The sequence below is a fragment of the Pseudomonas sp. A0308 genome (assembly GCF_044218815.1).
GTDB lineage: Bacteria > Pseudomonadota > Gammaproteobacteria > Pseudomonadales > Pseudomonadaceae > Aquipseudomonas > Aquipseudomonas iridis.
Window position 1 is genome coordinate 5,542,495 of record NZ_CP162581.1, and the last position, 456,058, is coordinate 5,998,552.

The 456,058-nt window shown below is 59.0% G+C and carries 406 protein-coding genes, 4 tRNA genes and 11 pseudogenes (2 of these 421 running past the window's edge); 204 read left to right on the forward strand and 217 right to left on the reverse strand.

Features of this window, described 5'->3' with window-relative positions; genetic code table 11:
• Positions 1-513: the end of a YjbH domain-containing protein gene (locus AB4P92_RS25680; protein WP_395598357.1), read on the forward strand. 1,566 nt of this gene lie to the left of the window's left edge; the window shows 513 of its 2,079 coding nt (coding positions 1,567-2,079); its start codon lies beyond the left edge, outside the window; it ends in the stop codon at positions 511-513.
• 181 nt (positions 514-694) lie between these two features.
• Here the strand turns inward: AB4P92_RS25680 and AB4P92_RS25685 are convergent, their stop codons facing one another.
• The 4 genes from AB4P92_RS25685 to AB4P92_RS25700 form a co-directional block, all read right to left on the reverse strand.
• Positions 695-1,642 (reverse strand): IS110 family transposase, encoded by a 948-nt coding sequence (locus tag AB4P92_RS25685; RefSeq protein WP_395599703.1) that lies wholly within the window; start codon positions 1,640-1,642, stop codon positions 695-697.
• Between the two features lie 588 nt (positions 1,643-2,230).
• Positions 2,231-3,625 carry an undecaprenyl-phosphate glucose phosphotransferase gene (locus AB4P92_RS25690; RefSeq protein ID WP_042560124.1) on the reverse strand — a complete coding sequence of 465 codons (1,395 nt, stop codon included), beginning with the start codon at positions 3,623-3,625 and terminating at the stop codon, positions 2,231-2,233.
• A gap of 389 nt (positions 3,626-4,014) precedes the next feature.
• The gene (locus AB4P92_RS25695; RefSeq protein ID WP_042560123.1) at positions 4,015-4,674 is read right to left on the reverse strand and encodes a helix-turn-helix domain-containing protein; all 660 of its coding nucleotides are present in this window, start codon (positions 4,672-4,674) and stop codon (positions 4,015-4,017) included.
• Between the two features lie 272 nt (positions 4,675-4,946).
• Positions 4,947-5,687 (reverse strand): winged helix-turn-helix domain-containing protein, encoded by a 741-nt coding sequence (locus tag AB4P92_RS25700; protein ID WP_042560122.1) that lies wholly within the window; start codon positions 5,685-5,687, stop codon positions 4,947-4,949.
• Between the two features lie 568 nt (positions 5,688-6,255).
• Between AB4P92_RS25700 and AB4P92_RS25705 the strand changes: the two genes are divergently transcribed.
• On the forward strand, positions 6,256-7,089 hold the full coding sequence (locus AB4P92_RS25705; protein WP_042560121.1) for an undecaprenyl-diphosphate phosphatase: 834 nt from the start codon (positions 6,256-6,258) through the stop codon (positions 7,087-7,089).
• On the opposite strand, the gene AB4P92_RS25710 is transcribed toward AB4P92_RS25705, so the two are convergent.
• Positions 7,090-7,461, reverse strand: coding sequence for a DUF2388 domain-containing protein (locus tag AB4P92_RS25710; RefSeq protein ID WP_395599704.1), 372 nt, complete (start codon positions 7,459-7,461; stop codon positions 7,090-7,092). It abuts the gene before it with no gap.
• Positions 7,462-7,536: 75 nt separating this feature from the next.
• Positions 7,537-8,547, reverse strand: coding sequence for a tRNA dihydrouridine(20/20a) synthase DusA (gene dusA / locus AB4P92_RS25715; RefSeq protein WP_395598358.1), 1,011 nt, complete (start codon positions 8,545-8,547; stop codon positions 7,537-7,539).
• Between the two features lie 102 nt (positions 8,548-8,649).
• On the opposite strand from dusA, the pseudogene AB4P92_RS25720 reads away from it, so the two are divergent.
• Positions 8,650-9,773: pseudogene (locus AB4P92_RS25720) on the forward strand (site-specific integrase).
• Between the two features lies 1 nt (position 9,774).
• On the opposite strand, the gene AB4P92_RS25725 reads toward AB4P92_RS25720, so the two are convergent.
• A complete protein-coding gene (locus AB4P92_RS25725; protein ID WP_064392767.1) occupies positions 9,775-10,050 on the reverse strand; it encodes a pyocin activator PrtN family protein in 276 nt (91 codons plus the stop codon).
• 218 nt (positions 10,051-10,268) lie between these two features.
• Here AB4P92_RS25725 and AB4P92_RS25730 point away from each other — a divergent pair, with 218 nt between their 5' ends.
• The 4 genes from AB4P92_RS25730 to AB4P92_RS25745 are packed head-to-tail and all read left to right on the forward strand — an operon-like array spanning position 10,269 to position 13,337.
• Complete coding sequence (locus tag AB4P92_RS25730) at positions 10,269-11,150, forward strand: hypothetical protein (RefSeq protein WP_047302198.1); 882 nt, start codon at positions 10,269-10,271, stop codon at positions 11,148-11,150.
• Positions 11,147-11,692, forward strand: coding sequence for a hypothetical protein (locus AB4P92_RS25735; RefSeq protein ID WP_047302173.1), 546 nt, complete (start codon positions 11,147-11,149; stop codon positions 11,690-11,692). The genes AB4P92_RS25730 and AB4P92_RS25735 overlap by 4 nt, the downstream gene beginning before the upstream one ends.
• Entirely contained in the window at positions 11,689-12,393 is a 705-nt protein-coding gene (locus tag AB4P92_RS25740) for a hypothetical protein (RefSeq protein ID WP_047302170.1), read from the forward strand. Before AB4P92_RS25735 ends, AB4P92_RS25740 begins: the two co-directional genes overlap by 4 nt.
• Positions 12,366-13,337, forward strand: coding sequence for a hypothetical protein (locus tag AB4P92_RS25745; protein ID WP_395598359.1), 972 nt, complete (start codon positions 12,366-12,368; stop codon positions 13,335-13,337). Before AB4P92_RS25740 ends, AB4P92_RS25745 begins: the two co-directional genes overlap by 28 nt.
• Before the next feature lie 131 nt (positions 13,338-13,468).
• Here AB4P92_RS25745 and AB4P92_RS25750 read toward each other — a convergent pair whose 3' ends face one another.
• Complete coding sequence (locus AB4P92_RS25750) at positions 13,469-14,809, reverse strand: hypothetical protein (protein ID WP_047302167.1); 1,341 nt, start codon at positions 14,807-14,809, stop codon at positions 13,469-13,471.
• Between the two features lie 145 nt (positions 14,810-14,954).
• Entirely contained in the window at positions 14,955-15,149 is a 195-nt protein-coding gene (locus AB4P92_RS25755) for a phage antirepressor N-terminal domain-containing protein (protein ID WP_395598360.1), read from the reverse strand.
• 487 nt (positions 15,150-15,636) lie between these two features.
• On the opposite strand from AB4P92_RS25755, the gene AB4P92_RS25760 reads away from it, so the two are divergent.
• The gene (locus tag AB4P92_RS25760; RefSeq protein ID WP_047302165.1) at positions 15,637-15,873 is read left to right on the forward strand and encodes a hypothetical protein; all 237 of its coding nucleotides are present in this window, start codon (positions 15,637-15,639) and stop codon (positions 15,871-15,873) included.
• A gap of 156 nt (positions 15,874-16,029) precedes the next feature.
• On the opposite strand, the gene AB4P92_RS25765 is transcribed toward AB4P92_RS25760, so the two are convergent.
• The 3 genes from AB4P92_RS25765 to AB4P92_RS25775 form a co-directional block, all read right to left on the reverse strand.
• Complete coding sequence (locus tag AB4P92_RS25765; RefSeq protein WP_395598361.1) at positions 16,030-18,171, reverse strand: tetratricopeptide repeat protein; 2,142 nt, start codon at positions 18,169-18,171, stop codon at positions 16,030-16,032.
• 972 nt (positions 18,172-19,143) lie between these two features.
• Complete coding sequence (locus AB4P92_RS25770; protein ID WP_047300641.1) at positions 19,144-19,737, reverse strand: hypothetical protein; 594 nt, start codon at positions 19,735-19,737, stop codon at positions 19,144-19,146.
• A gap of 123 nt (positions 19,738-19,860) precedes the next feature.
• Complete coding sequence (locus AB4P92_RS25775) at positions 19,861-20,070, reverse strand: hypothetical protein (RefSeq protein ID WP_047300642.1); 210 nt, start codon at positions 20,068-20,070, stop codon at positions 19,861-19,863.
• A 1,776-nt stretch (positions 20,071-21,846) separates the two neighbouring features.
• Here AB4P92_RS25775 and AB4P92_RS25780 point away from each other — a divergent pair.
• The 4 genes and pseudogenes from AB4P92_RS25780 (at position 21,847) to AB4P92_RS25795 (ending at position 25,515) form a co-directional block, all read left to right on the forward strand.
• Positions 21,847-22,209, forward strand: a complete 363-nt coding sequence (locus AB4P92_RS25780) for a DUF6124 family protein (protein ID WP_047300644.1) — start codon at positions 21,847-21,849, stop codon at positions 22,207-22,209.
• Between the two features lie 454 nt (positions 22,210-22,663).
• Positions 22,664-23,740, forward strand: a pseudogene (locus AB4P92_RS25785) (methyl-accepting chemotaxis protein); the annotation flags it as partial.
• A 78-nt stretch (positions 23,741-23,818) separates the two neighbouring features.
• On the forward strand, positions 23,819-24,598 hold the full coding sequence (locus AB4P92_RS25790) for a methyl-accepting chemotaxis protein (RefSeq protein WP_390896376.1): 780 nt from the start codon (positions 23,819-23,821) through the stop codon (positions 24,596-24,598).
• A gap of 137 nt (positions 24,599-24,735) precedes the next feature.
• Positions 24,736-25,515 carry an EAL domain-containing protein gene (locus tag AB4P92_RS25795; RefSeq protein WP_042560115.1) on the forward strand — a complete coding sequence of 260 codons (780 nt, stop codon included), beginning with the start codon at positions 24,736-24,738 and terminating at the stop codon, positions 25,513-25,515.
• Between the two features lie 6 nt (positions 25,516-25,521).
• Here the strand turns inward: AB4P92_RS25795 and pseH are convergent, their stop codons facing one another.
• The 5 genes from pseH to AB4P92_RS25820 form a co-directional block, all read right to left on the reverse strand.
• Positions 25,522-26,073, reverse strand: coding sequence for a UDP-4-amino-4,6-dideoxy-N-acetyl-beta-L-altrosamine N-acetyltransferase (gene pseH, locus AB4P92_RS25800; RefSeq protein ID WP_395598362.1), 552 nt, complete (start codon positions 26,071-26,073; stop codon positions 25,522-25,524).
• A 154-nt stretch (positions 26,074-26,227) separates the two neighbouring features.
• Complete coding sequence (locus tag AB4P92_RS25805) at positions 26,228-26,647, reverse strand: DUF6691 family protein (RefSeq protein WP_200616746.1); 420 nt, start codon at positions 26,645-26,647, stop codon at positions 26,228-26,230.
• Between the two features lie 2 nt (positions 26,648-26,649).
• Positions 26,650-27,084, reverse strand: a complete 435-nt coding sequence (locus tag AB4P92_RS25810; RefSeq protein WP_395598363.1) for a YeeE/YedE family protein — start codon at positions 27,082-27,084, stop codon at positions 26,650-26,652.
• A gap of 90 nt (positions 27,085-27,174) precedes the next feature.
• Positions 27,175-27,960, reverse strand: a complete 786-nt coding sequence (locus tag AB4P92_RS25815; protein WP_395598364.1) for a transporter substrate-binding domain-containing protein — start codon at positions 27,958-27,960, stop codon at positions 27,175-27,177.
• A gap of 73 nt (positions 27,961-28,033) precedes the next feature.
• Positions 28,034-28,675 carry an FMN-dependent NADH-azoreductase gene (locus AB4P92_RS25820; protein WP_042560110.1) on the reverse strand — a complete coding sequence of 214 codons (642 nt, stop codon included), beginning with the start codon at positions 28,673-28,675 and terminating at the stop codon, positions 28,034-28,036.
• A 102-nt stretch (positions 28,676-28,777) separates the two neighbouring features.
• On the opposite strand from AB4P92_RS25820, the gene AB4P92_RS25825 reads away from it, so the two are divergent.
• On the forward strand, positions 28,778-29,632 hold the full coding sequence (locus tag AB4P92_RS25825; RefSeq protein ID WP_395598365.1) for a LysR family transcriptional regulator: 855 nt from the start codon (positions 28,778-28,780) through the stop codon (positions 29,630-29,632).
• A gap of 6 nt (positions 29,633-29,638) precedes the next feature.
• Here AB4P92_RS25825 and AB4P92_RS25830 read toward each other — a convergent pair whose 3' ends face one another.
• Positions 29,639-30,121, reverse strand: a complete 483-nt coding sequence (locus tag AB4P92_RS25830; protein ID WP_395598366.1) for a hypothetical protein — start codon at positions 30,119-30,121, stop codon at positions 29,639-29,641.
• Between the two features lie 163 nt (positions 30,122-30,284).
• On the opposite strand from AB4P92_RS25830, the gene AB4P92_RS25835 reads away from it, so the two are divergent.
• The 3 genes from AB4P92_RS25835 (at position 30,285) to AB4P92_RS25845 (ending at position 33,412) form a co-directional block, all read left to right on the forward strand.
• Complete coding sequence (locus tag AB4P92_RS25835; RefSeq protein WP_115147248.1) at positions 30,285-30,950, forward strand: ribonuclease T2; 666 nt, start codon at positions 30,285-30,287, stop codon at positions 30,948-30,950.
• A gap of 160 nt (positions 30,951-31,110) precedes the next feature.
• Positions 31,111-31,635, forward strand: coding sequence for a hypothetical protein (locus AB4P92_RS25840; protein WP_395598367.1), 525 nt, complete (start codon positions 31,111-31,113; stop codon positions 31,633-31,635).
• 208 nt (positions 31,636-31,843) lie between these two features.
• Positions 31,844-33,412: a sensor domain-containing diguanylate cyclase gene (locus AB4P92_RS25845; protein ID WP_115147318.1), complete on the forward strand. Its 1,569-nt coding sequence runs from the start codon at positions 31,844-31,846 to the stop codon at positions 33,410-33,412.
• Between the two features lie 192 nt (positions 33,413-33,604).
• Here the strand turns inward: AB4P92_RS25845 and AB4P92_RS25850 are convergent, their stop codons facing one another.
• Complete coding sequence (locus AB4P92_RS25850; protein WP_395598368.1) at positions 33,605-33,892, reverse strand: hypothetical protein; 288 nt, start codon at positions 33,890-33,892, stop codon at positions 33,605-33,607.
• A gap of 178 nt (positions 33,893-34,070) precedes the next feature.
• Here AB4P92_RS25850 and AB4P92_RS25855 point away from each other — a divergent pair, with 178 nt between their 5' ends.
• Positions 34,071-34,511: a carboxymuconolactone decarboxylase family protein gene (locus tag AB4P92_RS25855; protein ID WP_042560104.1), complete on the forward strand. Its 441-nt coding sequence runs from the start codon at positions 34,071-34,073 to the stop codon at positions 34,509-34,511.
• Between the two features lie 46 nt (positions 34,512-34,557).
• Here AB4P92_RS25855 and AB4P92_RS25860 read toward each other — a convergent pair whose 3' ends face one another.
• Positions 34,558-35,322, reverse strand: a complete 765-nt coding sequence (locus tag AB4P92_RS25860) for an AraC family transcriptional regulator (protein ID WP_395598369.1) — start codon at positions 35,320-35,322, stop codon at positions 34,558-34,560.
• Between the two features lie 98 nt (positions 35,323-35,420).
• On the opposite strand from AB4P92_RS25860, the gene AB4P92_RS25865 reads away from it, so the two are divergent.
• From AB4P92_RS25865 to AB4P92_RS25890, 6 genes are all read left to right on the forward strand, one after another.
• On the forward strand, positions 35,421-36,554 hold the full coding sequence (locus AB4P92_RS25865) for an MFS transporter (protein WP_395598370.1): 1,134 nt from the start codon (positions 35,421-35,423) through the stop codon (positions 36,552-36,554).
• Positions 36,555-36,662: 108 nt separating this feature from the next.
• Positions 36,663-38,390 (forward strand): ShlB/FhaC/HecB family hemolysin secretion/activation protein, encoded by a 1,728-nt coding sequence (locus tag AB4P92_RS25870; protein WP_395598371.1) that lies wholly within the window; start codon positions 36,663-36,665, stop codon positions 38,388-38,390.
• A gap of 107 nt (positions 38,391-38,497) precedes the next feature.
• Positions 38,498-42,967, forward strand: coding sequence for a hemagglutinin repeat-containing protein (locus AB4P92_RS25875; RefSeq protein ID WP_395598372.1), 4,470 nt, complete (start codon positions 38,498-38,500; stop codon positions 42,965-42,967).
• Positions 42,968-43,153: 186 nt separating this feature from the next.
• Positions 43,154-43,645: a sigma-70 family RNA polymerase sigma factor gene (locus tag AB4P92_RS25880; protein ID WP_047300659.1), complete on the forward strand. Its 492-nt coding sequence runs from the start codon at positions 43,154-43,156 to the stop codon at positions 43,643-43,645.
• Between the two features lie 88 nt (positions 43,646-43,733).
• On the forward strand, positions 43,734-44,717 hold the full coding sequence (locus AB4P92_RS25885) for a FecR family protein (RefSeq protein WP_395598373.1): 984 nt from the start codon (positions 43,734-43,736) through the stop codon (positions 44,715-44,717).
• A gap of 98 nt (positions 44,718-44,815) precedes the next feature.
• Complete coding sequence (locus AB4P92_RS25890) at positions 44,816-47,242, forward strand: TonB-dependent siderophore receptor (protein ID WP_395598374.1); 2,427 nt, start codon at positions 44,816-44,818, stop codon at positions 47,240-47,242.
• A gap of 897 nt (positions 47,243-48,139) precedes the next feature.
• Here the strand turns inward: AB4P92_RS25890 and AB4P92_RS25895 are convergent.
• A complete protein-coding gene (locus AB4P92_RS25895; protein ID WP_115147256.1) occupies positions 48,140-49,291 on the reverse strand; it encodes an MFS transporter in 1,152 nt (383 codons plus the stop codon).
• A 248-nt stretch (positions 49,292-49,539) separates the two neighbouring features.
• Here AB4P92_RS25895 and AB4P92_RS25900 point away from each other — a divergent pair, with 248 nt between their 5' ends.
• Positions 49,540-50,520, forward strand: coding sequence for a diaminopimelate epimerase (locus tag AB4P92_RS25900; RefSeq protein ID WP_395598375.1), 981 nt, complete (start codon positions 49,540-49,542; stop codon positions 50,518-50,520).
• 149 nt (positions 50,521-50,669) lie between these two features.
• On the opposite strand, the gene codA is transcribed toward AB4P92_RS25900, so the two are convergent.
• The 5 genes from codA to AB4P92_RS25925 form a co-directional block, all read right to left on the reverse strand.
• On the reverse strand, positions 50,670-51,917 hold the full coding sequence (codA, locus tag AB4P92_RS25905) for a cytosine deaminase (RefSeq protein WP_042560094.1): 1,248 nt from the start codon (positions 51,915-51,917) through the stop codon (positions 50,670-50,672).
• A 14-nt stretch (positions 51,918-51,931) separates the two neighbouring features.
• Positions 51,932-53,203 (reverse strand): cytosine permease, encoded by a 1,272-nt coding sequence (gene codB, locus AB4P92_RS25910; RefSeq protein ID WP_395598376.1) that lies wholly within the window; start codon positions 53,201-53,203, stop codon positions 51,932-51,934.
• A 294-nt stretch (positions 53,204-53,497) separates the two neighbouring features.
• Positions 53,498-54,310: an alpha/beta fold hydrolase gene (locus AB4P92_RS25915; RefSeq protein ID WP_042560092.1), complete on the reverse strand. Its 813-nt coding sequence runs from the start codon at positions 54,308-54,310 to the stop codon at positions 53,498-53,500.
• 199 nt (positions 54,311-54,509) lie between these two features.
• Complete coding sequence (queD, locus tag AB4P92_RS25920) at positions 54,510-54,866, reverse strand: 6-carboxytetrahydropterin synthase QueD (RefSeq protein ID WP_003223505.1); 357 nt, start codon at positions 54,864-54,866, stop codon at positions 54,510-54,512.
• Between the two features lie 85 nt (positions 54,867-54,951).
• Positions 54,952-56,031, reverse strand: coding sequence for a patatin-like phospholipase family protein (locus AB4P92_RS25925; protein WP_395598377.1), 1,080 nt, complete (start codon positions 56,029-56,031; stop codon positions 54,952-54,954).
• Between the two features lie 238 nt (positions 56,032-56,269).
• Here AB4P92_RS25925 and AB4P92_RS25930 point away from each other — a divergent pair, with 238 nt between their 5' ends.
• Genes AB4P92_RS25930 through AB4P92_RS25945 form a run of 4 tightly spaced genes read left to right on the forward strand, consistent with a single transcriptional unit; the run spans position 56,270 to position 58,871 of the window.
• Entirely contained in the window at positions 56,270-56,578 is a 309-nt protein-coding gene (locus tag AB4P92_RS25930; protein WP_042560090.1) for a PepSY domain-containing protein, read from the forward strand.
• A complete protein-coding gene (locus AB4P92_RS25935) occupies positions 56,578-56,889 on the forward strand; it encodes a PepSY domain-containing protein (protein ID WP_042560089.1) in 312 nt (103 codons plus the stop codon). The genes AB4P92_RS25930 and AB4P92_RS25935 overlap by 1 nt, the downstream gene beginning before the upstream one ends.
• 3 nt (positions 56,890-56,892) lie before the next feature.
• Positions 56,893-57,561, forward strand: a complete 669-nt coding sequence (locus AB4P92_RS25940; protein WP_042560088.1) for a response regulator transcription factor — start codon at positions 56,893-56,895, stop codon at positions 57,559-57,561.
• Positions 57,558-58,871 carry a sensor histidine kinase gene (locus AB4P92_RS25945; protein ID WP_115147261.1) on the forward strand — a complete coding sequence of 438 codons (1,314 nt, stop codon included), beginning with the start codon at positions 57,558-57,560 and terminating at the stop codon, positions 58,869-58,871. Before AB4P92_RS25940 ends, AB4P92_RS25945 begins: the two co-directional genes overlap by 4 nt.
• Positions 58,872-58,986: 115 nt before the next feature.
• On the opposite strand, the gene AB4P92_RS25950 is transcribed toward AB4P92_RS25945, so the two are convergent.
• Both AB4P92_RS25950 and AB4P92_RS25955 read right to left on the reverse strand, forming a co-directional pair.
• A complete protein-coding gene (locus AB4P92_RS25950) occupies positions 58,987-59,742 on the reverse strand; it encodes a methyl-accepting chemotaxis protein (protein WP_390896377.1) in 756 nt (251 codons plus the stop codon).
• 102 nt (positions 59,743-59,844) lie between these two features.
• Positions 59,845-61,134: pseudogene (locus AB4P92_RS25955) on the reverse strand (HAMP domain-containing protein); the annotation flags it as partial.
• Positions 61,135-61,390: 256 nt separating this feature from the next.
• Here AB4P92_RS25955 and AB4P92_RS25960 point away from each other — a divergent pair.
• The 3 genes and pseudogenes from AB4P92_RS25960 (at position 61,391) to AB4P92_RS25970 (ending at position 64,582) form a co-directional block, all read left to right on the forward strand.
• Entirely contained in the window at positions 61,391-62,707 is a 1,317-nt protein-coding gene (locus AB4P92_RS25960; protein ID WP_042560084.1) for a Na+/H+ antiporter family protein, read from the forward strand.
• A gap of 192 nt (positions 62,708-62,899) precedes the next feature.
• A pseudogene (locus tag AB4P92_RS25965) lies at positions 62,900-63,724 on the forward strand (cache domain-containing protein); the annotation flags it as partial.
• Positions 63,725-63,826: 102 nt separating this feature from the next.
• Positions 63,827-64,582 (forward strand): methyl-accepting chemotaxis protein, encoded by a 756-nt coding sequence (locus AB4P92_RS25970; protein WP_390896378.1) that lies wholly within the window; start codon positions 63,827-63,829, stop codon positions 64,580-64,582.
• Between the two features lie 114 nt (positions 64,583-64,696).
• Here AB4P92_RS25970 and AB4P92_RS25975 read toward each other — a convergent pair whose 3' ends face one another.
• Positions 64,697-65,632 (reverse strand): LysR family transcriptional regulator, encoded by a 936-nt coding sequence (locus AB4P92_RS25975; RefSeq protein WP_042560082.1) that lies wholly within the window; start codon positions 65,630-65,632, stop codon positions 64,697-64,699.
• A 111-nt stretch (positions 65,633-65,743) separates the two neighbouring features.
• Here AB4P92_RS25975 and AB4P92_RS25980 point away from each other — a divergent pair, with 111 nt between their 5' ends.
• From AB4P92_RS25980 to AB4P92_RS25990, 3 genes are all read left to right on the forward strand, one after another.
• Positions 65,744-66,229 (forward strand): DMT family transporter, encoded by a 486-nt coding sequence (locus AB4P92_RS25980; RefSeq protein ID WP_042560081.1) that lies wholly within the window; start codon positions 65,744-65,746, stop codon positions 66,227-66,229.
• Positions 66,230-66,232: 3 nt separating this feature from the next.
• On the forward strand, positions 66,233-66,688 hold the full coding sequence (locus tag AB4P92_RS25985; protein WP_042560080.1) for a DMT family transporter: 456 nt from the start codon (positions 66,233-66,235) through the stop codon (positions 66,686-66,688).
• Between the two features lie 324 nt (positions 66,689-67,012).
• On the forward strand, positions 67,013-67,180 hold the full coding sequence (locus AB4P92_RS25990; RefSeq protein ID WP_080896040.1) for a metallothionein: 168 nt from the start codon (positions 67,013-67,015) through the stop codon (positions 67,178-67,180).
• 24 nt (positions 67,181-67,204) lie between these two features.
• Here AB4P92_RS25990 and AB4P92_RS25995 read toward each other — a convergent pair whose 3' ends face one another.
• The 3 genes from AB4P92_RS25995 to AB4P92_RS26005 form a co-directional block, all read right to left on the reverse strand.
• Positions 67,205-67,477: a hypothetical protein gene (locus AB4P92_RS25995; protein WP_042560079.1), complete on the reverse strand. Its 273-nt coding sequence runs from the start codon at positions 67,475-67,477 to the stop codon at positions 67,205-67,207.
• A 39-nt stretch (positions 67,478-67,516) separates the two neighbouring features.
• Positions 67,517-67,744 (reverse strand): DUF6555 family protein, encoded by a 228-nt coding sequence (locus AB4P92_RS26000; protein WP_395598378.1) that lies wholly within the window; start codon positions 67,742-67,744, stop codon positions 67,517-67,519.
• 132 nt (positions 67,745-67,876) lie between these two features.
• Entirely contained in the window at positions 67,877-68,833 is a 957-nt protein-coding gene (locus AB4P92_RS26005; protein WP_395598379.1) for a nucleoside-specific channel-forming protein Tsx, read from the reverse strand.
• 438 nt (positions 68,834-69,271) lie between these two features.
• Between AB4P92_RS26005 and AB4P92_RS26010 the strand changes: the two genes are divergently transcribed.
• Positions 69,272-79,798, forward strand: coding sequence for an autotransporter-associated beta strand repeat-containing protein (locus tag AB4P92_RS26010; protein ID WP_395598380.1), 10,527 nt, complete (start codon positions 69,272-69,274; stop codon positions 79,796-79,798).
• 136 nt (positions 79,799-79,934) lie between these two features.
• Here AB4P92_RS26010 and AB4P92_RS26015 read toward each other — a convergent pair whose 3' ends face one another.
• Positions 79,935-80,174, reverse strand: a complete 240-nt coding sequence (locus AB4P92_RS26015; RefSeq protein ID WP_042560075.1) for a DUF6124 family protein — start codon at positions 80,172-80,174, stop codon at positions 79,935-79,937.
• Between the two features lie 581 nt (positions 80,175-80,755).
• Between AB4P92_RS26015 and selD the strand changes: the two genes are divergently transcribed.
• Positions 80,756-81,790, forward strand: coding sequence for a selenide, water dikinase SelD (gene selD, locus AB4P92_RS26020; RefSeq protein WP_042560074.1), 1,035 nt, complete (start codon positions 80,756-80,758; stop codon positions 81,788-81,790).
• Positions 81,790-82,893: a tRNA 2-selenouridine(34) synthase MnmH gene (gene mnmH / locus AB4P92_RS26025; protein ID WP_042560073.1), complete on the forward strand. Its 1,104-nt coding sequence runs from the start codon at positions 81,790-81,792 to the stop codon at positions 82,891-82,893. The genes selD and mnmH overlap by 1 nt, the downstream gene beginning before the upstream one ends.
• 590 nt (positions 82,894-83,483) lie before the next feature.
• Here mnmH and AB4P92_RS26030 read toward each other — a convergent pair.
• Positions 83,484-84,158: a hypothetical protein gene (locus AB4P92_RS26030; protein WP_042560072.1), complete on the reverse strand. Its 675-nt coding sequence runs from the start codon at positions 84,156-84,158 to the stop codon at positions 83,484-83,486.
• 349 nt (positions 84,159-84,507) lie between these two features.
• Between AB4P92_RS26030 and AB4P92_RS26035 the strand changes: the two genes are divergently transcribed.
• Together AB4P92_RS26035 and hemB are read left to right on the forward strand one after the other, a co-directional pair.
• Complete coding sequence (locus AB4P92_RS26035) at positions 84,508-85,206, forward strand: glutathione S-transferase family protein (protein ID WP_042560071.1); 699 nt, start codon at positions 84,508-84,510, stop codon at positions 85,204-85,206.
• 245 nt (positions 85,207-85,451) lie between these two features.
• The gene (hemB, locus tag AB4P92_RS26040) at positions 85,452-86,426 is read left to right on the forward strand and encodes a porphobilinogen synthase (protein WP_261736093.1); all 975 of its coding nucleotides are present in this window, start codon (positions 85,452-85,454) and stop codon (positions 86,424-86,426) included.
• 131 nt (positions 86,427-86,557) lie between these two features.
• Here hemB and AB4P92_RS26045 read toward each other — a convergent pair whose 3' ends face one another.
• Both AB4P92_RS26045 and AB4P92_RS26050 read right to left on the reverse strand, forming a co-directional pair.
• Positions 86,558-88,093, reverse strand: a complete 1,536-nt coding sequence (locus tag AB4P92_RS26045; RefSeq protein WP_395598381.1) for an FAD-dependent monooxygenase — start codon at positions 88,091-88,093, stop codon at positions 86,558-86,560.
• 213 nt (positions 88,094-88,306) lie between these two features.
• Positions 88,307-88,636: pseudogene (locus AB4P92_RS26050) on the reverse strand (TonB-dependent siderophore receptor); the annotation flags it as partial.
• Between the two features lie 104 nt (positions 88,637-88,740).
• Here AB4P92_RS26050 and AB4P92_RS26055 point away from each other — a divergent pair.
• Positions 88,741-89,832, forward strand: a complete 1,092-nt coding sequence (locus tag AB4P92_RS26055) for a DUF1615 domain-containing protein (protein WP_200611931.1) — start codon at positions 88,741-88,743, stop codon at positions 89,830-89,832.
• An 85-nt stretch (positions 89,833-89,917) separates the two neighbouring features.
• Here the strand turns inward: AB4P92_RS26055 and AB4P92_RS26060 are convergent, their stop codons facing one another.
• From AB4P92_RS26060 to AB4P92_RS26075, 4 genes are all read right to left on the reverse strand, one after another.
• Positions 89,918-90,436 carry a hypothetical protein gene (locus AB4P92_RS26060; RefSeq protein ID WP_395598382.1) on the reverse strand — a complete coding sequence of 173 codons (519 nt, stop codon included), beginning with the start codon at positions 90,434-90,436 and terminating at the stop codon, positions 89,918-89,920.
• Positions 90,437-90,549: 113 nt separating this feature from the next.
• The gene (locus tag AB4P92_RS26065) at positions 90,550-91,242 is read right to left on the reverse strand and encodes an anti-sigma factor domain-containing protein (RefSeq protein WP_115147268.1); all 693 of its coding nucleotides are present in this window, start codon (positions 91,240-91,242) and stop codon (positions 90,550-90,552) included.
• Positions 91,239-91,766, reverse strand: coding sequence for a sigma-70 family RNA polymerase sigma factor (locus AB4P92_RS26070; RefSeq protein ID WP_042560064.1), 528 nt, complete (start codon positions 91,764-91,766; stop codon positions 91,239-91,241). Before AB4P92_RS26070 ends, AB4P92_RS26065 begins: the two co-directional genes overlap by 4 nt.
• A gap of 155 nt (positions 91,767-91,921) precedes the next feature.
• On the reverse strand, positions 91,922-92,443 hold the full coding sequence (locus tag AB4P92_RS26075; RefSeq protein ID WP_115147269.1) for a DUF3455 domain-containing protein: 522 nt from the start codon (positions 92,441-92,443) through the stop codon (positions 91,922-91,924).
• 235 nt (positions 92,444-92,678) lie between these two features.
• Here AB4P92_RS26075 and AB4P92_RS26080 point away from each other — a divergent pair, with 235 nt between their 5' ends.
• Positions 92,679-93,302 carry a glutathione S-transferase family protein gene (locus AB4P92_RS26080; protein WP_042560062.1) on the forward strand — a complete coding sequence of 208 codons (624 nt, stop codon included), beginning with the start codon at positions 92,679-92,681 and terminating at the stop codon, positions 93,300-93,302.
• 69 nt (positions 93,303-93,371) lie between these two features.
• On the opposite strand, the gene AB4P92_RS26085 is transcribed toward AB4P92_RS26080, so the two are convergent.
• A complete protein-coding gene (locus AB4P92_RS26085; RefSeq protein ID WP_042560061.1) occupies positions 93,372-93,812 on the reverse strand; it encodes a CBS domain-containing protein in 441 nt (146 codons plus the stop codon).
• Positions 93,813-93,817: 5 nt separating this feature from the next.
• Positions 93,818-94,117, reverse strand: coding sequence for a hypothetical protein (locus AB4P92_RS26090; RefSeq protein WP_200611922.1), 300 nt, complete (start codon positions 94,115-94,117; stop codon positions 93,818-93,820).
• Positions 94,118-94,246: 129 nt separating this feature from the next.
• Here AB4P92_RS26090 and AB4P92_RS26095 point away from each other — a divergent pair, with 129 nt between their 5' ends.
• On the forward strand, positions 94,247-95,512 hold the full coding sequence (locus tag AB4P92_RS26095; RefSeq protein WP_395598383.1) for an NEL-type E3 ubiquitin ligase domain-containing protein: 1,266 nt from the start codon (positions 94,247-94,249) through the stop codon (positions 95,510-95,512).
• A gap of 47 nt (positions 95,513-95,559) precedes the next feature.
• Here AB4P92_RS26095 and AB4P92_RS26100 read toward each other — a convergent pair whose 3' ends face one another.
• Positions 95,560-98,277, reverse strand: coding sequence for an RHS repeat-associated core domain-containing protein (locus tag AB4P92_RS26100; RefSeq protein WP_395598384.1), 2,718 nt, complete (start codon positions 98,275-98,277; stop codon positions 95,560-95,562).
• Positions 98,278-98,459: 182 nt separating this feature from the next.
• Here AB4P92_RS26100 and AB4P92_RS26105 point away from each other — a divergent pair, with 182 nt between their 5' ends.
• Complete coding sequence (locus AB4P92_RS26105) at positions 98,460-100,820, forward strand: DNA polymerase II (protein WP_395598385.1); 2,361 nt, start codon at positions 98,460-98,462, stop codon at positions 100,818-100,820.
• Here the strand turns inward: AB4P92_RS26105 and AB4P92_RS26110 are convergent.
• The 3 genes from AB4P92_RS26110 to AB4P92_RS26120 all read right to left on the reverse strand — a co-directional run bounded on the left by AB4P92_RS26110 (position 100,785) and on the right by AB4P92_RS26120 (position 103,441).
• The gene (locus AB4P92_RS26110) at positions 100,785-101,255 is read right to left on the reverse strand and encodes a DUF1810 domain-containing protein (RefSeq protein ID WP_395598386.1); all 471 of its coding nucleotides are present in this window, start codon (positions 101,253-101,255) and stop codon (positions 100,785-100,787) included. The genes AB4P92_RS26105 and AB4P92_RS26110 overlap by 36 nt on opposite strands.
• 24 nt (positions 101,256-101,279) lie before the next feature.
• Entirely contained in the window at positions 101,280-102,101 is an 822-nt protein-coding gene (locus AB4P92_RS26115; protein ID WP_395598387.1) for an aldo/keto reductase, read from the reverse strand.
• A 191-nt stretch (positions 102,102-102,292) separates the two neighbouring features.
• Positions 102,293-103,441 (reverse strand): aldose epimerase family protein, encoded by a 1,149-nt coding sequence (locus AB4P92_RS26120; protein WP_395598388.1) that lies wholly within the window; start codon positions 103,439-103,441, stop codon positions 102,293-102,295.
• A gap of 335 nt (positions 103,442-103,776) precedes the next feature.
• Here AB4P92_RS26120 and AB4P92_RS26125 point away from each other — a divergent pair, with 335 nt between their 5' ends.
• From AB4P92_RS26125 to AB4P92_RS26140, 4 genes are all read left to right on the forward strand, one after another.
• A complete protein-coding gene (locus AB4P92_RS26125; protein WP_042560055.1) occupies positions 103,777-104,526 on the forward strand; it encodes a hypothetical protein in 750 nt (249 codons plus the stop codon).
• Between the two features lie 211 nt (positions 104,527-104,737).
• Entirely contained in the window at positions 104,738-105,952 is a 1,215-nt protein-coding gene (locus AB4P92_RS26130) for an MFS transporter (RefSeq protein WP_395598389.1), read from the forward strand.
• 997 nt (positions 105,953-106,949) lie between these two features.
• Positions 106,950-107,735 carry a sulfite exporter TauE/SafE family protein gene (locus tag AB4P92_RS26135; RefSeq protein ID WP_042560052.1) on the forward strand — a complete coding sequence of 262 codons (786 nt, stop codon included), beginning with the start codon at positions 106,950-106,952 and terminating at the stop codon, positions 107,733-107,735.
• 9 nt (positions 107,736-107,744) lie between these two features.
• Positions 107,745-108,071, forward strand: coding sequence for a hypothetical protein (locus AB4P92_RS26140; protein ID WP_395598390.1), 327 nt, complete (start codon positions 107,745-107,747; stop codon positions 108,069-108,071).
• Positions 108,072-108,105: 34 nt separating this feature from the next.
• On the opposite strand, the gene AB4P92_RS26145 is transcribed toward AB4P92_RS26140, so the two are convergent.
• Entirely contained in the window at positions 108,106-108,576 is a 471-nt protein-coding gene (locus AB4P92_RS26145; protein ID WP_042560050.1) for a GNAT family N-acetyltransferase, read from the reverse strand.
• Positions 108,577-108,782: 206 nt separating this feature from the next.
• Between AB4P92_RS26145 and AB4P92_RS26150 the strand changes: the two genes are divergently transcribed.
• Complete coding sequence (locus AB4P92_RS26150) at positions 108,783-109,346, forward strand: DUF4174 domain-containing protein (protein WP_042560049.1); 564 nt, start codon at positions 108,783-108,785, stop codon at positions 109,344-109,346.
• A 98-nt stretch (positions 109,347-109,444) separates the two neighbouring features.
• On the opposite strand, the gene ampC is transcribed toward AB4P92_RS26150, so the two are convergent.
• Positions 109,445-110,611 carry a class C beta-lactamase gene (ampC, locus tag AB4P92_RS26155; RefSeq protein ID WP_395598391.1) on the reverse strand — a complete coding sequence of 389 codons (1,167 nt, stop codon included), beginning with the start codon at positions 110,609-110,611 and terminating at the stop codon, positions 109,445-109,447.
• A gap of 160 nt (positions 110,612-110,771) precedes the next feature.
• Here ampC and AB4P92_RS26160 point away from each other — a divergent pair, with 160 nt between their 5' ends.
• Positions 110,772-111,644 (forward strand): LysR family transcriptional regulator, encoded by an 873-nt coding sequence (locus AB4P92_RS26160; protein WP_395598392.1) that lies wholly within the window; start codon positions 110,772-110,774, stop codon positions 111,642-111,644.
• Positions 111,645-111,820: 176 nt separating this feature from the next.
• Here the strand turns inward: AB4P92_RS26160 and gudD are convergent, their stop codons facing one another.
• Both gudD and AB4P92_RS26170 read right to left on the reverse strand, forming a co-directional pair.
• Positions 111,821-113,164, reverse strand: coding sequence for a glucarate dehydratase (gudD, locus tag AB4P92_RS26165; protein ID WP_115147281.1), 1,344 nt, complete (start codon positions 113,162-113,164; stop codon positions 111,821-111,823).
• Between the two features lie 29 nt (positions 113,165-113,193).
• Positions 113,194-114,540 carry an MFS transporter gene (locus tag AB4P92_RS26170; RefSeq protein WP_200611899.1) on the reverse strand — a complete coding sequence of 449 codons (1,347 nt, stop codon included), beginning with the start codon at positions 114,538-114,540 and terminating at the stop codon, positions 113,194-113,196.
• Between the two features lie 369 nt (positions 114,541-114,909).
• Between AB4P92_RS26170 and AB4P92_RS26175 the strand changes: the two genes are divergently transcribed.
• Positions 114,910-115,623, forward strand: a complete 714-nt coding sequence (locus AB4P92_RS26175) for a FadR/GntR family transcriptional regulator (protein ID WP_042560044.1) — start codon at positions 114,910-114,912, stop codon at positions 115,621-115,623.
• A gap of 92 nt (positions 115,624-115,715) precedes the next feature.
• Complete coding sequence (locus AB4P92_RS26180) at positions 115,716-115,946, forward strand: hypothetical protein (RefSeq protein ID WP_042560043.1); 231 nt, start codon at positions 115,716-115,718, stop codon at positions 115,944-115,946.
• Between the two features lie 128 nt (positions 115,947-116,074).
• On the opposite strand, the gene AB4P92_RS26185 is transcribed toward AB4P92_RS26180, so the two are convergent.
• On the reverse strand, positions 116,075-116,977 hold the full coding sequence (locus AB4P92_RS26185) for a DMT family transporter (RefSeq protein ID WP_395598393.1): 903 nt from the start codon (positions 116,975-116,977) through the stop codon (positions 116,075-116,077).
• Between the two features lie 100 nt (positions 116,978-117,077).
• Between AB4P92_RS26185 and AB4P92_RS26190 the strand changes: the two genes are divergently transcribed.
• A complete protein-coding gene (locus AB4P92_RS26190; protein WP_395598394.1) occupies positions 117,078-117,941 on the forward strand; it encodes a LysR family transcriptional regulator in 864 nt (287 codons plus the stop codon).
• Positions 117,942-118,089: 148 nt separating this feature from the next.
• On the opposite strand, the gene yegQ is transcribed toward AB4P92_RS26190, so the two are convergent.
• Positions 118,090-119,427 carry a tRNA 5-hydroxyuridine modification protein YegQ gene (gene yegQ, locus AB4P92_RS26195; RefSeq protein WP_395598395.1) on the reverse strand — a complete coding sequence of 446 codons (1,338 nt, stop codon included), beginning with the start codon at positions 119,425-119,427 and terminating at the stop codon, positions 118,090-118,092.
• 156 nt (positions 119,428-119,583) lie between these two features.
• Here yegQ and AB4P92_RS26200 point away from each other — a divergent pair, with 156 nt between their 5' ends.
• The gene (locus tag AB4P92_RS26200; RefSeq protein WP_042560039.1) at positions 119,584-120,645 is read left to right on the forward strand and encodes an AI-2E family transporter; all 1,062 of its coding nucleotides are present in this window, start codon (positions 119,584-119,586) and stop codon (positions 120,643-120,645) included.
• Here the strand turns inward: AB4P92_RS26200 and AB4P92_RS26205 are convergent.
• The 3 genes from AB4P92_RS26205 to AB4P92_RS26215 form a co-directional block, all read right to left on the reverse strand.
• Positions 120,642-120,824, reverse strand: coding sequence for a hypothetical protein (locus tag AB4P92_RS26205; protein ID WP_042560038.1), 183 nt, complete (start codon positions 120,822-120,824; stop codon positions 120,642-120,644). The two genes, AB4P92_RS26200 and AB4P92_RS26205, sit on opposite strands and share 4 nt — an antisense overlap.
• A gap of 102 nt (positions 120,825-120,926) precedes the next feature.
• Positions 120,927-121,121: a hypothetical protein gene (locus tag AB4P92_RS26210; protein ID WP_016984641.1), complete on the reverse strand. Its 195-nt coding sequence runs from the start codon at positions 121,119-121,121 to the stop codon at positions 120,927-120,929.
• A 227-nt stretch (positions 121,122-121,348) separates the two neighbouring features.
• Positions 121,349-121,708: a hypothetical protein gene (locus AB4P92_RS26215; RefSeq protein ID WP_210703200.1), complete on the reverse strand. Its 360-nt coding sequence runs from the start codon at positions 121,706-121,708 to the stop codon at positions 121,349-121,351.
• A gap of 255 nt (positions 121,709-121,963) precedes the next feature.
• On the opposite strand from AB4P92_RS26215, the gene AB4P92_RS26220 reads away from it, so the two are divergent.
• A complete protein-coding gene (locus AB4P92_RS26220) occupies positions 121,964-122,782 on the forward strand; it encodes a shikimate 5-dehydrogenase (protein WP_042560036.1) in 819 nt (272 codons plus the stop codon).
• A 200-nt stretch (positions 122,783-122,982) separates the two neighbouring features.
• On the forward strand, positions 122,983-123,501 hold the full coding sequence (locus AB4P92_RS26225; RefSeq protein ID WP_395598396.1) for a cupin domain-containing protein: 519 nt from the start codon (positions 122,983-122,985) through the stop codon (positions 123,499-123,501).
• Between the two features lie 70 nt (positions 123,502-123,571).
• Here the strand turns inward: AB4P92_RS26225 and AB4P92_RS26230 are convergent, their stop codons facing one another.
• A complete protein-coding gene (locus AB4P92_RS26230; protein WP_047300698.1) occupies positions 123,572-124,219 on the reverse strand; it encodes a YceH family protein in 648 nt (215 codons plus the stop codon).
• A 125-nt stretch (positions 124,220-124,344) separates the two neighbouring features.
• On the opposite strand from AB4P92_RS26230, the gene AB4P92_RS26235 reads away from it, so the two are divergent.
• A complete protein-coding gene (locus tag AB4P92_RS26235) occupies positions 124,345-124,854 on the forward strand; it encodes a DUF1993 family protein (protein WP_042560033.1) in 510 nt (169 codons plus the stop codon).
• A gap of 140 nt (positions 124,855-124,994) precedes the next feature.
• On the opposite strand, the gene sstT is transcribed toward AB4P92_RS26235, so the two are convergent.
• Positions 124,995-126,227, reverse strand: coding sequence for a serine/threonine transporter SstT (gene sstT, locus AB4P92_RS26240; protein ID WP_210623787.1), 1,233 nt, complete (start codon positions 126,225-126,227; stop codon positions 124,995-124,997).
• Between the two features lie 335 nt (positions 126,228-126,562).
• Between sstT and AB4P92_RS26245 the strand changes: the two genes are divergently transcribed.
• Positions 126,563-127,726: an MFS transporter gene (locus AB4P92_RS26245; RefSeq protein WP_047300699.1), complete on the forward strand. Its 1,164-nt coding sequence runs from the start codon at positions 126,563-126,565 to the stop codon at positions 127,724-127,726.
• Here AB4P92_RS26245 and nhaR read toward each other — a convergent pair.
• Complete coding sequence (nhaR, locus tag AB4P92_RS26250) at positions 127,721-128,620, reverse strand: transcriptional activator NhaR (RefSeq protein ID WP_042560030.1); 900 nt, start codon at positions 128,618-128,620, stop codon at positions 127,721-127,723. The two genes, AB4P92_RS26245 and nhaR, sit on opposite strands and share 6 nt — an antisense overlap.
• 136 nt (positions 128,621-128,756) lie before the next feature.
• Here nhaR and AB4P92_RS26255 point away from each other — a divergent pair, with 136 nt between their 5' ends.
• Positions 128,757-128,999, forward strand: coding sequence for a hypothetical protein (locus tag AB4P92_RS26255; RefSeq protein WP_042560029.1), 243 nt, complete (start codon positions 128,757-128,759; stop codon positions 128,997-128,999).
• Positions 129,000-129,028: 29 nt separating this feature from the next.
• Complete coding sequence (locus AB4P92_RS26260; protein WP_042560028.1) at positions 129,029-129,778, forward strand: TerC family protein; 750 nt, start codon at positions 129,029-129,031, stop codon at positions 129,776-129,778.
• A gap of 156 nt (positions 129,779-129,934) precedes the next feature.
• On the opposite strand, the gene AB4P92_RS26265 is transcribed toward AB4P92_RS26260, so the two are convergent.
• Positions 129,935-130,102, reverse strand: a complete 168-nt coding sequence (locus tag AB4P92_RS26265; protein WP_210623785.1) for a hypothetical protein — start codon at positions 130,100-130,102, stop codon at positions 129,935-129,937.
• Positions 130,103-130,281: 179 nt separating this feature from the next.
• Here AB4P92_RS26265 and AB4P92_RS26270 point away from each other — a divergent pair, with 179 nt between their 5' ends.
• From AB4P92_RS26270 to AB4P92_RS26280, 3 genes are all read left to right on the forward strand, one after another.
• Entirely contained in the window at positions 130,282-131,007 is a 726-nt protein-coding gene (locus AB4P92_RS26270; protein WP_047300700.1) for a peptidase C39 family protein, read from the forward strand.
• Between the two features lie 89 nt (positions 131,008-131,096).
• Positions 131,097-131,303 (forward strand): DUF6021 family protein, encoded by a 207-nt coding sequence (locus AB4P92_RS26275; RefSeq protein ID WP_395598397.1) that lies wholly within the window; start codon positions 131,097-131,099, stop codon positions 131,301-131,303.
• Positions 131,304-131,315: 12 nt separating this feature from the next.
• Entirely contained in the window at positions 131,316-131,519 is a 204-nt protein-coding gene (locus tag AB4P92_RS26280; RefSeq protein ID WP_042560024.1) for a hypothetical protein, read from the forward strand.
• 55 nt (positions 131,520-131,574) lie between these two features.
• Here the strand turns inward: AB4P92_RS26280 and pbpG are convergent, their stop codons facing one another.
• Together pbpG and folD are read right to left on the reverse strand one after the other, a co-directional pair.
• A complete protein-coding gene (gene pbpG / locus AB4P92_RS26285) occupies positions 131,575-132,513 on the reverse strand; it encodes a D-alanyl-D-alanine endopeptidase (RefSeq protein ID WP_042560023.1) in 939 nt (312 codons plus the stop codon).
• Between the two features lie 230 nt (positions 132,514-132,743).
• On the reverse strand, positions 132,744-133,598 hold the full coding sequence (gene folD / locus AB4P92_RS26290; protein WP_042559951.1) for a bifunctional methylenetetrahydrofolate dehydrogenase/methenyltetrahydrofolate cyclohydrolase FolD: 855 nt from the start codon (positions 133,596-133,598) through the stop codon (positions 132,744-132,746).
• A 275-nt stretch (positions 133,599-133,873) separates the two neighbouring features.
• Between folD and AB4P92_RS26295 the strand changes: the two genes are divergently transcribed.
• From AB4P92_RS26295 to AB4P92_RS26310, 4 genes are all read left to right on the forward strand, one after another.
• Positions 133,874-133,950: transfer RNA gene (locus tag AB4P92_RS26295), tRNA-Arg, on the forward strand.
• A 32-nt stretch (positions 133,951-133,982) separates the two neighbouring features.
• Positions 133,983-134,058, forward strand: a tRNA-His gene (locus AB4P92_RS26300).
• 57 nt (positions 134,059-134,115) lie between these two features.
• A tRNA-Leu gene (locus AB4P92_RS26305) sits at positions 134,116-134,200 on the forward strand.
• 76 nt (positions 134,201-134,276) lie between these two features.
• A tRNA-His gene (locus tag AB4P92_RS26310) sits at positions 134,277-134,352 on the forward strand.
• Positions 134,353-134,397: 45 nt separating this feature from the next.
• Here AB4P92_RS26310 and AB4P92_RS26315 read toward each other — a convergent pair.
• Positions 134,398-134,610 (reverse strand): hypothetical protein, encoded by a 213-nt coding sequence (locus AB4P92_RS26315; protein WP_042559950.1) that lies wholly within the window; start codon positions 134,608-134,610, stop codon positions 134,398-134,400.
• Positions 134,611-134,754: 144 nt separating this feature from the next.
• On the opposite strand from AB4P92_RS26315, the gene tig reads away from it, so the two are divergent.
• From tig to AB4P92_RS26350, 7 genes are all read left to right on the forward strand, one after another.
• A complete protein-coding gene (gene tig / locus AB4P92_RS26320) occupies positions 134,755-136,065 on the forward strand; it encodes a trigger factor (protein WP_042559949.1) in 1,311 nt (436 codons plus the stop codon).
• A 92-nt stretch (positions 136,066-136,157) separates the two neighbouring features.
• Positions 136,158-136,793: an ATP-dependent Clp endopeptidase proteolytic subunit ClpP gene (gene clpP, locus AB4P92_RS26325; RefSeq protein WP_042559948.1), complete on the forward strand. Its 636-nt coding sequence runs from the start codon at positions 136,158-136,160 to the stop codon at positions 136,791-136,793.
• A 113-nt stretch (positions 136,794-136,906) separates the two neighbouring features.
• On the forward strand, positions 136,907-138,190 hold the full coding sequence (gene clpX / locus AB4P92_RS26330; protein WP_042559947.1) for an ATP-dependent Clp protease ATP-binding subunit ClpX: 1,284 nt from the start codon (positions 136,907-136,909) through the stop codon (positions 138,188-138,190).
• A 162-nt stretch (positions 138,191-138,352) separates the two neighbouring features.
• A complete protein-coding gene (lon, locus tag AB4P92_RS26335) occupies positions 138,353-140,749 on the forward strand; it encodes an endopeptidase La (RefSeq protein WP_042559946.1) in 2,397 nt (798 codons plus the stop codon).
• Between the two features lie 147 nt (positions 140,750-140,896).
• The gene (locus AB4P92_RS26340) at positions 140,897-141,169 is read left to right on the forward strand and encodes an HU family DNA-binding protein (protein WP_008077714.1); all 273 of its coding nucleotides are present in this window, start codon (positions 140,897-140,899) and stop codon (positions 141,167-141,169) included.
• Between the two features lie 229 nt (positions 141,170-141,398).
• Positions 141,399-143,270, forward strand: a complete 1,872-nt coding sequence (locus tag AB4P92_RS26345; protein WP_395598398.1) for a SurA N-terminal domain-containing protein — start codon at positions 141,399-141,401, stop codon at positions 143,268-143,270.
• 465 nt (positions 143,271-143,735) lie between these two features.
• Complete coding sequence (locus tag AB4P92_RS26350; RefSeq protein ID WP_395598399.1) at positions 143,736-144,602, forward strand: DUF2242 domain-containing protein; 867 nt, start codon at positions 143,736-143,738, stop codon at positions 144,600-144,602.
• A gap of 358 nt (positions 144,603-144,960) precedes the next feature.
• Here AB4P92_RS26350 and AB4P92_RS26355 read toward each other — a convergent pair whose 3' ends face one another.
• Both AB4P92_RS26355 and AB4P92_RS26360 read right to left on the reverse strand, forming a co-directional pair.
• The gene (locus tag AB4P92_RS26355; protein WP_042559942.1) at positions 144,961-146,001 is read right to left on the reverse strand and encodes an AraC family transcriptional regulator; all 1,041 of its coding nucleotides are present in this window, start codon (positions 145,999-146,001) and stop codon (positions 144,961-144,963) included.
• A gap of 3 nt (positions 146,002-146,004) precedes the next feature.
• Positions 146,005-147,132, reverse strand: coding sequence for a carbon-nitrogen hydrolase family protein (locus tag AB4P92_RS26360; RefSeq protein ID WP_047302020.1), 1,128 nt, complete (start codon positions 147,130-147,132; stop codon positions 146,005-146,007).
• A 208-nt stretch (positions 147,133-147,340) separates the two neighbouring features.
• On the opposite strand from AB4P92_RS26360, the gene AB4P92_RS26365 reads away from it, so the two are divergent.
• From AB4P92_RS26365 to AB4P92_RS26375, 3 genes are all read left to right on the forward strand, one after another.
• Positions 147,341-149,380: an FAD-dependent oxidoreductase gene (locus AB4P92_RS26365; RefSeq protein ID WP_395598400.1), complete on the forward strand. Its 2,040-nt coding sequence runs from the start codon at positions 147,341-147,343 to the stop codon at positions 149,378-149,380.
• Between the two features lie 165 nt (positions 149,381-149,545).
• Entirely contained in the window at positions 149,546-150,466 is a 921-nt protein-coding gene (locus AB4P92_RS26370; protein ID WP_395599705.1) for a 1-aminocyclopropane-1-carboxylate deaminase/D-cysteine desulfhydrase, read from the forward strand.
• 339 nt (positions 150,467-150,805) lie between these two features.
• Complete coding sequence (locus AB4P92_RS26375; protein WP_395598401.1) at positions 150,806-151,441, forward strand: hypothetical protein; 636 nt, start codon at positions 150,806-150,808, stop codon at positions 151,439-151,441.
• A gap of 111 nt (positions 151,442-151,552) precedes the next feature.
• Here the strand turns inward: AB4P92_RS26375 and phnX are convergent, their stop codons facing one another.
• Positions 151,553-152,380 carry a phosphonoacetaldehyde hydrolase gene (gene phnX / locus AB4P92_RS26380; RefSeq protein ID WP_047302014.1) on the reverse strand — a complete coding sequence of 276 codons (828 nt, stop codon included), beginning with the start codon at positions 152,378-152,380 and terminating at the stop codon, positions 151,553-151,555.
• A gap of 140 nt (positions 152,381-152,520) precedes the next feature.
• A complete protein-coding gene (locus tag AB4P92_RS26385; protein ID WP_395598402.1) occupies positions 152,521-153,630 on the reverse strand; it encodes a 2-aminoethylphosphonate--pyruvate transaminase in 1,110 nt (369 codons plus the stop codon).
• A 112-nt stretch (positions 153,631-153,742) separates the two neighbouring features.
• Here AB4P92_RS26385 and AB4P92_RS26390 point away from each other — a divergent pair, with 112 nt between their 5' ends.
• On the forward strand, positions 153,743-154,603 hold the full coding sequence (locus AB4P92_RS26390; RefSeq protein WP_042559936.1) for a LysR substrate-binding domain-containing protein: 861 nt from the start codon (positions 153,743-153,745) through the stop codon (positions 154,601-154,603).
• Between the two features lie 121 nt (positions 154,604-154,724).
• On the opposite strand, the gene AB4P92_RS26395 is transcribed toward AB4P92_RS26390, so the two are convergent.
• Complete coding sequence (locus tag AB4P92_RS26395; protein ID WP_115147298.1) at positions 154,725-155,597, reverse strand: LysR family transcriptional regulator; 873 nt, start codon at positions 155,595-155,597, stop codon at positions 154,725-154,727.
• 269 nt (positions 155,598-155,866) lie between these two features.
• Here AB4P92_RS26395 and AB4P92_RS26400 point away from each other — a divergent pair.
• Both AB4P92_RS26400 and AB4P92_RS26405 read left to right on the forward strand, forming a co-directional pair.
• Positions 155,867-157,191 (forward strand): annotated as a pseudogene (locus tag AB4P92_RS26400) (MFS transporter).
• Between the two features lie 73 nt (positions 157,192-157,264).
• The gene (locus AB4P92_RS26405; RefSeq protein ID WP_395598403.1) at positions 157,265-158,656 is read left to right on the forward strand and encodes an FAD-dependent oxidoreductase; all 1,392 of its coding nucleotides are present in this window, start codon (positions 157,265-157,267) and stop codon (positions 158,654-158,656) included.
• A 69-nt stretch (positions 158,657-158,725) separates the two neighbouring features.
• Here AB4P92_RS26405 and AB4P92_RS26410 read toward each other — a convergent pair whose 3' ends face one another.
• Positions 158,726-160,141: a type VI secretion system Vgr family protein gene (locus AB4P92_RS26410; RefSeq protein ID WP_261736121.1), complete on the reverse strand. Its 1,416-nt coding sequence runs from the start codon at positions 160,139-160,141 to the stop codon at positions 158,726-158,728.
• 221 nt (positions 160,142-160,362) lie between these two features.
• Between AB4P92_RS26410 and AB4P92_RS26415 the strand changes: the two genes are divergently transcribed.
• Positions 160,363-161,067: a YebC/PmpR family DNA-binding transcriptional regulator gene (locus tag AB4P92_RS26415; protein ID WP_042559931.1), complete on the forward strand. Its 705-nt coding sequence runs from the start codon at positions 160,363-160,365 to the stop codon at positions 161,065-161,067.
• 125 nt (positions 161,068-161,192) lie between these two features.
• Here AB4P92_RS26415 and AB4P92_RS26420 read toward each other — a convergent pair whose 3' ends face one another.
• Together AB4P92_RS26420 and zapE are read right to left on the reverse strand one after the other, a co-directional pair.
• The gene (locus tag AB4P92_RS26420) at positions 161,193-162,506 is read right to left on the reverse strand and encodes a leucine-rich repeat-containing protein kinase family protein (RefSeq protein ID WP_395598404.1); all 1,314 of its coding nucleotides are present in this window, start codon (positions 162,504-162,506) and stop codon (positions 161,193-161,195) included.
• Between the two features lie 126 nt (positions 162,507-162,632).
• Positions 162,633-163,763 carry a cell division protein ZapE gene (gene zapE, locus AB4P92_RS26425; RefSeq protein WP_395598405.1) on the reverse strand — a complete coding sequence of 377 codons (1,131 nt, stop codon included), beginning with the start codon at positions 163,761-163,763 and terminating at the stop codon, positions 162,633-162,635.
• Positions 163,764-163,836: 73 nt separating this feature from the next.
• Here zapE and AB4P92_RS26430 point away from each other — a divergent pair.
• Positions 163,837-163,998: pseudogene (locus tag AB4P92_RS26430) on the forward strand (SCPU domain-containing protein); the annotation flags it as partial.
• Positions 163,999-164,041: 43 nt separating this feature from the next.
• Here the strand turns inward: AB4P92_RS26430 and AB4P92_RS26435 are convergent.
• Positions 164,042-164,797: an anti-sigma factor gene (locus AB4P92_RS26435; protein WP_261736125.1), complete on the reverse strand. Its 756-nt coding sequence runs from the start codon at positions 164,795-164,797 to the stop codon at positions 164,042-164,044.
• A complete protein-coding gene (locus AB4P92_RS26440; protein ID WP_042559927.1) occupies positions 164,794-165,300 on the reverse strand; it encodes a sigma-70 family RNA polymerase sigma factor in 507 nt (168 codons plus the stop codon). Before AB4P92_RS26440 ends, AB4P92_RS26435 begins: the two co-directional genes overlap by 4 nt.
• Positions 165,301-165,569: 269 nt before the next feature.
• Here AB4P92_RS26440 and AB4P92_RS26445 point away from each other — a divergent pair, with 269 nt between their 5' ends.
• The 5 genes from AB4P92_RS26445 (at position 165,570) to AB4P92_RS26465 (ending at position 171,067) form a co-directional block, all read left to right on the forward strand.
• Positions 165,570-167,150: an amino acid adenylation domain-containing protein gene (locus tag AB4P92_RS26445; RefSeq protein ID WP_395599706.1), complete on the forward strand. Its 1,581-nt coding sequence runs from the start codon at positions 165,570-165,572 to the stop codon at positions 167,148-167,150.
• Positions 167,147-168,481 carry a hypothetical protein gene (locus tag AB4P92_RS26450; protein WP_395598406.1) on the forward strand — a complete coding sequence of 445 codons (1,335 nt, stop codon included), beginning with the start codon at positions 167,147-167,149 and terminating at the stop codon, positions 168,479-168,481. Before AB4P92_RS26445 ends, AB4P92_RS26450 begins: the two co-directional genes overlap by 4 nt.
• Before the next feature lie 52 nt (positions 168,482-168,533).
• Positions 168,534-169,298 carry an enoyl-CoA hydratase-related protein gene (locus AB4P92_RS26455; protein ID WP_395598407.1) on the forward strand — a complete coding sequence of 255 codons (765 nt, stop codon included), beginning with the start codon at positions 168,534-168,536 and terminating at the stop codon, positions 169,296-169,298.
• Positions 169,299-169,418: 120 nt separating this feature from the next.
• Positions 169,419-170,525, forward strand: a complete 1,107-nt coding sequence (locus AB4P92_RS26460) for a catalase family peroxidase (protein WP_395598408.1) — start codon at positions 169,419-169,421, stop codon at positions 170,523-170,525.
• Positions 170,522-171,067, forward strand: coding sequence for a cytochrome b (locus AB4P92_RS26465; protein WP_042559923.1), 546 nt, complete (start codon positions 170,522-170,524; stop codon positions 171,065-171,067). Before AB4P92_RS26460 ends, AB4P92_RS26465 begins: the two co-directional genes overlap by 4 nt.
• Here AB4P92_RS26465 and AB4P92_RS26470 read toward each other — a convergent pair.
• The 3 genes from AB4P92_RS26470 to AB4P92_RS26480 all read right to left on the reverse strand — a co-directional run bounded on the left by AB4P92_RS26470 (position 171,064) and on the right by AB4P92_RS26480 (position 174,373).
• Positions 171,064-172,263 (reverse strand): MFS transporter, encoded by a 1,200-nt coding sequence (locus AB4P92_RS26470; RefSeq protein ID WP_395598409.1) that lies wholly within the window; start codon positions 172,261-172,263, stop codon positions 171,064-171,066. The genes AB4P92_RS26465 and AB4P92_RS26470 overlap by 4 nt on opposite strands.
• A gap of 152 nt (positions 172,264-172,415) precedes the next feature.
• The gene (locus tag AB4P92_RS26475; RefSeq protein WP_395598410.1) at positions 172,416-173,567 is read right to left on the reverse strand and encodes a M14-type cytosolic carboxypeptidase; all 1,152 of its coding nucleotides are present in this window, start codon (positions 173,565-173,567) and stop codon (positions 172,416-172,418) included.
• Positions 173,568-174,034: 467 nt separating this feature from the next.
• Positions 174,035-174,373 (reverse strand): DUF6124 family protein, encoded by a 339-nt coding sequence (locus AB4P92_RS26480; protein WP_042559920.1) that lies wholly within the window; start codon positions 174,371-174,373, stop codon positions 174,035-174,037.
• A 130-nt stretch (positions 174,374-174,503) separates the two neighbouring features.
• Here AB4P92_RS26480 and AB4P92_RS26485 point away from each other — a divergent pair, with 130 nt between their 5' ends.
• Positions 174,504-175,163, forward strand: coding sequence for a LexA family transcriptional regulator (locus AB4P92_RS26485; RefSeq protein ID WP_042559919.1), 660 nt, complete (start codon positions 174,504-174,506; stop codon positions 175,161-175,163).
• Positions 175,164-175,202: 39 nt separating this feature from the next.
• Here the strand turns inward: AB4P92_RS26485 and AB4P92_RS26490 are convergent, their stop codons facing one another.
• The 4 genes from AB4P92_RS26490 to AB4P92_RS26505 all read right to left on the reverse strand — a co-directional run bounded on the left by AB4P92_RS26490 (position 175,203) and on the right by AB4P92_RS26505 (position 180,957).
• On the reverse strand, positions 175,203-177,152 hold the full coding sequence (locus AB4P92_RS26490; protein ID WP_395598411.1) for an acetyl/propionyl/methylcrotonyl-CoA carboxylase subunit alpha: 1,950 nt from the start codon (positions 177,150-177,152) through the stop codon (positions 175,203-175,205).
• A complete protein-coding gene (locus tag AB4P92_RS26495; RefSeq protein WP_395598412.1) occupies positions 177,152-177,967 on the reverse strand; it encodes a gamma-carboxygeranoyl-CoA hydratase in 816 nt (271 codons plus the stop codon). The genes AB4P92_RS26490 and AB4P92_RS26495 overlap by 1 nt, the downstream gene beginning before the upstream one ends.
• A gap of 117 nt (positions 177,968-178,084) precedes the next feature.
• Positions 178,085-179,689: a carboxyl transferase domain-containing protein gene (locus AB4P92_RS26500; RefSeq protein WP_395598413.1), complete on the reverse strand. Its 1,605-nt coding sequence runs from the start codon at positions 179,687-179,689 to the stop codon at positions 178,085-178,087.
• Between the two features lie 104 nt (positions 179,690-179,793).
• Positions 179,794-180,957, reverse strand: coding sequence for an isovaleryl-CoA dehydrogenase (locus AB4P92_RS26505; RefSeq protein WP_395598414.1), 1,164 nt, complete (start codon positions 180,955-180,957; stop codon positions 179,794-179,796).
• Between the two features lie 297 nt (positions 180,958-181,254).
• Between AB4P92_RS26505 and AB4P92_RS26510 the strand changes: the two genes are divergently transcribed.
• Complete coding sequence (locus tag AB4P92_RS26510; protein ID WP_395598415.1) at positions 181,255-182,952, forward strand: AMP-binding protein; 1,698 nt, start codon at positions 181,255-181,257, stop codon at positions 182,950-182,952.
• A gap of 670 nt (positions 182,953-183,622) precedes the next feature.
• On the opposite strand, the gene AB4P92_RS26515 is transcribed toward AB4P92_RS26510, so the two are convergent.
• The 3 genes from AB4P92_RS26515 to AB4P92_RS26525 form a co-directional block, all read right to left on the reverse strand.
• Positions 183,623-184,522, reverse strand: a complete 900-nt coding sequence (locus AB4P92_RS26515; protein WP_042559913.1) for a hydroxymethylglutaryl-CoA lyase — start codon at positions 184,520-184,522, stop codon at positions 183,623-183,625.
• A gap of 145 nt (positions 184,523-184,667) precedes the next feature.
• Positions 184,668-185,066 carry a MerR family DNA-binding transcriptional regulator gene (locus AB4P92_RS26520; RefSeq protein WP_042559912.1) on the reverse strand — a complete coding sequence of 133 codons (399 nt, stop codon included), beginning with the start codon at positions 185,064-185,066 and terminating at the stop codon, positions 184,668-184,670.
• A 197-nt stretch (positions 185,067-185,263) separates the two neighbouring features.
• Positions 185,264-186,193: a LysR family transcriptional regulator gene (locus tag AB4P92_RS26525; protein ID WP_042559911.1), complete on the reverse strand. Its 930-nt coding sequence runs from the start codon at positions 186,191-186,193 to the stop codon at positions 185,264-185,266.
• 171 nt (positions 186,194-186,364) lie between these two features.
• On the opposite strand from AB4P92_RS26525, the gene AB4P92_RS26530 reads away from it, so the two are divergent.
• Complete coding sequence (locus tag AB4P92_RS26530; RefSeq protein WP_042559910.1) at positions 186,365-187,594, forward strand: acyl-CoA dehydrogenase; 1,230 nt, start codon at positions 186,365-186,367, stop codon at positions 187,592-187,594.
• Between the two features lie 131 nt (positions 187,595-187,725).
• On the opposite strand, the gene AB4P92_RS26535 is transcribed toward AB4P92_RS26530, so the two are convergent.
• Positions 187,726-189,060: a substrate-binding domain-containing protein gene (locus AB4P92_RS26535; RefSeq protein ID WP_395598416.1), complete on the reverse strand. Its 1,335-nt coding sequence runs from the start codon at positions 189,058-189,060 to the stop codon at positions 187,726-187,728.
• 189 nt (positions 189,061-189,249) lie between these two features.
• Positions 189,250-190,062: an exodeoxyribonuclease III gene (xthA, locus tag AB4P92_RS26540; RefSeq protein WP_047301970.1), complete on the reverse strand. Its 813-nt coding sequence runs from the start codon at positions 190,060-190,062 to the stop codon at positions 189,250-189,252.
• A gap of 329 nt (positions 190,063-190,391) precedes the next feature.
• Here xthA and AB4P92_RS26545 point away from each other — a divergent pair, with 329 nt between their 5' ends.
• The 3 genes from AB4P92_RS26545 (at position 190,392) to AB4P92_RS26555 (ending at position 196,506) form a co-directional block, all read left to right on the forward strand.
• Complete coding sequence (locus tag AB4P92_RS26545; protein WP_007912451.1) at positions 190,392-191,042, forward strand: N-acetyltransferase; 651 nt, start codon at positions 190,392-190,394, stop codon at positions 191,040-191,042.
• A gap of 65 nt (positions 191,043-191,107) precedes the next feature.
• Positions 191,108-192,835, forward strand: coding sequence for an autotransporter assembly complex family protein (locus AB4P92_RS26550; RefSeq protein ID WP_261736135.1), 1,728 nt, complete (start codon positions 191,108-191,110; stop codon positions 192,833-192,835).
• Positions 192,832-196,506, forward strand: a complete 3,675-nt coding sequence (locus AB4P92_RS26555; RefSeq protein ID WP_395598417.1) for a translocation/assembly module TamB domain-containing protein — start codon at positions 192,832-192,834, stop codon at positions 196,504-196,506. The genes AB4P92_RS26550 and AB4P92_RS26555 overlap by 4 nt, the downstream gene beginning before the upstream one ends.
• 154 nt (positions 196,507-196,660) lie before the next feature.
• Here the strand turns inward: AB4P92_RS26555 and AB4P92_RS26560 are convergent, their stop codons facing one another.
• The 8 genes from AB4P92_RS26560 to AB4P92_RS26595 form a co-directional block, all read right to left on the reverse strand.
• On the reverse strand, positions 196,661-199,171 hold the full coding sequence (locus tag AB4P92_RS26560) for a fimbria/pilus outer membrane usher protein (RefSeq protein WP_395598418.1): 2,511 nt from the start codon (positions 199,169-199,171) through the stop codon (positions 196,661-196,663).
• Positions 199,172-199,256: 85 nt separating this feature from the next.
• Positions 199,257-200,006 (reverse strand): molecular chaperone, encoded by a 750-nt coding sequence (locus AB4P92_RS26565; RefSeq protein ID WP_261736138.1) that lies wholly within the window; start codon positions 200,004-200,006, stop codon positions 199,257-199,259.
• A 72-nt stretch (positions 200,007-200,078) separates the two neighbouring features.
• Entirely contained in the window at positions 200,079-200,675 is a 597-nt protein-coding gene (locus AB4P92_RS26570) for a fimbrial protein (protein ID WP_395598419.1), read from the reverse strand.
• A 109-nt stretch (positions 200,676-200,784) separates the two neighbouring features.
• Positions 200,785-201,432, reverse strand: a complete 648-nt coding sequence (locus AB4P92_RS26575) for a response regulator (RefSeq protein WP_261736140.1) — start codon at positions 201,430-201,432, stop codon at positions 200,785-200,787.
• 21 nt (positions 201,433-201,453) lie between these two features.
• On the reverse strand, positions 201,454-204,621 hold the full coding sequence (locus AB4P92_RS26580; protein WP_395598420.1) for an ATP-binding protein: 3,168 nt from the start codon (positions 204,619-204,621) through the stop codon (positions 201,454-201,456).
• Between the two features lie 86 nt (positions 204,622-204,707).
• Complete coding sequence (locus AB4P92_RS26585) at positions 204,708-205,895, reverse strand: EAL domain-containing protein (protein ID WP_261736142.1); 1,188 nt, start codon at positions 205,893-205,895, stop codon at positions 204,708-204,710.
• On the reverse strand, positions 205,882-208,695 hold the full coding sequence (locus AB4P92_RS26590) for an ATP-binding protein (RefSeq protein WP_261736143.1): 2,814 nt from the start codon (positions 208,693-208,695) through the stop codon (positions 205,882-205,884). The genes AB4P92_RS26585 and AB4P92_RS26590 overlap by 14 nt, the downstream gene beginning before the upstream one ends.
• Before the next feature lie 52 nt (positions 208,696-208,747).
• Entirely contained in the window at positions 208,748-209,719 is a 972-nt protein-coding gene (locus AB4P92_RS26595) for a fimbrial protein (protein ID WP_261736144.1), read from the reverse strand.
• Positions 209,720-209,896: 177 nt separating this feature from the next.
• On the opposite strand from AB4P92_RS26595, the gene AB4P92_RS26600 reads away from it, so the two are divergent.
• From AB4P92_RS26600 to AB4P92_RS26625, 6 genes are all read left to right on the forward strand, one after another.
• A complete protein-coding gene (locus tag AB4P92_RS26600; protein ID WP_395598421.1) occupies positions 209,897-210,361 on the forward strand; it encodes a DUF308 domain-containing protein in 465 nt (154 codons plus the stop codon).
• Positions 210,362-210,385: 24 nt separating this feature from the next.
• Positions 210,386-211,219, forward strand: a complete 834-nt coding sequence (locus AB4P92_RS26605; protein ID WP_261736146.1) for a hypothetical protein — start codon at positions 210,386-210,388, stop codon at positions 211,217-211,219.
• Between the two features lie 184 nt (positions 211,220-211,403).
• Positions 211,404-211,886: a MarR family winged helix-turn-helix transcriptional regulator gene (locus AB4P92_RS26610; RefSeq protein WP_047301963.1), complete on the forward strand. Its 483-nt coding sequence runs from the start codon at positions 211,404-211,406 to the stop codon at positions 211,884-211,886.
• Positions 211,876-213,345, forward strand: coding sequence for an efflux transporter outer membrane subunit (locus tag AB4P92_RS26615; protein WP_395598422.1), 1,470 nt, complete (start codon positions 211,876-211,878; stop codon positions 213,343-213,345). Before AB4P92_RS26610 ends, AB4P92_RS26615 begins: the two co-directional genes overlap by 11 nt.
• 15 nt (positions 213,346-213,360) lie before the next feature.
• On the forward strand, positions 213,361-214,563 hold the full coding sequence (locus AB4P92_RS26620; RefSeq protein WP_042559902.1) for an efflux RND transporter periplasmic adaptor subunit: 1,203 nt from the start codon (positions 213,361-213,363) through the stop codon (positions 214,561-214,563).
• Positions 214,564-214,700: 137 nt separating this feature from the next.
• Complete coding sequence (locus tag AB4P92_RS26625) at positions 214,701-216,230, forward strand: DHA2 family efflux MFS transporter permease subunit (protein ID WP_115147421.1); 1,530 nt, start codon at positions 214,701-214,703, stop codon at positions 216,228-216,230.
• A 125-nt stretch (positions 216,231-216,355) separates the two neighbouring features.
• Here AB4P92_RS26625 and lpxH read toward each other — a convergent pair whose 3' ends face one another.
• Both lpxH and AB4P92_RS26635 read right to left on the reverse strand, forming a co-directional pair.
• Positions 216,356-217,108: a UDP-2,3-diacylglucosamine diphosphatase gene (gene lpxH, locus AB4P92_RS26630; RefSeq protein ID WP_042559900.1), complete on the reverse strand. Its 753-nt coding sequence runs from the start codon at positions 217,106-217,108 to the stop codon at positions 216,356-216,358.
• Positions 217,105-217,611 carry a peptidylprolyl isomerase gene (locus tag AB4P92_RS26635; RefSeq protein WP_042559899.1) on the reverse strand — a complete coding sequence of 169 codons (507 nt, stop codon included), beginning with the start codon at positions 217,609-217,611 and terminating at the stop codon, positions 217,105-217,107. Before AB4P92_RS26635 ends, lpxH begins: the two co-directional genes overlap by 4 nt.
• 252 nt (positions 217,612-217,863) lie before the next feature.
• On the opposite strand from AB4P92_RS26635, the gene AB4P92_RS26640 reads away from it, so the two are divergent.
• The 3 genes from AB4P92_RS26640 to AB4P92_RS26650 all read left to right on the forward strand — a co-directional run bounded on the left by AB4P92_RS26640 (position 217,864) and on the right by AB4P92_RS26650 (position 222,547).
• Positions 217,864-219,561, forward strand: a complete 1,698-nt coding sequence (locus tag AB4P92_RS26640; protein WP_395598423.1) for a glutamine--tRNA ligase/YqeY domain fusion protein — start codon at positions 217,864-217,866, stop codon at positions 219,559-219,561.
• A 21-nt stretch (positions 219,562-219,582) separates the two neighbouring features.
• On the forward strand, positions 219,583-220,965 hold the full coding sequence (cysS, locus tag AB4P92_RS26645; RefSeq protein WP_395598424.1) for a cysteine--tRNA ligase: 1,383 nt from the start codon (positions 219,583-219,585) through the stop codon (positions 220,963-220,965).
• 373 nt (positions 220,966-221,338) lie between these two features.
• Positions 221,339-222,547, forward strand: coding sequence for an MFS transporter (locus AB4P92_RS26650; protein WP_115147419.1), 1,209 nt, complete (start codon positions 221,339-221,341; stop codon positions 222,545-222,547).
• A gap of 120 nt (positions 222,548-222,667) precedes the next feature.
• Here AB4P92_RS26650 and AB4P92_RS26655 read toward each other — a convergent pair whose 3' ends face one another.
• Positions 222,668-224,506, reverse strand: a complete 1,839-nt coding sequence (locus AB4P92_RS26655; protein WP_395598425.1) for a sigma-54-dependent Fis family transcriptional regulator — start codon at positions 224,504-224,506, stop codon at positions 222,668-222,670.
• 383 nt (positions 224,507-224,889) lie between these two features.
• Between AB4P92_RS26655 and AB4P92_RS26660 the strand changes: the two genes are divergently transcribed.
• Genes AB4P92_RS26660 through AB4P92_RS26685 form a run of 6 tightly spaced genes read left to right on the forward strand, consistent with a single transcriptional unit; the run spans position 224,890 to position 230,846 of the window.
• Positions 224,890-225,984: an ABC transporter ATP-binding protein gene (locus AB4P92_RS26660; protein WP_261736148.1), complete on the forward strand. Its 1,095-nt coding sequence runs from the start codon at positions 224,890-224,892 to the stop codon at positions 225,982-225,984.
• Positions 225,984-227,099: an ABC transporter ATP-binding protein gene (locus tag AB4P92_RS26665; protein WP_047301953.1), complete on the forward strand. Its 1,116-nt coding sequence runs from the start codon at positions 225,984-225,986 to the stop codon at positions 227,097-227,099. The genes AB4P92_RS26660 and AB4P92_RS26665 overlap by 1 nt, the downstream gene beginning before the upstream one ends.
• Positions 227,096-227,962: a carbohydrate ABC transporter permease gene (locus tag AB4P92_RS26670; RefSeq protein ID WP_042559892.1), complete on the forward strand. Its 867-nt coding sequence runs from the start codon at positions 227,096-227,098 to the stop codon at positions 227,960-227,962. The genes AB4P92_RS26665 and AB4P92_RS26670 overlap by 4 nt, the downstream gene beginning before the upstream one ends.
• A gap of 9 nt (positions 227,963-227,971) precedes the next feature.
• On the forward strand, positions 227,972-228,772 hold the full coding sequence (locus AB4P92_RS26675; protein ID WP_003232361.1) for a carbohydrate ABC transporter permease: 801 nt from the start codon (positions 227,972-227,974) through the stop codon (positions 228,770-228,772).
• 10 nt (positions 228,773-228,782) lie between these two features.
• Positions 228,783-229,055 carry a DUF2160 domain-containing protein gene (locus tag AB4P92_RS26680; RefSeq protein WP_042559891.1) on the forward strand — a complete coding sequence of 91 codons (273 nt, stop codon included), beginning with the start codon at positions 228,783-228,785 and terminating at the stop codon, positions 229,053-229,055.
• A 48-nt stretch (positions 229,056-229,103) separates the two neighbouring features.
• Complete coding sequence (locus AB4P92_RS26685) at positions 229,104-230,846, forward strand: ABC transporter substrate-binding protein (protein ID WP_042559890.1); 1,743 nt, start codon at positions 229,104-229,106, stop codon at positions 230,844-230,846.
• 127 nt (positions 230,847-230,973) lie between these two features.
• Here the strand turns inward: AB4P92_RS26685 and AB4P92_RS26690 are convergent, their stop codons facing one another.
• The 4 genes from AB4P92_RS26690 to AB4P92_RS26705 all read right to left on the reverse strand — a co-directional run bounded on the left by AB4P92_RS26690 (position 230,974) and on the right by AB4P92_RS26705 (position 233,981).
• A complete protein-coding gene (locus AB4P92_RS26690) occupies positions 230,974-231,351 on the reverse strand; it encodes a type II toxin-antitoxin system VapC family toxin (RefSeq protein WP_042559889.1) in 378 nt (125 codons plus the stop codon).
• On the reverse strand, positions 231,348-231,701 hold the full coding sequence (locus AB4P92_RS26695) for a type II toxin-antitoxin system Phd/YefM family antitoxin (RefSeq protein WP_395599707.1): 354 nt from the start codon (positions 231,699-231,701) through the stop codon (positions 231,348-231,350). The genes AB4P92_RS26690 and AB4P92_RS26695 overlap by 4 nt, the downstream gene beginning before the upstream one ends.
• Before the next feature lie 202 nt (positions 231,702-231,903).
• Complete coding sequence (locus AB4P92_RS26700) at positions 231,904-233,310, reverse strand: heavy metal sensor histidine kinase (protein WP_042559887.1); 1,407 nt, start codon at positions 233,308-233,310, stop codon at positions 231,904-231,906.
• Positions 233,307-233,981: a heavy metal response regulator transcription factor gene (locus AB4P92_RS26705; RefSeq protein WP_042559886.1), complete on the reverse strand. Its 675-nt coding sequence runs from the start codon at positions 233,979-233,981 to the stop codon at positions 233,307-233,309. Before AB4P92_RS26705 ends, AB4P92_RS26700 begins: the two co-directional genes overlap by 4 nt.
• A 454-nt stretch (positions 233,982-234,435) precedes the next feature.
• Between AB4P92_RS26705 and AB4P92_RS26710 the strand changes: the two genes are divergently transcribed.
• The 6 genes from AB4P92_RS26710 to AB4P92_RS26735 all read left to right on the forward strand — a co-directional run bounded on the left by AB4P92_RS26710 (position 234,436) and on the right by AB4P92_RS26735 (position 241,784).
• Positions 234,436-235,683 (forward strand): TolC family protein, encoded by a 1,248-nt coding sequence (locus AB4P92_RS26710; protein WP_395598426.1) that lies wholly within the window; start codon positions 234,436-234,438, stop codon positions 235,681-235,683.
• A 49-nt stretch (positions 235,684-235,732) separates the two neighbouring features.
• Positions 235,733-236,926 (forward strand): efflux RND transporter periplasmic adaptor subunit, encoded by a 1,194-nt coding sequence (locus tag AB4P92_RS26715; protein ID WP_395598427.1) that lies wholly within the window; start codon positions 235,733-235,735, stop codon positions 236,924-236,926.
• A 15-nt stretch (positions 236,927-236,941) separates the two neighbouring features.
• Complete coding sequence (locus AB4P92_RS26720) at positions 236,942-240,091, forward strand: CusA/CzcA family heavy metal efflux RND transporter (RefSeq protein ID WP_395598428.1); 3,150 nt, start codon at positions 236,942-236,944, stop codon at positions 240,089-240,091.
• A gap of 211 nt (positions 240,092-240,302) precedes the next feature.
• Positions 240,303-240,503, forward strand: a complete 201-nt coding sequence (locus AB4P92_RS26725) for a co-regulatory protein PtrA N-terminal domain-containing protein (protein WP_261736151.1) — start codon at positions 240,303-240,305, stop codon at positions 240,501-240,503.
• A gap of 68 nt (positions 240,504-240,571) precedes the next feature.
• Positions 240,572-240,901: a DUF2790 domain-containing protein gene (locus AB4P92_RS26730; RefSeq protein WP_395598429.1), complete on the forward strand. Its 330-nt coding sequence runs from the start codon at positions 240,572-240,574 to the stop codon at positions 240,899-240,901.
• Positions 240,902-241,403: 502 nt separating this feature from the next.
• Positions 241,404-241,784 carry a DUF6124 family protein gene (locus AB4P92_RS26735; protein ID WP_395598430.1) on the forward strand — a complete coding sequence of 127 codons (381 nt, stop codon included), beginning with the start codon at positions 241,404-241,406 and terminating at the stop codon, positions 241,782-241,784.
• 212 nt (positions 241,785-241,996) lie between these two features.
• On the opposite strand, the gene AB4P92_RS26740 is transcribed toward AB4P92_RS26735, so the two are convergent.
• Positions 241,997-243,322, reverse strand: coding sequence for an OprD family porin (locus AB4P92_RS26740; protein WP_395598431.1), 1,326 nt, complete (start codon positions 243,320-243,322; stop codon positions 241,997-241,999).
• 488 nt (positions 243,323-243,810) lie between these two features.
• Between AB4P92_RS26740 and AB4P92_RS26745 the strand changes: the two genes are divergently transcribed.
• Entirely contained in the window at positions 243,811-244,275 is a 465-nt protein-coding gene (locus AB4P92_RS26745; protein WP_395598432.1) for a GNAT family N-acetyltransferase, read from the forward strand.
• Positions 244,276-244,589: 314 nt separating this feature from the next.
• Here AB4P92_RS26745 and AB4P92_RS26750 read toward each other — a convergent pair whose 3' ends face one another.
• From AB4P92_RS26750 to AB4P92_RS26885, 28 genes are all read right to left on the reverse strand, one after another.
• A complete protein-coding gene (locus AB4P92_RS26750; protein WP_261736155.1) occupies positions 244,590-246,452 on the reverse strand; it encodes a hypothetical protein in 1,863 nt (620 codons plus the stop codon).
• A 54-nt stretch (positions 246,453-246,506) separates the two neighbouring features.
• Positions 246,507-248,357 carry a hypothetical protein gene (locus AB4P92_RS26755; RefSeq protein ID WP_261736156.1) on the reverse strand — a complete coding sequence of 617 codons (1,851 nt, stop codon included), beginning with the start codon at positions 248,355-248,357 and terminating at the stop codon, positions 246,507-246,509.
• A gap of 62 nt (positions 248,358-248,419) precedes the next feature.
• Complete coding sequence (locus AB4P92_RS26760; RefSeq protein ID WP_395598433.1) at positions 248,420-251,746, reverse strand: RCC1 domain-containing protein; 3,327 nt, start codon at positions 251,744-251,746, stop codon at positions 248,420-248,422.
• Positions 251,701-252,465 (reverse strand): alpha/beta fold hydrolase, encoded by a 765-nt coding sequence (locus AB4P92_RS26765; protein ID WP_395598434.1) that lies wholly within the window; start codon positions 252,463-252,465, stop codon positions 251,701-251,703. The genes AB4P92_RS26760 and AB4P92_RS26765 overlap by 46 nt, the downstream gene beginning before the upstream one ends.
• A gap of 80 nt (positions 252,466-252,545) precedes the next feature.
• Entirely contained in the window at positions 252,546-254,732 is a 2,187-nt protein-coding gene (locus tag AB4P92_RS26770) for a YcaO-like family protein (protein WP_395598435.1), read from the reverse strand.
• A 48-nt stretch (positions 254,733-254,780) separates the two neighbouring features.
• Entirely contained in the window at positions 254,781-254,909 is a 129-nt protein-coding gene (locus tag AB4P92_RS26775; RefSeq protein ID WP_261736161.1) for a hypothetical protein, read from the reverse strand.
• Positions 254,910-255,381: 472 nt separating this feature from the next.
• Positions 255,382-256,845, reverse strand: coding sequence for an NADH-quinone oxidoreductase subunit NuoN (gene nuoN / locus AB4P92_RS26780; protein WP_042559875.1), 1,464 nt, complete (start codon positions 256,843-256,845; stop codon positions 255,382-255,384).
• A gap of 7 nt (positions 256,846-256,852) precedes the next feature.
• A complete protein-coding gene (gene nuoM / locus AB4P92_RS26785) occupies positions 256,853-258,385 on the reverse strand; it encodes an NADH-quinone oxidoreductase subunit M (RefSeq protein ID WP_042559874.1) in 1,533 nt (510 codons plus the stop codon).
• 39 nt (positions 258,386-258,424) lie between these two features.
• The gene (gene nuoL, locus AB4P92_RS26790; RefSeq protein ID WP_047301931.1) at positions 258,425-260,278 is read right to left on the reverse strand and encodes an NADH-quinone oxidoreductase subunit L; all 1,854 of its coding nucleotides are present in this window, start codon (positions 260,276-260,278) and stop codon (positions 258,425-258,427) included.
• A complete protein-coding gene (nuoK, locus tag AB4P92_RS26795) occupies positions 260,275-260,583 on the reverse strand; it encodes an NADH-quinone oxidoreductase subunit NuoK (protein WP_003223790.1) in 309 nt (102 codons plus the stop codon). The genes nuoL and nuoK overlap by 4 nt, the downstream gene beginning before the upstream one ends.
• Before the next feature lie 3 nt (positions 260,584-260,586).
• On the reverse strand, positions 260,587-261,087 hold the full coding sequence (gene nuoJ, locus AB4P92_RS26800) for an NADH-quinone oxidoreductase subunit J (protein ID WP_042559872.1): 501 nt from the start codon (positions 261,085-261,087) through the stop codon (positions 260,587-260,589).
• A gap of 9 nt (positions 261,088-261,096) precedes the next feature.
• The gene (gene nuoI / locus AB4P92_RS26805) at positions 261,097-261,645 is read right to left on the reverse strand and encodes an NADH-quinone oxidoreductase subunit NuoI (protein WP_007920177.1); all 549 of its coding nucleotides are present in this window, start codon (positions 261,643-261,645) and stop codon (positions 261,097-261,099) included.
• Between the two features lie 11 nt (positions 261,646-261,656).
• Entirely contained in the window at positions 261,657-262,664 is a 1,008-nt protein-coding gene (gene nuoH / locus AB4P92_RS26810) for an NADH-quinone oxidoreductase subunit NuoH (RefSeq protein ID WP_042559870.1), read from the reverse strand.
• Positions 262,661-265,375 carry an NADH-quinone oxidoreductase subunit NuoG gene (nuoG, locus tag AB4P92_RS26815; RefSeq protein ID WP_042559869.1) on the reverse strand — a complete coding sequence of 905 codons (2,715 nt, stop codon included), beginning with the start codon at positions 265,373-265,375 and terminating at the stop codon, positions 262,661-262,663. The genes nuoH and nuoG overlap by 4 nt, the downstream gene beginning before the upstream one ends.
• 135 nt (positions 265,376-265,510) lie before the next feature.
• Entirely contained in the window at positions 265,511-266,866 is a 1,356-nt protein-coding gene (gene nuoF, locus AB4P92_RS26820; protein ID WP_042559868.1) for an NADH-quinone oxidoreductase subunit NuoF, read from the reverse strand.
• Entirely contained in the window at positions 266,863-267,360 is a 498-nt protein-coding gene (nuoE, locus tag AB4P92_RS26825) for an NADH-quinone oxidoreductase subunit NuoE (RefSeq protein ID WP_042559867.1), read from the reverse strand. The genes nuoF and nuoE overlap by 4 nt, the downstream gene beginning before the upstream one ends.
• Before the next feature lie 2 nt (positions 267,361-267,362).
• The gene (gene nuoC / locus AB4P92_RS26830) at positions 267,363-269,147 is read right to left on the reverse strand and encodes an NADH-quinone oxidoreductase subunit C/D (protein ID WP_047302093.1); all 1,785 of its coding nucleotides are present in this window, start codon (positions 269,145-269,147) and stop codon (positions 267,363-267,365) included.
• 73 nt (positions 269,148-269,220) lie between these two features.
• Positions 269,221-269,895 (reverse strand): NADH-quinone oxidoreductase subunit B family protein, encoded by a 675-nt coding sequence (locus AB4P92_RS26835; RefSeq protein WP_042559865.1) that lies wholly within the window; start codon positions 269,893-269,895, stop codon positions 269,221-269,223.
• A gap of 10 nt (positions 269,896-269,905) precedes the next feature.
• Entirely contained in the window at positions 269,906-270,319 is a 414-nt protein-coding gene (locus AB4P92_RS26840) for an NADH-quinone oxidoreductase subunit A (protein ID WP_003223812.1), read from the reverse strand.
• A 643-nt stretch (positions 270,320-270,962) separates the two neighbouring features.
• Positions 270,963-272,288, reverse strand: coding sequence for an isocitrate lyase (gene aceA, locus AB4P92_RS26845; protein WP_010458877.1), 1,326 nt, complete (start codon positions 272,286-272,288; stop codon positions 270,963-270,965).
• A 474-nt stretch (positions 272,289-272,762) separates the two neighbouring features.
• Positions 272,763-273,515 carry a secretin N-terminal domain-containing protein gene (locus tag AB4P92_RS26850; RefSeq protein ID WP_395598436.1) on the reverse strand — a complete coding sequence of 251 codons (753 nt, stop codon included), beginning with the start codon at positions 273,513-273,515 and terminating at the stop codon, positions 272,763-272,765.
• Between the two features lie 244 nt (positions 273,516-273,759).
• Positions 273,760-274,185 carry a GNAT family N-acetyltransferase gene (locus AB4P92_RS26855; protein WP_042559863.1) on the reverse strand — a complete coding sequence of 142 codons (426 nt, stop codon included), beginning with the start codon at positions 274,183-274,185 and terminating at the stop codon, positions 273,760-273,762.
• Entirely contained in the window at positions 274,178-275,347 is a 1,170-nt protein-coding gene (locus AB4P92_RS26860; RefSeq protein ID WP_200611746.1) for a cupin domain-containing protein, read from the reverse strand. The genes AB4P92_RS26855 and AB4P92_RS26860 overlap by 8 nt, the downstream gene beginning before the upstream one ends.
• Before the next feature lie 86 nt (positions 275,348-275,433).
• Positions 275,434-276,804 carry an adenylosuccinate lyase gene (gene purB, locus AB4P92_RS26865; RefSeq protein WP_042559861.1) on the reverse strand — a complete coding sequence of 457 codons (1,371 nt, stop codon included), beginning with the start codon at positions 276,802-276,804 and terminating at the stop codon, positions 275,434-275,436.
• Positions 276,805-276,930: 126 nt separating this feature from the next.
• Complete coding sequence (gene hflD / locus AB4P92_RS26870) at positions 276,931-277,554, reverse strand: high frequency lysogenization protein HflD (protein ID WP_042559860.1); 624 nt, start codon at positions 277,552-277,554, stop codon at positions 276,931-276,933.
• A complete protein-coding gene (gene mnmA / locus AB4P92_RS26875; protein ID WP_261736163.1) occupies positions 277,551-278,675 on the reverse strand; it encodes a tRNA 2-thiouridine(34) synthase MnmA in 1,125 nt (374 codons plus the stop codon). Before mnmA ends, hflD begins: the two co-directional genes overlap by 4 nt.
• A 59-nt stretch (positions 278,676-278,734) precedes the next feature.
• Positions 278,735-279,181 carry an NUDIX hydrolase gene (locus AB4P92_RS26880; RefSeq protein WP_042559858.1) on the reverse strand — a complete coding sequence of 149 codons (447 nt, stop codon included), beginning with the start codon at positions 279,179-279,181 and terminating at the stop codon, positions 278,735-278,737.
• A 202-nt stretch (positions 279,182-279,383) separates the two neighbouring features.
• Positions 279,384-281,609, reverse strand: coding sequence for an NADP-dependent isocitrate dehydrogenase (locus AB4P92_RS26885; RefSeq protein WP_261736164.1), 2,226 nt, complete (start codon positions 281,607-281,609; stop codon positions 279,384-279,386).
• 481 nt (positions 281,610-282,090) lie between these two features.
• On the opposite strand from AB4P92_RS26885, the gene icd reads away from it, so the two are divergent.
• Entirely contained in the window at positions 282,091-283,347 is a 1,257-nt protein-coding gene (gene icd / locus AB4P92_RS26890; protein WP_042559856.1) for an NADP-dependent isocitrate dehydrogenase, read from the forward strand.
• Between the two features lie 81 nt (positions 283,348-283,428).
• Here the strand turns inward: icd and AB4P92_RS26895 are convergent, their stop codons facing one another.
• Positions 283,429-283,710, reverse strand: a complete 282-nt coding sequence (locus AB4P92_RS26895) for a cold shock domain-containing protein (RefSeq protein ID WP_395598437.1) — start codon at positions 283,708-283,710, stop codon at positions 283,429-283,431.
• Positions 283,711-283,934: 224 nt separating this feature from the next.
• Between AB4P92_RS26895 and clpS the strand changes: the two genes are divergently transcribed.
• Positions 283,935-284,318: an ATP-dependent Clp protease adapter ClpS gene (gene clpS, locus AB4P92_RS26900; protein WP_042559854.1), complete on the forward strand. Its 384-nt coding sequence runs from the start codon at positions 283,935-283,937 to the stop codon at positions 284,316-284,318.
• 30 nt (positions 284,319-284,348) lie between these two features.
• A complete protein-coding gene (clpA, locus tag AB4P92_RS26905) occupies positions 284,349-286,619 on the forward strand; it encodes an ATP-dependent Clp protease ATP-binding subunit ClpA (protein WP_042559853.1) in 2,271 nt (756 codons plus the stop codon).
• A gap of 986 nt (positions 286,620-287,605) precedes the next feature.
• Here the strand turns inward: clpA and infA are convergent.
• The 3 genes from infA to aat form a co-directional block, all read right to left on the reverse strand.
• A complete protein-coding gene (gene infA, locus AB4P92_RS26910; RefSeq protein WP_002553999.1) occupies positions 287,606-287,824 on the reverse strand; it encodes a translation initiation factor IF-1 in 219 nt (72 codons plus the stop codon).
• A 112-nt stretch (positions 287,825-287,936) separates the two neighbouring features.
• Entirely contained in the window at positions 287,937-288,644 is a 708-nt protein-coding gene (locus tag AB4P92_RS26915; RefSeq protein ID WP_042559852.1) for an arginyltransferase, read from the reverse strand.
• A 57-nt stretch (positions 288,645-288,701) separates the two neighbouring features.
• Positions 288,702-289,382, reverse strand: coding sequence for a leucyl/phenylalanyl-tRNA--protein transferase (gene aat, locus AB4P92_RS26920; protein ID WP_395598438.1), 681 nt, complete (start codon positions 289,380-289,382; stop codon positions 288,702-288,704).
• Positions 289,383-289,932: 550 nt separating this feature from the next.
• On the opposite strand from aat, the gene AB4P92_RS26925 reads away from it, so the two are divergent.
• From AB4P92_RS26925 to AB4P92_RS26955, 7 genes are all read left to right on the forward strand, one after another.
• Entirely contained in the window at positions 289,933-292,341 is a 2,409-nt protein-coding gene (locus AB4P92_RS26925; protein WP_042559850.1) for a DNA translocase FtsK, read from the forward strand.
• 67 nt (positions 292,342-292,408) lie between these two features.
• Positions 292,409-293,029, forward strand: coding sequence for an outer membrane lipoprotein chaperone LolA (gene lolA / locus AB4P92_RS26930; RefSeq protein WP_042559849.1), 621 nt, complete (start codon positions 292,409-292,411; stop codon positions 293,027-293,029).
• A gap of 47 nt (positions 293,030-293,076) precedes the next feature.
• Complete coding sequence (locus AB4P92_RS26935) at positions 293,077-294,399, forward strand: replication-associated recombination protein A (RefSeq protein ID WP_042559848.1); 1,323 nt, start codon at positions 293,077-293,079, stop codon at positions 294,397-294,399.
• The gene (gene crcB / locus AB4P92_RS26940) at positions 294,399-294,773 is read left to right on the forward strand and encodes a fluoride efflux transporter CrcB (protein WP_042559847.1); all 375 of its coding nucleotides are present in this window, start codon (positions 294,399-294,401) and stop codon (positions 294,771-294,773) included. Before AB4P92_RS26935 ends, crcB begins: the two co-directional genes overlap by 1 nt.
• A 15-nt stretch (positions 294,774-294,788) precedes the next feature.
• Entirely contained in the window at positions 294,789-296,069 is a 1,281-nt protein-coding gene (gene serS, locus AB4P92_RS26945) for a serine--tRNA ligase (protein ID WP_150592299.1), read from the forward strand.
• Positions 296,070-297,464, forward strand: a complete 1,395-nt coding sequence (gene cysG / locus AB4P92_RS26950; protein WP_042559845.1) for a siroheme synthase CysG — start codon at positions 296,070-296,072, stop codon at positions 297,462-297,464.
• A 239-nt stretch (positions 297,465-297,703) separates the two neighbouring features.
• Entirely contained in the window at positions 297,704-298,651 is a 948-nt protein-coding gene (locus AB4P92_RS26955; protein ID WP_261736686.1) for a transposase, read from the forward strand.
• A gap of 167 nt (positions 298,652-298,818) precedes the next feature.
• On the opposite strand, the gene AB4P92_RS26960 is transcribed toward AB4P92_RS26955, so the two are convergent.
• The 8 genes from AB4P92_RS26960 to AB4P92_RS26995 form a co-directional block, all read right to left on the reverse strand.
• Positions 298,819-299,820, reverse strand: coding sequence for a glutathione S-transferase family protein (locus AB4P92_RS26960; protein ID WP_395598439.1), 1,002 nt, complete (start codon positions 299,818-299,820; stop codon positions 298,819-298,821).
• 91 nt (positions 299,821-299,911) lie between these two features.
• Positions 299,912-300,913 (reverse strand): glycosyl transferase family protein, encoded by a 1,002-nt coding sequence (locus AB4P92_RS26965; RefSeq protein ID WP_042559843.1) that lies wholly within the window; start codon positions 300,911-300,913, stop codon positions 299,912-299,914.
• Positions 300,910-301,245: a TusE/DsrC/DsvC family sulfur relay protein gene (locus AB4P92_RS26970; RefSeq protein WP_042559842.1), complete on the reverse strand. Its 336-nt coding sequence runs from the start codon at positions 301,243-301,245 to the stop codon at positions 300,910-300,912. Before AB4P92_RS26970 ends, AB4P92_RS26965 begins: the two co-directional genes overlap by 4 nt.
• Positions 301,242-301,535, reverse strand: a complete 294-nt coding sequence (tusB, locus tag AB4P92_RS26975) for a sulfurtransferase complex subunit TusB (protein WP_395598440.1) — start codon at positions 301,533-301,535, stop codon at positions 301,242-301,244. The genes AB4P92_RS26970 and tusB overlap by 4 nt, the downstream gene beginning before the upstream one ends.
• Entirely contained in the window at positions 301,535-301,891 is a 357-nt protein-coding gene (gene tusC, locus AB4P92_RS26980; protein ID WP_395598441.1) for a sulfurtransferase complex subunit TusC, read from the reverse strand. Before tusC ends, tusB begins: the two co-directional genes overlap by 1 nt.
• 1 nt (position 301,892) lies before the next feature.
• Positions 301,893-302,285, reverse strand: coding sequence for a sulfurtransferase complex subunit TusD (gene tusD / locus AB4P92_RS26985; RefSeq protein WP_047302092.1), 393 nt, complete (start codon positions 302,283-302,285; stop codon positions 301,893-301,895).
• A gap of 190 nt (positions 302,286-302,475) precedes the next feature.
• Complete coding sequence (locus AB4P92_RS26990) at positions 302,476-303,180, reverse strand: YoaK family protein (protein WP_042559839.1); 705 nt, start codon at positions 303,178-303,180, stop codon at positions 302,476-302,478.
• 25 nt (positions 303,181-303,205) lie between these two features.
• Complete coding sequence (locus AB4P92_RS26995) at positions 303,206-303,535, reverse strand: DUF6388 family protein (RefSeq protein WP_042559838.1); 330 nt, start codon at positions 303,533-303,535, stop codon at positions 303,206-303,208.
• 134 nt (positions 303,536-303,669) lie between these two features.
• Here AB4P92_RS26995 and AB4P92_RS27000 point away from each other — a divergent pair, with 134 nt between their 5' ends.
• On the forward strand, positions 303,670-304,020 hold the full coding sequence (locus AB4P92_RS27000; RefSeq protein ID WP_115147404.1) for a hypothetical protein: 351 nt from the start codon (positions 303,670-303,672) through the stop codon (positions 304,018-304,020).
• A 123-nt stretch (positions 304,021-304,143) separates the two neighbouring features.
• Here the strand turns inward: AB4P92_RS27000 and AB4P92_RS27005 are convergent, their stop codons facing one another.
• Positions 304,144-304,569, reverse strand: a complete 426-nt coding sequence (locus tag AB4P92_RS27005) for an N-acetyltransferase (RefSeq protein WP_042559836.1) — start codon at positions 304,567-304,569, stop codon at positions 304,144-304,146.
• 148 nt (positions 304,570-304,717) lie between these two features.
• Here AB4P92_RS27005 and AB4P92_RS27010 point away from each other — a divergent pair, with 148 nt between their 5' ends.
• The 4 genes and pseudogenes from AB4P92_RS27010 to AB4P92_RS27025 all read left to right on the forward strand — a co-directional run bounded on the left by AB4P92_RS27010 (position 304,718) and on the right by AB4P92_RS27025 (position 307,801).
• The gene (locus AB4P92_RS27010) at positions 304,718-305,155 is read left to right on the forward strand and encodes a hemerythrin domain-containing protein (protein WP_042559835.1); all 438 of its coding nucleotides are present in this window, start codon (positions 304,718-304,720) and stop codon (positions 305,153-305,155) included.
• A 221-nt stretch (positions 305,156-305,376) separates the two neighbouring features.
• Positions 305,377-306,012 (forward strand): lytic polysaccharide monooxygenase auxiliary activity family 9 protein, encoded by a 636-nt coding sequence (locus tag AB4P92_RS27015; protein WP_261737057.1) that lies wholly within the window; start codon positions 305,377-305,379, stop codon positions 306,010-306,012.
• Positions 306,013-306,055: 43 nt separating this feature from the next.
• A pseudogene (locus tag AB4P92_RS27020) lies at positions 306,056-307,057 on the forward strand (chitinase); the annotation flags it as partial.
• A gap of 153 nt (positions 307,058-307,210) precedes the next feature.
• Positions 307,211-307,801: an NUDIX domain-containing protein gene (locus AB4P92_RS27025; protein ID WP_395598442.1), complete on the forward strand. Its 591-nt coding sequence runs from the start codon at positions 307,211-307,213 to the stop codon at positions 307,799-307,801.
• Between the two features lie 74 nt (positions 307,802-307,875).
• Here AB4P92_RS27025 and AB4P92_RS27030 read toward each other — a convergent pair whose 3' ends face one another.
• Positions 307,876-308,391, reverse strand: coding sequence for a methylated-DNA--[protein]-cysteine S-methyltransferase (locus AB4P92_RS27030; protein WP_261737056.1), 516 nt, complete (start codon positions 308,389-308,391; stop codon positions 307,876-307,878).
• Positions 308,392-308,542: 151 nt separating this feature from the next.
• Here AB4P92_RS27030 and ggt point away from each other — a divergent pair, with 151 nt between their 5' ends.
• From ggt to AB4P92_RS27045, 3 genes are all read left to right on the forward strand, one after another.
• Positions 308,543-310,270, forward strand: a complete 1,728-nt coding sequence (gene ggt, locus AB4P92_RS27035; RefSeq protein WP_042559831.1) for a gamma-glutamyltransferase — start codon at positions 308,543-308,545, stop codon at positions 310,268-310,270.
• Positions 310,271-310,336: 66 nt separating this feature from the next.
• Positions 310,337-310,876: a cysteine hydrolase family protein gene (locus AB4P92_RS27040; RefSeq protein WP_042559830.1), complete on the forward strand. Its 540-nt coding sequence runs from the start codon at positions 310,337-310,339 to the stop codon at positions 310,874-310,876.
• Between the two features lie 401 nt (positions 310,877-311,277).
• Positions 311,278-311,913: a hypothetical protein gene (locus tag AB4P92_RS27045; protein WP_261737055.1), complete on the forward strand. Its 636-nt coding sequence runs from the start codon at positions 311,278-311,280 to the stop codon at positions 311,911-311,913.
• Positions 311,914-311,954: 41 nt separating this feature from the next.
• Here AB4P92_RS27045 and AB4P92_RS27050 read toward each other — a convergent pair whose 3' ends face one another.
• Positions 311,955-312,500 carry a hypothetical protein gene (locus AB4P92_RS27050; protein WP_395598443.1) on the reverse strand — a complete coding sequence of 182 codons (546 nt, stop codon included), beginning with the start codon at positions 312,498-312,500 and terminating at the stop codon, positions 311,955-311,957.
• Between the two features lie 104 nt (positions 312,501-312,604).
• Positions 312,605-312,904, reverse strand: coding sequence for a hypothetical protein (locus AB4P92_RS27055; protein ID WP_200611694.1), 300 nt, complete (start codon positions 312,902-312,904; stop codon positions 312,605-312,607).
• Between the two features lie 173 nt (positions 312,905-313,077).
• Between AB4P92_RS27055 and AB4P92_RS27060 the strand changes: the two genes are divergently transcribed.
• A complete protein-coding gene (locus AB4P92_RS27060; protein ID WP_047301884.1) occupies positions 313,078-314,523 on the forward strand; it encodes a SulP family inorganic anion transporter in 1,446 nt (481 codons plus the stop codon).
• A gap of 319 nt (positions 314,524-314,842) precedes the next feature.
• Here AB4P92_RS27060 and AB4P92_RS27065 read toward each other — a convergent pair whose 3' ends face one another.
• Positions 314,843-315,355 carry a carboxymuconolactone decarboxylase family protein gene (locus AB4P92_RS27065; RefSeq protein WP_273875359.1) on the reverse strand — a complete coding sequence of 171 codons (513 nt, stop codon included), beginning with the start codon at positions 315,353-315,355 and terminating at the stop codon, positions 314,843-314,845.
• 132 nt (positions 315,356-315,487) lie between these two features.
• Here AB4P92_RS27065 and AB4P92_RS27070 point away from each other — a divergent pair, with 132 nt between their 5' ends.
• Positions 315,488-316,303 (forward strand): AraC family transcriptional regulator, encoded by an 816-nt coding sequence (locus AB4P92_RS27070; RefSeq protein ID WP_042559824.1) that lies wholly within the window; start codon positions 315,488-315,490, stop codon positions 316,301-316,303.
• Positions 316,304-316,306: 3 nt separating this feature from the next.
• Here the strand turns inward: AB4P92_RS27070 and AB4P92_RS27075 are convergent, their stop codons facing one another.
• Positions 316,307-317,200 (reverse strand): DMT family transporter, encoded by an 894-nt coding sequence (locus AB4P92_RS27075; protein ID WP_395598444.1) that lies wholly within the window; start codon positions 317,198-317,200, stop codon positions 316,307-316,309.
• A gap of 91 nt (positions 317,201-317,291) precedes the next feature.
• On the opposite strand from AB4P92_RS27075, the gene AB4P92_RS27080 reads away from it, so the two are divergent.
• Both AB4P92_RS27080 and AB4P92_RS27085 read left to right on the forward strand, forming a co-directional pair.
• Positions 317,292-318,623, forward strand: a complete 1,332-nt coding sequence (locus tag AB4P92_RS27080; protein WP_395598445.1) for a PLP-dependent aminotransferase family protein — start codon at positions 317,292-317,294, stop codon at positions 318,621-318,623.
• A gap of 81 nt (positions 318,624-318,704) precedes the next feature.
• Positions 318,705-319,091 (forward strand): c-type cytochrome, encoded by a 387-nt coding sequence (locus tag AB4P92_RS27085; protein WP_395598446.1) that lies wholly within the window; start codon positions 318,705-318,707, stop codon positions 319,089-319,091.
• Between the two features lie 229 nt (positions 319,092-319,320).
• Here the strand turns inward: AB4P92_RS27085 and AB4P92_RS27090 are convergent, their stop codons facing one another.
• Both AB4P92_RS27090 and AB4P92_RS27095 read right to left on the reverse strand, forming a co-directional pair.
• Positions 319,321-320,172 (reverse strand): NAD-dependent protein deacetylase, encoded by an 852-nt coding sequence (locus AB4P92_RS27090; protein ID WP_261737050.1) that lies wholly within the window; start codon positions 320,170-320,172, stop codon positions 319,321-319,323.
• A gap of 88 nt (positions 320,173-320,260) precedes the next feature.
• Entirely contained in the window at positions 320,261-321,307 is a 1,047-nt protein-coding gene (locus AB4P92_RS27095) for a class I SAM-dependent methyltransferase (protein WP_273875590.1), read from the reverse strand.
• Positions 321,308-321,845: 538 nt separating this feature from the next.
• On the opposite strand from AB4P92_RS27095, the gene AB4P92_RS27100 reads away from it, so the two are divergent.
• Positions 321,846-322,685, forward strand: coding sequence for a DUF692 domain-containing protein (locus AB4P92_RS27100; RefSeq protein WP_047301875.1), 840 nt, complete (start codon positions 321,846-321,848; stop codon positions 322,683-322,685).
• Positions 322,678-323,427, forward strand: coding sequence for a DUF2063 domain-containing protein (locus AB4P92_RS27105; protein WP_395598447.1), 750 nt, complete (start codon positions 322,678-322,680; stop codon positions 323,425-323,427). The genes AB4P92_RS27100 and AB4P92_RS27105 overlap by 8 nt, the downstream gene beginning before the upstream one ends.
• 129 nt (positions 323,428-323,556) lie before the next feature.
• Here AB4P92_RS27105 and AB4P92_RS27110 read toward each other — a convergent pair whose 3' ends face one another.
• Together AB4P92_RS27110 and AB4P92_RS27115 are read right to left on the reverse strand one after the other, a co-directional pair.
• Complete coding sequence (locus tag AB4P92_RS27110) at positions 323,557-324,858, reverse strand: ATP-binding protein (protein ID WP_047301871.1); 1,302 nt, start codon at positions 324,856-324,858, stop codon at positions 323,557-323,559.
• On the reverse strand, positions 324,855-325,595 hold the full coding sequence (locus tag AB4P92_RS27115) for a response regulator (protein ID WP_047301869.1): 741 nt from the start codon (positions 325,593-325,595) through the stop codon (positions 324,855-324,857). The genes AB4P92_RS27110 and AB4P92_RS27115 overlap by 4 nt, the downstream gene beginning before the upstream one ends.
• A gap of 295 nt (positions 325,596-325,890) precedes the next feature.
• Here AB4P92_RS27115 and AB4P92_RS27120 point away from each other — a divergent pair, with 295 nt between their 5' ends.
• Complete coding sequence (locus AB4P92_RS27120) at positions 325,891-326,154, forward strand: DUF2790 domain-containing protein (protein ID WP_042559815.1); 264 nt, start codon at positions 325,891-325,893, stop codon at positions 326,152-326,154.
• Positions 326,155-326,227: 73 nt separating this feature from the next.
• On the forward strand, positions 326,228-327,439 hold the full coding sequence (locus AB4P92_RS27125; RefSeq protein WP_395598448.1) for a cytochrome c biogenesis protein DipZ: 1,212 nt from the start codon (positions 326,228-326,230) through the stop codon (positions 327,437-327,439).
• 17 nt (positions 327,440-327,456) lie between these two features.
• Here AB4P92_RS27125 and AB4P92_RS27130 read toward each other — a convergent pair whose 3' ends face one another.
• Positions 327,457-327,918: a GNAT family N-acetyltransferase gene (locus AB4P92_RS27130; RefSeq protein ID WP_047301865.1), complete on the reverse strand. Its 462-nt coding sequence runs from the start codon at positions 327,916-327,918 to the stop codon at positions 327,457-327,459.
• A gap of 208 nt (positions 327,919-328,126) precedes the next feature.
• On the opposite strand from AB4P92_RS27130, the gene AB4P92_RS27135 reads away from it, so the two are divergent.
• A complete protein-coding gene (locus AB4P92_RS27135; RefSeq protein ID WP_395598449.1) occupies positions 328,127-328,939 on the forward strand; it encodes a class I SAM-dependent methyltransferase in 813 nt (270 codons plus the stop codon).
• A gap of 150 nt (positions 328,940-329,089) precedes the next feature.
• Here the strand turns inward: AB4P92_RS27135 and pcsA are convergent, their stop codons facing one another.
• Positions 329,090-329,812 (reverse strand): phosphatidylcholine synthase, encoded by a 723-nt coding sequence (pcsA, locus tag AB4P92_RS27140; RefSeq protein WP_395598450.1) that lies wholly within the window; start codon positions 329,810-329,812, stop codon positions 329,090-329,092.
• 259 nt (positions 329,813-330,071) lie between these two features.
• Here pcsA and AB4P92_RS27145 point away from each other — a divergent pair, with 259 nt between their 5' ends.
• The 4 genes from AB4P92_RS27145 (at position 330,072) to ligD (ending at position 335,908) form a co-directional block, all read left to right on the forward strand.
• Positions 330,072-330,824, forward strand: a complete 753-nt coding sequence (locus AB4P92_RS27145) for a tellurite resistance TerB family protein (RefSeq protein ID WP_395598451.1) — start codon at positions 330,072-330,074, stop codon at positions 330,822-330,824.
• A gap of 124 nt (positions 330,825-330,948) precedes the next feature.
• Positions 330,949-332,325: an iron-containing redox enzyme family protein gene (locus AB4P92_RS27150; RefSeq protein WP_395598452.1), complete on the forward strand. Its 1,377-nt coding sequence runs from the start codon at positions 330,949-330,951 to the stop codon at positions 332,323-332,325.
• Between the two features lie 11 nt (positions 332,326-332,336).
• Entirely contained in the window at positions 332,337-333,290 is a 954-nt protein-coding gene (locus AB4P92_RS27155; protein ID WP_395598453.1) for a methyltransferase, read from the forward strand.
• A gap of 17 nt (positions 333,291-333,307) precedes the next feature.
• Positions 333,308-335,908: a DNA ligase D gene (gene ligD, locus AB4P92_RS27160; RefSeq protein WP_395598454.1), complete on the forward strand. Its 2,601-nt coding sequence runs from the start codon at positions 333,308-333,310 to the stop codon at positions 335,906-335,908.
• On the opposite strand, the gene AB4P92_RS27165 is transcribed toward ligD, so the two are convergent.
• The 3 genes from AB4P92_RS27165 to sodC form a co-directional block, all read right to left on the reverse strand.
• The gene (locus tag AB4P92_RS27165) at positions 335,909-336,310 is read right to left on the reverse strand and encodes a hypothetical protein (protein WP_261737041.1); all 402 of its coding nucleotides are present in this window, start codon (positions 336,308-336,310) and stop codon (positions 335,909-335,911) included. It abuts the gene before it with no gap.
• Positions 336,311-336,390: 80 nt separating this feature from the next.
• Positions 336,391-336,705 carry a DUF2388 domain-containing protein gene (locus tag AB4P92_RS27170; protein WP_042559656.1) on the reverse strand — a complete coding sequence of 105 codons (315 nt, stop codon included), beginning with the start codon at positions 336,703-336,705 and terminating at the stop codon, positions 336,391-336,393.
• A gap of 129 nt (positions 336,706-336,834) precedes the next feature.
• Positions 336,835-337,356: a superoxide dismutase family protein gene (gene sodC, locus AB4P92_RS27175; protein ID WP_042559655.1), complete on the reverse strand. Its 522-nt coding sequence runs from the start codon at positions 337,354-337,356 to the stop codon at positions 336,835-336,837.
• A 244-nt stretch (positions 337,357-337,600) separates the two neighbouring features.
• Between sodC and AB4P92_RS27180 the strand changes: the two are divergent.
• The 3 genes and pseudogenes from AB4P92_RS27180 to mqo all read left to right on the forward strand — a co-directional run.
• Positions 337,601-338,356, forward strand: a pseudogene (locus AB4P92_RS27180) (MCP four helix bundle domain-containing protein); the annotation flags it as partial.
• 132 nt (positions 338,357-338,488) lie between these two features.
• Positions 338,489-339,214, forward strand: a complete 726-nt coding sequence (locus tag AB4P92_RS27185; protein ID WP_395599708.1) for a methyl-accepting chemotaxis protein — start codon at positions 338,489-338,491, stop codon at positions 339,212-339,214.
• Between the two features lie 539 nt (positions 339,215-339,753).
• Positions 339,754-341,400 carry a malate dehydrogenase (quinone) gene (mqo, locus tag AB4P92_RS27190; RefSeq protein ID WP_042559653.1) on the forward strand — a complete coding sequence of 549 codons (1,647 nt, stop codon included), beginning with the start codon at positions 339,754-339,756 and terminating at the stop codon, positions 341,398-341,400.
• 81 nt (positions 341,401-341,481) lie between these two features.
• On the opposite strand, the gene AB4P92_RS27195 is transcribed toward mqo, so the two are convergent.
• Positions 341,482-341,910, reverse strand: coding sequence for a nuclear transport factor 2 family protein (locus AB4P92_RS27195; RefSeq protein ID WP_042559652.1), 429 nt, complete (start codon positions 341,908-341,910; stop codon positions 341,482-341,484).
• 214 nt (positions 341,911-342,124) lie between these two features.
• Positions 342,125-342,346 carry a hypothetical protein gene (locus AB4P92_RS27200; protein ID WP_395598455.1) on the reverse strand — a complete coding sequence of 74 codons (222 nt, stop codon included), beginning with the start codon at positions 342,344-342,346 and terminating at the stop codon, positions 342,125-342,127.
• Between the two features lie 73 nt (positions 342,347-342,419).
• On the opposite strand from AB4P92_RS27200, the gene AB4P92_RS27205 reads away from it, so the two are divergent.
• Entirely contained in the window at positions 342,420-342,866 is a 447-nt protein-coding gene (locus AB4P92_RS27205) for an NUDIX hydrolase (RefSeq protein WP_042559651.1), read from the forward strand.
• A gap of 9 nt (positions 342,867-342,875) precedes the next feature.
• Here AB4P92_RS27205 and AB4P92_RS27210 read toward each other — a convergent pair whose 3' ends face one another.
• From AB4P92_RS27210 to AB4P92_RS27250, 9 genes are all read right to left on the reverse strand, one after another.
• The gene (locus AB4P92_RS27210; RefSeq protein WP_042559650.1) at positions 342,876-343,058 is read right to left on the reverse strand and encodes a hypothetical protein; all 183 of its coding nucleotides are present in this window, start codon (positions 343,056-343,058) and stop codon (positions 342,876-342,878) included.
• A gap of 198 nt (positions 343,059-343,256) precedes the next feature.
• Positions 343,257-344,645: an amidohydrolase family protein gene (locus AB4P92_RS27215; RefSeq protein ID WP_395598456.1), complete on the reverse strand. Its 1,389-nt coding sequence runs from the start codon at positions 344,643-344,645 to the stop codon at positions 343,257-343,259.
• Positions 344,646-344,658: 13 nt separating this feature from the next.
• Positions 344,659-346,026, reverse strand: coding sequence for a nucleobase:cation symporter-2 family protein (locus AB4P92_RS27220; RefSeq protein ID WP_042559647.1), 1,368 nt, complete (start codon positions 346,024-346,026; stop codon positions 344,659-344,661).
• A 249-nt stretch (positions 346,027-346,275) separates the two neighbouring features.
• Positions 346,276-347,325, reverse strand: a complete 1,050-nt coding sequence (locus AB4P92_RS27225) for a GTP-binding protein (RefSeq protein ID WP_210623685.1) — start codon at positions 347,323-347,325, stop codon at positions 346,276-346,278.
• 90 nt (positions 347,326-347,415) lie between these two features.
• Positions 347,416-348,030: a UbiX family flavin prenyltransferase gene (locus AB4P92_RS27230; RefSeq protein WP_210623932.1), complete on the reverse strand. Its 615-nt coding sequence runs from the start codon at positions 348,028-348,030 to the stop codon at positions 347,416-347,418.
• A gap of 11 nt (positions 348,031-348,041) precedes the next feature.
• Positions 348,042-349,427, reverse strand: coding sequence for a UbiD family decarboxylase (locus AB4P92_RS27235; protein WP_395598457.1), 1,386 nt, complete (start codon positions 349,425-349,427; stop codon positions 348,042-348,044).
• Positions 349,428-349,669: 242 nt separating this feature from the next.
• Positions 349,670-350,575, reverse strand: coding sequence for an amidohydrolase family protein (locus tag AB4P92_RS27240; RefSeq protein ID WP_034152486.1), 906 nt, complete (start codon positions 350,573-350,575; stop codon positions 349,670-349,672).
• A 4-nt stretch (positions 350,576-350,579) separates the two neighbouring features.
• On the reverse strand, positions 350,580-351,509 hold the full coding sequence (locus AB4P92_RS27245; RefSeq protein WP_042559644.1) for an amidohydrolase family protein: 930 nt from the start codon (positions 351,507-351,509) through the stop codon (positions 350,580-350,582).
• A 329-nt stretch (positions 351,510-351,838) separates the two neighbouring features.
• Positions 351,839-352,729: a LysR substrate-binding domain-containing protein gene (locus AB4P92_RS27250; RefSeq protein ID WP_042559643.1), complete on the reverse strand. Its 891-nt coding sequence runs from the start codon at positions 352,727-352,729 to the stop codon at positions 351,839-351,841.
• Between the two features lie 118 nt (positions 352,730-352,847).
• Between AB4P92_RS27250 and AB4P92_RS27255 the strand changes: the two genes are divergently transcribed.
• From AB4P92_RS27255 to AB4P92_RS27275, 5 genes are all read left to right on the forward strand, one after another.
• Positions 352,848-353,312, forward strand: a complete 465-nt coding sequence (locus tag AB4P92_RS27255; RefSeq protein WP_042559642.1) for a (2Fe-2S)-binding protein — start codon at positions 352,848-352,850, stop codon at positions 353,310-353,312.
• Complete coding sequence (locus AB4P92_RS27260) at positions 353,312-355,525, forward strand: molybdopterin cofactor-binding domain-containing protein (RefSeq protein WP_395598458.1); 2,214 nt, start codon at positions 353,312-353,314, stop codon at positions 355,523-355,525. Before AB4P92_RS27255 ends, AB4P92_RS27260 begins: the two co-directional genes overlap by 1 nt.
• Before the next feature lie 6 nt (positions 355,526-355,531).
• Positions 355,532-356,416: a LysR substrate-binding domain-containing protein gene (locus tag AB4P92_RS27265; RefSeq protein ID WP_261737031.1), complete on the forward strand. Its 885-nt coding sequence runs from the start codon at positions 355,532-355,534 to the stop codon at positions 356,414-356,416.
• Positions 356,417-356,537: 121 nt separating this feature from the next.
• Complete coding sequence (locus AB4P92_RS27270; protein ID WP_047301841.1) at positions 356,538-358,034, forward strand: helix-turn-helix transcriptional regulator; 1,497 nt, start codon at positions 356,538-356,540, stop codon at positions 358,032-358,034.
• A gap of 135 nt (positions 358,035-358,169) precedes the next feature.
• Entirely contained in the window at positions 358,170-358,427 is a 258-nt protein-coding gene (locus AB4P92_RS27275; RefSeq protein ID WP_047301839.1) for a DUF1652 domain-containing protein, read from the forward strand.
• 770 nt (positions 358,428-359,197) lie between these two features.
• On the opposite strand, the gene AB4P92_RS27280 is transcribed toward AB4P92_RS27275, so the two are convergent.
• The 3 genes from AB4P92_RS27280 to AB4P92_RS27290 form a co-directional block, all read right to left on the reverse strand.
• Positions 359,198-359,965: an SDR family oxidoreductase gene (locus tag AB4P92_RS27280; RefSeq protein ID WP_042559635.1), complete on the reverse strand. Its 768-nt coding sequence runs from the start codon at positions 359,963-359,965 to the stop codon at positions 359,198-359,200.
• Between the two features lie 38 nt (positions 359,966-360,003).
• Positions 360,004-361,071 carry a phosphotransferase family protein gene (locus tag AB4P92_RS27285; protein WP_261737029.1) on the reverse strand — a complete coding sequence of 356 codons (1,068 nt, stop codon included), beginning with the start codon at positions 361,069-361,071 and terminating at the stop codon, positions 360,004-360,006.
• A 163-nt stretch (positions 361,072-361,234) separates the two neighbouring features.
• Positions 361,235-362,203 (reverse strand): 2-hydroxyacid dehydrogenase, encoded by a 969-nt coding sequence (locus AB4P92_RS27290; protein ID WP_395598459.1) that lies wholly within the window; start codon positions 362,201-362,203, stop codon positions 361,235-361,237.
• A 764-nt stretch (positions 362,204-362,967) separates the two neighbouring features.
• On the opposite strand from AB4P92_RS27290, the gene AB4P92_RS27295 reads away from it, so the two are divergent.
• Together AB4P92_RS27295 and AB4P92_RS27300 are read left to right on the forward strand one after the other, a co-directional pair.
• Complete coding sequence (locus AB4P92_RS27295) at positions 362,968-363,138, forward strand: hypothetical protein (protein ID WP_196304163.1); 171 nt, start codon at positions 362,968-362,970, stop codon at positions 363,136-363,138.
• A 254-nt stretch (positions 363,139-363,392) separates the two neighbouring features.
• On the forward strand, positions 363,393-364,673 hold the full coding sequence (locus AB4P92_RS27300; protein ID WP_047301827.1) for an HAAAP family serine/threonine permease: 1,281 nt from the start codon (positions 363,393-363,395) through the stop codon (positions 364,671-364,673).
• A gap of 400 nt (positions 364,674-365,073) precedes the next feature.
• Here the strand turns inward: AB4P92_RS27300 and acnB are convergent, their stop codons facing one another.
• A complete protein-coding gene (gene acnB / locus AB4P92_RS27305) occupies positions 365,074-367,683 on the reverse strand; it encodes a bifunctional aconitate hydratase 2/2-methylisocitrate dehydratase (protein WP_042559629.1) in 2,610 nt (869 codons plus the stop codon).
• A 470-nt stretch (positions 367,684-368,153) separates the two neighbouring features.
• On the opposite strand from acnB, the gene AB4P92_RS27310 reads away from it, so the two are divergent.
• On the forward strand, positions 368,154-368,624 hold the full coding sequence (locus tag AB4P92_RS27310) for a DUF1289 domain-containing protein (protein ID WP_047301825.1): 471 nt from the start codon (positions 368,154-368,156) through the stop codon (positions 368,622-368,624).
• A gap of 87 nt (positions 368,625-368,711) precedes the next feature.
• Here the strand turns inward: AB4P92_RS27310 and AB4P92_RS27315 are convergent, their stop codons facing one another.
• Positions 368,712-369,575 (reverse strand): universal stress protein, encoded by an 864-nt coding sequence (locus AB4P92_RS27315; RefSeq protein ID WP_261737028.1) that lies wholly within the window; start codon positions 369,573-369,575, stop codon positions 368,712-368,714.
• Positions 369,576-369,734: 159 nt separating this feature from the next.
• Between AB4P92_RS27315 and AB4P92_RS27320 the strand changes: the two genes are divergently transcribed.
• The 3 genes from AB4P92_RS27320 to AB4P92_RS27330 all read left to right on the forward strand — a co-directional run bounded on the left by AB4P92_RS27320 (position 369,735) and on the right by AB4P92_RS27330 (position 372,570).
• A complete protein-coding gene (locus tag AB4P92_RS27320) occupies positions 369,735-370,343 on the forward strand; it encodes a tRNA-(ms[2]io[6]A)-hydroxylase (RefSeq protein ID WP_042559626.1) in 609 nt (202 codons plus the stop codon).
• Between the two features lie 232 nt (positions 370,344-370,575).
• Complete coding sequence (locus AB4P92_RS27325; protein ID WP_042559625.1) at positions 370,576-371,283, forward strand: response regulator; 708 nt, start codon at positions 370,576-370,578, stop codon at positions 371,281-371,283.
• On the forward strand, positions 371,284-372,570 hold the full coding sequence (locus tag AB4P92_RS27330; RefSeq protein WP_273875396.1) for an ATP-binding protein: 1,287 nt from the start codon (positions 371,284-371,286) through the stop codon (positions 372,568-372,570).
• Positions 372,571-372,883: 313 nt separating this feature from the next.
• Here AB4P92_RS27330 and AB4P92_RS27335 read toward each other — a convergent pair.
• Positions 372,884-372,991: pseudogene (locus AB4P92_RS27335) on the reverse strand (GFA family protein); the annotation flags it as partial.
• Between the two features lie 139 nt (positions 372,992-373,130).
• On the opposite strand from AB4P92_RS27335, the gene glsB reads away from it, so the two are divergent.
• The gene (gene glsB, locus AB4P92_RS27340) at positions 373,131-374,039 is read left to right on the forward strand and encodes a glutaminase B (RefSeq protein WP_047301820.1); all 909 of its coding nucleotides are present in this window, start codon (positions 373,131-373,133) and stop codon (positions 374,037-374,039) included.
• Between the two features lie 200 nt (positions 374,040-374,239).
• The gene (locus AB4P92_RS27345) at positions 374,240-375,742 is read left to right on the forward strand and encodes an aldehyde dehydrogenase family protein (RefSeq protein WP_395598460.1); all 1,503 of its coding nucleotides are present in this window, start codon (positions 374,240-374,242) and stop codon (positions 375,740-375,742) included.
• 93 nt (positions 375,743-375,835) lie between these two features.
• On the opposite strand, the gene AB4P92_RS27350 is transcribed toward AB4P92_RS27345, so the two are convergent.
• Complete coding sequence (locus tag AB4P92_RS27350; RefSeq protein WP_395598461.1) at positions 375,836-376,489, reverse strand: carbonic anhydrase; 654 nt, start codon at positions 376,487-376,489, stop codon at positions 375,836-375,838.
• Between the two features lie 60 nt (positions 376,490-376,549).
• Positions 376,550-377,017: a cyanase gene (gene cynS, locus AB4P92_RS27355; RefSeq protein ID WP_395598462.1), complete on the reverse strand. Its 468-nt coding sequence runs from the start codon at positions 377,015-377,017 to the stop codon at positions 376,550-376,552.
• A gap of 121 nt (positions 377,018-377,138) precedes the next feature.
• Here cynS and cynR point away from each other — a divergent pair, with 121 nt between their 5' ends.
• Positions 377,139-378,026 carry a transcriptional regulator CynR gene (gene cynR / locus AB4P92_RS27360; RefSeq protein ID WP_395598463.1) on the forward strand — a complete coding sequence of 296 codons (888 nt, stop codon included), beginning with the start codon at positions 377,139-377,141 and terminating at the stop codon, positions 378,024-378,026.
• Positions 378,027-378,253: 227 nt separating this feature from the next.
• Here cynR and AB4P92_RS27365 read toward each other — a convergent pair whose 3' ends face one another.
• The 3 genes from AB4P92_RS27365 to AB4P92_RS27375 form a co-directional block, all read right to left on the reverse strand.
• Positions 378,254-378,583: a hypothetical protein gene (locus tag AB4P92_RS27365; protein WP_042559618.1), complete on the reverse strand. Its 330-nt coding sequence runs from the start codon at positions 378,581-378,583 to the stop codon at positions 378,254-378,256.
• 509 nt (positions 378,584-379,092) lie between these two features.
• On the reverse strand, positions 379,093-379,596 hold the full coding sequence (locus AB4P92_RS27370) for a GNAT family N-acetyltransferase (RefSeq protein WP_261737024.1): 504 nt from the start codon (positions 379,594-379,596) through the stop codon (positions 379,093-379,095).
• Between the two features lie 48 nt (positions 379,597-379,644).
• Positions 379,645-381,591: a DNA topoisomerase III gene (locus tag AB4P92_RS27375; RefSeq protein WP_042559616.1), complete on the reverse strand. Its 1,947-nt coding sequence runs from the start codon at positions 381,589-381,591 to the stop codon at positions 379,645-379,647.
• A gap of 278 nt (positions 381,592-381,869) precedes the next feature.
• On the opposite strand from AB4P92_RS27375, the gene AB4P92_RS27380 reads away from it, so the two are divergent.
• On the forward strand, positions 381,870-383,276 hold the full coding sequence (locus AB4P92_RS27380; protein WP_395598464.1) for a serralysin family metalloprotease: 1,407 nt from the start codon (positions 381,870-381,872) through the stop codon (positions 383,274-383,276).
• Positions 383,277-383,462: 186 nt separating this feature from the next.
• Complete coding sequence (locus AB4P92_RS27385; protein ID WP_395598465.1) at positions 383,463-383,831, forward strand: DUF427 domain-containing protein; 369 nt, start codon at positions 383,463-383,465, stop codon at positions 383,829-383,831.
• 55 nt (positions 383,832-383,886) lie between these two features.
• Here AB4P92_RS27385 and AB4P92_RS27390 read toward each other — a convergent pair whose 3' ends face one another.
• Positions 383,887-385,509 carry an MFS transporter gene (locus AB4P92_RS27390; protein ID WP_047301808.1) on the reverse strand — a complete coding sequence of 541 codons (1,623 nt, stop codon included), beginning with the start codon at positions 385,507-385,509 and terminating at the stop codon, positions 383,887-383,889.
• A gap of 176 nt (positions 385,510-385,685) precedes the next feature.
• Positions 385,686-387,332: a GMC family oxidoreductase gene (locus AB4P92_RS27395; RefSeq protein WP_395598466.1), complete on the reverse strand. Its 1,647-nt coding sequence runs from the start codon at positions 387,330-387,332 to the stop codon at positions 385,686-385,688.
• Between the two features lie 132 nt (positions 387,333-387,464).
• Between AB4P92_RS27395 and AB4P92_RS27400 the strand changes: the two genes are divergently transcribed.
• From AB4P92_RS27400 to AB4P92_RS27420, 5 genes are all read left to right on the forward strand, one after another.
• Entirely contained in the window at positions 387,465-388,349 is an 885-nt protein-coding gene (locus AB4P92_RS27400; RefSeq protein ID WP_042559611.1) for a LysR family transcriptional regulator, read from the forward strand.
• Between the two features lie 208 nt (positions 388,350-388,557).
• A complete protein-coding gene (locus AB4P92_RS27405) occupies positions 388,558-388,905 on the forward strand; it encodes a metalloregulator ArsR/SmtB family transcription factor (RefSeq protein WP_200611592.1) in 348 nt (115 codons plus the stop codon).
• A gap of 26 nt (positions 388,906-388,931) precedes the next feature.
• A complete protein-coding gene (locus AB4P92_RS27410; RefSeq protein ID WP_395598467.1) occupies positions 388,932-389,402 on the forward strand; it encodes an arsenate reductase ArsC in 471 nt (156 codons plus the stop codon).
• Between the two features lie 12 nt (positions 389,403-389,414).
• Entirely contained in the window at positions 389,415-390,113 is a 699-nt protein-coding gene (gene arsH / locus AB4P92_RS27415) for an arsenical resistance protein ArsH (protein WP_395598468.1), read from the forward strand.
• 142 nt (positions 390,114-390,255) lie between these two features.
• On the forward strand, positions 390,256-391,515 hold the full coding sequence (locus AB4P92_RS27420) for an MFS transporter (RefSeq protein WP_273875404.1): 1,260 nt from the start codon (positions 390,256-390,258) through the stop codon (positions 391,513-391,515).
• Positions 391,516-391,529: 14 nt separating this feature from the next.
• Here AB4P92_RS27420 and AB4P92_RS27425 read toward each other — a convergent pair whose 3' ends face one another.
• From AB4P92_RS27425 to AB4P92_RS27455, 7 genes are read right to left on the reverse strand one after another with little or no spacing between them, the layout of a single operon-like run.
• On the reverse strand, positions 391,530-392,900 hold the full coding sequence (locus AB4P92_RS27425; protein WP_042559607.1) for an ATP-binding protein: 1,371 nt from the start codon (positions 392,898-392,900) through the stop codon (positions 391,530-391,532).
• Positions 392,897-393,559, reverse strand: a complete 663-nt coding sequence (locus tag AB4P92_RS27430; protein ID WP_042559606.1) for a response regulator — start codon at positions 393,557-393,559, stop codon at positions 392,897-392,899. Before AB4P92_RS27430 ends, AB4P92_RS27425 begins: the two co-directional genes overlap by 4 nt.
• 11 nt (positions 393,560-393,570) lie before the next feature.
• Entirely contained in the window at positions 393,571-394,215 is a 645-nt protein-coding gene (locus AB4P92_RS27435; protein ID WP_042559605.1) for a tetratricopeptide repeat protein, read from the reverse strand.
• Entirely contained in the window at positions 394,212-395,021 is an 810-nt protein-coding gene (locus AB4P92_RS27440) for an SDR family oxidoreductase (protein ID WP_395598469.1), read from the reverse strand. Before AB4P92_RS27440 ends, AB4P92_RS27435 begins: the two co-directional genes overlap by 4 nt.
• Positions 395,008-395,682 carry a TenA family transcriptional regulator gene (locus tag AB4P92_RS27445; protein ID WP_395598470.1) on the reverse strand — a complete coding sequence of 225 codons (675 nt, stop codon included), beginning with the start codon at positions 395,680-395,682 and terminating at the stop codon, positions 395,008-395,010. Before AB4P92_RS27445 ends, AB4P92_RS27440 begins: the two co-directional genes overlap by 14 nt.
• A complete protein-coding gene (locus AB4P92_RS27450; protein ID WP_395598471.1) occupies positions 395,679-397,160 on the reverse strand; it encodes an AMP-binding protein in 1,482 nt (493 codons plus the stop codon). The genes AB4P92_RS27445 and AB4P92_RS27450 overlap by 4 nt, the downstream gene beginning before the upstream one ends.
• On the reverse strand, positions 397,150-397,827 hold the full coding sequence (locus AB4P92_RS27455) for a thermostable hemolysin (protein WP_395598472.1): 678 nt from the start codon (positions 397,825-397,827) through the stop codon (positions 397,150-397,152). The genes AB4P92_RS27450 and AB4P92_RS27455 overlap by 11 nt, the downstream gene beginning before the upstream one ends.
• Positions 397,828-398,036: 209 nt before the next feature.
• Between AB4P92_RS27455 and AB4P92_RS27460 the strand changes: the two genes are divergently transcribed.
• The 6 genes from AB4P92_RS27460 (at position 398,037) to AB4P92_RS27485 (ending at position 402,853) form a co-directional block, all read left to right on the forward strand.
• Complete coding sequence (locus tag AB4P92_RS27460; RefSeq protein ID WP_395598473.1) at positions 398,037-398,591, forward strand: cytochrome b; 555 nt, start codon at positions 398,037-398,039, stop codon at positions 398,589-398,591.
• 214 nt (positions 398,592-398,805) lie between these two features.
• Entirely contained in the window at positions 398,806-399,021 is a 216-nt protein-coding gene (locus tag AB4P92_RS27465; protein WP_042559598.1) for a DUF4287 domain-containing protein, read from the forward strand.
• A gap of 13 nt (positions 399,022-399,034) precedes the next feature.
• A complete protein-coding gene (locus tag AB4P92_RS27470; protein ID WP_395598474.1) occupies positions 399,035-399,514 on the forward strand; it encodes a GNAT family N-acetyltransferase in 480 nt (159 codons plus the stop codon).
• A 640-nt stretch (positions 399,515-400,154) separates the two neighbouring features.
• Positions 400,155-400,517, forward strand: coding sequence for a DUF6124 family protein (locus tag AB4P92_RS27475; protein ID WP_395598475.1), 363 nt, complete (start codon positions 400,155-400,157; stop codon positions 400,515-400,517).
• A gap of 138 nt (positions 400,518-400,655) precedes the next feature.
• Positions 400,656-402,197 carry a phospholipase effector Tle1 domain-containing protein gene (locus tag AB4P92_RS27480; protein ID WP_395598476.1) on the forward strand — a complete coding sequence of 514 codons (1,542 nt, stop codon included), beginning with the start codon at positions 400,656-400,658 and terminating at the stop codon, positions 402,195-402,197.
• Positions 402,197-402,853: a DUF2931 family protein gene (locus AB4P92_RS27485; RefSeq protein ID WP_042559594.1), complete on the forward strand. Its 657-nt coding sequence runs from the start codon at positions 402,197-402,199 to the stop codon at positions 402,851-402,853. Before AB4P92_RS27480 ends, AB4P92_RS27485 begins: the two co-directional genes overlap by 1 nt.
• A 246-nt stretch (positions 402,854-403,099) precedes the next feature.
• Here AB4P92_RS27485 and AB4P92_RS27490 read toward each other — a convergent pair whose 3' ends face one another.
• From AB4P92_RS27490 to AB4P92_RS27505, 4 genes are all read right to left on the reverse strand, one after another.
• Positions 403,100-403,549 carry an NUDIX domain-containing protein gene (locus tag AB4P92_RS27490; protein WP_047301775.1) on the reverse strand — a complete coding sequence of 150 codons (450 nt, stop codon included), beginning with the start codon at positions 403,547-403,549 and terminating at the stop codon, positions 403,100-403,102.
• Between the two features lie 174 nt (positions 403,550-403,723).
• Positions 403,724-404,203: a YbaK/prolyl-tRNA synthetase associated domain-containing protein gene (locus AB4P92_RS27495; protein WP_080963931.1), complete on the reverse strand. Its 480-nt coding sequence runs from the start codon at positions 404,201-404,203 to the stop codon at positions 403,724-403,726.
• 16 nt (positions 404,204-404,219) lie between these two features.
• Positions 404,220-404,978: a sulfite exporter TauE/SafE family protein gene (locus tag AB4P92_RS27500; RefSeq protein ID WP_395598477.1), complete on the reverse strand. Its 759-nt coding sequence runs from the start codon at positions 404,976-404,978 to the stop codon at positions 404,220-404,222.
• Between the two features lie 3 nt (positions 404,979-404,981).
• A complete protein-coding gene (locus AB4P92_RS27505; RefSeq protein ID WP_395598478.1) occupies positions 404,982-406,067 on the reverse strand; it encodes a TauD/TfdA family dioxygenase in 1,086 nt (361 codons plus the stop codon).
• A 109-nt stretch (positions 406,068-406,176) separates the two neighbouring features.
• Here AB4P92_RS27505 and AB4P92_RS27510 point away from each other — a divergent pair, with 109 nt between their 5' ends.
• Positions 406,177-407,097: a LysR family transcriptional regulator gene (locus AB4P92_RS27510; RefSeq protein ID WP_395598479.1), complete on the forward strand. Its 921-nt coding sequence runs from the start codon at positions 406,177-406,179 to the stop codon at positions 407,095-407,097.
• 246 nt (positions 407,098-407,343) lie between these two features.
• The gene (locus AB4P92_RS27515) at positions 407,344-407,829 is read left to right on the forward strand and encodes a DUF6130 family protein (RefSeq protein WP_210623625.1); all 486 of its coding nucleotides are present in this window, start codon (positions 407,344-407,346) and stop codon (positions 407,827-407,829) included.
• Positions 407,830-407,878: 49 nt separating this feature from the next.
• Here the strand turns inward: AB4P92_RS27515 and AB4P92_RS27520 are convergent, their stop codons facing one another.
• Positions 407,879-408,760 (reverse strand): LysR family transcriptional regulator, encoded by an 882-nt coding sequence (locus AB4P92_RS27520; protein WP_395598480.1) that lies wholly within the window; start codon positions 408,758-408,760, stop codon positions 407,879-407,881.
• A gap of 108 nt (positions 408,761-408,868) precedes the next feature.
• Here AB4P92_RS27520 and AB4P92_RS27525 point away from each other — a divergent pair, with 108 nt between their 5' ends.
• Entirely contained in the window at positions 408,869-409,870 is a 1,002-nt protein-coding gene (locus AB4P92_RS27525) for a zinc-dependent alcohol dehydrogenase family protein (protein ID WP_210623623.1), read from the forward strand.
• A gap of 128 nt (positions 409,871-409,998) precedes the next feature.
• Here AB4P92_RS27525 and AB4P92_RS27530 read toward each other — a convergent pair whose 3' ends face one another.
• The 4 genes from AB4P92_RS27530 to AB4P92_RS27545 form a co-directional block, all read right to left on the reverse strand.
• On the reverse strand, positions 409,999-410,307 hold the full coding sequence (locus AB4P92_RS27530; RefSeq protein WP_210623621.1) for an isochorismate lyase: 309 nt from the start codon (positions 410,305-410,307) through the stop codon (positions 409,999-410,001).
• Between the two features lie 162 nt (positions 410,308-410,469).
• Positions 410,470-411,576, reverse strand: a complete 1,107-nt coding sequence (locus AB4P92_RS27535; RefSeq protein WP_395598481.1) for a DNA alkylation repair protein — start codon at positions 411,574-411,576, stop codon at positions 410,470-410,472.
• A gap of 2 nt (positions 411,577-411,578) precedes the next feature.
• Positions 411,579-412,184 (reverse strand): glutathione S-transferase, encoded by a 606-nt coding sequence (locus AB4P92_RS27540; RefSeq protein WP_395598482.1) that lies wholly within the window; start codon positions 412,182-412,184, stop codon positions 411,579-411,581.
• Between the two features lie 62 nt (positions 412,185-412,246).
• Positions 412,247-413,155 (reverse strand): MurR/RpiR family transcriptional regulator, encoded by a 909-nt coding sequence (locus AB4P92_RS27545; protein ID WP_395598483.1) that lies wholly within the window; start codon positions 413,153-413,155, stop codon positions 412,247-412,249.
• 411 nt (positions 413,156-413,566) lie between these two features.
• Here AB4P92_RS27545 and AB4P92_RS27550 point away from each other — a divergent pair, with 411 nt between their 5' ends.
• The 3 genes from AB4P92_RS27550 (at position 413,567) to AB4P92_RS27560 (ending at position 416,116) form a co-directional block, all read left to right on the forward strand.
• Positions 413,567-413,971, forward strand: a complete 405-nt coding sequence (locus AB4P92_RS27550) for a TraR/DksA C4-type zinc finger protein (protein WP_047301757.1) — start codon at positions 413,567-413,569, stop codon at positions 413,969-413,971.
• Positions 413,972-414,575: 604 nt separating this feature from the next.
• Positions 414,576-415,799: a methyl-accepting chemotaxis protein gene (locus AB4P92_RS27555; RefSeq protein WP_395599709.1), complete on the forward strand. Its 1,224-nt coding sequence runs from the start codon at positions 414,576-414,578 to the stop codon at positions 415,797-415,799.
• A gap of 113 nt (positions 415,800-415,912) precedes the next feature.
• Positions 415,913-416,116 (forward strand): hypothetical protein, encoded by a 204-nt coding sequence (locus AB4P92_RS27560; protein WP_042559582.1) that lies wholly within the window; start codon positions 415,913-415,915, stop codon positions 416,114-416,116.
• 5 nt (positions 416,117-416,121) lie between these two features.
• On the opposite strand, the gene AB4P92_RS27565 is transcribed toward AB4P92_RS27560, so the two are convergent.
• Together AB4P92_RS27565 and AB4P92_RS27570 are read right to left on the reverse strand one after the other, a co-directional pair.
• Entirely contained in the window at positions 416,122-416,358 is a 237-nt protein-coding gene (locus AB4P92_RS27565; protein ID WP_047301755.1) for a DUF2789 family protein, read from the reverse strand.
• A gap of 47 nt (positions 416,359-416,405) precedes the next feature.
• A complete protein-coding gene (locus AB4P92_RS27570) occupies positions 416,406-416,681 on the reverse strand; it encodes a hypothetical protein (protein ID WP_042559580.1) in 276 nt (91 codons plus the stop codon).
• 400 nt (positions 416,682-417,081) lie between these two features.
• On the opposite strand from AB4P92_RS27570, the gene AB4P92_RS27575 reads away from it, so the two are divergent.
• The 3 genes from AB4P92_RS27575 (at position 417,082) to AB4P92_RS27585 (ending at position 418,902) form a co-directional block, all read left to right on the forward strand.
• Positions 417,082-417,552, forward strand: a complete 471-nt coding sequence (locus tag AB4P92_RS27575; protein WP_080896030.1) for a hypothetical protein — start codon at positions 417,082-417,084, stop codon at positions 417,550-417,552.
• Between the two features lie 8 nt (positions 417,553-417,560).
• Positions 417,561-417,758, forward strand: a complete 198-nt coding sequence (locus tag AB4P92_RS27580) for a hypothetical protein (RefSeq protein ID WP_047302082.1) — start codon at positions 417,561-417,563, stop codon at positions 417,756-417,758.
• A 127-nt stretch (positions 417,759-417,885) separates the two neighbouring features.
• Positions 417,886-418,902: an ABC transporter substrate-binding protein gene (locus AB4P92_RS27585; protein WP_261736999.1), complete on the forward strand. Its 1,017-nt coding sequence runs from the start codon at positions 417,886-417,888 to the stop codon at positions 418,900-418,902.
• Positions 418,903-419,018: 116 nt separating this feature from the next.
• Here AB4P92_RS27585 and AB4P92_RS27590 read toward each other — a convergent pair whose 3' ends face one another.
• Both AB4P92_RS27590 and AB4P92_RS27595 read right to left on the reverse strand, forming a co-directional pair.
• Entirely contained in the window at positions 419,019-421,151 is a 2,133-nt protein-coding gene (locus AB4P92_RS27590; protein WP_395598484.1) for a TonB-dependent receptor, read from the reverse strand.
• Positions 421,152-421,243: 92 nt separating this feature from the next.
• Positions 421,244-421,633, reverse strand: a complete 390-nt coding sequence (locus tag AB4P92_RS27595; RefSeq protein WP_261736997.1) for a DUF2946 domain-containing protein — start codon at positions 421,631-421,633, stop codon at positions 421,244-421,246.
• A gap of 93 nt (positions 421,634-421,726) precedes the next feature.
• Between AB4P92_RS27595 and AB4P92_RS27600 the strand changes: the two genes are divergently transcribed.
• Entirely contained in the window at positions 421,727-422,167 is a 441-nt protein-coding gene (locus AB4P92_RS27600; protein ID WP_042559575.1) for a DUF3995 domain-containing protein, read from the forward strand.
• 71 nt (positions 422,168-422,238) lie between these two features.
• Here the strand turns inward: AB4P92_RS27600 and AB4P92_RS27605 are convergent, their stop codons facing one another.
• From AB4P92_RS27605 to AB4P92_RS27635, 7 genes are all read right to left on the reverse strand, one after another.
• Entirely contained in the window at positions 422,239-422,601 is a 363-nt protein-coding gene (locus AB4P92_RS27605; RefSeq protein ID WP_042559574.1) for a Na+/H+ antiporter subunit G, read from the reverse strand.
• Positions 422,598-422,876, reverse strand: coding sequence for a K+/H+ antiporter subunit F (locus AB4P92_RS27610; RefSeq protein ID WP_042559573.1), 279 nt, complete (start codon positions 422,874-422,876; stop codon positions 422,598-422,600). Before AB4P92_RS27610 ends, AB4P92_RS27605 begins: the two co-directional genes overlap by 4 nt.
• Complete coding sequence (locus AB4P92_RS27615; RefSeq protein WP_261736996.1) at positions 422,873-423,361, reverse strand: Na+/H+ antiporter subunit E; 489 nt, start codon at positions 423,359-423,361, stop codon at positions 422,873-422,875. The genes AB4P92_RS27610 and AB4P92_RS27615 overlap by 4 nt, the downstream gene beginning before the upstream one ends.
• A complete protein-coding gene (locus AB4P92_RS27620) occupies positions 423,358-425,037 on the reverse strand; it encodes a monovalent cation/H+ antiporter subunit D (protein WP_261736995.1) in 1,680 nt (559 codons plus the stop codon). The genes AB4P92_RS27615 and AB4P92_RS27620 overlap by 4 nt, the downstream gene beginning before the upstream one ends.
• Positions 425,034-425,378: a Na+/H+ antiporter subunit C gene (locus AB4P92_RS27625; protein ID WP_252867777.1), complete on the reverse strand. Its 345-nt coding sequence runs from the start codon at positions 425,376-425,378 to the stop codon at positions 425,034-425,036. Before AB4P92_RS27625 ends, AB4P92_RS27620 begins: the two co-directional genes overlap by 4 nt.
• Positions 425,378-428,296 carry a monovalent cation/H+ antiporter subunit A gene (locus tag AB4P92_RS27630; RefSeq protein ID WP_261736994.1) on the reverse strand — a complete coding sequence of 973 codons (2,919 nt, stop codon included), beginning with the start codon at positions 428,294-428,296 and terminating at the stop codon, positions 425,378-425,380. The genes AB4P92_RS27625 and AB4P92_RS27630 overlap by 1 nt, the downstream gene beginning before the upstream one ends.
• A gap of 218 nt (positions 428,297-428,514) precedes the next feature.
• On the reverse strand, positions 428,515-429,453 hold the full coding sequence (locus AB4P92_RS27635; protein ID WP_042559569.1) for a DMT family transporter: 939 nt from the start codon (positions 429,451-429,453) through the stop codon (positions 428,515-428,517).
• A gap of 85 nt (positions 429,454-429,538) precedes the next feature.
• Here AB4P92_RS27635 and AB4P92_RS27640 point away from each other — a divergent pair, with 85 nt between their 5' ends.
• Positions 429,539-430,102: a helix-turn-helix domain-containing protein gene (locus AB4P92_RS27640; protein ID WP_042559568.1), complete on the forward strand. Its 564-nt coding sequence runs from the start codon at positions 429,539-429,541 to the stop codon at positions 430,100-430,102.
• A complete protein-coding gene (locus tag AB4P92_RS27645) occupies positions 430,103-431,497 on the forward strand; it encodes an FAD/NAD(P)-binding protein (protein WP_395598485.1) in 1,395 nt (464 codons plus the stop codon).
• Positions 431,498-431,707: 210 nt separating this feature from the next.
• Here AB4P92_RS27645 and ppnN read toward each other — a convergent pair whose 3' ends face one another.
• Positions 431,708-433,081 (reverse strand): nucleotide 5'-monophosphate nucleosidase PpnN, encoded by a 1,374-nt coding sequence (gene ppnN, locus AB4P92_RS27650; RefSeq protein ID WP_042559566.1) that lies wholly within the window; start codon positions 433,079-433,081, stop codon positions 431,708-431,710.
• A 226-nt stretch (positions 433,082-433,307) separates the two neighbouring features.
• Here ppnN and AB4P92_RS27655 point away from each other — a divergent pair, with 226 nt between their 5' ends.
• On the forward strand, positions 433,308-433,835 hold the full coding sequence (locus AB4P92_RS27655) for a DUF3087 family protein (protein WP_395598486.1): 528 nt from the start codon (positions 433,308-433,310) through the stop codon (positions 433,833-433,835).
• Here the strand turns inward: AB4P92_RS27655 and AB4P92_RS27660 are convergent.
• The gene (locus AB4P92_RS27660; RefSeq protein ID WP_395598487.1) at positions 433,832-434,218 is read right to left on the reverse strand and encodes a DUF2784 domain-containing protein; all 387 of its coding nucleotides are present in this window, start codon (positions 434,216-434,218) and stop codon (positions 433,832-433,834) included. The genes AB4P92_RS27655 and AB4P92_RS27660 overlap by 4 nt on opposite strands.
• A 162-nt stretch (positions 434,219-434,380) precedes the next feature.
• Here AB4P92_RS27660 and AB4P92_RS27665 point away from each other — a divergent pair, with 162 nt between their 5' ends.
• Positions 434,381-434,554, forward strand: coding sequence for a hypothetical protein (locus AB4P92_RS27665; protein ID WP_155401132.1), 174 nt, complete (start codon positions 434,381-434,383; stop codon positions 434,552-434,554).
• A 43-nt stretch (positions 434,555-434,597) separates the two neighbouring features.
• Here the strand turns inward: AB4P92_RS27665 and AB4P92_RS27670 are convergent, their stop codons facing one another.
• Positions 434,598-434,870 carry a hypothetical protein gene (locus tag AB4P92_RS27670; protein WP_395598488.1) on the reverse strand — a complete coding sequence of 91 codons (273 nt, stop codon included), beginning with the start codon at positions 434,868-434,870 and terminating at the stop codon, positions 434,598-434,600.
• Between the two features lie 330 nt (positions 434,871-435,200).
• Positions 435,201-435,881, reverse strand: a complete 681-nt coding sequence (locus AB4P92_RS27675; RefSeq protein WP_395598489.1) for an SOS response-associated peptidase — start codon at positions 435,879-435,881, stop codon at positions 435,201-435,203.
• A 239-nt stretch (positions 435,882-436,120) separates the two neighbouring features.
• On the opposite strand from AB4P92_RS27675, the gene AB4P92_RS27680 reads away from it, so the two are divergent.
• Both AB4P92_RS27680 and AB4P92_RS27685 read left to right on the forward strand, forming a co-directional pair.
• Positions 436,121-437,020, forward strand: a complete 900-nt coding sequence (locus AB4P92_RS27680) for a polysaccharide deacetylase family protein (protein WP_395598490.1) — start codon at positions 436,121-436,123, stop codon at positions 437,018-437,020.
• A 110-nt stretch (positions 437,021-437,130) separates the two neighbouring features.
• The gene (locus AB4P92_RS27685) at positions 437,131-437,373 is read left to right on the forward strand and encodes a DUF1652 domain-containing protein (RefSeq protein WP_042559561.1); all 243 of its coding nucleotides are present in this window, start codon (positions 437,131-437,133) and stop codon (positions 437,371-437,373) included.
• Between the two features lie 3 nt (positions 437,374-437,376).
• Here the strand turns inward: AB4P92_RS27685 and AB4P92_RS27690 are convergent, their stop codons facing one another.
• Complete coding sequence (locus AB4P92_RS27690) at positions 437,377-437,739, reverse strand: NUDIX hydrolase (protein WP_200616633.1); 363 nt, start codon at positions 437,737-437,739, stop codon at positions 437,377-437,379.
• 255 nt (positions 437,740-437,994) lie between these two features.
• Complete coding sequence (locus AB4P92_RS27695; protein WP_007910805.1) at positions 437,995-438,234, reverse strand: hypothetical protein; 240 nt, start codon at positions 438,232-438,234, stop codon at positions 437,995-437,997.
• A 186-nt stretch (positions 438,235-438,420) separates the two neighbouring features.
• On the opposite strand from AB4P92_RS27695, the gene AB4P92_RS27700 reads away from it, so the two are divergent.
• Positions 438,421-438,756 carry a hypothetical protein gene (locus tag AB4P92_RS27700; RefSeq protein WP_042559559.1) on the forward strand — a complete coding sequence of 112 codons (336 nt, stop codon included), beginning with the start codon at positions 438,421-438,423 and terminating at the stop codon, positions 438,754-438,756.
• 136 nt (positions 438,757-438,892) lie between these two features.
• Here the strand turns inward: AB4P92_RS27700 and AB4P92_RS27705 are convergent, their stop codons facing one another.
• Entirely contained in the window at positions 438,893-440,071 is a 1,179-nt protein-coding gene (locus AB4P92_RS27705; RefSeq protein WP_395598491.1) for a hypothetical protein, read from the reverse strand.
• Positions 440,072-440,257: 186 nt separating this feature from the next.
• Here AB4P92_RS27705 and AB4P92_RS27710 point away from each other — a divergent pair, with 186 nt between their 5' ends.
• The 7 genes and pseudogenes from AB4P92_RS27710 to AB4P92_RS27740 all read left to right on the forward strand — a co-directional run bounded on the left by AB4P92_RS27710 (position 440,258) and on the right by AB4P92_RS27740 (position 447,161).
• Positions 440,258-441,190, forward strand: a complete 933-nt coding sequence (locus AB4P92_RS27710) for a LysR substrate-binding domain-containing protein (protein WP_395598492.1) — start codon at positions 440,258-440,260, stop codon at positions 441,188-441,190.
• 237 nt (positions 441,191-441,427) lie between these two features.
• Positions 441,428-442,852: an aldehyde dehydrogenase gene (aldA, locus tag AB4P92_RS27715; protein ID WP_115147425.1), complete on the forward strand. Its 1,425-nt coding sequence runs from the start codon at positions 441,428-441,430 to the stop codon at positions 442,850-442,852.
• An 82-nt stretch (positions 442,853-442,934) separates the two neighbouring features.
• Entirely contained in the window at positions 442,935-444,254 is a 1,320-nt protein-coding gene (locus AB4P92_RS27720; RefSeq protein WP_261736986.1) for a nitrate/nitrite transporter, read from the forward strand.
• A 1-nt stretch (position 444,255) separates the two neighbouring features.
• On the forward strand, positions 444,256-445,473 hold the full coding sequence (locus tag AB4P92_RS27725) for a mandelate racemase/muconate lactonizing enzyme family protein (protein ID WP_042559555.1): 1,218 nt from the start codon (positions 444,256-444,258) through the stop codon (positions 445,471-445,473).
• Between the two features lie 74 nt (positions 445,474-445,547).
• Positions 445,548-446,426 (forward strand): annotated as a pseudogene (locus AB4P92_RS27730) (GMC family oxidoreductase); the annotation flags it as partial.
• Complete coding sequence (locus AB4P92_RS27735; RefSeq protein ID WP_395599710.1) at positions 446,419-446,487, forward strand: hypothetical protein; 69 nt, start codon at positions 446,419-446,421, stop codon at positions 446,485-446,487. The pseudogene AB4P92_RS27730 and the gene AB4P92_RS27735, both read left to right, overlap by 8 nt.
• A 65-nt stretch (positions 446,488-446,552) precedes the next feature.
• Entirely contained in the window at positions 446,553-447,161 is a 609-nt protein-coding gene (locus tag AB4P92_RS27740; protein WP_395599711.1) for a GMC family oxidoreductase, read from the forward strand.
• 94 nt (positions 447,162-447,255) lie between these two features.
• Here the strand turns inward: AB4P92_RS27740 and AB4P92_RS27745 are convergent, their stop codons facing one another.
• Positions 447,256-448,140 carry a LysR substrate-binding domain-containing protein gene (locus AB4P92_RS27745; RefSeq protein WP_042559552.1) on the reverse strand — a complete coding sequence of 295 codons (885 nt, stop codon included), beginning with the start codon at positions 448,138-448,140 and terminating at the stop codon, positions 447,256-447,258.
• A 158-nt stretch (positions 448,141-448,298) separates the two neighbouring features.
• Between AB4P92_RS27745 and AB4P92_RS27750 the strand changes: the two genes are divergently transcribed.
• The gene (locus tag AB4P92_RS27750; RefSeq protein WP_395598493.1) at positions 448,299-451,325 is read left to right on the forward strand and encodes an FAD-binding and (Fe-S)-binding domain-containing protein; all 3,027 of its coding nucleotides are present in this window, start codon (positions 448,299-448,301) and stop codon (positions 451,323-451,325) included.
• Here the strand turns inward: AB4P92_RS27750 and AB4P92_RS27755 are convergent.
• From AB4P92_RS27755 to AB4P92_RS27765, 3 genes are all read right to left on the reverse strand, one after another.
• On the reverse strand, positions 451,258-451,947 hold the full coding sequence (locus tag AB4P92_RS27755; protein WP_047301724.1) for a paraquat-inducible protein A: 690 nt from the start codon (positions 451,945-451,947) through the stop codon (positions 451,258-451,260). The two genes, AB4P92_RS27750 and AB4P92_RS27755, sit on opposite strands and share 68 nt — an antisense overlap.
• Positions 451,944-452,540 (reverse strand): paraquat-inducible protein A, encoded by a 597-nt coding sequence (locus tag AB4P92_RS27760; protein WP_042559549.1) that lies wholly within the window; start codon positions 452,538-452,540, stop codon positions 451,944-451,946. The genes AB4P92_RS27755 and AB4P92_RS27760 overlap by 4 nt, the downstream gene beginning before the upstream one ends.
• Positions 452,541-452,650: 110 nt before the next feature.
• A complete protein-coding gene (locus tag AB4P92_RS27765; protein ID WP_047301719.1) occupies positions 452,651-454,042 on the reverse strand; it encodes an aldehyde dehydrogenase family protein in 1,392 nt (463 codons plus the stop codon).
• A gap of 104 nt (positions 454,043-454,146) precedes the next feature.
• Here AB4P92_RS27765 and AB4P92_RS27770 point away from each other — a divergent pair, with 104 nt between their 5' ends.
• The 3 genes from AB4P92_RS27770 to AB4P92_RS27780 form a co-directional block, all read left to right on the forward strand.
• Entirely contained in the window at positions 454,147-455,034 is an 888-nt protein-coding gene (locus AB4P92_RS27770; protein ID WP_047301717.1) for a LysR family transcriptional regulator, read from the forward strand.
• Between the two features lie 83 nt (positions 455,035-455,117).
• Positions 455,118-455,924: a hypothetical protein gene (locus AB4P92_RS27775; RefSeq protein ID WP_147282623.1), complete on the forward strand. Its 807-nt coding sequence runs from the start codon at positions 455,118-455,120 to the stop codon at positions 455,922-455,924.
• Positions 455,921-456,058 carry the start of a hypothetical protein gene (locus AB4P92_RS27780; protein ID WP_395598494.1) on the forward strand. The gene runs 516 nt beyond the window's last position, so only the first 138 of its 654 coding nucleotides appear in the window; it begins with the start codon at positions 455,921-455,923; its stop codon lies off the right edge, out of view. Before AB4P92_RS27775 ends, AB4P92_RS27780 begins: the two co-directional genes overlap by 4 nt.

The following is a 456,058-nucleotide window of genomic DNA, read 5'->3' on the forward strand; positions in this document are numbered from 1 at the left end:
TTTGCCGGGGTAGGGGGCGAAGTGCTGTTCCGCCCGACCGGCGAGCGCTGGTCGGTGGGCGCGGACCTCAACTACGTGCGCCAGCGTGAATTCGACCAGGGTTTCGGCCTGCGTGATTACTCGGTGGTGACCGGTCATGTCACTGGTTATACCGACTTGCCTTACGACATGCTGGCGGCTGTCAGCGTCGGCCGTTACCTGGCCGGCGACTGGGGCGGCACGATGGACATTTCCCGAGAGTTTTCCAACGGCGTGCGGGTCGGCGCCTGGGCAACGATAACCACGGCGAGCAGCGCCGAGTACGGTGAAGGTAGCTTCGACAAGGGTCTCTATCTGTCGATCCCGTTCGACGAAATGATGAGCATGTCGACCATGCGCCGGGCCAACCTGGTCTGGGCACCGCTGACCCGAGACGGCGGCGCGCGGCTTAATCGTGGTTATCAACTGCACTCGATGACCGATAGCCGCGATGACGATATGTTCTATCGCAACTTTGAGAAAATCACTGAGTAATGACTGGTCTTGCGAGGACTCAACCTGTGTGGCTGGCTTGCCAGCCGCCCCGTTTTTTTCTGAATACACTGAGTTCAAACTGTGGGAGCCAGCCTGATGGCAATAGCCATATATCAGGCACAGTTGATATTGCGGAAGTATCCGAATCCCTGTGGGAGATTCTATGGTTGAGGGGAAGCCCTCAACCTGCTTTTGGCTGGTATTCGCTCTGTCCCTTTAACAGTGCAAACACCACTCGGGCGAGCTTTCGGGCCAGGATTACCAGCGCTTGTGTGGTACTGAACCCACGGGCTCTTTGCTCTTCATAGAACGCTTTCCACGCTGAAGTGCGACTGGCCGACATGGCCGCGTTATGCAGCAGCCGTCGGGCCTCCGGGTCGCCTCGTTTGGTCAGGCTTCTGCGACCATCTTTTTGTCCTGACTGCGACACTCGCAAATCCATCCCCAAAAACGCAATAAATGCGTCCGCGTTTCTGAAGTCGCCCCGCTGAAACGTCGCGATCAAACGGGCCCCGGTCAAAAAGCCAATACCTTCAACTTTCGTGCAACGCTTCAGATCTGCGAGCAGCCCAGCCTCTTTCAACTGGTCGCTGATCATCTTCTCGACCAGCGTTTCAAGCCTCTGCATTGAGGCCACTTGCTCGGCAAATGCGCTTTTGAGCAGCGGTTCATTTGCCCAGCTTTGCACCAGACCAACCCGTGCCTGGACTAGCGCCGCGCGACGGCGGAAAAGGCTTAAGAGTCGACGATATAGGGGTGATGGCGGGATCCAGGGATGAAGCTCTTCGTATTCGTTTTTCAGATAACGAGCCAGCAGTTTGGCATCCAGCGCGTCGGTTTTGGCGCGAACTTTCACCCCTTTGCGGTAGTGACTCAGCTCGTAGCCGCCGACCATGTAAATCGTGCACCCGGCTTCATGGGCCATATCGGCGAATGCCAAGTGATAGGTGTTGGTCGATTCAATGGCCAGATCAACCGGTGCAGGTAAGGCTTTCAGCCATTTTTTGATGGCTGCCTTGTCATTGGGAATAGATTCGAGCAAATCCAGCTCAGCCTGGTAGATGACCAGTTCATCCTTGGCGACATCCACGCCAACGATAGGCTTTACGACAGAAACCGGCATTGCCATAGAGCATCCCCCGAGATATGGTTTTGAACACTTGAAGGGCTCACCCAGGGGCGCAGGCTTGTTCCTATCGTCGGTCCTAGCCAGATGCATTCTTTATCGGCGCTTGGGTGAAAGGAGGAGGGGCGAAATCTCCCACGGATCTGTACTGCGTCAACAGTCAGAATCTGGCTTTGTCCCTTCTCCTCCCTTCAAGTACCAGCATACAAGCTGGCTTGCCAGCGATGACGGCGGCACATTCAGCACTGATGTTGACTGACTGACCTACCGCAATCGCTGGCAAGCCATCCCCACAGGGTCATTCGCCGCAGCCCCAAACTCGGATCCACCACAAATCCCCTGTAGGAGCTGCGGAACGCTGCGATCTTTTGATCCTGATCTTTACGATCAAAAGATCGCAGCCTCGTTTCACTCGACAGCTCCTACAGGGTCAGATGTCGAAACCAAAGATCCGATTCATACCCATTCCCCCATGGGCTCTTAGTGAGCCCCGAGTCAGGGTCCATATCCGACTTCGGTCAACCCCAAATCCCGGGCACAAAAAAGGGGACTTTCGTCCCCCTGCGGTCATGCATTGCGTAACGCCAACCCTCAGTAGATATCCTTCGACAACAACGTAAACGGTGTCTTCACCAGGATCTTCAGGTCCAGCCACAGCGACCAGCTGTTGATGTACTGCAGGTCAATCTCGACACGTCGCTGCATCTTGTCGATGGTATCGGTCTCACCCCGGCAGCCGCTGATTTGGGCGAGGCCGGTAATGCCTGGCTTAATCCGATGACGCGCCATGTAAGCGAGGATTTTCCCCGAGTAGAAATTGTTGTGCGCGACGGCATGCGGACGTGGGCCGACCAGCGCCATGTGCCCTTGCAGCACGTTGAACAATTGCGGCAGTTCATCCAGCGAAGTGCGGCGGATGAAGCGTCCGACCGGGGTGATGCGCGAATCGTTGCGGCTGGCCTGCTTGACCTCTTTGTCATCGTGCACGCGCATCGAGCGGAATTTCCAGACCTGAATCACCTTGCCATTCCAGCCGTGGCGATCCTGCTTGAAAAACACCGGACCCGGCGAGTTGATCTTCACGGCCAAGGCAATGATCGCCAGCACCGGACTCAACAGAATGATCGCCAGCAGCGCGACGCTTTTCTCCATCAGGCTTTTGCTTAGTGCAGCGGTCGGACGGCTGGTCAGCGGGCTCTCGTTCAGGTAGATCGCCGGCAGGCCGTCCACGACTTTCACCGAATGATTGAGCAGCGTCAGGCTGTTCAAGTCCGGCACCCAGACCACATCCACGTTGGCGCCGAGCAAGTCGACATACATGGCTTCGATTTTCGCCGCTTCCGACAGCGGCAGGGTGATGTACAAACGGCGGATATCGTGGGCTTCGATCAACGCCAGCAGATCTTCCTGGGCGCCGACCACGCGAGGTGCATCCGAGGTAAGCGAAGGCACCTTGCCGTTGCTGATCAACCCCACCAGCGGCAGATTTTCAATTTGGCTCAGCTTCTTCGCCAGCCCCAGCGCCAACTCACCGGTGCCGACGATCAAGGTCTTGTGCTCGCTTTTACGCGAACGCTGGTAGAACTTCGAAAACGCATGCAGCGGCGCATACAACAGTGCCTGGCCAAGGAAGCCGTACACCGCCCAACTGAGGATGACCTGTCGGGAAAACAACTCATCGGCCTTGCACACAAACGCGATGAAAGCCAACGCCGCCATGGTCATGGACCAGCCCATGAACAGGCGTCCCAGCCCCGTCAGATAGTTATCCCGTTTACGATAAACGCCACTGAACGTGTAAGCCGGCACCGATGCCAGTACCGCCAGCGTTGCGCACATCCGGTAGTAGAACGCGACGGTTCCCGTGTGTTGCTCCGCCAATACAAACAGCAGGGCTACGATAAAGCCCTGTGCCAGCGCCCATTGTCCCCAGAAGGTAAGTCCCTTGAGGCCCGTGCTTCGATTGATACTAAGAGAAAGATCCATACGATATCCCCAAAAGACGTCCATTCAGGTTTCAACAGTTGAAAGCCGAGTTGTTAGTCAGATGTATTGTTTTTGTTTTGGTTAGTGTTCTGAGGTAACAACGTCGATATGCCGAACTGTCGTCAGTCAATAGACTAATTTATTGTCGGGAATGGTGTCTGACGAGTTCTAACAAGGTGGCACAATGCCAACTTTTTAATAATTAAATAGTTGGTTGTTAGAAAAGGTCGCAGAGGAGGGGGTGAATAGTTGTTGTTGTATTTGTTACTGTTAGAGGGTGGAGGCAGGGATTTTTATTCTAATCAGGGAGATGGAACCAAACAGAGTGCTCTTGTTGTTTTTGTAATCGCACTGTTATCTGTTTGTGTGTTCGCAGATATTGCCTGTGTTTACGCGACGATGTCCTGGATGAGGCAATAACCGCGATTTCTCACGGCACGGAACAGTCGCTCACCTTGGCTGGCACTTTTGAATTTGTCTTGCAGACGGCTCAGACACATTTCCAGTCCGCGATACTGCTCCGGCTCTCGGCCGATGCTCAGGATCAAGTCATCTCGACTGACCACACGATCTTCGTGATGCAGCATTTTTCTCACCAGTGCCGTTTCCAGGCCGGTAAGACTGATCTCGACATCGTCTTTGACCAATGCGCCTTGATCATTATCCAGATGCCAGGTTTCGGTACACGGCGTAACGCCTTCATTACCAACAGGCAGTTTGCCGGATTCGCCGGTTATGGCCGGGGCGCTGCGAAAGGGATTGCTTGATTGTGCTGCCCGCCACTCGGATTCGAGTGTGGCCAATATACGCTGGGTGTCATGTTCAATCGTGCGGGCAACGTGCTTTCGGGTGCCGCTTGGGTAAGTGAACTCCATCAGCATGGGGGCGGAAGAGGGCGAAGTAGCACCTTCAATAAACATTTGTGCCTGAGACGTGCCCAGTGAATTGAAGCGCTCGCTCGACAGGATGTTCTCGAGTTCACGTTGCGACGCTGTGCTGTTGGTCACGACAACAAAATATTTTCTGGGGAGGGTTGTACTAGTTTCCATGTCTCTCTCCTTAACTGCGCACCAAAATTGGTTAAAAGGTAAATCGGCAGGCGAGCAATGACTTCCTTGGAAGTAATCGACAGGCAGGGTCTGGGCCCGAAAATGGCCCTCGATAAGTTCCACTCGTTCTGCTGCTATGTTGTTGAGTTTATTGTTATGTTATTGCGCTCATTCGATCGCTTTTTTATAGGTAGGCGTGAAATAAAACCATAGATATATCGTTGCATCAGACGATCCTTCGTGAGCATGCAAAAGGGATGGCTGCCCGAGACTCAGGCAGTCGATATCAGGCCCCGCATCAAACGATAGCCATAGCCGCGGATGCTCTGAATCGCGTTTGTACCATACACGTCCTTGATTTTTCCACGCAAGCGACTGATGGACTTCTCCAGCGCACGAGGATCGTAGAAATTGGGATTGAGCCCCATGATGTTGGCGATTTCATCATGGCTCAGAATGTGATTATTACTCTGCGCAAACGCTTCAAGGATTTTCATCTCGGCAAACGAGATGTCCAGGCGTTTATTTGTGCTCAGCAGACAGATCCGAGTTGGATCAAGTGTCAGTTTGATGTCTCTTTGCCATTCTTCACTGCTGAAGAATTCTCCTAACGACTCGGCGCTATCGTCGGAAAGGGTGTTGATTTTGATACAGAAGTCGGCACCGGCAAGGTAGTACTTGATCTTGTTGAAAGCACCGCGGCCAGTGATAACGGCACAAATGAGCGGCTTAAAGTTGTCTTTGCGCAGGTTCTCGACCAGTGCAAGATTGTCTTCGAGTGCTTGTGGGCTGTCGATGACAATGAAGATTGCTCGATACAATGCAGAATCTTCATTCTGCATATAGGCATCAGTGTACGAGTTGGCTTCAAGCGCCACATCGGTTCGCACAAGCTTTGCGAGTAGCGCACTAAAATGCTCCGCCACGCCACGGGTTCGACCCAAAGTGAGTACACCTGGTTCGTCGATTGTCGGGCGCGGACTTCTAGTCGCCAAGTTCCCTGAGAGCATCATGCATTGACTCGAAATTAGGTGCTGACATCAGGATGTTAAAGCACAGGTTCTCATCTGTGACTGACAATTGGTAACATTTACGCCGTTTTTAGACGTAGCTCCCGAGTTTTCTAACAATAAATAAGCTTTTCAAGCTTTTAGTTGATTTTCTCGGCTTCGTGAACTAGTGAGTATGTGGTGGCAATATGAAATTGTGCCACTATTTTGAACTCATGACGACATCTTTGTTTATGTCCATTGGCCACTGTATAGCCAGCCTTCAATATGTGAGGCAGGTCACACTTTATTGGCGCAATGAAATTTTTCCTACTAAGTGCCTAAATAATTTCACATTAGTTCGTACGCGGACGTTTATTAACATGGCTTGAGTGTGTCTTTTGATAAGACGTAATCTCCTCGGCCAACAAGAGCAAAAGATCGCAGCCTTCGGCAGCTCCTACAGGTGAATGCTTTCCAAATGTAGGAGCTGCCGAAGGCTGCGATCTTTTGATCTTTGTATTATTTCAGATACTCAATCCCTGAGTGTTATCGACCAGTCGCTCACCAAGAGCGCTCTGACGGAGGATTAATGGATTTCTGGACCTTTTTCCAGGTGTTGATTTTGGGTGCAGTAGAAGGCCTCACCGAATTCTTGCCGATCTCCAGTACTGGCCACCAGATTATCGTTGCCGACTTGCTGGAGTTTGGCGGTGAACGCGCCATGGCGTTCAACATCATTATTCAACTGGGTGCCATTCTTGCCGTGGTCTGGGAATTCCGGCCGAAGATCATCGAAATCGTCAAAGGCTTGCCGACCGAGCGCAATGCGCAACGATTCACCCTCAACCTGTTGATCGCCTTTCTGCCGGCCGTGGTTCTGGGTGTTCTCTTCGCTGACGCCATTCATCACTACCTGTTTAACCCGATCACAGTCGCCGTCGCTTTGGTTGTCGGCGGTATCGTGATGTTGTGGGCCGAACAGCGCAGCCACGTGATTCGCGTCGAGCATGTCGATGACATGCACTGGTCTGACGCGCTTAAGGTGGGTTTCGTACAGTGTCTGGCGATGATTCCCGGCACCTCGCGTTCCGGATCTACCATCATCGGCGGCCTGCTGTTCGGTCTGTCGCGCAAAGCCGCCACCGAGTTCTCGTTTTTCCTGGCCATGCCCACCATGGTCGGTGCCGCCGTGTACTCAGGCTACAAATACCGCGACCTGTTCCAGCAAAGCGACCTGCCGGTCTTCGCCTTGGGCTTCGTCACCGCATTCATCTTCGCCATGATCGCCGTGCGCGGCTTGCTCAAGTTCATCGCCAACCACAGCTATGCGGCGTTCGCCTGGTATCGGATCGCGTTTGGCTTGTTGATTCTGGCCACGTGGATGTTTGGCTGGGTGAACTGGACGGCGGCTGCGGCGGGCTGATTACTGGCTGCTGATCAGCGCGGCGACGGCGAGATCGTTTAATTCGCTGTCGGGGGATTCACGACGAAAACGCTGCAAGGCTGAGGTGAAATACGCGGCTTGCAGCATGCCGTCGCTGGCGAGGTAATAGCGCGCGTCTTCCTGCTCCTCGGCGGAGTAAACACGTTTGAAGTTTTCGGTCGTGTTATTCGTCGCAGAAAAAGGTGTGAGAAACAGCACAAGGATGGAGAAACCGGAAAATTGCGTGGCCTGCCACGGCGTATCGGTGCTCCCCATGCAGAACCCGTCGCAATGTGCATAAACATTCGAGGTGAAGCTAAACAAGGCGAGCAGGCAGTAACGCTTCAAGCGAGAAAAAATAAACGCGGGCATAAACAAAAGACATCCTGTCAGTACAACAACACTCCGGGCAACGCTCATTCGTTGCCCGCACATACAACGCGTCGATCAACGACCCGCCAACAACTCCGCCGCCTGATCCAGCAACGCCAACGGATCCTTGGCCTTGTGAATATCCACCGACAACAGTTGCCGAAACTTGCGCGCCCCCGGAAACCCGGTGCCCAGCCCCAGCACATGCCGCGTGATGTGATGCATCGACCCACCGGCCAGCAAATGCTCGGCTATATAAGGTCGCAACTGCGCCAATGCTTCCGCGCGGCTGATCACCGGTGCCGAACTGCCGAATAACTGCTGATCCACCTCCGCGAGCAGATACGGATTGTGATAAGCCTCACGCCCCAGCATCACACCGTCGAACGTCTGCAAATGCTCATGGCAGGCCTCCATCGTCTTGATCCCGCCGTTCAGCACAATCTCCAACTCCGGAAAATCTGACTTCAGCTGCGCGGCAACGTCATAGCGCAATGGCGGAATGTCGCGATTCTCCTTCGGCGACAACCCCTCCAGAATCGCAATCCGCGCATGCACCGTAAAACTGGTACACCCGGCATCCCGCACCGTCCCGACGAAATCACACAGCTCCTCGTAACTGTCCCGCCCATTAATCCCGATCCGATGCTTCACCGTCACCGGAATCGACACCGCATCTCGCATCGCCTTCACACAATCCGCCACCAACTGCGGATGACCCATCAGGCACGCGCCGATCATGTTGTTCTGCACGCGATCGCTCGGGCAACCGACGTTGAGATTCACCTCGTCGTAACCGTGCTCCTGCGCCATGCGAGCGCAAGCGGCCAGATCGAGTGGCACGCTACCGCCCAACTGCAAGGCCAACGGGTGTTCGGCTTCGTTGTGACGGAGGAAACGTTCGTGATCGCCGTTTAGCAGCGCGCCGGTGGTGACCATCTCGGTGTAGAGGAGGGCGTTCTTCGACAGGAGGCGTAGGAAGAAACGGCAATGGCGGTCGGTCCAATCCATCATGGGCGCAACGGAGAACCTTCTAGACAGCGTAGAGCCGGTGTTTGTTGGGTATGTAGCTGATTTATGTACCATTTTGCTCTACGTGTTCTAGGCCGATTTCAGGGGGTAAATAGGCGTTTTCTGAGGTCGGTTGGTACAATGTACCAATCACTTTTCCAATTGTACCAGTTGACTATGGCCACGATCAGAGCACGGAAACGCACCGACGGCAGCACCAGTTACACGGCACAGATACGCCTGTTTCGCGATGGGGTGCAAGTTTACCAAGAGAGTCAGACCTTCGCCCGAAAACAGGCCGCACAGGCTTGGGTGCGTAAAAGAGAAACCGAGCTGGACGAACCAGGTGCGATTGAGCGGGCAAACCGACCTGGTGCGACAATCAAGGAAAGATTAATCGCCACTTAACTGAGATGACCAAGGCGCGCCCTCTCGGGAAAACGAAGCTGGGTACGTTGAAGGCGATCAGCGATTGCTACCTGGGAAAGTTGAACGACAGAGATATAAGCAGCCAGCACCTGGTCGAGTATGCGTTATGGCGCATGGGCAAGGACGGTGGGGGCGTTCAGCCTCAGACCGCTGGCAACGATCTCGCACACCTGGGCGCGGTTCTCTCGATCGCTCGACCCGCTTGGGGTTATGAGGTGGATCCGCATGCAATGGTGGACGCGCGCCGAGTATTAAAAAAGCTCGGTTACAACATGAAAAGCCGCGAACGCGATCGCCGGCCCACCCTAGACGAACTCGACAAGCTGCTTACACACTTCCGGGATATCCAAACCCGTCGTCCAACTTCTATCAACATGCTTAAGCTGACGGGTTTCGCGTTGTTTTCCACGCGTAGGCAAGAAGAGATCACTCGGATCCTATGGGATGACTTGGACGAAGCTGGCCAGCGGGTGCTGGTTCGTGACATGAAGAATCCAGGCCAGAAGATCGGTAACGACGTCTGGTGTCATTTGCCGCCAGAAGCATGGGCGATACTTCAGACCATGCCTAAAGTGTTGCCTGAGATTTTTCCTTACAGCGCTGAATCCGTGTCCACGTCCTGGACAAGGGCCTGCAAAATCCTGGGCATCGCAGATCTGCACTTTCACGATCTGCGCCACGAAGGCGTCAGCCGGCTTTTCGAAATGGACTGGGATATTCCGCGAGTGGCGAGTGTGTCGGGACATCGAGATTGGAACTCGATGCGCCGTTATACCCACCTGCGCGGGCGAGGGGATGTTTATGCAACTTGGGAGTGGTTGGAGCGCATCCTGCAGGCGCCCGTAAAGCTGGGCGCCAAAACGTTGAAGTGAGTTAGCTGCTGCGCGGCGCGCTATTCAGTTGGTTACTTTCTTTGACTGCTGCAGCGCGCTGCTCATCCAGGTAAGCCGACAGGTCTGCAATATGAATACCTTTCGCGCTTTTCTGACTCGGCTCCATGCGAGTGATAGGGAGCTTTATCTGGCCGGCCCCCACTTTGCGTTGGAACATGTCTGTTGTCAGGTGCGTGAAATAATCCTGACACACTCGATCCAGCGGAATTACCACTTGGCCATTGTATTGAGCCATCAGTACAAACAACGTTTTCATAGTGCGATTCCTTCGAGTGAGTGAGGTCGATCAATTGGGGTTAGGTTGGCTGTTGAGCTGCCAGCCAGTAGTTGAGCGACAACAGCGAACTCTGCCGCGTCGATGTCGCCCAACTCCTTGGCGAAAGTGGTAAGGCATTCAAGACGGATCCGTGCTACTTCGGTTTTCCGTACCCGATAATCAAACAGTGCTGTACCTACGATTCTGATAGCCATCAGATGCCGAGCGTGGCCGGGCTGTCAGCGGCCAAGGATCTGGCCGGTGGTGAACTGGCCAGCACCGCCCAGCGCCTGGCTGGCCTGAGTGGACTGGCCAACACCAACCCGGGGCCGGTCGGTGATGCAGCAAAAGGCGCGATCGCGGCCGGACGCGCAGCGTTGGCCGAGCAGATGGGGCAGGTTCCGGCGTGCCTGGTCGTGACGCCATTTCAAAGCGGCGTTGGCCAGGGCGCGGGCTATCAGCGCTTTCTGTCCGCGCCCAACGCGCTGGAACATCTCGCCAAGAAACTAGAAGACGCCAGCGACAGCGGGCGTCCGACTGGGCCGCAATACGCGTTGTCGATCCTGTTCCTGGGCACGCGCCTGGAACAGTTGGCCAGCAGCTTGGCGCGCTTCAATGCACTGCTGCCGATCCCTGACCTGGTGCGCACCGAGCGCCGGGCGCATCACCTGGTGAAACTGGAGAGTGAAAAGTGGGAGATCCCCGGCGCCGGAACTCTACCGCGCTGGCAGGGTTTGCCGTTGGAGCGTTGCACGGTGGTCAAAGCTGCCAAACAGTCGATGGCGGGGCAGATAGCCGTCCTGGAAGGCTACGCCGCTGACAGCTCGCCGTTGGCCGATCTGGCAGCGCTGGCAGCTCGCAAGAGCGCCCAGCAGCAGGGGCGAGATAAGCAATTGGCTGACCTGAAAGACCTGCTGGCCGGGGGCAACCCTGACGTCAGCATGCGCGCGCGGATGATCGGCCCAGGCACTGCCGGCGAATTACGCCGCGAACTGTTGGCCGGCGATGCCCCGGGCCACGAATGGATTCAGTGCGCCGGAGTTTTGTTGGTCGGCAGCAAAGAGGGTCTGAGCTTTGTGCGGGAGCTGGTGGGCCTATGACGCTGCTACTCGACGGGCAAAAAGTCCAGGGGAAGAACCTCAAGGTCACGGCCAACCTGCGAATCGAAAGCGGCGATATGTCCGGCCAGACCAGCAACACCGACAAGGCTCACAAAGGCTTTAAGCCTAAGACGCTGGCTGTCTCGTTGATGATTCCCTTTGTGGATAAAACCCAGCTGACGGATCTGTTGCGCATGGCTGAAGCCACCGCCGGCGGCGGTCAGTTGCATCTATATCGGATTGTGAACGACACGGCCGAAGCTTTCGGCGTGCGTCAGGTGGAGTTTTCCGACGGCGTCAGTGCCCGGGAAGCGGACACCCTGAAAGCTTGGCTTGTGCAGTTCACGCTGAGCGAACGTGAATCGAACCCGGAGAAAGTCGAAGGCCGGCGCGCCGGCAACAAGGTAGATGCTCAGGGCGCCCCGGGCAGTACGGTCGGCGAAGGCGCCGCCGGGGACGCAGCCAACGACAACCCCGCGCTGAGCGGCTTCGAAAAAGTGCTGGGACGTGTGGATAAGTGGCTTGGGAGTGAGCAGACGTGAAACTGCACAAGATACTTTCCATCGACGGCGCCCCGATCGCTCTCATCAAGGAGGACGTCAGGCTGGACGCTATCAGCCCCGGCCGGGCGAACTTCACAGTTCAATCCCCTGTGCCGTTGAAAGGGCTGGTGACGCTGGATATCGGCTACAACGAGGGCACGCTGCAACGGCACTTCATCGGCTACGTCGAGCGCTGCACGGCCGCCAACGCGGTCGAACAGGTGCTGTTTTGCCGTGAGCTGGCCGCCGTACTTGCCAACCCGTTGCCGTTGAACCTACGTCATGTGGATCTGCGCGCCGTGCTGGCTCAGGTCAGCGAACAGACCGGGCTGCGCTTTCGTGTTCCCGATCGGCCTTATGCCAGCGTGAAGGCGCCGTATTTCTACAGCCTCGCTGCCGGTTACCAGGCTATGGACAGTTTTGCCCGAGTGTTCAGCATTCCCGACTTCACCTGGCACCAGCTGGGCAACGGTGAAGTGTTCGCCGGCAGTTGGGCCGACAGTTTTTTCGGCGCCCGTGCGCCGTTGCAAATCCCAACGGAGCTGTTTGACAGCTACCAGGGCAACCAAAGCGCGATGGTCGCGGCCCTTCCCGGGTTGCGACCAGGTGCAACGATCAATAACGGCGAGCGCATCACCACGGTGACGCTCTCCAATGACCAGATGGCCATCCGATGGAAGACGCAATCCGCCGCGCTGTAGAGCGCCAATTCCCCGAACTCACCGGTGGTTATCACCTTCCGCGATTTGCCCGGGTGGTCGCCGTGGCCGACGCGCCGGCGGACGCAGGACTGTGCGACGACTTCCGTCCGCGCTACGCTGTGGACATCGAAATACTCGGCGCCGACGATGAACCAGACCCGGCCATGCCGCCGCTCACTGGTGTTCCGTTACCGCTGCCCACCGGTGGCGAGGAAATGGGCATTCATGCCTTTCCGGAGGAGGGCACGCGGGTCGTGGTGTGCTTCGCCTACGGTCTACCGAACAAGCCCTACATTCAATCGATCTTGCCGCACGGGTTGAGTATGCCCAAGGTGCCGAAGGGGGATCAGGTGTGGCAGCACAGCGAAGCCGCCCAGCAACGCGTCGACGCCGACGGCAATTGGCTACGGCAGACCGATGGCAAGATCCGTGACCAGGCGATCGAGCGCGAGGTGCATGCCTTGGACAACCGCGAGCATTTCCAGAGCCACACGCAAACAATCGATGACCACTCGACCGAGTCGGGAGGCGGTGTGAAGACGATCGAGGCGCTGGGGTCGCTCAAGCTGCTGTCGGGGGGATCCGCGAGTTTGGCGGCAGTGGACGATCTGCACCAGGCGACCGGTCGGGATCTGAACCTAGTAGTAGGGCAGAAGCACAACGCCACGGTAGGCGGTGACATGCAGGAGAGGATCGAGGGTTTGCGGCAAAGTATCGCCAGCAAGGGACAACACCTGCAAGCGCCGAAGAATTGGATCGGCTCGGGAAATGTGAATATATTTCAGGTAGTTTGCGATGTTTTAGATTTACTGTATGAAATGAATATCCAGATATCATCTCATGTCCATGGCTCGGGCCCAATTTCTACTACGTCCTCAACGTTTACCAATAACTCGCTCTATGCAGCTAAGCTTTCAATCGCTATTAAAGATGTTACTTTGTAAGACTTGCTATGTAAGTTCAAGTTCGCTCTTTGTGTTGTGATGGGATGTGGTTTTTACTAAGGCAAGGCTAAGTTGCTGCAAGGCCTGTACGTGTCTGGCTCGATTTTGCAGTAACTTAGCGTTACGTTTGGCTATGTCGTCTGTTTTTTGTCTCCCAGTACTTTCATAATAGCGTCGATCGGTAATGAGAAGGCTATTTCAGGAGTAGGTGCTGCCAGTGTTGATTTAAATATACACTCAAGAATGAGTTTTCTATCTTCGTCGGACTTAATTTGTTTTTCTTGCATTAGTGCTAGGTATGTTTTGATAAAGGTCACTCGCTCACCTGCCTCTAATGCATATTGAGTGTGTATGCTGAATTGTCGCAAGGTGATTCGGATCAATATTGAGAAAATAGTAATGAGCAGGATCGCGCCGGTAATGTTAGTGGCAGCACTGGCTATTTCCGATCTCGCAAGCAACGTGTGGATGCTGTTTTTCGGGGTCTCGATTTGTTTTTCTTGTTCTTGGGTAACGATGAAATATGACGGGAGGCGAGTGCTCAAGTTTTCAGATATTGTAGTTAAGCCACCATTAGCGAAATATAGGCTTACTGCGCATAGCATTGTAATTAGGCTAGCCAGCACGCCAGTTAGCCAGCCATATTTTCCAAGTTGGTGGGCTGTTTTACGTTTATTCCAATAGCTTACTGAGTATTTAAGTTCTAGTTGTTCGGTGTAAGCTGTGTTGGCAGCTTGTAATCTATTTAACGCCTCGATATGTTTGTCGTTGGCATCTTTAGCAGCAACTTTAATATGTCGAGTTCCCCGAAGTGACAGTCTTTTTAGGGCTTGAATACGGCGATCTAAGGCATTTTGAGTTGATCGAATGTTGTTTTGTGCTGCGCTATATTGGTCGTTTATGTTTTGTCTGTAATCATCGGTCATTTCTTTGAATGTGGTGCGAAATTCTGCTTGGTCTATTCGCTGTTCTTTCAGGACTTCTTGAAATAGTGATCGCTGGCTTGTTGCTATGAAGTTATCGTAATTTCCTAAGCTGAGGCTGAGGTTCATTGCGGTGACTCTTTCGTATTCGAATCGTGACATCCGAAGTGAGTCGGAAACTGTCGGATTTTCGTATGCGAACTTACGAATGTGCTCGTTAGAGTAGATTATTCCGAAGAAGCCAGTTATATGATCGTAGTTTGAAATTATGTTGTTTATGAACTTGTTTTCTTCGCTGTCGGTGGTGATGAATGGCTCTGCGCTTGAGCCAAGTTTAATGGTTTTCGTGGCGCCTGCTTTTAAGGAGTCAAGTGCGCGAAATAAAGGCTTGTCTAAAAGTAATGTTTGAATTTCTTTTGCTGCTTTCACCAAGTGTGTTGGAAGTTCTGTTAGCCAGCTCCACTTGTGTCTTTCGTCTTTAAGGAATTTATCGGCTTCCTCTGTAGTCGAGAAGTTGTAACTCTTAAGTTCGTTTATCAGTACTTCCATGTTACGCTCCTTAATTGGTTGCGCAAAAGATTTAATTTGCGGGCTATCTTCTAGCGGGGTAGCAGTTTTTCGAAGCTAGGTTTGCGTCTATTGGCCCCTCTAATGTGGTAAAGCCATGCGGGAAGCTTGCGAAGTGGTAAACAGATCAAGATCCCTGATCCCTGATCCTGCCATCCTCAGCAACCGTTTCGATTTCCGACACGGTTGAGTCAAACCGCTCTGCTATTTTAATTCGCTGTGTTGACCAACCGAGTCCCACGTTCCCAACGATCGGTCGCATTGCTACATATGGCTGAATAGTGTCACCGTGAAAGGCGACTGACATTAGCTGTGTTTGCATTTCGCGTCCTTACGTAGATCGTTCAGTTTCCAAGGCGTATCGCAGATTTACCTGAATTCTGATGCAGTTGGGGGCGGATCGCCATCATCGGTGGTCGGCCGAAATTCTGTCATCCTAAAAAAACTTCCTGAAAAAGCACTTATCCCCCTCCCGCCGACGGGCTTTACGCCCGATTTTTTTGCAAGTCCAGATGTAGTGCAAAGGATCATCTAGCCCAGGCGGGCCGTGAGGCGCAGCATGGAATCGGCAATTTCACAAAGTGAAAATTTTTGAAAGGAAATGCAGTGCGGTTTCACTGAGGCACAACGAGAGGTCATGGACGGGGGAATGCTGAGCCCCCCGGTTTCATTGGGTGAAAACTTTAAAAGCATGGATTTCGATGTGTTTTCAAAATCTCACACGACGCATCAGGTACGCGAAACACGCTGCCCCTAGTCGTGCCGATCTGCGGCCTCAGCCTTGGCTAATGAGGTCTGTTGGTGGTTGGATGGATTTCATAAAGCTGGACGTGATCGACGAAGAGGTCCCGCCCATATATCAGTCAGATTCGGCGGCCCGGTACACTACCTTTTCAGGTGCTCAGCTGAAGCAAAGACGCGCGGTCATTGAATGCAACAAGCATTTCCCCCTGCAACAAATGCAATTGATCCTCATCAATCATCTTCGCCTGATGGAGAACTTTGAGGCGGATCTGAGAAGTGGCCCCAATACGGCCGCCAACTAATTGTAGGCATGTACATGCACCGCTGGAGGCCTTGGAAATAGTGGAGCGGCTGAAGGGAATCGAACTCTCGTTATCAGCTTGTGAAACTGATAACGAGTAGTAAGGGCGGTGTGGATCTACTGGTACGAGGTAGGTTCGAGCAGTCCAGGTAGTTATTTATACACTTTCAGATTGTTTATCTAGTCTTTCAAGGAATGCTTCATATTCGGCTTTTATCCACTCGCTGCTAGGTTCAGCAGTCAGAGCTCTTTTATACATGTCTTCAGTCAGTTTGTAATTCTTACGGTGACGCTCTAGAAAAGATGCAAAATTCCCGAGAATCCATATGTTGCTTGGAGAAAGTGCTATAGCTTTTTCGTACGCGGCCTCAGCGGCCTCATAGTCCTTTCGATGGGTTTCTAAAAATCTAGCGTAGATGCCGCAAGCCCACACACTTTTCGGATCATGTGCGAGTGCTCTTTTATACATTTCTTCAGCGCCATCATGATCATGTTTACTATCTGCTAGAAACTCGGCGTAGCTGCCAGCAACCCAGCCGCTTTGCGGCGAAAGCTCCAAAGCTCGTAAGAACATTGTCTCGGCAGCATCATAGTTCTTACGAATTTTGTTCAAAAAATTCGCGTACGTGCAGGTGTTCCATGCACTACTTTGGTCAAGATCTCTGGCTTTAATGAACAGTGCCTCTGCTACGTCAGGTGTATTACGATGAATCGCCAAAAAGTTAGCGTAGCTAGCAGCATTTTCTGCGTTGCTAGGGTCAAGTTCTAGGGCTCTTTTATATGCTGCCTCAGCAGCATCAAGATCTTCTCGATGTTCATACAGGAAGCCCGCAAAATCACCAATAAGACTAGCGTTTCTCGGGTCGATTTCCAATGCCTTTTTATAAATCGACTCTGCTTGGTCTAAGTCCTTGCGCTCTGTGGCTAAAAAGCTTGCATATGCTTCTGTATAAGTAATATTTGTGGGGTCAAGTTCGAACGCTTTTTTGTAAAGCTCCTCTGCGGTGTCTAAATCACCACGCATCTGAGCAAGGAAGTCTGCATAGTTTCCCAGTGCTGGTATGTTGGTGGAGTCAATCGCGAGAGCTGTGTTATACATCTTTTCTGCTTCGTTGAAGTCGAATAATTTCTTGTTTAGAAATAATGCATAGTTTCCGATAATTTCGGGGCTGTTTGGGAACTGCTTTATACCTTCTAAATAAATACTCTTTCGCTTTTCAAGATCAGGCTCCGCTCGAGCCTGAATATCCCATGCCCACCAACTCTGTCCTGAACGTACAGATTGAGTCAGGATTGCCCCAGTACGTTGCTCCACTAGAGATCCGCCAACAGAGGACTCACTTAGTTTTTCAGCTTGATCGCGATATCTAACTGCTCGTTCTTGACCCAGTTTCGCCGTTCGCTCAGCGATTGCTGCAACGTCAAAATCAGATACCAGTTTGGCTGCTAACTGAAGCATAAACTGATCAAATCCTGGTATTTTGACTAGCACACCCTTATGTTTTTCTAAAACGCTTAGTGCCTTTTCTGGCGGTGGAGATCCCTCCCGGTAGCACCAAATCATGCGTCCGGCTATGTCACCCCGATCTAAGCCCATAAGCATATTCATAAGGCTACCATCATTGCCGCCGTACCCAACCACTACAGGAGTAAAGTACTGAAACAGCTTTTTCAAGGCGATCTTCCAACCTTGTTCCATCGTCGAAACGCCGGCTGGATCGTTGATAGGGTGCAGATAAAGATCTCGATGAATCTTCGCTACCAGAGGACGGCGCAGTTGCGGGCGGACAAAACCAGCTAACGATTCATGGGCTACGACAAGAGGAGATTGATGGGCGTGCATTGCCAATGCATCGGCCACCAAATTGTCGAAGTTGGTAGTCACAACGACTTTATGGCGAGTATGTTGTATCACTTCGGCTAACAATGAATAGCCTAAACTCGGTGATTTTCCCTCCATGGCTGCTTCGAGCTCCGCATATCCCGCCTCCCGATCGCCTTCAAATCTACGCTCGAAGATTTGGGGGTAATGCTCAGCGGCGTTCTGCAAGGTCAGGGCGCCACCACCCACTCCGCAGTCAGGAAGCCATTCATTTAAGGAGCGACCATCGCCACATTCGCGTAGGTGTAAATCCTTTAGCCATCGTTGAGCTAAATGTTGACCAGTTGGAATGCCAGAAGTGAAGGACGCGCCCGCACCGAGAATGAAAGCGAATTGGCGGTCTTTCATAGAGCCATGGATCCGCTCCATCTCGTCGAGTACGCCGTCCAGAGTCCATTCGGTTACGTTCGTATCCATTAATCGCTATCCTCAGAGATCCTAATAAGAGCCGCTTTGCGTCCACTAGCTGCTGAGTCTATATGGCCAATCGCCATTCGAATAGGTTGTAGATCAGCAATGTACGGCTTTGCAATGGCTACGCGGCGGTGTGGGGGGTGTTACAAAACGAATACCTAGCCTCCAAAATTTCTCAGATGGATTTGATTTTAGTGGGGCGTAAGGAACGATAGGCCGAATTCATCATCGGGAGGGCAAGCGTCAGCAGTGTCGAGTCTCCACATTGTGTCCACATCAGCGGAGGATATATACGGAAAATAAGCCTAAATGCCCCGTGGTTTCGCGTGAATACTGGATTATGCCAATGATTGTTGGTGGGTTAAGTTGGTAGGTTATTAACTCGTCGATACGTCGTTGCGATCTAGCTCCCCTAAGAAAATATTACGAGGTTATCGAATTTTTCGAAGTAGTTGTCGAGTGCCTACATATCGTACGAGACCGTGTGAAATTGCTCTTACCGCAAAGAAGAATGAGCAGAACGAGTAGAGTACAAGCATTATTGGTATAAGATAAGTTAGTAGCAAAAAAGAAGAGCCTGATGTGTACGTCATATCTATTTTTAGCTCCGAGGTTATGGTGGCAATAATTGTTCCGGTAGCTACTCCTAATAAAAATAATATTGTTGCTTGGAGAGCTCTTTCTGCCGCATACAAAGAGCGGCGCTGGCTGGGGCCAGGCTGGATTGCTCTAGATCTGTTGTAGAGTAATGCAGCAAATCCAAATAATATTGCTAGTATTGGGAAGCATAATTTTGCTAGTTCAAGAATTTCGTTAAGTATTATGTAGTGGTACATTGTGGAAAAAAACAGCATAGAACCTAGCGAAAAGATCAAGTAAAAGTAAAATCTTATGCATTGTCGTAATGTGAAATTAATAATGCGGTTTAGCAAGTTGTCGCTCCTGCGCTGGTGATCTAAAGTAAGTTGGATTGCTTTACTCATTAGGGCGACTAGTAACTTGGGGGGCGGGTGCAGTTAGTCCTAGTGGTGCATACAAAAAATCGATAATTAATGAGCGTATGTGGCGGCATGCGATGTCAAGAAGCATTGACTCCTCAGGTGAGGGCATAAACGATGATGTCAAGTGGGCGAGTCCCTTATTTGCAATGCGGAAAACTGAGAGAAGAGCGGCCTCTACCTCTACTTCATTACCGTTGTATTGAGACAAGGCTTGGGCGGGTGAGATCGTAGTTAGTGGGCCGGCCGCATTCGAAAAGCATTCGACGCCCACGTCGTCTTTCCTAGGTGGAGGGCGTTTATCTAACTTTCCCACTTTATTCATGCTAAGGCCAAGAAACACTAAAAGTGTTCTGCATTGGATAATCCCTGCCTCAATCACTGGATTGATGAAAGCGTACGAATTTCCATCGACAATGAGTTTGTCGTTGAAAATTATCTTCATTGGCTGGGGATCGCGCCAAGTTGCATGAAGGTGAAGCGCGACCTGAAGCGCTTCGATAGAGCCAAGCATATGCGGAATAATGCGGTGCAGGATTTCTAACTTCGCCTCGGAGGAATTATTTGCCATAGTTACAAACTCCATTCGAAAGAATTGCTGCTGCACCCAAATTTTTAGACATTGGTCATGTCTATTTCATTAACGCCGCAACCGTCGCCCTACGCCGACACGTCATCATGATGAGACGGCTAGTCAGTCAATAGCTCTCAGGCGCGCCAAACGTTGTTTAATAAATCCTGCATTTTCACCAATTCGCTCCAGAGCCGCCCGGGCATTCTCCCCAACAGCCTCGTATCCCTGCTGCTCGACTAATAGCACCAACTCCATCATCGCAGCTTCAAGGCCTAGCTGATTTTCGTACATTTTTTCGAGGACGACGGAAAGGGAATATTCGCTGGCCATGCATCTGACTCCGTTCGGAAAGCAGGAAGCATAGCAGGACACCTGAGGGGGGATTTCGGTTCGAGGCTGGGGAAAAGGTAATTTTGGTAAGCCGGTGCGAAAAGCTGGCTGCAGCCCTTATAGACCGTGGCTTTGAGGTATTACCTTTGAAGGTAATATTTGGTAAGGCCGGAGGTAATATTTCACCAAATGCCTGATTTTAAAGGGTTTCGTAGGTGGGTGAAATTACTACGACTAAGGGTAATTTTCTAACCTTCCTATTACCCTATTATTACCTTTGCTAAATCCACCTAACCTACTGATTCTATTGATTTTTTATGAGTGTAAAAAAGAAAATTACCAAAATTACCTTTTTCCCAGGGGTCAACCTGAAAACGGAGTAAAGCACAGACGGGGCGATTCGCCGGCCTTCCATGCGCGCGGTTTAATTCTCACGAAACACGCCTGAGCCGACGACAGACAGTGCCAGGATTGGAGCCGAGAGCCGCTGCTTAAAATTTGCTAACGCAGTCGGCAGAGGGGATGGGAAAAGGAGGGAGAAGAACAGAGCTGGTACGCAACTGGTACGCGGGTTGGAGGCTAGGCGTTCGGGCCTTTATTTGCGGGAGGTAAAAGAAGTATCAGTCCGATCCATCATCGGGGCGACGGAGAAGCGGCGGGAGAGTGGGGCGGGTTGTAGAGGCATTGGGGGAATCTGGATCAGAGGGGTGAAGGTGGGGGAGTTTATCAGGAATGGGGTGGGCAGAGCCTTACGCACTTTGATCGATGTGGCCATGCTTGGTGGTGACACGCCGACGCTGGTCGGCCGAGTATCGTGGTCTGCACCAGATCGTGCCTAAAACAACTCATTTCCGATAGTACGCGGAGATCTCTCTCCAAATGTATTTGTATCGGAACTCAAGCCAACGGATTAACAGTTTGTCTCTCTGACGTCGAAAGCGACTACTTGCTCGGGCTTCCAACATTTGCGCGATGTCAGAATTTAATTGTTCTGGGTCAAACAAAGACCAGATGATTGGAATCACGCAGTCAAAATTCGTGTAGCAGACAGGTGCGACTTCCTCGTAGAGCATCCGTTTTATTTCTAGCGGGTCGTAATCTTCGGTCCGTCGGGCGATAGATTTGTAGTCCACCTCATTGTCGACGAACGTATCGGACAATGCCCAGTAGATGTCATATCGATCTTTTGCAGTCATTGTGCGATTCAAATTAGCGTTGGTCGTTTTCATCGCGAAAAGGCCGTCAGCGACTTTGACTCTTGGTCGTACATGAGGGGCTGGGGTTTCAATGTGATACGCGCGGCTGGCTTTGCCATGTTTGACTCCCTGTCATCGAATTAACCGCTGCCGACTGTATCAGACTTGCTTTCGTCAGTGACGGGCGACAATGCACGCGTCATTTTTCGTCAATTTAAACAGCAATGCTTGCGCTTGTTTAAATGAATCACGCTGGCACAACCCGAGCCCTACACCACCTTGCGCCACCCCCTACACGTAAGACAGAATCCGCCGGCTTGTGCCTCTAGCCCGCAGGTTCTATCGTCCCTACGTCACTGAAAACCAGTGATCGGGTTTGGTAGCCCGTCTCCGTCAGAAGCACAGGACTACTGTCTTGCGAGGGCGTTTCTCGTCTTCGTTTTATGGTGGTCATGCGCGGGGCGTCTTCGGATGCGCCGGGGTTCCTGACGACCGGTCTACCAACCTGCGTATGGCCTCCACCCTTCGTTTGGTAGCGAGAGTGATGGCTCCTTTTCGTTAATCCGTCAGGAGTTACACCATGTTCAAACCAACACCCAACCCGCCAGAAACCGATCCCGCATCCCCCTACGAATCCCCCAATTCCAAAAAACTCCACGAAGCCGCCGAGCGTGCGCTCGATCACTACCTCCTTCCCGCCAGCCAAATCATGGCCAGCACCGACGAGCCCGAGCGCATGTACCTCGCCAATCCGAAGTACGACATGGAATCCCTGTTGGCCAATGCCTGCGAAACCCTGGGTTCTGCCTCCGAGATGCTCAACAACTTTGCCGCGACGCTGGATAACTCGCGCCGCAAATCTGCGCTAGGCATTGCGCAGGTGGTGATGTTGGCCGAGTTGGCGGTGAATCAGGCATTGGATAAGGTTGAAATCAAGCCGTAAACCCGTGTCCCTCTGCGGCATGCGGCACGCCGTTGCTGCAGAGGGGCGGGGTTCTGAATTGGCATTTTCGGCGTTTTTTTGCGCCAGTAGCGATGTGCCACAATTCGTGATGGCAATGCGTCATCATGCCGAGCTGAAAGTTCACTTCCTGTACAAAAATAAAAAGTTGTACAAGTTTTCCTAAAGTTTATAGCATCCCTTCCAGATACTTTGCTGAATCGATAAATCATGCGTGCAGAGGCCCTGTTTGCCACGTGATGGTTTGTCTGCCGATGCTCGCGTCGGATTTCTCTTTGACGCATCAACAGCATCGAATTTTGCATTTCCGGGACAGCTGGAGCGTCCCGTAGCACGCCTTGGATGACGACCCCCCGAATGTCTGGACGGTGACCGCGGTTGCCAAAGATCTATTTTTTGTGCCCGGCGTTTCGCGTCAGGGCGTTTGAGGCTGAATATGGCAGTAGCATCGAATTTCCTGGGTGACATCAAAGTTTCCCGCAAGCTGGGAACCGGTTTTGGCATTCTGTTGCTGGCTGTTTTGGCGGTTGCCTTCATTGGCTATAACAGCAACAGCGTGCTGGTTGATCGCTTGAGTACGACGCGTCTGATTGGCACGTTGAATGACGCTACGCAAGATATGCGTCTGTCCGAGAAACAGTACGAAGCCGCCGCTGACGCCGCTTTCGCCGACTCTTATCACGCGCAGCTGAATGTCTTGCAGGGCCTTGTGAGCAAGGCGCTGGAAACGTTGACGCGTGCTGAAAACCAGCAAGCCTTGAAGGCGTTGCAAGCCACGATTGTTACCTATGACCAGAAGGTAAAGCGCCTGATCGATGCCGATAAGTCGACGACGGATGCCCTGAAACCGTTGGGTGCGCTGTCGGACAAGTACGCGCAGACCTTTGGCGACATGCTTGAAAGCACTACGAGCGGTGCCTTGGCGTCCGCCGATGGCGAACGCGTGCGGGAGCTGCGCACGGTGGCCGATTTGCGCTACGGCATGACCACTTTTCGCCTGATGTTGCGTCGTTACATTGCGGTGCCCAACGACGCGAACAAAAAAGTGCTGATGGACACCATCGACACGTTCCTGAGCGATATCACCAAAGCGCGTTCCAGCCTGCCGGCGACCCTGTCGAGTCAACTGGAAGAAGCGCACGCGGGCATCCGTCGTTATCGCGAAGTATTGGTGGAAGTGGCCGGGCTGTTTGAGCAGAAGCAGAACATGCGCGAGCAGGTCGACCAGGAAAGCAAGGCGATGGACAAGATCATGACTGGCCTGATGGACACCCAGCAGCGCCTGGCGCGGGAAGATCAGCGCTCGGCCTTTGTTCAGATGGCGGTGTTGACCGTGTTGGCGCTGGTGATCGGACTGTTTGCTTCGGTAGTCATCTCGCGCCAGATCACTTCGCCGCTGGCGCTGACGGTTGATCTGGCTCGGCGTATTGCCAAAGGCGATCTGACGGTACAGGCCAAATCAAACCGTAAAGATGAGTTGGGCGATCTGCAAAATGCGATGCAGGACATGGCGCAGAACCTGAACACGCTGGTTCAAGGTATCGGCAATGGCGTCACGCATATTTCCACTTCTGCGGAAAAACTCTCGGCCATGAGCGAGCAGACCAGCGCGGGTGTGCGTCAGCAGAAAAGTGAAGTGGATCAAGTCGCCACGGCGATGCATGAAATGGCCTCGACCGTGCAGGAAGTTGCGCGTAACACGACTGATGCGTCCGCTGCTGCGACCTTGGCCGATCAACAGGCGCGTCACGGCAGCACGGTAGTGAAGCAGGCGACGGCGCAGATCAGTGAGCTCGCGGTGGCCATTGAAGAGTTGGGCGGTGCGATGAATGTGCTGTCTCAGGACAGTGAGCAGATCGGCAAAGTGATCGATGTGATCAAAGCCGTTGCGGAGCAGACCAATTTGCTTGCGTTGAACGCCGCTATCGAAGCGGCGCGAGCGGGGGAGCAGGGTCGTGGTTTCGCCGTGGTGGCAGACGAAGTGCGTTCGTTGGCCCAGCGGACACAGGACTCGACCAAGGAAATCGAAGCGCTGATCGTCACCCTGCAACAGGGCACGCAAGCGGCTTCTGCGCTGATGGCTTCCAGCCGCGAGCGCACTCTCGATACGGTGGAATTGGCGCAGAAAGCCGAGTTGGCGATTACCGAGATCAATCAGTCCATCGGCACGATCCAGGAAATGAGCTTGCAGATCTCGGCCGCGGCCGAGCAGCAAAGTGCCGTGGCCGACGAGATCAATCGCAGCATCGTCAGCGTGCGTGATGTGGCCGACCAGTCGGCGGTCGCCAGCGAAGAGAGTGCGGCCGCGACGATTGAGCTGGCGTCGCTGGGGCAGGACTTGCAGCGAATGACCGCGCATTTCCGCACCTGATTCGGTGAACGATGAGCCCACGGCACCTTTAAAATATTCAGGCGCCGTTGGGCTGCAGTTATGGCTGGTCAACACATAACCCGAGCAGCTGTTTATTTATCACCATGGAGGGTTACAACCCGTTATCAGAGGGTGTCATGACCGACTTTTCAAAATCATCCGCCTCGCCCGGAGGCTGCCAGGGCTGTAAAAACAAAGGCGCGCCGGATATGAATTTCGCCTTCGCGTTCCAGCCCATTGTGGATCTGCGCGATCAAACGACTTTTGCTCATGAAGCCTTGGTTCGCGGCGTGAATGGTGAGGGCGCCTTGTCAGTCCTGGAGCAGGTGGACGATCAAAACCGTTATCGATTCGATCAACTGTGTCGAGTTCGGGCGATTTCCACGGCGGCTCAGTTAGGGATGACCGAGTACCTGTCGATCAACTTTTTGCCGAATGCCGTTTACCGTCCGGAACTGTGCATTCGCAGCACACTTGAAGCAGCGCGCGCTCACGGGTTTCCGCTGGATCGCTTGATCTTCGAAGCGGTTGAGGGCGAGTACGTTGAAAAGAACAGCCACCTGACGAATATCTTGCGTGAGTACCGCGAGTTTGGTTTCAAGACAGCGATCGATGACTTTGGCGCAGGCTATTCCGGTCTTAACCTGTTGGCAGATTTTCAGCCGGATTTGATCAAGCTGGATATGGCGCTGGTCCGCGATATTCACCTCGACCGTGTACGCCAGACCATTGTGCGTAACGTCGTGAACATGTGCAGAGAGTTGGGCGTGGAGGTAATCGCCGAGGGCATAGAAGATGCCCAGGAAAGAGACTTTCTCGCCGATTGCGGCATTTATCTGATGCAGGGTTATTGGTTCGCCAAACCTGCTTTCAAATCGCTGGCGCAGATACCCACGGGTGCGTGGCTGAAGAGATGACCTCTCTCAGCTCGCACTGAGCCGCTCGATTACGGGGGCCAGTGCCGGACGTTTGCTGAGCCATTCTTCCTTGGTAATCCCCAACAGAACGACGTCAATCCGAACCCCATCCTTCGCCACGTTCTGCCGCCTCACACCTTCAATCTCAAACCCAAACTTCTGATGCATCTTCACCACCGCCGAGTTCATCGCCAGCACTTCGCAATTCAGCTTCTCCAACCCCGCCACATCAAATGCGTAATCAAGCATCCAGAACTCGACCACGCTGCCCAAGCCCTTACCCTGCAACCCGACGTCCAGATAAAACGCCCAATCCGCCGTCTTGTGCAGTTGGTTAATCGCATTCAGCGAAACAACACCAACTGCCTGCCCATCCTTGATCACCACAAACACTTGCTGGCGTGGATTGCCCTGCAAAGAGGCCAGCCAGTTGGCATGTTCCTGTTCGGTGATTTCGTGGGAGGTGTACATGAATTTGCGCACGTCTTCCTGATTGCGCAGGGTGCGGACATGGGCCTGGATGGCGGCGCTGGCGTCGGTGAGGGGGAGGAATTGCATGGGGATGTCCTTGTCTGGCGGGTGAGCGATTCTGAACCGGCGCTGTCGATCAGGGAAGTTGCATGTTGTGGCATGCGGTGCAGTATCGGCAGCAGTCTCAATCAGTACAGCTTTGGCATGTTGCACGACAACTGGCTATGCGATTGATCGAGAGTCAGGCGTTGCGTCGGGCTTCCAGTACGCTAAACAGCAACATGCCCGCCAACATCGCCAGGACGAACACGATCACTTGCCAATGGCCTGTCAGCAGGATGGTCACTGCCGGTCCGGGGCAGATACCGGCAATTCCCCAGCCAACGCCGAACAGCAGACTGCCGCCAATCAATCGTCGGTCGAGTTCACGTTTGACGGGTAACTGCATGGGGTTTCCCAGCAGGGATCGGGATTGCCGACGGGCCCAGGTCAAGGGGCCGATGGCGACAGCAATTGCCCCCACCATGACCAATGCCAGAGAGGGATCCCAAGCACCGGCCAAATCCAGAAATGCCAGTACTTTTTCCGGGTTGGCCATGCCCGCCAGAAGCAGACCCAGGCCGAAAAGCAGGCCGGCAATGAAAGCGTTCAGCTTGATCATGTTCATGCTCCCAGCAGATGGCGCAGGACAAACACCGTCATGAACCCACTGAACATGAAACAAGCAGTGGCAGCCATTGATCGCGGTGAAAGGCGCGATATGCCGCAAACCCCATGACCACTCGTGCAACCTGAACCGTATCGTGTGCCAATGCCGACCAGCAGCCCGGCGACGATCAGCCCCAACCAGCCACTTTGGAATTCGATGCGCGGCAACGTGGTGAACAATCCCCAAAGTACTGGCGCGACGAGCAGGCCTAGGAGAAACAGTGCTTTCTCACTTGCTCCTTCACGGCTGCGTTGCAGCAGACTGCCGATCAGGCCGCTTATTCCGGCGATTCGACCATTGCCGACAACCAACAGGCTGGCCGCCAGGCCAATCAGTGCGCCACCGGCAAGGGATGACCACGGAGTGAAGTTGAGCCAGTCGACATGCATGGGGCACCTCGGGTACTGAAAGTGTGAATTTTGGGCAGATGGAGAGGTGATTAATCCACTCTCTCCACAGTTAGTGCCAATCCCGCATGCTTACTGCGGAACCGCCAGCCACTCGCCAATGACCTTCTGATATTTGCCGGTTACTTTGCTCAAGTGCAACCACTGATCAACGTACAGCTTCCAGCTGATGTCATCACGCGGCAACAGGTAGGCCTTTTCCCCGTACTGCATGAACTGCTGCGGATTGACCGCGCACAACCCCGGTTTCAACTTCTGCTGATACAGCGCTTCCGAGGCGTCGGTGATCATCACGTCGGCCTTGTTGTCGAGCAGTTGCTGGAAGATGGTCACGTTGTCGTGCAGGGCCAGTTGCGCTTTTGGCAGGAAGGCGTGGACGAAGGCTTCGTTGGTGCCGCCGGCCGGTTCAACCAGGCGCACGTTGGGCTGGTTGATCTGCTCGACAGTCTGGTACCTGGATTGATCGGCGCAGCGCACCAGCGGGATCTTGCCGTCGACGTCGAGGGTGTTGCTGAAGAAGGCCTTTTTCTGCCGCTCCAGCGTCACCGAAATGCCGCCCATGCCGATGTCACATTTGCCGGCCTGCATGTCTGGCATCAGGGTTTTCCAGGTGGTCTGCACCCATTCGACCTTGACCCCGAGGCTGTCGGCCAGCGAACGCGCCATGCTGATGTCTATGCCCTCGAAATCACCGTCGGTGCGTCTGAAGGTGTAGGGCTTGTAGTCGCCGGTGGTGCAGACGCGCAGTTGGCCTTGTTGCTGGATGGTGTCGAGGTGCGAAGTGGCTTCCTTGGCTTGGACGCTGGTGCCGAGTGTCAGTAGGCCGCAGAAGATCATCGTGCTTTTTAGTGTTGTCATTGTGATCGGGCTTATGCAGGGAAGGGTGGCTCAGTGTAGTGAATGCCTTTCCCGGGTGTCATCCCGATGACGTTCAGCGAGTGAGTCGGTCGGCCAGATCCCGTGCCTGTTGCGAGGCGACAAGGCGCGAATCGCGATCCATTTCTTCACCGAGAATCGTCTTCTCGACGATCAGCGCGTGTACATCAGTGATACCGATAAATTCGAGCCACGCTTCAATGTACGGTTTCTGAAAGTCGAAACGCTCGGCGGGCGTGGTGGATTGCGCGGAGAAATCCAGGCCGCGCGCATAGGCGACCACGGCGGTTTTGCCTCGCAGCAAACCTTGCGGGCCACGCTCGGGATCGAAGCTGAAGAGGATGTCTTTCTGCGACACCAGGTCGATGTAGTGCTTGAGTTTGTAGGGGATGCTGTAATTCCACAGCGGCACCGACATCACAAGCATGTCAGCGCGGTGCAGGTGTGCGGCGAGTTTTTCAAGTTCTTCCCAGGCCGATTGCTGAGCCGGTGTCCGTGGCTTGCCGCTGAGGCCGGCGTATTTGGCGTTCATTGCCTCTTCATCGAACTCCGGAAGTTGCAGGCCCCACAGATCCAGCGTTTCGACTTGGGTGTGCGGGTTGTGTTGCTGATGGCGCTCGATGAAGTTGCGGGCGACTTCCAGGGAGGCGGAGCGTTGTTTGCGCGGTGAACATTCGATGTGAAGAAGGGTGGTCACGGTAGAGCCTCGGCATGCGATGAGAGAGTGCGAGGCATTGCAACATAGCTGGATTCAAACTATAAATCGTAAATATTCAAGTCATTGATCACGTATCTCACTATGTTTGACGCTCTCCTGCTCAGGACTTTTGTCACCGTCGTCGATGAAGACGGTTTCAGCCGCGCCGCCGAAAAATTGCATCTGACTCAGTCGGCGGTCAGTGGTCATCTGCGCCGGCTAGAGGAGCAGATCGGCAAACCCTTGCTCAAACGCACCACACGCTCCCAGCAACTGACGCCGGATGGCGAACGACTGATCGCCTATGCGCGGACGATTCTGGCGTTGAACCGCGATGCCTGGGCGCAGCTGACGCGCACGCCGTTCGCGGGGCGCGTGCGGATCGGCGTGTCGGAGGATTTTGTTGAGGCGCGTCTATTGCGAGCTTTGCAGGATTGCGCGGCGCAGCATCCGGGGATGGAGATCGACGTCCAGGTCAATATTCCCGGCACGTTGCTCGGCCTGATGAAACAGGGCGAGTTGGAACTGGTGATTGGATCGCTCTGCGAGACCGGGGCCTCCGGACTTTTGCTTTGGCAGGAACCGTTGGTGTGGGCGTGGTCGGCGCAACCGCTTGTGCATCTGCCGTCACCGTTGCCGCTGGCGCTATTCCCCGAGCCGTGTCCGTATCGCGAAGCCGCATTGACCCGACTGGCGCAGGCCGGCATTGCCCAGCGCACCGCGATGCTGTGCACCAGCACCGCCGCTTTGCGCGCGGCGGCGTTGTCCGGGTTTGCCGTCTCGCCGATGGCCGCCAGTCAGCTCGGTGCGGGGCTCGCCGCGTTGGGGCCCGAACTGGGGTTGCCGCTGTTGCCGGATGTGCAATTTCGTTTGTTTACAGCCTCACACGCCGATCCGCAGATGATCGCCGCTGTTTCGCAGGTGATCATCGATTTCTGCTCGGCGCGCAGGCAGTAATCTTTCCTACAGGCCGAGTCCTTCCTGCACCACCGACAACAGGTTGTTTTCCGTCAGCGCGATGGCATCCAGCTGTTGCCCGGTTTCAACGGTTTGCATCCACCAGTGGCTTTCGTGATGTTCATCGACGGTGCGCAGCAGATAGGTGTTTCTGTCCGGCAGGGTGATTTGCACGCGTCCGGCGCCGTCTTCGGTAAATCGTGCGATGGGATCAAAGGTCAGGCTTTGGTTATTCGCTTCGATCACCAACTGATCGATAGCGTAATCGTGGGCTTCGCCGTCCGGAGAGGTTTCGCAGATGTGCGTAGGATTGCGCCGAATTTTCAGGCCGACTTCGGTCACCGGTTGCAGCCAGGTTTCGATGCGGTGGTACAGGGCATACACCTGCGCGGGCCAGCAATCGATCTCCAGTTCGGCGCAGGTGATGTCGTCCGCGTGGCTATGCCGGGTTTGCTTGAGCTTCGCGGCGAGTTCGTCTGCTTTACTCATATCGGTTCCCTGTTTGTGATGTCTGCTTATTAATCGTAGACCTTTCAACGGGGTACAACGTTGCCGTGCGTCATGCGCTTGCAACACAAGCGTGTCCAAATCTGCGCTGACCAGTCTTGTCAGGATCGAAACCACGGACGCAGGCGTCCCAAGGAGCGGGTACATGAAAAAGCTGTTTACAATTTTGGCAGTGATTGCGCTGACGGCCGGTAGCATCGGCCTGAGTTCGGCGCGCCAATCGCAGTCGAGCAAGGCGCAAGCGGAGTCGGTGGCGGGGGTGTTCGATTATTACCTGCTGACGCTGTCCTGGTCGCCGACCTTCTGTTTGACACACAAGGACGACGTACAGTGTTCCGGCAAGGGTTATGGCTTTGTCCTGCACGGCTTGTGGCCGCAATACGCCAAGGGCGGCTGGCCGCAATCCTGTCCGCCGCTGACCACACTGTCGGCCGCGGAAAGCAACAAAGGCATGACGTTGTTCCCGACCAAAAAACTCCTCGATCACGAATGGTCCAAGCACGGCACTTGCAGCGGCCTCGGTGCAATGGGGTATCTGGATGCGGCGGATAAAGCGGTTGGCACGGTGAAAATTCCTCAGGAGTTGCAACCGTTCAGTACGTCGTATTACTTCGAGGCGCAGGAAATTTCCGACTTGTTTCGCAAGGCCAATCCGGGGATTCCCGCTGATGGCATCGCGGTGATTTGCAGTGGCCCGGAGTTGTCGGAAGTGCGCGTGTGCATGGGCAAGGATCTGCAGTTTGGCGCGTGCGGCAAGGGTGTGAAAACTCAGTGCCGGGCGGGGGATATTCGGGTGCCTCCGGCGCGGTGATGTGATCGCCATTTGCTCATGAAATGCAGGCGCCAAAATGGGCGCCTGCAGACGTAGACGCTAATCACGCAAATGCATTGGGGCTGTTTACCGCCCATATAGCCGGGGCCAAATCGGCAAGTGACTTGCTGTTTGACTCAATCATGAAGGAGTTTTCGTGATGTATAAGTTGTTCCTTTGTGTGGTTCTAGCTATTTGCTCCGGGTGTGCAAAAGACCATTTACAGCCTCCAGCAAATTTGATTTTTGTATCTGTAGAAAGAGAACGATCTCTTTTATACGTCATCAGGTATCAGTCGGATGTTGATGTTCTGGATCTTTTTGGCCGAGGAGAAAGGCAGGGAATGATTTCAGGCACGCTTAGGTGTGCTTTGGCAGATGACCACGACTTTTCGGTTGGTAAAGCCATACGATTTTCTGCAATCGGTTTGATCGGGTCTGAAAAAAATCAAGCTAGCGAGGCAAAACTCTCGTATCTCACCCCTGCGTTTATCACTGGAACCTCTGACAACCGTAGCTCGGAAAGGGACTTGTCAGTAGCAGAAATGAACCAACTCCTTTCCAACAAACAACAAATCCCCTGCAAAGTCGTCGTCACCGCCTACGGCTATAAACCCTATTATTCAAACACCATGCATATTCCCGTCGCGGATTTGCTCCGGGAAATCAACAAACCTCGCTCATAAAACCTGGGGGCTGGCAAATCCCCCTGTACCCCTCGGCTCATTCGCCTGAGCAAAAATAATTCGACCCACGGCAGTCATCCAATCGCGCATTGCGCCGATACAACTGGGCGGGAGCGGGGCGTTTGCCCCTTGCACCCCGGTGGACTAAGCTCACAATTCATAAGGGTTTCGGGCTCGCGCCCCTGTCGTACCTGCCCAGGACATGTTTTTGCCAATCCCCATTCACGATCCGCATCAGGCTCCCGGCACGCTAAAGCGTCTGCCGCTGCGCAAAGCGGCGGTGCTGTTTATCGTTGCGGTGAGTTTGTGCCTGTTTGGTTTGCTGTACCTGCAACTTGAGCAGTCGCGGCGCCAGGATCTGGCGGTTGCGCAAATGGCCTCGAGCAACCTGACCCGGGCGATGGCACAGCAGGCAGAGGATACGTTTCTGGCGGCGGACCTGGTGCTGACCAGTCTGGTCGACTGGGTTCAGGACGACGGTTACGGTACGGCGCTAAAACCGCGCTTGCAGAAAACGTTCTCCCGACGGGTGCAGCAGCTGGAGCAGTTGCACGGCATGTTTCTGTTCGACGACCAAGGGCACTGGGTCGTTACCTCATTCCCTGATCTGCCCCATGGCAACAGCGTGGCTGATCGCGAATACTTCAAGTTTCATCAGCAGAACGTCTCGGCGGTAGCGCATATCGGCCCGGCGATTCGCAGCCGCGAGAACGGCGAATGGATCATCCCGATCTCCAAACGCGTCAACGATCGTGCCGGCAACTTTCAGGGTGTGTTGCTGGCCGGGATCAAAATGTCGTATTTCGAGCAGTTCTTTAAAAGCTTCAGCCTCGATGAAAACGGGATCATGTTTATCGGCCTGACTGATGGCACTTTGCTCGCCCGCCGGCCGTACGATGAATCCCTGATTGGCACTTCACTGGCCAAAGGCGAAATTTATCAGTCGCTGTTGCCCAATGCCTCTGCCGGAACGGCGATGTTCAAATCGGTCGTCGATGGTGTCACCCGTTTGTACGGCTACCGGCAACTGTCGGCGTATCCGCTGGTGGTGTCGGCCGCGACTTCGCGAGACACGATTCTCAAGGGTTGGTATGAACGCGCGTTTCAGTCCAGCGTGATTGTGGCGTTGGTGATGCTGGGTATCGGTTTGTTCGGCTGGGTGTTTATCCATCAGGTGCGCGACGGCGAGCGGATCGAGAAAAACCTGCGCAAGGCGCAACGGGCGCTGGAGCAGATCGCCACTCACGACAGCCTCACCGGGCTGGCCAATCGGCGCCTGTTCGAGCGATCGCTGGAGATCGAGTTTGCCCGTGGTGCGCGGCAGGTCAGTCCGGTCAGCCTGATCATGCTCGATATCGATTTCTTCAAGCGTTACAACGACGCTTATGGGCATGTGGCGGGGGATCATTGCCTGACGCAAGTGGCCCAGGTGCTGAAGAACTGCTGCCAGCGCAAGTCTGATCTGGTCGTGCGTTACGGGGGCGAGGAGTTCGCGGTTTTATTGCCTGACACAGACATCAATGGCGCATTGGCGATTGCCGGGCAGATTCGCCGCAGCGTGATCGACAAACGCATCACCCACAGTGGTTCGCCCACCGGTTATCTGACGGTCAGTTTGGGCTGCTACTCGTTTGTCCCCAGCGGCAATGACAGCATTGAAGTGTTTATCCAGCGCGCGGATGCGGCGTTGTATCAGGCCAAAAATGCCGGGCGCAATCGGGCGGCGGTGCTGTCTACGGATGACGGCACCGGTGAGCTGATGCGCTACGACCGCTGACACAAAGACCACCACAAAAACCTGTGGGAGCTGGCTTGCCAGCGATAGCGGTCTGTCAACTTGAGAAGAGGCTGACTGTAGTGACGCCATCGCTGGCAAGCCAGCTCCCACAGGTTTTTTCAGCGAGCACAGATTGTGTGAATGTCTAGAGAGCACGTGGAAAGATCTTTACCACGGATGGCTCTTGTTCGTTCAGCCACCCGTGCCACCACCCGCACCGCCGGTACCGCCACCCGCCGAACCAGTGCCACCACCGGCGCCGGAGCCCGATCCGCTGGCGCCGCCGTTGGTGCCGGTGCCGTCGGCGCCGTTACCGCCCGATGGCGCGCCCGGTGTGTTGTCCGGTGGCATGGTCGAGCCGCTGGTAGAACCCGATTTGGTGCCCGTTGCATCGGCGCCGTCGTTGGCAGCGAAGCTGGCAGCCGATGCCGTGGCCAGCAGGCCAGCGAGCAGTAACGAGGTAATTTTGCGCGTCATCATGGTACGTCTCCAAAAAGGGGATTTACCTGATATTGGTCTGAGGCCCCCTACGCTTTGTGCCGCCCGAGTGACGAGCGGTCGATGGAGTGGCCTACTGTTCTTCAGGAATATTGGCTATTTGCCGAGCGCTGCACCGGGACTAACGTAGCCACACATTCACTTGCCCCGGAAAACCACCATGCAACCTCGTATCGATTTCTACACTGCTTCCCCGGACGCCCTGAAAGCGATGATCGCCCTGGAAACCGCCGTCTCAAAGCTGCCGCTGGAAAAAACCCTGATCGAACTGGTCAAGCTGCGCGCCTCGCAAATCAACGGCTGCGCTTTCTGTATCGACATGCACACCGCCGATGCAATCAAGGGTGGCGAAACTCCACGGCGTCTGTTTGCGGTGACCGCATGGCGTGAAGCGCCATTCTTCAGTGACCGTGAGCGCGCCGCGCTGCTGTGGACCGAATCGCTGACCCAACTGAGCCTGACCCACGCGCCGGACGAAGACTACGACGTCGTTGCCGCGCAGTTTTCGCCCAAGGAAATGGTCGACCTGAGCGTCGCGATCAGCACCATCAACAGCTGGAACCGCTTGGCGGTAGGCTTCCGCAAAACGCCTCAGGCCTGAGGCCACATCACAATTTGCGTGGAGGCGTGCGCCGGTCTTCAAATGTTTATTTGAGCCACTGGCCGGGTGTGCTGCCGGTCATGGCTTTGAAGAACGCGATGAACGCGCTGTCACTGGCGAAGCCCAGTTCGAAGCTGCAATAACTGAGGCTGCGTCCGGTGGCGAGCAACTCCATGGCGCGCATCAACCGCCATTGCTGGCGCCACTGCTGATAACTCATGCCGGTCTCGCGCTGGAAGATTCGGCCGATGGTGCGGCTGCTGGCGCCGATCTGGCGTTCCAGCACCTGCAGTTCCGGCGGCAATTGTTCCGGTGTTGCGAGCAGTGGCAGCAAACGCTTGTCCCGTGGCAACGGCAACAACATCGGTTGTTGTGCCGCTTCAACAATTTCGCTCAGGCACAAGCCAAGTAGATGGGCGAATTTGCCCTGTTGCCAATCAGTGTCGAAATCCGCCGTGGCCATGGGCTCCAGCACGGCGCGCAGCAGAGGGCTGACTTCGATAACGCAGACCTGTTGCGGCAGCTCGCGGCACAGTTCCGGGATCAGGTAAATAGAGCGGTAATCGACGCTTTGCTGCATCACCGCGCGATGGCTCACCCCCGCCGGAATCCACGCCGCGCGCGACGGTGGCAGCAGACACAATTGTTGCGCGAGGGTGATGCGCGTGCAGCCCTGGCGGGTGTACAGCAGTTGTCCGTGCAGGTGCTGATGTTGTCCGGAATCGTGATCACCCAGTATCGCTGCGATGCCGATCACCGGCGCCGAGTAATGGTCCGCGTCAAAGAGTGTGTGGGCGTCGATCCAGGCCATGGGTTGTCCGATTTGCGCGATAAATTGGCAGGATTCGGATAATACGCCAGTCAGCAGTTCTTAAACTCCCCGACGGTTTACTCGAGGAGTCATAAACAATGAACAACAGAAATCTGTTACCGCTGGCGATTGCGTTGCTGATGTTTCCGCAGATTGCGCAGACCCTTTACAGCCCGGCGCTGGGGGATATTGGTCGGGTGTTTGAAGTCAGTCCTGAGGCGGCAGCGCAGACTTTGTCGGTTTACTTTCTCGCCTTTGCCGTGGGCGTGGTGGTGTGGGGGCGATTGTGTGATCGCATCGGCCGGCGTCCGGTCATGCTTGTGGGGTTGGCGATCTACGCGGTCGCCACGGTTATCGCGCTGCGCGTCAGCAGTTTCAACGGTCTGCTGCTGGCGCAGGGTTTGGCGGCATTCGGCGCGGCGGTGGGCTCAGTGGTCACGCAAACTTTGCTGCGTGACCGTTTCAAAGGCGCAGAACTGGCGCAGGTGTTTTCCCTGGTGGGCATCGCGTTGGCGGCCAGTCCGGCGATCGGTTTGTTCAGCGGTGCCAGTCTGGTCGAAGCATTCGGCTATCGCGGCGTGCTGATTGCGCTGGTTTTAATCGCTGCGACGCTGTGGTTCTGGAGTTGCTACGCCTTGCCGGAAACCCGCCCTCAGCAAACGCCCCACGTTTGTGTGTGGGAAACCCTCGCTCGCATGCTGCGCGACTTGGGCATCTGGCGCTCGGCGTTATGGATTGCTGCGTTCAATGTGGCGCTGTTCAGTTATTACAGCCTTGGCCCGTTCATTTTTCAGCGTCTGAATCTGGACGCAACATGGTTCGGCTACAGCGGCGTGATCCTCGCGCTGGGCTCAGGTTTTGGCGCATGGGCCAACAGGCGATTGTTGCAGGCAGGGTGTGCCGCGATGCAGTTGATCCGGCTCGCCGCCGTCACCGGTTTGCTCGGTGGCCTTGGCGTCTGGTGGCTGCAGGACAGTGGCGCGTTTGTGCTGCCGATGTTGCTGATCGTGCTGGCGTTCGGCATGGCAATCCCCAATATTCTTGGCCTGGCGCTGGTCTATTACTCGGATCGTCTCGGCACTGCCGGAGCTTTGTTGGGACTGATTTATTACCTGCTGATCGGCGCGGGCATGATGCTCGCCGGGTGGTCTCAGGCCCTCGGGGAAACCCTGATAGCCTGCAGTGCCGTGGCGTTGCTGCTAACAATAAGAGCAACAAAAGCAATTGTTTAAGAAATGTAAGCGCTGTAGGAAGCGTCTTGCATTTGTGTAGGAGGGCTCCGACTATCACGATCATTGATGATGTGGCATTACGCCATTCAATGATCGCAAGGATGTTGCGTGCCGTATTCGATTCGCGCTGTTTTTCCTCGTTATGTCACGGGTTGGCCGCTGTGGTCGGTCGTTGTGTTGAGCGTGGTTGCGTCCTCGCTTGAAGCGGCCGAACCTGTCGCACCGGGCCAGGAAGTGCTGCGCCAGCAGCAACAGCAACAGCGCGATTTGCAACAGCTGCAACTTGAGCAAAGAAAACGTCAGTTGGAGCGCGGCGCGTTCGGCCCGGCGCCGGTCACTCCAGCGATTCCCCAAACCGTTACTCCCGATGAGCGCTGCTGGCCGTTAAGCGGCACGCGCATCGGCGGCGTCACGCTGATCGACAGCGACAAACTCAATGCCCGCATCAAGCCGCTGCTCGCGCCGTGCATGGGCGTCGGCCAGATCAATCATCTGCTGGCGACCATCACCGCGATTTACGTCGAGAAGGGCTACATCGCCAGCCGTCCCTATCTGGTGAGCGCACCGGCGGCGGGGCAGTCGCTGGACATCCGGATTGACGAAGGCTACATCGAGTCCATCGAACTGGCCGATCAAAGCCTGCCGGTTTCCCTCGGTGGTGCGTTCCCGGGCATGCTCGGTGGGCCGTTGAACCTGCGCGATCTGGAGCAGGGGCTGGATCAGTTGAACCGCTTGCGCTCGGTTGACCTCACCGCCGACATCGCCCCCGGCAGCCAGCCCGGCGCCTCACGGATCATCCTGCGCTCGCGCACCACCGGGCACTCGCGCTGGGCCTTGAATGCAGGGATCGACAACCTCGGCAGCGCCAGCACCGGGCGCGACCGCGATACCCTCAGTCTGAGCCTCGACAGTCCGCTGGAACTCAACGACCTGTTGAGCCTCAGCGCCAGTGACACGTTGAATCAGGGCGACCGCTATAGCCGCAACGCCAGCCTGTATTACGCGATCCCCTACGGCTACTGGACCTACAGCGTGTTCGCCAGCCACGCCGAATACCGCGCGCCGTTCAAATTGCCGAGCACGACTTTTCACAGCACCGGCATCACTGACCAGGTCAGCCTGCGCGCCGACCGCGTGTTGTGGCGCGACCAGAGCCGCCAGCTCAGCGCCAATCTGCAACTGGCGCACAAGGACGTCGACAGTTATCTGCAACACGTCCGTCTGGGCATCCAGAGCCCGACCCTGACCGTGGCCGAAGCCGGGCTCAATCTGTTCTGGCTCGACCGCGCGGTGTGGAATCTCGACGTCAACTACGCGCAAGGACTGCGCTGGTTCGGTGCCGATGACGATTCCCGACAGGCGATCAACAACCTGCCGAAGGCACAGTTTCGCAAGTACCGCGCCGGCCTCAGTCAATGGCGCAATGGCCAGTTCGGCGCGCAAGCCTGGCAGTGGCAGAGCCAACTCAATTTGCAGTACAGCCCGGACCCATTGCCGGCCATCGAGCAACTGCTGGGTACCGACGATTCGGCGGTGCGCGGTTATCGCGTCAGCAGTGCCTCCGGTGCCAGCGGTGCGATCTGGCGCAACACCTTGCGCCTGCCGCTGCGCAGCGAATGGCCGGTGCAGATGACCCCGCGTGTCGGCCTCGACCACGGCTGGATAAAGGCCGATCACGGCGCTCAGGGTCAACGCCTGAGCGGCGCCAGTGTCGGCCTGAATCTGGGCTGGAAGAACCTGCAAGTGGACGTCGATTACCAACGCGCCCTCAACACCCCAAACGGACTGCAACACGAGCCCGAAACCTGGCTGATGCGGGTCGGGGTGCAGATATGACTGATACGAACAATGCAGTGAACAAACAGCCGTCGGATCTGAGCGCGACAGCCACGGCCAACACCAAAACGCGCGACGTGATGCCGTACTTACATGGAGACGTTCTTATGCCAGCACCTACCTTTGCATTTCATCTTTCCCCACGGGGCAAATTGCGTTGGGCGATCGCCAGTCTGTTCTTCGCCGTGCACCTGCCGAGCGCTTTGGCCGGTGGTGTAGTCGTCGCTCCCGGACCGGGCGGCACCGCGCAATTGCAGACTCAGGGCGGTGTGCCCATCGTCAATATCGTCGCGCCTAACGGCTCGGGCCTGTCGCACAATCAGTTCCTCGACTACAACGTCGACCGCCAGGGTCTGGTGCTGAACAACGCCTTGCAGGCCGGACAGTCGCAACTCGCCGGGCAACTGGCGGCCAACCCGCAACTGCAAGGGCAAGCGGCGAGCGTGATCCTCAACGAAGTGATCAGCCGCAACCCATCGGCCATCAACGGCGCACAGGAAATCTTCGGTCGCGCCGCCGATTATGTGCTGGCCAACCCCAACGGCATCTCGGTGAATGGCGGCAGTTTCATCAACACGCCGAACGCCAATCTGGTGGTCGGTCGTCCGGAGTTGAACGACGGCAAACTGCAAGCCCTGAGCACCCGTGACGCCAGCGGCCAGTTGCAGATTCAGAACGGCGGCCTGCGTAACGGCGAGGGCTCGATCAACCTGATTGCCCCGCGTATCGACAGCCAGGGCGCGCTCAATGCCCGCGATCAACTCAACCTCACCGTTGGCCGCAATCAGGTCGATTACGCCAGCGGCCAGGTGAAGACTGTGGACCCGGCAGGCAACACCGCCGATCAACGCATCGACGCCAGCCTGTTCGGGGCGATGCAAGCCGGACGCATCAACATCGTCAGCACCGCTGAAGGCGCTGGTGTGCGAGTTGGCGCGGTACAAGTGGCCGGGCGCGATGGCGTGCAGATTCGTTCTGCCGGCGACCTCAGTGTCAGCGGCGATGCAGTGGCGAACAGTCTCGACGTGACGCGCGCGGGTATCCGTAGCAGCCAGGGCGATGTCGGCCTGCACAGCGGCAAGGACTTGACCTTGGCCGCCACCGATGTCAGTGGTCGTGACGTTAGCGTCGATGCCAAGCGCAATCTGACCCTGAGTACGGTCGAAAGCCGCAAGCTCCAGGAAAAGCGCGAAAACTGGAGTAACAGCACCATCGGCATCACGTGGGAAACCTACGACCGTACCCAAACTGACAGCGAGTCGCGTCAGCACGGCAGCCAGATCATCGCCAGCCGTGACGCGACATTGTCCTCCGGCAAAGACACTCAGTTGCAGGCTGCAAAAGTCGAAGCGGCGAAGAATCTCAGCGTGCAAAGTGGCGGTGACCTGCGTCTGACCGCCGCCACCGAAAGCCACACCCAGACCGATCAGGGCAATCACCGCAAACACTTGTGGAAAGCCAACTGGAACACCAGCAGCGAAGAGCAGCGCAGTGTCACCAGCCAGTTGAAGGCTGGCAATATCGCCCTGCAAACCGCAGCGCTGTTGCGTTCCGAAGGTGCCGAGTTGAACGGTGCGGGCGACCTGCAACTGGCCGGCAAACAGGTGGAAATCACCACGGCCACACGCACCGATCGCAGCAACGACAATCGCTATTCCGGCGATCTGGTTGGCGGTGGTTTCTTTGGCAAAACCGGTGATGCCGACAAGGGCCAGACCCAGCATCAGGGCAGCAAAGTCAATGCGGCGGGCAAACTGATCGTCAAGGCTGACGACGTACGCATCAGCGGCAGCCAGGTCCGTGGCGGCACCGACGCAAGCGTGATCAGCGACAAGGGTTCGCTGATCGTCGACGGCGTGCAAGACACCTCGCACAGCAACAATCATGACAAGGACAGCAAGTTCTTCGGCATCAGCAAGGACGAGTCGCGCCAGAACGCCAAGGACAGCACCACGGTGCGCAGCGAACTGGTGTCCGACAGCAACCTCAAGCTCAAAAGCGCCAAAGATATCGAAGTGGCCGGCTCGACCGTCAAGTCGGGCGGCGCGTTGACCGCGGATGCGGCGGGGGATGTGAACGTGCATTCCGCGCAGAACAGCCACGACAGCAGCACCACGACGGAAACCCGTGGCTTCGATGCCTACGCCAAAGAGCAGACGCCAGAGCAATATCGCGCCGGGATTCATTACGAAGACAAGCAACAAACCGTGACCCGTAACGACGTGACCCAGCAAGGTTCCAGCCTCAGCGGCGGTAGCGTGCAAGTGAAGGCGGGCGGCGACGTGACCCTCAAGGGCGCGGACGTTAAATCCACCGCGGGCGACACGACGTTGAGCGGTAAAAACGTGTCGTTGCTGGCCGAGCAGGACAGCCACAAAACCTCCACCGACCAGTCCAGCACCGGCGGCGGTTTCTATTACACCGGCGGCCTCGATCGCGCCGGCAGTGGCATCGATTTCGCCCACAGCACCTCGCAGGACAGCAGCAGCAAAACCACTGCGCAAACCACCAGCGTGCAGAGCAGCGGCGGCCTGACGATCAACGCCGACAAGCTCGCCACCGAAGGCGCGCAAGTGAAGGCTGGCAACGGTCTGAACATCGTGGCCAACGAAGTCGATAACCGCGCGGCCAGCAACACCGAAAGCAGCACCCATAACCAGAGCAACTGGTCGGCGGATATCGGTGCCAACGTCGAGTACAAAGACATCGCCCGGCCTATCGCTGGTGCGGTTAAAGATGTGCTGAACGCCAAGGTGCCGGACAAGGATGCACTGGCCAATCTCGGTCAGCCCAACGTCGGTATCGACGTCGCGGTCGGTCACGGCAGCGCCGAGAAAACCGAGCAAGCCAGCAACGCTGTGGTCAGTCGTTTTGACGGCGGCACTGTCGACGTGAACGTCGCCGGAACGCTGCACGACCAAGGCACGCAGTACAACGCCAGCGCCGGTAAAGTGAACATCAGCGCCGACAAACTGGTTGCCGATGCCGCGAGCAATACCCACGCCAGTACCGACAGTTCGGTGGATGCCAAAGTCGACGTGCGGGTCTACACCAAAACCGGCGAAGACGTGAATGTCGCCGGTAGCGGCTTGGGTGGCAGCAGCCAGTCGAGCAAGGACAGTTCCACGGCGGTGGTCGGCGCTTATGCCGGCAGCCAGGGTGTGAACATCAAGGTCGGTGGCGACGCGCAGTTCGAAGGCAGCCGTTTCGACGGCGGGCAGGGCGGCGTGAACATCAAGACCGACGGCGATCTTGCGCTCAATCAGGCCAACGATCGCCAGAACAGCAGTGACGCCAGTCTGCGCGGCAATGGCTCGCTGACGGTCGGCACCTTGCCGGGCAGCGATGGCACCAACGTCGATCTCGGCGCCGGTTTCCAGCTCGACCACACCGGCAAGCAGACCTCTGACACTCAGGCCCATGTCGCAAGCATCACCGGCAACGGCCCGGTACAACTGAGCAGCGGCGGCAATCAGGTCCAGCAAGGCACGACGATCGACAGCGCTGGCGCCATCGATCTGCATGCTGATGGCAAGCTTGATCTGCAAGCAGCCACCGACACTCACACTGCCACCGGCAGCAATCTCGGCGGCGGCTTGAAGGGCGGCGGAAGCAAATCCAGCAGCGAGAAGAGCCGCGATCAGGGCGGCAATCTCAGTGGCAACTTCAACATTGGTCGGGTCAATGAGCACTCACAAACACTGACCGGTGGCCAACTCACCAGCCAGAGCGGGATCGCCCTGAGCGGTGACGCTGTTCATCTGCAAGGCACGCAAGTCAGTGCACCAAACGTCAACGTCGATGCACAGAAGGGCGGCTACGTTCAGGAGTCGGCACAGTCCACTGAAAGCCGTAATAACTGGAATGTCGCACTGAATGCCGGCGGCAACCTGAGCAGCAAGAAACCGACAGCCGCCGATGAGAAGGCCAGCAGCGATCACGGCTTCAATGCCGGGGCCAAGGTTGGCGTGGATTACCTGCAGAGCACCACGCAGCAGAACAGCCAGATCAAGGCTGACAATGTGGTGTTGAACAGCGCAGGCGATGCAGAGTTGGCTGGCGCGCGAATCGATGCGAAGACTGTCAGCGGGAATGTCGCCGGTAATCTGGCAGTCGACAGCCGTCAAGACTCGAAGACAAGCGCCAAGGTTGACGTGGATCTTGGCCTGACCGCCAAGAAAAACCCACCGAGCGACAAGGAAAAACTCGCCGGCACCGACTACAAACCGACGCTGAAAGCGCAGGGCGAATACGCGCACAAGAACAGCGTCGCGCAGGCGTCCGGCATCAGCGCCAGTCAAGGTGTAAAGCTGAATGTAGGCGGCGCGACACAACTGACCGGCGCGCGCATTTCGGCGAGTGACGGCAAGGTTGATCTGGGTGGTTCGAAGGTTAGCAGCACCGACCTGAACAATCGCGATTACGGCATCAAGGCTGGCCTGGATCTGCCACAAAAAACCGAGGAAAACGCGCCGAAGGTGTCGTTTGAGAACGGTGATCTGAAAGTCGGTCCTGTCACTTTGAGCGGGCATCTCGATACCCAAACCCTGCAGGCCGGAATCGACGAAAAAGGCTGATCCCGATAGTCCCGTGTAGGAGCTGCCGCAGGCTGCGATCTTTTGCTCTTGGAAAACCAGGATCAAAAGATCGCAGCGTGCCGCAGCTCCTACAGGGGGATTTGCTTATGATCGGAATGATTTGCCGGTCTTAATAGTAACCATTACTATTCGCGCACATTTCCTCAGCACAACACCCATACCCCCATGCGTCCCCGCAGACCCGGCTTTTTCGAGCATTACGAAGAGTTGATCGGCACCTGGACTCGTCGCCTGCGCAATCGCGCGCAGGCCGAGGATCTGGCGCACGACACCTTTGTGCGTGTGCTTGAGTCCGATTCGGCAGAGGTGCAGCAACCCCGGGCGTATTTGCACCAGACCGCGCGCAATATTGCGGTCGATGGCTATCGGCGGGAGGATCGGCGCGGCGCCATGGAGTCGGAGGCGATCGATCACAGTGCGTCGTCATCCGGCGACCCGGAGCATTACATGCATGCGATCCAGTTGGCCGACTCCATCGAACGGGCGCTCGCGGAGCTGCCAGTCAATTGCCGGAAGATTTTTGTCTGGCAGAAGATCGAAGGCCTGACCCAGGCGGAAATCGCAGAACGCCTGGGGCTGTCCAAGAACATGGTCGAAAAGTATATGATCCGCACCCTGCGGCATCTGCGTGATCGACTGGACGGGTTGCAGTCGTGAATCTGCATTGTGACGAAAAGATCGCAGCCTTCGGCAGCTCCTGCACGGGGCTGTGTGTAATTGAATCCCCGGCCAAACAGGACATTCCATGATGGATACTCGTGATTGCGCGTGCGGGCAAACGACGGTGCGCGATGACGCGGCTCGCTGGTTTGTGCGTTTGCAGGAGCCGGCCGTTAGTGCCGACGAGCAGCAGCGCTTTGACGCCTGGCTGAATCAACATCCGCAACACCGTGATGAATTCCAGTTGCTGCAAGGGCTGTGGACGGCGGCTGACCTGCTGCCGGCGCCACGCCTCAAAGCCCTCGCTGAAACCCGACCGGCGCGCCGCGAACGGCGTCCGCTGCTGCGTTATGCGGTGGCGGCCAGTGTGCTGGCGGTGGCGCTTGGACTGGGGCTGTTCAGCGGCCTTAATCACCCGGGCGGTTACAGCGCAGAATTCTCCACCGCGCTCGGCGAGCGCAAGCATGTGGCATTGCCGGACGGCTCGGTGATCGACCTCAACAACCGCAGTCGCTTGCAGGTGCATTATGAAAAGGATCGCCGGCTCATCGAGTTGAGTGAAGGCGAGGCGATGTTCAGCGTCGAGCACGACAGCTCGCGACCGTTTGTGGTCGAGGCGGGCAGCGGCAAGATTACGGTCACCGGAACGCGCTTTGATGTTCGCCGCGACGTGACGCAGACACGGGTAGCGGTGGAGCAGGGCACAGTGAAAGTGCAGGGACACGATGCGCCGGACAACGAATTTATCAACCTGACCGCCGGCCTCGGCACCCACGTCGATGCGCAAGGCAAAGTCGCGGCAGCCTACGCGGTCAATCCGGCGGAGCTGACGGCGTGGCGTGGCGGCAAACTGGTGTTCAACAACGCCCGCCTCAGTGAAGTGGCCGCTGAAGTGTCGCGTTATCGCGAGCAACCGCTGACCGTCAGCAACCCCGGTGTGGCCAATCTGCGCCTTACCAGCGTGTTCAAATCCGACAACACCGACGCCTTGCTCAAGGCCTTGCCGAACATTCTGCCGGTGGCCATTCGCACCCTCGCGGATGGCAGCCAGGAAATAATTTCAAAATAAAATTCAGGTTTTTTTCGAGTTCATCGTCTTCCTGTTCAACTGCAACTGGTTTGCATTAACAGCCGCACACTCTTGCGATCCACAGGACTACGTTCGACGTGAAAACCATCCCTGCCAACAACAAAAAATCTCCTTGGTTGCCGCTGGCCCTCGCGCTGGCGGTCAACGCTGCCGTGCCTTTGGCGTTCGCTGCTGAAGCTATTCATATTCGCGCGCAGCCGCTGGGTCAGGCCTTGAGTGAACTGGGCCAGCAAACTTCGCTGCAAGTGTTTTTCAGTCCGGACCTGGTCGCCGGCAAACAAGCCCCGGCAGTCGACGGTGATCTCTCGCCAGAGCAGGCGCTGCGCCAATTGCTGCAAGGCAGCGGTCTGGATTATCAGATCAACGAAGGCTCGGTGACGCTGTCGCCCGCCGCGACTTCCACCGCCACCAGCGGCCCGCTGGAACTGGGCGTGACCGATATCAAAGTGGTCGGCGACTGGCTCGGCGACGCGAATGCGGCCGTGGTGCAAAACCACCCCGGCGCGCGGACGGTGATTCGCCGCGAAGCGATGGTCGAGCAGGGCGCAATGAACGTCAGCGACGTGCTCAAACGCGTGCCCGGCGTACAGGTGCAGGACTCCAACGGCACCGGCGGCAGCGACATTGCTCTGAACGTCGGTGTGCGCGGTCTGACGTCGCGTCTGTCGCCACGCTCCACCGTGCTGATCGACGGCGTGCCAGCGGCGTTTGCGCCGTACGGTCAGCCACAACTGTCGATGGCGCCGATCTCGTCGGGCAACCTCGACAGCATCGACGTCGTGCGTGGTGCCGGCTCCGTGCGTTATGGGCCGCAAAACGTCGGTGGCGTGATCAACTTCGTCACCCGCGCAATCCCGGAGAAAACCACTGGCGAGATCGGCACCACGCTGGAAACCACCCAGTATGGTGGATGGAAGCACATCGACACGGCGTTCCTCGGCGGCACCGCCGACAATGGCATGGGCGTGGCGCTGTTGTACTCAGGCGTCAACGGCCACGGCTACCGCGAGCGCAACAACGGCAACGACATTGACGACGTGCTCCTCAAGACGCACTGGGCGCCGACCGATCAGGATGATTTCAGCCTCAATTTCCATTACTACGACGCCAGCGCCGACATGCCCGGCGGCCTTACGCAGAAGCAGTACGACGACAATCCGTATGAGTCGGTGCGCGACTACGACAGCTTTACGGGCCGACGCAAGGACGTATCGTTCAAGTGGATTCGCCAGATCGACGAGCGCACTCAGGCTGAAGTGCTGACCTACTACACCGACAGTTTCCGTGGCAGCACCATCGCCGCACGCGACCAGAAAACCCTCAGCTCGTATCCGCGCTCTTATTACACCTTGGGCATCGAGCCGCGTGTCTCGCGCGTGTTCGACGTCGGCCCGACCACCCAGGAAGTCAGCGTCGGTTATCGCTATCTGAAAGAAGCGATGCACGAGCAGTCGAGCCGACTGGCGCTGGTCAACAACCAGCCTGTCGTCACGCCGACTTCCGACGGCCACGTGTTCCAGGATCGTACCGGCGGCACCGAGGCCAACTCGGTTTACATCGACAACAAAATCGACGTCGGCAACTGGACCATCACGCCGGGCATTCGCTTCGAGCACATCAGCACCGATTGGCACGATCGCGCAGTGCTCGATACCGCCGGCAGACCGGTGCCAGAGAAAAACCGCAGCATCGAAAGCAATGAACCGCTGCCAGCGTTGAGCGTGATGTATCACCTGTCAGACGCGTGGAAGCTGTTTGCCAACTACGAAACCTCGTTCGGCAGCCTGCAATATTTCCAGCTGGGGCAGGGCGGCTCGGGCGATAACACCGCCAACGGTCTGCAACCGGAAAAGGCCAAGACCTACGAGATCGGCACGCGTTACAACGATGACGTGTGGGGCGGGGAAGTGACGCTTTTCTACATCGACTTCGACGACGAACTGCAATACATCAGTAACGACGTGGGCTGGACCAACCTCGGTGCGACCAAGCATCAGGGCATTGAAGCCTCGGTGCACTACGACATGGCGGCGCTGGATCCGCGCCTTGAGGGGCTGACGGCCAACGCTGGATTGACTTACACCCGTGCGACCTATGAAGGCGAGATTCCAGGCTTCAAGGGCCGTGACCTGCCGTTCTACTCACGTCAGGTGGCGACCGTTGGTTTGCGCTATGACGTCAATCGCTGGACCTACAACATCGACGGTTTCGCCCAGTCGAAACAGCGTTCGCCGGGTACTGGTGTGAACGCCGATGGTAGTTTTAACGGTAACTACATCACTGACGGCACGGCGGATGGGCAGTACGGTGATATTCCGGGCTATGTGACCTGGAACGTGCGCGGCGGTTATGACTTCGGGCCGCAGGTGTCGAACCTGAAGCTGGGCGCCGGGGTGAAGAATGTCCTCGACAAGCAGTATTTCACCCGCTCCAGTGATAACAATTCGGGGATGTATGTGGGGGCGCCGCGGACGTTTTTTGTGCAGGCTAGTTTGGGGTTTTGAGGCCTTGGGGGGGCAGATCCGTTTTTGGGGTGATGGCTGAGTAGGGTTCCGCCCTTACGGCGGGTCACTTTTGGCAAACGCCCCAAAAGTAACCAAAAGGTCTGTGCCCTGACGTTCGGCCCTCGCTGTGGCTCGGGTTCCTTCGCTCCGGGATCCATCCGGGGCATCGATTCCGGCTTGCTTCGCTGCACCTCCTTTCGATGTCCTCCCCGGATGAATCCCTCCACTCAGCCTGCCGACGGGCTCTGAGATCAAGAGCTGCACTCGAGCTAACGCTCATTGTGTTGAGTGGGGCGGACTTCGCCGCATTGGGTGTTCGCAAATCAAAATTGTGGGAGCTGGCTTGCCAGCGATAGTGGCCTGCCAGCCGACCAGGCTCTGGCGGGTGCACTCGATCCCATTGTGGGAGCGAGCCTGCTCGCGAAGGCGGTCTGACAGCCGACCAATCTCAGGCAGATGTAATCAACTCACCTGTAGGAGCTGCCGAAGGCTGCGATCTTTTGATCTGCTTGGCTTTGGCTTTGGCTTGGGTTTTTGATCTTCTGCCCCATCGGCAGGCCGAGCGAAGGTGTTCATCCGGGGGTTAGGCGCGTAGCGCCGTGCGGCGAAGCCGCATACATCGAGAGGAGGTGCAGCGAAGCAAACCGGAGGCGATGCCCCCGGATGGACACCGTAGCGAGGGAACACTGAGCCTCAGCGAAGTGCCGTACGCCGGGGCAAAGCCTTTTGGTTCCTTTTTGGCGTTTGAAAAAGGGACTCGCTGTAAGAGCGAAACCGCCAGCGGCAGCACCCGCATCAACGGATATGCCCCCAACCCCAACCCCCAAAAAACCAAATCAAAAGACCGCAGCCTTCAGCAACTCCCACACAGTTCGCAATCTGGCAGCTGCACTCGGTTCAGACTTTCAACACCTTCCCGCCAATCGCCACCGCCACCAACAACACCGCCATCAGCCCAAACGCAAAACTCAAACTGCTGGCATGCGCGACAAACCCGATCACCGCCGGCCCCGCCAGAATCCCCGCATAACCCAGCGTAGTGATCGCCGGCACGGCAATGCTTTCCGGCATCACCGTCTGCTTGCCGACCGCCGTGTACAGCACCGGCACGATGTTCGAACAACCGGCACCGACCAGCGCATAACCGACCAGCGCGAGTTGCCAGCTTGGCGCGAACGTCGCCAGGAACAAGCCTGCCGCCGCCAACAGGCCACCAAACAGAATGATCCGCGTCGCACCTACACTGCGCACAATCCGGTCGCCCATCAAGCGGCCGGCGGTCATGGTCAGGGCAAATGCCGCGTAACCCAAACCCGCATATGCCGTGTCGATCCCGCGTTCCTGAGCGAGGAACACCGCGCTCCAGTCCAGCGCCGCGCCTTCGGTGAGGAACACGATGAAACACATCCCGCCGATAAACAGCACGATGCCGTGCGGCACCGCGAAGGCCGGGCCCGAGCTTTCGCTGCCATACGGCAGCATGTGCGGGACGCATTTGAACAGCGCGCCGATCAGCACCGCGACCACCACCAGCATCGCACCCAGCGGCGACATACCAAGGCCGAGCAGGGCGCTGACGCCCGCCGCGCCGACAATCCCGCCGAGACTGAACAAGCCGTGAAAACCCGACATCATGTTCTTGCCGCTGGCGCGCTCGACGATCACCGCTTGCAGGTTCACCGTCGAATCCACTGTACCCAGCCCGGCGCCGAACATGAACAGCGTGGCAATCAGCGCCGGAACCGACGACACCGTCGCCAGCAACGGCAACGCCGCGCAGATCAGTAACGTGCCGCCAGTTGCCACGCGTCGGCAGCCAAACCGCGTGGCCAAAATACCCGCCAATGGCATCGCCAGAATCGAACCGACGCCGAGGCACAACAACAGCAATCCCAAGGTGCCCTCATTGAGCCCGGCGCGGGCCTTGGCGTACGGCACCAGTGGCGCCCACGCGGCAATACCGAGGCCGGCGATGAAAAAAGCGATGCGGGTGGACATCTGTTGCATGCGTCCGGGGACGAACGTGTCTTGGGGGGTGAGGCTGGTCATATCGATCCTTGGCAAAAATACATCGCGTCCTCGAGGGACAGTGATTGAGCGTCGAGGTTCGATCACAGGACTTGGTGGAACGCAGGAGGATATCGTTGCACAGTCCAACCCGTGGGAGCGAGCCCGCTCGCGAAAGCGGTGTGTCGGTGGACATATTCTTTGACTGAGCCCACGCATTCGCGAGCAGGCTCGCTCCCACAGGGGATTGCGTTTTACAGTGCCATTTTCGAAACGATGAAGGGCAGGTGATGACGCAGTTCTACGATGCTCGGGGCAACATCTATGGGGTGGTTTCTCCGGCGACGTTGCGTGAAGCGGGGATTGATTTGCCAGCGAGTGCGACCGAATGTGCGTCATCGCGCAAGGCATGGAGTAAAGCGGCCATCGCGCTGTGCTGCGACTGGCCGGAAGGTCAGCGCCCGCCGAACAGCAAATCCCACCGCAGCGATGGCCTGCTGATCGGCCCTTTTCAGAACTCGCCGCCGTTTGACGTGCTGATCGTCAACACCGACGGCACCCTCGCCGAGCGCAGTGGCAACGGCCTGACGATATTTTCTCAAGCGTTGACCGAACAGGCATTGATGCCGGAGCAGGGGGCACGATTAAGCGTCCACCACGACAAGGGTGATGCGCTGCAAACTTCGGTGAAACCGGCCGAAGTCGAAAGTGTGAAAGGTTTCTGGCTGGATCTCGGCCAACCCGAATTCGGCGCGGATGCGGTCGGAGCGCAGAACATAGAAAGCGGCGAGTTCAATGGGCGTGCCGTGAGCCATGTGCGGCTCTTGGCGCAACTCGATCCGACTTGGAGCCGCAGCCAGTTTGTACGCGTCGGCAATCCGCATTGTGTGACGTTACTGACAGAGGTTGGCGCATTGCCGAGTAACGAGCAAATGCGCGAATCACCGCTGAGTGAAGGCTTGACCCGGATTGCTTACGCGATGCCGACGGGTGAAGGTGATCCTTGCCCGGCGGGCGTCAATCTGCAGTGGGCCGTGCGTGAGTCCGAGCAGCGAATTGTCGCGCGGGTGTTCGAACGCGGCGAAGGGCCGACCGCTTCCTCCGGTACCAGCGCCAGTGCGGTGGCGTGCGCGGCGTGGCGAGTCGGTTGGGTCGACGCGGGCGAGGTGCACGTCGTGATGCCCGGCGGCACCGCTCCGATTTTGCTTGAAGAAGAGCACGGTGAATTGATCGGGGTCAGATTGTTCGGTACGGCGCAGTTGATGGGTTGAATTTGAAATCGCCATCGCTGGCAAGCCAGACTCCCACAGGTTTTGTGCTGAGCACTGCGTCTGTGTACACAGCAGTCCTAGGCCAGACACACACTGTGCTCACCGAAAACCCTGTGGGAGCTGGCTTGCCAGCGATGGGGCCCTCAGCCTCAGCTCAAACTGCTGCTGAACTCCACCACCGGCATCTGCCGCTTCATCAACACCTTGCCGCCGCGAATCGAATACAGCGGCAAGCCCTGGCTGCGAATGACCTCGTAATCGCTGTCCGCCGAGAGGATCAGCAGGTTTGCCGGTCGCCCCTGTTCCAGGCCATAGCGCTCGCCCAGATTCATCGCTTTGGCGCTGTTATCGGTGACCAGATCCAGCGCACTTTGCAGGTTGCGGTAACCGAGCATGTGGCAGATGTGCAGGCCGGCTTCAAGCACGCGCAGAATGTTGCCGTTGCCCAGCGGATACCACGGGTCGACGATCGAATCCTGGCCGAAACACACATTCATTCCGGCTTCGAGCAGCTCATTCACGCGGGTCACGCCACGGCGTTTCGGGAAGTTGTCGAAACGCCCTTGCAGGTGAATGCTCTCGGTCGGGCACGAGACGAAACTGATCCCGGAATGGCCGAGCAGGCGGAACAGTTTTGCGCAGTAGGCGTTGTCGTAGGAGCCCATCGCCGTGGTGTGGCTGGCGGTGACGAGGGCGCCCATGTCACGGCTGCGCGCTTCTTCGGCGAGCACTTCGAGGAAGCGTGAATGCGGGTCGTCGGTCTCGTCGCAGTGCACGTCGACCAGGCATCCAGTGCGTTCGGCCAGGTCCATCAGAAACTTCACCGAACTCACACCCTGATCGCGGGTGTACTCGAAATGCGGGATCCCGCCGACCACGTCGGCGCCCATGCGGATGGCTTCTTCCATCAACTCGCGACCGTTGCGGAACGACTCGATGCCTTCCTGCGGAAAGGCGACGATTTGCAGGTCGATCAGGTGTCGACTTTCCTCGCGCACTTCGAGCATGGCTTTGAGCGCGGTGAGTTGTGGGTCGGTGACGTCGACGTGGGTGCGCACATGCTGGATGCCGTGAGCCGCCAGGGTCTGAATGGTTTTCTTGGCGCGGGTCTTGGTGTCTTCTTCGGTGATGGTGACCTTGCGCTCGCCCCAGCATTCGATGCCTTCGAACAGCGTGCCGCTCATGTTCCAGCGCGGTTCGCCGGCGGTGAGGGTGGCGTCGAGGTGAATGTGCGGCTCGACGAAGGGCGGCACTACCAGATTGCCGCCGGCGTCGAGGTCGTCGGGGCCCAGGGTCGGGGCTTCGGTCTGGCGGGCGATGCTGCGGATCAGCCCGTCTTCAAGGTGCAATTCGTGCAAACCTTCCTGGTTGCGCAGTCGGGCGTTGATGATGTGCATCAGGCAAATCCTTCTTATAAGTCTTGAAGTGGCACGCTGGCGCTGCGGGCGCCGAGTATGGCGGTGAAGATGACATACGTTAGCGCGGCAGCAGCGATCCCTACCAGCGGCGCGACCCACGGCGAGCTGAACGCCGCGACGGTGCCGATCCCGTAGGCCCCGAGGCCCGGCCAGTTGAAGGCCGGCAGCCGTGCGTCGGCAAGACGCGGATAGCGCCCGCGCCAGCGGTAGAAGAAGTCGGCCATGATCACGCCGCCAATCGGTGGGATCACCGTGCCAAGCAGAATCAGATAAGGCACCAGCATGTCGTACATGCCCAGCAGGGCGAGCAGGGTGCCGATCACCGCACCCGCCAACGTCACGGTCTTGCGCCGCCCGGTGCGCAGCAGGTTGCAACCGGCGACGGCGAAGTTGTAGATGGTGTTGTCCTGAGTGCTCCAGATGTTCAGCAACAGCATCGCCATTGCGGCCATGGCGAAACCCTGCAACAGCAGCACTTCAACCACGTCCGGTTGCTGGTAGACGATGGCGCCATAGGCGCCGATCAGCACCATCAGGCCGTTGCCGATGAAGAACCCGATCAGGCTCGCCAGTACCGCAACTTTTGCCGAACGCGAAAAGCGCGTCCAGTTGGTCGCCTGCGTCGCGCCACTGACGAAAGTGCCGAACACCAGGGTGATGGCGGTCGACCAGTCCAGCGAACCACTGGGCACAACGCTCAGCAGTCCCTCGAAACCGCCGACTTTCACCGTCGCGGCCCACATCGACAGCATCAGCAGCAACATCATTGCCGGCACCGCGATGTACGACAGAATCTCCAGCCCGCGATAACCGACATACGCCGTGGCGCAGAACATCAGGCCGAACAACACCATCAACCCGAGAACCGTGGCCTCATCGAGGTTGAAATACTTGCCGATCACCACCGCCGCCGTCGCCGTGCCCCAGGCATACCAGCCGATCTGGGTGAAACCGAGGATCAGGTCGCTGAGCTTGCTGCCGACTTCGCCAAAGCAGAAACGCCCCATCAGTACCGAATTGAGACCGCTCTTGAAGGCGATGTAACCCAGGCCCGCTGCGTACACTCCGAGCAGCAGATTGCCGACGATGATCACCGCCATCAACTCGGCAAAACCGAACGCCACGCCGAGCTTGCCGCCGGCAAACATGGTCGCGGTGAAGAAGGTAAAACCCAGCAACACCATCGCCGTGGAGGCCAGGCCTTTGCGCGCATGCAGGGGGACTTCGCTGAGGGGGTAATCGTTGCCGGAATCGTTTTGCGTCATGGGGCGGTCCTTGCTGAAAGGGAAGACGCGGGGAGGGTTGCAGTGCTCGTGCCAAACCGGGCGCTGTGGCTATGTATAGACGAGACGGTGCTTTTCGGCGCGAAAGCGGTGCACCTGAACACAACCAGGCCCCATGTGGGGGCCAGCAGTCCAGCGCTCGCACAGTCTTATGCTGACCCCCATCCCGGAGCTGCCGCAGGCTGCGATCTTTTGATCCTGTTTTTGCGGATCAAGAGCAAAAGATCGCAGCCTGCGGCAGCTCCTACAGAGGATGTTTGTGATCGTTTTGTGGGGTCAGAGGAAGCGCAGGAGCGCGGCGACAATGGCTTCAGGGGCGTCTTCCTGGACGAGGTGGCCGGCGTTGGGGATTGGGTGGAATTGTGATCCCGGGATCATGTTGTGTAACGCTCGACCACGTTCGATGGGAATCCACTGATCTTCTTCACCCCAGAGAATCTGCACCGGGCAGCGGATGTTCGGGTACTGATTTTCAGCGTCACGGGTATAGCGCTCATCCATCTGCGCAATCTGCCGATAGAACGCCGCTTGGCCCGGATCACCGAGCCAGGGCTGCACGTAGGGCGCCAATTCATCATCAGGAATCTCGCGGTGAATCGCCCCGCGAATGTAGGTCGGTACGATGGCGCGCTGAATGTAGTCGGGCAATCCGCTGAAAGCTGCTTCATGCAGGCGCACATGCTGCACAAACGGCGAACCCCAGGGCGTCAGCGCCACCGGATCGATCAGCGTCAGGCTGCGGTAGTCCTTGCCATCGAGCAGATGCGTGCGCAACGCGGTGGCGCCGCCGAAGTCATGGGCGACCACGTCGGGACGTTGGATATTCCAGTGATCAAGCAATTGCGCGAGGAGTTGGTTTTGTATGCCGAGGGACACATCCGCATCAGGTTGCTCGGAACGCCCGTAGCCGAGCAGGTCGAAATAATGCACCCGGTGCGTCGCGAAAAAATGCGGCGCAATGCGGTGCCATACGTAGGAAGAGAAGGGCGTGCCATGCACAAACACCAGCGGCGGGCCGTCGCCACGCACGGCATGACGTACCTGTCGGCCATGGAAATCAAAGACCTGATCGAGCAGCCAGTCCGTCATGGGCCTGTCCTCTTGGCGGGGTTGAGCCGAGAAGCATAGGCGTAAAAAAACAGCCATGGCGGCTGTTCTCTATTTCCCTGGATAAACACAAATCCCCTGTAGGAGCTGCCGAAGGCTGCGATCTTTTGACTTTCTTTGTCAGGACCAAGATCAAAAGATCGCAGCCTGCGGCAGCTCCTACAGGGGGATTTGTGTTGAATCATTCACCGCGATAAATGCAACCGCTGGTGCAAGTTTCATGAATGCGGATCGCGCTGAGCTCCGGCAGCAGTGGCTTCATTTCATTCCAGATGAATTTTGCCAATACTTCGCTGGTCGGGTTTTCCAGACCGGGAATATCATTCAGATAGTTGTGATCCAGACGCTCGTACAAAGGCTTGAAGATCGCCTTGATCTCGGAGAAGTCGCGGATCCAGCCGGTGTGCGGATCGAGGTCACCGCTGAGGTGAATCGCCACTTTGAACGAGTGACCGTGCAGACGCCCGCACTTGTGGCCGTCCGGGACGTGCGGCAGGCGGTGGGCGGATTCGAATGTAAATTCCTTGAAGATTTCCACAGTGTTTTCAGCTCTGTTCAGTTGGCGTTCGCCGCAGCGATTCGGGCAGGCGGCGAGTTTACCAGCTTGTGTTTGGCCGTGCTGACTAAAGGGTCAGCAAGCGCTCGGCGAGGCGACCATTGGCAGCCAGTTCGAGAAACTCGTCGCCCAGTCGGCGGCTCTCGTCCATCGCCGCGTGCCAGTATTTTTGCCGGCTCGGTGCATCGCCCATGAAGCGCTTGAAGTCGTTGCGGTCGGGCAGTTTGCCGTAGGGCAGGCGCGCCAGGTATTCCTTCGAAGGCGCGAGCAACAGCACGTCCTGCAAGCGCTGCACCGAAGCACGGCGCCACGGCAACGTCTTGTCGAACCAGCCCGGAATCACCCGGTCGGTGAAGTGCGGATAGAGCACGATACCGTCGCCGCTGTAGGGCAGGTCGAGGTGATAGTCGAGCAGGCCACCGTCGCGAAACGTCCCGGCACCGGCGCCCGGCAAATCACGCACGCCTTCCATGACCATCGGGATCGAACCCGACGCCAGCAGCGCCTGACGCAGATTGCCGGCATTGAGCGCGACGAAGCGTGACGGAAAGTCATTCAACGCATTGACCGGCGGTGCCAGGCGCGGATCGTGGATGATCAACCGTTCGAAGTGCCGCGACAGCCGTGCGCGGCCTCGCAAGTTATCGGCAATCACTGAGCTCAGCGCCAGACCGAGACGACCACGATGATCATCGGCCAGACGCCCCTGGCTCTTCACCACCATGATGTTCAAGCGGTAATCGGGGTTGTTGAGGATGCTCGCATCGCGGCCGTCGAGCAGGTCGTTGAGCATGCGCTGCGAGCTCTGGCTGATCTCGGCCATGGTCACGCCTTTATTGAAGTTCTGCTCGGCGTAGAGCTGGCCGAGGCGACGGATGCCTTCGGCGGCGTCCGGCAGACAGGCGCTGGCGAAGCGCCAGGAACCGACCGATGCCCCGATCAGCGAACGCTCGCGCGGCGCACTTGGCAGCCACTCACCGAACAACGCCAGATCCAGCCCCTGAATCCCCAGCGCCTTCGGCCCACCGGCCGCGCCGGGCAAGGTGCCGACGTCGGCAGCGTTCAGGCCTTGCGCACGAATGCGCGCCATGGCCCGTGGGCCAGCCTTGAGGGTGAGGGCGGGAAACTTGATGTGGATGGCATTCATACCGGTCTCGATCGTTAGCAAGCTTGGAATTATAAGCACATGTTGCCAATCCCTGTAGGAGCTGCCGAAGGCTGCGATCTTTTGACTTTAAAAAAGCAGGATCAAAAGATCGCAGCCTGCGGCAGCTCCTACAGGGGGAATGGGTTCTGCGGGCACAATGATGGCCATTCAGTTTCAGTTAAGTTCATCCCGTTAAGGTGCCCTCCGTAGGCAACACATAAAAAATACGGAGATACCCATGAAAACCCTGACTGCCCTGTCCCTCGTCTCGATCATCGGCCTGACCGCCAGCCTCGCCCATGCCCGCGATTTGGGACCTGATGAGGCCCTGCGGCTGCGCGACGCTGGTACTATCGTCTCCTTCGAGAAGCTCAATGCCACGGCACTGGCCAAACACCCGGGTTCGACCATCACCGAAACCGAGCTGGAAGAGGAGTACGGCAAGTACATCTACCAGGTCGAACTGCGTGATCCTCAAGGGCTGAACTGGGATCTGGAATTAGACGCGGTCAGTGGGCAGGTTCTCAAGGATCATCAGGATACGTAATGAAGGTTAATGTTCGCGCCACCAGCCTTGGTGCGTTGGCGCTTGTGATGTTCTGCTCGTCGGCGATGGCTCGCGACCTCGATCAGGACGAGGCACTGAAGCTGCGTCAGCGCGGGGTGATCCTGCCGCTGGAGCAAGTGTTGCAGCAGGCCATGGATCGTTATCCCGGGGCAAAACTGCTGGAAGTCGAGCTGGAAGAAAAACACGACGTCTACATTTATGAAGTCGAGTTGCTGACGGCCGAGGGGGTGGCGCGCGAGCTACACCTGAAGGCCGATACCGGTGAACTCGTGAAAGACAAGGAAGATTGATCGATGCGCTTGCTACTGGTGGAAGACCACGTACCGCTGGCTGACGAGTTGATCGCCGGCCTGCAACGCCAAGGCTACGCGGTGGATTGGCTGGCGGACGGACGCGATGCGGTGTATCAGGGCAGCAGCGAGCCCTATGACCTGATCATCCTCGACCTCGGCCTGCCCGGTGTGCCGGGGCTTGAGGTGCTGGCGCAGTGGCGCGCGGGCGGGTTGGCGATCCCGGTGTTGATCCTCACGGCGCGCGACTCCTGGGCTGAACGCATCGAGGGCCTCAAGGCCGGCGCTGACGATTACCTGACCAAACCGTTCCACCCGGAAGAGCTGCACCTGCGGGTGCAGTCGCTGTTGCGTCGTTCCAAGGGGCAGGCCAATCAAACCACGCTCAAGGCTGCCGGCCTGCATCTGGACGAGGGCCGTCAGTGCGTGACGCGCGATGGTGCCGATATCCAGCTGACCGCCGCAGAATTCCGTCTGCTGCGCTATTTCATGCTGCACCCGGAGCAGATCCTTTCCAAAAGCCACCTCGCCGAACACCTCTACGACGGCGAGACCGAGCGTGACTCCAACGTCCTCGAAGTCCACGTCAATCACCTGCGCCGCAAACTTGGCAAAAGCGTCATCGAAACCCGTCGCGGTCAGGGTTACCTGTTCGGCGGGCAAGCTTCATGAGGTCGATCCAGCGCCGCTTGAGCCTGGGTTTGATCAGCGTGATGGTGGTGGTGGGGCTGGTGTTGGCACAAACCAGTCTGTGGTTGTTCGAAATGGGCTTGCAGCGCTACCTCGAAGCTGGATTGCGCAACGACAGCGAAAGCCTTTTGGTGGCGCTGGTGCGCGGCCCGCAGGGTTTGCAGCTGGATGAGCGCCACCTGTCGCCAGCCTATCAGCGGCCGTTTTCCGGACATTATTTCCGCATTGATTTTGCCGACAGCCACTGGCGCTCGCGCTCACTGTGGGATCAGGATCTGCCGCTGCTCGAGCATCCGGGGCTGCACAGTAATCTGCAATTGGGCCCGGACGGCCAGAAATTACTGGTGCTGCGTTCGGACTATCGCCGATTGGGCCAGTCGATCTCCATCAGCGTCGCGCAGGATTACACGCCGGTGAGCGACAGCTTCGAGCGCATGCGCCAGATCGGCCTCGGTCTCGGTCTGGCCGGTTTGCTGCTGATTCTGTTGTTGCAACGCCTCACTGTGCGTCGCGCGCTGCGGCCGTTGGAAAAGGCGCGTGAGCAAATCGCTCAGTTGCAGCAGGGCCAGCGCTCGCAACTGGACGATCAGGTGCCGGTGGAGCTGGAGCCACTGGTGGCGCAGATCAACCATTTGCTCGCGCACACCGAAGACAGCCTCAAGCGTTCGCGCAATGCGCTGGGCAATCTCGGCCACGCGCTGAAAACGCCGTTGGCGGTGTTGCTGAGCCTAGCGTCGAGCGAAAAACTCGACAACCATCCCGAGCTGCGCAAGATCCTCAAGGAACAACTGGAACAAGTGCAGCAACGGCTCAATCGTGAACTCAATCGCGCGCGACTGTCCGGTGATGCGTTGCCCGGGGCGCTGTTTGATTGCGATGCCGAACTGCCGGGATTGCTGGCGACGCTGAACATGATCCACGGCGAGCATCTGGCGCTCAGTTACGTTGCGCCCAAAGGACTGCAACTGCCGTGGGACCGTGAGGACTTGCTGGAGCTGCTCGGCAACCTGCTGGATAACGCCTGCAAGTGGGCGGATGCCGAGGTGCGTTTGAGCGTAGTCGAGAGCGCTGACGGGTTTGCCTTGAGCGTCGAGGATGATGGCCCGGGGATTCCTGCCGAACAACGCGCTCAGGTGTTCAGTCGCGGGACACGGCTTGATGAGCAGACTGACGGCCATGGCCTGGGGCTGGGGATTGTGCGCGATATCGTCGATACGTGGGGCGGGACGTTGGTGTTGGGCGAGAGTGAGTGGGGCGGGTTGAAGGTAGAGATTCAACTGCCTCGGCGATAACCTGAACCCTTGCACAAACCCTGTAGGAGCAGCCTTCGGCAGCTCCTACAGGGGGAGTGCGTTTCTGGGTGAACCGCTGTAGCTCGAACAAGCAAGCCGCAACAGGTTCTTCGAATCAGACGCGAAACTGATCCATCAAACTCTGCTGCTGATTCGCCAGGCTGTTCAGCGACTGGCTCACCCGCGCCGATTCGTTCGCTTGCCCGGACAGCGATTCAGTCACATCGCGAATCGTCGCCACGTTGTTGTTGATCTCTTCCGCCACCGCGCTCTGCTCTTCAGCGGCACTGGCAATCTGCAGGTTCATGTCGCTGATCACCGTCACCGCATCACCAATCTGACGCAGCGCCGTCACCGCTTGGCCCACCTGCTCGACACTGCCCTGCGCCTGACGATGGCTGTTGCTCATCGAGCCGACCACATCCTGCGTGCCGCTCTGCAACTGTTCGATGACCTGACGGGTTTCCTCCACCGACTCCTGCGTGCGGCGGGCGAGGTTGCGGACTTCGTCGGCGACGACGGCAAAACCGCGTCCGGCTTCACCGGCACGAGCCGCTTCGATCGCGGCGTTGAGGGCCAGCAGGTTGGTTTGTTCGGCAATGGCGCGGATGGTTTCCAGCACCGCGCCGATTTTCTCACTGTTGGCGGCCAGGCCTTCGACTTGCACCATTGCCGCGCTCATGTCGGCGGCGAGGGTGTCGATGCTGGCGGTGGTGCGGTCGATCACGGTCAGGCCCTGACGCGTGGCACGATCAGCATCCTTGGCCGCTTCGGCCGCCTGAGCGGCACTGCGAGCCACATCCTGCGCGGTGGCGCTCATTTCGTGGGACGCGGTCGCGACCTGATCGACCTGACGGTATTGCTGTTCCATGCCGGCGCTGGTCTGCGTAGCGATGGCCGAGGACTGGTCGGCGGTGTTACGCGCGTCCTGCACCGAGCGTTTCACTTCGGCGATGATCGGCTGCAACTTGTCGAGGAACTTGTTGAACCAGCCGGCCAGTTGACCGAGTTCATCCTGCTTGTCATACGCCAGACGGCGGGTCAGATCGCCTTCGCCGCTGGCGATGTCTTCGAGCATGTGCGCCACGCCAAGGATCGGTCGGGTCACGCTGCGCGCCATCAGCCAGACCAGCACCAGGCCAATCAACGCCGCCAGAACGCCGAGGCCCAACTCGATCAACGTGCCGGTGTTGTTGCTCGCATCGAGGTGCTGCTTGAGAGCTTCGGCGCGTTCCACCAGCACTTTTTCAGGGACATCCAGCAACACTGCCCACGACGGTCCGCCGGGAATCGGCTGGAACGGCGACAGCACTTTCAACTGGCCGTTGCTGTGCAGGCTGCTGACACTGGTATTTGAAGCAAGTTGGCGCAGCAGTTCGGCGCCGCTGGTTTTATCCACGGCGTCAAGACGCTGGCTGAGTTTGCCGGCATCCGGGCTGTAGCCGGCGAGCAGGCCGACCGGGCTGATGATGCTCACGGCGGTCTGGCCGTCGTAGAGTTTTTTGCTGGCGCTCTGGCTGATCGCTTGCAGGCTGTTGAGGTTGATGTCGACCGACAGCGAAGCGATGACTTTGCCGTTCACCATCAGCGGGAAAACGATGCTGGTCATCAGCACGTTCTGGCCGTCGATCACATAGAAGTACGGTTCGATCACACAGGGTTTGAGCGTGGCGCGCGGGCAGGTAAACCAGGCGTTGGCAGCCTGACCGCTGGGGCCGGTGCTGGTGTCGGCCATGTCGCTTTCCGGCAGGGCCATCGAGGTGATTTTGCCCGGTGTCGGCTGCGACCAGTACAGGGCGAAACGGCCCTTGTCGTTACTGCCCAGCTCGGCTTGGCCGGCAAACAGTTCATCCTTGCCGTCCAGCGCGTTGGCTTCGAACACCAGCGACAGACCGAGCAAATCCGGGTTGGCTTGCAGCGCGGACTTGACCTGACGGGTCATGTCTTCGCGCAGGTCGAAGGCATCAAGGAAGCGCTTTTCGGCCTGCTCGCGCAGGAACAGCACCTGACGCGAGAAACCATGGCCGTATTGATAGGCGTCCATGAACTGCTGGCGAATGCCCGCCGCTTGCACTTCGCCCTGGGATTCGATGCGCGCCTGGGCCGATTCGGTGAGCATCTCCATGCTGGAGGCTTTCACCATTTCGGAGCTGTGCTCCATGCGATACAGCGAAAGACCCACCAACAGGGTCACGATACCGGCCAGGCAAAGCCCGGCGAGCAGGGTGATTTTCCATTGGATGGAAAGTTGTCTCAGCGACATGGACACGTCCTTATTCGATAAATATCTTAGACTTTGCACTGTAGCGGCCTGACAGCAGCTTTCTTGAGCTTCCAGCCGCAAGCTGCAAGCGAAAAAACGCAAAAGCTTGCCGCTTGTTACTTGCAGCCTGTCGCGGCTTCATTCACAGTGCGCGCCCTTCTAATAAGACCCTCTTTGCAATCCGCCGGTTAACCTTTGGCGGGCTCATCCTGTCTGGCGGTCGGTTTTCCACCGCAGTGTTTTTTGAGGTAGTGAAATGAATGCAGTCATAGCGGCGGTTGGCATCATGCTGATTCTCAGCCTGTCCCGCGTGCACGTGGTGATCGCTTTGATCGTCGGCGCGCTGGTCGGCGGCCTGACCGGTGGTTTGGGCATCGATGCCACGCTAAAGGCGTTCAACAGCGGCTTGGGCGGCGGGGCGACGGTGGCGTTGTCCTACGCATTGCTCGGCGCTTTCGCCGTGGCGATTGCCAAGTCGGGCCTGGCCCATGCGCTGGCCGACAAGGCGCTGGCGATGGTCGACCGCCAGCACAGTACCGGTGGCGGCAACGTCAAATGGCTGCTGATCGGCCTGTTGTGGGTGGTGGCGATTGCCTCGCAGAACATCCTGCCGATCCACATTGCGTTCATTCCGTTGCTGGTGCCGCCGCTTCTTTATGTATTGACCAAGCTGCAACTCGACCGCCGCTTGATCGCCTGCGTCATGACGTTCGGTCTGATCACGCCGTACATGTTCCTGCCGGTGGGTTTCGGCAATATCTTCCTCAATGAAATCCTGCTGGCCAACGTTGCACGCAGCGGTGTCGACATCAGTGGCATTAACGTCACCCATGCCATGGGCATTCCGGCGTTGGGCATGGTGTTCGGTCTGGCGATGGCCTTCATCAGTTACCGCAAGCGGCGCGTGTACGACCTGGCGAAGATCGAGCAGGTCGAGCAAGCGGCGGTGCAGTACAACCCGCTGAGCCTGATGATCGCCGGTGTGGCGATTGCCGCAGCGTTCATCGTGCAGTTGCTGCTCGACTCTATGATTATCGGCGCGCTGGTGGGCTTCCTGATCTTCTCGGTATCGGGCATCGTCAAATGGCGCGACACCGATGATCTGTTCACCGAAGGCATGAAGATGATGGCGATGATCGGCTTCATCATGATCGCCGCCTCGGGGTTCGCCGAAGTGATGAAGGCCACCGGGCAGATACAGACACTGGTCGAGTCGTCGGCTTCGTTGATCAATCACAGCAAGGGCGTGGGCGTGCTGTTGATGCTGCTGGTCGGGTTGCTGGTGACCATGGGCATCGGTTCGTCGTTTTCCACGGTGCCGATTCTGGCGGCGATTTTCGTCCCGCTGTGCGTGCAACTGGGCTTCAGCCCGCTGGCCATCGTCTGCATTGTCGGCACTGCCGGTGCGCTGGGCGATGCCGGTTCGCCTGCCTCGGACTCGACCCTGGGCCCGACCTCCGGCCTGAACATCGACGGCCAGCATCACCATATCTGGGACACCGTGGTGCCGACGTTCCTGCACTACAACCTGCCTTTGCTGGCGTTCGGCTGGGTGGCCGCGATGGTGTTGTAACCGCTGAACCCTGTGGGAGCGGGCTTGCCCGCGATGGCTTCGACACATTCAACAATTATGTGGCAGACACACCGCTATCGCGGGCAAGCCCGCTCCCACAGGGTGATGAGGTGTCTGCTGACTCAACTTTTGCTATGGCGTGCCGTTAAAGCCTTTAACCACGCCAATAAAACCAAAAGAGTGAGCACCCCAATGCGTCTGAGCCTCAAGGCTAAAGTCCTCTCCCTTGCCGTCCTCCCGGTATTGCTCTTTGCGCTGGTCATCAGCCTGACCACGCTGTTCATTCTTCAGAAGCAGGCGCGCGAAGAGGTCGAACAGACGCGCGAGCGCCTGCTCGGCGACGCCAAAGCCACTCTGCAAAGTTACGTCGCCGTGGCCATGACCACGATCAAACCGTTGTACGACGCTGCCGCCCCCGGCGATGAAGCGGCGCGCGCGCAGGCGATCAAACTGCTGTCGGGGATTCGCTACGGCAAGGACGGCTACTTCTTCGGCTACGACTCCGAGACCGTGCGCCTGTTCAAGGCCAACGATCCCGAAGGCGTGGGCAAAAGCTTCAAGGACAACCGCGACCCGAACGGCGTTTACGTCAACCTCGGTCTGGTGAAAGTGGCGAAGGACGGCACGCATTACCTGCAATACAGCTCGCCGCTGCCGGGCAACGCAAAGGTGCTGGTGCCGAAACTCGGCTACACCGAATACCTGGCAAAGTGGGACATGGCGGTCGGTACCTCGGTCAACCTCGACGGCATCGAAGCGCAAGTGGCGCTGGTCGAAACGCAGGTGGAGGAACGCATGCAAGGCGTGGTGCTGAGCATCGTCGGCGTGGCGGTGGTGGTGCTGCTGGTGATTGCCGCGGTGGGGATGCTGCTGGCCAATACCATTTTGCGTCCGCTGACCCAGATGAAAGCCAACCTCGACGATATCGCCGCGGGCGAGGGCGACCTGACCCGCCGCCTGAACATCACCAGCCAGGACGAACTGGGTGAACTGGCCGGCTCGTTCAATCGCTTCGTCGACAAGATTCACGGCCTGGTGCGGCAGATCACCGAGATGACCACACAACTGACCGGGCTGGTGACGCAGGTTTCGGATCAGGCCCAGCGTTCGGATCAGGCGATGGAGCGTCAACGCCACGAGACCGATCAGGTCGCCACGGCGATCAACGAAATGTCCGCCGCCGCCCAGGAAGTCGCCAAGAGCGCACAGAACGCCGCCGTCGCCGCCCAGCAGACCGATGAAGAAGGCCAGAGCGCCAAACGCGTGGTGGCGGGCAGCATCAAACAGATTCATGCGCTGGTCGATGACATCCGCAGCAGCGGCGTGTCGCTCGACAGCCTGCAACAGGACGTCAGTTCGATTGTCGGTGTGCTTGGGGTGATCCGTTCGATTGCCGAGCAAACCAACCTGCTGGCACTTAACGCGGCAATTGAAGCGGCGCGGGCCGGCGAGGCCGGGCGTGGCTTTGCAGTGGTGGCGGATGAGGTGCGTGCGCTGGCCAGTCGTACGCAGATCAGCACTCAGGAAATTCAGGCGATGATCGATCGCTTGCAGGCCGGCACGCAAGCGGCGGTCGAAGCGATGCGCCGCTCCAGCGAGGCGGGTGACGGAACATCGGCGCAGGCCAATCAGGCCGGGGCTTCGCTGGACGCGATGGCAGAATTGATCGCGACCATCAACTCGATGAACGCACAGATTGCCAGCGCTGCCGAGGAACAGACGGCGGTGGCCGAAGAGATCAACCGCAGCGTGCATCAGATTGCAGTGGCGGTGGATAGCGTGGCGGATGAAACGCAACTGGGGGCGCAGACTTCGCGCAGTCTGGCGGATCTTGGCCAGCGGTTGGGCAAACTGGTTGGGCAGTTCCGAATCTAGGAGCCGTAAGCAAACCCCTGTAGGAGCTGCCGCAGGCTGCGATCTTTTGATCTTCTGAAAAGCAAAATCAAAAGATCGCAGCCTGCGGCAGCTCCTACAGGGATGGTGCAGACCTCAAGGTCTGTCCCAATAAGGCACTTCGCCAAAACACTCGACAAAGAAATCAATCACCGTCCGTACCTTCACCGACAACCGCCGGCTCCCCGGCCACAGCACCGCGATCTGCTGCGGTTCCAGACTGTTCGACACCTGATACTCCCCAAGCACCGGCACCAGCGTGCCTTCGCGCACCGCTTCACCAATCAGCCATGACGGAAACATCACCAACCCCAGCCCTTGTTCGGCCGCCTGGGTGAGGGTGTCGGCGTGGTTGCCGGTGATCGGGCCCCTCACCGAATAGGGCGTCCAGTCGCCTTGATCCTGACGGAAAAACCAACGCTGCTGGCCAGTCGCACCTTTGTAGGCCAGACACTGATGGTGCGCAAGATCGTCGGGATGTTGCGGCGTGCCGTGACGTTTCAGGTAGGCCGGGCTGGCAGCGACCTGAAAGCGGTGCGGCGCAATTATCCGCGCCTGCATGCTCGAATCGTGCAGCGGGCCGATGCGAAACAACAGGTCTGCACCTTCCTGCAACGGGTCGACGTAATGGTCGGTTTGCTGAATGTCCAGTTGCAGCTTGGGATAACGCGCGCACAACTGACCGAGCCACGGTGTCAGATGCCGTTGACCAAACACCACCGGAGCGTTGATCCGCACAAGGCCGGTGGGTTCGCTTTGCTGTTCCTGCAAGGCTTGTTCGGCTTCTTCCAGTTGCACCAGCACCAGCCGCGCGTGGTGGCCGAGCATGCGCCCGGCTTCGGTCGGCGTCACCGCGCGCGTATGGCGATAGAGCAATTGCTGGTTCAGCGCTTGCTCCATCAACTGGATTTGCCGGGAGATGGAGGAGGGCGCCACGCCCTCGCGGCGGGCGACTTCGGAGAAGCTGCCGTGGTCGAGCACTGCGACAAACAGTCTGAGTGCCTTGAAACCGAGTTCATTGAGCCCGTGCATGGATCGTCCTGCTGTGCGAGTTACGCAAAAGTGTTGTCCGGATGCTCCCATTTATCGCACAGCGAAGCCAGCCGATAATCCGCGCCATCGTTTACTTGCACAGGTTTTGTTATGCAGACGTTGGATGAGGTGAGTGTTAGCGCGCCAGTGGCCAAGCCGTTGTTGCGATTGTTGTTGCTGCCGCTGGTGATTCTGGCGGGCATGGGTTTGTCAGTGGAGGCGGGCTTGCTCGGGCCGTTGGGGGTGCAGGTCGGGCATCTGTGGGCGACCTTGAGCATCTTTGGCGTCGGCTCGGCGATTCTGTTTTTGCTGTTGTTGTTCGCAGGCCCGCAAAAGGGCCCTGCGCTCACCGATCTGCCACGCTGGCAGTTGATCGGTGGGTTCCTGGGGCCGATGTATGTGGTGGTCTTGACGTTGGCGACGCCACATATCGGCATTGCGATGACGATGATCGCAATTCTGTCCGGACAGGTCGGCAAAAGTGTCTTGATCGATCATTTTGGTTGGTTCGGGGCGACGCGCAAGAAGGTTAACGCTGAGCGCTGGCTGGCGTTGGGGTTGATTGTGGTGGCATTGGTTTTGATTGCGCGGGGGTGAGTGATGAGTCTGATTATTTTGTTGGCAGTGGTGGTATTGGCCGGCGCGGTGTTGAGTGTGCAGGCGGCGATCAACGGGCGTTTGGGTGAAACCGTTGGTGTATTGCGCAGCAGTTTGCTGACGTTTGTGGTGGGCGCGGTGGTGACCGGGTTGTTGATTCTGTTTTTTGAGCCGGCGCAGGCGGTGAGTCTGCTGGACGTGCCCAAGTGGCAGTTGATGGGGGCGCTGTTTGGGGTGGTTTATATGATGGTGATGGTGGGCGCGGTGCCTGTCGTGGGGACGGCTGTGGCGACGGTAGCTGTCATTGTCGGACAGCTTGGGATGGGAATGTTGATTGATAATTTTGGCTGGTTGGGAAATCCGGCGATTGAGCTTTCCTCCAGTCGGGTTTTAGCGATGGTTTGTTTGGGGTTGGCTTTGGTTTTTATGTATCGCAGTAGTGTTCGTGGGGTTGATTGATTTACTGACTGAGTACATATCCGTTGCTGCGGCAACGGCTTCTTGGGGGGGCGCCCTTCATCGAGCGCTGCCCGCCCAGCGCTCTCCCGAGGGTGAAAGGGCCGATTTTTATGCTTTTTCAAAATGTGGGTTCGACCCGGTATTTCACATCGGCGTAACCCTTCAGCTCACCTCGGTCAGTTCCCTCTCCCTCGGGGCGGTCCGACGTTTCGGGAGGGCTAGGGTGAGGGGCTTTTGATCTTTTGCCCCCTTCTGCAGCTCCTACACTGTTGTTTACGGCTCGCATTCGAGCCTCGGACAACCACAACCCAAGGAGTCTGTCCCATGCCTGATAGAAAATGCGATTGCCCCGGATGTAAATGCACCATCAAAGACGGCGAGCATGCGTACGCTGTGCACGGTAAGCACTATTGCTGTGAGGCCTGCGCTCACCACCACAAGGGGGGCGAGGAATGTTCCAGCAAGGGCTGCCAGTGCGCGCATCCCAAGTAAACGTACACCTAAAAAAAGTGGAGCCTAATCAGGCTCCACTTCCAGTTTCAGGCTGTCGTCATCTAGCCGCTCTATATGCCGCACCGTGCCTTGCAAGCGTCGGCCTTCGACCGTGACCACGACGGTTTTCGCCTGATCAAGATCTTCAGGTAACGGCGCCGGCACCCTAAGCGCGAAGCGAAACGGATCATCCTCGACGGCTTCAAGCCCTACCGCACAATCAACACATTTGGTGATACGCCCGAACAAGGTGTCCAGGCCGTAATCCAGATGTGCCGGGCTCATGAGGTGGGTCATTGTGCATTCCCCCGAATGATGTCGATCACTGTGCGCAGCTTAGTTGGTCGGTCGCCAGACAACGTTTTCCACGCCGAATTTTTCCGCCATCGGTTTACTGGTCTTCTGCACCTTTTCCCGGCCGAAACGCGGGATCCGACCTACGCCTGCGTCGCAACTCGCCCAATGCCAAGCTTCGGCGTTGTCCATCTTGTCCGAGCGGATAATGAAGGACTTGGGCGTGCCGTGAAGGGTGTAGTCGATGACATAAAGTTTTGCGTTGTTCATAAAGCCCGTATTCCTCCCTGTGGTAATAGAAGGATCGCGGCGCACCGGGAAAATTCACTCGGATTGTCCGACGGTATCTACCCTGATCTGATGGGCGCTACCGATGGTTGCGATCCAGTGATCATTTACAGGTCAGAACTGATACCCGATCCCCGCGTAATACCCCCAACCATTCGAACGCGCGCGGAAATTACCGTCGCCGAAATTCAGCTCGCTGCCATCCTCCCAGTTGCCGCCGTTATGGAAATAACGCCCGACCAGGGTGAAGCGCAAATGGGTGAACGAGTAGAGCAACACGTTGGTCGCCACCGTCGCGTTGGCGGTGCGTGCCGGGTTGTCCTTGTGGATGTCGGAGCCGAAATCGAAGTTGGTGAAGCCGATGTAGGTGAGCGAGGCGCCGTTGCTGAATTTGTCGATGGGGATGATGTACTTGAGCTGTGCACGGTAACCGTCCCAGGAATACTCGTTGCTCGCACCGTAGTTTTCCCACTGGTAGCGCCCGTACAGGTTGGCTGACAGATTGACCCGCGAATGGGTGTCGATGTCGGTGCCGAAACCGCTGTAGAGGGTGTTGGCGCGGTTTTCTTTGCGGCTGCCGTGGTCGTAGATCCAGTCGAAGGCCACATACCATTCCTTGAACGGGCCGATAGCCAGGCTGCGGCCGGCGAGGTAGTCGATGGAGATCCGCGGTTCGTGCTCCATGAACACGGGCGAACCGTGGTCCCATACGCCTTTGTCGTGGCTGTTGCCGATGTTGAAGATTTTCGGCACGTCGATGTAGCCGTATAGCTCGAACGGGCCCTTGCGCCCGAAGTATTCATATTCCAGGTAGATGTCGTCGGCCGGTTGCGGGCCGAAGCTGATGTCTTTGCTGCCGATCAGGGTCAGGTCCTGGTTGTACCAGTCCGACAGGTACGCGCCTTTTTTCGGCGGGCTGGCTTCGGGGCTGAGGGTTTCGCCCTGGGCGGACTCGGGCAGGGCCGGTTGTGCAAATGCGCTTTGACTGAGAACTCCGGTAACGCCAGTCAGTAGCAAGGAAACAGCAAACGTGCGCGCGAGGGGGGCGCGAAGAAGGGAAGCGACGTGCATGCAAAGTCCTTTTTTTGCGGATCAAGGCCCGGAATCTGCGGGCCTGGCGGATGTGTGGCGAAAATGCCGTGATTGACGGCTCGCAAACGTTTGCATAAGCCGTACCAGTTTTCTTCCAGCGGCCCTGCAGGAGCTGAAGCACGCTGCGATCCTTTGATCTTGGTGCTTAAAAGCAACATCAAAAGATCGCAGCGAGCCGCATCCCCTAGAGAGGGATGTGTTACAGCAAATCCCCTGTATTCACAGGCTCAAACCCCCGGTTTAGAGCGCCTAGTATTAAAGTATTAACACCATTTAATCCGCACCCATCTCCACTGCTCTACTAGCTTTGTCAGCAATCAACGGTTTTGTGATGACCGTCGCAGTCTTGATTGGCGTGCGAAACAGGCACGACTTTGCACGCCTCAAGGAAGAATTGGCCACGACAAGGAGTAGCCTGTGCAAGTAAGGTCCGGTGTCGCCCTCGTTTCGCGTTTTTCCCCTCTTTCCCTTGCTGTGCACTTGAGCGTCGCCGGACTGTTGTTCGGCGCGGTGAGCACTCCGGCGCTGGCCACTTGCTCCACCGCCGGTTCCACAGTGACCTGTACCGGCGTGCCGAGCCTGCCGCTGTTTCTTAACAACTTCAGCAGCGCTACCAACGGCCTTACGGTCAACGTCAACAGCGGGGCGCAGATGAACGCGACCCTCGGCGGCCACGTGATGGACCTGACCGGGGTGAACATCAGCCTGAACAACTCCGGCACCCTCGACCCGGCACTGTTGGGGCTGGTGTCGGTGCTGAGCGGCGGCGCCTTCATCGGCACTGGCGCAACCAGTACGGTCAGCGTGCTCAACAATGCCAGCGGGATCATTCGCGGCACCGGCATGCTTCTTGGCCTCAACCTGACCAGCATCGATGGCTTGGGTATCGCGGTGAACAACGCGGCGGCCGGTACCACTACCATCACCAACAACGGCACCATCACCTCGACCGGCTTGTCGGTGGGCGGGATTACCCTGGCCGATACGCCGGTAGTCGGCGTCTACGGCGGCTCGCAAGTCAACATGACCAACAGCAGCACCGGTGTCATCAACGGCCGGATCGCCTTCGAGACCTCGGCTGCGGGCAATACATTTACCAACGCCGGCGCAATTACCGGCGGCGTGTCGATGGGCGCAAGCAGCACCAACACGTTCACGGCGATTACCGGTTCTACGGTGCAGGTCGGTGACGGTGTTCAGGTCAGCGTCGGTCTCGGTGGCCTGATCGGCATCAACCTGACCTTCGCCCCGACCGGTACAGTCGATGGCGGCGCGGGTGGCACCAACAGCCTGATCCTGCAAAACCCGATCGGCGTCGGCGGCGGTACGACCGGAGTCGGCACAGCGTCGAGCGCCACCTACGTCAACTTCAACAACCTGACCATCAACAGCGGCACCTGGACCTTGCAGGGGCCATTGGTCAGCGGCGCGACCACGCTCAACGGCGGTGTCGCCCAGTTCAACAACAACGCCACATTTGGCAGCGGTGTCCTCACCTCCAACGGCGGGATCCTGCAGGCGAGCAACGCCGGGTTGAACGTCAGTAATCTGATCTCCCTCGGTGCCGGTGGCGTGACGGTGCAAGGCACCAACGCCACCACCCTCAGCGGGGTGATTTCCGGCAGCGGCGGCCTGACCAAAGTCGGTTCCGGGCAACTGAGCCTCAGCGCTGCCAACACGTACTTGGGCAACACCACACTCAACGGCGGCACCGTGCAGTTGGGCAACAACCTGGCGCTGAGCACTGGCACCCTCAACGTCACCGGCGCGACAACCCTGAGTGCCCCCGGCACGATCAGCCTGAACAACGCCATCAGCCTCGGCGGCACATTGACGGCCGGCGGCACCGGCGCACTGACTCTCGGCGGCTTGATCACCGGCAGCAGCGGCCTGAGCAAAACCGGCACCGGCAGCCTGACCCTCAGCGGCGCCAACAGCGGTTACACCGGCACCACCACCCTGAGCGCCGGCAGTTTGCTGGTGACCAACAACAACTCGCTGGGCAGCGGCGCACTGAACACGGCTGCCGGTACCAGCCTCGACAGCACCGCCAACGTCTCGCTGGCCAACAACATCGCCATGACTGGCGTGCTGAACGTGCTCGGCAGCAATGCCTTGACCCTGGACGGCATTTTGTCCGGCACCGGCGCCATCACCAAAAGCGGCAGCGCCAGCCTGACGCTGACCGGCAACAACACCAACGCCGGCAACACCGCGCTCAACGCCGGCAGCCTGTTTGTCGGCAGCAACACCGCGCTCGGCACTGGCGCATTGAACGCGGCGGCCAACACCACGCTTGACGCGACCACGGCCGTGACGCTCGCCAATGCCGTAGCGCTGGCGGGAGGGCTGACCATCGGCGGCACGCAGGCATTGGGTCTGAGTGGCGTCGTCAGCGGCGCCGGCAACCTGATCAAGAACGGCACGGCGGATCTTACCCTCAGCGGCAACAACACCTTCGCCGGCGGTACCGCGCTCAATGCCGGCACGCTGATTGTCGGCTCCAACACCGCGCTGGGTACGGGTGCCTTGACGACTGCGGCAGGCACCGCGCTTGATGCCAGCACCACGGTCTCATTAAACAACGCCGTTTCCCTGGGTGGCGATCTGGAATTCAGTGGCAGCGCTGACCTGACCCTCGGCGGTGTTATCAGTGGAAGTGGCGGTCTGACCAAACGCGGGTTCACCAATCTGGTGCTCAACGGCGCCAACACCTATACCGGCGGTACCACGCTGGCTGCGGGTACCCTCACCGTTGGTAATGCTGCTGCATTGGGCACTGGCGCCTTGTCGGTCACCGATACGGCAACACTGGACAGCAACACCTCCGTCAACCTGACCAACAACGTCAACCTCAACAGCAGTGCCCTGACCCTCGGCGGCAGCAGTGGCCTGACCCTCTCCGGTGTGATCAACGGCGCCGGTCAGTTGCTCAAGAATGGCGCGGCCAACCTGACCCTGAGCGGCGCCAACACCTTCACTGGCGGTACCACGCTGAACGCCGGCAGTCTGACTGTCGGCAATGGCGCGGCACTCGGCACCGGCGCACTGACCGTGGCCGGGGCGGGCACCCTTAACAGCAGCTCGGCGGTGACGTTGAGCAACGCGATCACCCTCAACGCCAACCTCACCGCTGGCGGCGCCAACGCGTTGACCCTTGGCGGCGTAATCAGCGGCGGTAACGGCCTGATCAAGACCGGCGCCTCAAGCCTGACCCTCAACGGCAATAACACCTATACCGGTACCACCGCGCTGAACGCCGGATCGCTGATCGTCGGCTCCAACACGGCGCTCGGCACTGGTGCGCTGAACGCATCGAACGGCACCACGCTTGATGCCGGCACCGCAGCAACCCTGGCCAACAACGTCAACCTCGGCGGCACGTTGACTCTGGGCGGAACCAATGCGCTGACCCTCGGCGGCGTGGTCGCCGGTATCGGAGGGCTGGTCAAGAACGGCGCCGCCGACCTGACCCTCAACGGCGCCAACACCTATTTTGGCAACACCGCCCTGAACACCGGCAAACTGATCCTCGGCAGTAACACCGCGCTGGGCTCAGGCACATTGAACGCGGCGGCAGGCACTACGCTGGACGCCAATACCGCCGTGAGCCTGAACAACGCGGTGGCATTGGCCGGTGCCTTGAACATCGGCGGCACGGCGGATCTGACCCTGACCGGTCTGGTCAGCGGCGCTGGCAGCCTGGTGAAAGACGGCGCGGCCAATCTGATTCTCAACGCGGCCAATAATTTCCTCGGTGGCACGACCCTGAACGCCGGCACGCTGACCGTTGGCAACAGTTCGGCATTGGGCTCCGGCGCACTGACCGTCGCTGGCGCGGCAACACTGGACAGCAACTCGCCGCTGGTCAGCCTCAGCAACGGCGTCGCGCTCAACGCTGCACTGACCGTGGGGGGGACGCAAAACCTGACCCTCGGCGGCATCACTAGCGGCACCGGCCAATTGATCAAGAATGGCGCGGCCAACCTGACCCTCAACGGCAACAACACCTTCAGCGGCGGTACGACTCTGAACGGCGGCACCCTGACCCTGGGCAATGCCAACGGCTTGGGCAGCGGCGCGCTGATCGTCGGCGGCGCGGCAACCCTGGATAACAGCGCTTCCTTCGGAATCGGCAATGCGATCACGTTGAACGCCGGGCTGACCGTCGCGGGCAACAACGACCTGAGCCTTAACAGCGTCATCGACGGCGCCGGCAGCCTGACCAAAAATGGCCTTTCAGACCTGACCCTGGCCGGCAACAACACCTTCACCGGCGCGCTGAACATCGTCTCCGGCAGCGTCACCACGTTGAACAGCAATGCGCTGGGCAACACCGCAGGCGTGAATATCAGCGCTGGCGCCGGTTTGAATCTGGGCAGCGACGCCAGCCTCGGCGCGCTGACCGGCAGCGGCGACGTGCAGCTCACCGGCAGCAACACCCTGACCGTCGGCAGTGGCAACGTCACCAGCACGTTCGACGGTGGCCTCAGCGGCAGCGGTGGCCTTATCAAAGTCGGCACCGGCACCTTGAACCTCACCGGGATCAACGGCATCACCGGCGACACCGCGATCAACAACGGCATCGTGAATCTCAGCGGTTCGCTGGCCAGCGCGCAGATCAACGTCAATACCGGCGGCACCCTGAGCGGCACCGGTTCGGCGCTCGGGACCGTCAACGTCAACAGCGGCGGCCATCTGGCGCTGTCCTCGGGCAATCAACTGTCCGCCGGTGCCCTGACCCTCGCGGCCGGCAGCAATGTTGATGTGGCACTGGGGACACCGTCGACCGCGTCGTTGATGAATGTCGGCGGCAACCTCACCCTCGACGGTAATCTCAACGTCACTGACGCCGGCGGTTTCGGGGTCGGTGTGTATCGCTTGTTCAACTACACCGGTGCGTTGACCAATCTCGGTCTCGACGTTGCCGGCGTACCGGTCGGCTACGGCCTCGGCGACCTGATCGTGCAAACCGGTGTGGCTAACCAGATCAACATTCAAGTGTCGGCACCGAACGTGAGCATCCGTTATTGGGATGGCAGCCAGACCATTGCCAACGGCGTTGTCGACGGCGGCACCGGTACCTGGAATGCGGTCGGCACCAACTGGACCGATGCCAACGGTCTGGTCAATCAACCGTGGGCGGGCGACTTCGCGGTATTCCAGGGCACGGCGGGTACCGTGACGGTCAACGGCACGCAAGCGTTCACCGGCATGCAGTTCCTCACCGATGGCTACAACGTAGTGAATGGCACGGCGGGGCAACTGACTGCTGTCAACGGCACCGGGGGGACCACCGCGTTGCGCGTTGATCCGGGTGTGACCGCGACCATCGGCGTCAATATCGATGGCAGCGGCATCCTCAACAAACTCGATGCCGGCACCCTGGTGCTCAACGGCGCCAACACTTACAGCGGCGGCACGCAACTGGACGGCGGCAAGATCATCGTTGGCAGCAACACCGCGCTGGGCAGTGGCACACTGACCGCCAACGCCGGCACGCAACTGGACAGCAATGCTGCGGTGACTCTCGGCAACGCAGCGACCCTTAATGGCAACCTCACCGTGGTCGGCAGCAATGCGCTGACGCTCAACGGCGTGATCGGCGGCACTGGCGGCCTGATCAAAACCGGTGCGGCCAACCTGACGCTCGGCGGCAACAATGCCTTCCTCGGGCCGGTGGCGCTGAATGCCGGCGGACTGATTCTGGCGTCGAACTCGGCGCTGGGCTCCGGCACCCTGAACGCGGCGGGCGGCACCACGCTCGATGCCGCCACTGGGGTTTCGGTGAATAACGCAGTCAATCTGGCGGGTAACCTCGGCATTGGCGGCACGGCAGATCTGACGCTTGCCGGCACGATCAATGGTGCGGGCAGCCTGAGCAAAACCGGCGCTGCCAACCTGACCCTGAGCGGCAACAACAACTTCCTTGGCGGCATCAACCTGGGCGCCGGTACCCTGACTGCCGGCAGCAACTCGGCGCTGGGGCTGGGCAACCTCACCGTGGCCGGCGCTTCGGCGCTGGACAGCACCAGTGCGCTGAGCCTGGGTAACAACCTCGTGCTCAACGCCAACCTGAGCAACACCGGCAACAACAACCTGACGCTCGCCGGTGTAGTCAGCGGCGCGGGCGGACTGATCAAGGACGGCGCGTCGAACCTGACCCTCAACGGCGTCAATACCTTCACCGGCGGCACTACCTTAAATGCCGGCACCTTGACTCTTGGCACCGCTGCAGCATTGGGCTCCGGCGCACTGAACGTGGCTGGCGCGTCGACCCTCGACAACAGCTCGCCGCTGGTGCTGGCGAACGACGTCAACGTCAATGCGAATCTGGCCTTGGCCGGTAACAACAACCTGACCCTGGGCGGCGTGGTTGCCGGGGCCGGAACCTTGAGCAAAAGCGGCCTGGCCGACCTGACGTTGAGCGGCAACAACACGTTCAGCGGGACCTTCGATGTGCTGTCCGGCAGCCTCACCGCCCTGAGCGGTGCAGCGCTGGGCAATGATGCGACGGTCAATCTCGGTGCTGGCGCAGCCCTCAACCTCGGCGCATCGGGCAGTCTCGCCAGCCTGACTGGTAGCGGCACTGCGCTGATCGGCACCGGCAACACGCTGAGCCTGGGCAGCAATAACGTCAGCAGCACGTTCGCCGGCATCCTCAGCGGTGACGGCGGGCTGACCAAACTCGGCACTGGCAGCCTGACCCTGAGCGGCATCAGCGACCTCACGGGCGACACCAACGTCAACGCGGGCACCTTGCAGGTCAACGGTTCGCTGGCCAGCGGCAATGTGTTGGTCAACAACGGCGGCACACTCGGCGGCAGCGGCACGTTGACCAGTGCGGTGACCGTGGCCGATGGCGGACATCTGGCGGGTGTCACCGGCAGCACCTTGTCGGTGGATTCCCTGGTGTTTGGCGGCAACTCCAGCTTCGACGTCGGCCTCGGTACGCCGGTGTCGGGTGGCGGTAACGCGCTGGTCAACGTCGGCGGCAACCTGACCCTCGATGGCACACTCAATGTCAGCGACATCGGCGGTTTTGGCAGCGGCGTGTATCGCCTGATCAACTACACCGGTGGCCTGACCGACAACGGCATGCTCATCGGCAGCGTGCCGGGCAGCGTCTCAGTGGGCGATCTGCAACTGCAGACCGCGCAGGCCAATCAGCTCAACCTGCTGGTCACCGCGCCAACCGCCACCGTGCAGTTCTGGGACGGTAGCCAACTGGTCGCCAACGGCACGGTCGACGGTGGCAACGGTACCTGGGGCACCGGGACCACGAACTGGACCGACGTCAACGACACCACCCATCAAGGCTGGACCAGCAACTTCGCGGTGTTCCAGGGTGCGGCGGGCACAGTTACGGTCAACGGCGCGCAAACCATCACCGGCATGCAGTTCGTCACCGATGGCTACAGCCTGCAGAACGGCACGGCGGGATCGCTGAATCTGGTCAATGGTTCGCTGGGCAACGCCTCGGTGCGCGTCGATCCGAATGCCACGGCAACCGTCGGTGTAGCGCTCAACGGCGCAGGCACCCTCGGCAAATATGACACCGGCACCCTGGTGCTCAACGCTGCCAACGGCTACACCGGCGGCACCGCGCTCAATGGCGGTACGATTGTCGTCGGCAACAATGCGGCGCTCGGCACTGGTGTGTTAACTGCAGCGAACGGCACTGCGCTGGGCAGCAACACCGCTGTCAGCCTCGGCAATGATGTGGTGCTCAACGGAGGATTGAGCGTCGCCGGCTCCAACGCCTTGACCCTCGGTGGCGTCGTCAGCGGCAGCGGCAGTTTGATCAAAACCGGTGCTTCGAGCCTGACTCTCAATGGCAGCAATACTTACTCCGGTGGCACCCAACTGAGTGGCGGCACGCTGGTTCTCGGCAACAACAGCGCAATCAGCAGCGGTGCATTGAGTGTGCTCGGCAACGGCACGCTGGACAGCACCTCGGCGCTGCAACTGGCCAACGCCATCAACCTGGGCGCCGAGCTGACACTGGCTGGCAACCAGAACACCACGCTGATCGGCGCTGTCACCGGCACCGGCAGTCTGGTGAAAAACGGCAGCGGCGACCTGGTGCTCAGCGGCGCCAACACCTACAGCGGTGGCACCACGCTGAACGGCGGTAGCACTCGAGGCGACACCAGCAGCCTGCAAGGTGCAATCGCCAACAACGCGGCGCTGACCTTCGAGCAAAACGCCGACGGCAGCTACACCGGCAACCTCTCCGGTACCGGCACGCTGAACAAAACCGGCAGTGGTCGGTTGCTGCTGACCGGCAACAACAGCTTCACCGGCAACACTTCTGTGCAGGCCGGCACCCTGACCGTCAACGGTGTGCTCAACAGTGCCAACGTCAACGTCGCCAGCGGTGCGCAGATTGGCGGTGGCGGTCAATTGGGCGGTTCGCTGCAACTGGCCGACGGCGCGACCCTGGCCGGTGGCGGCACGGCGACACCGCTGTCGGTCGGTGCGTTGGCGTTGTCTTCGGGGACTGATCTGGACTTCAGCCTCGGGTCTGCCGCCAGCTCGACCACGGTTGTCAATGTCGCCGGCAACCTGACCCTCGACGGCACGCTGAACATCAGCAACGCCGGTGGCTTCGGCACAGGCGTCTATCAACTGTTCAGCTACGGCGGCAGCCTGACCGACAACGGTCTGGTCTACGGCAGCCTGCCGGTTGCGCAGGCCAACCTGACCCTGCAAACCGCCATTGCCAATCAGATCAATCTGCTGGTGCAAGGCTCGCCGGGTGAAGTGCAGTTCTGGAACGGCGGCACCACCAATCCTGATGGCAGCATCGGTGGCGGCAGTGGTGTGTGGGGGCCGGGGACCAACTGGACTGATCCAAGCGGCACTCAGGCGTTGGCCTCCAACGGGCAGTTCGCTGTGTTTGGTGGTCAGGCCGGCACTGTTACCGTGTTGGGTAATCGGAACTTCACTGGTTTGCAGTTCCTCAGCAATGGCTACAGCCTGGCGCCTGGCGCTGGCGGTACGCTGACTCCGGTCAACGGCGCAGACGGCAGTCTCGCACCGGTGCGGGTGAATGCTGGCGGCAGCGCGGAAATCTCCACACCGCTGGTGGGCACGGGCGGCATCGAGAAGCTCGATTCCGGGACTCTGGTGTTGAGCGGCGCCAACACTTACAGCGGTGGTACGACTGTCAGCGGCGGTACGTTGGTGGGTAATACCACCAGCTTGCAAGGCAACATCCTCAACAACGCTTCGCTGTTGTTCGTGCAGAACTTCAACGGGCAATTTAGCGGGTCGTTGCGCGGGCTCGGCGCCATGCTCAAACGCGGCACGGGCACCTTGCTGTTGACCGGTGATAACCCGTTCAGCGGCACTGTGGCGGTCGATCAAGGCGTGCTGCAAGTCGGCAGCCGCGCTGCTCAGGCCTCGTTGGGAGGGCAAGTCACTGTCGCCAGCGGCGCTGCGCTCAGCGGTAACGGTAGCGTCGGTTCGGTGGTCAACAATGGTCTGGTGCAATCCGGGGCCGAGGCGGGCACGTTGAGTGTCGCCGGCAACCTGACCAATGCTTCCAGCGGTGTGCTGGCGCTGACAGTCAGTTCGCCGACCGCTACACCGCTGGCGGTCGGCGGTACGGCTGCGCTGGGTGGCGGTCTGCAAGTCAACTCGCTTGCGCCGTTCACTGGCAACACCACGTATTCGCTGATCACGGCGGGCGGCGGTGTCACCGGTACCTTCAGCGCAGCGGATCTGCCGCAATACGCGTTCCTCGACTCGGCGCTGGTGTACGACGCCAACGCGGTAAACTTGGTGATGAGCCGTAACGACAACTCGTTCGCCGACGTCGCCGCCACGGGCAACCAACGCAACACCGCTTCGGCATTGTCGCGCAACGGTGCGGCGGGCGCGGCGTTGCAGGACCAGATCGTCAACCTCAGCGTGGCCGGTGCGCGCAATGCCTTCGACAGTCTGTCCGGGGAGATTCATGCGAGTACCGCCAGTGCGATCCTCGAGGATTCGCGTTATGTGCGCGAAGCCGTCAACGACCGCATGCGCCAGCCTTCGTGCAGTGCGCCGGATGATCCACGCCGTGCCTTGGCGCCAAGCGACAACCAGTTGAGCAGCAACGGTTGCCACGGCGAGATGGTCGGCTGGGCGCGCGCACTTGGCGCCTGGGGTGAGTCGGATGGCGACAGCAACAGCGCCAAACTCGACCGCAACCTCAGCGGCTTCATGCTCGGCACTGACAAGCAACTCGATGACCAGTGGCGCCTGGGCATGGCCGCCGGTTACACCCGCAGCGACCTCGATGCGCATGATCGTCGCTCGGATGCCACGGTAGAAAGCTACCACTTGGCGGCATATCTCAACTCGCAGTTCGATGCTTTGGCAGTGCGCCTCGGCGCGGCTTACAGCTGGCACGACATCGAGACCAAGCGTGATGTCAGCGTCGGCACCTACAACGACCGTCTGGAGGCCAATTACGACGCTCGTAGCGCTCAGGTGTTCGGTGAAGTCGGTTACACAATGCAAGCTGCCGGCATTGCTCTGGAGCCGTTCGCCGGTCTGGCCTACGTCAACTACGACACCGACAAGGCCAAGGAAAAAGGCGGCGTGGGACGCTTGAAGGCCGATGCCGAGCAGGACATCACCTTCTCCACCCTCGGCCTGCGCGCCGGCAAAGTCATCACCCTGGCCAACGGCGGGCAATTCACCCCGCGCGCGGCAGTGGGCTGGCGGCATGCCTTCGGTGACACCAAACCTGATGCCGACCTGACCTTCATCGACGGCGGCGCCTCGTTCAGCACCCAAGGCGTACCAATTGCCAAGGACAGCGCGATAGTCGAAGCAGGCGTGGACTTCCAGATCAGTCCGACCGGCAAACTGGGTATCGGCTACTCGGGGCAACTGTCGGATGACAACAACGATCATGCGATGACGATCAGCTTCAGCCTTGGCTTCTGATTTAGGGTCGAAGCACTTTTAACCGCCCGAAAGGGCGGTTTTTTTGCAGGGGCAAAAGATCGCAGCCTGCGGCAGCTCCTACACGGGAATTCGCGTTTTCCTGTAGGCGCTGCCGCAGGCTGCGATCTTTCGTTCTTTACTGTTGCGGGTCGATATTGTCCAAGGCCCGGTTCACTGCAAGTTCACCGAGCATGACGATCTGGGCAATGCCCAGCACGATGCTGCGGTTAGGGCCATTCAGCACGGCGGCAAATTCAGTCAGCATCACTTTGGCAGACGCCAATGATTCACAGGTATTGGCGAGGAGAGATTCGGTGTCGATGTCGGGGGCGACCATGAACATGGTGCTGGGGGGATTTGGACTTGGCTTGATCATGATGAATCTCCGTGTGAATAAAGAGACCACCTTCTGCCGCCAAGCAGATTGGGTGGCGGACTACACAAGATTGGCGGACCGGCTCACACGAAAAACCGGCATTCCCGAGGGAATCCTTGTGCAACCCGCCATGACAGATGTGTGAGGACAAGAAAGCATCGCCACTCATTCAGGGTTGCTCGTATGAACAGGGAATCCGAGCCGCCAAGCCCGTTCGCTGAGATATTTTCAGCGACGGGCAAACGATAGAGGCCACCCACCATGCACACAAGCCGGGCGATTCTGGCGTTGTTGTAGGCAAAGACGCAACCCGTCGTAGCCCAAACATGTAACCAGTGAAATCGGTGTAGGAACTGTCGAGCAGTGGCGGATGATTTTTCATCAGGACACTTTCTGCGCTTTGCAATGAAGTGCTCATTGACTGCTCAATAGCCTTCGCGAGCAGGCTCGCTCCCACAGTGGGTCTGAGCGATCTGAGGTGGGAGCGAGCTTGCTCGCGAAGGCGCCCTGACAGTCAGCAGAAAAATTGTCAGCCGCGCTCTGCTAGAATCCGCCCCATTCCCTGCCAGAGACTCTTTCCCATGAGCGAGCCGATTCGCCTCACCCAATACAGTCACGGTGCCGGTTGCGGCTGCAAGATTTCCCCGCAGGTGCTGGAGGTGATTCTGGCCGGCAGCGGCGCGCAGAACCTTGACCCGAAACTGTGGGTCGGCAACGCCTCGCGTGATGACGCGGCGGTCTATGAGATTGATGCCGAGCGCGGTGTTGTCTCGACCACGGACTTCTTCATGCCCATCGTCGATGATCCGTTCGACTTCGGCCGTATCGCCGCGACCAACGCGATCAGCGATATCTATGCGATGGGCGGTGATCCGTTGATGGCGATTGCGATCCTCGGCTGGCCGGTGAATGTGCTGGCGCCGGAAGTGGCGCGGGAAGTGATCCGCGGCGGCCGTGCGGTGTGCGATGCCGCAGGCATTCCATTGGCGGGCGGGCATTCGATTGATGCGCCAGAGCCGATTTTCGGTCTCGCGGTGACCGGTCTGGTGGAAAAACGCCACATGAAACGCAACGACACCGCCACTGCCGGTTGCCTGCTGTACCTGACCAAACCGCTGGGCATCGGCATCCTCACCACGGCCGAAAAGAAAGGCAAGTTGCGTCCTGCCGACGTCGGCGTCGCTCGCGACTGGATGTGCACTTTGAACAAACCCGGCAGCCGCTTCGGCAAACTCGCTGGCGTTACGGCGATGACCGACGTCACCGGTTTCGGCCTGCTCGGGCATCTGGTGGAAATGGCCGACGGCAGCCAGCTCACGGCGCGCATCGCCTACGACCGTGTGCCGCGTCTGGACAGCGTCGAGTATTACCTCGAACAGGGCTGTGTGCCCGGCGGTACGTTGCGCAACTTCGACAGTTATTCGAGCAAGGTTGGCCGCGTGCAGGAGCTGCACAAACGTGTGCTCTGCGACCCGCAAACCAGCGGCGGTCTGTTGATCGCGGTTACGCCTGAAGGCAATGACGAGTTCCTCGCCGTTGCCGCCGAACTGGGCTTGAACCTGGCGCCAATTGGCGAACTGGTCGAGCGACAGACGAACGCAGTCGAGGTGATTTGATGCTCCGCGACTGCACCGATTACCGCGATATTTTCCTCAACGATCGGCCGCTGATGGACGCCCGCGCGCCGGTCGAGTTTCACAAAGGCGCGTTCCCTGGCGTGATCAATCTGCCGCTGATGAATGACATCGAGCGGCAGAAAATCGGCACCTGCTACAAGCAGCACGGCCAGCAGGCCGCCATCGAGTTGGGCCATCAAATGGTGTCCGGTGCGGTGAAGGCCGAGCGCATTCAGGCCTGGGCGGATTTCGCCCGGGCCCATCCCGACGGTTACCTCTATTGCTTCCGCGGCGGGTTGCGTTCGCAGATCACCCAACAATGGCTGCGTGACGAAGCCGGCATTGACTATCCGCGCGTTGGCGGCGGTTACAAGGCGATGCGCAGCTTCCTTATCGACACCACTGAACAAGCCATCGCGCAGTGTGATTTCGTCTTGCTGGGCGGCATGACTGGCACCGGCAAGACTGAAGTGCTGGTGCAATTGCGTAATGGCCTGGATCTGGAAGGGCACGCCAATCACCGCGGCTCCAGTTTCGGTAAACGCGCCACCGCGCAGCCGTCGAACATCGATTTCGAAAATCGTCTGGCGATCGACATCCTCAAGAAGCGTGATGCCGGTATCGAGCAGTTTGTGCTGGAGGACGAGAGTCGGGTGGTCGGCAGTTGCGCCTTGCCGCTGGCGATGTATCAGGGCATGCAGCAGTACCCGATGGTCTGGCTGGAAGACAGTTTCGAGGATCGCGTGGAGCGGATTCTGCGTGATTACGTGGTCGATCTGTCTGCCGAGTTTGCATCGGTGCATGGCGAGGAAGGTTTTGCGCTGTTCGCAGAGCGGCTGCTGGAGAGCCTGAACAACGTACAGAAACGCCTGGGTGGCGAGCGCCATCGGCGGCTGTTCGATTTGATGGAAGCGGCGCTGTCAGAGCAGGCCCGCAGTGGTGCGGTGGATCTGCATCGCGGCTGGATCGAGGGGTTGCTGCGTGAGTATTACGATCCGATGTATGTGTTTCAGCGCGAGAAGAAGGGTGGGCGTATCGAGTTTGCCGGGGAGCGTGAGGCGGTTATCGAGTATCTGCGCGAGCGGGTGAATCAGAAAGTCTGATGGCGTGTTTGCCGGCCTCATCGCTGGCAAGCCAGCTCCCACAGTGTCGTGGGGGCACCGCAAATATGCGCATCACTCCAAACCTGCGGGAGTCCGGCTCGCCAGCGATGAGGCCATCACTGACATTAGAAGACTCAAGTCAGGCAAGTGTCCCAGCCATCATCCAGCCTTCCACAGCATTCGTTGTGCATTCAAAACCTGTGGGAGCTGGCTCGCCAGCGATGAGGCCATCACTGACAGTAGAAGACTCAAGTCAGGCAAGTGTCCCAGCCATCATCCAGCCTTCCACAGCCTTCGTTGTGCATTCAAAACCTGTGGGAGCTGGCTTGCCAGCGATGAGGCCATCACTGACAGTAAAAGACTCAAGTCAGACAAGTGTCCCAGCCATCATCCAGCCTTCCACAGCCTTCGTTGTGCATTCAAAACCTGTGGGAGCTGGCTTGCCAGCGATGAGGCCATCACTGACAGTAGAAGACTCAAGTCAGGCAAGTGTCCCAGCCATCATCCAGCCTTCCACAGCATTGCTTGTGCATTCAAAACCTGTGGGAGCTGGCTTGCCAGCGATGAGGCCCGAATAGACACCCGAAGACTTAAGTCGGGCAGGTGGCCTTGCCGTTATCCAGCCCTTGCTTGTAGCTGTGGCTCTGCAAACTGGCCTTGCCGTTGTGCCACGTCAGGGTCAGCACGTACAGCGAATCGAAGTCGCTGCCCGCCCAGTCCTCGGTGATGGACTGTTTTTCGCCGACGGCATTACCGGCCACCTTGTTGATCAGTTCCGGCAAATAGCCGTGGGACCACGCGGTGTAGATGGTGGAGTTGTGATACTTGTCCTCCAGCAGTTCGCGCGCCAGATCGCTGGTGTCATTGGCCGAAAATTCGATGTTCACTGGCAGGCCGAGCTTGATGGCGGCGGGGCTGATGGTCATCAGCGGGCGAATATAGCTGTAGGAATTGTCCAGCTCGCCTTCCTCGACGTTGCGCGTCGGATTGGCGGCGAACACGTAGTCGGCAGCGCCGAATTTCTCCGGCAGCAACGTCGACAGGTCAATGGCTCGGTTCAAGCCCTGGCAATTGAGCTGGCCGAGGCCACCTTCAGGCTTTTCGGCGTGGCGCAGGAACACCAGGGTCTGGGTGCCGTCCACCGGTTGTGCACGGCTTTCGCTGGATTCAAGCGACAGAAACAACGCGCTGACCGCCAACAGGGAGGGCAGGGCAACGTAGGCGCGATGTTTGAAGCGTTTGGCGAAACTCATCAAATTCGACATGAAATAAAAAGGTCTTCAGCGTGTTCGGTTAAGGCTGACAAACCTTTACACCGCAGGCTCCCAGCACCGGGTGTTTTCCATGTCATGAAGCGCTACCTCTGCAACAAGGGCATAGCTCAGAGTCCCCTGAGGCCCTTTGGTTCGATTCGCAAGCGTGCGCGGCACTCTAATGGCAAGCACTCACGGCATTGGCAGAGGCAGAGAATAATCACTGAATGTTACGGTTCCTGTAGGCGTTGCCGAAGGCTGCGATCTTTTGATCCTGGTGAAACGCTCAAGCTCAAAAGATCGCAGCCTGCGGCAGCTCCTACATTATGATCGGGCTTTAATTTGTGACTGGATGCTTCCCATGACCGATCTGTCCGCGTTCCCGATCACCCAGAAATGGCCGGCGCAGTACCCTGACTGGATTCAGCTCTATTCCTTGCCGACACCCAACGGCGTCAAAGTGTCGATCATGCTTGAAGAGATCGGTCTGCCTTACGAGCCGCACCGCGTGGGTTTCGATACCAATGATCAGTTGTCCCCGGAGTTCCTCTCGCTGAACCCGAACAACAAGATCCCGGCGATTCTTGATCCCCACGGCCCCGAAGATCAGCCGCTGCCGTTGTTCGAGTCTGGCGCGATCCTGATTTACCTCGCCGACAAGAGCGGCCAGTTGCTCGCGCAGGAGGGCACCTTGCGCTATGAAACCCTGCAGTGGCTGATGTTCCAGATGGGCGGTATCGGTCCGATGTTTGGCCAGCTCGGTTTCTTCAACAAATTCGCCGGCAAGGATTACGAGGACAAGCGCCCGCGTGATCGTTACGTCGAAGAGAGCAAACGTCTGCTCAAGGTGCTAGACGGTCGACTGGAAGGTCGCGACTGGATCATGGGCGAGCGTTACACCATTGCCGATATCGCGACGTTTCCGTGGGTGCGCAATTTGATCGGGTTTTATGAGGCCGGTGACTTGGTGGGCATCAGCAACTTCCCGAATGTCACCCGGGTGCTGGAGCGTTTTCTGGCACGGCCTGCGGTAATCCGTGGTTTAACGATCCCTTCCTGATTGACACACAACCTTGTGGGAGCTGGCTTGCCAGCGATAGCGGTGGAAATGGCAACATTCATGTCGACCCTGCCGCCGTCATCGCTGGCAAGCCAGCTCCCACAGAGTTTCAGGGTGTGCCTGAAAGATTATTACGCACACAGTAATGCTGTCTTGATTGATCCAGGTTTGTACGCCAACGCCTGCAAGGCATAAGCTTCGCCCCCTACGACTTTCGTCTCATCTTCCGTTTTCAGGAAAGCCCCATGTCCAGTCAGTTCCCCGAAGCACGTCCCCGCCGTCTGCGCCGCAATGCGAGCCTGCGCAGTCTGTTCCAGGAAACCGAGTTCAGCCTGAATGATCTGGTGCTGCCTATTTTCGTCGAGGAAGAGATCGATGAATTCGTGCCGATCAAGAGCATGCCCGGTGTGATGCGTATTCCCGAGCGCAAACTGGCCAGCGAAATCGAGCGCTATGCCCGCGCCGGCATCAAGTCGGTGATGACCTTCGGCGTGTCCCATCATCTGGACAGCAACGGCAGCGACACCTGGCGCGAAGAGGGCCTGGTCTCGCGCATGTCGCGCATCGCCAAGGACGCCGTGCCGGAAATGATCGTGATGTCCGACACCTGCTTCTGCGAATACACCGATCACGGCCACTGCGGCGTGATGCACAACCATGAAGTCGACAACGATCAGACGCTGATCAACCTCGGCAAGCAGGCCGTTGCCGCTGCCCGTGCCGGTGCTGATGTGATTGCGCCGTCGGCGGCGATGGACGGTCAGGTGCGGGCGATTCGCCAGGCACTGGACGCGGCCGGGTTCACCCAGATTCCGATCATGGCCTATTCGACCAAATTCGCCTCGGCGCTGTACGGCCCGTTCCGCGAGGCCGGCGGCAGCGCGTTGAAAGGCGACCGCAAAAGCTATCAGATGAACCCGATGAACCGCCGCGAGGCTCTGCGCGAATCGTTGCTCGACGAGCAGGAAGGCGCCGATGCGCTGATGGTCAAACCAGCCGGTGCGTACCTGGACATCATCCGCGACATCCGCGAGGCCTCGAACCTGCCGCTGGCGGCGTATCAGGTCAGCGGCGAGTACGCGATGATCAAGTTCGGCGCGCAGGCCGGAGCGATTGATGAGGATCGCGTGGTGCGCGAGAGCCTGGGCGCGATCAAGCGTGCGGGGGCGGATCTGATCTTCACGTACTTTGCGATGGATCTGGCGCTGGCTGGGATCTAAGCCACACGGCAAAAAAAGGTGGGAGCTGGCTTGCCAGCGATAGCGGTGGTTCAGTCGGGGCTGGTTTTGGCTGTGCTGACCTCCATCGCTGGCAAGCCAGCTCCCACAGGTTTCTGTGGTGTTCGTGCGTCTCAGGAACAAGCAAAAAATGGCCGGATTCCTTGGTCGCGGAAGTAGCGTTCGATCACCTTCGGATCGGCGCTGCTATCGGCAATCGCCACGTAGGTGTCCGGGCGCAACAGGTAAAAACCGTTGCGCGCCAATCCTGCCGTTTCAAACGCCGGTCGCCAGTCGAACACGTGCAGCGGCAAATGATGTTCAAGGCACCAGGCGAGCATTTCGTCGCTGGTGTCGCCATACACATGCACCTGCCAGCACGGCTGGCGCAGCGGTTCGTAATTATCTCCCTCGCCGTCATGCGCCCACGGCAAGCGATCACCACCGTGGACGTGGCCAGCCGTGCCTTGACTCAGCGGCATGCCACGATAGTTGAGGGTGACTTGTGAGACCGTGCGAAAAAGGAATTCGCGACTCGCCTCGAACGACGCCATCCTGGGAATCAGAAACGGTGCCAGCCGCGTGCGCAACAGATCGGCCATGCGCCCCTCGGCCGTGACGAAACTGAACACTTTGTCGGTGGTGGAGACCAGTCGCCGGGCGAAGGCGATGCGTTCAATTTCGTAACTGTCGAGCAGTTTCGCCTCGGCACCGCCACTGAGGACTGCAGCGAGTTTCCACGCCAGATTGATCGCATCGCCGATGCCGGTGTTCATGCCCTGACCGCCCGCCGGGCTGTGCACATGGGCCGCGTCGCCGAGCAGAAACGCCCGCCCGCCGCGAAAATGCTCGGCCACGCGGTGGTGCACGCGGTAGGTGGAAAACCAGTGGACGTCCTCGATGTGCACTTTCAGGTGTTCGATGACGCGGCTGCTGACATCAGAAAACTCCAGCGTTTCGGCACGCTCCGCACGTTCGTCACGCACGGTGCCGATCAATCGCGCGCGGCCTTTGCCGGCCAGTGGAAACACCGCGAGAAAGTCGGCTTCGTCCAGATCCAGATGCAACTCGCCGTTGAGCGCCGGGCCGCTGGCCTGGACATCCGCCACATAGAAAATCTGCTGATAAGTGCCACCGGGAAAACCGGCGTCGAGGTTTTTGCGCACCACCGACCGCGCCCCGTCTGCACCTGCCAGATAGCAGGCCTGGCAGATTTCCTGCTCGCCATCGGGCAGGCGCAAATGGGCGGTGACGCCGTCGCTGGTTTCCTCGAAATTTTCCAGCGTGGTTTCGCGCTCGACGCGCACGCCATAGTCTTCGAGACGCTCGATCAACAGCTGTTCATGTTGGTCCTGCGGGAATATTTCGACGAACGAGTAGGGCGTCAGGCCTTCGCCGATACGGTTTAGCGGCAACTGTGCGACCGGTTTGCCATTGACCCAAAAGTTTGCCGCCGCCACCTGATGACCGTTGCGCACGATGGTCTCGGCCAGGTCCAGTTGCCGATACAGCTCCAGCGTCCGCGCCTGCACCGCCAGCGCCCGGGAAGTGGTGCCGGGTGCGGCTGTCTTGTCGATGATGCGCACCTGCACGCCGAACTTGCTCAGCCACAGGGCCAGCACCAGCCCGGTGGGGCCGGCGCCGACGATCAGGACGTCGCTGCGGTTCATGGGTATGTGCTCCTTTTGCTGTGGAGCAAGTATGGATCAGAAGGAGAGGGTGGCCAGGCCCGGCCGTCTTTGCGAACAGGCTCGCTCCCACTTTGGAATGCAGTCCCCCGTGGGAGCGAGCCTGCTCGCGAAGTGGCCTTATCAAGCGCCACAAAACCCAAAAAGGCCCCGCAACCGTGAAGCTGCGAGGCCTTTCTCGTGCCGTGGCGTTACTTAGAAGTCGATAGTGCCCGACAACTTCGCCACGCGCGGCTCACCTTGCGTCAGATAACCACCCTGCGCCGATTCCCAGTACTTCTTGTTGGCCAGGTTCTCCACGCCCAGACGCACCGTCACGTCTTTCTCCGAGACCTTGAAGGCATAACGCGCACCCGCGTCAAAGCGGTTCTAGGTCGGCAGGCTGAGGTTGTTGGCCGCGTCGGCGTATTGCCCGCCGGTGCGCAGCATCCGCGCGTTCAGCGCTACGCCTTGCACGCCGGGCGAGGCCTTCGATGTGGTTGGCGTAGAACGACACGTGGTCCCACGGTTTGAACACGATGCCGTAGACCGGCGTGGTGATCGATTCGTCGTAGCTCGATAGGGGAAAGTGTTCAGATTGGGCTATTGAACGTATGGTGAACCCGCCTCAACGGACTGGATGAAGCAACATGCACACCCCTCGATTACTGATCACCCTCGCGGCAATGCTGGTGCTGGCCGGTTGCGCCAGCCAGCGCAATGGCGAGCCCGCCCCGCGTCCTGCGGCCGAAGTGAAGGCTGAGATCGTGCGCCTGATGCCGGCGAAAATCGCTGACCGCCAGGGCTGGGCGACTGATATTTACGTGGCATTCGCTGCACAGGACATCAGCCCGACCACGCAAAACCTGTGTTCGGTGCTGGCCGTTACCGAGCAGGAATCAACCTTTCAAGCCGATCCGACAGTGCCGGGCCTGGGCAAGATCGCCCGCGACGAAATCGACCGTCGTGCCGGCAAAGTCCACATCCCCGGCTTGCTGGTCAGCGGCGCCTTGCAGGTCCGCTCCTCCAATGGCAAAACCTACAGCGAACGCTTGCAGGCGGCGCGCAGTGAAAAGGAATTGAGTGCCATTTTTGACGAGTTCATCGGCATGGTGCCGATGGGCCGCACGCTGTTCGGCGGCTTCAACCCGGTGCACACCGGCGGGCCGATGCAGGTCAGCATCGAATTTGCCGAGCAGCACGCCAAGGACTATCCGTACCCCGTCGACGGCACGATCCGCCGCGAAGTGTTCAGCCGTCGCGGCGGCATGTATTTCGGCATCGCGCATTTGCTCGGCTACCCCGTGAGCTACCGCGAGCCGCTCTATCGCTTCGCCGACTTCAACGCCGGTTGGTACGCCAGCCGCAATGCGGCGTTTCAGAATGCGGTCAGCCGCGCATCGGGTATCCCGCTGGCACTGGATGGCGACCTGATCCGCTACGACTCGATCATGCCCGGCGGCACGGAGCTGGCGGTGCGTACCCTTGGCAAGTCATTGGGCATGCGCAATCCGACCATTCGCGATCAACTGGAGAAGGGCAAAACCCTGGAATTTGAAGAGACCAAGCTGTACCGAGAGGTTTTTGCACTGGCCGAAAAGGCCGAAGGCAAATCGCTGCCAAGGGCGGTGCTGCCGGGGATCGTCCTGCAGAGCCCGAAAATCACCCGCAAACTGACCACCGCGTGGTTCGCCAAACGTGTGGACGAGCGCTACAAACGCTGCATGGCCAAGGCCGGATAACTTTCCCGTACATAAAAAACCAGACATAAAAAACCCGGCTGCGGGAGCCGGGTTTCTCTGGGTTGTTGCGATTAACGCCATTCATTCAAGCGTTACGAAGTTCGTTCAGACGATCTGCACCACCTTCAGCGACACGGTTGCCATTCAGGCGATCCGAACCATCAGCGGCAATGGTGTTGCCTTTGACACGATCAGCACCGTCAGCGGCGATGGTGTTGCCTTTGACACGATCAGCACCGTCAGCGGCGATGGTGTTGCCTTTGACACGATCCGAACCGTCAGCGGCGATGGTGTTGCCTTTGACACGATCAGCACCGTCAGCAGCGATGGTGTTGCCTTTGACACGATCAGCACCGTCAGCGGCGATGGTGTTGCCTTTGACACGATCAGCACCGTCAGCAGCGATGGTGTTGCCTTTGACACGATCAGCACCGTCAGCAGCGATGGCGTTGCCTTTGACGCGATCGGCGCCGTCAGCGGCGATGGTGCTCTGGTGCACACGATCTGCGCCATCAGCAGCGATCATCGTGTGAGCCGGGGTAGCGGCAAAAGCGTTAACTGCGAAAACCGAGAAAGCGATGCTGAGAAGAGTTTGGCGTTTCATGATGGTGTGCTCCGGGGTGTTATTGGGTTGGTATGGAGCAGATGTTACGCCGGAGATTTTTTAAGAGAACTTCATTGCCGTGATGGTGAACATCGACGGCAATGATGATTGATTCAGAGGACTTTGACTGCCCGGCCAATCGCCTGAATCGGCCCGGTCGGCTTGCCGATTGGCGAACCGTTCGCCCCTTCAAGCGTCAACTCGAACAGCTGATTCGCTTCCAGCGGCGGCAACTTGTCCAGAGGCACCGAGAGCGCCTGCCCCGGTTTGACCAACCCCAGCGATACCGGGCCTTGCCAGCCGTCAGCCTTGGTCCAGAACTCCAGCGCCTTGTCCGCGGGCACTTCCATCACACCCAAGGGAATCAGCTGGATTTCCCGCGAATTGCTCGCCTGGATCACCCAGCCCGGAGCCTTGTCCTGCGGCGCGACCAGCACCACCAGATAACTCGGTTTCGGTGTGGCCTGGGTCAGCAGCATCGCGCCCAACACCAATGTGGCGGCCAGGCCGGCAGCGCTCAAACCGCGCCACAGCGGCAGCAGGTTCCACCATGAGGTTGAGGGTGTTGGCTGCGTGAGTCGATCAATGCTGCGATTGATCCGCGGCCACAGCAGCGCTGACGGTTGTTGCGGCGAGGCGAAATCCGTCAGTTCCAGCAAGCGCCGTTCCCAGGCATCCACCGCCGCACGCAGATCAGGCTCATGTGGCAGACGTTTCTGCACCTCGATTCGCTGTTCGGCAGAGAGCGTGCCGAGCACGTATTCTCCCGCCAGTTCATCGCGTTCCTGCGCCGATTCAGTGGTCATCCCATGCACTCCCGCAAGGCGTTGAGGCTGCGTTTGATCCAGGCCTTGACCGTGCCGAGCGGCGTGCCGAGGCGCGTGGAAATTTGCGCGTGGGTATAGCCGTCGACGTAGGCGTGGAGGATGCAGCGCCGACGTTGTGGGTCGAGTTGTTCCAGGCAGCGATGGATGCGCGCCGAATGATCCTGCGCGTTGAAGGTCTCGTCGAGCACTTCGTGGTCTTCGTCGAATGGCGTTTCCCGACGGTGATCACGCAGTTGATTCAACGCCAGATGCCGCGTCACGCTGTACATCCAGCCACGCGCTGAACCCCGTGAAGCGTCAAACCCCGCAGCACCGTTCCAGATCTTGATAAATGCGTCATGGACAATGTCCTCCGCCAGCGCCGTGTCGCGCACCAGCCGTTTGGCCACACCGAGCAGGCGCGGGCCTTCCTGCACGTACAAATCGCGCAGGGCAGAACGCTCGCCGCGGGCACAGGCAGCGAGACGGGCTTCATAATCGAATTCGGTTTCAGGCAAGGTCATGTGGTGCAATCTAGCTGACATTTAACTTCTGCACACAGAACCTTGTGGGAGCGGGCTTGCCCGCGATGGCGTCGTGTCAGCCAATTTCTACTTCACTGATCCACCGCTATCGCGGGCACGCCCGCTTCCACAGGTTTTGTGTCAGGCCTGTAATGTCAGTTCGCTGCCCAGAAAATGTAATCCGCCTGATACTTCACCACTTCCTGCTTGCCCTTGTTATCCGTCGTGCAGGCACTGCCTGGCGCCACGCCACCCTTGAGCGCGACGCGCTGGATGTAGCTGACGCCCGTCATTGCGCCTTTGCCTTCGGCAGGGTTGGCCTTGACCAGTTGATAGGGCAGGTTGCCCGGAGTCGACGGCGCCACGGCCAATTGCGTACCGGTGACTTTCGAACCGTCCTTGGCCTGCCAGGTGGCTGGCGGACCGAAATAGGTGCCGACCTGCTTGCCGCTGCGATCATTGAGCACCGCTTTCGGGCCGACGAAGGTCCACTCGGTCTGTCCGGCAGCGTTGGGCTTGTCGCGGCATTCGTAAGTGATCTCGCCCACCCCGGTGGTTTCCAACGCGATCTTGTGGCCTTCCGGAACTTTGATGGCGTCCGGATAGTTGCTTTGGGCGAAGGTCGTCGAGGTGACGGCGAGCAAACCGGTGAAGCAGATCAGCTGTGTGGTGTTCATCAGTGTCTTTCTCCGAAAAAGGTAAACCGCTGACAGCCGAGGAGGGCTGTTACAGGGACTACCCGTGACGGAGCGGTTTGGATGCAGTGACTGAAAAATATTTTTTAATCACCGCCAGCGCTTTCTTGCGAGGTTTGATTTGCAGGTACGAGTGCATGGGAAAATCGGGCCAAATCGGATACAACAGCTATAAATAGTGCTACATCAGAGGCCTGTCGGGGATTGAGGAGGGGATATGTATCAGCTCTACGGACATCGCAACTCAGGCGCAGCCTCCATCGAAGCGGCGCTGGAGTTGTGTCAGATCGCTTTTCGCTTCATTGATATCGAAGCCAGTACCGAAGCCGCCGAGGATCTGGCGAAGCTCAATCCCCTGAAGCAGATCCCGACCCTGCAATTGCCCGATGGCAGCGTGCTCACCGAGAGCGCGGCGATTCTGATTCATCTGGGGCTGACATTTCCCAAATCGGGTTTGCTGCCGGCCAAGGCGGACGAACGCGATCAGGCCATTCGCGGTCTGGTCTACATTGTCAGCAACTGCTACGCGGCCATCGGCGTCGTCGACTACCCCGAGCGCTGGCTGGTGATGCCCGACGAAGCGTCGCAACAGAACCTGATCGCCGGCGCTCGCCAGCGATTGCACTGGAGCTGGGAAGTGTTTGCCGACCAGTTTTCCGCCGAGCTGTACCTGGACGACGAAACACCGGGTGCGCTGGATGTGCTGGCGGCAGTGGTGACGCGCTGGGCGGGCAGCCGCGAGCATTTGCGTCAGACCCGGCCGGGATTTTATGCGTGGTTGCAGCGCATTGATCGACATCCGGTGCTGGCGCCGGTGTTTGCGCGGCATTGGCCCGTGTGAACACACGGTAAATCCAGTAGTAGGAGTGAGCAGGCTCACTCCTACAGGGGATCGTGGTGTTTCGGGAGATCACTCCCCGCGAATGTACTGCTCCAGTTGTTTGATCAGCTCGGCTTGTTCGGCAATCGCTTCCTTGACCAGGTCACCAATCGACAGCAAGCCAATCAACTTGCCGTTCTCCACCACTGGCAAGTGGCGCAGGCGCTTGTCCGACATGATGCTCAGGCAGGTGTCGACGGTCTGGTGAGTATCAACGGTAATGACGTTCGCCACCATGATGTCGCGAACCGGCGTGCCCACCGATGAGCGGCCATGCAGCACCAGTTTGCGCGCGTAATCGCGCTCGCTGATGATGCCGACCACGTTGTCGTCTTCCACCACCAGCAGGGCACCGACGTTTTTCTCGGCCATCTTCATCAGCGCTTCAAGCACCATGTGATCTGGCTTGATCTGGTGCACTTCCTGGTTTTTCTGATCTTTGAGCTTGAGCAGTTGGGCGACGGTCTTCATGGCGGTTACTCAGGTGTTGTCGTTGTTATCCAAGCATCGTAGACGCTGGCGCGCAGGGCAAGGTGGCAAAGCGGCAGATAGCACGCAAAAAACGTCATTTGGCCGTTTTTTTCCAAACGTGGCCGCTTCATTGCGTGTGCACGTCTTGATACAGAAGGGCGCGATGGCGTTTCTGCGTCTTGGATAGACTCGGGCATCTGAATTTCATGGATGAAAATTTCGATGCCTGGCTTGAATTTGAGCAACAAAAATATCGTGCCATCGCTGCCGGATTCTCTGGCTGGCAATGCCACGTTCAGCTTCATTGCCGGGAATGTTCCAGACTGGCTATTGAACAGCACCGCACTGCACCATCGTCGCAGACCTGTCCGCCACGCTGTTGTCCCTGTTGAGCGAGCAGGACATCAAAGTGTTGCTGGAAGAAGAGTTTGGTCGTGGCGTCATCGCTGCGAACGTGCGTGCTGCGAGGCTGCGAGGCTGCGCGCCTTGATCGTCTGGCGCGGGCACCGGATGTCAGTGCGATGGCAGACCTGCAAATCCTCGATCTGCATGACACCGGGATTACCGAATGGCCGTCAGGCCTGTTCACGGCACCGCGTTCAAGGGCGTTTGATCTGGATCTGCAAGGCAATCCAATCGAACAGGTTCCTCAGGTAGTACCCGGTTCGGAGCAGGCGCGATTGATAGCGCGCACCCGTTTGAGTCGTGACCGTCTGTCCGATCAGGGCCGCGAACAATTTCATGCCTGTATGCGCTCAGTGGGCTACGACCCCGCCCGCAGTTATCCGCCGAAGGGCGAGCAGACCAGTGCGCATTGGCTGGAGGGTGTCACGGGCGAGCCGCGTCAGCGCAAGCAAACAGTGTGGGATGAGTTAGAGCACGAGCCTGATTCCCAGGGTTTTTTTGAAGTGCTGGAGAAAGTCGCGGAGTCAGCAGACTACATCGCTGAGGAGGCGCGTCCGGCGCTGACCGAGCGGGTGTGGCGAATGCTGGATGCCGCGACACAGAACACGCAACTGCGTGAAGAGTTGTTCCGCATGGCCAGTAATCCTGACTCTTGCGCGGACGCCGGGGCACAGATTTTCAATGAGATGGGGATCAAGGTTCTGATCCATGAAGCCTGGCTGGCCGGCAGCCCCGAGCAGGTCGAGTCCAGTCTGGTGCAATTGGCGAAGGGCAAGTCTCGCCTGGACATGGTTAACGACGTTGCCCGCGCCAACATCCAGACCCGCCTGGAGGCTGGTGAAGCTTTTATTGCACTTGATGAGGACGGTGAATTCACGGGCAGCATTGATGAAGTGGAAGTCTATCTGGCATTTCAGACCGGTCTGGCTGATCGGCTCGAGTTGCCGTGGCAGTCACGGGGAATGTTGTTTCGCAGCATCGCTGAAGTCAGTGAGACGCAGATCGACGAGGCTTATCAAACGGTGTTGTCGCTTGAGGCGGGGGACGGATTGATCAACCGAATGATCGAACAGCGGTTCTGGCGTAAATATCTGAAAGGGAGGTATACGCAGGCGTTTAAGCAGAATGCGCAGGTGTACGACGCGAAGGCGGAGGCGTTGCTTGATCGGTATTCGGCAGGCACCGTTTCGCAGCAAGTTTATGAGCGCGAACTTGTCGGATTAAACGAGGAACGTAAGGCTTTGCTGAAAGCATTGACGCGAGGCCTATTATCAAAGCAGTCGATAGCTGCATAAAAAAACGGCCTGTTTTCCGAAACAGGCCTTTTTTTAGTTCCTGAAACTTATAGCCACCCGGAGAGAGTCCTCTGTTGATTTGTCCAAAGTTCGTGGTCCTGATTTGTGGCTCCCGATAGTACGTTGAAGGGAACAATAGCGTCACCGTAAGTCGCGACCAACTGGCCGGTGCAGTTGTAGCACGCTTCAAATGCCTGTGCGTGCTTAGTTTGCTGCATTTTCTGGGTCACTATCGAGATCTCTGCCGGGTTGGTCGAGCCCGTAAGATGTTGTTGGATATAAAGAGCTGCGTTGGCTGCCTGCACTTCCGCATGAGCTCCTGGAAGCCCGCGACTCATGGGTATTCGGTTATTGCTGGCTTCTATATGACGCTTCATGCGATCAAGTGTTACCTCATGGAGGGAAGGTACCTCATATTCCATTCCTTTGAGGCTTTGAGGCTCTGACGATTCCCCGTTGTAGATTTTTACAGCCAGATTCTTATCCTCCAGCCGATTGATATAGAGCTTTTCCATGTAGCTTTTAAATTCGTTCAAGTCGTCAACCTGGAAAACCCCAAGTGAAGCGAGTTCGCTTGAGTCCAGATTGTTGTCAATCTGTCTTGTGATATGGAAGCCATGTTTCTTTTTTGTGAAATTCGCCCTTTCCAGCGAAATATTAAAAAAGTCAGTGACGATAATGTCTTGGTCTGAACTTGTGCCAGGTATCAGAGCTCCAGCATGGGCTACGGCTTGAGTATTCCTGTATTTTTTGGTGAACCGCCTATCAGGATTATTAATTAATCGCTGCTTTTGCTTGGCTGGTCTGATATCAATATCTTCGTCTCCTGCATTTATCATACTCATGGTTCGACTACTGACTCTTTCGTTCAACTTATCATTCAACCCGAACTCATCAACAAAACTCACCGGGTTATTCCCCACCATCGCATACAGATTCCACCCATCCACCGCCCCCGCCGGATCGGCGCTTATCCAGCGCTGCAACCACGGTGCGTAATAGCGTCGCCCGTAATAATAAAGTCCGCTGTCATCCAGTTCCTTAGCCGAATAACGAACCGTTTTGTAGCTGACTTCCAGCTCCGAATTGGCGGTCAGTGAGGCCGTCCCCCCGAACGGGTAATAGTGTTCATGACTGATCAGGCGTGCGTTCTGGTCGAGTTCGATCAGGCTGGAGCTCTGGCTGTCTTCAAGGCAATAACGCAGTTGATCGTTGACGATTTCGCCTGGGCGGCCACTGAGCCAATGCAGGCAGCGGACGTTGCCGATCACGCTCGGCAACGTGATGACGTGCAACTCTTCACCCGTTTCGCGAGTGCGGATTTCGATGCCCGGCAGGTAACGTACCTGATGAAAGTGCGTCCTGGTTGAGCCCTGAGTCTCTTGGTGTTTGAAGACTCGGGCGCCACCGCTGTAGCGATAGGTTTCCTTGTCGGGCAGCGCGGATTCGCGTTCGATCAACGTGACCGATGCCAGTTCATCCAGGACATTCCATTGCAAACCCTGGCCGGGTTGCAAGGCTTGCAGGTTGCCATGAGCGTCGAACTGCGTCGAGAAGTCGGGCGGTGAGTCACCTTCTTTCCAGCGCACGCCACGATTGCTGTTCGGGTCAATGAACATGCGCTGGGTGTAGCCACCGATTGCTCGTGCGTGAACCAGTTTGACCAGGTTATCACCGGTGTCGTATTCGTAGGTCTGGGTGTAATTGAGGCGGTTTTTGGGATCGCTCGGTAATGGACGGCCAGGCATGCCGGTCGGGGGGAGGGCGTCATGTCCGGTAGCGCGGATCAGGCGATAGAGCGAGTCATAGCTAAAGTCGCGCTGGCCGTCGATCAGCTGGTTGGCAAAGAACACTGGGTCAACAGTGCGATCCAGAAGACTGATGACATTGCCGACCTTGTCGTATTTGTATTCGAGATTTTGCCGCAAGGCCTCGCCGGGCAGACCTGCCTTGATGCCATTCAAGCGACCGTTGGCGCCATCGTATTCCCAATTGCACACCACACCGTTGCCCAGGGTTTGTTCGATTTTCTCGCCTTCGGCGTTGTATCGGGCGTGTTTGAGGATGTCTTTTACAGCATCGTCGCCGCTGATCTTGAGGGTCACCTGCTGGAGTTGTCCGCCGACGTCATAGCGTGAGCATTGCTGATGGCCACTTGCATCCGTCTGGCTCAGTGCTGCGCCGTTGGCCCCGTAGCGCCAACGCGTGGTGTAGACACCGGCATCACGCAGCGTGCGGGTTTCCTCCAGAGGCAGGGCATTGAGGCTGAACGAGCTGTAATCCAGAGAGCCTGAGGCATCGACTTTGTGTAGCAATTGGCCGCGCAGGTTTTTCTCGGCATCTGCATCAGCGGCGCCATAGCGCATGCTCTCCATTTCAGGCCCGTCGTTCACTTTGATGCCCTGCAAGCGCAAACGATTGTCGTAGCGGTTGCTCCACCGATTCCCTCGGGCATCCCAACGCCGGACAACTTCCCCAGCCAAACCATGCAAACTCAGGCTCCAGCCAGAATCGACGCTGTTGAGCTGCAGCGATTGGCCTGCCATGTCATGAATGGTCGTCAAATTGGCTTTTGGCGCTGTTGCGAACAGTCGTGGATCCCAATGCTCTATTGCTCTGCCTGCGGCGTCGTGACGTTGCCGGGTGATCAACGACTGTGCGGCCGCCCCTGGCACGTTTCGCAAATAGGCGATCTGACGAACAGGAAGACCCCGGCCGTCGTTCACGCTGACTGACGGGGTTCGGCGATGAACGGAGAGATCCATTTCTCATTTCCTTCGACGCAAGGCATCGCATGGAGGCACAGGTCAATCTAGCAACTCTGGCACAGTGTGTAACCTGTCAACTCTGACAGGTGTCGCACCGTTGCCAGCCATGCTTTGCGCGCCACCCAGTGGTCGAATGCCGCGTAGAATGCCCCTCTGTTTCAATTCCTGAGGTTGCAGTGGTGGATTTACAGCAGGGCTTCGTCCTGACCCGGCATTGGCGCGATACCCCCGCCGGCACCGAAGTCGAGTTCTGGCTGGCGACCGACGCCGGGCCGCGCCGTGTGCGTTTGCCCCATCAGCCGTCGGTGGCGTTTATACCTGCCGAGCAGCGTGAAGCGGCCGAACGCCTGCTGCACGACGAAAAAAACGTCGAACTGCGACCTTTGGCCCTGCTGGATTTCGAACATCGTCCGGTGCTGGGCCTGTATTGCCAGCAACACGGCCAGTTGATGCGCCTGGAAACCGCGCTCACCCGCGCCGGCGTCGATGTCTTCGAGGCCGATGTCCGCCCGCCCGAGCGTTACCTGATGGAGCGTTTCATCACCGCCCCGGTGTTGTTCAGTGGCACACCCGATGCCAACGGCATATTGCTCAACGCCCAATTGAAGCCCGACCCCAACTACCGGCCGAAGCTGCGGCTGGTCTCGCTGGACATTGAAACCACCGAAAACGGCGAGTTGTACTCCATTGCGCTGGAAGGCTGCGGCGAGCGTCAGGTCTATATGCTCGGCACGGCGAATGGCGATGACAGCATCGTCGACTTCGACCTTGAATATTGCGATTCACGCACGGTCATCCTTAAGAAGCTCAACGACTGGTTCGCGCTGCACGACCCTGACGCAATCATCGGCTGGAACGTTGTGCAATTCGATTTACGCATTCTTCACGAACACGCGCGACGCCTCGGCGTACCGCTGAAAATCGGTCGTGGCGGTGAGGAGATGCAGTGGCGTGAGCACGGCAGCCGCAATCATTACTTCGCCTCGGCGGCGGGGCGGTTGATCATCGATGGCATCGAATCCCTGCGTTCGGCGACGTGGAGCTTTCCCTCGTTCAGCCTGGAAAACGTCGCCCAGACCCTGCTCGGTGAAGGCAAGGCCATCGACAATCCGTACCAGCGCATGGACGAGATCAACCGCATGTTCGCCGAGGACAAACCGGCGCTGGCCAAGTACAACCTCAAGGACTGTGAACTGGTCACGCGGATCTTCGCCAAGACTGAACTGCTGACATTTTTGCTTGAGCGCGCCAGCGTTACCGGCCTGCCGGCGGATCGCAGCGGTGGCTCGGTGGCGGCGTTCACGCACCTGTATATGCCGCTGATGCACCGCCAAGGGTTTGTCGCGCCGAACCTCGGGACCAATCCGCCGCAGGCCAGCCCCGGCGGGTTTGTCATGGACTCGCAACCGGGCCTTTACGAATCGGTGCTGGTGCTCGACTACAAGAGTCTTTATCCGTCGATCATCCGCACTTTCCTGATTGATCCGGTAGGGCTGATCGAAGGCTTGCAGCACCCGGACGACGTTGATTCAGTCGCGGGTTTTCGGGGCGCACGGTTTTCGCGCACCCGGCATTGCCTGCCGTCGATTGTGTCGCGGGTGGCAGAGGGTCGCGAGACCGCCAAACGCGAACACAACGCGCCGCTGTCGCAAGCCTTGAAAATCATCATGAATGCCTTCTACGGCGTGCTCGGCTCCAGTGGTTGCCGCTTCTTCGATACGCGACTGGCTTCATCGATCACGCTGCGCGGACACGAAATCATGCTGCGCACGCGCAAGCTGATCGAAGAGCAGGGGCATGCGGTGATCTACGGCGACACCGATTCGACCTTCGTCTGGCTGCGTCGCGCCCATGGTCAGGAGGAGGCGGCGACGATCGGCCATACGCTGGTCAAGCACGTCAACGACTGGTGGCGCGAGCATGTGCGCGAAGAGTACGGGCTGGAAAGTGCGCTCGAATTGCAGTTTGAAATTCACTACAAACGCTTCCTGATGCCGACCATTCGCGGCGCAGAGGAGGGCAGCAAGAAGCGTTATGCCGGTCTGGTAACGCGCGCTGATGGCACAGATGAGATGGTCTATAAAGGCCTGGAAACCGTGCGCACCGATTGGTCGCTCCTGGCCCGGCAGTTCCAGCAGGAGCTGTATGAGCGAATCTTCCAGCGCAAGCCGTATCAGGATTACGTGCGCGAATACGTGCGCAAAACCCTCGCCGGGGAATTCGATGATCGGCTGGTCTACCGCAAGCGTCTGCGTCGCACCCTCGATGATTACGAGCGCAACGTACCGCCCCATGTGCGCGCCGCGCGGCTGGCCGACGAATACAACTCGCAGCACGGCCGTCCACGGCAGTACCAGAATGGCGGCTGGATCAGCTACGTCATCACCCTGGCCGGTCCGGAACCGCTGGAAGTGCGACGTTCAACCATCGATTACGACCACTACATCACCCGGCAGCTGCAACCGGTGGCGGACGCGATCCTGCCCTTCGTCGACGATGATTTCTCAACCCTGATCGGGGGGCAGCTGGGCCTCTTTTGAGTCCAGCAGTTGCAGCGTCCATTCGTCGGGGATGCCGTGGAAGTAGCGCTCGAGGGCCTGATTGAACAGGCTTTCGCCAGCGGTAAACTGGCTGAACAGTGTCATCGAGGAGTGAAATTTCAAGTCATCGGGATGCCCGAAAATCTCTGCAATCGAACGCTGCTCGGTATTCAGCACGAGCTGCGTGCAGGTGCGCAGTCGGGCGCCGAGCAATGGGTGATCGAGGTAGGCCTGGGTTTCTGCGGCTGACCCGATGGCGAAGCGTCGGGACATTTCACTGCCGCCAAGCCCTGCGAACTGCGGGAAGACAAACCACATCCAGTGGCTGCGTTTGCGACCCGCTTCGAGTTCGCGCTGCACCCGGTCAAATACCGGGTCCTGCGCCTGGACGAATCGTTGCAGGTCAAATGGGTCGTGATGATCAGTGCTTCTCATACGGAACCTCGGCCAGTCGTCAGCTCAGACCATGGCCAGCCGCTGCTTGCGTTGTGGCGCTTGAAACACCTGGTCGAGCGCCGCCAGATCCCCGGCCTCCAGTTGTAGCTGCGCGGCTTGTGCATTGAGTTGCACGTGTTCCGGCCGCACAGCCTTGGGAATCGCAATGACGCCATCCTGACGCAGAATCCACGCCAGCGACACCTGCGCCGGGGTGACGCCGTGACGAGCGGCAATCTGTTTCAGCACCGGGTTGGCCAGCATCGCGCCGCCCTGACCGATCGGACAGTAAGCCATCAGCGGCAGGCGCTGTTGCTGGCACCACGGCAACAGATCGAATTCGACGCCACGCTCTTCAAGGTTGTAGAGCACCTGATTGGTCGCGCAGGCAGGAGACGCCAGTTCTTCAAGGTCATCGACGTCGAAATTCGACACACCCCAGCGACCAATCTTGCCCTCTTCGCGCAGGCGTTCGAAAGCCTCGACGGTTTCATCCAGCGGATACTGGCCGCGCCAATGCAGCAGATAGAGGTCGATGTAATCGGTATCCAGCCGACGCAGACTGCGTTCGCAAGCTTGCCGGATGCCTTTGCGGCTGGCGTTGTGCGGGTAGACCTTGCTGACCAGAAACACCTGATCACGCAAACCGGCGATAGCTTCGCCGACAACACTTTCGGCGCCGCCCTCGGCGTACATTTCGGCGCTGTCGATCAGGGTCATGCCCAGTTCGATGCCGCTGCGCAAGGCGGCAACTTCGCGCTTGTGGGTCGAACGATCTTCACCCATACGCCAGGTGCCCTGGCCAATCACCGGAACCTGCACGCCAGCCAATTCGAGGGTACGCATTCAAACCTCCTACCTGAAAGGGTCGATACCTTAGTGGGCAGCAGGATAGCGCAGGGGTTCCATGCGCTTCATAAAGCAACAGATCGCAGCCTGCGGCAGCTCCTACAGGTGGGGTTGGATTCACCGCCATTCAAACGGTGTACCCAAACAACTGGAGCTGCCGCAGGCTGCGATCTGTTGATCTTCAGCTTCTACTTCGCAGAAAACTTCAACACCACGCTATGCGCGTAAGCCTGGCCCGGATCCAGCCGTGTGCTGGGGAAGTTCGGCTGATTCGGTGAGTCAGGATAGTGCTGGGTCTCGAGGGTAAACGCGCCCCAGTGCGGGTAGACCTTGCCACCCTTGCCCTTGACCGTGCCATCGAGGAAGTTGCTGGTGTAGAACTGCACGCCCGGTTCGCTGGTGAACAGCTGTAGATGCCGGCCGGACTGCGGGTCACTGACTTCGACGGCCAGTTTGCTCGCATCACCTTTGGTATCCAGCGCCCAGTTGAAATCGAAGCCACCCTGTTTCGGCTCGGCAAATTTCAGTTGCGGATGATCCGCCTTGATGTGCGCGCCGATGGCGGTCGGTTTGCTGAAGTCCATCGGTGTGCCGGCCACTGGCGCCAGCTCTCCGGTGGGGATCAGTTTGCCGGTGACCGGCGTGTAATGGCTGGCATGCAAGGTCGCGACTTGCTTGAGGATGTCGCCATTACCGGCGCCGGCGAGGTTGAAGTAGCTGTGATTGGTCAGGTTCAGCACCGTCGGTTTATCGGTGCTGGCCTTGTAGTCGATGCGCAATTCGTTGTTGTCGGTGAGGCGATAAGTCACCTCGGTGGTGAGGTTGCCGGGGAAACCCATTTCACCGTCCACCGACAGATAGGTCAGGGTTACGCCGACTGAATCCTTGTCTCTTGTTTCCTGAGCTTTCCAGACCTTTTTATCGAAGCCCTGAGTACCGCCATGCAAGGCGTTGGACTTGTCATTCTGCGGCACTTGATAGCGTTTGCCGTCGAGTTCGAAAGCACCTTCTGCCAGACGATTGCCGAAGCGGCCAATGGTCGCGCCGAAGTACGCGGTGCCTTTCTGGTAGCCCTGCACATCGTCGAAGCCGAGCACGACGTCGTCGAACTTGCCGTTCTTGTCCGCCACTTGCAGCGATTGCAGGGTTGCGCCGTACGTGATGACCGTGGCTTGCATGCCATGGCTGTTGCGCAGGATGTATTGCTCGACGGGCGTGCCGTCATTGGTTTTGCCGAAGGCCTTGTGTTCGGCGCTCAGGCCGGCCGCGTTGGCAGAGAGGGTGGCGATCATCAGGGACAGTCCAAGGCCGGAGAGCAGGTGACGGGATTGAATCATGGTTGACCTTCCTTTTTGTTGTTGTTTTCAGTAACCCCCCTGTAGGAGCTGCCGAAGGCTGCGATCTTTTGATCTTAAAAAACAAGGTCAAAAGATCGCAGCCTGCGGCAGCTCCTACAGAGGCTGGGTAATAGTCATGCTATTTGGTATTCAGGTGAGAATTTATAGCGGATTAAACGTTTATTGCAAAAATAAAGTCGGACTAAATGGATCGCTGTATCACGCCGAAGGTCGGGAAATACCGCCAGCACTGCACTTTTGCGCAATCAGCGGCTCTATCCATGGCCAGGATGCGGTGACTCCCGCCGCACAGGAATGTGCCTGTTCGAGAATTCATGCCGAGAGTGTTTAAGCTGATCAGCCGATTTGTCCGTCGCCCGTGCCTGTTGCTGGTGTGTTTGTCGTCGCTGTTGTTCAGCGGTTGTAGCCATCAGGACGGTAATGGTTTCATCAACCAGATCCGGGAAGGGCAGCCGCAGGAATTTCTGCAGACCAGCGTCGACCGGATGGCCACGCTGGCGATGCGTGACAACCTTGGCAGTCTTTATCGGTTGATGGGCAAGCTGTACCTGCGCAACCCGGACGAGTTGCGCAAGTCGGGTTTCCTCAACATTCACGCCGCCGTCAAGCAGGTACGACTGGCCATCGAGCAGCAACAACCATTGCCGGTGCTCGGCGGCAGAAAGGACCTCGCGGCGCTCAGCTATGCGATGAGCCCGGAGTTTCGTGGTGACCGCGTCGGCGCGTTCATTTATGCCATCGGCAGCATGCTGGTGACGGCCCATGGCAATCGAACCCAGTTCTACATGACGGACGCGATCAACCCGACGTTCGTGCATAACGCGGCGCGCAACATCGAAAAAGCCACGTGGATTCTGTCGCAGCGTCAGAACAAGGAAGGCCAGCCGCTGTTGTTTTCCAATGAGATCTCGGAGGAGGGCAGCAACCTGAGTTTTGCCGTGGAGTTCGGCAAAATCGTTGCGCGTCTGGATCTGCTGACGCAAATGCTTGATGAGCGCTACCGGCGGATCGGGCTCAATTACGCGCAGAGTTTGCTGTTCCTCAACTTCCTCCCGGTGCAATAAATCTGTGGATACGCTGCTGGCGCAATAAAGGAGCTGCCGCAGGCTGCGATCTTTTGATCTTGATCTTGAAAAACCAAAGTCAAAAGATCGCAGCCTTCGGCAGCTCCTACAGGGGGGGGATAGTGGTGTCAGCGGTATTGGGTTGATTGGTGGCTGGATAACTTGTATACAATCACTCGCTAATTTTGATCCAAATGGAGCTGCATCCGTCATGACCGACCCCGCAAGCGCCGATTTCAGCCGTGTCGACCGCGCGACCCGCGCCGACAAACTGCCCTATGCCGCGTTGCTGGCCTTCGCCATGACCGGGTTCATCGCCATCCTCACTGAAACCCTGCCGGCCGGATTGCTGCCGCAAATCAGTGCCGGACTGAACGTCAGCGAAGTGCTCGCCGGGCAACTGGTGACGCTGTATGCGCTGGGTTCGATTGTTGCCGCGATTCCGCTGACCGTGGCCACCCGTGGCTGGCCACGGCGCCGGGTGCTGTTGATGACGGTTGGCGGGTTTGTGCTGTTCAACACCATCACCACGTTTTCCAGTCATTACGGCCTGACGCTGGCCTCGCGCTTTCTCGCCGGTATGGCGGCTGGGCTGTCGTGGGGAATCATGGCCGGTTACGCCCGCGGGATCGTGCCGGTGCATCAGCAGGGGCGAGCGCTGGCGATTGCCATGCTCGGCACACCAGTGGCGCTTTCCCTGGGAACACCGGCGGGGACGTGGCTGGGCCATCTGATCGGTTGGCGCGCCTCGTTCGGAATAATGTCGGCACTGGCGCTGGTGCTGGCGGCGTGGATTGTTGTGGCGGTGCCGGATCGCCCGGGGCAGGCCAGTGCCGAGCGTCTGCCGTTGATGCAGTCCCTGCGCCTGCCGGGTGTGCGCCCGGTGTTGTTGGTGGTGCTGACGTGGATGCTCGGGCACAACATTCTCTACACCTACATTTCACCGTTTTTGATGCAGGCCGGACTCGCCGGACGTGTTGATCTGGTGCTGCTGTTGTTTGGCGTGTGTTCGCTGGTGGGAATCTGGATCATCGGCATGCTGGTGGATCGCTGGTTGCGCTGGCTGACCCTGATCAGCCTCGCGGTGTTTGCCGTGACGGCGCTGGTGCTGGCCCTGGCGAATCCGTCGCCATGGGTGATCTACGGCTGCATGGCGGTGTGGGGGTTGTCCTTCGGTGGTTCGGCGACGTTGTTGCTGACGGCAGCGGCGGATTCTGCCGGTGATCATGTCGATGTGGTGCAGGCAATGCTGACGACTTCCTGGAACGTGGCAATCGCCGGAGGCGGGCTGTTCGGTGGGTTGCTGCTGGATCGAGCGGGGGCGATGTCGTTTCCGTGGGCGCTGCTGATCCTGTCCCTGATCGCGCTGGCCACGGTGTGGATCAACAGCACACACAGCTTCAAACCGGGACGACGCCAACACTGATCCCTCCTGTAGGAGCTGCCGAAGGCTGCGATCTTTTGATCTTTCTTATTGCGTTCGTCGTGGAGCACCTGAACGCCGGATTGGGATTGGGGATATATCCGTTGCTGCGGGTGTTGCCGCTGGCGGTTTCGCTCTTACAGCGAGTCCCTTTTTCAAACGCCAAAAAGGAACCAAAAGGCTTTGCCCCGGCGTACGGCACTTCGCTGAGGCTCAGTGTTCCCTCGCTACGGTGTCCATCCGGGGGCATCGTCTACGGTTTGCTGCGCTGCACCTCCTCTCGATGAATGCGGCTTCGCCGCACGGCGCTGGGCGCCTGCCCCCCGGATGAACACCTACGCTCGGCCTGCCGAAGGGGCAGAAGATCAAAAGCCAGGGCCAGATCAAGAGCCCCTCACCCTAGCCCTCTCCCGGAGGGAGAGGGAACTGATCGAGGTGATTGGGCGAGATGCGCCGATGTGGATACCGAGTCGCACTCCAATGTTGAAAAGCCCAAAAATTGATCCCCTCTCCCTCGGGAGAGGGCTGGGCGGGCGACGTTCCGATGAGGGGCGAACCCAACCCAAAACCAATGCCGACCGCATCGCTCTCCCACCACTCAACACAATGAGCGTTAGCTCGAGTGCAGCTCTTGATCTCAGAGCCCGTCGGCAGGCTGAGTGGAGGGATTCATCCGGGGAGGACATCGAAAGGAGGTGCAGCGAAGCAAACCGGAATCGATGCCCCGGATGGATCCCGGAGCGAAGGAACCCCGAGCCCCAGCGAGCGGGCCGAACGTCAGGGCAAAGCCTTTTTGGTTACTTTTTCGGCGTCTGGAAAAAGTGACCCGCCGTAAGGGCGGAACCCTACTCAGCCATCACCCAAAAAATGGATATACCCCAAACCCTCGAGCCTGAAAGTGGGATTGGGCATAACGATAGACCGCATCGATATATGTGGTTATAAGAAAAATCGCTATGCTGCGGGCCAGATTTTTCTCGTCGTTTTTCTGGACGTCTTAATGGAATTGGCAAATTTCGGCCTGGTGATTGCCGGGCTGGTGGTGGGTTTTATTGTCGGTATGACCGGTGTCGGCGGTGGTTCGTTGATGACGCCGATCCTGCTGTGGTTCGGCATCAACCCGGCCACGGCGGTCGGCACCGACCTGCTGTACGCGGCCATTACCAAATCCAGTGGCGTCATCGTTCACAAGAAGAACAAGAATATCGATTGGGCCATCACCGGTTGGTTGACCCTCGGCAGCGTGCCGGCGGTGGTCATGACCTTGTGGTTTCTCAGCACGCTGCACACCGCGCCGGACGCGATGAACGCCATCATCAAACAGGCCTTGGGCTTTGTGTTGTTCGCCACGGCGTTGGCGATCTTCTTCAAGAAACGCTTGCTGGAATTCGCCCACAAACGCGCTGGCGGCAACTACAACCCGAGCGGTTCGCGGCTGAACGTGATGACGGTGATCACCGGCCTGATCCTTGGCACCATGGTCGCTCTGACCTCGATCGGCGCCGGCGCCCTCGGCACCGTGGCCTTGTTCATCCTCTATCCGCTGCTGCCGACCCGCCGCCTGGTCGGCACTGAAATCGCCCACGCCGTACCGCTGACCCTCGTCGCCGGCCTCGGCCATGCGAGCATGGGCAACATGGACTGGAGCGTGCTGGGCTTTTTGCTGATCGGTTCGTTGCCAGGCATCTGGCTTGGCAGCCACCTGACCGGCCGCATCTCCGACGAAGTGCTGCGGCCCTGCCTGGCGACGATGCTGGTATTGATCGGCTATAAACTGGCGTTTTGATCGACAACCATGAGCGAAACCACTGTGCACTGCGATGGCCGTATCGCCATCACTGTCGAACCCCGCGAGATGCGCATGAGCCATTGGCTGTATGCGCCGCTGGTGGTTGATCAGCAGCGTCAGCAGGTTTTGCTGGATCTGAGCGACAGCGTATGGGATTTGATCGGCACAGCGCAGGAGACGGTCAGTGGCATCGACCTGCTGCTGCGCAAATACCCTGGCGATCGCTCGTCGGTGACGGTGAGCATTGATCTGGACGGCGGGGTAATCAGAGTCGGCGAGCGCCTGATCGAATCCGCACATCTACTGGCGGCACTCGATTCGGCGCTGGACTGACGTCGCGCTAGATCCCCTCGCCACAGATATCTTCTTATGTTGGTTGCCGCGTGGTGTATTTCATGACGGTCACCGGTAAATTTTCGTAAACCATCTCCTCGACCACCTCCCAACCCAGCCGCGCATACAGCGACTGTGCTGCGTCGGTGTACAGGTAAAGTTCCGGGACATCCAACGCCTCAGCCTCTTCAACAATGCGCTTGACCAGTTGCGAAGCAATCCCGCGGCCACGTTCTTCAGCCTTCACATAAACCCCGGCCAGCCAGGGCGTGAGTTCGGGCCGGACCTTCATGTCGCTGTCGATCAGCAGTGCGCCGCCCAGCAACCTGCCGTCTTCAATCGCTACCACGACACTGGGGATCGCACCTTTGCCGCACGCCGCACGCATGCGTTCGGTGCGGGCAGCAAGGGTGTCGTCGGGACGAAAGCTACCCCACTCCTTGAAGTTGAGTTCGGCCAGTTCTTCGATCAATTCCGGGTGATCGCACAGGTAATCGATGTGCACGGGGTGACCTCCATTTCGTGAGCAGAACAGCCACCCTAATGCGCTCTTGAACGGTAATCAAATTGGCGTGGCAATCGCGTTTGTGCAGTTGCGCAATGTCGGGCCTGACCTAAGCTTCTGGCAGGGCGACAGATATTTGCCGGATACACCGGAACAATCGCCGCGATGCGCAATCATTAGAGCGTGGATATCAAAAGGAGATGCGCATGCTCATCAGGTCACTGACCCTGACACTCTTGCTGGCAGTTGCCGGCCCCCTGTTCGCCGCTGACAACGATTCGCCGATTGCCGCAGACATGGGCCGCGCCCGACCGCTGATCGTGATCGCGCAAAGCACCGCCGACCCCGTGTGGCTGAACCTGAAAAAGTCGCTGGACGACCCGGCCAACAAAAAGGGCGTCGCCGATCGCAATATCAAGGTTTACACCATCCTCAGTATGTCGGGTCAGCTCGACGGCAAGGACATGGGCCAGCAAGACACCATGGCCCTGCTGCGCTCACTGAAGCTGGGCGCCGGGGCTTATCCGAAAGTGTTCCTGGTGGGCAAGGACGGCGAGACCAAACTCTCCGCCTCGGGGGATGACGCGAAGGCCATCGACCTGAAGAAAATCTTCGACACCATCGACGCCATGCCCATGGCCGAGAAAGAAGCGGCCGCCGCCGCAGCAGCCCCGGCCGCTGCCGAACCTGAACCGGCCAAAGGTGCGAAAGGCGCCAAGCCGAGCAAACCCGCCAAACCGACCAAGCCGCCAGAAATGCCGAATGATTGATGGCGGGATCTGAATCAAAAAAATGGGCGACCTCTATAGGTCGCCCATTTTTATTGCCTGCAAGAAGGGCGCTGCCGAAGGCTGCGATCTCTTGATCTTTAGTTGGTCAGCGCACTGAAAATCTCATGCGTAATCTTCACCCGTTCCGCATTCGGGTAGTTCTTGTTGGCCAGAATCACGATGCCAATATCCTTCGATGGCACGAACGCCACGTACGCGCCGAAACCGCCGGTTGCGCCGGTTTTGTTGTAAAGCACATTGGCCGGCTCAGGCTGTGGCGGGGTCAGCCATTTGACCTTGTGCGGCTCCATTGCCATCGGCGTCGAGTTGCCGGCCTGCAGCTTCTCCAGGCTGATCGGATAGTGATAACGCTCCCAGCCCAGACCCTGCGTCATATCGCCGACGGTGTAGTGACCGGTGTGGGTCGCGGCGATGGCTTTTTGTAGCGGCTGTTCAAGGTTCGCAGGCTTGAGGTTGGCCTCGACGTAGCGCAGCAGATCCGCCGCACTGGTCTTGATGCCATAGGCTTCGGCATCCAGTGCGCCGGGGCTGACGCGAACCGGTTTGTCGTTCTTGTCGTAACCCTGCGCGTAGAGCTTCGCTTCTGAGGCGGGTACTTCAATGAAGGTGTGCTTGAGGCCCAGCTTCGGCAGCAAGGTTTCAGTCATGGCCTGAGCAAAGGGTTGATCGAGGCTTTTTGCCGTCAGATAGCCGAACAGTCCGAGGCTGGGGTTCGAATACAGGCGATGGCTGCCCGGCGAATAGGCCGGTTTCCACTGCTGGTAATAGCCCAGCATCTTGTCCGTTGAGTCCGCATCAGCAGGAAACTGCAGCGGCAAACCGCCCGCGCTGTAGGTGCCCAGTTGCAGCACGCTGATGTTGTCGAAGGCGCTGCCTTTTAGCTCAGGCCAGAGCGTGCTGGCCTTGGTCGACAGGTCCAGTTTGCCCGTGGCCTGCGCATAACCGGCCAATGTCGCGGTGAAGGTTTTGCTCACCGAGCCGACTTCGAACAGGGTGTTTTCGCTGACCTTCTGCCCGGTGTCCTTGGCGGCAACGCCGTAGTTAAAGTAATGCGGCTGGCCGTTGATGGTCAGTGCAACGGCCAGGCCGGCAATGTTCTGTTGCTGCATCACCGGTGTGACGGCGGCTTTGACCACAGCTTGCAGTTGCTCATCGGTTTGCGGGGCGCCGAGGCAGGTTGCAGCGCCGAATAGCAGTCCGAACGCGCTACAGGAAAAGGCTTTGGTCAGGTTGATGGATGACATAAGTGAACCACTCTCCAAGAGTGTTGATGGTGGTATCGCGCTACACTGCGGGCGATTTTTGTAATGGGCGGCTGATCAGCGCCGACAATTTAGGCAGTCCGACGTGAATCGACAAACGACGAAATCTTGGATTAGCCATTAGAAAAATTAGGGGCTGGGCATGATTCGACCGCAATTGCCGCTCAATGCACTGCGCGCTTTCGAAGCATCGGCGCGTCACTTGAGTTTCACTCGAGCTGCCGTGGAGCTGTGCGTGACTCAGGCTGCCGTCAGTCATCAGGTCAAAAGCCTCGAAGCGCAGCTCAACGTAACACTGTTCAAACGCCTGCCCCGCGGGCTGATGCTGACCAGTGAAGGCGAAACGTTGCTGCCGGTGTTAAGCACCTCGTTTGACCACATCGCGCAGATCCTCGAACGCCTTGCCGGTGGACAGTATCGCGAGATGTTGACCGTCGGGGCGGTCGGCACTTTCGCCGTGGGTTGGCTGTTGCCAAGGCTTGCGGACTTCCGGGCGAAACATCCGCTCATAGATTTACGGCTGTCGACGCACAACAATCGCGTGGATGTTGCCGCCGAAGGGCTGGATTATGCGATCCGCTTTGGCGCTGGCGCCTGGCACGGTATCGAGGCGATGCGCTTGCTCGATGCGCCACTATCAGTGCTGTGCGTGCCGGAGATCGCCCGGCAATTGCACACGCCTGGGGATTTGTTGCAGCAGACGTTGCTGCGTTCCTATCGCACTGATGAATGGCCCGCGTGGTTTCAGGCGGCGGGTCTGGCGACACAGGCCGCGCCGCCGCAAAGCATCATGTTCGACTCGTCGCTGGCGATGATGGAGGCGGCGTTGCAGGGCAGTGGCGTGGCGCTGGCCCCGCCGCTGATGTTTGCCCGGCAACTGGCGGCGGATGCGATCCGTCAGCCGTTCGCGATCGAGATCACGACCGGGAGTTACTGGCTGACGCGGTTGCAGTCGCGGCCGGAGACGGCGGCGATGAATGCGTTTAAAAACTGGTTGCTACAAATCGCTGTCTAGCACACGACCCTGTGGGAGCTGGCTTGCCAGCGATAGCGTTGGGTCAGCACCTTGAATGTTGCCCGTGTTGACGTCATCGCTGGCAAGCCAGCTCCCACAGGTTTATGTGTCGGACCGGCCATCACATACCTCCTGCAAAATTGAGAGTGCAGGGGATCCGTGATGTTAGTGAAGCGTTAGCGCACCAGACACGGCCGCTTGTTATCAAACTTCCAGCCCGGAATCAGAAACTGCATCGCCACGCTGTCATCCCGTGCGCCAAGGCCCATGCCTTTGTACAGTTCGTGAGCCTTGGCCACCTGATCCATATCCACTTCCACGCCCAGTCCCGACGTCTTCGGCACCTGCACGCAACCGTCGACGATTTGCAACGGCGCCTTGGTCAGGCGCTGGCCGTCCTGCCAGATCCAGTGGGTGTCGATGGCGGTGATTTCACCCGGTGCTGCCGCCGCAACGTGGGTGAACATGGCCAGTGAAATATCGAAATGGTTGTTGGAGTGCGAGCCCCAGGTCAGTCCCCACTCATGGCACATTTGCGCCACGCGCACGGAACCCTGCATGGTCCAGAAGTGCGGGTCGGCCAGCGGGATATCCACCGATTGCAGCTGGATCGCATGCCCCATTTCACGCCAGTCGGTGGCGATCATGTTGGTGGCGGTTTTCAGGCCGGTGGCGCGGCGAAACTCTGCCATCACTTCGCGGCCGGAATAACCGTTTTCCGCACCGCACGGATCTTCCGCATACGCCAGAACCTGATGCTGATCCCGGCACAAGCGGATCGCTTCCTTGAGTGACCAGGCGCCGTTCGGGTCGAGGGTGATGCGCGCCTGCGGAAAGCGTTCGGCCAGCGCCGTGACTGCTTCGATTTCCGCATCACCACTGAGCACGCCGCCCTTGAGCTTGAAATCCTTGAAGCCGTATTTCGCGTGGGCCGCTTCGGCGAGGCGCACCACGGCTTCGGCGGTCATGGCCTTCTCGTGACGCACGCGGAACCAGTCGTTTTCGGCGTCCGGTTCGCTGCGGTAGGCGAGGTCGGTTTCGTGCTGATCGCCGACGTAAAACAGGTAGCCAAGCATCTTCACTTCATCGCGTTGCTGGCCTTCACCGAGCAGCGCCGCGACTGGCACGTCGAGGTGCTGACCGAGCAAGTCGAGCAGTGCGGCTTCGAGGCCGGTGACCGCGTGAATAGTGATGCGCAGGTCGAAAGTTTGCAGGCCGCGGCCGCCGGCATCGCGGTCGGCAAAGGTCTGACGGACTTGATTGAGCATCTTTTGATACGTGCCGATCGGGCTGCCGATGACCAGGCTGCGTGCGTCTTCCAGCGTCTGGCGAATGCGCTCGCCACCGGGTACTTCACCGACACCGGTATGGCCGGCGTTGTCTTTGAGAATGACGATATTGCGGGTGAAAAATGGCCCGTGGGCACCGCTCAGATTAAGCAGCATGCCGTCGTGGCCGGCCACCGGAATGACCTGCATGTCAGTGATGATCGGGGCTTTGGCGGTGTCGTGTGCGTTCATTGTTTTTATCCTTTTCGTATCTTTCAGAATCAGGCGTGTTTCGGCGCAGTTTCAGCTATAGCAATATCCGCAGCCGGCCTGGGCTTGGTGCGGGCGAAGAAGACGATGATCGCGGCAATGATCGAGGTAGCGGCCAAGCCGTAGAGGCCACCCTGAATCGAGCCGGTGTGTTCTTCGAGCAGTCCGAAAGTGGTCGGCGCAACGAAGCCGCCAAGGTTGCCCACCGAGTTGATCAGCGCGATCACGGCGGCGGCAATTCGCGCATCCAGATACGCCTGCGGTATCGGCCAGAACAGCGACGAAGCCGACTTGAAACCCAGCGCCGCAAAGCAGATCGCGACGAAGGCGAAGATCGGCCCACCCGTGGTGGACATGAACATCCCCGCTGCAGCGATCAACAGCGCAGCGGCGACCCATGCCTGCTGGTGTTTCCATTTGGTGGAGAGGGAGGCGAAGGCATACATGCCGACAATCGACAGCAGCCACGGAATCGAGTTGAACAAGCCGACCTGCACATCGCTGAGTTCGCCCATCTTCTTGATGATGCTCGGCAGCCAGAAGGTCGCGGCGTAGATCGTCAACTGAATGAAGAAGTAGATCAGGCAGAACAGGATGATCTGGCGGTCCTTGAGCAGTTTGCCCATCGATGGCCGGATCGGTGTGGCAGCTTCGCGGGCCTTCTGTTCGTCGTCGATGGCCGTGACGAGCGCGTCCTGTTCGGCGCGGCTCAGCCATTTTGCATCGTGAGGTTTGGCGTCGAGCCAGAACCAGACGAACACGCACAGGCACACCGAAAACATCCCTTCAATAAAGTACATCCATTGCCAGCCGTGCATGCCCAGCCCGTTGATTTGCAGGAGCAGGCCGGACAGCGGGCCGGAGATCAGGGACGCAATGGCCGAGCCGCTGAGGAAAATCGCAATGGCTTTACCGCGTTCCGCGCCGGGCAACCAGCGGGTGAAGTAGTAGATCACCCCGGGAAAGAACCCGGCCTCGGCGACACCGAGCAGGAAACGCAGGATGTAGAAGTGGGTTTCGTTCTGGATGAACGCCATGCAGGTAGCGACCACGCCCCAGGTGAACATGATTCGGGTCAGCCAGATGCGTGCGCCGACCTTCTGCAAGAGCATGTTGGAGGGGACTTCGAACAGCGCATAACCGATGAAGAACAGACCGGCGCCGAAGCCGTAAGCGGCGGCGCCGATGCCCAGGTCATGTTCCATGTGGGTACGGACGAAACCGATGTTCACCCGGTCAATGTAATTGACGATGAACATGATCACGAAGAGCGGCAAGACGTGGCGTTTAACTTTCGAGATGGCGGACGCCAGCGTTGAATCAACGCCCTCGTTCATCCCGGAGACGGAGGTTTTCACTAGGTTTTCTCCCACTGATTATTTTTATGCGGGGTAGGGCTGGGTGCTGCGTTGTTGATAGACATCATACAACTAGGTTTTTTTGTCCTACAAGTGGCAAGGACCGACTAAATTCTTTGGAGAGGCAGATTTCTTATGCTTTTTTTGGTTTTTAAGTCCGTGTTTACTGGTTTTATCTTGTGTTGGGCGGTCGTGTCTTTTGAGCGGCTCCGAATTTTATTTCAGCGGAACGCTTAATTCATGAACGAGTTTTTTCACAGATAATGAGTGTTGTCATACAAGTTGATCGGGCTCAGAGGAGTAACATCGACCCTTGTCAGCCATCCCCGCAGTGCTACGATCCGCAAGCACCGTTCACCGGAACCGACCATGCAAGAAGACCTCGACGCCCCCGCGCGCAAACGTGCGCACAACCTGGCCCATGACCTGGTGGAGAAGCTCACCCAGAGCATCCTGCTCGGGCAAATGTCCCCCGGCGACAAATTGCCGTCGGAGAATTCCATCGTTCAGGAATACGGGGTCAGCCGCACAGTGGTGCGCGAGGCGATTTCCAAATTGCAGGCGTCGGGGCTGGTCGAGACCCGGCATGGCATCGGCACGTTCGTGATCGAGCGGGCGCCGGAGCAGGGGTTGCGGCTGAACGTCGACACCGCGCTCGGGGTGCGCAGCATTCTTGAATTGCGCATGGGGCTGGAGACGCAAGCCGTGGCGCTGGCGGCGCAGCGCCGCAGCGAGCAGCAAGTGCTGCAGATGCGCCAGGCGCTGGATGACTATCAACGTCTGTTGGCCAACAACGACAGCTGCGTCGAGGCCGATCGGCGTTTTCATCTGTTGATCGCCGAGGCCACCGGCAATGTGTGCTTCAGCGAGATCATGCAGCACTTGGGCAACGCGATGATTCCGCGGGCGCGGGTCAATGCAGTCGAGCGTGGGGCGGCGGATTTGAGCAAGCTGGGGCAACTGGCCAATCTGGAGCACGAGGCGATTTTGAATGCGATCAAGCGCCAGGATCCGGATGCAGCGCGGGCAGCCATGTGGCTGCATCTGACCAACAGTCGCGACCGGTTCCTGGCACAGGATTGAGCGCCGTTGGTCTGTTCGATGGCACGCCGTTCCCGGGGCCGCTTCCAAACTGTACGGCCCGGGTTTTCCGGACCTCTTTGGTGAGGTGCGTCATGGCTAACGACTTGCTGTTTCAGGGGGGAGTGCTTCCCACCGACCCGACCCTCCCGGTGCCCGGCACCGATGAGCCGTCACTGGGCGATCACGATGCACCGCCAGGGATGACCCCGGGGCGCGATCCGTTGAGTGACGCCGATCGGCCGGAGGACTGGAAGGACCCACCGGCGGATGAAGAAATGCCGCCGGCGGATGAACCGACGCCGTTGTCGGATGATCGGCGCTGATGGGCAGCTGGCTCTGATTGATGTGATGGCTCCCACCGGTTATGCGGGTGTGCAGCAGAACCTTTGTACAACCCCGAACCCTGTGGGAGCTGGCTTGCCAGCGATGGCGGCATCCGTCTCACTCGATATCAATGATTAGCGCACGCAGTCCGCCCCAGCCAAAACCGCCGCTCCAGATTCAACGCCAGCACACTGACCAATACCACCGCCGAGCCCGCCAGCATCAACAGGGTCGGCCGCTCGCCCAGCCCCACCGACGCAATCCCCATCGCCGTCGGCGGAATCAGGTAGAGGGTCATGGTCGCCCGACTCAAATCCACATGCCTGAGCACAAACCCCCACGCCAGATAGGCCAGGGCACTTGGAAACACACCGAGCGCCAACACTGCCCATTGCACCCGCAGCGGCGCTTTCATCACCGCGTCGCTCAACCCCGGCAGGTAAATCAGCAACAGCAATGTCCCCGACCACACCGCGTAGCACGTCAGACTCAAACCGTCATAGCGCCGGGCGTGATGCTTTTGCAGAGCGAAATAAATGCTCCAGGAAACCGCCGCCAGCAAGATCAGCAAGCCATGCGCGTCGATCTCGCCCACACCACGATCGCCGCTGACCACAATCGCCACGCCGACCAAACCCAGCAACACACAGCCCCAACGCCAGACACTGACCTGATCCTTGAACACGAAGCGCGCCAGCAGCGTGCTGAACAGTGGACTCGATTGCGCCAGCACGCTCGACGCCCCGGCGCTGACGCTTAGCTGGCCGATGTTCAGCGCGACGTGATGCAGGCTGACCGCGAAGAAACCCAGGGCGAACAGCAGTGGTACGTCCCTCACGCGAGAGAGTTGCAGACCTTTGAACGCGGCGATGACCGCCATGAACACCGACGCCAACAGAAACCGCAGCAACGCCAGATGCCCGGGATCGTAAGCTTGCAGGCCGATGTGGATGCCGGTTGGCGAATACGCCCAGCAGCAGACGACAAACGCCATGGCCAGTAACATTTTCAGCGAAGCAGGGAACGGCATGATCGAGCACCAGTAGGCATGATGCGCCGAGTATCCGGGCGGGCAATCATTCGCCACAACTGACTTATACTGCGCTGAATGTTCACTCAGAGTGATGAGTATGGAGCTGGCACAAATCCGTATGTTCAAGACCGTGGCCGAGGAAGGCAGCATCGCCCGGGCGGCGGAAAAACTGTTCTGCGTGCCGTCGAACATCACCGCGCGGATCAAGGCGCTGGAGGCGGAGTTGGGCGTTGCACTGTTCATTCGCCAGGGGCGTGGGCTGCGGATCAGTCCGGCAGGGCAGATGTTTCTTGCCTATGCGCAAAAAATTCTGGCGCTGACGGCGGAGGCCAAACGCGCAGTTGATCCCTCGGCCGAGCCGTCCGGGCCGCTGCGCATCGGCGCCATCGAATCGTCGGCCACCGGGCGTTTGCCACGGCTGCTTGCGAAGTTTCACAAGCGTTATCCGCAGGTCGCACTGGAACTCACCACCGGCACCTGGGGCCAGTTGCTCGACGACACGCTGAACCATCGCCTCGACGGCGCGATTGTCGCGGTGGACGTTGAGCGCTCGCAGCTCAAGCGCACACCGATGTATCGCGAAGAGTTGCTGCTGATTGCCTCGACGTCGTTCGGGCCGGTGCGCGGCATCGATGATCTGCAGGACAAAACCGTGTTCATGTGGCCGCAAGGCTGTCCGTATCGGGCGGCGCTGGAGCACTGGTTGTTGCGTCAGGGGCAGGCGTTGCCGATTGTCAGTCTGGCCAGTTACGGGGCGATTGTCGGGTGCGTCAGTGCGGGGGCGGGCGTGGCGTTGGTGCCCAAAGGGGTGTTCGAGCAATACGCCAAAGGCGCGGGGTGTGTGGGCTATGAGTTCCCCGAACTGACGGCCATCGACAATCTGTTTTACTGGCATGAAAACGCCGGGGTGCATCCGGCGCGCGAGGCGTTTGTGACGATGTTGCGCGAAGAATTCACCTGACCCAGCCGCCCTTTATGCTCCGAACACATCACCCCTGTAGGAGTTGCCGAAGGCTGCGATCTTTTGATTTTGCTTTTTTTTAAATCCAAGTCAAAAGATCGCAGCCTTCGGCAGCTCCTACACGGGTTCGTGTGGATGATGGAGCTGGTTAGTTTGGCTTGAGGTCGCGCATCAACAACCCGAAGCGCAAATCCACCCCGTCCGGAATCGGCACATACACCGTATGCCCATCCCCCGGCGCCACTTCAATAGCTTCGCCCTTGAGGTTGCGCAGTTCCTGCAGATCAAAATGAAAGTTGCCCCCAGGCGTCATCAATTCCAGATGATCGCCCAGCGCAAAACGGTTCTTCACCTTGACCTCGGCCAATCCGTCACGCCGCTCGCCGGTCAACTCCCCGACAAACTGCTGTCGCTCCGACACCGAGCTGCCATGCAGATAATTCTGGTACTCGTCATGCACATGGCGACGCAGGAAACCCTCGGTGTAACCGCGCTGGGCCAGTGATTCCAGATCGTTCATCAGGCTGCGATCGAACTCGCGCCCGGCCACCGCATCATCAATTGCCCGGCGATACACCTGCGTGGTGCGCGCGCAGTAAAAGTGCGATTTGGTCCGGCCCTCGATTTTCAGTGAATGCACGCCCATGCGGGTCAGGCGCTCGACGTGCTGGACCGCGCGCAGATCCTTGGCGTTCATGATGTAGGTGCCGTGCTCGTCCTCGAAAGCGGGCATCAATTCGTCAGGGCGATTGGCTTCCTGCAGCAGAAACACCTGATCGGTCGGCGCGCCAAGACCCAGGGTTGGCTCGGGCTGAAAGGTCTGGACGATCTCGCCCAGCTGATTCTCCGTGGCCTCCTGCGCCGAGTATTTCCAGCGGCAGGCGTTGGTGCAGGTGCCCTGATTGGCGTCACGTTTGTTCATGTAACCCGAGAGCAGGCAACGTCCGGAATAGGCCATGCACAGGGCACCGTGAACGAACACCTCCAGTTCCATGCCCGGCACTTGCTCGCGGATTTCGGCGATTTCTTCCAGCGACAGTTCGCGGGACAGGATAATCCGGCTCAGGCCCTGTTGCTGCCAGAACTCGACGCTCGCCCAGTTCACCGTGTTGGCCTGCACCGAAAGGTGGATCGGCATCTGCGGGAAATGCCGGCGCACCAGCATGATCAGCCCCGGATCGGACATGATCAGCGCGTCCGGCGCCATCTCGATGACTGGCGCCAGGTCCTTGAGAAAGGTCTTGAGCTTGGCATTGTGCGGCGCGATGTTGACCACCACGTAGAAGCGCTTGCCCTGCGCCTGCGCTTCACGAATACCCAGTGCCAGATTGGCGTGATCGAATTCATTGTTGCGCACCCGCAGGCTGTAGCGCGGCTGGCCGGCGTAAACCGCATCGGCACCGTAGGCGAAGGCGTAACGCATGTTTTTCAGGGTGCCGGCGGGGGCGAGCAGTTCGGGGGCGGCGAGAGTGAGGGTGGGAGTCATGGCGGCAGCGCTCGCAAAAGCGCGGCAGGGTAGTGCGGTTGTCTGCGGGGTTTATTGATCTGGATCTATGCTCCTTGAATAAAGATGGCACTCGCGCGGTTGGCGGCTGACTAAGTTGGGCTGGCGTGCATGGCGCCTGACTGACATGGACTGGACATGAACCAAAAAAGTATTCAATTCAAATCGCTGACGGTGTTGCTGTTACTGGTGACGGTGGCCTTCATCTGGATTCTGTTGCCGTTCTATGGCGCGGTGTTCTGGGCGGTGATCCTCGGCATTCTGTTTGCGCCGATGCAGCGCCGGTTGCAGGCCCGATTCGGCTGGCAGCGCAACCTGACGTCGCTGTGTACGTTGAGCGTCTGCCTGGTGATTGCGATTTTGCCCGTGATCATCATCAGCGTGTTGCTGGTCCAGGAAGGGGCGATGGTCTACAAGAACATCGAGAGTGGCGAGCTGGATGTCGCGGCTTATCTGGCGCAGTTCAAGCAGAGTCTGCCGCCGTACTTCCAGCATTTGCTGGACCGTTTCGGCATGGGCGAGCTGAACGGCTTGCGCGACAAAATCGTCAAGTCGGCGATGCAGGGCAGCCAGGTGCTGGCCACTCAGGCATTCAGTTTTGGCCAAGGTACGTTCGAGTTTGTGGTGAGTTTCTTCATCATGCTCTATCTGCTGTTCTTCTTTCTGCGTGACGGCCCGGAACTGGCGCGCAAGATACGCACCGCCGTACCGCTGGAAGAGAGTCACAAGCGACGCCTGCAACTGAAGTTCAACCGCGTGGTGCGGGCAACGGTGAAGGGCAACCTGGTGGTCGCGGTCACGCAAGGCGCGCTGGGCGGGGCGATTTTCTGGTTTCTCGACATCCCCAGCGCGCTGCTGTGGGCGGTATTGATGGCGTTTCTGTCGCTGTTGCCCGCTGTCGGAGCCGGGATTGTCTGGGCACCGGTGGCGGTCTATTTCCTGCTCAGCAACATGATCTGGCAGGGTGTCGTGCTCGGTTTGTTCGGCATTTTCGTGATCGGGCTGGTCGATAACGTGCTGCGCCCGATTCTGGTCGGCAAGGACACGCGCATGCCCGACTACCTGATCCTGATCTCGACCCTGGGCGGTCTGGCGGTATTCGGCTTGAACGGGTTCGTGATCGGGCCTTTGATTGCCGCGCTGTTCATGTCCAGCTGGGCGCTGTTTATCGAGACCAAGCCCAAGGTGCAGTTGCCTTAAACCTGGAACCGCGCGCCGGCGACCTGTTGCGACAGTGCCTGCGCTGCCGGCAAGGACGTGAGCGGGCCGCTGATCGGCTCGCCGTCACGCACCAGATACCAACAGGCGAGCAATCCCAGCTCTCTGAGTGAGGCGGGAACGGCGCTGCCAATAACGGACATGATTTGAACCTGAGCCATGACAAGGACCTCCATCAATCGATGGCGCTACCTTAGGGAATCGGCGTTCTCAGGGACAATCAACGCTTTCGATAGTGGTCATTGATAACAGTGAGGGCTGTTTCAATCGACCACTTGATCAAGCATGTGCATCACTTCACGCTCATTGAGCAGCCCTTTGTGCACTAGGTTCTCGGCCAGCAGCGAAAGAAACTTGGCGCAGCGGTGGCCTTCCAGGTGCTTGAGCTCGGTCAGCGCGCTGTACACCTTGCTGGAGGTGCACAAGCCGACGATGCGGTGCGGATTTTGTGTTGGCATGGAGTCGTCCTTGTTGTTATCAACCTGTTGTTTACGGACGGATTCAGCTTGCGGTTCCGTCATGACAAATAAATGACCGTTCGATGTTTCCCCAGCGGTCAAATCCATCATGCCGACTTTAGCTGTTGAAACTGTCCTCACAGCGACCTTGGCGAGATTTTTTCAGACGCTGGCCGACAGACGGTCACAAAAAAGCCCCGCTATCAAGGCGGGGCTTTGTGTTTCGGTTACCAGCGTGGGCCACCGTAGTAACCGTGTGGCCGACCGTAATAACCGCGAGGCGGGCCGTAATAGACGGGCGCCCGTTGGATATATACCGGTTGCTGCACATACACCGGTGCCGGTTGGTAATAAACCGGTGGGGGCGGCTGTTGCACGTAAACCGGTTGTGGCTGAACGTAAACCGGTTGTTGCTGGACATACACCGGTCGATCCTGGTTGATCAGCGCCGAGCCGATGATGGCCGAGCCGACGATCGCGCCAAACACCGCAGGGCCTTGCCAGCCATGGCCACCACCGGCTTCTGCCTGTCCTGTGACAGCGAGTGCGCCAATCAACATTGCCATGATGGAGAGTTTACGAATCATGATAATTCCTCGGTTCTTCGACCCGGCGGCAGGGCCTGCACCAGGCCCGCAGTCGTCGCGGGGATACTTCTAAGACAGCGATTTTTTGAAATTCAGCACAGCCGCCAGGTAAATTTTGTGTAAGGTCTGTACCGTTTTCTTTACCGGACGCTCAACGCTAACGTCATCGCGTACAGACACGCCGATATGATCGAACAGAACCCGATGGGCTGGCTAATCCCGCCCATCCGAAAGTGCGTTTGAAGGAGAAGTTTCATGCAGATGAACCCGAACAAAGACACCCAGCTGTGCATGTCCCTGTCCGGCCGGCCGGGTAATTTCGGTCTGCGTTTTCATAACCATTTGTATGAGCAGTTGGGCCTGAATTTCTACTACAAGGCCTTCGCCAGTAAGGATCTGACCGGCGCAGTCAGTGGGATTCGCGCGCTGGGCATCCGTGGTTGCGGAGTGTCGATGCCGTTCAAGGAGGCCAGTATTGCGCTGGTCGATGAGCTGGACGCGTCGGCGGCGGCGATTCAGTCGATCAATACCATCGTCAACACCCATGGCCATCTCAAGGCTTACAACACTGACTACATTGCCATCGCACAACTTCTGGAAACCCACGCGGTGCCCAAGGAATCGACCTTCGCTCTGCGCGGCAGCGGTGGCATGGCCAAGGCTGTGGCCAGTGCCCTGCGTGATGGTGGCTACAAAAACGGCTTGATCGTCGCCCGTAACGAGCGCGCCGGGCGTGCACTCGCAGACTCGCTGGGTTATCGCTGGCTGGCAGCATTGGGCGATGAGCGCCCGCAGATGCTGATCAACGTCACTCCGGTCGGTATGGACGGTGGCCCGGAAGCAGGGCAACTGGCGTTTGAGCCTGAGGTGATCAACGCGGCGCAGACTGTGTTTGATGTGGTGGCGATTCCTTCGGAAACGCCGCTGATCGTGCGCGGACGAGCTGAAGGCAAGCGAGTGATCACCGGGCTGGAGGTGATTGCGATCCAGGCGCTGGAGCAGTTTGTGCTTTATACCGGGGTGCGGCCGACCGAAGAGCAGTTTCAGGCAGCGGTGGAGTTTGCGCGTAGCTGAAAGTCATGCGGTGAATGAGCTGGCCCCATCGCTGGCAAGCCAGCTCCCGCAGGGATCTCGGTGAGCACAATACCTGCGTATCACCAAGACCCAATGTGGGAGCTGGCTTGCCAGCGATGAGGTCACTGCGGTGTTTCGGGGTGCCTATACTGCTTCGCCAGCAAGCCCAGACTTGCCCACCCACAAAAACCGAGGTCAGCATGCCCCCGCGTATTCTCAATCTGCATCAGGTCAAACTCGAACCGCTGCCCGAAGCCCTGTCCCCCGAAGGCGAAACCGCCGCACGTTACCAGCAACGCTCAGCGCGGATTGGCCAGCAACTCGGTGCACAGAAGCTCGGGTATCGCCTGTATGCACTGCCGCCGGGTATGCGCGGCAGCCCGTTTCACAGCCATCGGGTCAATGAGGAAATGTTCTACGTGGTGGCCGGGGAGGGCGAGGTCCGTCTTGGCACCGAGCGATTCCCGATCCGGGAAGGTGATGTCATTGCCTGTCCGCCGGGCGGCCCGGAGATGGCGCATCAGATCATCAATACCAGCGCGGGCGAACTGCGCTATCTGGCAGTCAGCACTCAGCAGCAGCCGGATATTTGCGAATACCCGGATTCGAATAAATATGCGGTGATGGACAATTTCACGGTCGATGCCGAAGGCAATGCGTCAGGCTTTGTCGCTGTGGCGCGACAGGCGGATGGGGTTGATTACTGGGATGGCGAATAACACGCACGTCTTAAGGTCGGATATTTCCTGTGGGAGCTAGCCTGCTGGCTCCCACACTGATTTCAGGTGTTTATTCCAGCCGCGCCAGGCGCTCTTCCAGCGCCGCAATCCGCGCCTCAAGCTCTTCGATACGCTCCACCGAAACACCGCTAGCCGCGCCGCGCTCCTGAGGATTGTGCCGCGCCGCCAGAATGACCTCGATATCCGCCGGATCACCCAGCGCATGGGTGTAACGATCTTCGCGCTGCCCGGCCTGACGTGGAATCAACACCGCCAGCCCGCGAGCAATCAGGCGCTCAAGCTGATGCAACACCTGCTCGGCATCTTCGAAATCATGCATGCGCCCGCTGCGGGTCAGCAGTTCGTTGATGGTTTGCGGGCCGCGCAGAAACAGCAGCCCCGTCAGGATCACCTGCGCCGGCACCAGTTCCAGCGCCTTGTCGACCTTGTGCTCCCAGCGGTCGGCACGACTGCCCATGACAAGCTTGGCAAAACCGCGACCTTCCAGAGCGCGCAGGCTCTGGCCAACCTGGCCCTGGGTCAGGTTCATCACCGGTTCACGGCTGGTTTTCTGATTGCAGGCGGTGACCAGTGCGTTGAGGGTCAACGGATAGGTTTCCGGGCTGGTGGCCTGTTTCTCGATCAACGAACCGAGGATACGGATTTCCGTGGCGTTAAGCCGTGGCTCGTCAAAGGTGGATTCTGGTTCGGTGGTCATCGCGCGTTCCCTCAGCAGTCGAAGGCGCCTAGCGTAATCCTTGCCAAACAAAAGGCAAGCCGTGTGGTCATCAAGCATGGCTATAATCGCCCCCATGTTCCACCCAGCCACTACACGAGACTGCCATGACCATTTCCCTGTACGCCGCATCCGTCCCGGTTTTTCAACAAATGCTCAACGCCCTGAGCGATGTCCTGAAAAAGGCTGAAGCCCACGCCACCGAGAAAAACATCGACCCGAACGCCTTCCTGCAAGCGCGCCTGTACCCGGACATGTTCCCGCTGACCCGTCAGGTGCAGATTGCCGTGGACTTCGCCAAAGGTGTTTCCGCGCGTCTGGCTGAAGTCGAACTGCCGAAGTACGACGACAGTGAAACCACCTTCGCCGAGCTGCAAGCCCTGATCGCCAAGGTCCTGGCCTTCATCGGCGAGATCAAGCCTGAGCAGATCGATGGCAAGGAAGGCATCGAAATCGTTACCCGTCCAGGCACGCCGAAAGAGAAGCGCTTCAGTGGCCAGTCCTACCTGCTGACCTACGGTCTGCCGCAGTTCTTCTTCCACGTCACCACCACTTACGCCTTGCTGCGTCACAACGGTGTTGAAGTGGGTAAACGCGATTACATGGGCGCGTTCTAAATCGCCAGGAGCCCCTCACCCTAACCCTCCCGAAACGTCGGACCGCCCGGGGGAGAGGGGTGGGGTGAGGGGGAGCGATTTCAGCCACAAAAAAGCCCGCCAAGGTTCACGCCTTGGCGGGCTTTTTATTGCAGCAAAAATTACGCGGTGCGTTGGGCTTTCTCTTCCTCACCCAGGCACGCCGCTGCGGTAAACAGCACGTCGGTGGAGGAGTTCAGCGCGGTTTCGGCGGAATCCTGCAGCACGCCAATAATGAAACCTACCGCGACCACCTGCATGGCGATCTCGCTTGGAATGCCAAACAGGCTGCACGCCAGCGGAATCAGCAACAGCGAGCCACCGGCCACACCCGAAGCGCCGCAGGCGCAGATCGCGGCGACGACACTCAGCAGGATCGCCGTCGGAATATCTACGGCAATGCCCAGCGTGTGCACTGCGGCCAGGGTCAGCACGGTAATGGTGATTGCCGCGCCGGCCATGTTGATCGTCGCACCCAGCGGGATCGATACCGAGTACGTGTCTTCGTGCAGGCCCAGACGCTTGCTCAATTCCAGGTTGACCGGAATGTTCGCCGCCGAACTGCGGGTGAAGAATGCAGTGATGCCGCTTTCGCGCAGGCACTTGAGGGTCAGCGGATACGGGTTACGACGCAGCTTCCAGAACACGATCAGCGGATTCATCACCAGCGCCACGAACAGCATGCAGCCCAGCAGCACCGCCAGCAGGTGCGCATAACCGACCAGCGCGCCGAAGCCGGACGTAGCCAGCGTCGAAGCGACCAGGCCGAAGATCCCCAGTGGGGCGAAGCGAATCACCACGCGCACGATTACCGTGACACCGTTGGACAGATCACCCAGCACTTCGCGGGTAGTGTCGCCGGCATGACGAATCGCGATGCCCATGCCGATCGCCCAGGCCAGAATGCCGATGAAGTTGGCGTTCATCAGCGCACTCACCGGGTTATCCACCACGCTGAGCAGCAGGCTTTGCAGCACTTCACCGATACCGCCCGGCGCGGATACCGCAACGTTCTCGGTGGCCAGTACCAGATTCGACGGGAACAACATGCTCGCGACCACAGCCACCGCTGCTGCGGAGAAGGTGCCCAGCAGGTAAAGGAACAGAATCGGACGGATGTGAGTTTCCTGGCCGTGCTTGTGGTTGGCGATCGACGCCATGACCAGCACGAACACCAGAATCGGCGCCACGGCTTTCAATGCCGAAACGAACACCTTGCCGATAAACGCCGTCGATTTCGCCGCTTCCGGCGCGAACATCGCCAAGACGATACCGGCAATCAGGCCGATCACGATCTGCGTGACCAGGCTCAGGTTTTTCAAGCGTTGCAATAGAGAAGGGGATGAAGCGGTCATGACGGCATCTCTGTTTTTTTATTGGGTACAAGGTTGCGTGAGGCGGTGGCAAAACCAGGGCAGACCACCACCACGCAGCGAAAGTGTTGACGCAATTTCAACGTCCTTAAACAGGCCGCTGAACGGGTGTACGTTTTTCAGGGCGCGGACTTTATCACAGCGTAGGCCTTATCCTTCAGGCATGTGACGATCTGCCACCCGATCTGTCAGCAAGATAGACAGGTTTGTGCAAGTCAGTCCGGACACACTCTGTTAAGATCGCGCATCCTCATTTTCAAGTTCTGCCAGCGGGCCTTCCGGTCATCGCTGGTGTCGTCGTTTCGTTGGAGTTTCCCATGCTGTTGCCCATCCTTCTGTTGTCCGCCGCCGGTTTCACGGTGCTGACCACGGAATTCGTTATCGTCGGCCTGCTACCGGCGATAGCCCGAGACCTTGAGGTCACCATCCCGCAGGCCGGTCTGCTGGTGACTCTATTCGCTTTTACCGTGGCGATGTTCGGCCCATTCTTGACCGCGTATTTCGCTCGCTTCGAGCGGCGCAAGCTGTTTATCAGCATCCTGATCATGTTCGGTCTGGCCAATACCGTGGCCGCACTGGCGCCCAATATCTGGGTGATGGCGATTGCCCGGTTGATCCCGGCGCTGGGGCTGCCGGTGTTCTGGGCGCTGGCCAGTGAAACGGCGGTGGACATCGTCGGCCCGGACTTTGCCGGTCGAGCCATCGCCAAGATCGGCTTCGGCATTGTCTGCGCCACGGTGTTCGGCATTCCGGTCGGCACCTTGATATCCGATGCGTTCGGCTGGCGCAGCGCGTTTGGCATTCTGGCGGTGATCGCCTTTGCCAAGGCATTGCTGCTGTTTGTGTATCTGCCGAAAACCGATCTGCACCAGCATCAGGTCAGCTTCAGCTCGCAGTTCAAGATCTTGCGCAGCCCGCTGATGATCGGCCACGTCGTGTTGTCGATTCTGGTGTTCAGCGGCATGTTCACCGTTTACACCTATCTGGCCGACATCCTTGAACGCCTCGCCGGTTTCAACGGCACAGTGGTTGGCTGGTGCCTGATGGGCTTCGGCGCGGTCGGCTTGATCGGCAACTCGTTGGGTGGTCGTGCAGTGGACCGCCATCCGCTGGGAGCGTCGGTGTTGTTCTGTGCGTTCATGATTGCCGGCATGGTGTCGCTGGTGCCGAACATTCATTCGCCGCTGGGTTTGACGGTTGCGATGGGGATCTGGGGCGTGACTCAGGCGGCGTTGTTCCTGGTCAGCCATGTGCGTCTGATGAAAGCCGCGCCTGAAGCGCCGGCCTTCGCCGCATCGCTGAACATCGCCGGGGCCAACCTGGGAATCGGTCTGGGCGCGATGGTCGGCGGCCGGGTCATCGACAGCGCAGGTCTGGGCTTCCTCGGGTTTGCCGCCGCAGGATTCATTCTGCTGTCGGTGTTCCTCGCCATGGTGCTGATGACGCTCAAGCCGCGCGACGTCTGCGCCGAGGCTTCATAACGCGGTAAACAGCTCGCGTCGGGCACCTTCGGTAATCGCAACGATGCCGGGGTGCTTGACCTTGCGCTCCACGGATATGGCATAGAACGACTCGGTCACCGCGTCGGTCTGGCCGATCAGCTGAACGCCGTACTGGCGCTTCACTTCCTCGGCAATCACGCTGGGGCCGATAAAAATCCCGCTGCCCGATTGGCCGAAAGCCTGCATCAAGGCACTGTCATCGAACTCGCCGACGATTTGCGGCTGGATCTGCTGCTCGGCAAACCAGCGCTGCAACCGACTGCGCACGACGGTTTCCGGTCCGGGAATCAACAGCGGTGCGCCGTGCAGACTGCGCGGAAAATCCTGACCGAAGCGCGCAGCCAGTTCGGCGGTCGCAAAGAAACTGATCCCGCACTCACCAAGTTTCTGGCTGTAGCCCTTGATGTCGAGGTGTGATGGCATCGGGCTGTCGGAAATCACCAGATCCAGGCGCTGGATCGCCAGATCCGCCAGCAAGCGTTCGAGTTTGTCTTCGCGGCAGGTGATGCGCAGTGGTTCGTTCAGCTCCATGGTTGGCGCGATCAGGCGATAGACGATGGATTTCGGCACCACGTCAGCAACACCAACGCGGAACAGGATCTGCTGTTCGTTGGGCTGGGCGCGCAGCATCAGTTCCAGTTCGCCGCCCAGTTGAAACATCTGCTCGGCGTAGGGCAGGGCCTGACGCCCGGCCTCGGTGAGCTCCAACTGCCGGCCAACCCGTCTGAACAATTCAATACCGTAAGTTTGCTCGAGCAGGGAAATCTGCCCGCTGATAGTCTGTGGCGTCAGGTTCAGCTGCTCGCAGGCACGCACGATGCTGCCGGTCTTGGCGACCACCCAGAAATAATGCAGTTGTCGGTAATTGAGCATTAGCGGCTCCGTCAGTTCGTAAAAATCGAAGTATAGCCGCTAAAAATACGAATTTTCCTGAAGTGTTTCGCTCCCTAGAATGCCCAGCCATCGAGGGTCGGTCTGTGACCCTGACTGTTTATTCCAAGGAAGCCTCATGAAATACACATTCCCTGTGTTGATGTTTACGTCTTTACTGGTTCTGACCGGTTGCGATCAGGCCGAGAAAAGCGCTCAGCAGTTGATGGGCAAAGCGGCCGAAAGCGCCAAGCAAGCCATCGACGACACCCACAAGGCTGCCGAGCAAGCAATCAGCGACGCCACTGGCGGGCTGATCGAGAAAAAAGAACCATCGGAAAAAGACTCGGAAACTTCCGAATCTTCCTCCAAGACCATCTAAATCGTCTTACACAGAGTCAGGACTGACCCATGGAATATCTGTTAGAACTCGCCGCCAGCCCCACCGCCTGGGTTGCCTTGGCCACACTGGTCGTGATGGAGATCGTGCTCGGCATCGATAACCTGATCTTCATTTCGATCCTGACCAACAAGTTGCCTGAGCAGCATCGCCAGAAGGCGCGGCGCATTGGTATCGGCATGGCGTTGATTCTGCGTCTGGCGCTGTTGAGCACCATCGCGTTCATCGTGCAGTTGACCGAGCCGGTGATTGACATCCTCGGCCAGTCTTTCTCCTGGAAGGACATGATCCTGATTGCCGGTGGTCTGTTCCTGGTCTGGAAAGCCACTACCGAAATCCATCACAGCATGGACCCGGCACCGGAAGACCCGAAGTCGGCCACCTCGACGGTCACGCTGGGCTTTGCTGCGGCTATCGGCCAGATCCTGGTGCTCGACATGGTGTTCTCGATCGACAGCATCATCACTGCGGTCGGCATGACCGAACACTTGCCGATCATGATCATCGCGGTCGTGGCCTCGGTACTGGTGATGTTGTTGGCAGCTGATCCGCTGGCCAAGTTCATCAACGACAACCCGACGGTGGTGATGCTGGCCCTGGGCTTCCTGATCATGATCGGCATGACGCTGATCGCCGAAGGCTTCGGCGCCCACGTACCGAAAGGTTATGTGTATGCCGCCATGGCGTTCTCGGCCGGGATTGAAGTGCTGAACATGCTGTCGCGTCGTGCCAAGCAGAAGAAGCTGGCCGCGCAGGCGTAATAGCTGAAAGACAAAAGGCCGCTTGAACTCCTGGAGTTCAGGCGGTTTTTTTTCGACTGAAGATTTGTGGTGTCTATTCGAACCCGCCCGTCATCGCGCCGCCCGCCCAGACCTCTCACGAGGGAGAGGGTTAGGGTGAGGGGCTTTCAGCATTTTTTAATGCGCTGTGGCGTGACGTACGCGATGCTTGTCAACCTTATCTACCGGCGTGGTCTGAACCGGATGATGATGGCGCCGCGCAATCCGCAGCACTCCCCAAAGCATGGCGGTGGCCACGGCCAGCCAGCCGGCAATCAACATTACGATGGTCATGGTCAGGCTCATCAGTGCCTCCTCTTTGCCCTGCATCGGGCGCCCACTTTTCAGTTCGCTCTGTCTCAGTGACAGTCTAGTCACTGGGGTGTTTCAAGCTATTGACCAAAGGTCGGTGATGACCAATCAGTTTGCTCTATGCAATCGATGTGTCTGCGGTTTAAGGCTATACCGCAGCCTTGTGGCGTCCTATGATCCTTGACCTTGCCGGAACACGACGACCGGCGTCTGAACAGAGAGTGACAAAGGTGCAGGTATTTTCTCGAATTCGTGCGGCGCTGGTGGTGGCCGGATGCGCAGCCGTGATGGTTGGGTGTGCGAGCACTGTCGCGCCGCAGGTCAAGCGACTGCCGGAACGGGTCGAGCTGAGCGGCACGTTCTATCGGGGCGAAGCCAATCAAAGCGGCCCACAGGTGTTGGCCAGTCTGTTGTCGCAGCAAGGCATCGTGATCACGCCGGGCTTGCTGGAAAAACCGCTGCACCTGCCCGGTGCCGAGGACAAGCTGCAACAGAACATCCAGAACGTGGCCCGGGAATACGGCATGGTTGTGTATCCGCTGGACAAGAGCTTGCCGGCCTTGTTGACCCAGGTTGCGGCAGGGTTCCCGGTGATGGTGCGGTTCAGCGAAGGTTCGGCATTCTGGGCTGAGCCGCGCTACGCGATTCTTTCCGGTTACGACCGCAATAAACAGAAAGTGCTGCTGCGCGCGGGCATGAACCGTCGCGAGCTGATGAGCTTCAGCGCTTTCGAATCGGCCTTCGAAAAGTCTGGCGGCTGGGCCATCCTGATCCAGAAACCTGCGCAGATTCCTGCGGACGTGGATCGCCAGCGCTGGCTCAAGGCTGCCGACGAGTTGTCCCAGGCAGGTCAGGAATCGGAAGCGGCGCAAGCGCGTAAGGCACTGGCCGCGCACTGAGTCTCCGTTCGTCATCTGCCGGGCACGACTGCGCTCGGCAGGCCTCTGAAGATGACAACCCGTTGTTCACGGGTGAACAAGGAGGCGACATGACAGATTCTCGATCCCCGCAAGGCCCGCATTCTTCCGAGCATTCCTCAGGCGATGACCTGGGGTTTGATCCGGATTCGCCGGATGTCGCCGATCCACAAGTTGATCCTGAAGGTCCCGCCAAGGCACCGCTGGATGTGGAGCCCGGTGAAGAAGAAAAGAAACCGGCCAAACCCTACGATCCTTTAGCCAATCTGAAACCTTGATGTGAGGTGCGTATGAGTACCGATTCAAGCTTCGATGACCAAAAGCCCGACAGCGTGCCGACGACGCCTGAGGAAGGCGTTGATCCAGTGCTCGATCCGGACAGCCCGATGCGCGACCCAATGGCCCGGCCCTTGGTAGCCCCTGGGCTCACGCCGGATGTCAGCAAGGGAGATGGCATTCCTGACGATGACAAGATGCCATTGCCTAACGACTGAGGCGTGTAGATGAAAAAAAGCCCCGAAAATTCGGGGCTTTTTGTTTGGCTACCTTTTACTTGGAGGCTTCAACTACGCCACTTTGGCGGCTCTTGAGGTTTTTATCGGCCTTGTACTGTTGAGCCACCGCTGGAACGTTGGCGCTCTTGCCCGTCTCAACCCAGCTGCGGATACGGCTGGCATCGGCAAAATGTGTGTATTTGCCGAATGCGTCAAGAATCACCAGCGCCACCTGGCGATTGCCCATGCTCGTCACCAGCACCAGGCAATGCCCGGCCTGATTGGTGAAACCGGTCTTGGTAATCCTGATGTTCCAGTTGTCCTTGCTCACCAAATGGTTGGTGTTACGAAAACCCAGGGTGTAGTTGGGTTTGCGGAACGCTACGGTTTTTTCCTTGGTGGTGCTCAACTGAACAAGCAACGGTTGCTTTTGCGCCGCTATCAGCAATTTGCTCAAGTCACGCGCGGTGGATACGTTGCGCGGCGACAGACCAGTCGGCTCGACAAAGTGAGTGCTGGTCATGCCCAGTGCTTTTGCCTTGGCATTCATCGCCGCGATAAACGCTGCGTAGCCACCCGGGTAGTGATGCGCCAGGCTTGCAGCTGCGCGGTTTTCCGAAGACATCAGGGCAATCAGCAGCATCTCGCGGCGCGGCAGTTCACTCTTGAGTTTGACTCGAGAGAACACGCCTCTCATTTCCGGCGTGCTGCTGATATCGACATTGATCCATTCGTCCATGTTCTGTCGGGCTTCAACCACTACCAGTCCAGTCATCAGCTTGCTGACGGAAGCGATCGGAACGATCACGTCAGGATTGCTGGAGTAGATGACTTTGTTGGTCTGCATATCCATGAGCAGGGCGCTGCCGGAAGCGATCTTCAGTGTCGAAGCGTCACGTGGGGCGGCGGTGGTTTCCGCAGCGTTGATCGTTGGCGTGATGAATGCGCCTGTAAATGCAAAAAACAGGCTCAGAATCGAATGACGAATTTTCACGCGGGCGAACTCATAAAAGTTGGATATTCCGTTAGTTTGTAACGGGTTATTTCTTAAAAGCGTCGCATTCTAGAAGTATGGCTGAACATCTGTCGATGGTTGTTTGAATGACCTGAAAATCTCGTGAAAAGACCTGTAAAAAGAGGGGTTTCCGGCGAACGGTTAGTGTTTTTTCTCACGCATGAAAAACCCCGCACGAGGCGGGGTTCCAATACTGCGAAAAAACCGACTTAAGCGTGCAGGGTTTCTGCCGCGTAGAGGGTGTTTTCCAGCAGGCAGGCGCGAGTCATCGGGCCAACGCCGCCCGGCACTGGAGTGATCCAGCCGGCGCGGGGCAGGGCGGTTTCGTAGACAACGTCACCGACCAGTTTGCCGTCTTCCTGACGGTTGATGCCGACGTCGATCACGATCGCGCCTTCCTTGATCCACTCGCCCTTGACCAGGCCCGGCTTGCCGGCGGCCACGACCACCAGATCGGCGCGGCCAACGTGGCCGGCCAGATCCTTGGTGAAGCGGTGTGTCACGGTCACGGTGCAACCGGCCAGCAGCAGTTCCATCGCCATCGGACGACCCACAATGTTGGAGGCGCCGACAACCACCGCATCCATGCCATAAAGATCAGCACCGGTGCTTTCCAGCAGGGTGATGATGCCTTTTGGCGTGCATGGGCGCAGCAGTGGGATGCGCTGGGCCAGACGGCCGACGTTATAAGGGTGGAAACCGTCTACGTCTTTGTCCGGGCGGATGCGCTCCAGTAATTTGGAGGCGTCCAGATGCTCGGGCAGCGGTAGCTGCAACAGAATGCCGTCGATGGCCGGATCGTCGTTAAGACGGTCGACCAGATCGGTCAGCGCTTGCTGAGTGGTGTCAGAGGGCAGGTCGTAGGCTTGCGAGAGGAAGCCGACCTCTTCACAGTCTTTACGCTTGTGCGAGACATAAACCTGAGAGGCAGGATCGCTGCCGACCAGGATCACCGCGAGGCCGGGAGTGCGCAGGCCTTGCTGGCGACGCTCGGCAACTCGTTTGGCGATCTGCTGGCGCAGGCTGGCGGCGATCGATTTGCCGTCGATTAGTTGTGCAGTCATTGCGCGTGATTAACCATCGAGAGGGGAAAAAAAGAGAACGCATTCTCGCATGTCGGGCGGTGAGGGCAAAGGCGCTTGGTCAGCAAATTCCCCTAACTCCTTTAATTAAATGATTTTTTTTCAAAAAGGATTTGACGACCTTTGGAGCGCTCTATACTATTCGTCGCACTTGTCGGGCACAGCCTAGCACTGGTTAAGAAGGTAAAGCGGAATCAACGTTCCGCGGCACTGGAAAGCACTTAGTTTGTAGTCCTTTAAGAGTACAGATTAATAAGGCGCCCGTAGCTCAGCTGGATAGAGCATCCGCCTTCTAAGCGGATGGTCGCAGGTTCGAGTCCTGCCGGGTGCGCCATTAGGCAGCTTTGGCACAAGTAGCGCGATATGGTGGGCGTAGCTCAGTTGGTAGAGCACGGGATTGTGACTCCCGTTGTCGTGGGTTCGATCCCCATCGTCCACCCCATATTTCGAAAAGCGCCAGATTTAACGGTCTGGCGTTTTTGTTTTAAAAGCTTCATCCGCGGATGTGGTGGAATTGGTAGACACACTGGATTTAGGTTCCAGCGCCGCGAGGCGTAAGAGTTCGAGTCTCTTCATCCGCACCAATTAAAGCTTCATTTATGCCTTTGGGCTGGTGAGGTTCAACAAAGAAGTTGTTTGGCTTTTTTGTTACGCAATATGGTGGGCGTAGCTCAGTTGGTAGAGCACGGGATTGTGACTCCCGTTGTCGTGGGTTCGATCCCCATCGTCCACCCCATATTTCGAAAGGCGCCAGATTTAACAGTCTGGCGCCTTTTTTGTTTTAGCGATTTGAAAAGTCGGCGATTGCCGCTTTCGAGTCGCAAGAGCAGGGCGCTTCGTCGAATTTATGTTGCTCGATGATGCTGTGCTGCTCGTCGAGCTTGCTTGCAAGGTCGGCCGTCAGGGAATGATTGGTCGCCGCTTCTATATATAGAAGAGGTCGGCGCAGAGCCCTGGCGTGATTGGTTGTATTCGCCTCGGGGGCGCGACGCATCCGTGCATCGGCTCCTATAAATTGCCTGCTGTTTTTTTACCCGTTTTCAGTAGGGTGACTTCTTGAGTTTGACCCACTAGAATGCATGCCCTTGATTCTGGGGTCGGAAACGGCCGGCTAACGTCTGTGCAACGAGGAATATCCATGCAAGTTTCTGTTGAAAATACTACTGCTCTTGAGCGCCGCATGAGCGTCACCGTGCCGGCTGAGCGTATTGAGAGCCAGGTCAACAAGCGTCTGCAGCAGACTGCCCAAAAGGCCAAGATTGCTGGCTTCCGTCCAGGCAAAGTGCCAATGAGCGAAATCAAGCGCCGTTTCGGTGCTGATGCTCGTCAGGAAGCTGTTGGTGATGTCATCCAGTCCTCCTTCTACGAAGCTGTGGTCGAGCAGAAGCTGAACCCGGCTGGTTCGCCTGCAATCGAGCCAAAGTCGCTCGAAGCTGGCAAGGATCTGGAATACGTTGCCGTATTCGAAGTGTTCCCTGAGTTCACCGTTGCAGGTTTCGAAGGTATCACCGTTGAGCGCCTGAGCGCTGACGTGGCTGACGCTGATCTGGACAAAATGCTCGACATCCTGCGCAAGCAGAACACCCGTTTTGAAGTGGCCGATCGCGCTGCCCAGAACGAAGACCAGCTGAACATCGATTTCGTTGGCAAGGTCGACGGCGAAGTGTTCGCTGGCGGCTCCGCCAAGGGCACTCAGTTGGTGCTGGGTTCCGGCCGCATGATCCCGGGCTTCGAAGATGGCCTGGTTGGCGCTAAGGCGGGCGAAGAGCGCGTTCTGAACCTGACCTTCCCAGAGGACTATCAGAACCTGGACCTGGCTGGCAAAACCGCCGAGTTCACCGTGACTGTAAACACCGTTTCCGAGCCAAAGCTGCCTGAGCTGAACGAAGAGTTCTTCGCTCAATTCGGCATCAAGGAAAGCGGTATCGACGGTTTCCGCACCGAAGTTCGCAAGAACATGGAGCGTGAACTGCGTCAGGCGATCAAATCCAAGGTCAAGAATCAGGTAATGGACGGTCTGCTGGCCACCAACCCGATTGAAGTGCCAAAGGCTCTGCTGTCCAACGAAGTCGACCGTCTGCGCGTGCAGGCTGTTCAGCAGTTCGGTGGCAACATCAAGCCTGACCAACTGCCGGCCGAGCTGTTCGAAGAGCAAGCCAAGCGCCGCGTCGTGCTGGGCCTGATCGTGGCTGAAGTGGTCAAGCAGTTCGACCTCAAGCCTGACGAAGCCCGCGTACGCGAAATGATTCAGGAAATGGCTTCTGCTTACCAGGAACCTGAGCAGGTTGTGTCCTGGTACTACAAGAACGACCAGCAACTGAACGAAGTTCGTTCGGTTGTGCTGGAAGAGCAAGTTGTGGATACTGTTCTGCAGAAAGCTAGCGTGACCGACAAATCGGTCTCTTACGAAGAAGCGGTCAAGCCGGTAGAAGCTCCAACAGCCGACTGATTGTTTTTGCGTTAAGAAGTGCTCACATAAGCCAGCTCTCGAGCTGGCTTATGCGTATTCAAGACATAACTATTTGGGAGTGACTGCAGAGCATGTTCCGTAATTCGTATATTCAGCAGAACTCTGATATCCAGGCCGCAGGCGGCCTGGTTCCGATGGTTGTCGAGCAATCTGCTCGTGGCGAACGCGCCTATGACATCTACTCGCGCCTGCTCAAGGAGCGAGTGATCTTTCTGGTTGGTCCGGTAGAGGACTACATGGCCAACCTGATTTGCGCGCAACTGCTGTTCCTTGAAGCGGAAAACCCTGACAAGGACATCCATCTCTATATCAACTCCCCGGGCGGTTCGGTGACAGCGGGCATGTCGATCTACGACACCATGCAGTTCATCAAACCCAACGTATCGACCACTTGCATCGGCCAGGCCTGCAGCATGGGCGCATTCCTGCTGACCGCAGGTGCTCCAGGCAAGCGTTTCTGCCTGCCGAACTCGCGTGTGATGATTCACCAGCCACTGGGCGGTTTCCAGGGCCAGGCATCGGATATCGAAATCCATGCCAAGGAAATCCTCTTCATTCGCGAACGTCTGAACACGTTGATGGCCAAGCACAGCGGTCACACTCTGGAAGAAATCGAGCGCGATACCAACCGCGATAACTTCATGAGTGCGGAAGCTGCGAAGGCATATGGCTTGATCGACGAAGTGATCAACCAGCGCCCAGCGTAAAAATAAGCAGCTCAAAATAGGCTTGGTCGGCTGGTCTGATCAGCGGCGGGCTTGAAAAAGCCCGCAATAGCCTTCATCTTGTGTTGCAAGCCTATCGGATTTGGATCGAACGAATGACTGACACCCGCAACGGCGAGGACAACGGCAAGCTGCTCTATTGCTCCTTCTGTGGCAAAAGCCAGCATGAAGTGCGCAAATTGATTGCCGGCCCCTCGGTCTTTATCTGCGACGAGTGCGTCGACCTGTGCAATGACATCATCCGCGAGGAGGTGCAGGAAGCCCAGGCCGAAAGCAGCGCGCATAAATTGCCTTCGCCTAAAGAAATCAGCGGCATCCTTGACCAGTACGTCATTGGTCAGGAGCGTGCAAAAAAAGTTCTGGCCGTAGCGGTGTACAACCACTACAAGCGCCTTAACCAGCGTGACAAAAAGGCTGACGACGTCGAACTCGGCAAGAGCAACATCCTGCTGATCGGCCCGACAGGCTCCGGTAAAACCCTGCTGGCCGAAACACTGGCCCGCTTGCTGAACGTTCCGTTCACGATCGCCGACGCCACCACCCTCACCGAGGCCGGTTACGTGGGTGAAGATGTCGAGAACATCATTCAGAAACTGCTGCAGAAGTGCGATTACGACGTAGAGAAAGCCCAGATGGGTATTGTCTATATCGACGAAATCGACAAGATTTCCCGCAAGTCCGACAACCCGTCGATCACCCGGGACGTTTCCGGTGAAGGCGTGCAGCAGGCCTTGCTCAAGTTGATCGAAGGCACGGTCGCTTCCGTACCGCCGCAAGGTGGCCGCAAGCATCCGCAGCAGGAATTCCTGCAGGTCGACACCCGTAACATCCTGTTCATCTGCGGTGGCGCTTTCTCGGGTCTCGAGAAGGTCATCCAGAACCGTTCCACCAAGGGTGGCATCGGTTTTAACGCAGAAGTGCGCAGCAAGGAAGAAGGCAAGAAAGTCGGTGAATCCCTGCGTGAAGTCGAGCCTGACGATCTGGTCAAGTTCGGTCTGATCCCGGAGTTCGTCGGTCGTCTGCCTGTCCTCGCGACGCTGGATGAGCTGGATGAGGCTGCGCTGATGCAGATCCTCACCGAGCCGAAAAATGCTCTGACCAAACAGTATGCCAAGCTGTTCGAGATGGAAGGCGTCGATCTGGAGTTCCGTGCCGATGCACTGAAATCAGTCGCTAAACGTGCCCTGGAACGTAAAACCGGCGCTCGTGGCCTGCGTTCGATTCTCGAAGGTGTGCTGCTCGACACGATGTATGAAATCCCCTCGCAGTCTGAGGTGAGCAAAGTCGTGATCGATGAAAGTGTGATCGAAGGCAAGTCCAAGCCACTGTATATCTACGAAAACAGTGAGCCGACTGCCAAGGCAGCGCCGGACGCATAAGCGTCCACTCTGCCGGAATAAAGAAGGGGCCTTCGGGCCTCTTTTTTTTATGTCGTTTTTTACATCCGCTTTGCGCTTGTTTTTTTTCAAGGCAGCCCCCATCTTGGTTTCAAGCTTAATTCCATCTGATTACGGCCATATGGCCGCCGTAGAGGCGAAATCATGAAGACAACCATCGAATTGCCTCTCTTGCCATTGCGTGATGTCGTGGTTTATCCGCACATGGTTATCCCGCTGTTCGTGGGGCGCGAGAAATCCATCGAAGCCCTCGAAGCTGCGATGACGGGCGACAAGCAGATTCTGTTGCTGGCCCAGAGAAACCCGGCTGATGATGATCCCGGTGAAGACGCTCTCTATCGCGTAGGTACCATCGCTACCGTTCTGCAGCTGCTCAAGCTGCCTGACGGCACCGTCAAGGTGCTGGTCGAGGGTGAGCAGCGCGGTACCGTTGAACGCTTCAGTGAAGTCGACGGGCACTGCCGTGCCGAAGTCTCGCTGATCGAAGAAGTCGAGGCTGTCGAGCGCGAATCCGAAGTGTTCGTGCGCACGCTGCTTTCGCAGTTCGAACAATATGTACAGCTGGGCAAAAAAGTCCCGGCTGAAGTCCTGTCTTCGCTCAACAGCATCGATGAGCCGGGCCGCCTGGTCGACACCATGGCTGCCCACATGGCGCTGAAGATCGAGCAGAAGCAGGAAATTCTCGAAATTATCGATTTGTCGGCACGGGTCGAGCACGTCCTGGCATTGCTGGACGCCGAGATCGATTTGCTGCAAGTCGAAAAACGCATTCGTGGTCGCGTCAAAAAGCAGATGGAGCGCAGTCAGCGCGAGTACTACCTGAATGAGCAGATGAAGGCCATTCAGAAAGAACTGGGTGACAGCGATGAAGGCCACAACGAAATCGAAGACTTGAAAAAGCGTATCGACGCTGCGGGTCTGCCGAAGGACGCCTTGACCAAAGCCACTGCCGAGCTGAACAAGCTCAAGCAAATGTCGCCGATGTCCGCTGAGGCCACCGTGGTGCGCTCGTACATCGACTGGCTGGTGCAGGTGCCGTGGAAGGCGCAGAGCAAGGTGCGTCTGGACCTGGCTCGCGCAGAAGACATTCTCGATGCCGATCACTACGGCCTCGAAGAGGTCAAGGAACGTATCCTTGAATACCTCGCCGTGCAAAAACGCGTGAAAAAAATCCGTGGCCCGGTGTTGTGCCTGGTTGGTCCTCCTGGTGTGGGTAAAACCTCGTTGGCAGAGTCGATTGCTCATGCCACCAACCGCAAATTCGTGCGCATGGCCCTGGGTGGCGTGCGTGATGAAGCGGAAATTCGCGGTCACCGCCGGACTTACATCGGTTCGATGCCGGGAAGATTGATTCAAAAAATGACAAAGGTGGGCGTCCGTAACCCGCTGTTCCTGCTCGATGAAATCGACAAAATGGGCAGCGACATGCGTGGCGATCCGGCATCTGCTTTGCTGGAAGTGCTCGATCCGGAGCAGAACCACAACTTCAACGACCACTATCTGGAAGTCGATTACGACCTTTCGGATGTGATGTTCCTGTGCACCTCGAACTCGATGAACATCCCGCCGGCGCTGCTCGACCGGATGGAAGTCATCCGTCTGCCGGGCTACACCGAAGACGAGAAGATCAACATCGCGGTCAAATACCTGTCGCCTAAGCAGATCACCGCCAACGGTCTGAAGAAAGGCGAACTGGAATTCGACGCCGAAGCCATCCGCGACATCATTCGTTACTACACCCGTGAAGCCGGTGTGCGCGGCCTCGAACGTCAGATCGCCAAGGTCTGCCGCAAGGCGGTGAAAGAGCATGCGATGGAAAAACGCTTCTCGGTGAAAGTGACAGCTGAGCTGCTGGAGCACTTCCTCGGTGTGCGCAAATTCCGCTATGGCCTGGCCGAGCAGCAGGATCAGATCGGTCAGGTCACCGGCCTTGCCTGGACGCAGGTTGGCGGCGAATTGTTGACTATCGAAGCCGCTGTCGTACCGGGCAAAGGTCAGTTGATCAAGACGGGCTCGCTGGGCGATGTAATGGTCGAATCGATCACTGCTGCCCTGACCGTTGTGCGCAGCCGTGCCAAGAGCCTGGGCATTCCTCTGGACTTCCACGAGAAGCGCGACACGCACATTCACATGCCGGAAGGGGCGACCCCGAAGGATGGTCCTAGCGCCGGTGTAGGCATGTGCACGGCATTGGTGTCTGCGCTGACCGGTATTCCGGTGCGCGCTGATGTCGCCATGACGGGCGAAATCACACTGCGTGGTCAGGTACTGGCAATCGGCGGTCTGAAGGAAAAACTGCTGGCGGCACACCGCGGCGGAATCAAGATTGTGATTATTCCGGAAGAGAACGTGCGCGATTTGAAGGAGATTCCTGACAATATCAAGCAGGATCTGCAGATTAAACCGGTTAAATGGATTGACGAGGTCCTGCAAATTGCGCTGCAATACGCGCCGGAGCCCTTGCCGGATGTGGCTCCGGAGATAGTTGCCAAGGATGAAAAACGTGAGTCTGACTCTAAGGAAAGAATTAGCACGCATTAATCGTTTTTGACTGGGTGGCTTCCTTGACAGCTTTTTAGAGCCCTTGTTATAAAGCGGCTCTTAAGTGTTTGTAGGCCATCCAGCACTCGTTTTTGCTTTCACCAAAAAACTTAGAATCATCTCAAAATAGATATAAGGGGACTTAGAGTGAACAAGTCGGAACTGATTGATGCTATCGCTGCATCCGCTGATATCCCGAAAGCTGCTGCTGGCCGTGCGCTGGACGCTGTAATCGAATCCGTCACTGGCGCTCTCAAGGCTGGCGACTCCGTAGTTCTGGTTGGTTTCGGTACTTTCTCCGTAACTGATCGTCCAGCTCGCGTTGGTCGTAACCCACAGACCGGCAAGACGCTGCAAATCGCTGCTGCTAAAAAACCAGGTTTCAAAGCCGGTAAAGCACTGAAAGAAGCGGTTAACTAAGTTTTCAGGTTTTTACCCATCCGGGTCGGGGTTATGCCTGACTTGGCAGCGGAGCGGTAGAGCAGGTCGCTGAAACAGCTGCCTGTAACGCCGGGATCGAGGGTTCGAGCCCTGTCCGCTCCGCCAGTTACGAGAAGGCGCATCCTCGGATGCGCCTTTCTTCTATCCGGATTTTACCCACGCTCCACGGTTGCCTAAATATTGAAATTCAACCGTTTCTGGGGGACGCATGCTGCAGAATATCAGGGACAATTCACAAGGCTGGATTGCCAAGACTATTATCGGGATCATCGTTGTATTGATGGCGTTCACGGGTGTCGAGGCCATTTTCCAGGCTACGACCAACAGCCAGAATGCGGCCACGGTCAACGGTGAAGACATCAGTCAGAACGAGCTCAGCCAGGCCGTTGATATGCAACGCCGTCAACTGATGCAACAGCTGGGCAAGGATTTCGACGCTTCGTTGCTCGATGAAAAAATGCTCCGCGAATCAGCCCTCAAGGGTTTGATCGATCGCAAGCTACTGCTGCAAGGTGCGGACGAAGCGAAATTTGCTTTCTCCGAAGGTGCCCTTGATCAGGTGATTCTGCTGACGCCTGAATTTCAGGTTGACGGCAAGTTCAGCTCCGAGCGTTTCGACCAGGTGATCCGTCAACTGGGTTACAGCCGTATGCAGTTCCGCCAGATGCTGGCTCAGGAAATGCTGATCGGCCAACTGCGTGCCGGTGTTGCAGGCAGCGGCTTTGTGACCGACGCCGAAGTACTGGCTTTCGCCCGTCTGGAAAAACAGACCCGTGACTTCGCGACCCTGAACGTCAAGGCCGATCCGGCTGCAGTCAAAGTAACCGACGATGAGGTCAAGGCTTACTACGACGAACACGCCAAGGAGTTCATGACTCCGGATCAAGTCGTCATCGATTACCTGGAGCTGAAGAAGGCCTCGTTCTTCGACCAGGTTACTGTCAAGGATGAAGACCTGCAGGCGGCGTATCAGAAAGAGATTGCCAACCTGTCGGAGCAGCGTCGCGCGGCTCACATCCTGATCGAAGTGAACGACAAGACCACCGAAGCTCAAGCCAAAGCGAAGATCGAAGAAGTCCAGGCGCGTCTGGCCAAAGGCGAGAAATTCGAAGCGCTGGCCAAGGAGTTCTCGCAGGATCCGGGTTCGGCCAACAATGGCGGTGACCTCGGTTACGCAGGTCCTGGTGTCTACGACCCAGCCTTCGAAAAATCGCTGTACTCGCTGGCCAAAGATCAGGTTTCCGAGCCGGTTCGCACCGATTTCGGTTTCCACCTGATCAAGCTGCTGGGTGTTGAAGCACCTGAAGTGCCGTCCCTGGCCAGCCTGAAAGACAAGCTGACCCGCGATTTGAAAGCGGCGCAGGTCGAGCAGCGTTTCGTCGAGGCGACCAAGCAACTGGAAGACTCCGCGTTTGAAGCGTCTGACCTCGCTCAGCCAGCAGCAGATTTGAAGCTGACCGTTCACACTTCCAAGCCATTCGGCCGTGAAGGTGGCGAAGGGGTTACGGCCAACCGTGCCGTAGTCACTGCTGCATTCAGCACCGAAGTGCTTGATGAGAGTGCCAACAGCACCGCCATTGAGCTGGATCCGGACACGGTGATCGTGCTGCGTGCCAAGGAGCACTTGAAGCCTGCTCAACTGCCTCTGGAAAGCGTGAGTGCGGCCATCCGCACTCAGTTGACCAAAGAGCATGCCAGCGCTGCAGCCAAGACCAAGGCCGAGAAGCTGATTGCTGATCTGCGTGATGGCAAGGCTCCTCTGGACAAAGCAGTTGACGGTCAGGACTGGAAAACCACCGGAGCGGCCACACGTGGTCAGGAAGGTGTTGAACCGGCGGTGCTGCAAGCACTGTTCCGCATGCCGAAACCACCTGCCAAGGACAAACCGACGTTCACCAGTGTGACGTTGCCGGACGGCAGTTTGGTGATCGTTCGCCTCAATGGCGTGAACGAAGCGGCTGCTCCGACGGATGAAGAGAAGGTTCAGTACCGTCGCTTCCTTGCGTCGCGTGAAGGTCAGCAGGACTTTGCGGCGTATCGCAAGCAGTTGGAAAGCAAGGCTGACATCAAGAAGTTCTGATGGCGGTTTGAGCTGTAGTACAAGAAGCCCCGGCCTGTGTGCCGGGGCTTTTTTCTGGGTGCTGCTTTTTCGCCTTGGCGGTCTGTTGGCCGACCACGCTCTTGGGGGGAGTGGGGCGCACATTAAAACAGTGGGAGCCAGCCTGACCGCCGACCAATATCGTCGGAGTGCACGCAGTCTGTGTGGGAGCTGGCTTGCCAGCGATGGCAGGTCGATAGGCGACGTATTGGTTGCTGATGCTCTCTTATGTAACTAACCATTCGGTTTGGGGTGTTGCTGTCGTCGCTTTTAGCCGAGAACTGATTCTGGATTTTGCTGGATTTCCTTCATTGAATTATCAGCGCGACCTTTTTCCGCAATCTGGGGTCGATAGGCTTGTAACCGTTTCAAGACACTAATCCATACGCCGCGAGGGCGCGTTCTGTTGCACAATACGCCCCGGACTGTTTTCCCTCAGGATGTTTAATGTTGATTTCCACTCCCCTGCGTGTTGTCGGGTTGGCGCTGTTGTTGGCCGGTGTTGCCGGTTGTGCGAAAGACAAGCCGATGTATGAGCACGAGAGCTTCGATGACTCCGGTACGTTTTCGCGTAATTACCCCGTGACCGACGTTGTCAGTTGCGAAGCGGCGCGTCGTGCGTTGCTGAGTCAGGGCTACATCATTACCAGCAGCGACTCGAAACTGATCAGTGGCCACAAGAGTTTTCAGCAAACCGGCGATACGCACATGGAGATCAGCTTCAATGTGGTCTGTGCCGATGACGGCAGTGCCGGGCACCACGCGACGATGTTCGCCAATGCCTTGCAGGATCGTTATGCGCTGAAGAAGACCAACAACTCGGCCAGCCTCGGTGTCGGCGTGTTGGGGTCGGTATCGATGCCGATCGGCTCGTCGGACGATTCGATGGTCAAGGTCGCCAGCGAGACGGTGACGGCGCAGAAGTTCTATGAGCGCTTCTTTACCCTGGTCGAACAATTTCTGCCGGCAGAAACCAAGAAAGCTGCACATATCGAGGAAAAGCCGAAGACGGATCTGGGCGTGCCTGAGGCAAAAGTGGCCCCCGCGAGCCTGACGCCAGCCGCAGAGCCCGCTCCAGCGCCTGTTACAGCGCCTTTACCAGCATCGGAGCCAGCCGTGACCGCGCCTGCGCCCGCAGAACCCGCACCGGTCAGTTCCGAGCCGGTAGCGCCTCCTGCGGAGTCGACCCCGATTGTTCCGGCACCCAGTGCAGAACCTGCGCCGGCTACCGAAACCATCACGCCACCGGCCAATCCGACGGACATTCCGCCGCCGTCCGAACCGATTCCGGCAATGCCGGCCTCCGGCCAATAATCCCACGCCTCGGCTCGTCCCCTGCAGGAGCTGCCGAAGGCTGCGATCTTTTGATCTTGAAATCATCAAGGATCGAGCCTTCGGCAGCTCCACAGAGGAATATCTCGTTACATTCCCCTGACAAAAATCCCGCGATAAATTCCTGACCGCCTGCTACGTTTTATTCATGAAGGCCAAGCTTCACTTTTCCTTCACACGGGCACGTTATGCTCGAGGCACCGGGCATTTGCTCAGGCCCATTCAACAGAGCAGCAGGGGGATTACGCGATGGATGACTATCAGGAAGAACTGCTCGAATACCAGGCCTACGAACTGGGTTCGCCAGAGCCGGCGGAAGACGCTACCGAGCTTTAAGGTGTCAGGCTGTTTTACGATGACTGCGGCGGAATTCGCCAGGCGTCTGGCCGCTCCAGCGTTTGAACGCTCGCTGGAATGCTTCGGCTGAAGCAAAGCCGAGCAGGTAAGCGATTTCGCCGAACGCCAGTTCCGTATCGCGGATGTAGGTCATTGCCAAATCACGTCGAGTGTCATTGAGGATCGCGCGAAACTGCGTGCCTTCTTCTGTCAGTTTGCGTCGCAAGGTCCAGGTCGGCAGCTTCAGGCGTGCCGCCACTTCTTCCAGGTCGGGTTCCCGGCCACCATTCAATAACGGCCCAAGCAGTTGCGTGATGCGTTCGCGCAGGCTGCGTGTGCGGGTCAGTTGCTCCAGCTCTCTTTCACACAGTTGCAGCAGATGCCGCCAAGTGCTCGGGCAATGCTCGGGGTTGCGCAGGGCGAGGCTGGCCAGGTTCAGGCGCAACTGGTTGCGCTCGGCGCCGAACTGGATCGGGCAATCACCCAGGGCAGCGTAAGCGTCGCGATAATCGGGCGCGTCGAATTCGATTTCAACGCGTTCAGCCCGCAGCGGTTCGCGGCTGACACTGGACAGTTGATGCAGCCAGCCGGCGATGATCGAATCCACCACGAAACGGTTATAGGCGTTGTACGGGCTGATCGAATAGAAACGCAGCCATGCGCCAGTGGCGTCCTCGTGAAAGCTCGACTGGCCGCGGTAATTGGAACCGTACAACGGTTCGAAGCGGATCAGGCAGCGAGCGGCCTCACGTACGGTAGGCGCCTGTGATGCGGTGACACCGGCCAGTCCCGCCTGGCTCAAGCGACTGAGCTGGCCCATGCGCAGGCCGAGGGCCGGATCCCCGGTCAATTGAATCGCGCCATGCCCCAATCGCATGTAACGCGGAATCGACAGTCGTGCCCCGGCCTCGGCCAATCTTGCCGCATCCAGTGCGTATTGCTCGAGCAGCGGCTGTGGGTCGGCGCCGTGACTGCGAACCGCATCGGCGAGGCTATGAACGAAACCTACCGACAGATCCCCAAGGCGCATCGGCAGCGGCTTCATCGCTTACAACCAGATATTCAGCATACGTGCGCCACGGGCTTCACCGTCGGCGAACTGCTGGCCGTTGCTGTTGAGGAAGCTTTGGCCTGCGCCTGATTTATCCCAGAACTGCCCACGCAGAAATACACTCATGCCGGCGACTGCATGGCTGCTGGGCGGTTGCGCGGTCAAGGTCAGGCGATGCCAGGCCTGGCCTTCGCTGACTTCGCCAGGCTTGAGACTGACGGAGCTTGGTGTGCTCGAACTCTTATAGCCACGCCATGGCTGATTCCATGCACCCTGACCGAATACCTGCGCCGGCACGGCAATCAATTGCGCGCCTTGTTCGTCGAGTTTGCGGTAGTTGTCCGGATACCAGCTGTCGCTGCCGATGAGTACGCCAAGACGCCCGGCCGGGGTATCGACAACGTTGATCGTCTTTTCATTGGCCTGGATGACATCACGCTGGCTGAATACCGGGTGCAGTTGCCGCTGCGGCTGGCCGAGCGGTGCACCGTCGCGACCGAAGACCACGCTGCTGTTGTACAGCGCACCGCTGCCGGGTTTGAGCTGACCGTCTCGGATGCTCGGCTCGGGCAGAACGATTGAGCCGGCCACCAGCGTCACGTGAAATTCCTTGGCCAGGCCGCCGAATAGCGCCTGGTAGTCCTTGGCCATGGTGCGCGATTTCATGCGCAGGTGAGCATCGTCGAGACGGTCTTTGCCCTTGGCGCTGAGCCAGGCACGGGCGAACAACAATGGATTGCTCGCCGCCAGCCAATTCATCGCCTCGGCGAGGGTGGGGGCTTGATAGAGCTCGTCTTTTTCGCCGCTGATCATTAACCAGGTGCCGACATGTTCCGGCAACACCACCACGGTCTTGTCATTCAACAAGCCTTGATCCTGCGCTTGCTGCAAGTACGCCGCGAGTTTGCGGCGCAGGCGCGCGGGGCTTTGGTAGTCGGTGGGGAACAGTTCCGGCTGGATGCCCAGCAGATTACCTCGGTCGGCGGGCGTGCCTTGATCGACCGCCAGTTTGATGCGCAGGTCCGACAGGTAATGCCCCGCAGGCCGGTCTGCCGCCCACATGGCGTAGGTGGTGAGGACGGCAACGAGGGCCATGGAAAAAAACAGGTACAAAAGTTTGCGCATGAAAACCAACAACAACCTGGTACAGGGTATGGCGACTAGGGTAGGGCCCAGGGTCTGGCTTGCCAAGGGGCGCTGCGCATTTAGATCATTAACTTGTCAGTTACGGTCATTGAGTGACAGCGATGCGACTCTTAGTCTGTCGAACATGACTGACGGGGGACGCAGAGCTCCCGCAATTTTTCCGTGATCGCTCGTTGTGGAGTTACCGATGACCGCCGCTCATTACCCGCACCTGTTGGCCCCGCTGGACCTGGGATTCACCACACTGCGCAACCGCACCCTGATGGGCTCGATGCACACCGGTCTTGAAGAAAAACCGGGTGGCTTCGAGCGCATGGCAGCGTACTTCGCTGAACGTGCCCGTGGCGGCGTCGGCCTGATGGTGACTGGCGGGATCGGCCCGAACGACGAGGGCGGTGTGTATTCCGGTGCAGCCAAACTGACCACCGAGGAGGAGGCGCTCAAGCACCGTATCGTCACCCGCGCGGTGCACGAGGCGGGCGGCAAGATCTGCATGCAGATCCTCCATGCCGGCCGTTATGCCTACAGCCCGAAACAAGTCGCGCCGAGTGCGATTCAGGCGCCGATCAACCCGTTCAAGCCAAAAGAGCTCGACGAGGAGGGCATCGAGAAGCAGATCAGGGATTTCGTCACCTGTTCGGTGCTGGCGCAAACCGCCGAGTACGACGGCGTGGAAATCATGGGTTCGGAAGGTTATTTCATTAACCAGTTCCTCGCCGCGCACACCAACCATCGCACCGACCGTTGGGGCGGTAGCTACGAAAACCGTATGCGTCTGCCAGTGGAAATCGTGCGCCGCGTCCGTGAGGCGGTCGGCCCCAATTTCATCATCATCTTCCGTCTGTCGATGCTTGATCTGGTCGAAGGCGGCAGCACCTGGGACGAGATCGTCATCCTCGCCAAAGCCATCGAGCAGGCCGGGGCGACCATCATCAACACCGGCATCGGCTGGCACGAAGCGCGTATTCCGACCATCGCCACCAAGGTGCCGCGTGCGGCATTCAGCAAGGTCACGGCCAAGCTGCGTGGCTCGGTGAGCATTCCGCTGATCACCACCAACCGCATCAACACGCCGGAAATCGCCGAGCAGATACTCGCCGAAGGCGATGCCGACATGGTCTCGATGGCGCGGCCGTTTCTTGCCGATCCGGACTTCGTCAACAAGGCTGCCGAAGGTCGCGCTGACGAGATCAACACCTGCATCGGCTGCAACCAGGCCTGCCTCGACCACACCTTCGGCGGCAAGCTCACCAGTTGCCTGGTCAACCCGCGTGCCTGCCACGAAACCGAGCTTAACTATCTGCCGGTGCAGCAAATCAAGAAAATCGCCGTGGTTGGCGCCGGCCCTGCCGGGTTGTCCGCCGCGACCGTGGCTGCCGAGCGTGGCCATCAGGTGACGTTGTTCGATTCTGCCAGCGAAATTGGTGGCCAGTTCAACATCGCCAAACGCGTGCCGGGCAAAGAAGAGTTTTTCGAAACCCTGCGCTACTTCAACCGCAAGCTGCAAACGACTAACGTCGAGGTGTGCCTGAACACCCGCGTCGACGTCGCGAAACTGGTTGACGGCGGTTACGATGAAATCATCCTCGCCACGGGTATTGCACCGCGCACTCCGGCGATTCCGGGCGTTGAAAATGCCAAGGTGCTGAGCTATCTCGACGTGATCCTCGAGCGCAAACCGGTTGGCAAACGCGTGGCGGTAATTGGTGCGGGTGGCATCGGTTTCGACGTCTCCGAATTCCTCGTTCACGAAGGCGTTGCCACCAGTCAGGATCGCGCCGCGTTCTGGAAGGAGTGGGGCATCGACGCCAAACTCGAAGCCCGTGGTGGCGTGTCCGGGATCAAACCTGCGCCGCACGCGCCGGCTCGCGAAGTGTTCCTTTTGCAGCGCAAGAAAACCAAGGTCGGCGACGGTTTGGGCAAAACCACTGGCTGGATTCACCGTACCGGGCTGAAGAACAAGCAGGTGCAGATGCTCAACAGTGTTGAATACCTGAGCATCGACGACGAAGGCCTGCACATCCGCATCGGCGAAACCGGCGAGCCACAGTTGCTGGCGGTGGACAACATCGTGATCTGCGCGGGGCAGGACCCTTTGCGTGAACTGCACGATGGCCTGGTAGCGGCCGGGCAAAACGTGCACCTGATCGGCGGTGCTGATGTGGCGGCGGAGCTGGATGCCAAGCGTGCGATCAATCAAGGGTCGCGTCTGGCTGCAGAGCTCTGATCAACCGCTATCGGTAACGGACCAACTCCTGTAGGAGCTGCCGCAGGCTGCGATCTTTTGACTTTGTTTTTCAAGAACAAGATCAAAAGATCGCAGCCTGCGGCAGCTCCTACAAGGGTTTTTTTGGCTGGTAGACTGTGATCTTTTTCAGGTCATGCGGTGCTTATGTTTTTGCCTGCGCAAGCTCCTCTTGAACTCCTGCAACTCGACTGGCTCACCGCCGCCAATGTTGAAGTCGCCATCCTTCGCCTCGATCAAATCGACCCGCTGATCAGCGGTAACAAGTGGTTCAAGCTCGTTGAGCATCTCAAAGCCGCTGATCGCACCGGTGCCGAAGGCATCATCAGTCTCGGTGGCGCGCACTCCAATCATTTGCACGCGCTGGCGGCGGCGGGTAAACGGCTAGGGTTCAAAACGGCGGGGCTGCTGCGCGGTCATCCGCAAGAAACGCCGACTGTCGCTGATCTGCAAGCGTACGGCATGCACCTGCATTGGCTGGGATATGGCGGTTATCGGGCGCGACATGATCCGGGGTTCTGGGAGCCGTGGCAGGCGCGTTATCCAACTCTGCATGCGGTGCCAGAGGGCGGTGGCGGATTAGCCGGGGCGCTGGGTTGTGCCGCGATCAAGGCGCAGGCCGATGCGCAATTGAGCCATTTGGGTTGGAACGATTATCACGGTTGGTGGCTGGCCTGCGGCACCGGGACGACGTTGGCCGGGCTGTCACTCGCCGAGGCGGGGGCGCATCCGGTTTACGGCGCGTTGGCGGTGCCTGAGGATCACGGCGTGGCGGCGCAAGTCGAGTCGATCCTGCAGGAATCCGGCCGGCGCAGGGCTGACTATGAGTTGATCGATGCCAGTCGCGGTAGTTTTGCCAAGGTTGATTCGGCATTGCTGGCGTTCATTGCACAGACCGAGCTGGACAGCGGCGTGCCGTTGGAACCGCTTTACACCGGCAAGGCGTTGCTGGCGCTCAAGCAGCAGGTCGAGGCGGGTAAATTTGCCAGCGGCACACGCTTGGTCTTCGTGCATACAGGTGGATTGCAGGGACGACGGGGGTTCTCCCACAACCTTCTTGTAAGTTGAGCTTTTGTGGGCAGGGGATCTATCGATGGCCAAAGAGAGCCGCTGCTGTGTCTCGGCCGGGACCACCCCCGCCTGGGCTCAACCCGATGGCGCGTTTTTGCGCTGAGTGGTCTGAGTTTTGCTCAATGTACTGGTGCGATTTGGATGTGTTCTATGGCGATGCGTGAAGTGGCTGAATTTAATGGCTGTTAATTGTTTTTGAAGTTTGGATTTGATGGCTGAGTGTTGGTGTTACGGCTTGTTTTTTATATTCTGTATTTGACTTCGGATTGCCTGGTTATGTCGTGCTGTTTATTGTGTGGGCAAGTCCTCGGGTAAAAGTAATTGCTTGGGGTGTTAATGTTGTTTGATTTTTCAAGTGGATTATTTATGTTCTCTGATAAAAATAAAAACGCTCATGTTATTAAAAAGGCCATGGCCAAACGACCTGTCTCCAAACCGAAACCAGTGGGCAAGCCAGTGCCGGTCAAACCTGTAGTGCCGGTCAAGCCTCTCATCAAGCCTGTTAAGCCACTCAAACCAATCGTCAAGCCGGTTAAGCCAATTGGGCCAGTCAAGCCCGTTAAGCCCGGCTCGCTCACCAAACCTGTAATTACCGGCGGCACTGTCGGACCTGTTGTAACGAAAAGGCCGCCCATGCCTTGGCCGACCATCAACTTCAATATTGATCCGGTTGCTCTGGCGACACTTATTATCAGTTTGGGCGGAATCCTCAATACTGATGGCTCTGCGTCCCTTCCCGATGGCAGTCTGGTTGATACGAGTAAGAACCTACTCAAGGGGCCCGATGGCGTTATCCATCATCAAGACGGCCGTGTCGAGTTTCCTGATGGCCGCATTATCTGGCCGGATAATACGATCGAACATCCGGATGGCCGCATTGTTTGGGAAGATGGAACAGAACAACTTCCTGACGGCAGTATCAAGTATCCGGACGGCCTGACCTACGATGCGCAAGGTAACCTTGTCTCGTAATAAGTTGTGGGTTGGCCATGTTGTAAAGTTTCGTGATGCTCTGCGTCTCAATCAGTAAAACAGAAACACCGCCGACTGGCTCTAAAGTCGGCGGTGTTTTTTTATTGCAAGTTAGCAGGATTGCGGCATTTCACCGTTGGCCAGACGTTTGTTGATGTCGGCAATCACTTCCGGCAAATCGCTGATAGTGTCGATCATGTAATGCGGGCGCGAGCTTTCGAACAGCGCATGGATACGCGCGCGTTCGCTGGCCAGTTCATCGCTGCCCAAGGCACGGAAGCCCTCGTAATCCAGGCCCAGCGCGTTGCCTGAGCAGATCAGCGCCACGGTCCACATTCCGGCGCGGCGACCTTCGAGGATGCCCGGGACGGTGTCGTCGATCTTCACGCAGGCGCCGACGTCGTCGATGCCCAGCGCAATGACGTTGGCCAACGCCTGTGCTGGCCAAGGGCGGCCGTTCGGCACTTCGTCGGTGGCGACCACATGGTCGGCGATGTAGCCGTTGGTGGCGGCCAGTTCGACGACTTTATCCATCACCTGTTTCGGGTAGCCGGAGCAGGAGCCGATCTTGATGCCTTGCTGGCGCAGGTTGGCGATGGTGTCCAGGGCACCGGGAATCAGCGCCGAGTGTTCAGCGATTTTCTCGATTTGTAGCGGCATGAAGCGCTCGTAGATGGCGGTGACGTCATCGTCGGTCGGCGTGCGGCCGAACGCTTTGCGGTAACGTTCGGCCACCTGCGGCTGATCGCACAGGGTGCGGATGTGATCCCACTTGCCCATGCCCATCGGGCCGCGGGCCTCTTCAATGGAAACCTGAACGTCGAATTCGGCGAATGCTTCGACGAAGATCTGCGTCGGGGCGAAGGAACCGAAATCGACCACGGTGCCGGCCCAGTCGAGGATGGCGGCTTGCAGCTTGGTTGGGTTGGTGTAATTCATGATGTTGAAAATCCTGTGTTGGCAATGCAATTCAAATGTGGGAGCGAGCCCGCTCGCGAAGGCGTCAGATCAGTCGATATCAATGTTGAATGTTCAACCGCATTCGCGAGCAGGCTCGCTCCCACAGGTATTAGGGGGGGTTAGATTTCTAACACTTCCATCTCGCGCAATACTTCGCCCACCGCCGCCACGGCCTGGCGCATTTGGTCCGGGCTGACATGACCGATGCAGCCGACGCGGAAGGTTTCGACCTGAGTCAGTTTGCCGGGATAGAGGATGTAGCCCTTGGCCTTGACCCGTTCGTAGAAATCCTTGAACTGATAGCGCGGGTCATTCGGCGCGTGGAACGTTGCGATGATCGGCGCCTGAATCGCTGCTGGCAGAAAGCTGCGCAAACCGAGTTTGCCCATCTCTTGCATCAGCGCCTGGCAGTTGGCGGCGTAGCGCGCATGCCGCGCCGGCAGGCCACCTTCTTCGTTGTATTGCAGCAGGGCTTCGTGCAGCGCCGCGACCACGTGGGTCGGTGGGGTGAAGCGCCATTGCCCGGTCTTCATCATGTAGGCGTGCTGGTCGAACAGGTCCATCGCCAGTGAGTGCGAATTGCCGGCGGCTGCGGCCAACGACTCTTTGCGTGCGAAGACAAAACCCATCCCCGGCACGCCTTCCAGGCACTTGCCTGACGCGGCGATCAGCGCATCGAATGGCACTTGCTGCGCATCCACCGGCAGCGCGCCGAAGGAGCTCATGGCGTCGATGATCAGGCGCTTGCCGTGTTGCTCGACGACGTGAGCGATTTCCGCCAGCGGATTAAGAATGCCGGTGCTGGTTTCGCAGTGGATCAGCGCGACGTGAGTGATAGTGCTGTCGGCGCGCAGCAGACGGTCGACGTCGGCGGCGGTGGTCGGTTCGTCTTCAGCGGTTTCGAAAGTGCTGAACGAGCGGCCCAGCACTTCGCAGATTTTTGCCAGTCGCTTGCCGTAGGCGCCGTTTATCAGCACCAGTATTTTGCCGTCGCGTGGCACCAGTGTGCCGATCGCTGCCTCGACCGCGAAAGTGCCGCTGCCTTGCAATGGCACGCAGTGGTGGGTCGCGGCGCCGTTGAGAATCGCCAGTAATTGCTCGCAGAGGCTGGCGGTCAGTTGATTGAAGCGGTCATCCCATGACCCCCAGTCGACCATCATCGCCTGGCGGGTGCGGGCCGAAGTGGTCAACGGGCCGGGAGTGAGCAGGATGGGTTCGGCGGTACTCATTCGTGTGTCCTCGGATAGCGCTGTGGGATGAAGCTACGGGGCCTAAGTTGCAATTTGCCGTTGCATCAATCAAATTGTTTGTTGTTATGCCAGCCATCAGTGAGAGTTATTCATGAACCTGTTTCAGCTGCGCGCCTTCGATGCCGTGGCGCGCGAGGGCAGCTTTACCCGCGCCGCCGCACGGTTGTTCATCAGCCAGCCGGCAGTGACCGGGCACATCAAGGCGCTGGAGGAGCATTACCAGATCACGTTGTTGCGACGCACCGCGCGACGGGTGGAGTTGACTGAGGAAGGCACCAAACTGGCGGCGATCACTCGCGCAATGTTCGGTTTGGCGGAAGAGGCGCAAACCATGCTGGAGGCCAACCGCCAGTTGTTGACCGGGCGGCTGGAAGTGGCGGCGGACGGCCCGCACATGGTCATGCCGATGCTGGCCAGTCTGCGTGCGCGCTATCCGGGGATCACGGTGAATCTGCGTTTGGGCAATGCCCAGGAAACGCTGGCGGCGTTATTGTCGGAACACGCTGACGTCGCGGTGCTGACCGAAGTCGAGCCACGCAAGGGACTGCATCTGCAAGCGCTGAGCGAGTCGCGGATTTGCGCACTGGTGCCGGCGGGGCATCCGTGGGCAGCGCGCGCCACAGAGGTGAAACTCAAGGAACTGGATCAGGTGATCATGGTGCTGCGTGAGCCGAGTTCGATTACCCGGCGCACATTTGATCTGGCCTGCACGCAGGCGTCGATTCATCCGCGCGTGTTGCTGGAGCTGGATAGTCGCGAGGCGGTGACCGAGGCGGTCGCCGCGCAGCTGGGCGTTGGCGTGGTGTCATCGGTGGAAGTCAGCCACGACCCACGGGTGGTGGCGATTCCGATTGTCGGGGAGGGCTTGGTCAATCGGCACATGATCGGTTGCATGGAGCGGCGGCGGGAGTTGCGCTTGATTCAGGCGTTTTTTGGATTGGCGCCAGCCTGATAAACCGTGGCGCCCTCATCGCTGGCAAGCCAGCTCCCACAGGTTTCTCTGGTGTACGCACAATTTGTTAAAGGCTGAAACCCTGTGGGAGCTGGCTTGCCAGCGATTGGGCCAGCGCCGTTCACACAAGGCTTTCGCGAACCATATCCAGGAAGGTCGCCACCACCCGCCGCGAACTCTGTTCGCGCAAGCACACCAAAGTTTCGGTCAAGCGTCGGGTGCAGTCGGTGATCGGCAACGCGCAAACCCTTGAGTCGGCGCCAAACTCGGCCGCTGAAACCACGCCCACACCAATCCCCACCACCACCGCCTCGCGCGCCGCTTCCCGGCCTTCGACCTGAATCGCCGGACGAATACGAAACCCCGCCCGAGCCATTTCCTCCTCAAGCGTTTGCCGGGTCACCGAACCGTGTTCGCGCAATACCAGCGGCGTGTCATCCAGGTCCGCCAGGCAGATCGACTCGCGCTCGGCCCACGGGTGATTGCGCGAAACAAACGCCACCATCGGATCGTTGCGCAGCGGTACGCACAGCAAGCGTTCATCGCTGACATCACGCCCCAGCAGCGCCAGATCGGCCTGATAGTTAAACAGGCGAAACAATGATTCGTCGGTGTTCCCGGTCTCGATTTTCACGTTGATGCCTGGAAAGCGCTCGCAGAACCGCGCGATCTGCGGCAGCACATGCACCGGCGCATCCACCGCCAGAATCAGACTGCCGGTCTGCAATGCCTGGGATTCCTGCAATAACTCCTGTGCTTCCGCTTCAATCACAAACAGGCGCTGGGTGATCGCGAGCAAGCGTTCGCCCAGATCGGTCAGGCGTACCGAACGTTTGTTGCGATGAAACAGCAAAACCCCAAAGCGTTCTTCGAGTTTGCGCACTTGGTCGGAAATCGCCGGTTGCGTGAGAAAAAGACGCTGAGCGGCTTTGGTGAAGCTTCCATGCACGGCCACGGCGTGGAACGCTTTGAGTTGGGCGTGGGAAATTGACATGGTCGCTCCAGTTAAAAGCTGAGCTTATGTGTGAAATACGATAAATCGATTTTATTTATTAAACAGTAATTGCTTTGATCGGCTCACGCCACCGCCGACTGCTCGATCGAGCAGCGGCGCTGGCCATGAGCCTGTGCGTGCAACAGCAGGACTCATCTGACCGGTATCGCCATAGGGATGGGGTGATATCGCAGTGCTCAACAATAAAAAACACAGGCGTTTACTTAACGATTCTGCCGGCACACTCACACCCTGAGGTCAGAACCACAATGAACAAGCACATCGGCACCATTGCGCGTTGGCGCATGCAGATTTTTGCTATCACATGGCTCGCGTACGCCGCTTTCTATTTCACTCGCAAAGCATTCTCGGTGGCCAAACTGGGCATCGGCGAAGATCCAGATTTCATGCTCGACAAAATGACCATGGCCAACCTCGATGCCATCTATCTGGCGGCATACGCCATCGGCCAATTCACCTGGGGCATGCTCGCTGACCGCTTCGGCCCAAGGGTTGTAGTGTTCGGAGGCTTGCTGATTTCTGCGGCGGCGGCACTGGTGATGGGCAGTTTCGCCACGCTGCCGATCTTCGCCACTGTATGTTGATTCAAGGGTTGGCGCAGTCCACGGGATGGTCGGGGTTGTGTAAAAACCTCGGCAGTTTCTTCCCGGCCAAGCAGCGCGGGCGAGTGCTCGGCTTGTGGAGTTCTTGCTACGCATTTGGTGGGCTGGTGGCGTCGCCGTTCGCCGGTTGGTGGGCTTACACGCTCGTCGGCAGCTGGCACGCGGCGTTTTTCTCCAGCGCGGCAGTGGTGGCGGTGGTGGCGGTGTTGTTCTTTATCTTCCAGCGCGACAAACCGGAAGATGTCGGCCTGCCGGCGGTGGAACCGGAGCCTGTGTTAAGCGCCGAAGAGACCGAAGCCAACAGCAAGCTCAGCGTTTGGGAGCCGTTGAAGGAAATCCTGCGTAATCGCACGGTGCTGGTGCTGGGCCTGGCGTATTTCATGTTGAAACCGGCGCGTTACGCGATCCTGCTTTGGGGCCCGGTGATCGTGTTTGAACAGATGCCCAGCGTCGGCAAGGTGGGTGCGGCGATCATCCCCACTTCGTTCGAGCTGGCCGGGCTGCTTGGGCCGATCATGATCGGTCTGGCGTCAGACAAATTGTTCGGCGCTCGGCGCATGCCAGCCTGTGTGATCAGTCTACTGGCACTGACGGTGACGCTGGCGCTGTTCATGGCTGCCTTGCAGAGCGGCAGTGTTTTGCTGGTTGTGGCATTGCTGTTTGTCATGGGCCTGACCCTGTACGGACCCGACTCGATGATCAGCGGCGCGGCCGCCATCGATTTCGGCAAAGCCAAGGCCGGGGCCACCGCCGCCGGATTCGTCAACGGCTGCGGCTCGGTCGGCGCCGTGCTTGGCGGCTTGCTGCCGGGCTACTTCGACACGGTGACGGTGTTCATCGTCTTCGCCGGTTGCGCACTGTTCTCGGCGCTGGTGTTGATTCCGCACTGGAACAGCCGGCCGGTCGGATTCATGGAGCCGCGCGCATCCATCCCCAACTGCCCCTTGACGATCAAACCTCTGCGTAACTGAAACCCCTTTGCCTCGCGGCCTGCTGCGGTGTTCGCGGCAGGCTGTGTCGTGGCCAACTGACTGGAGAAAACCCATGAGACCGTTTTGGCTGGAGCAGGCCCTGCAGGCCGACACCTCCGAAACCTGCCCGCCGCTGCAGGGCGAAGTGCGCACCGACGTGTGCATTGTCGGCGGTGGTTATACCGGGTTGTGGACGGCGATCATGCTCAAGCAACAAAACCCCGAACTCGATGTGCTGCTGATCGAAGCCGACATCTGCGGCGCCGGCGCCAGTGGGCGTAACGGCGGGTGTGCGCTGTCGTGGTCGGCCAAATATTTTACGCTTGAGCGCTTGTTCGGCGTTGAGGAAGCGGTGCGTCTGGTCAAGGAATCCGAACGCAGCATTCATGCGATCGGCGAGTTCTGCGAGCAGTACGGCGTCGATGCCGACTACCGGCCCGATGGCACGCTTTATACCGCGACCAACCGTGCGCAGGTCGGTTCGACTGACGCGGTAATCGCTGCGCTGGAGCGCAACGGGATCAACTCGTTCACTCAACGTCCGGTGGCTGATGTGCAGCGCATGGCCGGTTCCAGCAAGCATCTGGAAGGCTGGTTTTCGCCGGCAGCAGCCAGTGTGCAACCCGGCAAACTGGTGCGCGGGTTGCGCCGTGTAGCGCTGGAGTTGGGCGTGAAAATTCACGAAAACACGGCAATGACCGGTTTGGAGGAGGGCCGTCCAGCCCGCATTCGCACGGCCAACGGCAATGTGCAGGCAGACCGCGTGGTGTTGGCGATGAACGCGTGGATGGCCCGCGCCTTCCCGCAATTCGAACGCAGTGTGGCGATTGTTTCCAGCGACATGCTGATCACCGAACCGCGTCCGGATCTGTTGCAGGAAATCGGCTTGACCAGTGGGGTCACCGTGCTCGATTCACGGATTTTCGTGCACTACTACCACAACACCCCGGATGGCCGGATCATGCTCGGCAAGGGCGGTAACACCTTCGCTTTTGGCGGGCGGATGTTGCCGGTGTTCGATCAGCCATCGCCTTACGCGGACCTGCTCAAAACGAGCCTTGGCGATTTTTTCCCGGCGTTTGCCGATGTCAAAGTCGACGCGACCTGGAACGGCCCGTCAGATCGCTCGGTCACCGGTTTGCCGTTCTTTGGTCAGATGAGCAGCAGTGGCAACGTGTTTTACGGTTTCGGCTATTCCGGCAGCGGCGTCGGCCCGTGTCACATGGGCGGGCAGATTCTGGCGTCACTGGTGCAGGGGCTGGACAATCCGTGGACGCGCTCGCCACTGGTCAACGGGCCGATGGGTTATTTCCCGCCGGAGCCAATCCGCTACCTGGGATCGTTGATGGTGCGTAACGCCATCCGCCGCAAGGAGCGCGCCGAAGACCATGGCCACCGGCCCCGGCATCTGGACGTGCGCCTGGCCAAATTTGCCGCGGCGGCAGGCAAGGCTGACAAGGGCTGACAACCGCATGACCGCAAAACACCCCTATCTTGTAGGCGCTGCCTTCGCCAGCTCCTACAGAGTTTCAGGTCACAGGTGGGTACCGTTGAGCAGCCAGTCGAGCAACAGACTGCTGTCAGTCGCGGACGGTGTTTCGCGGGGTGTGGGATTGCGTGTGTTGCCCAGGCACAGGATCGGCCGGTCCGGATCGCTGTCGAGAAAACTCACCCACACTTCACTGCCTACGCTGGGCAATTCATCTGGCGCGATTCGACCGTTGGCCCGGGTCATGGCGATGGGTAGCCAGATGGCTTCGGTGTCGATGTCGGTGTCGGCGACGGGGGGCGATTGCGGTTGCGATGGCCACAACCTGACGGCGATCCGCCCTTGCGCATCGAGCCGCGCAGGTTGTCCCGGAGTTCCCAGCACTTGCGCCAGGTGATAGCCCGCAATGCTCGGGCGCGGTTGCTGAAGTGGCGGGCGATAGTCGGTTGACCACGGTTGGGCGGTGAAATCGTTGTAGTAACGGTGCACCGTCGCTGCCGGGTCCAGAATCGATGGATGTTGCCCGTGATGGCGCAGGCGGGTGATCCGCCATTGTTCGTTGAATTGGCTGATCGGATGTTCCGTCACCTGCAACAAGTGCCCGCTGAACAAACCGATGCAGTCACTGCGGCCATTGATTGACCGGTGTTGGCAACGTTGTCGTTCCAGATGGCGACGACTGCGTTGTTCACTGTGGCGTTGCTGCGGCGAAGCCATCGGCAGTGACGGCTTTGACGGGGGCTGATTGGCCGCATCCCCGTCGGCAGTCTGTAGCCCTCGATTGCGCACGGCATGCAGCGTCGGGATGGGCGCGGCGTGGTGGTGCTGGTACAACGAGCTGACACAGGGCGAGGACGCTTGTTCGTCCTCCATGAACGGCACCAGTGACGGTTCTTGCGGCAGACTCAGGCTGTCATCGGCGAACACGACAACGTGCCCGTCGGTGCTGTGCTCGAAGTGATAGTGGATGCCTTCTTCTTCGCAAAGCCTGTGTATCAGCGCCAGATCGCTTTCCTCGAACTGCACGCAAAAGGGACGCGCCGGATACTGACCCACGGTCATTTCAATTCGGTAGCTGTAGGCCGGCAGGGCGTTTTCAGCGAGCAACCGTTCAAGTATCTGCGGCACGCTCAGTTGCACGAACACCCGCCGTTTGCTCGGCTGTGCCATCCGTTGCAGCGCTGGCACCACGATCAGTCGATAACCGATGCGGTGCGCTCCGCGATGTTCGCAACTGGCACTGTCGATCATGCCGTGAATGCCGTGATGGTCGTCCAGACGCAGAAATATCGGCTGCTGCACCAGCGTGCCCGGCGTCACGGCGGGGGCGAGGCCGATCAGTTCGATGTCGAAGCGGTAGGGTTGGTTGAGCGCTTCCTCGCCATTGAAACGCACCACCGGCAGGCATAATCCACTGTCGGTCAGGGTGAGGGTAAACGGACTTTCCTTGTCATTGAGCATTCGCACAGGCTCTGTCAGGCGATACGGGCCTCAGAGGGTACGAAACCGCAGCGCTGAATGGTCATGTCAAAGGTGGTTTTCAGAATCGCCCTACAAGGTCCGGCGAAGATGTCGATTAAACATTGGATTTTTTTGGTCGATTGCCGACTTTAGGCCGTATAAACTTGGCGCCACGCGTCGGCCAATAGATGTCTCGGCGCCACAGATCAAGAGAGTGAGTAATGGGCGCACAGTGGAAGGTTAAACACAAAGAAGCGGCATCCAATGCCAAGGGCAAGATCTTCGGCAAACTGGTGAAAGAAATCACCATTGCTGCGCGTAACGGTGCCGATACCGCGACCAACGCGCACCTGCGTCTGGTAGTCGAACAGGCCAAGAAAGCCTCGATGCCGAAAGAAACCCTCGACCGCGCAATCAAGAAAGGCGCGGGCCTGCTGGGCGAAACCGTGCAATACCACCGCGTGACCTACGAAGGTTTCGCCCCGCACCAGGTGCCGTTGATCGTCGAGTGCGTCACCGACAACATCAACCGCACCGTGGCGGAAATCCGCGTGGCGTTCCGCAAGGGCCAATTGGGCGCTTCCGGTTCGGTTGCCTGGGACTTCAACCACGTCGGCATGATCGAAGCCTCGGCAGACACTCCGGACGCCGATCCGGAAATGGCGGCGATCGAAGCCGGTGCCCAGGATTTTGAGCCGGGTGAAGAGGGCGCGACCCTGTTTATCACCGATCCGACCGACCTCGACGCGGTGCAGAAAGCCCTGCCGGAACAAGGCTTCACCGTGCTGTCGGCCAAGCTCGGCTACCAGCCGAAAAACCCGGTCAGCGGTTTGAGCGATGAGCAGATGGCTGAGGTTGAAGCGTTCCTCGAAGGCCTCGACAACCACGATGACGTGCAGGATATGTTTGTGGGTCTGGCTGGCTGATTTGTTTACTCAGTAGAGCCGCCACACAGGCAAGCCCGCTCCCACAGGTATGGCGTCGTGCACACACTATGTGATCGCCATAAACCCTGTGGGAGCTAGCCTGCCAGCGATTGACCGTACAGCGGTCACAGCTGTTGCAATACCTCAAGCACCTCACTGAACCCCGGCCGCCCCAGCACATCGGCCTGAGAGCAACGCCGCGCCAGCTCTTCAAGCCCCTCACGTCGCTCATTACTCAGTCCCGAGTCGATCCGCGCCAGCAATTCCCCCAGCAAGACCCCGAACGCCCGTACTTCGATGCGTTGCAGGGCCCGCGTTTCCATGCTGTCGGTGGTGGAATGAAACGACGCTGCGCCGAAATCCCCCAGTAAACAGTCACCCTGATCGTTCAACAGAATGTTGTGTCCGTAGAGATCACCATGGGTGATGCCTTGTTGGTGCAGATGCTCCGCCGCCGACGCAATGCCCATGGCAATGCGCAGTGCAACCTGTGCGCTGAAGCGGCGATCGTCGGCATAGACATCCCGTGAGCAGGACGCCAGGCTCGGCAGTCCTGCCAGGTTGGCAAAGCTCGGATCGATCAGTTGCATGACCAAACCTTGCTGGCCGTCGGGATGGCCATGGATGCGACCTTCAATTCGAATCAGATTCGGGTGCAACCCGGCCGTGATGCAGGCGTTCATTTCATGCAGTGGTGAGCCATCGCTGGTCATTTCGCCTTTGTACAGCTTCACCGCAACCGGCGTCACCGCACCATCGGCGCGTTGCCAGGTCGCACGGGAAATGACCCCGGAGGCGCCTTCGCCCAGTTGTTGCTCCAGACGCAGCGCCGACCAGTCGATCTGCGGCGTGGCTTCAAGCGCCGCGGCGTCGGCTTCGGTTTCCAGCGGATTGCCGGCGTAGGCCAGCCACGTCAGGCTCGGCAACGTCAGCAGCCAGTGTGGCAACTCGGTCAACTGGTTGGCGGCGATGCGCAGCAGTTCCAGTCGGTGGCAATGACTCAGCGACGACGGCAGCGATTGCAGGCGATTGCCGGCCAGCATGAGTTTTTGCAGGTGCGCACGTTCACCCAGTTCGCTCGGCAAGGTGTCGATGCAGTTGTCCGTCAGGATCAGCCAGCGCAGCAGCGGTGGCAGGGCGGCGCCAGGGACGTCGGCGATGCGGTTGGCCTTGAAGCCAATCATCGTCAGCGCCGTGCATTGGCCAAGGCAGGCGGGCAGCGCGGTGAACTGGTTGTCGGAGCAGAACAGCACGCGCAATCGGGTCAGACGATGCAGGTCATCCGGCAGGCAACTCAAGGCGTTGCCGCTCAGATTGAGGATTTCCAGGGTGTCGGCCAGATCGAAGATTTCTGCCGGGAACTCGGTCAGGCCGCAGGACAGGTCCAGCCGCGTGATGCCCGACAATTCGCCGGCGCGCAATTGAGCAAGGGTATGCATGAAGGAATTCGCAAATAGAGGGTCGCTGGGAATGGGCGACATGATAGCGGCAAAGCTGTGGTTTGAAATTTTATCGGATCTTGACTCGGCTTTAATGGTGGGGGTCCCACAGGGAATTGATGCCGGTCAGTCCGTGCTGTGTTCTTCCTGCAACTGCCCCAGCCGGCTGCGGGTCCGGGCCAGATCGATAACCTGACCCGCCAGGCTTTCGCTAAGTGGCAACCGACCGAGCAACGTCAGGTGTTTGTCCTGGTCGTAGAGCACGTCGATCAAATTGATGAACCGCTGCTGTGCGGCAATCGAGCATTCGCCCAGTTCCGGTAGCCCGTCGATGATCCAGTGGTCGAAGCGTCGGCACAATTGCAGATAGTCCATGACCGCCGTCGGCTGTTCACACAGGTCAGCGAAGGTGAAGCCGACGCGGCGATCCTCGCAAAAACGTGCGCGAAACGGCCGGGTGCCAACGGTTAATGAAATGGCTGGTGCATTTTCCGTCGGCAGGTTCAGCGCCTCACGCTGAGGGGGCGTGGCTGGCCACACGTAGCGTCCCTGAGTGAAAACCTGATGCGCATGGTTGCGCATCTGACTGCGGTAGTCGTGAGGGCCACCGACCTCCATGACCTGCATGCGCGAGTTGATCAGCTCGATCACCGGTTTGAATCGCGCATGGTAAAGCGGATTGGGCAGCAGGCCTTCGGGCGGATAGTTGGAGGTCACCAGCAGCAGAATCCGCCGCTGGAACAGCGCTTTGAACAGGCGGGTGATAAGCATCGCGTCGCCAATGTCATGCACATGAAACTCGTCGAAACACAGTACCCGACAGTCCAGCAGCAGTTCATCCAGCGTTATGGCCAACGCATCGTTCTGTTCGCGATGGCTGAACATGCCTTGATGCAACTGCGCGAAAAACTCATGGAAATGCAGGCGGCGTTTCTGCGTGATCGGCAGCGCCTGAAAGAAGCCATCCAGCAGCCAACTCTTGCCGCGCCCCACGCTGCCGTGCAGATACAGGCTCGGTGGGGTTGGCGCTGTTTCGTCGAACAACAGACTGGCCTGCTGCGCCATGCAGTCGATCACTCGCAGCTGGCTGTGGCTGAGGGTGTAACCCTGGCCGTTGGCCTTGTGGCGGAAGTAATCGCGGATCAACTGGGCGCTGGCGTCATGGCCTGCTTTGGCAGGCGTGCCTTTACCGAACAAACGGCGCAGCACCGGCCAGCGCTGGGTCAGTCGCGATCGTTTCGGCGGATGGGCGGGCACTTTGGTTTACTCCGTGTTCAGCGAGCCGGCGCCCAGGAGCGCCGCGGCGTAGTTTAACCGGGCGCGCCGCTGGCCTGCTACCGTGCGCGTCGATGGCATTTTGCACGGCGGCGTTGGTGAGGTTTGCTACACGGCTGGCAAGGTGGAGCTGCCGCAGTACGCGCGGATCGAAAGTCTGGCCGAAGTGCCACGGGTCAGTCGCTATTCGGATTTGCTGGACGTCATGGTCACGTGGTGCTGGATGTGGGCTTTTGAACCGACCACTCCTGCGTTGATTTTCAGAATTGCAGCGATTGCTTGAGCAGTGGCGCGGCCGGCGTATCAACCGGGCTGACCATCGCATAGTTGTAACCACCGCCTGACCAGTAGTCCGCCTGCAAATCCCCATCACTGCGACTGCCCTTCGGCAAGAAAGTGTTTTTCGGCCCAGGCGGTCGCACATAAAAACTGACCTTGTGCCCACTCGCATCTTCATACATCACCATCGCCGCCGGCCCTTCATCGGTACTCAGCAAGCGCCCGCTGACGGGCTCAAACCCTGCCGCCGTCAAATCTGGCAAGCGACTGACCTGAGTGAAATAACGATCAAGCCAGCGCTGCATGTCGCCAGCACCATCGACCTTGTAATCCGCGGGCAGCATGCCTTGCTGGGCAATCAACCGATAGGCCTGCAGGGCGTCGGTCATGGGTAACGCGGAGGTTCGCACGAGGGTCAATTCCCGTGCCTGCCAACCGCTGAAACCACCGACGCTCACCGCGATCAGTAGCACCGCCGCGCTGGCCAGATGGCGGCGCGACTGACGCTGGCGGCGCAGACGAATCATCGCCGGATCAAGCGCCGGATTGGCCGGTTGCTGCAATGCACCGCTCAGTGCCGCACGCAGTTGCTGGGCGTCCTGTTGCCAGCCACGAACTTGCGCGGCTTCGTCTGGATGGCTGGCCAGCCAGGTTTCCAGCACGCGCCGGTCGGTGTCGCTGAGTTGGTGGTCGACGTAGGCGTGCAGGTCACGCTCGCTGGGAGGCATGCTGATCATTTGAGTATCCGCAAAGAAGGACTGATGATTTCGCCGTCGCTGAGTTGGCGCAAAGCCTGGCGGGCGCGGGACAGGCGCGACATCACGGTGCCGATCGGGGTGTCGAGAATCTCGGCGACCTCTTTATAGGAAAGGCCCTCAACCGAGACCATCAGCAGCAGCGCGCGCTGTTCGCTGGGCAGTCGGTCGAACGCTTGCAGGGTCGATTGGGCGATCACGGTGCGCTCGGTCGACGGTTCGGCATCGTCGCGACCGGTGAAAAACTCGAGCATCCGCGCGTGACGGCGCGAGCGGCGATGGGCATCGAGAAACTGCCGGTAGAGGATCGAAAACAGCCAGGCCCGCAGATCACCGTCAGCGCGCTTGCCGCCCCAACTCGACAGGGCCCGCTCAAGGCACGCCTGCACCAGATCGTCGGCGCTGCTGCTATTGCGCGTCAACGAAACGGCAAAGCGCCGTAGCCTGGGGATCAGTTCACGCAGTTGTTCGTCTAGCTCGTTCATGGCGAGGGGCTGCTCTTTGCCGAAAGGCGATGTTGAGAAGAAAGACGTCCCTCAAGGATGGTTATTCCATCCGCTGATTTGAAAATTTTTTCTCCCTTCTTCGTAGGATAGTTCGCTGCGATTTGTAAGCCGTGTAATGGATTCAACTTTCCCTGCTCAACCCATTTGTCAATCACGTTGGCTATCGGCGCAATCCAAGGATGCGGAGCCGAACGTGAAAAAAGAAATCGTTGAAAAAAGGAAAGGGAAATCTCATGCAAGCATTTGCGATGAATAACCGGTCGACATCGAACGCGGAGCCGAATCCGTTCGTTGAGTCCAACCCATGGCAACGCTTCGGCTGCGGTCCGAGCGTCCAGCCTGACGCTACGTTGATCCATCGCGCAATCGAACTGCAAGCAGCTGGCCGGCCTGAAGCAATCGCGGCCGAATATCAGGGCCAGTCGATCACTTACGGCGAGTTGAACCGCCAGGCCAATCGACTCGCCACGACATTGCTCAAGCAAGGTGTGGGCCCGGGCGATCATGTGGCGCTGTTTGTCGAGCGTTCGATCCCGATGCTGGTGGGCATGCTGGCCGTGCTGAAAACCGGGGCGGCCTATATTCCTCAACACGTCGGCATCACCCCCGCAGCGCAGCTGAGTCATATCATGGCGGTCGCTCAGGTTCGGGTCGTACTGACACTGTCCGAACTGGCGCGGGCGATTCCTCTGACCACAGATCAACAGTGCATCCACCTGGATGAATTCATTCAGTTGCCGAGTGTCGCCAGCGACGACTTGAATAGGTGTGGCACGACGTCATCGCCGGACTCACTGTGCTTTGTCCTGTTCACCTCGGGTACAACCGGACTGCCCAATGGCGTTCGCGTGACGCAGCGTAATGTGTGCAATATTTTGCTGACCGAGCCCGGCAATCTGGGTATGCGGCCGGGCCTGAAGGTCGGCCAGATCCTGAACATCGCTTTTGATATGGCGGCCTGGGAAGTGCTGGGTTGTCTGGCCAACGGAGCAACGCTGTTGATCCGCGGCAAAGACATCGCGCAAACCGCCGAGCGCTGTGACGTGTTGATTGCGACGCCGTCGATTCTCGCTACGCTCGATCCTGCCCGTTGCCGTCAGGTAAAAGTGGTTGCTCTGGCTGGCGAGCCCTGCCCACAACCGCTGGCGGATCGTTGGGCGGCGTTTTGCACTTTTTATAATGCCTGTGGGCCGACCGAGACCACCATCGTCAATACCATGCAGCACTATCGCGGCGCGGGTGCGTTGACGATCGGCAAGCCAACGCCCAACAACACCGTTTATGTACTCGACGACGCCGGCCAGCTTTGCGCTCCGGGCGAGCAAGGGGAGATGTGGGCGGGCGGTGACTGCGTGACCGCCGGTTATCTGGGAAATCCGCAACTGACCAACGAACGCTATCGGCCCGATCCGTTTCTGGGGCAGGGACGTTTGATGTTCCGTACCCGGGATCTGGGACGCTGGACGGCGGACGGTGAGCTGGAACACCTGGGGCGTGTCGATGATCAGGTCAAGGTCAGGGGGTTTCGGGTGGAACTTGACTCGGTGTCAGCGGCACTGGAGTCTGCGCCGGACTGTGAGCGTGCGGTCACCCTAAAGCTCGACAGTCGCCATCTGGTGGCCTTCGTCTATCCCTCCATCACAGACGTTGAAGTTGCGCGAAAACGTTGCGAGGAGCGCCTGGCTTATTATTGCGTGCCATCGTTGATTCTCGCTGTGGATCATATTCCGCTGACATCCCGAGGCAAGGTCGACAAGCGCTTGTTGCTCCAGTGGGCTGTGGCACATCAGGTAAAACACGCTCGCGACGAGCAGCAGGTGCAGGCATGAACGGCACCGATTCGACGATCGTGTTACCGGCCCGGCGCGCATTGTGGCGACGTTTGGGAACGCTGCCGATGTTCTCGCATTACAACCGTCTGGTGTTGCTGGTGTTCGCCGGCAACATTGCAGCCCTGGTGTACGGTTTGAACATCGGGCGGTGGTGGTCGACTTCAGGCGTTGCTTTGCAAACGCTGTCCGGGTTGGTCGTCGCGAACTTGTCGATGGCGATACTGATTCGGCAGCAGTACGTCATCAATGGCTTGTTCTGGCTGGCGACCCGGGCGCCGACGTCCTGGCCGCTGGCGATTCGCCGGTCGTTGGCCAAGGTCTACCATTTCGGTGGTCTGCACAGCGGTGGCGCGATGGCAGCCATCGTTTGGTTTGCGCTGTTGTTCGGCTCGATGGTCTGGCTGAAATTTGAAGGCCCGGGCGGCGTTTCGTTGACCCTGATCGTGCTGAGCGGCGGCTTGCTCGTGCTGCTTTTACTGGTGGCGATCATGGCGCTGCCGATCATTCGCGCGCGTTTTCATAATGCTTTCGAGCGCACCCACCGCTTCGCCGGTTGGGCCGCGCTCGCGATGTTCTGGGCGATGACACTGGTGTTTGTCAGGGAGCAACATCCCACGGCTGCGCTGACGGATGTCCTCTTGCGATCTGCCTCGTTCTGGATGCTGTTGCTGGTGACATTCAGCATTACTTTGCCGTGGCTGCGGTTGCGCCAAGTCCCTGTCAGTGTGGTGCCGCTTTCCTCCCACGCGGTGATAGCCCGGTTCGATCACCACACACCGTTTGCCGGTTCAGCCACTGCGATCAGTCGCAACCCACTGTGGGAATGGCATTCGTTCGCCAATATTCCTGCGCCGGGGGAGGAAGGTTTCCGACTGATCATTTCCCGGGCGGGCGACTGGACGGGCGATTTCATCGAGCAGGCGCCGACCCACGTCTGGGTCAAAGGCATTACGACCGCAGGGGTGGCGCACATTGAAACGTTGTTCAAAGCAGTGGTGTATATCGCCACCGGCAGCGGGATTGGCCCGGTGCTGCCGCACTTGTTGGCCAAACAAATACCCATCCGCCTGATCTGGTCGACCCGAAGTCCCAGAGCCACTTATGGCGACGCATTGGTGGACGAAATTCTCGCGGCGCAGCCCGATGCACTGATCTGGGACACCGATGTGTCAGGCAAACCGGACCTGGTGAAGCTGGCGTATTGCGCGGTGCAGTCGTTCGGCGCGGAGGCAGTGATTTGCATATCCAATCAGACATTGACGGAACGCGTGGTCGAGGAAATGGAATCCAGGGGTATCCCTGCTTACGGCGCTATTTGGGATTCCTGACACCGCGTCGATATTTTTCTTAGTGTTACTTAATCCAAGGAAGGCAATGAACATGAACATATCGATCGAAAAACTGGGACGCGTTGTGCTGATCCGGCTCAATCGCCCACGAGCCCGCAATGCCCTGAGCCAGCAAATGATGGGTGAATTGCTCGATTCCCTGAGAGGTCTGGACAATGATCCGGGTGTCGGTTGTTTCGTTATTACCGGTACGAATGAGTACTTTGCTGCCGGCGCTGATATCAAGGAAATGTATGCAAAGACCTGTCTGGAAATGATTGAGCAGGACTACTTCGCCGGTTGGGATGCCTTCGCCGGGTTCAAAACTCCGAAAGTGGCTGCAGTGGCGGGGTATGCCTATGGCGGCGGCTGTGAGTTGGCCATGATGTGCGATGTGCTCATCGCCGCCGAGTCAGCGCAATTTGCGTTGCCTGAGATCACCCTCGGCGTCATGCCGGGCATGGGCGGAACCCAGCGTCTGACACGCGCTATCGGTCGGGCAAAAGCCATGGACATGATTCTGACCGGACGCTCGATCAGTGCTCGGGAGGCCGAGCATGCGGGGTTGGTGTCGCGCGTGACAGCCGCCGATGACTTGCTTGAACAGGCGCTGGCGGTTGCGCAGCAGATTGCCGGATTTCCACGAACGGCGACATTGGCCGCGCGTGAAGCGGTGGATCGCGCTCAGGAAGTCGGGCTGCGCGAAGGCATCCTGTTCGAGCGTCGAGTGTTTCACGGCTTGTTCGCCACACCGGGGCAAAAAGAAGGTATGCAGGCATTTTTGGAGAAGCGCACGCCACGTTTTGAGCATATTTAACCTGCTCAACGCATCAGCGAACGCAGTGACCTGAAAGAAACTACAGTTCAAAGGGAATAATCCTACGAGGCGTGCGTCTCATAGCACCTTTCCCTATGGCCGATGGCCCTGGAGTCTTTCATGGTTGATCGCAGCTCACCCAACGCGGCACCACCCGGCGGGCCGCAGCGCCTGCCATTGAGTGCCGCGAGCCTGGTATTGCGTCTTGGCGCCATTGCCGTGGTAGTCGCCGCCGTGGCCGGGGCTTTTGCCTACGTTAATGGCACCTTTGACCCACAACGTCTGACGCCCAAAGCGCTGGTCGATGTGTTGGAGAAGAACAACGGCGTGCATCCCGGGTTTCGCCGTAATCACGCCAAAGGCGTGTGCGTGATCGGGCATTTTGAGAGCAGTGGCGAGGCGCGAGTGTTCTCCACCGCGCAGGTGTTCAATGATCCGCGCACGCCAGTGGTCGGGCGTTTCGCGCTGCCGGCGGGCAATCCTTATGCACCTGACAGCAGCGTGCCGATCCGCAGCCTGGCGCTGCGATTCACTCAGGCCAATGGTCAGCAATGGCGCACCGGGATGAACAGCATGCCGGTGTTTCCGGTTGGCACGCCTGAGGCGTTCTATCAGTTGCAACAGGCACAGTCGCCGGATCCAGCCACCGGCAAACCGGATCCGACCAAGGTGCCAGCCTTTTTTGCAGCGCACCCGGAAACCGTGCCGTTTCTGACGTGGGTGAAGACCGCCAAGCCGTCCGCCAGTTACGCCACTGAAACGTATAACAGCGTCAACGCGTTCTATCTGGTGGACGCCAGTGGCAAAAAACAGGCCGTGCGCTGGAGCATGAAACCCTTGGCGCAGGACGCTGCGGGTGCCTCTGCGCCTGAGGGGGGCGATTTTCTGGAGAAAGACCTGGTGCAACGATTGGCCTCCGCACCGTTGCGTTTTCAGTTGAACATTACCTTGGCCAATGCCGATGACCCGGTGAACGACGCCAGCAAAGCCTGGCCAGAGGGGCGCAAGGTTCTGAACGCCGGCACCTTGGTGCTGGAGCGAACTCAACCGCAACTGAGCGGCGAGTGCCGCGACATCAACTACGATCCGCTGGTGCTACCGGCCGGGCTTCAAGGTTCCGACGATCCGTTGCTTGCGGCTCGCTCCGCCGGTTACGCCGATTCCTACCTGCGACGCACCAGCGAAGTCAGCCAGTTGCCCGCCGCCAAACAGGAGGCTCGTCCATGAGCACTCAACCGACTCATTTCGCGCTGCTGGCGCGGCTGCTGCATTGGCTGATGGCGCTGATGATCATCGCCATGCTGTTTATTGGCGCCGGCATGGTCACCTCGGTTTCCGAGCGGCATGAATGGCTGATCCATCTGCACAAGCCATTGGGTATTGCGATTCTGGCGCTGGTGATCGTGCGTCTTCTGGTGCGGTTTTCCACTCGGCAACCGCCGCTGCCCGCCGATTTGCCGAACTGGCAAGTGATGGCGGCCAAGGCTTCGCATGTATTGCTGTATGCGCTGATGCTGGTGTTGCCGTTGCTCGGGTGGGCGATGATCAGTGCGTCGGGCGAACCGGTGATGCTCAGCAGCTCGCTGCTGTTACCGTCAATTGTGCCGGCCGATGCGCAGTTGTTTGCGTTGCTGCGCAAGGCCCATGGGTATCTGGCATATCTGTTGTTCCTGACAGTGCTGCTGCACCTGGCGGCGGCGCTGTTCCATGGCTGGGTGCGCCGCGACGAGGTGCTCGACAGCATGTTGCGCGGGCGTGATCGTCGTTAGCCTGCCTGAGTGGCGCATTGTGAAGATGCGCCACTTCTCAGCGTCAGGTACCAGTACGCCAACGCCAGGGCATTGATGCCCGCGCCCAGCCAGCACACGCCGATCCATCCGGCCCACGCATACATGGCGGTAGAGCCGATCGAACCCAGCGCGCTGCCGATCGAATAGAACAACATGTAACCGGCGGTGAGGCGGCTTTGTGCTTCCGGGCGCACGCTGTAGATCATGCTTTGGCTGGTGACGTGCACGGCTTGCAAGCCCAGATCGAGGGTGATTACGCCAAGTAGCAACGCCCACAGCGAAGATTGGGTGAGGGCGATCGGCAGCCACGAGCCGAGCATCAACAACAGCGATAACCCACTGACCCACTGGCCGAGACCTCGATCAGCCAAATGCCCGGCGCGGGCGGCGGCCAACGCGCCTGCGGCACCGGCAAGTCCGAACAAGCCGATTTCGCTGTGGGAAAGTGACAGCGGCGGGGCGGCTAGCGGTAGGACCATCGGCGTCCACAGCACCATGGCGCTGGCGAAAGTCAGCAGGGCGAGCATTGCGCGCTGACGCAGAACGGGTTCTTCCCTGAACAAACCAAAAACCGAGATGATCAATGCACGATAGGTTGTCGTCGGCTGCGGACGTTCTTTTTTTGGCAGCACGTGAAACAGCAGTAAAGCGATCAACAACGTCAGCCCCGCCGACAGCAGATAAATTGCCCGCCATCCAGCCAGATCGGCCATGGCGCCTGCGACCGTGCGCGCCAGCAAGATACCGACCACGATGCCGCTGGTGACCACGCCAACCACGCGCCCGCGTTGTGCCGGGATCGCCAGCGTCGCTGCATAAGCCACTAATACTTGCGTTACCACGGCGAGCAGACCGGTCAAGGTCATGCCGATCAATAGCCACAGGCTGGTGGGTGCCAGCGCGATCATCAGCAACGCCGCGGCCGATAGCAGCGTCTGTGCGACGATCAATCGTCGTCGGTTGAGCAAATCGCCAAGTGGCACGAGCAATACCAGGCCGACGCCGTAACCGACCTGAGTCAGGGTAATCACGATGCCAATGGTTGCTGGCGACATGGCAAACGCTTCGGCCATCGCGTCGAGCAGCGGTTGCGCGTAATACACATTGCCCACGGCCAGACCACAGGCAACGGCAAAGAGCAGTATCACGCTGTTGTTGAGTGAATGAGGTTTCATACCCGGCTTCCTTTTAGGTTTCAAATTAAAACCAGAATCACGATATGTAATCTGGTTTCGTTTTGCAACCTGATCGAGCAAGGCTGTGCATTGCACAAAACAAAAGATCGCAGACAAGCTGCGATCTTTTGCGGATTACCGAGAGCGGGGGATCAACGCAGTGTGTCGACCATGTCGGCAATGGTGGTCAGCACATCTTTGCCCAATTGCTTGGAGCGTTTGCCCGACCAGCCGGTGTGTTGATCTGGATGGTCGTCGTGATCCTTGAACGGCATTTCCAGCGTCAGCGACAGGCAATCGTACTTCTGACCGACGCTGTTGCACGCCAGGGTCATGTTGGCCTGGCCCGGTTCGTCGCGGGTGTAGCCGTACTTGGTCTGGAAGTCTTTGGTGGTGTGCTTCAAGTGATTGCGGAAATGTTCTTCGAGCTTCTCGATCCGTGGTGTGTAGCCCGGATTGCCTTCACAACCGGCGGTAAACACGTGCGGGATGGTTTCATCGCCATGGGCGTCGAGAAACAGATCGACACCGTATTTTTCCATTTGCTGCTGCACGAAAAGCACTTCAGGGCTGAATTCCTGAGTGGCGTTCTGCCAGGCGCGGTTCAAGTCCTGGCCCATGGCATTGGTGCGCAGGTGACCATGGAACGCGCCGTCCGGGTTCATGTTCGGCACCAGGTAAAGATCGGCGCTGGCGAGCAATGTGTTCATGACCGGATCATCGTGTCTTTCCAGACGCTCGATCACGCCTTCCATGAACCATTCGGCCATGTGTTCACCCGGGTGTTGCTGGGCGATGATCCAGACTTTGCGCTGGCCTTCGGCACCTGTGCCTTTGCGCAGCAATTGGATATCGCGGCCTTCGACGCTTTTGCCGGTGGCCAGCAGTTCGGTGCCGGCCTTGGTCAGCGCCTGCTCGATCAGCCAGTCGTGACGGCCACGGCTGTAAGGTTCGAAGTAGGCGAACCATGCGTGGGTCTGGGTGGCTTCAAGGGAGAAACGCAGGCAGTCGCCTTCGAAGATCGTCGGCACACGGAACCAGTTGACGTGATCGTAGGAGGCCACTGCCTGATAGCCTGGCCAGCCTTTGCTGTAAGTCGATTGACTGGCGTTGTTCAGGCGAAACCAGTGCTCCTGGCCGACATGCAAACCGCTGGCCTTGAAGTGAAACCACTGGAAATGCGCGCTGCGGGTGTCCGGGCGGATGGCCAGAACCGGGTTGAGCGGATTACTGATATCGATGACTTGGATATTGCCGCTGTCGAAATTGGCGCTGATGTCGAACGAAGATTTGGCCACGGTCATAATCGGTTCCTGAATATGATTTTTATGGCCGTTACTTTACACACAAGATGGACGTGAAACCGAGTGCAATTGTGGTGTGGAGGCGGGGGCGTCCTCCATGACGCGGATGCAGCTTAGAGTGTATGCGATTGATTCTCAAGTGCTATCTGTTGTTTGTTTTCCCCAATGCAGCCGGGCTTGTCTTGCCAATCGATATTCTTTTGATATTATCCGCGCCATCGAATTTGCAGCATCTAACGACTTCATTAGCCTGAAGCTATAAGCCCAAAAATGGGCAAAAAAAGACCCGGCAAAAAGCCGGGTCAAAAACCGTGATTAGCCTGATGAGGAGATAGTCCAGAAGACCGACCTAAGGTCTCTGGTCCATCGACTGATCTCGCGACCAGCTGCATGCAATAATAATCATTATCATTTGCAAGTCAAATGTTTTCATTTGCACGATTGGAAAATTCTTTCCTCTCGCGCCTTCAGGTTTCCTCGCCATCAAGCGAGTGGTCGACCATCGCCCGCGCCATATCCACCATGTGCACCACCGAAAATGCCAGGTCGCGGCTCGCGCCCTGCAGGTTTTCTGCTGCCTTGAACGCGGTGGCTGCTGCGCATCGCAGTAGATCCGAGGCGTGCACCAGCGCTTCCTCGCCGCTGAGATGGCGCCTCACATCGAAGAAGCGCTCATCGACTTCGGGCTCTGACACAGCCGGTTTCAAGTAATAGTCCAGTGCTCGCTGTGCCGCGGCATTGCCTTGTGGCGAGGTGAACGTGGTGTCCATTTGCAGATCGGGCAAGTCTTTGCTGCTGATATTCATGATGACGGCCACTCCTTGTTCGATTGAAAATCCGTGCTTTCAGAATAGTACGAAGTGTAGTTGTGACTAAAAATTAAATACTACAATTTGTGTTTTGTTGTGCGGAAGGCCTCCGCGTAAGGTGCTGCACATGGATAAATGGATTGAGTTGGTCAAGGCCAAGATGAGTGAACTCAAAATCACTCAAACAGTGCTCGGAGAGCGCGTCGGTATGTCCCAGGGAGGGATCGGTCATTGGCTGAACAAACGTAGGGAACCGGGCATCACTGAAATGAATCGCGTGCTGCATGCGCTGGGCATGGAATATCTGGAAGTGGTGGTACTGATCCGCGAGCAGCAGGAGACGCCGGAGGATGAGATGCCGCTGGCGCAGAAGTACAACCCGTACTTCCGTTACCCTGTCAGTGACTGGCGAGCGCCGTGCGAGGTGCGCGAAAGCGGACAGCCAGCCTATGCGCCCGCGCCCGATAAACAACGCTTCGAATTGACGGATTACCACGCCCGAGGTGCTGCGTTCTGGCTGACGGTGACGGGGGATTCGATGACCGCGCCCAGTGGCATAAGCATTGCTGAAGGCATGCTGATTCTGGTGGATCCAGAGGTGGAGGCGGTGCCCGGCAAGCTGGTGATCGCGCAGTGGCCGGGAAGCGACGAAGCGATTTTTCGAAAACTCGACGAAGAGGGCGGCCAGCGCTATCTGGTGCCGCTCAATCCGACCTGGCCGAAAGCCCTGTTTACCGATGAGTGTCGAATTATCGGCGTAGTGGTTCAGGCAACGGCGCGTTTTTAGTCAGATCGATCCTCGCCAGTCGTAGGATCGATCTTCATTTCACACAGCTTCCAGCTCAACCAAAGCGCTGCCTTCGCCAACCATTTCGCCTTCCTGGCAATACAGCGCCTTGATCACGCCGGCGTGTGGTGCGCGGATGCTGTGTTCCATTTTCATGGCTTCCAGCACCACCAGTTGCGCCCCGGCCTCAACCGATTGACCCGCTTCAACCAGAACCCGCACGATGCTGCCGTTCATTGGCGCAGTCAGTCCGCCTTGATGGCTGTGGCTGGCTTCGACAGCGCTGATCGGGTCGTACGACTCGATACGCCGCAACTCGCCTTCCCATTGCAGATACAGTGAATCGCCCTGACGGATAGCGCGCAAGTCACGACGCACCCCGTCGTGCTCGACAATCAGTGCTTCACCCAACAGTCTGGCGGTGCTACCTGCACCCAACGTCAACGCGCGATCCTGGCCCTCGCAACTCAAGTGCAGGGTGATTTCCGGCGGCAGACCCGCGCGCAAACCGCTATTGCGAGCCCATGGCGAATTCGGGTCATCAGCCCGCGCAAAGCTCGGCAGGCTCTGCGCAAACGCCTGCGCCGCCACATTCCAGAACGCATCGCTCAACTCGCCTGGAGCCGGCAACAGTTGCTCCTGATAACGCGGAATAAAACCGGTATCCAGTTCCGCCGCCGCGAACGCGGGGTGAGCGATGATCCGCCGGAGAAAATTGATATTGGTTTTCAAGCCGCCAATCGCGAACTCATCGAGCATGCTCAGCAGCCTCAGACGCGCCTGCTCACGATCTTCGCCCCAGGCAATCAGCTTGCCGAGCATCGGGTCATAGAATGGCGAAATCTCGTCACCTTCTGCGACGCCGCTATCTACCCGGCGTCCCGGGCCATCGGCTGATTCGCGATACAGGGCCAGACGTCCGGCGGCGGGCAGGAAGTCATTCGACGGATCTTCGGCATATAACCGAACTTCAATGGCATGGCCATTGAGCGGCACTTGCTCCTGAGTGATCGGCAACGCTTCACCACGCGCAACGCGGATCTGCCACGCCACCAGATCCAGACCGGTAATGGCCTCGGTCACGGGATGCTCAACCTGCAGTCGTGTGTTCATCTCCATAAAGAAGAATTCGCCGCGAGCATCGAGCAGGAATTCCACGGTGCCCGCGCCAACGTAGCCGATCGCCTGCGCCGAACGCACAGCCGCTTCACCCATCGCGCGGCGCAGCTGCGCGGTCAGCCCCGGTGCCGGCGCCTCTTCGACAACTTTCTGATGGCGGCGCTGAATCGAGCAATCACGCTCATTGAGATAAAGGCAGTTGCCGTGCTGGTCGGCAAACACCTGAATTTCCACATGGCGTGGCTTGAGCAGGTATTTCTCCACCAGCATTCGCGAGTCGCCGAACGATGACTGTGCTTCACGTTGAGCGGAGGCGAGGGCTTCGGCCAGTTGGCTGACGTCCTCGACGACTTTCATGCCTTTGCCGCCACCACCGGCAGTGGCTTTGAGCAGCACCGGATAACCGATGCGTTCACAGGCGTCGCGGAAGGTGTCGAGGTCTTGCGCTTCGCCGTGATAACCCGGCACCAGCGGCACGCCAGCTGTTTCCATCAGCGCTTTGGCGGCGGATTTGCTGCCCATGGCGTCGATGGCCGAGGCGGGCGGGCCGAGGAAGATCAGACCCGCGGCTTCGATGGCGCGAGCGAATCCGGCGTTCTCGGAAAGAAAGCCATAACCCGGATGAATCGCCTGTGCGCCGCTGGCCTTGGCCGCTGCGATCAGTTTGTCGATTTGCAGATAACTGTCGGCCGCTTTGCTGCCGCCCAGATCAACGCGGATATCTGCTTCACGGCTGTGTCGCGCATCACGGTCGGTAGCGCTGTGCACCGCGACGGTGGTCAGGCCCAGGGCCTTGGCGGTGCGCATGACCCGGCAAGCGATTTCGCCACGATTGGCCACCAGCAGGGTGGTGAGAACAGGTGCGCTCATCAATGCGGCTCCTTGGTGGTGGTTGCGGCTTGCCAGCTCGGCGGACGTTTTTGCAAAAAGGCGCGCAAGCCTTCCTGACCTTCAGGGCTGACGCGGATGCGGGCGATGGCGTTTTCGGTGTAGCGGCGCAGGGCTGGTGTCAGCGCGCCATTGCCGACCTCACGCAACAGATCCTTGCTGGCGCGCATGGCGGCCGGGCTGTTGAGCAGCAGATTGTCGATCCATTGTTCGACCTGTTGCTCAAGCTCTGCGCTGGGATAGCTCTCGGACAACAAGCCGATTTCCCGCGCACGCTGGCCACCAAAACGCTCGGCGGTCAGGGCATAGCGGCGTGCTGCGCGCTCGCCGATGGCCTGCACCACAAACGGACTGATCACTGCTGGCGCCAGGCCAATACGCACTTCCGACAGGCAGAACTGCGCATCATCGGAACCAATTGCCATGTCGCAGCAACTGATCAGACCCAACGCGCCGCCGAATGCTGCGCCTTGCACCACGGCCAGGGTGGGAATCTTCAGTTTGGCCAGGTTGTACATCAACTCCGCCAATTCCCGAGCGTCGTCGAGGTTGGTGTGATAATCGAGTTCGGCCGATTGCTGCATCCAGGCCAGATCGGCGCCGGCGCTGAAATGCTTGCCGCGCCCGCGCACCAGCAGGAAACGCAGGCTGGCGTCGCTGGCAACCTTGTCGAGGGCGAGGATCAGTTCGCGGATCATTTCGGCGTTGAAGGCGTTGTTCTTCTCTGCACGGTTGAGCCACAGAGTCGCAAAACCGCGTGGGTCGCTGTGCAGTTCGAGGGTGTTGAAGTCGCTCATATTCATCCGTCTCCACGGTTCTTGTGGGAGCGAGCCTGCTCGCGAAAGCGGTCTATCAATCGACATCTCTGATTCCTGACAGACCGTTTAGCGAGCAGGCTCGCGCCCACAAAAGCATCACATCCGGAACACGCCGAAGCGGCTCGGTTCGATAGGCGCGTTCAACGACGCGGACAAGGCCAGGGCCAATACATCGCGGGTCTGCGCCGGGTCGATGACGCCGTCGTCCCACAGCCGTGCGCTTGAATAATAGGGGTGACCCTGTTCTTCGTACTGGTCGAGAATCGGCTGCTTGATCTCGGCTTCCTGCTCCGCACTGAACGCCTGGCCGCTGCGTTCAGCCTGTTCGCGTTTGACCTGTACCAACACGCCAGCCGCTTGTTCGGCGCCCATCACGCCAATGCGCGCGTTCGGCCACATCCACAGGAAACGCGGGTCGTAGGCGCGACCGCACATGCCATAGTTACCGGCGCCAAAGCTGCCGCCGATGATCACGGTAAATTTCGGCACCTTGGCGCACGCCACGGCGGTCACCAGTTTTGCACCGTGCTTGGCGATGCCGCCGGCCTCGTATTTCTGGCCGACCATGAAGCCGGTGATATTTTGCAGAAACAGCAGTGGAATGCCACGTTGGCAGGCCAGTTCGATGAAGTGCGCGCCTTTCTGCGCGGCTTCGGCGAAGAGGATGCCGTTGTTGGCGAGGATGGCGATCGGGTAGCCGTGCAGATGGGCGAAACCGCAGACCAGCGTAGTGCCGAACAGTGCTTTGAATTCGTCGAACACCGAGCCATCGACCAGCCGCGCGATCACTTCACGGACATCGAACGGCTGCTTGGCGTCGGCCGAGACCACGCCGTACAACTCGTCGCTGTTGTACAGCGGAGCGATCGGTGTGCGCTGCTGCACTTCGCCGAGCTTGCGCCAGTTGAGATTGGCGACGCTGCGGCGGGCGAGGGCCAGGGCGTGCTCGTCGCTTTCGGCGTAATGGTCGGCCACCCCGGAAATCTTGCAGTGCACATCGGCGCCGCCCAGGTCCTCGGCGCTGACCACTTCCCCGGTCGCGGCTTTCACCAGCGGCGGGCCGGCAAGGAAAATCGTTGCCTGGTTGCGCACCATGATCGCTTCGTCGGCCATCGCCGGCACGTAAGCGCCACCGGCGGTGCACGAGCCCATGACCACAGCGATCTGTGGAATGCCCATCGCGCTCATGTTGGCTTGATTGAAGAAGATCCGCCCGAAGTGTTCGCGGTCCGGGAACACTTCGTCCTGACGCGGCAGATTGGCACCGCCCGAATCCACCAGATAAATGCACGGCAAGCGGTTTTGCTGGGCGATGGTCTGGGCGCGCAGGTGTTTTTTTACGGTCAATGGATAGTACGAACCACCTTTCACCGTCGCATCGTTGGCGACGATCATGCATTCGACGCCTTCAACCCGGCCGATACCGGCGATCACGCCTGCGGCCGGAACGTCTTCGCCATAGACACCGTGGGCGGCCAACTGGCTGATTTCCAGAAACGGCGAGCCCGGATCGAGCAGGCGGTTGATGCGTTCACGCGGCAGCAGTTTGCCCCGCGAGGTGTGGCGTTCCTGTGCTTTCGCGCCGCCACCTTGCGCGACCTGGGCGAGCAGGGTGTGCAGGGCGTCGACCTGTTTGAGCATCGCGGCGTTGTTGGCGGCGAATTCCGCTGAACGAGGATTGAGCTGAGTGTGCAGAATCATGTGCTACTCCGTAGCAGCTTCAAGTTTCAAGCAACGAGCTGCAAGTTGAGGCGAGAGCGCATGTCTCTTGCCGCTTGACGCTCGCAGCTTGCCGCTGACGAAATTCATTTCGTTTCGTTGAACAGTTCGCGACCGATCAGCATGCGACGAATCTCACTGGTGCCGGCGCCGATTTCGTACAGCTTGGCGTCGCGCAGCAGACGACCGGCGGGGAATTCGTTGATGTAACCATTACCGCCGAGAATCTGGATCGCATCGAGGGCCATCTGCGTGGCACGTTCGGCGGTGTAAAGGATTACGCCGGCAGCGTCCTTGCGTGTGGTTTCACCGCGCTCGCAGGCCTGGGCCACCGCGTAAAGGTAGGCGCGGCTGGCGTTGAGTTGGGTGTACATGTCGGCGACTTTGCCTTGGATCAGCTGGAATTCGCCGATGCTCTGGCCAAACTGCTTGCGGTCATGGATGTACGGGACGATCAGATCCATGCACGACTGCATGATCCCGGTCGGGCCGCCCGACAGCACGACGCGTTCGTAATCGAGGCCGCTCATCAGCACTTTCACGCCGCCGTTGAGCACGCCGAGGATGTTCTCTTCCGGCACTTCGACGTCATCGAAGAACAGCTCGCAGGTGTTGGAACCGCGCATGCCGAGCTTGTCGAACTTGTTGCTGCGGCTGAAGCCTTTCCAGTCGCGCTCGACGATGAATGCAGTGATGCCGTGCGCGCCTTTTTCCAGATCGGTCTTGGCGTAGATCACGTAGGTGCTGGCGTCGGGGCCGTTGGTGATCCAGGTTTTGCTGCCGTTGAGGACGTAGCGGTCGCCACGCTTGTCGGCGCGCAGTTTCATTGAAACCACGTCAGAACCGGCGTTCGGTTCGCTCATTGCCAGCGCGCCGACGTGCTCGCCGCTGATCAGCTTCGGCAGGTATTTGGTTTTCTGTTCGTGGTTGCCGTTACGGTTGATCTGGTTGACGCACAGATTGGAGTGCGCGCCGTAGGACAACGCCACCGAGGCCGAGCCGCGGCTTATCTCTTCCATCGCCACCACGTGCGCCAGATACCCCAGGCCTGCGCCGCCGTACTCTTCCGGCACGGTGATACCGAGCAGGCCCATGTCACCGAATTTGCCCCACATGTCGGCAGGGAACAGGTTGTCGCTGTCGATTTGCGCCGCGCGTGGGGCGATCTCTTTAGCGACGAAGGACTGAACCTGATCGCGCAGCATGTCGATGGTTTCACCGAGGGCGAAGTTCAGGGATGGGTAGCTCATGGGTCACCTTTTGGCTTTTTTGTAGGGTGGGGAGGGCGGCGGTTCAGCTCTCACCTTGACGTTAACGTAAGCCTGCGATGAGTGACTGTCAATCACACTTTACGTTAACGTCAACTTAGGCGAGAGTAAGGGTCGTTCAAGATTGAAAACGGACTGTCCCATGTAGGAGCGAGCTTGCTCGCGAAGGCGCCATACCAGTCGACACGGATGTCGAATCAGATGGCCGCTTCGCGGGCAAGCTCGCTCCCACAGGGATTTAATCCGGCAAACCCGCTAATAAAGACAATAGGGGTCGTCATGGATCAACCCAGTGCAAATCCGCAGCGCAGTTACACCCGAGGTTCCCAGGACAAAGCCTTGCTGGCGATGACCATCGGGCAGATGTTCGACCAGACCGTCGCGCAATACCCGGACGGCGAGGCGTTGGTGGTGCGCCATCAGCAGCTGCGCTACTCCTGGCGACAGCTCGCTGACGCAGTGGATCTGCATGCCAGGGCTTTGCTGGCGTTGGGATTGCAGGCGGGCGATCGACTCGGTATCTGGGCCCCGAATTGCGCGCAGTGGTGCATCACCCAATTCGCCACTGCGAAAATCGGGGTGATCCTGGTCAACATCAACCCGGCCTACCGCACCTCCGAACTCGAATATGTCCTCAAGCAGTCGGGCTGCAACTGGCTGGTCTGTGCCGGAGCATTCAAGACCTCCAACTATCACGGCATGTTGCAGGGACTGGTGCCGGAACTGGCGGAGCAATCCATCGGCCAATTGCGCAGCGAGCGTCTGCCGGACCTGCGTGGCGTGATCAGCCTCGACGCACAACCGCCGTCGGGTTTCCTGCCGTGGTCGCAACTGGCCGATATGGCCGCCAGCATCGCCCCGCAACAACTGCATGAACGCAGCGAGAGCCTGCACTTCGATCAACCGGTGAACATCCAGTACACCTCCGGCACCACCGGTTTCCCCAAGGGCGCGACCCTCAGTCACTACAACATTCTCAATAACGGTTACATGGTCGGCGAAAGTATCGGCCTGACGCCGCTTGATCGACTGGTTATCCCGGTGCCGTTGTATCACTGCTTCGGCATGGTCATGGGCAACCTTGGTTGCATTACCCACGGCAGCACGATGATTTATCCCAACGATGCCTTCGATCCGTTGCTGACCCTGCAAACGGTCGCCGAGGAAAAGGCCACCGGCCTGTACGGCGTGCCGACCATGTTCATCGCCATGCTCGACCAGCCACAACGCGGCGAATTCGATCTGTCGAGCCTGCGCACCGGCATCATGGCCGGCGCCACTTGCCCGATCGAAGTCATGCGCCGGGTCATCAGCGAGATGCACATGAGCGAAGTGCAGATCGCCTACGGCATGACCGAAACCAGCCCCGTTTCGCTACAGACCGGTCCAGCGGATGAGCTGGAACTGCGTGTGACCACTGTCGGCCGCACCCAACCGCAACTTGAAAGCAAGATCATCGACGAGGCCGGCAACCTGGTGCCGCGCGGCACCATCGGCGAACTCTGCACCCGTGGTTACAGTGTGATGCTTGGCTACTGGAGCAATCCGCAGGCCACCGCCGAGGCCATCGATGAGGCCGGCTGGATGCACACCGGCGATCTGGCGAGCATGAATGACGATGGCTATGTGAACATCGCCGGACGTAACAAGGACATGATCATTCGCGGTGGCGAGAATGTTTATCCGCGTGAGCTGGAGGAGTTCTTCTTTACCCATCCGGCCGTGGCGGACGTACAGGTGATCGGCATTCCGTGTTCGCGTTACGGTGAGGAAATTGTCGCCTGGATCAAATTCCATCCAGGCCACAACGCTTCAGAACTGGAGCTGCAAACCTGGTGCAAGGAGCGCATCGCGCACTTCAAGACACCACGGCATTTCAAGTTTGTCGAAGAGTTTCCGATGACGGTGACCGGCAAGATTCAGAAATTCAGGATGCGGGAAATAAGTATCGAAGAATTGAAAACCATCGAGCGTTAACCGCAACCCCTGTGGGAGCGAGCCTGCTCGCGAAGGCGTCAGGTCAGCCAATATCCTTGTTGATGACACACCGCTTTCGCGAGCAGGCTCGCTCCCACAGGGGGTAAGCGGTGTTGCAAAGAGGAATCACAGAAAGCACAAAGGGGAGCCGAGGCTCCCCTTTAATTTTGTCGTCGCGTGCTCTTTTTTTATTATTGAGGGTCGGTCTATTGTTGTTTTTGGCAACCGTGGCCCTTTACCGCTGTTTTTGGCGACCCCCATCCGGGGTCAAGAGCAAACGTATTTTTTTGAGCGCTGATCTGCTTTCTCGTTAAACGATCCAACCGATTCGGGAGCTACCTGAAGGTAGTTTTATTATTCTCTGCCCGGTTGCGGGTCACTCCTGAGAGCACCCTGAAAAACACACCTTCTCCAAAAAAATCTGTTAGCTGCGTCTCTGCCGTGTTGTTTTTGTTATGTCAGAGTCGTTACGTCTTATTTTTATTGGTTTGCCGCTTTTTATTCTTGTTATGCCATAGAGATAGCAGGACGCGTGCCAACTTTAAAAAGTCCTTATAAATCAATGGTTTGATATTTTCGCGGATTTTATCGACCGGTCAAAGCCAGACAATTTGTTTCCGTGTTACTCGCTCGTGCCCACTTTGCGGACGCGGCGGTAACACCCTTGGCCTCACTGTGCGTTACGGGCCTTGGCCACGCGCGAGCCGCTCGGGCGACCGAGCACTGCGCTGATTTGCTGACCCGCGGCAATCAAGGCGTCCAGGTCGATTCCGGTGTCGATCCCCAGGCCGTTGAGCAGGTAAACAACGTCTTCGGTGGCGACGTTACCGCTCGCACCTTTGGCGTACGGGCAACCGCCGAGACCGGCGATAGAGCTGTCGAACACCGCGATGCCTTCGAGCAGACTGGCGTAGATGTTGGCCATGGCCTGGCCATAGGTGTCGTGAAAGTGCCCGGCGAGTTTTTCTCTTGGCACCTGCGCCGAAACCACTTCAAACAGGCGACGAGTCGCGCCTGCGGTGCCGGTGCCGATGGTGTCGCCGAGCGACACTTCATAACAGCCCATCGCGTACAACTCGCGCGCAACCATGGCCACTTGCTCCGGCGCGACGGTGCCCTCGTAAGGACAGCCGAGCACGCAGGAAACGTAACCGCGCACGGTAACGCCATGCTGTTTCGCCGCGTCCATGATCGGCGCAAACCGTGCCAGGCTTTCACTGATCGAACAGTTGATGTTGCGCTGCGAGAACGCTTCGGATGCCGCGGCGAACACCGCGACCTCCTTGACCCCGGCCGCGACAGCATCTTCGAAACCACGCAGGTTCGGCGCCAGTGCACCGTAGGTCACGCCGGGCTTACGCTGGATCTGCGCGAACACCTCGGCGGACCCGGCCATCTGCGGCACCCATTTCGGTGAGACGAAACTGCCGACTTCTATATAGCCAAGACCTGCGGCGCTCAGGGCGTCGACCAGTTGCACCTTGTCAGCCACGCTGATCGGTTGGGCTTCGTTCTGCAGGCCATCGCGCGGGCCGACTTCGATCAGGCGTACTTGGGAGGGGAGGGACATGGCGTTGACCTGCTTGAATTTTGATTCGTTGAGAGTCCTGTTGGAGCGCGCTTGCCCGCGATGACGTCGGCTCAGTCAACATGAATGCTGGACGCTCCGGCCTAATCGCGGGCAAGCCCGCTTCCACAGGGGAAAAAGTTGACTCTTAAATGGCTTGCTGGCTCTTGAGCGTCTGCTCCAGCGCCTGCACGCAGCGTTCTTCGGCGGTATCGAGTTCCAGCTTCATCTGCTCGATGTCGAGCAATTGCTGCTCCAGTTGTTCCCGACGCTCGCTGATTTTCGCCAGCATGCTGTTGAGTTGTTTGGTGTTACCGCTGGACGGGTCGTAGAGTTCGATCAGTTCGCGGCATTCGGCCAGCGAGAAACCAATGCGCTTGCCACGCAGTATCAGCTTCAGGCTGACCTTGTCGCGGGGCGAATAGATGCGTTCCTGGCCGCGACGCTCAGGGCTGAGCAGGCCTTGCTCTTCATAAAAGCGAATTGCCCGGGTGGTGATGTCCAGCTCGCGGGCAAGGTCGGAAATGCTATAGGTCTGGCTGCTCATGAAAGCGCTCGATAAAAGGTCTTGGCGCTAAGCTAATGGCAGGTTGACGTTTACGTCAAGCGGGATGATTTTTGGTGTATTTGATGGCCCCTTCGCGAGCAGGCTCGCTCCCACATTCGACCGCATTAATTCAGTCAGAGAGCAATCCCCTGTGGGAGCGAGCCTGCTCGCGAAGAACGATAACGCGGTGTAATTTCTTACACCTTATCCAGCTTCTTCTCATGCGCCGTCACCTGCTGGCACAACTCGATCATCTGCTCGCGCATCCAGCGATTCGCCGGGTCCTGATCGGTGCTCTCATGCCAATACAGATGTGTCTCCACCGGCGGCACATCGTTGACCGGCAGATTAAACGCATGCAGTTCATGGCGACGGGCGAAACGCTCCGGCACGGTCATGACCATGTCGGTCTGCTGCATCACCTGGGACGCCATCAAATAATGCTGCGAGCGCAATGCGATCTTGCGCTGAATGCCCATTTTTCCAAGTGCCAGGTCCACATAGCCGAGGCCGCTGCGACGGCTGGAAATATGGATGTGCGTCAACGACAGATAGTCATCGAGGGAGAATTTTTCCTTGCCCGCCATCGGATGGCCCTTACGCATCGCGCAAACGTAGCGGTCTTCCATCAGCTTGACGTGACGCACCTGCGGGTCGGTGTTGAGCGGCGCATCCACGGCAAAATCCAGACGTCCGGCCGCCAGTTCCTTGGTGGTCTCGCGACGTTTGGACAGGAAGCTTTCAATGATTACCGTCGGCGCCAAACGGCGCAAACGCTGGAACAGCGGCGGCAGAATCACGGCCTCGGTGAGGTCGGTCATGCTGATGCGGTAGGTCTTGACCGCTTGCGCCGGGTTGAAAATGCGACTTTCCTGAACCGATACGCGCAATAGCGACAGCGCGTTGCGCACCGGGCCGATGATGTTCTGTGCCATTGGCGTCGGCACCATGCCCTGAGCCGTGCGTACGAAGAGCGGGTCGTTAAACGTTTCGCGCAACCGCGCCAGCGCGTTGGACACCGCAGGCTGCGTGATGCCGACAATCTGCCCGGCACGGGTCAGGTTGGCTTCGGTGTAGATCGCGTCGAAGACGATGAAAAGGTTGAGGTCGACCTTGCTCAGATTCATAACGCGGCTTCTCTTGTTTTAAGGGCAAGTGTTTTAGGGGCTGACAATCAGTCGATCATATATCGGTGATGAATGTTAATACACGCCGAGAATAGGCTAGGTAAATTATCAACGCTGTTCTAGCATCGATTGCATGACTTAAACAACCTCTGCCCAAGAAGGTAATTGCTCATGGATTTCGCTTATTCGCCCAAGGTGCAAGAACTGCGTGAGCGCGTGACCGCGTTCATGGACACTTACGTTTACCCGGCCGAAGCCGTGTTCGAACGCCAGGTTGCCGAAGGCGATCGCTGGCAGCCGACGGCGATCATGGAAGAGCTCAAAGCCAAGGCCAAGGCACAGGGGTTGTGGAATCTGTTTCTGCCGGAATCGGAGCTCGGCGCCGGTCTGACCAACCTCGAATACGCACCCCTGGCAGAAATCATGGGGCGCTCGTTGCTCGGGCCAGAGCCGTTCAACTGCTCGGCTCCGGACACCGGCAACATGGAAGTGCTGGTGCGTTACGCCAACGAAGAACAGAAACAGCGCTGGCTTGAACCGCTGCTGCGCGGCGAGATCCGCTCGGCGTTTGCCATGACCGAACCGGACGTTGCTTCGTCCGACGCCACCAACATGGCCGCCCGCGCCGTGCGTGATGGCGACGAGTGGGTGATCAATGGCAAGAAGTGGTGGACTTCCGGCGCCTGCGATCCACGCTGCAAAATCCTCATTTTCATGGGCCTGAGCAATCCTGATGCGCCGCGCCACGCGCAGCACTCGATGATCCTCGTGCCGGTTGACACCCCCGGCGTGAAAATCGTCCGTCCGCTGCCGGTATTCGGTTATGACGACGCGCCGCATGGTCACGCTGAAGTGCTGTTCGACAACGTACGCGTGCCGTACGAAAACGTCCTGCTGGGTGAAGGACGCGGCTTCGAAATCGCTCAGGGTCGCCTTGGCCCGGGCCGAATTCACCACTGCATGCGATCGGTCGGCATGGCTGAACGTGCCTTGGAATTGATGTGCAAACGCTCGGTGAGCCGCACGGCATTCGGCAAACCCCTGGCGCGTCTGGGCGGTAACGTCGACAAGATCGCCGACTCGCGGATGGAAATCGACATGGCGCGCCTGCTGACGTTGAAAGCGGCCTACATGATGGACACTGTCGGTAACAAAGTGGCGAAGAGCGAGATCGCACAGATCAAGGTTGTCGCGCCGAACGTGGCACTTCGCGTGATTGATCGGGCGATCCAGATGCATGGCGGGGCAGGGGTGTCTAACGATTTCCCGCTGGCCTACATGTACGCCATGCAGCGCACCCTGCGCCTGGCTGACGGCCCGGACGAAGTGCACCGCGCGGCGATCGGCAAGTTCGAAATCGGCAAATATGTGCCGAAGGAAATGCTGCGTAGCGGTCAGTAAGACCGCGTCGCCTGCTTCGCGAGCAGGCTCGCTCCCACATTCAGCCGCATTCCATCAAAAGAAATGCGATCAAATGTGGGAGCGAGCCTGCTCGCGAAGGGGCCCATACATTCAACACATCTACATCAAGCTCAATAAACCCAAACCTCAACCCGCCGATTCTTGATCCGACCTTCATCCGCGCTATTGGCTGCCACCGGCATCTGCGCGCCAAATCCGCGCACCTCGCGCAGTACCACGCCGTTTTTCACCAGCTCACGCCGTACGGCCATCGCCCGCAATTTGGACAACAAGTCCGCCCGCGCCGGGTCGTCCTTGATGTCGCCAAATCCCACCAGCGTTACCGCACGATCGGTTTTGTCGTGGCGCTTTATATAGTCGAATACCCGAGCCAGATCCTGCCGAGCCTTGTTGTCGAGGCTGGCACTGCCTTCCTCGAAACGGAAATTGACTGTCAGACGTTGGGCGTGACGGCTGAGGGATTGATACCCCTCTGGCATCAGCGCATTCGGTGCAACCGTCATCGCATGCACGGTCTGACTGATGAAGCCGTTGGCCGCGACTATCGCCTGGCCCTGACGACTTTGCGCAAACGCCACCAATGCCTTGGCCCACGGGTTTTGACTGTCGGGCGGCAGATAGAAGAACAATCGTCGCGACAGCGGATAGTCTTCGGTGGCGATCAAGCTGTTGAGTGGCAGCATCGATTGCGACGCGCCATCGGCTATCGCCACCGCTTTGGCCTGCCGCACGTACGGCAAACCGATGAAGCCGATCCCCTGTGGATCGCTGCTGACGGCGTCGGATAATTGCTCGCTGGATTCAAACCGTTTCGCCGCGTTACTCAGACTTTTCCCACGACGACTCAGGACCAATTCCTTAAACGTGTCGTACGTCCCGGACTGATCATCCCGCGCATATAAATGAATGACGCCACCACGCCCGCCGAGGTCTTCCCAGGTTTTTAGCTCGCCACTGAAGATCCGCGCCAGTTGTTCGGTATCCAGTTGCTGCAATGGATTATCGGGGTGGAGGATGATCGCCAGGCCATCGATGGCAATGACTTGCTCGGCGCTGGGGCTTTTCAGATCGCCGAGTGATTGCAGTGTCTGTAACTCACCATCCTTGATCTCGCGGGAAGACGCGGCCAGATCGGCGCTGGCGTTTTTCAATGCGACGAATCCGGTACTCGAACCGTGGGCCGCAACTTCCACTACAACGCGTTGACCTTGCGCGGTCTGGCCAACGATCCGCAGTTCATTGGCGGTGTCCGCGGTTTCGCGGTGAATCTTCAGCAGACCTTGCTCTCGCAGCAATCCTTCAACCAGTGCCGGGCCGAGTTCGGCGCCAATGGTGTTGGACCCCTGGATGCGCAGTGCCGGGCCGTTTTGCGCGATGGGCAGGGCAGCGGCGTAGACCTTCAGCCATGCGCCCAACAGAAAAACCAGTAAAACACGCAGGGTCATGCCGGCACCAATTGAAGCCAAGGGGATTGCCGGGGAGATTAAGTCAGGCGTATGACCAAAACATGACAGCGATTCAGTGTGGGAGCGAGCCTGCTCGCGAAAGCGGTGTATCAGAAACATTTTCGCAACTGACACACCGCTTTCGCGAGCAGGCTCGCTCCCACAGGGGGATTTCAGGTGATTTGAGGATCAGCTCAGTTCAAGCCAGATTGGCGCATGGTCCGAAGGCTTTTCCATGCCGCGCAATTCATAGTCGACACCCGCCGCTTTTACCCGGGGCAGCAAACCGTGGGATGCCAGAATCACGTCGATGCGCAACCCGCGTTTCGGTTCATCTTCAAAGCCACGGCTGCGGTAGTCGAACCAGCTGAACATGTCGGTCACGTCCGGGTTCAGGTGGCGGAAGCTGTCGGTCAGGCCCCAGTTTTTCAGGCGGGCCATCCACTCGCGCTCTTCCGGCAGGAAGCTGCATTTGCCGGTTTTCAGCCAGCGCTTCATGTTGTCCGGGCCGATGCCGATGTCGCAGTCTTCCGGGGAAATGTTCACATCGCCCATCACCACCACTGGCTGTTCGTTGCTGAACCGGCTTTCCAGCAGGGTTTGCAGATCGCTGTAAAAGCGCTGCTTGGCGGGGAATTTGGTTGGGTGGTCGCGGCTCTCACCCTGTGGGAAATAGCCGTTCATGATCGTCACCGGCACGCCATTGGCGTCTGCGAAAGTGCCCCAGATGAAGCGGCGCTGGGCGTCTTCTTCGTCAGTCGCGAAACCTTTGTGGATAGCAATCGGCTCCTGACGCGAGAGTATTGCCACGCCGTAATGGCCTTTCTGGCCGTGGAAATATACGTGGTAGCCAAGGGCACGTACTTCTTCCAGCGGAAACTGATCGTCGTGGACCTTGGTTTCCTGCAGGCCGATCACGTCCGGCTGGTGTTTTTCGATCAGCGCTGCCAGCTGATGCGGACGGGCGCGCAGTCCGTTGATGTTGAAGGAAACAATCTTCATGGTCGGCAGTCCTGGCAAAAGGGCGATGCTAGCTGACATGTGGGATGGGGGCCAGTGTTGGGGCAGGCAGATTCGGTTTGGTCTGTGGGATTTGTGCTGTCTGCAATGGCGCCATCGCTGGCAAGCCAGCTCCCACAGGGATCTCCAGCGAACACAAATTTTGTGAACACCCGAGAAACCTGTGGGAGCTGGCTTGCCAGCGATGGCGTCCGTTCAGTCGATGAAGATCCCGCTTTGGTCTATACCTGTGGGGGAACTGCGCCACCCGCAAAAGGTTCGTACCAACAAGAGCCCCGCCATTCAAGCGGTGCCAGGGGAGAATCACTGACATGCCTGAAACCCAGACCGCCATCGCCGACATTCATATGCTCGACCGCGGTTATTCCCGCGAAGCCAGATCCCTGCTCTATCAGGCCTATCGCCACGAGCCGACCTTCGGTTACCTGTTCGAAGCCGAGCGTCCCGGATACGAGCAGCGCGTGCGTGCGACGGTGCGCGAACTGGTCAAGCAGCACTTTCTTCAGGACTTGCCCGCCATCGGCCTGCTGGTCAACGACCGCTTGATCGGCATCGCTCTGATCGCGCCGCCGCAGCGCCGTTTGGGCATCACCGAAAGTTGGGCCTGGCGTCTGCGCATGGTGCTCAGCACCGGTTTTCGCTGCACCCGGCGCTATCTGGAATATCACGATGCCGTCGCCGCGTGCGTGCCGAGTGATTCGGTACACATGTTGCCGCTGCTCGGCATTCATCCACAGTTCCAGGGCAAGCACTTCGGCGAGCAACTGCTGACGGCCGTACACAACTGGTGCGCGGTGGACGAAACGTCGCAAGGTGTGGTGCTCGACACCGGCAATCCACGATATCTGGAATTTTACAAACGACAGGGTTACGAGGAGATCGGCGAAGTTGCCGTCGGCCCGGTGCGTGAGCACGTATTTTTCCACGCCAACCCTCAGGTGTTACAAACTGCAACAGCTTAGCAATCGAACTTCTTGGGAAATTTCCTCTTCTATTACGCTCCCAAGCCCGTGATAGCATTCGCGCCATGAAGTTTCCAGGAAGATTTACCAGTGGCGTGCTCATGCTGTTATCCAGCTGCGCGGCGCTGGCGCAAAGTGAATTGGATGTGCGGATCAAACCGTCCAACGATGAACTCAAGGCCAATATAGAAGGCTATATCGGCAGCCTCGGTGACCGCGACGAAGAAGCCTTGCTGCGCTTCAGTCGTGGTGCCGAAGAGCAGGCGCGCAAGGCGGCCCAGGCGTTGGGCTACTACCAGCCGCAGATCGACAGCGACGTGAAGGGCGGTGACAAGCCGCGCCTGGTGCTGAACATCGATCCCGGCGAGCCGATTCGCCTGCGCAACGTCACCATCCGTGTCGACGGCCCGGCTGCCTCCTTTAAATCCTTTCGCGTACCGAAAGCCGACGTGCTCAAGCCCGGCGCGGTGCTCAACCATGGTCGCTACGAAGACGCCAAGCGACTGATCCAGAATCAGGCCTCGCGCTTCGGTTATTTCAGTGGCCATTTCACCAGTCAAAAACTCTTGGTCGACCCGCGCGCAGGCGTCGCCGATGTCGAACTTATTTATGAAAGCGGCCCGCGTTATGCGCTGGGCAAAGTCAGTTTCGAAGGCGATACGCCGTTCGACGAAGATCTGCTGCAACGCATGGTGCCATTCAAACCGGGCGAGCCTTACGACTCCGAACTGATCGCCGAACTCAACCGCGATCTGCAATCGAGTGGCTATTTCGAAGGCGTGCGCGTCGACGCCGCTCCGACTGCCGCAAAAAATGACGTGATCCCGGTGGACGTCAAACTCGACACTCGCAAGCCGCGCACCATGGGCCTGGGTCTCGGCTATTCGACCGACGTCGGCCCACGGATCAAAGCCAACTGGACGCGCCACTGGGTCAATCCGCAGGGCGACAGTTATGGCTGGGAAGCCGAACTCTCGGCGCCGCGGCAGAACGTCGGGCTGTTCTACGACATCCCGCTCGACCCGCCGCTGACCGACAAATTGCGTTGGGCCGGCGGTTATCAATTCGAAGACATCGAAGGTTCCGACACGCTCAGCAAACTGCTGACCTTCGGCCCGGAATGGCACAGCAAGTTGCCCAGCGGCTGGCAACGGGTGATCTCGTTGAAATGGCAGCGCGAGGAATACGAGCTTGGCGACGACTCGGGCTTGAGTACCTTGCTGATGCCCGGCATCAGTTACTCGTACCTGAAAAGTGACAACCGCATCGACCCGCACAACGGCTATCGCCTGACCTTTGAGAGCAAAGTTGCAAAGGAAGGCGTCGGCTCCGACACCAACCTTTTATATGGCACCGCGCTGGTCAAGGGCTTGACCACGGTGTTCGACAAACACCGTCTGCTCGGTCGTGTGCAGGTCGGCGGCAGCGCCACCAACGGTTACAAATCGGTCCCGCCGTCGCTGCGCTTCTTTGCCGGTGGCGATCAGAGCGTGCGCGGTTACGACTACCAGAGCCTGTCCCCGGAAAACTCCGATGGCGACCGCATCGGTGGCCGCTACATGGTTGCCGGCAGTGTTGAATATCAATACTCCGTCGCCGAGAAATGGCGGGTCGCGACCTTCGTCGATCAGGGCAATTCCTTCAACAAACTCGAACTGCCGAACCTCAAGACCGGGGTCGGTATCGGTGTGCGCTGGGTCTCGCCGGTGGGGCCGATACGCCTCGACCTGGCCCATGCGCTGGACGACGATGGCGGCATCCGGCTGCACTTTTCCATGGGGCCTGAGCTGTGAAGCGTGGTTTGAAAATTACCGCACTGACGTTGTTGGCGTTGGTGTTCTTGATCGTATTGAGTGTGGCCGTCGTACTCGGAACCAACTCCGGTAGCCGCTGGGCGCTGGGTCTGGTGCCGGGCTTGAGCACGGAGAATTTCCAGGGTCGCCTCGGCGGGCAATGGAGCGCCGATCATCTTGTCTGGCAGCAAGACAGCAGCCGGGTTGAACTGGATCAGGCAATCTTCGCCTGGTCGCCGCTGTGCCTGACGCGTATGACGTTGTGCATCGATCAACTCAAGGCTGATCGGGTTGTTTTGCAATTCCCGCCGAGTGAAGAAACCACCGAAAGCGGCCCGATCAAATTGCCGGATCTGCAATTGCCGCTGGGTCTCGAGCTGGGTGATGTGCAGGTCGGCAGTTTGCTGTTCAACGGCAGCGAACAACTCAAAGGCCTGCAACTGGCGGCCCACTGGACCGCCAAAGGCTTGCAGATCGACAGCGTGAAATTGCAACGCGATGAGTTGAGCCTGAATCTGTCCGGGTTGCTCCAGCCCACCGGTAACTGGCCGCTGAACATTGCAGGGGATCTGACCCTGCCGTCTCCGGGCACCGATCCCTGGACGCTGGCGTTGAAAATCGACGGCGATCTGTTGAAGACCCTGAACCTGCACGCCGACAGTCGTGGCTACCTGGACGGTCAGTTGAGCGGCGAACTGCAACCGCTGGCGGAAAACCTGCCGGCCAAGGTTCGTATCACTTCTGAGGCGTTCAAACCGAGCGCTGATCTGCCGGATACCCTGCAACTCAATCAATTGGTATTGACCGGTGAGGGCGACCTGAAGAACGGTTACCAATTGCTTGGCAACGCCACGCTGCCGGCCGATAAAGGCCCGGTGGCGTTGTTGCTCAAAGGCAAGGTCGACGCCAGCGGCGCGCAAATCGCCGGCCTCGATCTGACCGCCAACGACCAGCAGAGCCTCAAACTGACCGGCAGCGTCGACTGGAGCAAAGGCATCACGGCTCAAGCCAACATCAATTGGCAGGATTTCCCGTGGCATCGGCTCTATAACGAAATCGACGAGCCGCAAGTCGCCTTGCGTACTTTCAATGGCGAAGTGTCTTACACCGACGGTCAGTACATCGGTAATTTCGCCGCTGCGCTGGATGGCCCGGCGGGCGCATTCAGCCTGAGCAGTCCGTTCAGCGGCAGCCTTAAACAGATCGCTTTGCCGCAACTGAAAATGGAGGCCGGGCAGGGCAAGGCCGAAGGGCACGTGAACGTGCAGTTTGCTGACGGCATTGCCTGGGACGCGGCGCTGGATCTGTCGGCGCTCAACCCGGCGTATTGGGTTGCAGAACTGCCGGGCACCCTGGCGGGGCCGTTGAAAAGCCAAGGCGAAATGAAGAACGAGCGCTTGAGCCTGACTGCCGATCTCGACCTCAAAGGCAAACTGCGCGGCCAACCGGCGATCCTCCAGGCCAAGGCTGACGGCGCTGGCGAACTATGGAATCTGAATGCCCTGCAAATCCGCCTCGGCGACAACAGCATCAGCGGCAAGGGCAGCCTGCAACAGAAACTCACCGGGCAGATCGACATCAAGTTGTCGCGTCTGGCCCAGCTGTGGCCAGAACTGCGTGGGCAGATCAACGGTCAGGTCAACGTCGCCGGCACATTGAAAGCACCGCAAGGCAAGCTCGGTCTGCAAGGTTCGCAACTGGCCTTTCAGGATAATCGCCTGCAAAGCCTAAATCTCGACGCCACCCTCGACAGCGCACAGCGAGCGAAGATCGATCTGAAAGGCAGCGGCATTCAGGCCGGCGACACGAATTTGGGCACCCTGACCGCCAGCGCCCAAGGCGACATCAAGAGCCAGAAACTCAATCTCGACCTGCTCGGGCCGAAACTGAAACTGGCCCTCGGCCTGGACGGCAATCTGGACAAGGGCAACTGGCGCGGGCGCCTGGCCAGCGGCGATATTCAGGCCGGCGGCCAGGATTGGAAACTGCAAAACCCGGCCAGGCTCGAGCGCCTGGCGGACGGCAAAATCAATTTCGGCGCCCATTGCTGGGTGTCCGGCAGCGCCAGCTTCTGCGGTGAAGATCAACGGCTGATGCCCGAGCCGAAACTGCGATACCACCTCAAGCAATTCCCGATTGAAAGCCTCGCGCAGTGGTTGCCGAAAGACTTCGCCTGGCAGGGCAAGCTCAATGCCGATCTGCAACTGGACCTGCCGGCCAGCGGCCCCAATGGCGTGGTCAGCATCGACGCCAGCGGCGGCACCTTGCGTATGCGTGAGAAGGATCAGTGGCTCGACTTTCCGTACCAGACACTGAAACTCACCAGTAAATTGACCCCGAAACGCATCGACACGGACCTCAACTTCGTCGGCGGCAAACTTGGCGAACTGATGGTGCAGGCGCAGCTCAATCCGCTGCCGAAAAACAAACCGCTGAGCGGCTCGTTCCGCCTGACCGGGCTGGACCTGTCCGTGGCGCGTCCGTTTGTGCCAATGATCGAGAAACTCACCGGGCGCCTCAACGGCAGCGGCACGATCTCCGGTGGTCTGCTCGCACCTCTGGTCAACGGCACCGTGCAACTCAGCGATGGCGAAGTGTCCGGCGCCGAGTTACCGATGGAGCTGCAGGATCTGCAAGTCAAAGCGATGATTGCCGGTGAATCGGTGCGTCTGGACGGCGGCTGGAAAAGCGGCAAAAGCGGGCAGGGCAGCCTGAACGGCAACATCACCTGGGGCCAGGCGCTGGTGGTGGATTTGGCGCTAAAGGGCACGCAATTGCCGGTCAGCGTCGAACCCTACGCCAAGCTCGAAGTGGCGCCGGACCTGAAGATTTCCATGGCCGGCGATGAGCTGAAAATTGCCGGCAAAGTGCTGGTGCCCAAAGGCGAAATCACCGTGCGTGAATTGCCGCCATCGACGGTGAAAGTCTCCGATGACACGATCATCGTCGGCGCGCAGACCGAACAGGGCAAACCACCCATAGCCATGAAAATGGACATCGACGTGGTGGTCGGGCAAGACAAGTTGAGCTTCGCCGGTTTTGGCCTGACCGCCAATCTGCAAGGTCAGGTTCACATCGGTGACAACATGGACACTCGCGGCGAACTCTGGCTCAACGACGGGCGTTACCGCGCCTACGGTCAGCGCCTGACGGTGCGGCGTGCGCGTCTGCTGTTCGCCGGTCCCATCGATCAGCCGTATCTGGATATCGAAGCGATTCGCCAGACTGACGACGTGATCGCCGGTATTCGCCTGAGCGGCAGCGCGGAACAACCGACCACGCAGATCTTCTCGGAGCCGGCGATGAGTCAGGAACAGGCGTTGTCCTATCTGGTGCTCGGCCGCCCGTTGAGCACCAGCGGTGAAGACAACAACATGCTCGCGCAAGCGGCGTTGGGCCTGGGCTTGATGGGCAGCGCCGGGGTCACCAGCGGCCTGGCCAAGGATCTGGGCATTCAGGATTTCCAGCTCGACACCCAAGGCAGTGGCGACGCCACCAGTGTGGTGGCCAGCGGCAATATCTCCGAGAAGCTCAGCCTGCGTTATGGCGTCGGCGTATTTGAACCGGCCAGCACCATTGCCCTGCGGTACAAGCTGAGCAAGAAGGTTTACGTCGAAGTCGCCAGTGGCGTAGCCAGTTCGCTGGATATCTTCTACAAGCGCGATTTCTAGGTCGCGCTTTCACCTGAACCGAGTCGCTTCAATCGCTGGCAAGCCAGCTCCCACAAGTCTCTCTGGCACACCTGAATGGTGTGCCCGGCAAGGACCCTGTGGGAGCTGACTTGCCAGCGAAGGCGTCTTCTCAGTCGTCGGCGCAGACGATGGGTTACTGGAGATCCGCGGATTTCTCAGAGGCTGTCGTGCGGCACACCAGCGCCACCCGCTCGTAGTTCAGCGCCTTATTACGTTCCGGCAAGGCATAAGGCGCTTCGCAGCGCTGGTTCTTCCAGTTGATGGTCAGGGTACCGGCGTCGGCTTCTACCAGCGCCAGTGCCTTGCCGCCCGGGTCGGAGATCGCCAGTTGCTTGCCGGCGCTGTCCTCCAGCGATGCGCCAAACGGGATCGGCTGGTGCTGCGCGTCGAACAAGGCGAACTGCACGCGGCGTCCGGTCTTGCTGGTGTAACGCGCCAGCACCACCGCACCACGGCGTGGCACCACTTGCCGGGTCGCATTGTCGATCTCGATATCGCCGCCCAGATCGCGGGTGTCGAGGTTGATCCAGTTCACGCGATAGGGCTGAGCATTGGGCACCACGGCGAAGCCGTTACTGCCGGTCTTCGCCCCGGTGAAACTGCCGATTTTCACCCCCTCCACGCCTTCGACCTGCGCCAGCGCAAACGTCTCGCCCACAGTTTGTCCCAAGTTGATCCCGCCGGCATGGCCTACGATGGAACCTGCCAGGTTAAGGTTCTGCGAGTTGTAGCCGCGGCCCTGACTGTAGCCGGCACTGATATCCATCACCGAAGTACGGGTGCTTAGGTTGACCGACCCAGAGCTGCCGCCGGTGCTGCTTTTGCCGGCTTGTACCGAGTAATAGGTGTCGCTGTCTTCCAACAGATAGCCGTTGATGCCCATCTGCGTGGTGTCGCTGGATTTTTGCGTGCTGGTCGAGACAAAGGCCCGCGGTGCACGGGGCTTGGAACCCAGCGGGAATGACACAGACAGGTTGACCAGCGTGTCGTTGTTTGCCGGCCCGTAATTGCCGACATCTTTGGAGTAGGTGGCGCCGATGTTGTAACTCACATCCCCCCAATAGTTGCTGTACCCGGCCGACAGACTTTGCGAACCGCCGCGCCCCCAGTAACGCTGGTCGCTGGCGTTCACGTAGACGCTGCCATATTCCTGGTTGCGCCCCAGGCTCTGGTTGACGGTCAGGTCGGTGCGGGTTTTCGAGTTGCCGGTGCGTTGCTGGCCATCGCGGTTCAACTCCTCTACGTGCTCGGTGAGGGTGCGATAGCCCTCGGTCGAGTAACGGTAGGCGGCGAGGGTGAAGTTGGTGTCGGTGCCGGTGAACGTTTTCGCATACAGCGCGCGCAGGCTGTTACCGGTGACCGTTTCGCCGAAGGTGTTGCTCATGGAGTGGGTCAAGTCCAGTGAGATCGCACCGATGGCGGTATTGCGACCGGCTCCGACAGACAACGCCTTGAAATTATCCGTCGCCTGCACACCGACGATCCCGGACAAGTTGCTGTTGATGCCATACGCCAGTGTGCTGCTGACAAACTGCGGGGTCTTCTGATCCTCGCTGTTGCTGTTGTACTGGCCGGCCGAGACGCTGTACTTCAACTGGCCCTGACGGACCATGATCGGCAGGCTGGAAAAGGCTTGCACCGTCACCCGGCGTCGGCCATCGGCTTCGATAATCGTCACTTCCAGGTCGCCATTGGAACCGCTGGGGTAGATATCGCTGATCTCGAACGGCCCCGGCGGCACGTTGGCGGTGTAGAGGATGTAGTTGTTCTGGCGAATCTCCACGGTCGCACTGGACTGCGCAATGCCGCGAATCACAGGTGCATAACCGCGCTCGCTGTCGGCACGCATGCCGTCGTCGGAGGCCAGTTTCAGACCGCGGTAACGCACGCTGTCGAACAGGTCGGCATCGGAGAAAATGTCCCCGGCGCTGAACTGGCCTCTTACGGCGGTCACGTCATGTTGCAGGTAACTGCGGTTGCTTTTGAACGTGCTGGGGCGGCCGGTGCTGCTGTTGAAGTTCGACTCGTTGCGCAAGCGCCAGCCACCGAAGTTGATCCCGTTGCGCAAGCCGAGGTTGTTGGACTGGGTGTTGTCAGCCTGGGTGCTGTTGCGGCTGCTGCTCAACTGATAATTGATGAACGCGGCGGGCACGCCTTCGTCCCACAGCGTCGGGTCGACGTAACCCCGTCGGCCACGCTCCATGGCGCTTTGCGGGACACTGACCATCAGGCGCAGGCGAGGTACGTCGTAACGCACGCTGGCATGATCGATCAGGGCGGGCAAGTCGATGCAGGCGTCGGATTCACCACCGGCCAGTTTGCCGCTGGCTTGCAGTTTGCCAATGTCGACACCCAGTTGCTGCACCATTTCAAGGGTCAGGCAGGCTTCGATCTTGCCCGTGCCCGGATGGCGCCGGAAATCGATATCGTGACGGCCGACCAGCGTCTCGTTGCTGTAGAGGTCGATCCGGTAAATGCCGGGTAATACGCGACTGCTGGCGAGCAGTGATTGCAGGTCAACAGAGGAGGGGGCGCCTTGCAGAAACGATGTATTGAATTGTTCTTCGTCATCGGCCAGGCAGGTGCAGCTGAACACCAGGGCAATCGAAAATGGCGCCAATCCGTCGCGCTTGAGTAAAAACATGCAGGAACCCTATATCACCTCCGATACGAACTAACGGAGCGAAGAGAAATACAGTGAAAGTGCGGCCATGACAGCGGCACGAAAGTTATGGCGCTTCTTTGTTTAAACCGGCTCGCGTATCGGCACTGCTGGAAAGTTGCGCGCTATAACGGTCTTGTGCGCCATAGTCATTAATGCTGTTGAATAACAGACGTGCTGTATTGGCGTTGTGAAGTTGTTTCAGACTGAACTCTTTTTGTTCGCCGGGCGCGATCATCATCGAATCAAAGGGATGTTCGCTGACTGCGCCGGATTGCAGGGTGATATCGGCAATCGAAACGTGATACTGGCCGGGATTGTTCACCATCAACAGGCTCTTGCCAGCGCGTTCGGCCAGGCGCCAGGTCAGTTCGCTCGGTGCCAGATACGCTTTGTTTTGCAATGCCGGCGGGCGGAAGAACACCTTGATGCGCTGGCGCACGGCCAACTGCAAAGTGTTGGCGGATTTCGCCGACTGAGGAATTTCCTGCACGTTGAGCCAGACCACCGACTCGCGGTCGGTCGGCATGCCCGCGCCCTCGTAGATCACCCGCAAAATCTGCTGTTCGTCGCCGCTGACGCGCACCAGTGGCGGGGTCACGGCAAACGGTACGGAGGCGGTTTCACTGGCATCGGTGTCTATCCATGACTGAATCAATACATCTGCACCGCTGTTACGCACGGTGATTCCGGCTTCCTTGTGCTGGCCGTCGAAGACCAGACGGGTGCTGCTCAAGGAAATGCCGGCCGTGGCCTGATTGGCCACGAGCAGACCCAAAAGGCCCGCACAAAAGGACAATGAGTGACGATAAAACATATGGGGTACCGCGCAATTGAATGAGGGTGCAGGGCCGATCGGCCCAGCACCAGGCGTGAGTGTTCGCGCGGGTTATTCGTATTGCAGCGTGAACGGCAGGGTGGCATCGCCACGACCGGCAACAGCCAATTTCGGATCTACAGTGGTAACGTAGGCCGCCGAAAATTTCAGGGTGGTATTGCTGTCCTGCAGGGTGTTTTCGATCTTCGCGGTGGATGGCGAGCTCAGGTCGATCACGGCGCCGTTGGAATCAAGCAATGCAATACCGATACCCTTTGCGGCCCCCAGGCCATCGATCAGGCGCAGCACTTTGGTGCCGGGTTCAATGCCCGATCCATTACCCTTGGTAGGTTGGAAGATCATCGCAACCTTGGTGCCGGCGTTGCAGTTGATGTTCATGCCGAAGTTCTCGACGCTCAGGGCGCCGTTGCCTTTCGGTGCGGTGGCGGTGCCCATGTCCTTGATCGACACTTCGCCCATGTTGACAGAAATGGTCTTGTTCTTGCCGGCGCCTTCAACCGAACAGGCGTCGTTGTTGATGGTACCGGTGAAGTTGATGGTGCCGCTACCAGCCTTGGTCGGTGTTCCGGCCGGTGGATCTTCTGCCAGGGCGTTGCCTGCAGCCGCAATGATTGAAAGGGCGAGAAGTGCGCGAGTCAGCTTTTTCATGTTGTTCTCCAATGGTTGTGGTTAAAGCAACAACACTATATGGCGCGCATTTTTGCTCTGACATCAGACGATTCCTAGAAGTCGTCTTTAACTAGAGAGTCTTTAATTGTTAGTTGAACAAGTTGCACTCTATGCAATAAGTCAGCAAGTCCTGATCGCTGCTGACTTCAAGTTTGCGCATGGCTGATATCTTCTGAGTGCTAATTGTTTTGGCACTTCTGTTCAAACTCCGGGCAATCTCGCTGACGCCCATTCCCGAAACAAATAAACGCAATATTTCGTGTTCCTTGGGTGACAGTCGGGTAAAGCGCCCGTCGAGGTCAGCGTTGTCGACGAGCACCGAGGTCGGCGGCGGCCCGTTACTGCGCACCGGACTACCCCGGGCAATGGCTTTGAGCGCGGTTTCGATTTCGTTATGCAGCTGGTTTTTCTGAATGATCGCCAGCACCCCGAGTTCTTGTAGGCGCGTCAGGATCAGCGGGTTGGAAATCATCGTCAACACCAGCACGCGGACGCCGGGAAAGTGCCGCGTCAGGTACTCCACCAGTTTCAGGCCATCGCCGTAGGTCGAGTCGCCGGGCATGTTGAAATCGGTAATGACCAGATCTACCTGGCGGGTTTCGAGCAGGTTGATCAATTCGCTGGAGCAAACGGCTTCGCCCACCACGCGAAAGCGTTGGTCACGCTCAACCAGCTCACGTACCCCCACCAGAACGATGGGATGGTCATCGGCAATGACAACGTTGAGGGTTTCCATGGGTGATTATCCAGAGTGAAATTATTCAAGGGTATCCAATAGATCGTTCAATCGAGCCAGATTCTGGCGGACTTCCAGGTCCAGGGCGCGGGTCACGGCCATGCCGTGCAAACGGCACTCCAGCTCCACAAAGATTGTGGCCATGACTTCGATCTGCACTGCACCCAGCGCGCCCGCCATGCTGTGCAGCTGCTGCGCTACGCGATAGGCATCGGCACTGTCCAGTGCTGTCAGGGTGGATTGGATGTCCTGACGCAGGGTGGTGACAAACAGCTCGCGCATTTTCGGTGACAGCTGGATCGGTGCCGTGACAGCCTCCGGTAAGGCGATTTTGCAGTGTTTTTCCAGATGTGCGCGCAAGGTGGCGAGGTTCAGCGGCTTGACCATCCAGGCGTTCATGCCGACAGCGGCGCAGCGCTGGCCTTCTTCGCGTAGGGCGTTGGCGGTGATGCCGATAATCGGCAGAGTCTGGTCCAGTTCGCGCAACGCTCTGGCCAATTGGTAGCCGTTCATGACCGGCATATTAACGTCGGTCAGCAGCAGATCGAAACGCTCCGGTGCCCATTGCGCCAGTGCCTGTTCGCCATTGGCCGCGACGACCACCGAGCAGCCCAGCACCTCCAGTTGCTCCTTGATGATGGCCGAGTTGATCACGTTGTCTTCCGCCACCAGCACGTGCAGCTTCAAGGGCTGGGGCTTGGCCGTCGCCGCAGGCTGACTGTCGCTGCTGGTGCCGTGTTGCGCCAAATGAATCGCCCAGGCGATCGCGCGCACGTCATGGGCGTCGACTTCATGATCGATCCCGTGTAACTGCGCCGGATGGGGGCCATCAGCTGTGGCGATGATCCTCGGTCCGGGCCAGGAGCTGGTGTTGGGCAAAGGTGAAAGCTCGACCAGCAGCGATGATGACGCTGGGGTATCAGGCGTAAGCGGGCGGCAGTCGAGGCCAAAACGGTTGAGCCAGGCGATCAGGTGTTGTGCCTGCTCAGCGACCTGCGCCCGCACGTAGACAGGGAGGGCACCTGAGTTGAGTACAGGGCAGTCGGCAAGCTCGCCGGGCGCGTGTTCCAGCGCAAGTTGCAGGGTGAAACTGCTGCCGAGTCCGGGTTCGCTGACCACGTTCAGCTGGCCTTCCATCAACTCGCACAGCCACTTGCAAATGGCCAGGCCCAGTCCCGCACCGGCCTGCTCGGAGGCATCGTTGACCTGATAGAAGGGGTCGAACAATCGCTGTTGTTGCGCCTGGGAAATCCCCACCCCGGAATCGCTGACCTGCCACTGCACATTGGCCCGTCCGTCGCCGCTGTCCAGCAGCCGAACCCGCAGTACCACGCGACCGTTGTCGGTGAACTTGATCGCGTTGCTCAGCAGGTTATTGAGAATCTGCCGAATTCGTATCGGGTCGCCGCGTAACCGATCCGGAAGCGTCGCGTCGATGCAGGCATACAGTTGCAGGCCTTTGGAACGGGCGAAGGCGCTGTAGGTGCGCACCGTGTCTTCGGTCAGTTCCAGCGGGCAGAAATCCTGAAGTTCGAGGGTCATTTGCCCGGCTTCGATTTTCGACACGTCCAGCACATCGCTGATCAGTTGGAACAAGGTGGCGGAGGAACGCTGGATGGTCTGCAGGTAATCCTGCTGACGCGGGGCGAGCGCGGTCAGGCCGAGCAGTTCCAGGGTGCCGAGCACGCCATACAGCGGCGTGCGGATTTCATGGCTCATGGTGGCGAGGAAGCGACTCTTGGCCTGATTCGCCGAGTCGGCGGCCTGGCGCGCATCTTCCAGTGCTGCCGCATCTTCGACATGTCGGGTCACGTCATGCAGCGCACATAGCCAAGCATCCTGGCCCTGATAGCGGGTGGGCACGAAGGCGACGTGCAGGTGGCGCCCATTGAGTTCAAGGTCTGCGTGGCCGGGGGCGGTGCGCGAGGTGAGCAGGCTCATCAGCTGGCCGTTGTCATGCCACTGCTGGGCGCGCTGGTTTTCCAGCAGCACGTGGTGATCACTACGACGGATCACGCACAGGCCGGTCGGCGCCGTGTCGATCACCGCGCGGCTGAACGCCTCGCTTTCGGCGATGCTCGCGTGCGCACTTTGCGCCGGCAGGATGACCCGGGTCTGGTACCAGCGATTGACCGCCCGACTGCTACCGAGCAGCGCCAGCACCAGCGCTACCAGACACAGCAATGGCCACAGCGCGTAATCGAGGAAACTGCGCACACTGATAAAGTAGATCGCCGTCCAGTGTTGCTCGCCGGGGCTGCTCAGTTTGAACACCAGACCGTCACGGTTGAAATTCACACCTTCATCCAGCACCTCGCCGGGTCTCAGTGCGCCGGTCAAAACCACGCCCTGCGGGGTGATCAAGGTGAAGTCGTCGTAGATCGACCACTGCATCAGCCGCTCGATGTTATTGACCTGGGACAGGTTCATCAGCGAGCCCAATACCAGCCAGTTATCGGCGCCCTCGACGTTCAACGCAGTGCTGGCCAGATTGATACTCACGTAGGCCAGCAGGGTTGGCGTGCTCTTGTCATGCTCGGCAGAGACATAGGGTTCCCAATGCACCTGAAGATCGGGCCGCGGCGAGTTCTGCCCGCGCAGGCGCTTGTTCACCTGCGTCATCACGTCGACCAGATGGCCAACCTGCGTCTGCTCGTTACCGCGCAAGCGCCCGGCAGAGGGTACGGTCACGTCAAAATTGTCGGGGCCATTGATCAGCACGACCTGGGGCGACTGATAGTGCGACGCTGACCAGAACGCGCTGTAGTAAGCGGCCAGTTGGGTGCCGAGTGCAAAGATTTTCGGGTACTGGCTGGAGGCGATCCTGGCCGGATTGATCTTCAGGCTGTAGGGCAGCGAAAACGGCAGGCCGCGGCCCTCATAGATGTCCGCTCCTTCATCGGGCAGAGCCTTTTGTGTGTAGGGAGGCAACAGGGTATCGGGCTGCTGCTCGCCCTTGGCGCTTCCCCGTGCGATGTCCTGTAGGAACACTTCCTGTTCGCGGACATTCTCCATCAGTCGGGCAAAGTGAAATTGCACGGTATCGCGCCGCTCTTCGACCATGCGCGTGACCCCCACGTAGCTTATGCCCAGCAACAGCAAGACCAAGGCGCCGAGCATAAGCAGGCTCTTGTTCAGGCGCGATGAGCTGCTGGCGAGTTTCTCCAGAAAGGCATTGGGATGAGACATCAGTGGGCCGGGGCCGCAGAGATAGGGGAGCCTTTGAACACATTGACCTCAATAGCAAGTGACAGTCGTCAACACCCGTTTGCGGATCAGTACGCGTTCGCGGGCCCGTCATGGGTCAGCAACTGCTGGAATTGATCCGAAGACACGGCGTGGGAGATCAGGAAACCCTGAACCTGAGTGCAGTCGATTTTACGCAACAGAGCAAGTTCTTGCGCGGTTTCTACACCTTCAGCCACCACCGTCAGACCCAACTGCCGGCCAAGGCTGACAATGCTGGTCAGCGCCTGGGCCAATTCCTCATTGGCGTTGCAGCCTTGCACCAGCGTGCGGTCGATCTTCAATTCAGTGAAGGGCGCCGAGACCAGATTCATGTAAGAGCTGTAGCCCTTGCCGAAATCATCCTGGGACAGGTCGAACCCCTTGATCCGCAAGCGGCAGGCACCGGCGTAGAAGTTGCTGATGTCGTCGGGCACCGAGCACTCCATCAGTTCGAAACAGATGCGCGCCGGCAAGCCTTGATGAGCCAGCACGAACGCGTGGATGCGGTCGGGCAGGTCGTGGCTGTTGAGCAGGTGCGTCGGCAGGTTGATCGAGACCGGAATGTCATAGCCTTGCTGGCGCCAGTCGATCTGGGCGGCAATCGCTTGTTCCAGCACCCGCCACAACAGCTGCTCTTCGAGGCCACAGGCGGCCAACGCCGGGAGGAATCCGCCGGGTAGCAGCGTGCCATGCTCGGGGTGAATCCAGCGCACCAGGGCTTCGGCGGCGACGATGCGGCCATTGCTCAGGGCTTTCTTGGGCTGAAACCAGGCTTGCAGCTCCCCGTGATCCAGCGCGTGCAAAATACGCTCCCGGTCGATGCCTTGACGGGTTTCGGCCGGAACCGTCTGGCGCAGCGCCTGCAATTGATTGATCAGGCAGCGCAGGGCGGCGGCGGTCACCGGTTTGGATATCAGCCCGATCACTTTCACCTGCAGATTGCTCGCCACCAGACTGGCGCCCATCAACATCCGTCGCGAGGCCGCGCTCATGATTGCCAGTGCGGGGCGCGTACGTTGCGCTGCGAGGCCCTGAATGAATTGCACACCGTCCATGCCCGGCATCAACAGATCGGTGAGTACCAGGTCGAAACCGCGTTGTTTCAGGCAGGCCAGGGCCGCTTCGCCGTCCCGGGCGCCGACTATGTCAAAGTCACCCAACTCGTTGAACAGATTCTGCAAGTACCTGTGCTGGAAAGGGTGGTCTTCGACTATCAAAATGCTACAGGGCTTCATGAGCTACTCGTTCATAAGGAGCCAGGACCGCGAACAAGGCTCGCAAGGTAAAAGGTTTGACCAGGCAGTGATTCATGCCGGCCGCCAGACACAGGGCATCTTCCCCGCGCAGGGCATTGGCAGTGGCGCCAATGATCGGGGTGATACAGCCCGCACGACGTAGGGCTGCGGTCAGTTCGTAGCCATTGAGTCGGGGCATGTTGACATCGGTGAGGACGATGTCGAACTCACCCTCGCGCCAGAGTGACAAGGCTTCATTACCATCGCTGGCCAACGCCACCGTGCAACCCAGCTCCTCGAGCTGGTCGCGCAGGATCAGTTGATTGATGACGTTATCCTCGGCCACCAGAAGGTGCAGGTGTAATGGACGCAGCGTATGGGGTTCGCGTTGCTCGGAGTGGTGGGTAATCTGACCGCCCTGCGCCTGGCGAACGGCGTGCTGAATCGCCGCCAGGTCGTTCAGATTGACCTTCCAGCCACCTGCGCCGAACTGCGGTTCATGAGCGCCGTCGCCACTGGCCAGTACTCGCGGGCCGGGCCATGTCTGGCTCTGGCGTTGATCGAAGGGCGCGGGATACAGCTCAAGCAGCACCGCCGTCGCGTCGGGCTCCGTGCAGTCAGGTGCGCCGATCTGCGGGCGGGCACCCCAGCGCCGCAACCAGCCGCAGAGACTTTCGGCCAGTTCGCGCACGGGCGAAACCACGTAGACGATGTCCGGCGCCAATACCGGCACGACGGCCGGTGAGATCTTGTTTGAGGGTTGCTCCAGCGGCACGCTCAAGGAAAAACTGCTGCCCAACCCCGGCTCGCTGACCATGCGCAGGGTGCCGTTCATCAAGTGCGTCAGCCGTTGACAGATGGGTAGGCCGAGGCCGGTGCCAGCCACTACATTGGTGTTACCTTCGGTCTGGTAGAACGGTTCGAAAATGAACGCCTGATCCTCATGGGTGATGCCTTTGCCGGTGTCCGAGACTTGCCATTGCAGGCACACCCGTTCGCCTTCGCGATCGAGCAATTTGATTCGCAGCACCACGCGGCCCGAATCGGTGAACTTGACCGCGTTGCTCAGCAGATTGTTGAGGATTTGCCGCACTCGGCTGGCATCGCCGATCAACCGGTCCGGCGTTTGCGGATCAAGGCAGGCGTATAGCTGCAGGCCTTTGCTCTGCGCCGCCGCCGCGTAGCCTTGCACCACTTCCTGCACCAGCATCGTCGGGCGGAACTCGCTCAATTCCAGCGCCAGTTGTCCGGCCTCGATTTTCGATACATCGAGTACATCGCAGATCAGTTGCAGCAGGGTGGCGGACGAACCTTCGATGGCTTGCAGGTAACTTTTCTGTTGGCTATCGAGTTGCGTACGCGCAAGCAATTCCAGAGTGCCGAGCACGCCGTACAACGGTGTGCGGATTTCGTGGCTCATGGTCGCGAGAAACAAGGTCTTCGCCTCGTTGGCGGCGTCGGCCGACTGGCGTGCCTGCTCCAGCGCCGCTTCGATTTGCCGGCGCGCACTGATGTCGCTGAAGGCACAGAGCAAAACGTCTTCGCCTTTGTAGCGGGTCGGCGCGCAGCTCAGGTACAGGTGGCGGCCATCGGCGGTCGCGAAGTAATCGGTGAGATTAGGTTCATGCGTGTCAAACGCCGCGCGAATCCAGCCTGGCCCCAGTTGTTCGCCACGGCGGCCCAGCCATTGGCGGGCGAGCGTGTTTTCCAGCACCACTTGAGCATCGGTGCGGCGCAGCACGCACAGCGCAACCGGGGCGGTCTGGATCACGTCGCGGCTGAACAGCTCGCTTTCCACCAACGCCTGAATCCGGTGAATGGCCGGGTTGATCACGCGGTGTACCAGACGCCGGGTCAGCAGGCACACCAGGCTGATGCTCAGCAGGCAGAACAGCAGCGCGCCGAGCATTTGCGGCCACAGCGCCCAGAGCACCGCGAGTAAGTCGATGGAGTAGGTGAGCTGCCAGTCGGATGATTTCAGTTGCTTGCGTAGCACCAGTTGCTCGGGCAGCCACCCGTTGCCGACAAACCCGAAGAAGTCCTGTTGCCGCAGCAGCGGCAGGTTCTGCCCGGGCGGCGGCTTGTGGCTGTTGCTGAACAGCGGCATGCCTTGCGAGTTGAACATGGTGAACTCGCCGGCACTGTGGTCGCTCAGGGCGCTGGAGACTTCGCGGTCTTCCATTTCCAGGCCGAGCCAGCCGGAGTTGATGTCGCGCGCGTCTAGACGAATGAAGATGTATAGCTGCGAGTGGCCGTCGGCGGCATGGGTCAGCCAGAGTTCTTTGACGTTGCCGCTGTTGTGGTGCTTGAGGGTCTGCAGTTGTTCGAGCATGGTCTCGGGGAAACGGCCGATCACCGCGGTTGCGTTGTACAGGCGCAACACTTGGGTCCGGGGGCCGCTGCTGACGTAGACCAGATTGAGCTGCCGGGCCTTGAGGTAATCGCGCATGCGTTGGGTCAGCCAGATGCTCCATTGCTGCCCCGGCGTTTGCCCGAGCAGCAGGCGGATCTCTTCCTCGGAGACCGGCAAATCCATGTTGGCCATGCGCGTGGCCGACAGGCTCAGGCTTTCGAGCAGTGCTTCACGGGTGGTGAAAAAGGTATGCGCTTCAGCAATCGCGCTGCTCATGTAGCTGCGGCGCTGGGAGATTTCATTGTTGAAGGTAAACAATAAAAAGCTGTAGACGCCGCCGAGAATGCCCACCAGCAACACCAGGGCAAAAATGCGTAGCATGCGCCTTGCAGCATGGGGTGTGGAGAGGATCGGGCTGATCTGGTGGAGGTAATTCTTTAATCTCATCCCGGCACTCTAGGGACGGCCAGGTGCCGGAAACATCAGACGATCCTTAGATTTAAAGGTAGTTCACGATAAAGGTGACTTCAGTGTTGGCACTGCCGGCCTTGAGTTCGCTTGTCGGCAGACGGTAATACGAAGCCGACAAAGGAATCTTGAAGTCGGTGCCGGTGGTAGTGAATGCGCCGAACGGGTAGTTGGTGCCCAGTGCTATAGGCTGCCCGGCGTCATTCATCAATTGCAGGCCGATGCCCTTGGCAGTGGAGCTGTCATTGAGCGCGACAATGCCTTTGGTCGCGTCGACCACCGTGGTATTGGCCTTGAGCGAGTAAGTGACTTTCTTGATGCCCGTCTGGCACTGATTCAGGCCAATGTTGAAACGTACCGTGCGCGGTTTTTCGCCTGCCTGGCGGAACTCGTAGAGTTGATAATCATCGCCCATGGCCACCTGTACGGACGGGGTCTGGCAGGAGGCTGTATTCAGTACCAGCGCATTGACCAGGTTAAACCTGTTCATGATCAGCTCGCCGGACTGCAGGCTGCCAAGATTGCCGGCATCAACCCTGACTTGCGACTTCAGTGGGCCGGTCTTGACGATTTCCAGTCGAACCGTACCGGCTACGATGGTGTAACTGGTTGAGCTGATAGTAAACAGGGAGGGCTCATAGCGATTTAACGCATTCATCCAGATGCGGAACGAGAGCCCGGTCTTGCCTATGGGAAAGATCGTTACGTTACTGGGTGGGGTGCTTAACGCGGGGTTGACTGCCACGCCGTATTGCGAAGATGTGTTGCACGTCCATCTGTGCGCGCTCGATTGCTGCGCGGTTTCTTGGTAGACCACTGTGCCATCGGGGGCGTCGGCAGGGACTGTCAGGCCACCATTGGCAAGCCTTGCGCCAAAGTTGAGCGTTTGGTAGCTGGAAGCACCGTTGAATGAGCAATTCGTCGCCATCGCGTCCGACGCGCACGTCAGTAACGTCACCGCAACCAAGGTGAGCAAGGAGCGCTGAAGTTTTGATCGCTTCATGAAAAGACTATTCGTGTTGGCCAGGGAGGTCCGTACGTTAAACACGGTGCCTGCCAAGTGACATCAGGCGATTCTTAGAAAACGCGGCCGCACTTCGCAAATTTCAGGATGTATTAGACTCAACGAAGCCTGAAATCCCGGTAAGTTCCACCTGCCTCAGTGCAACAGGAAACGTCTATGATCCGCTTGAGTAGGGTCTTGCTCGGTAACGACTTTGTCCGCAAGCGCTGGTCTGCGCTGGCGCTGACCAATATTGTCTGGGGCGCGGTCGGGGTCGCCATCTTCATCGATGCGCTGGACGGCGTGCTGTATTTTCCGCTGCATGTGTTCGGCTACCTGCTGTTGCTGGAAGCTTTGATCATTCTGCTGGTGCCCGCACCGCAAACCGGCACCGCTGCCGCTTTGCGCAAAGCGCGAGGTGGGGCTTTTCTGATACTTGGGCTGCTGATCGTCGACAGGCAACATGCCGCCAGCCTGATTCTCGCGGTGCTGTTTGGCGGGGCTTTTCTGGTCGATGGCGGTTTTCGTCTGGCAGCGGCAGTTGTCGTGCGCTTTGTCGGCTGGCGACTGTCGTTGCTGACGGGGTTGTTCGAAATCGGTTTTGGCCTGTTCATCCTCGAACCGTACTCGACGCTCTACTAGGGAACGGTGCCGTTCTGCATTGGCATGAGTATTTTCCTCTCGGGCAGTGCCTTGTTGCGCCAGGCCATCCGGTTCAAAAACTGGCAGTCGCCCATCAGCATTTCCCCCGTAAGCGCGCCGGCATGCAGCAACGCACTGGTGATCCATGTCTGGACACCCAGAGGCACGGTCGACGACACCCTGGTACGTAACCGCCTGCTCAATCGTTACATCGCGGCGGTCGACGTCAATGGCGTCATCTCTGCCGGCCACGCCGCACTCGAGTGTGGGCCGGACATCTACATCAGCCACTATCCGCAGGACGACATTGATCGTTCGGCCGGGGATTTCGTGCGGTTGCTGCGGGCCACGCCGAACAACGATGTCGCCGGCAGGTTTTTACCCGACTATCCGAGCGAGGTCGCCGACTGGTGTCCATCATCGGTTCAAGTCAGTTTTGCCCATTACGATGCGCAGCGATTGGCCGGGTTATGGGCCAACTATCGGCAGAACGCCACCTACAACCTCGCCAGCCGTAATTGCTCCAGTGCCGTCGCCCATAGCCTGGAAGCGGCCCTTGAAGGCGCGATGAATCCGGGCAAATCAAGCATGCTGGATTTTGCCCGGATCATCATCAGCCCCGAATTCTGGGTAGCGGCCCAAGTGCGCAAACGCGCTGAAGCCATGGCCTGGACGCCAGGCCTGGTGCTTGATTACGCCCGGGCATTGCGGGCCGCCGTCGAGCCAGCACCGCCGGGGTGGCACAGCATGTATGCGGTGACCAAACGTGCCTGTGGGTATGTGGCAACGGCCTTGCGGGGGCGCGAAGTGCATCCGTTGCAGCCGCCATCGTCAGTCCGTCCCTCCGACGAATCCTGATCGGCTTTTAACCGAGTCGCTGCTATCGCTGGCTTGCCAGCGATGACGTCCGAGTGCGCAACGCAAAACCCCCGCCCATTTGTCAGCTAATTACCTAGCCTGCTAACGATTTCGTTGACATTCGCTGCCTGGGCAGTAACATCTCGACATACATTCACTGCCTAGGCAGTTATTAGGTGAGCAAATGAAGCATTTCACCCCGGACGAATTCAAACACTGCCATCTCGGCCTGTTGCTTGGCCGTGCTGCGCTGCTCAAGGACCGGATCATCGACACCCACATGGAACCCCACGGCATCACTGCCGCGCAGTTCAAGGTGTTGATCATCATGGCCCAGTACGGCGTCGATACGCCGGCCGAGCTGTGCCGGCACTTGTCGCTGGACAGCGGTTCGATGACGCGCATGCTCGATCGTCTGGAGCAGAAAGGCTTTCTGGTTCGCCAACGCAGCGAAGGCGATCGCCGTCAGGTGCAACTGAAACTGACCGAACAAGGCCAGCAACTGGCCGATCGCCTGCCGCACATCGGCGCCGACGCAATGAATGAACTGGCCGGCGCCGTTACTCCGGACGAGTTGAAAACCCTGGAATACATCCTCAAGAAAATTCTGCTGGCAGCCGGTGACCCGATCACTATCCAGCGGTTAGGTGAACACAATGAGCGGTAAAACCTTGCGCAGAAGCCTCACTTTGGTGCTGTCGGCGATGATTCTCGCCGGTTGCGCCAACTACAGCGGCCTCGACACTCAAGGTCAGAGCCTCGATGCGAAAAGCCTCAAAGTCGGTCAGTCGCTCAATGGCGTCACGCTGTCGCCGGCGGCCTGGCCGAAAAGCGATTGGTGGACCAGCCTCGGCGATCCGCAACTCGACGGCTTGATCCGCGAAGCCCTGCACGACAGCCCCGACATGCAGATCGCCGAAGCCCGCGCCCATCAGGCCAGCGCCGCCGCGTATGCCGCCGATGCCGAACGTTATCCGACGCTGGACGCCAGCGCCGGTATCAGCCGCTCGCGCCTGGCAAAGGATCAGGACCCGCGGGGGCAGGGCGATGCCTACGCCACCGTGCGTAACGTCAGCGCCGGCTTCAATTACAACTTCGACCTGTGGGGCGGCCAGCGTGATGCGTGGGAAGCTGCACTCGGTGAAGCCCGTGCCGCCGAAGTCGACCGTCAGGCTGCGCAGTTGACCCTCGCCGCCGACGTCGCCCGCGCTTACAGCGATCTCGGTCAGGCGCACATCGTCTATGACCTGGCCAACGAAGACCTCAAACGCACCAAGCAGATGCTCGAACTGAGCCAGCGCCGCTTGAGTGCCGGCATCGACAGCCAGTACCAGTTCCAGCAGACCCAAAGCCTTGAGGCCAGCTCCGAAGCCAGTCTGATCGATGCCGAAAAACGCCTGAACAGCGCGAAAATCGCTTTGGCGGTGCTACTCGGCAAAGGCCCGGATCGCGGCAACGAAATCGCCCGACCGAAAATCCTGCAGGCCAGCGCCGTGGCCGTACCGTCGGTGTTGCCGGCGGAACTGCTCGGTCGTCGTCCGGATCTGGTCGCGGCCCGCTGGCGCGTGGAAGCCGCGAGCAAAGACATCGACTCGGCGAAAACCCGGTTTTATCCCAACCTGAACCTCACGGCCTCGGCCGGTGCGGAATCGTTGTTGGGTGATGCGATGTTCGGTTCGGCCAGTCGCTTCTTCAACATAGCCCCGACCATTTCGGTGCCGATCTTCGACGGTGGACGCCTGCGCGCCAATCTCGATGCGCGCGACGCCGATTACGATCTGGCGGTGGCGCAGTACAACAAAAGTCTGGTGAAAGCACTCGGCGATGTCAGCGACGCGATCAACCAGTTGCGTGACATCGGCCGGCAGATCGGCGCGCAGCAACACGCCACCGATATTGCTCAGGATTCTTACAACACCGTGGTCCAGCGTTACGGTTCCGGCATCGGCAACTACCTGGACGTGCTCAGCATCGAGCAGCAATTGCTCCAGGCCCAACGTCAGTTGGCCAACCTCAATGCCGAGCAGATCGACCTGTCGATTCAACTGATGCAAGCGCTGGGCGGCGGCTTCCAGGGGCAAACCCTGACCGCAGCCAACGCCCGCCCAGCCACGCCGCACAACTAATTCAAGGTATTTGTCATGGCCACTGCCGAAAACACTCAAGCTCAAGACAACACCCCGGACACCGGCAACCCGCGCAAACGTAAAGTGATGCTGCTGACGTTGGCCGTCGTGGTGATCCTCGCCATCGCCGGCGTCTGGGCGTATCACGAATTCATCGGGCGCTGGAGTGAAAGCACCGACGACGCCTACGTCAACGGCAACGTCGTTGAAATCACCCCGCTGGTCACCGGCACTGTGGTCAGCATTGGTGCTGACGATGGCGATCTGGTTCACGAAGGTCAGGTGCTGATCAACTTCGACCCCAACGACGCTGAAGTCGGCCTGCAAAGTGCTCAGGCGAAACTGGCGCGCACTGTGCGTCAGGTGCGTGGCTTGTACAGCAACGTCGATGGCATGAAAGCCCAGGTCAACGCCCAGCAAGCTGAAGTGCAGAAAGCCCAGGACAACTACAACCGCCGCAAGAGTCTTGCTTCGGGCGGGGCGATTTCCCAGGAAGAACTGTCCCACGCTCGCGATGATCTGACGTCGGCACAAAACGCCCTGGCCAACGCTAAACAGCAACTGAAAACCACCAGCGCACTGGTCGACGACACCGTGGTTTCGTCGCATCCGGACGTGATGTCGGCCGCCGCCGATCTGCGTCAGGCCTATCTGACCAATGCCCGCAGCACCTTGATTGCACCGGTCACCGGTTACGTGGCCAAACGCACCGTGCAGCTCGGTCAGCGTGTGCAACCGGGCACGGCGTTGATGGCGGTGATCCCGCTGGATCAACTGTGGATCGATGCCAACTTCAAGGAAACCCAGTTGCGTGACATGCGCATCGGCCAGCCGGTGGACATCGAATCCGACATCTACGGCAGCGACGTGAAATACAGCGGCACCATCGACAGCCTCGGCGCCGGCACTGGCAGCGCGTTTGCCCTGTTGCCTGCGCAGAACGCCACCGGTAACTGGATCAAGATCGTCCAGCGTGTACCGGTACGTATTCACATCAACGCTGAAGAACTGGCCAAGCATCCGCTACGTGTCGGTCTGTCGACCAACGTCGAGGTCAATCTGCACGACCAGAGCGGCCCGGTACTGGCCCAGCAGCCGCCGCAAAAGGCCTCGTTCAGCACCAATGTCTACGACCGCCAACTGGCCGAAGCTGACGCGATGATTGCGCGGCTGATCCACGACAACAGCGCCGCGGCCAGCAAAACCGCACAACGCTGAATCTTTCCCCTGTGGGAGCGAGCCTGCTCGCGAATGCTGACTGACATTCAACTTGGAAGTTGTCTGACACACCGCTTTCGCGAGCAGGCTCGCTCCCAGAAAGGGCACGGCGTCAACCTGGTTTCAAAGGATTCACGATGAGCAATAACGCCTCTTTTACGCCGCCCAGCCTGTTGCTCAGCACCATCGGCCTGTCGCTGGCGACGTTCATGCAAGTGCTCGACACCACCATCGCCAACGTGGCGCTGCCGACGATTTCCGGCAACCTCGGCGTGAGTTCGGAGCAGGGCACCTGGGTGATCACCTCGTTCGCCGTCAGCAACGCGATTGCACTGCCGCTGACCGGGTGGCTCAGCCGCCGGTTCGGCGAGGTGAAGCTGTTTCTCTGGGCGACCATTCTGTTTGTACTGGCGTCGTTCCTTTGCGGTATCTCGACGTCGATGCCGGAACTGATCGGTTTCCGTGTGCTGCAAGGTCTGGTCGCCGGGCCGCTGTACCCGATGACACAAACATTGTTGATCGCTGTTTATCCCCCCGCTAAACGGGGGATGGCGCTCGCGTTACTGGCGATGGTCACGGTGGTCGCGCCGATTGCCGGGCCGATCCTCGGTGGCTGGATCACCGACAGTTATAGCTGGCCGTGGATCTTTTTCATCAACGTGCCGATCGGCATTTTTGCGGTGATGGTGGTGCGTTCGCAACTGGCCAAGCGTCCGGTGGTGACCAGTCGCCAGCCGATGGATTACGTCGGGCTGATCTCGCTGATCATCGGTGTCGGCGCGTTGCAGGTCATCCTCGACAAGGGCAATGACCTGGACTGGTTCGAGTCGAACTTCATCATCATCGGCGCGGCGATTTCGGTGGTTGCGCTAGCGGTGTTCGTGATCTGGGAAATGACCGATCAGCACCCGGTGGTCAATCTGCGCCTGTTCGCCCATCGCAACTTCCGCATCGGCACGATTGTGCTGGTGTTGGGTTACGCCGGGTTCTTCGGTATCAACCTGATCCTGCCGCAATGGCTGCAAACCCAGATGGGCTACACCGCGACCTGGGCCGGGTTGGCTGTGGCACCGATCGGCATTCTGCCGGTGCTGCTGTCGCCCTTTGTCGGCAAGTACGCGAACAAGTTCGACCTGCGCTTGCTGGCCGGGCTGGCGTTTCTGGCGATTGGCCTGAGCTGCTTCATGCGCGCCGGGTTCACTAACGAGGTGGACTTCCAGCACATTGCGCTGGTGCAACTGTTCATGGGCATTGGTGTGGCGCTGTTCTTCATGCCGACGTTGAGCATCTTGATGTCGGACCTGCCGCCAAGCCAGATCGCTGACGGCGCAGGCCTTGCGACGTTCCTGCGCACCTTGGGCGGCAGCTTCGCGGCGTCGCTGACCACATGGATCTGGATTCGCCGCGCGGATCAGCATCATGCGTACATGAGCGAAAGTATCAGCACATATGAGCCTACAACGCGTGAGATGCTGAACTCATTGGGCGGCGCCAGTCAGCCGGCTTATGCGCATATGGATCAGATCCTGACCAGTCAGGCGTACATGCTCTCCACCGTGGATTACTTCACGCTGTTGGGTTGGGGCTTTATGGGGTTGATATTGATTGTGTGGCTGGCGAAGCCGCCGTTTGCGGCGAAGGCGGGGCCGGCTGCTTCCGGCCATTGATCTGCAACACCATCCAATGTGGGAGCGAGCCTGCTCGCGAATGCAGTGTGTCATTCAGCACTGAGGTGTCTGATACACCGCTTTCGCAAGCAGGCTCGCTCCCACATTGGTTTTTTGTTCGGTCTTTAGATTGCGGGGGCGGGCAGGGCTGGAGGCGGGGCAAAGTCGAACGGTGCCAATGCATACCCGTTCTCATCCACCTGCAACGCCCAGCCCTGACGATCCCAATCACCCAGCACAATCCGCTTCGCCGCCTGCTCACCAAGTTGCAGCTTGTGGATCGCCGGACGATGGGTGTGGCCGTGAATCAGGGTCTTTACGCCAAATGCCTGCATGATCCGCGGAATCTCCTCGGGCGTGACATCGACGATGTCATTGGCCTTCATCCGCGTCTGCGCCCGGCTCTCGCTGCGCAGTTTGCGCGCCAGTTTATGGCGAGTGCGCAGTGGCAGGTGCCGCAGGACAAACAGGGTGACCGGATTGCGCAGATAACGACGCAGCTTCATATAGCCGACGTCGCGGGTGCAGAGGCTGTCGCCGTGCATCAACAGCACTGGCTCGCCGTAAAACTGCACGACACTCGGGTCCTTCAATAATGTGCAGCCGGCTTGTTTGCAAAAGGCCTTGCCGAGCATGAAGTCGCGATTGCCGTGCATCAGAAATATCGCCGTGCCGCTGTCACTTAATTCGCGCAGGGCCTGGCAGATGGAACGCTGGAAAGGTGTCATGGCATCGTCGCCAATCCACGCTTCGAAGAAGTCGCCCAGAATGTACAACGCACTCGCCGAGCGGGCGCGTCCGGCGAGCAAATCCAGAAACGCCCGGGTTATGTCCGGGCGCTCCTCTTCCAGATGCAAGTCTGAAATCAGCAATATCACGCTTCGATGATCTCGGCTTTCTCGATGATCACGTCGTCTGCTGGTACGTCCTGGTGACCTGCCTTGGACGTGGTGGAAACGCCTTCGATCTTGTCGACAACGTCGAAGCCCGCAACCACTTTACCGAATACCGCGTAACCCCAACCCTGAGCGGTCTTGGCGGTGTGGTTGAGGAAGCCGTTGTCGGTGGCGTTGATGAAGAACTGTGCCGATGCCGAATGCGGGTCCATGGTGCGAGCCATGGCCAGGGTGTACTTCTCGTTCTTCAGACCGTTGTCAGCTTCGTTCTGAATGCTTGGGCTCTTGTCTTTCTTTTCCTTCATGCCAGGCTCGAAACCGCCGCCCTGGATCATGAAACCTTTGATCACACGGTGGAACACGACGTTCTCGTAGTGACCTTTTTTAACGTATTCGATGAAGTTGGCCGCGGTGATCGGGGCTTTTTCTTCGTTCAGCTCGATGACAATGTCACCGAAGTTAGTGGTCAGTTTTACTTGAGTCATGATCGCTACTCTTTATAAGGAATTCGTGGGTATGGGCCATTTGCACCCTTTACCGGTTCAGCCCTTGAAGGCCGAGGTGCGCAGTTTAGCGTGACAGGCGTGAATTTCGAGGCAGTTTTTCATTTCCGTGCGATTAAATGCACGCCTTTATAGGGCCTGCTCTGTCAGCCCCTTGACAGCATCGGCTATGATAGCGGCTTTGTTTTGTCTGGCCCCTCTTCTGCGGCCGCGCACATGTAAGTCAAGGATCCTATGAGCAAGCCCACTGTCGACCCTACCTCGAATGCCAAGTCCGGCCCCGCCGTGCCGGTCAACTTCCTGCGGCCGATCATCCAGGCAGACCTGGACTCGGGCAAGCACACCAAGATCATCACCCGTTTCCCGCCTGAGCCCAACGGCTACCTGCACATCGGCCACGCCAAGTCGATCTGCGTGAACTTCGGTCTGGCCCAGGAGTTCGGCGGCGTCACGCACCTGCGTTTCGACGACACCAACCCGGCCAAGGAAGATCAGGAATACATCGACGCGATCGAAAGCGACGTCAAATGGCTGGGCTTTGAATGGTCCGGCGAAGTGCGCTACGCCTCGCAGTATTTCGACCAGTTGCACGACTGGGCCGTCGAGCTGATCAAGGCCGGCAAGGCCTACGTCGACGACCTGACGCCCGAGCAAGCCAAGGAATACCGCGGCAGCCTGACCGAGCCGGGCAAGAACAGCCCGTTCCGTGACCGTTCGGTTGAAGAGAACCTCGACTGGTTCGCCCGCATGCGTGCCGGTGAGTTCCCGGACGGCGCCCGTGTGCTGCGTGCCAAGATCGACATGGCCTCGCCGAACATGAACCTGCGCGACCCGATCATGTACCGCATCCGCCACGCCCATCACCATCAGACCGGTGACAAGTGGTGCATCTACCCGAACTACGACTTCACCCACGGTCAGTCGGACGCCATCGAAGGCATCACCCACTCGATCTGCACCCTGGAATTCGAAAGCCATCGTCCGCTGTACGAGTGGTTCCTCGATGCGCTGCCAGTGCCGGCGCACCCGCGTCAGTACGAGTTCAGCCGCCTGAACCTCAACTACACCATCACCAGCAAGCGCAAGCTCAAGCAACTGGTCGATGAAAAGCACGTCAATGGCTGGGACGATCCGCGCATGTCCACGCTGTCGGGCTTCCGTCGTCGTGGCTATACGCCGAAATCGATCCGCAACTTCTGCGAAATGATCGGCACCAACCGTTCCGACGGCGTGGTCGACTTCGGCATGCTCGAATTCAGCATCCGTGACGACCTCGACCACAGCGCCCCGCGTGCCATGTGCGTGCTGCGTCCGCTCAAAGTCGTGATCACCAACTACCCGGAAGGCCAGGTCGAGAACCTCGAACTGCCGCGCCATCCGAAAGAAGACATGGGCGTGCGCGCTCTGCCGTTCGCCCGGGAAATCTACATCGACCGTGAAGACTTCATGGAAGAGCCGCCGAAGGGCTACAAGCGCCTGGAATCGGGTGGCGAAGTGCGTCTGCGCGGCAGCTACGTGATCCGCGCCGACGAAGCGATCAAGGACTCCGACGGCAACATCGTCGAGCTGCGTTGCTCCTACGACCCCGAAACCCTGGGCAAGAACCCGGAAGGCCGCAAGGTCAAAGGCGTGATCCACTGGGTGCCGGCCGCCGCCAGCATCGAGTGCGAAGTGCGTCTGTACGATCGTCTGTTCCGTTCGGCCAACCCGGAGAAGGCCGAAGACAGCGCCAGTTTCCTCGACAACATCAACCCTGATTCGCTGCAAGTGCTGACCGGTTGTCGTGCTGAGCCATCGCTTGGCAATGCACAGCCGGAAGACCGTTTCCAGTTCGAGCGCGAAGGCTACTTCGTTGCCGATATCAAGGACTCGAAACCAGGTCAGCCGGTATTCAACCGTACCGTGACCCTGCGTGATTCGTGGGGCCAGTGATTTAGCGTCAAGGAAACCAACGTGCTTACGATTTACAACACGCTCACCAAGAGCAAAGAAGTCTTCAAGCCGCTCGATGGCAACAAGGTGCGCATGTACGTCTGCGGGATGACCGTGTACGACTACTGCCACCTGGGCCACGGTCGCAGCATGGTCGCGTTCGACCTGGTGACCCGCTGGTTGCGGTTCAGCGGTTACGACCTGACTTACGTGCGCAATATCACCGACATCGACGACAAGATCATCAATCGTGCCAACGAGAATGGCGAGTCGTTCGAAGCGTTGACCGAGCGCATGATCGCCGCGATGCATGAAGACGAAGCGCGCCTGAACATCAAGAAGCCGGACATGGAACCACGCGCCACGGATCACATTCCGGGCATGCACGCCATGATCCAGACCCTGATCGACAAGGGCTATGCCTACGCCCCGGGCAATGGCGACGTGTACTACCGCGTCGGCAAGTTCATGGGCTACGGCAAGCTGTCGCGCAAGAAGATCGAAGACCTGCGCATCGGTGCGCGGATCGAAGTTGACGAAGCGAAGGAAGATCCGCTGGACTTCGTGCTGTGGAAAGGCGTCAAGCCGGGCGAGCCGAGCTGGGCATCGCCGTGGGGCGACGGGCGTCCGGGCTGGCACATCGAATGCTCGGTGATGTCGACGTGCTGCCTCGGTGAGACTTTCGATATTCATGGCGGCGGCAGCGACCTCGAGTTCCCGCATCACGAAAACGAAATCGCCCAGAGCGAAGCGGCCACCGGCAAGACCTACGCCAACGCGTGGATGCATTGCGGCATGATTCGCATCAATGGCGAGAAGATGTCCAAGTCCTTGAACAACTTCTTCACCATCCGCGACGTGCTGGAAAAGTACCACCCGGAAGTCGTGCGTTACCTGCTGGTATCGAGCCACTACCGCAGCGCGATCAACTATTCGGAAGACAACCTCAAGGACGCCAAAAGCGCACTCGAGCGTTTCTACCACGCGTTGAAAGGCCTGCCGAACGTGGCGCCTGCCGGCGGCGAAGCGTTTGTCGAACGTTTCACCACGGTGATGAACGACGACTTCGGCACGCCGGAAGCCTGCGCGGTGCTGTTCGAGATGGTGCGTGATATCAACCGTCTGCGCGAGAGCGATCTTGATGCAGCGGCCGGTCTGGCTGCCCGTTTGAAAGAACTGGCCAGCGTGCTGGGTGTGTTGCAACTCGAAGCCGACGACTTCCTGCAGGCCGGCGCCGAAGGGCGTGTTGACGCGGCTGAAGTCGACGCGCTGATTGCTGCGCGTCTGGCAGCACGGGCGGGTAAGGATTGGGCTGAGTCAGACCGTATTCGTGACCAGCTCACCGCGATGGGTGTGGTGTTGGAAGACGGTAAGGGTGGGACTACCTGGCGTCTGGCTGACTGATTGCCATACCTGTTACAAACAAAACCCGCCTTGTGCGGGTTTTTGTTTTTTAGAATCAAAAGATCGCAGCCTTCGACCTGTCACGAAGAAGAGCCCCTCACCCTAACCCTCTCCCGGAGGGAGAGGGGACTGATTGGGGGATGTTTAAAAGATGCGCCGACTTGAACGTGCTGCTTTGAATCCATAATCGACTGGTTTTTTCCGGTCGATGTAAAACGTCAGACACCTCGGTCTGCCCCCTCTCCCTCCGGGAGAGGGCTGGGGTGAGGGGGTTGCTTTTGCGCTACGCGTAGGTCTTGATGTCTGGCTCCGCCAACATGGGCGGTAGCGCGTTCGGCAGGATGCAGCTCAGCGACGAATAAATGGAGGAACCATGGCCAATCACTATCGCGAACTGTTCACGACACCCGGCGCCACCGGGTTAGTGCTCGCGAGCTCTATTGCCCGACTGCCACAAGCAATGATCGGCATCGGCATCATCACCATGCTGGTCCAGCAAACCGGTGTCTACTGGCTGGCCGGCGCCGTCGCCGGGACGTTCACCCTGGCCAATGCGCTGCTCGGCCCGGTCATTTCGAGATTCGTTGATCAGCGTGGCCAGAGTCGAGTGCTGCCCATCGTCACGGCATTCAGCGTGGTCATGCTGCTGGCGCTGATCTTCGCCGTCTACATGAGGGCTCCTGCCGCCTTGTTTTTTGTTCTGGCGGCACTGGCGGGGACGATGCCCAGCATGCCGTCCATGATCAGGGCACGCTGGACGCAGTTGTTCCGCGGAAAGCCGCAGTTGCACACGGCGTTCTCACTGGACACGGTCCTGACTGAACTCGCGTATATCATCGGCCCGCCACTGGCGATCGGTTTGAGCGTGACCTTCTTCGCCGAAGCCGGGCCACTGGTTGCGGTCGGGCTGCTGGCCATCGGGGTGACGGCGTTTCTCATGCAGCGTCAGACCGAACCGAAGGTGGTCGTCGGCAACCGCAGCAACACCGGTTCCACTTTGCTGATTCCCGGCGTTCGCACCATTGTTCTGGCGCTTTTGGCGATGGGGGCCATTGGCGGCGCAATCGATGTCGCCGTCGTGGCTTTTGCCAATGATCAAGGCTGGCCAGCGTCTGCCACCTTCATCCTCGCCGCCTATGCGTTGGGCTCGCTGGTGGCGGGTCTGACGTTCGGTGCATTGCGGCTAACCTTGCCGATAGAAAAACAGTTCTTTATCGGCATATTGGTCACGGCAATCACGGGCGTATTGCCGGTTTTCGCAACAGATGTTTATGTCCTGTCAGCGATGCTGTTTATCGCGGGCATATCGTTTGCGCCCACCATGGTCGTGGTCATGAAGTTGGGGACGATCATCATCCCTGCGTCCAGGATGACAGAAGGGCTGACGTGGATGACCACTGGCATCAGCATTGGCGTAGCGCTTGGGGGCATGCTCGCGGGGCCGGTGATTGATGCTTATGGCGCGCGTGCGGGGTTCGGGGTGGCGATTGGTGCGGGGGTGATGATGATGGTGGTTGTGTTGATTGGGTTGCGTACGTTGGCTGCTGCTTCAACGACAAATATTGAGTCGGCGTATTCGTAATGCGCACTGCTTTTATATAGCTTTCAAAGTCAAAAGATCGCAGCCTTCGGCAGCTCCTACAGTGGCATTGCGTACACCGTGTAGGAGCTGCCGCAGGCTGCGATCTTTTGATCTTCGCTGTTAACCGCCCAACTGCCGCAACCGCTTATAAAGCGTATTGCGACTAACCCCCAACCGCCGCGCCAGATGCGAAATATTCCCCCCAGCCGCTTTCAACTCCCGATTCAACGCTTCAACATCATTCAAATCCAACCCCAACGGCTGCGCGCTCGCAACCGGCTCCATCTCCAGATCGACAAAGAAATCATCCGGCAAATGTTCCGCCCGCACCGGTTGCTCTTCAGCCATGGCCAGCGCCACTTGCATCACGCTACTGACCTGGCGCAGATTCCCCGGCCACGGATGCTTGTCGAACAATTCCAGCACCTCTGGGCTCAAACCCGCCCACTGCGTCGGCTCTCGATGTTGCTCCCAAAGCCGTTTAAATAGCGCTTGTTTATCACTGCGCTCGCGCAGCGGCGGCAGTTCCAGCGTCAGGCCACCAATGCGGTAATACAAGTCCTCGCGGAACCGTCCCAGTTGCACCTGCTCGCGTAACGAACGGTTAGTCGCCGAGATAATCCGCAGATCCACCGGGAACAACTCACTGCTGCCCACCGGTTGCACGCAGCGCTCCTGCAACACCCGCAACAACCGCGCCTGAGTGGGCAGCGGCATGTCGCCGATTTCATCGAGGAACAACGTGCCTTTGTCAGCCTTGCGGATCAGGCCGATGCTGCCTTTCTGGTTGGCGCCCGTGAACGCGCCTTTCTCGTAGCCAAACAGCTCGGATTCAACCAGTTCGGCGGGGATCGCTGCGCAGTTGACGGCGATAAACGCTTGTTTGCTGCGCGTGCTGGCCTGATGCAGGGCTTTGACGAACACCTCTTTGCCGACGCCGGTTTCGCCGTGGATCAGCAAGGGGATGTCTTTTTCCAACAGCCGTTCTGCTTGCCGCACGGCTTTTTCCACGCGGCTGTCGCCGAAGTGCAGGGTGTTGAGACTGATCGTCGTTGAAACAACGGGTTTAGCTTCTGCAGTGAAAACCCGTGCCTGAACCGGTGCCTGTTTCGGCCGCTTCAACAAGCACTGAAAGCGGTTGCGCCCCGAGGTCTGCAACGCGAACGGCAAACCGTCTGGCTGATTGATCAACTCCAGCAACGACACCTTGAACAGGATTTCGACGCTCACCCGCGACAAACGCACGCCGAGCAGATTGTCTGCCCGGCGATTGGCCGACAACACCTGGCCGCTCTCATCAAAGATCAACAACCCGGCCCACTGACTGTCGAGGTTGTTCAACCCGGTGTTGAAGGTCAGTTGAAAGTGCTGACCGTGGAACAGGTTGAGGATCAGCCGGTTCTCCACGGTCTGGCTCATCATCTTGACCATGCCCAGTGTGTGGGAGGGCGGCAGATAGCTGTCGCTGGAAACGTCGAGCACCGCGATCACCTTGCGCTCGGCGTCGAAAATTGGCGCAGCGGAACCGGTCATGAAGCGGTTGGCTTTAAGGAAGTGTTCGTCGTGTTCGATATGCACGGCCTGCTCACAGGCCAGCGCCGTGCCGATGGCATTGGTGCCGCTGCAGCGCTCCATCCAGCTCGCCCCGGCCTGAAAACCTCGCGCCAGATTCGGCTCGATAAAGCGTTGCGTGCCCCACGAGGTCAGCACCTGGCCCTGGTTATCGGCGAGCATGATCAGGCAATTTGAATTGCTGAGGATGTTCTCGTAATAGGGCAGCACTTCCTGGTGGGTGGTCTGCACCAACGAATGTTGACTGTCGAGTAGCCGCGCAATGCTCGCGGCAGGCAGTTGATCGAAAGCCGGGGTGCTCTGGTGGTCAAGACCGAACGCGCGACAGCGTTGCCAGGAACTCTGGACGATCGCGTCGTGGGACAACGGCGGGGCAGGTGCGGCCATGGCGGTCAGCCTCTGATGCAGCGATTTTTATTATTGTTATGAACCCAAATCCTGAGGACTACAGGCATCCCCTGTGGGAGCGAGCCTGCTCGCGAAAGCGCCGGGTCAGTCAATAAATTCGTTGAATGACACACCGCCTTCGCGAGCAGGCTCGCTCCCACAGGGATCTATATCGTATTCAGGATCGGGCAAAAAGCATCCATAGAGTGTTGTTCACTATTGTTCATTGTCAATCGTCCAACTGTTCAAATGTGTTCACCATTGAAGGCCGCTTCTCGACGTTTTCAGCGATTTTCACGACAAATCAACAACTTGCCATTTTTGGCACGAAAGTCGCTCCAGTGCACAGGTCGCTTGACTCCAAAAATAAAAAAGGCCGAGCCATGTCACTCACCCTGGAGCACGTCAGCCGCACCGTCGAGGGCCAGATCTGGATCGATGATGCCTGCCTGAAATTCGAACCCGGTTCGTTCAACGTATTGCTCGGCCGCACGCTGTCCGGCAAAACCAGCCTGATGCGCCTGATGGCCGGCCTCGACAAGCCAGACAGCGGCCGCGTGCTGATGAACGGCGTCGACGTCACGCAACGCCCGGTGCGCTTGCGCAACGTGTCGATGGTCTATCAGCAGTTCATCAATTACCCGACCATGACCGTGTTCGAGAACATCGCCTCGCCACTGCGCCAGGCCGGCATCTCGAAAGAGATCATCCACAGCCGGGTGCAGGAAACCGCGCGAATGTTGCGCATCGAGAAGTTCTTGCAGCGTTATCCGCTGGAGCTCTCGGGCGGTCAGCAACAACGCACTGCCATGGCGCGGGCGCTGGTTAAGGATGCCGAACTGATTCTGTTCGATGAGCCGCTGGTCAACCTCGACTACAAACTGCGCGAAGAACTGCGTCAGGAAATGCGCGAGCTGTTCAAGTTGCGCCACACCATCGCCATCTATGCCACCACCGAACCCAACGAAGCCCTGGCGCTGGGCGGCACCACGACGATTCTTCACGAAGGCCGGGTGATTCAGAGCGGGCCGTCGACCGAGGTGTATCACCAGCCGCAAACGGTGCTCGCCGCCGAATTGTTCTCCGAGCCACCGATCAACCTGATGCCCGGGCGGATTGCCGGCAACGAAGTCAGCTTCGCCAATTTCGTGCACTTCCCGTTGAACGTCGATCTGCGTCCGGTGGGCGAGGGCGAGTTCCGCTTTGGCGTGCGCCCCAGCCATATCTCGCTGGTGCCGAGCAACGATGACGACCTTGAATTGGCGGTCACCGTCGAAGTCGCCGAGATCAGTGGTTCGGAAACCTTTCTGCACGTGCGCAACGAACATTTCCTGCTGGTGCTGCACCTGCCGGGTGTCCACGAATACGACGTCGATGCGCCGATCCGCATCTATATCCCGACCCATAAACTGTTTGTCTTCGATGCGCAGGGCCGTCTGGTGCAAGCACCGGGCCGGCGTGTCGCGAGGGTTGCCTGATGGCCGAAATCCGCTTGCAACACCTCGCCCACAGCTACAGCAAAACCCCGAGCGGCGCGGAGGATTATGCGATCCGCGAGATGGATCACGTCTGGGAACAGGGTGGGGCTTATGCGCTGCTCGGGCCGTCGGGTTGCGGTAAATCGACGTTGCTCAACATCATTTCCGGTCTGCTCAGTCCCTCGCAAGGACATGTGCTGTTTGACGGCAAAGCGGTCAACGACCTCACGCCGGAGAAGCGCAACATTGCTCAGGTTTTCCAGTTTCCGGTGGTCTACGACACCATGACCGTGTTCGACAACCTCGCGTTTCCCCTGCGCAATCAGGGCATGGCCGAGGCGAAAGTGCACAGCAAGGTGCAGGAAATCGCCGAAGTGCTCGACCTGCAAAACCTGCTGAGCAAGAAGGCGCGCAACCTCACCGCTGACGAAAAACAGAAAGTCTCCATGGGCCGTGGTCTGGTGCGCGATGACGTCTCGGCGATCCTCTTCGATGAGCCGCTGACGGTGATCGATCCGCACCTTAAATGGAAGCTGCGGCGCAAGCTCAAGCAGATTCACGAGCAGTTCAACATCACCATGGTCTACGTCACCCACGATCAACTGGAGGCCTCGACCTTCGCCGACAAGATCGCGGTGATGTACGGCGGCCAGATCGTCCAGTTCGGCACGCCACGGGAATTGTTCGAGCGGCCCAGCCACACCTTCGTCGGCTACTTCATCGGCAGCCCGGGGATGAACCTGATCGAAGTGCAACCGCAACCCGGTGGCGTCGGTTTCGCCTCGACGCACCTGCCGTTGTCCGACGGCTTGCAGCGCCATATCGAACACGGTCAATGGAAAAATCTGAAGGTCGGCATCCGTCCCGAGTTCATTCATGTGTGGGACGAGCCGTTTGATGACGCGATGCAGGCCAGGGTCGTACACGTCGAAGACCTCGGCACCTACAAGATCATGACCCTCGACCTCGACGGTGCACCGTTGAAAGTTCGTCTGGCCGAAGATAAACCGGTGCCGCAGGGCACGGCCTACATCAGTTTTCCGGCGCAGTGGCTGATGGTCTATGCCGACGAATTCCTCCTCGAAGCCAGCGAAAACAGCGAGGTGCAGCCATGAACAAGGTGCAGAACAACAAGGCCTGGTGGCTGGTGTTGCCGGTGTTTCTGCTGGTGGCGTTCAGTGCGGTGATCCCGATGATGACCGTGGTCAACTATTCGGTGCAGGACATCTTCGACCAGTCCAGCCGCTACTTTGTCGGCGCAGATTGGTACAAGCAGGTGCTGCTCGACCCGCGCCTGCATGACTCGCTACTGCGCCAGTTCATCTACTCGGCCTGCGTGCTGTTGATCGAAATTCCGCTGGGCATCGCTGTCGCCCTGACCATGCCGACCAAGGGCCGCTGGTCGTCGGTGGTGCTGATCATTCTGGCGATTCCGCTGCTGATCCCGTGGAACGTGGTCGGCACCATTTGGCAGATTTTCGGCCGTGCCGACATCGGTTTGCTCGGTTCCAGCCTCAACGCCATGGGCATCAGTTACAACTACGCGGCCAACACCATGGACGCCTGGGTGACGGTGCTGGTGATGGATGTCTGGCACTGGACCTCATTGGTGGCGCTGCTGTGTTTCTCCGGATTACGGGCGATTCCTGACGTTTATTACCAGGCCGCGCGCATCGACCGCGCTTCTGGATGGGCGGTGTTCCGGCACATCCAGTTGCCCAAGCTGAAGAGCGTGTTGTTGATCGCAGTGATGCTGCGTTTCATGGACAGTTTCATGATCTACACCGAGCCGTTCGTGCTCACTGGCGGCGGGCCGGGTAACGCTACGACCTTCCTGAGTCAGACGTTGACGCAGATGGCTGTAGGCCAATTCGACCTGGGTCCGGCAGCGGCTTTCTCGCTGGTGTACTTCCTGATCATCCTGTTGGTGTCCTGGCTGTTCTATACCGCCATGACGCACTCCGACGCCAACCGCTGAGGCCCGGCCATGAGCAAGAGAAAGCTGATTCCGCTGCTGATCTACATCCTGTTCCTGCTGGTGCCGATCTACTGGCTGCTGAACATGTCCTTCAAGAGCAACACCGAAATCCTCGGTGGCCTGACGCTTTTCCCACAGGACTTCACGCTGGCGAACTACAAGGTGATCTTCACCGATCCGAGCTGGTACACCGGTTATCTCAATTCGTTGTACTACGTCAGCCTGAACACGGTGATTTCCCTGAGCGTGGCGTTGCCCGCCGCGTACGCGTTTTCACGCTATCGGTTTCTCGGCGACAAGCACCTGTTTTTCTGGCTGCTGACCAACCGCATGGCGCCGCCGGCGGTGTTCCTGTTGCCGTTCTTCCAGCTCTATTCTTCGATTGGTCTGTTCGACACGCACATCGCTGTGGCGCTGGCGCATTGCTTGTTTAACGTACCGTTGGCGGTGTGGATTCTTGAGGGGTTCATGTCCGGCGTGCCGAAAGAAATCGACGAAACCGCCTACATTGATGGCTACAGTTTCCCGAAATTCTTCGTGAAGATTTTCATCCCGCTGATTGGCTCCGGCATCGGCGTCACGGCGTTTTTCTGCTTTATGTTTTCCTGGGTCGAACTGCTGCTCGCGCGCACGTTGACCTCGGTAAACGCCAAGCCGATTGCGGCGGTGATGACCCGTACCGTTTCGGCTTCGGGTATCGATTGGGGCGTGCTGGCGGCGGCGGGGGTGTTGACCATTCTGCCCGGCATGCTGGTGATCTGGTTTGTTCGCAACCACGTGGCCAAGGGCTTTGCCCTCGGTCGAGTTTGAGGAGCTGATGATGGAATGGATGAGTTGGACCACCCCCACAGCGACATTCTTCATCGTCATCGGCCTGATTCTGGTGGGCATGACCACTTGGGAATTGCGTTCGCCGAGCATTCTGCGGCGAGGGTTTCTGCCGATTGCCACCACCCGTGGCGATCGCTTGTTTATCGGTCTTCTCGGCAGCGCCTACCTGCATTTGCTGGTAATCGGCGCCACCGACTGGAGCATCTGGGTCGCGTCCGCGTTGTCCTTGGTGTGGCTGTTGGCTGTGATGCGTTGGGGCTAGTCGAATTGATCGGCAATCGTGCTCCGAAATCCTAAACAGGAGGTCTCTATGTTCGACAAAAACAATAAGCTGCGACATAGCATTTCATTGGCAGCCATGCTGGCACTCAGCGGTTTGAGCGCATCTGCCTGGGCCGATGCCTACGAAGATGCTGCGAAAAAGTGGATCGGCAGCGAATTCAAACCGTCGACCCTGACGGCCGAACAGCAGCTCGAAGAATTGAAGTGGTTCATCAAGGCGGCCGAGCCGTTTCGTGGCATGAACATCAAGGTCGTTTCCGAGACCCTGACCACCCACGAATATGAGTCGAAAGTGCTGGCCAAAGCCTTCACTGAAATCACCGGGATCAAGCTCACCCACGACCTGCTGCAAGAAGGCGACGTGGTGGAAAAGATGCAGACGGTGATGCAGTCCGACAAGAATATCTATGACGGCTGGGTCAACGACTCGGACCTGATCGGTACGCACTTTCGCTACGGCAAGACCGAATCGATCACCGACCTGATGGCCAACGAAGGCAAGAATTTCACCTCGCCGACCCTCGACCTCAAGGACTTCATCGGCATCTCGTTCACCACCGCGCCGGACGGCAAGATCTATCAACTGCCCGACCAGCAATTCGCCAACCTGTACTGGTTCCGCGCCGACTGGTTCGAGCGCGCCGACCTGAAAGCCAAGTTCAAGGAAAAGTACGGCTACGAGTTGGGCGTACCGGTGAACTGGTCCGCCTATGAAGACATCGCCAAATTCTTCAGCGAAGACGTCAAGGAAATCGACGGCAAGCGCGTTTACGGGCACATGGACTACGGCAAGAAAGACCCGTCGCTGGGCTGGCGCTTCACTGATGCCTGGTTCTCCATGGCCGGTGGCGGCGACAAGGGCTTGCCCAACGGTTTGCCGGTGGATGAGTGGGGGATTCGCGTCGAGGACTGCCATCCGGTCGGCTCCAGCGTGACCCGTGGTGGCGACACCAACGGCCCGGCGGCAGTGTTTGCCACCACCAAATACGTCGACTGGCTCAAGGCCTACGCGCCACCGGAAGCCGCGGGCATGACCTTCTCCGAGTCCGGCCCGGTGCCATCGCAGGGCAACATCGCCCAGCAGATCTTCTGGTACACCGCGTTCACCGCCGACATGACCAAACCCGGCCTGCCGGTGGTCAACGCCGACGGCACGCCGAAGTGGCGCATGGCGCCGTCGCCTAAAGGCCCGTATTGGGAAGAGGGCATGAAGCTCGGCTATCAGGATGTGGGGTCGTGGACGTTCATGAAATCCACGCCTGAGAAACAGAAACTCGCGGCGTGGCTGTACGCGCAGTTCGTGACCTCTAAAACGGTTTCGCTGAAGAAAACCATTGTCGGTCTGACACCGATTCGCGAGTCGGACATCAACTCGCAGGCCATGACCGATCTGGCGCCGAAACTCGGTGGTCTGGTCGAGTTCTATCGCAGCCCGGCCCGCGTGCAATGGTCGCCGACCGGCACCAACGTGCCCGACTATCCACGTCTGGCACAACTGTGGTGGAGCCACATCGCCGAAGCGGCGAGCGGCGAGAAGACTCCGCAGCAGGCGCTTGATGGCTTGGCCAAGGATCAGGACGCGATCATGACGCGCCTCGAACGCTCCAAGGCCCAGGCCACCTGCGCACCGAAAATGAACCCGGAACGCGACGCGCAATACTGGTTCGACCAGCCGGGCGCACCGAAGCCGAAACTGGCTAACGAGAAGCCGAAGGGCGAGACCGTGAGCTACAACGAACTGCTCAAATCGTGGGCGGATGCGCGCAAGTAAAGCTGAAATGTGAAAAGCGAACGGCACCGAAAGGTGCCGTTTTTTTTCCTGCCTGACCCACAGCTTTCGCGAGCAGGCTCGCTCCCACAGGTTTCAGTGGTGTTTCCCTGTCTTTTTTGTGCCCGAACTAAACCAGAACAGCCAGATCTGTGTACCGGGCAACCAATGGGTCAGCAGTGAGGAGTTTCATCGGTTCGGTCATTGCGGTTGCAACGATAAGGCGGTCGAACGGATCACGATGATGGTGCTCAAGATCTTTCACGGCGATTGCGTGTTCAGACGTTACCGGTAGTTCTATAAAGCCACTCTCGATGCAGTACTGCCGAATTTCCTCGAGATCAACGTTCAGCTTTCCGAGTCCGACCTTGATTGCCATTTCCCAGAAGGTAGCAGCACTGATGTAGATATCGGCAGCGTTTTCAATCAGCTTTCTGGCTTTGCCGGAGAGTCTGGCGTCATCACTGAGTGTCCAGAGCAGAATGTGCGTGTCCAGCAGAATCCTCATGACTGCGTGCCTTCGAAAGAATCGAGCATGTCGTCAGGTAATGGGGCGTCGAAATCTTCGGGTAGCACCAGTTTTCCTTTCATTGCCCCTATACGTTGGCCATTGGATTTTCCCATAGGGACGAGGCGTGCCAGCGCACGACCATGTTTGGCAATCGTGATGACCTGTCCCGCTGCCGCGTCATCGACGAGTTTGGATAGATTGTTTTTGGCTTCCGCCAGCGGAACGATGATCATTATTTCTCCCCCGTATTCTGGACAAATATAGCCAGAATATTCCAGCGCCGCAAAATCGCGCCAATGTTCCGCGCAGACAAGTGAGAGGGCAGCACGACCATAGGTGTAGGGCATTTGCCTGGTTTTGCTCTGCCGGCTGGCAGCCATGGTGTCGGCGCCCTCAACCAACTCCCAAAAAGTATCTCGTTTCATGATCCTTACTCGCTCCGATATTCCCTCCCGAAGGCATCCACGATAGAGCTATTCACTGTTACTGGCTGTAGGACGAAACGGAGGTTGCGGCGAGAGCTTTCAGCGTTTGTGGGAGGATGGGTGCCTATACGGATGACTCAGCAGTCGGGAAACCGAGGCGGAACACGGTCATCGCCCCCGGCAAACTCCTCACATCGGCCACGCCCTGATGCAGGCTCATGATCGAGCGCACGATTGCCAGTCCCAACCCTGTGCTGCCTTGTGAGCGTGAGCGGCTGCTGTCGACGCGGTAGAAGCGATCGAACAGATGGGGCAAATGCTGCGCCTCGATCCCCGCGCCTGGATTGCTGACCAGCAATGAGGTCTGTGTCGCGCCTTGTTCAATCAGCAACGTCACGGTTTTGCCGGACGGACAATGGCGCAGTGCGTTGGACAGCAGATTCGAGATCGCCCGCTGAATCATCAACCGATCCCCCATCACCGCTGCGCTGCCGAGCACATTCAGATGAATCTGCTTGTCCTGTGCCGACAGCGAAAACATCTCCGCCACCTTCAGCGCTTCTTCCTCCAGCGCCACCGACTCAAAAGGTGCCAGTGCCGACGGATGACTGACCTGCGCCAAAAACAGCATGTCCGAGACAATCCGTGCCACGCGCTCCAGCTCTTCAGTGCACGACACCAGCACATCCTTGTACTCATCCACGCTGCGCTCGCGTGAAAGCGTTACCTGCGCTTTGCCCATCAGGTTATTGATCGGCGTGCGCAACTCATGGGCCAGATCATCGGAGAATTGCGACAGCTGCTGCACCCCGGCATCCAGTCGATGCAGCATGAAGTTGATGCCCTGCGCCAGTTCGCTCAACTCCTGGGGCATGTTCACCACTGACAGCCGATGATCCAGATCCTGGGTCGAGACCATCGCGGCCACTTTACGAAACTCGCGCATCGGCGCCAGCCCACGCTGTACCGCGCCCCAGGCACTCAGGCCGATGAACACCAGCAATAACGGCAAGGCAATCAGCGTGGAACGCAGATAGGCGCTGAGCAACGCCTGATCATGGGCGTTGTCCATCGACAGCAACACCGGCACGCTGCTGCCATCCTTGAGGCGGATCAACTTGGAGGCAGTGAGAAACTTTGCGTCTTGCGCGTCGGTACTGTCGCTGTAGCTCAACTGATCGGTGGTCGCCCGAACCGCTTTCAATTCGACCCGCGGATCGGCCAGACCCGAGCCGGATTTGAGCCGTGGCGAACGCAGGTTTGAGCGGTCGTAAATGGTCAGTGTGAGGTTGTCGTGCCCCATCACCTGATCGAGCAGGATGTGCGGTTTTCCGCTGATTTCGCCAACATCGGCGTACAGCGACAGGCTGTGCTCAACCTGCGCCATTTTCTTTTCCAGGCTGTCTCTGGCCAGCGCATTCAGTTCATGGGTCAGGGCGAAATACGCCAGGATCGCCAGAAACACCACCAACAGCGCGCCGAGAATACTCACCGTCAAACCCAGGCGCATCGACAGGCTGGCTGGCTTCATTCCCGCGCCTCCAGCACGTAGCCGACACCGCGCAGGGTGTGGATCAACTTGTGCTCGAACGGATCATCGATCTTCGCCCGCAAGCGCCGGATCGACACTTCGACCACATTGGTGTCGCAGTCGAAATTCATGTCCCACACCAGCGAAATGATCTGCGTGCGGGTCAGCACTTCGCCGGACTGGCGCATCAGCAGATGCAGCAGGGCGAATTCCTTGGTGGTCAGGTCGATGCGTTGCTCGCCACGAAAGGCGCGATGACGCCCGGGGTCGAGCTCCAGATCAGAGACTTTCAGCACCTGTGGCACCGGGATGTTTTCGCTGCGGCGCATCAGTGTGCGCACCCGCGCCAGCAACTCGGGGAATTCGAATGGCTTGACCAGATAGTCGTCGGCGCCCAGATCGAGCCCGCGAATCTTGTCTGCCAGACGTCCGCGCGCGGTGAGCATCATCACCCGCGTGGAATGAGTGCGGCGCAGTTGTTCCAGCACGCCCCAGCCGTCGAGTTCCGGCAGATTGACGTCGAGAATGATCAAGTCATAAACCTGTTGTTGCGCCAGATGCAGTCCATCGGCGCCAGTGCTTGCGTGGTCGACGATATAACCACTTTCGGTCAAACCCTGATGCAAGTATTCGGCAGCTTTAAGCTCGTCCTCGATCACAAGGATTCGCATGATCTATCACCACTTTTATTTAATGGATATTTAATTAAGGGTGGCCGGGAAAGTTGTTGTTTTTGTAAGGGCTTCCGGACGGGTTTTATTAGCGACTAAAAATATTCCTACAGAGATTTCTCTGCGTGCAGACGTGCAAGGTAAAGGCTGTAGTAGCTACAGAGTCAACGAAAAACCTCTCGATGAGGCCTTGAATAGAGCCACTGCGGCAGCCTGCCGCAGGGCGATAGGGCACTTTCATGAGAACTCGTTTCAGGCAAGTGCTGTTCGGCAGATAACTTCGGTGTATTTGTTTCCGTGTATTACATAATTGAATGTCGCACTTCGCATGCTAGTGCAAAACAACTTCCCGCAACCGTGGATAACGGATTTGTAATGTTCCAGTCACCTTGTCGATAAGTTCAAAACCCTACCGTGGCGGCATCAAAGATTCTTGATTAAAGGAAGTCTTCCATTGCCCGGTTTAACAGAACTGATGGCGCGATCACGCCTGAAAAAAATAGCCGGCGGCATGCTGTTGCTGGCCACTGCAAACCTTGCGGTCGCATCGACCCTGACCCTGGAGCAGGCCCTGCAAACCGCGTTCGCCGGCAACCCCGATCTGGCCGCTGCCCAATGGGAAATCGGCATCGCCGAGGGCGACCGCAAGCAGGCGGGCCTGATCCCCAATCCCGAAGTCTCGTGGGAGGCCGAGGACACCCGCCGCGATTCACGCACCACTACGGTGATGCTCCGCCAGCCGATTGAACTGGGCGGCAAACGCGGCGCGCGCATCGATGTTGCCAGCCGTGCGCAGGACGCTGCCGGCATTGAACTTGAGCGCAAGCGCAATGCCTTGCGCGCCGATGTGATTCAGGCGTTCAACAGCACCCAGACTGCGCAGCAACGCTTGCAGTTGTCGCGACAGTCGCTGCAACTGGCCGAGCACGGTTTGCGCGTGGCGCAGGGCCGCATCGAGGCGGGCAAATCTTCGCCGGTCGAGGGCACGCGGGCGCAGGTGCAGCTCTCCGAAGTGCGCCTGGAACTGAGCCGCGCCGAACGCGATCAGGCCAACGCTTACCAACAACTGGCACAGGTGATGGGCGCACCGTTGCCGACCTCGATCAACGTACAAGCTGCTACGCAAAACCTCGCCACGGTGCCGCCACCCAGCCGTTTATTGGAGCGTCTGAACGAAACCGCCGAGCTGCGCCTGGCCAACCTGCAGATCGATCAGCGTGAGGCTGCGTTGGGGCTGGAAAAGTCCCAGCGCATTCCCGATCTCACCGTCAGCCTCGGCAGCCAGTACAGCGAAACCGAGCGCGAGCGGGTCAACGTGGTCGGGCTGTCGATGCCGATTCCGCTGTTCAATCGCAATCAGGGCAACGTCCTGGCAGCGGCGCGCCGAACCGATCAGGCGCGGGATCTGCGTAACGCCACCGAGCTGCGTTTGCGCACGGAGATCCAGACCAGTCTTGAGCAATGGCAGACCGCCAATGGCGAAGTCCAGACCTTTAACCAGACCATCCTGCCCGCCGCGCAAAGTGCGGTGGACAGCGCCACACGCGGCTTTGAAATGGGCAAGTTCGGCTTCCTCGACGTGCTCGACGCCCAGCGCACCTTGATCAGCGCTCGCAGCCAATACATCCAGGCCGTCAGCGAAGCGACAGATGCGCGCGTGCGCATCGAACGGATCTTCGGCGACCTCGCCGTCAGCCCTTGAATTTCACTTATCAAATCACTGCGCGAAGGCACGGCGCAGAGGAGTTTCCATGGATAAAAAACTGATGGTGGTCGCGGTGGCGACCTTGGCTTTGGGCATCGGCATCGGCTCGATGTGGCCCGGCAATGCTTCTATCGACGCGCATGCCGATGAAGCGGCGGAACATGCCGATCACGCTGAAGAAGGCGCCGCCGCCGACGGCGACCACGGCGAAGAAGGGCACATTGAATTGAGCGCCGAACAGATCACCGCTGCGGGCATTCAACTGGCCGAAGCACGGGCGCAAACCATCAGCCTGGGGTTACCGTTCCCCGGTGAAGTGCGATTCGACGAAGACCGCACTGCCCACGTCGTGCCACGCGTGCCCGGCGTGGTCGAGTCGGTGTCGGTCAACCTCGGCCAGTCGGTGAAGAAGGGCCAATTGCTGGCGGTAATCTCCAGTCAGCAGATCTCCGATCAGCGCAGCGAGCAGGCGGCGGCGCAACGCCGTTTGGCCTTGGCGCGCACGACTTATGAGCGCGAAAAAAAGCTGTGGCAGGACAGGATTTCTGCCGAGCAGGATTTTCTCCAGGCGCGGCAAGCCATGGAAGAAGCCGAAATCGCCGTGAACAACGCCCGGCAAAAAATCAGCGTGCTCAGCGGCAGCGTGGTCGCCACCGGCGGCAATCGCTATGAACTGCGTGCGCCGTTCGACGGTGTCGTGGTGGAAAAACACCTGACGCCGGGGGAGGTGGTTGATGAAGCCACAGCGGCTTTCACGCTCTCCGACCTATCGCGAGTGTGGGTGACGTTCGGCGTTTCGCCCAAGGACCTGACCAAGGTGCAAGTGGGCAAAGCCGTGACCGTCAGCGCGCCGGAGTTGAATGCGCAAGTCACCGGCAGCGTGGCCTACGTCGGCAGTCTGCTTGGCGAACAAACCCGCACGGCGACTGTGCGCGTCACCCTGGAAAACCCGCAAGGTTCGTGGCGTCCGGGGCTGTTCGTCACCGCACTGGTGGCCACTGACAGTCGTCAGGCGCAAGTCGCGGTGCCGGAAACCGCAATCCAGACCGTCGAGGACAAACCCACGGTGTTCGTGCGCACTGACGACGGCTTCAAGGCGCAAGCGGTGGAGCTGGGCAGTCGCGCGGCGGGGCAGGTGGAAATCACCCAAGGCCTGGAGGCCGGCGCGCAAGTCGCCAGCGCCGGCAGCTTCGTCCTCAAATCCGAACTGGGCAAGGCTTCGGCCGAGCACAGTCATTAATTCTGGAAGGTCCCCATGTTCGAACGCCTGATCCAGTTTGCCATCGAGCAGCGCATCATTGTGCTGCTCGCCGTTCTGCTCATGGCCGGCCTCGGCATCGCCAGTTATCAAAAACTGCCGATCGACGCCGTGCCCGACATCACCAATGTTCAGGTGCAGATCAACACCGGCGCCGCCGGGTTCTCGCCGCTGGAAACCGAGCAGCGCATCACCTTCCCGATTGAAACTGCCATGGCCGGTTTGCCGGCATTGGAGCAGACCCGTTCGCTGTCACGTTCGGGGCTGTCACAGGTCACGGTGATCTTCAAGGACGGCACCGACCTGTTTTTCGCCCGGCAATTGGTCAACGAGCGTTTGCAGATCGCCAAGGAGCAATTGCCCGAAGGCGCGGAAGCGGTGATGGGGCCGATTTCCACCGGTCTCGGCGAGATTTTCCTGTGGACGGTCGAGGCGCAGGAAGGTGCGTTGAAGGACGACGGCACGCCCTACACGCCGACCGATTTGCGGGTGATTCAGGACTGGATCATCAAGCCGCAATTGCGCAACGTGCCGGGTGTGGCCGAGATCAACACCATCGGCGGTTTTGCCAAGGAATACCAGATTGCGCCGGACCCGAAACGCCTCGCCGCGTACAAGCTGACCCTCACCGATCTGGTCACGGCGCTGGAGCGCAACAACGCCAACGTCGGCGCCGGTTACATCGAGCGCAGCGGCGAGCAGTTGCTGATTCGCGCGCCGGGGCAAGTGGCGAGCACCGAGGACATTGCCAACATCGTCATGGCCAATGTCGACGGCACACCGATCCGCATCAAAAACGTCGCCACCGTGGAAATCGGCCGCGAACTGCGCAGCGGCGCGGCCACCGAAAACGGCCGTGAAGTGGTGCTCGGCACGGTGTTCATGCTCATCGGCGAGAACAGCCGCACCGTCTCACAAGCCGTCGCCGGCAAGCTTGAGCAGATCAACAAATCGTTGCCCAACGGCGTGATCGCCGTGCCGGTGTACGACCGCACGCACCTGGTCGACAAGGCCATCGCCACGGTGAAAAAGAACCTCATCGAAGGCGCGATTCTGGTGATCGCGATCCTGTTCCTGTTCCTCGGCAACATTCGCGCGGCGTTGATCACGGCGATGGTGATTCCGCTGTCGATGCTGTTCACCTTCACCGGCATGTTCAGCAACAAGGTCAGCGCCAACCTGATGAGCCTCGGCGCGCTCGACTTCGGCATCATCGTCGACGGCGCGGTGGTGATCGTCGAAAACACCCTGCGCCGACTCGCTCATGCGCAGCAGCACCATGGGCGATTGTTGACGCGTGCCGAGCGTTTCAAGGAAGTGTTTGCGGCGGCCAAAGAGGCGCGACGACCGCTGATTTTTGGTCAGTTGATCATCATGGTCGTGTACCTGCCGATCTTCGCCCTGAGCGGCGTTGAAGGGAAAATGTTCCACCCGATGGCATTCACCGTGGTCATCGCGTTGCTCGGCGCGATGCTGTTGTCGGTGACTTTTGTGCCGGCGGCGATTGCGCTGTTCGTGACTGGCAAGGTCAAGGAGGAAGAGGGCGCGGTGATGCGTGGCGCGCGTCGCGTCTATGCGCCGGCATTGGCTTGGGTGATGGGGCATCGTGCCGTTGCGGTGGGTGCGGCGTTGGGCGTGATCGTGCTCAGCGGCGTGATGACCAGCCGCATGGGCAGCGAGTTTGTGCCGAGCCTCAGTGAAGGCGATTTCGCCCTGCAAGCCTTGCGCGTGCCGGGTACCAGCCTGACGCAATCGGTGGACATGCAGCAGCGGCTGGAAACCCTCATTCTGGCCAAAATACCGGAAGTCGAGCGAGTATTCGCCCGCACCGGTACTGCGGAAATCGCCTCCGACCCGATGCCACCAAACATCTCCGACAGCTACGTGATGCTCAAGCCCAAAGAGCAATGGCCAGACCCGGGCAAGTCCCGCGACACCCTGATGGCCGAACTGCAAGCGGCGGCCGCCACATTGCCGGGCAGCAACTACGAGCTGTCGCAGCCGATTCAGTTGCGCTTCAACGAATTGATTTCCGGCGTGCGCAGTGACGTGGCGGTGAAGGTGTTTGGCGATGACATGGACGTGCTCAACGCCACGGCGGCGAAGATTGCGGCGGCGATGCAGAAGGTCAACGGCGCCTCCGAAGTCAAAGTCGAGCAAACCACCGGGTTGCCGGTGCTGACCATCAACATCGATCGCGACAAGGCCGCGCGTTACGGGCTCAACGTCGGTGATGTGCAGGACACCATTGCCGTGGCGGTGGGCGGACGTCAGGCCGGCACGTTGTATGAAGGGGATCGGCGTTTCGACATGGTCGTGCGTTTGTCCGATGCCATGCGCAAGGACATCGACGGCTTGTCGGCGCTGCTGATTCCGGTGCCGGCGGTGAATGGCGCGGCGAATCAGATCGGCTTCATCGCACTGCAAGACGTCGCCAGCCTCGACCTGGTGCTGGGGCCGAATCAGGTCAGCCGTGAAAACGGCAAGCGGCTGGTGATCGTCAGCGCCAACGTGCGTGGGCGCGATATCGGTTCATTCGTTGCCGAGGCGGGCGAAGTGATCGAACGCGACGTGCAAGTGCCGCCCGGTTACTGGACCAGTTGGGGCGGGCAGTTCGAGCAACTGCAATCAGCGGCCAAGCGCTTGCAGATCGTGGTGCCGGTGGCGTTGCTGCTGGTGTTCGGGTTGTTGTTCATGATGTTCAACAATCTGAAGGATGGCTTGCTGGTGTTTACCGGGATTCCGTTTGCGTTGACTGGGGGCGTGATGGCGCTGTGGCTGCGCGATATTCCGCTGTCGATTTCGGCGGGCGTCGGGTTTATTGCGTTGTCCGGAGTGGCGGTGTTGAACGGCTTGGTGATGATTGCGTTCATTCGCAATCTGCGGGAGGAGGGGCGGTCGCTCACTGAGGCGATCAACATCGGTGCGCTGACGCGATTGCGGCCAGTGTTGATGACGGCACTGGTGGCGTCGCTGGGCTTCATTCCGATGGCGCTGGCGACCGGCACGGGGGCTGAGGTGCAGCGGCCATTGGCGACAGTGGTGATCGGCGGGATCCTGTCTTCGACGATTCTCACGTTGCTGATCTTGCCGGCGCTGTACCAACTCGCCCATCGCCGGGATGAGGAGGCTGTTCCAACTAAATAGGTAATCCCCCTGTGGGAGCGAGCCTGCTCGCGAAGGCGATCTGTCAGTCAACAATGATGTGACTGAACCACCGCTTTCGCGAACAGGCTCGCTCCCACAGGGTTTCCGTGCGCTGATCCGGGAGATAACGGATATGTAATTTCCCCGCCACCGTCCCGATAGGTTCGGATTGTTACCTTGATCCCGTCAGCTACTTAAACGAGGAATCAAAATGAAATTTGCCCAAATCAGTGCCTTCACCGCAGCCCTGGCGCTGTCTTCCCTGGCCATGGCCGAAGGTGGCGGCGACCGCACCTTCGAAAAAATGATGACCGCCAACGACCGCTCCTTAGAGCTGTACGTTGCCCGCGAACAGGCCCGCGATCCGGTCGTCGTCAATCACAAGAAAGACGACAAGACTCAAGACCTGTAAACGCAGCCGTGCTGGAACAAGCCTGTCATCGCGCATCGATGCCGGGCTTTTTTATGGAGGAATTGAACATGAAATTGATCAAGTGGATGGTGTTCACCGGGGTGATGGCGATGTCCATGAATGTGCTGGCCGAGGGCGGTGGTGACCGCACGTTTGAGCGCGCATTCAGTGCCAACGCCAAAGCCATGGAGCAATACGCCGCCAACCAGGGCAAAGCGCCGCCAGTGGTGAAGGAATACGAGTACGGGATGAAGCTGGATGTGGTCAAAGTCGTAAGCGTCGTCAAGCCGCCGGCGACTTGCGCCGTCGTCCCCACCGCCATGACCTACGAAGACTCGGAAGGCCAACTCAACACCGTCAAATACACCGTGGCCGGCGATTGTCGCCAACGTGGCTGATCTGCCAACGATCAGAACACTCCCCCCTGTAGGAGCTGCCGAAGGCTGCGATCTTTTGATCTTGATCTTGATCTTGATCTTGATCTTGATCTTGATCTTGAAAATCAAAATCAAAAGATCGCAGCCTGCGGCAGCTCCTACACGGGGGGGTTGAATATCACGATGTGTATTTCGATTCGGGATGTTTAACGGTGTAGGTCAATCGCAGAACCTTCCCACAATGTTTTCAGGTTGTCCGTCGGACGTCGGCTCTCTAGGCTGTGAACGTCGCTGCCCAATCAGCGATCGGGATTGGAACCCCGGAGAACGTATCAGCGCCAAAGCGTCTTTCATGACGTATGCTTGCGCACCTTCATGGTGTGCACGCTGTTATGGCGGCTGTGCGCGGGAGACTTCGAGTCTGCCGGGTTTCTCCGTTCCCCGGGTTCCAACCTGCGTACAGCTGCCACCCCTTCGCGTGGAACCGAATGGGTCAGCTCCAACGTTCAGAAGGAGAAACAACATGAAAAAGCCAACACCCAATCCGCCCGAAACAACCGTCCCTGCGGACGCCAATACAACGTCCCCCTACGCTGGCGAAGACACCCGCAAACTCCACGAAGCCGCCGACCGCGCCCTCGACTTCTACCTCAAGCCCACCGCCGCCATCATGGCCACGCCCTACGTCCAGAACCAGATGTTCCAGGTCAATCCGAAGGCCGACACCGAATCCCTGCTGGCCAACGCCAGCGAATCCCTGGGCTCGGCCTCCGTCATGCTCGGCGACTTCGCGGCGCTGCTGCAAGGCGCGCATCGCAAGACCCTGCTCGGTATCGCACAAGTGGTGATGCTTGGCGAACTCGCGGTGAACAGGGCGCTGGATAACGTCGAGCCCACCGCATAATCGTGTGGGAGCGAGCCTGCTCGCGAAAGCGGTGAGTCAACCGACGATGGCGTTGGCTATGCCGACGTCTTCGCGAGCAGGCTCGCTCCCACGGGTTTTGGCGTTGCGTTGAAGTCCGGACATAAAAAAGGCGTCCCAAAGGACGCCAAAAAATTCACCTCTTTCCAAAGGAGCAAGGAGCTTCTAAAGGTGAATGTGCATTGCTCGTAAACTCAGAGAATCGCCAACGGATACTCGACAATCACCCGCACTTCATCCAGGTCCGACTCGAATGCCGTGGCGCGAGTGGTGGCCTGGCGCAAGCGCAATGACATGTCCTTCAACGAACCGCTCTGCACCACGTATTTGACTTCGATATCCCGCTCCCAGCGCTTCTGATCCGTCAGCGGATTGCCGTCGCCATCGCGGCGCATGTACACGGCGTTGGCGTTGGAATAGTCGGCGTCGGTGCCGCGCGCGTAGCGGGTCATGAACGACAAGCCCGGTACGCCATAGGGGGTCATGTCGAGGTCGTAACGAACCATCCATGAACGTTCCTTGGGCGAGTTGAAGTCGCTGTACTGGATGGAGTTGTCGAGGAAGATCGAGTCGGACTGGCGTAGGTAATCGAAATCGTCGTTGCCGTTGTTGCGCTGGTGGGAGAGGGCGACGGAATGCGCGCCGAGTTTCACCCCGACACGGCCGCTCCAGATGTTGTTGTCGAACTCGCCGAGCAGTTGTTTGCCTTCGTCGACAGCCTTGTAGTAATTCAAACCACCAAACAGCGACAAGTCATCCGACAGCGGATACGTCCACGCGGTGCCGGCGTAGTACTGATTCCAGGCATCCTTGAGACGACTGGAATACAGGCTGAAACTGAGGTTTTTGTTCAGCACGTAATCGCCGCCGCCATAAGCGATCCACGGCGAATTGACCGGGCCGGCATAGAAGGTCGCAAAGTTCTCGCGCATGTCGCTGGACACCGGTTGGCTCATCGCGTGCAGTCGACCACCCTGAACCGACAGACCTTCAATACTGGTGTTGGTCGCCGTCACGCCGCGAAAGCTTTCTGGCAGCAAACGAGAGTCTCCTGCCGCTACTACCGGGTTGGCCGGGAACACATCACCAACCCTGACCACCGTATCGAATGCCCGCACTTTCGCGGCGCCACCGACCTTGGTGTATTCGTCCCGCGCCTCGCCGTCACTGTTGACCGGCAACACATCAAACGAACTGCGCCCACCGTTGCGCCCGTCACCGGTGTCGAGTTTCAAACCGATCATCGCAAACGCATCAACACCGACCCCGACGGTGCCTTGGGTAAAGCCGGACTCGAACTTGCTGATCACCGCGTGCGACCAGGCCTCGGAATAACCGTTGCCGGTCGGGCTGGACTGGCCGTTGCGGTGCTCACGATTGAAATAGAAATTACGGTTGAGCACCGTCAGGCTGCTGCCTTCGATAAAGCCCTCGGCTTTTTCTTCTGCAAACACCATGGACGGCCCGGAGCCGACCACCACCGCTAAAGCGGCCATAGACATTTTTGTATTGTTAACCATCAAACACTCCTTGGGTTCGGCAGAACGGGAACGTGCTTCGGCGTGGGTTTTATTGTTCGACGGGCAAGCGCCCGCCGGCATGGTCGCCGGGTAACATCGTTGCAAGCTGCGGATAACGCCGAGGTGATGGCGCAATTACAATTTCGTCATGTGGGTGTACCTGGAGTTTGTGAATTCCACACAAACCTGTGGGAGCGAGCCTGCTCGCGATAGCGGAGTGTCAGGCACTGAGGATGGTGGAAGTGCCGACGCCTTCGCGAGCAGGCTCGCTCCCACCAAGCGACTTCGCGATTGACGTACCGGAACAATTCACAGCACTATCGCCCCATGAACACCCAAAATCGAATGACCATGATGTGCTCCTGCATGACCGCTTCCGGCGGGCCATAAGGTCATACGTGTTTGTCATTTGACGTGTACCCGAAGCCCCGCCAGAAATGGACGGGGCTTTTTCATTTCCTGTCTGCACATGGCTCATGGAGAGAGATATGTTCGAGATCAGAAGAGCCACCACGAATGACGCCCAAACCGCATTCGACATACGACGCTTGGCGATCAGGCATCAATGCATCGGTGCTTACACCGAACAGCAAATGCACCACTGGACCAAGGGCTCGGCTGAGGATGGTTACGACACGCTTATGGAAAAGCATTTCTATCTGGGCTGGGTTGAGGGCGAGCCAGTGGCAACCGGAATGCTTGATGTGGAGCACCGTGAAATCGGTGCAATCTTCATTCATCCGGATTTCATGCAACGCGGATTGGGTAAACACGTTTTGCACTTTCTCGAAGATCTGGCGAGGGTGCTGGGGCTGACAGAGGTCTGTCTGGACGCGACGTTGAACGCTGCCGATTTTTACCGGCGCTGCGGTTACATCGGGGAGGGGAGTGCGATTTACCAATCGCCTTCGGGTCTGCAACTGGCGTGCGTGCCCATGGTGAAGAAACTGTGATGCGATTGTGGCGAGGGAGCTTGCTCCCGCTGGACTGCGCAGCAGGGCCCGCTTCCGAGTCCAAGGCGCTGGCCAAGGTCTTCACTGAAATCACCGGGATCAAGCTCAGCGATATTGGCTGACCTGACACCATCGCGAGCAGGCTCACTCCTGGAATTATGCGCGCCGCTCAGAGCATTTGTGGCCGCCGCAATCCCTGCAGGAGTAAGCCGGCAGGGGCGGCGTCGGACTTTCCGAGCTGGCGAACGTCGTGATTTTCTGACTTCGGGTTTCCGAAGCCAGATCAAAAAGATCGCAGCCTGCAGAGCTATTCATCAGGGCTTGGGTTTGGGTACATAGCGCTGATTGTTCACGTTACCTCCCCAAAGCACATAACTGCCGTCGCGGCACCTTGCTGCGAAAGAGGGGTCGATGCGAGGAGGGATTGGGGGAGGAGCGGGTGGAACGCTCACATACGGGAAGCGCTTGATCGAATACAGCTCGATGACATCGTGGTCCAGGTACCGAGCCAGCTCCGGCGGAATTTCGCCGGCGTCATCCATCGCCAGTGTCGCTCCCCACACAATTACGGCGCCATAAACAGGACCTTGGGCGGCAATGACGCCATAGGCACCGTTGGTGCAATATACGCTAACGATTTTGCTTGCCATCAAAGACTGTCTGACGCTGTTAGTCATGGAGCCACCATGGGTTTCCAGGCCCCAGACGACCACTGCCCGGGTACGCCCATCTTCATGCTTGCTCAGCAGGAAGTAACTCACATCATTGGAATGCAGGCTGACGATCCCCGGGACAGTGATAGCTCTGGTGCCGACACGCCCCTGTGGATTGGCAGGTATGGGATGGGAATCGTTTAACGCCTCGGCAATCTCGTTTCGAGTCGTCGCGGTGATCGATGCTCCGCCGTAGAGTGTCGCCCCCCAGGCTTCTGCCTCGCCGCGTTCGGTGACGATGCAAAACGCCCAGCGCGTGGCCTTGCACAGAATCACACCGCCACGGCTTGCTATCTGCGCCGCGGAGGGGGACATGACGCCACCTTCGCCCGACAGCCCCCAACTGACAGCCGTGCGGGAATTTTTGGTAATGGCACAAAATGCCGTGGTGGCTGCCGTAACGGTATTTACACCGCCATCCTCGTTGATCGCTTTCGTCACGTTGTCAGGCAGGTTGCCACCGTGAGCGGCCACTCCCCACGTCACAATTTCACCGTTAGTGCCAATGGCACAGTAAGCGGTGGCGGCAGCAATGATACGTTCGACCACAATGTTGTCGAGCTTTTGCCGAGTCGCAGCGTTGATCTGTCCACCGTTGGCTTGATTACCCCAAGCGTACACCTTGCCATTCTCAGTCCGCACAGCGAACGCATTTTGCGTGGCATGGATAGCGACGGGTTTATCGAACCACAGTGCTCTTTGAATCTCAGCAGGGATGACATCACCGGAACCGGCTTTGCCAACAGCACCGATTCGATCATCGGTGCCCGTCGCATCTTTGTAGATGAAGGCAAAACACTCCCGGTTGCTGTAAACCGATGCGATGTCCGTGAGTTTCACGGAGATATTGGTCGGTGTATTGGCTCCCCAGAGAAAAAGCTGATTGCTACCGCCCACTACGACCAACGCGCCGAAATCCTTTTCGGTGGAATAAAGACGCGCTGCCGGGCTGTTTTTCAGGAAGTTGACAATGTTAGGGGGCACTGGGAGCCCCCAACCTGCCTGTCCCTCAAAGAAAATATCGCGGGTTGCCGGGTCAATCAGGCCGAATGCGCCCCCGGTTGAGACGAAAACCCGGTCATAGGGTTCGGCCTCATGAAAGCCGAAGTTTCCGATCTGTTGGAGGTGACTGTTTTCGTTTTCTTCTCGGCTGATGCCTTGAAAGTCTGAGCTTACAACTTTGCCGTCAGACCGGACTTGCTGGCCGATCTCACCGCTCGATGCCACTGGCGTTACCGAGAATACCAGTGCGCGCCCTTCGTATTCGTGCTTGATCTTCAGATCAAGGATCGAACCTTCGGGGCCGGCAATCGGCTTGTTATCCAGATACCAAAGGTAGACAGAAGCCCCTTCGGGATTTTCATCCACGTTTTCATAAATATAACTTCCGCGAATAACCCCTCCGATCATGGCTTCGCCGATGATGATGACGTTACTGGCTACAGGCGCAGCGGTAATGCTCATGAGCAACACTCCCTTTTCCTTTCAGGCACGGTTCTGTTGGCGAGAAACAGCGCATCAGTCGCGTTCAGGATCGAACTCTTCCTGTTTGAGATGGGAGCCCCATGACACATATTTATTGTCTTTCTTGCGCGCAATGAATGCTGCGGCCGATGCAGCGCTTGGCGAGGGGTAGGCCTGGATAGTGTTTATATCGACAACGTCTCTACTCAGCGTATCAATCAAATTTGCAGGAATGGTGCCGCCATCGACGTTAGCCCTGCCCCAGGTGACCACCGCGCCTTGAACCGACCCCTGATTACAGATTGCGGCGTAAGCACCGTTGGATGCATGGATTTTGATGATGTGGCTGGCCTGCAGCACCTGTTTCACACTACTCGGTATGTTGCCTCCCGCGGCCAATAGCCCCCAGCTATGAATGAGTTCTGTACGGCCGTCAGGGTGTCTTGCGAGAAGTACGAAGCTGGAGTCGTTACGCATCAACTGGATATCCCCACCCGCGGTTGTTTGCAGTCTCGAAAACACTCTTGATTTGCGACTGACTGCAGAGACCTGGATGTCTTTGAACAAGTTTTCGATCTGCGCCTTTGTGTCACCCTGCTCGAATACTGCTTCAGCGTCCGACACCGAATTATCAACGCCACCGTAGCCCAAAGTACCCCACGCCGCAGAGCCTCCACTTTCATTGATAAAGCACATGGCCCAAGGGGTCGCGACGCACAGAACAATATTGCCCCGTGCCGCCAGAGCGGCAGTCGCTTCCGACATGTTTCCGCCGTACGTGGCCGTCCCCCAGGTAAGGAGTTTTTTCCTGCGGTTGGTGATTGCACAGAAGGCACCGGCATTGGCTATCACAGTAAACGCGCCGTCATCGTCGTAGATACGGGTAAGAACGAGTGACGGAATGACGCCATCTTTCCCCCATCCGATCAGCTCTCCGTCGTCTGTGAGCGCACAAAACGCAGTACTTGATGCAATGATTCGCGCCACTCTCATGGTGTTCAACTGAGCCTGGATATTGGCGGGGATGGTCCCTCCGTTAGTTGCGTTACCCCAGCACATGACTTTGCCACTTTCGGTTCGTACAGCGAATGCATCGAGAGTGCTGTAGATGGCAACGGGCTTGTCGAACAAGAGCTTGTTTTGTATTTCGAGGGGGACTACACCACCGGTCGCTGCGGTACCGACCGCGCCGATAGTGTTGCTGCCGGGTACAGGATTCTCATAGATAAAAGCCGCGGACGCGTTGTTGGTGTAAATGCTTCTGATACCTTGAAGGTCGGGTAGAACGGCTGGCATTCCTAGTCCCCAGACCAGCACGGTGTTGGTATTCCCGACAGGTACCTTCGCGCAAAAGCTGTTGTTTGTCGAAGACATGGTAATGGCCGAGTTGTTTCTGAGATAACTGGCGATTTCCGGCGGTACAACGCCGCCATGACTCTGCGCGCCCAGGACCGAGACGTTCTGCGTAACCCGGTTTTTCAATGCATAGGCACCGGCAGTCGATGTGCCCCGGTGATCGTTTGGAATGGCGTGAAAGGCAAACTGACCCCTTTGCTTGAAAAAGCTGTTCTCACTTTCTTCTTCGCTGATGTTTTGATACTGGGCGCTGGTGACCTTTTTGGGATCAGAGAACGTTTCATCACCTTCCTCACCCGATACGGCAACCGGAATGACGGAAAACTGAATCGTTAACCCTTCATGCTCGGCGGTCAGAGCGAGGTCGACGGTAGTCGCAATAACTTCATTGCCGGACTCGACGCTGTACCAGCAAAACACCGAATCCCCTTCAGGGTTCACATCGGCATTCTGATAGATGTAACTCCCGCTCACGGTTCCACCGACTGCGGTCTCACCCATGATGGCTACTTGTTTCACGGTAGGTGCCGCTTTTGCATCTGCACTCATGACGAATACTCCAGACTGAATCCCTTACCCAGGGACATGGTTTGAATTGGGCTGAAATCAGTTCATTCGGTGTAAGAGACTTCACCGGTCAACAGGTCCAGATCAGGAGCCCCGGGGCCCCAGGCATGCAGCGTTTTTTGTTCACCCAATGCGACCCAATGGCGACCGGCCGGATACACACACGTCATGCCGGGCAAGTGCTCGGTTGAGGGGTTGATTCCCCAGGAAATGGCGCTATGGTCGTCTTGTATGGCGCAAAAGCTTGCGTACGAAGCGGACAGTGAAAGGGTCTTGCCCAAGCCGCCGGGCAGGGCGCCGCCCTCGTTGGGTTCACCCCAGGCGGCCAGCGATCCATCGGTCCTTAGCGCGCAAAAAGCGGTTGTCGAACCAACGACGTGCTGAACGTTGTGGAGTGTTTCTTGAGGTGCACCGCCAAATCTGGGGTTGCCCCAGGTGACAACGCTGCCATCCATCTTCAACGCTGCGAACGCAGCACTGGTTGACGCGAGCGCCGATACATTGGTGAGTAATTTCGCCGTCTCGGCAGCAATAGCTCCCCCGTGTTCATCCGAGCCCCAGGCGACGACTCTCTGGTCAGCCTTGATGACAGCAAATGCGCGATCACTGGCGCTGATGTGTAATGCGCCCCGGGCCGCTGTTACCTGCAAACCCGTTGGCCAGGTCGCTCCCCAACTGAACACACGTCCATCTTGCAGAACAGCACTGAAATCAGCGGTACTGCCAATGACGTGAAGAACGGCCGTGAGGTGCGGGCTGACAGTGTCGGGAATCTTCCCGCCAAAGTCCGGATCTCCCCAAGCCACCAGACTTCCATCGTTTAGCAAGGCGACAAAGGCGCCAGCGCTGGAGGCGATTTTTTTCACATCGTTAAGTTTCGCGCCGATCTCCGGAGGGATCCGTCCGCCAAGAAGCGCTGCCCCCCAGGCGAAAACAGTGCCATCCCGTCTCAGTGCCGCAAACGCTGATCCACCGGCAACCACATAACGAACGTCTTGCGCGTCAGCGGGCGGCAGCATTTCACTGTTTTGACTCCAGCCAAATAGAGTGCCGTCATCTTTGACGATACAGCCACTGAACCGGTTGCTCAGGTTGACGACACCGTGCACATTAGCCGGGCGCAGCACCACGCTGGTTGACGCACGAGTCGCCGTTGGCAGCGTCACGGTCAGCGCTTTCTGGGGTTCTGTATCCAGAAAGGACGCCGCAGTCACCCCTTCACTGTCACCCTCGTAGATCCACAGAGCCTCATTTTGATCGGCACTGAACACGCTTAACCGGCTCAGGTTGGCATGGTAGCGGGGGCCTGCCTGAGAGCGGTGGCCGATGACGATCATTTGCGGATCCAGCACCTTCCCGACACGGAACGTCAGCGGGTTGGAATAACTGGTGCCACCCGCCGCGCGCGTGATGAGATAGCTTGTCTTGACTATCTCACCATCATTGTCCTTGATCAGCCCGGCCCCGATGGTGAACTGGATAGGTTTGCCCGCGGTGATCGAACTCAGTGTGATCGAGTCTGAGGCCGTGCCGGTTTTTGGGCTGGACCAAAAGTAGGTCACGACATCGCGGGGTTGTGTGTTCAGGTAGGTCACGGTCAGCGTGGTGCCGTCTCTGTCGGGCGGCATGACGCCGTCGACGATGCCGGCCACTTCCGGCTCCGGCAGTTCCAGGCGCGGCTCGCCGATTTGCAGGATCTCGGCGTGGATCGATTCGCGGGTGGCATGGGTGGCGTTGACCCGGTTCATCTTGCTGAGCGCCGCGTTTGAAACGTGCAAGAAGTAGAACGCCTCCACCGTGCCGCCGTCGCCCGTAATCAGGTGCGGATCACCGGGGACGTTAATTCGCAGCGGCTCTTCTGCCCGGATGTCACCATCGGTGATCGTGCGCAACGGCAGGTCGGGCAGGTAATGGCTCAGGTCGGGGCGAGTAACGAGCCAGCGCAGTTCGATGGACTGGCCGGCGACGAAAGACTTATCGAACGGGATCAGAATGGCCACCTGCTCCAGCGTCGGGTCCAGTGCGCCATCCGAGGCGTCCCGGATAACCGGTGCGGCTAGCCGCTGCACCTCACCGATGGCACTGATGAACAGGGTCTTGGAGCGCAGCTTTCTGGTGTGGTCGGGGCTTTCCAGCAGAAAGTATATTTCGATCTTCGAATTGGCCAATTGCCGCAGTACAGCATTGGGCACCGTTATGTTGAGAACGCCGGGCACCTTGGTCAGCTTTGCGCAGTACTTTTCGTCGATGGGCCCACCCTCCACGGGCATGCCCTTGAGGCATAAAGTGATGTTGTCGTTGACTTGGTATCTGGAATCCAGGGCGAGGATTTGCGCCGTGCCATCGGCGGTGCCTAGCCTGTCGACGTCCAGTACGTTGTTGTTGTCAGCTTGCTCGAGCAGCGGCGCCGCTAGTCGATCCGTGTCAATGGCGACCACCACGCGTTGCTCGAAGCTCCAGTCTTCGGAGCGGTTGTCCACCAGGTCGTAGACCTCGAAGGCCACCGCTAAACCTATGGCATCGGAGTCGCCAGCCTCGCGCAGGGTGGCTTCGTCGATGTGAATGATGATCGGTGTCTTGCCGTCAGCCTGATCCTGAGTGAGCGGCTCGCTGAGCACAAATACCCCGCCAACGATCAGATGGATCTGATCACCGGCCGCCGCGAATGGGTAGGCCGGCGAGCCGTCAGCCCTGCCGACGCTGACCGGGAAACCGGCGGCGACGTTCTCCTTGTTAATGCCGTCGGCGAGGATTTCCGGCGGGATGCTCATGATCAGCTTCGAATGCCCCGACCCATCGTATTCGTCGTGGCCGCCGGGGCGGGTAAACTTGCACAGAACCTGCATCGTCTCTGAATGCTCAGGCACCTGGTTGAGGCGAGTGACCGTGTAGTAGACGCCGAACAAGCCTTCGTTGATGAGTGCCGAGGGCACGAACATCTGCAGCCGTTTGCCAAGCTCGCGCTCGCTGATGACTTTTCGCAGGACTTGCTGCTCTCCAATAAAAATCAGGAGCAAGTCGCCTATGTTCATCTCACCCCACTGCTCGGGCCGACACGACAGGCCCTGACGGGGAAAGTTTTCCCACGCCGCCGCCCGGTTGATGCCCCATATCTTAGGCTCTTCGGATACCGGGCCAGTGCGGCCGGGGATGTCGAGTTCCTGTAAGGTCAGGGTGCTGTTTTCGGACGGGTCGTTGGCAGACATGGGGACGGGCTCCAGGGCAAAGGCGATGGAGTGATTGAATGCGGGATGGATGAATTGCGCACCTGTCAGATCTGACAGGTGCGCAAGGTTTTCAGACGAACGGTCGGTTAGCAGTGCGCTCAAGTTCGTTTCAACGACTCGCGTACGGTTTTCAATATCGACCATTCGAAAGCGTTGTGCCCGGCGCGCAGCAGGCGGCTTTGCACGGGCTGGCGCTGCCGTAACCAACGCAGGCTGGACATGCCGAAGGTGTCTTTGACGCCCTGGATTATCAGGGTGTCGGAATTGAGCGAAACGTCTTCGCTATCGGCACTGAAGAAGTAGCGATTGACGTGGTAATGCAATTCCAGGCGGATGGCGAGAATGGCTTCTTCATCGGCAAACCTGCCGAGAGCATCCATTGGTATTGTCTGCCCGTTGAGTCGTAACGAAGCCTGCAACCAGTGGATGGCGGCTTGGTGCTGTTGCTCATGACAGCCATCATTCAATATTTGGTGGATGTCGCGCGTGGTACCGCCACCGGTATGGCGTAAGGCTGCGTTGATTGCTTCTTCATAGGCGTAAGTGTTCGCTGCAAACGGAACGAACACAGACACCAATGTGGTTTTCAGCAAAGTGGCGGGGTACCGCTGCTGGTATTGAATGGCCAGCCAGGTGCCCCAGGAGACACCCAGCAGACTGATGCGCTGCAAACCAAGATGCAGGCGCAAGGCGTTGATGTCTTCGACGTTCAGGGCCGTGTTGTTGTCTCGCGTCTGCCCGTAAGGGCGTGATCGACCACATCCGCGCTGGTCAATCAAAATCACGTCGAAGCAACGCAGGTCGAAGAATTCCAGATGATGACGGCTGCAGCGTCCACCCGGGCCCCCGTGCAAGAAGAACACGGGCTCACCACCTCGTGTTCCGTGGCGCTCCCAGTACAGTTGGTGGCCGTCAGCGGTGAGAAGGTATCCGTTGAGGCGGGTCATGCGGTGGGAAGCGTCAGGCGGTAGAACTGGAACAACTCTTGCCGCCCGCTGCGCGCCGCCACACTGGAAATAATCACCAGACCATAGGTGTGGGCCTGCCAGCGCATGGCAAGCAACACCGGGGTATGACCAAACACGAGGATTGTGCCGCCGGGGTTCACGCAGCGCACCAGGCTATTAAACGCGCCGTGTGCTTCGCGGCGGGTCATGACTTCGGCATTGAGGAAACGAAGAATCAGCACGTCGCAGCGAATAGAGGTGTCGACGCAGGCTGTCGCCTCCATCACGCGAAACTGCGCAGTGGATGTTGCGTGACGTTGTTGCGCATATTCAATCATCGAGACCGAACGGTCTGTGCCCAGATAGCGGCCGTCGGTGAGTTCGGCAGCCAGATGGGCGATGAAGTCACCCGTCGAGCAGGCCGGGTCGTAAATCAGGTCGTCCGGTTTGAGCAATGGACGCAGTACGCTCACGCAGTGTTCGCGAAAGTGGAACTCGTCGGCGTTCAGTTGCGCAGCCAGCGATGGGTTACCTTGCCAGTAATCAGGAGGGCAAACAGCCTCGTCACCGCGTTCATCGATGACCGCATAGGGAAAATGAATCTCGCTATCTGGACAGTTCAACGCGGCGTCGAAGGCTTCAGTTCTTTCTTTCAACGTTGAGGTTTGAAAGTAGATCGACACGCCGTCGTTGCCCCATTGAGACTGCCTGTGGGGGCCGAGCAGCATGGTGGGGTTCAACAGGCTGCTCAGGCCCCAGCGATTGCAAGGGTCTCGCTGCAAGACTTTGCGGCCGACCCAGTCCTGGTCGCGGACTCGCAGAATAAATACCTGATGCAGGCCGTTGCGAGTCGGTTCGACGAAACAACTGATCGGGCCTGCGCTTGTGATGTGGTCGGACAGGTTTTCTGCCAGTTCCAGTTCACGTTCCTTTGAGTAGACGATGGCTGGGTTATTCATGGGCTCACTCCGTGATTCTGTTTCCCCTCGACCTCGGGCGTGGGGAATCACCACGTTGCCGCTGGACACGACAAAAAACCGCTCCAGCCCGGGTATCACCACATTGACCAGGCTGGTGCCGAGGCTGGTTTGATGCACCGTGGATACGCCGAGGCGGCGCCCGTGTTGTTGAAGGTCCGTGGTCAACTGTTCAATCTGCAGTGGCAACGGTCTTTGCGCGCTGGCCTGGGGCAGGGTCACCGTGGACTGAACGCAGCGATGCAGCAGATCCTCAGGATTGAATAGCAGGCAGCGCAATAGTCGGGGGAAGGGACTTAAGTGACGCTTGGCGTTTAGCAAATGCTGCGTGTATTCAGGTCCTTCTGCGGCGTGATGCAACTGCACCAGTTCCGTCAGCGCGCGCCAGGCACCATGGCGCGGGTCCAGGGAGCAACCTGAACCGAAAACATGAATCCGGTCACCGGATGCGGCGCAAAACGCCAGGAAAGTGTGCGCAGCGAATTCGGTACTGATATCCACCAGCACGACCTCCGCGCCGATTTCCCTTTCGACATCCGTCCACAGTTGGCCCAGGGCATCGCCATTGCCGGGGCGGGCGATCCGGCGCAGTGGCGGGTGATTCCGATAATAAAAATGATCCAGCAAAAACAACGAAACAGCGTCCCGCTCGATGCATTCATTGATGGCATGCAGCAGGGCCTCGTTGTAACTGGCGCCGATGGCGGTGCCGCTATTGCTCGAGTATCGGCGCAAGGCGCGGCAGTCCGCGGTTTGCTGATCAAAAAACTGCTGTGTGTTGGGCGACGTCAGCGCGATCGGGTAATAAAAAGGGTCGTGTCCTTGAGGACAGGTGTAGCGTCGGCAGGCGATTCGGCGGTTCTGCTGGCTGGAAAGGAGTCGCACCGGGTCTTGGTTGAAGATCGCGTTGTCTGCGAAGTAGTCCACGGGAATAGCGTGGGCATTCTGCACCGAGAGCGAGTCTGTCCAATAGTGTTCAAGCGTTTCGTAGAGCGCACCGATGGCTGCCTGAACTGCATAACCTTTGCCGGCGCCGCGCGCGACAGGCAGACCATTGCTGTCAGTAAAGGTCGCCTGTACCGCAACAACGTCCTGACCCAAGGTGAGCGTAGCGGGCGTCATTCCCAGCCGACTCAATTCAGTTTGAATGCGCTGGCAGGCCTGGTCCGCTGTCAGTTCTCGCTCGATCATCCAGTTACTGTCCATGATTTCCATCCTCCAAAAGAACGGGGGCTTTCACCCCCGTCCGTTCACTCACTGCGCATCGAGTTCGGCCAGCTCTTCCTCACTCAGTTGCAGTGCTTCGATGTGCTCCGGATCGCGAGCTTGCTCCTCGTCCAGTTCAACGATTTTGTTGGCGTTCCAGCTGCTCATGTAGCCCATGGATCAATTCCTTTTTTTTGTGGATGAAGGTGCTTTTGATTGCACGGATCGAATCTATTAGGCGGGCTGTGAACGGTCAAAAATGTCCGGAAGTTTCAGTTCCGGGAGTGATGGGAGGTTGAAATACGTACACATCATCTTGTGATTGAACCGCGGGACGTCAGGAGCCAGCCGCTTTTGTCCGGGGGAGTTCTTGTGATGTGTCTGAGGGATGTGGTGTGCTTGCCAGGGTTTCTTGCGCGGAGGGTGTGGGATATTTCAGCGAGTCTTGTGAGAGACACAAATCTGGCAATCATCTCCTGGGAATTTTCCATCGCATGAGATGAGTTTTCCCTGCGTTGATTGAATGCGTTCCTACAACCACAGCAAGGGCAGGTATCCGGCAGAGAGGGGACAGGCGCTGCACATATATCCAAAAAAAACGGCACCCGAAGGTGCCGTTTTCATTTGTAGCCTAAATCCAGCCAGGCAATCAGCCCGCCAGACCCGCCTGCTGAACCAGTGTCAGCAACGGCTGCGGGTAAACGCCGAGGAAGAACGCAACCAGGGCGATGGCCAGCAGCATGACGCCGCCCGCCTTTTGTTCCCAGTGCAACTCGGCATCGTGGCGACGCAGGTTTGGCTCGATCAGGTACAGGGTGACCATCACGCGCAGGTAGTAGAAGACGCCAATGGCGCTGCCCAGCACCAGCGAACCTACCAGCCACCATTGGTGCGATTCGACACCGGTGGCGATGATGTAGAACTTGCCGATGAAGCCCGCGGTCAGCGGGATACCGGCCAGGGACAGCATCATCACGGTGAGTACGGCGGTCAGGTACGGACGGCGCCAGAACAGGCCGCGGTATTCGTACAGGGCATCCGCGTCACGGCCGTTGTACGGCGAGGACATCAGGGTGATCACGCCGAAAGCACCGAGGCTGGTGATCACGTAGGTGACCAGGTAGACGCCGATGGCTTCCACCGCCAGACCCTTGCTCGCCACCAGTGCAATCAGCAGGTAGCCGAAGTGCGCGATGGACGAGTAACCGAGCAGACGCTTGAGGTTGCTCTGGGTCAGGGCCAGCAGGTTACCGAACAGGATCGAAGCGACGGCGATCACGCTCAGCACGTCGCTCAGTACGCCGCTGCTGGCAGCAGGGGAGATCTGGAACAGACGCACCATCACCGCAAACACGGCAACCTTGGACGCAGTGGCGAGGAACGCAGCGACCGGTGCCGGAGCACCTTCGTAGACGTCAGGCGTCCACAGGTGAAACGGTACCAGCGACAACTTGAACGCCAGACCGATCAGCATCATGCCCAGGCCCAGTTGTGCCAGCGGGCTAGGCAGGCCAGTGGCAGCCAGTGCCTGACCGATACCGGTGAAGCTCAGCGAACCGGCGTCTGCGTACAGCAGCGCCATACCGAACAGCAGGAACGCGGAGCCGGCGGCCGACAGCACCATGTACTTGATGCCGGCTTCCAGTGAACGCTTGTTGAAGAAGGCGTAAGCCACCAGACCGTAGACCGGCACTGACAGCAGTTCCAGACCGATGAACAACCCGGCCAGGTGCTGCGCGCTGACCAGAACCAGACCACCGGCGGCGGCCATCAGGATCAGCAGGTACAGTTCTTCACGGTTGCCCGGGTAACCCGAACCGCCGTCGCCCAGATAGGCGTGGGCGAGGGTGACGCAGGCGAGGGTGGCGACCAGGATCAGCGCCATGTACAGGCATGCGAACGCATCGATCTGCAGCAATGGGGTGACGGCCAGAGGCGCGACTTTCAAGGCAGGCAGGATCGACAGCAAGGCCAGGTTCAGACCCGCCACCGAAATCAGGAAGGTCTGCGAGTGGTTGCGGCGCCAGGCGATTGCCAGCATCACCACGATAATGGTGAGGCTGGTGATCAACAGTGGCGCAAGCGCAATAAAGTGTTGAATCGTGAATTCCATAGCGCTCTTACCGGGCCGAAGCGAGTTGAGTGAAGGCGGTGCCGAGCCACTGCTGTACGCCATGCATCGTGGCGGCAGAAGTGTCGAGGAACGGTTGCGGGTAGACGCCGAGGTAAATCAGCAGCACCGCAAGGCCTAGCACCATGATCAGTTCGCGAGCGTCCATACCGTGCAAGACCGCATCCGATTTGGACGGGCCGAAGTACGCACGGTGGATCATGATCAGCGAGTAGACCGAACCGAACACCAGACCGGACGTGGCAATCGCAGTGATCCATGGCCAGCTTGCAAAAGAGCCGATCAGGATCAGGAACTCGCCGACAAAGTTACCCGTGCCCGGCAAGCCCAGCGACGCGGCTGCAAAGAACAGGCTGATCGCCGGCAGGTAAGCAATACGCGACCACAGACCGCCCATCTCACGCATGTCACGAGTGTGCAGACGCTCGTACAACTGACCGCTGAGGATAAACAGTGCGGCTGCCGACACACCGTGCGCCAGCATCTGGATCACTGCACCTTGCAGGGCCAGTTGGCTGCCGGAGTAGATGCCGATCAACACGAAGCCCATATGGGAAACGGAAGAGAAGGCGATCAGACGCTTGATGTCGGTTTGCGCGAACGCCAGGAACGCACCGTAGAAGATCCCGATCAGACCGAGGGTCATGGCGATCGGCGCGAACTCGGCCGAAGCATTCGGGAACAGCGGCAGGGCGAAACGCAGCAGGCCGTAGGCAGCGGTTTTCAGCAGGATACCGGCGAGGTCGACGGAACCTGCGGTCGGTGCCTGGGCGTGCGCATCAGGCAACCAGGAGTGGAACGGTACAACCGGCAGCTTGACCGCGAAGGCGATGAAGAAGCCGAGCATCAGGATGTACTCGGTGGTCATCGACATCTTGGTTTTCAACAGGTCGGCGTAGTTGAAGGTAATCACGCCAGTGTTGTTGAAGTTGACCAGTACCAGACCGAGGATCGCCACCAGCATGATCAGGCCGGAAGCCTGAGTGAAGATGAAGAACTTGGTTGCTGCGTAGATCCGGGTTTTCTTGCCGTCCGAAGAACTGTGACCCCAGAGCGCGATGAGGAAGTACATCGGCACCAGCATCATTTCCCAGAAGAAGAAGAACATGAACAGGTCGAGGGCGAGGAACACGCCGACAACACCGCCCAGGATCCACATCAGGTTCAGGTGGAAGAAGCCAACGTGACGTTGAATCTCTTTCCACGAGCAGAGTACCGAGAGGATACCCAGCAGACCGGTCAGCAGGATCATCAACAGCGACAGGCCGTCGAGGGCCAGGTGCACGCTGATGCCGAAACGCGCGATCCAGATGTGCTTGAACTCAAGCGCCCAGGTCGGATCGGCGCCAGGCGCCGGGGCAAATGAATAGTTGCCGGTTGCCCACAGCCAGAGGCCGATCGCGAGCAACAGGGACATGGTGATCAGCGCAATCCAGCGGGGCAGGGTAGCGCCGAAGCGCTCACCCATCCAGCACAGCAGGCCGCCGATGAAGGGGATCAGGATTAGCCAAGGCAGAATCATGACGGGCTCGTTTCCTTTCGCAAATTCGCAAGGTTCATATCAGACCGCTACCAGCACGATGGCGCCAATAACCAGCACGGCACCAGCAGCCATCGAAGCAGCGTACCAACGCAGTTGACCGGTCTCGGTGCGGCTCAGGGCAGTGTGACCACCCTTGGCCATACGCGGGATCAGACCGATGGTCTGGTCGAGCGGGTCTTTGCGCAGGATGTGGCTGATCGCAAGGTACGGCTTGACGAACAGTTTGTCGTAGATCCAGTCGAAGCCCCAGGCAGCGAACCACCAGGCCGACAGGAAACGCCCGACGCCGCTGTTGGCAATCGCCGTCACGAAGCGACGCTTGCCGAGGAACAGCAGGGCCGCCAGCAGGATACCGGCCAGAGCGATGGCGCCCGAGGCGATTTCCAGACTGTGCTTGGCTTCGCCACCGGCATGGCCAACGCTTTGCGGCAGTACGCCGTGCAGCGGCGGCACGATCATGGCGCCGACGAACGTCGACAGCACGATCAGCACCGACAATGGCAGCCAGTGAGCGATGCCGTGACCGGCGTGGGCTTCAGTCTTGGCTTCACCGTGGAACGCGATGAAGATCAGGCGGAAGGTGTACAGCGAAGTCATGAACGCGCCGACCAGACCTGCGTAAAGCAGACCCTGGTTGCCGCTGGCGAACGCTTCCCAGAGGATTTCGTCCTTGGAGTAGAAGCCCGCGGTCACCAGTGGCAGGGCAGACAGAGCCGCGCCGCCGACGATGAAGCTGGCGTAGGCCAGTGGCAGTTTCTTCCACAGGCCGCCCATCTTGAAGATGTTCTGCTCGTGGTGGCAGGCAACGATCACCGCACCGGAGGCAAGGAACAGCAGCGCCTTGAAGAAGGCGTGGGTCATCAGGTGGAAGATCGCGCCATCCCAGGCACCCACACCCAGCGCCAGGAACATGTAGCCGATCTGGCTCATGGTCGAGTAGGCGAGGATACGTTTGATGTCGGTTTGAACCAGAGCGGCGAAACCGGCGAGTACCAGCGTCACACCACCAACGATGCCGACCAGGTGCAGGATGTCCGGCGCCAGGGTGAACAGACCGTGGGTACGTGCAATCAGGTAAACACCAGCGGTAACCATGGTTGCGGCGTGGATCAGTGCCGAAACCGGGGTCGGGCCGGCCATCGCGTCCGCGAGCCAGGTTTGCAATGGAAGTTGTGCCGATTTACCGACAGCGCCGCCCAGCAGCATCAGGGTCGCCAGGGTGATCCAGAAGTCGCCGACCTGGAATTTCTGCGGTGCCAGCACCAGCAGTTCCTGGATGTTCAACGTGCCCACTTGCTGGAACAGGATGAACAGGCCGATGGCCATGAACACGTCGCCGATCCGGGTCACGATGAAAGCCTTGAGTGCGGCGTTACCGTTGTTGCGGTTGCTGTAGTAGAAACCGATCAACAGGTACGAGCACAGGCCCACGCCTTCCCAGCCGAAGTACAGGAACAACAGGTTATCGCCCAGGACCAGGAACAGCATGCTGGCGATAAACAGGTTGGTGTACGAGAAGAAGCGCGAGTAACCCGCTTCACCGCGCATGTACCAGGAGGCGAACAGGTGGATCAGGAAACCTACGCCCACCACCACGCCGAGCATGGTGATCGACAGGCCGTCGATGTAGAGGGCGAAGTCAGGCTTGAAGCCTTCCACTGCCATCCACTGCCACAGCACCAGGGTGTAGTGACCGCCTTCGGGAGGCGCGACGTTGAATTGCCAGATGACGTAGGCGGTGACAATCGCCGACAAGCCAATGGAACCCACGCCGATCAGCGCCGAGAGGTTTTCCGACCAGCGTCCACGAGAGAACGACAGCAGCAGGAACCCGATCAGGGGGAATACGAAAGTCAGAAAGATTAGGTTCATCCGCGCATCTCACTGGCAGCGTCGATATCGAGCGTGTGGAAGCGGCGATACAGTTGCAGCAGGATCGCCAGACCAATACTGGCCTCGGCAGCTGCAAGGCTGATCACCAGGATGAACATGATCTGTCCATCCGGCTGGCCCCAGCGGGCGCCAGCAACGATGAAGGCCAGTGCAGAGGCGTTCATCATCACTTCCAGACTCATCAACACGAACAAAATGTTGCGACGAACCATCAGGCCGACGAGGCCGAGGCAGAACAGGATGCCGGCAACCGCCAGACCATGCTCAAGAGGGATAGCAGGCATAAGTTACTCCGTCGCCTCGTTGCGGCCCAAATGGAACGCCGTGACGGCTGCGGCAAGCAGCAGCATCGAGGCGAGTTCGACCACCAGCAGATACGGGCCGAACAGGCTGATGCCCACGGCTTTTGCATCGACGGTGGTGTGGCCGATGGCCTGGCCGCTCTGGTGAGCGAACAGCACATACAGCAATTCGGCCAGCAGCAGGCCGGCGAGAATCACCGGCCCGGCCCAGATGCCGGGCTTGAGCCAGACGCGTTCCTGCTGAACCGCGGCGGGGCCGAGGTTGAGCATCATCACCACGAACACGAACAGCACCATGATGGCGCCAGCGTAGGCGATAACTTCCAGCACACCGGCGAACGGTGCGCCGAGGGCGAAGAAGGTCATGGCCACGGCGATCAACGAGATGATCAGGTAGAGCAGGGCGTGCACAGGGTTGGTGTTGGTGACCACACGTAGCGTGGCCACGACAGCGATACCCGATGCGAAATAGAAAGCGAATTCCATCGTTCTTCCTTAAGGCAGCAAGCTCTTCACGTTGATCGGTTCGGCTTCGTTCTGTGCGGAGCCTTTCGGCTTGCCAGCGATTGCCATACCTGCAACACGATAGAAGTTGTAATCAGGGTTTTTGCCGGGGCCGGAGATCAGCAGATCTTCTTTCTCGTACACCAGGTCCTGACGTTTGAACTCGGCCATCTCGAAATCCGGAGTCAACTGGATTGCGGTGGTCGGACAGGCTTCCTCGCAGAGGCCGCAGAAAATGCAGCGCGAGAAGTTGATACGGAAGAAGTCCGGGTACCAGCGACCGTCTTCGGTTTCAGCTTTCTGCAGCGAGATGCAACCCACCGGGCACGCCACGGCGCACAGGTTGCAGGCTACGCAGCGTTCTTCGCCATCGGGGTCGCGGGTCAGGACGATGCGACCACGGTAGCGTGGTGGCAGGTAGACCGCTTCTTCCGGGTATTGCAGGGTATCGCGCTTGCGAAAGCCATGGCCGAAGACCATGACCAGGCTGCGCAACTGGGTACCGGTACCCTTAACGATGTCGCCAATATATTTGAACATGGGTCAAATCCTCACTGAACCGCAACCGCGGGCGTGTTCAACAACACAACCGCAGCGGTCACCAGCAAATTGATCAGGGTCAGTGGCAGGCAGAACTTCCAGCTGAAGTCCATCACCTGGTCATAACGCGGACGCGGGATAGAGGCGCGCAGCAGGATGAACAGCATGATGAAGAACGCGGTCTTCAGGGCGAACCACAGGAACGACAGTTGCGGCAGGATGCCGAACGGACCGTGCCAGCCACCGAAGAACAGGGTGACCAGCAGCGCCGAGATCAAGATGATGCCGATGTATTCGCCAACGAAGAACATGCCCCATTTCATGCCAGCGTATTCAATGTGGTAACCGTCAGCCAGTTCCTGTTCCGCTTCCGGCTGGTCGAACGGGTGACGGTGAGTCACGGCGACGCCAGCGATGAAGAAGGTACAGAAGCCGAAGAACTGCGGAATGATGAACCACAGGTTCTGCGCCTGGTACTCGACGATGTCGCGCATGTTGAACGAGCCGACCTGCACCACGATGCCCATCAGGGCCAGGCCCATGAACACTTCGTAGGACACAGTCTGCGCCGAGGCACGCAAGGCACCCAGCAGGGCGAACTTGTTGTTACTCGACCAGCCGGCGAACAGCACCGCGTAGACCGACAGACCGGCCATGGCGAAGAAGAACAGCAGGCCGATGTTCAGGTCCGCGACACCCCAGGTCGGGGTGATCGGGATGATCGCGAACGCAATCAGCAAGGCCGACATGGCCACAACCGGTGCCAGGGTGAAAATCACCTTGTCGGCAAACGGTGGCGTCCAGTCTTCCTTGAAGAACATCTTCAGCATGTCGGCGGCGATCTGGAACATACCAAACGGACCAACGCGGTTCGGACCGTAACGGTCCTGCCACCAGCCCAGCAGGCGACGTTCGACAAAGCTGAGCAACGCGCCCGCGACCACAACGGCCAGCAGAATCACGATGGCTTTGACGACCGTCAGGATCACATCGATCACTTCAGGGGTGAACCAGGTCATTGCGCTGCCTCCTGCAGACCGTCGACGGATACGCCGGCGAATGCCGGTGGAATGCCGGCGATGCCCGCAGGCAATGCCACCAGACCTGCGCCCAGTTCTTCATTGATGCGCAGCGGCAGACGCAGGGTCTGACCTGCCACGTTCAGGCTCAGCAGCGCACCTTCGTTGACGCCCAGGCGATCCGCTTCGGACTTGGCCAGTGCAACATAAGCCGCTGGAATACGTTCCTGAACCGGAGCGGCTTTCGAAGAGGTTTCTTCGCTGCCGAACAGGTGGAAGAACGGCACGGCTTGCCAGGTACCCGGCATCGGGTTGAACGCACGCGGCGCGGCAGCGAACCAATTCAGCGAATCGCCAGTGCTTTCGATCAGGCGGGTGCCCGGATCGCCAGCGCGCAGGTGACCACCGACTTCGTCCTGGAACTTGTTCCAGGCTTGCGGCGAGTTCCAGCCCGGCGACCATGCAAACGGCACTTGCTGACGCGGTTCGGCAGAGCCCGAGTAACCTTCCATGGAGAAGGCGAACGCGGTGTCTTTGTCTTGCGGGGTGCGTGGTTCGTGAACGCTGATGTCGGCGCGCATCGCGGTGCGACCGGAATAACGCAGCGGCTCACGCGCCAGTTTCAGACCTTTGATACGGAACGCCGCGGACGGTGCAGCGTCGACAATACGCGCCAGTTGCGCGGTGCTCGAAGCAACGGCAGCGGTCACGTGGTCGAGTTGCGTCCAGTCGATTGGCTGATTCAGCAGGGTGGCGCGCAGGGCGTGCAGCCAGCGCCAGCCTTCGTGCACCAGAATGCTCGCGTCCAGGTATTGCGGATCGAAAACCTGGAAGAAACGCTGGGCGCGACCTTCCTGGCTGACCAGCGTACCGTCGCCTTCAGCAAAGCTCGCGGCTGGCAGAACCAGATGCGCGCGATCACTGGTAGCGGTTTTCTGATGGTCAGCGACGATCACCACTTTCGCGGCGTTCAGGGCTGCATCGACCTTGTCTTTGGCGGTGCGGGTGTAGAGATCGTTTTCCAGCACGACGATAGCGTCGGCCTTGCCATCAATCACTGCTTGCAGCGCAGCATCAACCGATTCGCCACCCAGCATGGCCAGACCGAGGCTGTTGGCTTCCGGCACGATCAGGCTGATGGAACCGTTCTTCTCACGCAGCTTCAGAGCCTTCGCGATATTGGCAGCAGCCTCGATCAGCGCTTTGGAACCCAGCGAAGTACCGGCGATGATCAGCGGACGCTTGGCGGCGAGCAGGGCATCAGCGATGCGCTTGGCCAGTTCCAGCGCTTCAGCGTCCAGGCCTTCAACAGCCGGTGCGCTGGCGTCGAGTGCGTGAGCCACAGCAAAACCGATGCGCGCCAGATCGTCCGGAGCTGCGTGAACGCATTCTTCGGCTATGTCGTCGAGCTTGGTTTCAGCCAGGCTGGCAATGAACAGCGGGTTCAGCGCGTGCTGACCGATGTTCTTCACCGCGGCATCGAGCCATGGCTGGACGCGCATGGCGTCGGCCATTTCTTCGGCTTTGCCCTTGACCGACTGACGCAGCGACAACGCCATACGGGCGGCGGTCTGGGTCAGGTCTTCACCGAGCACGAAGATGGCGTCGTGGTCTTCGATGTCACGCATGTTCGGTACTGGCAGCGGGCTGTCATTCAGCACTTGCAGGACCAGGCGGATGCGTTCCAGTTCGGACGCTTCGATACCCGAGTAGAAGTGCTCGGCGCCTACCAGTTCACGCAACGCGTAGTTGCTTTCGAGGCTGGCACGCGGCGAACCGATACCGACGATGTTGCGACCGCGCAGCAGATCGGCGGCTTTATCCAGCGCAGCGTCGAGGCTCAGCTTGGTGCCGTCGGCCAGCAGCGGCTGACGTGGACGGTCGGTGCGGTTGACGTAGCCATAACCGAAACGGCCACGGTCGCACAGGAAGTATTGGTTCACCGAACCGTTGAAACGGTTTTCGATGCGACGCAGTTCGCCGTAACGCTCGCCCGGAGAGATGTTGCAACCGCTCGAGCAGCCATGGCAGATGCTCGGCGAGAACTGCATGTCCCACTTGCGGTTGTAGCGCTCGGAGTGAGTCTTGTCGGTGAACACCCCGGTCGGGCAGACCTCGGTGAGGTTGCCGGAGAACTCGCTTTCGAGGGTGCCATCTTCGACGCGACCGAAGTACACGTTGTCGTGGGCGCCGAACACACCGAGGTCGGTGCCGCCAGCGTAGTCTTTATAGAAACGCACGCAGCGGTAGCAAGCGATGCAGCGGTTCATTTCGTGGGAAATGAACGGGCCCAGTTGCTGATTCTGGTGAGTACGTTTGGTGAAGCGATAACGGCGCTCGTTGTGGCCGGTCATCACTGTCATGTCTTGCAGGTGGCAGTGACCGCCTTCCTCACAGACTGGGCAGTCGTGCGGGTGGTTGGTCATCAGCCATTCGACAACACTGGCGCGGAATGCCTTGGACTCATCATCGTCGATGGAGATCCAGGTGTTGTCGGTGGCGGGCGTCATGCAGGACATGACGATGCGACCACGGGTGTCGTTCTCGTCGGTGTACTGCTTGACCGCGCACTGGCGGCAGGCCCCGACGCTACCTAGCGCGGGGTGCCAGCAGAAATATGGAATGTCGAGGCCCAGCGACAGACATGCCTGTAACAGGTTGTCTGCCCCGTCGACTTCGAGCGCTTTGCCGTCTACGTGGATAGTGGCCATGGTTCAAAGGTCTTCGTTGGCCCGGTGTCAGCGGGCGTGGCTAATGGAATCTTGTTATCCGTCCGAATCCAGTCAGCCCCGAAAGGCGTCATCGGACGAAAGGCGAAGGGCACGGACCCTTCGCCTTTTAAGCGTTTACGCGCCGATTACGATCGGCCTTGCCAGAGGCGGGACGGCGGCGCTTGCAGGCGCGATACCGGCTTCGAACTCTGGACGGAAGTATTTGATGGCACTGCCCAACGGCTCCACGGCACCCGGTGCGTGAGCACAGAAGGTTTTGCCCGGGCCGAGGAAACCGACCAGACCCAGCAGGGTCTCGATGTCGCCTGGTTGACCCTTGCCCTGTTCGATGGCCATCAAGAGCTTGACGCTCCATGGCAAACCATCGCGGCACGGGGTGCAGAAACCGCAGGATTCGCGGGCGAAGAACTGCTCCATGTTGCGCAGCAGCGAGACCATGTTGACGCTGTCATCCACCGCCATGGCCAGACCGGTACCCATACGGGTGCCTACTTTGGCAATGCCGCCGGCGTACATTTGTGCGTCGAGGTGTTCTGGCAGGAGGAAACCGGTACCGGCCCCGCCTGGCTGCCAGGCCTTGAGTTTGAAACCGTCGCGCATGCCGCCGGCGTAGTCTTCGAACAACTCGCGACCGGTGACGCCGAATGGCAATTCCCACAGGCCCGGATTTTTGACCTTGCCGGAGAAGCCCATGAGCTTGGTGCCCATGTCTTCAGAGCCTTCGCGAGCCAACGATTTGTACCAGTCAACGCCGTCGGCAATGATCGCCGGCACGTTGCACAGGGTTTCCACGTTGTTCACGCAAGTCGGCTTGCCCCAGACGCCGACGGCGGCAGGGAAGGGCGGCTTGGAGCGCGGGTTGGCGCGGCGGCCTTCGAGGGAGTTGATCAGTGCGGTTTCTTCACCGCAGATGTAACGCCCGGCGCCGGTGTGGACGAACAGCTCGAAATCGAAGCCTGAGCCCAGAATGTTCTTGCCCAGCAGGCCAGCAGCCTTGGCTTCTTCCACTGCACGGTTGAGGTGCTTGGCGGCGGTGGTGTACTCGCCACGCAGGAAGATATAGCCACGGTAGGTTTTCAGCGCACGCGCGCTGATCAGCATGCCTTCGATCAGCAGATGGGGCAGTTGCTCCATCAGCATGCGGTCTTTCCAGGTGTTCGGCTCCATTTCATCCGCGTTGCACAGCAGGTAGCGGATGTTGATGGATTCGTCCTTGGGCATCAGGCCCCACTTGACGCCCGTGGGGAAGCCAGCACCGCCGCGACCTTTGAGGCCTGCGTCTTTCACGGTCTGGACGATGTCGTCCTGGCTCATGTCGGCGAAGGCTTTGCGCGCTGCGGCGTAACCGTTCTTGGCCTGGTACTCGTCGAGCCACACGGCCTCGCCGTCGTCACGCAGACGCCAGGTCAGGGGGTGGGTCTCGGCCGACCGCTGAATGCGGTTGGCAGGACCGAAAGATGTCAGGGTCATACGTAGCCCTCGAGCAGTTTGGCGACGCCAGCAGGCTGCACATCACCAAAGGTGTCGTCGTCGATCATCAGCGCCGGTGCCTTGTCGCAGTTGCCGAGGCAGCAGACAGGCAGCAGGGTGAAACGACCGTCGGTGGTGGTCTGACCCAGGCCGATGCCCAGATTGTTCTGGATTTCGCTGACCACCGACTCGTGGCCACCGATGTAGCAGACCATGCTGTCGCAAACGCGAATGATGTGACGGCCGACAGGCTGACGGAAGATCTGGCTATAGAACGTCGCCACACCTTCAACGTCGCTGGCCGGGATGCCGAGCATCTCGCCGATGGCGTACAGGGCGCCATCCGGCACCCAGCCACGTTCTTTCTGAACGATCTTCAGGGCTTCGATCGACGCCGCGCGCGGGTCTTCGTAGTGATGCAGCTCGTGCTCGATGGCCGAGCGCTCGGTTTCACTCAAGGTGAAACGGTCTGTCTGGATAAGCGTGCTGTTCATGCTTAGCGGTCCACGTCGGCCATAACGAAGTCGATACTACCCAGGTACGCAATCAAGTCCGCGACCATGCTGCCTTTGATCACCGAAGGGATCTGTTGCAGATGCGGGAAGCTTGGAGTGCGGATCCGGGTACGGTAGCTCATGGTGCCGCCGTCGCTCGTCAGGTAATAACTGTTGATGCCCTTGGTCGCTTCGATCATCTGGAAGGATTCGTTGGCCGGCATGACCGGGCCCCACGAAACTTGCAGGAAGTGCGTGATCAAGGTTTCGATGTGCTGCAGCGTGCGCTCTTTGGGCGGCGGCGTGGTCAGCGGGTGATCCGCCTTGTACGGGCCTTCCGGCATGTTGCGCATGCACTGGTCGATGATCTTGATGCTCTGGCGCATTTCTTCAACGCGCACCATGCAGCGGTCGTAGGCATCGCCGTTGGCGGCCAGCGGCACTTCGAACTCGAAGTTCTCGTAGCCCGAGTACGGACGCGCTTTACGCAGGTCGAAATCGCAACCGGTCGAACGCAGGCCGGCACCGGTGACGCCCCATTCCAGGGCCTCTTTGGTGTTGTAGGCGGCAACGCCGATGGTACGACCCTTGAGGATGCTGTTCTGCAGGGCAGCCTTGGTGTATTCGTCGAGGCGTTTTGGCAGCCATTCAACGAAGTCTTTCACCAGTTTTTCCCAACCGCGCGGCAGGTCGTGGGCAACGCCACCGATGCGGTACCAGGCCGGGTGCAGACGGAAACCGGTAATGGCTTCGATCACCGTGTACGCCTTCTGGCGGTCGGTGAAGGTGAAGAACACCGGCGTCATTGCGCCAACGTCCTGGATATAAGTACCCAGGAACAGCAGGTGGCTGGTGATCCGGAAGAACTCGGCCATCATGATGCGGATGACGTCGACCTTCTCGGGCACCTTGATGCCGGCCAGCTTCTCGACCGAGAGCACGTACGGCAGGTTGTTCATCACGCCGCCGAGGTAGTCGATACGGTCGGTGTACGGGATGAAGCTGTGCCAGGACTGACGCTCGGCCATCTTCTCGGCGCCACGGTGGTGGTAGCCGATGTCCGGAACGCAGTCGACGATTTCTTCACCGTCCAGTTGCAGAATGATACGGAAGGCACCGTGAGCCGAAGGGTGGTTCGGGCCCAGGTTGAGGAACATGTAGTCCTCGTTCACGCCGGAACGCTTCATGCCCCAGTCTTCAGGACGGAAGCGCGCGGCTTCTTCCTCAAGCTGTTGCTTGGCGAGGTTGAGGCTGTACGGATCGAATTCGGTGGCGCGCGCCGGGAAGTCCTTGCGCAGCGGGTGACCTTCCCAGGTCGGCGGCATCATGATGCGCGACAGGTGCGGGTGGCCTTTAAAGTCGATGCCGTACATGTCCCAGACTTCACGCTCGTACCAGTTGGCGTTCGGCCAGATGCTGGTGACGGTCGGTAAGCTCAGGTCGCTCTCGGACAAGGCGACCTTGATCATCACGTCACTATTACGCTCAAGCGACATGAGGTGATAGAACACGGTGAACTCGGCGTCCGATGGCAGACCTTGACGCTTGGTGCGCAGACGCTCGTCCACGCCGTGCAGGTCATAGAGCATGACGTACGGCTTGGGCAGGTTGCGCAGGAAAGTCAGGACTTCGACGAGTCTGGCACGCGCCACCCACAGCACCGGCATGCCGGTGCGGGTTGGCTGGGCGGTGAACGCCTCTGGGCCAAAACGGTTGTTCAATTCAACGACCACATCCTGGTCGTCTGCCTTATAAGGCGGGATGTACAGAGCGCTGCCTGTAGTCATGGTTATTTTTTCGCTTTCGGTCAACGTAAAGAATGAAGCCAGCTTCTCGTTTCTTGGTAAGAACAGATCTGGATCAGACTTCGTCAGGGCTGCGCAGGTTGGTCACTGCGATTCGCTGTTCGCGGCGCTGTTCCTTCTGCGAAGGCATGTCGGCGCGATAAACGCCTTGATCACCAACGACCCAGGAAAGCGGGCGACGCTCCTTGCCAATCGATTCCTGCAACAGCATCAAGCCTTGCAGAAATGCTTCTGGACGGGGCGGGCAGCCAGGTACGTAGACGTCCACCGGCAGGAACTTGTCCACCCCTTGAACCACAGAGTAGATGTCGTACATGCCGCCGGAGTTGGCGCACGAACCCATGGAGATAACCCATTTCGGTTCGAGCATTTGCTCATAGAGACGCTGAATGATCGGCGCCATCTTGATGAAGCAGGTACCGGCGATAACCATGAAGTCGGCCTGACGCGGCGATGCCCGGATAACTTCGGCGCCAAAGCGCGCGATGTCGTGGGGCGCCGTGAAGGCGGTGGTCATTTCCACGTAGCAGCACGACAGGCCGAAGTTGTACGGCCACAGGGAGTTTTTACGTCCCCAGTTGACCGCGCCACTCAGCACGTCTTCGAGCTTGCCCATGAAAATGTTTTTGTGAACTTGATCCTCTAACGGATCGGAAACGGTTTCCCGTTCGCCGATCGGGTACTGATCGTTAGGAGCATCGGGGTCGATCCTGGTGAGATTGTATTGCATTGCCAAAGCCTCATTGTTTCAGCTTCGCCTGCCGCTTGCGACGAGCTTCCGGAGCCCAGTCAAGGGCGCCCACTCGGAACAGGTAGACAAGACCTGCCAACAGAATTGCTATGAAAACGAGAGCTTCGACGAATCCGGTCCAGCCGCTTTCGCGGACGGACACAGACCATGCAAAGAGAAAAAGGGCTTCGATATCGAAGATCACGAAGAGCATCGCGACCAGATAGAATTTGGCTGAGAGCCGCAAGCGGGCGCCACCGGTAGGTAGCATGCCCGACTCGAACGGCTCGTTTTTGCTGCGGCCCCAGGCTTTTGACCCAAGGAGGCTGGAGACACCAAGCATGAAGGCACACAGGCCGACGACACCCAAAAGGAAAATGGCAAAGCCCCAGTTGTGGGCCATGAGTCCTGTCGCTTCGGGCATGCTGGTAATCCTTAACAGAGAGCAAAGGTCTCTGAGCTTGATAAAGAAATAGGCAGTGACGATATGTCGCAGCAATCAATCGCGCTGATTTTATGGCTAAACACCCAGCAAGTAAAATTCCTATAGCGAAATTATTTATTGGAATAAGGACATAGCGCACCTCGAATGCCCTGAGGCCCATGCGTTGCGGGCATTAGCCGGGTTTCAATGAATAATGTTTTGTCGTGGATGTAACGAACATAGTTGTGACTGAATGATAATTAATATCGTTTGGGATGGTTTTGTAACTATTTAGCGGCGCAGTCGTTGGGAAGTTGTCTTATATACCCATTACTGCAAGTAGCGGCGGCGTCCGTTTTAGCTGATTTTCCTGGCGCGAATGCCGATCTGGATCAATGTTTTGTCTTGCAGGCTGAAGGCGACACCTGTGGGAGCGAGCCTGCTCGCGAAGGCGGTGGGTCAATCGCCGCGTAGGCAAGCTGACATAACGCCTTCGCGAGCAGGCTCGCTCCCACAAGAGGTCTGTGGCGTTTGAGGAATCGCAGGCGAAAAAAAACGCCCCGAACCAGTCGGGGCGTCAGATGTGCAGCGCTGCGGTTAGCTTTTAATCGTTGCGCAACGGCCGTTTACTCAGTGAAGTCGATCAGTGGAACTGTTCTTCTTCGGTCGAACCGGTCAGCGCGGTTACCGAAGACGTGCCACCTTGGATCACGGTAGTCATGTCGTCGAAGTAGCCGGTGCCCACTTCCTGCTGGTGCGCCACGAAGGTGTAACCCTTGGAGGCGTCAGCGAATTCCTGCTCTTGCAGCTTCACGTAGGCAGTCATGTCGTTGCGGGCGTAGTCGTGCGCCAGGTTGAACATGCTGTGCCACATGTTGTGAATGCCGGCCAGGGTGATGAACTGGTGCTTGTAGCCCATGGCGGACAGTTCGCGCTGGAACTTGGCGATGGTCGCGTCGTCCAGGTTTTTCTTCCAGTTGAAGGAAGGCGAGCAGTTGTACGACAGCAGTTGGTCCGGGTATTCCTTTTTGATCGCTTCAGCAAAGCGACGGGCTTCGTCCAGATCCGGCTTGGCGGTTTCGCACCAGATCAGGTCGGCGTACGGTGCGTAAGCCAGGCCACGGGCGATTGCCTGGTCCAGACCGGCACGAACCTTGTAGAAACCTTCCTGAGTACGCTCGCCAGTCACGAACGGCTGGTCGTACGGGTCGCAATCGGAAGTCAGCAGGTCAGCAGCGTTCGCATCGGTACGCGCCAGAATGATGGTCGGTGTACCGGCAACGTCAGCAGCCAGACGTGCAGCGGTCAGCTTCTGTACGGCTTCCTGAGTAGGAACCAGTACTTTGCCGCCCATGTGGCCGCATTTTTTCACGGAAGCCAGTTGGTCTTCGAAGTGCACGCCGGCGGCGCCTGCTTCGATCATGCTCTTCATCAGCTCGTAAGCGTTCAGCACGCCGCCGAAACCGGCTTCGGCGTCAGCCACGATCGGCGCGAAGTAGTCGATGTAGCCTTCGTCGCCCGGGCCTTTGCCGGCTTTCCACTGGATCTGGTCAGCACGACGGAACGAGTTGTTGATGCGCTTGACCACGGTTGGAACCGAGTCCACCGGGTACAGCGACTGGTCCGGGTACATCGATTCTGCGGAGTTGTTGTCCGCAGCGACTTGCCAGCCGGACAGGTAAATGGCCTGGATACCGGCCTTGACCTGCTGAACAGCCTGGCCGCCGGTCAGGGCGCCCATGCAGTTGACGAAATCTTTGTCTGGACGGAAGGACGGCTTGGCACCCTGGGTGACCAGGTTCCACAGCTTCTCGGCGCCGAGTTTTGCAAAAGTGTGCTCAGGTTGAACCGAGCCACGCAGGCGGACGACGTCAGCAGCGGAGTAAGCGCGGGTCACGCCTTTCCAGCGCGGGTTTTCAGCCCAGTCTTTTTCGAGGGCTGCAATTTGCTGTTCGCGTGTCAGTGCCATGGAGATAAACCTCGTCGCGTCTTTTATGAAAAGTTGTTCTGCGGTGGAAAATTCCTGCGCTCGCTGACCAGAAGCTTAGGCGGTCAAGTCGGATTCGGCGGGGTAGGCGACGGGATGAACGATGGGCTCGAGGGGAAGTGAGCAGGTAAGGGCGGACTGCGGGCGCATTCGGGCGTCGTGGGCCTTTGTACGAACTACAGCGTGAAGCCGGGTTACCTAATTACGCTTCCGTCCCTCGGGACAACTTCGTTCCAGTCGGCAACCTCGTCAAACACACCTTGTGGGCGGTACAGACACGAAGCGGTTCGCGGGGTAGATGCGAACATCGCTTCGAAGACCCTTGCCAGGGCCTCTGATTAGCGGGAGCGAGGCCATCATGCCTTCGCTTTTTTGCCTCGTCAAACGTTTTGTAGTGCTTTTTTTCAAGCACTACATCTTTCGTCTAATACGACTAATCAGTCAGTTTTCGGTGGTTTAGTCCAAGGCTTCGACTTTTACCTTCAAGGTCATGTCATCCCGGCCTTGAGTCGAGTAGCTGCGGGCCAGGCCCTGTTTGTCGGCCTGAGTCTGGCGATTCACGCCGGCCAGAGTGATCCACTCACCGAGACGTCCGCTGACGGTTGTGTCGGTACTTTGCACGTTCACTACATCGGGACGTTCCTGGCTCATACGGTCGCGATTGGTCGTGATTGCCACGTGAACGATGTCGCCGGTGACGCTGGCGGTGACGTAGAAACCCTGGGTGACGTTGCGGTACTCGGTCTGGCTGCTGTAATCGCCGTAGGAGTTGCTCTGGCTGCTGGTGATCGGCACGCTCTGGCCGACCTGGATCAGCGCCGGCATGCCGTCGGTGGCCTGGACTTGCTGGACGCCGCCGTCACGGCTGGAGGTGCTGCGGCTGATGATGCGGGTCTTCGCACCATTGACCGAATAACCTTCATCGCCACGGCCGTTGTTTTCATTGGTGTCGACGGTGATCAGCAGGCGTTTTGGCGCCGTGTCGAGCTGAGTGATCAGCGCCTTGAGTTCCTCGATCTTGTCCGGCTCGGCTTTGACGATCAACTGGTTGCCGTAGGCGCTGACCTGGCCGTCCTTGCCGATGAAGTCTTGCGCCATCGGCAGCATGTCGGCGCTGGTGCGGTACTTGAGGGGGACGACTTCTGTGGCTGCCATCACCGAAAAACTGCAGCCGAGCAGCAGGGTGGTGAGCAGGGTGCGTAGGGACATGTCCGTTATCTCCGCTTTCGAAAGGCTTGATATTGCCAGTTTGTCGGCCTGGGGTGGGGCAAGTTGAATCGTAGACAGCAAAACGCCCCGGCATCGTGGGATGTCGGGGCGTTTTAAAGTGTGCTTCATGGCCTCTTAGCGAGCTAATACTCGCTCCCACAGCGGTTTTCTGCCTGACACAAAATCTGTGTCCACTGAAGTTCCCTGTGGGAGCGAGCCTGCTCGCGAAGGCTGCGCCTCGGTTTTAAGCCGAGTGGCGAACCATATCGACGTGCGGAATCCCTGCTTCCAGGAACTCTTCACTGACCAGGCTGAAACCCAGGCGCTCATAAAACGCCGTAGCCTGCACCTGAGCGCTGAGCATCTGCTGCTTCAGACCGCGCGCTTCAGCTTCAGCGATGACCGCTTGCATCAGCGCATCACCGACCTTCATGCCGCGCCAGTCTTTGAGCACCGACACCCGGCCGATGTGCCCGTCGGGCAGCAGGCGCGCAGTGCCGATCGGAAAGTCGCCTTCAAAGGCCAGAAAATGCACCGCGCTTGCGTCATCCGCGTCCCACTCCAGCTCAGGTGGCACCGATTGCTCAGCGATAAATACCGTCTCACGAATGCGGCGGATCTCGGCGATGTCCTTTTGCCAATCTGCGACACGTACGCGAATCTTATTCATCGGCGAACCCCAGGCTCCCTTGCTTGACCAGCTCGCACAACAGGCCACGACCGTCTTCGTCGTTCAGCCACTCGCCGAGGTTGTCGACATGCAAGGCATCGGCGGCGCAGATCAGTTTCAGCAGCTCGCGCAGTTTGCCCGGCAGGTAACGGCTCTGGCCGCTGGCGAACAGCAGCAGATCGTCATCGACTTCCGACCACGCCAGACGTGCGCTTGGGTTGCGAATCAACACGGCGCCATCCTGCAGGGCGCTGAGGAAGTCTTCTTCTTCGACTTCTTCCGGGCCGACGACCAGTTCCGGGTAGCGCGGCTCCGTCATGTACTGGCCGAACCAGGTCAGCAACAGGCGCTCGTCGCTCATGTGCTCGGCGAGCAGGCTCTTCAGGCGATCCAGTGCGTCGTGTTGAATCTGATGCGGATCGACCGCTGGCTGCGCGTCGGCATCGGTGTAGCGCTCTTCGTCAGTCAGGAACTGGCTGAGGAAATCGGTGAAGTGGGTCAGCACTTCGGACGCGCTTGGTGCGCGGAAGCCGACCGAGTAGGTCATGCAGTTATCCACGGCGACGCCGCAGTGGGCCAAGCGCGGCGGCAGGTAAAGCATGTCGCCCGGTTCCAGAACCCACTCTTCAGTCTGTTCGAATTCAGCGAGGATGCGCAGGTCCGCGTGTTGCAGCAGCGGGCTCTCGGAATCGCACATCTGGCCGATTTTCCAGTTGCGCTTGCCGTGGCCTTGCAGCAGGAACACGTCGTAGTTGTCGAAGTGCGGACCAACGCTGCCACCTGGTGCGGCGTAACTGATCATCACGTCGTCGACGCGCCAGCTCGGCAGAAAGCGGAAGCTTTCCAGCAACTCGCTGACTTCCGGCACGAACTGGTCGACTGCCTGAACGAGCAGGGTCCACTCTTTTTCCGGCAATTTGCTGAATTCGTCTTCAGCGAACGGACCGCGACGCAGCTCCCATGGGCGCTCGCCGTGCTCGATCACCAGGCGCGATTCAACTTCTTCTTCCAGGGCCAGGCCGGCCAGTTCGTCGGCGTCGATCGGGCTTTCGAAGTCAGGAATCGCCTGACGGATCAGCAGTGGCTTTTTCTGCCAGTAGTCGCGCAGGAATTCGCGCGCCGTGAGGCCGCCCAGAAGTTGAAGAGGAATATCGGAATTCATATGTAACCTATTGAAAAAAAGCACTTTTCAGACGGGAATAAAAACGCCCGGCGCGGCCGGGCGTCTCAAACGGGTCAAGCGGTCAATCAGATGCGTTTGGCTTGCGCTACAGCGTTACCGATGTAGTTGGCCGGGGTCAGCAGTTTCAGCTCGGCTTTCGCTTCGGCTGGCATGTCCAGACCATCAATGAAAGTCTGCAACGCTTCAGGGCTGATGCCCTTGCCGCGGGTCAATTCTTTCAGCTTCTCGTACGGGTTTTCGATGTTGTAGCGACGCATCACGGTCTGGATTGGCTCAGCCAGAACTTCCCAGCAAGCGTCCAGATCAGCGGCGATCTTCTGCGCATTCAGCTCAAGCTTGCTGATGCCTTTGAGGCTGGCTTCGTACGCGATCACACTGTGGGCGAAGCCGACACCGAGGTTACGCAGTACGGTGGAGTCAGTCAGGTCGCGCTGCCAGCGGGAGATCGGCAGTTTGCTCGCCAGGTGCTGGAACAGCGCGTTGGCGATGCCCAGGTTGCCTTCGGAGTTTTCGAAGTCGATCGGGTTGACCTTGTGCGGCATGGTCGACGAACCGATTTCGCCAGCGATGGTGCGCTGCTTGAAGTAACCCAGGGAGATGTAGCCCCAGATGTCACGGTCGAAGTCGATCAGAATAGTGTTGAAGCGCGCAATGGCGTCGAACAGCTCGGCGATGTAGTCGTGCGGTTCGATCTGCGTGGTGTACGGGTTGAAACCCAGACCCAGCTCGTCTTCGATGAAGGCGCGGGCGTTGGCTTCCCAGTCGATCTGCGGGTAAGCCGACAGGTGAGCGTTGTAGTTGCCGACAGCGCCGTTGATCTTGCCCAGCAGCGGAACGGCAGCGACTTGAGCGATTTGACGCTCGAGGCGGTAAACCACGTTCGCCAGCTCTTTACCCAGAGTGGTCGGGGAGGCTGGTTGGCCGTGGGTGCGCGACAGCATCGGCACGTCGGCGAAACGGATTGCCAGCTCGCGGATGGCGTCGCAGGTCTGACGCATCAGCGGCAGCATTACATCGTCACGGCCTTCGCGCAGCATCAGGGCGTGGGACAGGTTGTTGATGTCCTCGCTGGTGCAGGCAAAGTGGATGAATTCGCTGACGGCGGCCAGCTCGGGCAGTTTGGCGGCTTGCTCTTTGAGCAGGTATTCGATCGCCTTGACGTCGTGGTTGGTGGTGCGCTCGATCTCTTTGACGCGCTCGGCGTGCTCCAGCGAGAAGTTTTCAGCCAGTTCATTGAGAACGGCGTTGGCTTCGGCGGAGAACGCTGGCACTTCAGGGATACCGGCGTGGGCGGCCAGGCGCTGGAGCCAGCGCACTTCAACCAGAACACGGGCACGGATCAGACCGTACTCGCTGAAAATCGGGCGCAGGGCCTGGGTTTTGCCGGCGTAGCGGCCGTCAACAGGGGAAACCGCAGTGAGCGAAGAAAGCTGCATGGGGTGTTCTCGGACAGTCGGGCAACGAAATGGGGCGCGTATCATACATGAAAAAATCCGCCGGTCCGTTGCCAACTGACCGGCGTATTACGCGTTACAGACTTCAAAGCGTTTGTTGCAGGCGATTTACTCGCTGCGCATCAGCGGATACAGCTCTTTGAGCAGCTTGCGTCGGCTGATCACCAGCTGCCAGCGATGGCCGCCGAGCTGACGCCACAGGCGCGCCGAGCGAATCCCGGCGAGCAGCAGGGCACGAATCTTCGAGGCATTGCTCGGCTGTTGCAGGTTGCGCATGTCGCCGTGCACCTGAATGCGTTGGCGCAGCGTGCTCAGGGTGTCCTGATACAGCGCGCCGCATGCGGCAATGACGTTTTCGTGCGCCGGGCCGAAATGCTCGACCTGGGACTGGATCTGCGGCAGACGCTTGCCGATCGCATCGAGCATGTCGTCGCGCTTGGCCAGTTGCCGCTCAAGACCGAGCATCGACAGGGCATAGCGCAACGGTTCGCGCTGCAACGTGCTCGGATCGCGTTCAAGGGCGCCGATCAGTGCGCGATAGCCTTCGCGCAGATTGAGGTCGTCGCCGCCGTACACGTCCAGCGTGTCTTTCGGGTCGCGTACCAACAGACTGCCGAGCATGCAGGTCAGGCCGGCTTCGCTGGTCTGGCCGCTTTTGGCGATCCGGTCGACCAGCACGGCGGCGAGAAATACACCGCCCAGCGCCGTCAGTTGCTCCTGAGTCGGGCTCATGCCTGACCACTCCATGGCTCGGCGACTTCGATCACGCCGCCGCCGAGGCAGATTTCACCGTCATAGAACACCACGGATTGGCCCGGTGTTACCGCGCGTTGCGGCTCATCGAACACGGCGCGGTAGCCGGTTGCAGTCTGCTCCAGCGTGCAGGCCTGATCGCTCTGGCGATAACGCACTTTGGCAGTCAGGCGACGAGGCTGGCTCAGGTCGACCGGGTTGACCCAGTAGATTTCCGAGGCGAGCAGGGCGCTGGAGAACAGCCACGGATGGTTGTTGCCCTGGCCGACGATCAGTTCGTTGTTGTCCAGATCTTTGCGCAGCACGTACCACGGCTCATCGCCGGCATCTTTCAGACCGCCGATGCCCAGGCCCTGACGCTGACCGATGGTGTGATACATCAAACCGTGGTGACGGCCGATGACTTCGCCTTCGGTGGTCTTGATCTCGCCCGGCTGTGCCGGCAGGTACTGCTTGAGGAAGTCGCTGAAGCGCCGTTCGCCGATGAAGCAGATTCCGGTGGAATCCTTCTTCTTGGCGGTCGCCAGTTCGTATTTCTCGGCAATTGCGCGGACTTCAGGTTTTTCCAGTTCGCCGACCGGGAACAGGGTCTTGGCGATCTGTTCGCCGCCGACGGCGTGCAGGAAGTAGCTTTGATCCTTGTTGGCATCGAGGCCTTTGAGCAGCTCGGTGCGGCCATCGATGTCGCGGCGGCGCACGTAGTGGCCGGTGGCGATCAGGTCGGCACCGATCATCATGGCGTAGTCGAGGAACGCCTTGAACTTGATCTCGCGGTTGCACAGGATGTCCGGGTTCGGCGTGCGCCCGGCCTTGTATTCGGCCAGGAAGTGCTCGAACACGTTGTCCCAGTACTCAGCAGCGAAGTTGGCGGTGTGCAACTTGATGCCGATCTTGTCGCAGACAGCCTGGGCATCCGCCAGGTCGTCCATGGCGGTGCAGTATTCCGTTCCGTCGTCTTCTTCCCAGTTCTTCATGAACAGGCCTTCCACCGCGTAACCCTGCTCGATCAGCAGGAGAGCGGAAACGGAAGAGTCCACGCCGCCGGACATGCCGACAATGACGCGCTTCTTGGATGTGTCAGAAGGGGCTGGATCACGCATAGGGATTCAATGAGTGTCTTTAAAAAGGACGCGATTCTATCAGGCTCGCGGCCTCAAGGCTAAAGAGAAGGGCGGATCAATTCGAGGCCGAAGTGATGGCCGGCCAGATAATCATCGATGCAACGGATGATCAGCTCGCTGCGCCAATGCTCGCGCTGCTCGATTAATTCGTCGCGGGTCAGCCACTTGGCGCCGACAATGCCGTCGTCGAGCTGATAATCCGGGTGATGTTTCAGTGCTTTGGCGACGAAGCAGATGCGTTGGTAGGTCACGCCGTTGCTGGGTGCGGTGTACAGATAAATGCCGACCACGCCGGTGGGTTCGACGTCCCAGCCGGTTTCTTCGAGGGTTTCACGAATGGCGGCATCGATCAGGGTTTCGTCAGGGTCGAGATGACCGGCGGGCTGGTTGAGCACGTTGCGGCCGGCCTTGTGCTCTTCAACCATCAGAAAGCGACCGTTGTCCTCGACGATGGTGGCGACGGTGATGTGGGGGAGCCATTCCATAAATCTTCCTCAATCTATTGGTTGAAACCCAGTCCCTGAGGGAGCTGGCTTGCTGGCGATAGCGGTGGGTCAGTCACCCTTCATGTTGGATGATAAGCCGTCACCGCTGGCAAGCCAGCTCCCACAGGGTTTTATGGTGATCATAAAATCCGGAAACACAAACCCCGGCACAAGGCCGGGGTTTGTTTACAGCGCTACAACCTTAAACCAGCGCAGCAATCGCCGCGTTGAGGGTTGCGCTTGGGCGCATGGCCTTGCTGATCAGCTCGGCATTGGCGTGGTAGTAACCGCCGATGTCGACTGGCTTGCCCTGAACGGCGTTGAGCTCGGCAACGATGGTTGCTTCGTTCTCGGTCAGAGTCTTGGCCAGAGTCGCGAACTGCGCTTGCAGTGCCGCGTCTTCGGTCTGGGCAGCCAGAGCCTGAGCCCAGTACATCGCGAGATAGAAGTGGCTGCCGCGGTTGTCGATGTTGCCGACTTTGCGCGATGGCGACTTGTTATTGTCGAGGAACTGGCCAGTGGCCTGATCCAGGGTCTTGGACAGCACCAGCGCTTTCGGGTTGTTGTAGTTCACACCCAAATGCTCAAGCGAGGCTGCCAGGGCAAGGAACTCACCCAGCGAATCCCAGCGCAGGAAGTTTTCTTCAACCAGTTGCTGCACGTGCTTCGGAGCCGAACCGCCGGCGCCGGTTTCGAACAGGCCACCGCCGTTCATCAGCGGCACGATCGACAGCATCTTGGCGCTGGTGCCCAGTTCCATGATCGGGAACAAGTCGGTCAGGTAGTCGCGCAGTACGTTGCCAGTCACCGAAATGGTGTCCTTGCCTTCGCGGGTGCGCTGCAGGGTGTACTTCATGGCATCAACCGGCGCCATGATCTGGATGTCCAGACCTGCGGTGTCGTGATCCTTCAGGTAAGCCTGAACTTTCTCGATCACTACGCCATCGTGAGCGCGCATTGGGTCCAGCCAGAAAATAGCGGGAGTGCTGCTGGCGCGAGCACGGTTGACGGCCAGTTTGACCCAGTCCTGGATCGGCGCGTCTTTGGTCTGGCACATGCGGAAGATGTCGCCGGCTTCAACAGCCTGTTCCATCAGCAGGGTGCCTTTGCTGTCGGTCACGCGAACCACGCCGTCAGCCTTGATCTGGAAGGTCTTGTCGTGGGAGCCGTATTCTTCGGCTTTTTTAGCCATCAGGCCAACGTTTGGCACGCTGCCCATGGTGGTCGGATCGAAAGCACCATTGGCTTTGCAATCTTCGATCACGGCCTGGTAGATGGTCGCGTAGCAGCGATCCGGGATCACAGCCTTGGTGTCGTGCAACTGACCGTCAGTGCCCCACATCTTGCCGGAGTCACGGATCATCGCTGGCATCGAGGCGTCGACGATAACGTCGCTCGGCACGTGCAGGTTGGTGATGCCTTTGTCGGAGTTGACCATCGCCAGCGACGGACGAGCAGCGTAGACCGCTGCCATGTCGGCCTCGATCTGCGCTTGTTGCTCGGTCGGCAGGGCTTTGATGCGAGCGTACAGATCGCCGATGCCGTTGTTCAGGTTGAAGCCGATCTGGGCCAGCACGTCAGCGTGCTTGGTCAGTGCGTCTTTATAGAACTCGGCAACGATCTGGCCGAACATGATCGGGTCGGAGACCTTCATCATGGTCGCTTTCAGGTGAACCGACAGCAGCACGCCTTGAGCCTTGGCGCTTTCGATTTCAGCAGCGATGAACGCACGCAGGGCGTTTTTGCTCATCACGGCGCAGTCGAGAATCTCGCCAGCCTGAACGGTGGTTTTTTCTTTCAGGACGGTAGCGGTACCGTCTTTGGCGATCAGCTCGATTTTCACAGCGTCAGCGGCGTCGATCAGGGCAGCTTTTTCGCTGCCGTAGAAATCGCCGGTGCTCATGTGAGCGACGTGGGATTTGGAGTCTTTGGCCCAGGCGCCCATTTTGTGCGGGTGCTTGCGCGCATAGTTCTTGACCGACAGCGGTGCACGACGATCGGAGTTGCCTTCGCGCAGAACCGGGTTTACGGCGCTGCCCTTGATCTTGTCGTAACGCGCCTTGGCGTCTTTGTCGGCGTCGCTGGTCACGGTTTCCGGGTAGTCCGGCAGGTTGTAACCCTGAGCTTGCAGCTCTTTGATCGCGGCTTGCAGCTGTGGAACCGAAGCACTGATGTTCGGCAGCTTGATGATGTTGGCTTCAGCCGTAACGGCCAGGTCGCCCAGTTCGGCGAGGTGGTCGGCTACGGCTTTGTCACCCAGTTGCTCGGGGAAGCTGGCCAGGATGCGCGCTGCAAGAGAGATATCGCGGGTTTCCACGGCGATATCGGCCGAGGCAGTGTAAGCCTCGATGATCGGCAGCAGGGAATAGGTGGCGAGGGCTGGGGCTTCGTCGGTGAAGGTATAGATGATCTTCGAGCGGGTGGGCATATTCGGATTAACTCTCTCTTCTTTGCTAAAGCGTGCGCAGAAACTCGAGGGGCGCCGGGTAAGCGCGTTCGTTCAAAGTCATCCATGAACCGAATGTCGAGATTCTTCGCGGTGATGTTGGGTGCATCAGTAGAGCGTCAAGCAGTCGGGCCGCGGTAACAACCCGACCAATCAGGCGGAAAGTCTCGTTCTAGAGAGGCCAGCCGTCGTGACCCTTTGGTCAGCGGGCGGCATTATACATAGGTAGCTGGCAATCTGCCGATGGTTCATATGCAACGATTCTCGTCCATTGGTCTAAAGGTCGCAGGGCAGGGTGGGGCGTAGAGTCGTCGCGAATGCTTGAGTTTGGCGCTTTTCCCTTTGCTTTCAGGCTTGTACGAAACCAGATGTGCCTGTGCCGCGAACAGAGGGTTTGCGTGTTGATTTAACTGGGTTACGCTCGAACCAAGCCAGATGTTCAATCCAAACAATGGAGTTCAGCATGGGTTACAAGAAGATTCAGGTTCCAGCCGTCGGCGACAAAATCTCCGTCAATGCAGACCATTCTCTCAATGTTCCTGATAACCCGATCATCCCCTTCATCGAAGGTGACGGCATTGGTGTAGACATCAGTCCGGTGATGATCAAGGTTGTCGATGCTGCAGTTCAAAAGGCATACGGCGGCAAGCGCAAGATTTCCTGGATGGAAGTCTACGCCGGGGAAAAAGCCACTCAGGTTTACGATCAGGACACCTGGCTGCCTCAGGAAACCCTGGACGCAGTCAAGGATTACGTGGTTTCCATCAAGGGCCCGCTGACCACCCCGGTCGGTGGCGGCATCCGCTCGCTGAACGTGGCCCTGCGTCAGCAACTCGACCTCTACGTCTGCCTGCGCCCGGTGCGCTGGTTCGAAGGCGTGCCAAGCCCGGTGAAAAAGCCTGGCGACGTCGACATGACGATTTTCCGCGAGAACTCCGAAGACATCTACGCCGGTATCGAGTGGAAGGCCGGTTCGCCGGAAGCGACCAAGGTCATCAAATTCCTTAAAGAAGAAATGGGCGTCACCAAGATCCGTTTCGACGAAAACTGCGGCATCGGCGTCAAGCCGGTTTCCCTGGAGGGTACCAAGCGTCTGGCGCGCAAGGCTCTGCAATACGTGGTCGACAACGACCGCGATTCGCTGACCATCGTGCACAAAGGCAACATCATGAAGTTCACCGAAGGTGCCTTCAAAGAGTGGGCCTATGAGGTGGCGGCTGAAGAGTTCGGTGCGACGCTGCTCGACGGCGGCCCGTGGATGCAGTTCAAAAACCCGAAAACCGGCAAAAATGTTGTGGTCAAAGACGCCATCGCCGACGCCATGCTCCAGCAGATCCTGCTGCGCCCGGCCGAATACGATGTGATCGCGACCCTGAACCTCAACGGTGATTACCTCTCCGACGCCCTCGCGGCGGAAGTGGGCGGTATCGGTATTGCGCCGGGCGCCAACCTGTCCGACACCGTGGCGATGTTCGAAGCCACCCACGGTACAGCACCGAAGTATGCCGGCAAGGATCAGGTCAACCCGGGTTCGTTGATTCTTTCGGCAGAAATGATGCTGCGGCACATGGGCTGGACCGAGGCGGCGGATCTGATCATCAAGGGCACCAACGGCGCCATCAGCGCCAAGACTGTGACCTATGACTTCGAGCGTCTGATGGACGGCGCCAAGCTGGTTTCGTCTTCGGGCTTCGGTGATGCGCTGATCTCGCACATGTAACAGCAACACCCTGCAACAAAAACCGCCCCGCTCGAGATGATCGAGCCGGGCGGTTTTTTTATGGCTGAAGGTATTAGTGCGTCAACTGGTAACCTTTTGTTCTCTGGCGACGACGGGGGTCGTTTCTTTTTTGGCGTCATCGGCTTCAATCTTCACGGCATGCAACCCTTTCGGGCCCTGCACGATGTCGAATTTCACCACCTGCCCTGCCTTGAGGGTTTTGTAACCCTCCATCTCGATAGCGGAATAATGCGCAAAGAAATCGATTTCTTCGCCATCGTCATCGCGACCTTCGCGGGAGTCAGTATTAATGAAGCCGAACCCCTTGGCATTGTTGAACCATTTCACCTTGCCGACAGCCATGCTCAAATCCCTCTGCAACAGACTCCATCGCTGGAGTATCATCCAAGTCATCCGCAATCTAATTCGTTAAAAGAATTGACTCCGCGGATCTTTTTTACCCACTGTGGGCTCTATTGGTTGTAACACCGTTTTCCCGATAGTCAAGGTGACCGGGCAGTCGGAGTTGAAAACGTGGACAACCGCCCCCACCACTGTATTTGCACAACTGACGAACCTTTCTTTCCATGCATGCAATCAGCCAGATTCGACTAACATTCAATCAGGATCGCCCGACTCTCCAAAAGGATCACCCGGAGGAGCGCGACGACGATTCGGCGGGCGTTGCTGTTCAGGAGGCAAAGCCTGCGTTACAGGCGCCGCCGATGTACAAGGTGGTTTTGTTCAATGATGACTACACACCGATGGATTTCGTCGTCGAAGTGCTCGAGGTGTTTTTTAACCTGAATCGCGAGCTGGCGACCAAGGTCATGCTGGCCGTCCATACAGAAGGGCGGGCAGTATGTGGAGTGTTTACCCGCGACATCGCCGAGACAAAGGCCATGCAGGTCAACCAGTACGCCAGGGAAAGCCAGCATCCGCTACTCTGTGAAATCGAGAAGGACGGTTAATCGCCGACCACTTGGGTATGAGGTGAAGCTATGTTAAACCGCGAGCTCGAAGTCACCCTCAATCTTGCCTTCAAGGAGGCTCGTTCGAAACGTCATGAATTCATGACCGTCGAACACCTGCTGCTGGCCCTATTGGACAATGAGGCTGCCGCCACCGTTTTGCGTGCCTGCGGCGCGAACCTCGACAAACTCAAGCACGATCTGCAGGAGTTCATCGACTCCACCACGCCATTGATCCCCGTCCATGACGAGGATCGCGAAACCCAGCCAACCCTGGGCTTTCAGCGTGTGCTGCAACGTGCTGTTTTCCACGTGCAGAGCTCGGGCAAACGCGAAGTGACTGGCGCCAACGTGCTGGTTGCAATCTTCAGTGAGCAAGAGAGTCAGGCAGTGTTTCTGCTGAAACAGCAGAGCGTTGCGCGCATCGATGTCGTCAATTACATCGCGCACGGCATTTCCAAAGTGCCGGGGCATGGCGATCACTCTGAAGGTGAACAAGATATGCAGGACGACGAGGGCGGTGAGTCTTCTTCTTCAGGCAATCCTCTGGATGCTTATGCCAGCAACCTCAACGAACTGGCGCGTCAGGGTCGTATCGACCCGTTGGTCGGACGCGAACTGGAAGTCGAGCGCGTCGCACAGATTCTCGCGCGTCGGCGCAAGAACAATCCGCTGCTGGTAGGCGAGGCTGGCGTGGGTAAAACCGCGATTGCCGAAGGCTTGGCCAAGCGTATTGTCGATAACCAGGTGCCAGACCTGCTGGCTGGCAGCGTTGTTTATTCCCTTGATCTCGGTGCTCTGCTCGCGGGCACCAAGTATCGCGGTGATTTCGAGAAGCGCTTCAAGGCGCTGCTCAATGAACTGAAGAAACGTCCGCAAGCCATTCTGTTCATCGACGAAATCCACACCATTATTGGTGCCGGTGCGGCGTCGGGTGGCGTGATGGATGCGTCGAACCTGCTCAAGCCTTTGCTATCGTCTGGCGATATTCGTTGCATCGGTTCGACTACGTTCCAGGAATTTCGCGGCATCTTCGAGAAGGATCGTGCGCTCGCACGACGCTTCCAGAAGGTCGATGTCGTCGAGCCGTCGGTGGAAGACACCATCGGTATCCTGCGCGGCCTGAAAGGGCGTTTCGAAGCGCATCACAACATCGAGTACAGCGATGAGGCGTTGCGCGCCGCTGCCGAACTGGCTTCGCGCTACATCAACGACCGGCACATGCCGGACAAAGCCATCGACGTCATTGACGAAGCCGGCGCTTACCAGCGCCTGCAGCCGGTCGAGAAGCGCGCCAAGCGTATCGAAGTGCCGCACGTCGAAGACATCGTGGCGAAGATTGCACGGATTCCGCCGAAGCACGTCACCAGTTCCGACAAGGAGCTGCTGCGTAACCTCGAGCGCGATTTGAAGCTGACGGTATTTGGCCAGGATGCGGCGATCGATTCGCTGTCGACTGCGATCAAGCTCTCCCGTGCAGGCCTCAAGTCGCCAGACAAGCCAGTCGGTTCGTTCCTGTTCGCAGGGCCAACCGGTGTTGGTAAAACCGAGGCCGCACGGCAATTGGCCAAGGCACTGGGTATCGAACTGGTTCGCTTCGACATGTCCGAGTACATGGAGCGTCACACCGTATCGCGTTTGATCGGTGCGCCTCCAGGCTATGTCGGCTTTGATCAGGGCGGTCTGTTGACCGAAGCGATTACCAAGCAACCGCATTGCGTATTGCTGCTCGATGAAATCGAGAAGGCGCACCCGGAAGTCTTCAACCTGCTGCTGCAGGTGATGGATCACGGCACGCTCACCGATAACAACGGGCGCAAGGCGGATTTCCGCAACGTGATCGTGATCATGACCACCAACGCCGGTGCCGAAACGGCCGCGCGTGCTTCGATTGGTTTCACTCATCAGGATCACTCGTCTGATGCGATGGAAGTGATCAAGAAGAGCTTCACGCCGGAATTCCGTAACCGTCTGGATACCATTATCCAGTTTGGTCGCCTCAGTCATGAGGTCATCAAGAGTGTGGTGGACAAGTTCCTTACCGAGCTTCAGGCGCAGCTGGAAGACAAGCGAGTGCTGTTGGAAGTCACCGACGCGGCGCGCAGTTGGCTGGCGGCCGGTGGTTACGACTCGGCAATGGGCGCACGTCCGATGGCGCGTCTGATCCAGGACAAGATCAAGCGTCCGCTTGCGGAGGAGATTCTGTTTGGCGAGTTGGCCGAGCATGGTGGCGTGGTTCACATCGACGTCAAGGATGGTGAGATGACCTTTGACTTCGAAACTACGGCTGAGATGGCCTGACGGCCTGTTGTAAGCGAAAGGCGCCTTCGGGCGCCTTTTTGTTGTCAGGCGTTTTTGGGTGTATATCCGTTGCTGCTGTGATGGCTTATTACGGCTTCGCCCTTACGGCGATTCACTTTTTTCAAGCGCGGTACATGTCAAGGTACCTGTCGCCTTGGTCTTACGGTTGCTAGCCCATTGCGTCCTTTATTTCAGGGCGCTCAGGATTTAAATAAACGGCATTTGCCAGCTTCCAGTTGCGTGTGCGAGCGCTGCACCTCCTCTCGCTGTGTTTGGCTTCGCCAAACGGTCGCTGCGTTCCCACCCCCGGATCAATCCCGGAACGAAGCCTGCCGACGTCGCCTGTGGATCAAGATCAAGAGCTGCAGCCGAGCTAACGCTCATCCTGTTGAGTGGTGAGGAGCACAGCGTGGTCGGCTTTGGATTTGTGGGGGATTTGCCCCTCATCGGAACGCCGCCCGCCCAGCCCTCTCCCGGGGGAGAGGGGGCCGATTTGTGTGCTTTTCAAAGCCTGAGTTCGACTCGGTATCGCACGTCGGCGTAGTTCGCCCAGGCACCCCGGTCAGTCCCCTCTCCCTCCGGGAGAGGGCTAGGGTGAGGGGCTTTTGATCTTGCTTCGGCTTTTGATCTTTTGCCCCATCGGCAGGCCAAGCGAAGGTGTTCATCCGGGGTTAGGCGCGCAGCGCCGTGCGGCGTAGCCGCATACATCGAGAGGAGGTGCAGCGCAGCAAACCGTAGTCGATGCCCCCGGATGGACGCCGTAGCGAGGGAACGCTGAGCCTCAGCGAAGTGCCGTACGCCGGGGCAAAGCCTTTTGGTTCCTTTTTGGCGTTTGAAAAAGGGACTCGCTGTAAGAGCGAAACCGCCAGCGGCAACACCCGCAGCAACGGATATACACCTAAAATCCAAAACCCCAAAGAACCCAAATCCCAAACCCCAGACACAAAAACGCCCGGCATAAAGCCGGGCGTCTTGTATTGACTTGATTAACGAGCGCGGTAAGTGATGCGCCCTTTGCTCAAGTCATAGGGCGTCAGCTCGACGCGCACTTTGTCACCGGTAAGAATACGAATGTAGTTCTTGCGCATCTTGCCGGAAATATGCGCGGTTACGACGTGCCCATTTTCCAACTCCACGCGAAACATGGTGTTGGGCAGGGTGTCGACGACAGTGCCTTCCATTTCGAAGCTGTCTTCTTTCGACATGCAGTAAAGCCCTCGGTATCCAATGAATGGCCCGGTGCAACTGCGCCAGGCAAAAGCGGCGTGCATTGTGCCCGAAAAATGGTGTTTACGCCAAGGGGTTTACGGCTTGTCGTTAGTTCAGGATCACCCAGCGCTGATTAATCAGCAGTTCGATGGGGCGATATTGGGTCTTGTAGTTCATCTTTTTGCAATTCTTGATCCAGTAACCAAGGTAGACCGCTTCAAGTCCACGGCGCTGACTCTCGGCGATTTGCCACAGAATCGCGAAACGTCCAAGGCTGCGCCGTTCTTCGGCCGGCTCGTAAAAGGTGTAGACCGCCGACAAGCCGTTCGGCAGCAAATCGGTCACGGCTACCGCTAGCAACCGTCCGTCGAGTCGGAACTCGTAAAAGCGTGAGAAGGGCAGATCGCGCACCAGAAAAGTCGAGAATTGATCACGGCTTGGCGGGTACATGTCGCCGTCGGCGTGGCGCTGTTCGATGTAGCGCTGGTAAAGCTCGAAGTATTCTTCACTGAACCCCGGTTTCGCCGGCTGTACCTGCAAGTCGGCGTTGCGCTTGAAAATCCGCTTCTGCTGACGATTGGGGGTGAACTGCGCCACCGGAATGCGCGCAGGCACACACGCATTGCAATTTTGGCAATGGGGGCGGTACAGATGATCGCCGCTGCGACGAAAGCCCATTTCCGACAGATCTGCGTAGACGTGCACATCCATGGGCTGACTAGGGTCGAGAAACAGGGTCGTGGCCTGTTCCTCGGGCAGATAGCTGCAAGAGTGGGGCTGAGTGGCATAGAACTTCAAACGCGCCAACTCGGTCATGATCAACCCTCGGGATAAGCTGGTGAATTAAGTGTAAGCCACGCGCGTAAAAGTCGCTCAGCAAACCCAGGTGGCATGATTGGGCTGATCCAGATGCCTTGCCAGATAGCCTGCGAATTCGTGGCGGGGAATCGCCCGGGCGCCGAGGCTGTGCAGGTGGTCGGTGGGCATCTGGCAGTCGATCAGCACGAATCCTGATGCTTGCAGGTGCCGGACCAGCGTGGCAAAGCCGTACTTGGAAGCATTGTCGGCGCGGCTGAACATCGATTCGCCAAAAAACAGCTGCCCCATCGCCAGTCCGTAAAGGCCACCGACCAGTTCGCCCTGATCCCACACTTCCACCGAATGAGCGAAGCCGCGCCGGTGCAGTTCGACGTAGGCATCTTGCATGGCCTCAGTGATCCAGGTGCCGTCGGCGTAATCCCTTGGCGCGGCGCAGGCATGGATTACGGCTTCGAAGTCCTGATCGAAAGTCACCTCATAGCGCTCCTTGCGCAGCAATTTGCCCAGACTGCGCGAAACATGCAGTTCGTCGGGAAACAGCACGGTGCGAGGGTCAGGCGACCACCAGAGAATCGGCTGACCTTCGGAAAACCACGGAAAGCAGCCATGGCGATACGCCTGAATCAGGCGGTCGGCGGAGAGGTCGCCGCCGGCGGCGAGCAATCCGTTGGGTTCGCGCATGGCCTTTTCCAGCGGTGGAAAAGTCAGGGAATTACGTTGTAACCAAGTCAGCATGGCATCCAGGCTTGCAGAAGGGGAGGGCGGTGCGGGCTACTCGGCCCGCGATAAATTGTGCCGTGAAATGCTGCGAATGTCGTGCCGATCCTGCTCGACGTTCGCGGTGTTGCAACTTGGCGCGCTGGATGCGGTCGTAAGCGAGCACTGCGCGCCGGCCCGCGACATGTCTGCATTGGGCCTTGCAGGCAGTCTGCGACCGTTCGCAGGGGGCAGGTGTCAATGTTTCGCTACGTTCATCAAATACACCTCATAAGCCTTTGTCACAAAAGACAATGCATGCTCAAATTGGATCGCGGGTTTTGCGCGCTTGGCTATGCTCAATGCTGCGGGTCTGAACCATGGCATCGGACGCACAAACCCGTACAATGCCGGGCTGTTACACAATATTTGCCGGTTAGCGTGTTTATAGCTGTGTATGTAAAAGCTGCCGCTCAGTGTTAAAAGTAGTCCCAGTTGTGCCCGTCAACTTTTTTACCTGCCTGGATTGGGCAGTTTTTGATCGTCATTCAATAGATGGACGCGCCTCGGGCGCAGGAAAAGTAGCGTTTTGAAGAAATCCACCGAAGCACCAAAAACAGTCGTTCCGCTCTGGCGCCAACAGTTGCACTACCGGCTCAAGGAAGGTGCATTGATCGCCATCGGCGCGCTGTGCCTGTTCCTGATGATGGCTTTGCTGACCTACGGCAAGGACGATCCGGGCTGGAGCCACAACAGCAAGATCGACGACGTGCAGAACTTCGGCGGCCCGGCGGGCTCCTACAGCGCCGACATCCTGTTCATGGTGCTCGGTTACTTCGCCTACATCTTCCCGTTGCTGCTGGCGGTCAAGGCCTATCAGATCTTCCGTCAGCGCCACGAGCCATGGCAGTGGAGCGGCTGGCTGTTCTCCTGGCGCCTGATCGGTCTGGTATTTCTTATTCTTTCCGGTGCGGCGCTGGCGCATATCCATTTTCACGCTGCAACCGGTCTGCCGGCCGGTGCCGGTGGTGCGCTGGGCGAGAGCCTCGGCGACCTGGCGAAAAACGCATTCAATATTCAGGGCAGCACGTTGCTGTTCATCGCGCTGTTTCTGTTCGGCCTGACGGTGTTCACCGACCTGTCGTGGTTCAAGGTGATGGACATCACCGGCAAGATCACCCTGGACCTGTTCGAACTGTTCCAGGGCGCGCTAAACCGCTGGTGGTCGGCCCGCACCGAGCGCAAGCAACTGGTTGCGCAGCTGCGTGAAGTCGATGATCGCGTACATGATGTGGTCGCACCGACCGTCACCGACAAACGTGAACAGGCCAAGGTCAAGGAACGCCTGATCGAGCGTGAGCAGGCGTTGAGCAAGCACATGTCCGATCGCGAAAAACAGGTGCCACCGGTCATCGCCCCGGCGCCGACCAAAGCGCCCGAGCCGAGCAAGCGCGTGCAGAAAGAGAAACAGGCACCGTTGTTTGTCGACAGCGCGGTGGAAGGCACCTTGCCGCCAATCTCGATCCTCGATCCTGCGGAAAAGAAACAACTCAATTACTCCCCGGAGTCGCTGGCTGCGGTCGGCCACTTGCTGGAGATCAAGCTCAAGGAATTCGGCGTCGAAGTCACCGTAGACTCGATCCATCCGGGTCCGGTGATCACCCGTTACGAAATCCAGCCGGCTGCGGGCGTCAAGGTCAGCCGTATCTCCAATCTGGCAAAAGACCTGGCGCGCTCCCTGGCAGTGACCAGTGTGCGGGTGGTCGAGGTCATTCCGGGCAAGACTACCGTCGGTATCGAGATTCCCAACGAAGACCGGCAGATCGTGCGCTTCTCCGAAGTGCTGTCGACGCCCGAGTACGACAACTTCAAATCGCCGGTCACGCTGGCGCTGGGTCACGACATTGGTGGCAAACCGGTCATCACTGACCTGGCGAAGATGCCGCACTTGCTGGTGGCCGGTACGACCGGTTCCGGTAAGTCGGTGGGTGTGAACGCGATGATCCTGTCGATCCTGTTCAAGTCCGGCCCGGAAGACGCCAAGCTCATCATGATCGACCCGAAGATGCTCGAGCTGTCGATCTACGAAGGCATTCCGCACCTGCTGTGCCCGGTAGTGACCGACATGAAGGACGCCGCCAACGCCCTGCGCTGGAGCGTCGCCGAGATGGAGCGTCGCTACAAGCTGATGGCGAAGATGGGGGTGCGAAACCTGTCCGGCTTCAACGCCAAGGTCAAGGAAGCCCAGGACGCCGGCGAGCCACTGAGCGATCCGTTGTACAAGCGCGAAAGCATCCACGACGAAGCACCGTTGCTGCAGAAGCTGCCGACCATCGTCGTGGTCGTCGACGAATTCGCCGACATGATGATGATCGTCGGCAAGAAGGTTGAAGAGCTGATCGCCCGTATCGCCCAGAAGGCGCGTGCGGCGGGTATTCACTTGATTCTCGCGACACAGCGGCCGTCGGTGGACGTGATCACCGGTCTGATCAAGGCCAACATTCCGACCCGTATGGCGTTCCAGGTGTCGAGCAAGATCGACTCCCGGACCATCATCGATCAGGGCGGCGCCGAACAACTGCTCGGCCACGGTGACATGCTCTACATGCCACCGGGTACCAGTCTGCCGATCCGGGTTCACGGTGCGTTCGTGTCCGACGAAGAAGTCCACCGTGTGGTCGAGGCGTGGAAATTGCGCGGCGCCCCGGAATACAACGACGACATCCTCAACGGTGTCGAAGAGGCGGGCAGCGGCTTTGAAGGCAGCAGCGGTGGTGGCGACGGCGACGATCCTGAGGCAGACGCACTGTATGATGAAGCCGTACAGTTCGTGCTGGAAAGCCGTCGCGCATCGATCTCCGCTGTACAGCGCAAGCTGAAAATCGGCTACAACCGCGCGGCACGGATGATCGAAGCCATGGAAATGGCCGGCGTCGTCACATCAATGAACACCAACGGTTCGCGTGAAGTCCTGGCGCCTGGCCCGGTACGCGACTGATTGCAAAAGCAAGAGGCGGGACAATGATGTGCCGTCGCTCTCCCAACGAGTATTCAAGAGGACTCCCATGCGTCTTATCCGCATGCTGCTGCCAGTACTGGCTCTGACAACACTCACGGCCCACGCCGATGACAAGGACGTGGCGCGTCTGACCCAATTGCTGGAAACATCCAAGACCCTGAGCGCAAACTTCTCGCAGCTGACCCTTGATGGCGGCGGCACGCAGTTGCAGGAAACCACTGGCAACATGACCTTGCAGCGTCCGGGCCTGTTCTACTGGCACACCAATGCGCCGGCCGAGCAGACCATGGTTTCTGACGGCAAGAAAGTCACCCTGTGGGACCCGGATCTTGAGCAGGCAACCATCAAGAAACTCGATGAGCGTCTGACCCAGACCCCGGCGCTGCTGCTGTCCGGTGACGTGTCGAAGATCAGCCAGAGCTTCGACATCAGCGCGAAAGAAGCGGGCGGCGTGATCGACTTCACCCTCAAGCCGAAAACCAAGGACACGCTGTTCGACAACCTGCGCCTGTCGTTCCGCAACGGTCTGCTCAACGACATGCAACTGATCGACAGCGTTGGTCAGCGCACCAACATCCTGTTCACCGGGGTGAAGGCCAACGAGCCGGTGCCAGCGTCGAAGTTCAAGTTCGATATCCCGAAGGGCGCTGACGTTATCCAGGAATAAACGCTCCCACAGGAGTTGCTGTTCTCACTGAGGTTTCATAGGTAGTGATGGATCTGTTTCGCAGTGCACCGATTGCCCAGCCACTGGCCGCGCGTTTGCGTGCGACCAATCTGGATGAGTACGTCGGTCAGGAGCACTTGCTGGCTCGCGGCAAGCCTCTGCGTGAGGCGCTGGAGCAGGGTGCTCTGCATTCGATGATTTTCTGGGGCCCGCCGGGCGTGGGTAAAACCACGCTGGCGCGTTTGCTCGCGGAAGTCTCGGATGCACACTTCGAAACGGTGTCGGCGGTGCTCGCCGGGGTCAAGGAGATCCGTCAAGCCGTTGAAATCGCCAAGCAGCAGGCCGGCCAGTACGGCAAGCGCACGATTCTGTTCGTCGATGAAGTGCACCGCTTCAACAAGTCCCAGCAGGACGCGTTCCTGCCGTACGTTGAAGACGGCACGCTGATCTTCATCGGCGCCACCACTGAAAACCCTTCGTTTGAACTGAACAACGCGCTGTTGTCGCGGGCCCGCGTCTACGTCCTGAAAAGTCTCGACGAAGCGGCGCTGCGCAAGCTCGTGCATCGCGCGCTGACTGAAGAGCGCGGCTTGGGCAAACGTAACCTGACGTTGAACGACGAAGGCTTCCAGATGTTGCTGTCCGCCGCCGATGGCGATGGCCGGCGTTTGCTCAATTTGCTGGAAAACGCCTCCGACCTTGCCGAAGACGACAGCGAGATCGGTACCGAGCTGCTGCAAAGCCTGCTCGGCGACACCCGTCGGCGTTTCGACAAGGGGGGCGAGGCGTTCTACGACCAGATTTCCGCGCTGCACAAATCGGTGCGCGGCTCCAATCCCGACGGTGCGCTGTACTGGTTCGCGCGGATGATCGACGGCGGTTGCGATCCGCTGTACCTGGCCCGGCGCGTGGTGCGTATGGCCAGCGAAGACATCGGTAACGCCGACCCACGCGCCCTCAGCCTGTGTCTGGCTGCATGGGAAGTGCAGGAGCGCCTTGGCAGCCCGGAAGGCGAGTTGGCGGTGGCCCAGGCCATCACGTATCTGGCTTGTGCGCCAAAAAGCAACGCGGTGTACATGGGCTTCAAGACCGCGTTGCGTGCTGCCGCCGAAAACGGCTCGCTTGAGGTGCCGCTGCACCTGCGCAACGCGCCGACCAAACTGATGAAACAACTGGGCTACGGTGACGAATACCGTTATGCCCACGACGAGCCGGACGCTTACGCTGCGGGCGAAGACTATTTTCCGGAAGAGCTTGAGCCGATCCCGTTTTATCAGCCGGTGCCCCGAGGCCTTGAGTTGAAGATCGGCGAAAAGCTCAATCACCTCGCGCAACTCGATCGTTTAAGCCCAAGACAGCGGAGAAAATAGTGATTCCATTGATTATTGCGGTGTCCGCTGGCGGGGTCGCCGGCACGTTGTTGCGCTTCGCTACCGGCAATTGGGTCACCGCCAATTGGCCGCGGCACTTCTATACCGCGACGCTGGCCGTTAATATCGTGGGCTGTCTGCTGATTGGCGTGTTGTACGGCCTGTTTTTGATACGCCCGGAAGTGCCGATCGAGGTACGCGCCGGGTTGATGGTTGGCTTCCTCGGGGGGCTGACGACTTTTTCATCCTTTTCACTGGATACGGTGCGCCTGCTGGAAAGCGGGCAAGTACCGCTGGCCCTGGGCTATGCGGCACTCAGCGTATTCGGCGGGCTGCTCGCAACGTGGGCTGGCCTGTCTTTGACCAAACTTTGATAACGAGAAACCGACATGCTCGATTCCAAACTGTTACGTAGCAACCTTCAGGACGTAGCGGACCGCCTGGCTTCCCGTGGCTATGCCCTGGATACCGCGCGCATCGAAGCGCTGGAAGAACAGCGCAAGACCGTCCAGACCCGCACCGAAGCACTGCAGGCTGAGCGTAACGCGCGTTCCAAATCCATCGGTCAGGCCAAGCAGCGCGGCGAAGACATCGCGCCGTTGATGGCGGACGTCGAGCGCATGGCAGGCGAATTGAGTGCCGGTAAAGTGGAACTGGACGCGATCCAGACCGAACTGGACTCGATCCTGCTCGGCATCCCGAACCTGCCGCACGAATCCGTTCCAGTCGGCAAAGACGAAGACGACAACGTTGAAGTGCGCCGCTGGGGCACGCCGACGGCGTTTGATTTTGAAGTCAAAGACCACGTAGCCCTGGGCGAGAAGTTCGGCTGGCTGGATTTCGAAACCGCCGCCAAGCTGTCCGGCGCACGTTTCGCCCTGTTGCGTGGCCCGATCGCCCGTCTGCACCGCGCACTGGCGCAGTTCATGATCAACCTGCACGTCAACGAGCACGGCTATGAAGAGGCCTACACGCCTTATCTGGTCCAGGCTCCGGCGCTGCAAGGCACCGGTCAACTGCCGAAGTTCGAAGAAGATCTGTTCAAGATCGCCCGCGAAGGCGAAGCCGATCTGTACCTGATCCCGACCGCCGAAGTGTCGCTGACCAACATCGTTGCTGGCGAAATCGTCGATTCGAAACTGCTGCCGATCAAGTTCGTTGCGCACACGCCGTGCTTCCGTAGCGAAGCCGGCGCGTCGGGTCGTGATACCCGCGGCATGATCCGTCAGCACCAGTTCGACAAGGTTGAAATGGTTCAGATCGTTGAGCCGTCCACGTCGATGGAAGCGCTGGAAGGCCTGACCGCCAACGCCGAGAAAGTCCTTCAGTTGCTGGGTCTGCCTTACCGCACCCTGGCGCTGTGCACTGGCGACATGGGCTTCAGCGCGGTCAAGACTTACGATCTCGAAGTGTGGATTCCGAGCCAGGACAAGTACCGCGAAATTTCGTCGTGCTCCAACTGCGGCGACTTCCAGGCCCGCCGCATGCAGGCGCGTTTCCGTAACCCGGAAACCGGCAAGCCTGAGCTGGTACACACCCTGAACGGCTCCGGCCTGGCGGTTGGTCGTACTCTCGTTGCCGTGCTGGAAAACTACCAGCAAGCCGACGGTTCGATCCGCGTGCCGGACGTACTGAAGCCGTACATGGGTGGCCTTGAGGTCATCGGTTAAATGAAATATCTGCCGCTGTTTCACAACCTGCGCGGCAGTCGTGTGTTGGTCGTCGGTGGGGGGGAAATTGCCTTGCGCAAATCCCGCCTGCTGGCCGACGCCGGTGCGCTGCTGCGGGTGGTCGCACCTGAAATCGAAACGCAACTGCGTGAACTGGTCGTTGCCAGCGGCGGCGAGTGCCTGTTGCGCGGTTACGCCGAAGCGGATCTGGACGGCTGCGTGCTGATCATCGCCGCCACCGACGACGAAACGCTGAACGCACAGGTCTCCACCGATGCTCATCGGCGTTGCGTGCCGGTCAACGTGGTCGATGCGCCTGCCTTGTGCAGCGTGATCTTCCCGGCCATCGTTGATCGTTCGCCGCTGATCGTCGCGATCTCCAGCGGCGGCGATGCGCCGGTGCTGGCCCGTTTGATCCGCGCCAAGATCGAAACCTGGATTCCGTCCACCTACGGCCAATTGGCCGGTCTGGCGGCGCGTTTCCGCAATCAGGTGAAAAACCTGTTTCCGGATGTGCAGCAGCGTCGCGGGTTCTGGGAAGACGTCTTTCAAGGCCCGATTGCCGATCGGCAACTGGCCGGCCAAGGCACTGAAGCCGAACGTCTGCTGCAAGCCAAGATCGACGGCGAAGCGACCATCACTACCGGTGAGGTGTATCTGGTTGGCGCAGGGCCGGGGGATCCGGATTTGCTGACCTTCAAGGCTTTGCGTCTGATGCAGCAAGCCGATGTGGTGCTGTACGACCGTTTGGTCGCCCCCGCGATTCTTGATCTTTGCCGTCGCGACGCCGAGCGGGTATATGTCGGCAAGCGTCGCGCCGATCATGCTGTGCCGCAAGATCAGATCAATCAGCAACTGGTCGATCTGGCCAAGGCCGGCAAGCGTGTGGTGCGGTTGAAGGGCGGTGATCCGTTTATCTTCGGCCGAGGTGGCGAAGAGATCGAAGAGCTGGCGGCCCATGGCATTCCATTTCAGGTGGTGCCGGGGATTACCGCGGCCAGCGGTTGTGCGGCGTATGCCGGGATTCCGCTGACTCACCGCGATCACGCGCAGTCGGTGCGATTTGTCACCGGCCATTTGAAGGACGGTTCCACCGATCTGCCTTGGGTCGACCTTGTCGCGCCAGCGCAGACGCTCGTGTTCTACATGGGCTTGGTGGGTTTGCCGGTGATCTGCGAGCAGTTGATCAAGCATGGTCGCTCGGCGGATACCCCGGCGGCGTTGATTCAGCAGGGCACCACGGTCAATCAGCGGGTCTTTACTGGCACGCTGGCCGATTTGCCGCGTTTGGTGGCGGAGCATGAAGTGCATGCGCCGACATTGGTGATCGTCGGCGAAGTGGTGCAGCTGCGCGAGAAACTGGCGTGGTTTGAGGGGGCTCAGGCGCAGGTCTGAACACCGAGTCGCCCCAATCGCTGGCAAGCCAGCTTGTATGCTGGTACTTGAAGGGAGGAGAAGGGACAAAGCCAGATTCTGACTGTTGACGCAGTACAGATCCGTGGGAGATTTCGCCCCTCCTCCTTTCACCCAAGCGCCGATAAAGAATGCATCTGGCTAGGACCGACGATAGGAACAAGCCTGCGCCCCTGGGTGAGCCCTTCAAGTGTTCAAAACCATATCTCGGGGGATGCTCTATGGCAATGCCGGTTTCTGTCGTAAAGCCTATCGTTGGCGTGGATGTCGCCAAGGATGAACTGGTCATCTACCAGGCTGAGCTGGATTTGCTCGAATCTATTCCCAATGACAAGGCAGCCATCAAAAAATGGCTGAAAGCCTTACCTGCACCGGTTGATCTGGCCATTGAATCGACCAACACCTATCACTTGGCATTCGCCGATATGGCCCATGAAGCCGGGTGCACGATTTACATGGTCGGCGGATACGAGCTGAGTCATTACCGTAAAGGGGTGAAAGTTCGCGCCAAAACCGACGCGCTGGACGCCAAACTGCTAGCTCGTTATCTGAAAAACGAATACGAAGAGCTTCATCCCTGGACCCCGCCATCACCTCTATATCGCCGACTCTTGAGCCTTTTCCGCCGTCGCGCGGCGCTGGTTCAAGCACGGGTTGGTCTGGTGCAAAGCTGGGCAAATGAACCGCTGCTCAAAAGCGCATTTGCTGAGCAAGTGGCCTCAATGCAGAGGCTTGAAACGCTGGTCGAGAAGATGATCAGCGACCAGTTGAAAGAGGCTGGGCTGCTCGCCGATCTGAAGCGTTGCACGAAAGTTGAAGGTATTGGTTTTTTGACAGGGGCCCGTTTGATCGCGACGTTTCAGCGGGGCGACTTCAGAAACGCGGACGCATTTATTGCGTTTTTGGGGATGGATTTGCGAGTGTCGCAGTCAGGACAAAAAGATGGTCGCAGAAGCCTGACCAAACGAGGTGACCCGGAGGCCCGACGGCTGCTGCATAACGCCGCCATGTCGGCCAGTCGCACTTCAGCGTGGAAAGCGTTCTATGAAGAGCAAAGAGCCCGTGGGTTCAGTACCACACAAGCGCTGGTAATCCTGGCACGAAAGCTCGCGCGAGTGGTGTTTGCACTGCTAAAGGGACAGAGCGAATACCAGCCAAAAGCAGGTTGAGGGCTTCCCCTCAACCATAGAATCTCCCACAGGTCTTGTGTTGAAGCTGCATTCTCCAGCATCACCCCTGACCTCAGGTTTTGGAGTGATGCTCAGTCTCCTGCATCACGAAAATCCCTGTGGGAGCTGGCTTGCCAGCGATGGGGCCCTCCAAGCCTCTACAAATGTCAGCCCCGGCGCCAAACCTCTTTCCCACCCAACCGCGCCCGGTCATGGGCCACAGTGAAATCCTGCTCCGGCCCCTTTGGCACAACCCCTGTCGGGTTAATCGTCTTGTGGCTGCCGTAGTAGTGATTCTTGATGTGCTGAAAATCCACCGTCTCGGCGATCCCCGGCCACTGATAAAGCTCACGCAGCCAGTTCGACAGATTCGAGTAATCGGCGATCCGTCGCAGGTTGCACTTGAAGTGCCCGTGATACACCGCGTCGAAGCGGATCATCGTGGTGAACAGACGAACATCAGCTTCAGTCAGGTATTCACCCGACAGATAACGATTGGCATCCAGTACCTGTTCCAGGTGATCCAGTTCGGCAAACACCTCATCGAACGCCTCTTCATAAGCCTGTTGCGAGGTGGCGAACCCGGCGCGATACACGCCGTTGTTGACTGCCGGATAAATCCGCTCGTTCAAGGCATCGATCTCGCTACGCAGCGGGGCCGGGTAGAAGTCCAGATCATTGCCGGTCAGGTCATCGAACGCACTGTTGAACATGCGGATGATCTCTGCCGATTCATTGCTGACGATGCGTTTGAGTTTTTTGTCCCACAGCACCGGCACGGTGACGCGCCCGGTGTAGTCCGGCGTATCGGCGGTGTAGCGTTGGTGCATGAAGTCGAAGTGATCGAGCTTGTCGCCGGTCGAGCCGAGCGCGGTGTCGAAGGTCCAGCCGTTTTCCAGCATCAGCCAACTGACCACGGAAACGTCGATCAGGTTTTCCAGGCCTTTGAGTTTGCGCAGGATCAGCGTGCGATGTGCCCACGGACAGGCGAGCGAAACGTAGAGATGATAGCGCCCGGCCTCGGCCGCAAAGCCGCCTTCACCGCTCGGGCCTGGCTGGCCGTCAGCAGTGACCCAGTTGCGCCGTTGCGCTTGTTCGCGCTGGAACGCGCCGTCCTTGCTGCTTTCGTACCACTTGTCCTGCCAGCGGCCATCAACGAGTAAACCCATGATCAAGACTCCGTAAACCAATAAACGTTGGAGTCGAGTCTATTCCGATGAGTTCGAACAAAAAGCGCAAAGATCGGGCGCGAATGATCGGTTAAATCGATTTGTCCCGCGCCGCCCAGAATTGCTCGGCCGTTTCGAATGCCTGCTCACGGGGCTGGCCGAGACCGCGTAACGCCAACGCCATGGTCGAAATCAGGGCCATTTGCGGATAGCTGTCCACCACATCGCCGCGCCATACGGCTTTCAGATGCTCAACGTCCAGCGAGGCCGGTTTGACGTGGCGTTGCGCCGACAATTGCGGCCATTCCTCGTCCCAGCTCTCGCCACCCGTGGTGCCGTAGAGATGGCTGTCGGCATCCGGGTTGATTTCTATCTCACCGCCATCACCCTTGACCACAATCGCCGTATCGCCGAGCAGGCCGCTGGCGTCGCGGTGCACGGCTTGATAACCGGGGTGGAAGATACTTTGCAGACCGCAGCGCGCGCCCAGCGGATTGAGAATCCGCGCCAGCGAGTGGATCGGCGAGCGCAGGCCCAGGGTATTACGCAAATCGATCATCTTCTGCAATTGCGGCGCCCAGTCCACCAGCGGCATGAACGCCAGACCGCCGTTGTCCAGCGCCGTACCGACTTGCTGCCAGTTGCGGCACAACGCAATCCCCAATTCGCCCAGCAGTTGCTCGCTGTACAGACGCCCGGCAGTGTGCGCGCCGCCGCCATGCATGAAGATGCGCACGCCGTTCTGCGCCAGGCACTTGGCCGCCAGCAGATACCACGGCAGATGCCGCTTCTTGCCCGCGTAGGTTGGCCAGTCCAGATCGACATTCAAGGCTGGTGCCTGCAGACGCTCACGCAGCGCTTCGGTAAAACCGGCCATTTCCTCGGCGCTTTCTTCCTTGTGCCGCAGCAACATCAGAAAAGCGCCGAGTTGGGTGTCTTCGACCTTGTCGTCGAGCACCATGCCCATTGCTTCCCGGGCCTCGACGCGAGTCAGGTCGCGAGCGCCGCGCTTGCCCTTGCCAAGGATTCGCACGAACTGGGCGAATGGATGCTCGGCGGGCGTTTCGAGGGTCAGCGCTGGATAATCGGTCATAGGCAATTCGTCGGTTTGGGCAGGCCCGCCAGTTTCGCGGCGAGTTTGGCAGGGGTGCCTTTGAACAGTCGGTTCAGGTGCAGGCTGTTGCCTTTGTCCACGCCGAGCTTCAGCGCGGTGTACTTGATCAGCGGCCGCGTGGCCGGGGACAGCTGGAATTCTTCATAGAAGCTGCGCAGCAGCTCGAGGACTTCCCAGTGTTCGGGGGTCAACTCGATGTCTTCGGCGGCGGCGAGGGCACTGGCGACGTCGTGTGACCAGTCGCTGAGGTCAACGAGGAAGCCGTCCTTGTCCAGTTCGATGGCGCGGGCGCCGACGGTCATGGAATTCATAGCCAACTGTTGACCTTGTCGTTGTGGATCGACAGCTCGACGAAGGCCGGATAATCGATGGCTTTGGCCCAGTCCGGCGCTTCGATGGCGCGAGCCTCCATATCTTCGGCCAGAACGAATAATTTGATTTGGCGGTTTTGCAGTTCGGTAAACGGCGCGGTACCCGGTTGTAACGCATAGACCGCATCACCGGACAACAGCAAAGCGTCGGCACTGCCGATGACACGCAGGCAACTCGTCAGACGATCATCGCCGAACGGAGAATGAGACAACACATGCAAAGTCGACATCAGAGGGTGATCACTTGGTCGTAACGGTCAATAAGGGCGGTGATTTGCTCGGCGGCGAGCGGTGCTGCTTCGTCCAGCGAGAATTCGCCAAGGCCGCGAGCGCTGGCACTGTCGGCGCAATAGAACAGTTCTTCGACGCCAAACATCGGCAACGCTTGCAGGTTGGCACTCAGGTCTTTCTGTTGCACAGCCTTGGCGTTTTGCCCCGCGGCCAGTTGCAGCACGCCGTCATCGAGAAACAGCAGGCCGATCGGCAGATCGAAAGCGCCGCCGGCCAGCACGATGTCCAGCGCTTCGCGGGCAGCAGGGCCGGACCACGGCGACTGGCGGCTGATGATCAACAAGGATTTGGCCATCTCACGCACCTCCGAAACAGATCAAGCGGTCGGCGTCTTGCACTGCATCATGCAACTGACCGAGGCCGGACAATTCCCACGGTGTGCTGACGGATACGGCATCTCGCTGATAGCGCTGGGCCTCTTCGGCATTCAGCACCCCGCGGCGCAGGGCTGCGGCGATGCACACCACGCCATCGAGTTGTCGCTCGCTGATGAATGCACGCCATTGTTTGGGCAGGTCCAGTTCGTCCTGCGGCGTGACCACCGCGTCGGAGGCGTTGTAGACGCCGTCCTGGTAGAAAAACAGCCGGACAATCTCATGCCCGCCGGCCAATGCAGCCTGCGCAAACAGCAGGGCTCGGCGCGAGGAGGGCGCATGGGCGGCGGAAAACAGCGCAATGGCGAACTTCATGACGGACTCGATCAGCAAAACTGCGGGCATGATAAAGCTTTATCGGGGTATCCGCGAAATCCAGGTTATGCATATAACCCTGTGGGAGCGAGCTTGCTCGCGAAAGCGTCTTGTCAGGGGCCGAGATGTTGAATTTGAAGGACCCTTCGCGAGCAAGCTCGCTCCCACAGGGATAGGTGTCAGGCATCAGTCAACGGGGCATGTAGCCTAATTGCCAGCGTCGGGGAATTGTCAGGGATAGCAACCCCACCACTGCCGCCAGCAAACCGCTGACGAACATCGCCCTGAGTCCCAAATGGTGTTCGAGTACCGCCCCAAGAATCGCGCCGATAAACATCCCGCTCCACGGCACCAACTGCACCCGCCAACCACCACGGCGTTCGCCGAGCATCCAGCGGCCCAGTCCTCGTCCGAATCGCGACAGCGCTCCGGTCACGTAGGTCAGCCCGACCGGAAGGCCGTTCACTTCCTCGACCGCGGCGTTAAGCATGCCCATCGCGATGATTGCCGCCAGCAGCGCCGGCAGTTGTGCATCAATTGGTAACGCTGCCGCCATGCAGAGCAGGGTGGCGATGCACAGCAGCAAGGGTAGCGTGCGCCGCCCGCCAAGCCGTGCGACCACCACGCCCAGGGCATTACCGATGACAAACGTGGCCACCAGGATGACCAGGCGTAACGTCAGCCCCATGTCGCCATCACTGATCGCCACGGCCAGGCGTGTGGTATTGCCGCTCATGAACGAGACGAAATCGCCGCTGGCCATAAAGCCGATTGCATCCGTCATCCCGGCCAGCACCGACAGGCTGGCGACCAGCGCCAGACCCACACGACCGCGCCATTTCTGCTTGTGCAGATGGCCGGGACTGGCACGGTGGGTCGAGGTTGAGGGCAGCATCGGTGCGGATATCCTTGAGCAATGATTACGGTTCTATGCCATACAGATCGCAGTATTCCAGCCACTCCATCCCGGCCATTTCCGCGACTTCGCGATGCACTTCCAGACGTTGCGCCTGATACTCCTCAGGCGTTTCGGCCGTCAGTTGCAAGGTCAGTTCCCAGGCAAACAAGCCTCGACTTTCCGCCTCGGCCTCAAACGCCTCATGCAAGCGTTCCTCGCGATACTGCGCCTGGGTTTCACCTTTGGCCTGGGCCAGCAATGGATTGAGATGGTCGAGGGTTTCGCGCAAGTCGGGGTGCGCGTCGAGAAACAGTTTCAGAGCATGTTCATGTCGCTGGTCGGTAGGCGCCATGTGTTTTCCTTGTGAGGCTGATGACCTTAGGTTGCCGCAGCTGCCCGCGCGTGTCGCGCTATAAATGCAGTAAAGCAGAACGATTCCTGCTGCTGCGGTGATACAGTCCGCTTTTTTGTGAATGAGCGAATGCAATGCGAATTCTGATGGTGGCGTTGGCCGCGACGGTGCTGGCCGGTTGCGCGGGTTCGGTGATGGACAATGCCCGCACCCAAACCCCAAACAAGGTTCTGACCTCGAACAAACCCGAAAAAATCGTGGCCCAGTGCGTGCAATTCGCCTGGCAGGACGAAGCCGTGTTCGGCGTCGATGCCGGGGCTTATCTGCAGCCGGGCAAGAAGGGCGGTTCGACGGTGTACACGCGTTCGGCGGAGTCTTTTGTCGATGTGAGTACGGATGCCTCCGGTACGGTGTTGAATTACTTCGCGCAGAAGGATGATTTTGTCGCCAAGCGACGGTTGGCGGCGTTGGCGACTTGTCTTTAAGGTCAGTCAGTTGCCCTATGCGGTGACATCAATGGCTCCATCGCGGGCAGGCCCGCTCCCACAGGCTTTGTGAGCGACACATTCACTGTGGCAGCGAGCTTGCCCGCGATGGGGCCAGTCGACTCAACCCATCAAGCGCTTTTGGAAATAATGCCGTCTATGCCCCGGCGGATAGTCAACGATCTCCCCGAACTGGCTGAACCCAAGCTTCTTGTAGAACTCTGGCGCCTGAAAACTGAAAGTGTCCAGCCAGATGCCCAGGCAGTTCTTTTCCTTCGCCATCGATTCGGCCATGGTCATCAGCTCCGAGCCGACTCCCTGCCCCCGACCCTGCTCCGGGACTGACAGCAATTCAATGTACATCCACTGAAAAATCACCCGACCATACAATCCGCCGAGAATCGCGTCGTGCTCATCGCGCACCATCAGGGCGAAGGGCTCCGATTTCGAGCCACCTGTCTGGGCGTCGTTGTAGGCGATCAAGGGCTGGAGAATGGCCTGACGTTGCTCCTCCGTAGGGTTTTGCGACAACTCGATGCGCAAGTTCATGCAGGACTTCCTTGTGGTGTGAGCCCCCAGCCTATCCTGCGCGAGGGGTGTCTTCCAAGTCCCTGTTCAACCCCGTGGAACCGTCGCTCCCGCGTTGCGGTCTAGCTTTGACAGCGTCATTTCAGAACGCGGTTGATGAGGACCCCCCATGAATATTTTCGAAGCCCTTCGTGAAAGCCATGATCGCCAACGCAGCTACGCCGAAAACCTGATCAAAACCAGTGGTGATACCCCTGAAAGGGCAGAGGCCTACAAGCAGCTCAAGGCCGAGTTGCAAGCCCACGAAACTGCCGAGGAACGCCACTTCTATATCCCGCTGATGGCGTTCGACAACGGTGTTGACCTTAGCCGGCACGCCATCGCCGAGCACCATGAAATGGACGAAATGATGGAAGAGCTGGACGAGACCGAGATGTCCAGCCCGGCATGGCTGGCGACCGCTAAAAAGCTTTCGGACAAGGTTCATCACCACCTCAAGGAAGAGGAGCAGAAGTTCTTCCAGATGGCCGGCAAGTTACTCAGCGAAAAGCAGAAAGAACAGTTGGCTGGGGAATACGAAAAGGAGTTCAACGCTCAGTTAGGCTGAGTTGAGCATGGCGACTTTTGCCGCGTCGGCGTGTAGTCCTTTTGCCATAAGCGAGGTGGGCTTTTTCTTAGGGTGCTGTATATGCATACAGTGTTTATTGGTGTTTTGAGCGCGGCTGACGATGAGTGCGACAAAACCGCCGATGGACAAAAAAATCACCTCCGTTAGCTTGAAGGCCTCTCCTCGGGAAGGAGAGTTCTTTAATCAACGGAGTGAAAAACATGAATCAAGCAAACCCTGAAACCCCACTGCGACATGGTCGTGTCACCTCTCCAGCAAGCCGTGGCTCGGTCGTCATTGATCTAGGGCTGCTGGGCGACTGGCAGGTCAATGAAATGGAAGGCGGCAAGAACTTTCCGGCGCTGGTTGCCGGACCGTTTCCGCCACCCTACGAAACCGACTCCGCCAGTGTCGCCCCGCCCGCAGACGGCTACATTCTCAGCGGCGGCAAGAGTGATGCGCGTGATTGCGTGAACTTCACCCAGGAGGAAATGAGCAAGAAACTCAATCGTCCATTCACGTGGCCGCTGCTCAATGTCACCCCGGGTCAGATCCTCGAGATCAAATGGGCATACACCGCGCCGCACACCACTCGTGGCTATCGCTGGCTGATCACCAAGGACGGCTGGGACCCGAAGCAACGCATCACCCGCGCGCAACTCGAAGCACAACCGTTCTTTGAGGACTTCTACACTCAGGTGCCTTACTACAGTCATTCGGCAGAGCTCAAAGCCAAGGTCAACCACTCGGTGAAACTGCCGGCGAGCAAGAAAGGCCATCACGTCATCGTACTGATGTGGATCGTTGCCAACACCGGTAACGCCTTTTATCAGGCGTTCGACGTCGATTTCAAATAACGGCGCAGTGTCGTCAAATTCACAGGTTCTGAAGGATTAGAACATGTCAGATATCGATTTCTCATTGATGCAAAACGCAGCGAGTGATGCGGCTTCGCTGATGCCGGGCATTGCCGGCAAAAAAATCCTCATGGGCTTTTGGCACAACTGGCCAGCGGGCCTGAGCGACGGTTATCGGCAAGGCCGGTTTGCCAGCATCGCTTTGGAGGATGTACCCAGGGAATACAACGTGGTCGCGGTGGCCTTCATGAAGGGCAGCGGTATTCCGACCTTTAAGCCGTTCAACGTCTCCGATGCCGAGTTCCGTCGTCAGGTCGGCGTGCTTAACAGTGAGGGGCGGGCGGTGCTGATTTCTCTCGGTGGCGCCGATGCACACATCGAACTGCATAGCGGTCAGGAGCAACCGCTGGCCAATGAAATTATCCGTTTGGTGGAAACTTATGGCTTTGACGGGCTGGACATCGATCTTGAACAGAGCGCGATTGATTTCGCCGCCAACAAGACCGTCCTGCCGGCCGCGCTCAAACTGGTCAAGGATCACTACGCAGGCCAGGGCAAGCATTTCATCATCAGCATGGCCCCGGAGTTTCCGTACCTGACCACCAACGGCAAGTACGTCGGCTATTTGCAGGCACTGGAAGGCTACTACGACTTCATCGCACCGCAGTTTTACAACCAGGGCGGCGACGGGGTCTGGGTGCCTGAGGCCAATAACGGTGCCGGCGCGTGGATCGCGCAGAACAACGATGTGCTGAAAGAGGACTTCCTCTATTACCTGACTGAAAGTCTGGTGACGGGCACTCGAGGTTTTACCAGGGTTGCCGCGGATAAATTCGTCATCGGTCTACCGGCCAACGTCGATGCCGCCGCCACCGGTTACGTTATCGACAAGACCGTGGTGGGCAATGTGCTCAAGCGGCTGGCAATCAAGGGGCATCCTATCAAGGGGTTGATGACCTGGTCGGTGAACTGGGACAACGGCACCAATAAGGATCGCGTGCCGTATGACTGGGAGTTCAGTCAGCGTTACGGGCCGTTGATTCACGGCGCCCGATTGACCGGGCAGGAGATCGAAGAGACGGTTGCGTATTCCGCTCTTTAGCTGCAAATAAACAAGCCCGGTAGCGCTGCCGGGCTTTTTTTGTTGGCGCGATTATTCGACCATGGCAGCCTTACGATGGAAAAAGGATCAGACGTCATGACCGACACAGCCGAGCGGGTCAACATTGTCGACACTCAGGTGTTGTCCCACGATTGGTATCTGCTGAAGAAAATCACCTTCGACTACCAACGCAATAATGGTGAGTGGCAGCGTCAGACGCGCGAGGTGTACGACCGCGGTAATGGCGTTGCCATTTTGCTGTTCAACCGACAGAAGCGCTCTGTGGTGCTGACCCGGCAGTTCCGCTTGCCGGTGTTCGTCAACGGCCATGACGGTCTGCTGATCGAAGTGGCGGCAGGCTTGCTGGAGGGGGCCGCCCCGGAACAGCGGATTCGCGATGAGGCCGAGGAAGAAACCGGCTATCGCGTACATGACGTGAAGAAGGTTTTCGAGGCCTACATGAGCCCCGGTTCGGTGACCGAGAAACTGCACTTCTTTATTGCCGAGTACGACTCGGCATCGAAGGTCAGTGACGGTGGCGGTCTGGAAGAAGAAACCGAAGAGCTGGAAGTGCTGGAGTGGTCATTCGATGAAGCGCTGGCAGCCTTCCATCGGGGTGAAATCTGCGATGCCAAGACCATCATGCTGCTGCAATACGCGGCGATGAATAACCTGTTCAACCTGTAAAGCAACGGCCGCAGCCTTCGGTGTTCCCTGTAGGAGCTGCCGCAGGCTGCGATCTTTTGATCTTTCTGCGCGTACTAAAATAAATCTCCCGTTTGACTCGCTCCCGACCAATCACCACCCTCGAGCCTCAACAACCGCTCCTTCGCCTCAAGCCCCCCGGCAAACCCGGTCAATTTCCCGGACGCGCCAATCACCCGGTGACACGGCGCAACAATCGAAATCGGGTTGCGCCCATTCGCTGCTCCCACTGCCCGTACGGCGGTGGGTTTACCGATCTGTTGGGCAATCTGGCTATAGGTGCGGGTCTCTCCGAACGGAATGGTCAGCAACGCCGCCCAGACCTGTTTCTGAAAATCCGTGCCGACAAAATCCAGCTCCAGCTCGAAGCAATTGCGCGTCCCGGCAAAATACTCTTCCAGTTGCCGAGCGGTTTTCAGCAGGACCGGATTGTCCGGTGCTTCAGTCATCGGTCCAAGACGCACGCGGTTCGGTCGGTCGTTTTCCCAGAGGATGGCCGCCAGTCGCGAGCCGTTCGCGACCAGCTTCAGCTCGCCAACCAGCGAGGGCAGGGTGATGAAGGTAAACGACATGCGAGCAAACTCCGATTCGGTGCGGCGACAGCGCCCAGCATACTGGTTGAACAGGGAGGCGCAAAACGCAAACCCGACCATACTGCTTCTTGCTCTTGACGCGTTCCCCTCTGTTTTGCACAGACCCTGAAAACAAAAAAGAGATCGACTCATGAAGTACGAACCTTTGGCCAAATCGCTGATAGCGACCACGCTGGCACTCAGCTGTCTCATGGCTCACGCCGCCTCGGTGGCACCGGTTGCCGCGGAAAACGGCATGGTGGTCACCGCGCAACATCTGGCCACGCATGTCGGTGTCGACGTGTTGAAAAGCGGTGGTAACGCCGTGGATGCGGCGGTCGCGGTAGGTTATGCGCTGGCGGTGGTCTATCCCGCTGCGGGCAACCTCGGTGGCGGCGGTTTCATGACCATTCAATTGGCGGACGGACGCAAGACCTTCCTCGACTTCCGCGAAAAAGCGCCGCTGGCGGCGACCGCCGATATGTACCTCGACAAGGAAGGCAACGTCATCCCTGAACTGAGTACACGCGGCCATTTGGCCGTCGGCGTGCCGGGCACTGTGTCTGGTATGGAGCTGGCGCTGAGCAAGTACGGCACCAAGCAGCGCAAGGAAATGATTGCCCCCGCAATCAAACTGGCTGAAGACGGTTTTGAGCTGGAGCAAGGCGACGTCGAGTTGCTGGAGTACGCCACCGACGTGTTCAAGAAGGACATGCGCGATTCCGGCTCGATCTTCCTCAGCAACGGCGAGCCGATGCAGGTCGGCCAGAAACTGGTGCAGAAAGACCTCGGCAAAACGCTGCGAACCATTTCCGAAAAGGGCGCTGACGGTTTCTATAAAGGCTGGGTGGCCGACGCCATCGTGACCTCCAGCCAGGCGAACAAGGGCATCATCACCCAGGCCGACCTCGACAAATACAAGACCCGCGAACTGGCCCCGGTGGAGTGCGATTACCGCGGCTATCACGTGGTCTCGGCGCCGCCGCCAAGCTCTGGTGGCGTGGTGATCTGCCAGATCATGAATATTCTTGAAGGTTATCCGATGAAGGACCTGGGCTTCCATTCGGCCCAGGGTATGCACTATCAGATCGAAGCGATGCGTCACGCGTATGTTGATCGCAACAGCTATCTGGGCGATCCGGATTTCGTCAAGAACCCGATCGAACACCTGCTGGACAAGAACTACGCAACCAAACTGCGTGACGCCATCCAGCCGCAAAAGGCCGGTGTCTCCGCCGAACTGAAACCCGGCACAGCGCCCCATGAGGGCAGCAACACCACTCACTATTCGATCGTCGACAAGTGGGGCAACGCGGTCTCGGTCACCTACACGCTCAACGACTGGTTCGGTGCCGGTGTGATGGCGAGCAAGACCGGGGTGATCCTCAATGACGAGATGGACGACTTCACCTCGAAAGTCGGCGTGCCGAACATGTACGGCCTGGTGCAGGGCGAAGCCAATGCCATCGCTCCGGGCAAGGCGCCGCTGTCATCGATGAGCCCGACCATCGTCACCAAGGATGGCAAAGTGGTCATGGTGGTCGGGACGCCGGGCGGCAGCCGCATCATCACCGCGACTTTGCTGACCATGCTCAACGTCATCGACTACGGCATGGGCTTGCAGGAGGCGGTCGATGCGCCGCGTTTCCATCAGCAATGGATGCCGGAAGAAACCAACCTCGAAGACTTCGCCGCCAGCCCCGACACGAAGAAGATTCTCGAGAGCTGGGGCCACAAGTTCGCCGGGCCGCAGGACGCCAACCATATCGCCGCGATTCTGGTTGGCGCACCGTCGCTGGGCGGTAAACCGGTCGGCAAAAACCGCTTCTACGGCGCCAACGATCCACGGCGCAATACAGGGTTGTCATTGGGTTACTGAGAGGCGTAAAAAGGGGGCGGACTCACGTCCGCCCCTGTCTCAAGGACTGATCAAGGAAGGCTCATCATGACCACCGCATTACTGATCATCGACGTCCAGCGCGCTCTGTGCTCGGGCGAATACCAATGCCACGACATCCACCGCGTGATCGACACCATCAACAACCTCAGCAACCGCGCGCGTAAGGCTGGGGTGCCGGTTGTGTTGATTCAGCATGAAGAAAAGGACAGTCCACTGGCCCACGGTGCCGAAGGCTGGCAATTGGCGGAAGGGCTTGAGACGGCCCCGAAAGATCTGCGCGTTCGCAAAACCACCCGGGATTCGTTTTACCAGACCGATCTGCGCAAACTGCTGCCGAGCGAAGATTTCGAGCGTTTGGTGATATGCGGTCTGCAAACCGATTACTGCGTCAATGCCACCGTGCGCCAGGCCCATCAATTGGGTTACGACGTGGTGCTGGCGGCCGACGCCCATTCCACCGTCGACAACGGCAACATGAGCGCCGAAGACATTATTGGCGAGCACAACAAGGATCTGGCGCACCTGACCGGCTCGGTGGCGCGGATCGATGTAAAACCCGCCGCACAAATCCATTTCCAGCCGTAATCAATGTGGGAGCTGGCTTGCCAGCGATGACAGAGTGTCAGCAAATAAATCAGTGTGCTGACGCCGCTCAGCCCTTCAGTTGGGACGCGACCTGGCCTCAGCTTCACGCCCATCAACGGCGTGCTGGAGATCTCGCAAGTCGGGGCCGGTGTCTATTGCAGGCCTGGAATGAACGCATGAAAAACCACCATGATTGCCCCGTGGATTTTATGCCCTGACCCCCAACGGCCTGAGCGGCAGCATCCAGCCTCTTCGATTTGCGGCACTGCTGAGCGGAATATTTTTCACGAATTGCCCATTTCAGTCTTTCCTCCGACGAGCACTCTCTCTAGAATCCGCCCGGCTTCCGTGATGGAGGCGCATTGCCATCATTTGGCACTGTTCACAAAGGGACGGACATCATGCAATTCGGGAAAATTCTGGCGCTGGGCCTGGCGCTTACGCTGGGCGGTTGTGCCAGTTTCACCAAAGACGAAGTGGCGCCGGTGACAATGCCGTCGATGGCCAACTACGCCAACAAGCCAAACGTTTATGTCGATTTCGACTTCTACATGGGCGAGCCAAAAAGCGCTTCTGCCGTAGAAGTGCCGCAGGGGCGCGATCAACTCAAGCCGCAACTGCAGAAAATCCTCACCGATTCCGGCTTGTTTGGCCGTGTCACCCTGGACGAATTCCAGAAGCAGCCGGGCGACTACAATCTGCGCCTGAAGGTCTACAACCATCCGCCTAATGCAGGCTCGATGGTGCTGGCGTTCATCAGTGGTTTCAGCATGATGGTGATCCCGGCTTACGGCACCGATCAGTACACCATGAGCCTGGAGGCCGTGGATGGACAAGGTCAGGCACTGACGACCGCGAGCAATCACGATGCGGTCGGCACCTGGATTGGCATCTGGTTTATCCCGCTGATGGGCAACACGACGAATAAGGCGGTGACCGATACGTTCACTCGTCAGGTCAACGCGCTGCTCAAGCAAGTGGTCGAGAGCAACAGCCTGAAGTACTCGGCACTTGAAACCCGCATCCCGCGGGCCTGAAGCCAAAAAAAAGAGCCGCAATTGCGGCTCTTTTTTAACGGTTACTTCAGCGCCTGGATGAACTGCGGATCGCTGTACAGTTCCTTCAGCAAGTCACGCAACATTGGGTTGTAAGCATTAACCGCGTTCGGGATCGCAATGAAACCGAAGAAGCTGCTGGCCCACTGGCTGCTGACAGTCTTGGTCGCGTCGTACACCACGTCGTTGCCGTTGAGCAGGGTGAAGCGCGCAGCAAGATCACCATCGCCAGTACCCATGCCGGCGGTCATCTGGTTCTTCACCACCAGCACTTTCAACTGACGCTGGGACTGCGGGTCGAGCAGGCCGGCCTTGCGCAGTTCTTCGGTGATCGCGTCCTGGATGTGCGCCGGGATGCTGCCGGACGGAGAGCGGATCGGGTTGGCGCGAACCATCAGCGAGCCTTCACCGGTTTCGGCAGTGACTTGAGGATTGCTGATCGCGTGCAACGGCGGGGTTTGCTTGAGCTTCTGGACGTTTTCATAGCTCGGCTCGTAACGCAGCATGGTCATGCCACAGCCTTGCAGTAACAGCGCCAACATCGGGATCAACAACAGCGACTTCTTCACGGCAGTTCCTTGCGTGGAAATATGAGGGCGCGAATTATGGGCAGAGTGCCATCATTGAGCAACCGGTTCGTGAGAGCGGCTGAAACACCGTTCGTGCCTTCGTATCAGCCTCGCGCCATAAGCAATTTTTCGATCTGCGCCAATTCCCAGGTACTGAGCAGACTCACCGGATCGGTGCCGAAGCGCTGCCAGCTATCGAGCGCACCTTCATCGCCATCGCAGTTGCGGGCGTATTCACAGTGATGCAACCGTTCGCCTTCAAAATCCAGCACAAGGCGCCAGCCGTCGATATCCACCGTGACCAGTCCGGCCTCGGTGCGTGCCTCGCAGCTGAACGTCAGTACGCCCAGCGCGGCCTCGCGCAGTCGCTGGCAAACCTCACGGGCGCTCAGAAATGCAGACATATTTGGACTCGATGCGTACAGGAACGCGCCAGCATAAGGTGTGAGTTGCAATGTGTCAGCGTATTGCTGGATCGATGTCGGACAATTCCGTAACATCCGCAACCCTCTTTATTCGCTGCACTCTTTTCAGCAACTCCGCGGCCGTGTCCGGCGGCCGCTCAGTCAGGTATGCCATGAAACCGATACGTCTGCGCGCCGATGTCCTGGCCGGACTCACCACCTCGTTTGCCCTGTTGCCCGAATGCATTGCGTTCGCGCTGGTGGCCCACCTCAATCCGCTGATGGGCCTTTATGGCGCTTTCATCATTTGTACGCTGACGGCATTGTTCGGCGGTCGCCCGGGGATGGTCTCCGGTGCGGCGGGGTCGATGGCGGTGGTGATTGTGGCGCTGGTGGTGCAGCACGGCGTGCAATATCTACTGGCGACCGTGTTGCTGGGCGGGTTGATCATGATGGTGTTCGGGCTGCTACGCCTGGGCAAACTGGTGCGCATGGTGCCGCATCCGGTGATGCTCGGCTTCGTCAACGGCCTGGCGATCATCATTGCGCTGGCGCAACTGGAGCATTTCAAGAACGGTGAAGACTGGCTCAGCGGTACGCCGCTGTACCTGATGACCGGGCTGGTGGCGCTGACCATGGCCATCGTCTACATCCTGCCGCGCCTGACCCGCGCAGTGCCGCCGGCGCTGGTGGCGATTCTCGGCGTGGGCCTGCTGGTTTATCTGTTCGGCCTGCCGACCCGCACTCTCGGCGACATGGCGCACATTGCCGGTGGCTTGCCGACCTTCGCCTTGCCGGACATCCCGTGGAATATGCAAACCCTGGGCATCATCGCGCCGTACGCGATTCTGATGGCGCTGGTCGGTTTGCTGGAAACCCTGCTGACGCTGAACCTTACCGACGAAATCACCGAAACCCGTGGTTACCCGGATCGCGAGTGCGTGGCGCTCGGCGCGGCGAACATGGTCTCCGGCGCGTTTGGCGGCATGGGCGGTTGCGCGATGATTGGCCAGACCGTGATCAACCTCAGCTCCGGTGGTCGCGGGCGTTTGTCGGGCATCGTCGCGGGCGTGTTGATTCTGCTGTTTATCCTGTTTCTGTCGCCCCTGATCGAGCGTATTCCGCTGGCGGCACTGGTCGGCGTGATGTTTGTGGTGTCGCAGCAGACCTTCGCCTGGGCGTCGTTACGGGTGGTGAACAAAGTGCCGCTCAACGATGTGTTGGTGATCATCGCCGTGACCACTATCACCGTGTTCACCGATCTGGCCACGGCCGTGCTGTGCGGCATCATCATCGCTGCGCTGAATTTTGCCTGGCAGCAGGCTCGTGAGTTGTATGCCGATGAGCATCTGGAAGCTGACGGCAGCAAACTTTATCGACTGCACGGCACACTGTTCTTCGCCTCGACCACGCCGTTCCTCAACCGCTTTGATCCGGCCAATGACCCGGCGCGGGTTACGCTCGATTGTCAGCATTTGAGTTTTGTCGATTACTCGGCCATCGCCGCGCTGAAAACCCTGCGCGAGCGTTACGCCAAGGCGGGTAAGCATTTGCAGGTGTTTCATTTGTCGGAGCGCTGTAAGAAGTTGCTTAAGCGCGCTGGTGTTGATCACGATTGAGGGGGCATATCCGTTGCTGCTGTGATGGCTTGTTGCGGTTCCGCCCTTACGGCGGGTCACTTTGGCAAACGCCGGAGTGCCGGCCCAGCCCAAAGTAACCAAAGGTCTTTGCCCTGACGTCCGGCCCGACGGGCCTTCGAGATCAAGAGCTGCACTCGAGCTAACGCTCATTGTGTTGAGTGGTGAAGAGCGACTCGGGTCGGTGTGTTGCTTTGATTTGCTTTTCTTTGGGAATGATCGACTCAAACTCGCGGCCCAGCCGCGATACCTTGTGGGAGCTGGCAAGCCAGCTCCCACAGGGTTTTGTGTGTGGCCAGGTTTAGATCGCCGGGAAATCGATATCGGTCAGCGCCACGTTGTTCAGGTAGTTGGTCAGCGTTTGCACGGCGACCAGTGCGATCACTTCAATGATTTTCACGTCGTCGATACCGGCAGCGCGGGCGGCGGCGATTTGTTCGTCGCTCAAGTGGCCGCGGCTTTGCGTGAGTTGACGGGCGAGGGCGGCGTAGGCGTTGAGTTCGCCTTCACGTGCCGCGACGATGTCCTGCGCCGACAGCCCGGCCTTGCCGGCAAACAGGGTGTGCGCCGCCAGGCAATAATCGCAACCGTTGACCTGTGACGTGGCGAGGTAGACGGCTTCTTTCTCCTTGGCGCTCAATGAGGTTTTACCGAGGATGGCCGAGGCTTGTACGTAGGTCTCAAGCGCTACGGGCGCCTTGGCCAGGGTAGTGAAAAGATTGGGCAGGAAGCCGATTTTCTTTTTCACGCCTTCCAGTACCGGGCGGGTGGTGTCGGTGGCGGATTCGAGGCTGATGGCGTTAATGCGGCTCATGGTGATTCTCCGAAGATCCGGTGCGAAGTGCACCGGCGATGGAGGTGATGTTAATCAGCGCTAGTGGTGCTTTGGCGTCAAATCGTCGAGGATATGCGGCAGATCGTCCAGATATTCGCTCGGGAGTTGCCCATGGATCGCCTTTCCACGTTGCTCAGCCATTTCGCTGTGCATGCCGGTACGTTTCACAGCGGCGACTTTTGCGGCGTCAGTGTTCATGAGGGTGAGCCGAGTGGGCACGTGCATCTGTTGCAGGCGGGTGAGTTGCTGCTCAAGCCTGGCAATGAACGCGAGATCCGCCTCGATCAGCCGTCGCTGATTTTCTTCCCTCGACCCTTCGCCCATCGCATGATTGCCGACGCGTCCATGGAGACCAGACTGGTCTGCGCAACGCTGACGTTTGACGGCGGTTCGGGTAATGCATTGGCGGCGGCGCTGCCGGATTATCTGGTGCTCGAACTCACCGATATTCCAGAGTTGAGCAGCACCCTGGAGTGGCTGTTCAAGGAAGCCTTCGAAGGTCATTGCGGACGTGTGGCGGTGATGGATCGGTTGTTCGAGTTGTTGGTGATCCTGCTGTTGCGCCACCTCATCAGTAATCGTGATCAAGCCCCCGGAATGATGGCCGGGCTGGCCGATCCGCGCCTGTCCCGCGCCTTGAACCTGATGCATGAACAGCCCGAAAAGCCCTGGAGCGTGGCCGATCTGGCGACTGCTGCCAACCTGTCTCGCGCAGGATTTGCCGAGCAGTTTCACCGTGTTGTCGGGCAGACACCGGGCGATTACCTGCTGAGCTGGCGGGTCAGTCTGGCGCAGAAACGTCTGCGCGAAGGCCGGCCGATTGCGTTGATCGCCGAAGAGGTCGGCTACGAAAGTCCTTCGGCGCTGGCCCGCGCTTTTCGCCGCAAGACCGGGCTCAGTCCCCGGGAGTGGAAGGCTGGGATTTGAGGGTTATTTGGCAAACTTCTTCGCCCCGGCGACACACAAAATAACTCCCAATGTCACCGCAAGCATGCCGATGCTGACCTGTTCATGCAGCAACGTCGCCGCCAGCGCCAGCCCGAAAAACGGTTGCAGCAGCTGCAACTGCCCGACCGCCGCGATGCCGCCCTGCGCCAATCCGCGATACCAGAACACGAATCCGATCAACATGCTGAACAGCGACACATAGGCCAGACACAGCCACGCCGACAGGCTGATGTTGCTGAACGAGGCGGGCGCCAGCCACATACTCAGCAACGCCATCAGCGGCAGGGACAAAACCAGCGCCCAGCAGATCACCTGCCAGCCCCCAAGGGTGCGCGACAGCTTGGCGCCTTCAGCGTAACCGAGGCCGCAGACCAGAATCGCTGCGAGCATCAACAAGTCGCCGGTGGGCGAAGCAGTCAGTCCCTGGGACAGCGCGAATCCAACCACCAGAGCGCTGCCCAGAATCGAGAAGAACCAAAACACCGGTCGCGGACGCTCACCACCGCGCAGCACGCCGAAAATCGCCGTGGCCAATGGCAGCAATCCTACGAAAACAATCGAATGCGCTGACGTCACGTGCTGCAACGCCAACGCGGTCAGCAGCGGAAAACCCAGCACCACGCCCATCGCGACAATGAACAGCGAGAGCCACTGACTGCGCGCCGGACGCCGCTCGCGAAACAACCACAACAATCCCAACGCCAATACCCCGGCGATGGCCGCGCGCACCACGGTAAGAAACACCGGGTCGAATTCCAGCACCGCCAGGCGCGTGGCCGGCAGCGAGCCGCTGAAGATCACCACGCCGATAAAACCGTTGATCCAGCCGCTGGTTTTTTCCAGTGCCGGGTTACCCAGGTTCGAAGTCCGTTCCATACGAGGTCGCGCTCAAAGGTGGGGTTGCGTGGGTTTAATCCTAGGGGCGAGAATCAGGACAATCAAAAAATTGTCATGGATACATCTCCACATGCCACGCTCCCGCTACAAGACCCTCGTTGATACCTATGCGGCAGACATCCGCTCGGGCCGTCTCGCGCCGGGCACGCGACTGCCGACCCACCGGCAACTGGCCATGAGCGAAAGGCTGGCGCTGGTCACGGCCTCGCGGGTGTACGCCGAGCTGGAGGCGATGGGCCTGGTCAGTGGCGAAACCGGTCGCGGCACCTTTGTGCGGGAAACCTCGTTGTCGCTGGGGCAGGGCATCGATCAGAAGGACGTCGCGGTTGGCATGATCGACCTCAATTTCAACTACCCGTCATTGCCCGGTCAGGCTGAGCTGCTACGCACGGCGTTACGCCAATTGGCACTGTCCGGTGACCTCGAAGCGCTGCTGCGTTATCAACCACACGCCGGCCGCCAGCACGAGCGCGCCTCGGTTGCGCGGCATCTGCTGAGTCGCGGGGTGAGCGTTGAGGCCGCGCAAGTGCTGATCGTCAACGGCGCCCAGCAAGGGCTGGCGGTGACGCTGATGGCACTGCTCAAACCGGGCGATGTGATTGCGGCAGATGCGCTGACCTATTCCGGGTTCAAGGTGCTGGCCGAAGCGCTGCATCTGGAAGTGGTGGCGATTCCGATCGGTGACCACGGGCCGGATCTGGCGGCGCTGGATAAACTCTGTCGCAGCCGCTCGGTGCGCGCCGTGTACAGCATGCCGACCCTGCACAATCCGCTGGGCTGGGTGATGCCGACTGAGCAACGCGAACAGTTGATATCGATTGCCCGTCAGCATGATCTGACGATCATTGAAGACGCGGCCTACGCCTTTCTGGTGGAAAACCCACCGCCAGCGCTGATCGACATGGCGCCCGAGCGCACGGTTTATGTGTCGGGACTTTCCAAGAATATCGCCACCGGTTTGCGCGTCGGTTTCATCGCTGCGCCGGAGGCCAAGGTGCCGGCGCTGGAGCGAATCATCCGCGCCACCACCTGGAACACTCCCGGCGTGATGACCGCCATTGCTTGCGCCTGGCTCGACGACGGCACTGTCACCTCGCTTGAAGAACAAAAGCGCAACGACGCCAAGGCTCGTCAGGCACTGGCCGCCGAGTTGCTCAAAGGGTTGCCCTATTTCGCACATCCATCCTCGTATTTCTTGTGGTTGCCGCTGCCGGAAGATGTGCGCGCCGATCGGATTGTCATGGAGTTGATGCACGAACAGATTTCGGTCACCAGCGCCGAGCCGTTTTCGGTGGCGACTCATACACCGCATGCGATTCGGTTGGCATTGGGTTCGGTGGATATGAACGTGTTGCGCCAAGCGTTGATCACCGTCAGAAACGTCGTCGGTGCTTATCTGTAGAACCCTTGGCAAGGGAACAAGCTTCCAGGCCACAAAATGTTAGCCTTGGCGCATTCGCATCAAATCGCTTTGGATCGCCCGATGAAAAACATAGCTTCACTGTCCCTCGCCTTGATACTCACCGCTGGCCTGCTCGGCACAACCGCCCACGCAGCAGGCGATCCCGAGGCCGGCGCAAAAATCTTCCCGCGCCTGTGCGGCGGCTGCCATCAAGTCGGCGAATCCGCCCGCTCGGGTTTCGGTCCGGAACTCAACGGCATCATCGGCCGCCCGGCCGGGACGTCGGCGAACTATGTGTATTCCGATGCGATGAAAAACTCAGGCGTGACCTGGGACCACGAAACGCTGAAGGCTTACCTGAAAGATCCGAAAGGCGTGGTGCCGGGGACTCGGATGATTTTCTGGGGGCTGAGTGATGAGGAGAAGCTTGAGAATTTGCTGGCGTACCTGCAAACATTTCCACGATAACGCCAGCTTCTAAAGTGGTATCGAGGCAATGGCCTGCCAGGCGAATCATTGCATGATCAATTGTTCGCCTGAGCAATACGCCATAGATCCCGAGACATTGCGCAAGGCATTTACCCATGTGTCTGACATGGGTCATGAACCAACTGGTCGATGATTTGAAACAGTAGCCAGCGCCGACTTTCAAGGGTTGCCTGGGCTGCTGAAGGCTTGTCGCAATGTGCATCAACGCCTACATGGATTCAGTCGTCAGGTGTTGTGTCAGCAAGGGCAGCAGTTGTTCGCAAGCGCCCTCAATCTTCAAATCCAGCAAATCATCCGCCCGTGTCTTGCCCATATTGATCGCAATCAACGGCTTGCCGCGATCTGCGATCACCCGGCACAGGCGAAACGCTGAATAGGCCATTAACGAAGACCCCACCACCAGCATTCCCGCCGCTGTCTGCGCTGCATCCATGGCCCGAGCGGCGGTAGGTTGCGCGACGTTTTCGCCGAAAAATACCACGTCCGGTTTCATCCGCTCGCCCGCACAAAACGGGCAGTGTGGCACCTGAAAGCGTGCTTCGAATGCCGGGTCAAGCAGGGTGTCACCGTCTGGCGCCTGCACTGCATCGACGCCGGCCAGATACGGATTCTGCCGTTCCATCAGTTGCTGAATCGAATCGCGATCGCTGCGCTGGCCACAATCCAGACACAGCACGCGGTGCAGGCTGCCGTGCAGTTCGATCACGTCATGACTGCCGGCCTGATCGTGCAAAGTGTCGACGTTCTGCGTGATCAAGCCGCTGATCCTGCCATGCCGCTGCAAACTGGCCAGCGCCTCATGCGCTGCATTCGGTTGCGCTTGACGCACCCGAGGCCAGCCCAGCATCGCCCGCGCCCAGTAGCGGCGGCGTGACTCGGGGGCGGCGAGGAACTCCTGATACATCATCGGTTGCCGGCCACGTCGCACGCCGTCGCTGTCGCGGTAGTCGGGGATGCCCGAGGGGGTGCTGATGCCGGCGCCGGTGAGCACCAGGAAGTCACCGTCGATCATCGCCTGTTGCAGCGTGTCGAGGTGTTCGCGGATCGGGCTGTCGAGCATGGCTGGCATTCCATTAGCGATGAGTGCCATGCAGGTTAGCACTGACATCCGTGGAGAGGGAGAGAGCTCCCTCACCACAGATTCGCGGTTATTTGCGAGCCTCCAGAATCAGGTTGAACGGCGTCTGCGTGGCGCGCCGGAACTGCTTGAATCCGGCTTCGGTAAACACTTTGCGCAGGCGTTTTTCACCGGCCTGCGCACCGAGGCCCAGGCCGACTTCCTGGGACAGCGAGTTCGGCGTGCAAATGAACGTCGATGCTGCGTAGAAAAGCCGTCCCACGGGGTTGATGTTGTCGTCCAGCGCATCGTTGGCGAAGGGCTCGACCAGCAACACCGTGCCGTCGTCCTTGAGCGAGTCGTAGGCATGACGCGCGGCGCCCACCGGGTCGCCCATGTCGTGCAGGCAATCGAAATAGCAGATCAGGTCATAGTCATTGCCGGGGTAGTTTTTCGCTGAGCCCTGGAGGAAAGTCGCCCGACTGCTGACCCCGCCTTCTTCCGCGCGCTGGTTAGCGACGGTGATCGACGGTGCGTGAAAGTCGTAGCCGACGAAACGCGAGTTGGGATACGCCTGGGCCATCAACACGGTCGAGGCGCCGTGGCCGCAGCCGATGTCGGCGACTTTTGCGCCTTTCTCGAGTTTGGCCACGACGCCGTCCAGCGCCGGCAACCATTCGGCGATCAGGTGGCCTTTGTAGCCGGGGCGGAAAAACCGTTCGGTCCCGCTGAACATGCACGGATGGTGATCGCCCCAGGGCAGGGCGCCGTTGCCGCGCATGGCTTTGACCAGTTTGTCCTTGTCGTGGAAAAACGACGCTACCACCCCCAGACCGCCGGCGACGTAAACCGGCGAGTCTTCGACGGCCAGCGCCATGGCCTGTTCTTCTGGCAGGCGAAACTGCCCGTCGCGGTGCTCCATGTAGCCGGAGGCGGCGTGAGCGCTGAGCCATTCGCGCACCAGGCGCGGGTTACAGGTGGTTTTTGCTGCGAGGGCTTCGGGGCTGATCGGCTGACTGTCGGCCATCGCCCGGTACAGCCCGAGTTCTTCGCCGACGATGACATTGGCCAGCATTGCCGCGCCGCCCATGTCGTTGACCAGTTTGCCCATGAATTCGTTGAGTCGAGCCTCGTCCATCATGTGTGCTCCTGAAACAGGATCACCGTCCGGCGCCGTTGAGCGTCGAGGCATGCGCCACCGGGCGGTGGTCATGGAAACAGGCAGGGCACGGCAAAAGTCCTGCGGCCCCCTCGACTGGGTCATGAATGAGTCTAGCCCGGATTCTTTGATCGACGCGGAGCAAATTTGGGAGCAAGCCTGCTCGCGAAGGCATTGTGTCAGCCGCTGCATTCATTAACGGACACACCGCTATCGCAAGCAGGCTCACGCTTGCAGGAAAGCTGTATGGATTGAGGAGCGGTGATCACCGCTAATCCTTGTGGGAGCTGGCTTGCCAGCGATGAGGTCGGCACAGTCGATCATGATGTTGGCTGTGCTGACGCCATCGCTGGCAAGTCAGCTCTCACAGGTTTTTTCAGCGAGTTCAAAGGGTGTGTATCGCTGTGTATCGCTGTCGCGGAGGGATACATGGGGTAGCAAATATCGGGTGGGTTGAACACAGCGTCGATACAGCCACCGGTTGAACTGCGTGGGTCAACCACCGAGGTGAGCCACCATGCAAACCCCTCATGTATCAAGGCAACCCAGCGTAGGGCTGGGCCTGCGCCGTGGGCTGTTGAAAGATCTGCAAGCCGCCCCCGCCGGCGATTTCGACTTTCTGGAAGTCGCCCCGGAAAACTGGATCGGCGTCGGCGGTGCCCACGGCGCGGCGTTACGCGAACTGGCCGAGCGTTATCCGTTGTCCTGTCACGGTTTGTCGTTGTCGCTCGGCGGCCCGGCGCCGCTCGACAGCGGTTTTCTGCAGGAAGTGCGGGTTTTTCTCGATCATCACCGCGTTGAGCATTACAGCGAACACCTCAGTTACTGCAGCGACGACGGCCATCTCTACGATCTGTTGCCCTTGCCGTTCACTGAGGAAGCGGTGCACCACGTCGCCGCGCGTATCCGCCAATCCCAGGACATTCTCGGTCGCCGCCTTGCCGTGGAAAACGTCTCCTACTATGCCGCCCCGCGTCAGGACATGGACGAAGTGACCTTCACCAACGCGGTATTGCGCGAGGCTGATTGCGACTTGCTGCTGGACGTCAACAATGTCTACGTCAATGCCATCAACCACGGTTTTGATCCGCGGGATTTTCTGGCCCGGATCGAGCCGGGCAGGGTGGTCGGGATGCACGTGGCCGGGCATTTCGATGAGTCCGACAGTCTCAAGATCGACACCCATGGCGCCTCAGTGAAACCGCAGGTGTGGTCGTTGCTGGCCGAAGCCTACGCACGGTTCGGCGCGCAGCCGACGCTGCTGGAGCGTGATTTCAATTTCCCGGCATTTGCCGAACTGGTCGCCGAGCTACAGACCATTCGCCGTCTGCAAGGCGAAGGAGTTCAGCGTGGATAACCTTGAGCAGCAACAACGGGCGCTGACGCGTTATCTGCGTGATCCCGACAGCCACGTACCTCCTGCTGAAATGAACACCACACGGGTCAATGTTTACCGCGATCTGCTGTTCAACAATCTTTCGCAATTGTTGAGTGGGACCTTTCCTGTACTGATCCGGATCATCGGCGATCAACGCTGGCACACGCTGATTCGCGGTTTTTTGCGCGATTACCGTGCGCAAACGCCGAAGTTTTCTGAGATTGCCGAGACGTTCCTCGACTATCTCGCCACGCAGCCTGCGGCGTTGAGCGAGGGGGAGTGGCCAGCGTTTTTGCTGGAACTGGCGCATTACGAATGGGTAGAGATGGTCTTGCAGCAATCCGACGCCGATCCCTTGCCTGCGACGGATAAATGCTTGTTGCTGGAGCGGCCATTGCGGATCTCGGCGCTGGCCTGGCCTTTGGCTTACACGTGGCCGGTGCAGTGGCTTGGCCCGGATTATCAGCTTTCAACTGCCCCGGCGCATCCGACGCTGTTACTGGTACGGCGGGAGGCGGATTTCAGCGTGAAGTTTTCGCAGTTGAGCCCGTTGGCGTGGCGATTGCTGCAGCGGATCGGCGAGTTGCCGTCATTGACCGGACGGGAGCAGTTACAGGGCTTGGGGCAGGAGGCTGGGCAATTCGCAGACGAGTCGTTCATGGCCAGTGGATTGGCGTTGTTGCAGCAAATGCATGAAGACCGGGTAATCGGTATTACTTGAACACATCAAACCCCCTGTAGGAGCTGTCGAGTGAAACGAGGCTGCGATCTTTTGATTTTGATCTTTAAAAACAACATCAAAAGATCGCAGCGTGCCGCAGCTCCTACAAGGGATTTGTGCTGGGCAGGTTTAGAGTGGCAACTTCAGTTCAGCACACAACCCGCCGCCCTCGCGGTTGCTTAAGGTCAACGAGCCGCCGAGGGCTATTGCCAATTGCTGGGCGATGGCAAGACCCAGACCCGTGCCGCCAGTGCTGCGATTGCGCGAGTTTTCCACGCGGTAGAACGGCTCCATCACTTGCGCCAGATCGGCTTCGGCGATGCCCGGGCCGCGATCCATGACGGTGATCGACAGCTTTCCCTTGTTCGCTGCGACCCACACCTCGGCACCACCAGCGAATTTCAAGGCATTGTCGGTCAGGTTCACCAGCACCCGGCGCAACGCGTGCGGACGGGTCTCGACGACTACATCACTTTTTCCGATCAGTTGTACTTTTTTGCCCATGTCCTGATAGTCGAACACCAGGCTCTCGAGGAATGAATCCATGTTGGTGCGCCGACTTTCTTCGGTCGAGCCATGGATGCTGCGGGCGTAGGCCACACCTTCGCGCACCAGGTGTTCCATTTCGCCGAGGTCGTTGCACAGTTTTTCCTTCTCGGCTGAGTCGTCCATGAACTCGGCCCGCAGTTTCATCCGCGTGATCGGGGTTTGCAGGTCATGGGAGATCGCGGCCAGCAGTTGCATGCGCTCCTTGAGATAGGTGGCAATCCGCGCCTGCATCGTGTTGAACGCACGGGCGGCGTAGACCACTTCGTTCGGACCTTTCTCGTCCAGCTGAATCGGGTGCGCGTTGGGATCAAGGGTTTCCACGGCGTTGGCTAGCCGCGTCAAGGGCCGGATGGCGATGCGCACGGCCAGCCAGGTGCAGGCGATCATCAGCGCCAGTTGCCCGAGCAGCACCACTGGCAGCCACGGCGACAGTGGCGTCATCGCGGGGCGCACGTCGATGGTCACCGGGCTGCCGTCGCTCAGGCGCAGGTGGCCTTGAAAATGCTTTTTCGGGCCGGGAATATCGGTGAAGGTCAGGGGATATTTATCGCCCAGGACCTCAGTGATTGAGGTGACCGCAATGGGCACGTCGGCGGACTTGATCGGCGTACCGCCGTCGCCTTCGCTCAGCAGATAGCCGTAATTGTTGCGCGCCAGGCGCTCGAGCCAGGCCGGACGCTCCTCGGCCGGCAGGCGATCAAGAATCGCAATTGAGGTCGAGACGTCGGTTTGCAGATTGCCGAGCATGGTGCTTTTTGCACTCTGATAACGCTCGTAATACTGCGCACCGAACGACAGCGCCTGGGCGAGAATCAACCCGACCAGAAAAATCAGCGACAAGCGCGAGGCCAGCGTGCGCGGCCAGTGCAGGTTAAGTGTCATGCCGGGGCACCGAGTAACTCGACCGGCAGTGAGAACACGTAACCTTCGCTGCGCACGGTCTTGATGTAGGCCGGCTCACGGGCGTCATCGAGCAGGCGCTGGCGCAAACGGCTGACCAGCAAATCGATGGAACGGTCGAACAGATCCGCGTCGCGGCCTTGGGTCAGGTTGAGCAATTGATCGCGGCTGAGTACCCGTTGCGGATGATCGAGAAACACCCGCAGCAAACGATATTCGGCGCCACTGAGCGCCACCATGGTGCCGTCCTTGTCCAGCAGGTGTCGGGCCGAGGTGTCCAGTTGCCAGCGACCGAACGCCAGCAAACGACCGGCTTCGGTGACCACCAGATTCGGCGGCAGCATTCGCGTGCGGCGCAGTACGGCGTTGATCCGCGCCAGCAGTTCGCGGGCGGCGAAGGGTTTGGTCAGGTAGTCGTCCGCGCCCATTTCCAGACCGATGATGCGGTCGGTTTCGTCATTGCGTGCGGTGAGCATCAACACCGGCGTCGCCTTGTGCTTGCCCACGCGCAATTCGCGGCACAGCTGCAGGCCATCGTCGCCGGGCATCATGATGTCGAGCACGATCAGGTCAACCGTGTTGGTTTCGAGAAAGCTGCGCATCTGCCGACCATCGGCGACGACGGTGGTGCGCAGACCGTTCTTTTTCAGGTAATTGCCGACCAGCTCGCGGATCTCGCGGTCGTCGTCGACGATGAGAATGTGATCGACATGTTCCATGGGGCCTGGCCTCTGGCAAAGGGGAATGTCACGCAGTCTATCGAGCCTTCGGGTGCTCGCCTGCCTGCCTTTGTATTGCAGTGTATCTGGCGTTACAAGCGATACACGCAGACGTAAAAAAGCGATTTGTTCAGGGTTTTGTATCGCTGTGTATCCCCGGGCGGCGCAGATACACAGCGAGGGTTAGCCGCCATTTCCCGACACATGCGCGATACCTCGTGAGCCTCAAATAGGCTCCATCGAGGCACTCCATGACGCCTCGGCTCAAACCCTTTGCAGCCATGAGGAACACGCCATGAAAAACTCGTCCGTTATCGCCGCCTGCCTGTTTGCCGCCCTGAACATCTGCACCCTGTCGGCCCGCGCCGAAGCCGAAGTCACCGCGCAAACTTACAACTACGGCACCCACCTGGATATCCAGAAAGTCATTTCGCTGACCCAGGACAACTCGGTGACCTGCGGGATTGTCGATGCACGCATGACTTATCTGGATTCGGCCGGCAAAACCCGCGTACTCGATTACAGCAAATTCGCTGACGGTTGCAACGACGGCAACTGAGTATCACTTGTTTACAGGCAGAACCTTATGAACAACGTCTCTCGGTTCCCTCCCGCCAATCCAAGGTGATTTTATGTACTTGATCGCGTTTCTCGGCGGCCTGTTGACCGTCCTCAGTCCCTGCATCTTGCCGGTGGTGCCGTTCCTGTTTGCCAACGCTGACCGTAAACGCTCCTCGATCCTGCTGACCCTCGGCGGCATGGCCCTGACCTTCGCCCTGATCTCAAGCCTGGCCGTGGTCAGCAGTGAGTGGGTGATTCAGGCCAGCAACACCGGCCGCCACATCGCCTTGATCGTCATGGCGCTGTTTGCGCTGTCGCTGATCTCGGCGCGCGTGGGTGACTGGCTGGCGCGACCGTTTGTGTTGCTCGGCAACCGCCTCGACCCGGACGCCAGCAAGAAGACCGGGCCCATGGGGTCGGTGATGATCGGCGTGGCCACCGGGTTGCTCTGGGCACCCTGCGCCGGGCCGATCCTCGGCGTGATCCTCACTGGCGCCATGCTGCAAGGCGCCAACGCCCAGACCAGCCTGTTGCTGCTGGCCTACGGCGCGGGGAGTGCGCTGTCGCTGGGGACGTTGATTTTCGCCGGCCGTGGCGTGGTCAATCGCTTGAAACCTTCGATTCCGTTCACCGGGTGGTTTCGTCGCGGCGCCGGTGTTGCAGTGCTTGCCGGCGTGGCAGTGATTTCCACCGGCGCCGATAAAACCTTGCTGGCCGGTGCGTCGTCCGAAGGCGTCACCAGCGTCGAGAGAAACGTGCTGGAGAACGTGCCGAAAGTGGTCGACTTCCTCGTCAGCAAAGTCAGCGCAGATTCGAGGACGGACGAGAGTAAAGGCGCGATGCCGTCGCTGTCCGGCGCCGTGCAATGGCTCAATTCACCGCAACTGAGCGCCGAATCCCTGCGTGGCAAAGTCGTGCTGGTGGATTTCTGGACCTACGACTGCATCAACTGCCAGCGCACCCTGCCGTACGTCAAAGACTGGGCGAAGAAGTACGAGAAGGATGGCCTGGTGGTGATCGGCGTACACACCCCGGAATACGGCTACGAGCGGATCATCGACAATGTTCGGGACCAGGTGCAGAAACTCGGCATCACCTACCCGGTGGCCATCGACAACAACTATGCGATCTGGCGCGCCTTCGACAATCAGTACTGGCCGGCGCACTACCTGATCGACGCCAAGGGGCAGATGCGTTACAGCCACTTCGGCGAAGGTCGCTACGAAGCGCAGGAGCAGATGATCAAGCAGTTGCTGGAGGAGGCCAAGGCCCCGGCTGCCTGATCGAACAACTCAATGGCTCAGAGGTCACGCACCATGAGCCATTGCTCGTTGTCCCAGGCGCGAAAGCGTTCCAGTACTGCCCAGCCGCGTTTGGCGTAGTAGTCCTGTTTGTTTTGCGTGTGCAGATACAGGCGGGGGAGGCCGCGGTTTTTTGCTTCCCGACAAACTCCGTCGATCAACTGCTGTGCCAGACCTTGTCCGCGAACCTCTGGGTCGACGAACACGCAGGCCAGCCACGGGCCGAGATCCTGCCGATGTTCGAGATCATCGCGGGCCAGCGCCGCACCACCGACCAAGCGGTCGCCGTCCAGTGCGATCAGGCAGGACCAGTCGCCATTGCTTTGGCCCTCGGCAAACTCACGCTGCCATTGAGCCAAAGGTTGATGGGCGTATTCGTATTCAAATTGCTGGTGGATCCATGCGGCATAGGTGTCGCTGTGCTGCATGTGGCTGGCGAGCCATTCGAATTGCACGGGCATGACTGAAGTCCGTTCAGAGGGCGAGCGGGCATCAGAAACCAATCGCCGGATTCTGGCAATGCCGTGAGTGTTGCGCCCGCTTAACAAATGTTCACCACTTATCGGCAAAGCGGCGGTTTTATGGGGCTGCCGGACGATCGGCGGAGACGCCAAACAGGCTCGGCGCGATAGTGGACATGCCGCCTAACAGCAAACGGAGCTCGCATTCATGAGTACCCCGATTGATCTCACTGCCTTGAAGGAACGTCAGAAAGTCGCCTGGGCCAGTGGCGACTACGCCGTGATCGGCACCACACTGCAAATTGTCGGCGAAAACCTCGCCGAAGCCTGCGACCTGCGCTGCGATGAAGAGGTGCTGGATGTGGCCGCTGGCAACGGCAATGCGACCCTGGCAGCGGCGCGGCGCGGTTGTCTGGTCACCTCGACCGATTACGTCGCGGCGCTGCTGGAGCGCGGCCAGGATCGCGCCCGCGCTGAGCATCTGGACGTGACTTTTCAAGTCGCCGATGCCGAAGCCTTGCCGTTCGCCGATGGCAGTTTTGCGGCGGTGCTGTCGACATTCGGGGTGATGTTTGCCCCCGATCAGGACAAGGCCGCTGCCGAATTGGCGCGGGTCTGCCGGCGTGGCGGGCGGATCGGTCTGGCCAACTGGACGCCGGAAGGGTTTGTCGGGCAGATGTTCAAGACCCTCGGCCGGTATCTGCCACCGCCGGCCGGCGCGCAGCCGCCGTCGAACTGGGGCACGGAGGCGTGGCTGCACAAACATTTCGATGATCACGATTTTGTCGTGCAGGTCACGCGGCGCGAATTCAATTTCCGCTATCGTTCGGCAGCGCATTTCATCGACATCTTTCGGCACTGGTACGGGCCGGTGCACAAGGCTTTCGCAGCGCTGCCACCGGAAAGCGGTCAGGCGCTGGAAAGTGATCTGGCGGATTTGCTCAACCGGTCGAACCGCGCGGGGGAGGACTCGCTGGTGGTGCCGAGTGAGTATCTGGAGGTGGTGATCAACAAGCGCTGAGTTAAACCTGATCCTTCAGCTCGGCGCAGATCCTTGTGGGAGCTGGCTTGCCAGCGATAGCGGTCAACCGGAAAACAACTCTGTTGACTGACACTGCGCCATCGCTGGCAAGCCAGCTCCCACAGGGTTTCGCATTGGGATTGTCGGAGTTTATTTCACCTGCGACCGATCAAACCATTCCAGCGCCGTGCGCCAGATGCAGATCCCCAGAAAGTAAGCCGACATCAGCAACCACAAACCCATCACCAATGGGTTGATCACCGGATGGTTGAGCACCAGCGACATACTGCACAGCAGCCAGATCGCCGTCACGGCAATGTTGATCGGCATGAACCGACGCACACGGAAGGGATGCAGGAATTTCATCCGTGTCACGGTCAGCAGCGCCAGGCCGATGACGGTCAGAAAGGTGATCCATGGCCCAGGGCCGATGATGTAGAGGCACAGTGCGACCACGTTCCACGCAGCAGGGAAGCCGACGAAGTAGTTGTCCTTGCTCTTCATGTTGACGTTGCAGAAACAGAACAGTGACGACACCAGAATCAGCGACACCGTCAGTAACAGCGTGTAATCCGGCAGCGGAATGTAGCGATAGATGAACAGTGCCGGGATAAACACGTAAGTCAGGTAATCGATCACCAGATCAAGGACCGAGCCGTCGAAACTCGGCAGCACCGACTGCACATTGACCTTGCGCGCCAGTGCGCCGTCAAGGCCATCGACGATCAGCGCCACCCCCAGCCACATCAGGCAGTGGGTGGGTTGGTTTTCCAGCAGGGCGAGGGTGGCCAGAAATGCAGTGACCACGCCGGTCGCGGTAAAACCATGGGCGCCCCAGGCTTTGAGCCTGGCTATGTGGACGGTGGATATCACGGGGGCGTTCTCCAGAAATTAATGCCAGCCGGGTATTACCCTTGGACAGCAAGGGCGCCGGCAAACCGGTTCGGGTTGCAGCTATCGACCGGTCGGGCCGGGATAAGGTTCACCCACCCTGAATCTTAGCTGGCCATCGAAAAAACAGGCGAGCGAAATACATTAGCAGTTTCGGCTTCGGCCAAACGGTGCTGGCGCAACGCCCGCAGCGGTCTATCGTTGCCAGACGCAATAAATTTCAATGCTTGAGGATGACGTCATGAACACCAGCGATTTGCTTGAACAACTGCTGCGGGGCCAGGGCTCGGCGGGTCAGCAAAGTGGTGCGGCGGCCGGTGGCGGTTTGGGCGACCTCGGTGGATTGCTGGGGGGCTTGCTCGGTGGCGCGGATTCTACAGGCACACGTGGTGGCGCTGCGGCTGGCGGGCTTGGCGGGTTGGGTGGCTTGCTCGGCGGGCTGCTCGGCGGCGGTGGCGGTGGGTTGGGCGGCGCACTGGGTGGCGGTACGCAAAGTCGTTCCGGCGGCACTAATTATGCGGCGCTGGCATCACTGGGGATGATGGCCTATCAGGCGTATCAAGCCTGGCAACGCAACCAGGCCAGCACGGCGGCGCAGCAAACGCCGCAGACGGCCAATCTGCTCGCCGGCCCGGAAATCGAAGAGCACAGCCACGCGGTGTTGCGCGCCTTGATCGCAGCGGCCAAGGCGGACGGGCGCATCGACGAAACGGAAAAACATCTTATAAGCAGCGAAATCGGCAAACACACCGATGACCCGCAACTACAGCAATGGCTGGACGCCGAAGTCGCCAAACCACTCAATGCCGCCGAAGTCGCACAAGCCGCAAACGACGACCCGGCTGTGGCCGCCGAAATGTACCTGGCCAGCATCATGCTGGTGGACGACCAGCAAGATGCTGAACGCACTTATCTGGACGAGTTGGCGGCAGCGCTGGGGATTGATCCTGAGTTGCAGGTGCATTTGGAGCAACAGGCCAACGGTACGGCCTGAAATCAGAGGTTAAACACCGTCCGTCAGGGCTTTTTTGAGGTCGATTGAATTTTTGGCACGCGCAGCCCCTCTGCTGCTGTAGAGGCGCGAAACAGCGCCGTACCAATCGACCGAGAATATTGCCATGACTGTCCTGACACGTTTGCAATCTGTGCCGGCCCAAGAACAAGCGATCACTCCCGCCGGCAACCTGCGTGGCATTTACGAAACGCTATTGCGCGAGGAGTACTCGCAAGGCCTCGCGCAAACGTTCTTGAACGAACAACTGCAACGCGCCGCCGCGTTGCGCGAGGAACTCCCGCACGATCCATCGACCTGGCACGACTGGGTCGCCGAGCACTGCGCCGATGTTGCCCGCCAATACGCCGATTACCTGCAACAACGCAAGGCAGGTGGGCCGCGGCAATTTTTTACCAGCAAGGCTCATGCGCTGTACTTTCTGCAAGCGGTTGCACCTACCAAACTGGTCGATGGTGCGTGGCTGTATGGCTTGTTGCAGCATTGGCGCGATCCACGCTTTGGCGGCTTGCTGTGCACCTATCTGGAAGAACTGGGGGAGGGTAATCCGGCGCAAAACCATGTGGTGATCTACCGCAAACTGCTGGCCGAGCACGACCTCGATCATGCCAGCCCCCTGGAAGACGGCCGCTATCTGCAAGGCGCGCTGCAACTCGCGCTCGGTGCCTGCGGCGATGATTTCCTGCCTGAGGTGATCGGCTACAACCTCGGCTATGAACAACTGCCACTGCATTTGCTGATCAGCAGTTACGAACTCAGCGAGTTGGGCATTGATCCGTACTACTTCACCCTCCACGTGACCATCGACAACGCCAGCACCGGCCATGCGCAAAAAGCCGTGCAGGCCGTTCTGGATCTGTTGCCGCTTGAGGCTGATCGCGCCGACTTTATGCGTCGGGTTTCGCTGGGTTATCGGCTCAATGATCTTGGGCAGGGCAGCCGCGCAATCATCGAAGGGTTCGACCTTGAGCGCGAATTGCTGGCGATGCTGGAGCGCAAGTGCCCATTCGCTCAGCACATGCACTCGGACTATTGCCGCTTTGAAGGGAAAACCGTCAACCAATGGCTGGCCGAGCCCGAGCATCTGCCCGGCTTCCTGCAAGCCTTGCAGAACAAAGGCTGGATCAAACGCCACGAAGACCCGCAGGCCAGCCGCTTCTGGCAGTTGATCGACGGCGATGGCGCGGCCATGTTCGGTGTGTTCAGCGCCTATGAAAAACAACTGGTGCGTGACTGGATTGCCGGCGACTGGAAACCCGCGAACAAACCCACCCCGTTACGTCGGCACGCCCCCGCCAACACACCGATCGAGGTGCCTGAACAGGACCCCGATGTGCAGCAGCTCAACGACACGCTGCAAGGGCAGGATGGTCACGCCCAAATGGCGACGCTCATCCCATGGCTCGCGCCGGCCCGGCATGCGCACCCGGCCGGTCTGCTCGCGACCCGCCGCTTCATCGAACTCAAATCCCGTTTGCCTTAAGGAAATCGTCAATGACTCAGGAAGATCAACTGTCCACCCATGACCTCGCGCTGCTGCAATTGGGCCGGCGCTTGCAAGCTGACGGCTACCGTTTCACCACCCCGACGCCGCTGACCCATCAGCGGGTCAACCAGCGCGATGAAGGTCAGTTCGCCGACTCTCTGCGCGATGTCTTTGGCTGGTCACGGCCCTTTGAACCGGGCTTGTTGTCCGCCGATGAACAGCAGCAACTGCTGGAAGCTCAAGTCATCGACATGTACGAAGGGCACCTGAAGAGTCGGGTGCGCTGGTCGAGTCTGGACGATATGTTGTTTGTGCATTCGGCGTTTCCCACGGATGCCGCCGACTCGGTATTTTTCGGCCCGGACACCTACCGTTTCGCGCAGTTGATTCACGCACATTTGCAGCAGAACTTTGCGCCGATCCACCGCGCAGTCGACATCGGCTGTGGCGCCGGCGTCGGCGCGATCCTGATCGCCCGTGCCCGCCGCGAAGCGCAAGTGCTGGCGCTGGATATCAACCCCGCCGCACTGCGTCTGACTACGGTCAATGCGGCGCTGGCGGAAGTGGCCAACGTCGAAGCGTGTAACAGCGACATTCTACAAGGCGTCGACGGCGATTTCGATTTGATCGTTGCCAACCCGCCGTACATGGCCGATCCGGCCGCACGCGCCTATCGGCATGGCGGCGGCACACTGGGCGCCGGGCTGTCGCTGCGCATCGTCGAGCAGGCACTCAACCGGCTGACACCGGGCGGTTCCCTGGTGCTGTACACCGGCGTGGCGATGGTCGATGGTCGCGACCCGTTTCTCGATACCGTGCTGCCACGACTCGATGAGTCGCGCTTTGGCTGGACGTACCGCGAGCTCGACCCGGATGTGTTCGGTGAAGAGCTGATGAACCCCGGTTATCAGCGAGTCGACCGGATTGCCGTGGTCGCCCTGACCGTGACCCGTATTGGCTGAAACAAGGCAGGTGCGCCATGAGCAGGAACCTCGATGACTACAACAGCATGCGCGATTTCTCGGCAACCTCTGAACCGGCGGCAGTAAAGCGTTCGGGCAAGAAAACGGCCGGCGATCACGCCTTGCAGTTCTGCATCCAGAAGCACGACGCCTCGCACCTGCATTACGATTTTCGCCTCGAACTCGATGGCGCGCTGAAGAGCTGGGCGGTACCGAAGGGGCCGTCGCTCGACCCCAGGGTCAAACGCCTGGCAGTGCATGTCGAAGACCATCCGCTGGATTATGCGACGTTCGAGGGCAGTATTCCTGAAGGGCATTACGGCGCCGGGGATGTGATTGTCTGGGATCGCGGCGTATGGATTCCGCTGGAAGATCCGCAAAAGGCCTACGCCAAGGGCAAGCTCAAATTTGAACTGCAAGGCGAGAAATTGGCCGGCGTCTGGAATCTGGTGCGCACGCACATGCCGGGCAAAAAGGAAAACTGGTTTCTGATCAAACATCAGGACGGCGCCGCCCGCCCGCAGGACGACTACGACGTGCTGGTGGCCGAGCCGGACAGTGTGCTCAGCGAGCGAACGTTGGTCGACAAACCGAAGCTTGCGGCCAAGCAGGTCAAACCGCTGGAGAAGGCAGCCCCCAAAACCCGCAAAAAGGCTTCGGGAACGTTGACCGGCGCACACAAAGCGAAGATCCCCGCGCAGCTCAAACCGGAGTTGGCGACCTTGGTCGACAGCGCACCGGCAGGCGAGTGGAGTTACGAGATCAAGTTCGACGGCTACCGGATCATGGCGCGGATCGATCATGATCAGGTGCAGTTGTTCACGAGCAATGGTCACGACTGGACGCACAAGTTACCGAAACAGGCCGAAGCCCTTGCCGCGCTGGGACTGGAATCGGCCTGGCTCGACGGTGAAATGGTGGTTGCCAACGAGCAGGGGGTGCCGGATTTTCAGGCGCTGCAAAATGCCTTCGATTCCGGCAGCAGCACCGACATTCTGTATTACCTGTTCGACTTGCCCTATCTCAACGGCGTCGACCTGCGTGAGGTCGCGGTGGAGGAGCGCCGCGCGGCACTGTCCACGGTTCTCGGCGCCCATGAGCAGCCCTTGTTGCGGTTCTCTGAAGCCTTTGATGAGACCCCGGATGCGCTGCTCAACAGCGCGTGTCAGATGCAAATGGAAGGCCTGATCGGCAAACGCCTCGGCTCGCCCTACGTGTCGCGGCGCAGTGGCGACTGGATCAAGCTCAAGTGCAAACATCGCCAGGAATTCGTCATCGTCGGCTACACCGACCCAAAAGGTGCGCGCAGTGCGTTTGGCGCATTGTTGCTGGGGCTGCATGACCGCGACAGTGGTGAGTTGCGCTATGCCGGCAAGGTCGGCACCGGTTTCAATGAAACGACGCTGAAAAGCATCCTCGCCCAACTCAAACCGTTGCAGGTCAAGACCGCTGCAGTGGTCAATCCACCCAGCGGTTTCGAGGCCAAAGGCGTGCACTGGCTCAAGCCGAAGTTGCTGGCAGAAGTCGCGTTTGCGCAAATGACCAAGGATGGCTCGGTGCGCCACGCAGTGTTTCATGGTTTGCGCGATGACAAACCGGCGAAGGACATCACCGAGGAGCGAGCCAAGCCCGTGAAGAAGCCAGAGAGCAAAACCACTGCGAAGAAACCTGCGAAAAAAGCCGTTGCGAGTAAACCTGCGCCGGCCGAAACCGCGCCCTCACAGCTCGGTCTGGCCAATGGAAAAGTGCGCATTACCCACCCCGATCGAGTGATCGACGCCGTCAGCGGCACCACCAAAATGCAGTTGGCCGAGTATTACGCCAGCGTCGCCGAATGGATTCTGCCGCAACTCAAGGATCGCCCGGTTGCCTTGGTACGCGCGCCGGATGGCATCGCCGGCGAACTGTTCTTCCAGAAAAACGCCGAGCATTTGGCAATACCCGGTATTACCACGCTGGACAAGGAGGTTACCGGTCAACCGGTGATGCTGATCAACAATGCCGAAGCGTTGATTGGCGCGGTGCAGATGAGCACTGTCGAACTGCACACCTGGAACGCCACCACGGTTGACCTGGAAAAGCCCGACCGCTTCGTTCTCGACCTTGACCCGGACCCGGCGCTGCCGTGGAAAAGCATGGTCGAAGCCACTGCGTTGACCCTCACGGTGCTGGATGAGCTGGGGCTCAAGGCGTTCCTCAAGACCAGCGGCGGCAAGGGCATTCACCTGGTGGTGCCGCTAACGCGCAAACTGGGGTGGGACGAGGTCAAGGATTTCAGCCACGCGATTGTCAGTCATATGGCCAAGCTGTTGCCGGATCGTTTTTCCGCGGTGTCCGGGCCGAAAAATCGCGTCGGGAAGATCTTCATTGATTACCTGCGAAATGGCCTCGGGGCCACGACCATATGCACTTATGCGGCGCGTACTCGCGAAGGCCTGCCGGTGTCGGTGCCGCTGTTTCGGGAGGAAGTAGCCGAGATCAAGGGCGGTAATCAGTGGAACATCCACAACGTCCATGAGCGGCTGGCCGAGGTCGGCGATGAGCCTTGGGCGGACATGAAGAAAACCCGCCAGAGCATCACTGCCGAGATGCGCAAACGGGTGGGCATGAAGAAGTGATCAGGTACCGCTCAGCAAGTCGTAGGCGTTGAGCAGTTCGAAGGCGATCTGCGGGTTATTGCTGAGCCCCCGGCGAATGGCTGCCGGTATCGACTTGCGCGTCTTGCGGCACAGCCCCGGAATTTTCTCGATCTGAATATCGATGCCCAGCATGGTGCGGACTTCGTGAAAGCCTGGCGATATGTCGACACGAATCCCCAACTGCTCATACATGCGATTTTGCAGATGCCGGAGATCGGCGAGGTCTTTGAGCGTTTCCAGTCGCGCGAGCAGGACTTTCTCTTGCTCGCGGGTCAACAGCAGGATGCGCAAATCCGCATCTGACATTTCCACCAACAGGTCGCGCCCGCAATCGCAGGCGCCAGGTGGGCAGGGTGAGCGCATTGGCGCAGGAGTCGTCATGGCCTCCATCATAGAGGCCGTCGGACAATTTTGCCTATGCGCCTTCAGCTGCCGTCCATCGGCGGCTTCGTCCGTGACAGCTACTGATTCAACCCTTCGTAATGCACCAGAATCGCGTTGGCCAGGTCTTCATCGCTGGCATTGATGCCGGGATTGTCCTGACGAACCTGTTGCAGCACCGATTCAAGATAAACCCCACGAATGGCCCCGCCACTGGCGACAAATGCAGACAGGTCGTCACGAGCCGGAATCACCATTTTGTGATCCTTGAAGGTCGAATACAGCGACGCGGAGACACCTGCAGAGGTCGCGACATCTTTGGCATCAACTCTGGCCAGAGCAGTACCCACGGGCAGGCATAAGAGTAAAGAAGAAACGAGCACTAACTTGCGCATGACGGTATTCCTCCACAAGCGCGAAGCAAAAGGGAAGTACTACATAGGTGAGAGGGGCGCGAGGGGCGGGAGTTCCCTAAGGGGGCGCGGGTGACGCGGTCGCGAGTCACCCGGCCTGATGAAGGGTGGTCAGATGACGCCGCACGCCATGCGATCGCCGCCACCACCCAGAGGTTTGGGCATGTCGGCATGGTTATCGCCGCCGGCGTGAACCATCAGCGCGTGGCCTTTGATCTCGGAGATTTTCTTCAGGCGCGGCGCCAGCACCGGATAATTGGCGATACCGTCAGCGGTCACGTAAACCGCCGGCAGGTCGCCCAGATGACCGTCTGCATAGGGCCCGAGGTGTTTGCCGGTTTTCTGTGGATCGAAGTGGCCACCAGCAGCCAGTGCAGCACCTTTGACGCCGTCCTTCATGCCGGCCTCGCAGCTACCGTTTTCATGCACATGAAAGCCATGAACGCCGGCCGGCAAGGATTTCAGATCCGGTGTGAACAGCAGGCCATAAGGCGTCTCGCTGATCGTCACCGCACCGATTGCCTGGGGTGCACCGTCAGCGCTAACCAGATTGATGGTGACTTTTTCAGTTGCCGCCTGAGCGGTACCGATGGCCAAGGTGCCGAGTAAACCCAACCAGATTGCGCGTTTCATAAGCGTTTCCTTTTGCTACACGATTTTCAGAAGACCGAATCAATGACCTTTGCGCATTAACGGGCGATGAACGCTGGATTCGGCTACGTTGCAAAATGAGACTCGTCGCACATTCCGAAAGTTTTGTCGGGGTTGCGTCTGCACGCTGACAACTGCTGACACGTTCTGGCGTAGCAGAACGGCGCAAACAGGCTTAACTGAAGGACTAACGGGCTTTTTCAGCGTACCCAGAGAGGATTTCACCGTGTCGATCAAACTGCGTTTAGTGTTGCTGATTGTTACCAGTCTACTGACGGCATTGATCGTCAGCCTGGTCAGCTACGTCGGCAACCTGCGGATGGCTACGGCCGTCAGCGACAACGCGGTCAGCATGAGCGCGCTGCGCAACCACATGGAAGCCGACATGATGCACGACGCCCTGCGTGCCGATGTCTACTCGGCGATGCTGGTGGGCCTGGGCAAAAGCACCAGCACGGCGGCCGAGGTACGCGCTTCGATTGATGAACACGCGGGGCATTTCCGCGAAGTGCTTGACGAGAACATCAAGCTGCCGATCAACCCGGCATTGCGCACGGCGCTGGAGCAGATCAAGCCCAGCCTCGACACGTATATTGACGCCGGTGAGCGCATTGTCGGGCTGGCGCTGGACAATCCAGAGGCGGCGCAACAGCAACTCGGCAGTTTCAACAACGTGTTCGGTCAGCTCGAAGAGCAAATGGCTGCGCTGAGTGAATTGATTGAAACCAATACGGCGCAAACCAGCCAAGGCACTGAAGCGGCGATTCGCAATGCCAATATCGCACTCGGCGTTGTGTTGGTCGCCAGTTTGCTATTGCTGCTGGCGCAAGGCCGCTCGGTGATCCTGAGCATCATGGGGCCGTTGAAGGCCGCTAGCCGTATCGCCGAAAGCATTGCTCACGGCAACCTCAGCGAGCCGATCGTCGAGCCTTCAGGCAAGGACGAGGCCAGCGTCTTGATTCGCACGTTGGCAACCATGCAGCGCGACCTGCGGAACATGATCGATGTGGTGCGGCGCAATGCCCAAGGCGTCAGCGGCATGAGCCAACAACTGAGTCACGGCTGTCATCAGGTTGCCGACAGCAGCCAGCAGCAAAGCGCCGCTGCCGGGACCATGGCCGCAGCCGCCAGCCAGATGACCGCGAGTATCGAGGACATTACCCGCCACGCCGAACGCGCTTTGGGCATGGCCAATCAGGCGCAGTCCCTGGCGAAGAATGGTGGCCAGGTGATCCACCAGGTGGTGAGCGACATGGATGATATCGCTCGTTCGGCGCAACAGTCGGCGCAGGTGATTCGTACGCTGGATCAGGAGTCCGAAGGTATTTTCAACATCATTCAGGTGATCAAGGGCATTGCCGACCAGACCAACCTGCTGGCGCTCAATGCCGCCATCGAAGCGGCCCGGGCGGGCGAGCAGGGCAGGGGCTTTGCGGTGGTGGCTGACGAAGTGCGCAGTCTGGCCGCGCGAACCAGTGCATCAACCCAGGAAATCGCCGCCATGGTTGCGCGCATCCAGCACAGCACGCGCGAGGCCGTCAGCAGCATGGAGGCGGGCGTGGCGCAGGTCGACAAGGGCATGGCGGTGACAGCTGACGTCGAGCGGGCGATTCGCGAAATCCTTGAGGCGACGTTGAGCACCACGCAACTGGTCAACGACATCACCCGCACGATCGCAGAGCAGAGCCTGGCCAGTAACGAAATCGCCCATCAGGTGGAAATGATTGCGGGGATGTCCGAGGGCAATAGTCGAGTGATTGGTCAAACGGCGAATACCACGGATGAGTTGTCGAGCCTCGCGGGGCAGTTGGCGCAGTCGGTGGATCGGTTTCGGTTGTGAGAGGGTTGACCGTGGATTTGCGGAGTCTGGTCGGCCGTCATCGCGGTCAGGCTCACTCCCACAGTTCTGATCCGCGCCAGACACCCTGTCCGCATCCAGCACCAATCCCTGTGGGAGCTGGCTTGCCAGCGATAGCGGTGGACCAGTCGACATTGATGCTGATTGTGCCGGCAGGGTCATGTTCGGCGCCCGGCTGCCGATAAGTCCCTGAGCGGAAAAAGACTCTCAGGTCGGGAACAGACGCGCGGGTTTGCCATGACGTGATATTCTGCGCGCCAACTTGGTTTGACCTCATTCAGTTTGCTTGCCTTACGGGCGGGCTGACGGAATCCCTGTCGCTCAAGTAGCTGAGCCAATAATGATAAGAAGTCAGTTCAGAAGGGACATTAACTGAGGTCGATGCGGCATGTCGGCCTTGTGTGCCCACCCGTCAAAATTGAAGTGTGCCGCAATCCCAGACGCCAGCCTGAGCGTCATCAAAGCGGATCGCATGCAGATAACAGAGGCGGGCGGAAGGCGTTTTATCATAGGTGCAACAGATGTTTAAGAAAGTGAACACGGCCTTGCTAGGGCTGGCTTTGTCGATGGGGCTGACTTCCGTTCATGCGGCAGAGGCCAAGAAAGTCGACGTACTGCTGATCGGCGGCGGCATCATGAGCACCACCCTGGGTGTGTGGATCAATGAGCTGGAACCGACCTGGTCGATGGAAATGGTCGAGCGCCTTGATGGCGTCGCCCTGGAAAGCTCCAACGGCTGGAACAACGCCGGTACCGGTCACTCGGCCCTGGCCGAGTTGAACTACACCCCGGAAGACGACAAAGGCAACGTCACGATCCCGAAAGCCGTCGAGATCAACGAAGCGTTCCAGGTTTCCCGTCAGTTCTGGGCCTGGCAGGTTCAGCAAGGCGTTCTGAAGAACCCTCGCTCATTCATCAACACCACTCCGCACATGAGCTTTGTGTGGGGCGATGACAACATCAAGTTCCTGAAAAAGCGTTACGAAGCCCTGCAAGCGAGCCCGCTGTTCGCCGGCATGCAGTACTCCGAAGACCCGGCTGTGATCAAGAAGTGGGTCCCGCTGATGATGGAAGGGCGTGACCCGAACCAGAAAATCGCGGCCACCTGGAGCCCGCTGGGTACCGACATGAACTTCGGCGAAATCACCCGCCAGTTCGCCGGTTACCTGCAGACCAAGCCAAATTTCGACTTGAAACTGTCCAGCGAAGTGCAGGACATCACCAAGAACGAAGACGGCACCTGGCGCGTCAGCTACAAAAACCTGAAAGACGGCACCAAAACCGAAACCGACGCCAAGTTCGTGTTCATCGGCGCGGGCGGCGGTGCACTGCACCTGCTGCAGAAGTCGGGCATTCCAGAAGCCAAGGAATATGCTGGCTTCCCGGTTGGCGGCTCGTTCCTGGTGACCGAAAACGCGACCATCGCCGAGCAGCACCTGGCCAAGGCCTACGGTAAAGCCTCGGTTGGCGCACCGCCGATGTCCGTTCCGCACCTGGACACCCGTGTCCTGGACGGCAAGCGCGTCATTCTGTTTGGCCCATTCGCGACCTTCAGCACCAAGTTCCTGAAAGAAGGCTCGTACCTGGACCTGCTGACCAGCACCACCACCCACAACATCTGGCCTATGACCAAGGTCGGCATCAAGGAATACCCGCTGGTCGAGTACCTTGCCGGTCAACTGATGCTGTCGGATGAAGACCGTCTGGACGCGCTGAAGGAATACTTCCCGAACGCCAAAGCCGAAGACTGGCGCCTGTGGCAGGCCGGCCAACGCGTGCAAATCATCAAGCGTGATGAAGCGGCTGGCGGCGTGCTGAAACTGGGCACTGAAATCGTTGCTTCGCAAGACGGCTCCATCGCCGGCCTGCTGGGCGCATCGCCAGGCGCGTCGACCGCTGCACCGATCATGCTGAGCGTGCTGCAGAAAGTCTTCAAAGACAAAGTCGCGACCCCAGAGTGGCAATCCAAGCTGCACCAGATCGTTCCAAGCTACGGCACTCAGCTGAACAGCGATCCAGCCAAAGTGGCTGCAGAGTGGGCTTACACCGCAAAAATCCTCGAGCTGCCGACGCCTCCAGTGATCGGTCAGGTTGCTGCTCCCGCGGCGCCTGCAGCTGAAAAAGCTGAAGCACCGAAGGAAAACGCTGCACGTGACATGGCTCTGTAACTAGACCCCTGACACACAAAGCCCACTGAACCGGCGACGGTCAGTGGGCTTTTTTGTGCCTGCAGGGAATTGTGGTTGGTATCAGGCTTTGGCGGCAGCCAAGTAGGAACCGAGGCGTCGGCCCATTTCTTCGCCCAGCGCTTGCAGGCCGCTGAGTGGTCGCACCATCACCTCAAACTCGACGATCTTGCCGCGCTCATCGAAGCGAATCATGTCGATACCTTTGAGTTCCTTCGCGCCCACCTTGGCACTGAACTCCAGAATCACATTCAAACCGTCAGCCGTCGCCAGTTCGCGGTGATATTCAAAATCCTCGAATACCTCAAACACCGTGTTCAGAATCATCGCCACGACCTGCGCGCCAGGGTAAGGCGTGTGCGCCATCGGCGAGCGGAATACGGCGTTGGCATCAAGCAGCGCGGGCAGGGCGCTCAGGTCGCCGGTACGGATCATCTCGTGCCAGCGGTTCAGGGATTCGGCGGCACCGGGTTGCAGGTTCAGATCAGTCATTTGCACCTCTGGATTTTTGTTGTTCTTCGACTCTAGATCAAAGGGCCGGCAGGGCAAGTTTAATGTCGCTGCCTGATATCGCTCTATGACATTCCCTGTAGGAGCTCTCGAGCGAAGCGAGGCAGCGATCTTTTGACCCTGTTTTCAAGATCAAAAGATCGCAGCGTGCCGCAGCTCCTACAGATCAGATCTCATCTGATATGCTTTTTTCGTTTCAATCTGCCTCTGTATTCGGTTCAGATGCAGGATCAAACTGCCCCCGCAGTTCGGTCACTCGCGACAGTCCTTCATCCCGAAGCGTCCAGTGCACCGCAAGCTCAGCATTAAGGAGAGCAACATGAACAAGATGGCGTATTTTCTGGGTGGGTTTTTGATTCTTACCGTTCTGATTGGCATGCTCGCGACGATTTCTCCTGTCTGAGGTGATGTGCTTCATATGACGGCCACAGGTGTGCCGCGCGAATCGTGTTTAAATGCCGCGCCTCACACCTGTAAATGGATTTACCCCCATGGCCGAACCGCGTATCCGCGCCCTCGCACTCTGCGTTTTTCAGCACAACGGCAGAATTCTGGTTAACGAGTTTCGTGACCCGGTCAGTCAGCAAACCTGCTTTCGGCCCATCGGCGGCGGGATCGATTTCGGCGAGACCAGCGCCGAAGCGATCGTGCGCGAAGTGCAGGAAGAGTTGGGGCAGTCGATAACGGACCTGCGCCTGCTCGGCACGCTTGAAAGCCTGTTCATCTATAACGGCAAACCGGGGCACGAGATCGTTCAGGTCTACGACGCGTCGTTTGCCGACCCAAGCGTGTACACGCATGCGCAGATTAAAGGCCACGAAAGTGACGGCGCGCCCTTTACCGTGCGCTGGCATGACAGCTCAAGCTTCAGCGAGCAGGCGCCATTGGTGCCGAAGGGGTTGGGCGATTTGCTGAAAAACGCCGGTTTGCTGGATTGACCTAAGCCCTCAGCGCTGGCGACGTTCGGTGCCTTCAGGGTTGCCAGTGTCGAGCAATCTTCTTTCCACCAATACGTTCTCCAGCGCCTGACGCTCGACGGGCTTCATTTGGTGTTCGCGCTTTTTCAGCTCCAGCAGGATGGGACTGGACCAGGTGCGATAGGTCTGTTCGATGTTGCGGCGGGACATCATCAGTCTCTCCTTGATTAAGAGCCCGGTGTGGCTGGCAGGGGCTCTGTCCGATGAGGTAATAACCCTAGACGACAAACCCGTATCGTGCGAATGCGTACACCGTGTAGGAGCTGCCGGAGGCTGCGATCTTTTGATCTTGATGTTAAAAAACAAGATCAAAAGATCGCAGCCTCCGGCAGCTCCTACAGGGTATTTCGATCAGTCGTCAACCTTCATCATCGCCTGCACCCCCTCCCATGCCTCGGCGCGCATGCGTTCAATATCCAGCCCCGGAATCACGCCGTTATCGACGACGATCCGCCCGCCCACCAGGCTGTATTTCACCGTGATCGGTTCACCCGCCACCACCGGTGCGACGGCGCTGTCGTGGAAGCCGTAGAAGCGTGGGTGGTCGAGGCCGTAGACCACCAGATCCGCCGCTTGGCCGACCTCCAGCGTACCGACGGCGCCAAGGCCCAGTACCTGCGCGCCGCCCGCCGTACCCCAGTGGATGACATCTTCTACAGTCGTCGCCGAGGCGCCTTGTTCGGCGCGGTGGATCAGCCATGCGGTGTTGGCTTCGCCGACCATGCTCCCGGATTCGTTCGAGGCGACGCCGTCGACGCCGAGGGAGATCGGCACGCCCGCCTCGTACATCTGCGGCACCGGGGCGACGCCACTGCCCAGTCGTGCATTGCTCACCGGGCAGTGGGAAATGCCGGTGCCGGTTTGCGCGAGCATGCGGATTTCGCCGGGTTGCAGGTGCACGGCGTGGGCGAACCAGACGTCAGGGCCGAGCCATTCGTGTTCGGCGACGAACTCCGCGGGCAGGCAGTTGTATTTCTCCCGGCAGAAGTTCACGTAATTCTGCGTCTCCGACAGGTGCGTGTGCAGGCGCAGACCGAGGCCGCGCGCGGTGTGGGCCAGTTCGCGCAGCAGGGTGGGCGGCAGCGAGAAGGTCGGCGTGGTGGGCGCAACCACGACGCGGCGCAAGGCGTCTGGCGTGTCCTGGTGATACAGCGACTTCAACCGCTCGATGTCGCCGACCATCTGGTCGAGGCTTTCCGGTTGCAGCGCGGTTTTCGAGAAGCCCGGATGAGCACTCGCCGACTCCAGTGCGCCACCCCGACACAGGACGAAACGCAAGCCGAATTCATCAGCCAGGTCGAACAGCAAGTCGCCGGTCTCGGTGCTGCCGTGGGCGTGGTAGAGGTAATGATGATCGGCGCACGTGGTGACGCCGGACAGCAGTAATTCGACCATCCCCAGGCGCGCAGCGATCCGCGCCAGTTGCGGGGTGAAACGGTTCAAACGCGGGTAGGGCACGCTGGCGAGCCAGCCTTGCAGGTCCTGATTCAAACCTTCGGGCACGGCTTTGAGCAAGTTCTGAAATAGATGATGGTGGGTGTTGATCCAGCCCGGATAAACCACGCAGTTGCGCGCATCGATTACCCGTTCGCCGGGTTGCGCCGCCAGATCGGTAGCCATTTCGGCGATACGACCATTGACCACGCGGATGTCCACGGCGCCCGCTCGGGCACGCGTGCCGCGCAGGCCGGTCATGACCGCGACCGGGTTCTTGATCAGGATGTTCTGAAGTTGAGTCATGGGCAGGCTCCAGTCAAAGGATGTGCGAGGCGGATTTGGCGGCGGTGGTTTGCGGCACGCTGACGCCATTCAGCGCGGCGTTGAGCAGCACCGACACCAGGCAGGCGATGACCACGCTGCTGTGCAGGAACGGCTGCGACCACTCGGGTAATTGTTTGAACAGGGTTGGCGCGAGCACCGGCACCAGCGCCGCGGCGAGGGTGAAACCAACGATCAGCACGTTGTAGCGATTGCGCTCGTAGTCGACCTTGGCCAGGGTCTGAATCCCCGCCGCCGCGACCACGCCGAACATGGCGATACCGGCACCGCCGAGTGCGGCAGTCGGCATCGACGCGATGATCGCCCCGGCCTTGGGCACCAAGGCAATCGAGCACATCAGCAAACCGCTGACCGCGACCACCCAACGGCTGCGCACGCCGGTCAGGATCACCAGACCGACGTTTTCCATGAAGGCAATAAACGGGAACGCGGCGAACATCCCGGCGATGGTGCTGGCCAGACCGTTGGCGCGCAGGCCGTTGATGACCTGTTTGTCTTCGACCGGTTTTTCGACGATGTCGCCGATGGCCACGAACAGCCCCATTGACTCGACCATCTGCACGATCATCACCACCACCATGGTGGCTATGGGGATCAGGCTGAACGTGGGCAGACCGAAGTAGAACGGATAGGGCACGGTCAGCCACGGCGCTTCTTCGACGCTATGAAAACTGCCCATGCCCAAACCGTAGGCCAGACCGGCGCCCACCAGCATGCCCACCAGCACCGCCATGTTGCGCATCAGCGGGCTGCCATAGCGGTTGACCAGCAGAATCGTCAGCAATACCACCACCGCCACGCCGAGGAAGGCCGGCGCGCCAAAGTTGCTCGCATTGCGCCCGCCGCCGACCCATTCATAGGCGATCGGGAACAGCTGCAAACCGATCACCGTGACGATGCAGCCGGTTACCACCGGCGGGAAAAATCGCCGCAATCGACCTACGAAGGGCGCGATCAGCATGGTGAAAATCCCGGCACCGATCACCGCCCCGCAGACGCCGGCAAAGCCCACATCGGGGTTACTGCCGATGGCGATCACCGGGCCAACGCTGCTGAACGCGACGCCTTGCAGGATCGGCAAGCGCACGCCGAATTTCCAGAAACCGACGGTTTGCAGCAGGGTCGCGATACCGGAACAGAACAGCGTGGTGCTGATCAGCGCCACTGTTTCGGCGTGGGACATTTTCAGGGCACTGGCGACAATCAACGGCACGGCGATGGCGCCGATGTACGAGACGGCCATGTGTTGCAGGCCGAGTGTGAGCATCTGTCGCACCGGCAGAATCTGGTCGACGGGATGGACGGTGGAAGCGCTTTGCGATGGGGATGTGGCTGACGACATGGGGAAACACCTCTGGCTGTTTTTATGCGGTAGAGAGGGGTATTCGTCTGATGCCTTTGGATCCGGGAACACTGAAATTCCCTTGTGGGAGCGAGCCTGCTCGCGAAAGCGTTGTGTCAGTTGACATCACAGTTCAATGGCCCACCGCATTCGCGAGCAGGCTCGCTCCCACAGGTTTTGCAGCGTTTCGCTGATCGGCATCAGTCATTCGTGCTGCGAAGCCGCCATCCACCGGCTCCGATGCCTTGTTCAGCCTGCCAGGCAGGCGGCGAAGCCCTGGTTCAGGGCCGCACGATCCAGGTCGCGGCCGATGAACACGATCTTGCTTGAGCGGGGCTCCGTGCCCCACGCGGTCGACGCCCGGAATTCCACCAGGCTGTGCACGCCTTGCAGTACGTAGCGTTGGTCTTCGTTAGCCACCGCCAGCACGCCTTTCATGCGGTACAGGTTGTCGGCCTGGGATGAGCGCAGTTCGCTGATCCAGCGGTGGAACGCCATCAGATCGACCGCGCCGTCGACGGCGATGCCCACCGACGACACGCTCGGGTCATGTTGGTGATCCAGCTCTTCGATAGAGTGCTCATGGGCATGTTCGTGGTGGTCATGCTGTTCAGCGCCGATTTCCATGAGTTTTTGCGTGCATTCGAAAGCGCCGATGCCGAGGATCTTCGTCAGGTCGATTTGCGCGTGGGTGGAGGTCACCAGATCCGCCGTGGCATTCAAGCCACGGATCTTGCCGCGCAAGGCTTCGACTTCTTCAGCGCTGACCAGGTCGACCTTGTTGATGACGATGCGGTCGGCACAGACAATCTGATCGACCGCCTGATTGTCGACGCCGTCCAGTTGCAGATCTTCCAGATGCTGGGCGATGTGCTTGGCGTCGACCATGGTCACGATCGCGTCGAGTTCGACTTCATCGGCAATCGGGTCGTTGATGAAAAAGCTCTGCGCCACAGGGTACGGATCGGCCAGACCGCTGGTCTCGATCAGGATGTGGTCGAGCCGCACCGGGCGCGCCACCAACTCGCGGACGATGCGCACCAGGTCCTCGCGAACCTCGGCGGTGCAGCACACGCAGCCATTGACCATCTCGTAGATTTCTTCGGTTTCCGAACTCAGCACCAGGTCGCCGTCGATACCGACTTCGCCAAACTCGTTTTCGATCACGGCGATCTTGCGGCCGTGGTTTTCCTTGAGGATGTAATTGAGCAGGGTGGTTTTACCGGCACCGAGGAACCCGGTGAGGATGGTCACGGGGATTTTGGTGTTCGGGGTTGGGGCGTTGAATGGGGTGTTCATTGAGAGCTCCTTGGTATTGATAGACCGGTGCACGATGAAATGAGTGATGACGCTTTCTGTGGGAGCTGGCCTGCCAGCGATGGCGGTGTGTCATTCACCGGTGATGCCGACTGACCTATTGCTATCGCTGGCAAGCCAGCTCCCACAGGGGCCGGGGGGTTCTCTCCAGCGTGTGGCGGTGCCCGCATCGAGGCCGAACAGGTCGAGTACCCGGCCAAGGCTGTGGTCGACCATTTGCGCGAGGTTATCGGGGCGGGCATAGAAGGCCGGCACCGGCGGGGCGATGATGGCGCCCATCTCGGTGACGGCAGTCATGTTGCGCAGGTGCGCGAGGGTCAGCGGGGTTTCGCGGGCCATCAGCACCAGCGTGCGGCGTTCCTTGAGGGTGACGTCGGCGGCACGGCCGATCAGCCCGGATGACGCGCCGGTGGCAATCTCTGCCAGCGTCCTCATCGAGCACGGCGCAACCACCATGCCCAGGCAGCGGAATGAACCGCTGGCGATCCCGGCGGCGACGTCATCGGCGCGGTGGTAGTGGCTGGCCAGGGCGATGATGTCGGCGAGTTTGTAGTCGGTTTCGTGGGCCATGGTCAGTAACGCGGCGCGGCTGATAATCAGGTGGCTTTCGATGTCCAGTTCGCCGAGCAATTGCAGCAGGCGCACGCCGTAGATGAAGCCGGACGCGCCGCTGATGCCGACCACCATCCGTTGCCGAATCACGATTCCAGCTCCTTGAGCAGTTGCCGCGCGCGTTCAAGTACGCCCTGATCGAGCTGCGCCTTGATCCCGTCGAACCCGGAACCGCGCGTTGCATCCAGCCCCATCCGCGAGGTAGTGCCATTGACAGAGGACGACGGGTCGAGCGGACTGCCGGGCAAGCCGTCGATGGTGAAAATATCCAGATGCGGCTGGAAGTGCGTGGCTAGCGCCCATAGCACCTGGCTGTCGTCGCTGATGTCGATATCACTGTCCACCGCGATCACGGTTTTCAGATACGGGTCCCAGCCGAGCAGGGCCAGCATGATCTGCCGCGCCTCGCCGTCGCGGCTCTGATCCAGTGCCACGTAGCAATGAAAATGCGTGCCGGAGTTCGGGTAGTGCACGGCGGTGACGGCGGGGAAACGTGCCTTGAGCTTCTCGCTCATTTCCGCTTCCCGCGGCAGGCGCGCAAGCGTCAGATGCTCGGCATAGCGGCCGCCCATTACATCGACCAGCCAGGCGTCCTTGCGCCGCAGCAAGGTGTCGACGCGCAGCACATTGTTGGTCGAGCGATCCGAGGAGTAACCACTGAATTCGCCGAACGGGCCTTCCTCGGCGTAGGCCGCCGGATCGATGGCGCCTTCCAGCACAAACTCGGCATACGCCGGAACACCAATGCCATAGCGCGGGGTTTTCACCAGCTCCAGCGGTGCGCCAAACAAGCCGCCGGCCACCGCACGTTCGTCACTGCCATAGGGCAGGCGCGCAGCAGCGGCGAGCATGAACAATGGATGCGCGCCGACCACCATCGCCACGCGCAGTTCTTCGCCACGTTCGCGAGCGGTTTGCAGCATCCGCCACAGGTGCCCGCGTGAATGCAGACTGGTGGCGAGGGCCTGACGGGCGTGACGCATCGAACGGTGGTAGCTCATGTTGGCGATGCCGGTCACCGGGTCTTCGGCGATGATGATCGCGTTGGTGATGTACGGCCCGCGATCACTGTCGAAATGCTTGAGCATCGGCAGCAATGCCAGATCCAGCGTTTCGCCTTCGAAGACTTCATCGAGGATCGGACCGGTTTCTACATAGCGCGGCGGGACTGGCTGGTTGGCGCGGGTCTGGAAGCTTTCGTGCAGTTGCGCAGGGGGTACGCCGAACAACCGGGCGATGCGGGTGCGGGAGGCGAACAGGTTGGTCGCGACCGGCACGCCAAGGTTGCCGACGTTCTCGCAGATCAGCAGTGGATCGCGGCCTTGGGCGGCGAGGGCATCGACCAGGGCAGTGACGTCCTGATCGGCAGAAATCGGATGGGTGATGGTCAGCACATCGTCCGGGTACTCGCGGCGATAGGCATCGATGAATACGTGAAAATCCTGAGAATCGCCGAGCGTCGAACGGGTCATGGTTTCACCTCGTAAAAAGCAGGCACGCAGGGGTGAGAGGGCGTTCGATCGACAAGCCGTTGGCCTGCCGGTCGAGCGAACGCCTGGTCATCTTCGTGCCTGTAAAGTCGCTGTGTGTCGGTCGTAACACTGGCCCCTGTGGGAGCGAGCCTGCTCGCGAATGCGGTTTTGCATTCAATGTTGATGGCGACTGATCCACCGCTTTCGCGAGCAGGCTCGCTCCCACAATGGGTTTTGTGCAGCTAGAGGTACGTGGTGGTCAGGCGTATGTCGGCCTCGACCAGATCTTTCGGCGGTGGCGTCGGTTCGATGCCGCACAAGCGGGCAATGTTGTTGCCCAGGTAGTCTTCCAGATGATCCTCGTCGATCCCCAGACCCTGCGGCGCTGGCGAGCACAACACCTCCAGCTCACGCAGCCACATGCCCGGTTCGTTCGGCGGTGAGTCAGTGCCAAAGACAATCTTGTTGCGTGGCAGCTCCTTGGCGAACTCGACGATCCGTGACTGGAAGCACCAGCCCGATTCGCAGTACACGTTCGGCGTGTCCATCGCCATCCAGAACGCTTCGAACGAGTAGTTGCCGCCGGTTTGGATACCGAAGTGGCCGATGATGAAATTGACCATCGGGAACTCGCGGATGATCGGGTAAAACATTGTTGGAATCGTGTACGGGCCATCGCCTGTGTGGATCAGCACCACGATGTTGTATTTGGCGCAGACCTTCATCGCCGGACGCAGCCAGTCCAGCGCGCGGTCCGGGCGATAGCCGTGCATGTTGGCGTGCAGCTTGAGCATCTTGAAGCCGTATTCCTTGATATGGAATTCCAGCTCCGCCGCACCGTTTTCCGGCCCCCAGCGCGGGTTGAAGTTGAAGTTGCCGATGAAGCGATCCGGGTACTTCATGCACAGTTCGGCGATGTACGACATGTAGTCGCGCACGCCCTCACGGCCACGGCGGTTGCCGTCGCGATAACCGGTGTTGCCCGGTGGCGGCTGGATGAAACCCATGTCGATGCGGCGTGGTTTGCCGTTGATCATGTACGGGCCGTCCATCAACTTGAGCATGCGCTCGCCAGTGAACGGTTCGCCGGTGTGGCGCCAGGCCTCGTCGACCAGGTTGGTGGGGTGCAGATGGGTGTCGATGATCATCGGTTCAGCTCCTGGCCAGTTGAGTGGTGACGGGGCGCTTGAGTTGCGCCTCTGCTTCGGAAACGGAACGCGGTGGCGGGGTTGGCTCAAGGCCGATCATCCGCGCGGTGTTGTTGCCCAGGTACTCTTCGAGGGTGTCTTCGTCGAGGTTGAGGCCCTGCGGCGGCTCATGACACAGCACTTCGAGCAGACGCAGCCACATGCCCGGTTCATTCGGCGGGGTGTCGGTGCCGAAGAGGATTTTGTGCGTCGGCAGGACCTTGGCGAATTCGACGATCCGCGATTGCAGGCACCAGCCCGATTCGCAGTAGACGTTGGGCAATTCCATCGCCCATTGCATCGGCTCGAACACGTAGACGCCGCCGGTCTGCACGCCGAAGTGGGCCATGATGAAATCGACGTTGGGAAACTCCTTGATCATCGGCACCCATTCGGACGGGATGCTGTACGGCCCGTCGCCGGTGTGCAGCTTGACCGGGATGCCCAGCTCGGCGCATTTCTCGAAGCAGGGACGCACCCAGTCCAGCGCACGGTCCGGACGATAGGCGTGCATGTTGGCCTGCATCTGGACCATCTTGAAGCCGTGCTCCTTGACGTAGCGCTCGATCGCCTCGACGCCGTTTTCCACGCCGCAGCGCGGGTTGTAGACGAAGCAGCCGATGAACCGGTCCGGGTAGGTCTGGACCATTTTCAGGGTGTAGGCCATGTAGGCGTCGATGGATTCACGGCCGGTCAGGTCGCCGTCGGTCCAGGTGTAAATCGTGTTGCCTTGCGGCGGCTGGATGAAGGCTTTGTCGATGCGGCGAGGCTTACCGTTGACCATGTAGGGGCCATCCATCATCTCCAGCAGACGCTCGCCGGTGAACGGGTCACCGTCATGCCTCCAGGCGAGGTCCACCAGATCGGTGGGATAGCAACTGATATCGATGATCATTGAAGTCGATCTCCTGATAGCGGGGAAGGAGCCTTGCGGCTCTCGGCATCCACGTCCCGGGCAATCGGCCATTTCTATGCGCAACGTGCACGCATTCCCTCGCCTGGTCGCATCCGGCCCGGGTGGGTGGCTGCTGAGGGCGAGTATTGGAAAGGGGGGAGGGGTTCGTACAATATTAATTGGGAGCGGTGGTGATATGCGTTCGATATGGTTTTGCGGTGATGGGACTGGCCTCATCGCTGGCAAGCCAGCTCCCACAATGATCGAGGTGTTAATCCGATCTGCGTCGCAACACAGAAACTGTGGGAGCTGGCTTGCCAGCGATGGCGTCAGGATTGTGTTCGCTGGGCCAACTGCTTGATCACCTCAACCACCGGCGCCACGCGCTCAGCCTGGCCCTGCGGCCACACGGCATACAGGTTGTAATGCGCCGCAATCTGCGCCTCGTTCAACGTCACCAACCGTCCGCTGCGCAAGGCATCGGCGGCCAGTAATCCACGCACCAGTCCTGCGCCGACGCCAGCCTCGGCAGCGGCAATCAGATTCGCCGCGTTATCAAAAATCACCCGTGCCGTGGGTTCGGTCGGTGTCATCCCGGCAGCATCCAGCCAAGGAATCCACGAGCGCCGCGTATACCCCAGCAACGGTAACTCGAGCACTTGCGCCGGACTCAATGGCAACTGCAATCCATGCCGTTCCAGCAACTCAGGCGAGGCCACCGCCATCACCCGGTCGCCACAGATTTGCGTCATCTCACAGTCGTCCCAATCGCCATATCCGTAACGCAACGCCAGATCGACCCGCTCAAACGTGCTGCGATCACTGCGCGGCATCGACAGCAGCGTCACCTCGTAATCCGGCAGGCCATCGAGCAACTGCGGCAGGCGTGGATTGAGCCAGCTCTGCGCCAGTTCACTGTCGACATCCAGCGTCAGGCGTTGCGCCACGCTGCGGTTTTTTACCGAGGACAACGCCCGATCAATCTGCGCCAGCCCGTCCGACAACACGCTGGCAAACAACTGCCCGGCGTCCGTCAGGTTGCTGCCGCCACCTTCACGCACGAACAACGGCTGGCCGATGAAGTCCTCCAGCGCACGTATCTGCTGGCTGATGGCGCTGTGGGTCAGGTCGAGTTTGCGCGCCGCGCTGGAAAAACTGCCGCTGCGCGCCGCGTGAATAAACGCGCTCATGGACTGCACCGACGGGTATCGCTTGTACATGTTGTTAGTCCTGCTTACACCGGTTGGCAGAAATCGTCGCTGGCCGCAGATTGCCGTGGCTTCCAATAATCGGTGACCAGGCCCGCACAAAGACGGGCCGCTCTCTTGGAGCCTGACAATGATTACATTCACGGTTAACGGCGAACGACGCGAGCTGGATGAAGCGTCCCCCTCCATGCCCTTGTTATGGGTCTTGCGTGATCAGTTGAAACTCACCGGCACCAAATTCGGTTGTGGCATGGGCCTGTGCGGTGCCTGCACCGTGCATCTGGACGGTGTAGCCGTGCGTTCCTGCCAGTTGCCGCTGGCCGCCGTCGCGGGCCACAGCATCACCACCATCGAAGGCTTGTCGCCGACGCAAAACCATCCGTTGCAACTGGCCTGGGTCGCCGAAGATGTGCCGCAATGCGGCTACTGTCAATCGGGGCAGATCATGTCGGCGGCTGCGTTGCTCAGCACCGGTGCGGCAGTGACTGATGATTCGATCCGCAATGCCATGTCCGGCAACATCTGCCGCTGCGGCACCTACGGGCGTATCAACAAAGCCATCAAACGCGCGGCGAATACGCCGAAGGAGGCTTGATGAGCCTTCTCGATGATAGCTGTGCCGAGCTTCCGCGCCGGGTGTTTCTCAAACAAGCGGTCACGGTCGCTTCCGGTTTGGCGATTGCCTTGTATCTGCCGAGCGGGATGGCGGCGACTGACCCGAAGGCCCCGGCACCGGCCAGCGAATTCGAACCCAATGCCTGGGTGCGCGTGCTGCCCGACGGCACGGTGAAACTGGTGGTGCACAAGCACGATTCCGGCACCGGTACGCATACCGCGCTGGCCGCGTGTGTGGCCGAGGAACTCGATGTCAATCCTATGACCGTGCAGGTGATCACCCCGGAAGATCCGTTCTTCGAAACCTACATTCATCCGATCTGGAAAGTCTTCTCCACGGGCGGCAGCACCAGCGTTTCGCTGGAGTACGACCGCTTGCGTATGGCCGGTGCCACGGCGCGGGCGTTGTTGATCACGGCAGCGGCCAAACAGTGGAAAGTCAGCCCCAAGAGTTGCTCCACCGAACAAGGTCGGGTGGTGCACCCCTCGAGCAAACGCAGCCTGGGTTACGGCGAACTTGTCGGCGTGGCGGCGCATCTGCCGGCACCCGACAAGGTCACGCTGAAGGATCCATCGCAGTTCAAATACATCGGCAAACTACGGCATAAACGCGACGCGGCAGCCAAGGTCTGCGGGCAGTTCAGGTACAGCATCGACGTGCAATTGCCGGGAATGCTGGTGGCGGTGATCCAGCGTGCGCCGGTGGTGGGCGCGAAAGTGGTCAGCGTGGGCTCGGCAGCAGCGTTACGGGTGCCCGGCGTGCGCAAAGTGATCGCGATTCCCGGGCGGCCCGATGTGCTGGGCGGCAATCTGGAAGGTGTCGCGGTGTTGGCCGATACGTACTGGGCGGCGCAGGAGGGGCGCAAGCTACTGGACATCCGGTGGAGCGATTCGACGCTGGCCGGGTTCGACAGCGACCAGTTGTTCAGCGCCCAGGCCAAAGCCATCGGTGATCCGCAAGCGCAAACCGTCAATGCCATGACTCAAGGTGATGTCGCCGGGCAATGGGCGGGCGCAGCGAAGCTGCTCGAAGCCGATTACACCATGCCCTACAAGGTGCAAAACCCCCTGGAACCGATCTGCATCACGGCACACGTTAAAGACAAGGCAATCACCTATTGGGGCGGCGTGCAGGTGCCGTCCTCGGCGCTGGAAGCGGCGCAAACCGTGTGTGGGATCGACAAGGCCAGCGTCACCATCCATGAGTTGGTTTCCGGCGGTAGTTTCGGTGCGCGGGAGGCCAAATACTGGTTGTTCGAAGTGGCCTATCTGGCGCAGAAAACCGGTGTACCGGTGAAGCTGCTCAACAGCCGCGAAGACGAAATGCACGCGCTCTTCTATCACCCGGCAACGCTGAACCGGATCAAAGGTGCACTGGACGCTCAGGGGAAACTCACCGCACTGCAATTGCATGCCGTATCGCCGGCTTCGCCCGAGCAGTGGGAGCCAGGTTACTTCCAGCGCCCGGATCACATGGATTACAGCACCACCGAAGCCATCACCGCGTGGGACTTCGCCTACCGTCCGCCGCATCTGCAACTGAATTGGGTCAGGCATGAAAGCAACGTGCCCAGCGGTTGGTATCGCTCGGTGAGTTTCATTCCCAACGTGTTCGCCGTGGAAAGCTTCATGGACGAACTGGCCCACGCGGCGGGTGCCGATCCGCTGGCTTTCCGCCTGGCCAATATGCAGGAGCGACCGCGTCATGTAGCGGTGCTCAAGCAGGCCGCCGAGCGCGCCGGATGGGGCCAACCATTGCCGCCGGGCACGGCGCTGGGGATCGCGACCAATCAGGGTTACACCAGTTTTATCGCAGTGGTGGCGCGGGTCGCGACCGTCGATGGCAAGGCCCGGGTCGAAAAACTCACCTGCGTGGTCGATTGTGGTTTGGCCGTGTCGCCGGGCGGAGTCGAGGAGCAGATCTACGGCGGCCTGATGTGGGGCCTGGGCCATGCGTTGTTTGACAAGCTCGATATCAAACAGGGCAGGGTGGTGCAGAGCAACTTCCACGACTATCGCGTGGCGCGCATGTCCGACATGCCGGCCACTGACATCGTTGTGCTGGACGGCGAGCCGAGTAAACCCGGCGGCGTTGGTGAACTGGGCAGCCCGTCCGTGGTGCCGGCCATCGCCAATGCGCTGTTCGCGCTGACCGGCGTGCGTCAGCGCTCGACACCGCTGAGTGTGGGGTAAACGGCCATGGATCTGCGTCTGCTGCGGTATTTCATGGCCCTTGCCGATGAGCTGCATTTCGGCCGTGCCGCCGAGCGGCTGCACATCTGTCAGCCGCCGTTGAGCCAACAGATTCGTCTGCTGGAAGAGGAACTCGGCACGCCGCTGTTCGAGCGCAGTCATCATCGCGTCGAGCTGACCGCAGCGGGGCAGATGCTCAAGGAGCAGGCGCCGCTGGTATTCGAACAGCTTGAACGCGCCCTGGACCTGACCCGGCAAACCGGGCGCGGGCAGCTCGGTGAACTGGAAATCGGCATGATCAGCTCGGTGATGGTCGGCGTGCTGCCCAAAGCGCTGCATCTGTTTCGCGAGCGCTATCCGCAGGTCACCTGGCGTTTGCATGAAATGACCCCGGCGGCGCAGGTCAAGGCGTTGAAGGAGAAACGCATCGACGCCTGCGTGTTCCGCGTGGGCTATGATGACTCGCAATTGCGCAATGAATTGCTGATTTACGAGCCGATCCATGTGGTGATGCCAGCGGATCATCCGTTGGCTGGTCGCGACGTGTTGGCCCCGGCGGATCTGGCGCTGGAGCCGTTTGTGGCGCTGGAGTTGAAGCAGTCACGGTTTGCCAACTTCCTCTACCAGTGCTGCATTCAGGCCGGCTTCACGCCGCAGATCCGCCAGCAGGTGATCGAGGTGCAGACCCTGCTCAGCCTGGTACGTGCGGGTTTTGGCGTGGCGCTGTTGCCAGCGTCCATCGAACAGTTGGCGCCGGCGGGCCTGGTGTTCCGAAACCTGACCCCGGCGTTGCCGGAAGTGCCGTTGTACGTCACGTATCGCGCGGACGATGCTTCGCCGGTGCTCAAGCTGTTTCTCGATACCCTGCGTGAATTGCGCGAAAACCCCTAAACTCCTACAGGGGTGTCTGTCGTGCGAATACGGGGGGTGTGCGTAGCGCAACGTCGCGGCGCACGATCTCGGTGCCGCGCGGTCGTAACCTTCACATGGGCGTATCACTTGTGGAGATCCAATGAGCCAGGAAGTCCTGACCCGCGAAACCAATCGTCGTCAGTTGCAGCAGATCATCGCCGGGCTGTCCGACGGTGTGATTTTGCTTGAGCTCGATCAGAGCATCCTCTGGGCCAACGAAGCGGCGCTGGCCATGCACGGCGTCAGCCGGATCGGCGAGTTGGGCGCGAATGCCGACGAGTACGCCAAGCGCTTCAGCCTGCGCTATCGCAATAACCATATGGTGCCGCCCGAAAACTATCCGATCAGCCGCGTTGCGCGTTGCGAAGTCTTCAGTGACGTATTGATCGAGGTGTTCACGGTAGATGATCCGGAACGCGTCTGGGTTCATAGCGTGCGCAGCATGGTGCTGACCGACCGCGAAGGGCAGCCAGAGTCGCTGGTGCTGATCATGAGCGACGTCACCGATTGGGCCAACGCAGAGCTGCGTTTCGAAAAAACCTTCAACGCCAACCCGGCGCCGGCGGTGATCTGCCGTCTCAGCGACTTGCGTTACATCAAGGTCAATCCGGGGTTTCTGGAGATGACTGGCTATACCCGCGACCAAGTGATCGGTACTTCGGCCTATGAAATAGACATTTTCGAGCAGGCCGAGAAAAGAGATCTGGCCATCCAGCGCCTGCGCGACGTGGCGACCATTCCGCAGATGCAGGCCGAGTTGCGCCTGCCCGATGGCAGCAGCAAGCAAGTGATTGTCGCCGGGCAACCCCTGTTGCTCAACGATGAGCAATGCATGCTGTTTTCCTTCGTTGACGTGGAACTGCGCCGCCGGGCTGAGGTGGCGCTGCGCCAGAGCGAGGAACGCTTCGCCACGGCTTTTCGACTGACCCCGGTGCCGATTCTGATTTGCACGGCCGACGATCAGCAGATCATGGACGTCAATCAGGCTTTCCTCGATTCCCTGGCCTATACCAGCGATGACGTGTTGGGCAAAACCGTGACGCAACTGGACTTCATCGACGACGATGGCGCCCGGAACCGGCTGCTGACGGCGTTGGCAAAAAGCGGTCGGGTTGACCGGGTGGATTTGCGCGTGCGCAAAAGGGATGCCGATCTGCTGGAATGCGCGGTGTCTGCCGATACCGTCAACATTCACGACGTGCCTTGCTACTTGCTGGTGCTGATGGACATCACCGAGCGCAAACGTACCGAGCTTGAACTGGTGTCTGCGATTGAGGAGGTGATGAAAGACGCCTCCTGGTTCAGTCGTACGCTGATCGAAAAACTGGCGAATGTGAAGAAGATCAATTCACCGCAACTGCCGAGCGTGTCGTTCACCGATCTGACGGCACGGGAACGTGATGTGCTTGGCCTGATCTGCGAAGGCCTGGCAGACAAGGAGATTGCGGCGCGCTTGAAACTGGCGCCGAACACTGTGCGCAATCATGTGGCGACGGTGTATTCCAAGCTCGATGTGCATAGCCGCAGCGAGGCGATTGTGTGGGCGCGGGAGCGCGGGCTGTTTTCCGGTGAGTGGCGCACCAAGGGGCAACGTTAGGTGCAAATGCACTAGTGGGCAGGGTGCAAATTGATGTGTTGGGGCGAGGACTCTTTTTTTAGTCTGTTGGAGTGCGGTACAAGCCTTTTCGGCTTGGGATCGCGTCCCTTCGATACAGATTAAGGAACGGCCTCAATGATCAATCTTGCGCAGTTGCGCGCCCAGCTTGAGCACAGTTTTGCGCCGCTGGCGTGTGAGTGTTCGGTGGATGGCGATCATTCGCTGACGGTAAAGCTTTATCACCCGGTGTCGGGGCAGGTCGATCTGGTGATCAGTGGCTTGAAGCTCAATGCCTTGCGTACGCCTGAGTCGGTGGCGGCTTTGATCGATGAATTGCGGTATGAGTTGGAGAGTAATTCTTTGCGCTCTTCTCGGGATACTGATCTGGCCTAGGCATTTGCTTGGGTGTGGGGCTGGGTTGTCAGCGATGGCGGCCTGACGGCCGGCCTGTGTCTGGCTGGGCGCATGCAATTCAAAACTGTGGCAGTCAGCTTGCCAACCGAGCCATTTCTTTCAGGTGTATGCCGACCGTGTGGGAGCTGGCTTGCCAGCGATGGCGGCCTGACTGGCGACCGGAGATTTAAGTCTTGCGCTCTCGAATCCCAACGCAAAATCGACAGCCAATGGCCCCGCACACCTGCGGTTTACTGGCGCTCGCGAAGGTCTCGTCTATAAAGAATGAGTGGTCAGGTTTTCCGTGGGCGTTTTGCTCGCGGAAGTTTGTCTCCCCTTTATCGCGGGTCGTCCTATGAACAGTCTTGGGAAACGCGTGTGTTTGCCGTCGTCACTGGCTTTTTGCGTGGCGTTGTTGGCCGGTTGTGCCAGTCCGCCGCCGCCTCCACCTGTAGCGCCACCTCCACCGCCGGAACGTACTTGTCAGGTCATCGAGACCACTGAGGTGGCGGGGGATGCTTATGTCGACGAGCAGGTGACTCGACATATCACTACTACCCGTTGTGTCACTCAATAACACCGGCGGGGCGCAAGTCTCGGGTTGTGCTGTTGCTGTCGGTGCACTTTGGCTGGCAGTTGCCCAAAATCGCGGGCTAACCCCTAACCTTGTAGGAGCTGCCGAAGGCTGCGATCTTTTGATCTTGCTTTTAAAGATCAAGAGATCGCAGCCTTCGGCAGCTCCTACAGGGATCAGGGATCACAACGGAGTATCAGGACAGGAAACCACCATCCACGTTCAGCGAAACCCCTGTGGTGTAGCTCGACGCATCGCTCGCCAGATACAACACCGCCCCCGCCATTTCACTCGGATCCGCCACGCGCTTGAGCGGGATCTGCGTCAATGCTTGCTTGAGAATCGCATCGTTTTTCACCAGTGCCGAGGCGAATTTGGTGTCGGTCAGACCCGGCAGCAGGGCGTTGCAGCGGATACCGAATTGCGCGCATTCCTTGGCGAAGACCTTGGTCATGTTGATCACCGCCGCTTTGGTCACCGAATAGATGCCCTGGAACACGCCCGGCGAAATACCGTTGATCGACGCGACGTTGATGATGCTGCCACCGCCGTTTTCGCGCATAAGCTTGCCCGCTTCCACGGACATGAAGAAGTAGCCGCGAATGTTCACATCGACGGTCTTCTGGAAAGCGCCGAGATCGGTGTCCAGCACATTGCAGAACTGCGGGTTGGTCGCGGCGTTGTTGACCAGAATATCCAGGCGGCCGAACTGTTCCTTGATCCCGGCGAACACCTGGCTGATCTGCTCCATTTCCCCGATGTGGCAGGCAACCGCAGTGGCTTTGCCGCCAGCGGCGATGATCGCGTCGGCGACATGTTGGCAGCCGTCGAGTTTGCGGCTCGAGACAATTACGTGGGCGCCTTGCTGGGCCAGCAGTTTGGCGATGGCTTCACCAATGCCACGGCTGGCGCCGGAGACGAAAGCGATCTTGCCGTCGAGGTCGAACAACTGAGTCTTGGACATGGGATTCCCTTGTGAAAATTCTTGTTGGAGGGCCTGGATCAGAGGCTTGATTTCTGGATGACCTGCAAGCTCATCTGCTCCAGCAGTTTGTTCATGTGAATGAACTGCGCGAAGCGTTTGTCCTGGGTCTGGCCATGGTAGAAGCGGTAGTAAATCTGCTGCACGATGCCGGCCAGGCGGAACAGGCCGTAGGTGTAGTAGAAGTCGAAGTTGTCGATCTGGATGCCCGAACGCTCGGCGTAGTAGTCGACGAATTCGCGGCGGGTCAGCATGCCCGGTGCGTGGCTCGGCTGGCGGCGCATCAGTTGCACTGGCGCCGGGTCGTCGGCTTCGATCCAGTAGGCGAGGGTGTTGCCCAGATCCATCAGCGGATCGCCCAGGGTGGTCAGTTCCCAGTCAAGTACGCCGATGATCTGCATCGGGTTATGCGGGTCGAGGATGACGTTGTCGAAGCGATAGTCGTTATGGACGATGCTTGAGGTCGGGTGATCGGCTGGCATCTTCTCGTTGAGCCAGGCTTTGACCGCTTCCCAGTGAGGCGCGTCCGGGGTCAGGGCTTTTTCGTAGCGTTCGCTCCAGCCTTTGATCTGGCGGGCCACGTAGCCTTCGGGTTTGCCCAGATCGCCCAGGCCGCAAGCGTTGTAGTCGACCTGGTGCAGTTCGACGAAGCGGTCGATAAAGCCCTTGCACAGCGCTTCGGTTTTCGCCGAATCGAGGCCCAGCTCCGGCGGCAGTTCCGAGCGCAGGATAATTCCGTTGACCCGCTCCATCACGTAGAACTCTGCGCCGATCACCGATTCGTCGGTGCAGTGCACATAGGCTTTGGGGCAATACGGGAAGCCGTCGCGCAACTGATTGAGAATGCGGAATTCGCGGCCCATGTCGTGGGCGGATTTGGCCTTGTGGCCGAACGGCGGCCGGCGCAAGACGAACTCCTGCTGCGGGTATTCCAGGAGATAAGTCAGGTTCGACGCACCACCGGGAAACTGGCTGATCGCCGGGGAGCCGCTCAGGCCCGGAATGTGTGCCTTGAGGTACGGATCAATCAGGCTGGCATCGAGTTCTTCGCCAGAGCGGATACGGGTGGACTGGTCAGTAAGCGCCATGCTTATCCCTTCTGCTTATTTTGGAGGCCAGACATCATTGGCTAATCTAATGGCGCGCCGGGACGTCCACAAGCGCGCTGCGGTCTTATAGGTTAGCGTGTTGCCCGATAATCACCTGTGGGAATGTGCAGGGCGGGGTGGGTAAATGGCGGCGCGTGATCCTCTAGTGCACGCGTTGATTGTTGATTTTTGGCGGCAACTGAATCGGCGTCAGCACCGGTTGCCCGGAGAAGAATGCCACAAGGTTTTTCCCCACCAGCTCCACGGTGCCTTGGGTGGCTTCCGGTGACAGACCGGCGACGTGCGGGGTTAGTAGCACGTTGCTCAGGGCTTTCAACGCATCCGGTACTTGCGGTTCATGGTCGAACACATCCAGCGCGGCGCCGGCAATGCGCCGTTGTTCAAGGGCGGTGATCAGATCCGCCGTGGCGATCACACTGGCCCGGGCGATATTGACGATAAAACCTTTAGGGCCCAGCGCGTCGAGCACGGGACGGGTTACCAGATGCTGCGTGCCGATCCCGCCCGGCGTGGCGACGATGAGGAAATCGGACGCCCGCGCCAGTTCGTTCGGGGTTGAGCAAAACGCGTAAGGCACCTCGCTGCGCACCTGACGGCTGTGATAGCTGATCTGCATGTCGAACCCAAGGCTGGCACGTTTGGCGATCGCCAGACCCACTGCACCCAAGCCAAGAATCCCCAGCCGTTTGCCAGACAGGGATGGACGCATGATCTTCGGCCATTCACCCCGACGCACAGCGGCATCGCAGCGCGGAATATCGCGCACCAACGCCAGCAGCATCGCCATCGCATGATCAGCCACCGACGAGGCGTTGACCCCGGCGCCGTTGGTCACGGTAATCCCGCGATCACTGGCGGCTTGCAGGTCGACCTGTTCGTAACCGGCACCGATCACCGTGATGATTTTCAACGCCGGCAGCGCGGCAATTTCATCGGCGGTCAGACCTAACGGACCACGGGTCAGCACTGCATCGATCCGCGTGCCGTGGGTGGCAATGGCTTGCGCACGTTCGGCCGGCGTGGGAGCGAGGATCAGATGAAAGCCCTGGTGCTCGAGAATCGGCAGGTAGTCATTGATGGTTTCAACCAGTACCAGAACGGTGGCGGGCATTGCGCGGCTCCTTTGAACAATGGCGGTTCAGTCGCGAAGTCGTAGCAGAATGCTGATTCCTGAGCGGATTGGCAATGACTGAGCGCTGCCCCGTTTCAGCCAGTGTAGGAGCTGAAACTGGGAGCGCGCGGGCACTTCGTCAGAAGGCCGGTGCGGGGCAATAACTCAGCGAAAAGCGGGATCGGGGTTTTGTCTGATGTCGAGGCGAACGAGGGGCGTGGGCAGGCCCATGGGGCAGGGGACTCATTCACGCTAGACCCTGTGGGCTGGATTGAAAGGATCCGGTGTTTGGGGTGACGTTCTGTGCGACCAGGCTTTGGCTGAGCCGGCGGCCAATCAATTGCTCGATAACTGGGTGCCGCCGCGGTTTCCACTGCGACTCTGTATGAGCCAGCCTACCCAACTCGCGGATTTTGCCTACGAAATCGCCGGATTCATCTGCTATCTGGGAAGGGATGAATAGGAAATCATAGGGCACAAAGTAGCTCGGGCAGTCAGTGCCAATAGCCAAGGACGGCGCATGCTTCATGAAGATCGCGAATATATGGAACTCCAAAGGCTAATGAATGAAACACGGAAACTCGCGGCCGAGAGACAAAAGCTACTAGCGGAAGCAAAAAAATTAGAGAGGGAGACGAATTTGTATCCACTCGCAGTATTGGGTGGAGTCGTGACCGCAATCACTGCAGTGGCAGGCGTTTTTTTCAAGCTTTGAGTGTTCGCGCTTCACAACAGTCAGACCATGACTCAAAAAGGAAATGAACATGAGTACATTTGACCGCAAGGCCATGATTGAACAGTTAGATCGAGAGCACGATGAGTGGGTCGAGAAGATGCGTATCAAAGACAAGGACGATATGTATCCAATTTGGGGGATGCTGGGGTTCGGCATTTTTTGCATGTCACTTGGATTCCTCTTGGCTCGATCAATCTGATCTGGTTTTTCCGATCACAATCGGTGCTGGAGCTTGCCAGAAAACGACACTGCACATACCCAGCGCCGACAGCTAATTTCCCAAAAACGACACCCTTCTCATCTGCTCCGCACAACCATTCCTCAGCTAAGTCTTTGCTTCTGCTCATTTATCACGGAGAATCGCGCCCCTGTTTCGGCCGGAGCATGTCTGTCGGTTTTTTCCGACGCGTCCTGACCGAGTGGCAAGTGACCGGAATGCGGAGATCCGACCGGATGAATGATCAGGCCAAAAGCGTTGATCAACGCTTTGATGCAGCAGCACCCGCTGAACTTTCGAGCTGGAATCGCCAGGACACCACCTGGATGTTGGGACTGTTCGGGACGGCCATCGGCGCCGGCACCCTGTACTTGCCGATCAACGCAGGGATCGGTGGCTTCTGGCCGCTGGTGATCCTCTCGCTGTTGGCCTTCCCCATGACGTTCTACGCACACCGCGGTCTGACCCGGTTTGTGCTGTCCGGTCGCGAAGGCGCCGACATCACTGACGTGGTCGAAGAGCATTTCGGCATCAAGGCCGGCGCGCTGATCACACTGCTGTATTTCCTTGCCATCTTCCCGATCCTGCTGATCTACAGCGTCGGCCTGACCAACACGGTCGCCAGTTTCCTCGAACATCAACTGCACATCACGCCGCCGCCGCGCGCGCTCCTGTCGTTCGTGCTTATCCTTGGTTTGCTGGCTGTGGTGCGTTGTGGCGAACAGGCGATCGTCAAGGCGATGAGCTTGCTGGTCTATCCGTTCATCGTCGCGCTGCTGTTCCTCGCGGTGTACCTGATTCCGCACTGGAACGGCGGCATCCTCACCACCGTGTCGCAAGTTCCCGCGCCGTCGGAGCTGCTGCACACGCTGTGGCTGGCGATTCCGGTGATTGTGTTCTCGTTCAACCACTCGCCGATCATCTCGGCGTTCGCGGTCGATCAAAAGCGCCGTTACGGCACCCACGCCGATGAGCGCAGCTCGCAAATTCTCTGCCGTGCGCACCTGCTGATGGTGGTGATGGTGCTGTTCTTCGTGTTCAGCTGCGTGCTGACACTGTCGCCAGCTCAACTGGCTGAAGCGAAGGACCAGAACCTGTCGATCCTGTCGTACCTGGCCAACCACTTCAGCAACCCGACCATCGAGTTCGTGGCACCGCTGATTGCGTTCGTGGCGATTTCCAAGTCGTTCCTCGGTCACTACATCGGTGCCAGTGAAGGCCTGAAAGGTCTGATCATCAAGAGCGGCAAGCGTCCCGGCGCCAAGGCGCTGGATCGCATCGTGGCGGCTTTCATGCTGGTGGTGTGCTGGATCGTGGCGACGTTGAATCCGAGCATCCTCGGCATGATCGAGACCATCGGTGGCCCGGTTATCGCGGCGATCCTGTTCCTGATGCCGATGTATGCAATCCGCAAAGTGCCGGCGATGGCACGCTTTCGTGGTCAAGCGTCCAACGTGTTCGTCACCGTGGTAGGTCTTGTGGCGATTTCGGCGGTGGTTTACAAACTGACGATGTAAAGCAAGATCCACAGAAAAGCCGCTGCACACGATGTGTGTAGCGGTTTTTTTTCGTCTGGAAAGACGATGGTACCTGACACACCGCTATCGCTGGCAAGCCAGCTCCCACAGGGATTTCAGTGTTTGCACGATGGTGGGTGTCACGCAAAACATTGTAGGAGTGAGCCTGCTCGCGATAGCGGTGGCTCATTCAAAAATGATGGTGGCTGACACGCTGCCATCGCTGGCAAGCCAGCTCCCACAGGGATTGCGGGTGTTTGCGCATTGGTGGGCATCACACAGAACACTGTGGGAGCTGGCTTGCCAGCGATGAGGCCGGAGCATGCGGCGACTCTTCTGCAGGCATAAAAAAACGCCGCTCATCTCGCGATGGGCGGCGTTTTTTCATGGCGTTGTAACGTTAGGCTTGAACGACCGGGATGTTGGCGTTCGCAGCAGCTTCACGGAACTCGGCGATCTGGTCGAAGGACAGGTAACGGTAGATATCGGCCGCCATGCTGTCGATCTTGCCAGCGTATTCCATGTACTCCTCGACGGTCGGCAGGCGACCCAGGATCGAAGCAACCGACGCCAGCTCGGCCGAGGCCAGGTAGACGTTAGCGCCGTCGCCCAGACGGTTCGGGAAGTTACGGGTCGACGTGGAGACCACGGTGCTGTTCGGCTCAACGCGTGCCTGGTTACCCATGCACAGCGAGCAGCCTGGCATTTCCATGCGCGCGCCAGCCTTGCCGTAGATGCCGTAGTAGCCTTCTTCGGTCAGTTGGTGAGCGTCCATCTTGGTCGGCGGCGACAGCCACAGACGGGTTGGCAGCTGACCCTTGACCTGATCCAGCAGTTTACCGGCAGCGCGGAAGTGACCAATGTTGGTCATGCACGAACCGATGAACACTTCGTCGATCTTCTCGCCAGCAACGCTGGACAGCAGACGGGCGTCGTCCGGATCGTTTGGTGCGCAGAGCACAGGCTCGCTGATGTCGGCCAGGTCGATTTCGATGATTTCGGCGTATTCGGCGTCAGCATCGGCTTCCATCAGCTCAGGGTTGGCAACCCAGGCTTCCATCGCTTGTGCGCGGCGTTCCAGAGTACGTGCATCGCCGTAGCCTTCGCCGATCATCCAGCGCAGCAGGGTGATGTTGGAGTTCAGGTACTCGGTGATCGACTCTTTCGACAGCTTGATGGTGCAACCGGCAGCCGAACGTTCGGCCGAGGCGTCGGACAGCTCGAAAGCCTGTTCCAGCGTCAGACCTTCCAGGCCTTCGATTTCCAGAATGCGGCCGGAGAAGGCGTTTTTCTTGCCTTTCTTCTCGACGGTCAGCAGACCGTTCTGGATAGCGAAGTAAGGAATGGCATGAACCAGGTCACGCAGGGTGATGCCAGGTTTCATTTTGCCTTTGAAGCGCACCAGGATCGATTCCGGCATGTCCAGCGGCATGACGCCGGTGGCAGCGGCGAACGCGACCAGACCGGAACCGGCCGGGAACGAGATGCCCATCGGGAAACGGGTGTGCGAGTCACCACCGGTACCGACGGTGTCCGGCAGCAGCATGCGGTTCAGCCACGAGTGGATGATGCCGTCGCCCGGACGCAGGGAAACGCCGCCGCGGGTCATGATGAAGTCAGGCAGGGTGTGGTGGGTGGTCACGTCGATCGGCTTTGGATAAGCCGCGGTGTGGCAGAAAGACTGCATCACCAGATCAGCGGAGAAGCCCAGGCACGCCAGGTCTTTCAGTTCGTCACGGGTCATTGGACCGGTGGTGTCCTGAGAACCTACGGTGGTCATCTTCGGTTCGCAGTAGGTGCCAGGACGAACGCCTTTGCCTTCTGCCAGACCGCAAGCCTTGCCGACCATTTTCTGCGCCAGGGTGAAACCCTTGGTGCTTTCAATTGGAGCATCCGGCTTCTTGAACAGATCGAACGGTGGCAGACCCAGTTCGGCGCGAGCCTTCTCGGTCAGGCCACGGCCGATGATCAGCGGGATACGGCCGCCAGCGCGAACTTCGTCCAACAGCACCGGAGTCTTCATTTCGAAGGTGGTCAGGACTTCGTCGGTGCCGTGTTTGCAGACTTTGCCAGCATGCGGATACAGGTCGATCACGTCGCCCATGTGCATGTTGGAAACGTCGAATTCGATTGGCAGTGCGCCGGCATCTTCCATGGTGTTGTAGAAGATCGGAGCGATTTTGCTGCCGAAGCAGAAACCGCCAGCGCGCTTGTTCGGCACGTAAGGAACGTCGTCGCCGAAGAACCACAGTACCGAGTTGGTTGCCGATTTACGCGACGAACCGGTACCGACCACGTCACCGACGTAGGCGATCGGGAAGCCTTGACCGCGCATTTCTTCGATCTGCTTCATCGGGCCGATGGCGCCCTGCTGATCAGGAACGATGCCGTCGCGAGCCATTTTCAGCATGGCCAGGGCGTGCAGCGGGATGTCTGGACGCGACCAGGCATCTGGAGCCGGGGACAAGTCGTCGGTGTTGGTTTCGCCGGTTACCTTGAACACGCGCAGGCTGATCTTGTCGGCCAGGGTCGGGCGGTTCTTGAACCACTCACCGTCAGCCCAGGATTGCAGCACGGCTTTGGCGTGAACGTTGCCGTTCTTGGCTTTTTCGGCCACGTCGTGGAACGCGTCGAACATCAGCAGGGTGTGCTTGAGTTGTGCGGCAGCGACTGGCGCCAGCTCGGCGTCGTCCAGCAGGTCAACCAGGGTCACGATGTTGTAGCCGCCCTGCATGGTGCCGAGCAGTTCTACAGCGCGCTTCTTGTCCAGCAGAGGGGAGGAGACTTCGCCCTTGGCCAGAGCAGACAGGAAACCGGCCTTTACATAGGCAGCTTCGTCCACACCTGGTGGAATGCGATTGGTGATCAGGTCAACGAGAAAAGCTTCTTCGCCAGCCGGAGGATTCTTCAACAGCTCGACCAGGCCGGCTGTTTGTTCGGCGTTAAGCGGCTGGGGAACGATACCCAGTGCTGCGCGCTCTTCGATATGTTTGCGGTAGGCTTCAAGCACAGTTATTACCCTCATCAGTGGTCCCAAATGGGTGTCCGGGACGCTCGTCGCGAAATGCTCGTACTCATGCGCTGCGTGGCGTTGTGGGCCACTTAGCCAGAATTACCGACCATTCCTTACAGAAGCTGCTTTCAAAGTTTTACGCCTGCAGAGGGGGAGCTGATGAGGGTTGGCGTTGGGCTTTTCCCCGCTGGAAAAACCCGTCGCCAACACCGCTCTGAAGGAACGACTGTGCTCGTGACGCTTTGAAAACAGCTTCTAACGGACATTTGCGCCTTAAAAGGCTGGCTGATTCTACGGCAAAAAAAATTTAAAGGTAAGTCGGGCTCTATTGGACTTTGGTGGCGTTGTGCGCGGGCGGGCCAAATACCGGGCCGGTGCTTGCCCCTGACGTTTGAGGGGTGATCAATGCCTGACAAAGGGCTAACATGCCGACCTGTTCCGCGTTTCAGTGCCTTTGCCTACCTTATATGCCCAATCAGACCATCAAGACCCCCTGCGTCGGCCTCTGCTCCACTGTTTACGGTGATCTGGTGTGCCGTGGCTGCAAGCGTTTCCATCACGAAGTGATCAATTGGAATGGTTACGGCGAGGAGGAAAAGCGTGCGGTGTGGCTGCGTCTGGAGCAGTTGCTGTCACAGGTGATGGCGAGCAAGGTCGAGATTTTCGACCCGGCGCGGCTGCGTCAGCAGCTCGAGCAGCGCAAGATCCGCTTCGTGCCGCATCAGTCGGAATATTGCTGGGCGTATCAACTGATTGCCCGTGGCGCGCGGGTGATCATTAATCTGGAAGCCTACGGCATGGTGTTGCTGCCGGAGTTTCGCGACTGGGGTCTGCCGCAATTGCGCGATGCCATTGATCGGGAATTCTTCCTGCTTTCGGAAGCGCACTATGAGCGCTACATCGCCCCCGGATTTCTCAAAGACGCCTTTGGCGCTTGAAAGCCAAAAGATCGCAGCCTTCGGCCGCTCCTACAGGTAGAACGCATTCCCTTGTAGGAGCTGCCGAAGGCTTTGATCTTTTGATCTTTATTGTTTTACCGCCAACTCCACCAGATGATCCTCAACCTCTTGCGGCTTGAGCACCAGCACATCACTCTCCAGCGTATCCAGCACCACCTCGGCCGTATTACCGATCAATGCCCCTGACAGCCCGGTCCGTGCCACTGTGCCAATCACCGTGACCGCCGCTTGCAGCTTGTGGGCCATAAACGGAATCAACACATCCGCCGGACCTTCCTCGATATGCAAGTGCGCGTCATCAATGTCGAACTCGGCTTGAAATGCCCGGCATTGCTCGCGATATCGCGCTGCGATGGTTTCGCTGAGCTGCAACGTCGGGTCGGCCGCCGACAGCATCGGTGACGGGTGGGCGCTGATCACGTGCAGATGCGCCTTGGCCAGGCTGGCAATGTCATAGCCGTGATCGATGATCGTCGTGTGCAGATGCCGATGCTCCCCATCGGTATTTCCTACATCGATCGCTGCCAGAATCACCTTGTCCTTCCACGAAGTTGAGGTTTTCACCAGCAGCACCGGTGTAGGGCAGTGACGCAGCAGTTTCCAGTCGGCGGGTGTCAGCAGCGCTTTTTTCAACGAGCTGTCGGGGAAATGCTGTTTGATCACCAGCCCGCAACCTTCGGCTTGCTGCACATCGATGATGGTTTCGTGCAGGCTCTCGTTCCATGCCTGTTCGGTGGTCACGCTGTAACCGTCCGCCAGCAGCGCGGTTTTGAGCACGCTGAGCATGCCGGCGTGATCATGCTTCCTGTCGCACACCAGCAGGTGCAAATGGGCCTGGGTCACGCCAGCGATCAGTTTGGCGCGCTTGAGCGCCAGGCTTTCCGAATGTTCGGGTTCGATGACCACCAGAATGCTGCGAATGGCTTGCATGAGCGGAGTCTCCAACAAAGAAAAGGCACGGCGTTGCACAACTATAGTTGCTGCTTGAACACCTGCGACTTGATGCATATCAACGCCAGCCGCTGGTGGTCTGTCCGCAGGCCGGTATAATCGGCGCCCTTCGCTCGAACACCTTTTGTCGTGAGCCCCATGATCCTTCCCGAAATCCACGAATTCCTTGGCTGCCGCACCCCTGACGCCTGGGTCCAGGCCGCACTGGCCGATCAGGAAACCCTGCTGATTGACCACAAGAACTGCGAGTTCAAGGCTGCCAGCACCGCGCTTAGCCTGATAGCCAAGTACCATTCCCACGTCGACCTCATCAACATGATGTCGCGTCTGGCCCGGGAAGAACTGGTGCACCACGAACAAGTCATGCGCCTGATGAAACGCCGCAAGATCGAACTGCGCCAGCTCCACGCCGGCCGCTACGCTTCGAGCCTGCGCAAAGTGGTGCGCAGCCACGAGCCGGTGAAGCTGGTGGATACCCTGGTGGTCGGCGCGTTTATCGAAGCGCGCAGTTGCGAGCGTTTCGAAGCACTGGTGCCGCATTTGGACGAAGAACTCGGCAAGTTCTACTTTGGTCTGTTGAAAAGCGAGGCACGGCATTTTCAGGGTTATCTGAAACTGGCTTATCAATATGGTGAGGCGAAGGATGTTGCGCAGGTGGTCGAAAGAGTTCGCGCCGCCGAGCAGGAGTTGATCGAATCGCCGGATACGGAATTCCGCTTCCACAGCGGCGTGCCTGCCGCTGTGTGAACCCGTCTATGTAGGAGCTGCCGAAGGCTGCGATCTTTTGATCTTGCTTCCAAAATCAAAAGATCGCAGCCTGCGGCAGCTCCTACAGGGAAACTGTTAAAAACTCTTAAGAGTATGAAACATCACCGAAAACCGGCCCCCGCGGCCGGTTTTTGCTGCCCGCGATAAACGTCTTGCCCCTGAATGCCGCCATAATGCCGCCCACTTCACAGACGGTTGGCAGATGGTCGTTATGGATAACCTGGGTTTTGGCAAAGTCCTGCTGGTGGAAGACGATGAGCGCCTCGCCACGCTGATCGCCCACTTCCTCGAACAACATGGCTACGAGGTGCGCACGGTGCATCGCGGTGATCTGGCCGTGGCGGCTTTTCTGGAGTTCAGACCCAAAGTCGTGGTGCTCGACCTGATGCTGCCGGGGCAGAGCGGTCTGCATGTGTGCCGGGAAATACGCAGTGTGTCGGACACGCCGATTGTCATCCTGACGGCCAAGGAAGACGACCTCGATCATATTCTCGGCCTGGAGTCCGGTGCTGATGACTACGTGATCAAACCGATCAAGCCGCCGGTGCTGCTGGCCCGATTGCGCGCCTTGCAGCGCCGGCAGGTACCGGACAGCAGTGTGGTGCATTTCCTCGAATTCGGTCAGTTGAGCATTGATCGCAGTTGCCGCGAAGTGCGATTGGCGGGCGAGATCATCGAACTGACCACCATGGAATTCGAGCTGCTGTGGCTGCTGGCCAGTGCCGCCGGCAATACGCTGTCACGCGATGACATCCTCAATCGCATGCGCGGTATTGCCTTTGATGGGCTCAATCGCAGCGTCGACGTCTACATCAGCAAGCTGCGCAACAAGCTCAAGGACAACCCTCGCGAACCGGTGTGCATCAAGACCGTGTGGGGCAAAGGTTATCTGTTCAATCCGTTTGCGTGGGAGTTGTAGATGCTGCGGTTATTCCTCGGGCTGTTTCTGGTGATGACGGTCGGTCTGGTGCTGGCGTTGCAGACAGTCGAACACACTTTCAACGCGTTGCTCGACAACCAGATGCAGGCCTACAACCGCGAGGCTGTGCGCGGTCAGGCGTGGTCATTGGTGGACCATTTGCGCGGGCGCCAGGGCGCCGATCGTGAGCAGCAACTGGAGAGCTTGCGGCCACATTACGGCCTGTCACTGAAACTGGTTGAGGCCGATCAACTGGCCCTGACGCCAGAGGAAAAAGTCCAGTTGGCGCAGAATGTGCTGGTGATCCGCGACAGCTACACCCAGTTCATCAGCAACATTGACGGCGGTTCGCAGGTGCTCAGCATCAAACTCCCGCCAGAACCGAGCCTGATGCCGTTCTACATCGCCGCGGCTTACGGGATGCTGGCGGTGTTGATCGGCATTGTCCTGTTTTTCTGGGTGCGCCCGCACTGGCGTGACCTGGAGAAACTGCGTCTGGCGGCAGAGCGTTTTGGCGACAACGATCTGTCGGCACGCATTCAGTTGTCCAAACGCTCGAACATCCGCGATCTGGCCGAGCACTTCAACTTGATGGCGGCGCGCATCGAAGGCCTGATCGCCAATCAGCGTGAACTGACCAACGCCGTCTCCCACGAGCTGCGCACGCCGATTGCACGGCTGTCGTTCGAACTCGACCAGCTCAAGCAGTTGCCGGACGCCAGTCAGAACCGCGAACTGATTGCCGACATGTACGCCGACCTTGGCGAGTTGGAGGAAATGGTTTCGGAACTGCTCACCTACGCCAGCCTTGAGCGGGGTGCGACGGTGATCAAGCGCGAGAACATCCAGGCGGCCAATTGGCTCGATAGCGTCGTCGGCAGCGTGGCGCTGGAGGCGGAAGCAGCGGGGGTGCAGTTGTTGATCGGTGAGTGCCGGCTCGACACGGTGCGCATCGAACCGCGCTTCATGGCGCGGGCAGTGATCAACCTGCTGCGCAATGCCATTCGCTATGCCGAGCAGCGCGTCGAAGTGACGCTGATGCGCACCGGGGACTGTTACGAAGTGCGGGTCAACGACGACGGGCCCGGCGTACCGGTCCATGGCCGGGAGAAGATTTTCGAACCGTTCTCGCGGCTGGATGCCAGCCGCGATCGACGTACCGGTGGTTTTGGATTGGGGCTGGCGCTGGTGCGGCGGGTGTCGCAGTCCCATGGCGGACAGGTTGACGTCGGCGATTCGCCGTGGGGCGGAGCGTCGTTTCGGATGACGTGGGCGCATCTGGATTAATGCTGTTGGCTGTAACGGCCTTATCGCTGGCAAGCCAGCTCCCACAGGATTTGTAGGTGTATCGGGATGGCTTGCGTGCCTGTGCTGACCCCGTCGCGAGCGGGCTCACTCCTACAGTTGAAACGCGTTCCCCTGTGGGAGCTGGCTTGCCAGCGATGAGGCCGGGATCTGCAACATTGATGTCGACTGGTTCACCGCTATCGCTGGCAAGCCAGCTCCAACAGGGGATGGAGGCGACTTCCGGAAATTTTTATTGGGTCAGCCCGAAGCGTTCATGCCAGTGGGCGATGGACTCTTCAGGGTAACGCTCGAATTGAATCTTGCGGCAGATCGAGCAATAGCAGGGTTGATAAGGGTAGGTGTGGGCACTGGTGAGGCTGAATGAAACCTCGCCGCAATGGCAGGAGCCTTCGAGGTGCATGGGTGCTCTCCGATAGCAGGGTTGAGCGCTTGAGCCTGGATCATTCTGCCGGGGGCCTGCCGGTGTGATTCGACGCGTGCCCGCAGCGTCTAGCCCCTGTGTCCCCGCAATCCCATGGGGCGAGACTTCGGAACCCGGCATGCAAGCGCTGTTGAACGAGATCCTTGACGCTGTCCGGCCGCTGATCGGGCAGGGCAAGGTGGCTGACTATATTCCCGCCCTCGGCACCGTGCCGGCCAATCAATTGGGCATCGCCGTGTACGGCAATGATGGCGAGATGTATTGCGCTGGCGACGCCGAAACGCCGTTTTCGGTGCAGAGTATTTCCAAGGTGTTCAGCCTGGTGCAGGCCATCGATCATTCTGGCGAAGCGATCTGGGAACGCCTTGGCCATGAGCCGTCCGGCCAGCCGTTCAACTCGCTGGTGCAGCTGGAATTCGAGCGCGGGCGCCCACGCAACCCGTTCATCAACGCTGGAGCGCTGGTGATCTGCGATATCAACCAGTCGCGTTTCGCCGCACCGACCCTATCGATGCGTGACTTCGTCCGGCGTCTGTCGGGCAACCCGCAGATCATGATCGACGGCAAAGTCGCCGACTCCGAATATCAGCATCGCGCGCGCAATGCGGCGATGGCTTACCTGATGCAGTCCTTCGGCAATTTCCACAACGACGTCGAAGCGGTGCTGCGCAGTTACTTCAGCCACTGCGCCCTGCGCATGAACTGCATCGATCTGGCCCGGGCGTTTTGCTTTCTGGCCAATGACGGTTATTGCAAACACAGCGGTGAACAGATTCTGACTCGGCGTCAGACTCAGCAGGTCAACTCGATCATGGCCACCAGTGGTCTTTACGACGAGGCGGGCAACTTCGCCTATCGCGTCGGTCTGCCAGGGAAAAGCGGCGTCGGCGGCGGGATCGTCGCGGTAGTGCCGGGGCAATTCACGGTGTGCGTGTGGTCGCCTGAGCTGAATGCCGCGGGCAATTCGCTGGCGGGGATGGCGGCGCTGGAGATGCTCAGTTCGCGGATTGGCTGGTCGGTGTTTTAACCCTATGGCACGAACGCTGAAAAACCTGTGGGAGCTGGCTTGCCAGCGATGGCGGCGGATCAGGCAACATCAATTTTGAATGTGCCGGCCTCATTGCTCGCAAGCCAACTCCCACAGGGTTAGTCATGTTTGCAGAAGGTGTATTTCAGCGAAGAATCCTATACATTTTCCGACCGCCCTCTGCATGGTGAATCCGCTTCATGTCTCTTGCGCTCGAACGTCTAGTCGCTGGCACGCCGATCCCTTTCGCTGGTAACCGCGTCACTGTGGTCAGCCCCGAACTGGCTGCGCGTTTTCAGCCCGGTGACCACCTTTTGGTGGAGCAGGTGAGTGGCGAGTTATTGCTGATTTCGGTGGTGGATCAACAAGCGGCTTCTGTTGCTATCGAGCGCGCGGCTGCGGCGTTTAGCGCATTGTCGGCGGTGTCGGACGAGGCGATCAGCCAATTCTTCGATCTGTTCGCGCAACGTCTGGAAACTGCCGAATGCTGGGCGCAGATCGAAGCCGCCAACCTCTCCGATATCGAGCGTGCCAAGGCTCGCGGACGCTCCACTACACGGCTGCTCGCCGATGAGCGCATGCGCCGCGACATGATTGCCGGTCTGCGGGCCTGGCGTGATGCACCACCGACGCGCGGCAAAGTCATCAGCAGCGTCGAGCACGACGGCTGGAAGGTCGAGCAAGTGGTTTCGCCACTGGGCATTGTCGCGTTTGTTTTCGAAGGTCGCCCGAATGTATTTGCCGATGCTGCCGGGGTTCTGCGCACCGGCAACACTGCGGTGCTGCGAATTGGCAGTGATGCGTTGGGCACGGCGCAAGCCATCGTCACTCACGCTTTGAACCCGGCGCTGGCGGCGGCGGGTCTTCCGGTCGGGGCTGTGTCGTTGGTGGAGAGCGTCAATCACGCAGCCGGGTGGGCGATGTTTGCTGATCGGCGCCTGTCGCTGGCGGTGGCTCGCGGATCGGGGCGTGCGGTCAGTCAGTTGGGCAGCATTGCGCAGCAGGCGGGGACTGCGGTCAGTCTGCATGGCACCGGTGGTGCGTGGTTGATTGCCGATCGAGACGCTGACGCTCAGCGCTTCGCGGCAGTGGTGCGCAACTCGCTGGATCGCAAGGTCTGCAACACCCTGAATGTCTGCCTGATTCAGCGCGAACGTGCTGCTGAACTGGTGCCGCTGTTCCTTGACGCGTTGCAACAGGCCGGCAACGCACGCGGGCAGGGCTGCAAGTTGCACATCGTCGAAGGCAGTGAAAACTGCCTGCCGACCGAATGGCAGAACGCGACGGTGCAGGTTTATCGCGCTGAGGGTTATCAGACTGAAGCGCTGGCCGAACCACTGGCGGAACCTGCGTTGGGTCGCGAGTGGGAATGGGAGGAAACGCCGGAAGTCAGCCTGATGATCGTTGAAGATCTGGATCAGGCGATTGCGCTGTTCAACCGTTATAGCCCGCAATTTACCGTGTCGCTGATCAGTGAAAGTGCGCAGGTTCAGGAGCGTTTTTACAGCGCAGTCAACGCACCGTTCGTGGGCAACGGCATCACCCGTTGGGTCGATGGTCAATACGCCCTGAACAAGCCGGAACTGGGGCTTTCGAACTGGGAGAGCGGGCGGTTGTTTGCGCGCAGTGCGATCCTTTCGGGGGATGGCGTATTTACTGTCCGCAGTCGCATGACTCAAACGGATCTCACCGTAAAACGCTGAACGGCATACCTTGTGTAGGAGCTGCCGCAGGCTGCGATCTTTAAAGGCCAGATCAAACGATCGCAGCCTTCGGCAGCTCCTACAGGCGTCTATTCAGGCAGCGGATTTTGCTTGAACTGCGCAAACTGCCGGTTGCTCGGCCAGCGGTACAAAGGTGCGGCGGTCCGAGGACAACGCATCAATCGAGCCGGTCTCGATGTCGTACACCCAGCCATGCAAATTCAGCAGGCCTTTCTCCTGCGCCAGGCGCACACTCGGATGGGTCTGGATATTCGCCAATTGCGCGATCACGTTTTCGCGCACCATCGAACTCAATTTCGCCGCCTCACTGGCATGCGGCCGCGCCTCATTCACCACTTTCGCCGACTCGGCATGCTGCAGCCAACCGCTGACGGCGGGCAGGTGATCCATGCATTTGCACTGGGCAATCGCCGTCATCGCACCGCAGTCCGAGTGGCCGCAGATCACAATGTCGGTGACGCCGAGCACCGCCACGGCGTATTCCACCGTCGCCGAAACCCCACCTGGATGCGGGCTGTAGGACGGCACGATATTGCCGGCATTGCGGATCACAAACAGCTCGCCGGGTTCTTGCTGGGTCAGCAGTTCCGGCACGACACGGCTGTCGGAACAGGTGATGAATAATGTGCCGGGCTGTTGGGTGGTCGCCAGGTGTTTGAACAGTTCGGTGCGTTGCGGGAAGGCTTCGTTCTGGAACTTCAGGAAACCGTCGATCAGGGCTTTCATGTGCATGTCCTCTTCAATGGAGATCGGTGGGCCCGCACGCGAGGTGCGGCCCGGGGCGCATCAGAACGGACGCAGGGGCAGGAACTTGCCGTCGAGGGTGACCACGGCGCGGGAACCGCCTTCCGGGTCTTCGACTTTCGTGATGTCCAGTTTGAAGTTGATCGCGCTGATGATGCCGTCGCCGAATTGCTCATGAACCAGGGCTTTGAGGGTGGTGCCGTAGATCTGGATCATCTCGTGGAAACGGTAGATGGTCGGATCGGTCGGCACACCGCTGAGGCTGCCGCGCAACGGGATGATCTGCATCGCTGATACATCGGCTGCATCCAGCTCAAGTTTGTCGCCGACGACTTGGGCAGCGTTTTCCGGCAGTGGGTGCTGGCCCAGCAGGGCGGCGGTGACGAACGCCAGGCTCAGGCCGGTGCCGTCGGTGAGATCCTGCCACGACAGATTTTTGCGTGCCTTGGCGTCGAGAATGCGGGTGGTCAGGGCCAGGCTGGTGTCGTTGTAGGCGTGGGACTGTTGCATGGTGTCACTCCTTTCAGGGGATGGCTTGCTGTGTGGGATTGATCTTCTGCCGATTGGCCCATAGCGTCCAAGACCTATATACAATGCTTTGCATAAGCCTTGCCTATAGATGGTCTGCCCGATGCTGTTAAGACATTTGCGTTATCTGCTCGCCGTTGCCGATCACGGCGGCTTCACCCGCGCTGCTGAAGCGCTGCATGTCTCGCAGCCGACGCTGTCGCAACAGATTCGCCAGCTCGAGGAAACCTTGGGGGTGAACCTGTTTGATCGCACCTCACGATCGGTCAAGCCGACCGATGCCGGCGAGGCCTATATCGAATGCGCGCGGCGGGTGCTGGTGGAGTTGGAGGCGGGCAAGCGGGCGCTGCATGACGTGAAGGATCTGTCGCGTGGCACCTTGCGTCTGGCCATGACGCCGACGTTCATGGCGTATCTGGTCGGGCCGCTGGTGCGCGACTACATGGCGCTATTTCCGGGGATTCATCTGGAAATTTTCGAGTTGTCGATGGATGACATTGAGGCGGGTCTGGCGGATGACTCGCTGGATATCGCCATTGCCTTCACCCCGGTGCGCAATGCGGATCTTGAATGTATTCCGGCGTTCACCGAAGCATTGGGAATCATGGTCGGGCGCGAGCACCCGTTGTACGACAGTACGTTGAGGCTGACACCGGATGACATCGCACAGCTGGATTTTGCCTTGCTGGCGCCGGACTACATCACGCGCTTATCGGTGGATGAGTATTTCCGTCAGCACGGCATCACGCCCAAGGTGCGTATTGAAGTGAATTCGGTCAGTACGCTGCTGGAGGTGGTGCGACATTCGCCGATTGCGACGATGTTGCCGGAGGCGATTGCGACTGAGGATCGCGCTTTGCGCAGGCTGCGGGTAGAAAGCGAAGCGCCGCAGCGGGGGGCGGCGTTGTTGCGGCGCAGGAATAATTATCACAGTGCGGCGGCGGTGGCGTTTGTGGAACTGGTGTTGAGCATGGGAAGCCCCTCACCCTAAACCTCTCCCGGAGGGAGAGGGGACTGACCGAGGTGTTGGTGGCTAATGCAGCGACCTGAAATATTGAAGTTTGTATATCGCAAGCACGCTCGAGATCGGCTCCCTCTCCCTCCGGGAGAGGGCTGGTGAGGGGATAGATTTAACTAACACCACAAAGCTTACGCCATACACAAAAAAGGGCCTGCTCCATCACTGGAAGTAGGCCCTCTTGTTATTTAAGTTGTAAATCAGCAGAACCGATCAATCACCCGAACTTCATTCTTGTTCTGCATCGAGTCCCACGCTTGTTTCAGCGTCTGTAGAACATTACCGATGAAGTCCTTGTCGGCCGCGGCTTTTTTGCCGACATAACCTTGGCCGCGGCGGTACATCTTCAGGCGGGCCAGCAGGTTCTGATTGTTGCGGTCGAACTCTTCTTCGCCAGCGTGGGGCGCCAGGCAGTCGATGTGCACTTGGCCCGATTTGCTGATCCACAGAATATGGCTGTCGAGGCTGTCTTTTTGCGCAGCGAACATACGAGCCAGTTCTTCGATAGTAGGTTGATTGTTCAGATTCATGATTTTGCCCCTTGACCAGTTTGGTGATCTTTCTAAGTTGATTCGCTAATACAGGTAGCCCATCGGTTAGTTGATCCCTGGCACCGAAACCAGGACGTCAGCGGTCGCCCGTTTGAAATACGGGGTCGTGCATCTGTTGCATGTAGTCGTGTTGAATAACTGCTACGCGATAGCGTCACAACGAGGAGAAGCAGCGAAAACCGGGAGGCCCTTGTCGACGTTTTCAGGGTCGACCACAAGCGTCTTGAGAATTTTCGCCAGCGCTTCTCGTCCTTGTACTGGACGTTCAGGCCAGGTCAGCTTCTTCAATCTGCCTTGTGGGCAGCGTGTATCCGGAAAAAACAACTCGGCGGTCAGACGAGTTTGCTCAAGCGTGTTACCCGTGTTCCCGATCGGGGAACGTCTTCATCATGCAAAAGCAAAACGACGCCGTCAACGGTTTTGTAGTGATTATTTTTGAGCACTACATATTGTCGGACAAAGCTGTTTTGGAATGAGAACGGATCCGTTCAGGCAACGGAAACGGGGCTGCGCAGGGTGTAGAAGGTGCACGGGTAACCGTCTACATCGCGGTGGCTCAAGGTGAATTCGACGCCGGCCAATTCTGGCATCAGCCTGGCCCAGAAGTGTTGTGCAGGCAGGTTGGCGTCGATATGGAAAATCTGCCACCGACCGGGGATTTGGCTCAAGAGGGCAGAGACGACAAACTGCGCGACGCCTTGGCCACGCATGCGCCGGGTGACGAAGAAGTAGCCGATATTGAATTCGGCGCCGTCGATGTGGGTATCTTCATCCACCGTGATGAAGCCGGCGAGTTCGCCATCGACGCGGATCAGAAAGGGTCGGGTGGCCGGGTGGCGCCAGTAAGCGTCTTTTGGCTGGAGGGCGAAGAAGCCATGCCCAGCGAGCTTCAGCGGTAGCCATTCGCTGAAGTCGTACATGTAGAACTGCATCAGGTTTTCGATGATTTGCAGTTCGTCACGCTGGGCGGGGTGGAGTTCGATGTCAGGCATGCTTTGGGTTCCTGAGGGTGATGAACCTTTCAGGAACAGTAGCGCGTTTTACTTTTTGGCTGCCGGTTTCGCCGTGCGTTTGGTTGTGCCGGTTGATTTGCTGCGCGTCGATTTGCGCTTGTTCTTCCACGGCGTAGCAGCCTTGCCGGCAGGCGGTGGGCCGCTGATGGTCAGGCTCAGGCCGGAACAGCGAGTCACCTGCTTGCTCATCCACGCCGCTTGCTTGGTGACGAATTCTTCCAGACTCATCTCACCGCTCTGCACCATGTCCAGCGCTTGCTCCCAGATCGCCGTGGTGCCGGGGTCGGCAATCGCTCGTGGGACGGCGTCGATCAGACTGAACGCCGCCGGTGTTGCCGCAAGTGCCTTGCCGTTTTTCACCAGATAACCGCGATCGAGCAAACCCTGAATGATCGATGCACGGGTGGCTTCGGTGCCGATACCGGTCGTGTCCTTGAGCTTCTGTTTGAGCAGCGGATCTTCCACCAGTTTGGCAACGTTTTTCATCGCCTTGATCAGATCGCCTTCGGTGTAGGGCTTGGGTGGCTGCGTCCACAAATCCTTGAGCTTTACATCAGCAACGGCGCAATCGATACCCTGGCCAAGCGTCGGCAAGGTTTGCGGTGCCGGCGCTTCACGGCCCTTGGTCGGTGCTAGTGCCTCGGGCAGTGCGCGCTTCCAGCCCGGTTCGATGATCTGCTTACCGACTGCACGCAACGCTTCACCGGCGCAATCGAAATCAGCCTGGGTGCGGTCGTATTCATGGTTGGGTAAAAACTGCGCCAGATACCGCGCGCGGATGAGTGTGTAGACCGCGCGGTGCTTGCCCGTGAGGCGTTCAAGGTTTTTCGCCGCAGCGGTCGGGATGATGCCGTGGTGCGCGGTGACCTTGCTGTCGTTCCACGCCCGGGAGCGACGTTGCGGCTCTAGAAAGCCTTGCAGCGCTTCGAGACTCGGGTCGGCCTGACGCAATGCCGCGAGAATCCCAGGTGCCTCACCGTGCTGGCTCAGCGGCAGAAAACCGCAATCGCTGCGCGGATAGGTGACGACTTTGTAGGTTTCGTAGAGTGCCTGGGCGATGTCGAGGGTTTCCTGCGCACCGAGGCCGAGTTTTTTTGAGCAGACTTCCTGCAACGTACCGAGGTCGAAAGGCAGGGGCGCCACTTCACGCATGCGCTCGGTGCGTAGCTTGACGACCCGAGCAGTGGCGGCGCTGGCGATCGCGGCGGCTGCTTGTTGCGCGAGTGCCTGATTCAAACAACGATCCTGATCATCACAGACGTCCGACGGCGCGCGCCATTGCGCGGTGAACGGCGTGCCGTTGTGCAGCAGTTGCACGTCGATCGCCCAAAACGGCACCGGCACGAAGTCGGCGATGCTGCGATCGCGATCCACCACCAGGCGCAATGTCGGTGTCTGTACTCGACCGACCGGCAACACACCTTGATAGCCCGACTGCCGACCGAGCAGGGTGAACAGGCGGCTCATGTTCATGCCGATCAGCCAATCCGCCCGGGAGCGGCCCAGTGCCGAGTGATACAGGCTGAACGTCTCGGCACCTGGCTTCAACGCGGCCAAGGCCTTGCGAATCGACGCCTCGTCCAGTGCCGACAGCCACAAGCGGCGGATCGGCCCGCGATAGCGGCAATGCTCGACCAGTTCCCGGGCAATCATCTCGCCCTCACGGTCGGCGTCGGTGGCGATGATCAGTTCGCTGGCCTCGCCGAGCAGGCGTTTGACGGCTTTGTACTGACTGGCAGTTCGCGGCTTGACGGTCATTTTCCATTTGTCCGGAATGATCGGCAGATCCGCCAGTACCCAGCGCTTGTAGCGCGCGTCGTAGGCGTCCGGCGGAGCGGTTTCCAGCAAATGGCCGATGCACCAGGTCACCGTGACGTCTGTTCCCAGCCAGCAGCCGTCGCCCCGGCGCTTGGCACCGAGGACGGCCGCAATGTCTTTGGCCTGGGAAGGTTTTTCACAGAGGTACAGCCGCATAACTACCACGTCGATCAATGTCCGAAGAGGTGCACAGAATGGCCGCACTTACGCCCAGGGGCAACTTTTATCTGTATGGATATACAGATAAAAAGGATTGCCGGAAATGACGGGCTTTCCGGGGACGGGTCCAGCACTATCGAAAAATCGATTAGCGCCCTGTCTGTGCCTGTGTCAGGTTTTTTGGCGATTCAACCACGCGAGTGACAGGACGATCTCGCCAGAAGATCGCCGCGGTCTGTCGAAAACTGACTACTCTGAAACAAGGAAGTCCATCCATGGCTCAAGCCAAATCCAAAACCAGCAGCGCCTACGACCAAATCGACACCTTCAGTCATCTGTACGACCGCGGCGTCGGGCTGATCAATGGCAAGCCCTCGTTCACCGCTGATCAAGCTGCTGACGAAATCCTGCGCAAAGGCCTGTCGTGGGGCGATAAAAACGCTGACGGCAAGATCGACCTCAGCTACGCCTTTCTGACCGAAAAACCGGCGAACTACAATCCGAAGCTTGGCAATTTCGGCGAATTCAGTGCCCAGCAGAAAGCTCAGGCCGTGCTGGCCATGCAGTCCTGGGCCGACGTCGCCAACGTCACGTTCACCGAAGGCAAGGGCGGCGACGGTCACATGACGTTCGGCAATTATGACGTCAGCACCGGTGGCGCCGCGTTCGCTTACCTGCCGAGCGGCGGCAGCTATGACGGCCAATCGTGGTATCTGATCAACAGTCAGTACCAGGTCAACAAGACGCCGGATAACGGCAACTATGGTCGCCAGACCTTGACCCACGAAATCGGTCACACCCTCGGCCTGTCGCACCCCGGTGCCTACAACGCCGGTAACGGCAACCCGACCTACGGCGACGCTAAATACGCCGAAGACACCCGCGGCTATAGCCTGATGAGCTACTGGAGTGAAACCAACACCGAGCAGGACTTCAGCAAGGATGGCAGCGGTGCCTACGCTTCTGCGCCGTTAATGGACGACATTGTTGCCGTGCAGAAACTGTATGGCGCCAACTATGAGACTCGCGCCGATAACACCACGTACGGTTTCTACTCCAACACCGGGCGTGATTTTTACAGCGCGACATCGGCGTCGTCGAAGCTGGTGTTCTCGGTGTGGGACGGTGGCGGCGATGACACGCTGAACTTCTCCGGTTTCACCCAAAACCAGAAAATCAATCTCAATGAGGGCTCGTTCTCCGATGTCGGAGGATTGGTGGGCAACGTTTCGATCGCTTACGGCGTGACGGTGGAAAACGCCGTCGGCGGTTCGGGCAATGACCTGTTGATCGGCAACGCAAAGGCGAACTCTCTGTTTGGCGGTGCCGGCGACGACATCCTTTACGGTGGCGGTGGTGGCGATAGGCTGGTAGGCGGAGAGGGTGCAGACACTTTCGTGTTCGGGGCTGCCAGTGATTCGACCAATAACCAGCCGGACTGGATCATGGATTTCAAAAGCGGCCTGGACAAGATCGACCTCTCGGGGATCGCCGAGTTTGCAAGTGGCGCCGCCACGTTGATTTTTGTCAGCAGTTTCACCGGCCATGCGGGCGATGCAATCCTGACTTACCAAGCGCAGCACGGTCAGACCGGACTGCTGGTTGACTTGACCGGGCAGGGGCAGGTCGATTTTGCTGTGGGCATAGTGGGGCAGGCGGTGATGACGGATATTGTTGCTTGATCTGAAGTAAAACGGGCCAGTCCGGAACTTGTGGCGAGGGCGCTTGCTCCCGCTCGGCGGCGAAGCCGTCGCAAACTCAGAAATCGCGTTATACCTGACACACTGCGATTGCTGATTTTGGGGCCGCTACGCTGCCCAGCGGGAGTGAGCTCCCTCGCCACAGTTCATTTGTCCTTGGAGAAACCCATGAAAAGCTCCGGCCCCAGCCCCGTCATCTCCCTCGAACAACTTACAGGTTGCCTGCTGGTGAAGTTCCACGGCATCCAGGTCGCCGCGTCCTCCCACGTGCTGGTACTGAACGAAGCCAACTATCCGCCCGTGTACTACGTTCCCCGCGAAGACATCGACGAAAAGTACTTCGCCCGCACCGACCACACCAGTTACTGCCCGTACAAGGGTGACGCCAATTACTTCAGCCTGCAGGTGCCGGGGCATGAGGGGGGGAATGCGGTGTGGACTTACGAGAATCCAAAAGTCTCGGTGGCGCCGATCCGCGACTATGTGGCGTTTTATCCGGATCAGGTGAAGTTTGAGGTGATCAAGGCTGATGCCTGAAAAGAGGGTGGCGAGAGAGCAAGCGCTCTCGCCACCGATGGTTCTGGCGTTAACTTCAGTTCTTGTCCAGATCGATATTCTTCGTCTCCCGCAAAAAGATCAGCCCCACCACCAGGCTCACCCCGGTAATCAACACCGGGTACCACAGGCCATAAAAGATATCCCCGGTGTACACCACCAGCGCGAACGATACCGTTGGCAGAAATCCGCCGAACCAGCCGTTGCCAATGTGGTACGGCAGCGACATCGAGGTGTAGCGAATGCGGGTCGGGAACAGTTCGACCATCAGCGCCGCGAGCGGGCCGTAGCACATGGCGGAGATGATGATCAGCGCTACGATCAGGGCGACGATCATCGGTTTGTTGGTCTGCTGCACATCGGCTTGTTGCGGGTAGCCGGCGAGGGTGATTGCGCCGCGCAAGGCAGATTCATCGAAGCCGTCGATTCTCACGTCGCCAACACTGACCTGTACGGCGCTGCCGGCCGGTGCGGCGGCGCTGGAGTAGGGCAGGCCTTGTTTGACCAGGAAGGTTTTGACCTTGTCGCACGGGCTGTCAAATTTCGCCTTGCCCACCGGGTCGAACTGGAAGGTGCATGTCGCAGGGTCGGCCAGCACCGTAATCGGCGCCTGACGGCTGGCCTGATCGATCGCCGGGTTGGCGTAATGCGCGAGGGATTTGAAAATCGGGAAGTACAGCACCGTCGCCAGCAACAGGCCGAGCATCAGTACCGGTTTGCGTCCGACCTTGTCCGACAGCCAGCCAAAGAAAATGAAGAACGGCGCGCCGATCACCACGCTGATAATCAGCAGGGTGTTGGCCAGCGCCGGATCCATTTTCAGAAACTGGGTGAGGAAGAACAGCACATAGAACTGCGCCGCGTAGAAGGTCACCGCTTGCCCGGCGTTGATGCTGAACAGCGCGATCAGCACGACTTTGAGGTTTTCCCATTTGCCGAAGGATTCGCGGATCGGCGCCTTCGAAGTTTTGCCTTCCTCTTTCATCTTCAGATAGGCCGGCGACTCGTGCAGGCTCAGGCGAATCCAGGTGGAAATGCCCAGCAGCACAATCGACAGCAGGAACGGAATCCGCCAGCCCCACACTTCAAACTGATCGCCAGTGAAATAACGGCAACCGAGCACCACTAGCAGCGACAGCAGCAGGCCGAGGGTCGCGGTGGACTGAATCCAGCTGGTATGGAACCCGCGTTTGCCCATCGGCGCGTGTTCGGCCACGTAGGTTGCGGCGCCGCCGTACTCGCCACCGAGCGCCAGGCCCTGAAGCATGCGCAGCACCACCAGAATGATCGGCGCGGCGATGCCGATGCTGGCGTAGGTCGGCAACAGGCCGACACAGAACGTCGCCACGCCCATCAAAATGATGGTCGCGAGGAAGGTGTATTTACGTCCGATCATGTCCCCCAACCGACCGAACACCAGTGCCCCGAATGGCCGCACGATGAATCCGGCGGCAAACGCCATCAGCGCAAAGATGAACGCCGTGGTGTCGTTGACTCCGGCGAAAAACTGCTTGCTGATCACCGCCGCTAGGGCGCCGTAGAGGAAAAAGTCATACCACTCGAACACCGTTCCCAGTGATGAAGCGAAGATGACTTTGCGTGTATCCGGGCTGGTTTGCGCGCTGTAGGCGGCGTCCAGCGGCTGAGCGTGTTCTGACATATCGGTATCCCTCACAGTGATTGTTTTTGTTGTTCCACTGGTGTTGCCTGTCCGGGTGCTGCGCGATGCTTTGAATTAACGCGGTTCCCTGTAGGAGCTGCCGAAGGCTGCGATCTTTTGACATTGCTTTTGACCTTGAAAAAATAAAGTCAAAAGATCGCAGCCTGCGGCAGCTCCTACAGGGTTTGGGCCAGTTCCGAAGTTGGTGTGTAGATCCTAGTCGGTGGGTTGAGGATCAGATGCGCGGCCTTCTCGGCAATCATCAGCGTAGGCGAGCAGGTGTTGCCCGAGATGATCCTCGGCATGATCGAGGCGTCGGCAATGCGCAAACCGGGCACGCCGTGGACGCGCAACTGCGCATCGACCACCGCCTCGCCGTCATTGCCCATGCGGCAGGTGCCGACCGGATGGAAAATCGTCGTGCCGATCCGCGCCGCCGCTTCGTGCAGTTGCTCTTCGCTTTGCAGGCTGTCGCCCGGCAAATACTCGACCGGTTTGAACGCTTGCAGGGCAGGGGCGCTGACGATACGTCGGGTCAGGCGGATGGCGTCGGCGGCCACGCGCAGGTCTTCGGGGTGGCTCAGATAATTGGGTTGGATCAGCGGCGCCTCTTGCGGATCCGCCGAGCGAATGTCGATGCGGCCACGGCTCTGTGGGCGCAAATCACAGACCGACGCGGTGAAGGCCGGGAAGCTGTGCAACGGCTCGCCAAAGCGCTCCAGCGACAGCGGCTGCACGTGGTATTCAAGATTTGCCGACGTCTGCTCCGGCCCCGAGCGGGCAAACGCGCCCAACTGACTCGGCGCCATCGACAACGGCCCGCTGCGGTCGTACAGATAACGCAGGCCCATGCCCATCTTGCCCCACACGCTGCCGGCGATCTGATTGAGGGTGCGGGCGTTTTCCAGTTTGTAGATCAGGCGCAGTTGCAGGTGATCCTGCAGATTACCGCCAACCCCCGGCAACTCATGAATCACGCCAATGCCGAGGCGTTCCAGTAATGGTCGCGGGCCAATCCCGGAGCGCTGCAGAATGTTCGGCGAGCCGACCGAACCGGCGCACAACACGATCTCCTTGCGCGCCTTGAAGCGTTTCACCTGACCTTCATGACGCGCGCTGACAGAAGAGGCGCGACCGTCCTTGAGCAAAACACGATCGACCTCAACCCCGGTCAGCACCGTCAGATTCGCCCGGTCACGTATCGGTTTGAGAAAGGCTTTGGCCGCGTTCCAGCGCACGCCGGCCTTCTGATTGACCTGAAAGTAGCCGCAACCCTCGTTGTCGCCCTGATTGAAGTCCTCAACAGAGGCAATCCCACTTTGTTCAGCGGCGCTGCGAAAGGCATCCAGAATCGGCCACGACAAGCGCTGTTGTTCAACCCGCCATTCACCCTTGGCACCGTGAAATTCAGCGCTGCCGGCAAAGTGGTTTTCGCTCTGCTTGAACAGCGGCAGCACGTCGTTCCAGGCCCAGCCGGGATTGCCTTCCGCCGCCCAGCCGTCGTAGTCGTTGGCCTGGCCACGCATGTAGATCATGCCGTTGATGGACGAACAGCCGCCAAGCACTTTGCCGCGCGGATAGCTCAGGCTGCGACCTTGCAGACCGGGTTGCACTTCAGTCTTGAAGCACCAATCGGTGCGCGGGTTGCCGATGCAGAACAGGTAGCCAACGGGGATGTGAATCCAGGCATAGTTGTCGCGTCCGCCGGCTTCGAGCAGCAACACGCGCTGCTGTGGATCAGCCGACAGCCGATTGGCCAGCAAACACCCGGCGGGACCTGCGCCGACCACGATGTAATCGTATTCATCGAGGGAAGTCTGCATTCCCTGACCTCGCTTTTTGTTTTTATTGTCGGACACTCTAGTTGTTAGCTTTCGTTAAAAGAATGTTAGTTTTTGCGCAGCTGCTGTGCGTTTTCGAACAGCCTTGATGACCCTCGCTGACAAGGACACGCCATGTTCGACTGGAACGACCTGCGGTTTTTTCTCGAGCTGCAACGCAGCGGACGCTTGCTCACCGCGGCCCGCCGTCTGAACACCACCCACGCTACGGTCGCCCGTCACATCGAGGCCATCGAAAAAAGCCTTGGCACTGCGCTGTTCGTTCAGCACGCCCAAGGCTATGAAATGACCCCGGCCGGGGAGGCGCTGCTAAAGCACGCCGAAGCCATGGAAAACGTCGCGTTGCTGGCCCAGGAAGAAATCACCCAGTCCACCGCGCCACTGGGCAAGATTCGCGTCGGTGTCACCGAAGGTCTCGGCGTCAAGTTCCTCGCCAGTCGCATGATCGGTCTGTTCGAGCGTTACCCGGGCCTGGAAGTGGAGCTGGTCGCGGTGCCGCGCTTCGTCAGCATCCTCAATCGCGAGGCGGAAATCAGCATTCATCTGGAGCGCCCGGCGGCGGACATGCTGGTCACCCGCAAACTCACCGACTACCGCCTCGCGCTTTATGCCAGCCAAAGCTATCTCGACAACGCGCCGCCATTGCACAGCCGCGAAGACCTCGGGCGGCATGCGTGGATTGGCTATGTGGATGATTTGCTGTTCAGTCAGGAGCTGATGTTCCTCAACAGCTTCTGCCGCAGCCCTCGCGTGGTTTTCCATAGCACCAGCGTCATCGCTCAGCAGGAAGCGGCGCGTTCGGGGTTGGGCATCGCCGTGTTGCCGTGCTACATGGCGGCCCCCGACCCGGACCTGGTGCCATTGCTGCCGGATGAGAGCATCGAGCGCAGTTACTGGATCAGCACGCGAAGGGAATTGCACAAGTCGGTGCGGTTGCGGGTGGTTTGGGATTATGTGGTGGGGTTGTGTGAGGCGGAGCAGGGGTTGTTGCTCGGATAACCCAGCCAACCTGAATTCCCCTGTGGGAGCGAGCCTGCTCGCGAAGGCATCGTGTCAGTCAACGCTAATGTTTAATGATCCACCGCTTTCGCGAGCAGGCTCGCTCCCACAGGATGAGTGTCCGGGAATGATTGGAGTGTAAATTCCAGGGTTGATTAATATATGGATATCCGTATATTCGAATTTCCATATGTACGAAGCCTATCCCATGATCACGCCCACCGATGTCTTCAAAAGCCTGGCTGACGAGACCCGCGTCCGCGCCACCCTGTTGATTGCTGATCAGGGTGAGTTGTGTGTTTGCGAGCTGATGTGCGCCCTCGACGACAGTCAGCCAAAGATCAGCCGTCACCTGGCGCAACTGCGTAGCAACGGTCTTCTGCTCGATCGCCGTCAGGGGCAATGGGTTTATTACCGCCTCAATCCGGACCTGCCGGATTGGGTGCACGAGATCCTGCAAGTGACGTGCAAAGCCAATGCCGATTGGCTCAAGGACAACGCCTCGCGTTTGCAGAAGATGGATGGACGTCCTGTCCGCGAAGCGGCGTGCTGCTAAATCATTAATATCTGCTGGAGCGACCCATGCGAATCCTGTTCATGTGCACGGCCAATAGCTGTCGCAGCATCCTCAGTGAAGCGATGTTCAACCACTTGGCGCCCTCGGGATTCGAGGCGCTGAGTTCCGGAAGTTTCCCCAAAGGCCAGGTCTTGCCGCGCAGTCTCTTGACTTTGCAGCAGGCCGGCATTGCCACCGATGGCTTGTACAGCAAGGGTAACGACGCCTTCGAAAGCAACCCGCCGGACATCGTCATCACCGTCTGCGACAAGGCTGCCGGTGAAACCTGCCCGGTGTACTTCGGCCCGGCACTGAAGGCCCATTGGGGGCTGGAAGATCCGTCCGAAGTCACGGGCGACGAAGCGGCGATCGACGCTGCTTTCCGCGCCACGTTGGCGCGCATCGAGCAACGCTGCAAAGCCTTCCTCGAACTGCCCTTCAACCGCCTCAGTCGCGACGAACTCAAACTTGAACTCGACCGAATCGGTACGCTTTAAGGAGGCATGACAATGTCAGACCACTTGCCCAATCTTGATCCAACCCTGTTCGAAGGCTTGCCAGCCTTCGCCTCGGGCGAGCACAAACCACGCATCCTGTTGCTCTACGGATCGACCCGTGAGCGCTCGTTCAGTCGCTTGCTGGTAGAGGAGGCCGCGCGCCTGCTCGAGCACTTTGGCGCCGAGACGCGCATCTTCAATCCGTCCGGTTTGCCACTGCCCGACGACGTCCCGGTCGACCATCCGAAAGTGCAGGAATTGCGTGAACTGGTGTTGTGGTCGGAAGGCCAGGTCTGGTGCTCGCCGGAACGCCATGGCGCGATGTCGGCGGTGTTCAAGGCGCAGATCGACTGGGTTCCTCTGGAACTTGGCGCGGTTCGCCCGACTCAGGGCAAAACCCTGGCAGTGATGCAGGTTTGCGGCGGCTCGCAGTCGTTCAACGTGGTCAATCAACTGCGCGTGCTGGGTCGCTGGATGCGCATGTTCACCATCCCCAACCAATCCTCGGTGCCGAAGGCCTGGATGGAGTTCGACGAAGCGGGGCGGATGAAACCTTCGCCGTATTACGACCGGGTCGTCGATGTGATGGAAGAACTGGTGAAGTTCACCGTGTTGCTGCGCGACCGCCAGGACTTTCTGGTTGATCGCTACTCCGAACGCAAGGAAAGCGCCGAGCAACTGATGGCGCGGGTCAATCAGCGCTCGATTTGACCGTAAACCTGGCCCGCCCGGTATTTGCCGGGCGGGTTTTTTCATGTCCGTCGGGCGGTGAAACTAAAACATCTGGCCAGGGGTCACTCAATCTGCGGAGGTCAATTCAACCCGAACGACCTCGACCCTCGAAGACGCTGCCGTGGCCACACACCTGGATCGCCGAAACAACCTGTCGTTGGACAGCCTGAATTTCTTCCTTGCCGACGTACGCGACGGCCTCGGTCCCTATCTGGCGATTTACCTGCTGGCGGTTCACCACTGGGACCCGGCCAGCATCGGCCTGGTGATGACCATCGCCGGGATCGCCGCGCTGATCACCCAGACACCGGCGGGCGCCCTGGTCGACAATACGCGCTACAAGCGGGCGTTGATCGTGATTGCCGCGCTGCTGGTCACCGGCAGTTGCCTGCTGCTGCCGTTCGTTGCGTCATTCAGTCTGGTGACCTTGACTCAAGCCCTCAGCGCCGTCGCTGCGTCGATCTTCGCGCCGGCCATCTCGGCGATCACCTTAGGCATTACCGGGCCACGCGCCTTCACCCGACGCACCGGCCGCAACGAAACGTTCAACCACGCGGGCAACGCCTGCGCCGCCTTGTTGGCCGGATTGTTTGCCTACCTGTTCGGCCCGGTGGCGGTGTTTTACCTGATGGCGGTGATGGCGTTGGCCAGCATTATCGCGGTCGCCTTTGTCTCGCCGGCGGCCATTGACCATGACCTGGCACGGGGCCTGGATCCCGGCGGTGCAGGGCATGGTGCGCAGCCCTCGGGGTTCTCGGTGTTGCTCAAGAACAGACCGCTGCTGATGTTCGCCGTGTGCTGCGCGTTGTTCCACCTGGCGAACGCGGCCATGCTGCCGCTGGTGAGTCAGAAACTGGCACAGGCCAATCTGCAGATGGCCACGCCGCTGACCTCGGCGTGCATCGTCGCCGCGCAACTGGTGATGGTGCCGGTCGCCTTGCTGGTCGGGGCCAAGGCCGATGTGTGGGGGCGCAAGCCGTTGCTGCTTGCCGGGTTCCTGATTCTGCCGTTGCGCGGCGTACTTTACGTGCTGTCCAACGACCCTTGGTGGCTGGTTTCGGTGCAATTGCTCGATGGCATCGGCGCCGGGGTTTTTGGCGCGCTGTTTCCGGTGGTGGTGAAAGACCTGACCCTCGGCACCGGCCACTTCAATATCAGCCTGGGTGCGTTGTCGACGGTCTTTGGCCTCGGCGCGGCCTTGAGCAATGGTCTGGCCGGATTTGTGGTGCAGGCCGCCGGCTACAGCGCCGCATTCCTGACCCTGGCGGCGGTGGCCGCAGCGGCGCTGATGCTGTTGTGGCTGACAGTGCCGGAAACGTTGCCGCGCTCGACTGCGCAGGATGATCTGCAGGAAATGCCCCCGCCGCTAATAGTGCCGTGAACCTGGCAGCCGGGTCATTGGCCGTCAGGAATCGACAGCGTCGCGTGTAACCCACCTTCTTGCCGATTGACCAGGGTAATACGTCCGCCCAAGCGCGTAGCAATGGTGTTGACGATGGTCAGCCCCAATCCCGCGCCCTGTGCATTGCCCCGGCTGTAGAAGCGTTCGAACAGCCGGGCGCGATCCGCCTCATCGATTCCCGGCCCCTGATCGTCGACGCTCAAATGACAGAAGCCGTCGGCTCGGGTCAGGGTCACGGTGATGATGCCGTGCTCCGGGGAGAAGTTGGCGGCGTTGGTGATCAGGTTGTTCAACGCAATGTCGAGGGCGGCGGCGCTGGCCATGACGTGGAACGGTTCGGCGCTGTCCTCGAAGGTCAGTTCCAGCTGTTTGCTTAACAGCCACGGCGTCAGTTGCACCAGGCTGTTGCGCACGGTTTCGCTGAGGTCGATGCGTTGCAGCGGCGGCGGGTCGGATTTCGGTTCGAGGCGTGCCATGGTCAGCAACTGGTTGACCAGACGGCTGGTGCGGTCGACGCCGGAGATCAGAAATTCCAGGGATTCGCGGCGCTCCTGCTCGGTGCCGGCCTCCAGCAGGTTTTGCGCATGCACGCGCAGCACCGCCAGCGGAGTGCGCATTTCGTGGGCGGCGTCAGCGATGAAGCGGCGTTCGCGGCCGAGCACTTCCTGGATCTGCGCGAGCATGCGGTTAAGGGCAGCTTGCATCGGCTCCAGTTCGCTGGGTAGCGGCGTGAGTTGCAGTGGCTCCAGCGAACCACTGTGACGGGCGCGCAGGGTGGCGGCCATGTTCGCCAGTGGCTTGAGGCCCCAGCCGATAGCGAGCCAGATCATCGCCGCCAGAATCAGGCTACCGAGCATATTCGGCCACAGGGTGTGCCGCACGATGCGGTCGACCAGATCGGCGCGCACATCATCGCGCTCGCCAACCCAGATGCGCAGGCCGTTCTGCTTGTCTTCCAGCATGAACGCCCGCCATTGCCGGCCTTTCAAATCCACCACGTCGCTGAAGCCCGGTCGGGTCGGTGGTGCGGTGAAGGAGGGCGCGCTGGCGGTGTGTACCAGCACTTCACCTCTGGGGTTCCATACCTGAAAGGCGATCTTGCTTTCGTAAGGATGGCCATCGACCCGTGGCTTGGCTTCGCCCAGGGCCTGATTGAACGCTTGATACAACTGCGCGTGTTCGGTGCTCGCCATCGGCATGCGCATCACGCCTTGCAACAGACGCGCGTTCTGCGCCAGTTGAGCATCGTAGACTTCAGCGATTTCGTGGTTGCTGTCATGCACATTGAACGTGCTGAGCACTGCCAGGCCGGCCAGCAGCAGGCCGATGATCAGCGTCAGCGTGCGGCGCCGGATTGAAGTCATCGACGCTCCTCCACCAGATAACCCACGCCACGGATGGTGCGGATCAGGTCGGTGGAGAACTTTTTGCGCAGGTGATGGATGTGCACTTCCAGAGTGTTGCTTTCGGCTTCCTCGTTCCAGCCGTAGAGCAACTGAATCAGTTGATCGCGGGTCATCACCCGACCCGGCGGCGAGAGCAATTCGTGCAGCAACTGATATTCCTTGGGGGTCAGCGCCACAGGTTGGCCCTGATAACTGACCTGCTGGGTACCGGGGTTGAGGCTGATGCCGGCGTGTTCGATCAGTGCCTGAGCGCGCCCGGCACTGCGCCGCAACAGAGCGCGCAATCGCGCCTTGAGTTCGGCCAGATCGAACGGTTTGACCAGATAATCGTCGGCCCCGGCATCGAGCCCGGCGATGCGGTCTTCGGTGGCATCGCGGGCCGTAAGAATCAGCACCGGCAGATTCGAACCGCTGTCGCGCAAACGGCGCAGCACTTCGAGGCCGTCCATGCGCGGCAGACCGAGATCGAGTACCGCCAGGTCGAAGGTTTCACTGAGCAGTGCATGCAACGCACTGCTGCCGTCCTTGAGCCAGTCGACGGTGTAACCCTCACGCCCCAGCGCCTGATGAATGCCTTCACCGAGCGCGACGTCATCCTCAATCAGTAATAAACGCACGCGCACTCCTTTCAGTCGAGTTTCTTGTTGACGTCCACCAGCAGGGCGGCGATCTCTTTGCGGCGCCCGGCGTCGGCGCTTTCGCGGCCTGGGCGCGGTGCAGCTTGCAGGGCTTTTTGCAGCGCTGCCTTGGCTTCAGCGTAGCGTTTTTCACGGTAGAGGTGATCACCCCAGAAGTACAGGCTGTCGATGCCGTTGGGGTTCAGTTGCAACGCCTGCTTGAGCAATTGCTCGGCCTTGTCGCTGTCACCAAAACCGATCGGCCAGCCCGGCACCCGGTCGTACAGCGCGGCGAGGCTGGTGTATGCCGAGCCATTCAAGGCTTTGGGATCGAGGGTCAGGGATTTTTCCAGGTCAGCCTTGGCGTCCTTGGCTTTGCCCAGGGCGCCGAGCCCACCTTCGGCGCCGGCCCAACTGCTGGTGACGATGCCCTTCCAGATCCACGCTTCGGCCACGGCGGGTCGTTGCGTGGTAAACGCAGTGGCCTCGGTTGAGAGCTGTTCGAAGGCAGCGGCGCGCTGTTTTTCCGCGACTTCATATTGGATGTGTGCCCAGCTCTGCTGGATCCCGGCGAGGCGTTGTTGATCGGCGGCGTCCAGCGCCCAGACGGATTGGCTGAGGGCACCGAGCAGCAGGCAGGCGAAGACTTTTTTCATGGTTTGAGGATCTCGTTGTCGGTTTTTTCGCTGAAGCGTCGGATCAGCGGCAACTGCTTGCGCAGGCCACGATCCACCAGATGCGGCAGTAAATTGTTCAGGCGTACGAAGAACCGCTCCGGCCACCCCAGATACAAATCGCGGCGATCGCCGGCGATTGCGTGGATCACCGCCGACGCCACGGTTTGCGGATCGTCGACGTTGGCCTTGAGCGCATCGTTCAAGGCTTGCGCGGCCGAGCTGTTCATCGACGTGCGGGTGGCGCGCGGCGCGACGTAAAGAACGCTGACCCGCGTGTCAGCCAGCTCCCGGCGCAGCGCTTCGGAGAAACCGCGCAAGGCAAACTTGCTCGCGCAGTAACTGGCATAACCGGCATAACCGATCGAGCCATAGGTGGAGCCAACGTTGACCACCATGGCGCTGTCCGCTTGCTTGAGCAGCGGTAACAGCAGTTTCGTCAGGCAGATCGGCGCACTGACATTCACCGCCAGCATGGTGTTGATGTCGCTGTCGTCCAGCTGTTCGAGCATGGCGAAGTGGTTGACCCCGGCCGCGTTGATCAGCAGGTTGATACCGCCGATGCCCTCGGCGGCGGCCAGCACTTTGCGCCGGTCGCTGAGGAAGGTCAGGTCGGCGCCGACCCAGTACAAATTCTGCGGATACCGCTCAAGCAACGGCAGCAGCGCTTCCTGATGCCGGGCCACGGCCAGCACCCGCGCACCGGCGGCGCACAAGGCACTGGTGATGGCCATGCCGATACCGCCACTGGCGCCGGTCAGGACAACACGCGCTTCATGCAGCTGCATGTTGAGCCTGCACTTCACGCGGCAAGCCACGGAACATATCGGTGTACAGGCGATACACGATTTTCGAGGCGTGGATCACGGCGGCCTGGTCTTGCGGGTCCTCGAGCTGGTTCATCAGGTGGCGATAGGTCTGCATGTGCTCGATGTCCAGCGAACCGTGGGAACTGAGGTAGCTGAACGCCGTTTCCGGTAACGCCAGCCGCTCGCGAATGCTGCCCGCCGCGTGGGTGGCCAGGGCAATGCTGGTGCCTTCAAGCACATTGACCATGCCGAACAACCCCACCGGATTGCCCCGGGCGATCAGGTCGTACAGAAAGCTGACCATCAACTCGATCGACAGCGACGGCTGACCATCGCGCACCGCATCACGGTCACCGCCACACGCGGCAATATCGTTGAGCACCCACTGTTCGTGGCCGTATTCTTCTTCGATGTACTCGCACACGGCTTTGCGCAGCCACTCAAGGCGTGTCGGCAAACGCGCGCCGCAAGCCATCATTAACGGCACCGTGTGGCGCACGTGGTAATAGGCCTGGGCGAGAAATTCCCGATAGCTCTGAAGGCTGACCTTGCCTTGCAGCGCATCAACGATGATCGGCAGGTTGAACAGCTCGTGGCGTTCCCGTTGTGTGGCTTCTTGCAGGGTGTCGAAAAAACTCATGATGCGGATGCCTCGCAGATAACGGATTCGGTTAATTGGGTGTGGTAATGCGCGACGATGGCTTCGCGGCGCGGGCGGCCATTGGCGGTGAGCAGGCCATTGGCGGCGGTGAAGGGGTGCGATAGACGCGTCCAGCGATGTACCTGGGCGTAATCGGGCAAGGCTTCGTTGGCTTCGGCGACGGCCGCAGCCAGGTCAGCGTCGCTGCAATCGGCGCGATGCGGCCAGAGCAGGGCGTGGTTGTGCGGCATCGCTTCGCCGTAGACGAAGGCCTGGGCGATGTGGCGGCGCTGGGTCAGCTCCGACTCGACCCATTCCGGGTTGACGTTGCGCCCGAAACTGGTAACGAACTGATGCTTCTTGCGACCCTTGAGAAAGAGGAAACCTTCCGGGTCGAACTCACCCAGGTCGCCGCTCGGCCACCATTCTTCGGCGTACGGCGCATCCCCCAGGTAACCCAGCAGCGGCGAACCCTTGATCAGCACTTCGCCGTCCTCGGCCAACCGCACTTCGACATGCGGCAGGGGCCTGCCGACGCTGCCTGGGCGCCGGGCACCGGGGCGATTGAGGCACACCACCGACGCACATTCGGACAAGCCATAACCTTCATAAACCGGCAGGCCGACACGTTGTGCCCGGTGCAGCAGATCCTCGGAAACCCGCGCGCCGCCGACGGCGGCAAAACGCAGTTTTTGTGGATCGAAGGCTTTTTGCTCGGCGGCGCTGACCAGCATCAGCAACAGCTGCGGCACCAGAATCAGGCTCTCCGGTGCACGGCTGGCCAGATAGCCCAACAGGCGCGGCACATCGACGCCGCTGGCGCCCTGAATGCCGAGGGTCTTCTGACTCGGCAGACTCAACATCGCACCGGCATACAGCGCCGCATAACAACCGAGGTTTTCCAGCAGAATCGCCAGCGGTAACAGCGCCAGATGATGCGCCGGACCGGTCGGTTCGCTCGCCTGATCCAGCTCGCGTGCAACCCGCAGTAAGCTGTCGGCGCTCAGGCATACCCCTTTGGGCGTGCCGGTGGTACCGGAAGTGAAGGTCAGTTTGGCGGTGCCGGCGGGCATGCGGCTCGGTCCACTGAATGTGCGGCACCAGAACTCGCCGTTCTTCACGTAACCGGCGCCGAGCAACTCGGCTTCCAGTTCTGGTTCGGCAATCACCCGTTCAGCCTGACTCAGCTCCAGACAATGGGCGCGTTGCGCCGGGCTGAAAAACGGCGGCAGCGTCACACACGTCAGGCCTTCGAACAGCACTGCCAAATCCCAAAGCATCGCGTCGACGCCGTTATCCAGCACCAGTGCGACCACTTGCACGTGTTCATCGCGCAAACGCTCCTGGCGATACAGCACCTCGGCGTAGAGGGTCGTGTAATCGATTTTCAGCGTATCGCCCCACAGCGCGACCGCGTTGTCATTGCGCCCGGCATGGCTGCGCAGGGTTTCCTGAAAGCGTTGCAGTTCAAGCGACATGGAAAGCTCCTTCAATCGAAGTCGGCAGTCCCAGCCGGTTGAACAGTCCGATATTGCGCAAATGGATAAACCCGGCTCGGATATTGCCGACGTGAACCCAGGGTTTGCTCTCGTAATAACTGCCCCAATATTGACGCTCGTCACCCAGTCGCTCCGGGTCTGCGGCGCATAATGTCACTGGCTTCAGGCCGAGACGATGGAAGCTGTTGACCAACCCGATATTGCCGGTGAACGTCACCCATTCCAGACCGCCCATGGCCAGTAAGTAAGTGATGGCGATGATGCTCAGACGCGCACTGCCAGTGTCGCTGGCGGCAAGGTTGCCGACTTCGACGATGCCGTTGCGCGTCACCGGGCGATCCGCCGCCGCGCTGATCAGCGGCTCGATCGGTTCATCCAGGTAGCGCTCAAGAAACAGCGGCTCCAAATGGGCACGACGGACACCGGCCACCGCGCACAGCTCACCTGCGGCGTTGTGCATGCCGAACAGCTCGGGCATGAAATGGCGGATGTCAGCGCCGTGGGCTTTGCGAAAGCGCTGCTGAATAAACGTCTCGAATGCCGACCGTTGCCCGTCATCCGGCAAGGCATTGGTCAGCGTCATCTGCGGCGTATCGGCTTGGCCGAAGTGCAGGGGCAGGGGGATGTTCCAGTCGAAATCGGGCATGGGCAGAACGCCTCCCTCAATAGGTTTGAGAGGAGTATCCAAGCCATTTCTTAACGAAGTCTGAAGGTAAAAAAAGGTTAACCTGTGAGCCGATCTTCAGACTGTCTTAAGACTGGCCGGGCAGGCTCACACCGTCGGTTCGCCCGGCCCAAGGAACGTGACCGTCGAGCGCATCGACCGTCACTCACGACAATCACGAGGCGCTACTTATGACCCGCGACAACGCCGTAAACCGTTATGGAAAACTTTCAATCACGATGCACTGGCTGATGCTGGCGCTGTTCGTCGGCGTCTACGCGTGCGTCGAAATCAAGGGCTACATGCCCAAGGGCAGCGAAGCGCGCGGCCTGCTGATGGGCTTTCACGGCCTGTTCGGCGCCAGCATCTTCGCCCTGGTATGGGTCCGCCTGCTCGGTCGCCTGACCCCGCGCCCACCAATCACCCCCAAACCCCCAGCGTGGCAAACCGGCATCTCGCACCTGATGCACCTGGCCCTCTACGGCCTGATGATCGCCACCCCGATCCTCGCCTGGCTGATGCTCGCCGCTGGCGACAAACCGTTCCCGTACTTCGGCTTCCACGTACCGGCCCCGGTCGCCATCGACCCAGACTTCGCCAAACGCCTGAAGTACTGGCACGAACTGATCGGCAGCACCGGCTACTGGCTGATCGGCCTGCATGCGTTGGCGGGGTTGTTTCACCATTATTGGGTGCGCGACAACACGCTGGTGCGCATGCTGCCAGGGCGCACAGGCACACGCTGATCTCTTTGTGGGAGCGAGCCTGCTCGCGAAAGCGGTGTGTCATCCGATGATGTTGGCTGACACGACACCTTCGCGAGCAGGCTCGCTCCCACAGTGTTTTGCAGTGTCCCGTAGCGCGGGGCAGTTGCCGGATCCGCACTTCGCGTGCACGCTTAGGCCTTGCCGACAAGGAGCGTCCGCCGACCCTCCGTCGCGAGCCCACGGAGCGTGCAGCATGAGCGAAGACAACAAGGTAAAAGGCCCGGCGTCCTACTTCCCCTCCATCGAAAAGAAGTACGGCCAACCCATCGACCACTGGCTGAACCTGCTCGCCAGCGTCACCGACAAAAAACACATGGAACTGGTGGCATGGCTCAAGGAAGAACACGGCATGGGCCACGGGCATGCCAATGCGTTGGTTGCGCATCATCTGGCCAGCGGCAAAAAGTGAGGGCAGGGCAGTGATGAACTTTACCCATCGGCCGGTTCAGGCCACCGACGTCAAAACGATTTGCGGCTTTCCCCAAGGCGAGCAAGAACTGTTTTTCATGTTCCCGAAAGCGCACTTCCCGCTGACGGAAGAACAACTGCACACCGCCATCAGCCAGCGCTTCGACTCCACGGTTTTCGAAGATGATGGTGTAGTTGTCGGCTTCGCCAATTTCTACCGCGCCGAACACAACGGCATCTGCTGCATCGGCAACGTCATCGTCGCGCCCAGTGCACGCGGCCAAGGCGTGGCCGGCTTCATCGTCACGACCATGACGGCACTGGCGTTCGAAAAGTATCAAGCCGACGAGGTGCAGATTTCCTGCTTCAACCAAAACACCGCCGGCCTGCTGCTCTACCCGAAACTCGGCTTCGTCCCGTTCGGCATCGAAGAACGCCCGGCGCCAAATGGTGGACGATCAGCCCTGATCCAAATGACCCGCCACCGAACCTGAACAGCCCGCAAACCTGTGGGAGCTGGCTTGCCAGCGATGACGCCGGCCCAGTCACCAAATATCCCAAACCAGCCAAAACCCCTGTGGGAGCTGGCCTGCCAGCGATAACACCGGCCCAGCCACCACCTGAATCCCAGATCATCCCCAAAACCTGTGGGAGCGAGCCTGCTCGCGAAGACACCAGCCCAATCACCAAAAATCCAAAACCAGCCTAAAACCCTGTGGGAGCTGGCTTGCCAGCGATGGCGCCGGCCCAGCCACCATCTGAATCCCAGACCAAAATAAACAGACAATTCCGATGCTGTTTAAACGAAGCCTCCAGTAACGACCCAAGCCCTACAACGTCTTGCGCCATCGCCTACGACTACGCCAGAATCCGCCGGCTTGTGCGCCTGGAACTCCCCCCGTAACTTGATTCCCGTCACTGCACATCAGTGATCGGGTCTGCAAGCCCGCCGAAACCAGTCGCATAGCCCTGCCAAGGGACACTCATTTGTGTCCACTCAATGGCGGCTTTGTGCGGGAGACCCTCGGGTCTGCCGGGTGCCTGGTTTCCCGGTCTTGCAGACCCGCGCATAGCTGCCACCCATCATCTGCAAGTGATGTTGGTAGCTCCTATTGAAAAATCAGGAGTTTCACCATGTTCAAACCAACACCCAACCCGCCAGAAACCGACCCCACATCCCCCTACGAATCCCCCGATTCCAGGAAATTCCACGAAGCCGCCGAACGCGCCCTCGACCACTACCTCAAGCCTGCCGACCAAATCATGGCCAGCACCAACGAGCCTGACCGCATGTACTTCGCCAACCCGAAGTACGACACCGAATCGCTGCTAGCCAACGCCAGCGAAACCCTCGGTTCGGCCAGCGAAATGCTCAACAACTTCGCCGCCATGCTGGACATCTCCCACCGCAAAACTGCGCTGGGAATCGCGCAGGTCGTAATGCTCGGCGAACTGGCCGTAAACCAAGCGCTGGACAACATCGTAATCACGAAATAGCCCTCCGCCAAGACGAGGGGAAACCCTCGTCACATCACACTGTCTCAACCGCACTGGCACACGGCCACGCCTTGCGCCCCCAAGCCCCGGCTGTCACCCTTCGGGCCGTTCTCAAGGATCAGAGCAAGGAATCAAGGATTGAGCGGCTACGTCCCCAACCCCCCGAAAAATTATCGCTACGAAGAAGCCAAACCCGTCGATATCCACGCCCAGCGCTGGGCGGAATACGAAAAACACGGGAAAGAACCCGCACCCGAGCCTGAGAAAATCGGCATCGCGCTGCGGATTGGCGTGTTCTTTGATGGCACTGGAAATAATGCGAACAATACGGCAGCTGGGTTGCTGTGTGGTGCGCAGCATCCGATTGCGCCTGAGGATATTCCTGCTAGTTGCATGCCGTACATGAGTGATCCGGACAGCAGTTACGGTAACGACATTAGCAATGTGAAAAGACTGAGCGACTTATATGACGCTACACCAGAGGCGGTAGGCGAGGGCTCGCAAAAGAGCACCTCGCGCGTCGTCTATGTCGAGGGTATCGGCACACGATCCGGAGAAGAGGATAGTACGTTCGGAGCGGGCACTGGGCGCGGAGAAACGGGTGTTGCTGGAAGAGTCGAATCCTCTTTTCCAATCATTCAACAAGCTATCAGTCGGGTGTTAATCGATAACCCTGGAAGTGAAATTACGTCCCTGACCTTCGATACTTTCGGATTCAGTCGTGGCGCGGCGGCGGCTCGCCATTTTGCCAACGAGATAGTCCGCACCAGTCGCGGACCACTTGGCACCGTTCTGCGCAACTTGCCGAGAGCCTTCAGTTCCAAATTCAACGACCAATATAAAAGCGACATCAATATGGGCTTTATCGGCTTGTTCGATACTGTCCCATCGATTGCCGGCTGGTCTAATTTTGGGAACATCAAGAGCTCCGTGGCGACGGGCGTCAAGCTTTACCTCGACCGGCGATTTTTTTCAGACGTAGTTCAATTGTCCGCCCGTGATGAGTGTCGAGCCAACTTCGCACTCAGTCGCGTCAAAGCCGATCATCTGGAAATAACCCTTCCGGGCGTGCACTCTGACATCGGAGGCGGATACCTCGAAGAGGCGCAAGAATGTGTTCTGGTCACTCCCATGCAAACACTGACCGTGGCTCTGAATACTGATGTCACTACCACCTCGATCTACCGCGATGCTGTTAGCGCCAAGAGCCAATGGTTGGCCAAAGGCTGGCCTGCGGACATGCTCGAAGTTGTGACCCCAGACGCGCATCCGATGCCAAATAGCCCGCAAGACAGGCTCAGCTCAAGTCAAAAGCGCGTGTACGCCGCACTTCAACTCAAACGCCCGGTGAGCGGCCTGTTGTCCAGGGTGTATTTGCGCGTGATGCACCGTTTGGCGAAAGAAAAGGGTGCTCGTCTCAACGACATACCAGACACTCCGGATCTGGCAATACCCTCAGAGCTTCAAGCCTTATGCGATAAATTCCTGGCCGGTGACTACACCGTCACAGAGCAAGAAGACCAACTTCTGAAACTGAAGTACATTCACACGTCCGCCAACTGGAACCATCCCCTCGGTCGAAGAGATGGCAGCGGCATCAGGGCTGTTTACATCAACGCCCCGACGGAAGACTCGATCCGCGTGCAACACCCACACGTTGCTGACTGGAAGCTTTGGTAATGAAAGTTCTTCTAACACTGCTGTGCTTATTGATCATGGGCGGCTGCCAAGCTGCTGCAACCCTTTCAGCCAAAACCGATCCCAAATCCGAATCGTGGGAACTCGCGTTTACCGAGCCCTATTACATGAAGGTGTGGGTTGAGGACAGTGCCGTTGAAGACATAAACGGCAAACTGTTCAAGCGCACAGGAGGAGGTACGGCCGCCGGCGGGGAACCAGAAAACGGTAAAGAATCCGCGCGAGGTTGGCACGCTGTAGGAGCTGCAGCAAAAGCAGTGATTGGCGCTGATCTACCCAAACGCATTTACGTGCGCTGGCAATCCATTGTCGAGCCACAGACCTATCAGGTTTGGGTGGATGTGCCCGAAGAAGCGAGACAACTGATGGCGGCTTCCGTTAATCAGCGATGCCCTGAGACTCCAGATGAACAGGCCAGCTATAGCGCGTCTATTTACTTGGGCCTGGCTCCCGGAGGCGTCGTGCAAATATTTGTTCGAGATTCCTGCCACCGTCCGGTCAAAGTGGGCAAAGCCAAAGCCGAGATCGAACCGTTAGGCCCTAGTCAGGGCAAGAACCAAGGGCGTTACGCATACCCGGTCAGTGAAAAGTCCAAGCGCTATATCGAGAAGTACGGCATTCCTTACGGAAGTTGGTAAGCGGTGGACCAATAAAGCTACGCACATTGTTCTTGGCCGGATGCCAATCTTCAGACCCGCTATCAGGCAAAACCGATCCCGAATCCGAGTCGTGGTAGCTCGAGTCTACCGAGCCCGTATACATGAGGGCGTGGGGGAGGACAGCGCCGTCAATGATCCAGGGCGATCAGTTTATGAGCGTGCACACTCTCTGGCCTCGATGCGGCCGCTCGAAAGCCGCCTGAGAATATCAAGCCAGAGTTTGGATCACGTGTTTCTGCTTTGATCGTGAGCCAACACACACCCTTTCGCTGTCAACTTGGCAGTCAGGAACCGTAATGCTCGACGGAAGACCGGATGGCAGTCGGCATAAGGTAAATTATCGAATGGAGCCCAAAAAAAGCTGAAGCTATGGCCATGGTCATCGAGCGTGAGATGGTTCCATTGCTGCGGCAAATTTTCCTGCGTGAAACACAGTTGGAATGACCATATCTGGTCGAGATGCTCTGCATCCCAGCAACCCATGTCGCTGACCAGCGAGGCAGTCCCTATGCCGGATTCTTCGCTCAATTCACGCAGCGCGGTCTGAGCTGGAGTTTCACCTGGCTCAATTGTCCCTTTTACCATTTGTACACCTGCTGTTGGATGGCGGAACAGAAGGATATGGGTGGCAGGAAAACTGGAGAGGATGACGGGACAGGCCTTGTTCGGTGACATGGCGATTTCCTTATCGGCAACGATGCTCACATTTTTCGGCCTCATCCTCTGCGTGAGTGGGCCAGATATTCTGATGTTGGCTAATGGCGATGGCTGCCACCCAGGAGACTGATCTATTTTCAAGATCCGTTTTGTAAGAAGTATGAAAATAAATCCGTCCCTGAAAACATCTGCTCAAGTCTGGCTGATATCCAGCAATCGAGGCATGGCAATCGCCAGATAATCCTTCGTATCGAGCACCATCGACGCATCCAGCCGCCCCGCGTTGAAAGCTATTTCAGCGTAGCGTGTGGTCAAGGCCGGATCGACGATCAATTGAATCCGCTCATCGAAAACAAAGGGAGGGATGGCGCCGATCCGGCACCCGGTCAGTTCCATGGCGGTTTCGGCCTTTACCAGCTCGGCTTTTTTCCCGCCCAGGGCCGCTCCGACTTTCTTCATGTCCAGCTTCTGGTCGCCCGGCAGGATCGCCAGTGCATAGGGGCCGGCCTGACCCTTGAGTGAGCAAAGCATGGCCTTCGCGCCTTGTCCGGGCTCGGTGCCACGGATTTCGGCGACGCGCGCCGACTGGCCCTCGGCATCGTGCATCAACACCCGGTAGGAGGCTGAGCGGGCATCGAGTAGTGCCACGAGGCGATCGAACATGGGGTGCATGTAGTTTTCCTCTGGTTTACAGGAACAGGTCGTAGGACAGTTTGCTGATCAGAATCACCAGCAACACCAGGAAGAGAGCCCGGACAAATGGCACGCCTTTATGAACCGCCAGCCAGGTGCCGGTGAGCGCGCCCAGGATGTTGAATGCCGCCATGGGGATTGCGATCAGATAGAGCACGTTACCCGTCGGAATGAAGAACATCAGTGCCGCTACGTTGGTCGCGATGTTCACTAGCTTGGCCGATGCCGAGGCATGAAGAAAGTCGAAGGCGAAGCAGCGGATAAACAGGAAGATCAGGAAGCTGCCAGTGCCGGGACCGAACAGACCATCGTAGAAACCGATAGCACCGCCGATGACGATCGCCAGCAGTTTTTCCTTGGTACCGATGTGCATGGGTTTGTGCAGGGCGCCGAAATCCTTTTTCCAGAAGGTGTAGATCGCCATCAGTACGATCAACACCAGCACCGCCGGCCGGATCATCGACTGGGGTACGAACGACACCGTGGCGGCTCCGAAGAAGGCCATGACAAAAGCCGCGCAGGCGGCGGGGATTACAAGCCCCCAGTCGATCACCACTTTGCGCACGAAGGACCGGGCCGCGAATGCGGTGCCGCAGGCGGCCGCGACCTTATTGGTACCCAGCAGCGCCGCCGGTGGAGCGGTGGGCAGCACGTTGAACAGCGCGGGAATCTGGATCAGTCCGCCGCCGCCCACCGCCGCATCGATCAGACCGGCGGCGAAGGCGAACACGCAAAGGATGACAATATCGACCATGAATCAGGCTCTGACTATATAGGGTTGATGAGGGGCCAGCGGCATCACGCGTGCCGGATCATTGACCCCGAAGACGCGCAACATCCAGCGATCACGGCCGTCGTAGCGGGGTGTAAAACCATCCCGGGCATGCAGGGTTTGCTGGTTCTTGAAGATCAGCATGTCGCCTGGTTGCAGCAGTATGTGGTGCACGACATCGGCATGATTGGCGGCGGCGCCGAACAGTTGGAGGGCGAACTGCGCATTGGCGCAGGTCGTTTCGACACTTGCTTTGTTGTAGCGGCAATACAGGCCATCGGTTGCGCTTCTGTACAGCAAGGGGACGTTTTCCAGCACATTCCCCTGTTTGCCGAAGGAGGCCGGTCGGCGAACGGTGAATTTCGGTCGTGACAACTCTTCTTCGACCCAGGTCGGCAGAATGGCCAGCACCTCGTCAATGGCGACGATGCGCGTCGGCACGTCGAGCTCGCAGCGCAGGCCGGTCAGGGACAGGTACTCCGGACAGGCCGACAACTGCGAGACGGGTTCGCAGGTCAAAGGCAGGTGAGGGTTGTCGACATGCATGTCCAGATCCGCGCGCGAGCCATAGGAGCTCTTTTCGGTCTCTCGCTTTTGCTTGGGTGATACGTGACGGAACACGGTGTCGCTGCTTTCACCCTCGTACGCCAGCGGACGGGTTTGCAGCGTTTGCAGCACGGACAAAATAGCTCCGGCCAGAGTCGACAAGTTCTCGATACCCGGCTCCAGGTCATAGGGCGTGGCGGGCAGTTGCGGGTCCAGCGGCAGCCCCCTGACGATCATCGCCACGTCACGGGACTGTGGGAAATTGCGTAGCTGCTGAATTTTCTCGGTGCACAGGACACTTTCCAGCAACTGCCCCAATACCGGCATGTGGCGGATACCCGAGGCGCTATCGGTCACGTCCAGCGATGCCAGACCGGCCTGAAGTGTGCGTTGTTCTTCGAGCGACAGATGAATTTGCGGTATCTCCCGTCGGATCGACGTCACTGATTTCTTTTCCAGCCATTCATGAATGACTTCATCAACACAAGCTGCGGCTTTCCCGATTTCTTTATCCAGCTTCGACACGTCCGTGCGCTCCTGTTTGCCCAATCCTTGTGGGTTGAACTGGAAGGTTAACGGAAGGGACTTTTTTGTGTTGCAATGCCGCGTTGTGAAAAACGCAATGAGGTGGAGAGTGGCGTTGAATATGTTGGGGGACCTTGAAGCCTTCGCGACCGTGGCTCGCAAGCGCAGCTTCGTCGCCGCGGCACGGACTCTGGGGCGCTCCCCCAGCGCACTGACCCGCGCCGTTCAAGCCCTGGAGGAAAGTGTCGGGCTCAAGTTGTTCAATCGCTCGTCCAATGCCGTGAGCTTGACCGAAGCGGGTGAATGCTTATTGCCCCACGCGTACAAAATGCTCGATCTGCAACGTGAGGTGGATGAAGACCTGGCCGGTCTCAGCGGCCTGGCCTCCGGCTGGATCCGTTTTTCCGCCCCAGAGTTTCTCGGAAACGGGGTATTGCCCCGGTTGATCGCGCAATACTGCGAGCGTTATCCAGACGTAAACATCGATGTGATTTTCACCGATGAGATCATCGACCCGGCCAAGAGCAAGCTGGACTTCTCGATTCGCGGCGCGTTTCCACAATCCAGCGAATTGATCGGCTTTGCGCTCTGGAGTTACTCACGTTATCTGTATGCCAGCCCCGACTACCTGGAGCGCAACGGCATGCCCGACTCCATCGAAGCACTGGAGTCGCACTCGCTGATCCTGCATACGGCGCCAAGGATTCTCAAGGAGTGGAATTTTCGCAGTGAGGAGCAGGCCATCAGCTTTCGGGTTCACCCCAAATTTCGTTTCAGCTCCGGTCTGGCGGTATTCCAGGCAGCCCTGTCGGGCGTCGGGATCGCCCGCTTGGCGGACTGGATGGCGGAGCCCGAAGTGGAAGCAGGGCGCCTGTGCCGGGTTTGCCCTGAGTACAAACTCACCTCCAGCAGCGGCGAGAGCCCACAGATGCACGCGGTTTACCCGGCCGGAAATTTGCCACTGCGGGTGAAGGCATTGATGGAGATGATCCGTGGCTTGGGTGAAAGCCTCGAATGTAAACGCGGGTGAGCACTGATATGAGGTTAGGGGGCGTTCAGCCCTGTTCGCTCACTATCGAGAGCACGCTGGGGTTTTGATGTTTACCGGACGACGTCATGAGTGCTTGGCCGATTGTCGCCTGTTACGGATGGCTGTAATCGGCCAAAAGCGGCCAGTCCGTGTCGATGAAATACGTTGGTGATTCCAATTTCAAAAGAACAGTGGGGAATACTCAGTTTGATCTAGGCTTGAATGAAATAACGCGGAGAAAAACACATGTCCCTCGCTCCCGGAAATCTATTGGCCCTGGCTTTGGGTGTCTTCTTTTGTGGATCCGTGCTCGGACAAGGGGTAGCAGACACCGATTCTCCACCGGCGATACTTCCGTTGGAGTCCGAGAGTGCGCCGAGACTCATTGCGTACCCGCCGCTTGCCGAGCCGCTCGCCCGCGGAGTTGTCATCATCCAGTTTCGAACAGAGCACGCCAGGATCATGCCGGTATTTGGCAAAGCGGCTGTTGAGGTATCACCACGTTTAGGTCACCTTCACGTGACCGTCGATGACTGGAAAGGTACATGGGCGCACACAAGTGAAGACCCAATTATCCTGGTCGGACTAACGCCTGGTACTCACAAGGTTCTTCTGGAAGTGGCCGACCCGACTCACAAGATCATCACCAGTACGACAGTGAGTTTTATCGTGCCGGAGAAGAAACCAACGGAGGCTCCCCGCACTGACGATGATCACGTAGTAAAACCCTAACTGCTGTGCAACGATCGGCCAATAGCGGACGGCGTATGACAAGGAGCTTCTACAATAAATGCTCGCGTAGAAAATCGATGAACGCCATCGTCCGCGCCGAGCGTCGCCGCTCACGACTGAGCACGGCGCTGACAGGCAGCGCACTGGTCTTATAATTGTCGAGTACGGTACGAACCGTGCCCTGGTCAATGTCAGCTGTGAACAGCCATTCTGGTGAGAGGGAAATACCCAAGCCGGAGAGAACCATCTCGCGGATGGCCTCGCTGCTGTTACTCGTGACGTTGCCTTGAATACCTACATCGAGCTCCTGTGCAATGTGCGTAAATTGCCAACGGTCGTAATGCTCAAGCAAAGTGAAGCCGATGCAGTTGTGATCTGAGAGTTCGTTGGGCTCACGTGGCACGCCGTGTAGATCCAGGTAGCTGGGCGCGGCATAGACACGCCGCGGGCTATTGCTCAATGGCAGTGCCACTAATCCCTCGCTCTTCACCACGCCAATGCGGATAGCCAGATCGATATTTTCTTTGAGCAGGTCTTCATTGTGGTCACTCAGCCGCAGGTCAATCCGGACATCGGGATGGCGTTGCAGGAATGTCCCTATGAGCGGCGCGATGCATAACCGTCCATAACTGACCGGGGCGGCGACTCGTAAAGGGCCGGCGATCTGCTCCTGGCCACTGGTAAAGCTACGCGTGGCAGTTTCAACTTGGCCGAGAATTTCCTGGCAGTGGTCGTAGAAGCGTTGACCTTGGTCGGTCAGGGCCAGGTGGCGCGTGCTGCGTGCGAACAATGGCCCACCCAGATACTGCTCCAGCGCGCGCACTTGCTTACTCACTGCCGGCTGCCCCATGTTCAGTTCACGGGCGACCGCCGAGAAAGACCCGCGCTCCACGACGCGAACAAAGACGTGCATGCTGTCGAACAGATCCATCGAAGATTGGGTCTCTTTGTGGAATAAGTCATATGCGAACTGGGTTTCTTATCGGAATGATTAAAGCGCGGCAATCTGTAAGCGTCCATCCCAACACAGGTTCCCGCCATGAAACAGTCCATGCTTGCTGCCATCGCCGAGTCCGCTCAGTCCCCTCTGGCCATCCGTCACATCGATCGCCCTGTTCCCGGTAAAGGGCAAGTACTGGTCAAGGTTCACGCCGCAGGAGTCAATCCGCTCGATACCAAAATCGCCGCCGGCGCAGGGGCTCATGCCCGCCAAGCGCTGCCGGCAGTGCTCGGCCTTGACCTCGCCGGTACGGTCGTCGAACTGGGTGAAGCGGTCGAGGGTTTCACCGTAGGCCAGGAAGTCTTCGGCATGCCCGGCGGGATCGGTGGTGCCCAAGGTACTATGGCCGAGTACATTGCCGTGGATGCCCGGCTGATCGCTGCCAAGCCACACACCCTCAACATGCGTGAGGCGGCTGCATTGCCTTTGGTGTTCATTACCGCATGGGAAGGTCTGGTCGATCGCGCCAATGTCCGCGCCGGTCAGCGTGTACTGATTCATGGCGGCGCAGGTGGAGTTGGCCAAGTGGCTGTGCAACTGGCTAAGGCTCGCGGTGCCGATGTCTACGCCACCGGTTCGGCGGGTAGTCTGGACTTCATTCGCTCGCTGGGGGCTACGGCGATCGACTATCAGGCACAGAGCGTTGAGGACTATGTCGAGCATTACACGACTGGTGAAGGATTCGACATTGTCTACGACACTGTCGGCGGCAGCACACTGGATGCTTCATTCAAAGCGGTGAAAGCTTATACAGGGCACGTGCTGAGTTGCCTCGGTTGGGGCCAGCATAGCCTGGCGCCGTTGTCGTTCAAAAGTGCAACCTACTCGGGCGTCTTCACCTTGGCGCCGCTGCTCACCGGCAAAGGACGCGAACACCACGGCGCTATTCTGCGCGAGGCCGCTGCGCTCGCGAATGCTGGTCAACTGACAATCCGCGTGGACCAACAGCATTTTGCGCTGCCAGACGTCAACGAGGCATTTCGCCAAGTCGCCGAAGGCCGCGGCAGGGGCAAGACGGTAATCCAGGTTGTAAGTGCGTAGCCCCTTGTAATCTCTTCAAAGCGCAATCGGCCAAAAGGCGTCCGCCTATGGCCGATTGCTGCCTGTCATGACTGACCGAAATCGAGTCCTCACGGCAGACAGCTCGGCCACTGGTCTCAAGTGTCATCTTATTGAGCAGCCCAATGCTTCATCTCTTCTGCAATGAAGTGATTCACCAGGTCGCTGTACATTTTCTCGATTGCATCCGGATTTAGGCCCTCCGCCTCTGCCCACTTGCGTCGAGTTAATAGCATGGCCTTGAACCGCTCTGGTGCACGAACTGAAGTCGCCGAGGTCTTGAACTTCGAGGCCGCGAGTACGTAGTGAAAGCGCTTGCCCAACAGCTGAATGACAGCCTGATCAAGGGCATCGATCTCGCGCCGGATTTCCTCCATGCCTGCACACGCTTCTGGCTGCAAATGATTGATGACTTCCATGTAGGGGGACTCCGTTTGTTGAATAAATCTTGGGACTTCATCGTCCTGTTCCGACAGTTAGCAGTCCTTAATGAATAGCTGCCCAATATGGGCTAAAACTGGCCCACCCTCGATTTCGCACCTGTTCAACCTTCTCCAGACCCACTAAATCTATTTATGGCGTCATCCCGCGATGATGTTGAATGCGGTAGCTGCCAACACCTCCCCGTTAACCATTAATTTCACCCCATGTCCCCCAGCAAAATGCTTGCGCGTCGTAAAGTCCTTAATTACTTGGCGCCGTCCAACCACCACACTCCCAAACCCCGGCAACACCACCGTCTTCAACTTGAAAACCTTCCCCGAAACCCCGCCATTTGCCTTCACATAGTCGATCGCATAATCAATCACCAGCCGTTGCTCTTCAGCCACCGTCGACTTCAGCACAAAAGACAGCGTAATCGCTTCTCCCAGCCTCACCACCGCCGGCTCAATCTTCACATCCAGCAACTCGACCTCAGGTTTTCCCCCGGCCCCAATCACGGTCAATGCACGCAAATCCCCCTGTTTGATCAGACTCCGCAACGCATGCTTTGCAATCCACGCCGTGTGTTTGTTTTCCAGCGACCAGCCTTCAATCGTGTCGAGCACCCACTCGGGATGCACCTTCGTCACGTCATTCAAATGATTCGCCACGGACTTGCGCACGTACAAGCTCTCATCCGCTTTCAACCGGTCCAGTATCCCGGCGGCCAACTGCGGATCCGCCTGCACCGCTTCCAGCCGAAACGACCACGGCAGGCGAGGGCGGCTGCCTTCGCTGGCGAGTCGGCGGACGTGGTGGTTTTCGTCCTGGGTCCAGTCGTGCATCCGTTCCAGCGAGCGTTCCAGGTCGCTGCGCAGGAAGTGGCGGATGGCGAATTCGGAGGAGCCGAAGGTGGTGAAGTACTTCAGGGCTTCCATGGAGGTATCGAACGCATGGCCGCCGTAGCTGGCGACGTAGTGCGGCAGGAACATGCTGACGAATCCACTGTTCAGTCGTGGTGCGAGTTCGCGCAGCACATCCAGGGAATCCTCGTAGTCCAGCGGCAGCACCGCATGCAGGCTTTCACTCACCCGCGCCATCCGCTGCATCACCGACAACTCAGCCAGCCCATCATTGGCATGCTTCAAAAACGCCTTGGCCTTAAACGCCGGGTACACGGCGCTCATTTCTGTGGCGATGTGTTGCAAACGCTCGGTGTTAAAGATCTCTTTCAGTGCCGGTGCCGCGGTTTCAGGTGCGCTCATGATCAGGTCATCGGCGTGCTGACGAACGCTTCAAGCGTTTCAGCGTAGGCAGTGTATTGGGCGATACGCGGATAGCGCGCCACATCGATCTGGTCGGGGACGACGAGGTCGGTGAAGCTCCAGGCGACGGCGAGACTGATGCCGGCCTGGGTGAGGGTGCCGTCGGTGGGTAAGCCGGTTTTTTCGAGTTCGTGTTCGAGGGCGGTGAAGGCGGCGGCGAGTTGGCCTTCGACGCGTTCGACCCACGGTTGGTATTGGATGTCGGCCGGGCGCAAGTTGCGTTCGTAGTAGAGTTGCACGGCTTTTTCGCAGGCGGCGAGGCTGAGGCCGATCAGGCGCAGGGCTTGGGCGCGCTGGCTCAAGTCTTTCGGCAGCAGGCTTTTGCCGGAGGCGGTTTCGAGGTAGTCGAGGATGAGGGTCGAATCCATGAGGACGACGCCGTCGTCGAGGATCAGGGTGGGCGCCTTGACCACCGGGTTGATCTGCTGGAATTGCTCGAAGTGGCGGAACACCGAGACTGACTCGTGTTCGAGGTCGATCCCTAAGCGTTTGGCGGAGATCGCCACGCGGCGCACGTAAGGGGAGTCCAGCATGCCGATCAGTTTCATGACGCGTTCCTTCAAGCCAAACCGGTGGGGTAGGCATAACCTAGCCGAGGTTGAAGGAATTGTCAGTCGTCGAATCCGGCTTGTTCGTGAATCTCATCGACATTCAATTCCAGTCGATAGGCCACGGCCACAAACAATGCCTGGCACAAACACAACGTCGCACTCAACGAACGAAAAGCCAGCGCACTTCCTTCATTGACCAACAACACGCTGTTGGCGCGTTTGGCCAGTGGCGAGAGGAGGCTGTCGGTGAGGATCAGGGTGCTGGCCTGTTGTTCGCGGGCGTGGCGCAGGCAGTGTTGGGTTTCCCTGGCGTAGGGGGTGAAGCTGATGGCGATGACCAGGTCGCCTTCGCGGACGCTGCGCATTTGTTCGCGGTAGCTGCCTCCAAGGCCGGAGACGAGGTGGATGCGTTTCTGAGTGTGTTGCAAGTTGTAAACGAGATAGTCGGCGACGGCGAAGGAGCGGCGCACGCCGACGACATAGATGTTGTCGGCGTTGACGATCAGGTCGACGGCTTTTTCGAAAGCAGTGTCGTCGAGTTCACGGCCCAGACGTTCGATGCCGCAAAGCGTGGCGTCGATGCACTCGCGGGCGAGGTCGCCGTCGCTGGCTTTCTGCGATTGGTTGGCGATCATGTTGCGGATGCGTTGCTGGTAGTTCTGCACCGGCGAGGCTTTGTGGGTGTAGGCGGTGCGGAACAGGGCCTGCATTTCGCTGAAGCCGCTGAAGCCGAAGCGCTGGGAAAAGCGCACGATGGCGGACGGGTGGACTTCGCATTCGCGGGCAATGTCGCTGATGCGGTCGACCATGATCCGGTCGCTTTGCTGGCTCATGTAGCTGGCAATGCGCTTAAGCTGGCGCGGCAGGGTTTCGTATTCTTCGGTGATCAGTTGCAGCAGACGCTCGGCAGTGATCGGGGGGCTGGCGAGGGTAGGCTCGTCGGTGGCCGGCAGATCGGGGCGGGGCATAAGTCATCCTTCTGGCTGATCGATAACGCTGTGGCGAGGTGTGGCTGATGTTAGTGGTGGTTTACCGGGTCTGCCTGGCTGAAACGATGCACTTGCAGGCGAAAAAATCGCGATCAAACGCAGCTTGGTTAGCCGTTTGTCTTCTATATACAGCCGCTCGACTGAATTTCTTGCTATAAACGCACTCCGATAACCGCAATGAAGCCTGTGTCAGAGCCATTTCCGGGCCTTGTCGGACAAATTCCCAGTATTTAGAGTTGCTGATGCCTGAAACGGGCCTTAGACTGCCGCCCCTCGTAAATTGAGTGCCGGGTGGCATTTGCAATAAACGATGCCTTTTCGTCGACCGGACACGGTTCGCCGGAACGCTCCCTATTTCGCCTTAATGCACGTTTTTTTATAGAGATATCAATGACAAAGGACAAGTTGCTGGCCATGCCGGCAGATGACTACATGAATGCTGAGCAACACGCTTTCTTCGCAGAGCTGTTGCAGAACATGAAAGTCGAAACCCACGAGCGCATTGAGCAAAACCGTATCGCCATCGAGAGCCTGGATACCCCGGCTGATCCGGCGGACGCGGCTTCGGTTGAAGAAGAGCGCACCTGGCTGGTCAACGCGATCGATCGCGACCAGCGCATGCTGCCGCAACTGGAACAAGCCCTTGAGCGCATCAAGGAAGACAGTTTTGGCTGGTGCGACGACAGCGGCGAGGCCATTGGCCTGAAGCGTCTGCTGATCAGCCCGACCACCAAGTACTGCATCGAAGCTCAAGAGCGTCACGAGCAGATCGATAAGCACCAGCGTCAGGCCTGATTCTGTGCGGTGACCCATGAATGTGGGTCACCCTGAAAAGATCGCAGCCTTCGGTAGCTCCTTTTAGAGCGGCTGAAGGCTGCGATCTTGTTTTTTCGTCTGCGATATTCCGGGCCGTTCCATTGACCTGCTGCAAGACATCACGACTAACGGACCATAGATAATGGCGTTGTAGTGGCGTTTAATGCAGTCACAATAATGAGAACAAGCGTGGGGTGTTGATATGACGAGAGATGGATCTCTGGTTGAGGCTTTGCCTGCACCAGTGCTTTTGCCGAAAAACCGCTGGATCGCACCGACCCTGCAAAGCATCGCCCTGATGCTGTTGGTGGCCGGCATGACGCTGGGTGAATGGTCGCTTTACGTTGGCATGCCCTTGGCGGTGCTGATTGTCTGGCTGCCGCGCCTGCGCACCCGAGCCGTCCCCGATGCACAGCCTGCCGACACCGGCAGCGCCATGTCCGAACTGACCCGCGACCTTTCCTACACCACCAGCCATAACGCCCTGTCGGCGGCCGGCGTGGCATTTTCGGTCAAGGAGCTGGCGAGCAAGCTCGAATCGCAACTCGATGCCGCGGCACGGATTGTCAGCAACGCCGAGGTGATGATCGCCACCGAGCACGCGACTTCGCAGCTCAGCCGCGATGCACTTGCAGCCGCCAGCGAGGCACATCACAGCAGTGCGGCGGGGCGCACCGAATTGATCGATTCGATTTCGCGCATGCGTCAGCTCAGTCAGCGCGCCAATGCCAGTCGTGAATTGATCGAAGCCTTGAGTCTGCGCAGCGATGACATTCAACGTGTGACGTTGGTGATCCAGTCGATTGCCAGCCAGACCAATCTTTTGGCGTTGAACGCGGCGATTGAAGCGGCGCGGGCTGGCGAGCATGGCCGCGGGTTTGCGGTGGTGGCTGATGAGGTGCGTGGGTTGGCGGCGCGGACGGCGTCGGCGACTGGCGAAGTGGGCGAGATGGTCGCCGACATTCAGCAACGCACCGCGCAAGTGGTGGAGCAGATCCGCGAGCTGTCCAGTGACTTGCACACTGGCGTCGAACAGGTCGAGCACACTGGCCAGCACCTGGAGAACATTGCTCGGCTGGCGGCCGGGGTGGAAAGTCAGGTCGGCGAAATCGCCCTTGGTGCCGAGACCAATCGTGAGCAACTCGACAGTCTGTTCAAGGCCATCGAGCAGATGCGCAGCGATCTGGCGATCAGCGATCAACAGACACGGCGCCTCGCCGATGCGGCGGTGCAGATGGAAGGGCAGGCAGAAACCATCAGCGAACGTCTCGCCGAAGTCGGTCTGGATGACTATCACCAGCGCATCTATGATCTGGCGCGCGAAGGGGCGAGTCAGATTGCGGCGCGTTTCGAGGCGGACGTCGAGCAAGGGCGGATCAGTCTCGAAGATCTGTTCGACCGCCAGTATCAGGCGATCGCGAATACTCAACCGACGAAGTATCAAACCCGATTCGACCGCTATACCGATCAGGTTCTGCCGGCGATTCAGGAACCGTTGTTGCCGCGCCACGAGGGTCTTGTATTCGCCATTGCCTGCACGCAGCAGGGGTATGTGCCGACGCACAATCAGGTGTTCAGCCAGGCACTGACTGGCGATGCGCAGGTCGATGCGGTCAACAACCGGACTAAACGCAAGTTCGCCGACCGCACCGGGATTCGCTGTGGCAGCCATCAGCAACCGGTGTTGTTGCAGACCTACACCCGTGACACCGGAGAGTTGATGCACGACCTGTCGGTGCCGATCACGATAAAGGGCCGACACTGGGGCGGCTTGCGGTTGGGCTATAAACCGGAAAGTCCGCGCTGATCGATTGTTACGCTAGATGCAATGAATATGTGCACGCGCGTTGCTGTTTGCGCTGCGGCGAAGTCATTAACATGCCTGCTTAGTTAGGTAGCTAATGAATTTCGGAGGTCCGCATGCAGTGCAGGGTTGATGTTGCCGTGATGATTGGCAGTGGCGTGCCCGCCGGTTTACGCGCGATGGGGCAAAGCGTTTGCTGGGTCGTTTTGCTCAACGGTGAGCGACGGGGCACCGCGTTTGCCAGTCGCGATGAGGCCGAGGAGTGCAGGGCTGCGTGGCTCGCGCAGTTAAAGGCGGAGGTTGGCGACAGCCTGCACTGATCGGGTCACTTGCCGTCGTGCAGGCGTACGTTCAGTTCATCGAAGACAATTGCCCTGTCGTCGTCTTTGCCAATCCACTCTTCAAGTGTCTGTTTTTGAGCTTGCGTCCAGAAATGCGCATCAACCAATTTGGTGTTGGCGTCCAGCGGATGCTTTTCGATGAAATCGTCGATTTGCGTATCCTCTGAAGGCAGCCCCAACTGATCGAACAGGGTTTTCAGGTTGTATGTTTCCAGATCCATCATGTGCTCCTTTTGCGCACGCCGGGATGGCGTAGTCGACACTCTCTCTATCTGAGGCAGCCACTGGCCAGGAGTTCGATTTGTAATTCGAGTGAGCGGGCGAGCGCGCAAGCCTCGTTATGATCCTCGCGGAAACCTCTTACACGGCCGGTCGACTTTTCTTTAATGTGAAAGAAAGCATTACCTGCAGGTACCACCTGAAAGCGTGGCGTCTGGTCGTTCGTTACGGATTCCGGCAGATCTTCCATACCGGTGATATGCAGGATCACAGGCGATTTGAGTCGGGCGTCAGCGGGCATGGCGAAATGAGTCAGAGTGCACATATGAAGTCCTTTTCATCAGTTGGCCGATATTTACAGGCCGTTGTGGGTAGTCTTAATGAGCATCGCTGCTCTAGAATCGCCAGTACCTGTTGACGACAGCGCTTATCTAAAGCAATTTTTCGCAAGCGATATGTCGGAAAAGAGCTTTTCTTCGTGAGAATTTTCCCTAAAGTTCGTAGTCAACTTTCTCTCATGGCGAGTGAGGATTTTTCCTTCAGGCTTTGGCGACGTTGGAGTGAGTTTCGCGAGTGACAATCCAGTAGTCTTACGAACCTCGCGTTGAACGAGCGCTCTGCTCAGTTCAGGTTTTTATTTGAGTCAATTGGCAGTGCCATCGGCCTGGCCGTTTTTTGCCGTGCGCGTTTCCCGTGTGCGGTTTTTCAGATGTGGGGATGTTTCTTTGGCAGTCAGTAATCTCGATATGCATGCTTTGTTCGTGCTGGGTGATTTGCGTGCAAAGCTGGTCAAGCAGTTCCAATCGCGTTTTGTTTACATCACCGAGCAAAGCGCGGAAGGCATTTACGTTGCCGAGATCGACACGCAAAGTGCGTTGGTAGTCGATGACAAACCTGGGCTGAAGCTCAAGGTCGGCGACCACTTCAGTGCATCGGTCTTGCCCAGCCGTGAAGGTGGCAAGATGGATATCCGTTTTCGTGAAATAAAACTCACGGTTTATGGGCTTGGCGATTACGCCTTCGTTGATAGCGCTGATGGCCATGCGATCCTGTTCAAGGAAGGTCACAGCGTGGTGACCGTGTTCGCCGCCAATGAGCAATTGCAGGAAGGCCTGACCAAGACTCTGAAAGCCGTCACTGGCAAAGCCGCGAAGTGGCGCAAGGGCGAACTGGTGACCTTCAAGGCCAGCGAGTGATCGGTGGTTTGAGTCGCGCCGATTTTCATTCTCAGAACATCGACAAGGCGCGTGATGATGCCGGGCGATTGTTTGCCATGAAGGCCGAGTTGCAAGGCGCGTGGCTGGGATGGGTGGCCTCGCAGATCTATGCGTTGCGTCCAGCGGAATACGCCAGCATGGTCAGACGCGAGCTGCAAAGCTTGCAGGAAAAGTCTGAAAGCTAACCTCGTCTGGGGCCAGCCCCTGAAAAAGCAGGAACCTCGTCTACAGTCAGTTGACTGAGTATTCAGAGGCTTGCGGTCTTCTGTCAGGCCATCCTGTCATTGCTGTGAACAGCACGAGGTGTAATGCATGAACGGATTTCGACGGTTATTGGCCGCCAGCGTGGCGACATTCGGCCTGCTGGCGTCAGCGCAATCGACGATGGCAGCACAGGCGCCGATCCATTTCGCCGACCTGAATTGGGAAAGCGGCAGCCTGATCACCGATGTCTTGCGGATCATCGTCGAGAAGGGCTACGGGTTGCCAACCGACACCTTGCCCGGCACCACCATTACCCTGGAAACCGCGCTGGCCAACAATGACATTCAGGTCATTGGCGAGGAGTGGGCTGGGCGCAGTCCGGTGTGGGTCAAGGCCGAGGCTGAAGGCAAGGTGGTGAGCCTGGGCGATACGGTCAAGGGCGCCACCGAAGGCTGGTGGGTGCCGGAATACGTGATCAAGGGTGACCCGGCCAAGGGCATCAAGCCGCTGGCGCCGGACTTGCGCAGTGTCAGTGATCTGAAAAAATACAAGGACGTGTTCAAGGACCCGGAAAACCCGAGCAAGGGGCGTTTCCTCAACAGCCCGATTGGCTGGACTTCAGAAGTGGTCAACAAGCAGAAGCTCACGGCTTACGGGTTGCAGGACGACTTCACCAATTTCCGCAGTGGCTCGGGTGCCGCGCTCGACGCCGAAATCAGTTCTTCTATTCGTCGCGGTAAACCGGTGCTGTTTTATTACTGGTCGCCGACGCCGTTGCTCGGCAAGTTCAAACTGGTGCAGCTGGAAGAGCCGCCGTTTGATGCCGAGGCATGGAAAACCCTGACTGACGCCGATAATCCCAACCCGAAACCCACCCGCTCGCTGGCGTCGAAACTTTCGATTGGCGTGTCTACGCCATTCCAGAAGCAGTATCCGCAGATCGCCGAGTTCTTCAGCAAGGTCGATTTCCCGATTGCTGAGCTGAACAAGGCGTTGGCCGACATGAGCGAGAAGCACACCGCACCGCGTCAGGCGGCTGAGGCATTCATGAAGGCGCATCCGGATGTGTGGCAGGCGTGGTTGCCGAAGGATGTGGCGGATAAGGTTTCGGTTGATCTGAAATAGAGGGTTGAGGCCCCTGGCCTCATCGCGGGCAAGCCCGCTCCCACAGGTTTTTCTGTCGAATACAAAATATGTGTACGACACCAGTCACTGTGGGAGCGGGCTTGCCCGCAATGCTTTTAGAACCTGGTCTGCACCGCCAATTCAAAGGTGCGTGGTGTACCCAGGTAATACGCCGGCGATACATGCGCAAACTCGGCATACACCTCATTCGTCAAGTTACGCACCCGACCGGTCACGGTGGTGTGCGAATCGACCTTGTAACTGAGGAAGCTGCCAAACAGCGTGTACGACGGCACGGTGAGGGTGTTGGCGCTGTCGGCAAATACCGATGCGACGTATCGCGCATCGACCCCACCTTGCCATTGCGGCGAAAAATCATAAGTCAGCCAGAGATTGCCAACCCGGTCCGGGACATTGGTGGGCGTGTTGCCCTTGCGCGAAACCACGGCGCCCGTGGCGTTTTTTTCGGTGAAATCATCGTACTGCGCGTCAACCCAGGCGAAATTGCCCTCGGCCAGCAGTCTGTCGGTAATGCGCAAGGAGCTGGCAATCTCGATCCCTTTTGACGTCTGCTGGCCCACCGCAATGCTGCGGGTCGGGTCCAGTGGATCGGTGACGGCGAAGTCCTTTCGCTCAATGGTGTAAGCCGCCACAGTCGCCGAGCCTCGCCCGTTCAGGTAGTCGAATTTGCTGCCGATTTCCCATTGCTTGCCGGTCGATACGTCGAAGTCCTGTGTGCCATTGGGTTGCTCGGCCGCGGTGCTGTATTGCACGTAGACGTTGGCCGAAGGGATGAATTGGTAAGTCAGGCCTGCACGCCCCGTGACAGGCTCCCAACTGCGCTTGAGGTACCTTGGATTGGCGGCGGTCACGGCGCGGTGGTTGGTCACGTCGAGGTCGATGTCGTCATAACGCAGGCCGGTGAGCAGCGACAGTTTGTCGGTCAACGCCAGACGGTTTTCCACGAACAGCGCTTTGGTGGTGACCTCGTTGGTCTTGTCACTGATCAACGCGGGGTTGGTGCCGGGAATGTCGTAGAAATACCCGGGACGATAGTGGCTCGGGTTTACCGCGCTCGCGTCTTTTATGTTGAGCGGCGAGTTGGTGGTTTGGTTGACCTTGTATTCGAAACCGCCGGACCACGTCGTATCAAGTCCCAACAAAGTGTTGTCGTGGCGCAGTTCGAACTGGTTGCCGTTCTGTTCGCCTTGGTGTCGCACCTGGTACGCCGTCGAACGATTCACTGCCGAGTTGTCGGCGTTGTATTTGTAGGTCTCGAGATTGCGGTAATCGCGTTGGCTGTCGAGGTGATACAGCGTGTTGCGCAGGGTGGTGCTGTCGTTGATCCGGTAGTCGATGATCGACCGCACCCAGATTGTCCGCTGTTCGTAGCGGCCGTCCTCGACGTTGTAGTTGTTGAAGCGATTGTGTTTATCAATCTTCAACTCGCCGGCCTTGGGGTTAAGTACGGGCGTGCCCCAGTAAGGGCTGTCTTCGTGTTCGTCCTGATACTCCAGGGCCAGGGTATGCGACAGGTTTGGTGTGAAATCGCTGAGTATGGAAAACGCCACGCTCCAGGCATCGCGCTCCTGTCGATCGATGTAGCCATTGCTGGTGTTGTGGCTGACGTCCAGGCGCGCGTAGTGCTGCACCTCGCTGCCTGGATCGGTCAGCGCATGGTTGAGGCCGAACGCGGTTTCGGTGGTGTCGTAGGTGCCGTAACTGACCCTGCCTTCAACGGCCTGTTCATCGCGGGTCGCCAGTTTGGTCACGTAGTTCAACGAACCACCGACTGAACCTGCGCCATTGATCAGCGACGACGGACCGCCCACCAACTCCACTCGGTCATAGATCCACGCATCGACAGGACGGGCGAGGCCTCCGGAAACGTTGATGCCGTTGAACATCTGCGTGATCTGGCTGCTGGTGAAGCCGCGATAGGAGATGAATCCGCCGAAGCCTGGCGGTGCGCTGGCATTGACGCCGGGGAGGGTGTTGGCGGCGTCCTGGAAGTTCTGTGCGCCGTGGCGCTCGATGTCGTTGCGATTGGCGATGGCCACCGAAGCGGGTGTTTCGCGGACGCTCAAGCCGAGTCGCGAAGCCATGCCGCTGGACTGGTCGAGGCTCAGGCCCGGTTCGCTGCCGGATTCGCCATCAATGTTGATCGGCGCCAGTTCCATGGTGGATTGCGCCCAGACGTTAACGGACAGGCAGCCGCACAGGCTCGCCAGCAAAGTGAGTTGTTTCATCATTGAATCCTGAATGCATGTCTAGGAGTCAGCGCACAGGCAAACGCCGCGCGTTGGCGCAGTGGGCCGACAAATCAAAAAGGCAGGAACACTCAGGCGAGCGGTGGGGCGCGTGGGTTGGCCGAGGGCCAGGTGAAGCGGGCGGGGAGGTCGGCACTGGCGATGGGCGCCAGCGGCGGGCTGTGTTGTTCCGGGAGGATCGCCAGGGTCAGGCTGGAGTTGAACGCCGGACCCATGCCGCCGCCGACAGAACACAGCGGACAGCCGAAGGATTTGGACAGAGTCGGCAGTTGTTCTTCGCTGGGATTGGAGGCCAGCGGCGCTTGAGTCGCCGGGTCGACTGTACAGAACTGGCCGCCGATGCCGTTGAGCTGCATGCCGACCATTTGCCCGTGACCGATGCTGCAAGCGAACACGTTGAACAGGACGCAGCAATAGAGCATCCAGGCCAGCAGTGATCGATCGGAACGGGAGAATTTCATGGGGCGGCACTTTACCTTACCGCTGATCGGTCGTGCACTTGAAAAAAATGCGACTAGGATGATTTGTTCAAATCCCTTTCAAGGATTTCAACCATGACCTTTGTGTTGGCTCAATGGCTGGTGACAGTGTTTGCGGTGATCAGCCTGGTGCATGTGTATTGGGCGTTGGGTGGGCAATGGGCGGCGGTGGCGGCAGTTCCGCAGGTTCCGGTGGAAGGTTTGGTGGCGACGCTACGACCGGCGTTCAAGCCATCGGGATGGCTAACGTTGTTGGTGGCGGCTGTGTTATTGGCGATTGCCGCGCTGGTGTGTCTGCGGGTCGGGTGGGGCGTGGCGCCGGTACATCACAAGGCGTTGCAGTGGGTGATCAGTGTAATTGCGCTGCTGATGTTTGCCCGGGCGATTGGTGATTCGCATCTGGTGGGGTTTTTCAAGGAGGTGAAGGGCTCACGTTTTGCGCGGCTGGATACGTGGGTTTATTCGCCGTTGTGTGCGGTGTTGGGGGCGGGGTTGTTGGCGGTGGCTTGGGTTTGAGGCTGAGCAGATTTATGTGATGACCGGGCCTGCCCGCGAAGAGGCCAGTCCCGGCACCACAAAGTCTGAATTCAGCTACCGCTTTCACTGGAGCGACTACTCACTTCCGCCGGCACATCATCTCCGGCCATGCGTTTGCGGAACAACGCCGCCCGCGCCAGTAGCAACGTGGTCACCGGGACCGTGATTGCCAGTAAAATCGGAATCAACCAGGCATGCAGCACCGGCCCGGACTTCAGCGCTGAAAAGCAAATGATCGAGGCCAGCGCCACACACCACGCTCCCAGCGTCGACGCCAGTGCCGGCGGGTGCATGCGCTGGAAGTAGTCCTTCATCCGCAGCAATCCGATTGCGCCGATCAAGGCAAACACGCCGCTGAGCACCAGCAGGATCGCCACAGGAATCTCAACCCAAAGAGACAGTTCCGCGTTCATTCGATGACCTCGCCACGCAGCAGGAATTTCGCCAGGGCAAACGAACCGACGAAGCCGAACAGCGCGATCAGCAGCGCCGCCTCAAAGTAAGTGTCACTGGAATAGCGAATGCCCAGAGTCAGCATCATCAGCATCGCAACGATGTATAGATAGTCCAGCGCCAGTACCCGATCCTGCGCCGATGGCCCTTTGAACAGACGCAACAGCGTCAGCAGCATGGCCAGACAGAATAGAAACAGCGTCAGCAGAATCGCATTCGAGAGTAATGGGCTCATTCGAAAATCTCCATCAGCGGCCGCTCGTAAGTGCTCTTGAAGTGCTCGATGAATTGCGCTTCGTCATCCAGATCCCATACGTGTACCAGCAGAATGCTGCGATCCAGCGCCAGTTCTGACCACACCGTGCCGGGCACTACCGTGCAGATCATCGACAATGTCGCCAGACCATGGGCGTCTCGCAGCTCCAGCGGCACTTTGATGAAGCTGGAGCGCGGCGGACGACGACCTGCATTCAGTACACCCCAAGCGACGATCAAGTTGGACATCACCACATCACGACCAACCAGAAGGAGCAGCCGCACGATTGTCCATGGACGGCGGATACGCACTTGCTTGGGACGCAATTTGCGCATCATCAACGGCGCAGCGAAACCAAGTATTGCGCCGAGCAACAGGTTACCGGGGCTGATTGACAGGTTCAGCGTCAGCCACAAGATACACAGCGCCAATGAAAGCAAAGGTGCCGGAAATACACGCTTCATGGCTGCACCTCCAACAGGGCGGCCTTGCTTTCCGGGCTCGGTACGGCGCGAGTGCCGAGCACGGCATTGACGTATTGCTGGGGATTATTCAATGCGTCAGCAGTGGCCTGGGTGTAAAGCATCAGCGGCTCGGCCTTGAAGGTCAGGACGATGCTCAGCCCCAGCAGCAGGAAAATCGGCGCACATTCGAGTTTGCGCAGCAGCGGTGAAGGGCGCTCTTCTGGCGTCCAGAAGCGCTGGATGCCGAGACGCGAGAATGCCATCAACGCTGCCAGGCCAGACAGGATCAACAGCGCCAGCAGCGCCCATGCCGCGTTGGAAATCGGCGCGGCGGTGCCCAATCCCAGCGGATTGAGTAACGCGCTGATCAGGTTGAGTTTGCCGATGAAACCGGACAGCGGCGGCATGCCGATGATGAGCAGGGCGCAGGCGATAAAGCTCAAGCCGAGAAACGCCATGGTCCATGGGATGACCTGGCCGACCACGGCTTTCTGCTCGTCGTCGAGGTTGATGCCTTTGGGCGGTTGCAGGGATTCCTGTGGTCGCGGCAGCAATTCGCTTTCGTCTTCCAGTGGGATTTCGTTGGCTGAGCGCGAACGCTCGATCAACTCGGCCAGCAGGAACAGCGCACTCAACGCCAGCGTCGAACTGACCAGATAGAACAACGCCGCACCGATCAGGTTCGGCTGCGCAAAGCCGACGGCCGACAGCAGGATCCCCGCCGACACCAGAATGCTCAGGCTGGCCATGCGCTCAAGGCGTTGTGCGGCAAGTATCGCCAGCGCCGCGCAGGCCATGGTCACCATGCCGCCGTAGATCAGCCAGTCACCACCGAAGAACGCCGAGGCTCCGGCTTGGGCGGAGAACAGCAGCGTCCACAGGCGCAGCAGGGTGTACACGCCGACCTTGGTCATGATCGCGAACATCGCCGCTACCGGTGCGCTGGCCGAAGAGTAGGCCGGCACCAGCCAGAAGTTCAGCGGCCACATGCCGGCCTTGGCCAGGAACGCTACCGCGAGAATGCCTGCGCCGGCGTGCAGCAAGCCTTGGTCGGCTTCCGGAACCAGCGGAATTTTCACCGCCAGATCGGCCATGTTCAGGGTGCCAGTGACGCCGTAGATCAACGCCGCGCCGATCAGAAACAGCGACGAGGCGAGCAGGTTGATCGAAATGTAATGCAGCCCGGACGAAACCCGTGCCCGGCCCGAGCCATGGAGCAAGAGGCCATAAGAGGCGGCCAGCAGCACTTCAAAGAACACGAACAGGTTGAACAGGTCAGCGGTCAGGAACGCGCCATACAAACCCATCAACTGGATCTGGAACAACGCGTGGAAGCTAGATCCTGCGCCGTCCCAACGTGCCATCGCAAACAGCAGGGCGCTGACGCCAATGACCCCGGTGAGCACCAGCATCAACGCCGAGAGGCGATCAACCACCAGCACGATGCCGAACGGCGCCTGCCAGTTGCCCGGCAGGTAAACGCCGATTGAGCCTGGCACGCCGGTGGTTTGCGTCCATTGCAGCAGCATCACAGAAATGAACAGGCCGAGGAGGCTGGAGAACAGGTTGATTTTCGCCTTCAGCGGGCGGTGCCGCTCGCCGAGCATCAGCATGATCGCGGCAGTCAGCAGCGGCAGCAGAATCGGTGCGGCGATCAGGTGAGTCATCGCCATCATTCTTTAGGCTCCCGGCCGTCGACGTGGTCGGTGCCGGTCAGGCCGCGCGAGGCGAGCAGAACGACGAGGAACAATGCGGTCATGGCGAAGCTGATGACGATTGCGGTCAATACCAGTGCCTGCGGCAGCGGATCGGTGTAGTGCAGCAAGTCCTGGGTCACGCCGTCCTTGATCACCGGCTCCTTGCCGATGAACAGGCTGCCCATGCTGAAGATGAACAGGTTGACCGCGTAGGACAGCAGGCACAGGCCCATGACCACCTGGAACGTACGTGGGCGCAGGACCAGCCAGACGCCGGAGGCGGCGAGAATGCCAATGGCGATTGCGATGACTTCTTCCATCAGACGGCTCCTTTGCTGGCGACGGCCTTGGGCAGGGACGCGTTCTTGTGACCACGCACCGACTGGTGGGCGAGAGCGGTGAGGATCAATAGCGTCGAGCCGACCACCACGCCGTACACGCCAATGTCAAAGAACAGCGCGCTGGCGATATGGATGTCACCCAGCAGCGGCAGGGTGAAATGCCAGGTGTGGGTGGTGAGGAACGGATATCCGGCCACCATCGCACCAAGCCCTGTGGCGGTGGCAAAGAGCAGCCCCGTGCCCATCCAGCGCAGTGGCCGCAGGCTCATTTGTGCCTCGACCCACTGCGTACCGGCGACCATGTATTGCAGGATGAACGCCACCGACATCACCAGCCCGGCGACAAATCCGCCGCCCGGCTGATTGTGTCCGCGCATGAACAGGTAGAACGACACCACCAGCGCAATCGGCAATAGCAGACGCACCAGCACCGCCGGGACCATCATGAAGCCGAGCGCGGTGTCGCTGGCCGAACGCGGGTTGACCAGGTCGGTGACCACGTCCGGTGCCAGCAAGCGCTGCTGGGCCGGCAGTTGCAGGCTTTCTTTCGGAGGACGGAAGCGGCGTAGCAGGGCGAACACCGTCAATGCCACAGCGACCAGCACGGTAATTTCACCCAGGGTGTCGAAACCTCGGAAGTCCACCAGCATCACGTTGACCACGTTGCTGCCGCCGCCCTCAGGCAGAGCGCGACTGAGGTAGAACGAGGAAATGTCATTCGGCGTCTGCCGCGTGAGCATTGCGTAGGACAGCAGCGCCATGCCGGCGCCTACCGCAATCGACAGCATCAAGTCGCGCAGACGGCGAATGCGTGCCTTGCGCAGCGTGCTCGGCAGTGGCGAAACCTCTTCGATCCGACGTGGCAACCAGCGCAGCCCCAGCAGGATCAGCACGGTGGTCACCACTTCGACGGCCAATTGCGTCAGCGCCAGATCCGGAGCGGAGAACCAGACGAAGGTCACGCAGGTCATCAAGCCGCAGACGCTGACCATGGTCAGGGCAGCGAGACGGTGATACTTGGCCTGCCACGCGGCGCCGAGGGCGCAAGCAATCGCCAGCAGCCACAGGGTCACGAAAACGATCGAGCCCGGAATCTTCGGCCGGTCACCCCAGCTCAGGCTGCTGTGCAGCATCGGAATCAGGCCCGCGAGCACAGCCGCGAAGACCATGAGGAACAATTGCATTTGCAGGCGTCGGGTGCCGAGCCGGCGTTCAACGCGCCGGGCCATGCGCATCATCACTACCAGACTGCGCTCGAACAGGCGCTTGCCGTTGAAGCGTCCCACCAGTGGCGGGTATTTGAAGCGTCCGTGTCTGAACTGATTACGCAGTAACAGGTAAAGCACGATGCCACCGGACATGGCGATCAGGCTCATGATCATCGGTGCGTTCAGGCCGTGCCAGATTGCCAGGCTGTACTCCGGCAAGGTGCCGCCCACTACGGGCTGCGCGGCGGCGGCGAGCAGCGGGCCGACCACTTGTGCCGGGAAAATCCCCACGATCAGGCAGGTAAACACCAGCAACTCGACCGGTGCACGCATCCAGCGCGGCGGCTCGTGCGGGGTGTGGGGCAGGTCGGTTGCCGGTGGGCCGAAGAACACATCGACGGTGAAACGCAGGGAATAGGCGACGCTGAATGTACCGGCAATGGTTGCGACAATCGGCAGCGCGGCTTCGACCCACGCCGTGGCATTGATGAACACGGTTTCGGCGAAGAACATTTCTTTCGACAGGAAGCCGTTGAGAAGCGGCACGCCGGCCATCGAGGCGCTAGCAACCATCGCCAGCGTTGCGGTAAACGGAATCAGCTTGATCAGACCGCTGAGCTTGCGGATGTCGCGGGTGCCGCTCTCGTGGTCGATGATGCCCGCGGCCATGAACAGCGAGGCCTTGAACGTGGCGTGGTTGAGGATATGGAATACCGCGGCAACGGCGGCCAGCGGACTGTTCAGGCCCAGCAGCAACGTGATCAGGCCCAGGTGGCTGATGGTTGAGTAGGCGAGCAAGCCTTTGAGGTCGTTCTGGAACATTGCGCAATACGCGCCGAGCAACAGCGTACACGCGCCAGCGCCGCTGACGATGTAGAACCATTCTTCACTGCCGGACAGCGATGGCCACAGGCGTGCGAGCAGGAAAACCCCGGCCTTGACCATGGTCGCCGAGTGCAGATACGCCGAGACCGGTGTGGGCGCCGCCATAGCGTGGGGCAGCCAGAAGTGGAAGGGAAACTGGGCGCTTTTGCTTAAGGCGCCGATGAGAATGAGGGGTAACAGGATTGGGTAGAGGGCATGTGCGCGAATCAGGTCGCCGGCGGCCAGGACCTTGTCAAGGTCATAGCTGCCGACGACATGGCCGAGGATCATGACCCCCGCCAGCAGGCACAGTCCGCCGGCGCCTGTGACCATCAGCGCCATGTAAGCGCCACGACGGGCATCGGAGCGGTGGTGCCAGTAACCGATCAGCAGGAAAGAGAAGAGGCTGGTCAGCTCCCAGAAAAACACGATCTGGATGAGGTTGCCGGAGATCACCAGGCCAAGCATGGCGCCCATGAACGCCAGGAAAAATGCGAAGAATCGCGGCACCGGATCGTCCGGTGACATGTAGTAGCGGGCATATAAAGAGACGAGTGAGCCGATCCCGAGTACCAGTATCGAGAACAGCCAGGCGAAACCGTCCATGCGCAGAACGAAGTTCAGCCCGAGACTGGGTAACCACATGAATTCTTCGCGAATGACGCCGCCATTGGCGATCTGCGGGTACAACAAAGCCACCTGGACGACGCCGATCAGAGCGACCAGACCTGCCAACAGGGATTCGGTGTTACGCGCATTGTGTGGCAGCACCGCTGCCAGACAGCTGCCAATGAATGGCAGAAGCAGTAGAACTATCAGGGACATAGGCTTCTAATCTGCGGAAGTTTGTGAAGCATCATACGTGCCAGCTCCCCGATCACCAAACGCCAGGATGTCTCAGAATCCTACAAAGTAGTCTGGATATTTGTGTTTGGCCTTGTTTCATGGGCGAAAAAAGATCGCAGCCTGCGGCAGCTCCTACAGGAAAACGCATTCCAATGTAGGGGCTGGCGAAGGCTGCGATCTTTTGATCTTCAAGATCCTCAGCGCTCAGTCTCGCGGTCAAAATCCTCCAGCACTTCCTCCGAATGCTTACCCTTGGTCTTCAACTCACTGACGATCACCGCCGCCACAATCAACCCGGCGCCCAACAGAGCAATCGCCGGCAAGCGCTCGCCAGCAAGCCGCCCGACAATCCCTGCCCATACCGGCTCACCGGCGTAGATCAGCGTCGCTCGCGTCGGCGAAACACTCTTCTGCGCCCAGTTCATCGCGACCTGAATAGCCGCACTCGCCGCGCCCAGGCCCAAAGCCGTTGCGAGCAGCAGCCAGGAAAAATCCGGAAGCGCTTCGCCAGTCGGCACCACCATCAAAAATGACAACACCGAGGTCGTTGCCAGTTGCACCACGGTCACCCGGCGCACATCCACCTGGCCGGCGTAGGTGCTGATCAAAATGATTTCAGCAGCAATGGCTACGGCGCTGATCAGTGTGGCGATTTCACCGGGGCTGAAATTCAGCGAGGCTCCGGACGGCCCCGACAACAGCATCAATCCGGTAAACGCCAGCATGATGCCAATGCTCGGCATCAAACCCGGTCGCCGCCCCAGCACCAGCCATTGCAGCAACGGCACGAACGGGACGTACAACGCAGTAATGAACGCCGACTGACTGCTTGGAATTGTCTGCAACCCGACCGTCTGCAGGCCGTAACCGAGCATGATTGCTACGCCAATGAAGGCGCCGGCCTTGAGTTCAAACAAGGTCAGCTCACGCAGGTGCCGCCACGAAAAAAGCGCGACGATGGCCGCTGCGGCGGCAAAGCGCAGGCCGACGAAGAACATCGGGCCGCTGACGGTCATCGCATGCTGCACCAGCAAAAAGGTGCCGCCCCAGATCATGGTGATCACCACCAGCACGCACTCGGCCTTGCTGAAGCGGGAGAAACGAGGGGAGGTATCGGAGCGATTCACTGACGTCATGTCCTTGCGCGCGGGAGAAAGAGCGACGCACAATGCGCCAAATGTTGCGCAGTATACTGCCCAACCCCACCGAGTGAGCAATATAGTGCACAAAGATTCCAGCCAACGCGCCTCCGTCCTGCAACACGTCAGCCAGAACGTCCGGCGCTTGCGGCACGCTGCCGACATGAGCCAGACCGCGCTGGCGGAAAAGTCCGGAGTGAGTCGGAGGATGCTGGTGGCGATCGAGGCGGGCGAAAAGAACGTCAGCCTGACCACCCTCGATCGCGTCGCCGAAGCACTCGATGTTGCCTTCAGCGATTTGATCCAGGCCCCCGACGCGCGCGATCCGAGCCGCATCAACGAAGTGGCGTGGGCCGGGAGCATCCCCGGCAGCAAAGCCGTGTTGCTGTCCAAAGCCACCGCTACCCGCGAAGTCGAGCAATGGGAATGGTGCCTGCAACCGGGCGAGGTCTATCCGTCGCAACCGGACGCCGATGGCTGGAGTGAACAGATTTATGTATTTGAGGGTTGCCTGACGTTGATGCTTGGCGATCATGCGCAGCAGATCGGCACGGGGGAGTTCTTCATGTTTGCCAGTAATCAGCCGCATGCCTATCGCAATGACGGGCCGGTGGCGGCGCGGTTTGTGCGTAATGTGGTGATTTGAATGAACCAGCACGCAGACATTCTGATCATCGGCGGTGGCCTCAGCGGCACGATGCTGGCGGTGCAGTTGTTGCGTCGGCCAGGCCAGCGCCGGATTCTGGTCATTGAGCCGCGCGCGGAACTCGGCCGTGGTGAGGCCTATAGTGCGGTGGAGTTGGGCCACACGCTCAATGGCAACGCGGCGCGGATGAGCGTCGATCCGGAGAACCCGGATGACCTGACGCAATGGCTGGCCGAGCACATCGCTACGGGCGGCTGGCCCGAGTCTGCCGAGCAACAGGTGCCGGTCAGTGAACTGTTCCCGCCGCGCGGAATGTTCGGTGTTTACGTGCAGCAGCGTTTAGCCGAAGCACGAGAGGACGGCGCGCAGCAGGGTTCGACCGTCGAGCACATCCGCGCAGAAGCCGTCGATCTGCAAATCGATACGGATTCAGTGCAGCTCACCCTGGACAATGGCCAACAATTGCACGGCGCGTACGCAGTACTCGCCACCGGCATGTTCCCGGCCGCGCGCACACCGCAGACGCAATCCAGTGGTCTCAACGCCGCCGCTCTGGACCCGTGGAATGTAGCGGCCATGCGTCAGCTCGATGCGCAATCGAGCGTGCTGATCATCGGTTCCGGCCTGACCATGGTCGATGCCGTGGTATCGCTGGAGCAGGCTGGGCATCGTGGGCCGATCGAGGTGTTTTCCCGTCATGGCTTGCTGCCCCATGTTCGTCGACAACCGCCGGGCTGGGTAGATTTTCTTGCTGAAGACCACGGCATTCGTTCCCCCCGACAGTTACTGCGCGAGTTGCGACGGCATTGCCGCGACGCCATCGCACAAGGCATCGATTGGCAAGCGCCACTGGACACGGTGCGTGCACACATCGGCCGACTTTGGAGCCAGGCGACTGACGTGCAGCGTCGACAATTCGTACGTCATGTGCGGCCTTGGTGGGAAAGCCATCACCATCGTTCGCCACCGTTGAGTGCGCAGTTGGTCGAGCGTCTGCATAGCGAAGGGCGGTTGCGCATTCACGCAGCTTCGTTCAAAGGGCTTGAGCCTTGCGCGGAGGGTGGTGTGAGTATTCGCATCCGTCCGCGGGGTGAAGCGCAAACCTGCGTGGTACATGGCGCAGCGCTGATCAACTCCAGCGGTATCGAATATGACTGGCGTCGTGTGGCGCGACCGTTGCCACAGCAATTGTTGGCGCGGGGTCTGGTGCAGCCTGGGCCTTTGGCGTTAGGGATTACGGCAGCGCCTGACGGAGCTGTTGTGGACGAACACGGGCAAGCAGCGAGTCGCTTGTTCGCAATGGGCCCGCCGTTGCGCGGGATGTGGTGGGAGAGTACGGCGGTGACGGATGTGGCGTTGCAGGCGAAGGCGTTGGCGGCGCGGTTGACGGATTGAGAGAGGCTGCGGGGTTGAGGGTGAACGTTCGGCCGTCATCGCTGGCAAGCCAGCTCCCACAGGGTTTTGCGTTGAGCACAAGATCTTTGCCTGACACAAATTCCTGTAGGAGCTGCGGCACGCTGCGATCTTTTGATTTTGACCTTTAAAAACAAGATCAAAAGATCGCAGCGTGCCGCAGCTCCTACAAGGGTGTCTTGTGGCCGAACCTTACGCCACCACTCGATAGCACGGCACATACGCCGCGCCGCCCGGCAGTTTCATCCGGTGCTGGGCGACGAAGGCTTTGAGCAGTGCGTCGAGCGGTTGCATGATCGCGGCGTCACCACGGATCTGGTACGGGCCGTGTTCCTCGATCAGACGAATGCCCTTGTCCTTGACGTTACCGGCCACGATCCCTGAGAACGCCCGGCGCAGGTTGGCCGCGAGTTCATGCGGTGGCTGGTCGCGGTGCAGTTTCAGGTTGGCCATGTTTTCGTGGGTCGGATCGAACGGACGCTGGAAGCCCTCGTCAATCTTCAGCAGCCAGTTGAAGTGGAACGCGTCGTTACGCTCGCGGCGGAACTGCTTCACGGCTTTAAGGCCCTGGGTCATCTGGCGCGCGACTTCAGTCGGGTCGTCGATGATGATTTCGTAGTGCTGCTTGGCCGCTTCACCGAGGGTCGCGATGACGAACGCGTCGAGCTGCTCCAGATACGGTGCAGCATGTTTCGGCCCGGTCAGGATGACCGGGAACGGCAGGCCCTCGTTGTCCGGATGCATGAGGATGCCCAGCAGGTAGAGGAACTCTTCCGCCGTACCGGCACCGCCCGGGAAGATGATGATGCCGTGGCCGACACGCACGAACGCTTCCAGACGTTTCTCGATGTCCGGCAGGATCACCAGCTCATTGACGATCGGGTTTGGCGCTTCGGCAGCGATGATGCCCGGCTCGGTCAGACCGAGGTAGCGACCGCCGTGAATACGCTGTTTGGCGTGGGCGATGGTCGCGCCTTTCATCGGGCCCTTCATCACGCCGGGGCCGCAGCCGGTGCAGATGTCGAGGCTGCGCAGGCCCAGTTCGTGGCCGACTTTCTTGGTGTATTTGTATTCTTCGGTATTGATCGAGTGACCGCCCCAGCACACGACGATTTTCGGCTCGACACCCGGGCGCAGGGTGCGGGCATTGCGCAGCAGGTGGAAGACGTAGTCGCTGATGCCTTGCGAGGTGCTGAGATCGATGCGTTGGCTGTCGAGTTCGTTTTCGGTGTAGACGATGTCTCGCAGGGCGCTGAACAGCATTTCCCGGGTGCTGGCGATCATTTCGCCGTCGACGAAGGCATCGGCCGGAGCGTTCAGCAGCTCAAGGCGCACACCGCGATCCTGCTGGTGAATGCGGATTTCGAAGTCCTTGTAGGCTTCAAGAATGGTCTTGGCGTTATCGACATGAGCGCCGGTGTTGAGGATGGCCAGGGCGCACTGGCGGAACAGGGTGTAGGTGCTGCCGGATCCGGCTTCGCTCAGTTGCTGCACTTCACGTTGAGAAAGGGTTTCCAGGCTGCCTTTGGGGCTGACCGAAGCATTGATTACGTGTCGTTGGGTCATGCAATGATCCTTAAAACGATGTCATCCCAGAACCAGGCGAATGGCATCCGAATAGTGTGTATCCATGAATGAAGATGGCACGATCTGCGCTATACCGCCATGTCCCCGTTGGACGATGAAAAGATGAAAAGGGGCCCCAGCATAGCTAAATCCATCGCAGAGGCGATAATGCGCGGGCCCGTTTTTCAGTTGTGCCTCTTTTTCTTGCTCAAGGAAGTCATTAGTGATGTTCGAGATTCAGCCGATGGACGCCGCCACTTTTCGCCAGCAGACTCGCCGCAGCACGCTGATCATCGCCGTGCTGTTCCTGGTGCTGGCGATGCTGTTTTCAACGGTGGCGGTGCAGCTGTTCGGAGAACCGGGCGGCGATAACCTGCGGTTTAATGTCGGCGGGGTTTTTCTGGCATTTCTGCTGACGGCGGCATTGCTGCGCGGGCGCTTCTGGAATCAGAGCTGGATGGCGCCGGCGGTGTATAGCTGGCGGCTCAAGCGCAATTTGATGAGCGTGACCAATGTGATGCATCAGGTGACGGCGGCAGTGGAAAAGAACGACCTGATCGCGATGAAAGTGTTGCGCTTCTATCATCAGGGGCTGACGCAGATGCATGAACTGGATGGTAACTCCAGCGATCATGCGCAGTTGCATCGTGAAGTCGAACAGCACAAAGAGCGGATGCAAGCGCTGGGTCTCGATGTCGACCAGCCACGCCTTGATCCGGCGTGGCTGGAGGCCTTGAAGCCTGCGTCGCGTTAAATCGAAATACGGCTGGCTCGGCGCAGTTTCCACGAGTGGATCAATCGCCCGTAAACCAGCAGGTTGATCATCAGCACCACGCTGCCTAGCACCAGTTGAATCTGCGGTGTAAGCCCGGCCGGGTAGATGATCGGCCAGATGTAATGTTCGATGAAACCGCCGGCGTACTCGGTTTGCCCGGCGGCGTGGCGCATCAGGTTTTCCCAGTAGGTCAGGGGGCAGGTCAGGTGCAACACCTCGACCGCGAAGCCCCACGCGGCGGCCGGCAAGTGCAGCCACATCAGTCGCGGCCACTTGAGCACCAGCAGTCCGCCGAACAGCACGAATAGAATGAACAGCAAATGAAACAGCACCAGCCCGTCGGCTGCGATTCGGTACAGCATGTCGTCTCCCTGACGCATTTGTGATGGGTGCCATGTTACGCCAGCCGCGGCTCACGGACGGCGCGATTTAGCGCAATTGTTAACCGGACATGGCGTTTGCTGTCAGCGTCGAGTGGTTACAAGTTGCGCGGTGAAAACTGTTCTACGCTTTATCGACGATGAATGACTTCTGAAAGCGAGGCGGATATGGCAACTGAGAAAACGCATCTGGATGATGAGGATGAGCCATCAGAAGAAGAGGTCGAGCAACAGAAGAGGAGAGAGGAGCAGACCTGGAAACATGACGACAGCCGAGAGCTGTCGGATCGCGATCAGGAGCGCCCGCTAAAACCTTGAATGATGAATTGCCAAAGCCCCGAATCAACGGGGCTTTGGCGTTTCAAAGGTCTTCCAGCTGCGAGAAATCGGGGTGTGCCGCCCGGTAACCCAGAGTTCGGTCGATCCAGGCATTGAGCTCGTTGACCATCACCGGCGCCTGGCCGGGATACTCATCCAGAGTGATGCGCAGGGTACGTTCGATGTCAGGGACTGAACTCAGGTTTCGTGTCTTGATGTAATGGCCGATAAAACAGTCGAGTTGAAGGCGTTCTGTCGTGGACAGATGAATACACTCCAGGCCTCCGACCTGTTTGATTGCAAAATCGTCGCGCAACTTATTTCTCTGCAAGGCTTGTAGACGTTATGGGGGAATTCTGGCTTGTTGACTTTGCAGTCAACTGGTATACCAATTGGAAATGCGGCGCGCATGCTATCCGTAGCGAATGTAAATGTATGTATGACGATTGAAATGTCAGACAGGCGGTTAGTTCGCTCAAACGACTGTTTTATATACGCTTGTCTCAAGATTGAAACACTGTTTGTAAACGCTACGCGTCACCCTGGAGCTGCCGAAGGCTGCGATCTTTGCTTGTGGTTTTCAAGATCAAAAGATCGCAGCCTTCGGCAGTTCCTACATAAGAGAACGTGTAGCGCTGGCAGATTTTCAGGCCACTTCAGCGATCAACTCGGGGCCTTGATTGCGTGAGTTTCCGACGGCTTTGACGACCTTGTGCCACTCAAACGCCGTTGCGTCTTCACCCTCGAACAACAGCATCTGCTCGGCTCGTTCCACCGGGGTCGCCGGGTCGAGCCATTCGCGCGCCAGTTCGGCGTTGAGCACCACCGGTCGACGGTCGTGGATATCGAGCATGCCGCCCATACTGTCGGCAGTGATGATGACGAAGCCATCGTCGTCACGAGCATCGGCACCCGGTGTCGGAAATTGCCCAATGGCGGCGCAGAAAACTGGCCCTTGATCCACACGACGAATCAGCCACGGTTGTCGGGTTTTGTCCTCGGCATCGACCCATTCGAACCAGTTATCGACCGGCACGATCAAGCGGTGACGCCAGATCGCGCGGAAAAACGGCCCGTGCGCGACTTTCTCCACCCGTGCATTGATCGGTGCGGCGCGGTCCTTTGCCCAGTGCGGACGCCAGCCCCAGCGCAGATTGTCTGCATACACACGTTGTTCGTGTTGATGCAGGACGGCCAGCGCGGTGGTCGGCGCTGCGTTGTATCGAGCCAGCGGTGCTTCGCCGACATGATTGATCAACGCATCGGGAATGCTCAGCACTGCGACGAAATCTTGAATGCCCCGGTATTGCGAGAGTCTTCCGCACATCGGCTGAATCTCCTGTAGGAAATATCAGCTTAGTTGGCTCTTTGCTTCACTCCTTGGCGGGGTGACCGATGAACGTGTCGCCTCGTTTCAGCAGTCACTGGCGCACAGAGCGAGCACTGGAACCAAACCCTGTGTACCTTATCCAACCTCGGCCGGCGAAGCCGAGCGCAGGGGTGGATAAGGGCGAGGGAGTTTTGCCAATCGGTACATGAACGCAGTGGTCGGACTGAAGGCAAAACATGACATCCGGATTCAAACTTTTTTGTGCAGCGGTCATCACCCTGGTGCTGGCCGGCTGCATTGCCGCGCCCATTGAACTGACCGCGCAAACCGAATCCCGGCTGAAGGCTCAAGCGCCGGTGCGTTTTCTGCTGACGTTCGATGACGGCCCCAGCGCCTCGAGTTTCTGGAATCCATCAGCGACGGTGCTCGACAGCCTGAAAGACAACCCGGTGCAGGCGGGCATCAAAGCGGTATTTTTCGTCCAGACGCGTGCCCCCCGGGCTGGCAACAGCGAAATCGGTCGCGACATCATGCGGCGCGAGTTCGAAGAGGGGCATGTCCTCGGTTTTCATACAGCAACCCATTGGCACACCAACCATCGCTCGCTCACCCCGCAGGAACTCAAAGAATCGCTGACCAACGGCTCCGCTGACATTGCCGCCCTCACCGGAGCGCCACCGAAGTTGCTGCGACCGCCATTCTGGAATTACGACAAACGCACGTTCGCCGCCTATCAACAGCATGGCTTGCAGGTGTTGCTCACGGATCTGAGTGCCAATGACGGCAAGATCTGGGGCTTCAACGCCAGCCCGCGCCGACGGGCGAACATGTTGCAGCAGCTATCGCAAGTGCGTGAGCGCATCGCCCTGGGAGAGTTTCCGACAGTGGACGGTGTGATTCCTGTGGTTGTGACCTTTCATGATCTCAACCGCTATACCGCGCGGCATATGCGCGAATACCTGCAAATCCTGCTCGATAGCGCCGCAGCCACCGGCGTGAGATTGGCGCAAAAGCCTTTTTATGACGATCACGCTGAATTGGAGAAGGCTGCGCTGGCGCGTACGGTTCGGCAAAGTTCCGAGTCGGTGCAGTTGCCGGGCATGTGGAACTGGATCTGGGATCACGATTCTCACTGACGGGACGCATGAAAAGTGTGATCGGGTTGACGTTTTTCGGGGGGCGGGGCAGTCATTGCCCATCTATGCTCTACGGATCGATCGATTCAACGCCTGCGAGGCGCCCCGCCATGCTTGCCATTGCCGACATCTGTCGCATTGTCGAATCCGGCTTTCCCACGTTTAAATGCGAGTGCATTTCAACGCCTCAGGGGCTGCTTCAAATCAAAGTCTATGAGCCCGGCAGCGGACGCGTCGAGTTGCTGCTCAACGGCGTTTCCCCGGAACATCTCGTCACGATCCGCGACATTTCCAACTTTATTGGCGAATTGCGTACAGAAATGAGTGCCGGCCGCAGGGCCTTCGCCGGTTGATGTTTATAAACGCCGTTGAAATGCCCGGACGATGCGAAGCGTTGCTTCGCTGGTATCCAGATTCTGTACCGCGCCTAACGGAAACCAGATGCAATCAGTGATTTCGTTCTGCGGGCGCAACTCTTCTATGTTTAGCACCGAAGCCTCATAGACATGATGTCGGGTTCCGCCGTATTGCAGTTCCATCAGGTAGAGCACTTCATCGGCATTCAGCCCGGTTTCTTCCTGCAATTCGCGCACGGCAGCGCCCGTCCGGGTTTCTCCAGGTTCGACTTTGCCGCCCGGCAAACTCCAGCGGCAGCGGGGCTTGCGCACCAGTAGGATATGTCGATTCTGTTCGCAGATGACGGTTGCACGTACTTTCATCGGTTGCCTGTTACCGCTGTCACAAAAAAGAAATAAAACTGCAATATTGGAGCCGGACCTTTGGTTAAAGGTTCCTTTGACGTTGGAGCGTCGAGTATTGAGAGAAGTGCCAAATGCTGAAACAGGCTTGCGCGGTACGAGCGGATACTGAAAACCCTAAACGCGTGTTCAGGGTTACGAGGCGAGATAACGGGTTTTACAAAAGCAGCCCCGGCTAACGCCAGGGCTTTAGTTTGCAGCGGTAATAAGTGTGTGTCAGTGGACTTTGGTGCGACTGATTGCCCGTGCCTTCACTTCCCTGGCGTACAATTGCAGCCGCTCTTCATCGCTTTGCAAGACCTCACAGGATCTCAGTACTGACTGCGCGTCAGCCTCGTTACCAGATTTGCGCAGCTGCTCGGCGATGCGTTTCAGATCGACTGCCGACCAGCGCAGATCCGACGCGACGCTTTGCAAGTCGCGTTGCAGTTCGTGTTCGTATTCGTTGAGACGCATGATCACCTCCGGAACATTCTCGGTAAAAAAGAGTAGTCGCATTTTTCACCCGTCGTGGGTGGTTTTTCTGTGATACCGCTGAATGGGGGTGTAAAAAATTGTCCAATCTCCACAGCGGGCGCGATGCCACGATGGATGTGTTGTCTGTTAGGCGGTACATTCACTTTTTTTGCAAAAGGAAACATCATGCGGATATGGATCGGGAGTCTGGCGTTGGTCATGTTGGCAGGGTGCTCGTTGCCGACATCGTTGGTGCCGGGTGAGCCCAATGTCAGAAAGACCACTAGCAAGGCGCCCAAAGACTATGCCGCGTGCGTATTGCCGTTGTGGCAGAAGGATGTTGCGAAAACCTCGCAGACATCGATCTCCAACGGTTACCGCATCACTGCGCCGAGCATCATCACGGCTGACGAGATTCTCGAAATCGTCAAATACAAGGACGGCAGCAGCGTTTCCTTGTACCAAGGCCCGCCGTGGGCCAAGTCCGGGTCGCTACGCCAGTCTGTGCGTGATTGCCTGTAGCAATTGTCGGGTGCAAAAAAGCAGAAACCGGATTCCGGTTTCTGCTTTTTTTTGGCTGTCGATACCAGCGCAGGGCGATCAGTCTGAAATGTCGGTTGTCGCTATGGCGTACTGACTGGCCCAGGAATACTGGGGGTCAGAAGTAATACCCGATGTTCACATACATCTGGTTTTCCCAATGATCCAGGCCCCCTGCACCCAAACTCTGGGTGTAGCTGCTGCCACCGATGTATGGATCGTTCTTGCCGATCAGCCATTCAGCCGCCACCCACAATTTACTCATCGAAAACGAGCTGCCGAGGATCATCCGTTCCGACGTCTTGAAGCCGCTGGCGGATTTGTCGAAGGCACTGTAGTTGGCGTAGAGCTTGATGCCGCTGACTTGGTCGAACAGGTATTTGCCGCCCACGTCATAACTCAGGTCTGCCACGTACAGATTGCCGCGACTGGCGACGTTGAAAGTGCCGTCGTAACCACCAAGGCTTACCAGTTCATCTGTGCCCGGATTGCGCGGTGACATCTGCTGCCGCGCGGCCTGCAACTGCACGCCCCATGGACCGTTCTTGCCCAGGTAATGCACGGCAACGGCATTGCGTCGGCCGTCGTTGTCGGTGTCCCTGTTCTGAATGCTCGACGTCAGGCCGGAGACGCCGACCTCGGACTTCCACGGGCCGAGGTCCAGCGCCTTGGCCACGCGCAGCACGATGGTGTTGCGCTCCCGGTTGTCGCTGCCGTCGGTCACATAGTCGTCGGCCTCGGATACAACGCTTGAGTAGCTCACTCCGTTGCTGGTGCCTTTGCCTTGCCAGGCGGGGCGCACGTAGTACCCGGCCTGAATGTTCCATGCGCCGGTTTGCTGGATGTACTTGGCGCCGACCTGTTGCACATCTTCCAGGCCGATAACGTTGCCCAGCGTCTCGTAGAACGTGCTGCCGAAGTACGGCTGCAAACCGAACGGTACGCTGTTCAGGCCCACTTGCACCTGTTGGTCGGGGTTGAATTTGTAGCCCAGCCACGCGAACTTGGCGAATTGGATGTCGCCATAGTTTTTCGTGTACTGGTAAGGGTAGGAGCGGCCATAGAAACGGTACTGAGCCTCACCGATCCAGCTGTCCGAATTGTATTTTGCGCTGAGGAATACCGTGTCGAGCCCGAACTTCTGAATGTCGCGATCCGGGTCGACATCCCAGCGCGCGCGGATGGCACCGCCCAGATCAAGATTGTCGGTGACCTGCACCGCCATTGCCGGGGCGGCAAAGCTGCAGAACAGAGCGATGGAAGTCGTGCGCAGGCGAAACGAAGAGGGGATGAGCATGGAGCGGCTCTCGATTGTTTTTATTAGAGATGCCGCGCAGTTTTGCCATCTGCCGATTGTTGAACAAACGATAAAAACGCTGGAGAAACCTGCGTCGAATGCAAGTTACTCGAAAAATCCTGTAGGACAGTCCCACACACTCATGGGATGCTCTGCGCCTTGTCAGCGGTTTTCGAGTGCTTTGATATGAAACGCAAAATGCCTGGCCTGAACGCGCTCAAAGCGTTCGAAGTCGCCGGCAGCACCGGCAGCTTCACCCGCGCCGCCGAGTTGCTCAATGTCACGCAAAGTGCGGTCAGCCGCCAGGTGCGGCAACTGGAGGAACAGCTTGGCGAAAGCCTGCTCGAGCGCCGCCATCATCATTTGGTGCTGACGGGCGCCGGCAAGATTCTGTTGCGGGCGCTGCATCAGTCGTTCGACAAGATCGAGCTGACGGTGCGCAGCATCCAACAGAAAACCCATTCCAATCGCCTGCACATCAACGCGCCGCCGACCTTCACCAGTCGCTGGTTGATGCCGCGCCTGGGGCGTCTGCGCGAGCGGCACCCGGAACTGGAATTGAGCATTACGACGCGCTTGCAGGACAGTCTCGCGGAAACGAGTACCCTCGATTGCGCCATCCGTTTTGGTGATGGGGAGTGGGATGGTCTCGACAGTTCGCTGTTGATCCAGGAGCGGCACATCGCGGTGTGCGCGCCGTCGCTGTATGCCCGCGAGGGTGGCGAGCAGGGCATCGACCTCAATCGCCTTACGTTACTGCATGTGTTGGCCAAGGAAGATCAGCGCTACCTGACCTGGAAACACTGGCTCGATGCGGCACGGATCACTGGTGTGGATACCCAGGGCGGTTATGAGTTCGACCTGCTGGACCTGGCGATTCAGGCCGCGACCGATGGGCTGGGGATCACCATTGCCGACTGGCACATGGTCGCGACGGAGCTGGCCAGCGGGCAGCTGACCCAAGTGCTGAATGTGCATGTCGAAGGGCATCAATCCTATTGGCTGGTGACCCGGCCGGAGCAGACGGAAATGCCGCAGTTGCAGGTGTTCAGTCAGTGGCTGCAAGAAGAAATCTGGCTGGCGCAACGCCAATTGGAGCCTTCGACGGCTGCTTCCTGAGACACCCCAAATCCCCTTGTGGGAGCGAGCCTGCTCGCGAAAGCGTTGGATCAGCCGCCATCATCTGTGAATGACACACACATCTTCGCGAGCAGGCTTGCTCCCACAGGAGTTTGCGGTGGAGCCAGGAGTAACCTGCATTTTTCGCATGTTTAAACGCCCGATAAATCGTTTGTTCAACCCGCCATCGATGACAAGACTGGCGGCATTGATAAAAACAAACGATGGGCGATGCACATGCGAATCGAGCGAAATTTTGTTAACGGCCAATTCATCGAGCCTGCCAGCGCAGCGCTGATTGCGGTCTACAATCCGGCCACCGAAGCGTTGCTGGGTCATGTCTCGGGCGCCACTGCCGAGGAAGCCACGGCCGCGGTCGACGCTGCGACCATCGCGCAAAAGCTTTGGGGCAAACTCACCAGCATCGAGCGCGCCGAACACCTGCGAGCCTTGGCCACAGCCCTTGAAGATCGTGCTGAAGCCATTGGCGCCGCACTGGCCGCCGAGTCCGGCAAAAGCGTTAGCGACGCCAGTAATGAAGCGCGCTATGCGGCGCAGATCACTCGTTATCATGCTGAATGGGCACGCCGTATCGAAGGCGAAATCATTCCCAGCGACAGCCCTGATGAAAACCTGTTTTTGCATCGTGAGCCGATCGGCGTCGTCGCCTGCCTGATTCCGTTCAACTACCCGGTCTACACCCTGTTGCGCAAAATCGCCCCGGCGCTGATTACCGGCAACACCGTGGTGGTGCGTCCGAGCAACAACACACCGACCTCGGCGTTCGAAATTGCCAAAGCGGTGCAGCAGTCGGGCATGCCGGCGGGTGTCATCAATATTCTGACCATGGACCACGCCACGGCGGCGGCGGTCTGCACGCATAAATCGGTAGGCCTGATTACCCTGACCGGCAGCGTCAACGCCGGGCGCATCGTCCTCGATTACTGCAAGGCCAATATCGCCAAGCCGTCGCTGGAACTGGGCGGCAAGACCCCGGCGATCATCGAGGCGGATGCCGATCTGGAAGCGGCTGCGACGGCGGTCATTGCCTCGAAGACCACGCACTGCGGGCAACTGTGCACTGCGGTCGAGCGTGTCTATGTGCAGGAAAGTGTCCACGACCGGTTCCTCGACTTGCTCAAAAGCAAAATCGCCGAGGTCAAATTCGGCGACCGTGCCACCGACGCCAGCCTGATGGGCCCGCTGGCCAACGCCAGCTCACAGAAAAACATTCACGCGATGGTCGAACGTGCCGTGGCCGACGGGGCGACCCTGGAGTGCGGCGGTGTCCTGCCGCAGGGTCGGGGGCATTTTTATCCGCCAACGCTGCTCAGCGGCTGCCGTCAGGACATGGAAATCGTCCAGGAAGAAATCTTCGGCCCGGTGCTGCCGGTGCTCAAGTACCGCGACATCGACGAGGCGCTGGCCATGGCCAACGACCACCAGTTCGGCCTGGCGTCGGTGCTCTACACCGAGAATTACCGCACCGCGCAGAAAGTCGCCAACGCCATCGAGGCTGGCGAGTTGTACGTCAATCGCACCCCGGCCGACCCGTATCAGGGTTACCACGCCGGTTGGAAACGCTCCGGCCTGGGCGGTGATGACGGCAAGCACGGCATGCTCGAATTCACCCAGACCCGACTTGTGGTCATGAAGTACTGATCCATCGCGACACGCCTCACGCTTCATCTATAAAAACAATTATCAGGGGCGCCCGGAGCACGGGTCGCCCGAGGTCACTTCAATGTCCAAGCATGCATCCTCTGCTGCCGCTGTTCAGGGTTCCAACGCGGCTGTGAAAAGCCAAAGTGACAAGGGAAGTCGCTATTTCCAATTGATGTTGCTGGTACTGGCCGCCGGCGCAATCTATCCGATTCTGTACCTGCGCCAGGTCTATCAAACGACCATGCTCGAGGTGTTCCAGATCAGCCACAGTGAACTGGGCTATCTGTACTCGATCCTCGGCACGATTTTTCTGCTCAGCTATTTGCCGAGCGGTTGGCTGGCCGACCGCATTGCGCCGCGTTTCCTGATTTTCTTCTCGCTGGTGGCCACGGGCGTATTGGGCCTCTGGTACTCGACCGCGCCGTCGATGACCGAGTTGATGATCATCTTCGGTTGCTGGGGACTGACCACCGGTTTGACCTTCTGGGCCTCGGTGCTCAAGCGCGTGAAAATGATCGCGCATCACACCGAACAGGGGCGTTTCTTCGGCATCCTCGACGGTGGTCGTGGCCTGATTGAAGCCTTATTGGCGACCGTTGCTCTGGGGCTGTTTGCCTTCGCCACCGAAACCCGTGGCGAGTCCACCGCCGAAGGCTTCCGGCACGTGGTCTATCTCTACGCCTTTACCTGTATCGCCATCGGCTGTGTGCTGGTGCTGATCAAGGATCCGAAGTCGATGCAGGACACGCCGGCGGTGGAGAAGGGCAAATTCAATCTGCTCACCGACCTGGCGACACTGGTGAAGATTCCCGAGCTATGGCTGGTCACCGCGATTGTGTTCTGCGGTTATCACATCTTCTGGGCCACCTACAGCTTCTCCGATTACCTTCAGGGCAGCGGCATGACGGCCGTCATGGCCGGCACCATCACCACGATCAAACTGTGGATGCGCCCGATTGGCGGCATCGGTGGCGGCTGGCTGGGGGACAGGTTCTCGAATATTTCGGTGCTGATCGTTGCGCTGTTACTGGCGAGTCTGGCCATTGTCGGTCTGATCGTGTTCCCGGCGCTCAACAGCATCGGCCTGCTGATCAGCACGGTGATTTTCATCGGTCTGATGACCTATGCGATTCGCGGGCTGTACTGGGCGATCCTCGATACCTGCAACATTCCGCTGCGCATCACCGGCCTGGCCATCGGCATTGTTTCGGTGGTCGGTTACCTGCCGGACGCCTTTATCCCGCTGATCAACGGCTACCTCACCGAGCAGTATCCCGGTGCCCTCGGTTACAAGCTCTACTTCGGCTACATCGCCTTCGTCGGCTTCCTCGGCACCCTCGCTGCCGTGACCCTGCGTGCCCGAATCAATCGCCAATCCTTGAACAAGACAGGTGCCTGAGATGAAAATCGTCGCCCTTGAAACCCATATCGTTGCTGTACCGCCACCGCACGTCGGCGGTATGTACTGGCTGTTCGTCAAGCTCAAGACCGACTGCGGCATTGAAGGCGTTGGCGAGATCTACGCCGCGACCTTCGGCCCCAAAGCCATGTTGCCAATCATCGAGGACGTGTTCGAACGCTACCTGCTCGATCAGGACCCGCACCACATCGAGCGCTTCTTTCGTCAGGCCTATTCCAGTGGTTTCACCCAGCGTCCTGACTTGACCATGATGGGCGTGGTCAGCGGTCTGGAGATGGCGTGCTGGGACATCATCGGCAAAGCGGCGAACAAGCCGGTTTACGAGTTGCTCGGCGGCAAGGTTAACGAGCGCCTGCGTTCCTACACCTATCTGTATCCGGTCAACAGCCGTGGCGAGTACGACTACGACGACCCGGACCTGGCTGCCGAGTGCGCCATCGACAACATGAACAAAGGCTTCACGGCGGTGAAATTCGACCCGGCCGGGCCCTACACCGCGTACTCCGGGCACCAGATCTCGCTGGAAGTGCTGGAACGCTGCGAAACCTTCTGCCGCAAGATCCGCGAGGCGGTGGGCAACAAATGCGACCTGCTGTTCGGCACCCATGGGCAGATGGTGCCGTCCTCGGCGATACGTCTGGCCAAGCGCCTGGAAAAATACGATCCGCTGTGGTTCGAAGAGCCGGTGCCGCCAGGGCAGGAAGAGGCCATGGCCCAGGTTGCGGCCAAGACCAGCATCCCGATTGCTACGGGCGAACGCCTGACCACCAAGTACGAATTCTTCAAGCTGTTGCAGGCCGGCGGTGCATCGATTCTGCAGATGAACGTCGCGCGTTGCGGCGGCCTGCTCGAAGCCAAGAAGATCGCCAGCATGGCCGAGGCCTATTACGCGCAAATTGCCCCGCATCTGTACAACGGGCCGATTGGTGCGGCGGCGAGTTTCCAGTTGGCGACGTGCACACCGAATTTTCTCATTCAGGAAAGCATCGGCACCTGGGGCGGTTTCCATGCCGAGGTGTTGACCAAGCCGTTGCAGTGGGAGGACGGCTACATCATTCCGTCCACCGAGCCGGGCCTGGGCGTGGAGCTGAACATGGACGTGGTGCGCAAGCATTCACCGTACACCGGCGAGCGCTTGCACCTGCAAATGGCCCCGACGCCTGTGGACGTCAAAGACACATCGCCGGCCAGAGGCTGACATCGCTTCTGATTGCCACGCCAACCCCAACAGGTTCGGCGAATTTTGGACAACGACTTACGCGGTAACCGTGCATGACATACGACTACATCATCGCTGGCGCAGGCGCCGCAGGCTGCGTGCTCGCCAACCGGCTCTCGGCCTCGGGCAAACACAGCGTGCTGCTGCTGGAGGCGGGTGGCAAGGACAGCTCTCTGTGGTTCAAGATCCCGGTCGGCTTCGCCAAAATGTATTACAACCCGACCTTCAACTGGATGTATTACAGCCAGCCACAGAAGCAATTGGGCAACCGCGAAATCTACGCGCCACGCGGCAAGGTGCAGGGTGGCTCGGGCTCGATCAACGCAATGATTTACGTGCGCGGACAGGCCCATGATTTTGACGATTGGGCTGCAAATGGCAACGACGGCTGGGGCTTCAAGGACGTGCTGCCGTACTTCCGCAAACTGGAAAACCATCCGCTGGGCGACAGCGAATACCACGGCAGTAGCGGCCCGATCAGCATTACGCCGATGAAGGGCCAGACCCATCCGATTTGCGATGTGTTTCTTGAGGGCTGCGCAGAGCTCGGCTATCCGCGCAGCGATGATTTCAATGGCGCGAATTTCGAGGGTGCGGGCCTCTACGACGTCAACACTAAAAATGGCCAGCGCTGCTCCAGCAGCTTTGCGCATCTGCATCCGGCGCTGAAACGCCCGAACCTGACGGTCGAGCATTACGCGCTGGTGGACCGAGTCCTGTTCGACGAAACCAAGCGACGTGCGACGGGCATTTCGATTACCCAGCATGGCGTGGCGCGAACCTTCACCGCACGCAAGGAAGTCATCCTCTGCGCAGGTGCTGTCGATACGCCGAAAATCCTCCAGTTGTCCGGCGTTGCCGATCGCGACCTGCTGGCCAGGCACCAGATTCCTCTAGTCAAACACCTGCCGGCGGTGGGCCAGAATCTGCAGGATCACCTTTGCGCCAGTTATTACTACAAGGCCAATATCCCGACGCTCAACGATGAACTGAGCTCGCTGTTCGGCCAGTTCAAACTCGGCGTGAAATACCTGCTGACGCGCAAGGGGGCGCTGGCCATGAGCGTTAATCAGGCGGGCGGTTTTTTCCGTGGCGAGGCGCATCAGCAGCACCCGAATCTGCAACTGTACTTCAACCCGTTGTCGTATCAGATTCCAAAAAACAACAAGGCCAGTCTCAAGCCGGAGCCTTACTCAGGCTTTCTGTTGTGCTTCAACCCGTGCCGGCCGACCAGCCGCGGGAACATCGAGATCGCCTCGAACAATCCGCGCGACGCAGCGCTGATCGATCCCAACTACCTGAGCACGCAAAAGGACATCGACGAGGTGATTCAGGGCAGTCGCCTGATGCGCAAGATCATGAACGCCCCGGCGCTCAAGAGCATCACAGTTGACGAAGTGTTGCCGGGGCCGGCAGTGGAGACAGACGAGCAGATGTTGCAATACTTCCGCGACAACTGCGGCTCGATCTACCACTTGTGCGGCTCTTGCGCGATGGGCGCGGACGAACAGACTTCGGTGGTCGACAAGCGTCTGAAGGTGCATGGTTTTGAGGGCTTGCGGATTGTCGATGCATCGATCTTTCCGAACGTGACGTCCGGCAATACCCATGCGGCGGTGCTGATGGTGGCGGAGAAGGGTGCGGATCTGATTTTGCAGGATGCGTAGGTTTCAGGTTTGGGGGATTTAAGGCCTGCCTGACAGCAGGCCATTACCAGCTCGCAAAAAAATCTGACAGTCCCTTGTCAGTCATCGCGAGCCTTCAAAGCGTCTCCACCAACCAGTCCCGAAACGCCTTCAACGACGGCAGCGCTTCATTGCGCGGCGGGTACACCAGGTAATAGCTGCGTCGACTGGTAATCGGTTCGCCCAGTTGCAGCAACTCCCCATTCAGCAGTTCATCCTCGACCAGAATCCGCGGCACCAAACCCACGCCAATATTCGCCCGCACCGCCTGAATCAGATGCGCAGTCATTTCGAAGCTCGGGCCGATGCGCATGCTGCGATGCGGCAAGTCGTGCTGGCTGAACCATTCTGTCCACGCTTGAGCATTGCTGCTGACGTTGAGTAGTAATTGCCCGGCGATGTGTTGCCCGGCGTCGTTGCGCTCGTCTTCGGACAGTTGCGTACTGGCGATGACCACCAGTTCCTCGGTGTGCAAGGGCAGGGCGGTCAGCCCCGGCCACTCGCCACCACCCACACAGATCGCGGCGTCGATTTCACTGGTATCAAAATCGATGGCTTCGATGCGTGAGTGCAAATGCACGGTCATGCCCGGGTGGGCGGTGTAGAAATCCTTGAGTCGCGGCAACAACCATTTCGAGCCGAAGGTCGGCAGCGTTGCCAGCCGCAGGCTATGGATGCCGGAGCCGAATGCCATGGCCTGCAAAGTGGCGCTGCGGATCTGCCCGAGTGCCTCGGCGAGTTCGCGTTGATACATGCGCCCGACGTCGGTCAGGACTACTTGCCGGCCTTCGCGGCTGAACAGGCGCATGCCGAGCATCTTCTCGAGGATTTGCACCTGACGGCTGACCGCACTTTGCGTCAGCGACAGTTCATGGGCGGCGCGGGTGTAGCTTTCGTGGCGCGCGGCAGCCTCGAAGGCCAGCAATAACGACATGGAAGGCGTGAGCGTGCGCGGATTCATTCGTAAAAGTCATCAATAGCGGGTCGAATTTACGGTTGTCCCAGCATTCGTCAGCAATGAATATGGGCAACATGAGATGGCGGATCCTGACGCAATCATTCGTTGCGTACAACTGTTCACCGCCACACGGCCCGATTTTTACCGAGATTTCCTGACCGATGATTGCCCAGCTGTCGCCCGCAACCGCGCAAACCTCCAATTACCAGCAGTTCCTCAATGCGCTGAAGGCCAGCGGTTTTCGTGGTGAAATCAGCGCCGACTACGCCAGTCGCGTGGTGCTGGCCACTGACAACTCGATCTATCAGCGACTGCCGCAAGCTGCGGTGTTTCCCATGGACGCTGAGGACGTGGCCAAGGTCGCACGGCTGATTGCCGACCCGACCTACCAACACGTGGTCATCACCCCGCGCGGCGGTGGCACCGGCACCAATGGCCAGTCGTTGACCGACGGTATCGTCGTCGACTTGTCGCGGCACATGAACCGTATTCTGGAGATCAACGTCGAGCAGCGTTGGGTGCGCGTGCAGGCCGGGGTGGTCAAGGATCAGCTCAACGCCGCGCTGAAATCAGCCGGGCTGTTTTTTGCCCCGGAGCTCTCCACCTCCAACCGCGCCACCGTCGGCGGCATGATCAACACCGACGCCAGCGGCCAAGGCAGTTGCACCTATGGCAAGACCCGCGATCACGTGCTGGAGCTGGATATGATCCTGCGCGGCGGTGAGCGCCTGCACGGTCAGCCGCTTGCGGAGAGCGAACTTGAAGCGCAGTGCGCCCGCGAGGATCGGATCGGCGAAGTCTATCGTTGTGCGCGGCAGATCATTGACGAGCAGGGTGCGCTGATCAAGGCGCGCTTTCCCGATCTCAACCGTTGCCTGACCGGTTACGACCTGGCGCACCTGCGCGAGGCGGACAATCGCTTCAACCTCAACAGCGTGCTGTGTGGGGCCGAAGGTTCGCTCGGCTTTGTGGTTGAGGCGAAGTTGAACGTTCTGCCCATCCCCAAGCATACGATGCTGGTGAACATTCGCTACGCCGGGTTCATGGACGCGCTCCGTGATGCCCGGGCGCTGATGGCGCTTAAGCCGCTGTCGATTGAAACCGTCGACTCGAAAGTGCTGTTGCTGGCGATGCAGGACATTGTCTGGCACGGCGTTGCCGAGTATTTCCCACAAAGCCCCGAACGGCCGACGCTGGGGATCAACCTGGTGGAATTTTGCGGTGACGATGCCGAAGATCTGCAGCGCCGTGTCGAAGCGTTCGTTGAGCACTTGAGCAACGACCTTACCGTTGAGCGTCTGGGCCACACGCTGGCGGTAGGCCACGCCGCGGTGAACAAGGTTTACGGCATGCGCAAACGCGCCGTGGGCTTGCTCGGCAACGTTGCCGGTGAAGCGCGGCCGCAGCCGTTTGTCGAAGACACGGCCGTGCCACCGCAACATCTTGCCGAGTACATCGCCGAGTTGCGCGATCTGCTCGACAGCCACGGTTTGCAGTACGGCATGTTCGGTCATGTCGATGCCGGGGTGCTGCACGTGCGGCCGATTCTCGACATGAAAGATCCGCAACAAGCGGCGCTGGTGCGGCCGGTGTCCGATGGCGTCGCCGCATTGACTCAACGCTACGGCGGTCTGCTGTGGGGCGAGCACGGCAAGGGCCTGCGCTCGGAATATGCGCCCGCGTTTTTCGGTGAGCTGTATCCGGCGCTGCAAGCGCTGAAGGCCGCGTTTGACCCGTTCAACCAATTCAACCCGGGCAAAATCGCGACGGCGGCCAACACTGGCGCAGCACTGCTGAAGATTGATGAAGTGACCTTGCGTGGTGAACTGGATCGACAGATCGACGAGAAAGTCTGGCAGGACTACGGTGCAGCGATGCACTGCAATGGCAACGGCGCTTGTTACAACTTCGATCCTGATGACGCGATGTGCCCGTCGTGGAAAGCCACTCGTGAGCGCGCGCAGTCGCCCAAGGGCCGGGCGTCGTTGATCCGCGAATGGCTGCGATTGCAGGGTGAGGCGGGGGTAGATGTGCTGTCTGAGGCCATTCGTCGACCCGCGTTTTTCAGCACTTTTTGGCAGCGCTGGCGCAACAGCCGCGCGCAAACGCCGGACTTCTCCCATGAGGTCTACGACGCCATGGCCGGTTGTCTGGCGTGCAAATCCTGCGCGGGCCAATGCCCGGTGAAGGTCAACGTGCCGGAGTTTCGTTCACGATTCCTCGAGCTGTATCACAGCCGCTACCTGCGTCCGGCGCGGGATTATCTGATCGCGTCGCTTGAATACAGCATCCCCTACATGGCGCGGATTCCGGCGCTGTACAACGGTTTGATGGGCGCGTCGGTGGTTCGACAACTGCTGGAGCGCCTGGGCGGCATGGTTGATGTACCGTTGCTCAGCCGTTTCGATTTTCACGCAGCGATGCGCCGTTGGCAGGTGCAGCCGGCGACGGTGCCGACCTTGTCTGCGCTGACCCAGGCGCAACGCGAGCGCAGCGTTGTGCTGGTGCAGGATGCGTTTACCCGCTACTTCGAAGCGCCGCTGTTGGCGGATCTGGTCGAGCTGATTTCGAGACTTGGCTATCAGGTCTATCTGGCGCCGTTCAGTGCCAACGGCAAGCCGCTACATGTGCAGGGTTTTCTGTCGGCGTTCAACCGCGCGGCTTTGCGCAATGCGCGACAGTTGCGCGAACTGGCGGATGTCGGCGTGCCGCTGGTGGGGCTGGACCCGGCCATGACCCTGGTTTATCGCCAGGAGTATCAGAAAGTCCCCGGTATGCAGGCATGTCCGGAGGTCGCGCTGCTGCAGGAATGGCTGCTCGACGTGATACCGGAGCAGGCACTTGAAGGAGCCGCAGAGACCTTCCGTTTACTGGCGCATTGCACGGAAAAAACCAATGCACCGGCCGCGACCCCGCAGTGGGAGCAAGTGTTCGAGCGCGTGGGATTGAAACTGACTACGCAGGCCACCGGCTGCTGCGGCATGTCCGGCACCTATGGCCACGAAGCACGCAACCGCGACACGTCGGCAGTGATCTACGAACAGTCGTGGGCGCGCCAGATCGACGCGCCAGCGCAGAAAGGCGAAGCACTGGCCACTGGATATTCGTGCCGCAGCCAGGTCAAGCGCCAGTCGGATCGGGCAGTGCGCCATCCCTTGCAGGTGCTGCTTGAGAGGGTGCGTCGCTGAGCGTTTCGTCGTCCGGCGCGTTGTCCCAGATCAGTCGCGGGTCGAAGCTCATTGCCGAGAGCATGGTGAGCACCACCACCATGCCAAAAAACAGGATGCCCGAACGCGGTTCGATATCGCCCAGCGTCTGGAATTTCACCAGCGCCGCGACCAGGGCAACCACCAGTACGTCGAGCATCGACCAATAGCCGATCAACTCGACGAATCGAAACAGCTTCGAACGCTCCCGCCGCGCCCAGCCACTGTCGCGCTGCACACTGATCAGCAACAGTGTCAGGGCACCGAACTTGACGCCCGGCACGGCAATACTGGCGATGAAGATGATCAGCGCGATATCCCACGCGCCGTGCTGCCAGAACTCCAGTACGCCGCTCATGATCGTGCTGTCGGCGCCGCTGCCCAGCATCGTGGTGTTCATCACCGGCAGCAAATTGGCCGGCACGTAAAACACCAGTGCGGCAAGCAGATAGGCCCAGGTGCGGGTGAGCGAATTGGTCTTGCGCCGATGCAGCGGGGCGTCGCAGCGCGGGCACTCATGCGGTTCGTCGGTCATGTCGCAGGCCAGGCCGCAACTGTGGCACAGGCACAGGTTCAGCTCGCTGGCGGTCGCTGGTCGCTTCATAAGATGTCCCAGAGTTCACGGATGTCGCGGCCGGCAATACGGATCATCATCAGGCTCAGCACGGCCAGGGCGAACAGGCCGATACCGGGCAGCACATCAAGCATCCCGGCCAGTTTGAACACGGCGACCATCGCCCCCAGTAAACACACTTCCAGCATGCTCCACGGGCGCAGCGTTTCCAGCCAGCGCATACAGACCTTGAAGCCTGGCGCGCGTCGGGATGAGAGGGCGAAACTCAGCACCCAGATCAGCAACACCAACTGGAACGCCGGGGCAATAATGATCGAGATTGCGGCCACCATCGCCATGAACGTGATCGGACCCTGGCTCAGGGCGACCACTGAATCCCACAGCGTCGCACTGTTTTTCAAGCCTTTGAGGCTGATGCTCATCACCGGATAGAAATTGGCGAACAGCCACAGCACCGCCGCCGTGAACGACAGGGCCAGACGCTGCTCAACGGTCAGTCCGTTGAAGCGTTCGAGCACCCCGCCGCAGCGTACGCAGAGGGTTTTCTGGTGTTTGCCGAGCACGGCTTTTTCATACACACAATCGCAGTGCTCGCAGATGATCAGGCGTTCGGGGGCGATCATGAAAAGCGCTCGATATCGGGCCCCAAAAGCAGGGGGACCTGATCACTATAGAAGGCCCACGGCAATGGGCAACTTGCAGGGCATCGAGCGGCAGCATTTTCTGCAAATGATCAGCGGCGATCCAGCCACACAGTCTGCGCATTGCAGAACTCGCGAACGCCGAAGTGTGACAGCTCACGGCCAAACCCACTCTTCTTCACGCCACCGAAGGTCACGCGCGGGTCGCTGGCGGAATAACCGTTGATGAATACGCCGCCGGTTTCCAGCTCGCTGGTCAGTTGCTGCGCCAGTTGCACATTGGCGGTGTAGATCGTCGCGGTCAGGCCGAATTCGCTGTCGTTGGCCAACGCGACGGCATGCGCGCAATCGCGGGCGGTGATGATCGAGGCGACCGGGCCGAACAGTTCCTGTTTGAACGAGGTCATGCGGTCGGTAACGTCGGCCAGCACGGTCGGTTCGTAGTAGTTGCCAGCCCCAGCGGTTTTGCCGCCGCCGAGCAACAGGGTCGCACCTTCTTCGAGGGTGTCGCGCACTTGCTGATCCAGTTCATCACGCAGATCAAAACGCGCCATCGGCCCGATGTAAGTGTCGGCAGACAGCGGATCGCCCACCTTTAGCTTGCGCGTTGCCTCAACGAATTTGCGGGTGAACGCTTCAACGACGCCTTCTTCGATGATCAGTCGCTTGGCCGCCGCGCAGACCTGACCGGAGTTCTGGTAGCGACCGATCACCGCGGCCTGAACGGCTTCGTCGAGATTGGCGTCATTGAGCACGATAAACGGATCAGATCCGCCCAACTCCAGCACACATTTCTTCAGCGCGGCACCTGCCTGAGCGCCGATGGCCATGCCAGCGCGGACGCTGCCGGTCAGCGTAACGGCAGCAATGCGCGGGTCGGCGATGGCGCTGGAGACGCCTTCTGGAGTGACGTTGATCACTTCAAACACGCCGGGGGCAAAGCCTGCGCGGGTAAACGCATCGCGCAGCAAATAAGCGCTGCCCATTACGTTAGGCGCATGCTTGAGGACGTAGGTATTGCCGGCGATAAGCGCTGGAACGGCACCGCGCAGCACTTGCCAGATCGGGAAGTTCCACGGCATCACGGCGAGGATCGGGCCGAGCGGACGGTATTCGATGCGCGCTTTGCCGCCTTCAACCTGAGTCGGTTCAGCATCGAGCATGGCCGGGCCATGTTCGGCGTACCACTCGCAGAGCTTGGCGCATTTTTCGATTTCACCGCGGGCCTGGGCAATGGGCTTGCCCATTTCCAGGGTGATCATGGTGGCCATGGCCTCAGCGGTTTCACGCAGCGCGCCGGCGAGGGCGGTCAGAGCGCGAGAGCGGTCTTGCAACGGCTTGCGTTTCCACTTGCCGAAGCCGAAGGCGGCGCGGGTCAGCGCGGCATCGAGGGCTTCTGCGGATTCAAACGCGTAGTGGCCGATCTGCTCGCCAGTGGCAGGGTTGATCGAAATGGCGTGGGTCTGGCTGGAAATCTGGCTCATGGCTTTCGTCCTGCGTGTTCATTGGATGGGCCTAGAGTAGGGTGGCGTTTGTGTTCTGGAAACTGAATAATAAAGATCGTTTCTTTCACGATTAGAGAATGACTATGGATCTGGTGCAGCTGGAAATCTTCAAAGCCGTGGCCGAACACGGCAGCATCAGCGCCGCCGCCGCGCAGATCCATCGCGTGCCGTCGAACCTGACCACGCGAATCAAACAGCTTGAGCAGGATCTGGGCGTCGATCTGTTTATTCGTGAAAAAAGCCGTTTGCGCCTGTCACCGGCCGGTTGGAGTTTTCTTGAATACGCACGGCGCATTCTCGATCTGGTGCAAGAGGCCCGGGCCACGGTTGCCGGTGAAGAGCCCCAGGGCGCATTTCCTCTGGGTTCGCTGGAAAGTACCGCCGCGGTGCGCATCCCTGAACTGCTGGCGGCGTATAACCAGTTGCACCCGAAAGTCGATCTGGACCTGTCTACCGGTCCGTCCGGGACAATGATCGACGGCGTGCTATCCGGGCGTCTTGCCGCTGCATTTGTCGACGGCCCGGTGTTGCATCCGGCGCTGGAGGGCGTGCCGGCGTTTGAAGAGGAAATGGTCATCATCGCACCGCTTAACCACCCGCCAGTTCAGCGTGCGGCGGATGTGAATGGCGAGAGCATCTATGCGTTTCGCTCCAATTGCTCCTACCGTCACCACTTCGAAAAATGGTTCAGCACCGACGCCGCCGTGCCCGGTAAGATCTTCGAAATGGAGTCCTATCACGGCATGCTCGCTTGCGTCAGCGCCGGCGCAGGCCTGGCGCTGATGCCACGCAAAATGCTGCAAAGCATGCCCGGCAGCGCGACGGTGAGTGTCTGGCCGCTGGCAGCAGATTTCCGCTACCTGACCACTTGGCTGGTGTGGCGGCGGGGCACGGTGTCGCGCAGCCTGAGCATGTTTGTACGCTTGCTTGAAGAGCGAGGAGTGGTGCGGGCGGAGCGTGAGTTCGGCTGATTTCAAGCGTGTCGCCCCAGGAAATTCAAAAGGATCAAAGCCGTAAACTGCTCGCTGGTAAAAGGTGAGGCGAAAGGCCATTATTGCGCCTTCTGAAAAACAGCGAAGCGAACGGAATGCTGCACGCCTTCAATCAAGGAAAGAGCAACCTTTACAGACGTTACCTGGGGCACCGCGATGGTAGCGAGAAGCGCGTCAGTGAAGAGGATGAAATCACCGCCCTGATCATGGGCCCGCTGGATTATTTGCCGCCTGCCGCTGCGGGATTGTTCTGGCGCGGTCTCGTCGAGCAGACAGGGCGTACTGCCAGCGCGGCATTTCCCGAGTCGCCGCCAAGCCATATCCGAATGCGCTTCTGGCCACGTCGCGCAGTCGAACCGGATCTGGTCGTGGAATTGCACTGGCCATCTGGAGAGCGGCGCATTTTGCTGGTCGAGTTCAAGTGGAATGCGCCGTTAAGTGGTGAGCAACAGCTGCACCGGCAGTGGCTTGAGTTCCTCACCGAAGCGGAGCGGGCAGACGCCTATCATCTCTTTATCGCCCCGGAAATAAGCGCGGGCCTCAATGCCCTTGGCAGCAACGATGTGTGGCAGGGCAGACTCATTCTCCATTCCTGGATCGGTGTTCTGCATGTGGTGCGCAACCTTCGCGCGGCTGAGTTCTGCGGACTGCAGACCTGGCGAGAGCAGATGACGCGCTTCCTCGGCAAGCTCGGGATCTTGCGGTTTCAGGGGTTTGTCGCGCTAACCACGCCTACGCCTATGTCTGCGCCAAACGAACAGTCTTCTATTTTCTGGCGGCCATTGAGCGGTTTCTCGCAGCTCATGCCACCCGTCGTTCCTTCACTCGAAAAATCCTCCGCCTCTTACCTCTGGGACTCAGCACCGTGACCAATATTTCAGCCATCGGGAAGGCAATCACCGAAAGCATCGAGTTCATTTCTCGAGTCGGCGGCGAGTGTGATCATCTCGCCAAGTTGATCAGGGAGGAGGTGAGTCGCGCGTTGTTGAGCCCGGAAGTTGCG

What these genes read in the sequence shown, in the direction of transcription:
- AB4P92_RS25685 (WP_395599703.1), bottom strand. Translation starts at nt 1,642, where the DNA reads ATGGCAATGCCGGTTTCTGTCGTAAAGCCTATCGTTGGCGTGGATGTC.
- AB4P92_RS25690 (WP_042560124.1), bottom strand. Translation starts at nt 3,625, where the DNA reads ATGGATCTTTCTCTTAGTATCAATCGAAGCACGGGCCTCAAGGGACTT.
- AB4P92_RS25695 (WP_042560123.1), bottom strand. Translation starts at nt 4,674, where the DNA reads ATGGAAACTAGTACAACCCTCCCCAGAAAATATTTTGTTGTCGTGACC.
- AB4P92_RS25700 (WP_042560122.1), bottom strand. Translation starts at nt 5,687, where the DNA reads ATGATGCTCTCAGGGAACTTGGCGACTAGAAGTCCGCGCCCGACAATC.
- AB4P92_RS25705 (WP_042560121.1), top strand. Translation starts at nt 6,256, where the DNA reads ATGGATTTCTGGACCTTTTTCCAGGTGTTGATTTTGGGTGCAGTAGAA.
- AB4P92_RS25710 (WP_395599704.1), bottom strand. Translation starts at nt 7,461, where the DNA reads ATGCCCGCGTTTATTTTTTCTCGCTTGAAGCGTTACTGCCTGCTCGCC.
- dusA (WP_395598358.1), bottom strand. Translation starts at nt 8,547, where the DNA reads ATGGTACATAAATCAGCTACATACCCAACAAACACCGGCTCTACGCTG.
- AB4P92_RS25725 (WP_064392767.1), bottom strand. Translation starts at nt 10,050, where the DNA reads ATGAAAACGTTGTTTGTACTGATGGCTCAATACAATGGCCAAGTGGTA.
- AB4P92_RS25730 (WP_047302198.1), top strand. Translation starts at nt 10,269, where the DNA reads ATGCCGAGCGTGGCCGGGCTGTCAGCGGCCAAGGATCTGGCCGGTGGT.
- AB4P92_RS25735 (WP_047302173.1), top strand. Translation starts at nt 11,147, where the DNA reads ATGACGCTGCTACTCGACGGGCAAAAAGTCCAGGGGAAGAACCTCAAG.
- AB4P92_RS25745 (WP_395598359.1), top strand. Translation starts at nt 12,366, where the DNA reads ATGGAAGACGCAATCCGCCGCGCTGTAGAGCGCCAATTCCCCGAACTC.
- AB4P92_RS25750 (WP_047302167.1), bottom strand. Translation starts at nt 14,809, where the DNA reads ATGGAAGTACTGATAAACGAACTTAAGAGTTACAACTTCTCGACTACA.
- AB4P92_RS25755 (WP_395598360.1), bottom strand. Translation starts at nt 15,149, where the DNA reads ATGCAAACACAGCTAATGTCAGTCGCCTTTCACGGTGACACTATTCAG.
- AB4P92_RS25760 (WP_047302165.1), top strand. Translation starts at nt 15,637, where the DNA reads ATGGATTTCATAAAGCTGGACGTGATCGACGAAGAGGTCCCGCCCATA.
- AB4P92_RS25765 (WP_395598361.1), bottom strand. Translation starts at nt 18,171, where the DNA reads ATGGATACGAACGTAACCGAATGGACTCTGGACGGCGTACTCGACGAG.
- AB4P92_RS25770 (WP_047300641.1), bottom strand. Translation starts at nt 19,737, where the DNA reads ATGGCAAATAATTCCTCCGAGGCGAAGTTAGAAATCCTGCACCGCATT.
- AB4P92_RS25775 (WP_047300642.1), bottom strand. Translation starts at nt 20,070, where the DNA reads ATGGCCAGCGAATATTCCCTTTCCGTCGTCCTCGAAAAAATGTACGAA.
- AB4P92_RS25780 (WP_047300644.1), top strand. Translation starts at nt 21,847, where the DNA reads ATGTTCAAACCAACACCCAACCCGCCAGAAACCGATCCCGCATCCCCC.
- AB4P92_RS25790 (WP_390896376.1), top strand. Translation starts at nt 23,819, where the DNA reads ATGAGCGAGCAGACCAGCGCGGGTGTGCGTCAGCAGAAAAGTGAAGTG.
- AB4P92_RS25795 (WP_042560115.1), top strand. Translation starts at nt 24,736, where the DNA reads ATGACCGACTTTTCAAAATCATCCGCCTCGCCCGGAGGCTGCCAGGGC.
- pseH (WP_395598362.1), bottom strand. Translation starts at nt 26,073, where the DNA reads ATGCAATTCCTCCCCCTCACCGACGCCAGCGCCGCCATCCAGGCCCAT.
- AB4P92_RS25805 (WP_200616746.1), bottom strand. Translation starts at nt 26,647, where the DNA reads ATGATCAAGCTGAACGCTTTCATTGCCGGCCTGCTTTTCGGCCTGGGT.
- AB4P92_RS25810 (WP_395598363.1), bottom strand. Translation starts at nt 27,084, where the DNA reads ATGCATGTCGACTGGCTCAACTTCACTCCGTGGTCATCCCTTGCCGGT.
- AB4P92_RS25815 (WP_395598364.1), bottom strand. Translation starts at nt 27,960, where the DNA reads ATGACAACACTAAAAAGCACGATGATCTTCTGCGGCCTACTGACACTC.
- AB4P92_RS25825 (WP_395598365.1), top strand. Translation starts at nt 28,778, where the DNA reads ATGTTTGACGCTCTCCTGCTCAGGACTTTTGTCACCGTCGTCGATGAA.
- AB4P92_RS25830 (WP_395598366.1), bottom strand. Translation starts at nt 30,121, where the DNA reads ATGAGTAAAGCAGACGAACTCGCCGCGAAGCTCAAGCAAACCCGGCAT.
- AB4P92_RS25835 (WP_115147248.1), top strand. Translation starts at nt 30,285, where the DNA reads ATGAAAAAGCTGTTTACAATTTTGGCAGTGATTGCGCTGACGGCCGGT.
- AB4P92_RS25840 (WP_395598367.1), top strand. Translation starts at nt 31,111, where the DNA reads ATGTATAAGTTGTTCCTTTGTGTGGTTCTAGCTATTTGCTCCGGGTGT.
- AB4P92_RS25850 (WP_395598368.1), bottom strand. Translation starts at nt 33,892, where the DNA reads ATGATGACGCGCAAAATTACCTCGTTACTGCTCGCTGGCCTGCTGGCC.
- AB4P92_RS25855 (WP_042560104.1), top strand. Translation starts at nt 34,071, where the DNA reads ATGCAACCTCGTATCGATTTCTACACTGCTTCCCCGGACGCCCTGAAA.
- AB4P92_RS25860 (WP_395598369.1), bottom strand. Translation starts at nt 35,322, where the DNA reads ATGGCCTGGATCGACGCCCACACACTCTTTGACGCGGACCATTACTCG.
- AB4P92_RS25865 (WP_395598370.1), top strand. Translation starts at nt 35,421, where the DNA reads ATGAACAACAGAAATCTGTTACCGCTGGCGATTGCGTTGCTGATGTTT.
- AB4P92_RS25875 (WP_395598372.1), top strand. Translation starts at nt 38,498, where the DNA reads ATGCCAGCACCTACCTTTGCATTTCATCTTTCCCCACGGGGCAAATTG.
- AB4P92_RS25880 (WP_047300659.1), top strand. Translation starts at nt 43,154, where the DNA reads ATGCGTCCCCGCAGACCCGGCTTTTTCGAGCATTACGAAGAGTTGATC.
- AB4P92_RS25885 (WP_395598373.1), top strand. Translation starts at nt 43,734, where the DNA reads ATGATGGATACTCGTGATTGCGCGTGCGGGCAAACGACGGTGCGCGAT.
- AB4P92_RS25895 (WP_115147256.1), bottom strand. Translation starts at nt 49,291, where the DNA reads ATGACCAGCCTCACCCCCCAAGACACGTTCGTCCCCGGACGCATGCAA.
- AB4P92_RS25900 (WP_395598375.1), top strand. Translation starts at nt 49,540, where the DNA reads ATGACGCAGTTCTACGATGCTCGGGGCAACATCTATGGGGTGGTTTCT.
- codA (WP_042560094.1), bottom strand. Translation starts at nt 51,917, where the DNA reads ATGCACATCATCAACGCCCGACTGCGCAACCAGGAAGGTTTGCACGAA.
- codB (WP_395598376.1), bottom strand. Translation starts at nt 53,203, where the DNA reads ATGACGCAAAACGATTCCGGCAACGATTACCCCCTCAGCGAAGTCCCC.
- AB4P92_RS25915 (WP_042560092.1), bottom strand. Translation starts at nt 54,310, where the DNA reads ATGACGGACTGGCTGCTCGATCAGGTCTTTGATTTCCATGGCCGACAG.
- AB4P92_RS25925 (WP_395598377.1), bottom strand. Translation starts at nt 56,031, where the DNA reads ATGAATGCCATCCACATCAAGTTTCCCGCCCTCACCCTCAAGGCTGGC.
- AB4P92_RS25930 (WP_042560090.1), top strand. Translation starts at nt 56,270, where the DNA reads ATGAAAACCCTGACTGCCCTGTCCCTCGTCTCGATCATCGGCCTGACC.
- AB4P92_RS25935 (WP_042560089.1), top strand. Translation starts at nt 56,578, where the DNA reads ATGAAGGTTAATGTTCGCGCCACCAGCCTTGGTGCGTTGGCGCTTGTG.
- AB4P92_RS25940 (WP_042560088.1), top strand. Translation starts at nt 56,893, where the DNA reads ATGCGCTTGCTACTGGTGGAAGACCACGTACCGCTGGCTGACGAGTTG.
- AB4P92_RS25945 (WP_115147261.1), top strand. Translation starts at nt 57,558, where the DNA reads ATGAGGTCGATCCAGCGCCGCTTGAGCCTGGGTTTGATCAGCGTGATG.
- AB4P92_RS25950 (WP_390896377.1), bottom strand. Translation starts at nt 59,742, where the DNA reads ATGGAACAGCAATACCGTCAGGTCGATCAGGTCGCGACCGCGTCCCAC.
- AB4P92_RS25960 (WP_042560084.1), top strand. Translation starts at nt 61,391, where the DNA reads ATGAATGCAGTCATAGCGGCGGTTGGCATCATGCTGATTCTCAGCCTG.
- AB4P92_RS25970 (WP_390896378.1), top strand. Translation starts at nt 63,827, where the DNA reads ATGGAGCGTCAACGCCACGAGACCGATCAGGTCGCCACGGCGATCAAC.
- AB4P92_RS25975 (WP_042560082.1), bottom strand. Translation starts at nt 65,632, where the DNA reads ATGCACGGGCTCAATGAACTCGGTTTCAAGGCACTCAGACTGTTTGTC.
- AB4P92_RS25980 (WP_042560081.1), top strand. Translation starts at nt 65,744, where the DNA reads ATGCAGACGTTGGATGAGGTGAGTGTTAGCGCGCCAGTGGCCAAGCCG.
- AB4P92_RS25985 (WP_042560080.1), top strand. Translation starts at nt 66,233, where the DNA reads ATGAGTCTGATTATTTTGTTGGCAGTGGTGGTATTGGCCGGCGCGGTG.
- AB4P92_RS25990 (WP_080896040.1), top strand. Translation starts at nt 67,013, where the DNA reads ATGCCTGATAGAAAATGCGATTGCCCCGGATGTAAATGCACCATCAAA.
- AB4P92_RS25995 (WP_042560079.1), bottom strand. Translation starts at nt 67,477, where the DNA reads ATGACCCACCTCATGAGCCCGGCACATCTGGATTACGGCCTGGACACC.
- AB4P92_RS26000 (WP_395598378.1), bottom strand. Translation starts at nt 67,744, where the DNA reads ATGAACAACGCAAAACTTTATGTCATCGACTACACCCTTCACGGCACG.
- AB4P92_RS26005 (WP_395598379.1), bottom strand. Translation starts at nt 68,833, where the DNA reads ATGCACGTCGCTTCCCTTCTTCGCGCCCCCCTCGCGCGCACGTTTGCT.
- AB4P92_RS26015 (WP_042560075.1), bottom strand. Translation starts at nt 80,174, where the DNA reads ATGATCAAGCCAAGTCCAAATCCCCCCAGCACCATGTTCATGGTCGCC.
- selD (WP_042560074.1), top strand. Translation starts at nt 80,756, where the DNA reads ATGAGCGAGCCGATTCGCCTCACCCAATACAGTCACGGTGCCGGTTGC.
- mnmH (WP_042560073.1), top strand. Translation starts at nt 81,790, where the DNA reads ATGCTCCGCGACTGCACCGATTACCGCGATATTTTCCTCAACGATCGG.
- AB4P92_RS26030 (WP_042560072.1), bottom strand. Translation starts at nt 84,158, where the DNA reads ATGTCGAATTTGATGAGTTTCGCCAAACGCTTCAAACATCGCGCCTAC.
- AB4P92_RS26035 (WP_042560071.1), top strand. Translation starts at nt 84,508, where the DNA reads ATGACCGATCTGTCCGCGTTCCCGATCACCCAGAAATGGCCGGCGCAG.
- hemB (WP_261736093.1), top strand. Translation starts at nt 85,452, where the DNA reads ATGTCCAGTCAGTTCCCCGAAGCACGTCCCCGCCGTCTGCGCCGCAAT.
- AB4P92_RS26045 (WP_395598381.1), bottom strand. Translation starts at nt 88,093, where the DNA reads ATGAACCGCAGCGACGTCCTGATCGTCGGCGCCGGCCCCACCGGGCTG.
- AB4P92_RS26055 (WP_200611931.1), top strand. Translation starts at nt 88,741, where the DNA reads ATGCACACCCCTCGATTACTGATCACCCTCGCGGCAATGCTGGTGCTG.
- AB4P92_RS26060 (WP_395598382.1), bottom strand. Translation starts at nt 90,436, where the DNA reads ATGAAACGCCAAACTCTTCTCAGCATCGCTTTCTCGGTTTTCGCAGTT.
- AB4P92_RS26065 (WP_115147268.1), bottom strand. Translation starts at nt 91,242, where the DNA reads ATGACCACTGAATCGGCGCAGGAACGCGATGAACTGGCGGGAGAATAC.
- AB4P92_RS26070 (WP_042560064.1), bottom strand. Translation starts at nt 91,766, where the DNA reads ATGACCTTGCCTGAAACCGAATTCGATTATGAAGCCCGTCTCGCTGCC.
- AB4P92_RS26075 (WP_115147269.1), bottom strand. Translation starts at nt 92,443, where the DNA reads ATGAACACCACACAGCTGATCTGCTTCACCGGTTTGCTCGCCGTCACC.
- AB4P92_RS26080 (WP_042560062.1), top strand. Translation starts at nt 92,679, where the DNA reads ATGTATCAGCTCTACGGACATCGCAACTCAGGCGCAGCCTCCATCGAA.
- AB4P92_RS26085 (WP_042560061.1), bottom strand. Translation starts at nt 93,812, where the DNA reads ATGAAGACCGTCGCCCAACTGCTCAAGCTCAAAGATCAGAAAAACCAG.
- AB4P92_RS26090 (WP_200611922.1), bottom strand. Translation starts at nt 94,117, where the DNA reads ATGAAGCTGAACGTGGCATTGCCAGCCAGAGAATCCGGCAGCGATGGC.
- AB4P92_RS26100 (WP_395598384.1), bottom strand. Translation starts at nt 98,277, where the DNA reads ATGGATCTCTCCGTTCATCGCCGAACCCCGTCAGTCAGCGTGAACGAC.
- AB4P92_RS26110 (WP_395598386.1), bottom strand. Translation starts at nt 101,255, where the DNA reads ATGAGAAGCACTGATCATCACGACCCATTTGACCTGCAACGATTCGTC.
- AB4P92_RS26115 (WP_395598387.1), bottom strand. Translation starts at nt 102,101, where the DNA reads ATGCGTACCCTCGAATTGGCTGGCGTGCAGGTTCCGGTGATTGGCCAG.
- AB4P92_RS26120 (WP_395598388.1), bottom strand. Translation starts at nt 103,441, where the DNA reads ATGATTCAATCCCGTCACCTGCTCTCCGGCCTTGGACTGTCCCTGATG.
- AB4P92_RS26125 (WP_042560055.1), top strand. Translation starts at nt 103,777, where the DNA reads ATGCCGAGAGTGTTTAAGCTGATCAGCCGATTTGTCCGTCGCCCGTGC.
- AB4P92_RS26130 (WP_395598389.1), top strand. Translation starts at nt 104,738, where the DNA reads ATGACCGACCCCGCAAGCGCCGATTTCAGCCGTGTCGACCGCGCGACC.
- AB4P92_RS26135 (WP_042560052.1), top strand. Translation starts at nt 106,950, where the DNA reads ATGGAATTGGCAAATTTCGGCCTGGTGATTGCCGGGCTGGTGGTGGGT.
- AB4P92_RS26140 (WP_395598390.1), top strand. Translation starts at nt 107,745, where the DNA reads ATGAGCGAAACCACTGTGCACTGCGATGGCCGTATCGCCATCACTGTC.
- AB4P92_RS26150 (WP_042560049.1), top strand. Translation starts at nt 108,783, where the DNA reads ATGCTCATCAGGTCACTGACCCTGACACTCTTGCTGGCAGTTGCCGGC.
- ampC (WP_395598391.1), bottom strand. Translation starts at nt 110,611, where the DNA reads ATGTCATCCATCAACCTGACCAAAGCCTTTTCCTGTAGCGCGTTCGGA.
- AB4P92_RS26160 (WP_395598392.1), top strand. Translation starts at nt 110,772, where the DNA reads ATGATTCGACCGCAATTGCCGCTCAATGCACTGCGCGCTTTCGAAGCA.
- gudD (WP_115147281.1), bottom strand. Translation starts at nt 113,164, where the DNA reads ATGAACGCACACGACACCGCCAAAGCCCCGATCATCACTGACATGCAG.
- AB4P92_RS26175 (WP_042560044.1), top strand. Translation starts at nt 114,910, where the DNA reads ATGCAAGAAGACCTCGACGCCCCCGCGCGCAAACGTGCGCACAACCTG.
- AB4P92_RS26180 (WP_042560043.1), top strand. Translation starts at nt 115,716, where the DNA reads ATGGCTAACGACTTGCTGTTTCAGGGGGGAGTGCTTCCCACCGACCCG.
- AB4P92_RS26185 (WP_395598393.1), bottom strand. Translation starts at nt 116,977, where the DNA reads ATGCCGTTCCCTGCTTCGCTGAAAATGTTACTGGCCATGGCGTTTGTC.
- AB4P92_RS26190 (WP_395598394.1), top strand. Translation starts at nt 117,078, where the DNA reads ATGGAGCTGGCACAAATCCGTATGTTCAAGACCGTGGCCGAGGAAGGC.
- yegQ (WP_395598395.1), bottom strand. Translation starts at nt 119,427, where the DNA reads ATGACTCCCACCCTCACTCTCGCCGCCCCCGAACTGCTCGCCCCCGCC.
- AB4P92_RS26200 (WP_042560039.1), top strand. Translation starts at nt 119,584, where the DNA reads ATGAACCAAAAAAGTATTCAATTCAAATCGCTGACGGTGTTGCTGTTA.
- AB4P92_RS26205 (WP_042560038.1), bottom strand. Translation starts at nt 120,824, where the DNA reads ATGGCTCAGGTTCAAATCATGTCCGTTATTGGCAGCGCCGTTCCCGCC.
- AB4P92_RS26210 (WP_016984641.1), bottom strand. Translation starts at nt 121,121, where the DNA reads ATGCCAACACAAAATCCGCACCGCATCGTCGGCTTGTGCACCTCCAGC.
- AB4P92_RS26215 (WP_210703200.1), bottom strand. Translation starts at nt 121,708, where the DNA reads ATGATTCGTAAACTCTCCATCATGGCAATGTTGATTGGCGCACTCGCT.
- AB4P92_RS26220 (WP_042560036.1), top strand. Translation starts at nt 121,964, where the DNA reads ATGCAGATGAACCCGAACAAAGACACCCAGCTGTGCATGTCCCTGTCC.
- AB4P92_RS26225 (WP_395598396.1), top strand. Translation starts at nt 122,983, where the DNA reads ATGCCCCCGCGTATTCTCAATCTGCATCAGGTCAAACTCGAACCGCTG.
- AB4P92_RS26230 (WP_047300698.1), bottom strand. Translation starts at nt 124,219, where the DNA reads ATGACCACCGAACCAGAATCCACCTTTGACGAGCCACGGCTTAACGCC.
- AB4P92_RS26235 (WP_042560033.1), top strand. Translation starts at nt 124,345, where the DNA reads ATGACCATTTCCCTGTACGCCGCATCCGTCCCGGTTTTTCAACAAATG.
- sstT (WP_210623787.1), bottom strand. Translation starts at nt 126,227, where the DNA reads ATGACCGCTTCATCCCCTTCTCTATTGCAACGCTTGAAAAACCTGAGC.
- AB4P92_RS26245 (WP_047300699.1), top strand. Translation starts at nt 126,563, where the DNA reads ATGCTGTTGCCCATCCTTCTGTTGTCCGCCGCCGGTTTCACGGTGCTG.
- nhaR (WP_042560030.1), bottom strand. Translation starts at nt 128,620, where the DNA reads ATGCTCAATTACCGACAACTGCATTATTTCTGGGTGGTCGCCAAGACC.
- AB4P92_RS26255 (WP_042560029.1), top strand. Translation starts at nt 128,757, where the DNA reads ATGAAATACACATTCCCTGTGTTGATGTTTACGTCTTTACTGGTTCTG.
- AB4P92_RS26260 (WP_042560028.1), top strand. Translation starts at nt 129,029, where the DNA reads ATGGAATATCTGTTAGAACTCGCCGCCAGCCCCACCGCCTGGGTTGCC.
- AB4P92_RS26265 (WP_210623785.1), bottom strand. Translation starts at nt 130,102, where the DNA reads ATGAGCCTGACCATGACCATCGTAATGTTGATTGCCGGCTGGCTGGCC.
- AB4P92_RS26270 (WP_047300700.1), top strand. Translation starts at nt 130,282, where the DNA reads ATGATCCTTGACCTTGCCGGAACACGACGACCGGCGTCTGAACAGAGA.
- AB4P92_RS26275 (WP_395598397.1), top strand. Translation starts at nt 131,097, where the DNA reads ATGACAGATTCTCGATCCCCGCAAGGCCCGCATTCTTCCGAGCATTCC.
- AB4P92_RS26280 (WP_042560024.1), top strand. Translation starts at nt 131,316, where the DNA reads ATGAGTACCGATTCAAGCTTCGATGACCAAAAGCCCGACAGCGTGCCG.
- folD (WP_042559951.1), bottom strand. Translation starts at nt 133,598, where the DNA reads ATGACTGCACAACTAATCGACGGCAAATCGATCGCCGCCAGCCTGCGC.
- AB4P92_RS26315 (WP_042559950.1), bottom strand. Translation starts at nt 134,610, where the DNA reads ATGCGTCGCGCCCCCGAGGCGAATACAACCAATCACGCCAGGGCTCTG.
- tig (WP_042559949.1), top strand. Translation starts at nt 134,755, where the DNA reads ATGCAAGTTTCTGTTGAAAATACTACTGCTCTTGAGCGCCGCATGAGC.
- clpP (WP_042559948.1), top strand. Translation starts at nt 136,158, where the DNA reads ATGTTCCGTAATTCGTATATTCAGCAGAACTCTGATATCCAGGCCGCA.
- clpX (WP_042559947.1), top strand. Translation starts at nt 136,907, where the DNA reads ATGACTGACACCCGCAACGGCGAGGACAACGGCAAGCTGCTCTATTGC.
- lon (WP_042559946.1), top strand. Translation starts at nt 138,353, where the DNA reads ATGAAGACAACCATCGAATTGCCTCTCTTGCCATTGCGTGATGTCGTG.
- AB4P92_RS26345 (WP_395598398.1), top strand. Translation starts at nt 141,399, where the DNA reads ATGCTGCAGAATATCAGGGACAATTCACAAGGCTGGATTGCCAAGACT.
- AB4P92_RS26350 (WP_395598399.1), top strand. Translation starts at nt 143,736, where the DNA reads ATGTTGATTTCCACTCCCCTGCGTGTTGTCGGGTTGGCGCTGTTGTTG.
- AB4P92_RS26355 (WP_042559942.1), bottom strand. Translation starts at nt 146,001, where the DNA reads ATGAAGCCGCTGCCGATGCGCCTTGGGGATCTGTCGGTAGGTTTCGTT.
- AB4P92_RS26360 (WP_047302020.1), bottom strand. Translation starts at nt 147,132, where the DNA reads ATGCGCAAACTTTTGTACCTGTTTTTTTCCATGGCCCTCGTTGCCGTC.
- AB4P92_RS26365 (WP_395598400.1), top strand. Translation starts at nt 147,341, where the DNA reads ATGACCGCCGCTCATTACCCGCACCTGTTGGCCCCGCTGGACCTGGGA.
- AB4P92_RS26370 (WP_395599705.1), top strand. Translation starts at nt 149,546, where the DNA reads ATGTTTTTGCCTGCGCAAGCTCCTCTTGAACTCCTGCAACTCGACTGG.
- AB4P92_RS26375 (WP_395598401.1), top strand. Translation starts at nt 150,806, where the DNA reads ATGTTGTTTGATTTTTCAAGTGGATTATTTATGTTCTCTGATAAAAAT.
- phnX (WP_047302014.1), bottom strand. Translation starts at nt 152,380, where the DNA reads ATGAATTACACCAACCCAACCAAGCTGCAAGCCGCCATCCTCGACTGG.
- AB4P92_RS26385 (WP_395598402.1), bottom strand. Translation starts at nt 153,630, where the DNA reads ATGAGTACCGCCGAACCCATCCTGCTCACTCCCGGCCCGTTGACCACT.
- AB4P92_RS26390 (WP_042559936.1), top strand. Translation starts at nt 153,743, where the DNA reads ATGAACCTGTTTCAGCTGCGCGCCTTCGATGCCGTGGCGCGCGAGGGC.
- AB4P92_RS26395 (WP_115147298.1), bottom strand. Translation starts at nt 155,597, where the DNA reads ATGTCAATTTCCCACGCCCAACTCAAAGCGTTCCACGCCGTGGCCGTG.
- AB4P92_RS26405 (WP_395598403.1), top strand. Translation starts at nt 157,265, where the DNA reads ATGAGACCGTTTTGGCTGGAGCAGGCCCTGCAGGCCGACACCTCCGAA.
- AB4P92_RS26410 (WP_261736121.1), bottom strand. Translation starts at nt 160,141, where the DNA reads ATGCTCAATGACAAGGAAAGTCCGTTTACCCTCACCCTGACCGACAGT.
- AB4P92_RS26415 (WP_042559931.1), top strand. Translation starts at nt 160,363, where the DNA reads ATGGGCGCACAGTGGAAGGTTAAACACAAAGAAGCGGCATCCAATGCC.
- AB4P92_RS26420 (WP_395598404.1), bottom strand. Translation starts at nt 162,506, where the DNA reads ATGCATACCCTTGCTCAATTGCGCGCCGGCGAATTGTCGGGCATCACG.
- AB4P92_RS26435 (WP_261736125.1), bottom strand. Translation starts at nt 164,797, where the DNA reads ATGATCAGCATGCCTCCCAGCGAGCGTGACCTGCACGCCTACGTCGAC.
- AB4P92_RS26440 (WP_042559927.1), bottom strand. Translation starts at nt 165,300, where the DNA reads ATGAACGAGCTAGACGAACAACTGCGTGAACTGATCCCCAGGCTACGG.
- AB4P92_RS26445 (WP_395599706.1), top strand. Translation starts at nt 165,570, where the DNA reads ATGAATAACCGGTCGACATCGAACGCGGAGCCGAATCCGTTCGTTGAG.
- AB4P92_RS26450 (WP_395598406.1), top strand. Translation starts at nt 167,147, where the DNA reads ATGAACGGCACCGATTCGACGATCGTGTTACCGGCCCGGCGCGCATTG.
- AB4P92_RS26455 (WP_395598407.1), top strand. Translation starts at nt 168,534, where the DNA reads ATGAACATATCGATCGAAAAACTGGGACGCGTTGTGCTGATCCGGCTC.
- AB4P92_RS26460 (WP_395598408.1), top strand. Translation starts at nt 169,419, where the DNA reads ATGGTTGATCGCAGCTCACCCAACGCGGCACCACCCGGCGGGCCGCAG.
- AB4P92_RS26465 (WP_042559923.1), top strand. Translation starts at nt 170,522, where the DNA reads ATGAGCACTCAACCGACTCATTTCGCGCTGCTGGCGCGGCTGCTGCAT.
- AB4P92_RS26470 (WP_395598409.1), bottom strand. Translation starts at nt 172,263, where the DNA reads ATGAAACCTCATTCACTCAACAACAGCGTGATACTGCTCTTTGCCGTT.
- AB4P92_RS26475 (WP_395598410.1), bottom strand. Translation starts at nt 173,567, where the DNA reads ATGACCGTGGCCAAATCTTCGTTCGACATCAGCGCCAATTTCGACAGC.
- AB4P92_RS26480 (WP_042559920.1), bottom strand. Translation starts at nt 174,373, where the DNA reads ATGAATATCAGCAGCAAAGACTTGCCCGATCTGCAAATGGACACCACG.
- AB4P92_RS26485 (WP_042559919.1), top strand. Translation starts at nt 174,504, where the DNA reads ATGGATAAATGGATTGAGTTGGTCAAGGCCAAGATGAGTGAACTCAAA.
- AB4P92_RS26490 (WP_395598411.1), bottom strand. Translation starts at nt 177,152, where the DNA reads ATGAGCGCACCTGTTCTCACCACCCTGCTGGTGGCCAATCGTGGCGAA.
- AB4P92_RS26495 (WP_395598412.1), bottom strand. Translation starts at nt 177,967, where the DNA reads ATGAGCGACTTCAACACCCTCGAACTGCACAGCGACCCACGCGGTTTT.
- AB4P92_RS26500 (WP_395598413.1), bottom strand. Translation starts at nt 179,689, where the DNA reads ATGATTCTGCACACTCAGCTCAATCCTCGTTCAGCGGAATTCGCCGCC.
- AB4P92_RS26505 (WP_395598414.1), bottom strand. Translation starts at nt 180,957, where the DNA reads ATGAGCTACCCATCCCTGAACTTCGCCCTCGGTGAAACCATCGACATG.
- AB4P92_RS26510 (WP_395598415.1), top strand. Translation starts at nt 181,255, where the DNA reads ATGGATCAACCCAGTGCAAATCCGCAGCGCAGTTACACCCGAGGTTCC.
- AB4P92_RS26515 (WP_042559913.1), bottom strand. Translation starts at nt 184,522, where the DNA reads ATGTCCCTCCCCTCCCAAGTACGCCTGATCGAAGTCGGCCCGCGCGAT.
- AB4P92_RS26520 (WP_042559912.1), bottom strand. Translation starts at nt 185,066, where the DNA reads ATGAGCAGCCAGACCTATAGCATTTCCGACCTTGCCCGCGAGCTGGAC.
- AB4P92_RS26525 (WP_042559911.1), bottom strand. Translation starts at nt 186,193, where the DNA reads ATGAATCTGAGCAAGGTCGACCTCAACCTTTTCATCGTCTTCGACGCG.
- AB4P92_RS26530 (WP_042559910.1), top strand. Translation starts at nt 186,365, where the DNA reads ATGGATTTCGCTTATTCGCCCAAGGTGCAAGAACTGCGTGAGCGCGTG.
- AB4P92_RS26535 (WP_395598416.1), bottom strand. Translation starts at nt 189,060, where the DNA reads ATGACCCTGCGTGTTTTACTGGTTTTTCTGTTGGGCGCATGGCTGAAG.
- xthA (WP_047301970.1), bottom strand. Translation starts at nt 190,062, where the DNA reads ATGAAGATTGTTTCCTTCAACATCAACGGACTGCGCGCCCGTCCGCAT.
- AB4P92_RS26545 (WP_007912451.1), top strand. Translation starts at nt 190,392, where the DNA reads ATGCCTGAAACCCAGACCGCCATCGCCGACATTCATATGCTCGACCGC.
- AB4P92_RS26550 (WP_261736135.1), top strand. Translation starts at nt 191,108, where the DNA reads ATGAAGTTTCCAGGAAGATTTACCAGTGGCGTGCTCATGCTGTTATCC.
- AB4P92_RS26560 (WP_395598418.1), bottom strand. Translation starts at nt 199,171, where the DNA reads ATGTTTTTACTCAAGCGCGACGGATTGGCGCCATTTTCGATTGCCCTG.
- AB4P92_RS26565 (WP_261736138.1), bottom strand. Translation starts at nt 200,006, where the DNA reads ATGTTTTATCGTCACTCATTGTCCTTTTGTGCGGGCCTTTTGGGTCTG.
- AB4P92_RS26570 (WP_395598419.1), bottom strand. Translation starts at nt 200,675, where the DNA reads ATGAAAAAGCTGACTCGCGCACTTCTCGCCCTTTCAATCATTGCGGCT.
- AB4P92_RS26575 (WP_261736140.1), bottom strand. Translation starts at nt 201,432, where the DNA reads ATGGAAACCCTCAACGTTGTCATTGCCGATGACCATCCCATCGTTCTG.
- AB4P92_RS26580 (WP_395598420.1), bottom strand. Translation starts at nt 204,621, where the DNA reads ATGTCTCATCCCAATGCCTTTCTGGAGAAACTCGCCAGCAGCTCATCG.
- AB4P92_RS26585 (WP_261736142.1), bottom strand. Translation starts at nt 205,895, where the DNA reads ATGAAGCCCTGTAGCATTTTGATAGTCGAAGACCACCCTTTCCAGCAC.
- AB4P92_RS26590 (WP_261736143.1), bottom strand. Translation starts at nt 208,695, where the DNA reads ATGAGATTAAAGAATTACCTCCACCAGATCAGCCCGATCCTCTCCACA.
- AB4P92_RS26595 (WP_261736144.1), bottom strand. Translation starts at nt 209,719, where the DNA reads ATGAAGCGATCAAAACTTCAGCGCTCCTTGCTCACCTTGGTTGCGGTG.
- AB4P92_RS26600 (WP_395598421.1), top strand. Translation starts at nt 209,897, where the DNA reads ATGATCCGCTTGAGTAGGGTCTTGCTCGGTAACGACTTTGTCCGCAAG.
- AB4P92_RS26605 (WP_261736146.1), top strand. Translation starts at nt 210,386, where the DNA reads ATGAGTATTTTCCTCTCGGGCAGTGCCTTGTTGCGCCAGGCCATCCGG.
- AB4P92_RS26610 (WP_047301963.1), top strand. Translation starts at nt 211,404, where the DNA reads ATGAAGCATTTCACCCCGGACGAATTCAAACACTGCCATCTCGGCCTG.
- AB4P92_RS26615 (WP_395598422.1), top strand. Translation starts at nt 211,876, where the DNA reads ATGAGCGGTAAAACCTTGCGCAGAAGCCTCACTTTGGTGCTGTCGGCG.
- AB4P92_RS26620 (WP_042559902.1), top strand. Translation starts at nt 213,361, where the DNA reads ATGGCCACTGCCGAAAACACTCAAGCTCAAGACAACACCCCGGACACC.
- AB4P92_RS26625 (WP_115147421.1), top strand. Translation starts at nt 214,701, where the DNA reads ATGAGCAATAACGCCTCTTTTACGCCGCCCAGCCTGTTGCTCAGCACC.
- AB4P92_RS26635 (WP_042559899.1), bottom strand. Translation starts at nt 217,611, where the DNA reads ATGACTCAAGTAAAACTGACCACTAACTTCGGTGACATTGTCATCGAG.
- AB4P92_RS26640 (WP_395598423.1), top strand. Translation starts at nt 217,864, where the DNA reads ATGAGCAAGCCCACTGTCGACCCTACCTCGAATGCCAAGTCCGGCCCC.
- AB4P92_RS26650 (WP_115147419.1), top strand. Translation starts at nt 221,339, where the DNA reads ATGGCCAATCACTATCGCGAACTGTTCACGACACCCGGCGCCACCGGG.
- AB4P92_RS26655 (WP_395598425.1), bottom strand. Translation starts at nt 224,506, where the DNA reads ATGGCCGCACCTGCCCCGCCGTTGTCCCACGACGCGATCGTCCAGAGT.
- AB4P92_RS26660 (WP_261736148.1), top strand. Translation starts at nt 224,890, where the DNA reads ATGTCACTCACCCTGGAGCACGTCAGCCGCACCGTCGAGGGCCAGATC.
- AB4P92_RS26665 (WP_047301953.1), top strand. Translation starts at nt 225,984, where the DNA reads ATGGCCGAAATCCGCTTGCAACACCTCGCCCACAGCTACAGCAAAACC.
- AB4P92_RS26670 (WP_042559892.1), top strand. Translation starts at nt 227,096, where the DNA reads ATGAACAAGGTGCAGAACAACAAGGCCTGGTGGCTGGTGTTGCCGGTG.
- AB4P92_RS26675 (WP_003232361.1), top strand. Translation starts at nt 227,972, where the DNA reads ATGAGCAAGAGAAAGCTGATTCCGCTGCTGATCTACATCCTGTTCCTG.
- AB4P92_RS26680 (WP_042559891.1), top strand. Translation starts at nt 228,783, where the DNA reads ATGGAATGGATGAGTTGGACCACCCCCACAGCGACATTCTTCATCGTC.
- AB4P92_RS26685 (WP_042559890.1), top strand. Translation starts at nt 229,104, where the DNA reads ATGTTCGACAAAAACAATAAGCTGCGACATAGCATTTCATTGGCAGCC.
- AB4P92_RS26690 (WP_042559889.1), bottom strand. Translation starts at nt 231,351, where the DNA reads ATGAGGATTCTGCTGGACACGCACATTCTGCTCTGGACACTCAGTGAT.
- AB4P92_RS26695 (WP_395599707.1), bottom strand. Translation starts at nt 231,701, where the DNA reads ATGCCCTACACCTATGGTCGTGCTGCCCTCTCACTTGTCTGCGCGGAA.
- AB4P92_RS26700 (WP_042559887.1), bottom strand. Translation starts at nt 233,310, where the DNA reads ATGAAGCCAGCCAGCCTGTCGATGCGCCTGGGTTTGACGGTGAGTATT.
- AB4P92_RS26705 (WP_042559886.1), bottom strand. Translation starts at nt 233,981, where the DNA reads ATGCGAATCCTTGTGATCGAGGACGAGCTTAAAGCTGCCGAATACTTG.
- AB4P92_RS26715 (WP_395598427.1), top strand. Translation starts at nt 235,733, where the DNA reads ATGGATAAAAAACTGATGGTGGTCGCGGTGGCGACCTTGGCTTTGGGC.
- AB4P92_RS26720 (WP_395598428.1), top strand. Translation starts at nt 236,942, where the DNA reads ATGTTCGAACGCCTGATCCAGTTTGCCATCGAGCAGCGCATCATTGTG.
- AB4P92_RS26725 (WP_261736151.1), top strand. Translation starts at nt 240,303, where the DNA reads ATGAAATTTGCCCAAATCAGTGCCTTCACCGCAGCCCTGGCGCTGTCT.
- AB4P92_RS26730 (WP_395598429.1), top strand. Translation starts at nt 240,572, where the DNA reads ATGAAATTGATCAAGTGGATGGTGTTCACCGGGGTGATGGCGATGTCC.
- AB4P92_RS26735 (WP_395598430.1), top strand. Translation starts at nt 241,404, where the DNA reads ATGAAAAAGCCAACACCCAATCCGCCCGAAACAACCGTCCCTGCGGAC.
- AB4P92_RS26740 (WP_395598431.1), bottom strand. Translation starts at nt 243,322, where the DNA reads ATGGTTAACAATACAAAAATGTCTATGGCCGCTTTAGCGGTGGTGGTC.
- AB4P92_RS26745 (WP_395598432.1), top strand. Translation starts at nt 243,811, where the DNA reads ATGTTCGAGATCAGAAGAGCCACCACGAATGACGCCCAAACCGCATTC.
- AB4P92_RS26750 (WP_261736155.1), bottom strand. Translation starts at nt 246,452, where the DNA reads ATGAGCATTACCGCTGCGCCTGTAGCCAGTAACGTCATCATCATCGGC.
- AB4P92_RS26755 (WP_261736156.1), bottom strand. Translation starts at nt 248,357, where the DNA reads ATGAGTGCAGATGCAAAAGCGGCACCTACCGTGAAACAAGTAGCCATC.
- AB4P92_RS26760 (WP_395598433.1), bottom strand. Translation starts at nt 251,746, where the DNA reads ATGGTCGATATTGAAAACCGTACGCGAGTCGTTGAAACGAACTTGAGC.
- AB4P92_RS26770 (WP_395598435.1), bottom strand. Translation starts at nt 254,732, where the DNA reads ATGGACAGTAACTGGATGATCGAGCGAGAACTGACAGCGGACCAGGCC.
- AB4P92_RS26775 (WP_261736161.1), bottom strand. Translation starts at nt 254,909, where the DNA reads ATGGGCTACATGAGCAGCTGGAACGCCAACAAAATCGTTGAACTGGAC.
- nuoN (WP_042559875.1), bottom strand. Translation starts at nt 256,845, where the DNA reads ATGGAATTCACGATTCAACACTTTATTGCGCTTGCGCCACTGTTGATC.
- nuoM (WP_042559874.1), bottom strand. Translation starts at nt 258,385, where the DNA reads ATGATTCTGCCTTGGCTAATCCTGATCCCCTTCATCGGCGGCCTGCTG.
- nuoL (WP_047301931.1), bottom strand. Translation starts at nt 260,278, where the DNA reads ATGAACCTAATCTTTCTGACTTTCGTATTCCCCCTGATCGGGTTCCTG.
- nuoK (WP_003223790.1), bottom strand. Translation starts at nt 260,583, where the DNA reads ATGCCTGCTATCCCTCTTGAGCATGGTCTGGCGGTTGCCGGCATCCTG.
- nuoJ (WP_042559872.1), bottom strand. Translation starts at nt 261,087, where the DNA reads ATGGAATTCGCTTTCTATTTCGCATCGGGTATCGCTGTCGTGGCCACG.
- nuoI (WP_007920177.1), bottom strand. Translation starts at nt 261,645, where the DNA reads ATGTTCAAATATATTGGCGACATCGTTAAGGGTACCGGTACCCAGTTG.
- nuoH (WP_042559870.1), bottom strand. Translation starts at nt 262,664, where the DNA reads ATGACCTGGTTCACCCCTGAAGTGATCGATGTGATCCTGACGGTCGTC.
- nuoG (WP_042559869.1), bottom strand. Translation starts at nt 265,375, where the DNA reads ATGGCCACTATCCACGTAGACGGCAAAGCGCTCGAAGTCGACGGGGCA.
- nuoF (WP_042559868.1), bottom strand. Translation starts at nt 266,866, where the DNA reads ATGACCCTGACATCTTTCGGTCCTGCCAACCGCATTCAGCGGTCGGCC.
- nuoE (WP_042559867.1), bottom strand. Translation starts at nt 267,360, where the DNA reads ATGAACAGCACGCTTATCCAGACAGACCGTTTCACCTTGAGTGAAACC.
- nuoC (WP_047302093.1), bottom strand. Translation starts at nt 269,147, where the DNA reads ATGACTACAGGCAGCGCTCTGTACATCCCGCCTTATAAGGCAGACGAC.
- AB4P92_RS26835 (WP_042559865.1), bottom strand. Translation starts at nt 269,895, where the DNA reads ATGCAATACAATCTCACCAGGATCGACCCCGATGCTCCTAACGATCAG.
- AB4P92_RS26840 (WP_003223812.1), bottom strand. Translation starts at nt 270,319, where the DNA reads ATGCCCGAAGCGACAGGACTCATGGCCCACAACTGGGGCTTTGCCATT.
- aceA (WP_010458877.1), bottom strand. Translation starts at nt 272,288, where the DNA reads ATGGCACTGACACGCGAACAGCAAATTGCAGCCCTCGAAAAAGACTGG.
- AB4P92_RS26850 (WP_395598436.1), bottom strand. Translation starts at nt 273,515, where the DNA reads ATGTCCCTACGCACCCTGCTCACCACCCTGCTGCTCGGCTGCAGTTTT.
- AB4P92_RS26855 (WP_042559863.1), bottom strand. Translation starts at nt 274,185, where the DNA reads ATGAATAAGATTCGCGTACGTGTCGCAGATTGGCAAAAGGACATCGCC.
- AB4P92_RS26860 (WP_200611746.1), bottom strand. Translation starts at nt 275,347, where the DNA reads ATGAATTCCGATATTCCTCTTCAACTTCTGGGCGGCCTCACGGCGCGC.
- purB (WP_042559861.1), bottom strand. Translation starts at nt 276,804, where the DNA reads ATGCAGCTTTCTTCGCTCACTGCGGTTTCCCCTGTTGACGGCCGCTAC.
- hflD (WP_042559860.1), bottom strand. Translation starts at nt 277,554, where the DNA reads ATGAGCCCGACTCAGGAGCAACTGACGGCGCTGGGCGGTGTATTTCTC.
- mnmA (WP_261736163.1), bottom strand. Translation starts at nt 278,675, where the DNA reads ATGCGTGATCCAGCCCCTTCTGACACATCCAAGAAGCGCGTCATTGTC.
- AB4P92_RS26880 (WP_042559858.1), bottom strand. Translation starts at nt 279,181, where the DNA reads ATGGAATGGCTCCCCCACATCACCGTCGCCACCATCGTCGAGGACAAC.
- AB4P92_RS26885 (WP_261736164.1), bottom strand. Translation starts at nt 281,609, where the DNA reads ATGCCCACCCGCTCGAAGATCATCTATACCTTCACCGACGAAGCCCCA.
- icd (WP_042559856.1), top strand. Translation starts at nt 282,091, where the DNA reads ATGGGTTACAAGAAGATTCAGGTTCCAGCCGTCGGCGACAAAATCTCC.
- AB4P92_RS26895 (WP_395598437.1), bottom strand. Translation starts at nt 283,710, where the DNA reads ATGGCTGTCGGCAAGGTGAAATGGTTCAACAATGCCAAGGGGTTCGGC.
- clpS (WP_042559854.1), top strand. Translation starts at nt 283,935, where the DNA reads ATGCATGCAATCAGCCAGATTCGACTAACATTCAATCAGGATCGCCCG.
- clpA (WP_042559853.1), top strand. Translation starts at nt 284,349, where the DNA reads ATGTTAAACCGCGAGCTCGAAGTCACCCTCAATCTTGCCTTCAAGGAG.
- infA (WP_002553999.1), bottom strand. Translation starts at nt 287,824, where the DNA reads ATGTCGAAAGAAGACAGCTTCGAAATGGAAGGCACTGTCGTCGACACC.
- AB4P92_RS26915 (WP_042559852.1), bottom strand. Translation starts at nt 288,644, where the DNA reads ATGACCGAGTTGGCGCGTTTGAAGTTCTATGCCACTCAGCCCCACTCT.
- aat (WP_395598438.1), bottom strand. Translation starts at nt 289,382, where the DNA reads ATGCTGACTTGGTTACAACGTAATTCCCTGACTTTTCCACCGCTGGAA.
- lolA (WP_042559849.1), top strand. Translation starts at nt 292,409, where the DNA reads ATGCGTCTTATCCGCATGCTGCTGCCAGTACTGGCTCTGACAACACTC.
- AB4P92_RS26935 (WP_042559848.1), top strand. Translation starts at nt 293,077, where the DNA reads ATGGATCTGTTTCGCAGTGCACCGATTGCCCAGCCACTGGCCGCGCGT.
- serS (WP_150592299.1), top strand. Translation starts at nt 294,789, where the DNA reads ATGCTCGATTCCAAACTGTTACGTAGCAACCTTCAGGACGTAGCGGAC.
- cysG (WP_042559845.1), top strand. Translation starts at nt 296,070, where the DNA reads ATGAAATATCTGCCGCTGTTTCACAACCTGCGCGGCAGTCGTGTGTTG.
- AB4P92_RS26955 (WP_261736686.1), top strand. Translation starts at nt 297,704, where the DNA reads ATGGCAATGCCGGTTTCTGTCGTAAAGCCTATCGTTGGCGTGGATGTC.
- AB4P92_RS26960 (WP_395598439.1), bottom strand. Translation starts at nt 299,820, where the DNA reads ATGGGTTTACTCGTTGATGGCCGCTGGCAGGACAAGTGGTACGAAAGC.
- AB4P92_RS26965 (WP_042559843.1), bottom strand. Translation starts at nt 300,913, where the DNA reads ATGACCGATTATCCAGCGCTGACCCTCGAAACGCCCGCCGAGCATCCA.
- AB4P92_RS26970 (WP_042559842.1), bottom strand. Translation starts at nt 301,245, where the DNA reads ATGAATTCCATGACCGTCGGCGCCCGCGCCATCGAACTGGACAAGGAC.
- tusB (WP_395598440.1), bottom strand. Translation starts at nt 301,535, where the DNA reads ATGTCGACTTTGCATGTGTTGTCTCATTCTCCGTTCGGCGATGATCGT.
- tusC (WP_395598441.1), bottom strand. Translation starts at nt 301,891, where the DNA reads ATGGCCAAATCCTTGTTGATCATCAGCCGCCAGTCGCCGTGGTCCGGC.
- tusD (WP_047302092.1), bottom strand. Translation starts at nt 302,285, where the DNA reads ATGAAGTTCGCCATTGCGCTGTTTTCCGCCGCCCATGCGCCCTCCTCG.
- AB4P92_RS26990 (WP_042559839.1), bottom strand. Translation starts at nt 303,180, where the DNA reads ATGCTGCCCTCAACCTCGACCCACCGTGCCAGTCCCGGCCATCTGCAC.
- AB4P92_RS26995 (WP_042559838.1), bottom strand. Translation starts at nt 303,535, where the DNA reads ATGGCGCCTACCGACCAGCGACATGAACATGCTCTGAAACTGTTTCTC.
- AB4P92_RS27000 (WP_115147404.1), top strand. Translation starts at nt 303,670, where the DNA reads ATGCGAATTCTGATGGTGGCGTTGGCCGCGACGGTGCTGGCCGGTTGC.
- AB4P92_RS27005 (WP_042559836.1), bottom strand. Translation starts at nt 304,569, where the DNA reads ATGAACTTGCGCATCGAGTTGTCGCAAAACCCTACGGAGGAGCAACGT.
- AB4P92_RS27010 (WP_042559835.1), top strand. Translation starts at nt 304,718, where the DNA reads ATGAATATTTTCGAAGCCCTTCGTGAAAGCCATGATCGCCAACGCAGC.
- AB4P92_RS27015 (WP_261737057.1), top strand. Translation starts at nt 305,377, where the DNA reads ATGAATCAAGCAAACCCTGAAACCCCACTGCGACATGGTCGTGTCACC.
- AB4P92_RS27025 (WP_395598442.1), top strand. Translation starts at nt 307,211, where the DNA reads ATGACCGACACAGCCGAGCGGGTCAACATTGTCGACACTCAGGTGTTG.
- AB4P92_RS27030 (WP_261737056.1), bottom strand. Translation starts at nt 308,391, where the DNA reads ATGTCGTTTACCTTCATCACCCTGCCCTCGCTGGTTGGCGAGCTGAAG.
- ggt (WP_042559831.1), top strand. Translation starts at nt 308,543, where the DNA reads ATGAAGTACGAACCTTTGGCCAAATCGCTGATAGCGACCACGCTGGCA.
- AB4P92_RS27040 (WP_042559830.1), top strand. Translation starts at nt 310,337, where the DNA reads ATGACCACCGCATTACTGATCATCGACGTCCAGCGCGCTCTGTGCTCG.
- AB4P92_RS27045 (WP_261737055.1), top strand. Translation starts at nt 311,278, where the DNA reads ATGCAATTCGGGAAAATTCTGGCGCTGGGCCTGGCGCTTACGCTGGGC.
- AB4P92_RS27055 (WP_200611694.1), bottom strand. Translation starts at nt 312,904, where the DNA reads ATGTCTGCATTTCTGAGCGCCCGTGAGGTTTGCCAGCGACTGCGCGAG.
- AB4P92_RS27060 (WP_047301884.1), top strand. Translation starts at nt 313,078, where the DNA reads ATGAAACCGATACGTCTGCGCGCCGATGTCCTGGCCGGACTCACCACC.
- AB4P92_RS27065 (WP_273875359.1), bottom strand. Translation starts at nt 315,355, where the DNA reads ATGAGCCGCATTAACGCCATCAGCCTCGAATCCGCCACCGACACCACC.
- AB4P92_RS27070 (WP_042559824.1), top strand. Translation starts at nt 315,488, where the DNA reads ATGGATCGCCTTTCCACGTTGCTCAGCCATTTCGCTGTGCATGCCGGT.
- AB4P92_RS27075 (WP_395598444.1), bottom strand. Translation starts at nt 317,200, where the DNA reads ATGGAACGGACTTCGAACCTGGGTAACCCGGCACTGGAAAAAACCAGC.
- AB4P92_RS27080 (WP_395598445.1), top strand. Translation starts at nt 317,292, where the DNA reads ATGCCACGCTCCCGCTACAAGACCCTCGTTGATACCTATGCGGCAGAC.
- AB4P92_RS27085 (WP_395598446.1), top strand. Translation starts at nt 318,705, where the DNA reads ATGAAAAACATAGCTTCACTGTCCCTCGCCTTGATACTCACCGCTGGC.
- AB4P92_RS27090 (WP_261737050.1), bottom strand. Translation starts at nt 320,172, where the DNA reads ATGCTCGACAGCCCGATCCGCGAACACCTCGACACGCTGCAACAGGCG.
- AB4P92_RS27095 (WP_273875590.1), bottom strand. Translation starts at nt 321,307, where the DNA reads ATGGACGAGGCTCGACTCAACGAATTCATGGGCAAACTGGTCAACGAC.
- AB4P92_RS27100 (WP_047301875.1), top strand. Translation starts at nt 321,846, where the DNA reads ATGCAAACCCCTCATGTATCAAGGCAACCCAGCGTAGGGCTGGGCCTG.
- AB4P92_RS27110 (WP_047301871.1), bottom strand. Translation starts at nt 324,858, where the DNA reads ATGACACTTAACCTGCACTGGCCGCGCACGCTGGCCTCGCGCTTGTCG.
- AB4P92_RS27115 (WP_047301869.1), bottom strand. Translation starts at nt 325,595, where the DNA reads ATGGAACATGTCGATCACATTCTCATCGTCGACGACGACCGCGAGATC.
- AB4P92_RS27120 (WP_042559815.1), top strand. Translation starts at nt 325,891, where the DNA reads ATGAAAAACTCGTCCGTTATCGCCGCCTGCCTGTTTGCCGCCCTGAAC.
- AB4P92_RS27125 (WP_395598448.1), top strand. Translation starts at nt 326,228, where the DNA reads ATGTACTTGATCGCGTTTCTCGGCGGCCTGTTGACCGTCCTCAGTCCC.
- AB4P92_RS27130 (WP_047301865.1), bottom strand. Translation starts at nt 327,918, where the DNA reads ATGCCCGTGCAATTCGAATGGCTCGCCAGCCACATGCAGCACAGCGAC.
- AB4P92_RS27135 (WP_395598449.1), top strand. Translation starts at nt 328,127, where the DNA reads ATGAGTACCCCGATTGATCTCACTGCCTTGAAGGAACGTCAGAAAGTC.
- AB4P92_RS27145 (WP_395598451.1), top strand. Translation starts at nt 330,072, where the DNA reads ATGAACACCAGCGATTTGCTTGAACAACTGCTGCGGGGCCAGGGCTCG.
- AB4P92_RS27150 (WP_395598452.1), top strand. Translation starts at nt 330,949, where the DNA reads ATGACTGTCCTGACACGTTTGCAATCTGTGCCGGCCCAAGAACAAGCG.
- AB4P92_RS27155 (WP_395598453.1), top strand. Translation starts at nt 332,337, where the DNA reads ATGACTCAGGAAGATCAACTGTCCACCCATGACCTCGCGCTGCTGCAA.
- ligD (WP_395598454.1), top strand. Translation starts at nt 333,308, where the DNA reads ATGAGCAGGAACCTCGATGACTACAACAGCATGCGCGATTTCTCGGCA.
- AB4P92_RS27165 (WP_261737041.1), bottom strand. Translation starts at nt 336,310, where the DNA reads ATGACGACTCCTGCGCCAATGCGCTCACCCTGCCCACCTGGCGCCTGC.
- AB4P92_RS27170 (WP_042559656.1), bottom strand. Translation starts at nt 336,705, where the DNA reads ATGCGCAAGTTAGTGCTCGTTTCTTCTTTACTCTTATGCCTGCCCGTG.
- sodC (WP_042559655.1), bottom strand. Translation starts at nt 337,356, where the DNA reads ATGAAACGCGCAATCTGGTTGGGTTTACTCGGCACCTTGGCCATCGGT.
- AB4P92_RS27185 (WP_395599708.1), top strand. Translation starts at nt 338,489, where the DNA reads ATGGCCGCAGCCGCCAGCCAGATGACCGCGAGTATCGAGGACATTACC.
- mqo (WP_042559653.1), top strand. Translation starts at nt 339,754, where the DNA reads ATGTTTAAGAAAGTGAACACGGCCTTGCTAGGGCTGGCTTTGTCGATG.
- AB4P92_RS27195 (WP_042559652.1), bottom strand. Translation starts at nt 341,910, where the DNA reads ATGACTGATCTGAACCTGCAACCCGGTGCCGCCGAATCCCTGAACCGC.
- AB4P92_RS27200 (WP_395598455.1), bottom strand. Translation starts at nt 342,346, where the DNA reads ATGAAGCACATCACCTCAGACAGGAGAAATCGTCGCGAGCATGCCAAT.
- AB4P92_RS27205 (WP_042559651.1), top strand. Translation starts at nt 342,420, where the DNA reads ATGGCCGAACCGCGTATCCGCGCCCTCGCACTCTGCGTTTTTCAGCAC.
- AB4P92_RS27210 (WP_042559650.1), bottom strand. Translation starts at nt 343,058, where the DNA reads ATGATGTCCCGCCGCAACATCGAACAGACCTATCGCACCTGGTCCAGT.
- AB4P92_RS27215 (WP_395598456.1), bottom strand. Translation starts at nt 344,645, where the DNA reads ATGACTCAACTTCAGAACATCCTGATCAAGAACCCGGTCGCGGTCATG.
- AB4P92_RS27220 (WP_042559647.1), bottom strand. Translation starts at nt 346,026, where the DNA reads ATGTCGTCAGCCACATCCCCATCGCAAAGCGCTTCCACCGTCCATCCC.
- AB4P92_RS27225 (WP_210623685.1), bottom strand. Translation starts at nt 347,325, where the DNA reads ATGAACACCCCATTCAACGCCCCAACCCCGAACACCAAAATCCCCGTG.
- AB4P92_RS27230 (WP_210623932.1), bottom strand. Translation starts at nt 348,030, where the DNA reads ATGGTGGTCGGCATCAGCGGCGCGTCCGGCTTCATCTACGGCGTGCGC.
- AB4P92_RS27235 (WP_395598457.1), bottom strand. Translation starts at nt 349,427, where the DNA reads ATGACCCGTTCGACGCTCGGCGATTCTCAGGATTTTCACGTATTCATC.
- AB4P92_RS27240 (WP_034152486.1), bottom strand. Translation starts at nt 350,575, where the DNA reads ATGATCATCGACACCCATCTGCACCCCACCAACCTGGTCGACGAGGCC.
- AB4P92_RS27245 (WP_042559644.1), bottom strand. Translation starts at nt 351,509, where the DNA reads ATGATCATCGATATCAGTTGCTATCCCACCGATCTGGTGGACCTCGCC.
- AB4P92_RS27250 (WP_042559643.1), bottom strand. Translation starts at nt 352,729, where the DNA reads ATGTACAAGCGATACCCGTCGGTGCAGTCCATGAGCGCGTTTATTCAC.
- AB4P92_RS27255 (WP_042559642.1), top strand. Translation starts at nt 352,848, where the DNA reads ATGATTACATTCACGGTTAACGGCGAACGACGCGAGCTGGATGAAGCG.
- AB4P92_RS27260 (WP_395598458.1), top strand. Translation starts at nt 353,312, where the DNA reads ATGAGCCTTCTCGATGATAGCTGTGCCGAGCTTCCGCGCCGGGTGTTT.
- AB4P92_RS27265 (WP_261737031.1), top strand. Translation starts at nt 355,532, where the DNA reads ATGGATCTGCGTCTGCTGCGGTATTTCATGGCCCTTGCCGATGAGCTG.
- AB4P92_RS27270 (WP_047301841.1), top strand. Translation starts at nt 356,538, where the DNA reads ATGAGCCAGGAAGTCCTGACCCGCGAAACCAATCGTCGTCAGTTGCAG.
- AB4P92_RS27275 (WP_047301839.1), top strand. Translation starts at nt 358,170, where the DNA reads ATGATCAATCTTGCGCAGTTGCGCGCCCAGCTTGAGCACAGTTTTGCG.
- AB4P92_RS27280 (WP_042559635.1), bottom strand. Translation starts at nt 359,965, where the DNA reads ATGTCCAAGACTCAGTTGTTCGACCTCGACGGCAAGATCGCTTTCGTC.
- AB4P92_RS27285 (WP_261737029.1), bottom strand. Translation starts at nt 361,071, where the DNA reads ATGGCGCTTACTGACCAGTCCACCCGTATCCGCTCTGGCGAAGAACTC.
- AB4P92_RS27290 (WP_395598459.1), bottom strand. Translation starts at nt 362,203, where the DNA reads ATGCCCGCCACCGTTCTGGTACTGGTTGAAACCATCAATGACTACCTG.
- AB4P92_RS27295 (WP_196304163.1), top strand. Translation starts at nt 362,968, where the DNA reads ATGAGTACATTTGACCGCAAGGCCATGATTGAACAGTTAGATCGAGAG.
- AB4P92_RS27300 (WP_047301827.1), top strand. Translation starts at nt 363,393, where the DNA reads ATGAATGATCAGGCCAAAAGCGTTGATCAACGCTTTGATGCAGCAGCA.
- AB4P92_RS27310 (WP_047301825.1), top strand. Translation starts at nt 368,154, where the DNA reads ATGCCCAATCAGACCATCAAGACCCCCTGCGTCGGCCTCTGCTCCACT.
- AB4P92_RS27315 (WP_261737028.1), bottom strand. Translation starts at nt 369,575, where the DNA reads ATGCAAGCCATTCGCAGCATTCTGGTGGTCATCGAACCCGAACATTCG.
- AB4P92_RS27320 (WP_042559626.1), top strand. Translation starts at nt 369,735, where the DNA reads ATGATCCTTCCCGAAATCCACGAATTCCTTGGCTGCCGCACCCCTGAC.
- AB4P92_RS27325 (WP_042559625.1), top strand. Translation starts at nt 370,576, where the DNA reads ATGGATAACCTGGGTTTTGGCAAAGTCCTGCTGGTGGAAGACGATGAG.
- AB4P92_RS27330 (WP_273875396.1), top strand. Translation starts at nt 371,284, where the DNA reads ATGCTGCGGTTATTCCTCGGGCTGTTTCTGGTGATGACGGTCGGTCTG.
- glsB (WP_047301820.1), top strand. Translation starts at nt 373,131, where the DNA reads ATGCAAGCGCTGTTGAACGAGATCCTTGACGCTGTCCGGCCGCTGATC.
- AB4P92_RS27345 (WP_395598460.1), top strand. Translation starts at nt 374,240, where the DNA reads ATGTCTCTTGCGCTCGAACGTCTAGTCGCTGGCACGCCGATCCCTTTC.
- AB4P92_RS27350 (WP_395598461.1), bottom strand. Translation starts at nt 376,489, where the DNA reads ATGAAAGCCCTGATCGACGGTTTCCTGAAGTTCCAGAACGAAGCCTTC.
- cynS (WP_395598462.1), bottom strand. Translation starts at nt 377,017, where the DNA reads ATGCAACAGTCCCACGCCTACAACGACACCAGCCTGGCCCTGACCACC.
- cynR (WP_395598463.1), top strand. Translation starts at nt 377,139, where the DNA reads ATGCTGTTAAGACATTTGCGTTATCTGCTCGCCGTTGCCGATCACGGC.
- AB4P92_RS27365 (WP_042559618.1), bottom strand. Translation starts at nt 378,583, where the DNA reads ATGAATCTGAACAATCAACCTACTATCGAAGAACTGGCTCGTATGTTC.
- AB4P92_RS27370 (WP_261737024.1), bottom strand. Translation starts at nt 379,596, where the DNA reads ATGCCTGACATCGAACTCCACCCCGCCCAGCGTGACGAACTGCAAATC.
- AB4P92_RS27375 (WP_042559616.1), bottom strand. Translation starts at nt 381,591, where the DNA reads ATGCGGCTGTACCTCTGTGAAAAACCTTCCCAGGCCAAAGACATTGCG.
- AB4P92_RS27380 (WP_395598464.1), top strand. Translation starts at nt 381,870, where the DNA reads ATGGCTCAAGCCAAATCCAAAACCAGCAGCGCCTACGACCAAATCGAC.
- AB4P92_RS27385 (WP_395598465.1), top strand. Translation starts at nt 383,463, where the DNA reads ATGAAAAGCTCCGGCCCCAGCCCCGTCATCTCCCTCGAACAACTTACA.
- AB4P92_RS27390 (WP_047301808.1), bottom strand. Translation starts at nt 385,509, where the DNA reads ATGTCAGAACACGCTCAGCCGCTGGACGCCGCCTACAGCGCGCAAACC.
- AB4P92_RS27395 (WP_395598466.1), bottom strand. Translation starts at nt 387,332, where the DNA reads ATGCAGACTTCCCTCGATGAATACGATTACATCGTGGTCGGCGCAGGT.
- AB4P92_RS27400 (WP_042559611.1), top strand. Translation starts at nt 387,465, where the DNA reads ATGTTCGACTGGAACGACCTGCGGTTTTTTCTCGAGCTGCAACGCAGC.
- AB4P92_RS27405 (WP_200611592.1), top strand. Translation starts at nt 388,558, where the DNA reads ATGATCACGCCCACCGATGTCTTCAAAAGCCTGGCTGACGAGACCCGC.
- AB4P92_RS27410 (WP_395598467.1), top strand. Translation starts at nt 388,932, where the DNA reads ATGCGAATCCTGTTCATGTGCACGGCCAATAGCTGTCGCAGCATCCTC.
- arsH (WP_395598468.1), top strand. Translation starts at nt 389,415, where the DNA reads ATGTCAGACCACTTGCCCAATCTTGATCCAACCCTGTTCGAAGGCTTG.
- AB4P92_RS27425 (WP_042559607.1), bottom strand. Translation starts at nt 392,900, where the DNA reads ATGACTTCAATCCGGCGCCGCACGCTGACGCTGATCATCGGCCTGCTG.
- AB4P92_RS27435 (WP_042559605.1), bottom strand. Translation starts at nt 394,215, where the DNA reads ATGAAAAAAGTCTTCGCCTGCCTGCTGCTCGGTGCCCTCAGCCAATCC.
- AB4P92_RS27440 (WP_395598469.1), bottom strand. Translation starts at nt 395,021, where the DNA reads ATGCAGCTGCATGAAGCGCGTGTTGTCCTGACCGGCGCCAGTGGCGGT.
- AB4P92_RS27445 (WP_395598470.1), bottom strand. Translation starts at nt 395,682, where the DNA reads ATGAGTTTTTTCGACACCCTGCAAGAAGCCACACAACGGGAACGCCAC.
- AB4P92_RS27450 (WP_395598471.1), bottom strand. Translation starts at nt 397,160, where the DNA reads ATGTCGCTTGAACTGCAACGCTTTCAGGAAACCCTGCGCAGCCATGCC.
- AB4P92_RS27455 (WP_395598472.1), bottom strand. Translation starts at nt 397,827, where the DNA reads ATGCCCGATTTCGACTGGAACATCCCCCTGCCCCTGCACTTCGGCCAA.
- AB4P92_RS27460 (WP_395598473.1), top strand. Translation starts at nt 398,037, where the DNA reads ATGACCCGCGACAACGCCGTAAACCGTTATGGAAAACTTTCAATCACG.
- AB4P92_RS27465 (WP_042559598.1), top strand. Translation starts at nt 398,806, where the DNA reads ATGAGCGAAGACAACAAGGTAAAAGGCCCGGCGTCCTACTTCCCCTCC.
- AB4P92_RS27470 (WP_395598474.1), top strand. Translation starts at nt 399,035, where the DNA reads ATGAACTTTACCCATCGGCCGGTTCAGGCCACCGACGTCAAAACGATT.
- AB4P92_RS27475 (WP_395598475.1), top strand. Translation starts at nt 400,155, where the DNA reads ATGTTCAAACCAACACCCAACCCGCCAGAAACCGACCCCACATCCCCC.
- AB4P92_RS27485 (WP_042559594.1), top strand. Translation starts at nt 402,197, where the DNA reads ATGAAAGTTCTTCTAACACTGCTGTGCTTATTGATCATGGGCGGCTGC.
- AB4P92_RS27490 (WP_047301775.1), bottom strand. Translation starts at nt 403,549, where the DNA reads ATGTCACCGAACAAGGCCTGTCCCGTCATCCTCTCCAGTTTTCCTGCC.
- AB4P92_RS27495 (WP_080963931.1), bottom strand. Translation starts at nt 404,203, where the DNA reads ATGCACCCCATGTTCGATCGCCTCGTGGCACTACTCGATGCCCGCTCA.
- AB4P92_RS27500 (WP_395598477.1), bottom strand. Translation starts at nt 404,978, where the DNA reads ATGGTCGATATTGTCATCCTTTGCGTGTTCGCCTTCGCCGCCGGTCTG.
- AB4P92_RS27515 (WP_210623625.1), top strand. Translation starts at nt 407,344, where the DNA reads ATGTCCCTCGCTCCCGGAAATCTATTGGCCCTGGCTTTGGGTGTCTTC.
- AB4P92_RS27520 (WP_395598480.1), bottom strand. Translation starts at nt 408,760, where the DNA reads ATGGATCTGTTCGACAGCATGCACGTCTTTGTTCGCGTCGTGGAGCGC.
- AB4P92_RS27525 (WP_210623623.1), top strand. Translation starts at nt 408,869, where the DNA reads ATGAAACAGTCCATGCTTGCTGCCATCGCCGAGTCCGCTCAGTCCCCT.
- AB4P92_RS27530 (WP_210623621.1), bottom strand. Translation starts at nt 410,307, where the DNA reads ATGGAAGTCATCAATCATTTGCAGCCAGAAGCGTGTGCAGGCATGGAG.
- AB4P92_RS27535 (WP_395598481.1), bottom strand. Translation starts at nt 411,576, where the DNA reads ATGAGCGCACCTGAAACCGCGGCACCGGCACTGAAAGAGATCTTTAAC.
- AB4P92_RS27540 (WP_395598482.1), bottom strand. Translation starts at nt 412,184, where the DNA reads ATGAAACTGATCGGCATGCTGGACTCCCCTTACGTGCGCCGCGTGGCG.
- AB4P92_RS27545 (WP_395598483.1), bottom strand. Translation starts at nt 413,155, where the DNA reads ATGCCCCGCCCCGATCTGCCGGCCACCGACGAGCCTACCCTCGCCAGC.
- AB4P92_RS27550 (WP_047301757.1), top strand. Translation starts at nt 413,567, where the DNA reads ATGACAAAGGACAAGTTGCTGGCCATGCCGGCAGATGACTACATGAAT.
- AB4P92_RS27555 (WP_395599709.1), top strand. Translation starts at nt 414,576, where the DNA reads ATGATCGCCACCGAGCACGCGACTTCGCAGCTCAGCCGCGATGCACTT.
- AB4P92_RS27560 (WP_042559582.1), top strand. Translation starts at nt 415,913, where the DNA reads ATGCAGTGCAGGGTTGATGTTGCCGTGATGATTGGCAGTGGCGTGCCC.
- AB4P92_RS27565 (WP_047301755.1), bottom strand. Translation starts at nt 416,358, where the DNA reads ATGGATCTGGAAACATACAACCTGAAAACCCTGTTCGATCAGTTGGGG.
- AB4P92_RS27570 (WP_042559580.1), bottom strand. Translation starts at nt 416,681, where the DNA reads ATGTGCACTCTGACTCATTTCGCCATGCCCGCTGACGCCCGACTCAAA.
- AB4P92_RS27585 (WP_261736999.1), top strand. Translation starts at nt 417,886, where the DNA reads ATGAACGGATTTCGACGGTTATTGGCCGCCAGCGTGGCGACATTCGGC.
- AB4P92_RS27590 (WP_395598484.1), bottom strand. Translation starts at nt 421,151, where the DNA reads ATGAAACAACTCACTTTGCTGGCGAGCCTGTGCGGCTGCCTGTCCGTT.
- AB4P92_RS27595 (WP_261736997.1), bottom strand. Translation starts at nt 421,633, where the DNA reads ATGAAATTCTCCCGTTCCGATCGATCACTGCTGGCCTGGATGCTCTAT.
- AB4P92_RS27600 (WP_042559575.1), top strand. Translation starts at nt 421,727, where the DNA reads ATGACCTTTGTGTTGGCTCAATGGCTGGTGACAGTGTTTGCGGTGATC.
- AB4P92_RS27605 (WP_042559574.1), bottom strand. Translation starts at nt 422,601, where the DNA reads ATGAACGCGGAACTGTCTCTTTGGGTTGAGATTCCTGTGGCGATCCTG.
- AB4P92_RS27610 (WP_042559573.1), bottom strand. Translation starts at nt 422,876, where the DNA reads ATGAGCCCATTACTCTCGAATGCGATTCTGCTGACGCTGTTTCTATTC.
- AB4P92_RS27615 (WP_261736996.1), bottom strand. Translation starts at nt 423,361, where the DNA reads ATGAAGCGTGTATTTCCGGCACCTTTGCTTTCATTGGCGCTGTGTATC.
- AB4P92_RS27620 (WP_261736995.1), bottom strand. Translation starts at nt 425,037, where the DNA reads ATGATGGCGATGACTCACCTGATCGCCGCACCGATTCTGCTGCCGCTG.
- AB4P92_RS27625 (WP_252867777.1), bottom strand. Translation starts at nt 425,378, where the DNA reads ATGGAAGAAGTCATCGCAATCGCCATTGGCATTCTCGCCGCCTCCGGC.
- AB4P92_RS27630 (WP_261736994.1), bottom strand. Translation starts at nt 428,296, where the DNA reads ATGTCCCTGATAGTTCTACTGCTTCTGCCATTCATTGGCAGCTGTCTG.
- AB4P92_RS27635 (WP_042559569.1), bottom strand. Translation starts at nt 429,453, where the DNA reads ATGACGTCAGTGAATCGCTCCGATACCTCCCCTCGTTTCTCCCGCTTC.
- AB4P92_RS27645 (WP_395598485.1), top strand. Translation starts at nt 430,103, where the DNA reads ATGAACCAGCACGCAGACATTCTGATCATCGGCGGTGGCCTCAGCGGC.
- ppnN (WP_042559566.1), bottom strand. Translation starts at nt 433,081, where the DNA reads ATGACCCAACGACACGTAATCAATGCTTCGGTCAGCCCCAAAGGCAGC.
- AB4P92_RS27655 (WP_395598486.1), top strand. Translation starts at nt 433,308, where the DNA reads ATGTTCGAGATTCAGCCGATGGACGCCGCCACTTTTCGCCAGCAGACT.
- AB4P92_RS27660 (WP_395598487.1), bottom strand. Translation starts at nt 434,218, where the DNA reads ATGCTGTACCGAATCGCAGCCGACGGGCTGGTGCTGTTTCATTTGCTG.
- AB4P92_RS27665 (WP_155401132.1), top strand. Translation starts at nt 434,381, where the DNA reads ATGACTTCTGAAAGCGAGGCGGATATGGCAACTGAGAAAACGCATCTG.
- AB4P92_RS27675 (WP_395598489.1), bottom strand. Translation starts at nt 435,881, where the DNA reads ATGTGCGGAAGACTCTCGCAATACCGGGGCATTCAAGATTTCGTCGCA.
- AB4P92_RS27680 (WP_395598490.1), top strand. Translation starts at nt 436,121, where the DNA reads ATGACATCCGGATTCAAACTTTTTTGTGCAGCGGTCATCACCCTGGTG.
- AB4P92_RS27685 (WP_042559561.1), top strand. Translation starts at nt 437,131, where the DNA reads ATGCTTGCCATTGCCGACATCTGTCGCATTGTCGAATCCGGCTTTCCC.
- AB4P92_RS27690 (WP_200616633.1), bottom strand. Translation starts at nt 437,739, where the DNA reads ATGAAAGTACGTGCAACCGTCATCTGCGAACAGAATCGACATATCCTA.
- AB4P92_RS27695 (WP_007910805.1), bottom strand. Translation starts at nt 438,234, where the DNA reads ATGCGTCTCAACGAATACGAACACGAACTGCAACGCGACTTGCAAAGC.
- AB4P92_RS27700 (WP_042559559.1), top strand. Translation starts at nt 438,421, where the DNA reads ATGCGGATATGGATCGGGAGTCTGGCGTTGGTCATGTTGGCAGGGTGC.
- AB4P92_RS27705 (WP_395598491.1), bottom strand. Translation starts at nt 440,071, where the DNA reads ATGCTCATCCCCTCTTCGTTTCGCCTGCGCACGACTTCCATCGCTCTG.
- AB4P92_RS27710 (WP_395598492.1), top strand. Translation starts at nt 440,258, where the DNA reads ATGAAACGCAAAATGCCTGGCCTGAACGCGCTCAAAGCGTTCGAAGTC.
- aldA (WP_115147425.1), top strand. Translation starts at nt 441,428, where the DNA reads ATGCGAATCGAGCGAAATTTTGTTAACGGCCAATTCATCGAGCCTGCC.
- AB4P92_RS27720 (WP_261736986.1), top strand. Translation starts at nt 442,935, where the DNA reads ATGTCCAAGCATGCATCCTCTGCTGCCGCTGTTCAGGGTTCCAACGCG.
- AB4P92_RS27725 (WP_042559555.1), top strand. Translation starts at nt 444,256, where the DNA reads ATGAAAATCGTCGCCCTTGAAACCCATATCGTTGCTGTACCGCCACCG.
- AB4P92_RS27740 (WP_395599711.1), top strand. Translation starts at nt 446,553, where the DNA reads ATGAGCGTTAATCAGGCGGGCGGTTTTTTCCGTGGCGAGGCGCATCAG.
- AB4P92_RS27745 (WP_042559552.1), bottom strand. Translation starts at nt 448,140, where the DNA reads ATGAATCCGCGCACGCTCACGCCTTCCATGTCGTTATTGCTGGCCTTC.
- AB4P92_RS27750 (WP_395598493.1), top strand. Translation starts at nt 448,299, where the DNA reads ATGATTGCCCAGCTGTCGCCCGCAACCGCGCAAACCTCCAATTACCAG.
- AB4P92_RS27755 (WP_047301724.1), bottom strand. Translation starts at nt 451,947, where the DNA reads ATGAAGCGACCAGCGACCGCCAGCGAGCTGAACCTGTGCCTGTGCCAC.
- AB4P92_RS27760 (WP_042559549.1), bottom strand. Translation starts at nt 452,540, where the DNA reads ATGATCGCCCCCGAACGCCTGATCATCTGCGAGCACTGCGATTGTGTG.
- AB4P92_RS27765 (WP_047301719.1), bottom strand. Translation starts at nt 454,042, where the DNA reads ATGAGCCAGATTTCCAGCCAGACCCACGCCATTTCGATCAACCCTGCC.
- AB4P92_RS27770 (WP_047301717.1), top strand. Translation starts at nt 454,147, where the DNA reads ATGGATCTGGTGCAGCTGGAAATCTTCAAAGCCGTGGCCGAACACGGC.